The sequence below is a fragment of the Streptomyces sp. NBC_01537 genome, from assembly GCF_045040445.1.
Taxonomy (GTDB): domain Bacteria; phylum Actinomycetota; class Actinomycetes; order Streptomycetales; family Streptomycetaceae; genus Actinacidiphila.
The window spans coordinates 9,395,528-9,845,558 of record NZ_CP109392.1 but is presented as its reverse complement, the minus strand read 5'-3'; the positions used below and the strand labels follow the sequence as shown (position 1 = coordinate 9,845,558).

The window sequence follows — 450,031 nt, the reverse complement described above, 5'->3', positions numbered from 1 at the left end:
GTCCGCGAAGGCGTCCACCAGTTCGGCCAGGACGGTCGCCGGGTCGGCGCCGTCGCCCGCGTACTGGAGGTAGCCGGCCAGTGTGCCGGCCGCGCCGCCCAAGGAGACCGGTAGGCCGCCCTCGGCCAGCCGCTCCAGCCGCTCGATGGATTCCAGGACCAGCTGGCGCCAGCCCGCCGCCTTCAGCCCGAAGGTGGTGGGTACGGCGTGCAGGGCGAGGGTGCGTCCCGCCATCACCGTGTCCCGGTGGTCGGCCGCCAGGCCGGCGAGTGCGTCGGCCACCGCCCTGAGGTCCGCGACGATCAGCCGCAGGGCCCGGGTCGCCACCAGCATCGCGCCGGTGTCGAAGACGTCCTGGCTGGTGGAGCCGCGGTGCACGTACTCGGCCGCCTCCGGCGAGCGGGCCGCGACCCGTGCGGTGAGCGCCGCGACCAGGCCCACCACCGGGTTGGCGGTCTCCCGCGAGGCCAGCGCCAGCTCCCTGGTGTCGAAGCCCGAGGCCCGGGCGGCGGCGGTGATCGCGGCGGCCGCCGCCGGCGGGACCGTGCCGCACCGCGCCTGGGCGCGGGCCAGCGCGGCCTCGGCGTCGAGCATCGCCTGGACCCAGCCGTCGTCGGCGACGGCGGCCTCGACGGGCGTGCCGGCCCGGACCGGGGACAGCAGCCCCGTGTCCGGGCCCGCGGTGCGGACGGCGGCCCGGCTCATGCGACCGCTCCCGCACCCGCGTTGCCGGACATCGCCGGCCCCGCCGCGACCGCCGGCGTCCCGGGCAGCCGCAGCGCGGGGCGCGGCTCCGGCAGCGCCAGCACCGCCGCCGCGATGGCGTCGGAGTCCTCCAGCGTCACCGAGCCCACGCCCGGCCGGATGCCGGCCGCGGTCACCCAGTGCACGGCCTCGGTGGGCACCCCGTACGCGAACCGTCTGAGGTGCGGCACCCCCTGCCCCTGGAGCAGGTGGTACGGGCGCTGCGAGACGGCCAGGCCTCCGGTCTCGTAGGACGAGCCGTCCGCGCCCGCGATGCGGTGGGTCCGGGCCTGACCGGTGCCCAGCAGCCGGTCCATGAGCGGATCGGCGGTGCGCCGCACGTCGATCTCCGGCAGCCGGGCTTCGATCAGCACCGTGGCCCGCACCCGCAGGTCGGCCATGTCCGGGGAGGTGCCGATGAAGGCCGCGCCCGCGGGGTCGAGGGGGTCGGTGGACACCCGCAGCCCCGGACCGGTCACGTCGAGGATGCCCGCGTCGATCAGGGCGGCCATCTCCTCGATGCGGGAGGCCGGCGGACCGATCGACAGGAAGGCGTTGAGCGGCGTGTACCAGCGGTCGAGCTCGTCGCGGTGCGAGTCGGCGTCGAGGCCGCCGTGGTCGATCGCCAGGCGCAGCTCGTTGCGCAGGTCCCGCAGCAGGTCCAGGGCCGCCTTGAACGGGCCGCTGACGTTGCCCTCCCGGGCCCGGCGCACGTCCTCGTCGAGGTAGCCGCGCAGCCAGCCGCGGAAGGAGGCCAGGTCCCGGAAGACCTGCTCGTCGTACGGCCGGGCGACCGTGTCCCAGTTCCAGCGCTCGTCGTCGCCGATACCGGCCGCGCCGAGCAGCAGGTCCTCGGCCTCGTCATCCCCTGCCTGCAGGAACGCCTCCCCGAAGGCGGCCACCGCGGCCGGCTCCGCGCGCCGCGCGAGGAGCGTCTCGTAGTAGAGGGTGCGCACTTCCTTGGAGATCAGCGGCCACAGTTCGGTGCCGAAGCGGATCGGCTCCCCGCCCCGTACCCGGGCGCGCAGGGACGCCACGAAACGGGTGGTCAGCAGCCGCGGGTGGTAGCGGCCGTGTGCGCCCTTCTCGTTCTCGCCGCGCGCCTGGTACGGCACGCCGCGGCGGGAGCCCGCGTACAGCCGCGGTTCGCGGCCCGAGGGGCGGTACACCAGGCGGCCGTCGACGCGCTCGAACAGCCCGCCGCGGGCGTGCGTGAACAGCGCCATGTAGTCGAAGAAGTTCAGGCCCAGGCCGCGCAGCAGCACCGTCTCGCCGGGGGCGACGGTGGACAGGTCGACGTCCGCCGGGTTGCTCGGCGCGATGTAGGTCAGCCCGTGCCGGGCGGCGTACGCGGCGAACTCCCGCTCCACGTCGTTCGGCCGCACCTGCACATGGCCCTGCGCGAGCACCACCGCGCCCAGGCCCGTCAGCCGGGTGCCGTCCTCCAGGAGCACGGTCTGCGCCCCGCTGGGTCCAGTGCCGGGCTCGGCGTCCTCCAGGGCCACGGCGCGCGAGGCGTGCACGCGGACGGTGGTGTTCGCGGACGCGCTCGCGGTCACCCGGCCGAACACCCAGGTCAGGTACTGGCCGTACAAGGCGCGGGTGGGGTACGTGTCCGGCCCCAGGTCCCGGGCCTCGGCGAGGGTCTCGTCGTCGTACGGCGCGCCCGCCCCGGGCGTCAGAGCGCTGGGGCCCAGCGCCTTGGCCCACTGGTACAGGCTCGGACCCTCCTCCAGCGGCCCTTCGATGGCCACACTGGCGTCGGTGTAGACCGTGACCTGACTGGAGACGGTGTTCATCAGGAGGTGCCGGGACTGGGAGGGCCGCCAGACCCGGCCGGAGCCCGGTGGGTCCGGTTCCACGATGTGCACGGTCAGCTGCTTCCAGCGGGGGGACTTCCGCTCCTGCGCACAGAGTCGTTCCAGTACGGACAGCCCGCGGGGTCCGGCGCCGACAAGGCACACTTCCATACGTCCGCTAGTCACGAAGCACTCCGCTCAGGAGACGGGGGACGGCTGGACCGCGGGGCCGACGCGTCGGCCCCGCCGGTGTGCCTGCCCGGCCTGGTCCCCGGGGGTCAAGGTGGTGTCCGCCAACGGTCGGTCCCGCCGCTCAACCAGTGCTCGGATCCGAGTGGAAGACCGGTCCTGGACCGGTTTCGGGCGCCGTCCGAGCCGGTCCCGTGCAGCGCCGGCGCCGCCCGGGTGCCGGGGCCGCGCTGCGGACGCTGCCTCAAGCGTGCGATCTGCCCCGCCGCTCTTCGCGTTCCTCGGACGAGGAGATCGGCCCGGACGGCAGATCACCGCCGAAGAACTCGCTCAAACGGCTCCGAACCAGCGCTCCAACGCCTCATGCAGGCCGGCCTCGTCCGGGGCGGCCCAGGCGATGTAGCCGTCGGGGCGGACCAGCAGCGCGTGCGGGGCGTCCGACGCGGCCCCCTCGCCCTCGGCCCAGTCGCCGGTGACCGTGTCCACCCGGTCACCCCAGCGCGCCGCGGTGGCGCGCAGCGCGTCGGAGCCGGCCGCCGCGGGGGTCACGAACAGCACGCCGCGGGCCGGCTTGAGCAGGTCCCGCACGGTGGCGGGGCTGCCGTCGGTGAGCTTGAGCGGGGTGTCGGGGCGCAGCCGCAGGCCGAGCCGCGGATGGCTGCCGGAGCCGACGTCGTAGCGCACGTCGAGGCCGGAGACCTGGCCGGCCAGGTGGCGGGCCACCGCGACGTCCTGGACGAGTTCCTGCATGACCGCGCGCAGCGGCTCCATCTCCTCGCCGGAGAGGTAGAGCTTGGTCTGGGCGCGGGTGTTGCGCATGAGCAGCTCCCCGACCGGGTGCCGCTCGGACTGGAAGGTGTCGAGCAGGCCCTCGGGCGCCCAGCCGTTGATGGTGGCCGCCAGTTTCCAGCCGAGGTTGACCGCGTCCTGCACGCCCACGCTCATGCCCTGCGCGCCGGCCGGCATGTGGATGTGGGTGGCGTCGCCGGCCAGGAAGATCCGGCCCTTGCGGTACTGGGCGGCCTGGCGGGTGGTGTCGGTGAAGGAGCTGATCCAGCGGACCTCGGCGTCGTGCAGGCGCTCGCCGGTCATGTCCCGCCAGGTGTCGGCGATGGTCTCGAACGTGAGGCCGCTCCTGTCCTCCGGCGGGCGCAGCGACTCGTTGTGGATGACGATCCGGTGGACGCCGTCCTCCAGGTTGAAGGCCATGACCATGCCGCCGGGCACGCGCTCGCCGATGGGGCGCTGGCGTACGTCCGCCCCGACGACGTCGGCCATGTACATCCCGCGGGTGGGCTCCCAGCCGGGGAAGTCGATGCCGGCGAGCCGGCGGACGATGCTGCGCGCCCCGTCGCAGCCGACCAGGTAGCCGGCGCTCTCCTCGCCGCGGCCTGCGGGACCCTCGTACTCGACGACGACGCCGTCCTCGGTCTCGCGGAAGCCGAGCACCTCGTGTTCGCGGCGGATCTCGACGCCCAGCTCCTTCAGCCAGCCTTCGAGGATCTCCTCGGTGCGGAACTGCGGGATGCCGCGGACGCTGAAGTGGTTGTCGTCCAGCTTGGAGAAGTCGATGTGGACCCCGCCGAAGTGGCCCTGGGCCCATTCGACGTCGCCGAAGCGCTCCAGCAGGCCGCGCTGGTCGAAGACCTCGGCCGCGCGGCGGGTGAAGCCCACGCCGCGGGATTCGCCGCTGGGTGCGGGGAGCTTCTCGAGGACGACGACGTCCACGCCGCCCAATTTCAGTTCGCCGGCGAGCGTCAGCCCGACCGGCCCGGCGCCGACGATGATCGCGCCCTTTGCCATGTCCTACTCCTCAAACATCAAAGCTGCCGCGCATGGGGCAGCGCCGGGTCGGCGGTGGTCGGGCGAAGAAGACCAGCAGGTACCGGCCGATCAGTTCCGGCCCTCTGCGGGGTGGGGCGGGGTGTCGTGCGGCGGGCTGTCAGACGGCCGCGGGCGCCCCGAACCAACGGGTGAGGGCGGCTTCGAGGTCGCCGCCTGCCGGCGCCACCCAGGCGATGTAGCCGTCGGGGCGGACCAGCACGGCCTGCGGGGCGTCGTGGTGGTCGGCCTCCTGGTCGGCCCAGGCGCCGGTGATGACGTCCACGCGGTCGGCCCAGCGGGCGGCGAGTTCGGCCGGGCCGCCGTCCCCGTCCGTGACGATGAGCACGCCGCGGCCTGCGTGCAGGAGCTCGGCGACCTTCGTACGGCTGCCGTCGGCGCGCTCGACGGCTCGGTGCGGGGCCAGGCGCAGCCCCAGGAAGGGGTGTTCCCCGGCGCCCACGTCGTACTTGATGTGCAGGCCGGAGACGCGGCCCGCGAGCCGCCGGGCGGCCTCGGGCAGCGTGACGAGTTCGCGTACGACGGCGCGCAGCGGCTCCATCTCCTCGCCTGCGAGGTACAGCATCGACATGGAGTGCACGTCGCGCATCAGCTGCTCGCCGATCGGGTGGCGCTCGGCGTGGTAGGTGTCGAGCAGGGACTCGGGCGCCCGGTCCCCGAGCACGGCGGCGAGCTTCCACCCGAGGTTGACGGCGTCCTGGAGACCGACGCTGACGCCCTGGGCGCCGAGCGGGGCGTGGTCGTGGGCGGAGTCGCCGGCGAGGAAGACGCGGCCCTTGCGGTACTGGGCGGCCAGGCCGGTGGCGTTGGTCAGGGCGCACATCCAGGAGGCGGAGGCGCCGTGGATGTCCTCGCCGGTCATGCGCTGCCAGGCGTCGGCGAGCTCCGAGAACTCCAGCTCGCCCTCGCCGTGGTGCGGGCGGACGCCGGGCTCGTGGATGACGATGCGGTCCACACCCGGCTCCAGGGTGACGGACAGCACCATGCCGCCGCCCTCGATGCGCTCGCCGATGGGCCTCATGCGCACGTCCGCGCCGACGACGTCGGCCAGGTACATGCCGCGGGTGGCCACGTCGCCGGGGAAGTCGATGTCGGCCAGGATGCGCACGGTGGACTTGCCGCCGTCGCAGCCGATGACGTACGTGCCGGTGGCCTCGGTGTACCCGTCGGGGCCCTGGAAGCCGAGGACCACGCCGTCCCCGGTCTCGGTCAGGGTGATCAGGCCGTAGCCGCGGCGCACCTCGACGCCGAGCTCTTCGACCCAGCGGCCGAGCATGTCCTCGGTGACGGACTGGGCCAGGCCCATGATGCCGAAGTGGCTCTCGTCCAGGAGGGAGAAGTCGATGCGGACACCGCCGTAGTGGCCCTGCTTGCCCCAGCGGATGTCGCCGAGCCTGCCGAGCAGCCCGCGCTGGTCGAAGACCTCCGCGGTACGGCTGGTGAACCCCAGGCCGCGCGACTCGCCGCTGGGGGCGGGCAGTTTGTCGTAGACGACGACGTCCGCGCCGCCGAGCCGCAGCTCACCCGCGAGCATCAGACCGACCGGCCCGGCGCCCACGATGATCGCGCTCTTTGCCATTTCGATTCCTCCGTACAGACGGTTGAGATCATCAGAAAAGACCAGGGGGGTCGAGGGGCGGTGCAGCGGGACCGCAGGATCGCTCAGGCGATCCTTGAGGTCCGTTCCTCACCCGCGCGAGGCAACCGCCGGTGCGTGGTGCGCGGCGGGGCCGCCGCCGGGGCGGCGGGGACGGTGGTCACGGCAGCTCTTTCAGGCCGTGCTCCGTCAGCGGGTCGCGGGCAGGGTGCACACGGCGCGCCGGTCTCCGGCGAGGGGGGCTCGGTACGAACGGACACGGACGACCTCCAGGGGCGTCGGACTGCGCAACGCGATGCCGGGCCAAGGATGCCGAGTACTTCGCCCTGAACGAACCGGTCTCCGGCCCACGTCGAGCGGCCGCCGAGCAGTTCTGGGCCGGCCGTCCGGCGGCCGCCGGACGGCGGCCGCGGCGGAACTCCTGGGGGCGTGCGAGGCGTCCGCCCCGCTCCAGATACGTACAAGTCGCTTTCCAGGGCGGGTCTATTCCTCCTCCTTATCGTGGCGGGACGGGTCCCTTCCGGCGGTTGGGACAGAGTTCTCGCTCATCTGCCATGGAGGAACCACATGCCCGCTGTGCCGCCCCCCGAAGTCGTCCGCGCCGCGGAGAAGACCCGGGCGGACCTGCAGAAGCAGGTCCGGGAGCTGGCTCCGCCCCCGTTCGCCCTGCTCGAACTGGCCATGGGCTCCATGGTGACCCAGGCCCTGTACGCCGCCGCCGAACTGCGCGTGGCCGAGGCCCTGCAGGCCGGTCCGCGACCGATCGAAGAGCTGGCCGCCGAGGTCGGCGCGGACGCCGAGGCGCTGGGCCGGGTGCTGCGCCTGCTCGCCTCCCAGGGCGTGTTCACGCGCCACGACGACGGCCTCTGGGCGCTGACTCCGATGGCCGACGCGCTGCGCGCCGACCACCCGGTGACGATGCGCGACATCTGCGTGCTGATGGGCCACCCGACGCACTGGGACGACTGGAACGGTTTCCTGGACGCGGTGCGAACCGGCGAGCCGAGCCTGCCGAAGCGGCGCGGAATGGGCGCCTTCGAATACCTCATGCAGAATCCGGAATACGGTGCGGTGTTCATCGGCGGGATGGGCAACATGTCCTCCACCGAGACCGCACCGGTCGTGGCCGCGTACGACTTCTCGCAGTTCGGCACGGTCCTGGACTTCTGTGGAGCCAACGGCGGGCTGCTGGCCGGCATCCTCAACAGCGCGCCCGACACCAAGGGCATCCTCTCGGACCCGCGCATCGCCGCGAACGGCGCTGCGGAGTTCCTGGCGGCGCAGGGTGTCGCGGACCGCGTGACCCTGGCCGACGGCGACCTGTTCGACCCGATGCCGTCGGGTGCGGACGCGTACGTCCTCAAGCACATCGTGCACGACTGGCCGCAGGAGCAGGCCCTGCAGATCCTCCGCAACGTGCGCGCCGCGATCAAGCCGGGCGGCAGGCTGCTGCTGGTGGAGATGGTGGTCCCGGAGGGCGACGAGCCGCACTCCGGCAAGCTCGTCGACCTGTGGCTGCTGCTGCTCGTGGGCGGCAAGGAGCGCACCCGGTCGCAGTACGCGGAGCTGGTGGCGAAGGCCGGCTTCAAGCTGGAGCGGGTCGTGGAGACCGCCGCGGCCGTCTCGGTCGTGGAGGCCATCGCGGTCTGACGCACCGCCCCTGAACTGCCCCGGTACCGCGTTTCCCCCGACGCGGAACCGGGGCTCCCCGCATGCCCGCCCCGTACGTCGCCCCCCGCACGCCGCAGCCCCCGCCCCGCCGTCCGACCGGCGGGGCGGGGGCTGCGGCGCCCTGAGGGGGTCAGGCGGAAGTGGCTCCCAGCCACCGCTCCAGCGCGGCCGCGAGCCCTTGCGCGGGCTCGCCGGCCCAGGCCACGTACCCGTCGGGACGGACCAGCAGCGCAGGGACGCCGGCCAGTACGTCCGGGCCGTCAACCGGCTTGGCGGACACGGTGTGCACGTCGAGGCGGCCCTGCCAGCCGGCTGCCGTACGGCGCGCCCCGGCATCGTCGGCGAAGTCGAGCAGTACGGCCCGGCCCGGGTGCAGCAGCCGCGCGGTGCGCTGCTCGCCGTCGGCGCCGACCAGCAGCCGCGGTGGCATCCGGCGGCCGACCAGCGGGTGGGCGTCCTCGCCTGCGCCGAGGTCGTAGCGGATGTCGAGGTGGCTGACCGCTCCGGCCAGGTGCCGCTTGACGTCGTCGTACCGGACCAGCTCGCCGAACAGCTCGCGCAGCGGGTCCGACTCCGCGCCGCCGAGGAAGACGATCCCCTGGGCACGGGTGTTGGCCAGCAGGCGGCGGCCGACCGGCCACCGCTCGGCGTGGTAGGTGTCCAGCAGCGCCGCGGGGGCGTCGCCGCGGACCACGGCGACCAGCTTCCAGCCGAGGTTGGCCGCGTCCTGCACGCCGGTGCTCAAGCCCTGGCCGCCGGCCGGCAGGTGGATGTGCGCCGCGTCGCCGGCCACGAACACCCGGCCCCGCCGGTACTCGCAGGCCTGGCGGGTGGCGTTGGTGAAGGAGGACACCCAGTCGGCGCCGCCGTGCGAGATGTCCTCGCCGGTGATGCTCCGCCAGGCTTCCGCGACCTCCTCGAAGGTGACGGTCCGCTCGCGGCCGTGCGCCGGCCGGCCGTCGGGGCAGACGATGATCCGGTCCACGCCCTCGGCGAGCGGGGCCGCCATCACCATGCCGTTGCCCAGGCGCTCGCCGAGGAACCGCGGCCGCAGGGAGCAGCCGGTGACGTCGGCGAGGTACATGCCCTGGGTGGCGTCGGTGCCCGGGAACTCGAAGCCGGCCGCCTTGCGGACGCGGCTGGAGCCGCCGTCGGCGCCCACCAGGTACGCGGCGCGCAGCCGCTGCTCGTCGCCCTCGGGCGTACGGACGGTGATCTCGACGTGGTCCCCGTCGAGGAAGCCGTCGGCGAGCGAGACGAACTCCCAGCCGCGCCGGATGTCGGCGCCGAGTTCGGCGGCCCAGCCCTCCAGCACGGCCTCGGTCTGCCCCTGCGGGATGCCGCGGGCGCCGAAGTGGGCGTCCTCGAGGACGGTGAAGTCGAACTGGGCCCCGCCGAAGTGTCCTACGGGGCTGGTGGCGAGGGTCTCGCCCTGGCCGAACCGGGGCAGCAGCCCGCGCTCGTCGAACACCTCCATGGCACGGGCGGTGAAGCCCAGGCCACGGGACTGCCCGGTAGGCGCAGCCAGTTTCTCGATCACGACGACGCGGGCTCCGCCCAGGCGCAGTTCGCCGGCGAGCATCAGTCCGGTCGGGCCGGCGCCGACGACGATGACGTCGGTGTCCGCCGCTGTCCCTTCGGTCCCTTGCATGGGCTGTCCTTCCTGACAGTGGGGATCACTGGAGACTGGGTTGTGAGTGGGTGTGCGGCGGGGTGCGGACGTACACGTGGGGACGCGCTCGCAGGGGGAGTGCGGACGTGCCCCCGGTCCGGGGACGCTCAGGGGGTCGGTGGGCGGGCCGGGCCGAACCAGCGGCCGAGCGCCTCGGCCAGCCCGTCGCCGTCGTCGTACCGGCCCACCCACGCCACGTGGCCGTCGGGCCGTACGAGAACGGCCCCCGGCTCACCGGGGAGCGAGCCGGGCTCCGGGTCGCCGGCGACCGCGGTGACCCGGTCGGCCCAGCCGGCGGGCACCCGTACGCCGGTACCGCCCACGTCGAGCAGCAGACCGCCGCGGGCGCGCAGCAGCTCGGCGGTGCTTCCGCGCTCGCGCCCGCCGGACCGCACGACGGTGTGCGGCAGCCGGGCGCCGAGCAGCGGGTGCGCGGGGCCGGGCACCGGGTAGCGCACGTCGAGTGCGCTGATCATCCCGGCCAGGTGGGCCCGTACCTCCTCCAGGCCGGTCAGCTCGACCACCAGCGCGCGCAGCGGCTCCACCTCGGGGCCGCCGAGCAGCAGCAGGGCCTGGGCCCGGATGTTCGCCAGGACCCGGCGGCCGACCGCGTGCCGCTCCTCGTGGTAGGTGTCGAGGAGGCTCTCGGGAGCCGGCCCGCGCACGGTGAGCGCGAGCTTCCAGCCGAGGTTGAAGGCGTCCTGGAGACCGAGGTTGAGGGCCTGGCCACCGACCGGCATCTGCCGGTGGGCGGCGTCCCCCGCGAACAGGACGCGCCCGTGCCGGTAGGAGGCGAGCTGCCGGGAGGCGTCGCCGAAGGAGTTCACCCACAGCGGGGTACCGCCGCTGATGTCCTCTCCGGTGACCCGCTTCCAGACGGTGGCGACCTCCTCGAACGAGACGTCCGCGGTGCGCGGGCCGGCCGTCGAGCCGAACTCGTGGACCATGACGCGGGTGACGCCCTTGTCGTTGCGCCAGGCGATGGCCAGCCCGCGCTCCAGGCGCTGGAAACGCCGGTTGGGGATGTCGATGCCCTCGACGTCGGCCCGCAGCAGTTCCCGGCCGGCGTCGTGGCCGGGGAAGTCCACCCCGGTCAGCCGCCGTACGGTGCTGTCCTCGCCGTCGCAGGCGACCAGGTAGCGGGCGCGCAGCCGCAGGACTCCGTCCCGTCCGACGGCCTCGGCCTCGACGTACTCGCCGACCTCGCCGGCGGCGACCAGTTCGTGGCCGCACCGGATGTCGACGCCGTGCGAGATCGCCCGCTCCTCCAGGACCGCCTCGGTCTTGGCCTGCGGCACCTTCCACTGGCCCGGGTGGGTGCTGGGCAGGGTGAGGTCGAGCGGGAGGCCGCCGAAGTGGCCGCGCGGCTCGTGGGGCGGCGTGCCGACGTCGGGCAGCAGTTCCCGCGCGTCGAGGATCTCCATGGTGCGGGCGTGCAGCGTGGAGGCCCGGGACTCGGTGGACGGGGCCTTGCGCTTCTCGACCACGACCACGTCCACGCCGCCGCGTGCGAGTTCGGCGGCGAGCATCAGCCCGACGGGTCCGGCACCGACGACCAGGACCTCGGTGCCGAACCGGTCCGGGCGGCCCGCGCCGCCCGGTGCCGGCCCGGCACCGCCCGTTGCAAGGTCGGGCGCCATCCTCAGGAGGCCTTCGACTCGGCGTAGGACTTCGACTCGGCGTAGGCCTTCGCGTGCGCGAGGGTGGCGCAGCTGTTGGTGGACAGCGCAGTGTGCACGTACGCGCGGGCGTCGGCGACGGTGGCTTCGTCCCCGAGGCAGCGCGCGATGTTCTCCGTGTTGAGGCTGACGGTGTGCTGCGAGGATGCGGCGGTGCCCTCGTCGGTCTCGACGAACGTCCACTCGCCGGTGTGCAGGGTCATCAGCGCCGGCAGGGTGACCTGCTTGTAGGCGATCTTGTCGTGGGGGAAGACCACCCGGTACGACTTGGTGGTGTGCACCGAGCCGTCCTTGGCGCGGGTGTCCATCTCCAGCTCCTGCAGGCCCGGGGTGTCCTCATCGAGGCGCACCACGGCCACGTGCGGGAGCCGCTCGGCCCACAGCTGGGCCTCGTTGATGAAGTCGAACACGTCCTTGGCGGAGCCCGCGACCTGGACGGTGTCGGTGAACGAGAAGGTCAGCTCCTCGGTCTCCGCGGCGTGCGCCGCCTCGACGTTGACCTTGAGCGCGGCCAGCTCGGAGGTGCTGTTCCTGTCCACCGCCCGCGCGATCCACAGCAGGTCGTGCGCGTCGTCGTCGATGGCGCTGTAGTCGTGCAACAGCCGGACGCGGGACTCCGCCTCGCCGAGCGGCTCGATGATCCAGGTACCGCCCATGTGCTTGACGGGCTCCGCCGGGACCTCCTGGCGGAAGGTGATGCGCAGGCCCTCCGGGTCCAGGGTGCGGCGCGAGGTCCAGTTCTTCGGCCGGCCGTTGGCGGTCGCCCAGATCCGGATCTTCTCCTCGGCGCCCTCGGCCTCGATCTGGTCCACGTGGATGGTGGGCGGGAAGATGCGCGGCCAGTTGGTCACGTCCGCGAGCAGCTGGTAGACGGCGGCGGCCGGGGCGCCGACGGTGATTTCGTGCTCGACCTCACGCGTGGTCATGACGGGTTCTCCTCAGGTGGTGTTCGGGGGTGCGTGGGGCGGGCACTGCTAGAAGTTGCCCAGGCCGCCGCAGACGTTGAGCGCCTGCGAGGTGATGGAGGCGGCGGTGTCGGAGGCCAGGTAGCCGACCAGGCCGGCGACCTCCTCCGGGGTGGAGTAGCGGCCGAGCGGGATCTTCGCCTGGAACTTCTCGAGGATGGCGTCCTCGGAGGTGTCGTAGGCGGCCGCGTAGCCCTGGCGGACCTTCTGGGCCATCGGGGTCTCGACGTACCCGGGGCAGACCGCGTTGACGGTGATGCCGGTGGGGGCCAGCTCGTTGCCCAGCGCCTTGGTGAAGCCGACGACGCCGTGCTTGGAGGCGGAGTACGGAGCGCCGAGGACGACGCCCTGCTTGCCCGCGGTGGAGGCGATGTTGATGATCCGGCCGCGGTCCTTGTGCCGCATACCGCCGGTGCCGAGCACGGCGCGGGTGACGCGGAAGACGCTGTTGAGGTTCGTCTCGATGACGTCCTGCCACAGCTCGTCGGTGATGTCGGCGGTCGGTCCGCCGCCGGACCGGCCGGCGTTGTTGACCACGACGTCGACGGTGCCGAAGCGGTCGACGGCGGCCTGGACGAAGGCGTCCACCGAGGTGGTGTCGCGGACGTCGACGACCGCGCCGTCCACGTCCAGGCCCTCGGTCTGGAGCTCCTTGACGGTGGCGGCGACGTTGTCGGCGTTGCGGGCGCCGATGAACACCTTGTGGTTCTGCGAGGCGAGCAGACGCGCCGAGGCGAGGCCGATGCCACTGGTGGCGCCGGTGACGACGGCGACCCTGGGGGTGGCGTGCTGGGTCATGTCCGGATCCCTTCAGGCAGCCGTGGCAGGCGCGAGCTGCATGTTGACGACGTCGATGAAGGTCCGCGGCGTGTGCGCGTCGTTGACGGCCTCCTCGTCGAGGGAGATGCCGCACTCGCGCTCGATGAGGCTGCCGGCCTCCAGCAGGGCGAGGGACTCGTAGCCGAGCACGTCGAACTCGGTGTCGAGGATGTCGCCGTCCAGGTCGACGCCCTCGGCCACGCCCGCGGCCTCCTTCAGGATGCGCTTGAGGTCGTCGAGGGTGAACGCCTTGGTGACCATGGTGGAAGTCCCTTTCGTCATGATGCTGCGTGGGTGGTGGCGTACGTGTGGACGAGGCCGCCCTACTCGGCGGCGCGCACGACCATGGCGGAGTTGAACCCGCCGCTGCCGCGGGCCAGGACCAGTGCGCTGCGCACCGGTGCCGGGCGCGGCCGGTCCAGGACCAGGTCGAGCAGGTAGTCCGGGCACGGGTCGACGTGCACGGTGGGAGGGATGACCCCGTCGCGGATGGTGAGCAGGGCGGCGGCCAGGTCCAGCGGGGCCGCGCCCGAGTACAGGCGTCCGGTCATCGTCTTGGGCACGGTCACCGGGACGGCCCGGGCTCCGAAGACGGCGGTGATCGCCTCGGCCTCGATGCGGTCAGGACCGGGGTCGCCGGCGCCGTCGGCGAAGACGACGTCGATGTCGCCGGAGTCGGCGCCCGCGTCGGCGAGGGCGAGCTCGATGGCCTTGCGCAGGCCCGGCTCGCGGCCGCTGCCGGGCCTGGGGTCCATCGTCGAGCCGTGGCCGGCGATCTCGCCGTAGATGCGGGCGCCGCGGGCGCGCGCCGCGTCGGCGTCCTCGGTGATGAGGATCGCGCCGCCCTCGCCGGGCACATAACCGCGGGAGTCGCGGTCGAAGGGCAGGTAGGCGCGGGCGGGCTCGTCGCTGGTGGACAGCTTGCCGGTGGACAGCTGGGCCACCCAGCCCCACGGGCAGATGGAGGCGTCGACGGCTCCGGTGACGATCAGCGAGGTGCCCTTGCGGATCTGGCGGCGGGCGTGGGCGACGGCGTCCAGGCCGCCGGCTCCCTCGCTGACCACGACGCCGGCCGGGCCCTTCATGCCGTTGCGGATCGAGATCTGGCCGCTGTTGACGGCGTAGAACCAGGCGAAGGACTGGTACGCCGAGACGTACTGGCTGCCCCGGCTCCACAGGCTCTGCAGCTCACCCTGGCCGAACTCGAAGCCGCCCGCGGCCGAGGCCGTGATGACGCCCATGTCGAACTCGGACATCTTCGCGGGGTCGACGCCCGCGTCCTGCAGCGCCCAGTCCGTGGCCACCAGCGCGAGCCGGGTGACCCGGTCGGTCTGCGGCAGGATGCGTGAGGGCAGGTGGTCCTCGGCGACGAAGCCGGGGACCTCACCCGCCAGGCGGGCGGGGTAACTCGACGGGTCGAAGCGGGTGATCCGGCCGATGCCGTTCTTTCCGCCAAGAGTCGCCGACCAGTAGTCCTTGGCACCCAGCCCGTTGGGGGAGGCTATGCCGAGGCCGGTGACCACTACCGACGCGGTCATACGAGGTTCCTTTCGGGGCTGGCCAGCACCATGGCGCTCTGGAAGCCGCCGAATCCGCTGCCGACCGTGAGGACCGCGTCGACCCGCTGGTCCCGCGCGGTGACGGGGACGTAGTCGAGGTCGCACTCGGGGTCGGGCGTCGTCAGGTTGGCCGTGGGCGGTACGAGGTCGTACTCCATGGCCAGGGCGGACGCGGCGATCTCGATGGAGCCGATCGCGCCGAGCGAGTGCCCGACCATCGACTTGATGGAGCTGACCGGCGTGCGGTAGGCGTGGTCGCCGAGACTGCGCTTGAAGGCGGCCGTCTCGTGCCGGTCGTTCTGCTTGGTGCCCGAGCCGTGCGCGTTGATGTAGTCGATCGCCTCGGGGTTCATGCGGGCCTCGCCGAGGGCGATGCTGATGGCCTCGGACATCTCCCGGCCATCGGGGCGCAGGCCCGTCATGTGGTACGCGTTGGAGCGCGTCGCATAGCCGGCGATCTCGGCGTAGATGTGCGCGCCGCGCTCCTTGGCGCTCTCCAGCTCCTCCAGCACGAAGAAGGCGGTGCCCTCGCCCAGCACGAACCCGTTGCGGGTGCCGTCGAAGGGGCGCGAGGCGCTCTGCGGATCGTCGTGGCGGGGGGTGGTGGCCTTGATGGCATCGAAGCAGGCCATCGTGATCGGGGAGATCGGGGCGTCCGAGGAGCCTGCGATCACCACGTCCGCCGACCCCTCGCGGACCAGCTCGACGGCGTAGCCGACCGAGTCGAGGCCGGAGGTACAGCCGGTGGACACCACGGTGGAGGGGCCCTCGGCGCCCACGGCCCAGGCGACCTCGGAGGCGAAGGAGCTCGGCACCATGTGGTCGTAGAGGTGCGGGACCGCGTAGGCGTGGTCGACCAGGTCGAGCCGGCCGCCGTCACTGACGACCCGGTACTCCTCGTCGAGGCTCATCGTGGCGCCGACCGCGGAGCCCACCGTGACACCGATGCGGTGCGGGTCGATCCCGCCCAGGTCGATGCCGCTGTCGGCGACCGCGCCGCGCGAGGCGACCACCGCGAACTGCGCGGCCCGGTCCAGGCGGCGCACCTCCTGCGCGGTCAGCCCGTGGGCGTACGGGTCGAAGTCGATCTCGGCGGCCACCCGGGAGCGGAAGGGCGCGGGGTCGAAGAAGGTGATCCCGCGGGTGGCGGTGCGGCCCTCGCTCAGCAGGTTCCAGAACTTCTCCTTGCCGACACCACCGGGGGCGATCACCTCGATTCCGGTGATGACGACGCGTCGGCGGGTCACGCGGACGCCTCCCAGCTGTAGAAGCGTGCGGCCATCGCGTCGGCCGGTGAGCGCCAGCTCTTGGGGTCGTAGGCCTCGATGAAGGGCTTGAGGTCCTGGCTGATCCCGACGAAGCGCGGGTCGCCCTTCGCCTGCTCGATCAGCTCGCCTCCGTTGTCCTCGTCGAAGTCCTGGAGGTGGAAGTACAGGCCCCGGTACGAGAACAACTGGCGGCGCCGCGTTCCCATGCGCTGGGGCATGTCCGTCGCGTCGAATTCGGAGAACAGCTTTGCCACATCGGCGGACGAGGCTGCTGCCATCCGGGCGACAATCAACGTGCTGTGCATAAGGTTTGGCTCCTCAGCGTGTGCGCGGGAGAGCGCGGTGCGGACGCGGCCTGTGTGGCGGCCTGAATTCGCCACTGGCTTGACGGTCCCGCCTGGCGATAGGGCGCCGCACGGGGAATTCTCGAATTCCGCCGGAGCGGGTGCACAGTGCGCCTTCTCATGGATGGGGGCATGTAACGCGGGACGCCCGGCGCCCTGAGCGGGGTGCCGGGCGTCCGGGGCATTGCGGTCCCGTCGCGCCGTGGAGAGCGCGCCGGTTCACTCGCCGGCGGAGCGGGAGTGCACCACGGTGTACGAGTTGATGTACGGGGCGCCGGTGGAGACGGCGTGGACGCGGTTCTGGGCCTCCTGGCGCGCGGCGGACTGCTGCTCCGGGGCCTGGTTGCGGTAGGAGTCGAAGGCCTCCTTGCTGTCCCACTGCGAGTAGGAGACGACGAACTTGCCGTCCAGGCCGCGGGCGCGCAGGCCCCTGAGGACCACGTGCGAGCGGAAGCCGGGGACCTCGGCGAAGAAGTCCTGACCCTTGCCGAGGGCGTCGATGGCCTCGTCCTGGCCGTCGTCGGTCACGGAGAAGACGCCGAGGACGGTGTAGTCGTCGCGGTGCGGGCCGACCTCGACCCTGCCGTCGAGGGCGCCCGAGGTCAGCGTGTAGGCGACCTCGTTCTGCAGCAGCTTGATCGAGGTGGTGATCTCGCCGAAGACGGGGAGGGTGCGGTGCTTGAACTCCTCGCCCTCGTATCGCCGCTCCAGGTCCTCGCCGCTGCGCCACTGGATGAAGTTGGCGGTGCCCAGGCTGTCGACGCCCGCGTGCACGGTGCTGTTCATCCAGCCGTCGTAGGTGGCCGCGTCGACGATCTTCCGCATCTCCTCGACCAGGCTGTCCTGCTTCTCGGACGCGTCGGTGGTGAAGAGGTTGAGGACGGTCAGGTGTTTGTCCTCAAGGGAGATGAAAGGCATTCTTCTTCGCTTCCTGTGGAGGGTACGGACGGAGCGGGACGGAAAGGCACTCAGTTGGCGGGACCGAACCAGCGGGTGAGAGCTTCGGTGAAGCCTTCGGAGCCGGCGCCTTCGGGCGCGAGCCAGGCGACGTAGCCGTCGGGGCGGACGAGGATGCCGTCCACCGGGGCGTCGCAGTCGGGCTGGTCGGCGCGGACCACCTCGACGCGGTCGGCCCAGCCGGCGGCCGCCTCGCGCAGGCCGTGGGCGCCGCCGAGTTCGAGGAGCACGGCGCGGCCGGCGTTCAGCAGCGCGAAGACCGAGGTCTTTTCGCCGTCGACGACGAGTTCCCGGTCGGGCAGGCGCCGGCCGAGCAGCGGGTGGTCGCCCGCGCCGACGTCGTGGCGGATGTCGAGGCCGGTGACCATGCCGGCGAGGTGGCGGCGGACCGATTCGTGGTTGTCCACCAGCTCGGTGAAGACCTCGCGCATCGGGGTGATGTCGTCGCCGCCGAGGTAGAGGATGCGCTGGGCGAGGGTGTTGGTCAGGATCCGGGCCCCGACCGGGTGCCGCTCGCAGTGGTAGGTGTCGAGCAGGCCCTCGGGCGCCCGGCCCCGGATGTCCAGGGCGAGCTTCCAGCCGAGGTTCACCGCGTCCTGGATGCCCGCGCTCATGCCCTGCGCGCCGATGGGCAGGTGGATGTGCGCGGCGTCACCGGCCAGGAAGACCCGGCCGCGCCGGTACTCGGTGGCCTGGCGGCTGTTGTCGGTGGTGGAGCTGACCCACAGCGGCGTGGCGCCACTGATGTCCTCGCCCGTCAGGCGCTGCCAGGATGCGACCACCTCCTCGAAGGTGATCGCCTCGGGGCTCTTGCGCAGCGGCTCGGCGCTGTCGAAGTAGATGACGCGGCTGCGGTCCGGGCCCATGGGGATGACCATCACCATGCCGCCGGGGACGCGCTCGCCGCTGAAGCGCGGGCGCAGCGGTACGCCGGCCACGTCCGCGAAGCGCAGCTCGATGGCCGGTTCGGTACCGGGGAAGTCGATGCCGGCGAGCTTGCGCACGATGCTGCGGGCGCCGTCGCAGCCCACCACGTGGCGGGCGCGCAGGGTGAGGGTGCCGTCCGCGCCCTGCGCGGTGAGCGTCACGCCCTCGGCGTCCTGGGCCAGGCCGGTGACCTCGACGCCGCGGCGGATCTCGGCGCCCAGTTCGCGCGCCCAGCCGCCGAGGACGCCCTCGGTACGGGCCTGCGGGATGCCGCGGGCGCCGTACGAGCCGCCTTCGAGCACCCGGTAGTCGAGCGGGACGCCGCCGAAGTGGCCGACCGGAATGACGCCGACCTCGCCGAAGCGGGCGATCAGGCCGCGCTGGGCGAATTCCTCGATGGTCCGTGCAGAAAAGCCGAGCGCCCGGGATTCCTTAATCGGCTCGGCAAGTTTGTCAAGGACTGTCACCGAGGCTCCATTGAGCCTCAACTCGCCCGCGAGCATGAGTCCGGTGGGCCCGGCTCCCACAACAATGGCATCTACATCAAAGGTGCTCATCCCGCCTCTTCCCACTGGTGTTCGGCCAGTATCACGAGGGCCCGTGCGGGGCGTAAAGAGTGATTGATACAGACCTTCGACAATCAATGACAGAAAAGCGTCAGCAATGTCAGATCTTTGTCAGGCGGGGTTGCCCGGACGGGACGGGCCAGGCGCATTCTCAAGGATGACCTCCACCGAAATCCTCGAGGAATCCGGCACCGCAAGCCTTCTTGTGGCGGCCCTTTTGAACCGCTATCTGGTCTCCCTCGACGACGAAGAGCCCGACGACGCCTGGGCGGCGGAACTGTTCACCCCGGACGCGGTGGTGGCCTTCCCCCCGATGAGCCGGCACGAGGGCACCGAGGGCATGGCCGAGTTCCACCGCAAGGCCCTGTCGTCCTTCGCCGCCACCCAGCACCTGGGCTCCCCGGCCGTGGTCGTCCTGGACGGGGACCGGGCCACCCTGCGCGCCAACCTGATCTCCACCCAGGTGCACCACCCGCGCCACGTCCCGCCGCAGGGCGTGCTCGCGCCGCTGTTCACCACCGGCACCTTCGTCAACGGCGAGGCCCTGCGCACCCCCGCCGGGTGGCGGCTGACCCTGCTGTCCTTCCGCCTGCTGTGGGCGGACGGCACTCCCCCGCCGGCCGCGTAGGCGCGCGATACGGGTGACCGCGCGGCGCAGCCGGGACGGCCGCCGCCGCGCGGCCGGGCGCCGGGGCTGCGGTGGTGCGCAGGTACTGCTCAGGTGTTGAGGGCCAGTACCCGGTCGACCTCGATCTCGATGACCACCCGGCCGGGCGGGTTCGGCGGCGCCGACCGGTACCGCTCGGCGTACCGCCTGACCCCCTCGGCCACCCGCCCAGGTTCGCGCACCACCGTGCCGGAGCCCTCCAGCGTGACCCAGGTGAAGCCCTGCACCTGGCAGATCGCCACCCGGCCACCGGGGCCGGTCAGCAGGTTGCGCGCCTTGCGCGAGGAGGCGACGGTCATGACCCGGACAAGGCCGGCCTTCCCGTCCCAGGTGAACCGTACGGGCGCCGTGTGCAGCGTCCCGTCGGGCCTGACGGTGGTGAGCACGCCCACGTGCTCGGGGCTGTTGAGAAACGCCTCGACCGAGGGCGACACCTGCGGTGCGCCGGCGCGCTGCTTCGACAGCGACATCGGGTGATTCCTTTCTTTCGCTGGTGCTCGACGGCCGCGGCGGGGCGCCGGCGGCGCTGTCCCGCATGGGGGCGGACCCGGCGGCGGCCGAACCGGTCCGCCACGCGGTCCGGGTCCGGGCAGGCAGCGTGCAAAAGACCGCTCGACCGGGGCCGGAGCGGCGCCAGTGCTGTGACCGCCTTGGTTCACCGGGTTGCGCAGCCACCCGGGGGCCGGGGCGGCCGACGGCCGGACAGCCCTTAGTCGATACCGCGGACGATGGCGGACTCCTCGAGGAACTCCGCGTCGTCCTCGTCCACGCCGGCCAGCCGCAGCGGCGGTGCGACCTCCATCGGGACCAAGCCGAAGAAGTACATCTCGACCTCCCGGAAATCTTGCCTGTTGTCGTAGGTGAACATGGGCGGCTCCTTCACGATGAGTCGCTCCACGGTGTCAAGACCCGCTAGGGATCCGCTCGACGTCGGCTCGCTCACCGATCGAGTGAAGGCGGAAGCGGGCCGCCCGCTGGGCTGCCGAGCCGCGCCGCTGGGCGATCCGCGGCGGCTCGTCCCCTTCGAGGACGGCGAGCACCTGGGTGAGCGTCGTCTCGGCGCTGGTGGCGGGCAGTTCGCGCAGCAGCCGCGCGCAGTGGCCCACCAGCCGGACCGCGTCGGCTCCGGACATCCGGGACCGGTCGTGTGCGGCGGTCAGCGTCAGCGAGCCGTCGGGGCCGCGGTGCGTGAGCAGGGCCACGGGGAAGGCGGTGTGCGCACCGCTCGCGTACAGCGGCTCGATCCGCACGCCGTGGTCGGCCAGCACGGCGCGCAGCTCCCGCGGCGGGCGCGGCACGCTTCCGACGGCCACCAGGCTCGCCAGCAGCGGCCCGCCGCCCGTGGCCCGGCCGGTCCACTCGTGGATCTGCCCGGCGGAGACCCACTCGTACGCCGCCATGTCCAGCGCGCGGTCGCGCAGCACCGTCAGCAGCCGCCCCAGCCGGTGCGCCGGATCGACCTGGACGGACATCGGCAGGCAGTTGCGCATCGGCGCGGGCAGCCGCTCAACGGCCTCCAGGGCGATGCCGCGCCCCGAAACGGTGACGCCGAATCCGACCTGCGCGGGGCCGCTCAGGCCCGCGCCGCGGTACAGCAGCATCGCCCAGACCGCCTGCAGCGCACTGGAGTCGGGCACCGCCTGGGCCGCGGCCCAGCGGTACAGCCGCTCGGCCTCCTGGGCCGACAAGCGCACCTCGGCGCGGCCGCAGCCGCTCTCCAGGGTGTCCGGGCCGGGTACGGCGGGCAACACGGCAGGCGCGCCCTCGGGTACCGTCCGGGTCCAGAACTCCCGTGCCGGGCCCGGGTCCTGGCGCTCCAGCCAGCGCGCCCAGTCGCGGATGTCGGGCCGCCGCTCCCCTCCGGGCAGCGCGCCGCCGGCCAGATAGGCCCGGCAGAACTCGTCCAGGAGGACGAACACGCTCCAGGCGTCCAGCAGTGCGTGGTGGAAGGTGAGCAGCATGCGCGTGGCGGGCGCGGCGGGCGCCGGGTCGTCGACCAGGGTGACCCGCAGCGGTCCGGGGCCGCGCAGGTCGAAGCCGCGCAGCCGGTCGCGTTCCACCAGCTCGTCCCAGTCGACGCCGCCGGCCCGGTGGCGTACGACCTCGACGGCGGCCCGGTCGTGCAGGACCACTCGCGGCCACGGCTCCCAGTCGACGGCGGCGCGCAGCACCGTCTCCCGGTCGGTGACGGACTGCCAGGCCGCGGTGAACCGCTCGGTGTCCAGCGGTCCGCACCAGCGCCAGGACAGCTGCTCGACGTGGCGGCCGGTGCCGCGGTGCTCCAGTGAGTCCAGCAGCAGGTCGTGCTGCCACCAGGTCAGCGGCAGGGCGGAGCCTGCCTGGCGACCGCCTCGTCCCCGGCCCGCGTGCGGGCGGCTCGGCCTGGCCATGTGGTCGCCCTCCTCCGGTCCGGATCATCCCGGGGAGCGGGGCGCCCGAGGGCGCGGTACTCCCGGGTCCACCGTGGAGCAACCCGCTGCCGGAGACCTGGCAGAGCGCTGGCGCGCCTCAAAACCCGCCGCAGAGCGCCTCAAGGCCCGCACCCGGGCCGCAGGTCAGCTCGCGCTCTGGTTCATCGCCGACAGGAACCCCTGGTCGAGCATGGTCCCCACCGACGTGTCGTCCGCGGTGTACAGCCCCGCGTCGTGGCAGGCCGTGCTCAGCAGGTAGCGGCCCATCACCGGGTGCGTGGCGAAGCCCCACTCCCCCCGGGTCGCCGCGCTGCCGTCCGCGGCGTGCAGCCGCGCGCCCGTCAGGCCGGACTCCGTGAAGCCGAACTCCTTGAAGCCCAGCCGCAGCCCCTGCCCGAGCGCCTTGCTGTACGCCTCCTTGAGGGTCCACAGCTTCAGCGCGTACGGGACCCGCTCCGCCTCCGGCAACCCGGCGATCTCCGCCACCTCGGCCGGGGTCAGGATCTGCGCCTCCAGCAGGTCCAGCCGTACGTTGCGGCCGGCCGGCTCCACGTCCACGCCGATCCGGCCCGTGCGGCTCAGCCCGACGGCCATCAGGTCGCCGGTGTGGGACAGGCTCAGCTCGATCTGGTCGAAGCCGCGCAGATAGGGGCGCCCGCCCAGCCGGTAGGCCAGGTCGAGGTACTCCGGCGGGATGCCGAGCGCCGCCGCCGCCGTGTACTTGATGAGCAGCCGGGCGGCCGCGAAGCGGTAGCGCACGGTGGCGTCGGGGGTACGCCGGTAGCGGTCCCAGTCCGGCCCGAGCAGCTCGCGCAGCCGGGGTGTGGTCAGCACGCTGGGCAGCCATTCGCTCCAGGTCGTGTGGACCACCGCGTTGCCGAGCCCGGTCAGGTTCTCCTTCACCCCGTGCCACGGACCGTGCGGCCGCGGCACACGAAGGGGGGCGGCGCATCTCACCTGGTCCATCGTCGTCTCCTGCGTGTAGTGCCGTCCGTCCCGGTCCCGCGGGGCCGACGGCGATCTGGCCGAGGCGTTCGTCCACCGCCCCGGCACATCTGCGGTGCCGTGACCGGAAGGCGGCCGGGCGAGGTCACCGCACGCCTCAACCCGCCAGCGCCGTCCCGTACAGGTCCAGGCTCCGCCCCTCCCGGCACCGCTCCAGCACCTCACCGAGCACCGAGCCCACCACGCCCTCGGGAAGGTCCGGTACCACCGCACCCAGCCGCCGCACGATCCGGCTCAGCGCGAGCACGGCCCAGGCGGGCTCCTCCAGGAACGATCCGGTCCCGGCCTGCCCCTCCCACATGCCCAGTACCGCCGCCGCCGCGAGCACCAGCGCGTACCGGTCGGCCAGCGCGCAGGCCTGCGCGTCGAATCCGGTGCCGCCGACCGGCGCGCTCAACGCGGCGCACCGCGCCCTCAGCACCCGCAGCTCCGCCACGAACGCCTGCGCGAGCCCCGCCAGCACCGCGTGCGGCGACCCGTCGGCGTACCCGCAGCGCCCCTTCGCCAGCCGGCCCGCCGCGCCGACCAGGGTCGCCGTCAGCAGGTCGTCCGTACCGGAGTGCGCCAGGCGCCGGTGGTCGAACGGGGGCAACGGCGCCCCCGGTTCGAACAGCCCCGCCGGCGGCTCCGGTGTACGGAACCACGCCGTGCGCGCCAGCGCCGGCAGCTGCGGCACCAGCACCGCCTGGCATACGGCCGTCCCCGCGTGTCCGAGACCGGCCACCGGCAGGTCCCGTACGAGCTTCTGGAAGCCGCCGTGCAGCGGCCCGCGGTCGTACCCGCGGGCGCCGAGCACGGTCGCCAGCTCCTCCAGGTCCTCACGCAGCAGGTCCGGCATCGTGTACTTGACCGCGGCGGCCAGCAGGTACGAGTCCTCCGGCAGCAGGCTCATCGCCCGCAGCCCGGTGACGGCCATGCTGTCGCAGGCCAGCAGGTCCGCGAAGACCCCGGCGAGCACCTTTTGCCAGCGGCGGGCAGGCCGTCCGTCGGGCCGGTTCTCCACGGCCGCGCGCACCGCCTGGCGCAGCACGCTGTCCACGCCGGCCAGCACCACGCCCGGAATCAGGCAGTGGCTGATCTGGAAGCTGCGCAGCGCCAGCGACACCCCTTCACCGACCTCGCCGACCAGCGCCTCGGGTCCCGCGGCCGCATCGGCGAATTCGAGTCCGGAGAAGTGGGCGCCGCGCATGCCCGGCATCTGGACCCTGCCCAGCCTGCGCACCTCGCCGGAGGCGGGCGGCCCGGGGCCGAGCAGCAGCACGGAGTGGCTGCGCGGACCCTCCTCGCGCGCGGTGCGCGCGTACACGACGAAGGCCTCGGCGCGGTGGGCGTTGATGACCGCGTCCTTGTGCCCGTTGAGCATCCAGCCGCCGTCCGGGCCGGGCTCCGCCTCGACCTCGTTGCGCAGGATCGCGTTGGCGTGCGCCACCTCGCGGTGCACGATCGTGACCCGGCCGCCGTCGAGGAGGTGCGCGGCCAGCGCCCGGCGCTGCGGCTCGTCCCCCGCGGTCCACACCGCGCAGGCGGCGAAGAGCGAGGTGATGCCGAATCCGTAGCCGAGCGCGAGATCGCGGCGGAACAACGGGCGCAGTACCCGCGCCAGTTCCTCCAGATCGGTGAGCCGGCCGCCGAGGTCGTACGGGACGAACTCGGCGCCCAGGCCCGCCTCGGCGAGCAGTGTCTCGGTGGCCGCCGGCGCCTCGCGGGCCTCGTCGGCGCGCAGCAGCGCCAGGTGTCCGTGCGGGTTGTCCGGGTCAAGGGGGTCGCCGAGGGCCGCCTCCAGCCGGGCGGCGCGCTCGGACGCGGCGGCGGGCGCCGCCTCACCTGTGTCCCGTACGGGGGCGTGGGTGTCCCGTACGGGGGCCGTGGTGTCCTGGACCGCGGTCACAGGACGCGGATCGAGTCGATGGCGTACTGCGCGGCGTGGCGCAGTACGGACAGGCCTGCCTGGCCCATCGCCTCGCGCACGTGCCGTCCGGCGGCCACCGCGTCGGTGCCCTCGCCCAGCACGCTCTCGATGTTCTCCTCGCACAGCAGCACGCTGTGCCGGGCCGTCAGGTTCACCCCGGACTCGTCGGGCTCGATCGACCACTCGCCGGTGTGCGCGGTCAGCAGGGGCGAGGTCCGGGTCTGCTTGTAGCAGATGCGCTGGGTGCCCGGGAAGCAGATGCGCACCGATCCGGTGCTGTGCGCGCTGCCGTCGACGGACAGGCTGCCCATGGACATCAGCTGTACTCCCGGCTCGTCCTCGACCAGGTCGACCCGGCTGACGTGCGGGAGTTCGGCGGGCCAGTCCCGCGCCCGGTACAGGAAGTCGAACACCAGCTCGTCAGGGGCGTTGACCCGTACGGTGTCCTCGAAGGACCACACCAGGTCGTCCAGACGCGTCCAGCACTCGGCGAGCTCGGCCAGCCGGTCCAGCTGGGCGCGGCTGTTGTCGCGGGTGACCCGCTCGACCCAGGCCACGTCCGCCGGCACGTCCCGGGCGACGGTGTAGGAGTGCTGCAGGGTCACCTTGGCGGCGTACTCACCCAGCGGCACCACCGTCCACACGCCGCTCATGGACTGCGTGGGCGCGGCGGGCAGGTCATGGGTGAACTCCACGCGCAGCCGCTCCACGTCCAGGCGCCGGCTGGACACCCAGGACTTGACGGTCTCGCCCGCGGTGACCCACATGCGCAGCCGCTCCCGCGTCCCGTCGAAGTCGAGCTGCTCGACATGGACACAGGGCTGGAAGAACAGCGGCCACCGGGTGGCGTCCGCGATCAGCCCGTACATCACTCCGGCCGGGGCCGCCGCGATCACTTCGTGGACCGTGCGGTGCACACGCGCATCCGACATCTTCCACACCCTCCTCATTGGTACGCCGACCGGCACTGTGCCGGGGCGCGGCGGGACTGCGACCCCCGCCCGGCACGGTGCCGCCACTGCGCCGGTGCCCTCGCCCCGGCGAACCCGTCCGCCTGCCGCTGAGGGCCGCCGACAGACGTTGTCGTGCCGCGCCGGGCTGACGGCCGTGCCCAACGACACTGTCCGGAACCGCTCGCAGACCGCACGGGCCTGACTGGAGCGCGGCTCCAGCCACCCGCTGTGTCCGCCTTGATCCGAAGGCCCGGCCTCCCGTTCTGGCCGTACGCCCCTCTCGCGGGAGGGCCCGCGCCCCCGCCGCCCGAGCCGTCCTCGAGCCCGGCCGCCGAGACTCTCCGGGCGGAAGCCCAGGCGGCGTCGACCTGACGGACAACGCCTGCGGCGTCCCGGGGCAGCTCCCCTCCCCCGGCCCGGCTCGTGACCGCCGCCCACCCGGCCACCCCGTCCTGGTGGGCGGCTTCGGGCGGCGCGCCGCCGGGGCGTCCAAGACTTCCGCGACCCCCGCGAGGACCGCGCCGCGAAAGCACCCGGCCCCGTTCTCCTCATCCGCGGCACGGCGCAACAGGGCTCACGCTTCCTTCTGGTCCCACGAGTCCCGGACCGGCCGACAGCACCCGCCCGTCCATCAGCGTCCGTGCGGCGGTTCAGCCCGGCCGGAGCTCCACTGCGCCGCGCCAGGGCATGCACCGGGCATCCACCCGCGCTCCGGCCGTCCGCATCCGCTTCTCGGCCCAAGGGGGCGGATCGTGACCGCACATCCCGCGCGCCCGCCCGCCGGTCGGCGGCCGACGCCCTGGAGGCGATATGCCCCCCGGGCACCCGTGCCCGTTCGTGCGCGCCGTGTGGGACGGGCTGATCGCCCTCGGGCTGCTGCCTGCCGTGGCACACAGCGGTATGGACGGCTGCCCGGCCCCCCGGCCCGACGGGGGACGCGCTCCGGCGGGACACCCGGACCGGATGCGGCCCGATCTGCCGCTGACCCCGCTGGAGCGCCGGCTGCGGCGCGAGCTGAACCCAATGCCCGCTCCACGAGGGCGACGTACGGGCGCGGGGCCCCGGACTCGTCCGCGCCCTCCTCGTCAGCGCTCAGAGGCTGTCGGGCGACCTGCGATCGGAAAGCGTGCGTGCCGGGGCGTGGCCGCCCGATCGCAGGTCGCCCGACAGCCTCTCAGCCGGTCAGAAGCGCTCCGTGCGTTCTCCCTCTCCGGCGCGTGCGGTCCCCGCGGCGCCGGTCCGTCGAGCCGCCGGTCCGCGAACAACCGGCCTGCACCCTTCCGCAGGCCGGCTCAGGCATCGGCCGCCCGCAACACCGCGGCCGAGTTAAACCCGCCCCTCCCGCGCGCCAGCACCAGCACGGTCCGCAGCCCGGGCAGCTCCCGCGCCGCGCCCGTCACCAGATCCAGCGGGCAGTCCGCGGCGACCCGCCGCGTCCCGGTGGTCGGGGGCACCACCTTGTCGCGCAGCGCGAGCGCCGCCGCCGCCAGGTCCAGCGAGGAACCCCCGGCGCCCAGCCGGCCCGTCATCGACTTCGGCGCGGTCACCGGCACCCCGCGCGGCCCGAACAGCGCGGCCAGCGCCTCGGCCTCGGCCCGGTCGGCGGCCCGCTCCCCGGCCCCGTCGGCGAACACCACGTCCACCTGGTCCGGGCTCACCCGGGCATCAGCCAGAGCGAGTCCGGCCGCCTCCCTGAGCCGCTCCTCCCCGGGCCCGCCGTCGAAGGTCGCCGCGTACCCGGCCACCACGGCGTACCCGCTGACGCCGCGCGCGGCGGCGGCCGCCGCGTCCTCCAGCACCAGCAGCGCGCCGCCCTCACCCACGACATGGCCGCGGGCCTGCGCGTCGAAGGGCCGGTAGGCCCGCGCCGGATCGGGGTCGGTGCTCAGCCGGCCGTCTGCCAGGTGCGCGGCCCAGCCCCAGGGGCACAGCGCCGAGTCGACGCCCCCGGTCACCATGAGGCCCACGCCCTTGCGGATCTCGCGCCGGGCGCGGGCGAGCGTGTCGATCCCGCCCGCCTGCTCGCTGACCATGGCGGAGGCGGGACCGCGCAGCGTATGCCGGATGGAGATCTCGGCGGTTCCCGCCGCGTGGAACCAGGCGAAGGACTGGTACGCGCTGACGTACCGGGCGCCCTTGCCCCACAATGCCTCCAGCCCTCGCTGGCCGAACTCGGTGCCGCCCGCGGAGCTGGCCGTGATCACGCCCGCCCGGTAGCCGGGCAGCGCGGCCGGGTCGGCACCCGAGTCCTCCAAGGCCTCCTTGGCCGCGACCAGGCTCAGGCGGGTGACCCGGTCGGTGGAGGGGAGCAGGCGGCTGGGGATGTGGTCCTCGTCGACGAAGCCGCGGATCTCGCCCGCGATCCGCACCGGGTAGCCGGAGGCGTCGAAGCGGGTGATCGGGCCGATGCCGCTGCGGCCCTCCAGCATGGCGCTCCACCAGGCCTCGGTACCCAGCCCGTTGGGCGCGGCCACGCCGATGCCGGTGACCAGGGCCCGGACCGGGCTGCGTACGCCCCCGCTCGCGCCGTTGACGCCGCTCATGGCGTCTCCCGCAGCCGGGGCCGGGTCAGCACGGTGGCGGCGTGGAAGCCGCCGAAGCCGCTGGCGACGCTGAGCACCGTACTGGTGCGCTGCTCGCGGGCGAACAGCGGTGTGTAGTCCAGGTCGCAGGTCGGGTCGGGCTCGTGCAGGTTGGCGGTCGGCGGCACCGTACTGTGCTCGATGGCCAGCACGCTGGCCACCACGTCCAGGGCCCCGGCGGCGCCGAGTGCGTGTCCGATCATCGATTTGATGGAGCTGACCGGGACGCGCCGGGCGTGGTCGCCCAGTCCCTGCTTGAAGGCGTGTGTCTCATGCCGGTCGTTGTGCAGGGTGCCGGCCCCGTGCGCACTGATGTAGTCCACGTCGACCGGGTTCAGCCGCGCCTCGTCGAGTGCCGCCCGGATGGCGTCGGCCATTTCCTGGCCGCCCGGCCGCAGCCCCGTCATGTGGTGCGCGCTGCTGTACGAGGCGAAGCCGGACAGCTCCGCGTACGCGTGGGCGCCCCGGCGGCGCGCGTGCTCCAACTCCTCCAGGATCACCACGGCCGCGCCCTCGCCGAGCACGAAGCCGTCGCGGGTGCGGTCGAAGGGGCGCGAGGCGGTGGTGGGGTCCTCGTTGCGGGGGCTGGTGAGGCGGATGCGGTCGAAGCAGGCCATGGCGATGGGAGAGATCGGTGCCTCCGCCCCGCCCGCGAGCATCACGTCGGCGCTGCCCTCGCGGATCAGCTCGGCGGCGTGTCCGATCGCGTCCAGGCCCGAGGTGCAGCCGCTGGAGACCAGGCTGACCGGGCCCTGCGCGCCGCTGTCGCGGGCCACGGCGGCCGCCAGCGAGCTGGGCACGAAGTAGTCGTAGAGGCACTCCGCGGCCCGGGAGTGGTCGACGGTCCAGGTCCTGCCGAAGTCGCTCAGCAGCGCGTACTGGGTGGCGAGCCCGGTGGTGCAGCCTGCCGCGTTGCCCAGACTGACCCCGGTGCGCAGCCGGTTCCCTGCGGCCAGTACGGCGTGCAGGCCACTGTCGGCCACCGCCTCCCGGGCGCTGACCAGCGCGAACTGGGCGGCCCGGTCCAGGCGTTCGGTGTCGGCGAGGGTGAAGCCGTGCGCGGCGGCGTCGAAGTCGACCTCGGCGGCGACCCGCGAGCGGTAGCTGGCGGCGTCGAAGAGGGTGACGCCCCGGGTGGCGGTACGGCCCGAGGTCAGCAGGGACCAGAAGTCGGCGGTGCCGACGGCTGCGGGGGCCACCACGCCGACCCCTGTGATGACCACGCGCTTCACCGCACACCCCCCGCGCCCGTGCTCGCGCGCGCCGCCGCCCCGGCGGCATCCGCCGCCTCGTACTCGCGGCAGGCCTCGCCGACCAGGGCCGGCAGTACGTCCGCGCCCGCGAAGAAGTGGTCGCCGTCGACGGTGCGTACGGTGATCGGCCCGGTGGTCCAGCGCCGCCACTCCTCAAGGGCGGCGGGCACCGCGAGCGGATCGTCACTGCCCGCGAAGACGAGCAGGGGCAGATCCACGGATCCTCCGGTGACGGGGTCCAGGGCCGCCTGGCGCAGTGCCCGGGCCAGGCGCAGGTCGTCGCGCAGGACAGGCAGCACACTGCGGTGCCATAGCCCGCCGGGGTGGGCGGCGGCTCCCTTGGGCAGCGAGCCGAGCTCACCCAGGAGGGGCAGCAGCAGTTCGTCGGGCTGTTCCGCCGCGGCCACCAGGGCGGCACTGGCGTGCGGCGGCAGGCAGGCGCCCACCGCGAGGAACAGCGGCGGCGGCACCCCGGCGTCCGCCAGCGCCCGGGTGAGCGTGTACGCCACCAGGGCGCCCAGACTGTGGCCGTACAGCGCGTACGGTCCGGACCGGGCCGCCTCCAGCAGCGGGGGCAGCAGATCCGCCAGGAGCCCTGCGCGCTCGGTGATGCGCGGCTCCCGCCGCCGGCTGTCACGGCCCGGCAGCACCAGCGCCGCGACGTCCACGCCCGGCCCGGCCGCGACGGGCCAGCGACGGTAGCTGGCCACCCCCGCGCCCGCGTGGGCAAGGCAGTGGAGCCGTACCCGCCGCCCCACCACCCCCTCTACCGCCGTCAGCGAAGCCATCGGTCGCCCTCCTCGGGGAAGCTGTGCGGAAACGTCGGTCGTACGGCGCCGCCGCGGCCCGAGCGTCACCTGTGTGCCTTGAGCGGTACTCGATTCAGGCTGCGTACAGATCGAAGGTCGAGGTGCGCCGCGGCCCGCAGGCCACGTCCAGGCGTGGGTCGACGGCGAGCATCGCCTGGTGCAGCCGCTGGAGTTGCGGCGAGGGCTCCACGCCGAGCTCGGCGATCAGCCGCTGGCGCATCCGGCGGTAGACGTCGAGTGCGCTGGCCTGCCGGCCCGACCGGTAGAGCGCGACCATCGCCTGCGAGTGCAGCCCTTCGTGCTGGGGGTGGCGGGCGATCAGGTCGGTGAGTTCGGCGATGAGTTCGATGTGCCGGCCCATCCGCAGGTCGGCGTCGATGCGGCGCTCGCGGGCCACGAGCCGGCTCTCCTCCAGCCGCATCACCTCGATGTCGAGGATCGGGCCGACGCGTACGTCCACCAGCGCGGGCCCCTCCCACAGGTCCAGTGCCGCGCGCAGACACTTGGCCAACCGGGCGTCCTCGCCGTCCTCGAACGCCTGCTGCCCCTCCGCCACCAGGCACTCGTACGTGCGCACGTCGACCGCCTCGGCCGGGATCTGGAGCAGGTAGCCGCCGTACCGGGTGGCGAGCACGTCCTTGGCCGAGCCGGGCGCGTCCGGGCCCATGGCGGTGCCCAGTCTGCGACGCAGCTGGAGGATGTAGGTCTGAAGCGTGGTCAGCGCGCTCTGTGGCAGGTGGGTGCCCCAGATCTCTTCCATCAGCGTGGGCACGGGCACCACCCTGCCCGGGTAGAGCGCGAGCAGCGCCAGGATCTGGCGCGGTTTGCCCGCAGTCGGGACGACCGATATACCGTTGACTTCGACATTCAACGGACCCAGTACCTTGATCTTCATGATTCCCCTCCGCGCATTGCCGGCCGACTTCGGCAACAAGCCGGTGTTCGAGTTTTTCGATAGTGTCGCCTTCCGGCCCTTCTTGTCATTGCCGTAGACGGCGGACGAGGGGCACCATATCCTTCCCCGACCGTCTCATATGCAGAAATTGAGTGCGTCTTGAGCGACCTTCCAATGGGACCGCCGGACCCGGCGCACAGGCAGCCGACATAGCGCCGAGAAGACACCGGCGTGTCATGTAAAGACCCGTATCGGCCGACCGGGTTCTCTTTCGGCGCTCTAGTGGGCGCTGTTAGGTTTCCGGCCATGGCAACGGATTCGACGGCGCGCGGCGCCGACCCGTTCACCCGCGGGCTGCTGAACCGACTCGCCCGGGACCAGGCCGCAGGCCCGCCCGGGCTGCAGGGCCTGCCCGATCCGAAGACCCTGCTGCGGCTGCTGGGCGCCTGGCATCGGCGCGGGGTGCAGGTGGGCTTTCCGGACCTGACCGGCGACCGGCCATGAAGACGCCAGGCACCTGAATCCCCCTCAAGGAACACTCCACGAGTCCCCGCGTACGGCTGATAAATCCTCCACCGGCGCCGAGAAGCGCCTAGAGTCCGATAAGAGCGCAAGGATCTTTCCCCGGCCATTTCTGAGTGAATGCCGAGTACGGATCCGCGGCCGCGTACTTGCCGACTCTCCCCGTGCGAGGATGAGATGGAGTTTGGGATCCTGGGTCCCGTCCAGGTCTTCGGCGAGCGCGCCGATATACGGATCACACCGGCCGGCGCCAAGCAGCGCGCCCTTTTGGGTACGCTCGTCGTGAAGGCCGGCCAGGTCGTTTCCTCGGACCGGCTCGTCGACGAATTGTGGGGCGAACATCCGCCCGCCAACGCCGCCAATGCCCTCCAGAGCCATATCGCCCGGCTGCGCCGACTGCTGCCCGTCCCCGCACCCGGTTCCGGTTCCGGTTCCGGTTCCGGCGAGAGCCACTACGAGTGGCTCGTGACCCGCCCGCTGGGCTACGCACTGCGCCTGGGCCGGTCCGGCACCGACGCCCAGCGCTTCCACCACCTCACGGCCCGGGGCCGCTCGCTGGCCGCCACCGACCCGGCCCGTTCGGCCGAGGTCCTGCGCGAGGCGCTGGCGCTGTGGCGCGGCCCCGCACTGGAGGGCGCGGGCCGCGGCACCATCTGCTCGACCGAGGCATCGCTGCTGGAGGAGAGCCGGCTGATCACCTTGGAGACGCTGTACGACGCCTGCCTGCGGGCCGGCCGGGCCGGGGAGGTCGCCGGCGAGCTGGCGGAGCTGACGGCTTCCCACCCGCTGCGTGAACGGTTCTACGAGCTGCTCATGACCGCGCTGTACCAGTGCGGGCGCCAGGCCGAGGCACTGGGCGTCTACGACCGGGCGCGACGCCGGCTCGTGCACGACCTCGGAGTGGAGCCGGGGCCCGTACTGCGCGGCCGTATGGAGTCGATCCGTCACCGGCAGGACCCGGCACCCGGAGAAACCGGAGAGACGCAGGGGGCGGCGGGCCTGCACCCGCTGCGTGCCGAGGTGGCCCGGCTGCGCCACCAGGTCGAGGTGCTGAGCCGGCAGCAGCGAGAACTGACCGACCGCTTCGAGCAGTTGGCCATGGACCGCGTGACGAGCCGCTGACGGCCGTCCTCGGCGCCCCGTGCATGACCACTGAAGCCCTTCTCCCGGGCCCTCGTTCGAGGGCCCGGGAGAAGGGCTTCAGTGGTCATGCCGCCGGCTGTCGCCAGGCCCGGGCGGTCAGTTGGTCCGCGTCACGAGCCGCCCGCCGCCGGCCCCCGCCGGAGCGGTCACCGGGAGAGTCGCCTTGAGCGGGGCCGCACTGTCGGGGTGCGCCATCAGGATGGAGCGCTGCAGCCTGCCCAACGCGGCCGAGGGCTCAAGGCCCAGCTCGGAGACGAGCATGGTGCGCAGCCGCTGGTAGACGTTGAGCGCCTCGCCGCGTCGGCCCGAGCGGTGCAGTGCCAGCATGAACTGACCGTGCAGGCTCTCGTGCAGGCGGTACTGCTTGACCAGGACGGTCAGTTCCGACAGCAGCTCGCGGTGGCGGCCCAGGCGCAGATCCGCCTCTATGCGCTGGTCGAGCGCGCACAGGCGCAGTTCCTCCAGACGCCTGACCTCCGTCTCGATCCGGCTCCCGGCCTGTACGTCGGTGAGCGCGGGACCGGTCCACAGCGAGAGCGCGTCCGCCAGCCGGCGCGCGGCGCCCTGGTAGTCGTCGGCGTCCATCGCCCGGTAGCCCGCACCGGCCCTGCGCTCGAACTCCCGGAAGTCGACGCTTCCGCCACGGGTCTCCAGGCGGTAGCCGCCGGGGAGAGTGGCCAGAATGTCCTTCGGGGTGCAGCGCTCGTTCTCGCCGTACGCCAGTGCCACGCCGATGGCCTCGCGCAGTTGCAGGACGTACGTCTGCAACGTGGTGCGCGCACTGCGCGGCGGGTTGTGCTCCCACAACTCCTCGATCAGCGTGGCCACGGGGACCGCATGGTCGGCGTGGAGCGCGAGCAGGGCCAGGACCTGCCGCGGCTTGGGTGCCGTCAGTGTGATCGACACCCCGTTTTCATGAACGGACAGCGCACCAAGCACTTCGATGTCCACGTTTTCCCCAAAGGTCGCCTGGAGGCCGTTCCCGGCCTGCGCGTTTCCCGCGTTTCCCGCTGCCGGGGCCCGGGTGCAAAACCAACCGGACCCCTTGATAACAAAACAGCGCAGTCGGTTTGTCAATCCCAGACACCTATCCGGAGCGTTTGGCAGACTGTTTCCAGCCACTTCTTGACTCCATGACCACCCCCGCTGCTCCCATCCGGGTGCCAATCGGCCTCTGCTCCCCAGCAAGTTGGCGCAACGATCCAGCTGAACACCGGCGGAAGAGGGTCTTTACGACATGGCCGAAACCTTCCCGGCCGCCGCACGCAAGCGGCCCCGGCCCCCTCGCGTCTTCGCGAAGAGCCGGGGCCACCTGCCGAACCTGCCCTCACCTGCTGAAACGCGGTGCATGGGCAGCCGGGGCCGAGATTTCACCAGCGAACGAAAACAAACCGACCGGTCTTTCCTAGTCGCCGGCTGATCCTTCCGGTTCCAACGCCGCGAGGCGGTCCCCCGCCGCCAGCGCCGGCAGCAGCAGCTCCCAGAACCGGGCGATCGTACGCGGCGTGAGCCAGACCTCTTCCCGTGCGCCGAGCGTCTCGAAGCCCACGGTCGCGGCCACCACCGCGGTCACGGCGTCCTGCGGCGCCACCCCCGGCCGCAGCTCCCCCGCCTTCCCGGCCTCCGCCACGGCCTCCTCGACCCAGCACCGCCAGTGCTCACGCAGGCCGCCCGGCGTCACGCGGGCCATGTCGCCGCTCAGCCCGAACCCCGCCCGCAGCACCACGTCCCTGCGCAACCCGAGGGCGAGCCCGTGGGTCACATCGACCAGGCACTGGAGCCGGCCCGCCCCCTGCCTCGACGCCACCTGGGCGATGATCCGCAACCGGTCCAGCGCGGCGGTCTCCACGGCGTCGGCCAGGGCCGCCTTGCTGGCGAAGTGGAAGTGCAGCGCTCCGCTGCTCACTCCGGCCTGTGCGCTGATCACGGACAGGGACGCCACCGCGAAGCCCTCGCGGTAAAAGGTCTCGGCTGCGGATCTGATCAGGCTCTCCCGCGTTCGCACCGCACGTTCTTGTTTGGCCATCGAGTGCTCCGTTACTGCGGGGGATTGCCGTGCTTTCGAGAGGGCAGGTCTGCGTGTTTGCTGCGGAGCATCGCCAGCGAGTTGATCAGGACCTCGCGGGTCCGGGCCGGGTCGATGACATCGTCGACCAGGCCGCGCTCGGCGGCGTAATAGGGGTGCATCAGCTCGGCCTTGTACTCCTTGACCATGTGCTCGCGCATGGCCTCGGGGTCTTCGGCCTCGGCTATCTGCTTGCGGAAGATGACGCCTGCGGCGCCCTCGGCGCCCATCACCGCGATCTCGTTGGTGGGCCACGCGTAGGTCAGGTCGGCGCCGATGGACTGGGAGTCCATGACGATGTAGGCGCCGCCGTAGGCCTTGCGCAGGATCAGCGATATCCGCGGGACGGTGGCGTTGCAGTACGCGTACAGCAGCTTGGCGCCGTGCCGGATGATGCCGCCGTGCTCCTGGTCGACACCGGGCAGGAAGCCGGGCACGTCCAGCAGCGTGATGATCGGGATGTTGAAGGCGTCGCACATCTGGACGAACCGCGCGGCCTTCTCCGAGGCCTCGATGTCGAGCACACCGGCCAGCGACTGCGGCTGATTGGCCACCAGGGCGACCACCTGGCCGCCCAGCCGCCCCAGGGCGCAGACGATGTTGCGCGCCCAGCGCTCGTGGACCTCCAGGTAGTCGCCGTCGTCGACGAGCTCCTCGATCACCTTGGCCATGTCGTACGGGCGGTTGCCATCGGCCGGAACCAGGTCCAGCAGCACCTCGGTGCGCCGGGTCCTAGGATCCGTGCACGGCACGCACGGCGGGTACTCGCGGTTGTTCTGCGGAAGCATGGAGAGCAGGTAGCGGACCTCGCAGATGCAGGTCTCCTCGTCGTCGTACGCGAAGTGCGCCACGCCCGAGGTGCCGGCGTGCACGTCAGCGCCGCCGAGGCCGTTCTGGGTGATCTCCTCGCCGGTCACCGCACGGACCACGTCCGGGCCCGTGATGAACATCTGCGAGGTCTCACGGACCATGAACACGAAGTCCGTCAGCGCCGGGGAGTAGGCCGCGCCACCGGCGCACGGGCCCAGCATCACCGAGATCTGCGGGATGACACCCGAGGCCCTGGTGTTGCGCTGGAAGATGCCGCCGTAGCCGGCCAGCGCCGAGACGCCCTCCTGGATACGGGCACCCGCGCCGTCGTTCAGGGAGACCAGCGGGGCACCCGCCGACATGGCCATGTCCATGATCTTGTGGATCTTCGTCGCGTGGGCCTCGCCCAGCGCCCCGCCGAAGATCCGGAAGTCATGCGCGTAGACGAAGACCGTGCGGCCCTCGACCGTGCCCCAGCCCGTGATCACACCATCGGTGTACGGGCGTTTGGCCTCCAGGCCGAAACCGGTCGCCCGGTGCCGGCGCAACTGCTCCACCTCGTTGAACGAGCCCTCGTCGAGCAGCAGCGCGATGCGCTCCCGAGCGGTCAGCTTGCCCTTGGCGTGCTGCGCCTCGGTCGCCCTTTCACTCGGCCCGGCGAGCGCTTGCGCACGGACCGCATGCAGTTCGGCCACACGCCCGTAAGCGTCCGCCGTCTCCGCGAAGGCCCGAGGAATGTCATTCACAACGGTCACGACACGTCCCTCCCAGGGTGCGGCCCCATCGACGAACCCACCGTAACAAACCGCCAATGCGGTTTGTGTAACGGGAGTATGGCGGCCACACGAAATCAGCCATGGACAAATGCCTCACCGGCGCTACCGCCAGTGATAAGGGGAGCGATAGACCGAGCTGGACCGCTCGCGTCGCCACAGCGGGACATCGGGCAACTCGTCCCCGCCCACCTCGTCCTCCTGCGCCAGCGCCCAGCACAGCACGGCGGTGAGCGCGGCCAGCTCTTCCTCGCTGACCGACCCGCGCTCGATCCGCAGCGCGAGCTTCCCGGTGTCCGACTCGACCACTGTCCCTCCTCGGGGTCTGCGGCCACCATCGGACACCCGGCTAATGAACCGCTCTCGCCCCGCTTGAGACGGGCTCGGGTTCGGGTTCGATGCCGGCGGACGCCGGCGTCGGCAACGGCACGCCGCGCGCGGCCGCCCCAGGGCGGGACCGGCGCATCGAAAACGAGCCGCACCCGCTCCGGCGCCGCCCCGTTCCTGTGGGTCCACGAGGCGCTTAACAAACCGTCTGTGCGGGTTTTGGAGGAGCGGCCGGCCAGAAGCGGACCGCGGGTGCGGACGCCGTTGCCGGCGCCGCTCAAGAACGGCTCGCGTCCTGCTCAACGCGGTCCCGCCCGGCATCGGAGGGCCGGCGGCCGCCGGGCTCGGGAGGACGGCACCCACCAGGACGAACGGGCGAATCGGAGTAAATGCCTCCACTAATTCTTGGTGGAGGCACCTGAGAAACCCTGGAAATTAAACCGGTTGGTATGTATCTTCCCGGGCCAGAGGGGAAAAGCCGAGCACAACTCCAGCAGCACAAGGGGGAGCTATGTCAGCGAGCAAGTCTCAGATGGAGCGCACAGCCTTCGACACCTGGACGAGGGAGGCCGCCACGGTTACCGCCGTCACAGCCCGTGTCGCCGGCGCCACGACCCTGACCAGCACCGTTCCCAAGGAGTTTGTACACCGGTCGGCCGTCGCCGAGGTTCTGCTCACCGACTGGGCGCGGGTGGACGACACCCACTTCCGCATCACCGCGCAGTGGCCGCGCGGCCACAGCTTCTTCACCCCGGTGGCGGACGGGTACCACGACCCGCTCATCGCCTGCGAGACGATCCGCCAGGTCGGCATCCTGCTGGCCCATGCCGAGTTCGGTGTGCCCCTTGGCCACCAGTTCGTCATCTGGGACCTCGACATCGCCGTACGCCCGGAACACCTCCTGGTGGGCTACGCACCCGCGGCGCTCAGCATCGACGTCACGTGCACCGAGATCACCCGACGCGGCGGGCGGCTGTCGGGGCTCCGCATCGAGGCGGTCTTCCGCCGCGACGGAAACGTCGTCGCGACGGGCACCGGCTCCTACTGCTGTCTGGCGCCCGCGGTCTACCAGCGGGTCCGCGGCGACCACACGTTCGGCGGGGACTGGCACCAGCTGCCCCTCATCAGCCCGGCGGCGCCGCAGAGCGTCGGGCGCATGTCGCCCATGGACGTCGTACTCTCCCCCACCGGCGAGGAGGCCTGCTGGCAACTGCGCGTGGACACCCGCCACCCCGTGCTCTTCGAGCACCCGGTCGACCACATACCCGGCACGGTGCTGATCGAGGCCGCCCGCCAGGCCACGGCCGCCGTGCTGGGCCGGTCCTCCTATCTGCCGCTCTCCATCGCCACCCGGTTCAAGCGGTACGTCGAGCTCGACGCGCCCTGCATGATCGAGGCCCGTCTGCTCGAGGCCGCGGCCTCCCCCGGCGAGCAGACGGTCCTCGTGACCGCCCGTCAGGGCGGTCAGTCCGCCTTCTCCGCCATCGTGACGGCGGGCTCGCACGGGCTCTGACCGGCTGCGGAAACCGGCTCCATCGACGCACGGAAAGCACTCAGATGGTGCCTGGCCCACATGCGGAAGGAACCGGCCGGCCGGCCGAGCAGGGCGGGAACGGTCCCGTCCACCTCGCTCTTGCCGCCCTGGCGCTGCTGCTCGGCCCGCTCCAGGATCGCCTCGACGATGTCCCGCGGATAGCGCTCGGCCAGCACGGTGCGCGCCTGCCCGGGACCGAGTTCCTCCAAGCGCAGCGGACGGTCCAGCAGTTCGGCGAGCTGGGCCGTCTGCCGGACCGCCGTGAGCGGCTCCGGCCCGGTCAGCGTGAGGGCCGTCCCGGCATACCGCTCCCGGTCCCCGGTGAGCGCGCGTACCGCCACCTCGGCGACGTCGCGGGGATCGACGCAGGCGTTGGCCGACGTCCCGTAGAGCGCCCGCACCACACCGTGCGTACGGACGGACTCCGCCCAGGAGAGGGTGTTGGACATGAACAGGCGGGGCCGCAGCAGGGTCCACTCCAGCCCGGACCCGCGCCACAGCTCCTCGTTGCCGCGCTGCCACCGGGTGATCAGGTCCTCGGCCTCGCCGTCCGTGACCCCGGCGGCGGAGAGTTTCACGACGTGGCGCACCCCGGCCGAACGCGCGGCCCGCAAGAAGCGCGCGTCGTCGTCCGCGATCCGATTCGTCACCAGGAAGGCGGCCCGCACCCCGCTCAGCGCGCGCATCAGCGACCCCGGGTCCTCATAGTCCCCCTGAACGGTCTCGGCCGTCGTGGATCCACCGGTGACGGCCGCCGGGTCTCTGGCCAGGATGCGGACCGCCAGGTGCGCCGGCAGCAGGCGGACCACCTCCCGGCCGATCGTCCCCGTCGCTCCTGTGACCAGAATCATGATCTTCCCTCCCTGGTTAACCGCTGTAAGATACAAACCGGGCGGTCTCTTATGGCTTCCCATGCCAGGTCGACCTGAGGAGGCAGGAGGGAACCGTGGTTGAGCAGGTACGAGCCACCCGCACACGCCAGACGATCCTTTCTTCGGCAGCCAGGATCTTTGAGGAACACGGGTACCAAGCGGCCACGATCTCCCAGATCCTGTCCGCGGCCGGGGTCACCAAGGGGGCCCTGTACTTCCATTTCCAGTCGAAGGGGGACCTCGCCCTGGGCGTGCTCGCCGAGCAGGACCAGCGGCTGATCGTTCCCGACCGCGCCTCGAAGGTGCAGGAGGTCGTGGACTCGGTGATGCTGCACGCGTACCGCCTGCAGACCGATCCCATGGTGCGCGCGGGCGTACGGCTGACCATGGACCAGCAGGCGAACGGCCTCGACCGCAGCGGCCCGTTCCTGCGCTGGGCCGAGGTCGGCCAGGCGCTGCTCGAGAAGGCCCGGGCCCAGGGCGAGTTGCTGCCGCACGTGGTTCCGGTCGAGACCGCCGAGGTGATCGTTGCCTCGTTCGCCGGCGTCCAGTCCATGTCCCAGGCCGTCTGCAACTACGGCGACCTGCCGTCGAGGGTGTCCGCGCTGCTGCGCCACCTGCTGCCGAGCGCGGTGGTGTCCTCCGTCCTGGTCTCGCTGGACGTCTCCGAGAGCCGGGGAGCCACGGTGTACGCCGAGGCCCTGAGGCTGTTCGACGAGCAGGGAGCCGAGAAAGCCGCCGTCTGAACGGCGGGGGCCCGAGGCGGGACGCATCCGCCTCCCGCCATGCCCCCGCTCCCGTCACGGAGCCCCCACCCGGGCGCCCGCGGCGAAGTACGCCGACAGCGCCACGGTCAGCTCTTCGCCGCCCGGCGCCCAGGCTATGTAGCCGTCGGGCCGCACCAGCAGCGCCTCGTACGGCACTTCGGGCGTGGGCAGGACGCTGACCACCCGCACGATCCCCTCCCACTCCCGCGCCTGGTCCCGGTAGCTGCTGCCCTTCTCGCCGAAGAGCAGCAGCTGCGGCCGGCCCGCCCGCATCAGCTCGATCACATCGCTCTCACCTGTTGCCGTGGTGATCGAGATGTTTCGCAGAAACGTTCCTGCGGCAGGTGACGGACGTCCGGTGACGGGCGGCAGCACGGTGTCCTGGCCGCTGACCATGGCGCCGAGGTGCCCATGACCCCCCTGGCCGTCCTGCGAGGCCAGCAGCCCGGTGAACACCCCGCGCAGCGCGTCGGACTCGGGTCCCGGCCGCATCAGCGCGAGCTGCGCCCGGGTGTTCTCGATGACCCGCCCGGCGGCCGGCCGACGCTCCGCGTCGTAGGTGTCCAGCAGGCCCGCACCCGCCGCCCCGAGCACCGCGAGCGCCAGTTTCCAGCCCAGGTTCAGCGCGTCCAGCACCCCGGTGCTCAGGCCCTGCCCGCCGATCGGGAAGTGCACGTGCGCCGCGTCCCCCACCAGGAAGACGCCTCCCGCGCGGAAGGTCCGGGCCAGCCGCGTGAAGTCGCTGAACCGGCTGAGCCAGCGCGGCTCCTGCATCGCGATGTCGCGCCCGGCGATCCAGGACACCTCCCGGCGCAGCTCCTCCAGGGTGGGCGCGAGCTGCCGGTCCCCGTGGGCGCCGGCGCAGTTGAGCGTCCGGATGTGGGTACGGCCCGCCGGGTCCCGCTTGGCCACGATCCAGCCACGTGCGGTGCAGTGCCAGCCGTCGGCCAGCGTGTCCGGGCTCGCGATCGTGACGGCGCCCATCAGCGCGGACACCGACGCCGGACGGGTGTCGCAGGCGATGCCCGCCTGTTCCCGGACGGTACCGCGCGCCCCGTCGGCCCCCACCGCGTACGGGGCCACGAACACGGCGGGCCCCTGCGGCCCTTCGGCCTCGACGCGCACCTCGTCCGCCTCCTGGCGGACCTCCGTCACCCGGTACCCGCGCAGGATCCGCGCCCCGGCCGCCCCGGCCCGCTGCTCGAACAGCCGCTCCAGCTCCGCCTGCGCACACTTCAGGATCGGCTCCGGCTCGTTCTCGGGGGCCGTGATGACCAGCCCCGGCAGCCCGGCGAAGTGAAAGGGCCGCCCCGCCGGGCACCCGGCGGACGGGTTCCTGCCGCCGGGCAGGTACCCCCGCCTGGCCAGGCCCTGTACCGCCCGGGCGTGCAGCGTGGTCGCCTTGGGCCGCTCGGACACCCGGTCCCGCGCCTCCAGGAGCACCGTATCGATCCCGTACGCGGCCAACTCGGCCGCGACCAGCAGTCCGACGGGCCCTCCCCCGACCACCACGACCTGCGCCCGCACCGCACACAACTCCCGCACAGCGGTACCCCCTTCGCCCCCCGGCCACCGTACGAAGCGGAAATATACCGGCTAAGCCGTTTTTATTACAGGGTTCGGGGCAGGCCGGATCCGGCCCGGTGGGCGCGCGCCCGGAAGTGGGACCCCGACAAGGGGCGGACCTTGTCAGAACGAGCGCATTGCCGAGGTGGACAAGCTCATTGAAGGCCGGTTTCGCGAGCACGAACTCGCTGACATCGTCCTGAGCGTCCCGGGTATCGGCACCGTGCTCGGTGCGGAGTTCCTCGCCGCCGCCGGCGGCAGCCTGGAGGACTTCGACTCCCCGGACGCCCTGGCGGCTTTCGCCGGCGTCGCACCCGCGCCTCGTGACTCGGGCAAGGTCAGCGGCAACCTCCGCCGGCCGGTCACCTACCACCGAAGACTCCAGCGCGTCTTCTGCACCTCCGCACTCCTCAGCGTCCGCTGCGACCCCAACTCGCGGAAGTTCTACGACCGCAAACGCGCCGAAGGCAAGAAGCACGTCCAGGCCGTGCTCGCCCTCGCCCGCCGACGCGTGAACGTCCTGTGGGCCCTGATCCGAGACCGACGGTGCTACCAAGTCACACCACCAGTGACCACAGCCGCTTGACAACAGCATGAGGAAGCTTCGCCGTGCTGGGGAAGGCGTTCGTAGTCACGGGCGTTGCGGCGAGCGTTCATGATCCATCCCAGGGTGCGTTCGACACGCCAGCGGCGCGGGAGCACGACGAAGCCTTTGGCGCCCCTGGGGCGGGAGACGGTCTTGAGGGTGATGTGGAGGAAGTCCTCAGCCCAGGTGACGAGCTGGCCGGCACAGGCGGAGTCGGCCCGGACCTGGGTGATCTGCGGGTGCGTGAGGCGAAGGCGCCAGAGCAGTTCGCGGGCGGCGTCGCGGTCCTGCATGTCGGCGGGCGTCACCATGATCATCACGGGGAAGCCCTTCGTGTCCACCGCGAGATGTCTCTTGCGCCCGTTGATCAATTTTGCGGGATCGAATCCGCGTGTCGCCCGGCTTACCGTGGTGGCGCCCTTGACGGACTGCGGGTCGATGATCAGCGTGACCGGGTAGGCGCATCGTCCCGGGCCAGTGCGCAGCCGACGACGGAGCTGGTCACGGATGTAGGTGATCACGCCGCGACGGTTCCATCGGGCGAAAAACCCGTAAACCGTTTCCCACGGCGGGTAGTCGGAGGGCAGAGCACGCCACTTGGCGCCGTTGCCGACGATGTAGCCGATGGCATCGACGATCTGCCGTCGGGGCCACTTCTCGGGATGCCCGCCGGTCTTGGTCCGGCAGGCCGGGACGGGCAGGAGCGGTTCGAGAAGGGCCCACTGGTGTCGGCCCGCAAGCTCAGGCGAGGGCGGCGACGAGCAGGGTGAAGGCGGCGATGATGACGGCGACGCGGACGTAGTGGAAGCGGAGCCAGCGGTTCATCTGCTCCTTCCAGTCCTCGGGCCGGTTCTCGGGGGTCCACGTCTTGTTCCGGTTGTTGATCGGGACGAGCAGCAGGAGCGACATGATCACGCTCAGGATCAGCAGCGCGGCGGCGATGACGACCAGGCCGGCGCCGTGGTGATGCCATCCGGCGATGGCCCAGAGCGCGCTCAGGACGAGCGAGCCGATGTACCAGAGGGGCATCAGGGCGCCGAGCATCCGGCCCCCGTGGGCGTGGCCGAGTTGGCCACTGTCCTCGGGGAGGGCGTTGAGGATCGGGTTCATGACGAAGGCGACGGAGAATTCCACCCCCACCATCAGGCCGACGACCACGGTGGTGAAGACCTCAAGTGCGTTGAGCATGACTACCCCTCCTGAAATCTAGTGTCGCTAGATGGCGAGGCAACGCTAGTACTACTGCCGCTTGATTGTCTAGCGGTGCTAGGATCGAATCATGTCGGTACAGGAACGCAAGGAGCGCGAACGGGCGGTCCGCGAGCGCCTCATCGTGGCCACGGCCCGCGAACTCGCCGAGCAGCAGGGCTGGGACGCGGTCACCACCCGCCAGCTCGCCGAGCGCATCGAATACAGCCAGCCCGTCCTCTACAGCCACTTCCGCGGCAAACGCGAGATCATCGGCGCCGTCGCCCTGGAGGGCGCCGCCGAACTGGCCGCGGCGGTGCGCGCCGCGACCGCCGCCGCAGACGGCCCGCGCGAGCGGGTCGCCGCCCTCGCCCGCGCCTACCTCGACTTCGCCGCACGCAACCCCGCGGTCTACGACGCCATCTTCCAGCTCGACGGCGGTCTCCCGTACGCACAGCAGGACACCCCGGAACCTCTCAAGGACGCTTTCGCCGCGCTGCTGGAGTGCCTCGGCGAGGTCGCCGGGGACGGCGTCCACCCGGGGCTGTTCACCGAGACGTTCTGGGCGGCCCTGCACGGGCTGGCGACCCTGACCCGGGCGGGACGGCTGCCGCCGGAGGACACCGAGCCGAGGGTGGAGCTGCTGGTGGACCGACTCGCCATCACCTGACACACCATTGACACACCATCCCGGCGGGCACCCGGCCGGGGCCCTCGGGCCCCGCCACTGCCTGCCTGCGGCACCGCTTTGGGTTACACGCGCCCACACGGCGCAGCCACAGACCGCCGGACCCCGCACCCCAGACGGGCACCCGCCCCGGAAGCTGCCATGCTCATTGGTCACGACCCGATACGCGCCCTCATAGAAGCGCTCGCGGGCGCACCACCCCATCAGCCGTCCGTGGCCCCAGCCCAGCCCAGGGCCCTCGCTCTCGTGAAGAGCTCGACGGCTCCGGCTGACCGGGAGGTGGCCCTGGGAATGGCTCGAACCACGGCACGCTACGGCGACCGAGCTCGATACGGCAGGGGCCCGGAACAGCGTCTGTCTTGTCGAAGCACCCCCGGCGCCGCATACAGACCAGACGTCCTGCCCGGCCCCCGCCCGGACTGGCTCAACGGCCAACCCACGCGCCCATGAGGCGTACGCCTCGCGCAGGAACCGCGCCCACCTGCGGCGGCACGGGATCCTCCGCACCATCGCGGACAAGGCCGACCAGGCCCGCAACCGCAAGAAACCCGGCTCGCGCGGCGGCCGGCCGCCGAAGTCCGACCCGCAGGGACTACAACGCCCGGCACGCGGCCGAGCGCGGCATCAACCGCCTCAACAGGCACCGGGCCGCCGCCACGAGGTACGACAGGCCTGCCGTCCGCCACGAAGCGACCGTCCCCATCGCCGCCATCAACCCATGGTGGTGAACGCCCGTGCTGTGGCGGCGCACGGGCTTCTTTGAAGCGAAGCGTTCTGCCGTCGGCCAAGACTGTCGCGCCTTCCATGGCATGGGCGACAGGATCGTCACATGCAGCCGATCTTCGTTCTCGTGCACAGTCCGTCCGTAGGCCCCTCGACCTGGCACCCCACGGCCGAACACCTGACGGCGGCGGGATACCAGGTGCGGGTGCCGTCCCTGCTGCACATAGGCGCCGGCGCTCCGCCCTTCTGGCCCCGCGTCGTCGACGCCATCCACGACGACCTCCGGCAGGTCCCGGCCGACAGCCCCGTCACGCTGGTGGCACACAGCAACGCAGGCTTGTTCCTCCCGGCGATCCGCTCGGGCCTGGACCATCCGGTGACCAGCTCGATCTTCGTCGACGCCGCGCTGCCGGCCCGGACCGGACCGACCCCTGTCGCCTCACCCGAGCTGCTGGAGTTCCTTCGCCCGATGGCTGTGAACGGCAGGCTGCCACGCTGGACCGATTGGTGGGACGAGGCAGACATCGCACCCATGTTCGCTGATCCGATGGTGCGGCAGACCATCATCGAGGAGCAGCCGACCCTGCCGCTGTCCTACTACGAGCAGCACATCCCGGTCCCCGACGGCTGGGATGACCATCCCTGCTCCTACTTGCTGTTCGGTCCTCCGTATGACGACCTCGCAGCCGAGGCGCGTGAACGCGGCTGGCATGCGGCACACCTGCCCGGCGCACACCTCCATCAGATCATCGATCCTGCCGGCACAGCCCGGCACCTCGTCGAACTCGCTACCACGACTTGATCCACTTCCGATGCACGCCCTGACCACCAACCAGCACAAACAGCCCTGACCAGCCCAAACGCGCACCGGGCCTTTCAGCCCTGCCGCCACCTGCAACGAACCCAGCCCCGCTCAACACACAACACACAACACACAACCCCAGCTCACACACCCTGACCTCCCCACCCGGCCCCCGCCCACCGCCTCTCAACGAACCACCACCACACCAGGCCGGCCACGACACCCAACACCAACCAGCCCCCCACCGAGCGTCACCGGATCCCCTGCGGCCCCGGGGCTGCTGCCACCCGGGGAGCGGTGGTGGCGCACCTGGCGCAGCACGCCCGCACCGAGCCCCTCGCCCCGCATCTGCGGACCTGCCGGCGCGGCGAGCAGGGGCGCCCCGTGGCACGGACGCCACCGCGGCTGCGACGGCCCGGCCCTGCTGCTTGTGGCCCGCGCCCGGACCGGGCGCACCTGGCGGCTGACGGACGCCTGCCAGGCCCGCGCCGCTGTCACCGAACACGCCGCCGCCGCCGCCGAGCCGTCCGTCCGTCCGTCCGAGGTGACGTCACCTCGAACGACCGCCTCTCCCCCGCGGCGGGCGAGGCACACCACGGGCGCGACCTCGCCGAGCAGGGCCTGTGGCGGGCCGACGCTCCGGCGCACGGGCAAGCCCGAAGACACAGCAGGCAGCCCACCCGCAGCCACTGCCTCCTGCCCGCGGATCCCCCGTCGGGGATCCGCGGGCACGCAGGGAGGGCCAGGGCCGTGCCCGCACGGCACGGTGGTGGTCGATGCGGCCACAGCGGGGCGAATACCACCGGCTCGGCACTCCCGGCCACGGACAACCGCCCCACCCCCTCCAGGAGGCACACGCCGTACGGCGGCAGACAAAAAGATTGCGCGGCGGGTCAACGTCATGCCCGCCGCGCGTCAGACCAGGAGAAGCTCGCGGACCCTGCCTTCGGGGTCGACAACCTGGATGCGGTTACCGGCGGCGGTCTCACGCTCGATGAAGTCGTACACGGCGATGGCTCGACGGACGGCCTCGGTGATGGAGATGCCGCGCCTGTCGCTGTTCTCCTTCAGGGCACGCGCCGCTTCATCGTTGAGATTGACGCTCAACCGGGTGAACAGCTTCTGCTCGGACATCCCCGACTCCTTCATTGTTCGCGAGCCCGGGACACGACAGACGCCGGAGCCGCGGCCGCCGGGCAGCCAGGACATCGTCCAGGCCCGCCCACGCCATGCAGGCTCGCCCCCGTCACACACTCCGTACGCACCGCCGGCCTCAGGCACAGCAAGGCGACTACAGCCCCCGTCGTTGTTGCCAGTCCGCCCAGGCCGACGCCCCCGTGGCCAAAAGCGATGAGACGCTGCGACCGCCGCTCCGTTGAGGCCACCGGCAGACATCTCATTCGACTGGATTCCCAAGCGTTCATCATGCCCCGGAACCCAGCTCACGTCAACATAATTCCCGCCCCTCATGGGGGTGAAACACGCTTTTTTGCCACATCTGAAGCGTACAGGATGCACACTGAGATCACACCTCATATGATAAGCTCCCCCTCAAGCCCATTCGGGCTTGCACGGCGCGGACGCTCTCCCGGAGGCGCCGCCGACAGAAGCGAGCCGGGGCATGACGATCGACGGCGCTCCCCACTCCAGCGGGAACACACCCTCACCGGGCGACCTGTGCCCGTACGTATCCGGCGCGACGGTACGGGTGGCCGCCGACCAGCGGTGCCCCTTGTTCGCCTCCCCCGACGGCCCCGTCAGCCCCTACGGGGCACCGCAGTTGACGGCCCGGCAGACGCCCGCCGACCCCCAGCACCCCGAGCTCGACGGCGACGGCGCCCGCGGCGAAGAGGAGTTCGGCGCCCTGCGCCGCACGCCGCACGATGTCGGAGCGGGCCTGGAAGGCGTCTACACCACCCGGGAAGAACCCCGGCCGCCCTGCATACCGTGCCAGCGGAGGTGCCATGACTGACCCGGACTCCCCCACCGCCCGCAACCAGCCGGCGGACCTCAGCGAGGACGAGCCGCCCGCCCCCAGCGCCGGACTGGGCGGCATCGTACGACTGCAGCCACCCCCACACCGGGAACACACCCGGCGCTTCCTGGCCATCGGCCTCCTGCTCTTAGTCGCCCTGCAAGTCCTCCTCGCCGAAACCGCCTTCGTCTTCGACAAGGACTTCACACCCGAAAAATTCCGCGAACTGTCCCTCCTGTTCACCCCCGTGGTCACCCTGGCCAGCGCCGCCTTCGGATTCTTCTTCGGCAGCGCCAGCGCAAACGCCGCAACCGGCAGCCGCCCCGAATAGCAAACCCCACCACCCACCCCCACCAACCACGCAGGCACGGTGCGGTGACGGTAGCGTTGTCGGGTGCGGGCGGCCAGCGGGTAGTCCCGGCTCGGCGGGCCGGGGATCTCCGGCCCGGGCGCGTGCTCTTGGGGTTCGGCCTCGGGGCGAGCTGCCTGACGCAGGCAGCCGTGGTGTGCCACGACCGTCTTCTGCGCCGCCTCGCACAGGTTCTTCCACAGCTGGAAGAACTCCGCGACCTGCACGGCGTCCCGTGCGCCGGCCAGGACGCCCCCGGCGTAGGCGCCGCCGCGGTCGCGGCACACGATCTCGATGCCGCGATGCCCGGCCAGCCAATTGGCCAGCGTCTGGGCCTCACGGTCCGGCAGCACCTCGATCGGCCGGTGCGTTTCCATGTCGATCAGGACGGTGCTGTAGGAGTGACGGCGCCGGATCGCGAAGCCGTCGACGCCGAGCACAGTCACCGCCGGGACTGCGGGCAGGGGCTGCACTCGGATCAGCTTGATGAGCAGGTCACGGCCGCACGGCATGCCAGCTGAGCAGCGAGCCGGGATCCGGCCCGGCCGGCCAGCGCCAGCGCGATCGACGCCAGCGCCTTGGTCAACGCCGACGTCCGCCGGGCGAACAGCGACGTGAGACCCGCGACCTGCTCGCTGAACGTTGTCTGGAGGCACGCATCATTGACGCACTTGAAGCGGCGTACCCTCACCACGACCATCACCCCACGCCCGGCAACCGACGAGTCCGCCAGCGAACGGTGGCTTCGTAGGTGACGGTTGACGCCACTTGTAGGTCAGTTCTGACTCCACCCGGTGCCTGGGAGACCCGATTTTGTAGGTGAGAAATGACTCCACCTAGCGGGCCCCGCTGCGACCGATTGAGAACCCGTATTTGAACCCCTCTCACGGGGCTGCTGAAGCTGGATGAGGCTAGGACCTGTCCGGCGGATCATGGACGGAGCCACGCCACTCTCTTCGCTGCCGGTCGCTCTCCCCGGGGTCTTCTCGGAGGTGGTGCGCCGGTCGTGCGCTGTGGCTTGGCGGCCGCGGTAGTTGGCGACCTTGATGCGGTTGCCGCACAGGCCGTGTGGTTCGGGAATTAGGGTGACTTCCCGCTGCGTTCGGCTAACAGCCACTCTTACGCCCCTGCTTCGTCCAGGAGACCTCTCCCATGTCAGAGTTGGAGGTCGATGCGGTCGTGTTCGACGTGCTCGGCACGCTCGTCGACGAACCCGCCGGTATCCGCGCCGGCATCCGTGAACTCGCCCCATCGCTTGACGATCTCAGGGTCGAGCGGCTTTTGTCGCTGTGGCAGCAGCACATCGAGCGCGAGCAGCGTCGCATCCTCGACGGTGTCCGGCCCTACCTCGCCAGCGGCGTCCTCGACCTGGAAGCCGCCCGGCTCGTCGCGGATGCCGCCGGAGTCGACGACCCGGCCGCCGTAGCGGAGCTGGCTCTGTCAGGTCGCAGGCTCCCGCCGTGGCCCGACACCGTGGCGGGGCTCGCCCGGCTCGCCGAACGGTTTCCGCTGATCGGGCTCTCCAACGCGAGTCGGACGGCGCTGCTGGGAATCAACGCGCACGCCGGGCTGCGCTGGCACCAGGCACTGTCCGCCGAGGACGCCCGGACCTACAAGCCGGACCCGGCGGTCTACCAGCTGGCCGTCACCGTTTCCGGACGACCGCCGGAGCGGCTCCTGATGGTCGCCGCCCACGCCTGGGACCTGCGTGGAGCACAGGGCCTCGGGCTGCGCACCGCCTACGTCGCCCGCCCCGTCGGTGACCCGCCCACCTCCTCGGACGGGTTCGACCTGTACGCCGACGACCTGGCCGGTCTGGCCGACCAACTCGACCATGCCTAGCCTGTCCGACGGATCATGCGAGTTGGCGGGTTGTTAGGGGCAGGGTGGTGAAGGTTCGGGTGCTGTAGGTGGTCGTTACGGATGCCACGATCTGCGGTACGGGTCAGTCCGCGTCCGTTGCGGCAGATTCAGCCTCCGGTAGCGCCGGATAGTCGGTCGGGTAGAGCCCGGCCGCGAAGCCGTACACCACATCGCCTGCGCGCGGGAGCTGCGCGTAGTCGTTGGCGAGCTCCAGGACCCGCGTCCAGAACTCGCGGGCCTGCTCCCGGGGGATCCGCACGTGCCGCACGATCGAGGAGAGTTGATCTGCCTGATGTGCGGAGGCCGACTCGGCCGCGGCTGTGGCGAGATCGTTGTTGCAGTAGGGCGCCTGGGCCCCGTCGGTGGGGCTGACCGTGCCGACGCGGAAGATGCGCGCGGTGCGGCCGTAGTAGCGCTCTTCAATGGCTCGCACCCGGCGGGTCCGCACGACTTTCAGCAGCTGGGCGTCCACCAGGACGCTCACGTGGTGCGCGACCGTGCTCTTGGGGCGGCCGAGTGCAGCGGCCAGTTCGCTCACCGTCGCGGCGCGTTCGAGGAGCAGCTCAAGGATGGCGTTGCGTAGGGGGTTGGCCAGCGCGCGGAGCTGGGCCGGGGCCGTCACATCGGTGACGTCGGCGAGGTCGTGGTCGGGGAGACGGGGATTGTTCGACACTCTTCGATTATTCTAAAGTTCCGGATCATTCGCTACTCGCAGGCAAGGGGTTTGGGCATGACAGAGGTCGTACTGTTCCATCACTCGCAGGGACTCACGCCCGGAGTCGCGGCTTTCGCCGACGAACTCCGCGCGGTCGGCCACACCGTCCACACGCCCGACCTTTTCGACGGGCGCACGTTCAACTCCCTCGAAGAGGGCCAGGGCTACGTCGAGGAGCTCGGCTTCGGCGAGATTACCGAGCGCGGCGTCCGCGCGGCCGAACTCCTGCCGCAGGACGCCGTTTACGCCGGTTTCTCACTCGGTGTGCTGCCCGCTCAGAAGCTGGCGCAGACGCGGGCGGGCGCACGGGGCGCGCTCCTGTTCCACGCCTGCATCCCCGTGTCGGAGTTCGGTGCGGCATGGCCCAACAGTGTGCCGGTGCAGGTGCATGCGAAGGAAGCCGATCCGTTCTTCGCCGAGGACATCGACGCCGCCCGCGCGCTCGTCTCCGATCGCGCCGATGCGGAGATGTTCCTGTATCCCGGAGACCAGCACCTGTTCGCGGACAATTCGCTGGCGTCCTACGACCCGGACGCCGCCAAGCTCCTGACCCAGCGGGCGATCGAGTTCCTCGGCTCGCGCTAGGTTGTCGGCGGGTCATGCGCAAAGCCAGAGGCGCAGGGCTGCGACGGTCACGGTGCCGTAAAAGACATACGCCCTCTTGTCGAAGCGAATGGCCACTGCCCGGTTCGCCTTCAATCGGTTGATCAGCCGCTCAACTTCGTTTCTGCGGCCATATCGTGCCGCATCGAAACCGGTGGGCCTGCCGCCGCTGCTGCCATGGCGCAGGCGGTGGGCCCGCTGATCACGGCGTTCGGGGATGGTGTGCTTGATCTGCCGACGTCGCAGGTAACGGCGGTTGCGGCGTGACGAGTACGCTTTGTCGCCGCTGAGATGGTCTGGCCGGGTGCGGGGACGGCCGCCGTCCAACCGGGGCACGCGAAGGCGGTCGAGAACCGGGATCATCTGTGGGGCAGATAAAAGGAGAAGCGATTCGACGCCTGACCGCTCGGTACTGCCCGGCAAGTAGAGGACTGGAGAAGGGCGCCGACGTGCCCGGCCCCGTAGGACGGCGCCGTCTTCTTCAGCCCGCGGCGACCGCGGCGGCCTTCTGTTCGGCGCGGGCGCGGGTGGCGGCCAGACGGTAGGAGTCGGTGCCGGTCTCGATGATGTTGCCGCCGAACGTCAACCGGTCCACGATCGCCGCGCAGAGCCTTGGATCAGTGAACGTCTTGGTCCACCCTCCGAAGGATTCATTGGAAGCTATCGCCACAGAATTCTTTTCCTCACGCTCCGTCAATACCTGGAACAGCAGCTCCGGCCCACGACGATCAAGCTCCATGTACCCCAATTCATCAATACAGAGAAGGTCGACGCGGCCGTAGCGGGCGATGGTCTTGGCCAGCAGCTTCTCGTCGGCCGCCTCCACCAGCTCGTTGACGAGCTCGGTGGCCAGCACGCATTTCACCCGGTACTCGCGCATCGCCGCCTCGGTGCCCAGCGCGATAAGCAGGTGCGACTTGCCGGTTCCGCTGTCGCCGATCAGGCACAGCGGCAAGCCCTTCTTGACCCAGTCGCACTTGGCGAGGGTGTGGATGGCGGCCGGGTCGATAACCGGGTTGGCGTCGAAGTCGAACTGCCGGATCGATTTCTCGCGCGGAAAGCCGGCCGCCTTGATCCGGCGTTCCGAGCGGCGCCGGGCCCGGTCGTCGCATTCGGACGGCAGCAGTTCGGCCAGGAACCCGCGATAGGTCATCTGGTCGCGGCCGGCGGCTTCTGCCGGCTCGGGGTACTGGGGGCGGATGGTGGGCAGCCGGAGCATCCGGCACGCCTGGTCCACGGCGGTGTCGGCGGCCTGTTCGGTCAGTCCGCAGTTGCGCTTGGCGGTCACGGTGCCTCTTCCTGCTATGCCTGGCCGTCGGCCGGACGCCGACGGAATTGCAGCAACTGGTCGTAGACGGCCACCGACGGCAGCGGCCTGGGATCGGGCGGCAGCGCGGCCAAGCGCCGCTCGGTCAGCGAGGTCACCGTCGCCCCGCCGTCCACCCGGCGGCGCGGGGCGTCCTGGTCGGCCGGCTGGTCGGCGCCCTGGTCGGCCTCGCCCCACTTGCGGGCCTCCAGGGCGACCGCGTCGGCGGTCAGCGCGCCGGCCCGCAGCGCGGTCGCGATCCCGGCCACCACGTGCTCGTGGACCATGTGCCGGTGCAGCAGCAGGACGGAGATGAGCGCCCGGGTGCCCTCCGCGTCGCCGTGGGCGGTGCAGGCCGCCTGCCACCAGGCGTCATGGACCGGGGTGAACTTGCCCGCCGACCTGGCCTGGTCCAACGCGGTCGCCCCCGGCAGCGCGCCGGGCTTGCGGACCAGCGCTTCCAGGTAGTGGTCCAGCTCCAGGCGGGAGCCGCCCTTGGCAATCAGCCGCTCGTGGCGGGCGACTTCCTTGTGCGCGTCGTAGACAACGAGCTCGGAGGCGTGCAGCACGACCCGCACCATCCGGCCGATCAGCCGCGCCGGCACCGGGTAGTGGTTGGTGCGCACGCCGACCTGGCTGTAGCGGTTCACCCGCAGCGAGGACACCAGCCCGGTCTCGAACTCCTCCTGCGGCAGCGCCACCAGCAGCGGGCGCTCGACGGCGAACATCTCACCGATGGTCAGCGCCCGCTGCATGATCCGGCGGGCGTCGTCCTCCTCATCCCAGCGCTCCACCATCGCATTCAGCTCCGCCAGCGAGGCGACCTTCGGGACGGGGACCAGGTGGTTCCTGCGGAACCAGCCGATCTGCCCCTCGACGCCGCCCTTCTCATGGGCGCCCTCGATGCCGGGATTGCAGTAGAACTGTTGATCGAGAAGTGAGACCGGAACGCCGTCCAGCGGTCGCTTTCCACCCGGCCCCGGGTGCGGCCCAGCACCTGGCTGACCGCGGCGCGCAAGTTGTCGTAGCGGACCTTTCTGCGCGGCACGCCGCCCAGCACTTGAAGCGCGTGGACATGGCCTTCCAGGAACGCTTCCTGCCCACACGAAGCGAAGATCTTGTGCACGGCCTTCCCGCTGAACGACAGCCGCAGCGAGAACAGGAACACCTTGGTGGACACGCCGTCCAGGTGGATCCACACGTCCCCGAAGTCGACCTCCGCCTCGTCACCGGGGCGGTGGGTCTGCGGCACGAACGCCTGCGGCGGGCCGCGGCCCTCCTCCACCCGGATCTCCGGGCGCCGCTGGAAGATATAGGCGCGGACCATCGAATACGTCACGCCCCGGGCGTCGTGCTCATCAATCAGGCGGTCGAAGACCCGCTTGACGGTATGCCGCTGCTTGCGCGGCGCGTCCAGGTCCTCCCGCAGGATCCCGTCGATCGTCACCTTGAACGGATCCAGGCGCGAGACCCGCGGCGGAAGCTGCTTGCGCGGCGCCGGCCACACCGACTCCAGCGCCATCGCAACCGTCCTGCGGCCCACCCCGTACTTGGCCGACAAAGCCCTGCTGGACAGCCCTTCGACCCGAGCGTCATGGCGAATCGCCGCGTACAACTCGACCTTCGAAAGGGGCACTTGAGCCACCCAAGGCTAGCTGATGCACTCCGATACTCCCACCGCAAGGCCCCCAGTGGAGTCAGAACTCACCGACATCAACTGTCCGCCGACACCACTGGAGTCAGAACCCACCCACCACTGGCCTCAAAACTGACCTACAAAGCCAACCTGCTGAACGGCCTGGTCGACGAGTACTGGGGGCGCCGCTCTCGCGGCCGTGATCGAGCGTGATCTGCTGCGGGGCGTCGGCGGCGGCGGTGAGGTGTTCGGAGGGTGAACCCTCGGACGCGTGCGCGCTGCAGACCGAATGAGTCGAAGACGGCGAAGGCGAGCGTGCGGAGGTCGGCGGTGTGGGCGGTGGGTTCGCGCAGCGTGCGGGTGCGTTCGATGCGTGAGCCGTCGGCGAAGGCGATGCCCAGGGTGAGGGAGTGGGCGACCTGGTGGCGGCGGCGCAGCCGGTCACCGGCGGCGACGGCCGCGTTCAGCAGCTCGGTGCGCAGGTGGTCGGGGTCGAGAGTGTCGTGGTCCAGGAGGCGCTGCTCGGTGATGTGGGAGGGCAGGCCCGTCGGAATCACGGGGCGGGGGTCGATGCCGCGGGTTCTTCCGCCAGCTTTGTGATGGGAGATGAAGGGACCCAGTTGCCCGGCCCGGCTCTGAGCAGGGAGATGTCGGCCTACTGGTGGGTAATGGATGCAACAGCGGTGTTGCCCCCACGTACGAGCTGACGTGTCCAGCTCGCAGCGTGTCGGGGGCTGGTTCGTGCCGTTGATCGGCAGGCTGTCGTGCGCCGCGATCCCTACGAGCGAACCAGGCGATCTCCCAGGCTGGCAGTAGGTGAGCACGAGTCGTACGCGCAGATTCAGTCTGCATCTCCGAGTCCTGACCGGGACAACAGGAGCAGGTCCAGGAGCCGGTCCAGGTCCCGTTCGCTGAGTTCGCCGCCGACCACTGCACTCAGCGCGAGCAGCGCATCTTGCAGGCGCTCCTTCACGAGCGACGCATCCCCCCAGTTCTTTCCGGCAAGCCGTTGAGCCACTTTCAGCACACGTGGCGATTCCATGAGTCTGCGCACCGCGTCCAGCGCCTCAGGCTCTGCCGTGTCCTCGGTCTCGCCGAGGAGACCGATCTCCAACCGGGTGCCGAGTGCGGCCGCCAACTGTTGCAGCGCGGACATCGTCGGATTGCCGCGCCCGTTCTCCAGGTTGGCGATGTAGGGCACCGACAGGCCGGCGTCCATCGCCACAGACGCGATCGTCCGTCCAGCCGCCTTGCGCCGGGCGCGCAACACGCGCCCGAGTTCAACCCTGTCCACCCGACCTCACGAACTATCTCATCAGAACACTCTTGCCGGTTAGTATCTTATGGAAATACATTGCTCGACGTGAACACGACCGTACTCAGGAACACCAGCTTCCGTCTCCTGTGGACCAGCAGCGCCGTGTCCGGTCTGGGCTCCTGGCTGCTCGTAGTCGCTCTCCCCTTCTACGTCTTCCAACTCACCGGTTCACCCACCGCGACAGGACTCGCCCTCGCGTTGGAGGCTCTGCCCTCGCTGCTGATCGGTCCTTGGGCGGGCGCTCTCCTCGACCGCTGGAACATCGCCCGCGCCATGTGGCTGGCCGACCTCGCGAGCGCCGGAGCGGTCGCCCTGATCCTGCTGGCCGACAGCGCGGCGCACCTCTGGCTGATCTACCTGGCGATACTCGGAGAGAACCTAGCCACCACGGTATTTCGGCCTGCCGCCCGCGCCCTGACACCCGCCGTCCTCGGCACCGGGCCGGAACTTGCCGCGGCGAACACGCTCAACGCACTCGCCAGCAGCGTGCTCCGCCTGGCCGCACCACCGCTGGGCGCCCTGCTGCTGGCCGGTCCCGGCATCACGTCGGTGCTGCTCATCGACATTGCCAGCTATCTGGCATCGGCCGGCCTCATCGCAAGGGTGAGCCGCCGCATCCCCGCGCCCAAGGCGCCGGAGGAAGACCGGAACACTTTCGCCGATCTGCGCGCGGGCCTCAGGCATGTCATGCGGACTTCGCTACTGCGCGGTCCCCTGGCCAGCAATGGAGTGTTCTTGACCGCGAACGCAGCCCTGACCGTGCTCCTCGTCCCGTTCGTCATCGGGCACCTGAACACGCCCGGCTACACCGTCGGCTACCTGATCTCCGGCCTGGGCGCAGGCTTCATCATGGGCTCCGCAGCCAGCCGCCACATTCTCGCCAGGTTCACCATTCGACACGTGCTGAGCGCGACCCAACTCGCCAACGGCGTCGCATACTTCGCCCTGTTCAACTCACCGAACCTCCCGATCGCCATCACAGCTGCGATGCTGATCGGCCTGCCGGGCAGCATCCTGCTCATCTCCGTGGAGACCCACATCCAACGCACCGCCCCACCCGACATGCTCGGCCGCATCGGCGCCCTTTTCTTCGCCATGGACTCCCTCGCCGCCGTCATCGGCGCACTGGGCGCACCAGCCCTCGTCGCAGCTCTCGGCCTCACCGCAGCCCTCAACACCATCAGCGCTTTCGCGCTGCTCGCAGTGCCTGTCACATGGGGTTCTCTACCACGTTCGGCGCCACAGCTTCGGGCCCCGCGAACGACACGGCCAACCAGCCCCGCTGCAACCCATGAGCACGACCGATGAAACCCCGCAACTCCGTCAATGGGTGTCGACGTACACCCCTCGATGCTCAGCCGGATACGTGGGAACGTGCTCACGCGGCGGAGGCGGCTCGTGATGGTGATGGGGATCTCTGAAATTTTCAAAGAGCGCCAACAATGGCCGGCCCCTCGCAGCGGTTCGGAGTCACCGCTGGGATCCTGAACGCATGCCCGAAGACTCGAACCTGCTGCCAGCCCTGTGGCCTCTCGCACCGGCCGGTACGACCGACTGGTTGCTGGAGCTGTGCGGCGATGGTTTGACAGGATTCATGCCGCCTGCAATGCCGGATGCGGCCTGGGTGCTCAACGCCATGTACGAGCACGAACGGGGGGCAGCCGAGATGTCGTACCACGAGTATCACCAGGCGCGTCTGGCGGATGGGAGCATCCAGCCCCACCTCGTTGCGGGCATGGACCTCGACGCTGTGGGCTTCGCCACGGGAGGCGGCCTGGGACGCGCCGAACACCCCGGCCCGGGTTGGCGGCGGCTGCCCTGGGCGGAGCTCGCCCGGCGAAACGGCGACTCCGTGGTGCCCGACGGACTGCTGCCCTCCTACCGTTGTTTTCCCTCGGTCAAGAAGGAGGGCAGCTGGCCGCTCGGCATCACTCCACCCACCGAGGGGAGCCTGGACCGTGAGAGCTGGAACCGCCTGATCGGCATCCTCACCGAGTACAGTCCCGCAGGTCCGGACACTGCCTGCCTGGCCTACTACAACCCGCTGCTGCTCAGGACCACCGACTTGGACAACCTGCACGTACTTACGGGGCGCCTCGGCGACGCCGAGATGCTGTACGACCACCCCGAGGTCGACTTCAGCCCGTCCAACCTCTGGGCCGAGGACCGCTCATGGGTCCTGTGCACCGACTACGACCTGTGGGCCACCAAGGTCGCAGGACCCCCAGCTCTGATCAATGCGGTTATCAACGACACCGAGGTCGAGGCGATACGACTGCCCTGGGCGCGCTGACGGCCGGCCGGCCCGGGCCCGATCTGCACCTCAATCGCGAGCGCCGTCACCTGTACCCGGCTGAGCACCTTCACCTGTACGCCGACAACGCGCCCAACTGCCGGCTGAAGAACCGTCTCGCCGCCGTCGAAGAAGCCTCCAGCCTTCGCCTGACGGTCAACCAGATGGACACGTGACCCTGAACCTCGACGCCTCTCTGATCACCTTTCAGGGCAGAGGCATGTGCTGCTGCCGCGGCAAGGTCCTGACCTTGGCAGCGTCGGCATCGCGCCCGGAGAGGGAGGCGTTTTCCAGCGCGAGCTGGTTCAGGGCCGTCGCATAGATCTGAAGACGGATCTCCAGGTGCCGGCAGTGCTCGCGGAGGTCGGCGTGCTGTCGCTTCTCTTCGTGGGCGTCGCCGGACCGGGTAAGGACGATCCGTTTGGCTTCCATGCGTACGGCATCGGCCTGGAACTGGTCCTTGAGGTCCGTGTGCTGGTGGGTGAGATGCCAGCGTTTGACCTTTGCCTCGATCGCGAGCTGAGTGATGTTCAAGCGCGCCCATTCGAGCGGTGCGGGGCGCTGACGAAGAGACGGTGCATCGCGGCGAGGATGTCGCGGCGGACGGGATCGGTCTCAGCGTCGAGGGGGAAGACGGTCATTCCTGAGCTCCGCGGCGGTGTTCTTCGGCGATCGCGCGGAGCCGGTCGAGTTCGCGCCGGTCGACGTCTCACTGTTCATCTCGCGCAACCGGCTCAAGGACCGCAAGACCTTCCCCCGGGCCCGCGCCCCGTGGGCCCTGGACAGCGGCAGCTTCACCGAGCTGAAGGACCACGGCCGGTGGCGCATCACCACCGGCCGAGTTCGCCGCCGAGGTGCGCCGCTACGCCGAGACCATCGGACAGCTGGAGTGGGCCGCACCGCTCGATTGGATGTGCGAACCCTGGGTGATCTTCGGCAAGAACAGGCACCTGCTGGCAGTTCATTAGGCAAGTCGGCTGTCGGGTGAAGGGCTGTCTGGCGCTGTGACGGAGATCTTTAGCCGACTGTTGTCGCAGTCAGTGGCTTTCGGCTGTTCCGTGCGCCGGTACATCCTGGCGATGGCTGCGCACTGGAGTGCCATGGACAGCGCCATGGCCAGGCAGATGCCGGGCAGCCCCGAACCCGACAGGCTGTATGCAAGCGCGAGTTGGAGTGCCACGCCGCACACGGTGATCCGTGCGAGGGCCGGGCTCCCACCGCTGCCCTCGAACACCCCGCCCAGCGCGATGAAGCAAGCGAGAAGCACCAAGTACGGCCCCAGGCAGCGTAGATAGAGGGACCCCGCCTCGGCGACCTCTCCCTCGCTGCCGAAGGCCCGCATGATCCACGGCCCGGCGGCGAGCAGTGTCAGCAGGGCCATGAGCCCGAGTGATCCGGCGAGGAGCAACACCTGTCGTCCGATGGCCCGCCTCTCGTCGCGTCCGGCACCGAGCAGATGAGCGGTGCGGATGGAAGCAGCCTGGCGTATCGCGTAGAAGGCCATGGTCGCGACGTACATCGCCTTCGTTGCGATCCCGTACGCGGCGACCTCACTGACGCCGATCCGGGCGACGATGGCGACGAGCGCGAGCGCCCCCGCCATCCGTGCGACGAAGTCGGCCGACATGGGAAGCCCGGTCGCAGCCGTCCTGCGCGCATCGGCGCTGAGCGAACCGGCCCGGCGCGGGGCCGCCTGGGCTGCCTGTCGCAGTACGCCGTTGCGGTGCAGCGCCACGAAACCGCAGATGAGCGCGACCGTCCGGCCCAGCACTGTGGCGATCGCCGCCCCACGCACCCCGAGGTCGAATCCCAGGATGAACAAGGGATCCAGCCCGAGAATCAGTCCGTTCGCAAGGATCGCGAGCTTCATCGGGGTGCGGGTGTCGCCCGCACCTTTGAGGATGCCGTCGACGACGTTGGTGGCGAAGAACACCGCGATTCCTGGCAGTGCGATCGAGAAATAGCCAGTGGCGAGAGGCAGTGAGTCGCCGCCGCTGCCGCCGAGTACGAGGTGGGCGAGCGGTTCGCGGCACAGATATCCACCGATGGCGACCAAGGGTGTGACGAGCGCCCACAGGACCCATCCGCCGCGCACGGCAGAGCGCATCGCCGCCGGATCCTCAGCGCCCCTGGCTCGTGCGACAAGCACGGTCGTTCCTGAGCCGGCGACGAGGATGACGCCGAGCAGCAGGTTCTCGACATTCGTGGCGATGGCCACCGCGGCGACGGCGCCCCCGCCGAGCCGCGCCACCCAGACCATGTTGATGATCCCGGCTGTCACCCCCGCGAGAAGCTCGAAGTAGACCGGATACGCGAGCGACACCAGCCTGCGCCGGTGTTCTGCTGCCCCCATGACCGCACCCCTCTTTTCGCTGTACCTCTAATCGAGGTATAGCGAAAAGAGATAGCATGACAGGACGGGACGGGCAAGCGCGCCGACAGGCGCAGGAAGGAGCTCGGGGCATGCTGGAGCTGTCGATTCTGGGTTTCCTCTTCGAGGAGTCCCTGCACGGATACGAGTTGAAAGCCCGTATCCAGGGCCTCAGCGGCCACATCCGCCCGGTGAGTGACGGGGCGCTCTATCCGGCCATCTCCCGGCTCGTGAAAGCGGGCCTGGTCGAGCAGCGCACCGAGCCTGGAAGCGGTGCCGCACCTCGCCGGATCCTGTCCCTCACCAAGGCGGGCCGCACCGAACTTCTGGCCCGATTGCGGCACCCCAAAGAGGCCGAAATCACGGATGGGCAGCGCTTCTTCACTCTGCTTGCCTTCCTGCACCATCTCCCGGACCATGCCGAGCAGGCTGCGGTGCTGCGTCGCCGGCAGACCTTCCTCAACATCCCGGCCAGCTTCTTCTACCGCGATGGCGAGCCCCTGCGAGCCGAGGAGGCACCCAGCCTCTTCCGGCAGGGCATGCTGCGCATTGCTCGCGCCACCGGCACCGAGGAGAAGAAGTGGCTGGCCGAGGCCATCGGCAGCCTGGAGGGCTGAGCGCGGACCGGTGGCAGCGCCCATCCCAATGGGGGATGGTCAACGACGAGACGCCCGTCGGCGCGGAGCAGGAAGACGGGTGACGTTCTGCGCCCTGACGCGTGCCTGGAACTCCTCGATGAGGTCCATGCGGTCGCCGAATGCGACGTCTTGTCTCAGCGTGGACTCGCGCAGCAGCTCGGAGGAGGTGAGCTTCCCGGAGGCTGAGCGCGTGTTCTGGAAGGCTGGTCTTGAGGTCCGAACGTCGCGACGATCGGGGTTGTGGCGTCGCAAGTGGCGGGCCAGCGGTACTGCCGGGAGTGTGGTGATCCGCTGCCGTCGACGATGGCGGCGACGGCCGCGTACTGCTCCAGTCGGTGCAGGTCACGGCATTGGCGGGCGCTTGAGCAGACCCGGCTGAGAGTGGTGGCGATCCAGCACGGGGAACAGGCCGAATGCCCGATCTGCGGGCGCTGTTGGACGGTGGGAGTCGAGCGGTCCCGGTCGGCAAGGTACTGCTCGCCGCGGTGCCGGGTGAGCGCCTGCCGGGAACGGCAGACGTCACGGAACAGCGTTACGGAAACGCCGGAGCCGAGCGCTGGCTGAGCCTCCCGGGGCGCTCCCGTTGTGCGGGATGATCCCGGTATGCGCGATCAGGAGGGGTTGTTCGAGGTCGAGCCGGCCGAGGGCAAACAGCCGCCACGTCGTGCGGCGGCGGTGGACAAGCGATTCAGGTCGTTCGACCCGCACCAGGTCCTGCTGCTGCCGCCGTCGCTGGACGACTGGCTGCCCCAGGACCATCTGGCCCGCTTCGTCGCCGAGCTGGTCGACGACGTGCTGGACCTCGGACCGGTCCTGGCCGACTACACGGAGAAGCGGGGCTACCCGCCCTACGACCCGCGGCTGATGGTGCGGCTGCTGATCTACGGCACACCACCGGCGTCCGCTCGTCCCGGGCGATCGAGCGCAAGTGCGTGGACGATGTCGCATTCCGGTTCCTGACCGCCGGCCAGGAACCGGACTACCGCTCGATCGCCCGGTTCCGCCGCCGCCACCTGGACGCTATCGCCGACCTGTTCACCCAGTCCCTGCACCTCGCGCAGAAGCTGGGCATGGTCAAGATGGGCCGCGTCGCCCTGGACGGCACCAAGCTCGAAGCCAATGCCTCCAAGCACAAGGCGATGAGCTACGGCCGCCTGGTCACCAAAGAAGAGCGCGTCGAAGCCGAGATCGCCGACCTGGAGGCCAAGACCCGGGCTCTGCTGGCCGACGCCGAGGCCACCGATGCAGCCGAGGACCAGGCATTCGGCCTCGACGGCAAAGACGTGGACCTCCCCGCCGAACACGACCGCCGCGAGAAGCGCCTGGCCAGGATGCAGGCCGCTCGCGCCCAGATCGAGGCCGAGGCCGCCGGCAAGGCCCGCCGCCACGCGCAGGACACCGAACGCCGCCGCCAAGAACGGGCCGGTACCAGCGACGAGCAGGCCGTCACCGACGTCGGCGAGAAGGCCGCCGCCAAGGCCAGGCCCAAGCCGAAGGCCCAGGCCAACTTCACCGACCCCGACTCGCGGATCATGAAGAACAGCGACGGCGCCTACATCCAGGCCTACAACGCCCAGGCCGTCGTCGACGAGGCCCACCAGGTGATCACCGCAGCCGACGTGACCTGCAATCCCTCCGACACGCTGAACTACACCGCGATGCTCGACCAGTCCGCGGCCAACACTGGCGCCCACCCCGAGCAGGCCCTCGTCGACGCCGGATACTGCTCCGAGGCCAACCTGGAAGCCGCCAAGGACCGGCAATTGGCCTGCGGCACCGACACGTTCATGGCCACCGGCCGACTCGCCCACGACGAGCAGGTCCCGCCCGCACCTCGCGGACGCATCCCCAAGGACGCCACGCTGAAAGAGCGCATGGCACGCAAACTGCGGACCAAGCCCGGCCGCAAGGCCTACAGCCGCCGCAAGGCCATCATCGAACCCGTCTTCGGCCAGATCATGACCTGCCAGAACGGACGCCAGCTCCACCTACGCGGTGAAGACGGCGCCCGAGGCGAGTGGCGCCTGCTGGCCGCCTGCCACAACCTCCGCAAGATCTTCCGGCACGTCGGAAGCGCCGGCATCACCGCAGCGATTGCATCACCAGGCGACCGCAGTGAAGCGCCGACCCGACCACCGGCCGGTTGCCCGTTACTGACCCACGCTCCTAGTTCAGAGCTGCCGGCGGTGGGCTCTGTCGGAGTGGTGACTACACGGCCCCCGACTGGGACCGCCAAATGGCATGCTCCAGTCCGCCTCTGTCGTGCCCGAGAAGCGCGGCGGCTTCCTCGTACACCGCGCGCAGTTGCTCATAGGGGAGAACCGGAACGCCAGCATCTGCAGCGAAGGTGCGCAGATGTACGTCGACGGCGATCTGCGAACGGCCGACAAGGTTACCGATGTAGTCGATGCTCTTCGGGCCTACGCCCTTCACTGTGCGCAGAGCGGCGCGATTGGCCTGCTGGTCGAGCCAGGCGTGGAGACCGTCGTAAGTGTCAACCCCGTTGGCAGCCAGGAGGTCGGTGATGGCGTGAGCCGTCGCGACCTTCTGGGCGTGATTGAACTTCATGGCGACGGCGAGGTCTTCCGTGGCGAGCCGGCTCTGGAACCCGCGAACTGTGTTCGCATCCGGCCAGTTCGTTTGCAGCCGGAGAAGCCGCGGCCGGAGGGTCGCCTCGTAGTTACACCGCGGCTGGAAGCTGACATCGCAGATGACAGCACCCATGTGAGTCCACCCGCCGGGCTGCGGAAACGGGCCACCGCCCAGAAGGTGCTGAATGTGGTCGGCGAGCCGCTGGGCAAGGCTGGGTACGGTCACGGCCCCATGATGAAGCCCTGGTCTGACAACCTGGGCGCAAAGCGCGAAGTTCTCGAACGGTTGGGCGGGGACGGCGGCGCTGCTGATTGGGAAATACATGAGCGTCCACAGCCGCGGCCAGATGACTCGCGTCTTCGTGTCCGTCGTCGCCGTCACTGTCGAGCACCCCGACAGAATCTGCCAGGACGCCCACGTCGGACACCGCTGGATCGACACCATCAGCATCTCGGGCGCCCTCAACAGCAACGACGACATGCTCCGTATCTACTACGCCGTCAACACCTGGCCGTCACCGATCACCAGGGGCCGCCGAACCCAAGGTCTGGCCGGCGGCTCCTTAAGCATGTTCACCGCCTGACAGAGCACCGAATAGTGCAGGCTCGGAACACTGCCTCTTCACCAGTCGCGCTCGCCGAAGTGCGCGGCCGGTTCACCGCCGAACCGTCGCCGGTTGTCTTCACCGCCCCTGCCGACGCGTGCGCGCGCATCGAGGGCCAGGACTACAGCAATTCCGCGTCAGGTCTGAGTGTGTTGCTCGACGCGCCCCGAATGAGCCGCCGCCTCGCCAGTGAAACCACACCAACATGCGAACCGGCATCCATGGATGAGACAGCGCATAGAGGGCGAATCAACCATTTAGCAGGCGCGCAGGTGGGAACGCCCGTGGGACGGGCAGGCGGGCGCTGCAGCCTGGTTACGAGTCGAGGTGATTCAGCCCGGAGTTGCCGACTTTGCGCTTGCTGTGTCGGTCGGCTGGCCGGTGGGGCGGGTTACGAGGTAGAGCGCCGAGGTGGCCATCAGGACCGCCATCACCGCGAGCAGCAAGCGATAGTCCACCAGTGCGATCAGAGCGGCTCCGGCGGCGATGGCAGTGGTCTGCGGTACTGCTATCAGCACGTTCAGCGCGGCGTCGGTTCGGCCCATCAGCGTGGAAGGTGTGCGTCGTTGGAAGAGGGTCGTGATCCCGGCGATGATCCAGGGCAGGCTGGCGCCGATGAGTACCGTGCCGGGCGCGACGACGATCAAGGAGGGGGCGGCGCTCAGGAGGAGGCCTGTGGCGGCGCAGGCCAGGCCGAGCGCCACGGTCCGTCCTTCCCCCGCACGTCGCATGAGCGCCGCGGCTGCCGCCCCCGCCGCTACCGCACCTGCGCCTTGCAGTGAGCTGAGGACGCCGAGGAAGGCCGGTGGGCGGTGGAGTCCGGCGTCGACGACGGCGAACATGGCTGACTCGGAGAATCCGAAGGCAACGATGGCGATCACGCTGGCGACGGTGATCTGGCGCAGGGCGGCGGTCGTGGCGATATGGCGAAAGCCGGCGCCGATTTCGGCGATCGCTTCCTGCTCCAACGGCTGCGGGCGATCCTCCCGCTGTCGGATCAGCGCGATCAGGAGCGCCGCGAGGGCGAAGGTCGCGGCGTCGCCCAGCACCAACGGGCCCAGGCCGAAGGCGGTCAGCACTCCCGCGCCCAGGAGCGGCGCGATCAGGCGCAGGCCCTGCAGCAGGGTCTGCAGGAGACCGTTGGCGTCACCCAACTGGTCCTGTGGGATCAGAGTCTGGGTCAGAGCGGTCATGGCTGAGCCGGTGACGCCGCTGGCCATCCCATAGAGGGTCATGACGGTATAGCAGATCCAGACATCGCTGCGGTCGTGTACCTGGAGCAGCGGCAGGACCAGCACCGTGGAGGCCAGGTTCAGGGCGATCAGCAGCGGCTGGCGGCGCATCCGGTCTACCAGGGGACCGCCCAAGGGTGCGGCCAGGGTGCCGAGGATGAAGGCGAAGAAGGTGAGGCCGGCGGCGGAGTTGCTGCCGGTGAGTTCCTTGACCCGGATGCCGAGTGCGATCCATAAGGCGTTGCTCCCCGCCATGTCGATCAGCCTGGCGAGGAGGAGCAAGACGGTGTCGCGGCGGGTGAGCAGGGCGCGCAAGGGTCAGTCCTCCAACGGGCGCAGGGCGTCGGCCGGGAAGGTGAACTGGATGAGCTCCATCGGGATGGCGCCCTCGGGGCGCAGCGCCGGATCTTCGAGGCGCTCGCGGTAGCGGAAGAGGAGGCCGGTCATCTCCTCCTGGAAGGTCTCGGCTTCCTCGGGAGTGAGGTAGAAGATCGACTCGGCCGCACCGGTGATCTTGTTCCAGTGCTCGGGGAAGGCGGAACGGACGGCGCTGATCTTGCGGATCCGATCCAGCCAGATATCCCAGAGCACGGTGCTCAGCGCAGTGGCGGCGATGGTGGTTTCGGGGTCGCCTGAGGGGTCGATTTCATCGATGCTGAAGCCGATGTGGGCGCGCCGCCAGGGGCGACTGCGGCCGGTGCCGCCTCCGGCTTCCTCGACGAAGCCGTACTTGGCCAGCGTGCGCAGATGGAAGGCGCAGTTGGTCGGGGACTCCCCCACCATCTGCGCGGCTTCGGTCGCTGTCAGCGGTTCGCGTCGGCCCAGGGCTTCGAGCAGGGCGAGGCGTGTGGGGTGCGCGACAGCCCGCATGGCCTTCGGGTCGGTGAGCTTGCGGTGCTCACGCGGAGCAGCACCATCGGGTTCGAAAGACATGTTTCGAGACTGTACTCTCGAAACATGTCTTTCGAAAGAATTGTGGGGATGCTTACCGCCGCCCGGGCAAGAGTCGACACGACCAACCGACCATTAAGTGCCTGTTCCTGAGCCGGTCATGACAGTGCAGTGACTGCAACTTCTCGTCATCGATGTTCACGTACAGTGCTCAGGCAGCTGGTGGACACTCGCGTACATGACGGAAACGAGGCCGGCATTCCGATGCACGTAGCGGTCGAGCGTCCCGGCATGTCGGAAGACGCGCGTTTGGCCGCCTACAGCGCTGTCTCCACGTCCCTCAACCTGCGAAGTGATCGCCAGCTGGGCGAGCTTGTGGACGCTGCCGTGACGCTTGGCTCCGGTATCGGCGGGAGGTCCGCGCTGCTGGAGGTCGGTGGGAAGCCGGTCTTCGTGAAGCGGGTGCCGCTCACGGATATGGAGCTTCTTCCGGAGCATGTACGGTCCACGGCCAACCTGTTCGGGCTTCCCACCTTCTGCCAGTACGGCGTTGGTGGGCCAGGGCCGGTCGCGCCCAGTTTCGGGGCGCGGCGGGAGCTCGCCGTCCACACCATGACGACGAACTGGGTTCTTGGAGGGCAGTACCAAGGGTTTCCGTTGATGTACCACTGGCGGGTGCTGCCAGACACGTCCGCGCTTTCCGGGGAACTCCCGGACGTGGAGCAGGCCGTGGACTATTGGGGAGGCGGTCCGAAGGTACGCCGTCGTATCGAGGCCCTTCAGCAGTCCTCTGCGAGCCTGGCGCTCTTCCTGGAGTACATCCCTCAGACGCTCCACGAGTGGTTCGTTGAGCAGGTACAGGCTGACGATGAGTCCGCCGACCGGGCCTGCTCCCTGGTGGAAGGCGAGCTGGAGGCCGGCACGTCCTTCATGAACGCTCGCGGGCTGCTGCACTTCGACGCCCATTTTCAGAACATCCTGACCGACGGCCGACGCCTTTACTTCGCCGACTACGGCCTCGCTCTCTCCTCCCAATTCGATCTGTCACCGTCCGAGACCAGCTTCTTCGAGCTGCACAGGACCTACGATCGCTGCTACACGCGCAGCTGGCTGGTGAACTGGCTGATCACGCATCTCTACGGCTACGAGTACGAGCGGGAAGAACGCTACGCACTCATTCGGGCATGTGCGGAAGGGGAGGACCCGCTGGGCGGTCCACAAGAGGCCAGGGCGATCCTCTCCCGCCATGCACCGCTCGCCGCAGTGATGACGGACTTCTACGGCAAGGTCCAGAGTGAGAGCAGGCAGACCCCGTACCCGTTGGAGGCGCTCCGCCGGGCCCTCGATGCGGACAGGTCGCGTCGCAGCTGAGTGCCTGTTCTGATCCCGGGCCTCCTGTCGTAGGAGGCCGGAGACACAATGAGTCCGTGAGCGAGCATGGTGGGGATGCAGGCGTGGTCTGGCGGGTGCACCCAAGTTTGGTGCTGTATGCGGGGGTGTTCTGGGCGCTGATCGTGCTGGCGGCGCTGGGCGCTTGGTTGGCTTGGCTAGTGTCCCCGGGCGGTGCGCGGGCGGTCCATGCGGATGTGGTGACAGTTATCGCCTCGGTGGTTTCCCTGGCCTGGTGGTGTTTGCTGATTCGACCGCGGGTGGAACTACGTCACGACCTAGTCGTGATCGTGAATCCGCTGGCGACCTATGAGCTGCGCCGGGAGGACATCGTCGCGGTGACTGACGGGCTGCATGGGGCGCAGTTCCACCGCAGAGACGGTTTCAAGACCACCGCTGTCGCTCTGGGTGACAAGTCTGCTGGTATCAAGCGCGGGCGCCTCGCCGAGGTACGGAAGGCACTCGCGCTGTGATTCCTGTGGCGTCGACGTCTAGCCAGGGCAGTTCCACCGACGTACTGCGGGGGCTTCCCCGCACCTCGCGAAAGAAAGCGTAGGACGGGTCGTCGGCGAACATGTCCATCGAACGGGACGCCCGCTCCATCGCCGCCACACTGGTCAGAAAATCGAGCGGGTCCTCGAACCACGGAATGACCTCCGCTATCGTGACCATGCCTGGATGGCGCCACCGGCCCTGGGCGAGTAGGGACGTCAGCTGCACTGGCAGGGCCAGTCCACGGACCGTCAAGTGCTCCATAGCGGACAGCGTGGCACAGCAATGACTGCTCTCGATCGCTGCCCGGCGTTCGATGTGGTGGCCGACTTCAGAGGACGGTATGTAACTCTTCGTCCGGTTCACCGTTGTGTGTGGATGAAGCGCAGTGATCAGTGGTTTGGGGCGTGGCCGATACCGGGTGCCGAGCGACGGAACTCAGTGGGCGGGAACCGGCTCGGACGACGGCTGCCACTCCCGCCTGATCAGCCCGTAGACCCACGAGTCGGAGACCTCGCCGTTGACGACGCAGTCTTCCCGCAACATCCCTTCACGCACGAAGCCGAGCTTCTCCAGCACGCGGGCACAAGCCACGTTGCGCGTATCGGTCTCAGCTTGGACGCGATTTAGGTCCAGCGTCTCGAATGCCCACCGCAGCAGAGCGCGCGCGGCCTCGGTCGCGTAGCCGCGGCCCCACGCTGCATCGTCGAAGCAATAGCCGAGCGACGCGCTGCGGTAGTCCGGATTCCACCTGTTCAGGCTGCACCAGCCGATGAACGCCCCGTCGGAGACACGATCCACGGCCAGCCGCGCCCCGGCGCCCTCCTGTGCCATCTGCCGGCAAGCCGTGATGAACTTCTCGGCGCGCACGCGTTCGCTCCACGGTGGCGCGTCCCAGTAGCGCAGCACGTAGGCGCTGCTGTGCAGCGCGAAGAGGCCGTCCGCATCCGCGTCTTCGAAGGCACGCAGTCGAAGGCGAGCAGTGTGCAACGAGGGGGCGGGCAGCGACGTCCTCACGTTCTCTCCCTGATCGGTGAGCGATCAATCAGACATCCGATGCGGGTCACTCGCAACGGGTTTTCTCGGCGGGCCGGCACAACGACGTGTCCGCTCATCGGCGCGACCGAGCACCCCCAGAGGGCGGCATCTGAGGTGATGCCCGGTTTGGCCTTTCGGTTGGGCTGAGCAGGCTGGTTGCAGTCCGCCGGAGGGGCTACGGCCGTGGCAGGGTGAACAGCCCCTGCTCGGTCTCGGCCAGGATCCCCCGCTCGGCGAGCCGCTTGAGCTTCAGACGGACGTTGTTGATGTTGCTGGGAGCGATCTCCAAGTCCATCGCCTCCCACACCGCCCGCGCCCGCAGTGGGGCATCGGCCGCGGCGAACACCGGCTCCCTGGAGCCGGTCGCGTTCGGCGCGGAGGGCCTTGATCTCTCGCCGGGCGATTTCAAGCTCGGTGGGCAGGCCAAGCAGGGAGGGCGGGCTTCCCGTCACAGATGTTGGCGATCGTTCGGGCATGATCTGTCAGTGTGAATTGGCCCCGCCCGGGCGTCGTGGGTGTCTTGGACACTGCGTTGCTCAGGACGCGGGTGCGCTGACGATGAGGTGGGAGAAGCGTGTGATCGTCTGGGTGAACGGTGCGTTCGGCAGCGGGAAGAGCACGCTGGTGGATGAACTGCGTTCGCGTTGGCCCGAGGCTCTGGTCTATGACCCGGAGATGGTCGGGTTTGTGCTGAGCGAGATCGTCGAGGTGCCGACCGACGATTTCCAGGATCTGCGATTGTGGCGGCGCCAGGTCGCGGACCTGGCCGTGGGTCTGGTCGAGGAGTATCAACGCCCCGTCCTGGTCCCCATGACGCTGGTCAATCCCGGGTATGTCGGCGAGATCTTCGGTGCGCTGAAGGACGCGGGCATCGTCGCCCACCATTTCTTCCTCAAAGTCTCGCCGGAGGTCTTGGTGAAGCGGATCGACGCACGGAGCTTCACACCCGACGATCCCGCCAAGGATGCGCAGGTCCGGCAGTGGTGCAAAGACCGGATCGAGCCGTGCACGGCCGCGGCGGACACCTTGCCCGGCGACACCGTGTTCCTGGACGGCGAGCTGCCCCCGCAGGAACTGGCCGACAGCGTGCTGGCCCACGTCAGCCCCAGCCCGAACGGGTAATCCGCCCGGCGCGCGAGACGGCTGGCCGTTTCTGCAGGTCAACCGCTTCCCTGCTGGGTTTTGGAGTGGGCGAGGCGGTAGGAGTCTGTGCCGGTCCCGATGGTGTTGCCGCCGAAGGTCAGCCGGTCAACGATGGCCGCGTCGGCACCCGTCCAGGCCCGGGGCACGTGGACCTCGCGCAAGGTGTCGATCAGGTCGGGGAAGTCGCCGTACCGGCGGGCCTGCGCCAACCGGGAAGAGGCCTGCTGTAGACCGACGGCATGTGCGGGATCAGGCTCTCGGAGACGAGCCCGTACATCACCTGCCGGAGGGTGACCTCGCCCTCGTGCTCCCGCACGATCCCCCGGGCCCGGTCCACGATGCCTGGCCCAGCGCATCCTGCCGCCGTCCATGCGGCCCGCAGGGTTCGGCTCCACAGACCTGTGGCCAACGGAGGTGACGCACCTCCATCGGCAGACGGGGCAGTGGTACTGCACATTCGTCCCGTACTCGATGTGTTCCCCGGGGCCAGTCGGCACTCTACTATCCAGCTATGCCCCTCAACACGGCTGAACCGTCGACTTCGCACGGCGGAGACGGAGACCCCTTCCTCATCGCCATGATGTGTCTGGTCCTCGCCATAAGCATGATGCTGATCGTACGGCCGCAGCTCCTCTGGGGATTGAACAGACGATTCCATAACCTCAGCAAGCGCAGGCCCCCCCTCCCGCCGAACCCTGTGAGCTACACGCCGTTCCGGATCATCGGGGCGGTGCAGCTGGTCGCTGTTGCGACACCACTTGTCATGTCCCTTCGGTCCTAGAAACCCACGTCCTGCTGCCTCACCAACACGCACAGGGCAACCGAGGGGCATCGTGCCGGCGCCGACCTGCTTCTTCTCTTTCCGTGTCTGTTTGTCGATTCGGCCGTCCAGTGCAAGCGCTGTGCGCACGGATCGCGCGCTGACATGCCGCGGAGTGCTCCAGCGTCGTTCGGCGTCTCCGATGATCTACGAGATCGTGTGATGAGCGGCTTCGGGGTGATGGTGGATGAGCCAGTCGAGCATCCTGGCCACGGCCGGGGTGATCCCGAAGAAGGAGGTCTCGGCGCGGACGTCTCCGTCCCGTTCCCGGCCGATCGCGAACTCGTCCAGGAAGGCATGCCGGACGTCGGCAGCCACGTCATAGGGATCGACGATGTTCTTGGTGTTCACGGCCACCGTCCAGGCGAGCTCATCGGCGGCTTCGTGAACAGCCGGCTCGGTGCGGTGTCGCAGGGCCCAGCGCTTGCGCCGATCGGGACGCTCCCACAGCAGCACACCGAGGAAGATTCGGGTGAAGAGCCGGCGGATTTCGGAAGCGCCCGCGGGCAGGGAGCCATCGTCTGCCGATGCGATGGCAGCCGCGGCGCATTCGGGAGAGCGGCGGCGCTGTTCGGCCCAGTCATCGGCTACGGACCGCGCCCAAAGACTGCGGGTACGGGCCCAAGACATCGGTTTCACCCCTCGGCGGGAAACCGACGATCGCCGTCCTGGAGGACGACCCCAGCCTGCCCTGGCCCGGCCCCGATGACGGCGAACCCCTGCAGCTCGGCGATCTGCCGGTCGGCCGATGCGGCATGCTCCTCGGCGACGCTCGGGCGCGGGACGGCTTGACCGGCCCGGACAGCCAGTGCGCCAACGGCCTCGCGGACGCCACCTACTGGGGCAAGCACACCAGACACCATCCATGCGCAGTTCGGCGGTGACCGCATCCCCCAGCACCCCGGCGGACACGGGCCGCACGGATGGCTCGGCCTCCCCCTGGCCGAGGCCGAAGCGGTCGCCGAACGGCTCCGGACCCGGACCCGAGAAGGGCCCGGCAACGGGCTGATGGTCTGCGTCGACACCCACACCGACTTCCACCGATTCAACCGAGCCCGCGGGTGTCATCGGCCTCGGCGGCCGCCCAGTGCTCGGTCTCGGCTGGGACCCCGGGGACCACTCCATACGCCACCGCGGAGAGCGGGCATACGGGCAGGTCTACCCCGCCACCCTCGAATCCCGCGCAGGCGAAGCGGTACTGCGCTGGAGCATCCCGCCGTACGACCCCGACCTGTGAACCGCACCCCGGGGTGATGTGACCCGGCGCCGTCCGGACCACGGCGACCTGCCGGCTGAAACGACCCAGCAGCCCCGGTCCCTCAGCCGTGGATCGGGAAGGACGCCTGGAACGCCAGGCGCTCGTCGGCCGCGTCGCCGATGCCGGCGAGAACCCCGTCGAGCGCGATGAACTCCTCCCATGCTGCCCGGCCCGTCGCTTCGGCCAGCCGAGCCACCACGAGATCCTCCAGGTCGGGAACACGCTTGTTCTTCCAGATCTTGTCGGCGAGGCTGACCAGCAGGTCGTCCAGGCCAACCCGCTCGTCCATCCATGACGCGTGAGTCGCGGCGAAGCGCGCCAGCTCCGGGCTGATGCCGTGGCCGAGCAGAAGAGCCTGCCCGGCCTCCTCGTGCGCCGCTCCGGGCCCGGCGAGCTCGGCGAGGTGCACCGTCTTCCCCACGTCGTGCGTGGCCGCCCCGAAGAGCACCGCCTCACGGTCGAAGATCACAGCGGGGTAGTACCGTTCCACCCACTCGACCAGCTGGTACGCCACGTCATGGACGGCGCGCAGGTGGGCCGCCAGCCGCGGCGGACTACCCAGCTCTGACAGAAGCTCTGCGACACGAGCCGGCAGAGGGAGCAGGGGCGGGTTGACGGTGCCGCTCATGGCCCTCGACAAGAGGGCGTTGCTCATCACCGCGTCAGGGTACTGACGTCGGCCCCCCTTGTGTCCGCAACTGACTGTCCTGAGCCTCGCGTCCGACAAGGAGATCGTCGCCGCTGTTGCCCCAGCTGCGGGCCGAGACCGATGCCGTCAAGCAACCAGGCGACGGAACGGACCAACGCTGGTCGCAGATCGACTACCTGATCTTGGAAGGGCACAGGATCCAAGCCCTGCAGAGGATTCGCGACGAGTTCGGCGGCGGCATTCACGATGTGCTCGATCTGCTGAAGCGGCTGCAGCCGGCACCGTTCAGGATTCGCCTCAATGGGCGAGACGCAGCGACACCCTGATCTATGAGTCTTCGCCATCTTCGAACATGCAGGTCGGAGGCTCTGGCGTGGCGCTCGCTCGGGATACTCATGCTGATCTCGGGCGGGAGTCTACGGTCTTGATCATCCGTCATGTCATCGGTCGAGGCTGTCACATTTGGGTCATTGAACCCAGCCCAGCCAGCCGGGTTGTTAATGTCAAACAGCCGCTCGCAGCGGCGCGGCCCGAAGGGCACATCAGCCCCCAGCGTCATCTCCCGGTGCGGTACGCTCTCGCGGCCCACGGCCCGCGACGGCGTCCGCGAGGGTCGCAGCCAGGTCTCCGTTGTATGTAGTGTGCGGAAATGACAAGAAGCGAGCGAATCGCGGACCAGCTGGACCGGCACTGGCACAAGAACCTGCGGCCGCGGCTGCACGGTCTTGCCGATGCGGAGTACTTCTGGGAGCCGGTGCGTGGCTGCTGGAGCGTCCGCCCACGTGGCACGTCGGCCGCACCGATGTCGGAAGGTTCGGGGGAATGGACGATGGACTACGCGTCCCCTGACCAGGTGCCGGTGCCGGCGCCGGTGACCACGATTGCCTGGCGGCTGGCGCACATCATCGTCTCCTGCCTGGGCTATCGGGTCGGATGGCACTTCGGCGGCCAGGACGTCGACGCCCAGACATTCGCCTACGCGGGGACCGCCGACGAGGCGCTGAAACAGCTCGATGAGATGTATGGGAGATGGAACGCGGGGGTCCGCGAGCTCTCGGACGCTGACCTGGAGAATCCGCCCACGGTGGGTCCCGAGCGGTTTCCCATGGAGGGCATCGTCCTGCACGTCAACAGGGAGCTGATCCATCACGGCGCCGAGATTTCCCTGCTGCGCGACCTCTACCGCTGGCAGGACGGAGCCGTACCGCGCCGAATATGACTTTCCGGTAACCGGCGATCGAGCTTCGGAAACCTCGCCCGCCACCTCGGACTGGACCGCAAGACCGTGCGCCGCTACCGCGACACCAGCTTCGACGTCCTGCTCGCATCCGCCCGCGACCGCAGGAACGTACCTCTCGACCGGTTCAAGCCGTATCTACAGGCCGAGTTCGCCGTCGGCAACACCGTTGCCACCGAGCTGTACCAGCGGATCCGCGAACGTGGCTTCCGCGGCGGACACTCAACGCTCTCCCGCTACATGGGGACCCTGCGTGACGGCACAGCCGTCCCGGCCCCCGCGCCGATCCCGGCTCCCCGCAAGATCACCGGGATCATGCGGCCACGGGAGAACCTCCCACCGCGCGAAGCCGACGCGCTGGAGCACGTCCGCCTGGCCTGCCCGGACATCACCAACGCCTGCGACCTGGCCCGCGCCTTCACCGACCTGGTCCGCCGCCGCGGCCACCTGCTGGGTGAGTGGATCCGGCAGACCGAACGCTGCGACCTGAGGCCGATCCGCTCCTTCGCCAGCTTCCTCCGCCAGGACATCGACGCCGTCACCGCCGGACTCACCCTGTCCTACAGCTCCGGCGTCGTCGAGGGCCACGTCTGCAGAATCAAGCTCCTCAAACGGAGCCTGTACGGCCGCGCATCCTTCGCACTCCTCCGAGCGCGGATTCTCACCCCACCGTGATGCCGACCCACGTGCCGAACTCAGCTTGGGTAGCTGCGAGGGGATTCGTTGCGCAGCCTCCAGATCTCCTTCCACTGCCGGGCATGGCTGGCCGCCAACAGCGGGTCGCGAGCGTCGGCCTGCCGCACCGCGAGACTGACCCCGCATTCCCTGCACAGCTGATGGATCCGGTAGGCGCCGTCGTGCCAGACGCTGGTGTTGTCCCAGTTCCCGCATACGCGGCACATCAACGAAGGAGCTTCATCGAGCGGGACCGACGAACGGAGCACCCGCTCGACGACCACTGGCAGCGGCTCGTCGGGATGCATCGTCGGCTCGGGACAGTAGGCAATGTTCCCCCACCCACGCTGCCAGCCTCGCCAGGACTCGTCTGCTCTCACCTGCCGAAAGCCACGCGCTTTGTCCGTTCGGCGACTGTTGGCATAGGCACGCTCGTCAGCGAGCCAGAGCTGTCGGGCGTGGTGCAACTCCTCGACGGCGCCTATCAGCGAGCTCGGATCCTTCTCCAGATTCTTGGGAATCCCCGCGCTGAGGCAGAGGTGGTGATAGGTGGCTCGGAAGCCGTAAGGCGCGAAGTGGACAAGGCAAGACCGCAAATTCGTATGCCGAGCGCGCGCGGGCAGGCCCACGTCGTAGACCCGTCTCTGGTGCGTGCTGAAGCTGCTCATCCCAGGACGCTACGGCCTTCCAAGCCCAGATCGCACTTCACTTTGACACCCCGATGTTTCGCTCCGGCCGTGTTCTTCACGCAAGTGCTGACAGAACCAGATTCAAAGAGCGCCATCAGGCTTGGTCGTGTTGGGGTGGCGGGGTGTGTGAACGCAGGCCGTACCGGAACGACTTGTCCGACGAGCGGTGGGCTCTCATCGAGCCGATGGTCACGGCGTGGAAGGCCGCGCACCTCTCGGTGAGCGGCCACGAGAGCAAGTTCGCGATGCGGGAGATCGTGAACGCGATCCTGTATCAGAGCCGGACCGGCTGCCAGTGGGACTTCCTCCCCAACGACCTGCCGCCCCGCAGCGCGGTGTACTACTACTCCCAGGTAGGCCCGGTGGGCTCGGGACGAATACTCCTAATACGCCTCCGGCGGCGTCGCCTTGACGAACGGGATCGCGTAGACCTTCGGGTAGGACCACCACTGGCCCTTGCTGGCCTTGACCGTGCCGATGATCGCGAAGATCAGGCCGACGAGTGCGTACAGGGCCGTCAGGCCCAGCAGCACGAACGCGATGATGGGGAGAGCCATCGGCCCGCCGCCCTCGTCGTGATAGATCAGGCCGCCGATGCCGCCGGCGTAGAAGACGATGAGCAGCACGGCGGCGATCGTCTGGGTGATGGCGTAGTTGAGGGCCTGAGCCGCGTGGTGGCGGATGTACGGGTCCTGTTTGTTCTGCTCGTTGGAGCGGATCACCACCGGGGCGATCCAGCTGAGCAGGAAGCCGATGCAGCACACACTGCTGCCGACGAACAGAGTCAGCAGCGCGCCGAGGTGTGCCCACATCGCGGGCTGCGTCGGCGGCTTGGGCGGCGGCGGATAGACGTAACCCGGGTAGCCCGGATAGCCGGGGTTACCCGGATAGCCGTGAGGGCCCGGGTAACCCGCAGGGGCCGGGTAACCCGCAGGGGCCGGGTAACCCGCAGGGGCCGCGAACCCGGGCTGGCCCGCGTAGGGCGGGGGCGGCGGGGCCGCGGGCGGTATGGCGTCGCCGGGCTGCCCGGGTTGCTCGGCTTGCGCGGTCTGTTCGGGCTGTTCGGGCTGTGCGGGCTGTGCGGGCTTGCCGAGGTCGGTCACAGGGGTCCCCCAGGTCAGCGGATGATCCCGGATCGTACGTCACGGAACAGGAGGGCCGACGCCACACCCCCTATCAGGCCGAAGAGACGGCCCTGCCAGGAGACACCCCGGGCGATCGGCAGCACGCCCCACAGGATGGATCCGTAGACGACGGCGACGAGCAGGCCGACGGCTATGTCGAGCAGGCGGCGGTCTGCGAAGCCCGGACCAGCAGGTAGCCGAAGAGGCCGGAGGCGACGCCGGAGGCGCCCGCCGTGTTGGTGTGGGCCAGCGCGACGAGCCAGACGCCCAAGCCGCTGGCCTCTTCTTGGGCAAAGATGGCTACACGAAACCCCTAGTACTCAAGTCGCAGATTGTTATGCGCCCTGGTCTTGGGGCTGTCTGCCGCTGGCGGAAACTCAGGTGGCCTCAGCGCACCCTCTGGGTAGAGTCGGGCGGTGCCCGAGATGAAACGGCTGCATGCTGGCCATGCCCCGGCGGTCCTGGCCTTCGAGCTGGCGAACCGCGCCTACTTCGCTGCCTCGATCTCCGACCGCGGCGACGAGTTCTACGACCAGTTCACCGACCGCCACAGCGCCTTGCTGGCTGAGCAAGAGGCCGGCATCTGCGCCTTCTACGTGCTCGTCGCCGAGGATGGCTCGGTTCTGGGCCGGTTCAACCTTTACGACTTCGAAGACGGCACTGCCGAACTCGGCTACCGGGTTGCGCAGCACGTCGCCGGCCGCGGCGTGGCGACCGCGACCGTCCGCGAGCTGTGCCGGCTGGCGGCGGCGCGGCACGGGCTGCGCACACTGCGGGCGGCCACCTCCCGCGAGAATGTCGCGTCTCAGAAGGTGCTGACCAAGGCCGGGTTCGTCCCGGTTGGCCCGGCTGACCCGGCCGACATCGGCGGTAAGCCGGGCACCTGGTATCAGCGTGACCTAGAAGTCCAGCCGTAGAGCGTGATCTTGCTGGTGCACTGGCCGCGGGAAGGCTGCGGCCACCGCTGATCACCGGTGTGTGAAGACTAACGATCGTGCGGTGGCCGCAGGTCACGACGTAGTCCCTGCCCGCTGGCAGGAGGCGCTCGAGGTCCTGGTGGGCCGGATGGCGGGCCGGTTCGCGCGGGTGGAGCCCCGGCGCCGCGTACGGGACTGGGTGCTGGGGCTGCTGTCGGACCTGCCACGCAAGAACTGCTGGTCGATCGCCGAGTGGGCCGGGGAGACGAGTCCGGACGGCATGCAGCACCTGCCCGGCCGGGCCGTGTGGGATGCCAACCGCGTGCGTGATGACGTGCGCGAGTACGTGCTGGAGCATCTGGGCGACGAGGACGCAGTGCTGGTGGTCGACGAGACCGGGGACGTGAAGAAAGGCACGCACACCGTCGGTGTCCAGCGCCAGTACACCGGCACCGCCAGAAGGATCGAAAACGCGCAGGTCGCCTTCTACCTCGTCTACGCAGGCCGCCGCGGGCACGCGGCGGTGGACCGTGAGCTGTACATTCCGCGCTCCTGGACGTGCGACCCGGACCGCTGCCGGGCCACGGGCCTGGCCGAGGACGCCTCTTGGCTACCAAACCGGAGTTGGCCGCCCGCATGATCGGCCGGTTCCTGGACGCCGGGCTGCCCCAGCCGGGCCAGTGCCCGCGACGTTCGGCCGCGACACAGCGGTGCCCTGTCTACCCAACCGAGTTGTTTAACCTCCGGCCCCAGCGAACTCGTCGCCCTCTTGTTGGCTGATGCGTGCACACCAAATTGACCGGGTGGCCGACAACTACGCCGAGATGGTGGCGACGACGGGAATGGGCGACATCCGTCGCCATCCCTGGCTCAAGGCATCGATCGACGCTTTCGCCGACACCGTGAGCGAACTCGGGCCTGTCCTCGACGTCGGCTGCGGGCCCGGAACGGTGACCGCCTACCTCGCCGAACGCGGACTCGACGTGTCCGGAGTCGATCTCTCGCCCGACATGATCGAAAACGCCCGCCGTCTGTATCCGCACTGCCGCTTCAGCGTCGCCTCCGCCACCGACCTCAGCCTCGGTCACTGTTCAACCTCCCGCGCGGCGTCCTTCCTCAGGTCCTCGCCCTGTTCGCGCGGGCTCGGAAGCCGGGCGGACACTTCATCACCGGAACGCACGTCGGCGACGAGGACGCGGTGCGCACGGAGGCCTACGGAGGTGTGTCCGTCCGCTGGACGACGCACAAATGGCGGCCGGAACAGTTCGTCGGCTTGATCGAGCAGGCCGGACTGCGCCCCGTCGCCGAACTTCGGCTCCCGGCAGATGAGTTCAGCGGGCGGGGTGTGGTCGTCATGGCCGAGCGCCCCGCCTGAGGATTAGGTTCGCCGGGTTGCGGGTCATGCTGCGACGGCAAGGGGGCGTCCTCCCCAGCGCATACCCTTCTCGCTACGGATTCGGGCGCGTTCTCGCCGCTGGGCTGTGAGGACGTCGGGGTGACGGGTGTTGGCGTTGCGCCAGCGTAGGTATGCGTGCAGTGCGCGGGTCTGGGCGGTGTGGTTGGGGTGGTGGGAGTTTCGCCAGGGTGAACTGCCGCAGGGGCCCGAAGTGGGCCTCGATCGGGTTCGCCCAGGAGGCGTTGGTCTGGGTGAAGCACAGCTCCACCCAGTGCTTCTTCGCCCAGGCCCGGATCTTGGTGCCCTTGTGAGCGGACAGGTTGTCCGTGATCACGTAGATGAGGGCGCCGTCGGGGACGGGCGGCGCGGATCGACTTCAGAGCGGCCAGGGATTGCGCGGCGCCCTTGTGGCGGCGGTTGACGCCCCACAGGGTGTCGTTACCGATCGAGTGGCAGCCGTGGAAGTAGGTGACGCCGTGGGTGCGGTGGTAGGTCGCCGGGATCCGCTGAGGTCGGTTCTGCGGCGCCCAGCAGGATCCTGCGGTGGGGCGAATGCTGAGTGGCCCGAACTCGTCGAACGCGAAAACGCGGTCGGGTAAGTCCTCCTGGACGTGGTCGATACGGTCCAGCTTGGCGTCTCGCTGCGGGTCGGTGGACTCCTTCCAGGTCTTGGTGCTCTGGAAGGTGACGCCGCGTCGTGACAGGAGGCAGCGCAGGGCCTCGCGGCTGATGCGAATCACCCTGCCGTGGACTTTGCGCAGGTAGGCGGAGAGTTTACGGATCGACCAGCGGGTGAAAGGCTGGCCGAGTTTGATTGGGCGGGTGGTGGCCGTCGCGACGACGAAGTCCTCGTCGTCAGTGCTGAGCAGGCGGGGACGGCCTCCCGCCCACTTGGGGTCCAAGCAGGCAAGGCCGATCTCGTTGAAGCGGTGGATGAGATCGCGCACAGTGTCCTCGTCGGCCGCCACGAGCTGGGCGATGACCGGAACACGGTTCCCGCCGGCCGACGCCAGCAACATCATCGCGCGGCGGTAGCGCACCGAGCTGGTGCTGCCCCGGCGCACGATCTGCTGCAGTCGTTGCCCCTCCTGGTCGGTCAGTCTGCGTACTCGTACCGGTTCCGCCATCGCTTTCCCCTGCTGGTTGGACCAGCCACGCCCGAGCCTGGCGCGCGACTCGCTTAGCATCTCCTGCCATGAGCGATTCGGAGCCCCTTCTTGACTGGCTGCAGAACTGGTACGCGCAGCAGTGCGACGGCGACTGGGAGCACGAGTGGGGCGTAAAGATTGCCACGCTCGACAATCCTGGTTGGACCGTCGAGATCGATCTGGAGGAGACGGACCTGGAGGAACGCGATTACGCCCGCCAGGACGTCAACCGCAGCACGCAGGACTGGGTTTGGGCCTGGACTGCTGAGAAGACCTTCCACGCCGCGTGCGGCCCCGGAAACCTCGCCGAGGCCCTCACGCTGTTTCGTACCTGGGCGACCACAACCGCTCCCTGAGCCGGGGTTGCGTCCTGGGAAGTGGTGTACGGGTTCCACCTGATCCGGGGGTTTGCTCCGGCATCGGGATGGTGCCCGCATAGATGAACGGCCACCGGCTGATCTTCGAAGTGTCGAAGCCTCGAAGGAGATCAGCACGATGACCGCACCTGACAGTCTGCCCCTGCACGCCCTCGCCGAGGACAACCTCGCCGCGGCGAGTCCCGATCTGCTGCGCGCGATGGTCAAAACGTTCGCCGACGCCCTCATGTCCGCAGAGGCCGACGCTCTCTGCGGCGCCGAATACGGGCAGGTCAGCGACGAACGCGTCAACCACCGCAACGGCTACCGCCCACGCGAGTGGGACACCAGGGCCGGCACCGTCGAACTCGCCGTCCCCAAGCTGCGCCAGGGCAGCTACTTCCCGCACTGGCTCCTCGACAAGCACCTGGACGAACAGGTCGCCGCGTTCCGCAACCGGCCCCTCGACGCCGGGCCCTACGCGTTCGTCTGGGTCGACGCACTGACCCAGAAGGTCCGCGAGGGCGGCCGCATCATCAACGTCCACGCGCTGATCGCGGTCGGCGTCAACGCCGACGGCCACGGCATCGACGTCGCCACCTGCGAGGGCGGCGAGGTATTCGATTCACCAGGCGGGCGGGCAGGGACCGCGGCCGGAGCCGGGTCACGAACTGGACGCTGGCCCGTCCGCTCCGTACCGGAGGCCGTCGAGGAGCAGGTCGAGGAGGCGGCCGGCCCGTTCGCGTTGGCCTGGAGCGCTGGTGATCAACGCGACGCCGGCCAGGCTGAAGCCGACATCGAAGGGGTCGATGTCCGGGCGCAGGAGACCGGCGTGTGCGCCGGCGTGCAGCAGGGTGCCGAGCGCGGTGCCGAGCTTGTCGAGGGTCTCGGCGAAGGGGTCCGCACCGGATGCGACCGCGGCCCGCAGCACGTCCGCCATGCCCTGCTTGGCAGCCAGGTAGTCGATGAAGTCGTCCATCCACAGGCGGATCGCCTGGTCCGGTGCATGGTCGGCGAGGAGCTTCGCGGCGCTGTCGCAGACACGGGCCAGCTCGTTGCGGTAAGCCGCCTCGACCAGCGCCTCGCGCGTGGGGAAGTGGCGGTAGAGCGTGGCCGAGCCGACACCCGAGGCCTTGGCGATCGTGTCGATCGCGACGTCCGGGCCTTTCTCGGAGAAGGCGCGCACGGCCGCTTCGAGGATGCGCTCCCGGTTGCGGCGGGCATCGGCACGCAACGCGCTCGGCTTGGTGGTCAAGGCTGCTCCCTTCGTCAGGGGACCAGTCTAGCTGGACAACCGGGGAGTTCCCCGTTTACCGTTGCAGATAACCGGGGAACTCCCCGGTTGCGGCTGTCGGCCCATTGTGCTCCCCACGCAAGGAAGACCCTCATGACCTCCCCGAAGGCGGTTCTGATCACCGGTACGTCCTCCGGCATTGGCCTGGCCGCCGCCATCGGCACCGCCCGGGCGGGCTGGGCGACCATCGCCACCATGCGCGACACCGGCAAAGCCGAGGCCCTGCTCAAGGCCGCCGCCGAGGCCGGTGTCGCGGACCGGATCCAGGTCAAGCGCCTGGATGTGACCGACTCCGCCGGCCTCACCGCCTGCCTGGACGAGGTCATCACCGAGCATGGCCGCCTGGACGCACTGGTCAACAACGCCGGCACCGCCCAGGTCGGCACCATCGAGCAGAGCAGCGTCGACGACGTCCGCGCGGCCATGGAGGTCAACTTCTTCGGCGTGGTGGCGGTGACCCGGGCGGCCCTGCCGCACCTACGTGCGTCGAAGGGCCGGGTGATCACCGTCAGTAGCGTCGGCGGCGTCGTCGGCCAGCCCTTCAACGAGGCATACTGCGCGGCCAAGTTCGCCGTCGAGGGCTTCATGCAGTCCCTCGCGCCGGTCGCCGCCACCGTCGGCGTCGATGTCACCGTGGTCGAGCCGGGCGCGGTGGCGAGCGAGTTCGTCGCCAATCTCGGCCTGGACGTCCCGACGCTGCTCGCCACCGCCGGTCCCTACGGCCCGGCGCTTGAGGCCTACATCACCCGCACCCGGCAGTCGTTCGGCAACGCCCAGACCCCGGCCGAAGCAGCCGCCTCGATCATCGACGCCCTGACCGTCGCCCGCCCGCCCTTCCGCATCCAGACCTCGCAGTGGGCCCGCGACTTCGTCGCCACCACCCTCGCCGACCCCGACGGCTCCGCCGTCCAGACCCTCACCAGTACCTGGGTACGCTGACCGCCCCGCGCCCCGGCGACAATCCGATCATTCCTCAACGCTCCGTACGACCTACCACGCCCGCCAGTTGCTGCACCGATCCGGCAGGGAGACCGCCTCCGGCTCGAGCAGGCACGACTCGCAGTGGTAGAGGCATGGAGATTTAGAGTTTCGTAAGAGAGGTCGGCGCCGTGCAGCTGCCCGGTGCGACCCCTTGTCGGCAACGTCACCGGCGGCGGACTGCTGCCCGCCAACGTCCCCACCGGCAAGGCACTGAGCAACCGCACCAGACCAAACCGGGAAAGGATCACTGGGGCATTTCCAACCTGCCTGCGAGGGCGGGAAGTTGGGGTGACAGCACGACGAAAGCTCCTGGTTGACGGGTTGTCGACCAAGACCAACATGTTCCATCTGGAGCTTCAACGTGCTTGCGTACCCGTCTGGTCTGGATCTGTCCACTTCCACGTTGCGGCTGCTGCGACAGGAGCTGGCCGCGCGACGTCGCCTGACCGGGACCCGGTGGCGCCGGCTGACGTGCGGTCGCCAGGCGCTGCTGAGCCTGGCCCACCTGCGATGCGGCCATACGTTCGCCCAGCCGGCGGCCGGATTCGGCATCGGCCTGGCCACCGCCCACCGCTACGTCACCGAGGCCGTCGACGTCCTGGCCGCGCTCGCCTCCACCCTGCAGGAAGCGATGACCGTCGCCGCTACCCCGCCCCCGTCCCACGCCGGCCCCGTGACCTGCAACTTCAGGTTGGAAAAGGCTGACTGCCAGCACAGGATGCGTCGGGGAGACAGCGTACGTAGCCGCTGACCGATGGCCTCCGTCGGCGCCTCCGTTTCGACACTCCTACAGCCCCGACACCGGTTCCAGCGCCCGGCTCAGGCGCTCCAGCCACTCCTCGGCCGTACCCCGCACCTGTGGGTGGTCCGCGCGGAAGTCCTCCCAGTCCACGGACCACAGTGCCACCGCGTCCAGGCGCAGGGCGTCCGCGGCCGCCGTGTTGCCCGGCTCGTGGCGGAACACCTTGCGCAGCAGCCGCGGGGTCAGCCGCGTGGCTTCGGCCTCCGCGAGAAGAACGGCGTCGTAGAGGTCCTTGGCCTGCGCCCGGCCCTCCGTGGCGCAATCGGCGTGCAGCCACAGCAGCTTCCAGGCGAGCGACAGTTCACGGCCTGCGGTGCGCACGACGGACTGCCCGGACCCGTCACCGCGGGGTATCGCCGTCCACACGGGGGGCTCCGGGAGCCACTCGTCGCGAGCGAAGTCCACCCGCACCTCGCCGGGCGGGAGGCCTTCTGCCTCCCAGGGGATGACCAGGCGTGTACCCGGGGTGTCGTACTCCGAGTAGGTCCAGGTGCCGTCATTCCGGGCGGCGTGCGCGTCGAGTACCACCGCTGGCGCGGCCGACGGCCGTTGACGCACCAGGTCGAGCAGCGCTTCGTGCGGCGGGCAGTCCTCCGGCTCCGGCTCGGTGATCCAGTGCAGCCCGTCGGGGGGCACCACGGGCCTCAGACCTCTGGTGTCGAACTCCTCGAACTTCCAGATTTCGTACGAGTCGGCGCCGTCGGCCGCCTCGGGCCATTGCTGTACGACCTCCACTTCCTCCACGTACGGATACGGGTGCTCGGTTTCGACCGGGACCATGAGGGGCCGGGAAACGATCCAGTCCAGGTCCGCTGGCTCCCGCGCGTCGGCCCCCACCCACGCCGGCATCACCATGCTCCCCCGCAGCACCAGCGCGTCACCCAACGGGGACCCGACGACGAGGCCGAGTATGTGGTCGAGTACAGCCCGGTGCGCGATGCGCCACCGTTCGCCGTCCACGGAGCAGGTCACCGGACGTCCGTCTTCTCGTCAATCCATCCGCTGTCCAGGGCTGGGCGGTCGTCGTGCACAACGAACTCTTCCTCGACCTCGACGGCTTTGATTCCCGCCGTCGCGAGGGCATCGAGGAGGGCGTCGAGACGGCGGCGGGCCTCGGTGCGGCCGACGCCACGGCAGCGTTGGGTGACGAAACGTTCGTGACCACGCCCGTCCAGATCTCGCCGGGCGTTGCGCGACACATGGGCGGTGTGCCGCTCGGCGAGTGCGCGCACCGCCACCAACTCGGTCTCGTCGCAGAGGGCAAGCTTGACGTGGTGCTCGAAGTAGCAGCCGGGAGGGAGCCCCTGGGCCTCGGCGGCCGTCCGCGGCACGTCCTCGTTCCACGGTGCTGCCTCGATCTTCACACGGGCGACGCCGAACCCCTCGGCACACAACCGCTCGATCCATGTCAGCGCGGCCTCTCGCTGTGCTTGCAGGACACCGTGGCCGCGCACCGTCACCATCGGCTGGTCGGGGGTCGCCCCCCGGTCGAGCACGATCCGCGTGTACTTCACACGATGCCGCTCCGCCCAGCGGCGGACGCGGCCCTCATCACTGGCCATTGAGGTGCACACCACCGTGAGATGGGTCTCGAACTCCCCCGCAAAATCCTTCACTACCGCCCCGCAATTGCCCGTCTGCTCACCAGCGGCCAACTGTACTGACCACCACTGACAGCGACGGCGAGGCGACGGCGACCTTGCCCGCCGCCGACCTGCGCACGTTCTTGACCTGGGGCGTCGAACGGCATCTCGAACCGAGTCGCCCCGGTGCTCGTCATCACCTTCGCCGATAGCCATCCGGCACCGGCAGCAAATCCCGCACCGACGCCCACTCGGCGTCGCTCATGTCCGAGCCGTATCGGGGCCGGCGCTCTGGCCTGTCGGCCGCGTTCCCGAACCGATGGGCGAGACAGTCACACCCAGGAGTGGACGGACTGGACCCGGCAACCATGACCACACGACACTTCGACAACAGCGCCTCCTGCTTCTCGCTGGACTCGACAACCACGAGCTACCAAGCTCATCACCGGCACCGGCACCGTCGCCCCGCACGCCGCCGCTCACCCAGGCAACAAGTGGGTGAAGCACATCGTCGCCCAGCTCAACTCCCTCGAGTCCACCCTCGACCTCATCGCCAGTTCCTGACCTGCGGCGGGACCGCCGCACTCGTCTGAAGGCCAGCCGTCATGCGCAGTCGCTGTTACCCCTCGGACACCACCAACGCCGAATGGGCCCTTCTCGAACTGCTGCTGCCGGACACGGGCTGCAAGTGGCGGGCCCTGCCTGCGGATTACCCGCCCTGGCGCACGGTCTGGGGGTTCAGGGCCCGCTGGGCGTCGGCCGGGATCGTCGGCCAGATCCGGGACCATCTGGCGGGCCGGATCCGCCGTGACATGGGCAAAGGACCCCGAGCGGTGGCCACCGTGATCGACTCCCAGAGCGTGAAAGCCGCTGAGACAGTCTCTGAGCGCACGGACGGATAGAGAACGGCCAGTCAGACGGGGATGGCAGTGGTGTCGAAGGTCAGGTGGACGGCCTGATCGTGGAGGGCGGCTGTGCTGATGACCGCAATGGTCTCCTCTCCGATCGCGGCGAGGGTGGCCACGTAGTCGCCGTAGGTGAGCCGCTGCGCCTCGACCGCCGTTCCGTCCACGACGAGCTGACTTGCGCTGGGGGTCAGCACGTAGGGCAGGCAGACCGGTCCGTCGGGCGAACAATTACTGAAGAGGAAGTCACTCAGGAGCGCATCGGGCTCCAGGGTTGAGAACACGCGGACGTGGTCAGGCAGGCGCCGCTGGGTGGTGACCTGCACCTGTAGGGTGCGCTCCTCCCAATATCCGAGGTCGATCCGCTGGAGGAGGCCGTCGACCGACCCCTGGCCCACCAGGCGGCGCCATCCGGGCTGGGGCCGCGCGAGGACGGCCACTGGGCGGGCAAACGACCGCAGGGTCTCCAGCCAGATGCGATCGACGGGACGGCCTGGGTGGGCGGAGCTGTGGAACATGACGGCTCCTCTGGACGGCCGCGGGCGCGGTGCCCACTCATCGTGGCATCGCACCGGCGTTCGCGGGCCGGAATATCGACGACCTGATCAGGGAGCCCCCACGGCGCGAGGCACTCCCTGACTCTTCACCGAACCCGATCAGGCGTCCGTTCGCCACTCAGCGTATGCAGGCCACGGAAGTTGAGCCAGGCCCTTGGACTGGCCCCGGGTTCCGGTCTGGGGCGGCCCCGCTTACTGGCCGACGGTGAAGATCGCAGCGCGGCCCGCCTGGGCGGCTTGGTGGTAGAAGTCCTTGAGGCCTGGCAGGAACGCCTGGGTGTAGGCGATGTCCTCTTCGTTCGCGATCCCCTGGTAGTCGGGGAAGGCGAGCGTCGTGAAGCGTTCCCTCAGCCAGTGCTCGTCCAGCGGTGCCAGTGCTTCGGCGATCTCGCGGACCTCCTCGGGGGTGGTGTAGCAGACGATGTAGTCGTCGCCCTCGTGGAGGGGCAGACCGCCAAGGATCGCGTGGGAGAGCGGGAAGGTGCCGCCCTCGAAGGTCAGAGTGCCGTCCGTCAGGCAGCGGTGCAGTGCGTCCCACGACTTGTCCAGCTCCGTGAGCCAGGTGTCGTCCCAGCGCTCCTCGACGTCTTCGACGATCTCGGTCAGCTCGTCGTCGTCGCCCGCTGCCAGCAGCCGTTGTGCGTCCTGGGTCTCCAGCGCGAACAGCACCGCGCGACCGGCCATGCGCCCTCCCCGTCGTGTGGAATTCACTGGAGGGGATCCAACCACATGTTCGATCACATGCTGTTTCCTGTTCACCATGCTCAGCGGACCGCTCGCTGCCCGGGGTGGGCACACCTCCGTCACTCCGTGGGGGTAAACGGTGCCGCAGGAGTGGATGTTGGGGTCGATCAGCGGGGCCAGGGCGACGGGCGCCGCAAGGCGCTCGTCCAGGCCGAGGCGGAGTTCGGAGAGGAAGGACAGGCCGGGGCGGAAGCCGGTGAGGACGACGACCTCGTCGACCGGCCAGGCGCGGGCGGCCGTCCTCGGCCGCACTGCTGACCTCCGAGCGACGCGGCACCTGGGTCTACTACGGCGTCGCCCCGGCCGGGCCGGCCGCCATGGGTCAGCTGTTGGGCTGACGCCCGCTTCCGAAGACCAGCCCCCCACGACGGCCGTCGGTCCGTGCCAGCCCGAAGATCAGCAGGCTCAGCCCGGCCGTCGCCACCACCTCGCCGAGCAGCAGATGTCCGGCCGAGCGGTCATGGGTGGACCATGCCACCACCTGCCGGCCGAACATCGCCTCGGCCGGCATCGCGCCGCCGATGGCCCCGGCGATCTGAGCCGGGACGTACGCCAACGCCTTACGGGCGGCGTACCGGTCGGGGACGTGGGCGCCGGCCCCGGCTGAACGCGAACTCGCGCCGTACGGTCCGGCCGGCTCATCGATGTCCTCAAGCCCGCCGTCGACGTGTTCGACGAGGCCGTCGCCGTGCCTGCGGATGTCGTGCTGCAGTTGCGGGTCCTGGTCGACGCGCTCACCGCCGCGCCGTGACCCCTCGTCGCCTACATCGTCAGGCCGAAGGACTCGCCGGAGCGATAGGCCCGGACGAACCCGGCCGGGCTCACCGTGTGCACCCGGCCGAGCCCGGAGACCCGGGCTCGGCCGCTGTCGCCATCCACCGTCAGCAGCGTGTTCTCGTCGATCGCGACCCCCGAGCTCTCCCGCTGCCTGACCGCCTCGACCAGCCGCGCCAGGGTCCCCCACTGCGCCGCGTGCACCTCGACGGTCCAGGGCACCAGCCCGAGCCCCGCGCGGACCTCGACCTCCCCCAGATCCTCGCCCGCCTCCTCCGGGCACACCGCCACCCCGCCCGCCAGCCAGCCCCCGACCAGTGCTTCCCGCGCCGCCACCGCCGCCCCCGCCGAGAACCCCACGTAGGGCACCTCCGGCAGCCGGGCTCGCACCGGCGCGAGCACCTCCTGGTACGCGGGCGTCAGCCCGCCCCCGACGAGCAGCCCGTCCGCGCCCTCCAGTGACGCCGGATCCAGCGCACCGCCCAGCGGCACCAGCACCGGCACCGGCGTGCACGGCGCGGCCCTGCGCAGGGCGGCGGCGTAGCGTACGAAGTCCGCCGCGCCGTCGCCCTCGTCGACCAGCAGGCAGGCCACGGTGGGGCGGGACCCGGCCGCGGCCAGGAACGGCCCGTAGAGAAGTCCGGAGGCGCGCTCGTCCCAGCCCCCGCCGATCAGAAATGTCGTAGCCGTCACGTCGCCGGACGCTAGCATCACGCCGCATGACCTGGTCGGGAATTTCCCTGCTCCACGACGGTGCAATGCCCAACTGCCATGGCTGACCCGTCGGCCTTCAGGAGGCGCTCTGCCGGCGGACCGCCGAGATCAGTCCGCCGGGCCGCTCCTCGCGCTGCGGCGGGGTGCTGATCGGGCGGCCGTAGGCGGCAGCGCGCTCGCGCAGGGTGTGACTGTCGGCCTCCCAGCCGTGCCCGGCCAGCCAGCCCACCGGGTCGTCGGGCATCTCCGAGACCCACATGGACGCCGCCGATCCCGGCGCGGCGTCCGCGCCGAAGCGCTCGATCACGCCGCGCGAGCCCAATGTCAGCCCCATCCGACTGCCTGCCGCCGACTGCGTGCTGATCCGGGCCAGCAGTAGCTCCACCGCGTCCTCGGGCAGATAGATCAGTAGTCCTTCGGCGATCCACGCGGTCGGCACGGCCGGGTCGTGCCCTGCGGCGGCCAGCGCGCCTGGCCAGTCCTCACGCAGATCCACCGCGACGGTGATCCGCTCGCAGCGTGCGACGGCCCGTTCCTGGCGCAGCACCGAAGCCTTGAAGTCCAGTGGCGCGGCGGTGTCGACCTCGAACAGCCGGGTGCCCTCGGGCCAGTCCATCCGGAAGGCCCGGCTGTCCATGCCGGCGCCGAGCAGCACGACCTGCCGGACCCCGGACGCGGAGGCCTGCTGCAACAGGTCGTCGAGGAACTTCGTCCTGATGACGATGGAGAACGACACGGCCAGCCGGCGGCGTCGTGCGGCCGCGTCATCGGGCAGCGGCGGCGAGGAGGGCCACAGGCCGCCGGCGGTGGCGAAGGCCTGTGCCAGTGGGTCGCGGAACAGCGCGTTCTCCCGCTCGGTCTCCAGCGCCCGCACCCTGGCCACCCCCACCGCCGTGGCCCACACTCCCGACGGCTGCACCCACTCCTGCTCATCAGTCACCGCGCCAGCCTAGAAGATCGATTCCAAGGGGCCCGATGAGGGGAGCCAGCTTCATGCGCGGCCAGCCAGCCATGCGCGCCCTGACCGCCTACGGCCACTAAAACCACCACTAGGCGAGCGGAGATCAACAGTCACCCTGTGTACGCGACCACGCGAAGTGGACCAGAGCCCGTTCCCACCTACGAAGCCAGGGCGAATTTTGTTGGCCTCGCAGCGTCACCGCCACGTAGGGTCACCGCATCCCAGGAGGTGAGGCCGTGACCACGTACGGCACGATATTGATCCCCGTGCCGCTCGAACAGGCGGCCGCAGTCCTGCGCCAGGTCTGCGCGGCTGGCTACGCGACCCCCGCCGGGCCGAGATTCTGCCTCGTCCATCCGGACCGGTTCGTCGACGAGAACAACGTCTTCGCACTCGCCGGGCCGATCAGCGCCGAATTGGGCGCTCCGGTGCTCGCCGCCTTCCAGTACGACGGTGACCGGCTGGAGTTGGAGGTCTGGCGTGACGGAGTTCGCGCCCACCGCTACGACTCCTGGCCGGGCCGGGACGATGAGGCCGCCAACGACACACCCGCGGGCGCGGACCCCGCTGCGTTCTTGGACTTCGCCACTGGGCCCGTGGACAGCCAACGCCTGGCCTCCGCGCTCGCGGACACCCCGATCGACGCGGAGGACATGGACATCGACGGCGAGCCGGGGTACGTCTGGGCCCAGGCCCTGCACTGGGACGTGCTGCGCGCGCTCAGCCACCCGGACCAGGTGATCCACCGCGCGCAGTGGGACTACTGCCACATGCGCCGCGCGCCGCAGGTACTCGCGAAGGTGCTGGACGGCACAGAACTCGTTGTCCTGGGCACGGCCGAACGCCCGTTCTGAAGCCTCGCCCGCGTGCTGGAGGAATCCCCTGACCGCGAGGCGGCACGGCACACGGTGTCTGCCAAGGGTGTACCTCTGCCCGCAGGCACCCCCACCCACTCTGCTGACCCACGACGACGTCTCACGCCTCACGAACTACAGCTGCCGTGACGGCGGGCGATCCTGGAAGCCGCCGCGGCGGTCTTCGACGAGTACGGCTACGACTGTGCGGCCATCTCGCAGATCCTTGCCCGCGCCGAGGTCACGAAGGGCGCCAGTTCACCGCCTGGTGAGACGGTCTATCACCGCACCGTGCACTCGGACCCTGACCGGGTGGCGCAACATGAGGTCAGTCCAGTGCGGTGAGGTAGCGGTTCGGCGCGTCGGGAGCGGCGGCGTTTCGGGTGGCCAAAACGCTGAGGCAGTGGTACGCAAGGTCGGTCGAGCCGTACACGTGGTGTGCGACCAAGGCCAGCTGTTTGAGCTGCTCGTCGGTCATGGACTCGGGGTGCCCGAAGTCGCGCACGTACACGACGTCGGCTTCCAGGAGTTGGTGCTGGGCACGGCGGAAGTCGCCCCCGAAGACCACAGGGGCGATGGGCCAGCCGTGTCCGTCCGCACCGTCCTGCACGGCATCGACCCGTCGAAACACACCGTGCTCTACCTGCCCAACCCCGTGATCGGAGTCCGCGGCATCCACGAAGCCATCGTCACCGCCTTCGGCCAGCAGCCCTCCCACCTCGGCTCCCGCCTCACCGCCCAGACCGGCCTGGCACTGGCCGCCGCACGCGAGGAACGCGGCCGCACGCCCGTCCTGGTCCTGGACGAAGCCCACCTGCTGTCCTGCCTGCTGGTCGGCCAGCCCACCCTGCGGCGCACGATGAAACTCGCCGTCCTGGCCGCCCTCGAACAACGCACCGCTCTGCGCTACACGATGCCGGGCATGACCTCCACCGAGACCGCGAGCTACATCAAGCACCATCTCGGCCTCGCAGGCCCCAGCGACCAGCTGTTCACCGACGACGCGGTCACCCTCATCCACACCACATCGCGCGGCTTCCCCCGCGCGAACAACAACCTCTGCCTGCAATCCCTGGTCGCCACGTTCGCCGCCGGCAAATCCCTCGTCGACGAGAAGGCCGCCCAGTCCGCCGTCACCGAAGTCCTCGACTGAACAACCGCATGCACCCGCGCGGTCGGCCTGCGATGGCCACAGGACCAGTTACAAGTCCTCTGGCACCACAACGACTTGATGCTCGTCCTCGTAGACAACCTTGCCGGGGTTCCGCGACTCGATCCGCTCGCAGGCGACCCCATGCACCGACAGAAGATCCAGATAGCCGGCCACGCGATCGAGGACCTCACCAGCCGTGGACTTGAACCAGGCAGTGGCCCCAGGATTCAAAGAGCGGTCATAGACCGACGGCTCCACTTTGCACGGATCCATCAGATTCGCCTCATACCACTCGTTGCCGTCCTGCCAGAACCGGCACTCCGCGTCAACGAGCCGACCGCTCCGCCCCAGGCCGTTGGCCAGCGCAAATACGCCAGGAAAGTACCCGCGAGCGTTAGGAACGGGCGCCTGAAACCGGACGAACAGCGCAGCAGCCACCGATGTCCCCCTCCTAAGCCTGAGCATGCCTGCCAAAGAGCTGCCCGGAGATCAACATACTGGCTCACCGCCCACCTACTGGCACCGAACCGACGGGCACCTTGCCGATAAACCCGGCACCTCGCCGACAATCGCCCCGCTGGAACCACTCCAGCGGGGCGATCACTTTCTCGGTCATCGGCATCGTGAGTGCCGTACTCATCGGCATTTTCAGCGCCGCCCAACACATGGAGAAAAGTGCGAGGCGGCGGGGTGACTGCGTTGGGGTGCGGCGGGTCAGGTGTCGTCTTCGTTGGTCAGGAAGCCGCGCATCGGCATCGGCGGCATGCCTTCGCGGAGCAAGTGCTTCCCCGGGCGTCTTGGGAGTGTCGGACAGGCAGGCACCTACCGGAGCGCAACTCCCTCGACGAAATCTCTGCGTTGACCATGGCGATGCCATCAGTACCGAAGAGCGCCAGAGTTGCCACACCGGTACCCCACAACCCCCACACGCCCCATCGCTCCTCTCCCCCGTGCCGTGGGCGCCGTAGCAGCCGGGCGTCCTGCTCCGGCCGGTACGGCGCCGGCTCAGGTGGCCGCAGGAGGAGTCGGGACGCCGCATCGGCTGCTCAACCTCGACCCGGCAGCGCCGAGCCGGCGCTGCGGCCGGCGCCCGGGGAAGGCTCACTCGGGCACGAGCGGGGGCAGCGGTTCGCGGGCGGCGTGCCAGGCGGGTGGAAGGGTGGTGACGCCCGTGCGGGCGGCGATCACCCCGCCCGCGATGGCGCAGGTGGTGTCGATGTCGCCGCGCCCGGCGACCGTGCACCACAGGCCCTCGTGCAAATCGTCGAGGTGACCGGCCGCGCACCACAGGGCGTACGGGACGGTGTCGGGCCCGGACATCCGGTAGCCGGAGCCCAGGACCTCCGCAGCATGTCGGACCGAGGTGCGCTCCGACATTCGGGCCGCGACCCGCACTCCCGACCGGACGTCACTGTCGGGGAGGCGTTCGGCGACGGCGTGGAGGAAGTCCGGGCGGGCCGGAGCGGGCTCACCCCGGCCGCGGGTTGCCAGGGCGGCGGCGAGAGCGACTGCCACCGCCGCGGCCACCGCCTCCGGGTGATGGTGCGAGACCGCGCCCTGGCGGGCGGCCTGCTCGGCGGCCGCGTCGAGATCGGCGGCATGCCAGGCTCCGAGCGGAGCAGCGCGCATGGCCGCGCCGTTCCCCCAGGAGCCCTGGCCGCCGAACTGCCCGGCGACCACCTCCCGCCAGGGCTCGCCCGCGCCGATCCGGCGGAGCACGTCGTGCATCGAGGCCCCGTACCCGCGGTGCGTGTCGCCCGCGTAGGCGACCGCGAAGCGCCCGGCGAGACGGTCCTGGTCGACGATGCCGCCGCCTTCGGCGAGTTCCTGGACGAGGACGAGCGCCTGGGCGGTGTCGTCACTCCATCGCCACAGCGGTTCCGGGGGCAGAGCCCGCGCCTCCAGGGCCGCCGGGCCCTCCCGGCGCAGGATGCCGAACCAACGGTCGCCGAAAGCGTCCCCGAAGGCGAGTCCGTGCAACGAGTCCAGCACAGCGGTAGGCAAGGTGATCACCGGGGCAGTTTCGCAGCGCGGCGGCGCCCCCCGCACCCCGGTTTCGGTGCGGACACGCAGCCGGAGTCGCCCGCGCGACCAGAATCCGGGCGTGGCGATCAAGTACGCGTGGCGCGGCGACTTCGACAACGCGACCCTCAACGCGCTGCATGCCGACGGCTTCGGCCCCCCGGTCGCTCAGACCGACTGGCGAGCCCGACTCCTGGACACGGTGGTAGCCCGGCATCGCCGGTCGAGCGGGGTCGGCTCCGCGCCTGTCGCAGTTGCGGAACACGCGACCGCGACCTGCCCCGTACGCACACGGAGGGCGAAGCCTCACCCCCTTCATCCGCCGAGGAAATCGACGTGCGTGCGTTCTCACGCGCTGTCAGGCTGCGCCGGTGAACCGTGAACAGATCTCCGGACTCGCCCATGCCAACCACCCGATCAAGTCTCCGCTGGACGACGATTCCGTGCGACAACTGCTGGAACGTGGCGTCCCACGTGGCGGCGAGCGGATACTCGACCTGGGTTGCGGCGGCGGGGAATGGCTTCTGCGCGCCCTGACCGCGCACCCGCACGTGCATGCCGAGGGCGTCGACATCTCCGAGGACGCCCTTCGACAGGCGCGTGAGGCCGCGAGCCGTCTGGGCGTCCAGGCGACGCGCCTTGCACTGCACCACCAGGAGGCCGCGAACTTCCGTTCCGCGCATTCGTTCGACCTCGTACTCAGCGTTGGGGCCACGCACGCCTTCGGCGGCCTGCTGCCCACCCTCGCGGCGGCGCGCAAGCACCTGGCTCCGGGCGGACGCGTCCTGATCGGTGAGGGCTTCTGGGAACGTGAGCCGTCCCAGGAGGCCGTCGAGATGCTCGGGGACTTCACCGATCTGGCGACCACCGTGGACCGCGTCGTCGCCGACGGGTGGACTCCCGTCCACGGGCATGTCAGCACGCGCCGTGAGCTGGACGACTACGAGTGGGCCTGCTGGGGGTCACTGGCCTCATGGGCCCTGGATCACCCTGCCCACCCGGACAGCTCGCAGGCGCTCGAAACGGCCACGACCCGCCGCACCGAATGGCTGCGCGTCTACCGGGACACGTGGGGCTTCGTCAGTCTGATCCTGCGTCAAACATCCGGCTGACCTCATGGGCCGGCGCCCTGGGTGACCTCGGCCCGAAGGCGGACGGTGGCGATGGACGACTCACTCGAACCGGGCGAGCTCCCGCCGGGTGCGCAACGTCCACGGGTGATCCTCGCCCAGGTACCGGATCCGGTCCTCCAGGATCTGCCGGAGCAGCCGGGCGGCGCGGGGGCGGTCCCCGGATTCGCCGACGAAGCAGGCGTGGCCGTTGCGGCTGCCGAGGGTGGCCGGATGGTCGTCGCCGAGCACGCGGGTGCGGTCCTGTACGAGGATCTCCAGCAGGTCGGCCGCTTCTGCGGCGCGGCCGGCGGTGCCCAGAGCGCGGGCGTGGCCGCTGCGGGCGGCGAGGGTGTGGGGGTGGTCGGCGCCCAGGGCGCGGCCGCAGTCGTCGGCGAGCCGCGCGTACAGGCCGACGGCTTCCTCGGTCCGGCCGCACCGGCCGGTGCTGCGGGCGTGGGCGGCGCGGATGGCGAACAGGTGCGGGTGGCCGTCGTCGAGGATGGTGCGGCTGTCGGTGAGCAGTTCGCCGAGCAGCCCGGCCGCCTGGTCGGGGTCGCCGGCCTCGCCGAGGAAGAAGGCCCGGTAGCGGCGCCACACCAGAGCGACCGGGTTGCGGGAGCCTTGCACTCCGCTGCCCCGTGTGACGTCCCCGTGTGCGTCGGCCAGCAGTTCGGTGAGCAGACCGGCCGCCCTGGCCGGGTCGCCGGACTCGCCGAGGAAGCGGGCGTGGCCGTGGCGGGCCGCGACGGTGTCGGGATGGCGTTTGTCGAGCACCCTGAGGCAGTCCTGGATCAGTTCCGCGAACAGCTCGGCGGCCTGGGCGGCGTGTCCGGCCTCGCCGAGGAAGTGGGCATGGTGGCGGCGGTTGTTGAGGGTGTACGGATGGTAGGGGCCCTGGGTCCGGGTGCGGTCGGCGACCAGGCTGTCGAAGAGCCGGGCGGCCTGGGCGGGGCGGCCCGCGTCACCGAGCAGGTACGCGTGGCCGTAGCGGCTGCTGAGGGTGTGCGGATGGTCGGCGCCGAGCAACCGCGTACGGTCGGCGAGCACGGCCTCGAACTCCGCGAGCGCGGGGCCGATCCGTCCGGACTCGCCGAGGAACAGGGCCAGGTTGTTACGGCTGTTGAGGGTGTGCGAGTGATCGGCGCCCAGGACGCGCACCCGGTCGGCGATCACGCCGTGGAGCAGGTCGACCGCTTCGGCGGGGTGGCCGGCCATGCCCACGTAGCGGGCGTAGGCGTTGCGATTCTCCAGTGTCTCGCGGGCGTCCGAGCCCAGCTCTGCGGTGGACTCGGCGACCAGCTCCCGATACAGGCCGGCGGCGCGCCCGGGGTCGCCGGCCTCGCCGACGCAGGTCGCGTACCACTGCCGGGGCAGCCGTCCGCGGTCCACGCCGGCCTTCTCGAACGCGGCCATGGCGTGCGCGAGGTCGCCGCGCTGGTAGGCGGTGGTGCCGATGTCGTGGGCGCCGACGGCGTCCGCGTGTTCGATGAGGGTCTGCCAGATCTCGGCCGGTATACGCGGCGGCGGGACCTGTTCGTCCAGGGTGTGGTGGAGGTAGTCGAAGGCCAGGTAGCGGCGGCCGTCGCGGGGCAGCAGCAGGCTCGAGGTGGCGTGCAGCGGCTCGGTGGCCCAGGTCAGCGCCTCTTCCCAGGGCTCCGGGCGCAGCGCCATGCCACCGCGCCGCTCCAGGTGGACGCCGTGCATCCGCAGCAGTACGTCCTCCGGCAGCGGCTGGTGGTACCCGGCTCGGCGGGCGTCCGCCGCTGCCGCCACCAGGGCGGCGGCCCGCGGGTGCGTGCCGGTCGACCAGGCGTTGTGCCACTCGTCCAGCAGCTGGGGCGCGGCGGCCAGGTACTCGGCCACCCCGCGCCGCCCCGATCCGGCGTCGTTGACCGCGGCCCTGATCCGGGGGTCCTCGGCGTGTCGCCGGGCCCTGGCGATCTCGGCGGGGCTCCAGGTCCGGTCGACCCGGACGGTGGCGGCCAGCCGGATCACCTCGCGGCCGCTGCGCAGCACATCCAGGCCCGGCTCGTTGTCGGCCTGCGACCGGGCCCCGAACCGGCTGTGCTGCTGGGCACTCATCGTCGCCAGCACCACCACCCGCGCCCCGTCGGCGTCCAGCATCCGCCGCACGTGACCCGCGCTCAGCCCACCGGCACCGAGGTAGGCGTCCAGTTCGTCCAGCCATACCACGACCCGTTGCAGCCGTACGACGACGTCGACCAGGTGCACCATCGACTCCCGGCTGTCGGGAACCACCAGGTGGTACTTCGGGAAGTGCTGCCGCATCACCTCGTACGCCAGTCTCGACTTTCCTGCCGTCGACTCCCCGACCAGCAGCACGAAGCCCTCCCCCGCGCTGAGCGCTGCCTCTGCCTGCGGCATCACATCCCGGCCGATGAACGCCGGTACGCGCCCGAAGCCCGCCGCACCGCCGCCGTTGGGCGCCGCCGGGTGCACCCCGAGCCATATCGGGTCCACCGCGTCGGCCACCGTCGGCACCCGGCCCCTCCAGGAGAACCGCAGCAGCTCCGGCAGCCCCCTCTGCCGCGCCGCCACCCGCTCCAGCGCCTCCCCGCCCAAGGCCCCCGCGGCCCCGGCAACCCCGCCGACGGCCATCCCCGGCGGCCCGAACAACAAGGTCAGGACCGGCCGTGTCACGGCCACCAGAAACCGCACCACCGTCGCGCCCACCGCGGCGAGCCGCCCCGCCCTGCGCGCCATGACACCACCCCCGTGCACCCGTTCCCTCTCCTGTTCCCTCCCTTCGCTCGCCCTACCCCGGTCGCGGCAAGGCGTCGCCCCGTCGCCCTCGCCGGACCCGCCGGCAGCCGAACTCTGGCGGCCGCTGCGCTCTGGGCGGCCATACCTGGACAGCCAGTCCGGCGGTGAGCGCTGAGGAGTGGATTACCGCGGGTTGCCGATGCCCTGGTTGTAGCGGAAGACGCGGTGGGGGTCGTGGCGGTCCTTGACCTTCTTCAGTCGGGCGTAGTTGTCGCCGTAGTAGGCGGTGTCCCAGTGGTCGAGGTCCGGGTCGGGGAAGTTGACGTACGCGGCGATGGTGTCGAGCGAGAACGGCGCGGCCGCCTGAGCCATGGATGGTCAGAAGGTTCGCACTGCCTTCCGCCGAGCAGGTGCAGGTTGCGGCTTAGACGGGGCATGGTCCCCCCACCGTTATGAACTGCGGGGGGACCATGCGCTTGACGAGGGAAGTACGCCAGCAACTGCTGGACCAGAACGAGGGCTTCGAGCTGGAGACCAGCTACGAGGGAAAGAACTTCCGCGAGTACCGGCGGTACCGGATCACGGGAGGGGAGTTGCGCATCCGCTCCAGCGGCAAGACGTCATGGGCAGACAGCCGCTTCGACAACGAAGACGTCGCCACCGACGAGCAGACGCACCGGTTCCTGCGGGAGCACCTGGCTGAGCTGAACACCGACGGGCTGTAGGGGAATCCCAAGTCAAACGCGCAGCACCCCCGCACCGAAGTCTGGTGCGGGGGCGCTGTCGGCCGCTTCCTCGCAGCACGTACCAGAAGCCGTCAGATTCTCCACGGCCACAGAACGTCCGTCCTAACAGCCCCTGAGTGCGGCATCTCGTGTCGGCGTACAGCCGAATGTGCCCAGGCCGGTACGGATGAAAGTGCACAGACTCTTTGCGGATTCCGGCTGGCAGGGCACCTGGCCCCCGCCACTTCAGGGGTGAGGGCCAGGGCCCGCAGCCAAGGGCGCCCGCCCTGCGGACGTCGCGATGTGATCCCGCTGCGGGGATCAGTGACCGGTGGCGGGCGCCAGCAATGAGGAGTCGGACCAGGTGATGCGGAGTTTGTTGGGTGAGCCGTTGAGTCGGGCCCGTACGCCGCCGGGAGGCGACACTGTCGCCTTTTCGACGCAGGTGCCGTCGAAGGCTCGGTAGAACTGCTGAGCGGCGGTGTTCTGCTCCAGCACCCACAGGTACATGGACTTGCCTGTCGCCCGTTCCGCAACGGCCTCGGCCGTCCGGGTAAGGAGTGCGGCACCTATGCCGGTGCGCTGACGGCCGTGGATGACGTGCAGGTTGTCGACGAGGCTGCCCCATCGGTCATCGTTGTCGAATACGACGTGCACGAAGCCCGCCGGTCCGGTGTCGCACTCAGCGACGACAGTCATGCTGTTGGCCGGGGTGGCGAGCCGCGACGACCATACGGACCGGCGGTTGGCGACAACATCACCGTCCAGGAATGAGTCGGAGTAGGCGCCGCGGTAGTGCCGGCGCCAACTGTCGGCGTGCAGCAACGCTACTGTCTCGGCGTCGTCGGGACCCGCCACACGGAACCGCAGCGACGTCATGCAGCCCCCTCCCAGTCTCATGAGCCACGGCTTCGCGGCCTGGAACGTCCATCTGCCTTCGATTCATGGCACGCTAGGCCCGCAAGGCACCCGCCGTCCATGCAGTTTCTCGATCTTGTGCGTCGCTTTCACTCTCGCACTCTGCGTGACCACAAGGGCGTGGGGCTTCGCCCCTCTTGACTGTGAGCTCTGTCCCAAGGACAGCTGGCAGTCGGACGCCCCCGGCACTGTGTCGTACGGCAGGTTGCGCACGTTCATCCGTACGGAGCTGAGCACGTTCGCCTGTACGCCGATATCTCGCCCCATGCCCGCATCAAACACCCTTCAGAACACGATCAAGTGCCGCCCGGCCTGCAGGTCCCCAGTTCGGCTTGCCGCCGGGAAGGCCCCGATCTCCGTTCTGCCCCATGAGCATCAGGAAGAGGCTCTTCATAGCGGCCAGCCCGCGGGCGCGCCGGATCGCCGCCTCGTCTGCATACGCGTATGTGTCGAAGAACCGTGAGGCCGTGCCTGCGGGTAGTAGCACCCATGCGGCGGCGAGGTCCCACGCTGGATCGCCGGCGAACATGTCACCGAAGTCGACGATGCCAGAGAGCGTTCCGTCCGAGACGACGACGTTCGCGGGATGGAGGTCGCCGTGCACCCACACAGGCGGGCCCTCCCACGCGTGGGCCGCAACGGCGTCGTCCCAAACAGCCCGGACGTCGGCAGCGATGTCGTCGTCGGGGGCAACGGCCTGGAAGAAGTTCTCGAAGCCGTCCGTGCAGTTCCTGGGATGGGCACCGCGGTCCGTAGCGATCGGCGCCTCGGCGGGCGCCTCCACATGGAGCGCCTGGAGGAAGCCCGCCAGCGTGTCGGCCGCGTGGGCGCCGCGGCTGATCGAGCCGTGGTCCAGCGGCTCGCCGGGAACCCACGTCATCACGGTCCAGTGCTTGGGGAAGCGCTCGGAGGGTTCGCCGAACCGCACCGGGGTCGGCACCGGGAGCGGCAGGCGGGGGGCCAGCACGGGTAGCCACCGCCGCTCCTTGAGCTGGAGCTCCGGGGTGGGGTCCATGCGCTGCATGCGCACGGCCAACTCATCCCCGAGGCGCCACATTTGGTTGCCCCAGCCGCCCACCACCTCGCGGATGGCCAGCCCCGCAAGGTCTGGATGTTGCTCCTGCAGCAGGTCGCGGACCAGGTCTGCGGTGATCTCGAACTCGGTCATGCGAAGTCACAGTACTGAGACGGCAGGCGGAGCAGCTGACCCAGGAGCCCCGGCTGCTGGAAATCGAGACCAACACCCGCCAGCATCTCGGGGAGGCTCACCGGATGCAGTGGCTCGGCGAGGTCGCCGGCCTGCAGGAAAGTCTGCGGCACATCGCTGACAAGAAACTGCAGGCTGAACGTCTACGAGCCCAAGTCGGCCAAGGCGAGGACGGGGTCACTGCCCTGGGCCAGGTCGTCACGCCTCCGCGGTGATCTGGGCCTTGAGCCGATCGTACTCGGCCACCGCATCCGGCAGGTGATCGAAGAAGGCCTCCCAGAAACCCGGTCGCTGCCACTCCCGAGGCGCCAGCGTCAGCCTGCCGTCGTTCAGCCCGGCCACCCAACAAGTCGGCATCCGATCAGACACGACCTCGAACATGTCCGCGTCCCACAGCCCCGGGGAGTCGATCGCGTCTCGGCTCGTGCTCCGGTCAGGAAGTCGGAACAGGACCCGGGTCCGGGTGGCGAAAACCTCAAGGACCGGGTACTCCTCGCCGACCCGCACACCCGGATGCTCGCTTACTACCGTCGAGGTCCCGGGCCGGATGATTTTGATGCATCGGACGATCACCCGCGCAGCCTACGCAGTAGCACGTTCCCATCAGCGTAAGGCCCGGCTCTACCCGATCAGGTTGTGGCAGCGGGCATCATCCCGGGACCGCCACGAAGCCAGAGGTTCAGTGGCACCCCGTTCAAGCAGCCAGGCAGTCGCTTCTACCAGCCCTCTGGCTGCCTCAAGAGGCGTAGGGAAGGTACCTGCCGTCTCGGCGACAGTATGGCCGCCGCAGTCCACTTCCCGATCGCATGAGACTACGACCTCCGCCTCGACCTCCCAGGGAGGACCCCATCGGAGATCCCACAGGCACCGGCGGGGAAAGTACAGCTCAGCGGTGAAAGAGACATCCGCTGCTTCGGCGAAACCGAAGAGGCCCGCTACTTCGATCCCCTCAATCCGATGGAACTCGAGGCCGCTGTCGGTCCAGCTTGCACACACACCGAGGTGCTCGGCCAGACAGGGCTGGACGCACTGATCGCTGGGGTCGAGTGCCCATCCCTCGCCATGCTGGCCAGCCTCCTCCGGAGCGAAGAGCCCGAAGCGCCAGCGCTCTTCGACCAAGTGCTGGAGGAACTGGGACTACTCTTCCGCCCACCCGCTGACCCCCGGGTCGCAAAGTGGGCGATGGCCTACTGGATCGCCGGTCAGATCGCCGACGGATCCCTCGATCCCGCCACCGGCACCCACCTCATCTGTGCAGACATCGCCTATGACCTCGCCGACCCCGAAGAGCTGGAACCACTTGTCCACAGCGCGGCCAACCTGGACGGCTGGGAGGAGAGCTGGGGAGTCTCCTTCGAGGAGCTCAACAGAGAAGCGGTCGAGGCGGCAAAGCAGTTCTTGAACAGACGGCCGGGAGGGTGGCCGGCTCCCCCAAATCAGTTCGGTGAGCCGGTGCCATAGGCTGGACATCCGTCGATAACGTGGTTCTCCGGGCGTCTTGGGAGTGTCGGGCAGGCAGGCACCTACGGGAGCGCAAGTCCCATGACGAAACCCTTGCATTGGTCATGGTCATGGAGCGGTCTCTCGGCTTTGCCCCCCATCGTGGGGCACGCGTCGCGACAGGTCGCCATCCGGTCGACGGGGACCTCACCGCGTCTCACAAGGTGGTCACCACTGGTAGCGCGCCGGCCCGGACGACAGGGCCAGTCCTGGGCGTTCAGGAGCGGGTCGCACTCGGTTCCGGGCCCGGTCGCCGTCCCTTGCAACCATCGTGTGCTGATCCGTGTCTCCCAGGAGAGGCGACCACGGAGAGGACGGACGTCATGAGGGACATACGGAGAAAGGCGGGGGCGGTGGCGGCCGTCGGGCTGCTGGCTCCCGCCGTGGTGGTGATCGGCGGGGGCAGTGCGTCGGCCGCCTCCTGTACGACGAAGACCGGGCCCTATCAAAAGCAGGTCGAGAAGTTCCTGGGGCGGCCGGTCGACGGACGGCAGTCGCCCGCCGACTGCAAGGCCATCAGGGCGTTCCAGACCAAGCACTCGATCTACCCGAACGTCGGCTACGCGGGGTCCATCACCTGGGGCGTCATGGACCTGATGAACAAGCAGAAGGCCGTCGGCAAGAAGCCGAACAAGGCCGGCAAGTGCCCGACCAACAAGGGCCGCATCGCCTGCGTGAACCTCACCCTCCAGATCAGCTGGATCCAGGACGGCTCCCGGCTGAAGTACGGCCCGGTCCCGGTCCGTACCGGACGGAACGGCTACGAGACCCGTACCGGCGCGAAGAAGATCTACTGGCGGGACAAGAACCACGTGTCGTCCGTCTACAACGTGGCGATGCCGTATAGCCAGTTCTTCGACGGAGGCCAGGCCTTCCACCAGGTCGACCTCAGCGTCTGGGCACCGCCCGGATCGCACGGATGCGTCAACATGCGCAAGAACGACGCGAAGACGTACTGGAGCCTCCTGAAGAACGGCGACGACGTCTACATCTACGGCCGCAAACCGGGAACCTGACCGATCGCTCCGGGAGCCGCGCCTACGCACCGCCCGCGTCGAGCATCTCGCCGGGCTCGGCGGGCGACGTGAGGCGGCCCGCGGCCGGCCTCGTGCGGGACGGTGCCGGAGGCCGGGTCGACGGGCAGGTTGGGCAGCTCCTCGGACAGGTGGAACGCCTGCAGCGGCCAGTTGCGGAAGCGGCCGGTGCCGTCCAGTTCGGTGCGCTCGGTGCGCAGGGCGGTGACCTGGCCGTCCTCGCCGAGGATCTCGGTCGGGGACTCGAAGAAGTGCAGGTCGCGGCGAGCCGTCCTTGTCATCGCGACGCGGGCTGAGGACTGGTCGTTCGGGTAGTCGCCGGGTCAGGCCACGTTGCCTCGGGCGACGGCCTTTCGTGAACATTCCCAAGCAGGTTGATGGCCAACTGCTGCTGACACTCATCGACGAACGCTGTCGCTGAAAGTGAACGAAGCCGATTCCCGCCGTTACACAACCGCCGGGCGCCTGTGCGGGCGCTGTGTATCCGCAGCCGCAGAAGCCAGACATCCCCTCCGTAGCGTCCTGTAATCGTGATGACGCTGAGAATGGGCTCCCGTGCGACGCAATACCGTCTCCGACGCCACCATCCTGAACCGCGATGTGTGGACCGTCACGCACGGGTGGCCGAGCCACCCCGCTGCGCGGAGTACCTCGCAGGGGCACCGGTGAGAAGGAGGGAAGCATGTCACTGACCGGTACAGCGCTGCTGGCCCTTCTGATCGCCCTGTGCACCGTTGTCGTGCTCGGCACGCTGTTCCTGTGGCCGTCGCAGGTGCCGCGGCGCCCGAGGTCCGGCGTGCGGCGTTTCATGGTCTGGCTGGCCCGGCTGCTTTTGATCGGCCTGTGTCAGGTGACGGCCATCGCGGCCGTGGCCGGGTGGATCAACGACGGGTTCGGGCTGTACACCTCGTGGGGCGATCTGCTCGGCACCACAGGTAAGACAGAGCTGACGCAGGCCGGAGGCATGGCGGGGCCCCCGGCGATCAGCGCGCGTTTCACCCGCGGCAGCGACGGGATATTCACCACCTACTTCCGCGGGCACGCCTCGCATCTGGCCGGCCAGGTACGGGTGTGGACTCCGCCGCAGTACGACGAACCGGCTTACCGCCACAGCCGATTTCCCGTGGTCATGCTCCTCCACGGCGTACCCGGTTCCCCCGAGTCCTGGATCGAGGCCGGTGGGTTCCCGCATGTGGTCAAAGCACTCCTCGCGGAGGACCGGGTCAAGCCGTTCATCCTGGTCCTGCCGGTCATCAACCCCGGGTATGTCGACACGGACTGCAGTGACATCGGGCCCGCCAAGAACGCCACATGGCTGGTGAAGGACGTTCGAGGCCTGGTCGACTACCGATTCCGTACGATCTCCGGCCCGCGTGGCTGGGGACTGATGGGCATCTCCACAGGCGGGTTGTGTGCCGCGAAACTGCCCCTGCAGTACCCGGACATCTTCCGGACAGGCGTCAGCTTGGACCCGGACGCGATGGCGGGCGACCCTGATGTGATCTCACAGCCGACGGCACGCCGGCTCAACAGCCCGCTATGGCTTGTCCGGCACCGCCGGCCGAGGGTGTCACTGCTTCTTGCCACCTCCTCCGGTGACCGGTCCAGCCCGCCCGTGAACATCGAGGCCCTTCGTCTGGCGGCCCGAAGGCCGACCCTTGTGACGGCTCTCGTCCTGGCGAGCGGCGGGCACAACTGGCACACATGGCAGCGGATGTACCCGACCGTGCTGCCCTGGCTCAGCGCCCGTCTTCCCGCGCCGGAATCGAATGCCGCCACCCTTGGGCGCCCATCAGGAGTGCCGCAACCGGTGCGGACACTCTGACCGACGGAACGGATTGGGGCCCCGGCAGGAATTCACCTGCCGGGCCCCTGAATTGGTGCGGGCGATTTCAGACGGTCGGGCAACCGTCGTCGGAGCGCAGCGCACTCCACGTGTGCTTACCGACCTTGCCGTCAACGGTGAGCTTTATGCTGCACCCCCTGTTGTTGTCCCACGTCTGGAAACCCTTTATCGCGGCCAGGGTCTTCAAGCCGAAGTCCCCGTCCAGGGAACTGGCCCGGGCCGCGGGGGTGTCGTCGTCGGCTGTGAGCCAACACACGACAGCGCTGCGCGATGCGGGACTGATCAGCAGCCATCGGGACGCGACAAACGTGCTGCACACGATGACGCCGCTCGGTGCGTCGCTGTTGCGGGGGTCAGGCGCTGATCGGGACGTCACGCCACCGGTCGCACCAGCGCAGCCACAGCCGCAGGCGCCGTCCTGACCGCCTGGGCGGAGCCCCATTTGACGGGTGGCGGCGGGGCAGTCCGGGCCCCGCAAAGGGTAAGCCCGCGTCGCCAACGCCGGGGTGGGGTGTTCAACACAGCGACGCCGAGTCCGGTGGGACTGTGGAGCGCGGTATTGCGGTGCCGCAAGGTGCGGATCAGTCCCGCTTCGCGCAGGACCGTGGCGTGTTCGCCGGCGCTGGCCGCCGGTTCACCCAGCCGTTGGGTACGGCAGCAGGCCCGCGCCGGTCTTCTCCCAGGCCGCTTTCAACTCCGCGAGCAGCTCCGGCCGGTCGGAGGCGAGGTCGGCCTGCTCGCGGGAGTCCCGCGCGAGGTCGAACAGATGGTCCGTGCCGTCGGCGTCCTGGTAGTACTTCCAATCGCCGCGCCGCAAGGCCCGGTTGGCCCGTACCCGCCAGAAGAGGTCGCGTTTGCCGGGCGCGTGGCCGTGCAGCAGATATCCCGCCAGGCTGGTGCCGTCCAGCGGGTAGGCCGGGGCCGGCCTGGCGCCGCCCAGTTCCAGGAAGGTGGCGGTCCAGTCGGGCGAGAAGTTCGGCTCGTGACTGACCTGGCCCGGATCGATACGCCCCGGCCAGCGGACGATCGTCGGCACCCGGATGCCGCCTTCGAGAAGATCGAACTTCTCACCGCTCAGGGGCCAGTTGTACGAGAAGCGCTCGCCGCCGTTGTCACTGGCGAAGTACACCAGGGTGTCGCTCTCCTGGCCGGAGCGGCGCAGCGCCTCAAGCACCTCGCCGACGGCCGCGTCCAGGCTCTCCACCATCTCGGTGTACTTGGCGACAGAGCCGCCGTCGAAGTGGCCGAGGGCGCTGAAGATCTCACCGACGTCGGTGGTCGCGCGGATCTTCGCGGCGATCCCGGCGCCGGTCTCCGCGTCGCCCTCGGCGAGCCAGGGCCAGTGCGGGGTGGTGAAGTTGAGGTTGAGCAGCCAGGGCTGTGCGTGGTCGCGGCCGATGTACTCCACGGCCCGCTCGGTCAGGACGTTGGTGTAGTAGCGCAGGTCCTGGTAGGTGGCGTCGCCCTCGTAGAGGTCGTAGTCGCCGAGCTGGCCGAGCTTGGAGAAGTACTCCAGTGCGCCACCGTGGTTGCCGAAGAACTCGTCCCAACCGGACTTGGTGGGGCTGTAGTCCGGCAGCCAGCCGCAGTGCCACTTGCCGATGAGCGCGGTGGAGTAGCCGGCCGTCCGCAGCAGCGAGGCCAGGGTCGGGTGCGTGGGGTCGAGTCCCTGCGTACGGTTGGCGATGGGCTCGGCGAGCCCGCCCTTGGTACGGCCCGGATAGCGGCCGGTGTAGAGGCTGAACCGGGTGGGCGAGCAGGTCGCGGATCCGGCGTACGCGTCGGTGAAGCGGACACCCTGCCGGGCGAGGCGGTCCAGGTTGGGGGTCTTGATATGCGGTGCGCCGTACGACGAGAGGTCCGCCCAGCCGAGGTCGTCGCCGAGGATGACCAGCAGATTGGGCCGCCGCCCGCTGCTTGCGCCGGTGCGCGCCCGGAAGGGCTGCTCGGCCGTCGTACCGGTACTGGCGACGGCCGGCGAAGCGGCGGCCGTCCCGGCTACGGCGGACAGTGCGCCACCACCGATCAAACCGCCCAGCGCACGGCGCGATAAACCGTCCCGGGCATCGGAGGAGGGCAAAAGGGAGCGTTCGGACATGCGTCTTCCTCAGGCCGGAGATGAAGGGGAACGCGCGTGGGCGCGCGGCGGGAGGGAACGGAAGAGGATCCGTGGGGTCAGCTACAGATGGCGCTGGACTGCCGGCACAGATCGACATGCCGCGCCCCACGAACACGGCAGGCGTGCCCAGGTGGTGGTGGCCGGCGCCAGAGACCATGGCGACGACGTTGCCAGCGGGACGACCGGACCGTCAAGACGGCGTCCACACGGTGGCCGAGGGCAAGGGCACCCCGGCAGACGAGGCAGCCCAGTTCGAGGCCCGCAATGCCGTAGAGGCCGGATTGGTCGATCTCCGGGGCCGGGCCGTTGTACATGCGCGCGGTCTCGAAGGACGGTCCCGGGCCGAACCGTTCCGCCAGCGCGCGGCGGCGGTGTTGATGTCGGGCACATCGATCCCCACGGACCTGCCCGGCGTGGCCGCGGAAACTCCTCCCACCAGCGCGGCCGCCACCTCGGCCGAGTCCGCGTACAGCGGCCCGATCCGCGAGGTAGCGCTGCAGTCCCGCATCACCGCGAAGCCGCGCAGTTCCCCGTCGGCCGGCGCGGCCAGCGCCGTTCGCCGCGGGCCCGCGACTACCGAACTTGAATGCTTGATGTCGGGCTCCGGCGGCGCCAGGAACTACGTGGACCAGCGTTGGCCTCTCGCGCCAGGATGGGCGGATGGTGGAGAGCGAACCGGATCTGATGACGTTGTTGCGCCGGTTCGACGACCCGAAGTGGCTGGAGTGGCCCATGGGCTACAGCCGTAGCGAAGCTGCCGTGCCGTTCGGACGTCTGGTGTTCAGGCTGGAGAGCGACTTCGGGACGAGTTGCACGGCTGAGCGGGACACTCAGGACTCCAGTGAGTACGGTCGCGTCGTTGTCCCCGCAGAGGCGACGGTGTGCGGGACTCGGATCATGGTGTGCGTGAGCAAGTTCGGGTCTCTGGCTCTGGTGTCGGCCGACAATCCCGGTGCCTTTTTCGGCACGGATGACGCTCAGGCGGAGGGCGAGCTGGACGCCGGAGACCTTGCAAGGGTGGAGCAAGCGCTCATCGGCCTGGGGTACGTGGTGGTCCCAGAAGAGGTGCTCAATCTCCGGTACGACGGGGAGAGCCAGCTTCGTCCTTGGGATAAGGATGCGTGGCAGCCCAGCTGGTGGGATCGATTCTTCGGCTTCTTCTAGCCGACGCGTTGAGCGTGATCAGCGGGCATGCTCGGCGCTGTTACTCCGGCTGGACGGGCTGTGGCGCGACGAGGACTTCGCGGGCTGGTCCCCGCTCGACGGACGCCCCGGCATCACGCCCGCCCAATTGGCCGCCGTCCGTGTGCTGCAGTTCCTGCTCGGTCTGCCGGACGCTCAGGCAGCGGAAGCGGTCCGCTGCCGCATCGATTTCACGTACGCCCTGGCCATGGAGCCGGGCCCCTCGTGGGGTCTGTTTCATTCCTTTCTCAGCGGTGTGCAAGTATTTCCGATGACACGTCCGCCCGACAGAGGGACCGCAGTGACGAAGTCCGCCAGCCTCGAAGCCCCAAGACGCCATGACCTTCTGACCTCTTCGGGGGACGCCACGTGAACCCCGTCGGATCCGATGGCACGCCGTACGCGGATGGGTCGTACGCGGACAACACGTCATACCCGCAGACGCCCTACGCGGACACGTCCTACCCGGCGGACACCTCCTACCCGGCGGACACGTCATACACCTACGACGCCCCGACCCAGGCCGCCCAGGCCTGGCCGGCGTATGTCCTGAGCGGCCGCTACGAACTGAGCCGGCTTCTCGGCCGCGGTGGCATGGCCGATGTGTATTTCGCCCACGACACCAGGCTCGGCCGGACCGTCGCCGTGAAGACGCTGCGCGCGGACCTCGCCCACGACCCCACCTCCCAGGCGCGGTTCCGCCGGGAGGCCCAGTCGGCGGCCTCCCTCAACCACCCCTCCATCGGCGCTGTCTACGACACCGGTGAGGACTGGATAGAGGGTGTCTCCATCCCGTACATCGTGATGGAGTACGTCGACGGCTCGACTCTGAGCGACCTGCTGCGCTCCGGCCGTAAGCTGCTGCCCTCAGCGGCCCTGGAGATGACCGTCGGCATCCTGCAGGCGCTGGAGTACTCGCACCGCGCCGGGATCGTCCACCGCGACATCAAGCCCGCGAACGTCATGCTGACGCGCGAGGGCCAGGTCAAGGTCATGGACTTCGGCATCGCCCGCGCGATGGACGACCCCAGCATGGCCATGACGCAGACCGGCATGGTCATGGGCACCGCCCAGTACCTGCCGCCGGAGCAGGCCCTCGGCCGGCAGGCCGACGCGCGCTCCGACCTGTACTCGACGGGCTGTCTGCTGTACGAACTGCTCGTCGTGCGGCCGCCGTTCATCGGCGAGTCCCCGGTCGCCGTCGCCTACCAGCACGTCCAGGAGGAGCCGCAGCCGCCCAGCGTGTACGACCCCGGGCTCACCCCCGAGATCGACGCCATCGTGCTGCGGGCGCTCGCCAAGGACCCCGCCTACCGCTACCAGTCGGCCGATGAGATGCGTGCCGACATCGAGGCCTGCCTCGACGGCCGGGCGGTCGCCGCCGCCGGCATCGGCGCCGCCGCCGTCACCGACAACGCCACGGTCAAGCTCGCCGCCGTCGACCCCCCGGAAGAGCCCGGGCAGCCGAAGGGCAGGAAGTCGAAGGTGCTCCTGGTCGTGGCGGCCGTCGTGGTGATCGTCGGCGCCGTCCTCATGGGCCGGCTCCTGTTCGGCGGCAATGGTACGGACGCCAGTGAAGTCAGCGTGCCGAGCTTCGTCGGCCAGACGCTGAAGGACGCCCGGAAGATGGCGGACAACGCGGATCTCACGGTCAGCGTCACCGCGAGCAAACCATGCGCGGACCAGTCCAAGGGCCACGTGTGCAGCCAGTCTCCGGCGAGCGGCGAGGTCAAGAAGGGCTCGGCCGTCTCGCTCGTCATGTCCACCGGAGCCCCGAAGGTCAAGGTCCCGGACGTCACCGACAAGGATGAGGACGCGGCCACGAGCCTCCTTGAGGACAAGGGCTTCGACGTGAAGAGCACACACGTCGTGTCCGGCAAGGACCCCGGCACCGTCCTCAGCCAGGACCCGGAGGGCGGCACCAAGGCCGAGAAGGGCTCCACGATCACCCTCAAGGTCGCCAAGGCCGCCGACAAGTCCACCGTCCCCGACCTGACGGGCCTCACCGTCAGCCAGGCCAAGAAACGGCTCGAAGACAACGACCTCGTCCTCGGCAGCACGACCGACGTCGACTCGAGCGCCACGGCGGGCACCGTCGTCGGCCAGAGCATCCAGCCCGACAAGAAGGTCAAGACCGGTACGGCCGTCGACGTGGACGTGGTCAAGGCGGCCGCGACGGTCCAGGTGCCCTCGGACCTCATCGGCATGACCCTCACCAACGCCCGCACCGCGCTGAACGACCTGGGGCTTCAGGTCGCCCTGGCGTCCGGCTCCTCCGCCGAGTCCGACGCGCTGGTGACGGCCAGCAATCCCACCCCGGGCAGCGATGTCGCCAGCGGCGGCACCGTGACCCTCACCACCCAATCGCAGAGCGGGGACTCCTCGACCGGAACCCCCTCCCCCTCGGCCTCAACCGGGTAGAGCCGCCCAGCCCTCTGCCACGCGCAGCATCGTCCTCGACCACCAGCCGGCGTCCTCGGCCGCGAACGCAGTCGCCGAGGACCGGTCGCTACGGCTCAAGGAGTACGAGGTGTACAGGTTCGGCCCGGTACGAGCCTGGCCTCGGCAGTGCACCAGCGATGCTTCGCCAGTTCTTCGCCGAACCGATAGAGCACCAGCGACAAGTTCCGCCTCGCCCGGGGTGGGCGGCACGGACCCACCAGCCGCACCCGCCACCCATCGGTTGGCAGCAGGTCCGCGACGGCCTCGGCGGTCCGCGTGACCGCCGAGGCGATGTCGCGGGGAGCCCGGTGCTTGAGCTTGCCCTCGCGTACGAGCCAGTCCTCCAGGAGGCCGAGCCCGTCGTCCAGGCGCCGCTGCACATCCGGAGTCGGATGCGGGAACAGCAGGCGGAACCGCGGCGCCCCGTCCCGCACGTCCCGCAGCGGTTTCATCCGCCGCGCCTCCACCTCCGGCTCGCTGTCCACCCAGGCCCACGGGAGACCCATGACAACGAGCCTGTCACCACTCATCTGCCGCTGCCGGACCCGCGACACCTCCAGGAACTCGGACAGAAGGCGTTCGACGTAGGCCGGTGGCACGGACTTCTTTGGCAGGCAGCAGATGACGACGCAGGAAACGTGCCCGGCTCAGTGAGGTTGAGCCAGGCTGGCCGCACTGTCGATCCAGGCGACGACCGCGCTGACCGTGGCGTCGTCGAGCCGGCGCGCCATGGTGTGCACCGCGGAGCCGTCCCCCGGCTGCGGGGGCACGCCCGCCGAAATGAGCGCGGCATGAAGCTCGACCCAGCGCGCGTCGGTGGCGGACAGGGCACAGGCCGCGCTAGGGGCGGCGGCCGGCGGGGCAAGGAAATAGTCACCGCTGACCGACTGCTGCGGAGTGTAGAGAAGGCTCATCAGGTTTACCTCTCGGATCTCGGACGATGTCGACCGGACTTGCCGTGCAGGACAGCCCCCGGCGGCCTGCCGGTTGCCTCCCACCGACGGCTTCACCCGTCCGGCCCCGCCCCGAGATCCGCAGGCCCTTCACCACGCGTAAATGCGACTCGCAGTCATGCCCAATGCCTGTCGCCAAGGACAGCCACGACTGCCCGGGCATCGTCAGAACGACCCCTGGACGGGCTACAAGTGATGCCTGCGCACCAATTACGCAGGCCGACCACTACCCCGGTCACCGGCCCGTCCCGGGCCGAGCACGCCCGCCGTGGACCGGCTCCTCTTGCGCGACATCAAGACCCGTCGCCCGCCAAGACGCCGGCGAAATCCCCGGCCCCCGTGAGGCCCGGATCGCCCGGCTCGAGGCAGAGAACACCAAGCTCAAGGACGGCTGACCCAGGCCGCGCAAGAGGTCGATCAGCTCATGGACTTCCGCAAGGCATCGCGCGTGGACGCAGGACCATGAGCGAGCCTTCCAAGGTCGCCACCATGGCAAAAGGGAACCGGTCGACCTCAAGACAGAGCGCGACGTCATCAGGATGGACTCCTTGACGCACCCCCTCCGCCAGTTCGGCGGCGGCGCGCGACTCGGCAGCGCGGCGGAGGAACTCAGGAGCATCCGTCCCAGCCTCGGTGGCCCTCCGAGCGATGTATTGAGCACACGCCAGATCTTCATCGGCCTGCCCATCGTCGCCAGTGACCACGAACGTGACACTGTCGCCCTCGCTCGTCCGCAAGAGCTGAGCCGTTGCCTCCGCCACCACGAAGCTGGCGCACAGCACCAGCGGCGCCTCCTTGACCGCAAGGGCGCCGACCGTCCCTGCCGTGGTCTTCTGCACAACGGTCCGTCCGCCAAGGTCAATAGACCGCAGCAGGCCCGGGGAGTTGACGGTGTCGAACCCGGGCGCGGGCGGACCGTCTTTGAGCGCCACCCAATCCCGGTGGCGAGCCTTGAGCGCCAGGGCTTCGTCCAGCGACTCGGCAAGCACGATCTTTTCCGCCCCCTGGGCAAAGGCCCAGGCAGCCACCGTGAAAGCACGCATGACGTCGACCACGACCGCCACGGACGGGGCTTCGACCAGATCAGCGATGCCAAGGAAACGAGCGTCCATTCCGATCATGATCGCGCTTGCCCGACCCGAAGCACCCGGAGAGTGATGGGCGTCACATCGACGGTCTCGCTGGGCATTCGTCGCATCATGTTCGCCGTCGACGACATCGAGGACGTCGTTGCCCGTCTGCGCACCCACGGGGCGCGGAACTCGTCGGGGAGCCCGTGCAGTACAAGGACAGCTACCGGCTCTGCTGACGGCTGCCGAGGGGACCGTGCGGCGCCCCATCGGGCCCCGTTGACTGCTCGATGGGACGTTCCCGCAACGATGTCGTCAGAGGATGCCGTAGGTCAGGTGCGTCGCGGTCGATGTCGAGGTCACGCTCCGCTGCACCAGCGTGCGTGGCACTCCGCCGGTGAACAGTGGCGTCCCGGCACCCAGCACGACGGGCGCGAGGTGCAGCGTCAGCACATCGACCAGCCCGGCGTCGAACGCCGAGCCGACCGTGGCGCCGCCGCCCATCAGGACGACGTCGAGGTCCTTGCCGCTGTCCGACGACGCCGCCTCGGCGCGCTCGCGCGCGGCGGTGACGGCATCGGCCAGACCGGTCGTGACGAACGTCCAGTCCAGGTCGCTGAGCCGCACCGACTCCGGCGGCGAGCTCGTCACGACGACGAACGCGGGCTTGCCGACCTCGCCGGCGCCGTAGCCGGACGTTTCGTCCCAGCCGTTCGGCCCGTCGACCAGATCGAAGAGCCGGCGGCCGAGGACGACGGCGCCCGAACGGGCGGTCGCCTCGCGCAGGACCCGGCGGTCCTCGGGGTCGTCGGAAAACGCCCAGGTGTGCAGGGCCTCGCCGCCGGTGCCCAGACCATTGTCCGGACCGGGATCGGGCCCGGTGACGAAGCCGTCGAGGGAGACCGAGATGTCAGCGATGATTCGACTCATACCAGGGCAGACCCGATCCGCCGCCCGAACTCATCGCTCACGCATGAAGTGCGTGTAACCTGCGCCACTCAGACTTCGATGGCACGCTGTCAATGCGTCCGCGCCCGTCGGCAGACGCGACGGCCTGCCCCGTCTGCCGCCCCGACCGGCCGCTGCTCCCCCGGCGGTGAGCAGCTCCGGCCAGGTCCCTGTATGGGGAACTCGGAGGCGAGGATCGAGTTGTACGCCACGATCCGTCGGGACCACTGCCGAGGACGGCCACCGCTCGCCCGCGCTCTGCGGGTGGGCCAGCCGACCTGAGGGCTCGTAACAGGATCATGGGTGGGCCTTCTTGAGGTGTCGCCAGCAGATGAGGCTGCATGCCAGGGAGGCGAAGGCGTCGTGGAGTTCGAGGCGTCGTTCCCATCGGATAGCGAGGCGTTTGAACTGGTGGAGGAGGGCGAAGGCCTGCTCGACGACGTAGCGGAGTTTGTGAAGCTCCGCTACGTCGTTCGCGAAGTTCAGCTGTGTGGCGTGCCTGCTACCGGTTGGCCGCGAGGAAGTCCTCCAGGATCTCGACAAACCGCGCCGGCTGCTCCTCGGCCGGGTAATGGCCGCAGTCGTCGAGGACGACCCCCGTGACGTCGTCGGCCGCCAGCCGCATCGTCTGGGCGGCATTCGCGCCGCTCCACAGCGCGCCGCCGACGGCGAGCACCGGCAGCGTCAGCCGGGTCTTGCTGCGCTGCTCGTTCTGCGCGATCGTCTCGTCCAGCGCCCGGTAGTACGCGAAGCTCGCCCGCAGCGCGCGAGGATCCGCGGTGATCGCGTCGACGTAGACGTCGACGGCGTACGCGGGGATCGCGGTCCGCGTGGCGGCCTTGGTGGCGAACTGCCAGCCGAAGAAGAGCCGCTCCCGTCCCCGGACCAGTTCCTCGTTGAGGTCGGTGAGCCGGTTGAAGCCGAACTGCCAGAGCTTCAGGTTGACCGCGGCCGGGCCGAAGAACGGCGGGGACGGCGTGAGACCGGGGATCACTGCTTCGAGGATGGCGAGCCGGCCCACCCGCTCGGGGTGATCGGCGGCGAGGGCATATCCGGTCCACGTACCGATGTCGTGGCCGACCACGTCGAACCGGTCGTGCCCGAGCGCGGCCATCAACGCGACCAGATCGGCGGACAGCGTGCCGGCGTCGTACCCGTCGTCGGGCTTGTCGGAGAGCCCGGCCCCGCGCGAGTCGACGGCGACGACGGTGTGCCGGCGGGCGAGTGCGGGCATCACCTCCCGCCAGGCGTACCAGGTCTGGGGCCACCCGCCGACCAGCAGCAGCGCCGGGCCGTCCCCACCGGTGACCGCGTGCAGCCGCAGTCCGTTCACCTCCACGAGCCGGCTGGTGAAGACGTCAAGGAATCCGTCAGGCAGCCGCAGCGAACTCAAGCTTGTCATGCCGGCGACCATACACATCTTTGAACGATCGGTACAAGATGTGTAAGCTGACGGACCATGGCAGGACGCAAGCAATTCGACGTGGACGAGGCGCTACGACGCGCGATGCACGTCTTCTGGCGCTGGGGTTATTCGGAGGCCTCGATCGATCGCCTGACCGAGGGCACGGGCCTGGGCCGGGGCTCGCTCTACGGCACCTTCGGCGACAAGAGCGCCCTCTTCCGGAAAAGCCTCCAACGGTACGCGCAGACCTACCACCCGCTGTACGAGCAGGCACTGTCCGGCCCCCACCCGAGCCCGAGCGCCGTTGTGGCCGCCTTCCTGCAGGTCGCCCTGAACCGTATCGCCGACCCGACAGTCCCGGATGGCTGCCTGCTCACGGTGTCGGCAACGCAGTTCCCGGCGCTTGACGCGGAGGGACGGGCGATGGTCCGCGCCATGATCGACGGTTTGCGGGCGAGGCTGGAGCAGGCGCTGCTGGCGGCGGGGGCCGGTGAGCAGGAGGCGGCAGAGCTGGCGTTGTGCACGCTGGCGACGAACAAATCTCTGGCGGTGCTGAGCCGCGCCGGCTTCTCGGGCGAAGACCTGGCGACCGTCGCGGCAGCCGCCGCCAAGAATGCCAAGGCTCCGCCGAATCGACCGGCCGAACCGTCGGGGCCGCGATAGGCGGGAACGACTCCGTCGCCAATGGATCTGCAGAGACCTTGGGGCAGCCGGCGGCTTGGCAGGAAGTGATTCGGCCCAGCCCTCATAGGGGCTGAGCCGACCCGGGCGACGAAATCGTCCCACCGGGGGAAGAAGCTGACCTGAGCCGCCTCGGTCTTCGGGCTCTTGGAGCTCGTAACAGGGTCATGGGTGGGCCTTCTTGAGGCGTCGCCAGCAGATGAGGCTGCATGCCAGGGAGATGAAGGCGTCGTGGAGTTCGAGGCGTCGTTCCCATCGGATGGCGAGGCGTTTGAACTGGTGGAGGAGGGCGAAGGCCTGCTCGACGACGTAGCGGAGTTTGCCCAGGCTCTTGATGTTCGGGGCGCCCTTGCGGGAGATGACCGGCATGATCCGGCGTGTGCGCAGTTCACGGCGGACTACCCGGGAGTCGTACGCCTTGTCACCCAGGATGGACTCGGGGCGTCGGCGGGGACGGCCCGGACGCCCGGCCACCGGCGGGATGCCGTCGACGAGTGCGAGAGTCTGCGTGATGTCGTTGACGTTCGCCGCAGTCGTGATGACGTGGAGCGGAGTGCCCTTCCCGTCGCAGATCAGATGGTGTTTGCTGCCAGTCCTCCGCCGGTCGACCGGTGACGGACCGGTCGCGTCTCCCCCTTTTTGGCGCGGACGTGGGAGCCGTCCACGCACGCGCGGGTCCAGTCGAGTTCGCCGGCCGCGTTCAGCGCCGCGAGCAGGATGCGGTGCAACCGGTCGAAGACGCCTGCCTGCTGCCAGCGGTCCAGGCGCCGCCGGCAGGTCTGCCCCGAGCCGAACCCCAGCTCCAGGGGCAGGAGCTGCCAAGCGAAGTCCTGGTGCAGGACATACAGAATGCCCTGCAGACACAGCCGGTCCGCCACCGGCTTCGGGCCCGGAGACCGCTCGGGCCAAGGCGGCAGCAACGGCTCGATCAGCGCCCACAAGCCGTCGTCCACGATCCACGGCCGAGTCGTCACACCCACCCGAACGATCAGACCGTCACAACAGTCACGCCCGACCAGGACCGCTCAACAAGATCGTGTTACGAGCTCTAAGGGCTGGTCGGCGGGGCGACGACCAACTCGGTGTCCGGGTCGTGGTCGATCTGCGAAGGGCCGGCGACGATCATGGTGGCTCGGGCCCACGGCTGTTCTCGCAACATGAACGGCAATTCCTCCAGCAGCCAGTTCGCCACGTGCTCCAGCTGCTCGGGGGTGTCACCGTCGCGGACGACCGACAAGCGCTCTTGCTCGTCGAGGTCACCCTGCATCCACATTGAGGCGTCCAACCACTGGGCAAGCTCTTCGCGGATGATGCCGGTGCCCTCGACCCAGATGAAGTCGGCACCGTTGGGGATGGTGATCGATCCGGGCCGGTCGTGGGTGATCCAGGCACCAGGGCGGAAGTCCACCGCCTCACCCCGGTGCAGGGGTTGCAGGATGTTCTCGACGAGCATGGCGCCCCAGTCGAAGTAGGCCTGCTCCCAGGCGATGTCGTCGGTGTGCACGATGGAGGAGTTGGGCACCGCCTTGCGCAGCCGCTCGGCCAAGGTCGTCTTGCCGGCGCCGCCCCGGCCGTCGATCGCGATCACCCGCGGACGTCCGGTGACGTCGGGGGATGCATCGCGCAGCTGCCGGACGGCGTCGAGCACAGTCACCACCCGCCAGCCAACGGCCTCGGTCTCGCCTGGATGCAGACGCATCGACAACCCGTCTCCGGAGGTGAGGACACGGATCCGGCCTGCCCGGACGGTCCGCCGGTCGTCCGACCCTATCGACGTCATGGTCGAGAGGCCACGGCGGTGAGGCCTCCTCCGGGCATGGACCCGCTTCACGCGGTCGGCAGGGTCCACTGCTGGTTGGCGGCGCCGGTGCAGTCCCAGATCTGCAGGCGGGTGCCGTTGGCCGAGCTGGGGCCCGTGGCGTCCAGGCAGCGGCCCGAGGCGGGGTTGACCGGGGTGTTGCCGGTGCCCTTCTGCCACTGCTGGGCGCCGGTGCCGTTGCTGGCCGTCGCTTCCGGCAGGTCCAGCGTCGAGGCTCTCCGGGCAGCCGGAGCCACCGAGACAGTCCCCGATCTACGAGGCTCGGCGCCCCTTTCTCAAGATGCTCGCCGCCCGCTGACCGCCATCTCGGAGCCGCGCGGCCCTTCCCTGTAGAGCAGCCTCGCGAGGGCCTGCGCCCGCCCGGCGACGCCTGATCCCGTACGGCCGCCCTCCCCCGAGGCTCCCATTGGTCCGTACGCCAGTTGCGGCGGCAGCGCCGCTGGGCGCCGGGCGGCCACAGGCCGGAGCTGCTGTCAGAACTCCTTGATTACAACGGTCTTGGCGGCCTTGTCGTGCAGGCACTGCTGGTACGGCTTGTCCCACAGGTGCCAGAGGACGTTGAGGAGGCTGAAGACAGACCCGAGGCAGTAGACGGCCTGCGGTCCCGCGTAGACGCCTGCCCGGGCCCAGAACTCGGCGTCGGCCGGCCGGCCGCCGTGGGCCAGCGAGACGACCCGGATCTTCATGGCCTTCTTGCCGATGGTCTGGCCGCCCTGTGTGAGCAGCATCGCGGCTTCGTAGCCGAGGGCCACGGCGGCGGTGGCCACGGAGTTGAGGAGCGAGCTGACCGGAGCGACGATCACGTAGAGCAGGATGACCGGCACCAGCAGCACAGCGGTGTCGATCAGCCGGGCCAGGAAGCGGTCACCGGAGGTGGCCAGCTGCCGAGTCCCTGGGGCGGGCGGGCCGCCGTACGCGTTCGGCGGGGACAGCCACTGCGGGTACTGCTGCCCGTACGCCGCCCCCTGTGGCTGGCTGTACGGTCCCTGCGGCGGCGGCCCGTACCCGGCGGGGCCCGCGGCGGCCTGTCCATACGGGTCGGCCGGCGGCTGCGGCGGCCCGTAGACGTTCTTGTCGTACGGGTTCTGCTGAGGGCCTGTGGGATGTTCGTGGCCCGACGGTTCGTTTGTGCTCATGCCCCCGACTCATCTCTCGCTCGGGCGGTCACCTGTGATCATGCGACCTGCCCTCACGATTTCTACACACCGGGCATCTCATACGGAAGACGGCAGGGGCAATCGTTACTGAGTAACCGTCGACCACCGATGGACCCGCGGTCGGTCAGTGCTCAGTTCAGGCTGGTGTCGATGAGTTCCCGTGCTTCCTGCGGAGCACTCGCGGTGGCCATGCCGGCGAGCGTGGCCGTCTCCCCCGCGACACCGCATCGCGCCGCCGCCGCGGTGGAGGACCACAATGCCGCGACCTACAGCATGCAGGGCGGCGGCGCCGTTCATTTGGGACCCCAGGATTGACACGGCCGGTGGCTATGCCAGGCGGGTACGGTCGTTCCAGGAGGAATGGCAACGCCGATGAGGCTGCGCTGCCAAGTTGATGCGGACCGACGGGGAGGCCACGTGGATGTCACCGAGCGCGAGCTGACCGAGCCCTGGAAAGGCGTTCTGGTCACTCCCGCCCGCGGCAGTGACATCGGTGTCCTGGTCCTGGCGGGATCCAGCGGGCGCGTCGAACGGGAGAGGGCACGCATCCTTGCCCAGCAGGGTATGACGGCCGTGTCGATCCGCTGGTTCGGCGGTCCGGGGCAGTCCCCGGGGATCTGCGAGATCCCCCTGGAGACCTTCACCACCGCCGTCGACTTCCTCCGGTTGAACGGAGCGGAGCACATCGGCATTCTGGGCACTTCCAAGGGGGCTGAGGCGGCGCTGCTCACAGCAGTGCACGATTTGCGCGTGGACGCTGTCGTCGCGATATCGCCCACGTCCCGGGTCTGGTGCAACGTCGGACCAGGCCGCGACGGAGCCCACCGCCCTTGTCGATCGTCCTGGACCTGGCGAGAGCAGCCGGTGCCTTTCGTCCCGATGGACGGCTCCTGGACTCCCGCAGAAACGGACGGTGGGCCGGTCGCCATCCGCGGGCACTACGAACTGAGCGAACGGACCTTTGCTGATCTGCTCCCTCCGGCACAGATTCCCGTGGACAAAGCACGGGCCGATCTGCTGCTGGTCGCAGGCGGCGACGATGCGATGTGGCCGTCTCTTCCCTTCGCCGAACAACTGGCACAACGCCGACGCTCAGCCGGGGCCACGGTGCGCCTGATCACCCGCCACGATGCCGGCCACCGCCCACGCTTTCCCGGTGAGGGACCAGCACCGGCATCCCCGCGCTTCCACTACGGAGGCACACCCGAAGCTGACGCACTCTTGGGGACGGCTGCCTGGCCCCACGTCCTCGACGCGCTCCGCAACAGGGGCTGACCCCTCCCTCCGGTTGATCGCGCACGCAGCTCGGAGAAGGTCTCTGACGACCCGTACCGCCGCGGCATGCTCGTCATGGCCCGCGCCACCAGCCACGCCGAACGTCCCTGGCTCCACGAGACCCTGGCCTGACGCGCCATGCGCGGTAGCCGAGTGGGCCTCCGGCCGCGGACATCAGAGCTGTGGCAGCACGCGGTTGAAGCGGCGAGAACTCCGGCGGCGTGACGCAACGTGCGTCACGCACTTCGCCCGGATGCAGGACGACCCATCGGAGTCCCTGCTTTCGAGGGGATCACCGGCCGCACCATACGTGTTGACGAGTCGACACTTGGAGTCTGACGGCTCCCTGCCCGGCAGGTTGGGTCATGCGTCAGACCTGACAGCCCCGGTCTGAGCTTTGCGTGCGAGCAGGTGAATCGACTGGAACTGTCGTCGGTCGGTGGGCTGAGGCTCACGCACCGTCCGGGCCACCTCGGCCAGCCCTGATTTGAGCAGCATCGCGGCGAGGCGGTCAGGCGACCACCGATAGGCCGGTGCGACTGTGTGATCGAAGATCTGCGTCGGGTGAGACGGATCATCGCTGGCCCAAAAGCCGAGCAGAAGGTAGCCGCCAGGTGCCAGCACGCGGTGGAACTCCGACAAGATAACGGGGAGTTCTTGCGGTGGGGTATGGATGATGGACCATCGTGACAGTGCGCCACCCAGCACGCCGTCGCTGAAGTTCAGCGCGGCCATCGAGCCCACGTCGAACTGCAGGCCCGGATATGCCTGGCGAGCCAACTTGATCATCACGGGAGAGGCGTCAACGCCGGACACCGCGAGCCCCAGTTCATCCAAGTACGCAGTGATATAGCCAGGCCCGCATCCCAGGTCCGCGACCTGACCGCTCCCACTCGCACGTGAGAGCTCGGCGAAAGCGCTCAACAACGCGCGCTCGAGGGGCTCGTCACGCAACGAGTCGGCGAACCGGTGCGCATACACGGGGGCAATGGCGTCGTACGCCTCGCGGGTAGAACTGAGGGCATCGTGTTCGGTCACGCCCGCGACCGTAGTCCCTGGCACTGACACAAGCCGAGAGAGTCACGATCTTCCCTCCGGCCCGTTCGCCCCGAGCCATAGGTAGTTCAGAGAAGTCGGAAACGACGTCCACACGGCCGGTGGCCGCGTCGAACCTCACCGCCTGGACGTGCCGCGGGGGCGTCACGCGTAGTTGCGCAGTTCGGGCCACATCTCGCCCCAGGGGCGGCGGGGGCCTGTGCAGATGTAGACGTGGCCGCCCCATTCGATGTTGTGCACACCGTCGGGGTTGGAGAGCGTGGCGGCCACGCGGACGTGCCGGAAGTACTGGCGCAGACGGGCGGCGTACTCGGGGGCGTGGTCGGGGCCGGGGGCGACGGCCACCACGGTCGTGGCGTGTGGGTTGCCGGGGCCCCACCACCAGTCGGTGTTGTGGGCGCTCACGGCGGTGGGCAGCCCGGTACCGCGGCCGAGTTCGTTGATGGCGCCGGCCTCGCCGTAGTCCGCCGCGAAGATAACCGCGTTCGCGCGCTGACCGGACGGGAGCCCGGTCCATGCCTGCCGCACCGTGCCGACCAGTTGGGGCCAGCCCAGGGATTCCCCCGAATTCGTGCTGATGTCGTACGTCCAGGCCACGTCGGAGGGCGGCAGTACCGGCAGCACGATCACGGCGAGCAGCGCGGCCGAGGCGGCGGTTCCGATCATCAGGCCGCGCGGCCGGTCCGGGCGGGAGTGCAGCCACCCGTCGAGCCCCACCGCCCCGGCCGCCAGCAGACACACGTACAGTCCGCCCAGGTAGTACACCTGCGCTCCGGTCGTCACGGCGAACAGCACGAACAGCACGGCGTACGCGGTCACCAGGCACCGCCACAGCGGCCGGCCGGACCGCCACAGGAACCGCAGACCCGCCACCCACAGCACCGTCATCGCCAGGCAGGACATGCCGAGCTGCCCCACGATCCAGGTGAGGATGTTCCCCGGGCCTCCGTTCTCGCCGTTCAGCGCCCGCGTCATCTCGAACATGGCCCAGCCGTGCCGCGACTGCCACCACAGATCGGGCAGCACGATCAGCACGGCGATCACCGCGCCCGCGAGCAGCCGGCGGTCTGCCGCGGTCCGGCGGGCCGGGCCGAGCAGCGCGGCGGCCAGCAGGACGATCCCGAAAGCAGCCGCGAGGTGGTTGAATTCCGCGCCGATGCCGACCAGCGCTCCCGCGGCGAGCCACCACCGCATGTCGCCGGTGCGGCCGATCCGTACGACCACGAGCGCGATCGCCGCCCACGCCAGCACTTCGTACGACGTGGTGTTGGCGACGTGCGCGCCGCCCAGCAGCACGGGCATGGTGCCGGTCGCGACCGCCGCGAGCAACTGGGCTCGCCGCGCGCCGCCGAACTCCCGCGCGGTCATCCCACCCACGACCACCGTGCCCGCGGCGGCCAGCGCGGGCCACAGTCGCAGGCCCGCCTCCGAGACACCGAACAGCGACAGCGAGACCCGGGCCAGCAGCGGCGCCAGCGCCGGCTGGTCCACATAGCTCGCCTGGAGGTGCCGGGCGCAGTCGAGGAAGTACAGCTCGTCGATGTGGAAGCCGTAGCGCGGGGACAGCGCCATCAGCACGGCTAAGACCACCCCCGCGACGGCGAACACCCTTCGGTCCAGCGGTGCGATCCGCCCGCCCGCCTCCCCGGCCTCGTCCGCACGCCGCCCCACGTCCGCCGCGTCTGTCGCGTCGGCCATCCCCGCCACCCCCGCTCCTCGGCCCCTCGGTCGCGTCGTCCGCGCGGCCGGGGCGGCCCGGCGCGCACGGCTCCCGGGCCGCTCGCACCTTACGCACCCGGTCCGCGCCCGGCGAAGCGCCCCCGACCAGGCTCTGACGCTCCGGTCGGTGTTGCACGACTGCGAACAGCGGATCCGCTGCCAGGACCCGCGGGATCAGAAGTGGCCGCTGGCCCCTGTATTCGCCGAACAGACTTCCGCGCCCGTGGCTCTTCGGTCAAGCGGTGGGCCGGTGCGCCTGGTTCGCCTCGCGAAGCGCTGCCCAGGCGTCCGCGATGGGGCCGACGTGCGCAAGCTTGTCCGGGTTGTTCACCGCGCGGATCGTCTGGATCCGCCCGTCGAGTACGTCGAGCGCCCAGGTGCTGAGGACCTGGCCGTCCCGGTCGCGGAAGATCGCGCCCGGCTGGCCGTTCACCTGCTGCGATTCCACGACGCCGGCCCCCCTGATGACCAGCGGGGCGAAAGCCGCGAGCAACCGGACCACGTGCTCGGCACCGAGGGTGATGGGGTTGAACCGCGGGGCCTTGCCGCCACTGTCACCGATCATCGACACGTCGGCGGCCAGCAGCTCGGTCAGCCCGTCGACATCCCCTTCCCGGAAGGCGTCGAAGAACCGTTCGGCGAGCTCCTCGCGCTCTTTGCGGTCGGCCTCGAACCGGGGTCGGCCCGCGTCCATGTGACGGCGCGCCCGTACCGCGAGCTGGTGGCACGCCGCCTCCGACCGTCCGACGGCCGATGCGATCTCCGGGAAGCCGAAGGCGAACACCTCCCGCAGCACGAAGACCGCGCGCTCGAGCGGGGTGAGCCGCTCCAGCAGGAGCAGGGCCGCCATCGACAGTGAGTCCGCCAGCTCCGCCGACCGCGCCGGATCCTCGTACGGGTCGGTCAGCAGCGGTTCGGGGAGCCACGGCCCGACGTACTCCTCCCGCCGGACGCGAGCCGAGCGCAGCACGTCGATCGAGATCCGGGTGACCACGGTCGACAGGAACGCCTTGGCCGACCCGGGCCGGGCGGAGGTGGCCTGGTAGCGCAGCCAGGTCTCCTGGACCGCGTCCTCGGCCTCGCTCACACTGCCCAGGATCCGGTAGGCGATCGAGAACAACAGCGGCCGCAGCTCCTGGAACTCTTCGGTCTTCGTCACGCCGGCTCCTCCTTGAAACTCTGCCGCCACGAGGGTGGCGCGACTCCGGGTTGCCGAAGCCGCGCCTCTCGGGTCATCAACTACCACTGCCTGCTGTCTCGCCGGCAGCAGGGCCGGCCTCGTGGCGATCCACGAAGGCGCCGTGGCCCGTGGAACGCGCTGCTGTTCAACGCCACCGTCACCAGGGCACCACCGAGCCGTCCTCGCTGAAGAACCCGGCGGTCGGTCCGTCTGCGCCGAGGGTGGCCAGGCGCACCACGACTGCGGCGCCCTGCGCGACCGTGAGGAAGCCGGTGTGGTTGTTGCTGTCCGTGTCGACGTAGCCGGGGGCGGCAGCGTTGACGAGAACGCCGTCCTTGCGCAGTTCATTGGCGTACTGCACGGTCAGCGCGGTCAGCGCGCTCTTGGACGGCGAGTACGCCGCAGACGGCAGCAGCGAGGCAAAGGGACCGTCCGGATCGCTGGTGAGGGTCAGCGACGCGGCGTGGCTGCTGACGTTGACGACGCGTGGTGCCGGTGACCGCCGTAGCAGCGGCAGCATGGCGTTCGTCACCGCGATCACCCCGAAGACGTTGGTCTCGAACACCGCCCGGACCATGTTCAGTTCGACGGAGCTGGGGATCTGATCGTGGGCGTTCTCGGGCGAGACCTGTCCGGAGCCGGTGATGCCGGCGTTGTTGATCAGCACGTCGAGGTGGCCGAAGCGCTCCTCAACCTGCTGCGCCGCCTCGCGGACGGTGGCCTGGTCGGTGACGTCCAAGGTGACCGCGTGGGCGTCGCCGCCTGCCGCGCGCAGCGCCGCTGCTGTCTCCTCCCCGCGTCGCGGGTCTCTGGCGCCGACCAGGACCGTCATGTGCAGCGCGGCAAGTTGCTCGGCAATCCCGCGGCCGATCCCCTTGTTCGCCCCGGTGACCAGCGCGACCTTCTGGTGTGTGGTCTCCCCGCTCATGGCCGGCTCCTTCTTGTCGAGGTGGGTTCGCTCAGAACCTGTCTTCGCAACCTGAGACGAGACAGCCCGGCCGTCTCTGACATGCGGACAGACGAACCCGAGCCCGTCGCCAAGGGCAGGACCATCACGGTCACCGGCAAGCTGACCCGCGCCGACTGGCAGACCCACTGTTTCCGCAGCTACGGCGGTCGAGCGGTCAAGCTGCAGTTCCGCAAGGCCGGCGCCGGTAACTACAGCACCGTCAAGACCGTGCGCGCCGACGGCGCCGGAAGCCTGAAGACCACCGTGACCGCCTCCACCGACGGCTACGGGCGCTACGTCTTCACCGGCACCAGCTCCACCGCCCCGGTCAAGACCACCGGTGACTTCGTCGACGTGCGGTAGCTGCTCCGCGCACCGGGCCCTCAGTGTCGCTATGACGGCCTAAGGGCATGGCCCCAGGAGCCCGCCGCCAACAGGAGGGGGGGGTGGTCGGCGGCGGGCCGCTCTCACTCTGACACACCGGGGGTCGTCCCCCTGTCGGAGTCGGGGCGTCCGGTGGCGGCCACGCCGCATCCGGCCAGGGGCCAGGCACTGGCCCTACGGCCCGGCGCGGTCGACGGCTCTGGGCGAGCCTGGCCGATCTGCGGGTCACCCTCGGCCGCTGAGCGGGTCAGGGCAGGAGGTCGGCGACGAGTTCGGCGAACTCGCCGGGCGACACGATCCGGACCGCGAGGTCTTCGGCTTTGGCGCGCTTGGATCCGGCGCCTTCCCCGGCGACCAGGAGCGAGGTGCGCTTGGAGACGCTGGAGGAGGACTTCCCGCCCGCGCGCTCGATCAGTTCGTTCATCTCGTTGCGGCTGAGCTTCTCCAGCGGACCGGTCATGGCTCCGGTGACGACCACAGTCATGCCGTCGAGCGGCCCGGCTGCCACCGCCACCGCGTCCTCGGCGCCGTCGGGGGCAGGGGGTGTGGCTCCGGGCTCGGTCATGTTCACCCCGGCAGCGAGCAGCTTGTCGATAACGGGCGTCAGCTGGGCGAGTTCGGAGACGATGACGGGCGCCTTCTCCACGCCGATGCCCTCGACCTGCTGCATCGCCTCCGCGTCCGCAGCCCGGATGTGGTCCATGGTGGCGAAGTGCCGGGCGATGCGCCGGGACATCGAGCGTCCGGTGCCGCGCACGCCGAGCGCGCACAGCACCCGTGACAGCGGCCGGGTCTTGGCCTGCTCGATCGCGGCGAGCAGGTTGTCGGTGCTGGTCGGGCCCATGCGCTCCAGGGTGAGGAGCTGGTCGCGGGTGAGGGTGAACAGGTCGGCGAAGTCCTTGATGAGGCCGGCGTCGGTGAGCTGGACGACGCGGGTCAGGCCCAGGCCTTCGATGTCGAGCTGGTCGCGGCCGACGGCGTAGGAGACGGAGGCGACCAGGTGGCAGTCGCGGCCGCGCTCGCACCGCCAGCGCTGCTCGGAGGTGTCGATGCCGGACCCGCACTGCGGGCAGACCTCGGGGAAAACGATGGGCTGCTCGGTGCCGGTGCGCAGGTGGGCGAGGGGGGCTTGGACGCGGGGGATGATGTCGCCGGCCTTGTAGACCATCACCTGGTCGCCGATGCGCAGGTCGCGGCGGGTGATGTCGTTGGGGTTGTGGAGGGTCGCGTAGCTGACGGTGGACCCGTCGATCTCCACCGGTTCCAGGACCGCGCGCGGGGCGATGATGCCGGTGCGGCCCACGTTCCACTCCACGTCCAGCAACCTCGTGACCTTCTCCACCGCGGGCAGCTTCCACGCGATCGCCCAACGCGGCGCCCGGGAACCGGAACCGGCGGCCTGCTGATCAGCCGCCAGGTCGGCCTTGATGACGATCCCGTCGATACCGAACGGCAGCTCGGCGCGGAGCGCGGCGATCTCCTCCACCCGCGCCTGCACCTCCTCCACCGAGGTGGCGGTGCGGCCGGGCACGGGGGTGGCCGCCGTGGTGTTCACGCCGAGCGAGGCGATGTAGGCCATGAGGTCGCTGTGCGCGAAGCCGGACAGACGCTCCGCCAGTGCGGCATCGGTGGCGGGCTGAGGCAGGCAGCCGTAGCCGAAGAACGTCATCTCCAGCCGGTACGGGCGGTCCTTGGCCCGCAAGGTGCCGGCGGCGGCGCTGCGGGGGTTCGCGAACGGCTCCCCGCCGTGCTCGGTGCGCACCGCGAGCGCGGTCTCGAACTGGGCTGCGGTCATCAGGACCTCGCCGCGCATCTCCAGCGTCACCGGTCCGGCCAGCGTCTCGGGCAGCCCGACCAGGGTGCCGATCGCGTGCGAGACATCCTCTCCGGCCGTCCCGTCGCCACGGGTGATCAGCTGGACCAGCTTGCCGTCGCGGTAGCGCGCGGCGACCGCCAGGCCGTCCAGCTTCGGCTCCACACTCCACCCGGTCACCGGCCGGCCGAGCCGGCGCTCCAGCGAGGCCGCCCACGTCACGAACTGCTCGGCGGAGAACACGTTGTCCAGACTCAGCATCGGCTGCGTGTGCGGCACGTCCCCCTCGACAGCACCGCCGGCGACCTTTCCGGTCGGCGACTCGGGCAGTACCTGCTCGGGATGTTCGTCCTCCCACGCAGCGATCGCCCGTACAAGGCGGTCGTAGGCGTCATCGTCGAGCGCGCTGTCCCCGCCCGCGTAGTAGGCGGCCGCGGCCTTCACCGCGGTCTCGACGGCGTCCGCGTAGGCAAGGTCATCGGCAATCACAGCATCGGTGGTCGTCATGCCGCCATCGTGCCCGCCACCACTGACAATGAGCGTCCCGGTCACGAGACCGGGGTGCGCTTGGGTGATCGGCTGTCGCATCGTGAGGGGCTTCGTGCACAGCGTGTCGCAAGGGCGACATGGGACAGGACAGGGCGTCATCCGATCGCCTTTGTCGGCTCTCCGGCTGGCGGCCTCTGCAGATCGAGGCTGCTGCGCAGGCTGACCGGCTTCAGCAGCGCGGCGGCGACGAGGGCGAGCACGGCCGCGGCGGCCGACAGGAGGAAGACCTGCGCCGTCGCGTCGCCGTAGGCCACGCGAATGATCGCCTGCACCGCGGGAGTCTGTGCGGCGCCGTCCGCGGCGCCGCCTCGGCCGGACAGCCCGGCGGAGGCCATCCCCTGCGCGACCTGGTCGTGGACGTGGCGGGCCAGGACGGCGCCGAGGACCGAGACGCCGATCGTGCCGCCGAGGGAACGGAAGAAGGACACCGTGGAGCTGGCCGCGCCTATGTCCTTCAGCGGCACGGTGTTCTGCACGACGAGCACGAAGTTCTGCAGCGTCATGCCCACGCCCATCCCGACACACAGCATCGCCGCGCTCAGGAAGACCATGGGCGTCTTGTAGTCGATGATGCCGAGGCCCGCGGAACCGAGTGTGAGCAGGCCGGCGCCGGCGACGACGAACGGTTTGATCTTCCCGGTTCGGCTGATCAGCCGGCCGGCGACCGTGGAGGCGATCAGAATGCCGGCCATCATGGGAATCGTCATGAGGCCCGCCTCCGTCGGGCTGTGGCCGCGGCTGAGCTGGAAGTACTGACTCAGGAACACCGCGCTTCCGAACATGGCCGTGCCGACGGCGAGGCTGCCGATAATCGCCAGGGCGGTGGTGCGCTGCTTCACGATGGCGAGTGGTACGACGGGCTCGGCAGCGTGCGCCTCCACCCACAGGGCCGCGGCGATCAGGGCCAGCCCGCCGGCCACCATGGCAGCGGTCTGCCACGAGGCCCACGCGAAGGAGTTGTCGACGAACGACACCCAGATGAGCAGCACGCTGACGCCTGCGGCGATCAGGGTGGCTCCCAGGTAGTCGATCTTCACGTTCTCGCGGCGGATGACGGGAAGGTTCAGCGTCCGCTGGAGCAGAAAGAGCGCGACGGCGGCGATCGGCAGACCGATGAAGAAGCACCACCGCCAGCCCAGCCATGAGGTGTCGACGATGACGCCGCCGAGCAGCGGCCCGCCGATGGTCGACGTGGCCGTGACGCTGCTCAGGTAGCCGCTGTACCGGCCGCGCTCCCGCGGCGGGATCATGGCCGCGAGCGAGATCTGGACGAGGGCCTGCACACCTCCGACGCCGACACCCTGCAGGGCCCGCGCGGCGATGAGCTGCCCGCCGGTCCGGCTGACCCCGGAGGCCAGGGCGCCCAGCACGAAGACGGCGATGGAGGCCTGGACGAGGGTCTTCTTGCTGAAGAGGTCGGCGAGCTTGCCCCAGATCGGGGTCGTCGCCGTGGTGGTGAGGAGGGAGGCGGTGACGACCCAGGTGTACTGGGTCTGCGACCCGTGCACGGCCCCGATGATCTTCGGCAGCGCGCTCGAGACCACCGTACTGCTGAGGGTCGACACGAACAGGGCGAGGAGCAGGCCGCTGAGTGCCTTCAGCACCTGCCGGCGGGACGTGGGCGTCGTGTCCGTGGAAGTGGACTCGTTCACTGCGGCGCTCATCAGACGGGCTCCAAGCCACCGGTTCGCCACACACGGCGTATAGCGAAATCGCTTCACCATACACCGCGTATAGTGAAGTCATGCCTCCCCCCATTGCGCAGCGGGCGGTCAGCCGGGACACGGCCTTCACCTCTGGTGCGGTGGCCGCGGGAGACACTGGGCGTATGCAGCCCACCCGCACTCCCCGTAAGAACCTGCGCGAAGAGCAGAAGAGCCTCACGCACCGCCGACTGCTCGAAGCGGCCGTCACGGTGTTCGCCGAGAAGTCCTTTCTCGACGCGCGGATGGAGGACATCGCACAGACCGCCGGGGTGACACGGGCCACGGTCTACGCCCACTTCCCCGGCAAGGCCGAGATCGTCGACGCACTCGTGGACCGCGTGTACGGCGTGATGGAAGAGGCGTACGCCGACCTGACCGCGCTTCCGCGATGGACCCGGGCCGACATCCGGACGTGGCTCGACGGCGCCGAGGCCCGCTGGCGGGAGATGGCACCCATCCGCCGGGTCGCCAACGCGGCATCCCCGGCGGCGCTGCGCAGCCTCGGCGACGGCCGCGTGCAGTACATCGAGGCGCACGAGCGCTACGTCGGCATGCTCGTCGGGCATTCCGAGCGATGGCGAGGCGTCCCCCCTGCGGAGGCTCGCCAACGGGCGCTGATGGCCGTGCTGCAGACCGAGTCGTTCTTCTCCGCGTGGATCGCCGTCGGCTGGCCGCTGGACACCGCCGACCCCCTCCACCTCCTGGCCGACTCCCTCTGCCACCTCCTCGCCCCCGCGCTGGAGAACGACGCCACACCCGTCTGACCACGAGGGAGTTCGGTGTTCGCCGTGGCCGGCTGCGGCGCTACCGCAGATAATCGCCGGCCTCGGCTCCCAGTACGTTCAGAAGAGCCAGAGCCTCGGCGCCAGGGGATCCTGGCGGCGCGCTGTAGAGCACGAGGTGCTGGTCGCGGTCCGTGAGCGTGAGCGAGTCGCAGTCGACGGTGATCTCCCCGACGACCGGGTGGCGGAAGGTCTTCGTGAGCATCGGCGCGGCCTGCACGTCGTGCCGCTCCCAGAGCCGGGCGAAGTCGGCGCTGGCGTCGCGGAGTTCGTCGACGAGGCCGGTCACCGCGGGATCCGTCGGGTAGCGGGCGAGGGTGGCACGGAGCTCCATGACGACCTGGTGCCGGAATTCGGCGGCGTCGGAGATCCCGTACAGCGTCTTGTCAGGTCGCGCGGGCCCGAGGAATGCCCGGCGCGCGAGATTGCGGTCCTTGGGGGCGAGCCCGGCAAAGTCCTCCATGAGCGCGGCCGCGAGGTCGTTCCACGCGAGCACCTCGAACGCGGCGGAGACCACGAAGCCGGCTGTCTGCGGCAGCCGTTCGAGGAGCGCGAGGATGCTCGGGCGGACGTCGCGCCGGTGCAGCCGGGTACGGGTCGGCGCGGTACCCGCGAGGACGTGGAGGTGGTCGGACTCGGCGTCGGTGAGCCGCAGCGCGCCTGCGATCCCGGCGAGGACCTCGCCCGACGGCCGCGGCGCCCTGCCCTGCTCGAGCCGGACGTAGTACTCCGTGGAGATGTGCGCCAGCACCGCGGCCTCCTCACGGCGCAGGCCCGGTGTCCGGCGTCGCGGTCCGGAGGGGAGGCCGACGTCCTCCGGCCGGAGCCGCTCGCGACGGCTACGGAGGAACGCCCCGAGTTCCTGTTTGTCCATACGCCCAGTGTGCGCGCGGCGCGGCGGCGGATCCTGGTACAGCCTGTGCCTGTATCCGGCCGGCAGCCGGCCGGACGCTGTTGCCATGACGAACAACACGAACACCACCGACAGCGCACCCATCGGCCTGCTCACCGGCAAGGTCATCTTCATCACCGGCGCCAGCCGCGGCATCGGGGCCGCCGCGGCCCGGCTCTTCGCCTCCGAGGGCGCCGCCGTCGTGCTCGCCGCCCGCAGCACCGACGCCCTCGACCGCATCGTGAAGGAGATCCGCGCCGACGGCGGCGTCGCCGACGCCGTCACCCTGGACCTCGCCGACCCCGCGAGCATCCGCGCGGCGGTCGACCACGTCGAGGAACTGCACGGACGGCTCGACGGCGCCTTCAACAACGGCGCGGTGATCCAGCAGCCCGGCCCGCTCGACACCACCAGCGACGAGGACATCGACGCGCAGTTCGGCGTCAACTTCCGCTCGCACTGGACCGCCATGACCGCCGAGGCCGCACTCATGCGACGGATCGGTGGCGGGGCGATCGTCAACACCTCGAGCATCGGCAGCCGCCGCGCGAACCCCGCCCTCCCCGCATACGGCGCCATGAAGCGCGCGCTCAACAGCATCACCGAGAGCGCGGCGGTGACCTGGGGCCGTGAGGGCATCCGGGTGAACGGCATCACCCCCGGCGGCACCGCCACAGAGATGATCGACGAGTGGGAGGCAGCGACTCCGGGCATCGTCGAGGCCAACAACGCGGCGACCCCGCTCGGCCGCATGGCCCAGCCCCGCGAGGTCGCCGAGGTGGCCGCGTGGCTGCTCAGCGACCGCGCCTCGTACGTGACCGGCGCGATCGTCCCGGTCGACGGCGGCGCCGGCGCCTGAAAGGGGTGAGGCGGTCGACGATGGCCGCGCAGAGGCGAGGATCGGTGAACGTCTTGGTCCAGCCGCCGAAGGACTCGTTGGACGTGATGGCGACGCTGTTCTTCTCCTCGCGCTCGGTCAGCACCTGGAAGAGGAGCTCGGCGCCGTGGCGGTCCGACGCGGCTATAGCGGGCGATGGTCTCGCGCGGCGGCTGCCGCCTCCAGCAGGGGCCAGCCGTCGACCTCCACCGCCCGCCGCTCCCCCGGCTGCCACCCGCGGGCCGATGCCGCGTCGAGCAGGGCCCGGACGGCGCCCGGTTCGTGCAGGTTCAGGGAAGCGCCCCGGACGTACCCCACGTCCCCGGAACCCATGGGGAACCCGCCCATGTAACGGCCCGGGCCCTCGGCAAAGACGATGCGCAGCGGGCCGCCCGTGCCGGCCGGCTGCGGATACAGCGTCAGGGTTCCGCGGCAGTCCGCGGACCGGCCGCCGTCCAGCACGCGGTGGCTATGGCGGAGCGTCCACAGGTAGACGCGCCCGTCGGCAACCAGCCGGCGGGGCTTCTTCGGGCGGGGCACGGACCCGAGGATACGCGGCCGTTTGGATCAGCGGGCAGACCAGATGAAGATGCCTGCGATGCAGAGCCCTGCCAGGTAGACGGTCGCGGTCTTCTCGTAGCGGGTGGCGAGGCCGCGCCAAAGGTGACACGTCGCAGGAGAAGGCCGCGCTACGGTCCGGGGATGCAACGGTCTCCAGAACAGGTCCCCGCGCTCCTTGACGGTCCGGGCGTTGATGTCTCCGATACCCGTGAACTCCTCCTCGGCTACCTGGAGTGGTACCGCGAGACGTTGATGCGGAAGCTCTCCGGACTGTCCGAGGACCAACTCCGCACCCCGGTGCACCCCTTGGGCTGGTCGCCACTCGGCTTGGTCCAGCACCTCGGCTGGGTCGAACGCCGGTGGATGCGCTGGGGGTTCGCCGCCGCCGACGTCCTTGCCTACCCGCCCGGCGGCGACGAGGCCGAATGGAGCGTTTCTGCAGGCACGCCCACCGCAGAGGTGATGGCCGCCTACCGCGAGGAGGTGTCGGCGGCGACCTCCCTGGCCACGGCGGCCAACCTGACCGACAAGGCCGGGCACGGCGGACGCTTCCAGAGCCCTGACCAGGCTCCCTCGCTTGGGCGGATCCTCTTCCACCTACTCCAGGAGTACGCCCGGCACGTCGGCCAGCTCGACGTGGCCCGAGAGTTGATCGACGGGGAGACAGGCGAGTAGCACCCTGGCCACGCGCAGCGATAGTTGGCCACCGCGCACTTCAAGTGGCCATTGGCGCCTACTGACACCGTCAACGATCATTTCCGCTCGACCCTGGCATGGGTTCGATCGTGGACCTCAAATCGTGTCCTGCTGCGTGGGCGGCAGGTCCCGGCCTGCGGGCCGGGCTCAGAGGGCCACGCGCGCGGCAGTACATCGGCCGGGGTCGACGCGGACAGGGGTTCAGCCCACCGGCTCGTGCTCGGGTGAGGACGACGGTGCGCCGGTCCATCGGTGCAGGGCGGCTTCGAGGCCGGTGACGGCGGCGATGCCGGTGGTGTCGCAGGCCCAGGCGACCACCCCGTCCGGGCGTACCAACACCCCGGTCGGCGTCGCGTGGTCGTCGGTCACGCTGCTGACGCGCCCGGCCCAGGCCGCGGCGAGGCGGGCGAACGCGCCGTCCGCAGTGCGGTCGAGCAGCAGGAACCCGCCGCTGTGACCGTGGTCGACCAGGCGGGAGCCGTCCCTCAGCCACAGGTCGGGGACGAGCCGGCCGACCAGCGGATGGTCGCCGGGCAGGTCGATGCGCTGCGTGACGCCGGAGATCTTCTTGACCGCGTAGGTCGTGCCGTCCCGAGTGCTCAGCAGATCGCCGACGACCTCCCGGAGCGCGGCCGACTTGGCGTCCCCGCGCAGCACCGCGATCTGGGCCCGCGTCCAGTCCAGCACCCAGGCGCCAAGGGGACGACGCTCGGCGTCGTAGGTGTCGAGCAGTCCTTCGGGTGCCCAACCGGCGGCCACGGCACCGAGCTTCCAGCCGAGGTTCATCGCGTCGCCGACCCCGAGATTGAGCCCCTGGCCGCCGAACGGCGGGTGCACGTGCGCGGCGTCGCCGGCCAGCAGCACCCTCCCCGACCGGTAGGTCGCGGCCTGGCGGGCGTTGTCGCTCCAGCGGGTCGCGGCGCCGCGCAGGGCGTTCAGCGTGACGTCGGTGCCCGAGACCCGGCGCAGACTGGTCTGCAATTCCTCCAGGGTGACCGGCGCCGAGCGGTCGGCGGGAGCGCCGCCGAACTCTACGGTGACCACCCGTCCGGGCTGTGGCCCGTAGCGGTACGCCCCGCGGGCCGACCACGCCCATCCGTCTCCGAGCTTGTCCGGGTCGGCGATGTCGACGACGGCCAAGTGTCCGGTGAGCTCGGGGTCGGTGCCGGGGAAGCCGATGCCCGCGAGGCGGCGCACGGCGCTGTGCCCGCCGTCGCATCCGACCAGCCACCCGGTGCGCACCGTGCCGGCAGTGGTGCCGACGAGCACGCCGTCGCCGGTGTCTTCGAGCGCGGTGACCTCCACCCCGCGATACACCGGTATGCCCAGTCGCGCGACATGGCCGGCCAGCAGTTCCTCCAGCTCACGCTGCGGCACCATCCTCGCTCCGGCGGCCGCGGCGTGCGCGGCGAGGTCGGCATCGGACCAGTCCACGAGCTCGGCGTCGAGGATCATCCCCGCGAAGTGCCCGGTGAACCGCGACTCGCGCGCTCGCCGGCCGCCACCGGGCTGCTGGTCGTCGGCCATGCGGGCGAACGACCCCACCCGCTCGAGCAGCTCTCGCTGCACCTGTTCGGCGGCAGGCAGCAGGCCGCGGCGGTCGAGTGCCTCGGCCGTCGGCAGGTTGATCGACACCGCCTTCATCGCCTCGTCCGGCTCGGCCCGTCGCTCGAGTACCTGCACCGTCGCCCCCGAGAGCGCCAGCTCCGCGGCGAGCACGAGGCCCACCGGCCCGGCTCCGACCACGGTCACGTCCACGTCCTGGTTCACATCAATATTCACGAACAGTGTTCTATAAACGAACGGTGTTCGTGTCAAGTTATAGTGGTCGGGTGAACCCGAGAGAGCGGCGCGCGGCGCGCCACCAGCCGCCGAACCCCGAGGCCGAAGCCGCCCCCAGGCCTCGGCGCCGCAAGGCCACGATCACCGTGGAGCAGGTCATCGACACCGCACTGGGCGTCATCGCCACAGAGGGCTACGAGGCGCTGACCATGCGCCGCCTGGCCGGCGCGCTCGACACCGGACCCGCCTCGCTCTACGCCCACGTGGTCAACAAGGCCGACCTCGACGAGCTGCTCATCGGGCGGCTGTGCGCCGAACTCGTACTACCCGAGCCCGACCCCGCGGCCTGGCGGGAACAGATCCGCGGCGTGTGCGCCCAGATACGCGACCAGTACCTGAAATTCCCCGGAATCTCCCGCGCCGCGCTCGCCATGGCCCCCACCGACCTGGAGACCGTGCGCGTCACCGAAGGAATGCTGGCGATCCTGCTCGCCGGCGGCGTCGCCCCGCGGGCCGCCGCCTGGGCCATCGACGCCCTCTTGCTGTACGTGGCCGCCTATTGCCTTGAGGTATCCATCGCGCGCCAACGATCAGCACACGATGACACCGTTTGGGTCCTCGACCGCGACGAACTGCAACGCCGGTTCACCGCCCTGCCTGCCGAGTCCTTCCCCCACACCACCCGCCACGCCGCCGAGCTCACCGCCGGCGAGGGCCACGACCGGTTCGGCTTCACCCTCGCCCTGATGATCGACGGCCTCGCACACCCCTAGGGCCTGTCGTCGTCCTCCCACCTCATGGGCAGGTGAGCGGCAGCTCGGTCAGATCCACTGCCGAGTCCCGTTTCCGAGAGTCGTCATGACGGTCGGGAAACCAGTGCCGCAGCCCTGTGGGTTGAGCGCCCCTGCTTCAGACCACCGCCGAGTCCCCGGCCTGTACTGGCGGCACGGCCTGAAGATGCGGGGCGGCCTCGGCGGCGGTGTAGGAGGAGGCAAAAGTGAACGCGCGCGGGGACGGCCCGTGCGCCCGCAGTTCCGCCAGCCGATCCAGGGCCTCACCGACGGTCGGGAGGTGACCGGCGGGGACCCACCAGAGCACCAGGTGCGCCTCGACGTGCCGTTTGAACCATTCGCGGCGCCGACGCATCACCTCCAGGTGCCCACTGCGGTAGGCGTAGTCCCACAGAGCCTCCTGGGTCTGCCACACCGACAGGTTGACGATGACGTCCTCGCCCATCGGGCGCAGGCCGGTGGCGTCGGCCGTCCCCTCCTCCACGAGCCGCCACACGAAGCCGGGCGCGCCGTCGGCGGCTGCATTGACCGGATCGAGCATCTCGACGAAGGGCGCCACGCGCGGGTCGTCGAAGGGGAGGCTGAGCGTGGCGACGTTGAGCTGGGCAAGGTGGGCGGCATGCACGGATGCGGTCATGGCCTCATCCCAGCACGACCCGCATTTCTATGTCAATCATCATTGTTTTTAGAAGTTTCGACCACCACGCAGCACTCCCCCGGCCGGGCGTCCATGCGAGCGCGGACGGAACCGTCCGCACCGAGCAGTCCCTCCAGCAGCGCGAGGTTCATGCCGCAGACGAGCGGCGGGAAGCGTTCGGCGACGGCATGAAAGGGGCAGTTGCGCATACGGACGACGCGTTCGGCTGCCCCGGTCGCCCCCTCGGCGCCTTCGGCGCCTTCCAGGTGCGGTTCGTAGCCGCGTGCGGCCAGCATCTCCATGGCCTCTTCGAGGCCGCCGCAGGGCTCCGCCGAGCCGCGCAGGGCCTCACCCCGGCGGCGCGCGGCCGCGCAGAGCCCGGCGTCCAGCCCGGCCTGCTCGGCGGCCTCGGCGAGCAGCTCAGCGGCGGTGCGGTAGTCGCGGGCGGGCAGCGACACCGACCGCTCGGCCCGCGCCCGCGTGTACACCTTGGCGGGACGGCCCGCCCCCGGCCCCGAGCGGCCCGTCAGGCGGCGGCTACCGCTCTCCAGCAGCCCGGCCTCGGTCAGCCTGTCCAGATGGTGCGCAGCGAGCGTGCGCGCCACTCCGGCCGCCTCGGCGGCCTCGTTGCGGCCGACCTCACGGCCCTGCGCGGCCACGTACTCGTACAGGCGGCGCCGCACCGGATCCTGCAACACCGCGATCACATCGATGTCCTCCACATGCCCATTCTAGGAACAACACAGGTTGGAGATAGAAAGGCGGGACCCGCCCCGGCTGGTGCGCCCCGAAGCCCCCCCAGCCTGTCGGCCGCGCCGGGCCCGGCAACTGGCTCCCCAATGGAGAAGTCGAGCCCCGGGTTCCCACTTGGCGTTCCATGGACCTGTGATCTCCGGGAGATCGTGAACGCGATCTTCCACCAGAACCGGACGGGCTGTCAGTGGCGCTACCTGCCCGTGACCTGCCGGCCTGGTCGGCGGTGTTCTACTACTTCACACTGTGGCGTCAGGACGGGCTCGACCGGCGGATCCAGGAACTCCTGCGCTGCCAGGTGCGGGAGAGGGCCCGCCGATCAGGTCGCCGCTGGACAGGTGCTCGACTGCGGCGAGGAAGTCGCGGAAGGCCCGGTCGGTGCGGGTGGTGTCGGCGGTGGCGTCGAGGTCCATGAGGAGACCACGGATGACGGCGAGGACGAGCGTCGCAAGGTCCGGCCGGCCGATGCTGCGCAGGCCGTCTTCGAGCGGCCCGAGCCAGTCGGTCGTGGCGGTGCGCCGAAAGTCGGGCCACAGCTGCTGCACTGCGCTCTCGCGCAGCTGACCGAACATCTGCAGGTACGGCCGCCCGTCCAAGCTGGTGATCGAGGTCCAGGCGCGATCCAGGGTGGCGGTGTAGAGCTCGTCGGGTCGCACCCGCAGGAGGTCGCCGAATGTGTCGAGCTGGCGTTGGCGCGCGTGCCGGAGGACGGCCCGCAGCAGGGCGTCGCGGGTGCCGAAGTGATAGATCAGCATTCGGGCCGAGGTGCCGGTGGCGGTGGCCAGCGGCTCGAGCCGGTCGGGGAGGCCGTGCGCGAGGGCGTAGTCGGCGCAGGCGTCGAGCAGCCTGTTCTTGATGTCTGGCTGCGGTCGTCTGCCCATGTCGACAGCTTTTCGCGTAACGGCGGCTACGTCTACCGTTGATCGAAAGGCAGTCAAGGCAGACGTGGAGGTAGCGATGAGGGTCGTGTTCGTGCATGGGGCGTGTGTGCGGGACGGGTCGTGGTGGTGGCACCGCACCGCCGAGCTGCTGCAGGAGCGAGGGATGCTGAGCGTGGCCCCGGCGCTGCCGAGCTGCGGCGAGGCGGGCCCTCCCGGAGGCGCCGGCGGTCCGGGGCTTTCCGAGGACGTCGCGGCGGTGCGGCAGGCGCTGCTGGACAGCGACGAGCCGACCGTGGTGGTCGCCCACAGCTACGGCGGCATCGTCACCGCGGAAGCCGCCGCGGGCGTCGGGTCGGTACGCCACCTGGTGATGGTCTCCAGCTACCTCCCGGAGGTCGGGCAGAGCCTGTCGGAGTTCGGGGACGGCAGCCCCGCCCCGTTCCTCGACGTCGACCCCGACGCCGGCACCTTCGGGGTTCGCCCCGAGCTGCTCGTGGACACATTCCTGCAGGACTGCGACCCCGAGGTCCAGGCGCAGGCGGCGGACCACCTCGCCCGGCAGAGCGTGCAGGTGACCGGGCAGCCGGTCGGGGCGGCCGCATGGCAGCAGGTGCCCTCGACGTACCTCATCTGTGCCCAGGACCGGGGCACCCCGCCGCGCCTGCAGCGCGAGTTCGCCCGCCGGGCCGGCAGCGTCGTCGAACTCGACGCCGGCCACCACCCGTTCCTGTCCCAGCCCACCGCAGTCCGGGACCTGCTGCTGAGCCTGTGACGGCAGCCGCGGACGAGCCGGGCCGGCGATTCGTTGGTCATCCCAGGCTGGCTCAAGCATTCGCTGACAGCGCCGTGTTCAGCCGTTCGGAGCGGAAGGCGGTCGGCGTCTGCCCGGCGTAGGCATGGAAGGCTCGGCTGAAGGCGCTCGCGCTGTCGAATCCCACGGCCGTGGCGACACCGAGGACGGTGCTGTCGCGCCGGATCAGCAGCGTCATGGCGTGCAGCAGGCGGCTGTGCAGGAGGTACTGGCGCCACGTCATGCCGGTCGCGGCACGGAACCGGCGGCGAAGGGTGCGCTCGGAGACGGCGACGGCGCGGCAGACCTCGGCGAGTGAGGTCGCGGCCAGGTGGTCGTCGGTGTACCGCATGACCGCCGTGATCAGCGGGTCGGGGCTGGCCGGCAGGTAGAAGGGCCGCTCGTGGTCCAGCCGTTCGAGGACCAGGTTGGCCAGAGCGTCGAAGAAGGAGTCGGCAACGGCGTCGCTGGCCGGCCGGCCTATCGGCCAGCGCGAGGCGTAATGATCATCTCTCGGAAGACCGGTTCGACCGGCAGGACCCGGACCCGGCCCGCAGTGTCGCGCACCAACGCCGGATCGAAGAACACCGACACCGTCCTTGCCCTGTCGAAGGAGCTGACGTGCGCGAGCCCGGCCGGTATCCACGCCGCCTGCCGGGACGGCAGGCGGTAGCGCGCCACGGCGGTCTCCACCTCGACGACCCCCTCGAAGGCGTACTCGAGCTGGTGCAGGTCGTGACGGTGCCACGAGGTGACCGTGGTGGTGCCCTCGTACGCGTAGGACCCGGCGGCCACTCCCGCCCTGCCGCGCAGTGACACCAGCCGGGCAGTGGCCGCAGGGGGCAGGGAGTCGGCCGTTCGTGCAAAGCCGGTCATGACCGGGGACTGTACTAATGAGGACATGACTTCCACCCGCCTTCACGCCGAATTACCCGCCACCGGTCCGAGCGATGCGGAGGCCGCGTGATGAACCGGTCCCACCTGACGTACCTGGCCAGCCCCGCGTGGGCCGAGACGCTGCGCACCGAACTGCTGCCCTGGCTCAAGGAGTCGGGCGACCTCGGCGACGACGTGCTGGAGATCGGACCCGGCCCAGGACTCACCACAGACGTGCTCCTGCGACTGACCGTCAAGGTCACCGCGATCGAGGTCGACCCCCACCTGGCCGCACAGTTGCACGCCAGGCTCCCCGGCACCCGCGCGCAGGTCATCCACGGCGACGCCTCCACCGTCGACCTGGCCGCGAACCGGTTCTCAGCGGCGACCTGCTTCTCGATGCTGCACCACATGGAATCGCCGCAGGCTCAGGACCGGCTGTTCGCAACGGTGCACCGCCTCCTGCGTCCCGGGGCGCCACTCCTGGGAACCGATTCCATCGACACTGAGCTGATCCGCAATGCCCACATCGACGACACCTACGTTCCTGTCGACCCGGCGGCCCTCGACGAGCGCCTCCGATCGACGGGCTTCACCGACGTGACGGTGACCACCACGAACGAGCACCAGTTCCGCTTCAGCGCAAGGAAACCGCTCGACTAGCACGGCTGATGTGTGCATGCTCGGCCGGACAGGCGGTAGCTGTCCGCAGGAAAGTGGTCCGATCGAGGTCCCTCACTTCGACATGATGAAGTCCAGGGCACTGCCGGAGGCCGTCGTCCAGTAGGTGACAAGTTGACCGTCGTCTGCGTACAACGTGTCGACGGGCATGGGGACGTCGATTGGCTCCCCCGCCTTGCTGCCGAGCTTGCTGCCGTGGAGGGTGAGGGTGATGCTTTTCGCCTCGTACTCATCCCTGGCGCCGCCGGCGACGAGCAGAGCGGCGTACGCCTCCTCACCCGGAGCGATGGTTATGGGCTTCCCCGGGTCCGGGCTGCTGTCCTTGATCACGGGGGCCGGGCCCTGGGCATCACCGATCTTTACGTAGGGATAGTGGTAGACGTTGCACTTCTTGTCGCCGGCGTTCTGGACGGTGATGAGGAGGTGCCTGGCGTCCTTGCTGTCCGCGGGCTCCTTCGTGGCGGGTCTACAGCAGACCTGGAATTCCGCGTTTCTGGAACCGGATGTCCAGGGACAGCCCGTCCGTGAAATTGACCTGCAGACCATCACAGCGAATTCCCCAATCGGTCAACTGGGACTCGGTTATGGCGGCGGCGACGATCGGATCCAGCTCCTCCTCCGTCGGCGTGATGGCGCGCCGGGTCCGCAACCGCCACAGCACCCCGTTGACCACCTGCCGGTGATCACGCCACGGGCGGCCGCGCCCGTCCATCTGCGGAAGCAGCGGCTCCATCCGCTCCCACGCAGCATCCGTCAGCTCGCCTCTGCCTGCCGCATGATCAATTATCGGGGCGGCCATCAGCGACAACGGGCACGACGGCCGGCACGAAGTGGCTCAACCGGTAGGTGGTCGATTGAGTCAACCGCCCGCAGAGCGTGTCCAGTCGGGCCGCCGTCCAGTCGATCTGCCCCTTCTCGGCTCGCAGGCGCTGAATCCGGGCGCGCCATTCCGACTCGTCCTGAGTCTCGAAGAGCACTTCCCAGCGCCCCGCCTCAGGGGCGAAGCGGGCATCACCCCGCCGGCTACCCTCCTGCTGCTGTCGCTTCCGCTTCCTCTGTCCTGGCACTGGCCCAGCATCGCGGCACCCCCTCAGACCAGCAAGACCATTACCTGCATGCCGACCTCAGCCAGCCGATGATCATTGGTCAGACACGCCCTGGCCCGGCCGCGTCCTCCAGTGCCTGGCCGAGGTTCGGTACGACACCATGCTGCCCTGCCGCCGCCGGCAGCGGATCCGGGGCCCCGAGGCCGGGGCGGGGCTGTGGACGGCTGACCGAGCTCCGGCGGCAAATTGGAATGCTCCGTGGGCAGGGCCGCGTTATGGTCATCCGCATGAACGTCACCGGCCCAAGCACCATCGCGACCGCGCGAGCGACCAGCTCGCCGGTTGCCGCCGCCTGACTTTCCCCTCCCCCGGCGACCGGAAACGGCCGTCGGTAGTGCCGTGGCGCCCTTGGCCCCGGCCGGACGACTGAACGGTCCCGTTCTCCGGTGCCTCCCCCGCTGTGACGCGAAGGAGTCATCCCATGAATACAGAACAGCTGGTCAGTACGTTCATCGAGTACTTCGAGGAGCGCGCCCATCGCCGGATCGTCGGCTCGACGCTGCTGCCACCACCCGGCGACCCCGTGCTCTTCACCACCTCCGGCATGCACCCGCTCACTCCGTACCTGGAGGGCCGCGCCCATCCGCTGGGCACGCGGCTGGTCAACGTGCAGCGTTGCCTGCGCACCACGGACCTGGGGGAGGTCGGCGACGCCACTCACCTGACGGTCTTCGAGATGCTCGGCACCTGGTCGCTGGGCGACTACGAAGGCCCACTCAGTCTCGACTGGGGATACGGGCTGCTCACCGAGGGACTGGGTATCGATCCCGGCCTGCTGCATGCCACCGTCTATGCCGGTGACAGCGAGACCGGGCCGGACACCGCTTCCCTTCAGCTGTGGCAGGACCGCGGTGTCCCCGTTGAACTCACCGTGGAGGACAACTGGTGGTCCAACGGACCTGTCGGACCGTGCGGTCCCGACTCGGAGATCTTCCTGTGGAGCGGTGACTGCCCACCCCGGTCGACACCCACCCGCGACGACCGCTGGGTGGAGGTGTGGAACCACGTGATGATGACCCACCGCCGGCTCGACGACGGTTCCCTCGTGCCTCTTCCCCAGCGCAACGTCGACACCGGACTCGGCCTGGAGCGGCTGGCCTCACTGCTCCAGGGCAAATCGTCCGTCTTCGAATGCGACGTCTTCGACCCCTGGCGCCGCCTCGTGCCGACCCGGTGGCCCCTGGAGGAGCCCTCGCTGCGTCTGGTCTGCGACCACCTGCGCTCGGCCGTCGTGGTGCTCGGCGACGGCGTGCGCCCGGCCAACACCGGACGGGGCTACGTGCTGCGCCGCCTGGTACGACGGGTGCTCACCGTGCTCTGGCGGGACGATCCCTCGCATGGCGTCGAAGACCTGCCGGAAGAACTGGTCCAGCACACCCTGGACCACTTCCGGCAGGACATGCGCCCAGGCGACGTGCTCCGGATGTTGCTCGAGGAGGAGCGCCGGTTCCGTCGGCTCCTGGAACGCGGCCGACAGGTACTCGCCCGGCCCCGGTTCCAAGGCCGGCTTACCGAGGAGGACTTCCACTACCTCCACGACACCCATGGTCTGCCACGTGAGCTGGTCACGAGCCTGCGGCAGGAGTGAGGCCTGCGGGGCGACGCGCTTCGCGAGCTGAGCATTTCATCCGGCGAATGGTGCCAGGGCGATGCTTCTGCACGGGTGCATCTGGCGCGGGCGGCCGGGGCCACTCATGTGACGGTCGCCTGCCTGGGTGCGCCGGGGCATCCCCGGGCGCGCGGGCTGTACTACAGCGTCGGGTTCCGGGAGCTCTCGCGGGACGCGCCGCTCATCAAGACCACGACCGCGGGCTGAGGCGCGGTTTCACCGTGGCGGGCGCGGGCCGTGGCGGCCCAGCGGGTTTCCGCTCGCCGGGGCTGACGACCCGGGTCGTTCGGCCCGGATCGTCTTTCGCGTGCGGGTGCGGCGGCCCCGGCAGCTGTCAGAAGTCGTAGCTGTCGATGTTGGTCTTGTCGAAGATGGTCGGGTCACCGAGCAGCACGACGCCGTTGTCGTCGATCTCGACGAGTCCCATCTGACCCGCTGCGAAGGTTTCGCCGGCCATGCCGTTGATGTGGCCCGAGGCCAGCGAGACGGCGGCGTACGCGGCCAGGGACCCGAGCTGGGCCGGGTCCCACAACTCGAAGGCGGTGACGGTGCCGTTCTTGATGTAGGGACGCATTTCATTGGGGGTGCCCAGACCGGTCAGCTGGACCTTGCCCTTGTAAGTGGAGCCGGACAGGTACTGGGCGGCGGCCTTGATGCCGACCGAGGTCGGGGCGATGATCCCCTTCAGGTCCGGGTACTGCTGGAGCAGGCCCTGGGTCTGCTGAAAGGAGGTCTGCGCGTCGTCGTTGCCGTAGGCGACCTTGACGAGCTTGACGTTCTCGTACGCGTGGTTCTTCAGCTCTTCCTTCATGTACCGGATCCAGGTGTTCTGGTTCGTGGCGCTCCGGCCGGCCGAGAGGATCGCGATCTCGCCCTTGTAGTCGATCTGCTTGGCGAGCAACTGCACCTCGCTGCGGCCCAGAGCCTGGGCGGTGGCCGGGGATATGAACACCTGGCGGCAGCTGGGGTTGGTGTCGGAGTCGTAGGTGACGACCTTGATGCCGTTCTTCATCGCCTGCCTCAGCGCGGTGCACAGCGCCCCCGCGTCCTGGGCGGACACGACGATCGCCGAGACCTTCTGCTGGGTCAGGGTGTTGACGTAGGAGACCTGGCTGGAGGTATCGGAGCCGCTGCTGGGGCCGACCTCCTTGTACGTCGAGCCGAGTTCGGTCACCGCCTTCTTGCCGCCGTTGTCGGCGATGGTGAAGTACGGGTTGTTGACCTGCTTGGGCAGGAAGGCGATGGTCAGGCCCTTCTTGATGGGCGCGCCGGGGTTGCCGGAAGCCGTCGCGGGTGCACCTGCGAAGGGGGACGCGGAGGACGAGTCCTTGGTGATGAGGCCACAGGCGGACACGCCCAGGGAGAGGGCGACGGTGGCGGCGATCGCGGTGAAGGCGGCGCGACGGGTGGTGGTCATGGTGCTGGTTCCTCTCGCTGCCTGAGCGGCAGACGGACAGGCCAAGGGCCTTGCAAGGGGGAAGGGCGTGGAGGAAGAGGTTCAAGGTCGAGCACTCGGTCGGTGCCAGGATCGGCGGGGCCTTCCTGCGCCGTTCTCACCTGCAACGGCCGGAGCCTCGCCGGGGTAAGGACATGCCTGGGTCCTCCAGGGCCTGAAAGGTTTCAACCGGATTTCCCGGAGGTTAGGGCGCGCTGGCGTAAGCCGTCAACGGATTCGTTTCGATATTGCCGAGCTGTGATCAAGACTTTGGGGCAGAGGGTCCCACCTGGACTCGCACTGGTGATCGATTGTCAAACAACAGTGCGAGCCTGCGCATCCTGGCCAGCCGGGGCCCGTGCGCAACTGGACACCCTATCCGGCCAGAAGAACGTCTTGTCCCAATCGCCGGTGACACTGGAATCCGGCGCCTCCGTAGAAGAATGTGTCACCGTTCTCCGCCAGCAGCACGCATTCCTCAGTCTCGAAAACAGTGCCGATCAAGAGGACGGGCCGACCGAGGCGGGTGGCGCGAAGGCCGACGTCCTGGGTGTGGCGTGCGTGGACTCCCTGTTCCTGTCGCCGGCCCATCCAGGTCACGGTGATCTCACGGTAGCTCTCCAGGAATTCCCGGAGTTGAGAGGTGACTTCGTAGCCTCGACGTACTGGCGACAGGGCGCCCTCGATGCCCACCGGATGTCCTGCATTTGCTGGATCGACCGACGCCCGGGGATGGCGTTCATCCGGTAAAGACCTCTCCTTCGAAAGAAGACACCCAGGTCTGGCAGATGTCGCACATCCCGAATTCTTGCCTTGCGTGTTGACGGTGACGGGTCACCAGATCGTTGTCTTGGTATTTACGCCGTCCTTGATCGCGTCGGTGAACATTCTCGGCTCACCGCACACCCCGGGGGCCGTCCGTCCTCACGCTGCGATTCACTGGGCACTGCGTCGACCACGGACTTGTGGTGGCCGGTTTCCGGACCGCTCTCACCGTAATAGACCTGTCCCGTGGTCCGGTCCCGGCCCACGGTGTAGTCGCCCCGGGGCGACTTCGTCCTCGCCGCGGGTTGTGGACGAATTTGTGATCATGCGAGGCCGAGGAGGAGCGCGAGAGGGCGTCGGCGATGGTGACCTTGCCGGTCTTGCGGTCGGAGCGGCGGCGCTTGATCCGGACCGCCTGGCGGGCGCCGGGGAAGAGCAGGTTACTGACGATGGCGACCTTGATCCGCCGGCGGCCCAGGAGGTAACCGGCATGCTCGCGCTGGGTGTGGAGCGCGTCGCTGGTGACCACGGTTCCGGCCAGGTCGGCGACAGCGTCCAACAGCGCCTGGAAACAGGTGGTCTCGCCGGTCTTCTCGCCCACGTCGAGCTGGGCCAGGACCAAGCCGGACGGGTGTTCCAGGGCGGCGAGCAGGTGGACCTTGCGGCCGCAAGCCTTGGCCGCGCCACGCAGGCTCTTCCCGTCCACTGACAGCCCGCGCATTCCGGAGCTCTCGGGGCGGCGGGGGGCGAGCCGGCCGCCCACGGCCCGGTCCGGCGCGTCGCCGTCGATGCGGGCCAGCAGGCCCGGCACCTCCCCTGGCACAACCTGGGGCCGCTCGCGGAGCTGGTCAAGGGCAGGTGGGATCAGCGAGGAGCCGTCAAACCGGCAGAGCCAAAACCCTGGTCGACCGTCGGTTCTGCGGAGGACTAAGAGGTTGCGCGGATGGGCGCGGGGCGCCCTTGTCAGCGAAGCCGGCACAGATCTTGGTGATCCTGGAGTTGCAACGCTCTGTGATCAACGGCGAGACCTGTGCCTGTCCCGCCTTCGTGGCTGACCGAACCGCTCTGGGACCAATTTGCCGCGCTGTTGCCTGAGCGGCCGGCTTACGCCCTGCCCCATCCGCTGGGCTGCCATGGCCCACGCATCAGCGACCGGATCGTTACCAGACGACCGGGCCGGTCTTGTCGAAGAAGCCGCCGGTCGGGCCGTCGGCGCCGATCGAGGCCATGCGGACGATGATCTCCGCTCCCTCCTCGACGGTGTGGGTGCCCGTGTGGCCGTTGAGGTCGGTGGCGGTGTAGCCGGGGTCGACGGGCGTTCTGCCAGGCGTGGGTCCTTTCGACCTGCCACCTCTGACTTGCCTGCATCGGTGCTTTCCCACCCTTGTGCGCGATGCGGCCGTGCAGGCCGCGCTCGTCGAGCAGGGTCCAGGCGAGGAGCGGGGAGTCGTGACGGTTCGCTCCGGCCAGCACGCGGCCCAGCGGAATTCCGTAACCATCCGTCATGCCTGAGCGTTTGAGGCCCTGTTTGCCACGGTCGACTGGTGAACGTCCGGCGACCTCACCGCCACCCGGTGCCTTGGTGATGGATCCATCGATGGCGATCTGGTCGAGCACGAGGCCGACGATCCGATCGTAGGAGGCCAGCGCGACCTGCTTGAGCCGGGCGAAGACGCCGAGCGCGATCCATTCGCGGTCCGGGCCGGGGCTCCCAGGGTGCGCCCGGCCCAACCCCAGAACTCCCCGCCCGGCTCCCGACAAGGCACCCGAGTTGGGGCCGACGACGGCGTCCGCGACAGCGAATCCGCCGGTGACGAGACCGCCGCGGCATACGACCTGGTGCGTGCGTGCACCAGCCAGACGATGCCGATCCCCGTCGTGGCGATGCCCAGACGCCCGACAGCGGCGGGAAGGACACCGAAGCCGAAGGCACGACGCCTCCCTTCGCCACCGCATCCTCCTCCGGCGACCACCACGGAGTGCAACCATCGATTACGGGACAGAGCCGTGACTGGACACACCCGCACGGCATTGAAGTGCGGTGTCGTCATGACCCGAGGCAATCCGGTCTGGGTATCGGGAAGTTGGACGATCACAGAGGCATCGACCGGGGCAGAATGACCGTACGTCTCCGGGGGGTGTGGCCATGGCATCCAGCAGGTGGATCACGGGGTTCACCGAAGAGCAGGAAACGATCATCCGTGAGATGGGGAAGGACTGGGACGCGGTCGACTGGGCGACCGGGCCGGGTGATCGCGCTGCCGCCGAGGACGGGGTCCGGGCGGTTTATCGGGGCCTCGGGCTGCCGCCCCCACGGTTCATCGTCTGGCTCGGCTCCCCATGGGCCGGCCTGATCGGGCAGGCGGTGCTTCCCGGGATCATCGCCTCGGTGACGGGAGGAAGGCTTGCCCGGGTGCGCGCCCGGTTCCGTCGGCGGATACGTGGGCAGTTGCGCACCAGATCGAAGGAGTTCCTCCACCCAGAGATCTACGACCGGGTCGAGGCCCAGGTGACCCCTGCGGCGGACAAGCGAGTGGTGACGACGGTCGTGGAAGAGCAGTCCCCCGGGCAGACCTGGCGGATGGTGGCGCAGAGCGCGATGGTGTGGCCGGCCAGCGGCAGGAAACCCGAGCCGTGGTCTCAGCCTCGGGTGCAGGACGAACTGGCTGCGCAGGTGGCCACCCAGGCAGACATCTCCCCGGTACCCGAGATGCCACTGTTCCGGCTGCCTCAACGCTGGCGGTACGAATTTCCGCAAGGGTCCTCCGTGACGTCGTTCGCGTGGGCCGACGCCATGGAACTCATCGGCGTCACCGGTCTGGATCCCCTCCACGCCCAGCGGCAGGTGACCCGGCACGCGGGCCTGTGGTGGGCCTACCGCGACTACGCCGTCCTCACCCCCCGCCCCGACGTCCTGCGGCGGGACGCCCAAGGCCGTCTCCACTGCGCCGACGGACCGGCGGCTGTGTGGCCCGACGGCTGGGTGATCCATGCCTGGCACGGCAGGGAGGTTCCCGGCGCCCTGATTGACGGGTGCTGGGACGCTGCCCGGATCCTGCAGGAGGACAACAGCGAGATACGCCGCGCCGCGATCGAACGCATGGGCTGGGCCGAGTTCATCGCCGCCGCAGGCCTGCGTCAGGTCGGTTCCAGCGAGCCCGACCCCGGCAACCCGGGTTACCAACTCGCCCTCTACGACCTGCCCACCGGGTCGATGCTCCCCTCCGTCGTACGGGTCCTGCTGTGCACCAACGCCTCGCCCGAGCGCGACGGCACCCGCCGCCAGTACGGGCTCATCGTGCCCGTCGACGCCCCCGATCCCGTCACCGCGGCGGCCGGCATGCTCGGCCTCACCCGCGAGCAGTACCTCACCCTGGCACGCGCCACCTGAATCGGAGAGCCCCATGGCCCAGCAACAGCCCACCCTCGGATACGTCACCGCCCTCGCGGGAGTCGACGTCCTGGAACACCTCGACCGGCAGGCCGCCATCCCGGTCTCCTCGGGTCTGCAGCGTCAGGGCGACGTCGGACTGATCCCGGTCGGCCTCATCGGGTACAAGCCGCCGAAGGGCGGCAAGCAGGTCCCCGTCGCCGGAATACCCCTGGTGTCATCCGGCGACGGTGCCCACACCCACCTGCTCGTGGCCGACGGCCCGGTAACCTGGGCACCGATACCCAACGGCGGCGCCGACGTCGGCTGCTTCACCGTCCACGACAGCGCGACCGCCTATGTCCTGCATCCCGAACACGGAGCCATGGGCCACGCCCCGGGTGTCTACCTCGTACGCCGGCAGGTCGAGGACAAGGGCCGCATCGTCGCCGATTGACCCGGCGGAATCATCACAAGCGACCTCAGGCGGGGCCGTGAGGACAGTTACTGGCCTCACGGCCTCCTGCCGTCAGCCCGTGGCCACTTCGCCGGACAATCCAGTCCCTTTTCTTCCAGGCGAGCGCGGTGAACTGCTGCGTGCGCTCTCGGAGCAGCGGGAATTGCTGCTGATCACGGTCCGCGGCCTCACCGACGCTCAGGCCGAGTAGGCCGACGCTGCGAACGTCAGCGGGGAAAGCACGCTCGTGCTCAGCGTAAATCGCGAGCTGCAGCAGCTGACCGCTCGCGCCCCGAATCCCTGTGGACCGGTTGCACCGGCCCGGCGTATCTTCCTTCGGCACCCGCCCGTCGGCGGGGGCTTCCGTAACCCGTGGGGGGGTTCTCGCTCGTGTCGTACGGTCCTGCTGTTCCCATGCCCGGTGGCCCGGTGCTCCGTTCGCCCAACGGCCTGGCGACGGCTGTCACGGTGCTGCTCTCGGTCGTCATCGCGGTCGATGTCTTCGCGGTCCTCGCCGACCTCAACATGTACTCGCTGATGGGCCGGATCATGTCCGACGGCGCCGGCGCAGTGACCCAGGCGGACAGGGACCGGGGCGACGCGCTGTACGGGGTGTCAGCGCTCTTGCAGATCCTGACGCTGCTCGCCACGGCCGTGGTGTTCATCGTCTGGTTCCACCGGACGCGGGTGAACGCCGAGGTCTTCGCGCCCCACGCGTTCACCAAGGGCCGGGGATGGGCCATCGGTTCCTGGTTCGTGCCCATCGGCAACCTGTTCCTGCCGCGCCGGATCGCCCGCGAGATCTGGGACGCCAGCACCCAGGCCGCGCCGGACGGATCCTGGCGTCAGGCCTCGCAGGCACCACTGAACCTGTGGTGGTCACTGTGGATCGCGTCCACGGTGCTCGGGCGGATCGCCGGGAACGTCTACGACACTGCCGAAGAGGCGGACGCCATTCAGCAGGCCTCCGCCGTGATGAGCGCGTCGGACCTGCTGGATGTCGCCTCGGCGGTCTTCGCGATCCTCTTCGTACGGAAACTGTCCGGCATGCAGCACATCAAGGCCACCCAGGGACCGGTCGCCCTCACCTGAGGGTATGGGCGCCCGCTGTTCGTGCGCCGTACCAGGGAAGGTCCGTATCCTGATCCTGACGGAGCAGCAGAGCCAGGCGTTGGATCGAGCGTTTGATGTGTGTCGCGCCGGGACACACGCCTGGGATGGCCGAGCCAGGCATCTCGGCCGGCCCGTACTGTCGCGGAATGGAATCACCGGTACTGCGGGCGACCTGGTTGGCGTGAGGCCCTTCCCTGGGCAGAGCAGGTCAACGGCTCAACACGGCCCGCCGTGTGGTGGCCGGAGAGTCACGGCCCGGACAGGCCGAGCAACGTGTTGCGGTCCCGCGACCGCTCGTTCATCAGTCCACCGGACCCATCACCTTGGTCCGACAGCCGCCTGAGCCCCAAGCAAGCAGCCGGAACCGGATATCCACCAGCATCCGCCAGGTCACCAGAGTCTGCACCATCCCCGGTGGTCCCTTCAGCCCCACGGCGCCGGCCATCAAAGCGCCGAAGGCGGCTGTGGACCTGGAGTCGCGGACGCGGATCACGAAGCCGGCCGGACGGGGAGTGTCACGGGCTCGTGACACTCCCCGTGACAGACGGGACAGAACCACGACCGGCCCGTGACAACAATCCCCGAACTCCCCCACAGCGCGCCGCATCGAACCTTGTGTCCGGCACAGAGCCGGACGCAAGACCGGAACACAACCACTGTGGGGACCCCATGCCGAACCGTCACGCCAACCTCCGTCTCCGCAAGAGCGCCATGGCCCTGACGGGCGCCGCCGCCCTGACCGCTCTGCTCACCGCCTGCAACGGCAACATCAACGGCACCCTCAGCGACACCTCGCCGACGCCCGCCACCACCAGCGCCACCCCCGCACCCGGCGACTCCGCCACCACCGGAACCACCACGGGCGGCACCACGGGCGGCAGCTCCGGCACCAACGCGGCGGCCGGTGGCTCGGCACCCGCCTGCCAGGCCTCGCAGCTCGGCTACTCCTGGGCAGGCACCAAAGCGGCCCCCTCCGGCGGCAGCGACCAGATGCAGGCCACCGTGGCGCTCACCAACAACAGCGGGCACGCCTGCTCGATGTACGGCTTCCCCGGCGTCGACCTGGTCAACAGCGGCGAGCAGTGGTCGCTGCAACGCGCTGGCACCACACCGCACACCGTCACCGTGGCCGGCGGTGCATCCGCCCACTTCACCATCACCTACCTGGTCTGGCACAGCGGCGACTCCGCCGCGTTCAGGCCGACCACCGTGGTCATCACCGCACCGAACCAGCGCACCTCCTACGACCTGCCCTGGCGATTCGGTCCCGTTCTGAAGCAGGACGGCGCCACCCACCCGGGAACGTTCATCGACCCGGTCCGCAAGTGACGTGACGGGTACCCGCGCGCCGACCAGAACGGAAGAGGGCCGGGCCGCGCCGGAGCCCGCTTCGAACGGGGTCAACTCGTCGGGGCACCGACGAGGGACTGCAGGGCGCGGACCAAGCACGTGGCGTCTGCGCTGGAGAGCGGGGCGAGGAACCCACGTTCCATCTCCTGGCGGGCGAATTCGGCATCGCGAAGGCGCTCCCGTCCCACCGGCGTCAGCTGCACGATGTTCTTGCGTCGGTCCTGGGGACTGCGGCGCCGCTCGACGAACTCCTTGCTCTCCAAAGCGTCGACGAGGGCCACCATCGTCGTGCGGTCGATGCCCAGCTTGCCCGCCGCCTCCAGTTGAGACAGCTCGTCATGCGCGTCGAGGACGGCGAGAACCGCCAGCTCACGGCCGTCGATTCCGTGCGGCGCCAAGGCCCGTGCGGACTCCTCGGTCAACCGCAGGTACGCGTGCTTGAGCAGATAACCGAGGCGCGAGGAGAGGACCTCGGGCGGTGCGTCACGAGTCATGGCCACAGCGTATCCAGAGACTGATAGTCAGCTATGCTGACGATCCGCTACGGTGATGACGGCGTCGCCGTCAACGGTGGCGCGTCGACTCGAAGGGCGCGTGGCAACCATGTCCGACCGGCACCTCCCCTCCGTGACATTCGGAATCAAGACCACCCCGATGCGGGTCCCCTACCAGGACATCCTCCGCGTGTGGCAGGAGGCCGACGACCTGCCCGACATCGCGGACGCCTGGCTGTGGGACCACCTCATGCCGATCGCCGGCCCGAAGGACGGGCAGATCCTCGAAGGGTGGACACTGCTGAGCGCCCTGGCCGCCAGGACCCAGCGGCTGCGCCTGGGCCTGCTCGTGACGAGCAATCGCATCCGGCCGCCCGCTGTCCTCGGCAAGATCGCCACGACAGTCGACGTGATCTCCGGGGGCCGCCTGATCATGGGCCTCGGCGTGGGCGGCACCGTGCAGCCACCCAACGCGGGCGGCATCGCCGGCGAGAACCCGGCCGTCGCGGAGTACGCGGCCTACGGCCTCACGCTCGTCCCGCCTGCCGAAGGCATCGCCCGCTTGGAGGAAACCATCACCATCCTCCGCGGCATGTGGACGCGGGACGTCTTCGACTTCCACGGGCGCTACTACACCCTGACCGGCAATCACAACGAGCCGAAACCAGTCCAGCAGCCAGGTCCGCCCCTGCTGATCGGCGGCTGGGGAAACAGGACGCTCCGCCTGGTCGCCGAGCAGGCCGACATCTGGAACATCCCCGGACCGCCGCACAACACGCTGGACTACATCACCGAGCGCAGTGCCGTTCTGGACGACCACTGCGCCGCCATCGGCCGTGATCCGCGGACGATCACCCGCTCCGTGCAGTACATCGTCTCCTACGACGACCCGGCCACCGACCGCAAGGCCATCACGGAGCTCATCGCCGCAGGCGTGACGCACATCGTGCTGAGCCTGCGGAGCCCCTATCCCTCACAGGTCGTGCGATGGCTCACCGACGAGATCATCACGCCCGTGCGCAGCACAATCGGAGAATTCCGATGACACGCTACTCGGCACCGCCGACTGGCATCCACTGCGACCAGTCCGCGATGCGTTCAGCGGTGACCGGCGTGACCAATGTGCCCGCCGGATGAGCAGAGGCGACGGTCCTGAACCTGCCTCGCTGAATGAGCCGGCGCTGGCCCGGCAACGGTTCGTCCACCGCGACCTGAACCACCTCGCATGTCGGCTCCCCGGGTCCGCCGAGGAGGTAGTTCACGCCTGGCTCCAGTTCTTGTGAAGGGACAGAGACCGAGAATTCCTCCGAGCGCATGGTCCGAATTGGCTCCACGAGCGTCATTGTCGGTGTCTGCGGCTCGATGCTGATCACGTAGCCACCGCAGGCGGACTCGTCGTCGTCCTCATCGTCGTCATCGGGAACGTAATCAACGTGTTCGGCTCGGCGGTTGGGCCGCTTCAGGAACCTCATGGTTCATTCTCCCCACGCCGCAGACCGGTCCTAACCGGCTTCCGCTGCGTTGCAGGAGAGGTTGTACCCGGTGAAGTCGGCGACCGGGACGTATCCGATTCGCTGGTAGAGGGCGTTGCTTGTGGGGTTGGCCGGGTTCGTGAACAGGACGACGTCCGTCGCGCCTGCGGCCAGCGCGGCCCTGCTCACCTCGACCGTCACAGCGCCCGCATAGCCGCGACCTCGGAGATGGGCTGGGGTGTAGACGGGGTCAACCCGGACCTGGCCGGCGACCATCGGGTTCGCACCCGCCATGGAGACGGGCGTGCCGTCCGGGGTCTCCCAGAAGGTATAGCGCTTCTCGGCGAAGCGGGTGCCGGCCCAGGAAGCGGCGCCGATGGAGACGACTTCCCCGACGTCCGCGGCGAACTCACGGCACCAGCGCATGAGGTGCTCATGGTCCCGCTCGCCCAGGATGCGGCCCCGGCCCGCTGGGACCGGCTCGGGCGGGGTGAGCGTGCCGAGTCGGTAGAGGCGGCCCCACCAGTCGCGTACCGGCGCTGCGCCCGTGCGCCGCTGCCATGCGTCGGCGAAAGCGGTGGCGGTGTCGTGGTCCGCGGTGACGCCGGAGAAGGGGTGGCCGAGGGCGGCCAGGTGGGCGGCGAGGGTGTCGGCCTGCTCTGGGGAGAGGGTGGTGAGGGTCAGACGGCCACGCGGAGTGCGGTAGAAGATGGCGCGGACCTCGCCCCCTGACTCCAGTCGCCCGAAGACGGTGGCTTCGACGCCGTATGCGTCCGCACCACGTGTCCGCAGTTTCTCGAGCATTGTCAGCGGCGTGTTGTGCATGACGGGGCGCGAGCGCAGGAAGTCTCCGGCTCGGGCGAGAAAGTCGTCGACGTCTTCGGTGAGGTGCCAGTCATCCGGGCGCATGCTTCATGATCTCTGATGTGCGCGGCTCGGGGGAGCACTTGCCCGGAGATGAACCGTCGCTACGACTGGTCCAAAGCCTTTCAGCCACGTGAGGTATTGAGCCGGAACTGATGGGTTTCCTACTGGATCGTGTAGCGGACGTGGCGGGTTGCGAAGTAGCTGCAGACGATGTGGGGGTGCTTCTGGCGTCGGCGCAGGAAGCGGCGGGTTTCGTGTGCGAGATCGTCGGTCGAGGTGGCTCGGGCTGCGTGGACGTGGTGCTTCAGATCAGCGTTCAGCAAATTCGTCGGGATTCGGTTCGGGGCTGTAGCCGGGCATCAGGTGCAGTTCGACGTGCTCGGCGTTCTCGGCAAGCCAGGCCCGGACGCTTCTGCTGCGGTGGACCGGGTGCCGGTCTGCGATCACACGGCTTCACGAGCGGACTCGTCGATCAACTCCCCTTCGCCCGCCGGGGGGCAGGCACCGCCGTGAGCAGTGCCTGCCTCTCTCATGCCCCGGAACGACCATGCTTCGACGCTCGTCAAATCGACAGTGGGCAGGTCGGCGAGCATGGCGACTCGCATCTTCGACGGCGGCTCTCAACGCCGCGGACGCGGAGACTGGCTCTGACCCGGGCCCGTGTCTCCCGCGGGGACCGCCGTCGTCCCGCCCCCGGCGAGGGCGTGCGGCGGTCCCCGCGCCACTTCTCAGAGCTGGATGATCGGGCGCATCGCCAGTCCCTCGGTGCCGGCCCAGCCGTTCAACCGCGCCGCGTCGTCGACGGAGACGGTGTCGAGACCGTCGGGCAGGTCGAAGATGAGCGTGCCGCTCAGTTCGGTGCCCTCGCCGGCGACCAGGGTGGCGGTGAAACGGTCGGACTGGTCGTACTCCGCCTCGCCGCCCTCGTCGTTGCCGAAGACGTACAGGCCGGCGTACGCCTTGCCGCCTCCCTCGACGACGACGGGTTCGGTGTCCGGCTCTCCGAGCGTCTCGACGATCGGGGCGTCGTTGCCGGCCTTGAGCCGCACCTGCGGCGCGTCGTTGAGGACGCACGGCCTCCTGGTGTTGTTGGTGACGGTCAGCAGGAAGTGGCGGGGGGTCTCCCCGGGGCCGTCCTGAAGCTCGACCGCGGTGTTGAGCCCGGTGGCCTCGCAGTCGGCGTACGCGGTGCCGTTACCGCCGCCGGTCTCGCCGCTGTCCCCGGTCCCCGCGCCCGTCGGGCTGCTGCTGCCGGTCCCGGAGTCGCCCGAGGGCTCGGTGCTCTCCGCCGCCCCCCCGGCCAACGCGGAACCCGAGGGGGCGGCGGTCGGCGATGCGGCTGCCTTGTCGTCACCCCCGGAGGGCTGGCAGGCGGTGGCCGTCAACAGAGCCGCGACCAGGGTCGCGCCCAGGACGGCGCCGCGCAGGCCCCGACGCGATGAACCGGCCCCGACCGTCTTTGAGTTCATGCCGTTTCCTCTTCCCCCGTGACCGACTCGGAGCCGGTCGATATGTAAGCGACATGGCTATTCTTGCCACTCGGGGAGCCGGGTCACCGGCATCCCGCGTTTGTTACAGCCCTCGCACGAACCGGCAGCCGTGGCGTGACCAAGGCTCCTCGCCCGTGAGAGCCGCTGCTGAAGATGAGAGTTGATCCGCCCGCCGACCTGCCCACTATCAGTTTGATGAGCGTCGAAGCGCGGTCGTTCCGGGACATGGGAAGTGAGAGCGGGGCTGACCAGGGCTTTCTGTTGAGCCGGAACTGGTGGGTTTCCTACTGGATCGTGTAGCGGACGTGGCGGGTTGCGAAGTAGCTGCAGACGATGTGGGGTTGCTTCTGGCGTCGGCGCAGGAAGCGGCGGGCTTCGTGTGCGAGATCGTCGGTCGAGGTGGCTCGGGCTGCGTGGACGTGGTGCTTCAGATCAGCGTTCAGCAAATTCGTCGGGATTCAGTTCGGGGCTGTAGCCGGGCATCAGGTGCAGTTCGACGTGCTCGGCGTTCTCGGCAAGCCAGGCCCGGACGCTTCTGCTGCGGTGGACCGGGTGCCGGTCTGCGATCACGTGGACCTTGCGGCCGACTTGCCAGGCAAGGCGGTCGAGGAACGCGCAGAACACCTGCGAGGTGAACCTGCCGGAAAAGACGGTGAACCACAACGCCCCTCGGGAGGCGACGGCCGACATGACGTTGGCCCTGAAGCGGCGGCCGTTCACCCGCACCAGCGGGGTCTGCCCGGCCGGGACCCACGAGCGTCCCGGCGGGGCGGTGTCCGAGCACAGACCTCATTAATCAGCCCAGACCAGCTCGGCCTTCTCCCCGTTCGCCCGGGCCCGGATCGCCGGATACTCCTCCTCCAGCCACTGGCTGACCTCGTCGTCTTTCTGCCGGTAGGAGCGGCGGGCGGGCCGCTGCGGGGTGAAGCCGTGCCGGCGCAGCCACTTGCCCACACCCCGCTCGGTCATCGACGCCCCACACACCAACCGGATGAGGGTCCGCACCGAGGCGCGGGTCCACATCACCCCGCTCTGCCCGAGGTCGACCGGTGTGTAATCACGCATCGCCCGTAGGACGGCTCCACGAGCGGACTCGTCGATCAACTCCCCTTTGCGCGCCCGAGGGGTACGCACCGCCGCGAGCAGTGCCTGCCTCCCACGGGTGCGGCTGGCCCGCCACCACGTGCCCACCGACCGCTCGGAGACCCCGAACATCTCCGCCGCCTGGCCGTACGTCCGCACCCGCCCCGACTCCAGCGCGCTCACCACCCGCAACCGCAGATCCTCCTGCGCAGCGGGCGGGAGACGCCGCATGTCCCCACCCTCGATCACACCCGATCAACGAGCAGGCAACCCATCAGTTCCGGCTGAATAACTGCTTCCGATCACGCAGGAGTTGCCACTGCCGGGTGGCGCAGCAGGTCCGTGGTGACCTCCTGGGCGGCGACCTCGTCGTCGCTGGTCAGGTCGGCGACCGCCGCCACCTGTTCGTCCACCGCTTCGTGGGCGAGGAATTCGGTCGCGCCCCGTGAGGTGAGCCGTTAATTTCCACCTGAGCGCAGTGAGGTACGAGACGCGACCGCAAAGGGAGCCAGGCATGGAGACAGAGCGCGCGCGGACCGACCGCTTGGGCTTGCTGCTCGACCAGTTCGACAAGGCCAGGGAGATGGCCCAGGTGCGGCTGACGGGGCTCAGCGACGAGGAGTACCGGTGGGAGCCGGTGCCCGGTTCCTGGTCGATCCGGCGCCGGGGCGAGGCGGCCACGCCCAGGGCGTTCGGGCCGGGCGAGTGGGTGCTTGACCTGGGCGCCCCGGACATCCCGGCGAACGAGTACGCCGAGGTCGCCCGTCAGGCGGCCGGCGGCATGAGCGTCGCCAAGATCGCCGATGACTGGAGCGTGAGTGTCGAGCGGGTCGAGCAGATCCTCGCCCACACCGGTGCGCCGGAGCCCGACGCAACGCTGGTCACGACCATCGCGTGGCGGCTGGGGCACCTTCACTTCCAGTTCGCGGGCGGATGGGAGTGGGCCTTCGGTGAACGGCTGCAGGACCCGAAGCTGATGGTCGACTTCAGCCCCTCCGCCGCCTTGACACTCGAGCGGTTCTGGGCGGTGATCGACCGCTGGCGCGACAGCGTCGCCGCCGTCACCGACGAGCAGCTCGACACGGTCGGCTTCTCGCAGTACCCGTACGGCTCCGACCCCGACGATCCGTTCGTTGCCGTGCTGGCGGGGGCCAACCTCGAGTTCATCCACCACATGGCCGAGATCGCGTTGCTGCGCGACCTGTGGCGGGCCCGCCTCACCACTCCCGGGTAGGCGGCGACCTAGGCCCACGCGACGGCGAATGCCTTATTGGGGCTACTCGTGTCCGGTGAACATGTTGATCAGGCTCTGGGGTGCGTTGTCGTCGAAGCAGAGCCGGAGAGTGTCGGCGGACTCGGTGGCGGCCGCGGCGCTGCGGGGGAACAGGGCCTGCTCGTACTCACTCAGCGCGGCCTCGACGTCATCGGGGTGATCGGCGATGGCCCTGCCGAGTTCGGCGCCGTCGTACATGGCCAGGTTGGCGCCTTCGCCGGACGGGGACATCAGGTGGGCGGCGTCGCCGATCAGGGTCACGCCGGGCAGGCGGTCCCACCGGTGCCCGATGGGCAGGGAGTGGATGGTCCGCAGAACCGGTGCGGTCTCACCGTCGGTTATCAGTGCTGTGAGCTCCGGTGCCCAGCCGTCGAACTCCTGCAGGATCCGCGCGGTGGCCGCGGCGGGATCGGTGAAGTCGATACCGGCGAACCAGTCCTGCGGCTTGTTGAGCGCGACGTAGGTGTGGAGTGTTCCGCCGCTCTCCCGGTGAGCCTGGATCCCCTTCCCCGGTTCGGGCGCGAACAGCGCGCCGCCGCCGACCGCTTTGGCGCTGGACGGGTGGCGGGTGTCACTGTCGAACAGGTAGGTCTCGATGAAGGACGTGCCGACGTACTCGGGTGTGGCGTCGGAGAGCAGCGGCCGGACTCGTGACCACGCGCCGTCGGCGCCGACCAGCAGGCTCGTGACGACGGTGGTGCCGTCGGCGAAGGTCACCTCGTGGCGGCCGTTGCCGAGGGAACGGGCACTGCTGGCCTTGTGACCCCACCGGATGGCGCCGGGGGGCAGTGAGTCGAGCAGGACCTGTCGCAGCTTGCCGCGCTGCACCTCGGGGCGTCCACCGGTGCCGTCGTCGGGTTGGTCAAGCAGAACGGTCCCGTGCCGGTCGAGGACCCGCGTCGCCTCGCGGCCCTCCAGGATGAGGCTGCGGAACTCGTCGATCAGGCCTGCCGCCTGGAGAGCCGGTTGGCCGTTGTATTCGTGGATGTCGAGCATCCCGCCCTGCGTGCGGGCGGCCGGTGAGGGCTCCGCCTCGTAGATCGTCGCCGGGATGCCGTGGACGTGCAGGACGCGGGCGAGGGTCAGTCCTCCGAGCCCGGCGCCGATGATCGTGACGTCAGTGGTCATGGTGGTTCCTTACGTGTCGCACGCCTGCCGGGCGGACACCCGGCGGGGCATCTCTGGAATGCCGTTCCAATGCCAGCCTGGAGCGGCGTTCCAGAGATGTCAAGATGGAACAGGGTTCCAGTCGTGTGCCAGGATGTACGCATGGCAACCAGGACGCGTCGTCCGGAGCGACGAGAGGAACCGCTCTCCCGGGAGCGCATCGTCGAGGCTGCGATCGGGCTTCTCGACGCGGCGGGCGAAGGCGGACTCACCTTCCGCGCACTGGCCGAGCGTCTCGCCACTGGGCCCGGTGCGATCTACTGGCACATCACGGGCAAGAACGAACTCCTCAACGCCGCCACCGACGCCGTCGTCGCCGGCGCCATGACCGCCGACACCGCCGACACTGCCGACACAACGCCGCAGGAAGCGATCCGCGCCCTCGCACTCGGCGTGTTCGACGCGATCGACGCCCACCCGTGGGTCGGCACGCAACTCGCCCGCAGCCCGTCGCAGACACCGCTGCTGCGGGTCTTCGAGCACCTCGGACGCCAGGTCCAAGCGCTCGGAGTACCCCACACCGCCCAGTTCACCGCCGCGTCCGCGCTACTGAACTACATCCTCGGAGTCGGCGGGCAGAACGCAGCCAACGCCCGCGAACACCAGCCGGACACCAACCGGACCGAGTTCCTCAACGCCGTCTCGGCCGCATGGGCAAACCTCGATCCCGACGAGTACGCGTTCACCCGAAACGTCGCAGACCAACTACGCGGTCACGACGACCGAGTCGAGTTCCTCGCCGGCATCGACCTCATCCTCACCGGGATTTCCGCCCGTCAAAAGCCGACCGACTCGGCGCCGTAAGCGGACCTAGCTTGCTAGGATGCTAGCATCGGCTTGTGGGTGATGAGGAAGTCAAGCAGTTCAACGTGTACCTGCCGATCGGGCTGATCAAGCAGGTCAAGTACCGCGCCATCGAGTCGGGCATGTCTTTGTCGGCGTTGGTCGCTGACGCGCTGCGCGCCTACCTCGACGAGGCCCAAGGGCACGGACAGCAATCGACTGAGCAGGAGACCTGACATGACGACCGAGGGAATCGAGGCCGTGTTCCTGACGACTCACAACTGGGGGAAGGCGGCGAAGTTCTTCCAGACGCTCGGCTACGAGCTGGAGTTCGCGACGGACCACAACTCCGGCCAGCTCCGCAATGGCGACGGTCCCTGCGTGTTCATCGCCGAGGTCCCCGAGGACCGGGAGCCCCAGACGCGGATCGTGCTGAAGGTGCCGGACGCAGACGCGTTCCGTCCCGATCCGGCCGTCGAGGTTGTCACGCCGTTCGAGGACACCCATTACGGGACCAGGGAGATGACGGTCCGCGACCCCGACGGGCGCCTGTGGAGCCTCCAGGCTCCCGCTCCCGCCAAGAACTGACCACGGCGAAGGGGAACACCATGGCGGACGAGCAGGACGAGCACATCGGGGCGCCGGACAGCACCGCGGTGCGGACTGCCCTCTGGCGGGCGATGCACGTCCAGGTCGACCTGCCCCCGCACGTGGTCGAGGACGAGATCGGCCTGCGGCTGGTGGGCCCCGGCGATGGCTGGCGCGACCGCCCGGACATGGACCAGCAGGCCACCAGAGGGTTCCGGGCGGCCATGGTGGCCCGCGCTCGTTTCATCGAGGACCTGATCGCCGAGCAGGCCGACCGCGGCGTCACCCAGTACGTCGTCCTGGGAGCCGGCCTGGACACCTTCGCCCAGCGCAAGCCGGAGATCGCCTCCCGCCTGCGGATCTTCGAGGTCGACCAGCCCGGCCCCCAGGCCTGGAAGCGCCACCGCCTGGTCGAACTCGGCCACGGCATCCCGGAATGGCTGCACCTGGTGCCGGTCGACTTCGAGGCGAACGCGTCCTGGTGGGAGCAACTGGCCGCTGCCGGCTTCGATCCCGGCCGACCGGCGGTCATCGTCTCCACCGGCGTCACCATGTACCTCACCGAAGACGCCACCGTCGCCACCCTGCGCCAGATCGCCGGGCTCGCCCCCGGCTCGACACTCGCCATGACGTTCCTGCTGCCGACCGAACTCATCGACGACGCCGATCGCCCCGGCCTCCGGGCGAGTGCGGAAGGTGCGCGAGCATCCGGAACACCCTTCATCAGCTTCTACACCCCGCAGAGGATGCTGGCACTGGCCCGCGAAGCCGGCCTCGCCGACGCCCACCACGTGTCGGGGGCTTTGCTCGCCGAGCGCTACTTCGCCGATCGCACCGACGGCCTCCGCCCGTCAAGCGGAGAGGACCTGCTGCTGGCCACCACCTGACCCCCTCGCCGGCAAAAGCACCCGCTCCTACGGGCGCCGGAGCCTCACAGCCAGGAAGGACGGCTGGCTGTGGGTCTTGTCATAGCGACGTGGGTCAACCAGCCGAGCTGCCTCTGTGGCCCGCGCCTCCACCAGGCTTTCCAGCACGAACCCGGCACCGAGAAGCTCGCCGAGAAACCTCTCCAGCGTCATGCGCCAGTAACTGATGGCGAATCCATCCCCGATGGCGAGCTCAACCCGCTCATCGGCGAAGTAGGAATCCCCGAAGTACGTCCAGTCGCTGGTGGGGTGGGTCGTCGAGACCAGCAAGATGCCGCCGGGCCGCAGTACGCGCCTGATCTCGGCGAGCAGTTGTCCGCGTGCGTCGATGTGGTGATAGACGAGGGCCATCACGGCCAGGTCGAACGACTGATCCCCCAGGAAGGCCAGCGGCTCCTCCAGGTCGTGGTGGTGCAAGATGGCGCCGTCTCCGAGACGCTCCCGCGCAGCGTGCAAAAGGGTCTCGCTCCCTTCGACGCCGACGACCTGCACGGCCCCCGACTTCAGCAGTTCGGCTGCGTAGTGGCCGGCCCCACATCCAAGATCCAGGATCCTTAGTCCGGTTACGTCACCTGCCAGCCTCAGCATGGCCGGCCGATCGGTATGCGCGTTGTAGGCATGGTCTGTAGCAAGGGCGGCGAAATACTTACCCATGTCACCGTGGTACGCGGTCTCGGATCTCATCCGATCATCCTTGCAGCAGCCGTATCCGGCTCGGGACTCGTCGGCCACTGGCAACGGGACGGTGCGGGGTACCGGATCAGCGGCGGCGCTCAGCTCACCCGCCACTGGTGCACGGCGCTGCCGTCGTCGTCGAAGGTGAGCCAGGTGCCGTCGCCCAGGGCGGTCGCGCGGCCGGTGTTCGGGAAGGGGTAGACCACCTCCCCGCGCAGGCGCATCTCGGGGGCGTCGACGATCCAGTGGCGGCCCGCACCGTACTCCTCGTCGGTGTCCGTGGTGGCGGCCAGGACGGTGTCCTCGTCGACGTAGCCGGCATCGTAGTCCCAGAGGGTGTCCTCGGCCGTGTCCTCGTCCGGGTCGGCCCCGGGGTGCAGCGGGAGGGTCTCGGACTCCAGTTCGGCGGCCTCGGAGCCGTCGTCGGCGCGGAGGCCGACCAGCAGATCGGGCCCGCCGTGGGTGACGGCGAGGAGGGTGTCGCCGGACGGGCTGACGTCGAGCAGGATGTACAGGTCGTCGCCGATACGGTCCACGGTCAGTTCCCGGCCGTCCCAGCGCGCCCACAGCAGCGGCGAGCCGTCCTGGCCCTCGCCCACGCTCAGGCCCATCCGTCCGGGGTCGGGGGGCGGCAGGTGCTCCGAACCGAGGGTGCCGGTCCCGGTGCGCGTACGGGCCAGTACGCGGCCGTCGACGGCGTCCAGGACGAGCCACTCCTCCTCGCCCTTCTCGCCCTGGACGTGGGCCCACACCGTCGAGCCGTCGGCGCTGATCCAGCACGAGCCGATGGCGGGATCACGATGGCCCGGGTCGGCGGCGTACTCCTCGTAGGAGGCGTGTACGGCCAGGCAGGACAACTCCCAGCAGGGATGCGGGTGTTCCCACCGGACCTCACCGCCGGGGCCCACCGCCCGCAGGGCGTGCGGGCCGGCGAACACCACGAAGTCCAGGGCGGGGCCGATGGCGTGCTGACTCCTGCTGCGGGGCCAGGGCGCCGGGAAGCGTACGGGCGCGGCTACCAGATCGGTGCGGAGCCGGTCCAGGTCGTGGGCTATGAGTTCGGCGTCGGTGCGCCGGATGACCAGGCGGCGGCCGGCCGGCCACCGCACGATGCCCGGCGGGGCATCGCCCGGTCCGGCGGGAATGGCGATCGTGGCGATCAGGTGGGCGGTGACGGTCATGGAATCTCCGGTTCGGTTGAGGCCCAACCCGAACGGTACGGCCGATGGATTCCCTGCACGTCATCGAGCCCGATCCTCGTCGTTTGCGGCTGGTGACACGGTTCTTACCGGCCCCCAGCCGGATGGGCCGTGCGGTCCTTCGGCCTTCAGGCCGACGAGGGTGGTGGCGATGGCCGGCAGGTTCGGCGCGGCTTCCACCGCGTCGAGCGCGCGTTGACCGCGAGCCGGGCCGACTCGCTGGCGCCCCTTCCACGGAATCCCCGGATGCGTCGGCTCCGGCCGTGAGGGACTCCGCGTGCCGAGCCCACGCCTGTGGAGTGAGCTGCCTCACAAGCTGTCACAGCGATCGATCACGCGGTGTCTTGTGCCCGAACCCCTTGGAGCGAAGGAGACACCGTGACTGAGAACACCGATGTGGTCGTGATCGGCGGCGGATACGCCGGTGTCATGGCGGCCAATCGCCTGACGCAGCGCGACGACGTGACAGTGACGCTGATCAATCCGCGCCCGGCCTTCGTCGAGCGGATCCGTCTGCACCAACTGGCGGGCGGGTCCCACGCCGCGGTCGTCGACTACACAGACGTCCTGGCCGGGGGCATCCGGCTGGTGGTCGACACCGTGGCACGGATTGACGCGGCCGGGCGCAGCGTGGTGTTGGCGACCGGCGACACGGTCGGCTACGACTACCTGATCTACGCAGTGGGCAGTGGCAGCGCCGACCCGAGCGTGCCCGGAGCGGCCGAGTTCGCCTATCCGATCGCCGGCCTGGAGGAGGCGGAGCGGCTGCGGTCGGTCCTGGACGCCACACCTGCAACGGCCGCGGTGACGGTTGTCGGAGCCGGTCCGACCGGCATCGAGACCGCCGCCGAGCTGGCGGAGCTGGGCCGCACCGTGACCCTGGTGTGCGGCGAGGTGCTGGGCCCGTATCTGCATCCTCGGGGTCGGCGCTCGGTTGCCAAGCGGCTGGCCAAGCTCGGTGTGACCGTACTCGAAGGCCCCGACGCGAAGGTGACGGCCGTGACGCGCGATGCCGTGCGGCTCGGTGGCGGCCGCGAGCTGCCGAGCAAGGTGACCATTTGGACCGCTGGATTCGGCGTGCCGGACCTGGCCGCCCGCAGTGGGCTGAGCACGGACGCCTTGGGCCGCCTGCTCACGGACGAGACGTTGACGAGCGTGGACGACGTGCGCATCGTCGCGGCCGGGGACTCGGCGGCGCCGTCGGACCTGCCGTTCCGAATGAGCTGCCAGGCCGCAGGTCCTCTGGGTGCGCACGCCGCCGACACGGTGCTCAGCCGGATCGCGGGTGGGCAACCCGCGCCCATCGAGCTGGGGTTCGCCGGACAGTGCATCAGCCTGGGTCGTCGCGCCGGCATCTTCCAGTTCGCCCACAGGAACGACGTCGCGATGAGGCTCTGTCTCGGCGGCCGACCTGGCGCGAAGATCAAGGCGTTCGTCTGCTGGGGCACTGTCAAGCAGCTGGCTGACGAGGCACGCAAGCCCGGTTCGCTCAGCTGGGCCTGGGCCAGGGATGACAAGCGCAGTCAGCTGCTGGAGGCCAGGCGCGCCGAGGCGCCGGTCACTGCTGAACGGGCAGCCTAGCCAGGCATTCGTGGGCGGTCCGGTCGAACGAAAAAACCTTGCTGTGGATGCACACTTGAAGGCCTTCGGTAACCGGGGCCGCCCGCGAAGGAAAGGGCTCGAGAGATGACCGACCACGCCACTGACCCGGCGACCGAGACTTTCGTCGCCCACCGCAACCTGCTCTTCACCGTCGCCTACGAGATGCTCGGATCGGCGGCCGACGCCGAGGACGTCCTCCAGGAAACCTGGCTGCGGTGGGTCGAGGTCGACTTGGGGCAGGTGCGCGACCAGCGCGCCTACCTGGTCCGGATCACGACCCGGCAGTCGCTCAACCGGCTGCGCGCGATGAGTCGCCGCAAGGAGGCGTATGTCGGCCCCTGGCTGCCGGAGCCGCTGCTCACCGCGCCTGACGTGGCCGAGGACGCCCTGCTCGCCGAGAGTGTGTCGATGGCGCTGATGCTCGTCCTCGAAACGCTGTCGCCGACCGAACGCGCCGTCTTCGTACTGCGCGAGGTCTTCGATGTCGGCTACGACGAGATCGCGGCCGCCGTCGACAAGACCCCCGCGGCCGTCCGTCAGATCGCCCACCGCGCCCGCCGGCACGTCGACGCCCGCCGCCCCCGCCAGGTGGTCTCCCCCGGCGAGACCCGGGCGGCTCTGGAGTCGTTCCGGCGCGCACTCGAGACCGGGGACCCGCAGGGCCTCCTTGACGTGCTCGCCCCGGAGGTCGTCATCGTGAGCGACGGCGGCGGCTTCAAGCAGGCCGCGCTGCGCCCGATCACCGGCGCCGGGAAGGTGGCCCGCTTCATGGTCGGTGTTCTCGGCAAACACGAACGCCCGATAACCGTCGCTCCCACCGTGGTCAACGGCAACCCGGCGCTTCTCGTACGCCTGGACGGCGAGATCGACGGCGTCCTGGCGATCCGTGTCGAGGACGCCCAGATCACCGGCCTCTACTACGTCCGCAACCCGGCCAAGCTGTCCCGCGTGGAATCCGAGACCCCGCTCGCTCTGCGATGAATACCGGCGGCGGAAAAGCCACGATGAGTTTGAATTTTTTCGCGAAGCCGACGGCGCGGGAGCCGGTTGCAAGGAAAGGCAAAGAGGAATACCCACTCCTTGTCACTTTCAACTTATAACGCACTGGGGGGCTTGCGGCAAGGCCCCGGTCGTGGGGCAGAATCGCGGGCCGAGGTCAGAAGCTGCAGAAATAGGGGATTCACGAAGTGCATGTGCTGTTGTCGGTTTATGGGTCGTGCGGTCACGTCGATTCGGTGGTGGGACGCACAGCGTCCGCGGCCGCGGACCGGAGCTGATGACATGAACCCTCTGACCACCAGCGCGTTCGACCTTCCCGACCGCCTCTCCCCCAAGGCCGACCCGGGGCTGATCGACCGCGACGAGCAGCACTTCGCGGCCATCGCGGAGAGCCTCGAGCAAGCGATCGCCGAACTGTCCGACCGCCTCGAGGCCGAGCTCAGGGCTCCCGGCGGCATCGGCCGGGAGGCGATGGACCGGGACACGGAGATCCACCGGCTGACGGGGCGTCTGCGCGCGTTGCGTCGCTTCGGTCTGGACCTGTGCCTGGGACACATCGTCAGTACGGACAGTCCCGAGCCTGTGTACATCGGACGCCTCGGCCTCACCGACAGCACCGGGCGCCGGCTGCTGCTCGACTGGCGCTCCCCCGCGGCCGAGCCGTTCTTCGCGGCGACCCACGCCAGCCCGATGGGTCTGGCGAGCCGCCGCCGGTATCGCTGGGCCGGCGGCCGGATCAGCGACTACTGGGACGAAGTGTTCACCGCAGACGGGCTCGAAGGGCACGCGGCGCTCGACGATCAGTCCGCGTTCATCGCCGGCCTGGGCGGCAACCGGTCGGCCCGGATGCGCGATGTGCTCGCCACCATCCAGGCCGATCAGGACGCCGTCATCCGCGCGGGATCCCGCGGCGCTCTGGTCGTCGACGGTGGTCCGGGTACGGGCAAGACCGTCGTCGCTCTGCACCGCTCCGCCTACCTCCTCTACTCCGACCCTCGCCTCGGTCACCGTCGGGGCGGCGTGCTGTTCGTCGGTCCGCACCAGCCCTATCTGGCGTACGTCGCCGATGTCCTGCCCAGCCTGGGAGAGGAGGGCGTACAGACCTGCACCCTGCGGGATCTGGTCGCCGAGGGAGCCGGAGCGGCGATCGAGACCGACCCGGGCGTGGCCCTGCTGAAGTCGTCCGCGGAACTGGTGAAGGCGATCGAGCCGGCGGTCGGCATCTACGAGGAGCCGCCCACCGAGGGGATGACCGTCTCGACCCACTGGTCCGACATCTGGCTGAGCGCCGACGACTGGGCGGCGGCGTTCGAAGCAGTGGAACCAGGTACTCCGCACAACGAGGCGCGTGACCAGATCCGGGAGGAACTGCTCACGATCCTGATCGACAAGGACGACAGCGACGCCTCGCCCGACCTGCTCCGGAGGTCGCTGCTGCAGGACCGGGAGCTGATCAGGACCCTCAATCGTGCGTGGCCGATGCTCGAGGCTAGTGACCTCGTCGGAGATCTCTGGTCGGTGCCCGCCTACCTGCGCAAGTGCGCTCCCTGGCTCAGCCCCGATGACGTTCGCAAGCTGCAGCGTCAGGACGCTCAGGCCTGGACGGTGTCCGACCTGCCGCTCCTGGACGCGGCACGGCAGCGGCTCGGCGACCCGGAGGCGTCACGACGCAAGCGCCGGCACGACGCCTCTGTAGCGGCCGAGCGTGCGCGCAGGGCCGACGTCATCGACGGCCTGCTGGAGGCCGACGACGACGGTGAAGGTGCGGTGACGATGCTGCGCGGACAGGACCTGCAGGACAGCCTGATCGACGAGAGCGCGCTGCCCGGCACCGATCCGGAGCCTCTCGCCGGCCCGTTCGCGCACATCATCGTGGACGAGGCGCAGGAACTGACCGACGCGGAGTGGCAGATGCTGCTGCTCCGCTGCCCGTCCCGCAGCTTCACCATCGTCGGGGACCGCGCCCAGGCCAGGCACGGGTTCACGGAGTCGTGGCAGGAACGGCTGGAGCGCGTCGGGCTCGACCGGATCAACGTGGCCTCCCTGAGCATCAACTACCGCACGCCGGAAGAGGTCATGGCGGAAGCCGAGCTGGTCATCCGAGCCGCACTCCCGAACGCCAATGTGCCGACCTCCATCCGCAGCGGAGGCATCCCTGTCCTCCACAGTTCTGTTGCGGATCTGGGCTCGGTCCTCGACACCTGGCTCGCTGCGCATGCCGAGGGAATCGCCTGCGTCATCGGTGATCCCAGGTTCCGGGCGACGTCCCGCGTCCGGTCGCTGACCCCGGAGCTCTCGAAGGGGCTCGAGTTCGACCTGGTCGTCCTCGTCGAGCCGGAAAGGTTCGGCAAGGGCATCGAAGGAGCCGTCGACCGCTATGTCGCGATGACCCGGGCGACCCAGCAACTCGTCATCCTCACGGGCTCCTGACGGCGGGCAGGACAACGTGGTGGTGCCGGGCAGCGTAAACGACCTGGATTTTCGGCTGTCCGGCGTGGAACCTGATCGTGTGGATATCGCCGAGGACGGTGTCGAGTGGTCGGTCATCAGCGACGGTCATGAGTGGCGGGTGGCCTGGCACCCGCCACCCGATCCTCCACCTGGCACCGGGCACGGGTCGGCCGGGATCTGCGTCGTCGGAGACCGGGCTGTGCTGGTCACCAGCGACGGCCGGCGGTGGGGCCTGCCCGGCGGGCGGCCCGAGCCGGGTGAGGATTGGTTGGCCACCCTGCGCCGTGAGGTCGGCGAGGAGGCCTGCGCCACGGTGGTCGAGGCGCGTCTGCTCGGCTACAGCCGCGGTGCGTGCCTGCAGGGGCCGGAGGCCGGTCTGGTGCTGGTCCGGTCGCTTTGGCTTGCGCAGGTGACGCTGGATCCATGGGAGCCACGGTTCGAGATGACCGCGCGTCAGCTCGTGCCTGCAGGTGAGGCGCCGGCGTTCATGTGGATCGCGGACGGGTTCGCGCAGATGTACCAGCGGATGTTCGCGGAAGCCGCGTTGGCGACCGAGACGCACGAGCGACCGGGCGGCGGCATGTCTCGCTGCGAAAGCTGAGCTCTACCCCCGCTGGGACGGTCCCAGGAACCGGTATTCCTTGGGTGAGAGCCCGTAGGCGGCGCGGAAGGAGCGGGTGAAGTCGGAGGCGCGGGGGAAGCCCCAGCGGGCGGCGATGGCATGGATCGGCGTGGTGCCCAGCGAGGAGTCCGCCAGGTCGCGGCGGGCGCCGTCCAGCCGCCGGCTGCGGATCCAGGCCGCGACCGTTTCGCCCTGCAGCTGTTGCTGAAAGATCCGGTACAGGTAGCTGAGGGATATGTGGTGCGCGGCTGCGATCACGGGTGGCGTCAGCTCCGGGTCGTGCAGGTTCTGCCGGATGAACGCCTGGATGCGTCGCGCCATGGCCTGCTGGCGGGTCTCCGGCGGCAGGGCCGCCTCGGCATCCAGCACTTGGGCGAACCAGGCCGACATCAGGTCGAGTACGACCGTGCCCAGGCGTGGCCCGTCGGACGGCTGGAGGGCTTCGGCCTGGCGTTCCAGGCCGACGAGGAACTCCGTCAGCAGGGCGCCGAGGCCCTCCCGCCCCGACTGCCCCCGGCCCAGCAACTCGCGTACCCGGTCCGGGGGTATGGGAAGCAGTTCCTTGGGGCAGTCCACGCCCATGCCCTTGACGACGCGGCGCTCCCGGTTGTCTGCCGGCCGGAGGTCGTAGGGCCGCGAACTGTCCGCCAGGTGCAGGTCATGTGGACCGAACGTGCTGGTCCGCCCGACGTGGTCGAGAGCCAGCCCGCCGTCGAGCAGCAGGGTGAGGTGGTAGACCTCGGGGTCGGACTGGCGCACCAGTTTCGGGCTCCGCCGGTAGCGCGTCGGCAGGAACGAGGTCACCATGACGGTCACCGGCCCGAGGTCCATCAGCCGTTGCTCCGCCCAGAAGTCAGCGGCGTGGGCACTGCTCATGTCGCTGGGTGACCGCGTCCGGCCGATCAGCTCTCGCCAGTGGTCGAACCTGTCTTCCGCAGGCACGTCCTCGCTCCGGAACACGGTCCCGATCATTGCGTCCCTCCCCGATATCCCCGCCGGGCGCTCCCGCCGTAATCCTTTCACGAGGGCCCAGATCCCTGTGGGTTCACAGGGAGGCCTGGGTCATGATGACGGTCATGACGTTGTCGACGGCGTTCACGAAGTTGTTCGGTGTGCGGCATCCGATCGCGCTGGCGCCGATGGGTGGTTCGGCCGGTGGTGAACTGGCGGCGGCCGTGTCACGCGGCGGCGGGCTCGGGTTGCTGGGCTCCGGGAACGGGGACGCGGACTGGCTGGCCCGTGAGCTGCCCATCGTGGCACAGGGCACCGCGGGCCCCTGGGGCGTCGGTCTCTGGACCTGGGCGATCGATGTCGGCGCGGTCGAGCGGGTATTGGAGCACAGCCCCAGGGCGGTGATGTTGTCGTTCGGGGACCCGAGCCCTTTCGCCGAACGGATCCGCCGGGCGGGCGCGGCACTGATCCTTCAGGTCACCGATCTGGAGGAGGCGCGGCAGGCCGTGGACCTGGGCGCCGACGTCATCGTGGCGCAGGGCACGGAGAGCGGTGGTCACGGCGCCCGGCACGGACGGTCCACCTTGCCGTTCGTACCGCTGGTGGTGGACCTGGCGGCACCCCTGCCGGTGCTGGCGGCCGGCGGGATCGCCGACGGCCGCGGGGTGGCCGCGGCCCTGGCTCTGGGCGCGGCGGGGGCGGTCATCGGCACCCGCTTCCAGGCCACGGCCGAAGCCCTGGTCCACCCGTCGATCGCCACCGCGATCGTCGAGGGACGCGGGCAGGACACCGAGCGCAACCGCGTCCTGGACATCGCCCGCAGCTCCAAGTGGCCCTCGCGGTACACCGCTCGCACCCTGGGCCATCGCTACCTCGACCAATGGCGGGGCCGGGAAGCGGAACTCGCCGCGGATCCCCAGGCACGACGGGCTTACCAGGACGACGTGGCACGGGGCGAGGTTCCCCCGCTTCCCGTATGGGCCGGCGAGGCGGTCGACCTCATCACCGACCTCCCGCCTGCGGCCGACCTCGTCGCCACCCTGGCCGCGCAGGCCGAGGACGCCCTGACCCGAGCCGGGAGGCACTGACCGAGAACCGGCTCGGAAGTAGCCGCCGGTGCTCACTTCATCACGTCGGCGTCCGGGCGGCGGACGGCGCGGTCCCCTCATGGGATGGCTGCGGAAGCCCGGCGCGTATCGCGGGAAGCGCGAGGACTACGGTCACCGCCGCGATCTGCCACACCGCGCCGAAGCCCAACACCCCCGAGGTGCCGACGAGTACGGAGACGGGCCCGGCTGCGGCCAGCCCGACGGGTCCGAGGGCGAACGCCCCGAAGGCATCGTAGGCGTTGACCCGGGCGACCATGCCCGGCGGGATCTGGCTCTGAACCGCGGTCGCGTAGAGGGTGCCGCACACCGCGGATCCGATGCCGGCGACCAGTGCGGTGGCGCAGATCCACGGCAGCGACCGGCCGGTGGCGAGCGCGGCGGACGGCAGTGCCCAGCCCAAGGTGGACACCGTCGCCACAAGAAGCGGCCGGCGCGGACGGCGGCCGAGCAGGGCCAGGCCGCCGGCCACCGCACCGCCCCCGTAGAGAGCCATGACCAGGCCCCACGAAGTCGCCCCGCCGAGCCGCCGCTCGGCGACGACGGGGCCGAGGACCAGGAACGGCGCCCAGACGAAGAGGTTGAAGAGACAGACGTGCACGGTGCTGACCCAAAGCCAGATGCGGGACCTGAACTCCGACCAGCCTTCCCGGAGTTCTGTGACAAAGGACGAGGGGGTCACCGTAGACCGCGCCGCGCGGGGCAACAGGAGTAGCGCGGCAATGCTCACCGCGTAACTGGCGGCGTCCATCGCAAGGACCGAGGCCGCGCCGGACACCGCGGTCAGCAGGCCGGCGAGCATCGGGCCCGCGATGGACGTCGCCGAACGCGCGACGCCGAGCAGGGCGTTGCCGTCGGACAGCGTGCCCGCGCGCACGATGTGCGGCACAAGGGCCCCAAGAGCGGGGGTGAACAGGGCCTCCGCGGCGCCCCAGAGGGCGACAAGTCCGACCAGGGCCCACAGGCCCGGATCACCACCGAGCAGAAGCACGGCAAGGCCGAGCTGGGTGAGGCAGCGCACTGCGTCGGCCGCCAGCATCACCTGGCGGCTGCCCACACGGTCGGTGACCACCCCGCCGGCGAGCAGCACGAGAACCAGCGGCAGGATCCTGGCCGTCAGGACCCAGCCCAGCTCTGTGCCTCCGCCGCCGCTCTCCAGGACCGCGAAGGTCAGCGCGATGGAGGCCATCGCGGATCCGAGCAGGGAGGTGGTGTAGCCGATGAAGAAACGGCGGAAGTCGCGCTCCCGCAGCACCGCAAGGCGGCGATCAAGGGACATGAACGCAGGATGCAAGAACCAGGCGGCGACACGCCAGGACCCCGACGCAGAAACTTGAGTCCGGTCAAGTCAATCTATGATGGCTGAAGCCTTACAGCTGGCGTGATTTACTGCGGTAGGTGCACTTGAGTCAGCCCGTGGAGTACGCCGTCGCCGTCGACCGGTTCCTGTCCGCCGCCGACCTGGGCAATGGCTCACGCCGGATCTACCGGATCGCTCTCACCACCTGGGCCTGGGCATTGGCGGACCTCACCCCACCGATGGGCGACGGCCGCCGCAACGCCACTCCCCCGGCCCTCCCGCTGCCCCTGCTGGACACCCCGCTCGCCGCGGCCCGGCTACGGAGCGCCTTCGATGCACGGTCCGCAGCCGTTGGCGTTCGCACCGCCAACCGGGAGCTGTCGATTCTCGTCGGCGCGGTGAACTGGTGGAGGGCGCAGGGCTGGCTGACCGGTGATCCCACAGCCGGGCTGCGCCCCCTGCCCCTGCCGAAGCCACGAGGCAAGGAGTCCCGGATCGACGCGCACCAGGCCCGCGCCGTCCTGGAACTGCGCGCCCCACTGCGCGAGCAGAGCTTCTGGCATCTCCTGTACGAGACCGGGGCACCGATCGAACGCGTCCTCGCACTCGACGTCGACGACCTGAACCTGCCCGGCCGCCGCACCCGTGAGCGCAGGGACGGATCCCTGCGCTGGGGCGACGGTGCGGCCCTGCTGCTGCCTCTGCTGGTGCTCGGCCGAGTCGACGGGCCGCTGTTCACCACCAGCCGCGGACGCCTGTCGTACCGCCGCGCCGCCGAGATCTTCACCGCGGCCACTCGCCCACTCGATCCGCGCGGGCACGGATGGACGCTCCATCAGTTCTCGGCAGCGGGCCGGCACTGAGGCGACTGGGCCGACCTCATGGACGAACTCGACGTACAGCGTGCCGGAGTTGATCTCCGGCTCAGCCCGGGCGCAGGGGTTACTTGCCGTCGGCGATGAGCTTGCCGGCGACACCCCAACTCTCCGGTGAGGTCTCCTGGATCCACACCTGGACGGTGTCCGCCGGGATCTTGTACGCGTCGACGAAGGCGTCGGTGATCCGGGCGACCAGTTCGCGCTTGAGCTCGATGCTGCGGGGGCCCTGCTGGACGGTGACGATAGGCATGATCCACTCCTTGCTGCTGTGTGCTGTACCCCTCGGCGGCCGGTCCTGCCGTCCCGGCCGGGGGGGGCTTCCTGGAGACAAGTCCACACCCGGACGGCTCGCCGACCCAGACCCGATCCGCGCCTGCAGCGATCACGAGTCGAGATCGCCGCGCGCCACTGCGCGGCAGGCGTCGAGCAACGGGCGCAGCCGCGCCGTGGGGGTGGACCGGTGCACGGCCAGCACGGTGGGCAGCGCCAGGGGCTCGCCGCTCGCATCGCGCACCGGTACGAAGGCGACCCGCTCGCTGCGCAGTTGCGCGGCGTGGGACGCGTATATCACCGTCCAGGCGTCACGACCGGTGCCCAGGGTGGCCAGAGTGTCCTGCAGGGAGCCGTGGCTGGGGCCGGGGACCGGTTCGAAGCCTGCGTCGCGGCAGGCACCGAGCACCAGGTCCACCAGGGGTGGATTGTTGCGCCGGGCTGTCAGGAAGAGCGGCAGCTCGGCCAGTTGCTCCAGCCGGAGGCCGGACTCCGCCGCCAGCGGGTGACGGGCGGGCAGCGCTGCCACAAGTTCGTCGCGCCAGACCGGCACCTGTATGAGCTGCTCCGGGGCGTCGACCTCGCCGCGAAGGAACGCCGCGTCCCACTCGCGGTCTGCGACGCGGCGCAATCGCTGGTCCACCGGCCCGGAAGCGAGTTCGACCTTGATGTGCGGCGCGAGCCGCTGCAGGGCCTCCAGCACCTCGTCCAGGCGCTCACCCATGCCGGTGCTGGTGCCGATCCTCAGCAACGCGCCGCGGTCCGCGGTGAACTGCTCCACCGCCGCCAGCGCTCGCTGCTCGGCATCGAGTACTTCCCGGGCGGCCGGCAGGAAACGCTCGCCGGCTTCCGTCAGCCGGACCCGGCGCGGCGAGCGGTCCAGCAGCTCCAGGCCCAGCTCCCGCTCCAGACGCCGCACCTGCTGGCTCACCGCCGACTGCGCGATGAGCAGCCGCTCGGCGGCCCGGCCGAAGTGCAGGTCCTCCGCCACCGCGACGAAGTACCGCAGCTGTCGCAGCTCCATGCCCCTCCTGTCTGACTCCCGGTCGTGCTGCGGCCAGGCTAGGGCGTGGATCGCAGGCCTCGGAACGGACGGCCGCGTTCTCGGCGACGACCGACAGGATCTCGATGGCGGTGGGCCCGGCCGGACAGTCCTGGTTCTGCTCCTTCAGAGGCTACGGGCGGTGATGTCGCCGCGGGAGGTGGTGGCGCGGATGTCGAGTTCGGCGGTGCCATCGTTCTTGAGGGCGTTGCTGACGCGGCCGTAGTCGGTGCCTGCGTCCAGGGCGGCCGAGACGCCGGCGGCGGCGGCGACCGAAATGTCGCCGGACTGGGTGCGAAGCACGACCTTGCCGCGCACGGCCTCGGCGATCCGGATGTCGCCCCTTGCGGTGCTGATCTCCGCGGGGCCGTTGAGACGGCCGACCTCGACGTCGCCGTCGATCGCAGTGAGGCGGACGCTCGCGGCCTCGTCGATCTTGATCTGCCGGTACGCGCCTTCGAAGGCGACGTCGCCCAGGCGTCCGACGCCGCGGAGCTCGGCGCTGGCGGACTTGGCCTCGATGCGGGAGCCGGTGGGCAACTGGACGGTGACCTCCAGGGATCCGGAGGGGCCGAAGAGCTGGCTGTTGGAGGTCGAGGCCGTGATCCGAAGGACGCCGTCTGCGTAGGCGACGGTGGTCCGCTCAGCGGTCTTGACGTCGCGGCTCGTGGAGGGGTTGGCGGGCAGGACCTCGACGGTGGTGTCGGCGCGGTCTGCGGCGATGAACTGGATGCGTCCGGCGGGGATGTCCAGGACGGCGGAGATCGGGGCCGGGGTGTCGAACTTCTGCATCATGCTCTCCCGTGCTCGCTCGTTGTTTCTGACACAGGAAACGCTACGTTGCTTTCCATAGCGCGACAACATATTCGTTGCATAGAATATGCATCACCGCAGGTAGAGACCTAGAAACTGTTGCAACAGCCTTGAGAGCAACGCAACGATAATCACTCTGATCATTGCAATGGGTGAGAAGTGAACGCTATGGTGGGGATCAGGGACCGCCAGACCGCCACGAAGGATCACCAAGGAGATCGCGATGCCGGGAGGCAGGCTCACCCAGCAGGAACGCCAGCAGATCGCGCTGGGGCTGGCCGACAGCCTCCCCTACGCCGAGATCGCCCGACGCCTCGACCGTCCGACCTCGACGATCACGCGTGAGGTGATGCGCAACGGCGGCCCCACCGCCTACCGCGCCGACCTGGCCCACCGCGCCACCGAACGCCGCGCCCACCGGCGCAGGCCCGCCTCCTCCCGAGGGCCGGAGTCAGTCCCCCAGCCGCACGGACGTGACGCCGAGGCCGTGGCCGAGTACGAGGAAACGCTCACCACCGTCCTCATGGCTTCGGGCCTGACCAAGATGACGGCCCGGGTGCTGACCTGCCTGTTCACCACCGACGCGGGCAGCCTCACCGCGTCCCAACTCGCCCAGCGCCTCCAGGTCAGCCCGGCGTCCATCTCCAAAGCGATCGCCTTCCTGGAGAGCCAGAGCCTTGTGCGCCGAGAACGCGACGAACGCCGCCGCGACCGCTACGTCGTCGACGACGAGCTCTTCTACCAGGCGACGATCGCCAGCGCCCGATCCAACGACCAGCTCGTCGAAACCGCACGCCAAGGCGTCGTCATCCTGGGAGCCCACACCCCCGCCGCCACCCGCCTGGAGAACGTCGCCCGTTTCCTCGACTTCATCAGCGAAAGCATCACCCGCGCCGCCGAACAGGCCCGCGAAGTCCTCCACACCAGACCCGAAACAACCTACAACGACACCACCCAGCCAAGTCCGGACCACGGATAGACAGCCGTCTCGATCGTCACAGCCAAGAGACGCCCCAGGGACAGCTGCACGGCTGTGGGCACACCTGCGACAGATCTCAGGGCGCGCTGTCGTCCACGGCTGCGGGATTCAGCGACCCCAGCAGTTTCAGCAGCAGTGAGTGCACCTGCTCCCGCTCCGCCGGCGTCAGCGCCTCCAGAGCTTCGGCGTGGGTGGCGTCCACCTCGCGTCTGGCCTCCGCCGCGAGCCGCCGGCCGGCCTCCGTGGCGTGCAGTCGCTGCGTACGCCGGTCGCCGGGGACGGTGCGACGCTCCAGGAGCCCCCGCTCGACCAGCCCGTTGACCGCGGCGCCCATGGACTGCGGGGTGATCGCCGCCCTGCGCGCCACGGTCGCACTGGAGACGCCCGGATCGAGGATGGCCTGCGACAGGGCGCTGTTCTGGGCGAGGGTCAGCTGGAACGGGCGCAGCGTGCGCTCGACCCGGGACGCCATGATCTGGCCGATCTGCCAGGCCACATGGCCAGTGCGCCAGTCGGAATCGTTCACAGGGCGGACCCCTTTGTAAGGCAACTGATTATGATGTACAAAAGATTATCAGTTGACTTCTATTCTAGGACTGCACCCGATGTCCCAGCGAGTCTCCACCCGACAGCCTCACGAGCACATCCTGGACGTGGCCCACGCGCCACCCCGCCCCGGAACCTCGCGTGCCGTCCTGCTGCCGGTAGCGATCGCCCTGCTGATCGGCACCGTGTTCGTCAGCGTCTATCTCGCCGCCTTCCACGCGCCGCACCCCCATCGGCTCCGCGTCGGCACGACGGAGATCGGAACGCATCAGGAGCACCTGCGCCAGGACCTCGCGCGCGTCACCCCGGGCGGTTTCACGCTGGAGACCTACCCCGACGAATCAGCCGCCCGCAAGGCCGTCCAGGACAGGACCGTGTACGCGGCCTACCTCGGCGGCGGGAGCCTGCTCTACGGCAGCGCCAACGGAGCCGCCGTCACCGCGACCGTGACCACCGCCTTCGGTTCCGTGGCCCGCGCGGAGCACCAGGACCTCTCCGTCGAGGACGTCGCCCCCGCGGCGGCAGGCGACACCCGTGGGCTCTCCGTCTTCTACGCGGCCTTCGGCCTGGTGCTGGCCGGATACCTGTTCGGCATGACGACCTACCAGGTCGCGCCCCGGCTCCAGTACCGCTGGCGCATGGCCAGCCTGGCCTCGTTCGGAGTCATCGGCGGCCTCCTGGTCACCGCCATCGCCGGGAGCGCGGGCTTCGGCGCGCTGCCCGGCCCCTTCCTGCCCCTCGCCGTCGTCGTCGCCCTGATGGGCGCCGCGGTCGCCGCCACGACCATGGCGCTGCTGCGGCTGTTCGGCTCCGCGGGCGTCAGTCTCGCCTCGATCCTGCTGCTGATCCTCGGCAACAGCAGCAGCGGCGGGATCATGCCGGCCGCCTACCTTCCCGCCTGGCTGCGCCCGTTGTCCGAGATCCTGCCCGTCGGCGTGGGCGTACGCGCGATGCAGGGGCTCTCCCGGTTCCAGAACGACGGTCTGACCCGGGCCCTGGTGATCCTCCCGCTGTGGATACTCGGCGCCGCCGCCGTGCTGTACCTGAAGGACGTGTTCCGGCGCGACGCGGGCAGCGGCGCGCGGAACATGGTCAGCCAGCCCCAGCCTGCGGCGGGCTGACGCCGCGGTGGGCCCGGCGGCACCCCGCCGGGCCCTTGGTGCGACGGTCAGCGGCGCATCAGCGCGAAGACCCCCCAGCCGAGGTACTCGCGCTCGTACCGGGCATAGCGGAGGGGCGCGGTGGTGAGTTCGGCTCGCAGCTCGGCGGCCAGTTCGTCGTCGGGGTTGAGGTCGAGCCAGCGGCGGATGTTGAACCACTGCGCCGCCCGGTACCGGTCCCAGCTGTCCTGATCGGCGAGGACCATCTCCACGACGTCGTAGCCGAGTGCGCCGAACTGTTCGATGAGCTCCGGGAGCGACCGGAATTCTTCCTTGCTGCCGGCGTGGCAGGCCTCGACGATCTGCTGGTCCGGCGGCTCATGGCGCCAGTAGGGCTCGCCGATCAGCATGATGCCGCCGGGCCGGAGGCTGCGTTGCAGCAGTTCCACCGTGCCGGCCACTCCGCCGCCGATCCATGTGGCCCCGATGCAGGCGGCCAGGTCCACCGGTTCGTCGGCCACATAACCGGATGCGTCGCCGTGAATGAATTCGACCTGCTCGGTGACGCCCAACTCGGCGGCACGGGTGCGGGACTTCTGGATGCCCGCCGTGCTGATGTCCACTCCGGTCCCGGTGATCCGGTGTGCGCGTGCCCAGGTGCAGAGCATCTCGCCCGACCCGCTCGCCAGGTCGAGTACCCGCGTTCCCTGTACCAGGCTCAGTGCCTGCCCCAGGGCGGCCAGTTTCTCGCTGGTGAACGGGTTGTGGATGCGGTGGCTGGTTTCGCTGATGGTGATGCTACGTGGAAGATCCACTGGTGAGGTTCCTTGCGTCCGATGAGGTGATGGCGGTTGCGGAAGGCGTCCGGTCGTAACCGGCCGCAGTCGTCTGAACCGTCATGAAATGCACCCCATCAGGTCGCGTGGATCTCCAACTGCCGGTGAAGCTAGGGCGCTGGACATCGTGATGTCCACCGGTTTTCGTTCAGTGGGCGGTCCGGGGGACGTCGCGGGCGTTGGGCGGGGCGTAGCCGTTGGTGTCCAGGCCCCAGGCCAGGACACGGGTGGGGTGGATGCGGATCAGGTCTGAGGTGAAGCCGGGGCGCATCGGGTCGGCGGCCAGGGTTTCCGCGGTGCCGCGGATCTCGATGCCGCGCGGGCTCCAGGGGTCGATGGAGGCGAGATCGTCGATGACGATCGAGACCCGGGGGTCGGCCTGGATGTTGCGGAACTTGCGGCTGGCGGCCAGGTTGTGGCCGCCGACGTCGATGGTGCCCAGCTCACGGTTGTAGGTGAAGCCGACGGGCCGCACCTGCGGGGCCTTGTCGGGGGCGAGGGTGGACAGGCGGCCCAGGGGCTGGCTGTCGAGGTAGGCCTGCTCGGCGTCGGTGAACACGCTCATGGTTGTTTCTCCTGGAGTCGGGTGGCGGGGTGCTCAGGCAGTGGCGCTCAGCAGGGCGGGCAGCCCTTCCCGGACGGTGGGGTGCTCGAAGCGGAAGCCGAGCGAGGTCAGCCGTGCATTGGCGTACAACGCGTCGGTGGCCAGGTACTCGTAGCCGATCTGGCCGGCGAACAGCCGCATCAGTGGGGCGGGGACCGCGCGGTAGCGCGCCTGCACGCCCAGGGCCTGGGCGGCGAGCTCGTTGATCTGATGGAAGGTGACCGGTTCGTCGTCCACGACGAACAGCAGACGTCCGGTGGCCTCGAAGGAGGTGGCGGGCTGGGCTGCCAGGAAGGCGACCGCACGGCCCACGTCGGTCACCGCCACCGGGCTGGTCGCGTGCGAGGGCCCGGCGAGTTCACCGACCGGCTTGCCCGACCGCAGCGGGTCCAGGGCGTACTGCTTGAGCCAGGCGCCGTCCCCGTAGACCGCACCGGGGAAGGCGATCACCGCGTCCAGGCCCTCCTCGATCCGCAGGCGCACCGCCTCGACCGCCTCGGTGACGTAAGGGCCGAACCCGGTGGGGTTGGGCTTCATGCTCTCGTCCCGCTTGGCGCCGGGGCCGGTCTCGCCGAAGTAGCTGTTGCCGCTGATGTAGACCACCCGGGCGCCAGGTGCGACGGCGTCCAGCAGCGCATCGTCCTGGGCCAGGCGCTCGGCCTGGTACCGGCGGGCGGCGCGAGGGGTGAGCCGGCTGCCGAAGGTGGAAGGCTGTGCCGCGTGCACCACACGGTCGGCGGCCCGCACCTGCTCCTGCCATGCACCGGGGGCCGACAGATCCCCGGCGACGGGCTCCGCCCCCAGCGCGCGGACCGCCCGGGCGCTGTCGTCACTGCGGGCCAGCACCTGCACCCGGTCGCCCGCCGCATGCAGTTCACTCACCACCGCGCGGCCGATGAAGCCCGTGCCGCCCGCCACGAACGTCGTTGTCGCACTCATATCCGCGTCTCCCGCTCCTGGGCGGCCGCACTCGGACGCCCGGCATTGTCGATGATCATCTGCAACGTGCCGCCCAGCTGGGTCAGCCACTCGGCGGGAATGCCGTCGGTCAGCCGGGCCAGCGTGCCTGCCACCGTGGCCCGCATCTCGGGGTAGCGCCGCTGCGCTTCCTCGCTCAGGGCGAGCGGAGTACGCCGGGTGGCCCCGGGCTCGCCGTCGCGCACGACCAGGCCCTTGTCGACCAGCCGCCCCACCAGGCGTGAGGTCGCGCCACTGTCGGCGCCGATCGCCCGCGCCAGCTCGTTGACGGTGCGCGCACGGTCCTCGTGCAGCAGATAGATCACCGTCCACTGCGCGCCCGTTATGCCCAGCGGGGCCAGCGCCCGGTCGTGGGCGCCGTTGAGCGCGAGCACCGCCTGGTTCAGCAGAAAGCCGGGGCTGTCTCCCGGCTGCGTCAGTTCCGCCATCGCCTTCCCTCCACGTTCCACGACGGCTCGGTAGCCGCTCAGGCATTCTACTGCCTAGGCAGCAGGTGCGCGAAGACGGCCCTACCAGAACGCCACTATCGGATCGATGACACGTTCACGGCGGGCCAGGGCGCGGGCACCGTCAGCGCGGGCGCCTACAGGCTGACGGCCAGGTCGTCGAAGTGGACGACGAGTTCCACGAGCCGGGTGAGCAGGCATCGGTCGAGCGGCAGTACGTGGGCGAACATGCCGACCGGCCGGTCGAGCGGCCCGGTCGGCAACTGCTGCGCGAGCCGGGGTGCGAGCAGCGTCGAACTCCTCGGCCAGAGAGGCAGGTCCGCCGGCCACCTCCTGCTGCCCACCTCTCGGATCCGGTGCGGCACCGCAACGACCCGCCGTCGTACCGTTCGCGCTGCGGCCCGGGTGATGCCGACAATTCAGCACCCACAGGAACAACACAATTCCCACACCTCAAATCTGAGTGACGTGCGTCACGCCGGAATTGTGTCCAGTGGCACGTATTAGCCGGTTTTCGGTGGCGACAACTGCGTTCTTTTGAATCCCAATCGGGTGTTCGCCGCCACAGGCGGCAATTCAGCTGATCTTCCAGATCGGCGAATTCGGTGCCCACGACTGCCGCGGGAGCGCCTTTGGCGTGGTCGCGGGTCCGCCCGGGCGCCTGAGGGCGTGTGCCGGGGGGCCGGATCCGTAGGTCCGCACGTCTCGAAGGACCGTCGTCGACAACACCCGGCAGTAGCACGGGTGTTCGTTGCCCGGCGTGCTCGGTGATCCCCATAATGGCCGGGCTCGCTTGGGCCAAGACGGGCCGGGTGTCAGTGATGTCAGGACATCGGGCGAAGTCGGCGGGTGGATTGTGGTGTGCGGTGCGGCGGATCGGGATTCGTGAAGTCGCGGTGTGCACCCGCTCGTACGAGGGGGGGAAACGGGCGCTGCTTTGCTGCCGAGTGTCGGACCACTGAGTGAGGCCACGTATGAACAAGCATCGCCAGAAGACGAATCGCCGGAAGACAGCCGGTGTCGCGGCCATCGTGGTGGCTGCGGCCGCCGTGGGGATTCCTTCGGTCGCGCTGGCGAGCGGTGGCGGGCAGGGAGGCTGGCGCAGCGCGGCGTTCTCCTGGTGGGGATGGGGCACGTCGGGTCCGGCAGCAGGTCCGACGCCTGCCGGGTCCGCAAGCACTTCCGCAGCGGGCACCTCGGGCACTGCCGCCGCGTCCAGCATTCCGAGCGTTTCTCGTTCCGGCACCGCCCCGAGCACGTCTCCCTCGGCGTCCGCCAGCCCCACCGCTAAGCCTGCCGTCAGTACGCCCGGTACGTCTGCCTCGCCATCGAGCACTGCGAAGGCCACGAGTTCCGGCAGCGATCCCAGCGCCTCCGCCGACAGTGCGGACTCCGGTCCCACGGATCGTGTGCTGGCTCTGGTCAACGCCGAACGTGAAAAGGCGGGTTGCGCGGCGCTGACCGAGAACGCAAAGCTCACCAAGGCCGCCCAGGACCACAGCCAGGACATGGCCGATCACACGAACATGTCCCACACCGGTTCCGACGGGTCGTCCATGACCGACCGGCTCGCCCGTGTCGGGTACAGCTTCAGCTCGGCGGGCGAGAACGTCGCCGCCGGGTACACCACTCCCGAGAGCGTCATGGCCGGCTGGATGTCCAGCGCCGGCCACAAGGCCAACATCCTCAACTGTGGCTTCAAGGAGATCGGTATCGGCCTGGCGCAGCCCGGCAACTACTGGACCCAGGACTTCGGGTCGGCCCTGTAGCCGGACGGCGCCCCGGTCCGATTCATTCGCTGCAGCGGGTCGGATCCCGTCCCCGGGGTCCGACCGGGGACGCGGCGGGTCGAGCGATGACCGGAATACTGTACGGGACACGGGAGTTGCCCTGCGCATGAGCCAGCATCAGGATCGTGTACGCACCGAGCCGGGCGCCAAGCGCATCCGCGTCTACCTGGGGGGAGTCCTCGTCGCCGACACCGTCGCGCCGCTCCTGGTCTGGGAGATGCCGTACCACCCGACGTACTACATACCGGTCGGGGACGTCCACGCCGAGCTGATCCCCGACGGCCGGGTGAAACCCTCGCGCAGCCGGGGCGACGGCAGCGTCCTGACGGTGAAGACGTCCACAGCCACAGCACCCGGCTCGGCCGTCCGCTACGAGGACTCGCCGGTGGAGGAGGTGCGCGGGTACGTACGCTTCGACTGGGACGCGATGGACAGCTGGTTCGAGGAGGACGAGGAAGTCTTCTTCCACCCCCGCGACCCATACGCCCGCGTCGATGTGCTGCCAAGCTCGCGCCGGGTACGGGTGGAGATCGACGGGGTCGTCGTGGCGGACTCGGCCGCGCCACGATTCCTGTTCGAGACGGGGCTGCCGGTCCGCTTCTACCTGCCCAAGACCCATGTACGGACGGACCTGTTGGAGGCCTCCGACACCACCAGCGTCTGCCCGTACAAGGGCACCGCCGAGTACTGGTCGGCGCGCATCGGGGACACCGTGCACACCGATGTCGCCTGGGGGTACCGCACCCCGCTGCCGGAGAGCCGGCAGGTCGCCGGGCACATCTGCTTCTACAACGAGAAGGTCGACACCTACATCGACGACGTACTGCAGGAGCGGCCGTCCGTCTACACCCGCCGCCTTCGCGGATACTCCGAGCACCACGCGGAGTTCGAAAGGCGCTGAGTACTTCGCTCGGCCCGCCGGGCGCGCTGGGCGGACTCCGTGGGAGCCGATGAGTTCGGAGATCCTCGCGGGGTCAACCGAAGTGGCCTGAGGCCTCCTCGACCCGTGCTTGCAACGGCCGCTCAGCGCGCGGTACGGCGGCGTCCAGTCCGCCGCCCACGGCGGTCGCCGACGCGAGGTGTCCTACACGTGGCGTGCCGCGGCGGCGGCGAACGGGCCGCCGGCACCGAAGGCCAGGGCGGCGAAGCGTTCGCCGATGCGGTGGTGTGCGGCGGAATCCGGGTGGAGCTGGTCGGGCAGCGGCAGTTCGGCGAAGTCCGCCTCGCCGTAGAGGTCACGGCCGTCGAGATAGTGCAGATTCCGGTCGTCGGCCGACCGCTGCTCCACGATGCGGGCGAGCTCCTCCCGGATGACGTTGAGCGTCAGCTTTCCGGCGGCGCGCTCCGCGGGGTCGCCGGTAGCCCGGAACTGCAGCTTTCCGGCGCTGAGAGCGCTGAAGTCGAAGGTGGCGGGGCCGGGGGTGTCCTCGTGGACAGGACACAGGATGGGCGAGACGACCAGCAGCGGGATGGTGGGGTGCCCGTCGCGGATGGTGTCGAGGAAGCCGTGCACCGCCGGAGTGAAGGCGCGCAGGCGCATCAGATCGAGATTGACGAGATTGATGCCGATCTTGATGCTGATCAGGTCCGTTGGGGTGTCGCGCAGGGCCCGGGCGGTGAACGGGTCGAGCAGGGCGCCGCCGCCGAAGCCCAGGTTGATCAGCTCTGCCCCGCCCCCGGAAGCAGCCAGGGCGGGCCACGTCGTGGTGGGGCTTGCGGCGTCGGAGCCGTGGCTGATCGAGCTGCCGTGGTGCAGCCACACCTTGCGGCCCCGATCCGGTGCGGGCTCGACGGGGGCGTCGGTGCGCAGGGCGACGAGTTCGGTGGTCTCGTTGTGCGGCAGCCAGATCTCGACGTCCTTGTCCCCGTGGGGCAGGTCGGTGAAGCGGGCGGTGCCGACCGGGCCCGGCCGGGTCCTGGCGGATCCGGTGGTCATGTCGATGGTCAGGGTGTTGCCGCCTGTCACGCCGGCCTGGCCGGCCAGGCGGCCGTCGACGAGCAGGTCGTACACGCCGTGCGGGCGGGGCGGAGCGCCTGCGTAGATCCGCTTGGTGGGCAGCGTGTCCAGCTCGACGGCAGTGGCCCGGGTGCGGAACACCAGTCGCACGCCCGACGGCTGGGCCTCGGCCATGGCCAGTTGTCCGTCGGCGCACTGGGCGCGGGCCCGGGCGGGCAGCCGGTGCGGCAGCACACCGTGCGCGGTGTGCTCCAGGTCGAGGGCGCCGCGCAGGAGGTCCGCGGTGATGGGTGTGGTGATCCAGTTGTGCTTGGTCTGCATTGTCTCCATTGTCTCCGCCTGTTGGTCACATCAGGGTGCGGGCCAGTTCCGCAGCAGGGCGTCGAGGGCGTCCAGGATCCGTGACCAGCTCTCCTGCGCGTCGGGGGCGCTGTGGCTGAACCCTCCCGCCATCTCCAGGCTGACGTAGCCGTGGAAGACACTGCCCAGCAGCCGCACCGCGTGCGTCTGGTCCGGCTCCGTCAGGTCGTAGCCGCGCAGGATCGCCCGCGTCATCTGCGCGTGCCTGCCGCCGGCGCCGGCGGCCGCCGTCTGCGGGTCGAGCCTCAGCTGGGCTGCGGCGTACCGGCCGGGATGCTCCCGGGCGTAGTCGCGGTAGACGCATCCGAGGGCGGTCAGGGCATCCTTGCCGGCCCGCCCGGCCAAGGCGGCAGCGCCCCGGTCGGCGAGTTCCTCCAGGGCGAGCAGAGCGATCCCGGTCTTGAGGTCCTGGGAGTTCTTCAGGTGCGAGTAAAGGCTCGCGACCTTGACATCGAACCGCCTGGCCAGCGCGGAAACGGTCACCTGGTCGAAGCCGACCTCGTCGGCCAGTTCCGCCCCCGCCCGGGTCAGACGCTCCGCCGTCAGCCCTGCGCGTACCATGCCCCTCCTCCCGTTTGGCATAAGCGACTAGGCAATTGCCTAATACCCTTAGGCACGCCAGTCTATCCCTTGCATCAGGGAGCGGCGATCTGGTGCCACCACTTACGCGCCTTTCGAGTCGCCAGATACTCCATGGGCAGGACCGTCACCAAGGCCCCGCTGGCGGTCTGACCGGCCAGTTCGGCGGCGAGCCGGTCGAAGGGTCGCCGGTCCCCGTCCTTGCCGAACGGGAGAGCGGTACGCCGTCGCAGGCGCCCGCTGTCGATGAGCAGGGCGACGCAACCGAGCGCGGCAGGAACCGCGGTGGCGCCGTGGCCGTGGCGGGCGAGGAGCTGTGCCGTTGTCAGGACGTTGAGGGAGTTCGGTTCCACCCGGGCCTCGCCGCTGAGGAGTACGAGGTCCCGCAGGGTCTCCGGGGTGGGTCCGGGGCGCCGGAGCCAGCAGTAGAGGGCGAGGCGGAACGCCGTGTCGCGGGCGGCGGGGTCGGGGAGCCACGCCATGCGGCTGAGCGCCTGGCGGAGGCGGTCGAGGTTGGGTGTGACGTCCGGGTCGTGCGGCCGGAGGCCGGTCAGCAGGCCGGCCCAGGCCTGGGTCGCGTCTCCGGGTACGGAGCCCAGCAGGTCGATGACCGCCGGGGAGGGGACGGGACTTTCACGGGAGTCCGGGTCCAGTGCGGCGGCGGTGACGGCGGCCAGGTCAGCCGCGACGAATGCGCTCCAGCCGGGGCCTGCGGGGCGGAGGCGGGAGTGCGGGGGCCGTGCGGCGAAGAAGGCGAGCGCGGCGGAGGGGCCGAGCTGGGTCCGGTAGGCGGCGAGCAGCCGGAAGCGCTGTTCGTGACCGAGCGCCCGGGCCGCGTCGCACACCAGGGGTTCGGCCGCCGGCCCGGGCGGCAGCACCGTGAGCAGCCGTTCCGCCCGGGTGAGCTGGAGGGCGGCCGGAACCGTCAGAGCGGGGTGACGCAGGAGCAGGTCCCGCAGCGCTGCGGCGGCGGGCCGGGCCGGGGCGGTCTCCAGCGCGGTGGCCACGGCCATCGCCCGCCATTCCAGGGGCAGTTCGGTGGCCTCCGCGAGTACGAGGAGTCCTGCGTCCGCGCCCTCTCCGGCCTCGCGTACGAGCCGGTCCACCGCGTCGGCGGGGGCGGGGCGCCGGGCCTGGGCATGCGTCAGCAGCGCCAGCCGGGTGCCGGGGCGGACGGTACGCAGCGCGGGCGCCCCGGCCCCGGCCGCCGTCAGCAGTTCGTCCAGGCATGCGTGGTGGAACGGAGTGCGCACCGGGTGGACCCGGCTCACCAGCGCGTCCACCAGCCCGTCTCCCGCTCGGCCCGCCACGTCCCGGCCCAGTTCCCGCTGCCGGCCGGCCGGGATGCCGGACAGGCCGGCCGCGAGGCCGTCCCAGGCCGCCCGGTCGCCCGAGGCCAGCGCCTCGGCGCAGGCGGCGCGGGACTCCGGCAGCCCGATGAGGTAGTCGGCGGCGGCCGGATCGGCGAGACAGCGGGCCGCCAGCCCCGGTCCGGGTCGTACACCCCGGACCAGGCTGCGGGCGAAGGCGAGCCCTTCCAGCAGCCCTGCGACCGGCAGCCCGCCGTGGCCGTCGCTCGCGCGCAGGGCGGCGGCCCGCAACAGCCCCTGCTCGGTCTGCCCCGGCGCCATCAGGAGATCCCGTGCGTCCGCGACGACGGGCGGGACCGCGGGCAGTGCGCCCACCGTCACCGCCCCCGCCGGCGGCTCCTCCCCCGAAGCCAGGCCCACGGCGCCGAACTCGCGTGCCGCCTTGGCCGTTTCGTACGTGGAGAGCGAGATCCGCTCGAGGACTCCCGGCAGCCGCCCGCCGAACTCGGCGGCCAGTGCCAGGACTTCCGGCGGCGACCGGCGTACGCATACGGTGGCCCGGCCGCCCCCGGTCAGCAGGGCGTCGATGAACCCGGCGAGTTCGTCCGTGGAGGGCACGGGGAGCGGCGGACCCGGGGCGATGTCGGCGAGGCTGACCATCGGCAGGGTCCGCGCCCCGCCGTCGGGGTAACCCGCGTCCGGGCCGTCGCCCCGCCACCAGAAGGGCGATCCCAGCAGCGCCACGAGTCCCGCGACCGGAAGCGCCGAGCGGGGCCCGGCCAGGACATGGGCCCGGAAGTTGCCTGGCCGGCCGGCCCCGTCCTGGCCCGCGTAGGAACGGTGGAAGACGAGTCGGACGGCCCCGAGGTCCGTCCAGCCGTACGCGACCGGGGGCTCCTGGTCCTCGGCGAGCAGCCGGGGGCGGGCGTAGCGGCACAGGCGCAGTGCCGCTGTCACCGTTTCGCTGCGGGTGGCGGCCAGCCCGGGGCTGGCGGCCACCCGCTGGAATCCGGCGCGGCCGTCCATGCCGGACAGCGCCCAGGTGTAGTGCAGCTGCTCGACGCCCGTCGGCCGGCCGGCGGGGACGTCCGCCGGGGCGGTCGCGGGAGCGGCCTCGGGGGTGCTTGCGGGGGCGGTCACCGGTCCGTTCCCGGGATGATGCCGGGGATGCGGCGCAGCAGCACCCACAGGGGGTCGAGGCAGCGGAGCGGCTCCAGGGTGACGATCTTCTCGTTGACCGGGGTGGAGCCGATCGCGGCGACGGCGTGGAAGGACAGCCGGCCGGGGTCGAGGGACCGGGCGGTGGCCAGGAGGTCCCGTGCGTTGAGGAGCCGCAGGGCCCGGACGACGTCCTGTCCGGTCTCGGCCAGGTCGGTGTCCCACTTGACCGGGTCGTCGGTGGGGGCGGGCCGGCTGAAGCCGAACTCGGTGCGCGGCAGGAGGCCGGACAGCAGGTCCGACTTGGAGATCGTCACGGCCACCGGGGTCTGCGTGCGGCCATTGCGGGCCATGTCTCCCAGACAGGCGCGCAGCAGTCCGGCCTGAGGGTGGGTCTGGGCCGTCTCCAGGCCGGACCGCTCGCCCCTGCGCCAGTCGGCCCGGTCCAGTTGCTCCGGGTCGACGAGGAAAATCATGCCGTCGGCGAGTCCGACGAAGTCGGCCTCGGCGGCCCGCTGCTGACGGTCGAGCAGCACCTCGCCGGGGATGTCGTGGAAGAGCAGGGCGACGGGATCGGCGCCCTCGAAGGTCACCTCGCACACCAGCGGCCGGAGCCTGACCGGGCCTTCGCCGGGATTCGTGGGTTCCATCTGCTTGCGCTGCTGGAAGACCGGTCCGTAGTAGTCGTCCTGATAGCGGCGCTCGCTGTCCTCGTCGAGGGCGAACTCCTCGAAGCCGGCGTCGGACAGCTCCTGGTCGCGGGCGGCCTGGAGCAGCAGGCTGGTCAGGTAGTGGGTCTTGCCGGCCGTGGTGCTGCCGACCACCGCCACGGTGACGATCCGCCGGGTGTCCAGGGCCGGCGGCAGCGGCTGCCCGCAGCGGTAGCAACTGCGGGCGGGGACGTCCTGCGTCGAGGCCCTCGCGGTCACCGGCTCCAGCGGGCGCGGCAGGGTACGCCAGACGAAGCGCGGCACCGCCCGCCGCCCGGTCCGCGCCAGCCACGGCCGCAGACCCGGCTCACGATGCCCGGCGGGCGCGTTGCGCTCGGGGTCCAGAGGCGGCGCGGCCACCACCGGGTACTCCCCCGCCAGGCCCAGCACTCTGGCCCCGGTGTACGGACGGGGTTCGGGGACAGCCGCGAAGGCGTCCGGATCCGGGTCGTACGTGTCGTACCCGGACCGGACATTGGTGGCCACGATGGGGCAGTTGCCGAGCCGGATCTTCTTGCGGCAGAAGGGGCAGATCTTCTTCGTGTGGGTCAGGACGAGGCTCATCGGCTGCTCCCGGGCGCGTTCGGCTCCTGCGACTGCGACTGCTGCGGCTGTTCCTGCGGCTGCGGTTCCCGGGGCTCGCCGGCCGGATGCCGGTCGCCGCCCTTGAGGCTGATGTCGTATCCCCAGGAGATCCGCCCCAGCCAGTTCTGCGGCCGTGCGGAGCCGTTCTCGTTCGGTCCGCGGCCTCGGCGGCGCGGCGGGGCCTGCCGGGGTCGTACGTCAGCGCGATGTACAGGAAGATCCCGACGACGAAGGCGATGTTGGGCACCACCGACGGCCCCAGGCGCAGGCCATCCCTGCCGAGCGCGGTGGAGTAGATCGTGGCGAACTGGGTCGCGGCGAGCATGCCGATGAAGGCGAAGATCCGCACCGCGATGTTGCGGCTGTAGCTGAACCGCCGGGTCAGTACGTAGCCGAGGCCGACGCCGAGCGCTCCGGGGACGGCGGCGGCGGCCAGTTGGGCGGTCTGCACGCCGGGCCGGGTGCCGGACAGCGCTTTGACGGTGAACGTGGCGAAGTCCAGACCCGCGGCCTGGGCGCCGAGGACGACGAGCGAACCGCTGAAGACGGCGGCCACCCGGATGGCCCGTTCCATCCGGTCGGCGGTCTTGAAGATCACGGCGATGCTGCACCCGACGAAGGTGAGCATCGAACCGATGAGCAGGACATGCAGCAGGACGTAGAGCAACGTACCGATCATTCGCCTCTCCCCTGGGCCGGGGGCGGGCCCGGTACCCCCGACCGGGCCCGCCCGTGAGAGCAGGAGAGCGCATCCGGCCGCCCCTGGTCAGCACCGTCCGCGATTCCCGGACAACCCCGGACAGCCGCCGGACAGGCCCGGACGGACCGTGAACGGCCTCAGCAGGGCGGGCGGTAGTCCGCACCGGGCATGTACTGCTCCCATTCGGCAGCGGAGACCGGCGTCCCGGCCGTCTCACACACGTACGCGGAGACCCGCGCCGGGTCCAGGACCCACAGCCGTACGGAGCTGTCCGCGCCGGCGGTCGCGAGCATGCCGCTGTCCCGATCGAAGGCGACCGCGAAGACCCCGCCGGAGGAGGCGGTCAGGGTGGCCAGCGCGGTGGCCCGGCCGGGGCGGGGGATGCTCCACAGGTGGACGGTGCCGTCCCCGCCGGCGGCGGCGAGGGTGTGGCCGTCGGGGCTGAAGGCCACCGCGTACACGTAGTTGCGCGGCCCGGTCAGCGGCGCGCCGTCGGGGCGCGGGGCAGCCGGGGCCGACACGTCCCAGAGCCGCACGGTGCCGTCGGCGCTGCCTGCGGCGAGGGTGTGGCCGTCGGGCCCGAAGGCCACCGCGTTCACGTAGTTGCGCGGTCCGGTGAGGGGGGAACCCAGTGGCCGGGGGGCGGCCGGGTCGGCCAGGTTCCAGAGCCGGACCTTTCGGTCCACGCCGCCGGCCGCGAGGAGGTGACCGCGGGCGCTGAAGGCGAGCGCCATGACGTAGTTGTTCTTGCCGGTGTAGAGGCTGCCGAGGCGGCGCGGTGCGCTCGGCCGCGAGATGTCCCACAGGAAGACGTGGGCGTCGTCGGCGCCGACGGCCAGGGTGCCCCGGTCGGGGCTGATGGCGATCGCCTCGACGGTGCTGTGCGGTCCGGTCAGTACCGTGGGCAGAGCCGTGGTCAGGCCGGACGGCGCCCGTCGCCACAGGTGGACGGTGCCGTCGTGCCCGCCCAGGGCCAGCAGGTCCCCGGCCGCCGCTGCCGCGCCGCTCCAGCGGTCCAGGCCGGCGGGGACGTTCAGGGCGGCGCCGGTGACCGCGGGGCGCCGGGGGTCGGTGATCCGCCACAGGGCGGTGGAAGGCCCGGCCGCGCCGGCCAGCAGGGTGCCGTGCCCGAGGAAGAGCAGCGAGAAGATCCGTCCCGAGGCACCGGGCAGCACCGGCCGGTCCAGGTTCCACACCCGGGCGACCCCGTCGGCCGCGCTGGTGGCCAGCCGGTGGCCGCCGTCCAGGAAGGCCAGGGCGGTCACCGGTCCGGGATGCGGCAGCGTGCCGAGCAGGGTCCGCCCGGGGAAGTCCCACAGCCACACCTGGTTGTCCGAGGACGACGCCGCCAGTCGCCGCCCGTCCGGGCTGAACCGCAGGCCGGACACCCAGCTCTCCGGCCCGGTCAGCGGCTTCCCCAGCGGCGCGGGCACGCCGGTGCCCGACAGCCGCCACAGCCGTACGGACGACTCGACATCCCCCGCCGCCAGGGTCCGCCCGTCCGGGCTGAACGCCAGCGACCTCACCTCGGCGCGAGGCCCGCCCAGAACGGCCCGCTCCGACGGGTGCCGGGGATCGGCGAGCCCCCAGAGCCGTACGCGACGGTCGCTGCCCCCGGCGGCCAGCGTCCGCCCGTCCGGGCCGAACACCACGGTGTGGACCGCGTCCGTGGCCCCGCTGAGCACCGCGAGAACGACGGCCCCCGCCGCGGCGCCGGACAGCCCCCAGAGCCGTACGCGGTGGTCCGCGCCCCCCGCCGCCAGCAGCCGCCCGTCGGGGCTGAAGGCCACCGCGTACACCGTGCCGGCCGGATCGCCGGGCAGCGGCGCGGACCGGACCGGGTGGGCGGGATCCGCCACCCGCCACAGCGTCACCCCCTGGGCGCCGCCGACCGCGAGGGTACGGCCGTCCGGGCTGAAGGCCGCCGAGTAGACCGCCCCGCCGGGACGCAGATATCCGCCCAGGGCGCGCGGCGCACCCCGCGCGGGAACATGCCACAGCCGGACCGCTCCGGAGTCGCCGCCCGTCGCCATGGTCCGCCCGTCCGCGGTGACCGCGACGGTCTCCATCACGCCGCCCGGGCCGACCGCCCGGGTCGCCTCGGGGGCGACATACGTGTCGAGCAGCGCGCCGAGGGCCTCCGGGGTGCGCGAGGTGCGGTAGGCGGCGACGGACAACTGGGCTGCGAGAGCGGTGTCGTTGGCCCGCAGCTGACCGGCTTCGGTCGCGGCCTGCCGGGACAGCGCCGCGCGCCGGGCGATCTCGGCCTGGCGCTGCTGCTGGAGGGAGTAGACGGCGAGTATCCCGACCATGACGACGGTCAGGCTGAGCGCGACGACCAGCCGCCGCCTGCGCCGGACCTGACGCCGCGCCGCCTCGCGCTCCGCCTCCTCGTGGCTGCGGCTCGCGGCCAGGAACTCCTCTTCCCGCGGGGTGAGATGACCGTGGGCCGGGTCGGCGCTCCACTCAAGGGCGTTGGCCAGCCGCAGCCCCCGGTACAGCGTGCCGGGGTCACGCCCGGAGTCCGTCCACGCGTCGGCGGCGTCGGTCAGGCGGCGGTGCGTGAGGAGCCCGGCACGGTCGGCGTCCAGCCAGTTGCGGAGCCTGGGCCAGGCGGTGAGCAGTGCCTCGTGGGTGATCTCGACGTACTCCACGTCGGCGGTGACCAGCCGCTGATCGATGAACCGCGCCGCGACCGCCTCCGCCGCGCCCAGATCGTCCCGGGGGATCCGGCGCCGGGTGTCGGCGGTGCCCTCGGCGATGTGGACCATGCGCAGGAACATCCGTCTGGCCAGGTCCTGTTCGGGGGCGGACAGCTCCGCGTAGACGGTCTCGGCGGTACGGGCCACGGCATCGCGGATGCCGCCGCTGCTGTGGTAGTCGTCGACGGTCAGCCGCCCGCGCCGGCCGATGCTCCAGGTCGCCAGCAGGGCATGGGACAGCAGCGGCAACGCCCCCGTGTCGTGCGTGGGACGGTCGCCGTCGGCGGAGGCCGACAGCGGGATGAGATCGCGCAGCAGGAGCTCCACCAGGCCTTCCCCCAGGAGCGTGCGCGCCTTGAGGGCGGGCCGCTCGATGGCCTGGCGCAACTGGTCCCGCGTCATGGGCCCGACGACGACCTGGGACTCCTGCAGAGCCCTCGCCAGCGCCGGGTGCCGCAGCGCCTGTCCGTAGAAGTCGGCCCGCAGCCCGACAACGACGACCGCCGGCTCGGTGGTCCGGGTCAGCGCGTCCAGAACGACGGTGAACTCCTCCCGCTCCCCGGAGTCCCGGCAGGTGGTGAAGACCTCCTCGAACTGGTCGACGATGACGATCGGCGCCACCGGCCGGGCCGGGTGGTCCGGCAACGCGCCGAGCTGCGCCTGGAGTTGCCGCATCGGATGCGGACCCGGGGTGAACAGCACCACCGGCCGCTCCTCCGCGGACCCGGACCCGGCGGCGCCGAGCCGGCCACCGCGCAGCGCCGGGACCAGTCCTGCCTGCAGCAGCGACGACTTGCCGGAGCCGGACGGACCCACCACGCACAACGGTCCCCCCGCCCCCGAGGCGATCATCTCGCCCAGGCGGCTGATCAGCGTCCCGACCAGTTCCTCCCGCCCGAAGAACCACTCCGCGTCCTCCGGCCGGAACGAGGCCAGACCCCGGTACGGTGTGGCCGCCCCGGCCCCGCGCCCCGCCCGCTGCCGTAACCGCCGCAGCCCGTCCGTCCAGCTCCGGTGTTCCCGCTCCCCCACGACCCCGCAGGCGCGCAGCAGCTCCGGCAGCAGCTCCGGCTGCCGGGTCGGCGGCAGATGCCTGCCCGCGAAGTAGTCGCCCAGCGTGCTCGTCGGCACCCCGACGGCCTTCGCCAGATCCCTGATCGTCAGCCCCGCGTCCACTCGCAGATCCGTCAGCCGCTCCGCGAACTCCCGCATCGTGCCGAACTCTTCCTCCCCCGGCTGCCCCCCGGACACCCCCATGCCCCACCCCTCCCGCCCCGTCCCCTATGGGCGGCTGTATGCCCATAGGGGACGGGGCGTAAGCACGGTGTGCGGGGTGACGCGGCGTCAGCCGACCGTGCCGGCGGAGTTGAGCACACCCGCGCCCGTGGTGGTCGCCAGGGAGGTCGGCAGGTTCTTGGCGGAGGACTCCCGGCCCGCGTACAGGTGCGGGGCCCAGTTGACGCTGGTCTTGAGCTTCTTGGAGGAGCTCGCCGCGTCGTTGTAGGCGGCGGCCACATCGGTGACCGTGCCGTTGACGAGATTGCCGCTGCCCGCGATGGCGCCGGTGCCGTCGCCGTTGACGAGCTGGGAGGTCTTGCGGTCGGCGGAGAGCTTCCAGTAGTTGTTCTCCAGCACGATCTGCGCGCCGGCCCGGGAGTTGACGGTGTAGCTGTGGGCGTAGCCGTTGACCTTCGTCGTGCAGTAGTAGTTGTTGTAGATGTGCACCTGGCCGATGCGGGTCAGCGGCGCGCGCTGCACGGTCCCGGTGTAGACGTTGTGGTGGATGGAGACCCGCAGCTTGCCGACGCTGTCGGTGTCGCTGCTGCCGATCAGCGTGGTCTTGTCGTGGTTGGTGAACCGGTTGCGCTCGACGGTCACCAGGTCCGAGCCCTTGGTGATGTCCAGGGCGCCGTCGTGGATCTGGTACTCGCGTCCGAAGTAGTCCGGCTCGGCGCTGTCGAGCGTCGGGCCGTCGGCGAAGGTGTTGTGGTCGGCCCAGACATGGGTCGAGGTGCGCAGCGTGACCGCGTCGTACGCGGAGTTCCAGTTGCCCGTCGAGCCGTCCGTCGGGTCCCACTGCGGGAAGCAGTCCTCGGGGCTCTTGAAGGTCAGGTTCCGGATGATGACGTTGTCGGCGCTCTTGAGCTGCAGGCTGCCGCCGAGGAGCGTGGCGCCGCTGCCGGGGACGCCCACGATGGTGGTGTTCGACGGCACGGTGAAGGTGACGGCCTTCGCCTGCTTGGCCTGCGCGGCGGCGCGGGCGGTCTCCTGGGTGCCGGACGGCACCTTGGAACGGCCCCAGGTCGACGGGTCGTAGGCCTTGAGGTAGGAGGCCAGGCTGTAGCCCGTACCGGAGGCGTAGCCGGCGCAGGTGCCGGTGTTCGCGGTGATCGTCCCCTTGATCTGGATGATCTTCGCCGTCGTGTTCGAGGCACTGCCGAGCGCCGCCGCCAGCTGAGCCCGGGTCGACACCGCGAACACGTGCGCCGAGTCGGCCGCCGCGCCGCCGGTCGTGCCGGTGCCGCTCGCCGCCCAGCCGTCCTTGGCGGGCAGCGCCTGGTGGGCCAGGTCGGTGGCGGCGCTCGCGTTCATGACGAACGGAATCGCGCCGAGCCCGGCGGCGGTCACGGCCGCGGCGGAAATCAGAGCGGTACGCCGGGTGCGCAGCGAACGGCGGTGAGTGCGGGATGCCACGGGGATGGGTCCTTACGGTGGGGCGAACGATCTTCTTGCCCCGTCAGTAGTCACGGCGCGCCGAAAGGTTGCCGCTCGTCAGCACATTTGTGCGACACCGATCCACTGTCCGGACCCGATCCCCGAGGCCGGGCTCAGCTCGCCGGTGCGTAGAAGGCGTACGTCGCGGAGTACGCGACGCCGACCTGGTCGGTGCCGGTGCAGGAGGTGGTGGGGGCCAGGCCGCCGTGGGTGCGGAGGCGCTGGATGTAGGAGACGTCGCTGAAGAGGCCGTCGCCGCGGGTGGCGGTGGCCTTGAGGAGGAGTTCGGGCACGGCGCCGTCGCGGGGGACGCTGGCCGCGGCAGCGGCGTTGACGGCGCTGCCGTCGCGGGTGGAGATCCAGACGGGACCACGGGAGTGGAGGGCCACGGGCTGCTTGGCGCGGTCGGTCTTCTCCCAGAGGGTGGCCGCGGGCTCGAGGAAGGTCCACACGCCGTTGACGCAGGTGTAGGTCTGGACACCCTTGGCGTCCAGGACCGCGACGCGCTGGTTGCCGTCCGGGACCTGGAGCGCGGCGGGGATGCCGGTCAGCGGCGGGAGCGGATGCGCGGACGCGGCGGCCTGGCCCGAGGTGGCCGTCGCGAGGAGAGCGGCTCCGGCCGTGGCCAGGGAGGCGGCGGCGAGGGCAAGGCGCTTGGCGTGCTTCATGGTTGTGGTCTCCCGTTTCGTGATCGTTCTTCCCTGAGGTCTACGGGCCCGGCGGCCGAAGTACTCATCCCGCCGGGTCCGGGACAAATTCATTGACCTCAAGTCCGGTTTAGGCTTTAACGTTCTGCGTGCGCCCCGGGCCGCGTCGGCCGACGGGAACCGAGCGTCGGCACGCCAGACCGGAGGAACCCCCATGGACATGGAAGCCACAGCGTGGACATCGATGCACGGCGTGATGACCGCCCAACGGGAGCGCAGGCCCATCTCCCGGGTCACCCTGCGTCGCATCGTCGCCTTCTCCCGGCCGCACCGCCGCCAGATGTACCGATTTCTGCTGCTCAGCGTGGTCACCGCCCTGCTCGCGGTCGCCACTCCGGTGCTCGCCGGCCGTGTCGTCGACGCGATCGTCCAGGGCCGGGACAGTGGCACCGTCACCCGGCTGGCGCTGCTCATCGCCGTCATCGCCGTCGCAGAGGCGGGGCTCGGCCTGCTCACCCGTAAGCTGTCGGCCACTCTCGGCGAGGGGCTGATCCTCGATCTGCGTACGGCGGTCTTCGACCACGTGCAGAAGATGCCGGTCGCCTTCTTCACCCGCACCCGGACCGGGGCGCTGGTCAGCCGGCTCAACAACGACGTCATCGGTGCCCAGCGAGCCTTCAGCAACACCCTGTCCGGCGTGGTCTCCAACCTCGTCACCCTGCTGCTGACCCTCGCCGTCATGCTCAGCATCTCCTGGCAGATCACCCTGCTCGCCCTGGTGCTGCTGCCGGTGTTCGTCGTCCCCGCCCGCCGGATGGGTTCCCGGATGGCGAGGCTGCAGCGCGAGGCCGCCGACCACAACGCCGCCATGGGCACCCAGATGACCGAGCGCTTCTCGGCCCCCGGCGCGACCCTCGTCAAGCTCTTCGGACGCCCCGCCGACGAGTCCGCCGAATTCGCCGCCCGCGCCCGCCGGGTGCGCGACATCGGCATCCGCACCGCCATGGCCCAGTCCGCGTTCATCACGGCGCTCACGCTGGTGTCCGCCCTGGCGCTGGCCCTGGTCTACGGGCTCGGCGGCTACTACGCGCTGCGCGGCAGCCTCGAACCGGGAGCCGTCGTCGCCCTCGCCCTGCTCCTCACCCGCCTCTACGCCCCGCTGACCGCACTGGCCGGCGCCCGGGTCGAGGTGATGAGCGCCCTGGTGAGCTTCGAGCGGGTCTTCGAGATCCTCGACCTGAAACCGCTGATCGCCGAGAAGCCGGACGCCCGCCGGGTGCCGGACGGGCCGGTGTCCGTGGAGTTCGACGGGGTCTCCTTCGGTTACCCCGCCGCCGACAAGGTCTCCCTCGCCTCCCTGGAAAGCGTCGCGACCCTCGACACCCGTGGCGGCATCGAGGTCCTGCACGACGTCTCCTTCCGCGCCGAACCCGGACGGATGGTCGCCCTGGTCGGCTCCTCCGGCGCGGGCAAGTCCACGATCGCGCAGCTCCTGCCGCGGCTGTACGACGCCGACACCGGTTCCGTACGCCTGAACGGCGTCGACGTGCGCGAGCTGACCGCCGACTCGATCCGCGAGACCCTCGGCATGGTCACCCAGGACGGGCACCTGTTCCATGAATCGGTCCGCGCCAACCTGCTCCTGGCCCGCCCCGACGCCACCGAGGACGACATCTGGGACGCCCTGCGCCGGTCCCGCCTCGACGGGCTGGTGGCCTCGCTGCCCGACGGCCTCGACACCGTCGTCGGCGAACGCGGCTACCGGCTCTCCGGCGGCGAGCGGCAGCGGCTGACCATCGCCCGGCTGCTGCTGGCCCGCCAGCGGGTCGTCATCCTCGACGAGGCGACCGCCCATCTCGACTCGACCTCCGAGGCGGCCGTCCAGGAGGCCCTCGGCGAGGCGCTGGAGGGCCGTACCGCCGTGGTGATCGCCCACCGGCTCTCGACCGTACGGGCCGCCGACCTGATTCTGGTCATCGAGCAGGGCCGGATCGTCGAACGCGGGACCCACACCGAACTGCTGGCCGCCGCAGGCCGGTACGAAGAGCTCTACCGCACCCAGTTCGAGCGCCCGCAGGCGGAGGAGGCGCAGCCCGCCCGCTGACCCGGCCGCCGCCTCAGTAGCCGAACTTGCGGCGCTGCCGCCGCTCGAACGCCACGCTCACCAAGGAGCTCTCTCCGTGGTGATCCCCGAAGTCGCCGAAGACGCCGCACGCGGCGATCACCAACCCGAGGAGCCAGAACAGCGGCGCCAACACATAGTCCCACGCCGTCAATTCGTAGGTCAGGACGAAATGGACTGTGGTGACGGTCCAGAATCCGAACGAGATCCACCCGACGGCTCGCATGCCGCAGATTCCGAAGAGGTGGCGAAGGGTGCCGTCCCCCAGGAGGAACCAGACGAGCAGGCCCAGCCCGGCCCAGGCCAGCATTACGTACTCCGTCAGGGTGCCCTCGGCAGGCGGGTCGAATCCGTCGCTCCTGCCCGCCACGGTGATCCAGACCACCGCCCCCCGCCAGGTCTCCAGGTCCGCACGCTCCCCGGATCCGGCAGCCTTGTAGACGGCGGAGACGACCTCCTTGCTCTCCTGCGTGCCGGACGCGCGCCGGTACGTCACCACGTAGTGGGTCTTCCTGGTGCTCCCGGACTCATCAGAGATCGTCTCCACGTAGGTGTGCCTGCCCGTCACGCTGCCGATCTCGCGCGCGACGCAGCCGTGCGCGGCGGATGCAGGGGTCGGTGCGCCTCCCGCGCACAGGTACGCATGGCGGAACGCCATGGTGTCCCGGTACGGCTCCACCGACCAAAGGACCCCGCAGACCATCGCGGCCACGCCGACCACCAGCGCCCCCGCCCGAACGATCACGATCCACCGCATCCGCCCAACCCCCACCCCGTCCGAGTCGCTCGCTACGACGCGGCGGGGATCATGCCTGGTTGCGCTCAGACGCGCCAGGTGCGCATGCGGTCCGCGGCCTGGTAGACGGTGGACTTGCGGGCCTGGATGTCACGGACGAGGTCCACCAGCGCTCCGTACGGCGGGTCGATGCCCTCGCCGCAGGCGTGCATGTAGGCGGCGGCGACCTGGCAGGCGTACAGGCTGTTGCGGTACGGCAGGGCTTCCAGGCGTACCAAAGTGTGCAGCAGGGCCGCGGCGCGCCAGGCGGGATCGGGGTCGGCGGTGGCCGGACGGGGAATGCGGGTCCTGTGGCGCGCGACGGCCGCGACGAGGGCGGAGTAGTCGGCGACGGCGAGGTCCTCGGGGACGGCCTGCTCCTGGATGTCCAGCAGCCACGGCACGTCGATGTACAGGGGCATCAGGCGGCTTCGGCTCCCCGCCGGTCCCGGGCCGGAGGGGCCTCGTCGGGGAAGGCCTCGTCGAACTCGGCCCGGCGCTCCTCGCCCCAGGCCAGGGCGTAGCGGACGAACTGCAGACGTTGCTGCTCGCGCAGGGGCAGGTCGTGGACGTACTGCTTGAGGGACTTGCCCTCGGCGGCGGCGGCGGCGCGGACGGCTTCGAGTTCCTCATCGGTGAAGGTGATGTTCAGTGACGGCATACCCGCATGGTACCTACTAGGTACCAAGGGGGTCCAGGCCCAGGGCCTGTCTTGTGGATCTCCGTGGGTGCCGCAGCACGGATCGCATGGCGCGCTCCACGGCGTGGCGCGCCCGGTCGGCGTGGTCGGTCGTCTCGAATCCGTGGTGGCCGAGCGGTACGTCGATCACCTCGACATCAGCGTTGCGGCCCTTGGCGGCGATGAGGAATTCCTCCACCGTCGCAGCCCACCCCCGGCGCCGCCCACGACTGGCTCCTCGCCACCCTGGACAACGGGACCGCCCGGCTCAGCGGAGTGTGACCTCGCTCGGACCGTTGAACGGGGCCAACGACAGCACCGTCTTCGGCGTTCGCAGCCCTGTGTTCTCCCCGAACAGCTTCCGCGCCGCGTCGAAGGGAACCTCGTCGCACACCACCAGCGATGCCCGGTCGTACAGCTCGCAGACCGCCTCCGTCATCTCCCTGCCGTCGCCGCCCGCTTCCGTGTCCGCTTCCGTCCCCCAGATGTCCCACAGCAGTGTCTCCACCTTGTTCAGCGCCGCGAGGTCCAGCCGGACGTTGCCCGCCACGAACCACTCCCCGAACATCGGCCCCTCCTCAGGGGGATGGAGTCCGAAGGTCTTCGGATCCGCCTTGCCGGCCCGGATGGCCCGCCACGCCCCGCCCGCGACCGTAAAGCGGTCGCGCGGCACGTCCATCGGATCGAAGTCCACCTTCCACGTGTCGATGACCACCGGGTCGGCCAGTTGGGGATCGGCGAGCAGCCAGCCCCGCTGATCGTCCCAGTACTCGGTCACCACGTGGTCGGCGTGGAATCCGTCCGAGCCGAAGTAGTCGGCGAAACCGGACCGCAGGCGCGCGGGTACGCCCGCGTGGCGCAGGAACGAGCAGTGCAGCAGCGCGAAGTCGCGGCAGACGCCGACGAAGCGGTCGCCCACCTCGCGCCGCCGCGTCAGCGGCGCGTCGTTCCGCCCGATGATGATCCGCAGGATGTCGTCGAGGTAGCGCGTCTCGGCGTCGTTGTGCAGGCGGTCCTGTGGGATGGCGTAGCCGAACTGCCCGCCTTCCAGCCGGTGGATCATCAGATCGCGGGCAACTCGGGCGAGCTGAGCCGGGCCGTCATCCGGCAGGTCGGCATAGAGCGGGGCGAGAGCGCCGGGATCGGTGAAGGCGCTCTGCGCGACGTAGAAGGCGGCGGCGTCCGGTGCGAGGTGAGCGGGTGATGGCATGGGTGAACCCCCGGAAGACATCGGCCACATGTTCGATTAGTGGGCCGGTGCACCTCACCGTGTCAAAATTCACCTGTGATTGTCCAGATGTCCCGTGCTGATGAGTCAGCCCCGGGCTCGTTGCGAAATCAGCTCAGGAAACCGCTGTGAGCAGGTTCTTTTCCAGGATCACCGGCAGCGACAGCGTTCGGTAGCCGACCGAGGCGAACAGGACGGTGATCCGGTTCTCCTCTTCGCTGAGGACCTCGCCGTCACCCCACTGCGGGTGGTTGACCCTGGTGCCGGGCGCGAACGGGTGGTCGTGGCGCATGGCCGAGGCGGCCCGGGGACGGGGCAGGCCCGGGACGCCGCGGGCATCGGCGCCCACGGGCTGCTGCTCGCACCTGTCGCAGTTGCCGCAGGGGGCGTGCAGCCGCTCACCGAAGTAGCCGAGCAGGAAACGCCGCCGGCAGCCGGTGGTCTCGGCCAGGCCGCGCATCATGTCGACCCGGGAGCGTTCCATGCTCTCGTGTGCGGTACCCAGTTGCACGGCCTGCGCGGCGGCTTCCTCCGGGTCGGCGCCGGGGACCGGGGCCACCTTTCCGCGTTCCGTGGTGACGGCTCCGGCCTTCTCCAGGAGGTTGAGGACCACGGTCAGCCTGCTGGCGGACAGGCCGGTCTCCTGCTGGAGTTCCGTCGGTGTCACCGCGGTCGCCCGATCCCGTACGCGGCGGGCGACGTCGGCGATGGTGTCCGGGTCCGGGCGGCCGGTGGAGAAGAACTTCTGCAGGCCCAGATCCTCTGTGCGGTAGTGAAGGATGGCCCGGGAGGGCGCGCCGTCCCGGCCCGCCCGGCCTATCTCCTGGTAGTAGGCGTCGAGCGATCCGGGCACCGAGGCGTGCAGCACGAACCGCACGTCGGGCTTGTCGATGCCCATGCCGAACGCCGAGGTGGCCACCACCACGTCCAGCTCTCCGGCGAGAAAGCGGTCATGCACGGCGGCCCGGTCCGCCGACCGGGTGCCCGCGTGATACGCGGCCGCGCTCAGGCCGAGTTCGCCCAGCTCGGCGGCGTACGCCTCGGCGTCCCTGCGGGTGGCGGCGTAGACGATGCCCGGCTTGGGCTCGGCTGCCGCCCGCTCCACCACGGCGCGCCGCTTGGCCGTGTTGTCCAGGAAGTGGATGACCTCCAGGCGGATGTTGGGCCGGTCGAACCCGGCCACCACCTCGCGGACCTTGCGCATGCCGAGCTGCTCGATGATGTCGGCGCGCACCGGCGCCGCGGCGCTGGCGGTGAGCGCCAGGATCGGAGGGCGCCCGATGGCCTCCGCGGCCTGCCGGAGCCTCAGGTAGTCCGGCCGGAAGTCATGGCCCCAGGAGGACACGCACTGCGCCTCGTCCACGACGAAGAGGGACGGTCTCAGCGCGGACAGCCGCTGCAGCACCTCCTGCTTGGCCAACTGCTCCGGGGCCAGGAACAGAAACCGGGCCTTTCCGGCGCTCACGCTCTCCCATGCCTGCTCGTTCTGCGTCTTGGACATGGACGAGTTGACCGCGACGGCGGTCTGGCCGCTGTGCCGCAGCAGTCCGGCGATCTGGTCCCGCTGGAGAGCGATCAGCGGTGACACGACGAGCGTCGGACCGGCGAGCAGCATGCCCGGCACCTGGTACACCGCCGACTTGCCCGATCCGGTCGGCATCACCACCATGGCGTCCCGACGGCCCATGACCGCTTTCATCGCGGTGAGCTGGCCGGGACGCAGCCGCTCCCAGCCGAAGACCTCCCGCGCGGCCTTGCGGAGACGGCGGGCGGCGAACAGGCTGATCGGCAAAGGGACTCCCGGAGCAGTTGCGACGCGGCCGGGGCGGAACCGGCCGGGCGGTGGTGGGTCGTGTGCCCGCTGCCGCCCGAAGCACTCCGGCCGTCGGGCACGGGCCGCGACGGCACGGTGGATCCGCGAGGTGCCGCCGACGGTCACCGTACCTGACGAATATTGCGGTGCCCCGGGACCCATCCCCATGCCAGGATGCGCCGCGTCCCGATCTCCTGCCCCTGGTGGAGCTGCCCTTGCCCGGCGATCGCCGCCCCCTCGCCGCCGTACTTGCCGCCAACGTCGTCTCCATCACCGGGAATGCGCTCACGGGGATGGCCGTGCCGTGGCTTGTGCTGCAGAGCACCGGGAGCGCAGCCAAGGCCGGGATCGTCGCATTCTGCGCGACGCTGCCGGTGGTGCTGTCCGCGATGGCCGGCGGTCCGGTCATCGACCTGATAGGGCGGCGGCGGGTCGGCATCACATCTGATCTCGTCTGCGGAGCGGTTGTCGCCGCGGTCCCGCTACTGCGGTTCGCCGGGCTGCTGCAGTTCTGGATGCTGTGCGGGCTGATGGCCGTCACGGGGCTGTTCCATGCTCCGGGGGAGACTGCCCGCGGCGTACTGCTGCCCACGCTCGCCGAGCGCGCCGGGATGCCGCTGACCCGGGCCGCGGGGCTGTACGACGGCGCCTCACGCTGTGCGGGGATGATCGGCTCGGCTGTCGGCGGCGTGCTCATCGCCCTGCTGGGCGCCGAGCACGTCCTGTTGCTGGACTCCGGAACCTTCGCCGTGTCCGCCCTGCTCCTCGCGGTCGGGCTGCACGGCCTGCCCGAGGCCCAGCCCCAACTGCGGGCCGAGCCGGCGTCCCTGCGCACCTACCGCCGCCGGCTGGGCGAAGGCTACCGCTATGTGGTGGGCACGCCGCTGCTCCTCAGCATCTGCCTCATGACTCTGGCCACCAGGGGTCTCGACCAGGGCTGGAGTGCGGTGCTCCTACCGGTTCACGCGCGTTACGAGCTGGGCGGCCCCGTCGACCTCGGCCTGTTGGAAGCCTTGTTCTCCGTCGGTGCGCTCACGGGGGCGCTGGTCTACGGAGCGGTGGGCAGCCGTTTCCGGCGGTGGCCGGTGTTCACTGTCGCGTTCCTCATTGTCGGCGCGCCTCGCTTCGTGGTTGCCGCCTTCACCGACACCGTGGCCCCGCTGGCCGTGATGATGACGATCGAGGGGCTCGCCTGCGGAGTGCTCAATCCCATCCTGGCCACAGTGATGTACGAGACGGTGCCCGAGGAACTGCGCAGCCGCGTGCTCAGCGCGACAACCGCCTCGGTCCTGACGATCACCCCGCTGGGCGGCCTCGCAGCCGGTTTCCTGGTGGATTCGGCCGGTCTGTTCACCACGATGCTGGTGATCGGCGGCGGGTATCTCCTCGCCACGCTCAGCCCGCTGATCTTCCCCGCGTGGAGGGAGATGGACGGCCGCGGCTCCACAAAGGGCGGGGTGCCGTGCCCCAGTGAGCCTGACTTCTAACCTCGGCCTGAGTCGGTGCGTGCCCACTGCGCGGCCTGGACCGTTCCCTCCTGGATGTCCTGCTGGGGCAGTTGAAGGCCGAGTGCGTCGTCCAAAGCGTGGAAGTACAGTTCGAACTCGTCGGTCAGTTCGGGGTGGTCCAGCTCGGCGCGGCGTATGGCCTGGTTGAGGAAGTCGAGTTGGCCGCCCCGGTAGTAGGGGGCACGGCCCCGGTTGTAATGGATCATTTCCAGTGCACCCCGGTCGTCGTCGATGCGGCGGCCGTCGCGCATGTAGTCGAAGGTGTAGATGGCCTTCGCCTCGCAGGCGCTCAGCCGCACGGTCTCGGTGACTCCGAGCCGGGAGAGAGCCGCACTGTCGGCCCGGGTGCCAGGTGGTGTGTCGTGGTACATCAGGAACGCCCAGTCGCCTGCCTGCCCGAAGCAGAAGGTCTCCCAGGCAATGTCCCAGTGGTCGCGGCCGGCGCCGTCCATGCCGCGCAGGTCCGACAGGCGTGTCCCGGCGGCGGTCTGTTCGGGGTCGGCTCCATGGAGCAGTGCGAGCTGTTCGGCGCTGATGCCCTCGCCGCGGAAGAAAGCGAGGTTGGTGTAGGGGTCCTGCTCGCACCATGTGCGGGCGATCCAGGCGAGGCGTTCCAGTGGGTCGCGTCCGCACGGCTGTGCCGGCCGCGTACCGTCCATGCCGCCGCTGCGGAATCTGCTTCCCCATGCGGGGTTGATCCGGTCCAGCATCTCAGCGTGCTCGGCGGGATTACGGACAGCTTCCTCGGAGGCGAAGTACAGCACCTGGTCGAGGTCCTGGGTGGCGAAAACCTCCTGGTAGGGGCTGCGGTAGCCGCGCACGGTGCCGTCCTCGTCCAGGACGAGGAAGAGGCCACCGGGATCGCCTGCCAGCTGTGCGTACTGTTCGCGTGACCTGCCGGTGGGCGGGAGCATGGTGTCGTCGAGCAGGTCAGAGCCTGCGGCTATCCGGTGCCAGGCCTGTCTGAGTGTGTGCTCCGTTATCTGCATGGGCGTCAGTATGGGACCAGGCACTGACACGACCCTGACCGTGGACATGCCGGCCGGGCCGACCCGTACCGCCATGCGCTCGGGCCAGGGGGCGAAGTCGCCGGTGATGCCTGACGGTCCGGCAGCGAGCGCTGCCCCGAACAGTCGGCGCCTTCGCCCCGCACGCGATGACTCGGGCCGGGAGCTTCCGCCTGCCCACCGACACGGACATCGTCCCCTTCACCGGCACGGTGGTCCGGGTCCGGTCGGTGAAGACGCAGAGGCGCAGCACGAGGAACCGCCCGAGGCCGGCGAGGCCGGCGGCGCCGAGGTAGACGGCCTGCTCGCTGAGCGCCCCGGCCGTCGGCCGTACCGCCTGAAGCAGGAGCACCGCGGCGGAGGTCACCGCGTAGGCGGCCGTCGCCGACCCCGCGGACTGGAGGTGCTCGCGCCATCCGGCACGCCGCCCGGTTCCGAAGGTGAAGAGTGCGTGGAGCTCGGTGCAGAGCAGCGTCGAGACGACGGTGATCAGCGCGTTCGCCACGGCCCAGGGCATCAGCGCGGCGAGCCAGGACACTCCGGCGCTGGAGGCCACGCCGACACCTCCGCCGCACAGGACGAACCGGGCGAAGGCGGCGAGCGGACCGGGAGCGGAAGGGGCCCGGCGTGTGTCCACCTCGGTCATCGTTCTTCCCTCACGTTCGGGGGCCGCACCCCACCTGAATGCCTCACCCCGAACGCTAGAATCCCGGGCATCCGAAACCGTGGTACCCCGGGGCCCATTGCGGGTGAGGCTGTAGTACCGCGGTACCACGCGGCCCGGCCGCACCGGCACTGCGTCGCACCGGACGACGAATCCGCGGGCCCCGCCGCTACAGTCCTGGCCATGAAGGAAATCGTTTCCCGCTGGCGGGAGTTCGAGGCGGCCCTCGCAGCCCAAGGGCTCGGCTGGGCGTTGGCGTACGCACCCGCGGACCTGCGCGAGGCCCGGACTCCCGACCACCCCTACGGCGCCCGCCTGGACCATCTGCTGCCCGCCGACTACCGGCGCTTCGTCGCGGAGGTCGGCTACCCGGTGCTGGGCTTCAGCTACTACGACCGGGAAGGGATATCGTTCCTGCCCCCGGAGCCGATGGCCGTGCTCTCCCCCATGGTCGCCGACCCCGACGGCGAGTTCCCCAAGTCCATCGAGGACGAGCCCACCACCTGCCGTTACGCGTTCTTCGCCGGCCAGGACCTGTCCGACATCTGCGGCTACGCGCTGGCCGAGGACGGGGTGTGGCAGATCGAGGACTCCGGCGCGGTCATGCGTCTGGGCAGCTTCACCAAGTGGCTGCTGGACTTCCTCGCCGCCCAGGAAGCGCGTATCGCCGGCCTCGCCGCCCAAGAGGTCGCGGAGCCCGACAAGGCAGCCGACCCGCACCGGCTCTTCGACTACTCCCTCAGCGGCCACACCGACGGCGACCAGCCTCCGTACAGCCCGGCGGATCTGGAGCTGAGCTGGGTCGAGCAGCAGTCCGGCGATCCCTACTCCTACGGTCTGATCGACGCGGAGTGGCGGTGGCGCATTCCGATGGGCAAACGGTTCATCAGCGTACGGCCGTTCCGCGACGGGACCGCCGAGGTGATCCTCAACGTCGAGGGCAACTCCTACGACGGCCCCTGGACCCGGATCGACATCGACGGCCGGACCGTCGACGCCTGATCCCGCCCGTCGCGGAGCGCGGGATGGGTGATCGCGCTCAGGGCCTCCTCCCAGCGCTCGTCGGCGGAGTCGGCGTAGTCCATGTCCTGGATCGAAAAGAGGTGTTCGGGACCGTGTCCGGTGAACGTCGCGGCCCGCATGGCGTCGGTGAGGGTGCCGGCGCTGTCGGTGGCGACGCGCAGCAGCACGGTGAGCCAGCAGTTGAGCTTCTTGGACGTCTTGTGGGTCAGGTCGATCCCGTGGCGGCGCAACAGCGGTCCCAGTTCGGCGCCGCGTGCCAGTGCCTCGCCGGCTTCGTTGAGGGAGGAAGCGGCCCGCAGGTCGGCGACGAAGGCGTCGTCGAAGGGCCGGGAGCCCTTGTGCCCGGCCTCGCCCCAGGGTCCCTTTCCGGCCAGCAGGTCGGCGTCGAAGCGGAACAGCGACTCGCTCAGGTCGAACCGCCACGACCAGGGAGAGAAGGGGTATTCCCCGTCCGGATCCGGAAGCCGCCTCGGCTCCCGGTCCATCAGCGCGTCGGGCGTGGCCCAGGAAGCCGGGAACAGGAACTCGTCGAAGGAGTCCGAGGCGTAGTACACGCCGTAGCGGGCGCCGGGGTCGTCGGCCGGCTTCCCACCGGGCAACAACACCGCGAAGGCGGCCCGCAGATCGCTCTCCCACGCGCTGGGGATCGTCGTCGGCACCCCGGTCTTGTCGTACACGGCATACGTGCTGCTCCTGACCGTCTGCATCGTGTGATTGATCGTGTTCCGGCAAACGTACCGGCCGCCGCTGACATCGCTCAGCGGCGGACCTGCAGCACGTCCTCGTCGTGGGGATCGACGGCCATCTGATACCCGGCGACGGTCAGCGCCTCGGCGTAGCGGCGCAACTCCGCGATGGGGTCCAGCGGTTCCGGAGCACCGTCGGTGCCGGGTTCGTCCGGCTCGTCGGCTTCGCAGAAGTACACCTCGAACGGCTGGTCGTCCTTGCCGGAGCCGACGATGAAGCCGTCGTCCCAGCGGTCGTGCTCCCGGCACCCGGCCAGGCGTAGGACATGGCGGATCGCGTCGGCGGGTGTCCTGGGTGCGTCCGGGTCGGTCTGCGGAGGGGCGGGCGCGCGGAGCAGGGACCGTCCGGCCTCGATCGCCTTCAGGATCGTCCTGCTGTCGAGGTCCCAGAAGTCGGGGTCGAGGGCGCGCAGAGCTCTGGTCGACCGTGAGCCCAGGTTCGGCAGGATCTGGCCCCGGGGGTCGCAGACATAGCCCGCCCATGCGTTGACCTGGACCTTCGCCGGGTCCGCGACCCTGAGGAAATTTCCGGCGATGCCGAGTTCGGCGCTCAGTCCGCCCTGGAACTCGGTCAGGTGCTCGTCGGTCAGCACGACTTCGGCGCGGGTGCCGCCCTTGATGACCGTGTGGCCGTGGTTGTAGATGCCGGCGACGGTCTGCGTCACCTCAAGGTTGCCCTCGATGAGGACCTCGCTGCCCGCGGTGGCGAAGTTCTTCGCCCGCACGTCGCCCCGCACCAGCAGGAAGGGGCCGAAGTCCCATTCCCAGTTGGTGATCCAGTCGGCGACGGTGAGGTCGCCTTCGACGACGACGCCCAGGAACATGTCCGGGCCGGTCTTCGTCAGCCCGGACCAGGCGTCGAGATGGGAGAAGTCGAGCGGCAGGTTCTCCAGGGCGGTGTCGCCGGTGAACACGACGACTTCCGCATCGTCGTTCCCGCCGAGGTGGAACAACGACCGAACTCCGAAGCGCTCATCGGCCTCACGAAACGGGAGCGCCTTGATGTGCTGCACGCCAGCTGTTCCTTTGAAAGACGCGTCCGCGCGCCGGCCGGCGGCTTCACGGCACCGGATCCTAGAGGACGCCTACGACAGCACCTGGTACGGAGACCGTCAGGGTTCACCGCACCACTCAGTCCAGACGGGCGAGGGCCAGCTCAACGGCCGAGGCGAGGGCCTCCGGGGCCTCTTCGGGTGCGAAGTGGCCCGCGTCCTTGAGCACGTCGAGCTCGGCGTTCGGGTACCAGCGCAGCCACGTGCCCTCCAGGGCCTCGGTTCCCATCACAGGGTCGTGGGCACCGGCGACGAGGAACACCCGGGCCGGGTTGCCCTGGACTCGGTCATGGAAGTCGGTCCGCGACCAGGAGTCCAGGTAGGCGCGGAAGGCCCGGGCGGAGGACCGTTCAAGCGAGTGGCTGACCATGGTGTCCAGCCAGGCGTCGTCGTGCCGTCCACCGGTGGTGTTGTCGATGATCGCCTTCCTGTTGGCGGGATTCTGCTCGGCCCCCGCGAACAGCTCCCAGGTCTCGCCTTCGAGCGGAAGGCCGGAGGCGGGGATCGGAGAGACGCCGATGACCGAGCGGATGCGCGAGGGGGCGTCCAGCAGCATCAGCTGGGCTGCCATGCCGCCCATGGAGTGGCCGATGACCGAGAACGTCTCCCAGCCCAAGTGGTCGGCCACGGCAAGGGCATCGCCGGCGACCTCTTCCATGGTGAAATCACCGTCGGCGTCGATCGCCTCGCCGTACCCGCGGCAGTCCAGGAAGGCGTAGCTGTACGCATCCCCGTCGAGGTGCGCGCGCATCTGGACGAAGCTCGACCGGTCCGTGAACCAGTGGTGAAGCAGGAGGACTCGTTCCGGACCGGAGCCCTGTACGTCGTGCGGAATGACCTGCGACGTCATGATTCACCTCTGAATCGACTTCAGGCGGACAGGGCGGCACGGTGGCCGGACAGGGCCGCCGCGGTGCCGTCGAGCGGGAAGCGGGCGCCGAGCTGCCCGTCGGGGCGGACGATGAAGCCGGTCGGGCCGTCGGGGCGGTAGAGCCGGGCGAACTCCCCGGCGGCGTCGCGGTATGCGGGGACGGTCAGGGTGCCGGGGGCGGTCGGTGCCGCTTCGCGGGCGAGGACGGTGATGACCTGCGGGCCGGCCCCGGGGGCCGCCGCTTCGGCGGCTTCGGCGGCCTCGGTGGCCTTGGCCAGGTCGGCCATCTCGGCCGCGTACAGCAGGAGCACGTGCCCCATGCGGCCGCGCAGGATGTCGAGCAGGCGCAGCGGGTAGGTGGCGATGGGGGCGGTCAGGCCGGAGCAGTCCGGGGCCCGGTCGCCGGGCTGGGGCGCGTCGGCGGGCCCGTACGGGGGGCCGGCCAGCGGGCCGTCCCGGTAGCCGACGAGCAGTTGGGCTTCGCGAAGCATCACGGTGCGCGGGTCGTCGGGGTCGGTCTCGATGCCTTGGGTGGCGTGCCGGACGGTCCGGCCGACGACCTCCTCGCCGACCGGGCGGCGTTCGGCGTCGTAGCTCGCGAGCAGGGCGGGCCCGGCCTCACCGCGGACGACCAGGGCGATTTTCCAGGCCAGGTTGCAGGCGTCCTGGATGCCGGTGTTCATGCCCTGGGCGCCGGTGGGCGGGTGGATGTGGGCGGCGTCGCCGGCGACGAAGACCCGGCCTTCGGCGTAGCGGTCGACGATCCGGTGGCTGATGCGGAAGACGGAGGACCAGCGCATCGCGGAGACGGTGGCCGGGCTGGGCGCCAGGCGGTCGACGACGGCCTGGACATGGGACAGCTGCGGGACACGTCCACCCTTCGGCCCGTGCGCCACGCCGTCGCCCCGCGCGGGCTGCGGGTCCGCCGGGGCCGCCGGGTCCGCCGGCTGGGCGGAGAGTTCTGGCGGGACCAGCATCGACATGCGGTAGCGGCCTGCGCCGGGCAGCGGGATGCAGACCAGCAGGTCGTCGGTGGCGCCGTCGTCGGTGCAGTGCATGGAGCGTACGGCGTATCCGTGCGGCAGATCCCAGTCGGCCTCGACGTCCGCCAGCATGTACTCCTCGGGGAAGGCATCGCCCTCGAAGTCGAGCCCCAGCCCCTTGCGGACGATGCTGTGGGCGCCGTCGCAGCCGATCAGGTAGCGGGCACGGACTTCCTCGGCGCCGCCGGAGGCGGTGCCCAGCCGGGCGGTGACCCCGTCCGCGTCCTGGGTGAACGACAGCAGCTCGGTGTCACGTTCGACCACGGTGCCCAGGCCCGCGACGTACTCCTCCAGCAGGCGCTCGGTCTCGTACTGCGGCAGCGCGGCGAATCCGTAGGGCACCTCGTCCGGCAGCGCGAGTTCGATCCGGGCCCGCTCCGCGCCATTGACGTAGATCAGCTGGCCGCGCATCGGAACGGCGGCTTCCACGATGGTGCGGGCCAGGCCCATCCGGTCCCAGAGCTCCAGGGTGCGCGGCTGGATGCCGACCGCCTTGGCGTACGGCAGGCGGGCCGGCAGCCGGTCGACGAGGCGGCAGCGCACCCCACGGCGGCGGAGTTCTGCGGCCGCGCTCAGTCCGACCGGGCCGGCGCCCGCGATCAGTACATCGGTCGTTCGGGTGTTCGCCACGGGTGCCTCCCGGTGCTTGGCCTCCGAACCGGTCCCGTGATCCATCGTCGCCCAGCGGGGCGCGGGCGGCGACCCGGGCAAGGGAGTCCGTTCATTCAACCGAGCCGGTCAGCTACCTCGATCGCCGTGCTGCGCGAGGTCATCGCACGTGTGAAGCTAGATCTGGCTTTGAGAAGCTGCTGGATGTCATTGGTCGCGGAGGTCAACCGCCACCACAAGCGACGACTCGCGCTCAGTCATTGGGCGGAAGGCTCCGACGCCCCGGGCTGCCCCCGTACCAACAGGCCCGGTCATCGTGGCGCCCTCCCCGGAGGTGAGTCGAGGCGTGGACATCGAGCTGACGTATGACAAAGGACTCTTGCGCGGAATCGGCGGCGTGGAGATCACCTACGGCCGACGGGAGTGGATGGACAGCACACCCCGCGCCCTGGGTTCCTGGACGCTCGAATACCAGCGATTCAGTTCGACTTTGCGCGCCGTGGGCGGCGTCGAGATCACCTACCGCCGGTGGTCCAGCCTGCCGCTCGCTGTCGGCCAGTGGAGCTGTGAACACAGCAGGTTCGGCGGCCGTCTGCTGCGCATCGGACCGTATGAACTGAGCTACGACCGGCACGGCAGCCGTGTGTGTGCCGTCGGACCGCTGGAGATCCTCTACGACCGACGCGGGAGCCGTCCCATTAGTGTGCGGCCGCATGGCGAGGCGCTGTCGGACGACCTGCTCCTCGCGCTTTTCCTCGTGCTGTTCTGGCAACAGCAGACCTGGGACGCGCAGTGCCAGGCCAGACACTGATCGGCGAAGGAACTGGCACGCCGTGGGCCTCTGCTGGCTGAAGGGTCTACGGTGCTCAAACCTCGGTGGCACGCAATCAGCTCTAATGTCGTGGGTCATGGATAGCACGCAGCAGCAACTCGCCCGGCATTTCGATCACTGCCCGTGGCTGTTCGCCGACGAGGCGTCCGACGATCAGCGGGCGGCGCAGCGCGAGCGGCAACGGGCGCTCGGCGGGGATGCGGAGATCGGGGAGCGGTGCTACGTCGCCGACTCGGCGGCGGTGTTCACGGACCTTCTGCGGCTCGGGGACGACTCGTACATCGCGGCGCATGCCTACGTCACCGGTGATCTGCGGACCGGCAGTGACTGCACGCTGAACCCGTTCACCACGGTGCGCGGCAGCGTCGTCCTCGGGGACGGTGTCAGGATCGGCGCGCACACATCGCTGCTCGGTTTCAACCATTCCATGGCCCCCGATCTGCCGGTCTTCCGGCAGCCGCACACCAGCGCCGGGATCATCGTGGGAGACGATGTGTGGATCGGCTCGCACGTGGTCGTCGTGGACGGTGTGACCATTGGCGACCACTGTGTGATCGGCGCGGGAGCGGTCGTGACCAAGGACCTGCCGGCCTGGTCGGTGGCCGTGGGGAACCCGGCCCGGCCCGTCCGCGACCGGCGGGACACAGCTGCCGGACGGTCCTCGGGGGCTCGTACGGGCCACGGCGGTGACAGTGACGCCTTGGCCCGGTTCGCCGACATCGCCCGTGCGCAGGCCGCTGACATCATCGGCCGGTGCTGGGACGGCGATCGGTACGTCGACCGCCCCGGGGCGACACCGACCGTGCGGGCTCACTGCGACGCCGTCGAGATCGCCGACCTGCTGCTTGGCTCCGCGCCTGAGCAGTTGGCCGCCGACGAGCATGCCAAGCGGCTGGGTTCGGCCCAGGACCCGCGGACCGGACTGGTCCCGGAATTCGGTGAGCCCGCCCCTGAGATGGATGACGACGGTTTCATCGGCGAAGGCTCCGGGCTCTACCACGTACTGTCCGTCGGCTATGCCCTCGACCTGCTGGACAGGTCCTTCCCCCACCAGGTGCGCGGAGTACGGGACATGACCGCCGGGCAGCTCGTCGCACGGCTGGAAGGGCTGCCGTGGCGGGACGGCGCGTGGCAGAGCGGAGCCTGGATCGACGCCTGGGCCACGGCGGCCCACTGGAACCTGGGCCTGGGGCAGGCTTCAGCGGGCTGCGGCACCGGCCCGGGGGCTGAACCCGGCGCGCTGGAGGCGCTGTTCGGCTGGCTGCTGACCCGGGCCGACCCGTGGACCGGGATGTGGGGCAGCCCCTCCCACGACGCCGGGCGGCTCCAAGTGGTCAACGGCTACTACCGGCTGACGCGGGGCTCCTTCGCCCAGTTCGGGCTGCCGGTCCCGCACCCGGAGCGGGTCGTGGACGCGGTCCTGGACCACGCCCGCGATCTCCGCCACTTCGGCGCGGGCCGGGAGAACGCCTGCAATGTGCTGGACGTCGCGCACCCCTTGTGGCTCTGCACCCGGCAGACGGCGCAGCGGACCGGGGACGGCGGCTACCGCTCCGCCGAGGTACGGGCCTGGGCGGAGCGCCGGCTCGCCGCCGTCCTGCCCCGCTGGCAGGACGGCGAAGGCTTCGGCTTCGGTGCCGGCGACGCGGGCCCCGGCCGGGAACCGGGGCTTCAGGGCACCGAGATGTGGCTGGCCGTCATCTGGCTCCTCGCCGACCTCACCGGGCGCTCCGACGCCCTCGGCTACCGGCCGCGCGGCGTCCACCGCCCGGAGCCCGCCCGCACCATGTGACCCGTGTCGCGGCTCATCTCAATTTTAAAACTCTTTAAATCCTGGTAACCTCAACGCGATTTCCGGGCCGGGAGGAAAAGTGGACGAAGCAGGCTCCACCGCCCGCGGCGGACGTTCGGGCGCGTCCCCCCGCCCCCGGCTGGAGGACGTGGCCTCCCGCCTCGGCCTGTCCACCGCAACCGTCTCGCTGGTGCTGCGCGGCGTGCCGGGCCCCAGCGAGCGCACCCGGCAGCGGGTCCTGAAGGCGGCCGACGAGCTCGGATACCGGGTGGACCGCGCCGCCAGCCTGCTTGCCAGCCGACGCAGCAGACTGCTGGGCGTCATGATCGACATCCACAGCCCCTTCCACGCCGAGCTGGTCGAGCACCTGCACACCGCCGCCGGGGAGGTCGGGTACGACCTCGTCCTGAGCACCCAGACCCGCACCCGCGACGAGGCCACGGCCGTCGAGACGCTGCTCGCCTTCCGCAGTGAAGCCCTGATCCTCCTCGGTCCGACCGCCCCCGCCGCCACGCTGGCCGCGCTCGACCGCAAGGCCCCCGTCATCGTCGTCGGCCGACGGATCGCCGACGCCGACCTGGACGTCATGCGCACCGCCGACGACGACGGGGTCGGCCAGATCGTCGACCACCTGGTGGGCCTCGGCCACCGCTCGATCGTCTACGTCGACGGCGGCAAGGGCGTGATCGCCACCGATCGCCGTCGCGGCTACCGCACCGCCATGCGCCGGCACGGCCTGGACGCCCACGTCCGGATCCTGCACGGCGACAACACCGAGGCCGCGGGCGAACGAGCCGCCCGCCGCCTCCTCGGCTCCGGCGACCTGCCCACCGCCGTCGTCGCCTACAACGACCAGTCCGCCATCGGCGTCCTCACCGCCCTTGTCGGCGCCGGCGTCGCCGTCCCCGGCGAGGTGTCCGTGGCCGGCTACGACGACGACGCCCTCTCCCGCCTGAGCTGCTTCAACCTGACCACCGTCAGCCAGCGCGCCGAGGAACAGGCCCGCCACGCGGTGACCGCGGCCGTCGAACGACTCGACGAGTCCCGCACCGAACCCCGCGAAGTGGTCCTGCCCCCGCGGCTGGTGGTGCGCGGCTCCACGGCCAGGGCTCGATGACCTAGGGGTTTCCGCCGGGGTGGCTTCGTCACTTCCAGGCGGCCAGATACTCATTGATCTTGTCGCGCATGAAGACGGAGGACTCCTTCGCCCGTTCTTCCCAGGCGAAGACGCAGGCGGTGAGGGTGCCGTCGAAGGCGTTCGCCTGTAGTTCCCGGAAGAGTTCGCCGAAGTCGACCTCGCCCTGGCCGATGTCGAGGTGCTGGTGGATGCGGGCGGTGGTGCCGGGCGGGTTGAGGATGTAGCGGTTGCCGGAGGAGGCGGTGTGGTCGAAGGCGTCGGCCAGGTGGACGTGGCTGAGCAGGTCTCCGGCGTACTTGACGATGCCCGGGGCGTCGTCGCCGATGTGGAAGGTGTGCGGGGCGCAGTACAGGAAGGTGACGTTGGGGTGGTTGATGCCGCGGATCAGGTTGACCGCGTCGAAGCCGTTCTCGATGAAGTCGTCCGGGTGCGGTTCCAGGGCGAGCTTGATGCCCTCGCGTTCGAAGAGGGGCAGCAGCTCGTCCATCGAACGCCAGAACTGGGCCTCGCTGCGTCCGGCCTCCTCGGGGCGGCCGTTGAACTCGGAGATCATGCTGTCCACGCCGAGGTCGGCGCAGATCTGGATGGAGCGCTTCCAGTAGCGGACGGCGGCCTGCCGGTCGTCCTCGTCCGGCCCCGACCAGCGGAAGAGGGGCAGGAGGGAGGAGATGCCGACGCCGGCCGCGTCCAGGGCCTTGCGGAACCTGCGGACCGTGGCGTCGTCGACCCGTGGGTGGCGGAAGAAGGGGATGAAGTCCTCCCGGGGCGAGAGCTCGATCCACTCGTAGCCCAACTCCGCGACCACGGCTGGTAGTTCGAGCAGCGGAACGTTCCGGATCATGTACGGGTCGAGTGCGATCTTCATGAGTGAGTGCTCCTTGGAGTCAGTAGGCGCGGTCACCGGTATCCGTTGAGGTGGGCGCGGCCGGCCATGCCGACTCCGATCACCGCCGCCCCGATCGGCCTTGCGCTCATTGCGATTCCTCTCCGGCGTACAGGCGCCGTGGACAGCGGGTACGCGGCACCACTTAAAACGCTTTAAACGCTGGTACTATCAGCGCCGTCACGGACATATGTCAAGGGTGTTGCCGCAAATCGACGGGAGTTCATGTGGACGAGACGAACTCCCCCACCCCCGCTCCCACCCCCACCACCGGCGGCAACGGCACGATCCCGCGCCCCCGACTGGAGGACGTCGCCGCGCATGTGGGCCTGTCGTCGGCGTCGGTCTCGCTGGTGCTGCGCGGCGTGCCGGGTCCCAGCGAGCGCACCCGGCAGCGGGTCCTGAAGGCGGCCGACGAGCTCGGCTACCGGGCGGATCGCACCGCGAGCCTGCTCGCCAGCCGACGCAGCAGGCTGCTCGGAGTCATGGTCGACATCCACAGCCCTTTCCACGCCGAGCTCGTCGAGCATCTGCACACCGCCGCCGAGGAGGTCGGCTACGACCTCGTCCTGAGCACCCAGACCCGCACCCGTGACGAGGCCACGGCCGTCGAGACGCTGCTCGCCTTCCGCTGCGAGGCGCTGATCCTGCTCGGCCCGCTGGCCCACGCCTCCGTCCTCGCCGAGCTCGACCGGAACGCGCCCGTCATCGCCGTCGGCCGACGGATCGCCGACGCCGACCTCGATGTCGTGCGCACCGCCGACGACGACGGAGTCGGCCAGACGGTCGAGCACCTGGTGGAACTCGGCCACCGGTCCATCGCCTACGTCGACGGCAGCAGGGGCGACATCGCCACCGACCGGCGCCGCGGCTACCGCAATGCCATGCGTCGCCACGGGCTCGCGGAGCATCTCAGGATCCTCCACGGGGACGGCACCGAGACGGGTGGCGAGCAGGCCGCCCGGCGGTTCCTGGACGGCGGCGGCCTGCCTACCGCCGTCGTGGCGTTCAACGACCAGAGCGCCATCGGTCTCCTCGCCGCCTTCGGGCGTGCCGGGGTCGACGTCCCCGGAGCGGTGTCCGTCGCCGGCTACGACGACCACGCGCTGTCCCGGCTGGCCTGCTTCGACCTGACGACCGTCAGCCAGAACGCCGAGGAGCAGGCCCGGCAGGCCGTGACCGCCGCCGTGGAGCGCCTCGACCACGGTCGCGCCGGGTCACGCGAGATCGTTCTCGCGCCCTCCCTGATCGTGCGGGGAAGCACAGCAGAGGTTCGCTGAAGAGAAAGCTTTCATCCGGGAAGAGGCCCTTGACACGTTCCCGAAACAGAAGGATGCTCTGCGCACCACTTAAAGCGATTTAAGAAGTCACCGAAGTAATAGGCCCGGCGTCACGTCGTCGGCTTGCCAGGCAGTCCGACCGGACGTACGGCAGGTGGTCGCCGACACCGCTCACGCCGATGTGCCGAGCGTGAGAGCACCGGCCACCTGGCCGCCGTACACCTCGTACACCTTCTTCACGGCTCGTCCGTGCCCGGCGCCCCGATCGGGCCCCGCACGTCCAGCACCAGCACCGCAACTCCAGGCGCTCCTCCCCTCGCTCCCCACCCGCGCCTGGCGTCACACAAAGGAGAAACCCAGCACATGGAACGCACTCAGACCCGGTCGCCGCTCGGCCGTCGTCCTGCCCGAAGAGCCCTGACTGTGGTGAGCCTGCTGGCCGCGGCCGCCACCGCGCTGGCCGGGTGCAGCAGCGGCAGTCCCACGGGCGACACGTCACAGGCAACGGCGAGCACGAGCGGATCGACCTCCGCCGCGAGCAGCAACGGCAAGAACTCCATCTACGTCATCGGCGGCAAGCCCGACGACCCGTTCTGGTCCGCGGTCAAGCGGGGTGGCGAGGAGGCGGCGAAGCTGGTGAAGGGCGCCGGCGGCTCGGTGACCTTCCTGGGCCCGAAGACCTACGACAACCTCGGCCCGGACGCCGCGAAGCTGACGCTCACGGCGCTGTCGCAGAACCCGTCGGCGATCGTCGTCCCGGACTGGGTCCCCGAGAACCAGGACGACGCGATCAAGCAGGCCGTAAAGAAGGGCGTCCCGGTCTTCATCTACAACGCGGGCGGGGTCGAAGCGGCCACGAAGACCGGCAGCATGAAGTACATCGGGTCGGACGACTACGAGGCGGGCAAGGCCGGCGGCGTCAAGTTCGCCGAAGAGGGCGCGAAGAACATCCTGTGTGTCAACACCGTGCCCGGCGCGGCCAACTCGGAGGCCCGTTGCGACGGCATCGCCGACGGCGCCAAGACCAAGGGCGCCAAGTCCAAGCAACTGCCCCTGCCCTCCTCCAACTTCGGCAACCCGTCCGCCGTCACGCAGGCGATCAAGGGTGCGCTGCTGAAGGACGACACCATCGACGCCCTGGTGACCATCGGCGTCCAGGACGCGGACAGCGCCGCCGCCGCGATCGACCAGGCCAACGTCGGTGACAAGGTCAAGCTGGGCACCTTCGACCTCTCGGACAGCCAGCTCAGCCGGATCAAGGCGGGCAAACAGCTGTTCGCCATCGACCAGCAGCCCTACCTGCAGGGCTTCTACGCGGTGTCGATAGCCAACCAGTACCTGTCCTACGGCGTGCTCCCGCCGCAGAACCCGCTCCTGACCGGCCCGCTCCTGGTCACCGCCGACAACGTCGCCGCGGCGATCGCGGGCACGAAGGCCGGCGTCCGCTGATCCGCGCGGGGGTGCCGAGCCCGGCCCGGCCCGGCACCCCCGCCTGGCGCACCCCGCGCCAGCACATCCCAGATTCACAAAGGTGGTACCAGACCGATGACAACCTCACTCCCGAAGACGACGGCCGGCGCGGAGGCGCCCGTCAGCCCACCGAAGCAGTCCGAGAGCCGCCTGGGTCAGCTGTGGCACCGTCCCGAGGCCGGCGCGCTCATCGGAACGCTGAGCGTCTTCGTCTTCTTCGCGATCTTCGGCGGTGAGAAGTTCCTCGCCGCGGCAGGGGCTTCGAGCTGGCTGAACATCGGTGCCGAGCTCGGCATCATCGCCATCCCCGTCGGGCTGCTGATGATCGCCGGCGAACTCGACGTGTCCGTCGGCTCGGTGCTGGCGGCAAGCTCGATGACACTGGCCATCGTGTCCGGGCACTGGGGCGCCCCGATGATCGTCGGCATCGTGCTCGCACTCGCGCTCGGGCTCCTGACCGGTCTTCTCAACGGGATCATCGTCACCAGGAGCAACGTCCCCTCCCTGGTCGTCACCCTCGCCACCCTGTTCGGTCTGTCCGGTCTCACCCTCGGCCTGTCGCGCGTCACGACCGGCACCACCAGCGTCGCCCTCAAGCCGGACCCTCTGTCGAAGTCGGTCTTCGGCCAGCTGATCGCCGGGCAGTTCGAAGTCGCGATCTTCTGGTGGATCGGGGTGGCGGTCGTGGTCACGGTGCTGCTGCAGATGATGAAGTACGGCAACTGGATCTTCGCCATCGGCGGCGACACGGAGAGCGCCCGCGCCAACGGCATCCCGGTCGCCAAGGTGAAGATCTCGCTGTACATGGCCAGCGGGTTCTGCGCCGCCCTGGTCGGCGTGATCCAGACCGTCCTCTACAACGGTGCACAGGTCGCCAACGGCCAGTCCTTCGTCTTCAACTCCATCATCGCCGTGGTCATCGGCGGGGTGCTGCTCACCGGCGGCTACGGCTCCGTCGTCGGCATCGTGCTGGGAACCCTGACCTTCGCCATCGTCAACCAGGGCATCTACTTCACCGGCTGGAACTCCGACTGGGCCGCCCTGATCCTCGGCGTCCTCATCCTCGCGGCGGTCCTGATGAACAACACCTTCCGCCGCCTCGCCCTGTCCTACAAGCCTCGTACCGCGAAGAAGGCCTGACCATGACCGCACCCCTTCTGCGCCTGACCGGCGTCAGCAAGTCCTTCGTCGGCACCCACGCGCTGCAGGACATCTCCCTTGAGGTGGACGCCGGGAAGGTGCTGTGCCTGCTCGGCGACAACGGCGCCGGCAAGTCGACCCTCATCAAGATCCTCTCCGGGTTCCACAAGCCGACCAACGGCACCATCGAGGTCAACGGCGAACCCGTCGTCTTCGACAGCCCCCGTGACGCCAGCGCCCGCGGCGTCGCCACCGTCCACCAGTTCGGCGGCACCTTCCCGCTGATGGGCGTCGGCCGCTGCTTCTTCGTCGGCGCCGAACCCACAAAGGGCTGGGGCCCGTTCAAGCTGTTCGACAAGAAGCTGGCGGGCGACATCGCCGTACGCGAGATGCAGTCCCTCGGCATCACCCGCGTCACCGACGGCGGCCGTCTCGTGGGCAGCCTGTCCGGCGGCGAGCGCCAGGCCCTGGCCATCGCGCGCGCCGTGTACTTCGGCGCCAACGTCCTCATCCTCGACGAGCCCACCGCGGCCCTCGGCGTCAAGGAGGCCGCCCACGTCCTGCGGATCATCATGCAGGCCCGGGCCAAGGGCGTCGCCGTCATTCTGGTCACCCACAACGTCCGGCACGCCATGATGGTCGGCGACCACTTCGCCGTCCTCATCCGCGGCCAGAAGGCCGACGACTTCCGCAAGGGCGAGCGCACCCGCGAGGAGATCACCGACCTCATGGCCGGCGGCGAAGCCATGGCCGACCTCGAGGCCGAGCTCGCACAGTTGCAGGCCGAGGCCTGATCCCGCGTCGATCGTCCTGTGCCGTCCTCTTGCTGGCAGGACTTAAAGCGCTCTAAATTCATTGAAAGGATAACCATCGATGTCGTTCGAAGTGCTGACCATGGGTCGCGTCGGAGTGGATGTGTATCCGCTCCAGACGGGGGTGGGACTGGCCGAGGTCACCTCGTTCGGCAAGTACCTGGGCGGCAGCCCGACCAACGTGGCCGTGGCCGCCGCCCGGTACGGGCGCTCCGCGGCTGTCGTGACCAAGACGGGCCGGGACCCGTTCGGGGACTTCGTGCGGGCGGCGCTGGACGGCTACGGCGTCGACACCCGGTTCGTCGGTACGTCGGGCATCGCGCCGACTCCGGTGACCTTCTGCGAGATCTTCCCGCCGGACGACTTCCCGCTGTACTTCTACCGGCTTCCGAAGGCCCCTGACCTGGACATACGTCCTGAGGAGCTTGACCTGGGCGCGGTGCGCGACGCCCGGATCTTCTGGATCACGGGCACCGGGCTGAGCGAGGAGCCGAGCCGTTCGGCCACCCTGGCCGCCCTCGCGCACCGGGCGAAGGCCGGTACGACGGTCTTCGACCTCGACTGGCGGCCGATGTTCTGGACGGCCCCGGAGGAGGCGCGGGCGTACTACGCCGAGGCTTTGCGCCACACCACCGTGGCCGTCGGCAACCTCGACGAGTGCGAGGTCGCCACCGGCGAGCGCGAGCCGTACGCCGCCGCGAAGGCGCTGCTGGCCGCCGGGGTGGAGCTGGCGGTGGTCAAACAGGGACCCAGGGGTGTCCTGGCGATGGACCGGGACGGCACAGCCGTCGAGGTACCGCCTGTCCCGGTGGACGTCGTCAACGGCCTGGGCGCCGGTGACGCCTTCGGGGGCGCCCTCTGCCACGGCCTGCTCTCCGGCTGGGTCACCCATCGCGCGGTGGCCTTCGCCAACGCCGCCGGCGCCATCGTCGCGGGCCGTCTGGCCTGCTCCGACGCCATGCCCACCGAGGCCGAGGTCGCGGCGAAGCTGCGCACCTCCGAAAGAGAGATCTGACGACATGCTGTCCGACAACGTGAGCCGGATCGTGGACGCCCGGGTCAACGACCCCGGTGCCATCGACGCGGCGGCCGCCCGGCGTATCAAGGCCACCTCGCCGCTCGGCGAGCACGGCAAGGCCATGATCATCGCCGCCGACCATCCCGCGCGCGGCGCCAACGCCGTCGGCGGCGACCCCGGCGCCATGGCCGACCGCTCCAGACTGCTCGACCGGCTGTGCGTCGCCATCGAGCGGCCGGGCGTGACCGGCGTGCTGGCCACCGCCGACATCCTGGAGGACCTGCTGCTGCTCGGCGTCCTCGACGGCAAGAGCGTCTTCGGCTCGATGAACCGCGGCGGCCTCGCGGGCTCGGTCTTCGAGATCGACGACCGCTTCACCGGCTACGACGCCCAGACCATAGCCGCCATGGGCTTCGACGGCGGCAAGATGCTCACCCGCATCGCCCTCGACGACCCGGCGACCCCGTCCGTCCTGGAGAACACCGCCCGCGCCGTCGACGAACTCAACGACCGCCGGCTCATCGCGATGGTCGAGCCGTTCATCTCCCGCTGGCAGGACGGCAGGATCCGCAACGACCTCTCCACCGACGCCGTCATCAAGTCGATCACCATCGGGTCCGGGCTGGGCCGCCGTACCGCCTACACCTGGCTGAAGCTGCCGGTCGTCGACGACATGGAGCGCGTACTCGCCTCCTCCACCCTGCCCGCGCTGCTGCTGGGCGGCGAGGTCACCGACCCGGCCGCGGCCTTCACCTCCTGGGGCAAGGCCCTCAAGCAGCCCACCGCGCAAGGCCTGGTCGTCGGCCGATCCCTCCTCTACCCCTCGGACGGCGACGTGGCCGGCGCCGTGGACCGGGCGGTGAGCCTGCTGTGACCGACACAAGCAAGTACCACCTCCCGAAGGGGACTTCGACCGACGGCCCGTACGACCTCCTGGTCACGCCCGAGTCGGCGGGCTGGGATCACTCCGGCCTCAGGATCCTGACCCTGAAGCCGGGCCAGGCGCACGCGCTGTCCACCGGAGACTCCGAGTTCCTGGTGCTCCCCCTGAACGGCGGCTGCACGGTCACCACGGCAGACGGGCAGACCTTCGAACTCGACGGCCGCAGCGGCGTGTTCGCCTCGGTCACCGACTTCGCGTACCTCCCCCGCGAGTCGGAGGCCGTCATCAGCAGCGCGGCCGGGGGACGGTTCGCGCTGCCCTCCGCCCGTACCGGACGGGGCAGCCTCCCCGCCCGGTACGGACGGCAAGAGGACGTGCCCGTGGAGCTGCGCGGGGCCGGGAACTGCTCCCGCCAGGTCAACAACTACTGCCTGCCCGGCACCTTCGAGGCCGAGCAGCTGCTCGTCTGCGAGGTGCTCACGCCCGGCGGCAACTGGTCCTCGTACCCGCCCCACAAGCACGACGAGGCGCGGCCCGGGACGGAGTCGGAGCTGGAGGAGATCTACTGGTTCGAGGTCGCGGGCGAGGGCGGCTTCGCCTACCAGCGGGTGTACGGCACCGAGGACCGGCCCATCGACGTACTCGCCGAGGTCCGCTCCGGCGACACCGTGCTGATCCCGCACGGCTGGCACGGCCCGTCGATCGCCGCGCCCGGCTACGACCTCTACTACCTCAACGCCATGGCGGGCCCCGGCCAGGACCGCGCCTGGCTGATCTGCGACGACCCCGCCCACGGCTGGGTGCGTACGACCTGGGCGTCCGAGTACCCCGACCCCCGGCTCCCCTTCGGCGGCGAGGAGGCCGGACGATGACCACGATCCGACTCACCACGGCCCAGGCCCTGGTGCGCTTCCTGGCGAACCAGTACAGCGAGCGCGACGAGCAGGAACAGCGGCTGATCCCGGGTGTCTGGGGGATCTTCGGGCACGGCAACGTGGCCGGCATCGGACAGGCCCTCCTCCAGGCCGCCGTCACCCGGGAAGCCGATCTGCCCTACTACCTGGCTCGCAACGAGCAGGGCATGGTGCACGCCTCGGTGGCGTACGCGAAGATGCGCGACCGGCTGGCGACCTTCGCCTGCTCGGCGTCGACCGGCCCCGGCTCCACGAACATGATCACCGGCGCGGCGCTGGCGACGACCAACCGGATCCCCGTGCTGCTGCTGCCCAGCGACATGTTCGCCACCCGGGCCGCCGACCCGGTGCTCCAGCAACTGGAGGACGCCAGAGGCGGGGACGTCACCGTCAACGACGCCTTCCGGGCCGTGTCCAAGTACTTCGACCGCGTCTCCCGCCCCGAGCAGCTGATCCCGGCCGCGCTGGCCGCAATGCGGGTGCTCACCGACCCGGCCGAGACCGGCGCCGTCACGCTCTCTCTGCCGCAGGACGTGCAGGCGGAGGCCTTCGACTGGCCGGTGTCATTCTTCCGGCGGCGGGTCTGGCACATCGGCCGCCCGGTCCCGGAACCGGCGGCGGTCGAGCGGGCCGCGCGACCGCTGCGGAGCGCGCGCAAGCCGCTGATCGTGGCCGGTGGCGGGACCGTCTACTCAGGCGCCGAGACCCAACTGCGGGCCTTCGCCGAGGCCACCGGCATCCCGGTCGCCGACACCCACGCCGGCAAGGGCGCGGTGCCGTGGGACCACCCGTGCTCGGTCGGGGGCATCGGCTCGACTGGGTCGTACGCGGCGAACGAGCTGGCCAGGGAGGCCGACGTCGTCCTGGGCATCGGCACCCGTTACAGCGACTTCACCACCGCCAGCCACACCGTCTTCGGCAACCCGGACGTCGTCTTCGTCAACCTCAACGTGGCCCGCCTGGACGCCGTCAAGCACTCGGCCGAACCCCTGGTCGCGGACGCCCGCCTCGGCATCGAGGCCCTCGCGAAGGCGCTCGGCGACTGGGAGGTTGACCAGGAGTACCGGGAACGGACACGCCAACTCATCACCCGCACACGGGAGATCGAGGAGGAGTGCTTCAACCGAGGCCACGGCCCCCTGCCCGCCCAGACGGAGATCCTCGGCGCGCTCAACGACGTCCTCGACGACCGCGCCGTCGTCATCAACGCCGCCGGTTCCATGCCCGGCGACCTGCAGCAGCTGTGGCGGGCACGAGACCCGAAGGCGTACCACGTGGAGTACGCGTACTCCTGCATGGGCTACGAGGTCGCCGCCGGCCTCGGCGCCAAGATGGCCGACCCGTCGCGCGAGGTCGTCGTCCTCGTCGGCGACGGCTCCTACCTGATGATGGCTCAGGAGATCGCGACCATGGTCTCCGAGGGCCTGAAGGTCATCGTCGTCCTCGTCCAGAACCACGGCTTCGCCTCCATCGGTGCCCTGTCCGAAGCCCTCGGCTCCCAGCGATTCGGCACCAACTACCGCTTCCGCAACGGCGATTCGGGACTCCTGGACGGCGACGTCCTGCCCGTCGACCTCGCCGCCAACGCCTCCTCCCTCGGCGCCGACGTCCTGCACGCCACCTCCGTCGAGGAGTTCCGTACGGCGATGGAGAAGGCCAAGGCCGCCTCCCGCACGACCGTCGTGCACGTCGAGACCGACCTGTACGGGCCGAACCCGCCCGGGCACGGCTGGTGGGACGTGCCGGTCAGCCAGACCTCGGCCCTGGACTCCACCCGCGCCGCGTACGAGGCGTACGCCTCCCACAAGCTCGCCCAACGTCACTACCTCTGACCTGTAAGGACACACCCATGACCACATCCGGCAAGCCCCTTTCCGTCGCGGTGATCGGGGCCGGCATGGCCGGCCGCAGCCATGCGGCGGGCTACCGCAACGTCAACACGGTCTTCGGTGCCGGCCTGCCACCGGTCCGCCTGGCCGCGATAGCCGATGCCAATGTCGAGCTGGCCGAGGACGCCGCCCGCCGCTACGGGTACGACAAGGCGCTTCCGAGCTGGGAGGCCGTCGTCGAGGACCCGACGATCGACGCCGTCAGCATCGTCGTCGGCAACGCGCTGCACCGCCCGATCGCGGAGGCGCTGGTCGCCGCGGGCAAGCATGTGCTGTGCGAGAAGCCGCTGGCCGGCTCGCTGGAAGACGCCCGCGCCATGGCCGAGTTGGAGCGCTCCGCCGACGTCGTGACCGCCGTCGGGTACACCTTCCGGCGCTCCCCCGGCATCGCCGGGATCCGTGACCACGTGCGGCACGGCGAGCTGGGCGACCTCACGCTGTTCAGCGGCCGGTACTGGTGCGACTACGCGACCGACCCGAACGGGCCGCTGAGCTGGCGGTTCAAGGGCGGTGCCGGTTCCGGTGCGCTCGGGGACGTCGGCTCGCACATCATCGACGCCGCCGAGTACGTCGCCGGTCCCATCGTGTCCGTCTCCGGCGCCTTCCTCTCGACGCAGATCCCCAAGCGGCCGCTGCCGCTCGGCGCGGTCGTCGGGCACAACGCCGCCCCGGTCTCCGACGAGTTCGGCGAGGTGGAGAACGAGGACACCGCGTCCTTCACCGCCCGCTTCGAGTCCGGGCTCGTGGGCACCTTCTCGGTGACCCGCACCGGCTTCGGCCTGCCCAACGGGCTCGCCTTCGACGTCCTGGGCGTGGGCGGCCGGGCCGCGTTCGACCAGCACCGGCCCGCCGAGTACCTCTTGGACGACGCCCAGCCCGAGGCCCGTACGCGTGGCGCCCGGCAGATCATCGCCGGCCCGCAGCTGCCGTACTTCGCGGGCGGGGTCCCGATGGAGGCGGCGGGCGTGGGCGCCAACAACGCCGACAACTTCACCTACCAGGCCCGCGCCTTCCTCGACCAGGTCGCGGGCGTCGCCGAGCCGCTGCCGGCCTGCGCCACCTTCGCCGACGCGCTGCGGACCATGGAGATCATCCGGGCCGTCGTCGACTCCTCCCGCAACGGCGGCGCCGCCGTCGCGGTTCCGCCCGTCGCCTGACCTCCCCCACACATCCAAGGAGCACCCCCATGGCCCTCAAGCTCGGCGCCTACACCGCCTGCCTGCACGACCGCCCCCTCGCCGAGGCCCTCGACATCCTCAAGGCCAACGGCCTGACCTCCGTCGAGGTCAACACGGGCGGCTTCATCCCCTCCCCCCACTGCCCGGTCGACCTCCTGCTGTCCTCCGCGACCGCCCGCGAGGAGTACCTGGCCGCCTTCGCCGACCGCGGGATGGAGCTGACCGGGCTCAACTGCAACGGCAACCCGCTCAACCCGCTCCCCGGCGTCGGGCCGAAGCACGCCGACGACCTGCGCCGCACCATCCGGCTCGCGGGGCTGCTCGGCGTAAGGCACGTCGTGACCATGTCCGGCACCCCGGGCTCGGACCCCGACGCGAAGTACCCCTCGTGGGTGGTCAACCCGTGGGACGGCGTCTACATGGACGTCCTGGACTACCAGTGGGGCGTGGCCGTCGAGTTCTGGAAGGAGATCGACGCGCTGGCCCGGGAGAACGACGTCCGGGTCGCCATCGAGATGCACCCGCACAACGTGGTGTTCTCCCCGGTCACCCTCAAGCGGCTCGTCGACGAGACCGGCGCGACCAACGTCGGCGCGGAGATGGACCCCTCCCACCTGATGTGGCAGGGCATGGACATCGTCGCCTCCATCAAGTGGCTTGGCCCGCTGGTGTTCCACGCCGCCGCGAAGGACGCGATGCTCTGCCCCGGCGCCGACATCCGCGGCGTGCTGGACACCTCGTTCACCCGCGTGCCCGCCGACGCGCCCGGCAAGGTGCCCACCGGCTACGGGTTCTGGTGCAACGCCTGGCCCGAGAACCCGGCCTGGAAGTTCGTCGCCGTCGGCATCGGACACGACGTCGCCTACTGGACCGAGTTCCTGCGCGCCCTCGCCGAGATCGACTCGGACATGGCCGTGAACATCGAGCACGAGGACGCCGCCTACTCCCAGACCGAAGGCCTGGCCCTGGCCGCCAAGAACCTGCACAGCGCCGCAGCCGACCTCTGACCGGATAGGTCCGGCCGGTCCCGGCTTGAGTCGCCTGCTAGCCGGCGACCCGGCCCGGGACCGGCCGCCTACTCAGGGGCGGAGGTCGGCGATGTCGGCCGACTGCACGATGCGGGCGATGCGCCAGAGCCCCAGCCAGCTCTGCGGGAAGACGGACTCCTCCACCAGCGCGGCATGCGCTTGCGCGTCGGGGTCCGCGCAGGCGTCGGCGCAGACGGCGACGTCGTAGCCGATGTCGTACGCCCACCGGGCGGTGGACAGCACCGTCCCGGAGGTCGCCACACCGGCTATGACGATCCGGCCGACGCCGGACGCCTGCAGCAACTCGTGCAGGTTTGTAGTGGCGAACGCGCTGAGCGTGGTCTTGCCCAGCACCGGCTCGTCCCCGACGGGCGCCAGCAGCGGGTGGATCTGACCGAGCATCGCCTCGTGGAGGACATGGAACACGGGCAGTCCCGCACCGCGTGCCGACGCCAGCGCCTTCGACGCATGCTCCGCGACAGCGGCGTCGTGGCTGAAGTTCTCGACGATGTAGGTCGCGAAGTCCAGCGCGACGAAAGCCGTCCGCGTTTTTGTCTCTTGACCGGGCAGGGTCATCAGATCTCCTTCACCAATGAAGTCAGAGGAAGCCAGAGGAAACAACCGGAGACACCGCCCCGCTTACGGCTTACGCTAGCATAATCGGAGAGAGCGCCCCGGTTAGAGCGGGGCCGAGAAGGGAGACCCGCATGGAGGCGGAGAACCGGCCCCTGCGCGCCGACGCCCGCCGCAACCGGGACCGGCTCCTGCACGTCGCGAGGCAGGCGTTCGCAGCCGAGGGACTGTCCGTCTCGCTGGATGACATCGCACGCCGGGCCGGGGTGGGTGCGGGAACCCTCTACCGCCACTTCCCCACCAAAGAGGCGCTCTTCGAGGCCGTCGTCCACGAGCGCCTGCGGGCCCTTGTCGACCAGGCGCGGGCCCTGGGCAGCGCCGATGACCCCGGGGCGGCCCTGTTCGAGATCCTCCACCGCATCGTCGCCGACGCCGCCGCAAAATCCGACCTCGTCGACGCCCTGGCCGGCGCCGGCATCGAGGTCCGCACCACGGTCGCCGCGACATCGGCCGAACTCCGCCGCGAGGTCAGCCGCCTTCTCGCTCGCGCCCAGGCCGCCGGTACGGTCCGAGGCGACATCGACATCGCCGACCTCATGGTCGTCCTGGGCGGCGTACTGCTCGCCCTGCGCCATCCCGCGAACAAGGGCGCGGACCCGGGGCGCGCCCTGGCGATCCTCCTCGACGGGTTGCGGGCCGCACCGCGGGACCAGGGCCTGTCCGGCGGATCATGCTGATCACCTGACTCCTGGATCATTGTCCTGCTCGCGGGGCGGGGCGATCCGACGAATGCCGAGTGGACACGGCCGGCACCGCATCTGCCGAAGTCCGGCTGCCGAGGCGGGCGTTGAAACGACCACCGCATGGTGGTCAACGGGATCCAGTACCGGGTCCGCACCGGCGTCCCATGGCGGGGCTTACCGGAGCGGTTCGGCAGCTGGAAGTACAAGCGACGCAACGAAGTCGAGCGGACCATCAACCAGCTCAAGCACGCAAGAGCGGTGGCCACTCGCTACGACACGCGCACCTACGTCTTTCACGGCATCGTCACCGTGACCTCGATCCGCCTCTGGCTCAAGTCGTGATCATTCGCTGTCAGAGGCGCTGGCCGCGGCTGGAGTCAGCTCAGAGATGCGAGCGTGAAGTGCCGCACCTGAAGTGGTGCAACGAGGTACTCGTCCTCGCCTGGCAGAACCACGGGCTGGTCACGCCAGTGCTCGCCGGCGTAGCCGGCCAAGTCCTCCTCACTGCGCCAGCGACTGACATACAGCAGTGAGTCAGGTGGCGCGAGCAGTACCTCGTGGTCCACCAGCCCTGGGTAGCGGCCGGGAAACTCGCGCACCGCGGAGACGATCATGTCGTGGAACGCCTGGAAGCGTTCAGGACGCACGCGTGCCTCACTCACCCTGATGATCACGGCCATCAGGGTGGCACACAAGCAGACGCGGCGTCACCTTCATGCCGCGTGCTCTCACAGCCTTCCTCTGGTCCGCCCGCTGAGGGCCCTAGGTCAGCGCATGACCAGGACCAGCTTGCCGGTCGTACGGCGGGAATCACCCAGCTCGTGCGCCCTCGCGGCGTCCTCCAGGGAGAAGGCACCGGCGATCGCGGCCCGCAGCCGGCCGGTGCGGGCCAGGTCCGCGATGGCCTTCATGCCGCCGTGGTCGTGCTCCACGAGCATGCGCTCCACCCGCACTCCACGCCGCCAGGCCGCCTCGGTCAGGTCGGGCTGACCCAGCGACAGCACCGACACCACCACCCCGCCACGGCGCAGAACCCCCAGCGAGCGACGGCAGTTGTCGCCGCCGAGGGTGTCGAGGACGACGTCGATGCCGCCGACCGCCTCGGTGAAGTCGGTGGTGCGGTAGTCGATGACCTCGTCGGCGCCCAGCGACCTCAGGAAGTCGTGCTTCGCGGCACTGGCCGTACCCACCACGTACGCGCCCCGCGCCTTGGCGATCTGCACGGCGAGATGACCGACGCCCCCGGCCGCGGCGTGGATCAGGACCCGCTGGCCCGGACGGATGTCGGCGGTGTCGGCCAGTGCCTGCCAGGCCGTCAGCGCCGCCAGTGGCAGGGCCGCGGCCTGGACGTGGTCCAGTGAGGGCGGCTTGAGGGCGAAGGCACGGGTCGGCCCGGTCACGTACTCCGCGTGGGAGCCCACTCCGTACGGATACGGCAGCATCCCGAACACCTCGTCCCCGGGCCTGAACAGCGTCACGCCCCGGCCGACCGCGTCCACCACGCCGGAGACGTCCCAGCCCAGGGTGTGCGGCGCATCGCCCAGCAGCCGCAGCGCCCGGTGCTTGCAGTCGGCCGGGTTCAGCCCCGCCGCGTGGACCCGGACCAGCAACTGGCTGTAACCCGGCTCGGGCCGGTCGATCTCCACCACCTTCAGGACTTCGGGGCCTCCGACGACTTCCTGACCCACCGCACGCATTGTCAACGCTCCACCCATGGACCCCACATTGCCTTCTGTCCACCACCGCCCACTACCGGGAACCGGCGCACACGACCAAAAGCCGAAAGATCCGTACCCGCCGTCGTCCACGCCCTAGAATCCACCACCCCTCCCACCAGGGCGCCGGAATGTCGATATTGTCATCTTGACGATAACCAGCAGCCTCCACTATCGTCTTACTGACGATAAGGGGGCCGTCATGGCCGACATCAGCAAGCGGTTCGGGCTGCGACACCTGCGCGCGGCACCAACCTCGCACATCCGCCACCTCAGACGCGGACAAGTGGTCCACGACGGGGCAGGGCTGGCCTTCTGGTTCCGGCCGCTCGTCGCGGCGATCTCGGAAGTGCCGGTCGACGACCGGGAGCTGGCGATGCTCTTCCACGCCCGGACCGCCGACTTCCAGGACGTCACCGTGCAGGCCACGGTCACCTTCCGGATCACCGACCCGGCGGCCGCGGCGACGCGGCTGGACTTCGGCATCGACCCCGACAGCGGGGTCTGGCGGGCGGCGCCGCTGGAGCAGATCGGGACGCTGCTCACCGAGAACTCCCAGCAGCACGCCCTGCAACTGCTCGCCCGCACCAGCCTCGCCGATGCGCTGACCGACGGTGTGGCGGCGGTGCGGGGGCGGATCGCCGAGGCGCTGGCGGCGGAGCCGCGGCTGACGGAGACCGGGCTCGAGGTCATCGCCGTACGGGTGGTGGCGCTGCGGCCCGAGCCGGAGGTGGAGCGGGCGCTGCGCACTCCGGCACGTGAGCAGATCCAGCAGGAGGCGGACCGGGCGACGTACGAGCGGCGCGCGGTGGCCGTCGAGCGGGAGAGGGCGATCTCGGAGAACGAGCTGGACAGCAGGATCGAACTCGCGCGGCGCGAGGAGCAGTTGGTCACCCAGCAGGGCACCAACGCGCGCCGGGAGGCGGAGGAGCAGGCCACCGCGGCCGCCGTGCGGACCGAGTCCGAGGCGAGTCGCCGTACCACCCTGGCCACCGCCGAGGCCGAGGCCGTACGCACGCTCGGCGCCGCGAACGCCGCCGCCGAGGCGGACCGGCTGGCCGCCCACCAGCAGGTGGATCCGGCGGTGCTGCACGCGCTCGCGCTGATGGCGCTGGCCGGCAACCTGCCCCAGGTGGAACATCTCACGCTCACCCCCGACCTGATCACGGATCTGCTGGGCAGGCTGGCGCGGTGAGCCTGGCCCCGCGCGCCGTCCTGGTCCACCGGCGCACCGAGTACCGGGAGCTGATTGACCGTCATGGTACGCGAGGGCAGGCGGAGTTCTTCCTGCGCAGCCGTGGTCTGGAGATCGCGGAGGTGGAACAGCGGCACCGGATCACCGAGGCCGCCGTGGCCCGGGTCGCGGGAGCGGTCCCGGCCGACTGGCGGCATGCGCGGGTGGAGCGCGGTGACCTGGCCCGCTTTCTGTTCGCGCCCGAGGACGTGGTGGTGGTCGTCGGGCAGGACGGGCTGGTCGCCAACACCGCCAAGTACCTTCAGGGGCAGCCGGTCGTGGGCATCGACGCCGAGCCGGGCCGCAATCCCGGTGTCCTGGTCCGGCACCGCGCCGGGGACACCGCGAAACTGCTGCGCGCCACGACCTCGGCGGGCGTGGAGGGGCGGCTGGACCCGCGGACCATGGTGGAGGCCGTCGCCGACGACACCCAGCGGCTGCTGGCGCTGAACGAGATCTATCTCGGCCAGCCCGGCCACCAGACGGCCCGCTACCGGCTGGAGGCCGGCCGGGCGCCGGAGGCCCAGGCCAGTTCGGGGGTGCTGGTGGGCACCGGCACCGGGGCCACCGGCTGGTGCCGGTCCGCGTGGCTGGAGCGTGCCAGTGCGCTGCCGCTGCCCGCGCCGGCGAGCCCGGAGCTGGCCTGGTTCGTCCGCGAGGCCTGGCCTTCGCCCACCACCGGCACCGAGCAGGTCCAGGGCATCCTGGACCGGGGACGGCAGCTCTCGCTCACCGTCGAGTCCGACCGCCTGGTCGCCTTCGGGGACGGCATTGAGAGCGACGCCCTGGAGCTGGCCTGGGGCCAGGTCGTCCGTATCGGGGTCGCCTCGACCCGGCTGCGGCTGCTGGCCTGACCGCGACCGCGACCGCGACAGACCTGAACAGGCGCGCGCCACCGGCTCGCGGCGCGGCGTACACCATCACCGGACGGCCCGGACCCCCTGGGAAGGCGCAAGAGCCCTTCCCCCGGGGTATCGGTAAGGGCGTCAGGGATCCGTGGGGCGGCGGAGCGGGGGCGATGGGGTCGATGGGGTTACGCAGCCGGTTACACAGCCGCCACGCGGTCCGGGGATCGGCGGACCGCGGGCGGAGACCGGCAGGGGATGCGCGGGTCCGGCGCGCGGGTGGGTACGGGCCGACCGCCCGGGAGGTGGTGCCGGGCTTCCTGGTCCTGTGCGGGGTCGTGGCAGCGCCGGTCCTGCTGTGCGGCTGGCTGTACGCGCGGTTCCGGTTCGCGGGGCTCTTACCGGCACTGGCCGTCGTGTGCGCGCTCGCCGTGCCGCTGGTGCGCTGGGGCCGTGCGGCCAGCCGCCGGCACGGCGGGATCTGGAGCGGGGACGAGCTGCTGGCCCTTCAGGACGGGCAGTTGTACGCCGCCGTGCGCACCGTCCTGCGACGCGACGGCTGGCGGATACGCAACGTCCCCTGCGGGGACCGGCCGCGCCTGGCCGGCTGCCATCCGGGCACCCGGATCCGTATCGACGTGGCCTTCCGGCTGCCCGGTGAGGGCGCCACGGACCTGGACGCTCCCGTCCCGGACGACCCGCCCGGCGGCGTGGCGCGGTTGCTGGTCTCCCGCGGCGAGTTCTCCCCCGGTGACCAGCGCCGGGCCCACCGGCACGACGGGACGCACCTCATCGGCCGCCGCCGGCTCACCGCGTGGGCGGCGGGTCTGCCCCTGGACGAGCTGCTCGGCCTGCCCGGCAGCCCACTAGGCGTTGGCGTCGTCGGGCACGGCTCCCAGCTCGACCGCGAACTGCGCGCCGGCGAGAAGGGACAGGTTGGACAGCCAGAGCCAGACGAGGAAGACGACGATGCCGGCCAGTGAGCCGTAGAGCCGGCTGTAGGCGCCCGCCAGGTTGGCGTACGTGGTGAAACCCACGGACGCGGCGAGCCACAGGAGGGCGGCGAGGATCCCTCCGGGCAGGCTGCGGCGCAGCGTGCGTGCCACCGGCGGGCCGGTCCGGAACAGCACGAGGACCAGGAACGCCACGAGACACAGCAGGGTCGGCCACTTCAGGAAGCCCCACATCGTCTCCCCCGCCCCGCCCAGTCCGAGCCGGCGGCCCAGGCCGTCGGCCACCGGACCGCTGATGACCAGGCCCAGGGCGCTGGCGACCAGCAGAACCAGCAGAACGACGGCGGTCAGCACGATCCGGGGCGCCGTGCGCCACGCCGGCCTGCGGTCCTCGACCCCGTGCAGGGCGTGCAGGGCCCGCCGGAAGACCGCCAGGTAGCTGGACGCCGACCACAGGGCGCTCAGCCCGCCGACGGCGGCCATCGTCAGGGCGGCGGAGCGCTCACCGGCCAGATCGCCCAGCGCCCCGCGCAGCGTGACGCCGGAGGACGCGGGTGCCCAGGCCGTGACGTGGGCGATCAGCGCGGCGGTGGTGGGGGCGCTGAAGACACTGACGAGGGACACGGTCATGAGCAGCGCCGGCAGCAGCGCCAGGACCGCGTAGTACGTCAGCGCCGCGGCCCAGTCCGAGACGTCGTCGCGCCACATCACCACCGGGGTCCGGCGCAGCGCGGCCCGCCACCGGGCCCAGGACGCCACGGCGGCCGGTGCGTTCTGCGGGAGGGCAGCGCCCTGTTCGGGATGGACGATCGTGCGCCGTGCCACGGTCCGGTGTTCTCCTGTCCTGGCGTCCGGTCGCCCGGAATGCCCATCTCACTCCTGGTATTTCAGCACCCCGGGCGAGTGGGGCGGCGATCGCCCCCCAGAAGGCGACCGCGGCTGCCGATCAAGTACCCCCCGTGGTGAACCGGACGCCGATGTCGCACGTATTTGAGTGAGGCACAGTCAGGCGAAGCACATTCAGAGAGGGGCCCACCGTGACGCACGCGCGGCGGAACGCGTACCGGGTGATGCGGCTCGGCGGGATCGCGGGGGTGGTGGTCGGGGCGGTCATGGCGGCGCAGGCCGTGGCCGGCGAGTCCTCGGGTACGCAGGACAGCGGGGTGGCGGCGCAGCGGGCGGCGAGCCTGGCGGCGCGGCTGGGCGAGTCGCGGGCGGCAGGGAGCTGGGTGGCGTCGGACGGGCGGGCGGTGGTCGCGGTCACGGACGCGGCCGCGGCCCAGCAGGTGCGGCGGGCGGGGGTACGGGCGAAGGTCGTGCAGTACAGCATGCAGCAGCTGGACGCGGCGGTGGACACGCTGCGGGCGGCGCCGACGGTGACGGGGACGGCGTGGTCGGTCGACCCGGCGTCCAACAAGGTCGTGGTGCTGGCGGACAGCACGGTGTCGGCGGGCGAGTGGTCGCGGATGAAGGGAGTCGCGCAGGGCATCGGCGGGGAGGTGCGGATGGAGCGGACGACGAGCTCCTTCACGACCCGGACTGCCGGCGCGGACGCGATCTTCACGCAGGAGGCCCGCTGCTCGGTCGGGTTCAATGTCACCAACGGCACGACGGGATTCATCCTCACCGCCGGCCACTGCGGCCCGCAGGGCACCAAGTGGTTCCAGGACGAGCGGGGACAGACGCAGGTCGGAGCCACGGTCACCAGTGACTTCCCGGGGCACGACTGGTCGCTCGTGTCGTACCAGAACACCTCGCTGTCCCAGGACGACGTGGTGGACGTCGGGAACGGTCAGCAGGTGAAGATCACCGGGTCCGCCGATGCCGTCGTCGGCCAGCAGGTCTTCCGCAGCGGCAGCACGACCGGGCTGCACACCGGGACGGTGACCGCGCTGGGCGCCACGGTGAACTATCCCGAGGGCACCGTCACCGGGCTCATCCAGACCAATGTGTGCGCGGAGGCGGGCGACAGCGGGGGCCCGCTGTTCTCGCAGGGGACCGCGCTGGGCATCACCTCCGGGGGCAGCGGGGACTGCACCAGCGGGGGCGTCACCTTCTTTCAGCCCGTGAATGCCGCACTCACGGCACTCGGGGTGCGCCTCAACGGAACGGCGGCCCCGTCGGCCGGGGCCAGCACCGCCCCGTCCGCGGCGGCGGCATCCTCGCCGCCGAGCGCCGCGGCGGCCGCCCCCGCCGTGCCGGGCGACCCGGGCGACCAGGCGGGCTTCTCCTTCACCGTGGCCGGTACGGTCATCACGCTCAAAGCACTGACGCCGGGGCTGATCACCGCCGGTGCCAGCCTGCTCATCATCCTCACCGCACGGTGGGTCCGGCCGACCGGTGCCGTCACCAGGAGGCGTCGCGGGGATCCCCGCGACGGGCTGGAGCGCTGGGACCCCAACGGTCCGCTGCCGCTGCCGGAGCCGCACACTCCGCGCTACTAGAACCCGCGCAAAGCCGGTGGTCCTCGGTGTGCTAGCCTCCGACACCACCTTGAAGGCGTCCGCCGAGGGCGACCCGGTGACCCCGGCGTCGCGCTGGGCCCGCCGCCTGACGTTCCAGCTCAAGTACTCCCCTGGGGCGTCCGTCGTATGAGGACGACCTCGCCGGGGGCCGGGGTCGGCGACGGGCGGCAGGGGCGGTACGGGCCGTACAACCGAACCGCACGCCGAGAGGATCCACCCCATGCAGACTGCCAGAGCCGCCCGACTGCGCAGAACCGCCGTGCTCATACCCGTTCTCGCGATCACGGCCACGGTCGCGTCGTGCGGCGGCAGCTCGAGCGGCAGCAGCTCGACGCCGACGGTCGGGATCGCGATGCCGACGAAGGACTCGGCGCGGTGGATCGGCGACGGCGCCAATCTGGTGAAGCAGTTCAAGGCCAAGGGTTACAAGACGGATCTGCAGTACGGGGACAACGACCCGGACAAGCAGACCGACCAGATCCAGAAGATGGTCGACAACGGCGACAAGCTGCTGATCATCGCGGCGATCGACGGCGCCGGGCTCGGCGACGTGCTGGTGGACGCGCGCAACGCGGGCATCAAGGTCATCTCGTACGACCGGCTGCTGCTGGCGTCCAACGACGTGGACTACTACGCCACCTTCGACAACTACCAGGTGGGCGTGCTCCAGGCCGAGTACATCGTCAAGAAGCTGGGGCTGAAGGACGGCAGCGCGACCGGCCCGTTCAACATCGAGCTGTTCGCGGGCTCCCCCGACGACAACAACACTCAGTACTTCTACAACGGCGCGATGAGCGTGCTGAAGAAGTACATCGACAGCAAGAGCCTGACCGTGAAGAGCGACCAGAAGCGGCAGACGCAGGTCGCGACGCTGCGCTGGGACGAGGAGTACGCCAGGCAGCGGATGGCACGCCTGCTGAAGCTGTACTACGCCTCGGAGAACGTCGACGCGGTGCTGTCGCCGTACGACGGCATCTCGCGCGGCATCATCACGGCGCTGAAGGCCGCCGGGTACAGCACGGACTCCAGCTCCAAGCCGATGCCGATCGTGACGGGGCAGGACGCCGAGGTCGACTCGGTGAAGCTGATCATCTCCGGTGATCAGTCGGAGACGGTCTACAAGGACACCCGGCTGCTCGCCAAGGTGGCGTTCGAGATGGGCAACGCGGTGCTCAACGGCCAGAAGCCGAAGGTGAACGACACCAAGCAGTACGACAACGGCAACAAGATCGTGCCGGCGTATCTGCTGCAGCCGGTGAGCGTGGACAAGTCGAACTACAAGAAGGTGCTGGTGGACGGCGGCTACATCAAGGCCTCCGACCTCAACTAGCGTTCCCGTCCCGGTCCCGGAGGTCGCGGGCCTCCCCGGCCGCGTAGAGCGCGTCGATCTCCGCCGTGTACGCCCGCACGATGGCGCGGCGGCGGAGCTTGAGCGAGGGGGTCAGCAGGCCGTCGGCCACGCTGAACTCGGCGGGCAGGATCCGGAAGGCGCGGATCGACTCGGCCCGGGAGACCGCGGTGTTGGCCGTGGAGACCGCGCGCTGGATCTCGGCGCGTACGCCGGCGTCGATGGCCGCGACTGCGGCGGCCCGGGTGCGGGTGAGGGTGTCGGACCGGGCGGCCATGGGGTCGCCCTGCAGGTGCCGCCAGTGCAGCAGCGCCTCGGGGTCGAGGGTGATCAGGGCGGCGACGTAGGGCCGGTTGTCGCCGACCATGACCACCTGGGAGATCAGCGGGTGGGCCCGCAGCCGCTCCTCCAGCAGCTGCGGGCCGACGCTTTTGCCGCCGCTGGTGATGATGATGTCCTTCTTGCGCCCGGTGATGATCAGATAGCCGTCCTCGTCGAGTCGGCCCAGGTCGCCGGTGGCGAGCCAGCCGTCGGGGGTGAGCACGGCCTGGGTGGCGGCGGGGTCGCCGAGGTAGCCGGCGAAGACGGTCTCGCCGCGCACCCAGACCTCGCCGTCGCGGGCGATGTTGACGGAGGCGCCGGGCAGGGGGCGTCCCACGGTGCCGTGGCGGGGGCGGTCGACGGGCTGGGCGGTGACGGCGCCGCTGGTCTCGGTGAGGCCGTAGCCGTCGTAGACGGTGATGCCGGCCCCGGCGAAGAGCAGGGCGAGGTCGCGCCGCAGCGGGGAGCCGCCTGAGACGGCGTAGCGCACCCGGCCGCCGAACACCCCCCGTATGCGCGCGTAGACGAGGTGTTCGAAAGCGGCGTGGGCGGTGCGCAGCATCGGGCCGGGGCCGTGGCCCTGGCCGAGGCCGCGGCGTTCGACGGCCTCGGCGTAGCGGCGGGCGACATCGGCGGCGCGCTCGAAGAGGCGGGCGCGGCCGGAGCGTTCGGCGTTGCGGCGGGCGCCCTCGTAGATCTTCTCGAAGATGTACGGGACGGCGAGCAGGAAGGTCGGTCGGAAGGACGCGAGGGCGGGCAGCAGGGCCGCGGGGGCGATGTCGGGCTGGTGGCCGAGGGTGACGCCGCCGCGCAGGCAGGAGACCTGGACCATGAGGCCGTAGATGTGGGACAGCGGCAGGAAGGCCAGGACGGAGGGCTGCTCGCCGGGCTCGGCGAAGATGGTGTGGAAGCAGCTGATCAGGGTGTCGCACTCGGCGGCGAGGTTGGCGTGGGTGATGACGCAGCCCTTGGACCGGCCGGTGGTGCCCGAGGTGTAGGCGATGACGGCGACGGAGCCGGGCTCCACCGTCCAGCGCAGCCGGTGGACGGCCTCGTCGTGGACCCGGCGGCCCTGGGCGGTGATGCGGGCCACGCAGCCGTCGTCGAGCTGCCAGATGTGCCGCAGGCCCGGCAGGTCGCCGCAGGCGGCGCCCACGGTCATGGCGTTCTCCTCGAACTCCACGACGACTGCGGTGACCTGGGAGTGGGTCAGGATCCAGCGGACCTGCTCGGCGGAGGAGGTGGGGTAGACGGGCACGACCTGGGCGCCGATGGACCACAGGGCGTAGCTGAACTGGGTCCACTCGTAGCGGGTCCGGGCCATCAGGGCGACCCGGTCGCCGAAGCCGATGCCGTTGACCAGGAGGCCCTTGGCCAGGGCCATGACCTCGTCGCGGAAGGCCCGGGCCGTGACGGTGTGCCACTGCTCGGGGTCGGCGGGGTCGCGGCGGGAGAGCTGGGGCAGGCCGGGGTAGCGCGCGGCCACGTCGTAGACCGAGTCGGCCAGGCCGCCCGAACTCAGTGGCTCCAGCAGGGGCGGGAGGCTGAATTGCCGCACCCGCACCCCCTTCCCCTGGTCAGTGCCGCACCACGGCCAAATGGGCGGCAGGGAGGGCAAACTACCGGTCTTCGGCACGCTTGCCTAGAGGTGTGCGAAACCTGTGCACGCCGCCTGCTCCCGACGCTTCGAGGCTACTCGCCCTGTACGTGCCTCAGGACGCAGAGTAGTTGCTCTTCGGTTGCGGTCTCCGGGGCGGGGTCGACGCAGCCGCGCAGCTCCTTGGTGAGCGATCCGGCGTCGATTCCGGCGCCGATCATCACCAGCTGGGTGGCGGGCCGCTCGGCGCGGGCCCAGGGGGACGGCTCGAAGCGCAGGTGGCCGCCGACGGCGTGGAGGGCGTACTTGCGCGTCTGCGCGTCGGGGGCGAAGTGGACGTGGCCCTTGATGCGGAACAGGCCGGCGGGGCGGGCGTCGAGGAAGTCCATGAAGGCGCGGGGGGCCAGCGGCTCGGCGGTGGTGAACTCCACGCTGTCGTAGAGGGTGTGGATGTGTCCGCCGTGGTCGTCGTCCTCGTGCGCGAGGTCGGCGTACAGCTCGTCGAAGGACAGCTGGTGCACGGGCTCGGTGTGCTCGGTGCGGGGCCGGGGGTCGAAGAGCAGGGCGGGGTCCACCCGGCCGTGCTCGGCGGTGACGACGGGGGTGCCGGGGCCGAGCCCGGCGATGGTGTCGAGGAGGCCCGCGCGGGCTTCGGGGCCGACGCGGTCGGCCTTGTTGAGGACGACGAGGTCGGCGATGCGCACATGGCGGTCGAGCTCGGGGTGGCGGGCGCGGGTCGCCTCGTACTCGGCGGCGTCGAGGACCTCGACGAGGCCGCCGTAGGTGATGCGCTCGTCGGAGCTGGAGAGCAGCATCCGGATCATGCTCTGCGGTTCGGCCAGGCCGCTGGCCTCGATGACGATGACGTCGATGCGGGCGGCGGGGCGGGCGAGGCGGTCCAGCATCTCGTCGAGGTCGCTGGAGTCGGCGACGCAGCACAGGCAGCCGCTGTCGAGGGCGACCATGGAGTCGACCTGCCCGGCGATGGCCATGGCGTCGATGTTGATGCTGCCGAAGTCGTTGACGATGGCCCCGATGCGGGTGCCCCCGCTGTTCCTGAGCAGGTGGTTGAGCAGGGTGGTCTTCCCGGAGCCGAGGAATCCCGCGAGGACGATGACCGGGATCTTCTGCTGGGGCAAGGCTCAACTCTCCGTGGGGCGGGGGCGGCGGCTCCTCATCCTAGGCCGCCGCCCCTCCCCTACGCCGTCAGCTGTACGGGATCGTGACGACGGACTGGTTGCCGAGGCCGAGGGTGGAGGTGCCGTTGCCGATGGCGTTCCAGACCTCTACGCGGACGGTGCCGTTGGTGAGGTTGCCCAGTGAGCCGGTGGTGGCCTTGAGGCCCTTGGCCTGGGTGTAGTGCTCGTAGCCGGTGACGGGGTCGGTGGCGAAGTAGTTGTAGGTCTCCGTGCGGTCGTAGGTGCCGTCGCCGGTGAGGTCGTAGCTGACCCGGAGCTGCTGGCCGTTGGCGACGGTGGTGCCGGCGTCCACGTACAGGTCGAAGGCGGTGGAGCCGCCGGTGTACGTGCCGGTGACGCCGGTTCTGGTGAAGGTCTGCTGCTGGTAGGGGGTGCCGTCGTGGTTGGTGCCGCCGGCGGAGGCGAGGGTGACGGTGGAGGCGGCGGAGGCGGCGCTGCCGAGGGAGCCGCCGCTGAGGAGGTACTGGGAGGCCGAGGTGCCGCTCGTGGCCGTGCTGGTGCTCGTACTCGTGCCGGTCTTGGTCCAGACGCCTACGTAGTCCACGAGCATCGGGTGGCCGGACTCGGTGGCGGAGGTGGGGGTGGTGGAGCCCTGGATGGCGTCGGGGAAGGCGCCGCCGATGGCCACGTTGAGGAGGATGAAGTAGCCCGCGTGGTCGGTCATCGCGGACCAGGTGGCGGCGTCCACGGCACTCTGGCTGACGCTGTGGAACTGGGTGCCGTCCACGTACCAGCGCAGCACGTTGGGGCTGACGGAGCGGTCCCACTCGAAGGTGTAGGTGTGGAAGGCCGACTGGCAGGTGGAGCCGGGACAGGCGAGGCTGTTGCCCAGGCCCGTGGTCTCGTTGCAGGGGCCGCCGGGGTTGGTGCCGCAGTGCAGGGTGCCCCAGACCTTGTTGATGCCGTTGACGTTCTCCATGACGTCGTACTCGCCGATGGCCGGCCAGTTCTGGTAGTTGCCCCGGTAGGGGGCGCCCAGGGCCCAGAAGGCGGGCCAGTAGCCGAGGGCGGCGGTGCCGGTGACGTTCGGCATCTGGATGCGGCCCTCGATGCGCAGGGTGCTGCCGGCGGCGGGTTTGAAGTCGGCGCGCTGGGTCTCGATGCGGCCGGAGGTCCAGTTGCCGGCCGAGTCCTTGATCGGGGTGATCTTGAGGTTGCCGGAGCCGTCGAGGGCGAGGTTGGAGGTGGAGTTCGTGTAGCTCTGGATCTCGCCGGTGCCCCAGTTGGCGGGACCGCCGGAGTAGGCGTGACCGGTGTCGATGATCCAGTTGGAGGTCGAGGGCAGGGTGTTGGCGGTGCCGTTGAAGTCGTCGCTCCACTGGAGCGTCCAGCCGGCCGGGGTCGGCACGGCGCCCTGTGCGGGCGACGCGACGAGGGCGGCGATCAGGACGACGGTGGCTATGACGGCGGTGCCGGCCGCGCCCAGGAGACTGCGGGGGCGGTGGCGGAGAGGGGATCTGCGCGGGGGCTGGGGGGACTGGGGGGATGGGGTGGTGCGTACGGTCGTGCTCACGGTGGAGCACCTCCTGCCGGTGAATGGAGGGAGGCTGCGGGGTTTTGAGAGCGCTCTCAGAGTTTTGTAAGTGCATTGACGGGCGGCGTCAATGACCTGCGCACGTCAACTTCTTGAAGGGATCCTGCATGGATCCGCCCCGCGGCGGATCCGACCCGTGCGGGTGAACCCGGGGGCGTGGCAGAACCCCGGGTGACGGACCGCTGTCCTCCACGGCATCCGGAACGATCGCCAGGAGGTGTGCCGGTGGATGATCACCGCGTTCCCGCGCAGCGGCGCGACGAGGGCACGGCGTACGTATGCGTCGCGGCCGAGGACGAGGAGACGGCGTACCGCATCGTCGACCTCATCTCCGAGCACCTTCCGGCGACCGCGCCGAGACTGCGGCGTACCCGGGACGGGCTGGTCGCCTTCACGCTGACCGCCGTCGCGCTGCCGCCGCCGGATTGCTGACAGCCGGCACCGGGGGGCCGTCGGACCGGCTGCCGAGGCCTGCTCGGCATACCACCCATGCCGACCAGCGATGACCGATCACCTTGTCCGGTGTGACCGGTGCTTCCTACGCTCCGAGCATCGATCAGACCCTCGCGCCGCTGCGCCGGTGGACCGAGGGAGCACGACTCAAAGGAGAGTCCCACCATGACCGCAAGACCGGCCACGGCCGCCCCGCACCGCATGGCACGGGTCACGGGCGCTCTCTGTGCCGCGACCGTGCTCACGCTCACCGCCGCGGGCTGCAGCAAGTCCGACGCCGACACCGCCGGCTCCACCACCGGCTCGTCCTCCTCGTCGGACTGCGGCACCGTGCCGACCGCGTCCTTCAGTGACGCCGCAGGCCTGGTCAAGGCCCTGGGCTCGGACTACACCACCGCGTACAGCGGCTACTCCGGCACCGTCCAGAAGAGCGCGTGGGCGAACTGGGAGGGCAAGAAGTCCGGGACGATCACCGTCGGGATCTCGGAGTCCCAGCTCACCAACCCGTACCAGACGCTGATCAACACCGCGCTGCAGACGTATCTGAAGGCGGAGGGCTACAAGGTCATCGACCTGGTGTCCACCAACGAGGTCACCAACCAGATATCCCAGTTCAACCAGCTGATCACCGACAAGGTCGACCTGATCATCTACCAGCCGCTGGCCTCGGGCTTCGAGTCGGTGGTCGACAAGGCGGCCAAGGCCGGCATCCCCTCGATCTCGGTGCTGAACAACGTCGTGGACGCCAACACCGTCAACGTCGTGCCGAACTCCTTCGCCGCCGGCGAGGCGCAGGCCGCCGCTCTGGCGAAGAACATGGGCGGCAAGGGCACCATCCTGGGCGTGCACGGCATCAAGGGCGTGCCGATCGACACCGACACCTTCAAGGGCGCCAAGGCCGCCCTGGCCAAGTGCCCGGACGTCTCCCTTGAGGACTCGACCTACACCGACTTCTCGCCGACCACCGCGCAGACCAAGGTCCAGCAGTACCTGGCGGCGAACCCGACCAAGACCATCGGCGGCGTCCTGGAGGGCGGCCCGATGACCACCGGCATCATCTCGGCCTTCCAGAAGTCCAATGTCACCGTGCCGCCGATCGCGGACAACGGCCTGACCAAGGGCGGCGTGGCCTACTGGAGCGCCAACGAGAGCAGCTACAAGGGCGTCGGCCTGTTCAACCCGGCCGACGGTCTGGCCAAGGCCGTGGTCCAGGTCGCGAAGCACATGCTCGACGGCGACGGGGTGAAGGTCTCGGACATCGTGATCAACCCGCCGCTGGTGACCGCCGACAATCTGTCGAAGTTCACGAAGTCGAGCTTCAAGACCGGTGACGCCTCGACGATCACCGTCGCCGACGTCAACCAGACGTTCGCGGAGGACAGCTACATCGACGGCTTCTTCGGCTAGGGCCGAAAGGATCCGCCGATCCGCCGTACGAGGCACGAACGGAGAGAGTTGCGTTGAGCGAGCAGAGCCAGGTGACGCTGGAAGTCACCGGCCTCGCCAAGTCGTTCGGGGCGACCAGGGCCTTGCGGTCCTGTTCGCTCCGGCTTCTGGCGGGCGAGGTGCACGCCCTGATGGGCGAGAACGGATCCGGGAAGAGCACCCTGGTCAAGATCCTGACCGGAGTGCACGCCCCGGACACCGGCGGCTTCCAGGTCGGTGGCCGCGCCGTCCGCTTCGGCGGTCCGGCGGCGGCGATCGACGCCGGGGTGATGGCGGTCTACCAGGAGGTCCTGGTCGTCGGGCCGCGCTCGGTGCTGGAGAACGTCTGGCTCGGGGCCGACGGGGTCTTCCGCCGCAAGGTGTCCGAGGCCGACAAGCGGGCGAAGGCCGCCGCCGTACTGGGCGAGCTGCTGGAGCAGGTGCCCGGTCTGGACACCCCGGTCGAGCAGCTCTCGCTCAGCGACCGCCAGGCCTGCGGCATCGCCCGCGCTCTCGTACGCGAGCCGAAGGTGCTGATCCTGGACGAGGCCACCAGCGCGCTCGACGTGGCCACCCGGGACCGGCTCTTCGCCGCCCTCGCCCGGCGCAAGGCGGCCGGCATGTCCGTGCTCTTCGTCTCCCACCGCATGGACGAGGTCGACGCGATCTCCGACCGGGTCTCCGTGCTGCGCTCCGGCGAGTCGGTGGCCACCCTGGATGCGGCCGAGGCCACCACCGGCGAACTCGTCCGCCTGATGACCGGCGCCGAGCACCTCACCGTCACCCCGGACGGCGGCAGCCTCGCGCACCGCTCCGGCCCGGCAGCCGACGCGCCGGTGCTGCTGCGCGTACGCGGGCTGCGGCTGCGGCCGGACGCGGAGCCGGTGGACTTCGAGCTGCGGGCCGGTGAGCTGGTGGGCCTGGCCGGGCTGGAGGGGCACGGCCAGGACGCCTTCATCAAGGCCCTGTGGGAGGGACCGTCCGGCGACGGCTCGGTCCTGCGAATCCAGGACGGGGCACAGACCGAGGTCCGCTCCGAGCAGAAGGCCGCGGCGGCGGGCATCGGCTATGTGCCGCGCGACCGGCGGGCCGAGGCGCTGTTCGGGACGCTGTCCATCCGGGAGAACTTCGCCGCCGCGACGCAGCGCAAGGACACCCGCTTCGGACTGCTGTCGCGCAAATCCGCGCTCGGCCGCTTCGCCGAGTACAAGGCCGGCCTGAAGGTCCGGATGGGCCGGGAGTCCGACCCGATCACCACCTTGTCCGGCGGCAACCAGCAGAAGGTCGTCATCGCCCGCTGGCTGGCCCGCCGCCCGGACGTGCTGCTGCTCAACGACCCCACCCGGGGCGTGGACATCGGCGCCAAGCGGGACATCTACGCGCTGCTGGACGAGCTGACCGGCAAGGGCGTGGCCGTCGTCATGCTGTCGACGGAGGTCGACGAGCACATCGAGCTGATGGACCGCGTCCTGGTCTTCCGCGAGGGCTCGCACTCGGCGTCCCTGGACCGCAAGGAGCTGACCCGGCAGTCGCTGGTGGCGGCCTTCTTCGGCCGAACCGTTTCCGCAGCCGCCGCCCCTGCCGCCGCCCCTACGGATGGTGCCGCATGACCACCCTGACCACCCCGCGATCCCCGCGCTCCCCGCGCTCCTTCCAGGCTCTGCTCGGCTCGCGCCCGTACGCCTTCGCCGGGCTGCTGACGCTGCTCCTGCTGGTGGTCAACACCGCGCTGCAGCCCGCCTTCCTCGCCTTCGGCAACTGGGCGGCGGTGCTCGCCTCCTTCGCGCCGCTGGCCATCGCGGCGATGGCCAGCACCCCGGCGATCCTGTCCGGCGGCGGCGGTATCGACATATCGATCGGCCCGCTGCTGACGCTGGTCAACATCGTCATCGTGGCCAACCTGCTGCCGAACGGCCTCACCTCCCCCTTCGTGGTCATCCCGATCTGCCTCGCGATCGGCGCGGCGATGGGCGCGCTCAACGGCTTCATGGTGGCCGTGCTGCGCTTCCAGCCGGTCGTGGCCACCCTCTGCGCCAACATCATCATCGGCGGCCTCGCCACCCAGGTGCAGGGCGACGACGTCCCCTCCGGCAGCACCGGCTGGACCAAGGCCCTGGCCGGCTCGATCGGCCCGGTGCCCGGCGCGCTGCTCACGATCGGCGCTCCGCTGCTGATCTGGTGGGCCCTGTCGCGTACGCCGTTCGTCAAGGCGCTGTACGCGGTCGGCGGCGACGACGCCACCGCCTTCTCCGCCGGGGTGAACGTGCCTGCGGTCCGCATCGCGGCGTACGCACTCGGCGGGCTCTACGCGAGCATCGCCGGCATCGCGCTGATGTCCCTGATCAGCGAGGGCGCGGCCAGCATGGCCGGCCAGTACACGCTGCTCGCGATCGCCTCGGTGGCACTCGGCGGCACGTCGCTGGCGGGCGGGCGCGGCTCGCTGCAGGGCTCGCTGCTGGGCGCGGCCACCATCTACCTGATCAACAACCTGCTCAACGTGGTGAAGGTGTCGACCCTGTGGTCCACCGCGATCTACGGCGCGATGCTCGTCTTCGCCGTCGTCGTCGGCGCCGTGTTGACCAACGCCCGCAGGAGGGCCGTCGCATGACCACCGCTGAAGCAGCACCCCGGGGCGTCCCCTTCCTCCAGACGCTGAGCGAGTGGCAGCGCCGATTCCCCGTCCTCCAGATCGTCGCGCTGGTCTCCCTCTACGCATACGGGCTCAGCACCATCGAGGGCTTCGGCTCGCAGCGCGTGCTGTACGCGATCCTGATCAACGCCTCGCTGCTGGGGCTGGCCGGGGCCGGGCAGACCATCGTCGTGCTCGTCGGCGGCATCGACTTCTCCATCGCCGCGTTCATCTCGGCGGGCAACGTGATCATCGCCGAGCTGTGCGGTACCTACCACTGGTCGCTGGGCACGGCCGTCCTGGTCGCCCTGGCGGTCGGCGTGGCGGGGGGCTTCCTCAACGGCCTGATCTCGTACCGCTTCAAGGTCGAGCCGCTGATCGTGACACTGGGGATCAGTGCCCTGCTGTCCGGCCTGATTCTGAAGTGGATCAACGGCGCGGCCACCGGCGTGGCCCCGGCCTCCCTGGGCAAGCTGACCGCCGCCAACGGCACGGTCTTCGGCATCGGCATCCCGCCGGTCATCCTGATCTGGGCGCTCGTCGCCCTCGTCATCGGCCTCGTCCTGACCCGCACCAACGCCGGGCGCAACCTCTACCTCACCGGCGTCAACCAGTCCGCCGCCAGGTTCGCCCTGGTCCGCGTCGGCCGCACCTGGATCCTCGCCTACGTCGCCAGCGCCGTCCTGGCCGTCTTCGTCGGCGTCCTGCTGGCCGGCTACTCCGGCTCCGGCAACGTCACCATCGGCGACCCGTACCTCTTCCAGTCCCTGGCCGCGGTCATCGTCGGCGGCACCATGTTCGGCGGGCGTGGCGACTACTGGCGTACGGTCCTCGGCGCCCTCGTCCTGTCGGTGGTCGCGCTGCTGCTCAGCGCCAACCAGCTGTCGTCCGCCTCCCAGGACATGATCACCGGCGCCCTGATCCTTGCCGTGGTCGGGCTGTACGGGCGGGAGCGGCGGCTGCGCGACCGGATCTGACCCGCGACCGGATCCCACCAGGGCGGCCCTGGATCCCGTACCCACGCACGGTTGCTTTTCGCGCCTGCCGAGGAGACCGCCGTGGCCGGACCGTTCCCGCTCGTCGAACCGTACGCACAGGGCCTGCAAGGTGTTCGACCCCGAGGTCTACCGGGTCTTGACGTTCGACCAGCGCGGCTGCGGCCAGAGCCTCCCGCACGCCTCCGACCCGGCCGTCAGCTTGGAGCACAACACCACCGGGCACCTGATCGCCGACATGGAGCGGCTGCGCGAGCACCTGGGCATCGAGCGCTGGCTGCTGTACGGCGGCTCCTGGGGCTCGACGCTGATCCTCGCCTACGCGCAGCGTCATCCCGAGCGGGTCACCGAGGTCATCATCAACGGCGTCACCATGACCCGGCCCGAGGAGACCAACTGGCTCTACCACGGTGTCGGCCGCCTGCTGCCCGGCCCCTGGGAGGCGTTCCGCGACGCGGTGCCCGCCGCGGAACGGGACGGCAATCTCGTGGCCGCCTACAACAGGCTGGTCAACAGCCCGGACGAGGCGGTCCGGGCCAAGGCGACGCGGGACTGGGTCACCTGGGAGGACGCGGTCATCGCCCATGAGGTGCTCGGTTCGCCGGCTTCCTACAGCAACAGGCCGCCCGACGCGCTGACCACCTTCGTCCGGATCTGCGCGCACTACTTCGCGCACGACGCCTGGCTGGAGGACGGGCAGCTGCTGCGCGACGCGCACCGCCTGGCCGGGATCCCGGCCGTGCTGATCCACGGCCGGCTCGACATCGGCAGCCCGCTCATGACCGCGTGGGAGCTGGCCAGGGCATGGCCGGACGCGGAGCTGAAGGTGATCGACGACTCCGGCCACACGGGCAGCCCGGCCCTGCGGGACGCGATCCTGGAGGCGACGCAGAAGTTCGCTACAGGACGCGCTGGCCCTTGCCGAGGGCGATGATGCCGTTAGGGGAGGCGTGGTAGAGCTCGCGGTCCCGGTCGGGATTGACCCCGACCAGGGCCCCTGGCGGGACGACGACATTCTTGTCGAGGATGGCGCGGCGGACGATCGCGCCGCGTCCTATGCGTACGTTGTCGTGCAGGACCGAGCCCTGGACGACGGCACCCTCCTCCACGACGACGCCGGGCGACAGGACGGACTGGGTGACCTGGCCGCTGATGATGCAGCCGGGGGCGACCATGGACTCGCTCGCGATGCCGCCGGCCACGAACTTGGCCGGCGGCAGCCGCAGGGAGTGCGTGTAGAGCGGCCACTCGCGGTTGTAGAGGTTGAAGACGGGGTGGACCGAGATCAGGTCCATGTGCGAGTCGTAGTACTGGTCCAGGGTTCCGACATCGCGCCAGTAGCCGTGGTCGCGGGCGGTCTCGCCCGGGACGTGGTTGTCGTCGAAGTCGTAGACCTGGACCTGGCCCTTCTCGGTGAGCATGGGCAGGATGCTGCCGCCCATGTCGTGGATGGAGTCGTCGTCCTCGGCGTCCTGGTACAGCGCGTCCAGCAGCACCTTCGTCGTGAAGATGTAGTTGCCCATCGACGCGTAGACGCGGTCCGGATCGCCGGCGAGGCCGGGCGGGTCGGCGGGCTTCTCCAGGAAGCGTTCGACGCGGCTGCCGTCCGGTCCCGGCGTGATGATGCCGAAGGACGAAGCCTGTTCGCGGGGGATGCGGATGCCCGCGACGGTGGCGCCCGCGCCGCTCTCGATGTGCTGGCGCAGCATCTGCCGCGGATCCATCCGGTACACGTGGTCGGCGCCGAAGACCACGATGTAGTCGGGCTGCTCGTCGTGCACGAGATTGAGCGACTGGTAGATGGCGTCCGCGCTGCCGAGGAACCACCGCGGGCCGAGGCGCTGCTGGGCGGGGACCGGCGTCACGTAGTTGCCCAGCAGGTTGGACATCCGCCAGGTGGTGGTGATGTGGCGGTCGAGGGAATGGGATTTGTACTGGGTCAGGACGCAGATCCGCATCACGTCGCCGTTGACCAGGTTGGACAGCACGAAGTCGACCAGCCGGTAGGCGCCGCCGAACGGCACAGCCGGTTTCGCCCGGTCCGCGGTCAGCGGCATCAGCCGCTTCCCCTCTCCGCCCGCCAGTACGATTCCCAGCACCGAAGGTCCGCCACGCATCGCGCCCCCTTGCAACTGCCTTGCTGTTCAGGACTTGAGAACCGACTCATACACCTTCACCGTGCGCCTGGCCACCGCGTCCCACCCGAAGGTACTCACCGCGCGCGCCCGTCCGGCCTCGCCCATCCCCGCCGCGGCCGCCGGGTCGGCGACCACCCGGTTCACGGCCTCCGCCAGTGCTGATTCGAACGCCGCCGGTTCCTTCTCGTCGTACCCGACGAGAACCCCGGTCACGCCGTCCTCCACCACCTCAGGAATCCCGCCCACCGCCGAGGCCACCACGGCCGTCCCGCACGCCATCGCCTCCAGGTTGACGATGCCCAGCGGCTCGTACACCGACGGGCACACGAACACCGCCGCGTGCGTCAGCAACTGGACGACCTCCGGCCGCGGCAGCATCTCCGGAATCCAGATCACCCCGTCGCGCAACGCCGTCAGTTCCGCGACCAGGTCCCGGAACTCCCGGTCGATCGCGGGCGTGTCCGGCGCCCCCGCGCACAGCACCAGCTGCACGGCCGGGTCGAGTTCACGAGCGGCCCGCAGCAGATGCGGCACGCCTTTCTGGCGGGTGATCCGGCCGACGAACAGCGCGTACGGGCGTTTTGCGTCCACCCCGTGGCGCACGAGCGCCTCAGTGCCGGGGTCCGGGCGGTAGAGGTTGGTGTCGATGCCGTTGTGGACGACGTGCACCCGGCCGGGGTCCAGGACCGGATAGCAGTCGAGGATGTCCGCACGCATGCCGTGCGAGACCGCGATGACGGCGTCCGCCGCTTCGATCGCGGTGCGCTCCGCCCAACCCGATACGGCATACCCGCCGCCCAGCTGCTCCGCCTTCCAGGGGCGCAGCGGTTCGAGGGAATGCGCCGTCATCACGTGCGGGATGCCGTGGAGAAGCTTCGCCACATGACCGCCGAAGTTGGCGTACCACGTGTGGGAATGCACGAGGTCCCGGTCGGTCAGTGCAGCCGCCATCGCCAGGTCCACGGACAGGCTCCGCAACGCCTCGTTGGCGGCGGCCAGTCCCGGCGCGGGCGCGTGGCGGGTGACGGCGCCGCCCTCGCCGCCCTCGCCGTCCTCGCCGTCCTCGCCGACTTTTGCGCTGGCCCAGCAGTGAACCTGCAGGTCAGTGAGCCCTCGCAACTCCTTGGCGAGGAACTCCACGTGGACTCCCGCGCCCCCGTACACATCCGGCGGGTACTCGCGAGTGAGCAGTCCCACCCTCATGGGCGCCTCCTGGTTTTGCCGGCCCTTGTCGCCGCGTACTCACACTGATGCCCAGAGGAAGGTCGTTTGATCCGCACGAACGTTTGCCTTTGCGGTTGCGGTGCGGTTTGCCGTGGCTGGCGGTGCGGTTGCGGTGCCGTCGGTGATGGTTGCCGGTCCGTCCTCAAGCGCCGGACGGGCTGGGTTGGCCTGGGGGTCGGTGCCACCACCGGGGATCTCTCCTCGGCGCTCGCGACTCTGGTCGACCCGATCCGTGTCCGGGATCCTCGCTCGTCGCGCTGCGGGAGAACCCCGGCGTGTCCCCTCCCGGCCGGAGACGTTCACTTCAGCCCGTCCGGCGTTTGAGGACACGCCCGCAGGGCGTTCGGGGTCCGGGGGCTTGCCCCGGCGGGTCCGGGCGGAGCCCGCCACGCGGCGCCAGCCGCTGATCGGATGCAGCGGGAAGGGGCGGGGTGGGGGAAACCCCCTCACCCACGGCCCCGGCGGCCGGAGGCCGGCGCAGCGGTCCGAAGCCAGCACAGCGCCCGCGAGGACCGCACGAGGAAAAGGGGCCCCCGGCGTGTCCCCTCCCGGCCGGACGGCAACTTTCAGCCCGTCCGAGGGGGAGCGATCCCCCTGGCCCTCCGGACGCCCTCGGGCGTGTCCTCCGCCGCAACTTCGACGGAGCGATGGCCTGGTCCAGATGTTCGCCTCGTAGCGGCAGGCGAGCTTGTCCGCCGGCGGACCCGTTCCACGACCTTGATCAACGCTTCGAACAGGCCCTAGTGCCGGACGCGGACGACGAGTTTGCCGGTGGCGCGATCGTGCTCCATGTCGTCATGGGCCTGCGGCACCTGCTCCAGGCCGTCGTAGACGCGGTCCACGGGGAAGGCCAGCCGGCCTGCCGCTACCGCGTCGAGGATCTCCTGGAAGGTTTCCCGGGGCAGGTCGGCGGCGTCGCCGAAGTAGCCCGCCAGGCGCACGCCTTTGGGCAGGTACTCGTTCGGGGAGAAGTCCCGCACCGTCCACTGGTTGGACAGGCTGCCGCCGAAGCAGGCCGTGCCGTGCACGCGCACCGCGCGCAAGGTGTCGGGGAGGGTCGGCGTGCCGACAAGATCAAGGGCGGCGTCGACGCCGTCCGGGTACAGCTCTCGCACGGCGGGCGCGACCTCGCCGGTGTCGAGCAGAGGGTGGTCGACACCGTGCTCCTTCAGCGAAGTGAGGCGGTCGGCTCGCCGGGTGGTGGACAGCACAGTGGCGCCGCGCCATGCGGCCAGAGCGGCGGCGGCCAGGCCCACCGAGGAGGTGCCGCCGCGGATCAGCACGGACTGGCCGGGCTTCAGGTCCAGGCCGATGGTGAGCGAGCCGTTGGCGGTCTGCACCATCTCCGGCAGGGCGCCCAGCACCTCCCAGGGCAGGTCGGTGTCGACGGGGATGACCTGCGACAGCGGCACTGAGGTGTATTCGGCATAGCCGCCGTCGAAGGTGCGCCCCATGTCCCCCATCATGGCGACAACCTTCTGCCCAGGAACCAGCCCGCTGCCGGCCGGGGCCGCGTCGATGGTGCCGGCGGCCTCGATGCCCGGCACCCGGGGAAAGCTGACACCCACGCTCACACCCAGCCGCAGCTTCAACTCCGAGCGATTGAGGCCGAACGCCTCGACGCGGATGCGCACCCAGCCGTCCCTCTCGGACGGGAGAGGGAGCGTGGTCAGCCGCAGGTTGTCGACGGGGCCGGGGGCGGAGAGTCGAACGGCGCGCATAGTGACCGGCGAGGACGTCATGGGCCTTCCTTCTTCCCGAGCGCAGAGAGTCGGTCAGCGGTGGTCAACATGCAGCCGCTGCGGCTTCATTCCCGGCTCAAGGCCGACGGCCGACTGCGATGCTCAGAATGGCCAACCACCGCTACCGCACCGCTGCCCCGGCAAACGGCACGAGCCGGACCGCGCTCAACGCGACCGCACGGATCCCCGTGACGCCGAGCGCCAGCGCGTCGCACATGGCGTGGGCGGCGTCCGACAGGACCGCGGGATGGGCGGTCGGGGCCGCGAGTGTGCGGGTGCGGTCGAGGGAGGAGCCGCCTGAGAGGCTGACGGTGAGGGCGAGGGTGAGGGCGGAGCGGCCCGAGCCGTGGAGTTGGCGGGCGAGGGAGTCGGCGAGGAGGGGGAGGGTGCGGCGTACGGCGTCGGGGTGGGTGCCGTAGGAGGAGAAGAGGCGGTCGGCGGTCAGGCTTTTGGGCGGGGTGTCGGCGGAGACGCGGTGGGGGTCGATGCCGTGGGCGCGTTCCCAGGCGGTGAGGCCGGCGGCTGGGCCCAGGAGGGTCTGGAGGACGGCCGGTGGGGTGGCGGCGACCTGGCCGACGGTGCGGAGGCCGTGCCGGGCCAAAGTCGTGGCGGCGGCCTCGTCGATGCCGTGGAGGTCCGCGACGGGGCGGGGGCGGAGGAAGTCGGCGACCGCTTCGGGGTCGGCGTCGACGGCCCGGACCCGGCCGGGCCGGGCCGCCGCGGCGGCCATTGCGGCGACCGCCCGGTTGCCGGCGGCGCCGATCGTGAGGTGTACGTCGTACATCGCGGTGGCGCGGGTGCCGATCATGAGGGCGAGTTGCTCGGGGAGGCGGTCGAGGTAGCGCACGGCGGCGCTGATGTCGGCCAGGATCACGTCGGGCGGGGCGGTCTCCACGAGGGGGGTGAACTGGCCGACGAGCTCGGCCAGGGCTGCGTAGGTCGCCCGGTCGACGGCTCCGCAGCGGATGTAGAGCACGGCCATGGTGCGCCCACCTCACATGTTCGAACGTATGCTCGAATTCGAGTGTAGGGCACCGGCCGGGTGTCGTACCCCGGCTCTACAGTTCGGGTCATGGCCGAGGCACTGTCCGGCGCCCAGCGGCGCGCGATCCTGGAGTCCGACGCCGGCACGGGCCGGCTCGGGGCCCGCGTGCCGACCTGCGAGGCCCTGGCACGGTTGGGCCTGGCCGTCCGGTACGGCAGGGTCGGCGGCTACTACCTCACCCCGGAGGGGCTGCGCGTGCGCGACGTACTCGCCCGGGTCGGGCCGGAGCCGGGGCACAGACAGGAGCCCCCCGTTCCCGCGGCGGCCCCCACGGCCCCCGCCACCGGCTTCGCCGCCGATGACGGCACCGGCGCGCCGGGCCCCGGGCCCGCTTCCCCCAGCCGGGCGGCCGAGGTGGCGACGGCCTGGTCGGGACTGCTGGAGATCCGCCGGGTCCTGCAGGACGGCGACGTCACCAGGCCCGCGCCCTGGGAGCGGGAGCGTCCCGTGCACGCCGTCGCGCTGGCCCTGGAGGCCGCCGGCCACTCCCCCGCGAGCGGCGCGGCCGGCACGGACGGCTACTCGGTCTCGCCGGCCACCCAGCAGAAGGGCCTGGTGGAGGTGGCTTGGCACGGGAGCGACGCCGTGACGTCCCTGACCGCGTGCCAGCGGCTCCTGGAGCGGTACGGCTGGCAGTGCACACTGCACCGCGACCGGCACGGGCGGAGCTTCGTCCTGGCGTCCCCGCGCCGCGCCTGAGCGGGCCGGAAGTGGCAGGCTGGAGGTGGCAGGCTGGAGGCGCGGGGGAAGCAGGGAGGCTCGTGATGCGCACACCGGAAGACCAGCTGTACCAGCGGACCCCCTCCCAGGCGGAGGGCGAGCGCGACGAATCTGACGAGTTCGCCGCCCACGAGGTCCACGCCGAGGTACCCCGGACGACGCCGTCCCAGGCCGAGGGCGAGAACGAGGAAGAGGGCGCGGGCACGACCGGCTGACGCCCGGGCACGACCCCGGCACGACAATGGGCGCATGCCACAGAGCGAGTACCGACCCATTGACCTCCGCAGCGACACCGTGACCCGCCCTGACGAGGGCATGCGCGGCACGATGGCGCGCGCGGAGGTCGGGGACGACGTCTTCGGCGACGACCCCACCGTCAACGCGCTGCAGGAGCGGATCGCCGCGCTGCTGGGCTTCCAGGCGGCGCTGTTCGTGCCGACGGGGACGATGAGCAATCTGTGCGGGATGCTGAGCCATTGCGGGCGCGGTGACGAGTACATCGCAGGCATGTCCGCCCACGTGTACCGGTGGGAGGGCGGCGGCGCGGCGGTGCTGGGCGGCATACAGCCGCACCCACTGACCGCCCGGGCGGACGGGACGCTGGACCCGGCCCAGATCGAGGCGGCGGTGAAACCGGACGACCCGCATTTCGCGCGCACGCGGCTGCTGTGCCTGGAGAACACCGCCGAGGGAAAGGTCATCCCGGTCGAATACCTGGAGTCGACGGCCAAGCTGGCGCGCGGTCTCGGGCTCGCGACGCATCTGGACGGTGCCCGGCTGTTCAACGCGGCGGTGGCGTCGGCCCGGAGCGGGGATCCCTTCGACGAGGCGCGGCGGATCGCGGCGCCCTTCGACAGTGTGTCCGTGTGCTTCAGCAAGGGCCTCGGCGCACCGGTGGGGTCGGCGCTGCTGGGCTCGGCGGAGTTCATCGCGCGGGCGCTGCGGTGGCGCAAGGCGCTGGGCGGCGGGATGCGGCAGTCCGGGGTGCTGGCGGCGGCCGCGTCGTACGCCCTGGACCACCACGTTCCGCGGCTGGCGGAGGACCACGAGAACGCGGCGGCCTTCGCGGAGGGCGTCACGGGCCTGCAGGGACTGGCCGTCGAGCCCGCGCGGACCAACATGGTCTTCGCCGGGACGACCGGGGGCCTGACCACGGAGGACCTCGCCGCGCGGCTCGCCGCGCGCGGTCTGCTGTGCGCGGGGGCGGGGCGGCTGCGCTTCGTCTTCCACCTGGGTGTGTCGCGTACGGACACGGCCGAGGCCGTACGGATCGTGCGCGAGACCCTGGCTTCCTGACGGGTCGTCATGAGACGGTGCGGCCATGAGCCAGTCCCTGCACGGCCGCACCGCCCTGGTGACCGGCGCCTCCAGCGGCATCGGGCTGGCCGTCGCGGAGGCCCTCGCCGGGGCCGGGGCCCGGGTGCTCCTCACCGCCCGGGATCCGGGCCGGCTGGACGCGGCGGCGCAGCGGCTGCGGGGCGCGGGACACCGGGCGGCCGCGCTGGCCGGCACGGTGGCCGATCCCGGCCATCCGGCGGCCTGCGTGGCGTACGCGGTGGAGGAGCTGGGCGGCCTGGACATCCTGGTCAACAACGCGGCGACCAACCAGCCCTACGGTCCGCTCATGGAGGTGGACCCGGATCTGTGGCGGGAGGCCTTCACCGTGAATGTCGAGGCCGCGCTCCGGCTGGTCCAGGCGGCCTGGCGCGGGTGGATGCGGGAGCACGGCGGCTCGGTCGTCAACATCTGCACCGAGGGAGCGGGCCATGTCGGCCCGAACGTGGGCGCGTACGGCACCAGCAAGGCCGCCCTGCTGCACCTGACCCAGCAGCTCGCCGGGGAACTCGGACCGGCCGTAAGGGTCAACGCGGTCTCCCCCGGGCTGGTGCGCACGGAGATGGCCCGCTTCATGTGGGAGCCGGCCGGGCAGTCCATCGCGGCCGGGCTGCCCCTGGGCCGGATCGGTGAGCCGGCGGACATCGCGCGGGCCGTGGTGTGGCTGGCCTCGGAGGACGCGGCCTGGATCACCGGCGCGGAACTGGTCGTCGACGGGGGCACGCGGGTGCGGGCCGCTCGTGTGCCGCGGTGTGGCTGAGCGCTTCACCGGGTTCAACCTCGTGGGAACGCCCTTCCCGACCTGAGACGATCAGCAGGACCGAACGAATGAACGCAGAGGTGGGGAACATGATCGTTCTGGTACTGCTCGGCGTCTTGGCGCTTACTGTCGGCGGGTGCGTGTGTGTGGTGTGGGCGGAGCGTGGCGGGCCCCGCTGGGTCCGTGCCGTAGCGACCATGACGCTCGCCGCAGGCGAGGGGGTGCGCCGCTCTGCGAGGAACCGGCATTCGGGTCCGAACGGGACCACCAGTGACGACGGCTAGGCCGTTTCTGATGGATCTCCGTGGCTGAAGGAGCGGCCCGCCGTGCAAGCGGCTGATGTGTCACTGCGGCGCCTGCGATCGCAAAGCGCCGGAGCGCCCACAAGGTGGTTTCCTGTGGGCGCTCCGGCAACGCCGCGAGCGCTGGTGCCAGGGCACGCGATGCCACGGAGATCCATCAGAAGCGGCCCAGGCCGTGTCTGACAAATGGCGCCGGCCGCCCGAAGGGCGGGCCCCACAGCGTCTGGTGCGTGCGATCGCAAGGCGGAGGATCGCCCTCGCAGTGGGCTACTCGGGCGACTCCGACAACGCAGCGAGCGCGCGCCCGCCGCGCCGGCGGCTGATGTCACTGCGGCGTCGTGGGGCAGGCGGGATTTGTCAGACACGGCCTGGCCCTGTCCGGGCGATCATGGGCGCCCTCCGCGCCGGCGGCTGATGTCACGGCGGCGGCGAAGGGGCCGTTCATGATCGCCCGGACAGGGCCTGGAGGGAACGACCCGCACGAGCGGCTGAGCACGAGCCGTGGCACTGAAGCATGATCCGCCAACTCCGACGCTCGACCCACCACTTCAAGTGCTCACCCGCCAGGTGAAGCACTCAGTCACACGCGGGCGGCCGAATAGCGGTGGCGAGGTCGCCTCAAATAGGCGCCTCAAGAAGGCGTCTCAAAAAAACACGCCCCGGCCAGGACGGGGGGATCTGGCCGGGGCGGTGGGGCCGGCGCGGTTACGCGCTGCAGCCCTTGTTTAGTTTAGGACTCAACAGCTAGGGGTACTGACCACAACTGCCCTGTGGATCTGTGCCGTTGACCACACAGGATGACAGGTCAGTGCAGCCTGGGGTCCAGCACCCGCTGCAGGCGGTACGCGACCGGCTTGAAGCCCACCGCCGGCCAGTGCCCCGCGGCGACCGGGGACGCGGCGTGCCAGCGTGCCGTGATGTTGCGGTAGCCGTTGTCGAAGGCCCAGGCCAGGGCCGTGGCGAGCAGGATCCGGCTGATCCCCTCGCCCCGGGCGGAGGGCGCCACGTAAGCCAGGGACAGCTCGGCGCAGGGCTCGGGCAGGACGGGGCTGGGCTCGGCCCGGGCGAGCACCACCATGCCGATCTCCTCGCCTCGGCGGGCGGCGATCCAGGCGGCACTGCGCGGGTCACCGAGGGTGACGGCGTAGCGCTTGCGCAGGGCGGCGAGGGCGGGCTCGGGCTGCGGGAGGAAGACGGCGGAGCGCTGCTGCTGGCGGGCGGCCTCGGCGGCCATGCGGCCGATCCGGTCCAGGTCGAGTTCACCCGTGCCCGCCCGGCGGATGGTCAGGGCCTCCACGCCCCGGGGCTGACGGCCGCGCGGCTTGACCGGCATCAGCCCGCGCACCTGCGCCAGCCCGAAACCGAGCCGGAACCAGGCCATGGCAGCCGACTCGTCGGCCGGGAGGTCGACGTAGTGGACGAGGCGGCGCTGCGCGACCAGCCGCTCGGCGACCACCGTGTACAGCGCGCGCAGCGTCTCCGTCTCGCGGCCGCCGCGCAGCGCGTGCCCGCCGAAGGGCACGAGCGCGGAGCGCGGATGGCTGTCGAGGACCTCGGGGTCCTCCAGGGCCAGGTCGAGCGGAAGGGCGGCGAGATAGCCCGCGAACACGCCGCCGCTCGCCCGGGCACAGGCCGCCTCGGTGTACGGCTCGGCGAGGATCTTGCCCAGCAGTTCCTCGCCGGTGGGCGGCACGGCCGGACGCGGCCGTGCCGCCCGGTTGTACCAGCGGTCGAGCAGGACGGCGGCCTCGGGTATGTGCTCGGCGGTCAGCGGCGCGGTGGCGAGTGTCATGGTGCGACGGGACGCTAACGGTCCGGGCCGTCCCCCGTCCAGGCAGGGCGGTTCGGGTCGTCGGTATGGACGAGGATGTCCGCTGTCTCCGCGGGCCGCATCTCGGCCTCGTAACGCGCGAACGCCGGCATGGTCCACCGCTCTTCCGGCGGCGTCCGGCGCTCCAGCGCCGCCGGGGACAGCCTGAGGTGGACCGTCAGGTCCAGCGGGAAACCGTGGCCCTGCAGGAAGGCCCCGTCCAGCAACAGCACGCCGCCGGGCGGCAGTTCCTCGTACGCCGCCCGGGTCGCCCGGTCGGTCCCGGGGTCCCACAGCGAGGGCAGTACGCGCCCGTTCCCGCCGGGGCCCAGCGGGCCGAACACCTCCCGCCACAGCGCGCCGGTGTCCAGCCAGGTGTCGTAGTACGCGTCCGGGTCCTGGCGTCCGTGCTCGTAGCGGATCGACGCCGGGCGCCAGTACGTGCGCGCGCTGACGCGCAGCGCCGGGCGGCCGAGCGCGCGCAGCGCCTCCGCGACGGCCTGGGCCGGCGCGTCGGTGCGGGCGGCGGGGGCGCCGTCCAGGGCGACCCGGGGCCAGGGGCCGCCGTCGAGCGGCTTGAGTGCGGCGATGCGGTCGGTGAGGGCTTCGGTCAGGCGGGGCCAGGTGATCGCGGTGAGTCGCACCGGGCCATCCTGCCCCAGCCTCAGTGGTCAGTCAGCGCGGCGTAGCCGGGCAGGACGACGTCGCGGATGAGGGCGTTGCGCTCGTCGAAGGGGATGAAGGCGCTCTTGAGGGCGTTGACGGTCACCGTGCGCAGGTCGTCGAGGGTCCAGCCGGCCTCGGTGACGAGCAGCGACATCTCACGGGTCATGGTGGTGCCCGAGACCAGGCGGTTGTCGGTGTTCAGGGTGACCCGGAAGCCGAGGTCGCGCAGCAGGGTGATGGGGTGCTCGGCGATGGAGGTCGCGGCGCCGGTCTGCAGGTTGGAGGTCGGGCACATCTCCAGGGCGACGCGCCGGTCGCGCACCCAGCTCGCCAGGGGGCCGAGTTTGCCGCCCGCGATGTCCTCGGTGATCCGGACGCCGTGGCCGATGCGCAGCGCGCCGCAGACCTGGACGGCCTGGTGGATGCTGGGCAGGCCGTGCGCCTCACCGGCGTGGATGGTGAAGGGCACGCTCTCGCCGCGCAGGTACTGGAAGGCGTCCAGGTGGTCGGCGGGCGGGAAGCCGTCCTCGGCGCCGGCGATGTCGAAGCCGAGTACGCCGCTGTCCCGGAAGGCGACCGCGAGATCGGCTATTTCGCGGGCGCGGTCGGCCATGCGCATCGCGCAGAGCAGGGTGCCGACACGGACCGGGGTGCCGGCGGCCGCGGCCTTGGCCATGCCTGCGGCCAGTCCCTCCTGGACGGTCCCGACGACCTCGGGGAGGGTGAGCCCGCCCTGGAGCATCAGCTCGGGGGCGTAGCGGACCTCGCCGTAGACGACCCCGTCGGCGGCGAGGTCGAGGACGTACTCCTCGGCGGTGCGCAGCAGGCCTTCCCGGGTCTGCATGACGGCGAGGGTGTGCTCGAAGGTCGCGATGTAGCGGACCAGGTCACCGGAGTTGGCGGCCTCGTAGTACCAGGCCGCGAGCGCCTCGGGGTCGGTGGTGGGCAGGGTGTGACCGATCGTCCCCGCGAGCTCCACCAGGGTCTGCGGGCGCAGGCCGCCGTCGAGGTGGTCGTGCAGGACGGCCTTCGGCAGCCGGGCAATGGCGTCGAGGGCGGGGGCGGGGGACGCGGCGGTCATGCGGTCTGTTCCTTCGGGTGCGCAGGTGTGCGGTGGTCGGGGTGGTCGGGGTGGTCTGGGTGTGACGGCGGTCGACGGCTATGCGGGGTGGCCCAGCAGGTCCCAGCGGTTTCCGTACAGGTCCTCGAAGACGACGACCGAGCCGTACGTCTCGTGCCGGGGCTCCTCCAGGAAGGTCACTCCGGCCGCGCGCATCCGCGCGTGGTCACCGGCGAAGTCGTCGGTGTTGAGGAAGAAGCCGACCCGGTTCCCGGTCTGGTCGCCGACCCTGCCGCGCTGGGCGTCGTTGTCGGCGCGGGCCAGCAGCAGCCCCGTGCCGCCGTCGCCGGGCGGGCGGACGACGACCCAGCGGGAGCCGCCGGGGCGGGGCTCGTCCTCGACGAGGTCGAAGCCGAGCGCGCCGGTGTAGAAGGCGATCGCCTCGTCGTAGTCATCGACGACGAGGGTCACCAGGGAGATGCGGGACATGGAGAGACGTTATACGTAACACCCCTGCTGGGGCAATGTGCGGTTCGTCTCCCTGCCGTACCGGCCGGATGATAGAAGGCTGACGAGAGCGAGAGGACGGGTGCCCCATGGCGTACCAGCAGCCGGCGCTGGACGATCTGGACCGGAAGATCATCGCGGCGCTCGTCGCGAACTCCAGGACCAGCTTCACCGAGATCGGCCATGCCATCGGGCTCTCGGCCCCCGCGGTCAAACGGCGGGTGGACCGGATGCGGGAGACCGAGGTGATCACCGGATTCACCACGATCGTGCAGCCGGCCGCCCTCGGCTGGCGCACCGAGGCCTACGTGGAGGTCTACTGCGACGGCGCGGCCCCGCCGCGGCGCCTGGCCGAAGTGGCGCGCAACCATCCCGAGGTCGTGGCGGCGGTGACCGTGACCGGCGAGGCGGACGCCCTGCTGCACATCAGGGCCGCCGACATCGGGCACTTCGAGGAGGTGCTGGAGCGGATCCGGGCCGAGCCCTTCGTCACGCGGACCAACAGCTTCATCGCCCTGAGCCACCTCCTGCCCAACAGCCCCGAGGCCGGGAGCCCCGCCACGCCGCCCGCCGCACCCCCTGACTGACGCAACGAACAGCCACTGACCGGGCCTACAACGCAAGAATGCTGCGCACACACGCAATTCCTGTTCCTTGTTGACCGTCACCCGCACTTCCTATCGTTGAGGGCGTCCCCCACCGACGAAAGGAAGGTTCCGTGCCGCCCATGCGCGTGGTCCGCCCGAGGCGCTATCTCACCTGCGAACCCAGATTCTTCGACGTGAAGTACGCCATCAACCCCTGGATGCGCGAGGACGTGCCGGTCGACACCGCCCTCGCCCTCGCCCAGTGGGAGTCGCTGTGCCGCACCTACCGCGACCTCGGCCACACCGTGGACACGCTGGAGCCCGTGGCCGGGCTGCCGGACATGGTGTTCGCCGCCAACGCGGCGCTGGTGCTCAAGGGCAGGGTCTTCCGCTCCCGGTTCCACGCGGAGCAGCGGCGGCCCGAAGCGGCGCTCTACGCGGCCTGGTTCAAGGACGCCGGGTTCGACGTCCACGAACCCGAGTCGGTGTGCGAGGGCGAGGGGGACCTCGTCCCGGCCGGCGGTTTCATCCTGGCCGGCACCGGATTCCGTACGACCGTTCCGGCGCACCAGGAGGCCCAGGAGTTCTTCGGCGTGCCGGCCGTCAGCCTGCGGCTGGTCGACCCGTACTTCTACCATCTGGACACCGCGCTGTTCGCCCTGGACGACGAGAACATCGCCTACTACCCCGGGGCGTTCTCGCCCGGCAGCCGCGAGGTGCTGGAGCGGCTCTTCCCGGACGCCGTGACCGCCACCCGGGACGACGCGATGGCCTTCGGGCTGAACTCCGTCTCCGACGGCCGCCATGTGGTCATCGCGCCCCAGGCCACGGGGCTCATCGGCCGGCTCGCCGAGCGCGGCTACGTCCCCGTCCCCGTCGACCTGTCCGAGTTCCGCAAGGCGGGCGGCGGCGCCAAGTGCTGCACCCAGGAGGTTCGCGTCCCATGACATCCACCACCAGCGCCAGCACCGCCACCACTGCCGCCGCCCCCGCCCGTTCGTCGGCGGAGCTGATCCACGCCGAGGCGCGGGTCCTCGCCCACAACTACCACCCGCTGCCCGTGGTGGTCGCCCACGCCGAGGGGGCATGGGTTCGCGATGTCGAGGGCCGCCGCTACCTCGACATGCTCGCCGGGTACTCCGCCCTCAACTTCGGCCACCGGCACCCGGCGCTGATCGCCGCCGCACAACTCCAGTTGGAGCAGGTCACCCTCACCTCCCGCGCGTTCCACAACGACCGGCTCGCCGGGTTCGCCGAGGGGCTGGCCGAACTGACCGGCCTGGAGATGACGCTGCCGATGAACACCGGCGCGGAGGCGGTGGAGAGCGCGATCAAGGTGGCCCGCAAGTGGGCGTACGAGGTCAAGGGCGTCGCCCCGGACCGAGCGACCGTCGTCGTGGCCGGCGGCAACTTCCACGGCCGTACGACGACCATCGTCAGCTTCTCCGACGATCCCGTGGCCCGCTCCGGATTCGGCCCCTTCACCCCGGGCTTTCGCACCGTCCCCTACGACGACCTCGCGGCGCTGGAGGCCGCGATCGACGACACGACGGCGGCGGTGCTCCTGGAGCCGATCCAGGGCGAGGCCGGTGTCGTCATCCCCTCCGACGGCTACCTCACCGCCGTCCGCGCGCTGACCCGGCGCACCGGCACGCTCTTCATCGCCGACGAGATCCAGTCCGGCCTCGGCCGCACCGGCACCACGCTCGCCGTCGACCACGAGGCCGTGGTCCCCGACATGGTGCTGCTCGGCAAGGCCCTCGGCGGCGGCATCGTGCCGGTCTCGGCGGTCCTGTCCAGCCGCGAGATCCTCGGAGTGCTGCGCCCCGGCGAGCACGGCTCGACCTTCGGCGGCAATCCGCTGGCCGCAGCCGTCGGTTCGGCCGTCGTCGACCTGCTGCTCACCGGCGAGTTCCAGCGCCGCGCCCGCGAGCTCGGCGCCGTCCTCAGCTCGGGGCTGGCCGCCCTGGTCGGCCGCGGCGTGACCGGCTTCCGGTCCCGCGGGCTGTGGGCGGGCGTCGACGTGGACCCGGCCGCCGGCACCGGCCGTGAGATCTGCGAACGCCTGATGCGGGAAGGGATCCTGGTGAAGGACACCCACGGCTCGACCATCCGGCTCGCCCCGCCCCTCACCGTCACCCGCGAGGAGATCGAGACGGCTCTCGGCGCGCTGGAGAAGGTGCTCGGGCGCTAGCGCGGCGACCGGTACGTCTGCCGGGTTGCGCAGCCCGCCGGCTCCGCTTGTCCTCAATCGCCGGACGGGCCGAATTCAGCCCGTCCGGCGATTGAGGACGGAACCGGCCACCCGGACGGGCCCGCGAACCACTCCGGTCAGAACACCGACAGTCCGCTGGCGGTGGTGAAGGCGTCCAGCGCGGCGATGGCGGCGACGGAGTTCCCCGCCGGGTCGAGGCCGGGGCTCCAGGCGCAGATGGTGCCCCGGCCGGGGATGACGGCCAGTACGCCGCCGCCGACGCCGCTCTTGCCCGGCAGCCCGACCCGGTAGGCGAACTCGCCGGCGGCGTCGTAGGTGCCGCAGGTGAGCATGACGGCGTTGACCCGCTTGGCGTCGCTGCGCGACAGCAGGCGTCCGCCGCCTGCCCGCATCCCGTGCTGGGCCAGGAAGAGCCCGGCCCAGGCCAGGTCGCGGCAGCTCGCCTCGATCGCGCAGTGGGCGTAGTAGTGCTCCAGGACCGGCTCGACCTCGTTCTCGAGGTTTCCGTGGCTGGCGATGAAGTGGGCGAGGGCGGCGTTGCGGTGGCCGTGTTCGGCCTCGGAGGCGGCGGTCGCCGGCTCGGTCTCCAGGAACGGGTTGCCGGACTCGGCGCGCAGGAAGTCCAGGACGGATCCCACCGCGTCACCGGTGAGGCCGAGCAGCCGGTCGGTGACCACGAGGGCGCCCGCGTTTATGAAGGGATTACGCGGGATGCCGCGCTCGTTCTCCAGCTGGACCAGGGAGTTGAAGGGGTTGCCGGAGGGCTCCCGGCCGACGCCCCGCCAGACGTGGTCGCCGCCGTGGGCGAGCGCCAGGGCCAGGGTGAAGACCTTGGAGACGCTCTGTACGGAGAACGGCCGGTCGACCTCGCCGACGCCGTGGAACTCTCCGTCGACGGTGACCAGGGCCATGCCGAACGCCTGCGGATCCGCGTCCGCGAGAGCGGGTATGTAGTCGGCCACCCGGCCGCGCCCGGACACGGCTCGGCCTGCGGTCATGGCGTCGTGCAGAAGTCCCTGGTAGTCCACGCGCACCATTGTGCGTCAGCCCGTGACGGCGGTCGTGCGGCCGTGTTCCCATCCTGGACATCGCTCGTAACATGTTCCAACCGCTCACGTAATACATTCCTCCGAAGGTGAGGCATGAGCGTCGAGCGGATTCAGACTCTGGTGGACGCCCTGGCCGAACGGCTCGGGCGGGCGGTCGTGGTGGATGACCGGGACCTGCGCCTGGTCGCCGTGAGCGAGGACTTCGGGATCACGGATCCGGCCCGGATCTGGTCGCTGCTGCACCGCAGGACCCGGCCGGAGGACGTCCGGTACGAGGAGATCAAACGGTGGACCGGGCCGGGGTACATCCCGGAGAACCCGGCGCTGGAGCTGTGGCGGCGGCTGTGCGTCCCGATCCGCTGCCGGGGCGTGCTGCTCGGCTTCGTATGGGTCACGGACCGGTGCGGGGATCTCACGGCGATGCAGATCGCCGAGGCCTCCCGGGCGGCAGAGGCGATGGGGCTGGCGCTGCACGACAGCACGCCGGCGACGGGCGGCCAGCAGCGGGAGCTGAGCCAGCGGCTGGTGGAGCATCTGCTCGGCCAGGACCCTGTGTTGCGGCGCGGAGCGTGGGAGGAGGCGCTCGACCGGGGTCTGCTCGACGATGTCGGGCAGGTGGCGGTCCTGCTGGTGAGCCGCGGCCCCGGCCCCGGGGAAGGCGGCGGCGCGCCGGACAACTGCCGGGCGGTGCTGTCGGAGTCCGTGGAGCGGCTGTGCCGTACCGGCCCCGGCGAGGCCGCGCTCGGCGCCGTGTGGCCTGGGCGCGCCACTGTGATCCTGGCCCGCAGGCAGGGCTTCGGGAACGGCCGGCTCGCCGATGCCGCCGCCACGCTGCTCACGGAGCTCACCACGCGCTCGGGGCAGGCCGGCGGCTGGCGGATCGGGGCCGGCGGCCCGGTACGGGGGCTGGACGGGCTGCCGCAGGCGCGGCGGCAGGCCGAGGTCGCGCTGTCGGCGGCGGCCGGCGAGGGCGGTGCTGCCTGCTGGTCGCAGCTGAGCTCCGACGCGCTGCTGGCCCAACTGGCGCCACGGGCCTGGGAGGAGGCGCTGCTACCGGAAGGGCTGGCCGCCCTGTTCACGGATCCGTCGGCCGCCGTGCTGATCCCGACCCTGGAGACGTATCTCGACTGCGCCGGGGACGCGCAGCGCACCGCGCGCGAGCTGTGCGTGCAGAGCACCACGCTGTCCTACCGGCTGGGACGGGCCGAGCAGATCTGCGGCCTGAGTCTGCGCGAAGGCCGCGACCGGCTGCTGCTGCACCTCGCACTGGGCCTGCGCCGGCTGCACGGAACGCATCAGCTGCCCGCGCTTCCCACCAACGTCGAATCCCTGAGCGCGCGTCGCCGGGCCGGATGAGTAGGCCGGATCGGGTCAGGACGCGTCGGACAGCCAGGGACGGACTTCTTTGCGGGCCTGGTGCAGACGGGACTTGAGGGTGCCCAGCGGGACCCCGATGCGCTCGGCGATGTCCGCGTAGTCCAGCTGGCAGATGTCCCGGTAGACCAGCGGCGCCACCAGATGGGGATGCTCCCGCTCCAGCCGTTCCAGGGCCTCCAGGAGGTCGAGGCGGGAGCCCGCGATCACGCTGGTGGTGCGCGGGTCCACGTACCGGTCCGCCTCGATGGCGGTCGGCTGCTCGGCGGCCCTCCGCTTCAGGTCGCGGTACTTCTGGCGGGAGCAGTTGGCGACCACCATGTACAGCCAGGTGCTGAAGCGGCTGCGGCCCTCGAAGGTGGTGATCCGGCGGGCCACCTGCAGCAGCACGTCCTGCGCCGCTTCCTCGGCGTCCTCGCGGCACGGCAGGAAGCGCCCGCAACGCCGGTTGACCTCCGGGCCGATCAGCTGCAGCAGCCCGTCCAGGGCCGCCGCGTCGCCTGCGGCGGCGCGTATGGCGAGGTCCTCGGCATCGGCCGCGTAGTGCAACGGGGTGCTCCTCTCAGTGACGATCTGACGCCAGGCATGATAGCCGTATGCACTCCACCGAGCGGATCGGCCGCTACCGTCTGGAGCGACGGCTGGGCGCCGGCGCCTTCGGCGTCGTCTGGCTGGCCCACGACGACGTGCTCGAAGCCACCGTCGCGGTGAAGGTCCTCGCCGAGAACTGGACCGACCGGATGGACATCCGGGAACGGTTCCTCTCCGAGGCGCGGCTGCTGCGCCGGGCGGACTCCAACCGCGTCGTCCAGGTCTTCGACATCGGCGAACTGCCGGACGACCGGCCGTACTTCGTGATGGAGTACGCCGACCGGGGCACCCTGGCCGACCGGATGACCGACGGCCCGCTGCCCGGGCCCGAGGCCCTGCGGCTGACCGCCGAGGCGGCCCGCGCCGCGGCCGCGCTGCACGAGGCGGGCATCGTGCACCGGGACATCAAGCCGTCCAACGTGCTCTTCCGGGCCTCGGCCGGCGGCGACCGGCTGCTGCTGGCCGACCTCGGCCTGGCCAAGAGCCTCGCGCAGGCGTCCGGCCTGACCATGGCCGCCGGTTCCGCCGGCTACATGCCGCCCGAGCAGGCCCAGCCCGGGGCGGGCATCGACGCCCGGGCCGATGTGTACAGCCTGGGCGCCCTGGGCTACCACCTGATCACCGGTACGGTCCCCGGGCCGCCCGGCAAGGTGGTCCGGCCCGACCGGCTGCGTCCGGACCTGACCCTGGGTCTGGGCCCGGGCGTCCAGCGGGCGCTGATGCGCGCCCTGGAGCCCGACCGGGAACGGCGCTGGCCCACGGCGCAGGAATTCGCTGACGAACTGGACCGGCTGGCAGCCGAGTTGTCGCAGGAGGAAGCGGTAGCGGAGGCCGGAGGCAGGCGCAGGCCTCGGGGACGTCGACGGAAGGTCGTCGCCGCCGTCACCGCGGCCGTGGTCGTGACCGGCGGTGCGGCCGTCTCCGCCGTGGTGCTGTCCGCGCGGCAGGCCTCGGCGACCACCGTGCGGGTGGCGGACAGCTCGGGCCGGATCACGGTCAAGGTCCCCGGCCGGTGGGCCGGCCAGCTGCGCGACTCCGGCTGGACCCCGAAGGCCCTGGCCCCGGGGCTGCGGGACGGACAGGAGCCCGGCCTCGCCGTCGCCGACGACCTCGCCAAGTGGCAGAAGCCCGGATCGGACGTCAACGGCGTGTTCATCGGCCTCAGCGAGCAGGGTGACCTCGCCACCGAGGTCGGCGCCATCACCCACAGCGGCTGCCACTACGCGGGCAGCCGCAGCTTCACGGGCATGGGCTGGCAGGGCCGGGTGCGCAGCTGGAGTTCCTGCCCGGGCGGCGGCTCGTTCACGGAGACCGGTCTCTCACCCGCGGACGGCGCCGAGCAGCCGCAGGTGTACGTACAGATCCGGCAGCACGGCGGCGACGACGCGACCGACGGCATACTGAGCTCCCTGACGATCAAGGACTGACACCGGACCGGCCCTCACTCTCGTCAGCACGAACCTTTCGTGGCCGTTTCGCATCACACACTGGTGACGGGGCACAGCGCGCCGTTCGCCGATCTTCGAGGAGACCTCACATGACGAGCCTGCCGATCTTCAGTGGCGGCCGGGCGACGAGGATCGCGGGCGCCGCCGCCCTCCTGGGCCTGCTCACCGCCTGCGGAAACGGCAGCGGCAGCCCGGCCACCGCGCCCCGGACCCTGCCCGGCACCGCCCAGCCCGCCACCGGCGACCGGACCGGGACGCCTACGCCCACGGCACCCACGGCACCTACGGCCCCGGTCAGCAGCGCCGCCGCGTCGACGGCACCGGCCGTCACCGGAACCGCCGGCACCACCCGCTGCCACACCACGGAACTGCGCGCGTCGGTCGGCGCCAACGACCCGGGCGCCGGCCAGGAGAACTTCCCCATCGTCCTGACCAACACCTCCCAGCGCACCTGCACCCTGTACGGCTACCCGGGCGCCGCCTTCATCGACTCCTCCGGCCGGCAGGTGGGGCCCGATCCCAAGCGCAGCTCCGCCGGCCCGACGACCGTCACGCTCGCCCCCGACGGCAGCGCCTGGGCCGGCCTGACCTTCAGCAACCCGGAGATCAGCGGGGCGAAGACGGCCACCCCGGCGTCGCTTCTCATCACACCGCCGGATGAGCTGTCCCAGCTCAAGGTGAAGTGGACCCAGGGCGCGGTGCCCGTCTCGGGCAACGCCTCGTCGGTCCATCTGACCGTCTTCCAGGCGGGCACCGGCAGTTAGGGCCTGTCCGGCGACGGGCCCTAAGGCCCGTTTGTCATGAAGGCGTAACAGGTCCCGCTTCCTCCGATCCTTCTCGCGTCGCCCTCCATCGAACGGGATGAACGCAGATACGGCATCGAGAATCGGGGAGCGGTCATGAGCGGTGTTTCACGCAGGAGCCTGCTGACGGGTGGCGCCTCGGCGGCGGTCCTGGGCGCGCTGGGGGTCTACGCCGGACGCGAGTGGGCGGTGGCCGGGACCGGATCGGCGCACGGCGCCGGGGCCATCGGAAGCGCCGTGAGCAGCCCGAACGTGCCCCGCGTCAAGCTGATAGGCGACGGCTCCACCGCCGACACCGGGGCCCAGCCCAAGCAGCCGAAGCCGGAGCGGCTGAAGGCCGGGGAGCGGCCGCCGCAGTTCGTGGTGTTCTCGTGGGACGGCGCGGGGGAACTGAGCAACGGGCTGTTCTCGCGGTTCCGCAAGGTCGCGGCGGAGCACGGCGCGTCGATGACTTTCTTCCTTAGCGGGATCTATACCCTGCCGGAGTCCAAGAAGGGGCTCTACGCTCCCCCGCAGCACCCGGTCGGGGCGTCCGCGATCGGCTATCTCTCCGACCGGCACATCCACGCCACGCTGCAGGAGGTGCGGGCCGCCTGGCTGGAGGGACACGAGATCGGTACCCACTTCAACGGCCACTTCTGCGGTGCGGACGGCGTCGGCCGCTGGTCGCCCGCCGAGTGGCGCAGCGAGATCGACCAGGCGAAGCGTTTCGTCACCGAGTGGAAGACCAACACCGGCTTCACCGACCTCGAACCGCTGCCCTTCGACTACGAGAAGGAGCTGATCGGCGGCCGTACGCCGTGTCTGGAGGGCCAGGCGAATCTGCTGCCGACCGCGGCGGAGCTGGGCTGGAAGTACGATGCGAGTTCTCCGGGCGGTCTGCAGATCTGGCCGGGGAAGGTGCAGGGCGGCAGGATCTGGGACTTCCCGCTGCAGTCGATTCCGTTCCCGGGCCACTCTTTCCAGGTGTTGTCGATGGACTACAACATGATGGCGAACCAGTCGGACGCCAATCCGCTGGGCGACCGCTCGATGTACGAGGCCTGGCGCGTGCAGGCCCGCGACTCCTACCTGGCCGGATTCCGGCGGGCGTACGAGAGCAACCGGGCGCCTTTCTTCATCGGCAACCACTTCGAGCGGTGGAACGGCGGTATCTACATGGACGCCGTGGAAGAGGCGATCGGGCGGATCGCGCAGTACGAGGACGTACGGCTGGTGTCCTTCCGGCAGCTGGTGGAGTGGCTGGAGGCCCAGGACCCGGCCGTGCTGGCCAAGCTGCGGACGCTCAGCCCGGGGCAGGCGCCGGTCGGGGACTGGGCGGACTTCCTGGGCCCGGTCGCGACCGGTTCGCCCTCGGCGAGCAGCGGGTCGGTGGCTTCCTGATGCGCGTACGCCCCCCAGGGCCTGTCCGGTCGATGCTGGCCGGGTCCGCGACGCCACAGCGACATCAGCCGCTGGCGCGCCGGGCGGCACCTCGCGGCGTTGCCGACGCCGACATCAGCCGCTGGCGCGGCGGGCCCACAGGAAACCACCCTGCGGACGCTCCGGCGCCTTGCGATGCACCACCCCAGACGCCGCGGCCTGTCCGACCAAGATCGACCGGACAGACCCTAATCGGCGCTGTGCTGGCCGCCGGGCTGCTCCTCGCCGGCTGCGACACCCACAGCACCCCGGGGGTGAGCCGGCCCGCGTCCTCGGCCTCACCGTCTGCCTCGCTGTCTACCTCGCTGTCTGCTTCTCCGTCTGCTTCGCCGTCGGCCTCGTCCTGCGTCGACCGCGTGCTGTCCTCGATGACGGCCGCCGAACGGATCGGCCAGCTCTTCATGGGCGCGGCGCGAGTGCCTACGACTTCTGCCGCCGACCTGGCGGTGCTGCGCCGCTACGACGTCGGCTCGGTGATCCTTTTGGGCCGCAGCCAGGTGGGGGTATGGCGTACCCGGGCCCTTGCCGACCGTCTGCAGTCGCTGAAGCGGACGACGAAGGCGGGGCGGGCGGGCCTGCTGGTCGCCGTGGACCAGGAGGGCGGGCAGGTGCAGTCCCTCAGCGGCCCGGGGTTCTCCGCCATCCCGGCCGCGCTGGAGCAGGGCGGGTGGTCGGTGGCCGGACTGCGGGAGCGGGCGGCGCAGTGGGCGGCCCAGCTGCGCTCCGCGGGCGTCAACGTGGACCTCGCGCCCGTCGGCGATGTCGTGCCTGCGCGGATCGGGACGGCGAACGGCCCGATCGGCCGTTACGGGCGCCAGTTCGGCGCCACTCCGGATGTGGTGGCCCGTCAGGGAGCCGCGTTCGTGCAGGGGTTCAGCCGGTCCGGGGTGCTGACGACCCTCAAGCACTTTCCGGGTCTGGGCCGGGTGAGCGGCAACACCGACACCACGGAGCAGGTCACGGACACCACCCTTACCCGGGACAGCGCCGACGTCGCGTCCTTCCGCTCCGGCATCGTGTCCGGCGCCGGCCTCGTCATGGTCTCGCTGGCGACGTACGCCCTCATCGACCCTGCGCACAAGGCCGTCTTCTCCCCCACCGTCGTGACCGGGATGCTCCGCCACGACCTGGGCTTCCAGGGCGTCATCGTCTCCGACGACCTCGGCAAGGCGGCCTCCGTCCGGTCGGTGCCCCCGGCGCAGCGCGCCGTGTCGTTCCTGCGGGCCGGCGGGGATCTGGTGCTCACCGTGAACAACGCGGTCCTCCCCCTGATGGTCGAGGCCGTGAGCTACGCCGCGCGGCACGACGCGGCTTTCAGGGCCCGTACGGACGCGAGCGTCCGCCGGGTCCTCACGGCCAAGGAGGCCGCCGGGGTGCTTCGGTGCGGCTCATAGGGCCGCGCGGATGGCTCGGGGTGACCCGCCCAGCTCGCGGCGGCAGGCCTTGTTGAAGGCCTGCAGGTCGGGGATGCCCACCGCGGCCGCGATGGCCGGGATGGGGAGGGTGGAGGCCCGCAGGAGGTGGCGGGCGCGTTCGAGGCGGCGGTGTCGGAGGTAGGCGACGACCGTGTCACCGGTCTCGGCGCGGAACAGCCTGGTGAGGTGGTTGTGGGAGACCCGGGCCGCCCGGGCGATCTCGGGCACGGTCACGGGCACGGCGAGGTGGGCCTCGATGTGGGCCATGGCGGCGGCCACGGCGGTGTGCGAGCCGCCGGACGGGTCTGCGGGGGTCAGCTCGGCGACGCGCCACAGGGCCGTCCAGACCTCGGCGTCGGCCCGGGCGGGGGTGCCGGGCGCGGCCATGACGGCCTGGCGCAGCAGACCGGACAGCAGGGGCGCGGCGCGGCCGGCGTCCTGCATCACGGGGACGGTGCGCGGCTCGCCGGTGGCGGGCAGGCGCAGGTGCGCGTACAGGTGCTCGGAGCGGCCCCGGTACCAGAAGTGGGCCTCGGTGCCGGGCGGGATGAGGCTGACGTGGCCGGGCCGGACGGGGTGGGTGGTGCCGCCGACGGTGAGCTCGCCGGACCAGCCGTACAGGTGCAGCTGCCACAGGTCGGGGAGGCGGAACACATCGTGCGAGCGCGGGCCGAGTGTCCCGTGCACGCCGACGCCGACGCTGGCCACGCGGGGCGGTTCGTCCAGCCGGATGGTCACTTGCTCCATGGTGAAAATCTACCAGTGGTGGAGGAATCCAACCCACGACAGGGCAGCGTCTCGCCTCTAGCGTTGCCGTATGTCAACCAGCAAGCAGCTTCTGACTTCCGTAGAGATGGCGCGCTTCGTGGCGCACGGCTATCTGCGCATGGACGCGGTCGTGCCCCCGGAGATGAACGAGCGCGCGATGGACGTGCTCGCCGCCGGAATCCCGCCCGTCCCCTACGGCACGCCCCTCGAAGAGGCATACCCGCAGGGCTCGTTCGCCCACGAGCTCGTCGGTCTCCCGGCGGTCGCCGGGGCGCTGGAGAGCCTGGTTGGGGCCGCCCCGACCGTCGACCACCACTTCGTGCACATCCGCGAGCCGCACGAGGGCAAGGCCCAGCCGCTGCACGGCGACGCCATCATCGACGTACGCCCCGACGCCTTCGACGTCCAGCTCATGTACTACCCGCAGGAGGTGACCGCCGACATGGGCGGCACCCTGAGCGTGCCGGGCAGCCATCTGCGCCGCACCAACGAGACCGACACCGGCCGCTACCAGAACCTGCGCGGGCAGACCCGGCTGACCTGCCCGGCCGGCACGGTGGTGATCCTGCACCACGGCATCTGGCACGGCGGCCGGCGCAACGACAGCGACATCCCCCGCTACATGTTCAAGATCCGCCTCAACCCCACCGTGCCGCAGGTCCGCCTGTGGAACACCGACGACCTCGCCGACCCGGCCGTGGCCACCGAACTCTCCGCCACCTTCCCCTGGTACGAGCCCGCCACCGGCCGGCTGGAGGTCCACAACCGGGTCCTGCTGTGGCGGACGCTGACCGGCGACGACAGCTTCGACATCGACTACTGGGTCACCCGCATCACCAACCGCCCGACCCTCGCGAACCAGGGGAGCCACGCATGAAGCAGCAGGTCCTCGTCCTCTACCTGGCCACCTCGGCCCTCGACGCGGACGTCGTCGGCTGGTCCGTCTACGACGGCACCGGCGCCTCCCGCCCCACCACCGGCGACAGCGACGAGCCGCCCTACAAGACGGGCGTCGCCGCCCTGGAGGACGGCTGGCGGCTCTTCCAGGCCTCCCAGCTGATCCCGCCGTACCCGGGGCACGAGCACGACACGTCCTTCCTCAAGCACGAGTTCTTCTTCGAGAAGCTGCAGCAGGACAGCTCCGGTTCAACCGTTTGACGGACAGCCGCTCCAACCTCTCGTACGCGCAGGACCAGCCGTCCGCACGACGCGCGGCGATCCACGCCCACGCCATGATCATGCGGGGACCGTACGAGAGGACATCCGATGACCAGTTCCTTCAGCAGGCGCCGCGTACTCACCACAGGTGCCGGCGCCGCCCTGGGCGCCTCACTCGCCACGAGCGCGGGGGCGGCGACGGCCACGGCGTCCCCGCGTTCGGGACCTCATGTGGCCGAGGAGACCCGATCCCTCGACGAGCTCTACCAGGCCGCGCTGGCGGAGGGCGGGGAGCTCGTCATCTACGCGGGCGGCGACACCCCGACCCAGCAGGACTTCACCAAGGCCGCCTTCCAGGCCGCGTTCCCCGGCATCAAGCTCCAACTGATCGTGGACTACAGCAAGTTCCACGACGTCCGGGTGGACAACCAGTTCGCGACCGACACCCTGGTCCCCGACCTGATCCAGCTCCAGACACTGCAGGACTTCACCCGGTGGTCGCGGCAGGGCCGGCTGCTGCACTACAAGCCGGCCGGTTTCGGCGGCGTCCACACAGCCTTGAAGGACCCACAGGGAGCCTGGACGGCGATCGCCGTCATCGCCTTCAGCTACCTGTACGACTCCGCCGCGCTGGGCAGCGCCGCCCCGGCGACCCCGAAGGAGCTGGCCGACCCCCGCTGGAAGGGCCGGATCGCCTCGTCGTACCCCAACGACGACGACGCGGTGCTGTACCTCTACTCGCTGTACGCACAGGCCTACGGCTGGGACTGGATCGCGAAACTGGCGGCCCAGGAAATGCAGTTCGCCCGTGGCAGCAACACCCCCGGGGTGGCGGTCAACGCCAAGCAGAAGGCGATCGGCATCGGCACCTCGGGGTCGCTGACCTCAACCGCCGCCACCAAGTGGGCCGTGGCCGACGGGCACCCGTTCATGGCCTGGGGCCAGCGCGCGGCCATCTTCGAGGACGCCAGGCACCCGACCGCCGCCAAGCTCTACCTGAACTGGTCTCTGTCCGAGGCACGCCAGAAGGCCTCCTTCAACGGCTGGTCCGTGCGGACCGACGTCACCCCGGCGGGCGGCCTCAAGCCGGTGTGGGAGTACCCGAACGCGCATCTCGGCGGCTTCCCCGAGTTCATGGCGGACCGGGCCGGAGTCGAGCGGTGGAAGCAGACCTTCGCCCTCTACTTCGGCGAGGTACAGGGCGACCCGAGCCCCGGCTGGCTGGGCCTGCACCCCGGGGCCTAGGGCCGGCGTCACAGGGGGCACATAGACTCGTCGGGCCAGTCGATCTCGACCCGCCCGAAGGGAGCCGAGGTGTCCCCCACCGCCCCGGTCAGCCGTTTAAGGCCGCCCCGCGCCCGGCATGTGCTGCACGCGGCGTTCTTCCTGCTCGTCGGCAGTTCGGCGGTGCGTCTGCTGAGGCAGAACGACCCGCTGTGCGTGTCCGTCCTGGTCCTCAGCTCGCTCCTGGCGGTCTGCTACGCGGCCGGGCCGGCCCTCGGGGACCGGCTGGGGCGGTGGCGGCCGGTCTGGCTGGGCGTCCTGCTGTCGCTGTGGCTGCTGATCGTCTGGCTGGTCCCGGCCTCGCTGGCGACCGCGTACGCGTGGTGTGCGGCGCCGCTGGCCTGCGTCACCCTGCGAACGCTCGGGCGGCGTGGGTCGGTTGTCGTGGTGAGCGTGATCAGCGGCGTACTGGTCGGGTCCCTCCTGCGGGAGCAGAGCGGGGCCTTCGAGCCCGATCTGGTGGTCGCGCCCGTCACGGCCGTCTGGGCCACCCTCGGGCTCTACCGGGTACAGCAGCGGGATGCCGCCGAGCGCCGGCGCATCATCGACGAGCTGCACAGCACCCGCGCCGAACTGGCCCTGCGGCAGCGGGAGGCGGGAATGGACGCCGAACGCGCCCGGATCGCGCGGGAGATCCACGACACCCTGGCCCAGGAGCTGGCGGGCAGCCGGATGCTGCTGCAGGCCGCCGAGCGGGACTGGCGGCGCAATCCGGAGAGCGCCCGGGCCCGGGTCCGTACCGTCACCGAGTCGCTGGGCGAGAACCTCGTGGAGACCCGGCGGATTCTCGACGATCTCACTCCGCCGGCCCTGGACCGGCACGACCTGGAGTCCGCGCTGCGGGCCCTGTGCCTGCGGGCGCAACTCTCCGGCACGGCGCCCCATGTCACCTTCCGCGCCATCGGCGACGCCCGGCCGGTGCCGCCGGCCACGGCCGCGACACTGCTGCGCATCGCCCAGGGCGCGCTGGCCAACGTACGCGACCACGCCCGGGCCGACAGCGTGCTGGTCACCCTCGGCCGGCGGCGGGCCGGCCTGCTGACCCTGGAGGTCCGCGACGACGGGATCGGCTTCGCCGCGGGCCGTACCGCCGAAGCCCCGCCCGGACGGGGCTTCGGCCTCGACGCCATCCGTGAGCGGCTCCGGGCGTGCGGCGGCTCGGTCACGCTGGACAGCGCACCGGGCCGCGGCACGACCCTCATCGCCGCCGTCCCGCTCGCGGTCGGACCGCGCGCCCGTCTCACGTCGGCCACCGGATGAGCCCGGTGCCGCTGCGGATCCTGTTGGTCGACGATCACGCCGTGGTCCGGGCCGGGCTGCGGGCGCTCATCGAGGGCGAGCCCGGCCTCGCCGTCGTCGGCGAGACCGGTGACGGCCAGGAGGCCGTCCGCCTGGTCCCCGCGCTGCGCCCGGATGTCGTCCTGATGGACCTGCGGCTCGCCGGTGGCGACGGCGGCGGCATCGACGGCGTCGAGGCCACCCGCCGGCTCGCCGCCACCGCGCCCGGCACCAACGTGGTGATGCTCACCGGTTACGGCACCCGCGCCGACGTGGTCCGGGCCATGGAGGCCGGAGCGCGCGGCTACGTACTGAAGGCAGGCCCCCCGGAGGAGCTGTTCCGCGCGGTGCACAGTGCGGCCTCCGGCAGCATGGGGCTCGCCCCGCAGGCGGCCGACCTGCTGGTGAGCCAGGTGACCGATCCCGCGCGGGCGCTGAGCGAGCGGGAGATCGAGGTCGTCCGGCTGCTCGCCCGTGGCCTCGGCAACCGGGCCATCGCCGCTGCCCTGTTCGTCACCGAGGCCACCGTCAAGACCCACCTTGTACGTGTCTATCGCAAGCTGGGCGCCGACAACCGCGCGGGCGCGGTGTCGGAGGCCGTCCGGCGCGGGCTGGTCGAGCCCGGCCGGTAGGAGACCGGCCGGGCCAGGGCCTGTCCGATCAGCTGGAGGCTGCCTCCGAGCGGTCGCCGCCCCAGAGGGTGTGGAAGGAGCCGTCACGGTCGGTGCGGCGGTAGGTGTGGGCGCCGAAGAAGTCGCGCTGGCCCTGGATGAGGGCGGCGGGCAGGCGCTCCGCGCGCAGGCCGTCGTAGTAGGCGAGGGCGGCGGAGAAGCCGGGGGCGGGGACGCCGAGCTGGGCGGCGGTGGAGACGACCCGGCGCCAGGCGGCCTGGGCGCCGCCGAGGGCTTCGGCGAAGTGGTCGTCGGTCAGGAGGGTGGGACGGCCGGGCTCGGCGTCGTAGGCCTCCTTGATGCGGTTGAGGAACTGTGCGCGGATGATGCAGCCGCCGCGCCAGATGGTCGACATGGCCCCGGGGTCGACATCCCAGCCGTACTCGTCGCTGCCGGCCTGGATCAGGTTGAAACCCTGCGCGTAGGCGACGATCTTCGACGCGTACAGCGCCTGCTCGACGTCCTCGGCAAAGCGGTCGCTCGCCGCGCTGTCCAGCCAGGTCTCCGTGGGCCCGGGCAGTTCCCGGGTGGCGGCGCGCAGCTCGGCGCTGCCGGACAGCGAGCGGGCGAAGACGGCCTCGGCGATGCCGGAGGTCGGCACGCCCAGCTCCAGGGCGTTCTGGACGGTCCAGCTGCCGGTGCCCTTCTGGCCCGCCCGGTCCTGGACGATGTCCACGAAGGGGCCGCCGGTGGCGGCGTCGGTGTGGGAGAGCACCTCGGCGGTGATCTCGACCAGATAGGACTCCAGGCGCCCGGAGTTCCAGGTGCGGAAGACCTCGGCGATCTCGGCGGGGCGCATCCCGGCGGCGTGCCGCAGCAGGTCGTACGCCTCGGCGATGAGCTGCATGTCGGCGTACTCGATGCCGTTGTGCACCATCTTCACGAAGTGCCCGGCGCCGTCGGGGCCGACATGGGTGCAGCAGGGGACGCCGTCGACCTTGGCGGAGATGTCCTCCAGCAGCGGGCCGAGGGCCTCGTACGCCTCGACGGAGCCGCCCGGCATGATGGACGGGCCGTTGAGGGCGCCCTCCTCGCCGCCGGAGATGCCGGTGCCGACGAAGTGCAGGCCCTGAGCGCGCAGGGCCGCCTCGCGGCGGCGGGTGTCGCGGAAGTCGGCGTTGCCGCCGTCGACGATCATGTCGCCGGGTTCCATGAGCGCGGCCAGTTCGTCGATGACCGCGTCGGTGGGGGCGCCGGCCTTGACCATGATGATCGCGCGGCGGGGACGTTCGAGGGAGGCCACGAACTCCTTGAGGGTGTCGGCGGGGTGGAACTCCCCCTCGTGGCCGAACTCCTCGACGAGGGCGTGGGTCTTGGCCTCGCTCCGGTTGTGCACCGCCACCGGGTGGCCGTGGCGGGCGAAGTTCCGGGCAAGGTTGCTGCCCATGACCGCCAGTCCGGTGACGCCTATGCGAGCCTGCTCCGCCATCTGCGAGTCCTCTCACTTCGTCGTACGGGAGTACGCGACGCTAACGGGACTCCAGCCTTGCAGGTCGCGGGCAATGCGTCCGGAGTTCCCACATAAGCGCCTCCCGGTGTGCTAATGCCCGGACAGGCACTGGCCCGGTTTCTACGAACCGGTGCCTATGCCGGCGCGGAAGCCCGGGCGGGCGGCCGGCCGACGCTGTCGGCGACCACGACCGGCGGCGGGGCCGGGGCGGGGGCGGGCGCGCGATCCGGGCCGCACAGCGCCTCGCGCAGCCGGCGGGCGTCCACCGGCAGGTCGCGCCGCCAGGCCATCGCCATGAACGGGGCGAGCAGCAGCAGCCCGCCGCCGAGCGTGCAGGTGACGGTCAGCTGGACGAAGGTGCCCCGGGAGTGCGGCAGCAGCCGGAAGGCGTAGTGCGGGATCTGGGTGCCCAGCGGGCTCCACATGCGGCGGCCGCGGAACTCCACGGCCCGGCAGGGGCGGTACGCCGTGCATATCAGCCGGTGCTCGCGGTGCCGGCCGGGGAAATGGTAGCGGTACTCGGCGCCGTCCCCCGGGCGCACGGCCTCCGCCGCGACCCTGTGGACGCCTGAGCTCCAGAGGGCGAGATTGCGTGCATCGGCCAGGAAGTCGAAAACCTCTTCGAAAGGCCGGGAAATGATCACACTTGTGGCCACCGTCGGCATCGCGAACCTCCCCGGTGCCGAGCCCGGGGGCCGGCTGTTGCGGAGTTCCTTCTTGGCTCCTCACCGACAGCCTGCTGCCCAATCCCCGGTGTGTCGTGGCGGGTGGGCCGTCCGGGTGAATCAGCCGGCGGAGGGCGTGCCGGGAGGCGCGGATAACGTGGACGGCGCGGGTGAGCGGAACTCGCACCACACCGACTTGCCCGAGCCGTGCGGCTCCACGCCCCACGCGTCCGCGAGCTGGTCCACCAGCAGCAGTCCGCGTCCCGAAGTCTCGCCGTCGCCCGCCTCGCGCCGGCGCGGCCAGTTGCTGGCCAGGTCGTGCACCTCGATCCGTACCCGGCGTGTCGTGTCGGGCATCATCCGCACCGTCAGCACGGCGCCGCCGTCGGTGTGCACCAGGGCGTTGGTGATCAGCTCGTCTGCGGCCAGCTCGGCGTCGTCCAGGCGCTCCGGCATGCCCCAGGACGTTATCGCCTCGCGGATCATGCCCCGGGCGGCGACCAGCGCCTGCGGATCCCCCGGGCCGACGTGCTGGTGCAGGCGGCGCGAGGGCTGCGGCGCGGCGTCGGTGTCCCGCCGCAGCAGGAGCAGTGCCATGTCGTCGTCGGTACCCGGGGCGCCCATGACCGAGCTGATGTGGTCGGCGAGCGGCTGGACGCCCTGGGGGCCGTCGCTCAGCGCCTTGGTGAGCCGCCGCAGCCCGTCGTCCAGATCGGTGCCGGGACGCTCCACCAGCCCGTCGGTGAACATCAACAGCGTGTCGCCGGGGTCCAGCTCGGTCTGCGTCACCGGGTAGTCCAGCTGCCCGAACTGCGCCGACAGGCCCAGCGGCAGCCCCCCGTTGGTGCTGAGCCGGCTGCAGCTGCCGTCCGCGTGGCGTACGAGCGGGTCGATGTGGCCCGCCCGGACCACGCATGTGCGGCCGGTCTGCGGGTCCACCTGCGCGTACAGCGCGGTGGCGAAGCGGTCGGTGTCCAGCTCGCACAGGAAGCGGGAGCCCCTGGCCATCACGGTGGCCGGCGGATGCCCCTCGGCCGCGTAGGCCCGCAGCGCGATGCGCAGCTGGCCCATGACGGCGGCGGCATGGGTGTCATGCCCCTGTACGTCGCCGATGATGGCGGCGACCCGGCCGCCGGGCATGGCCACCACGTCGTACCAGTCGCCGCCGATGTCCCGGGCCAGGCGGGCGGAGCGGTAGCGCACCGCGAGCTGCGCGCCGGGGATGCGCGGGATGCTGCGGGGCAGCATGGCCGTCTGCAGGCCTTGCGCGATGTCGTGCTCCTGGTCGAACAGGACGGCGCGCTGCAGGCTCTGGGCAATGCTTCCGCTCAGCGCGATCAGCAGGTTGCGTTCCTGCGGGGCGAAGGAGTACTTGTGCCGGTAGAGCAGCCCCAGGGCCCCGATGGGCTTGCCCTGGGCGATCAGCGGCAGATACGCGGCCGCGGAGGCCCCCAGCGGTTCTATGTGCGGCCACAGCTTCGGATACCGGCGAGCGAACTCCTCCGGCGAGGTGATGAAGCGCGGCTCCAGGGTCTGTACGACCTCGCTCATCGGGAAGCCGTCCTCCAGCCTGGTGTACTCCAGCGCCGGCACCCAGCTGTCCACCTCCGCGTCGCTCACGACCCGGATCCGGCCGCCCTCCACCATCCCCAGGAACAGGCTCGCGATGCCCAGCCGGTCGAGCCGGCGGTGCGCGGTCAGGGCCGCGGTCACATCCCGTACGGTCACCGCCTCGGACAGCGAGGCAGTCACCTCGACGACGAGGTTGTGCTCGCTGTCCGGATGCGCCTCCTCGCGGCGCACGCAGTCGGCCGCCTGGGCCACCTCGTCGGTGGAGTCGCTGACGATGCCGATGATGCGGCAGGCCCGGCCCGCGCTGTCCCGCACTATGCGGCCCCTGGCGTGTATCCAGCCCCGGTGGCCGTCCTCGCGCGTCAGCCGGAAGTACACGCTCCAGGAGGACTGGCCCTCCTTCAGCGCCACCGTGAGCGCCCGGTCGATGCCGTCGGCCTCCTCGGGAGGCAGCCGCGACAGCAGCGCCGCCGGACTGCCCGCGAACTCCTCCGGGTCCAGGTCCAGCACCCGCAGCGCCACCGGGTCCAGATGGAGCCTGCCGCCGTCCAGGTCCCAGTCGAAGCCGCCCAGATTGTTCAGGGCCAGATGAGCCGCCGCAGGAGCCGGCCACCCTCCGATCGCGGGGGCCGAAGCCGTCCACTCCCGCTGATCAGCCATGTCCGCACGCTCCGCTGGATTCCGGCGTGGATGGGTGAATGGATGCCTGGTGCTCTTGGAATGCCGGAGTGAGGACAGCGTACCCATACGCCACGGCGGTGACATGCCGTGCCGGGCGGACCCATGGGATCCGCCCGGCATTGTTCCCGGCCTCGGAACTTCAGAAAGAGACCGGCGCGTATTTGTAGCCGACCCTGCGCACCGTGACGATGCTGCCCCGGTGCTCCGGGCCGAGCTTGCGGCGCAGCCGCGCGATGTGGACGTCCACAGTGCGGCCGTCGCCGACGTGGCCGTACCCCCACACCGTCGTGACCAGCTGGTCACGCGTGTGCACCCGGTGCGGGTGGCCGACCAGGTGGGCCAGCAGCTCGAACTCCAGGTACGTGAGGTCGAGCGGCCTGCCGTCCACCTGGGCGATACGGCGGTCCGTGTCGACCCGTACGGCTGCGGTGGCTGAGCCCTGTACAGGCGGGATCGTGTCCGGCTCCGCCGGGACCAGCACCAGATAGCCGACCATGGGCGGCTGCCCGGCGACGCTGGGCATCACATGCCCCGGCGCCGGCAGCCAGGTCGCGCCGGGCGGCAGGAAATCCGGTACGGGGCCGGCAGGCGCGGCGGGGGCCTCGTCGGGCCGAACGGCACGCAGCCGCTGGCGGTTGAGGGAGGTGGGCGCAGGCAAGGACTGGGTTGAGGACATGAGAGGTCTCGGCTCTTTCGCGCGCAGGGAGGTGTCGAATGGACGCCGTATTGCGCGGACCGGGACGCAGAGCTGACGAAAAGCGGCCGATGATCGGCGGGGTCAGCCGTGGGTGCGGGTCCGCGCGGTAGTCGCGCGACAACACTCCCGATCGAACTGGTACTCCTGCCGAGACGGCCAGAACGGCTCCAGGTCGCTGCGACCCGTAGCGGTGTCAATGAGGCTGGCCATGGACCCATTCAACCAGAAACCACGGCCCCCGCGGCAGCCGGTTCCACAAACGCCCTGTCCTACACGGGCTGCGGCAGTGGCTCCGGCTCCGGAACGGGGCGCGGAACCGGCACCGGATCCGGCTCCGGAATCGGTGCCGGTGGCACCGGCACCGGGTCCGGCGGCACGGGCACCGGCCTCGGCTCCGGAACGGGCGGCACGGTTGCGCGGCGCGTCATGTCGTCCTCCTCGCGTTGCGCTTGCGCTGCGCCTACCCGGGCGGCCTGCGGGTATGCCGCTGCGGTGCCGCCTGTTGGGGTTGCTGGTTCCGTCCTCAAGCGCCGGACGGACCTATCCTTTTGCGCGGTCCTCGCGGGCGCTGTGCTGGCTTCGGACCGCTGCGCCGGCCTCCGGCCGCCGGGGCCGTGGGTGAGGGGGTTTCCCCCACCCCGCCCCTTCCCGCTGCATCCGATCAGCGGCTGGCGCCGCGTGGCGGGCTCCGCCCGGACCCGCCAGGAGCTTCGCCCCCGGACCCCCGGACGCCCTGCGGGCGTGTCCTCAAACGCCGGACGGGCTGAAGTGAACGTCTCCGGCCGGGAGGGGACACGCCGGGGTTCTCCCGCAGCGCGACGAGCGAGGATCCCGGACACGGATCGGGTCGACCAGAGTCGCGAGCGCCGAGGAGAGATCCCCGGTGGTGGCACCGACCCCCAGGCCAACCCAGCCCGTCCGGCGCTTGAGGACGGAACCGGCAACCCCGACCGGGGGCACCGCAACGGCACCGCCGCTACGCGGCGTCAGCGGATCGGGAGCCCCGAAAGCGTACGGGCGATCACGAGCCGCTGGATCTCGCTGGTGCCCTCGAAAATGGTGTAGATCGCCGCGTCCCGGTGCATCCGCTCCACGGGGTACTCCCGGGTGAAGCCGTTGCCGCCGAGGATCTGCATGGCCTGCCCGGTCACCTTCTTCGCCGTCTCGCCCGCGTAGAGCTTGGACATGGAGCCCTCGGCGGAGCCGAACGGCTTGCCGGCGCTGGCCATCCAGGAGGCGCGCCAGACCAGGAGGCGGGCGGCGTCGATCTGGGTGCGCATGTCGGCGAGCTGGAAGGCGATGCCCTGGTTGTCGATGATGGGGCGGCCGAACTGGACGCGGGTCTTGGCGTAGTCGAGGGCGACCTCGTACGCGGCGCGGGCGATGCCGACGGCCTGGGCGCCGACCGCGGGGCGGGAGGCCTCGAAGGTGGCCATGGCGGCGTTCTTGACGCGCTCGCCGCCGGTCCTGGCGCGCTCGCGCACTCGCGCGAGGCGTTCGTCGAGCTTCTCCTTGCCGCCGAGGAGGCAGGAGCCGGGGATGCGGACGTCCTCGAGGACGACCTCGGCGGTGTGGGAGGCGCGGATGCCGTGCTTCTTGAACTTCTGGCCCTGGGAGAGGCCGGGGGTGTTCGGCGGGATGACGAAGGAGGCGTGGCCGCGGGCGCCGAGGTCGGGGTCGACCACGGCGACGACGACGTGGACGTTGGCGATGCCGCCGTTCGTGGCCCAGGTCTTGGTGCCGTTGAGGACCCACTCGTCCTTGGCCTGGTCGTAGACGGCGCGGGTGCGCATCGCGGAGACGTCGGATCCCGCGTCCGGCTCGGAGGAGCAGAAGGAGGCGAGCTTGACGTCGTTGACGTCGCCGTACATCTGGGGGATCCAGGTGCCGATCTGCTCCTCGGTGCCGTTGGCGAGGACGCCGACGGCGGCCAGCGCGGTGCCGACGATGGACAGGCCGATGCCTGCGTCGCCCCAGAAGAGCTCTTCCATGGTGATGGCTATGCCGAGGCCGGTCGGGTCGAAGTACTGCTGTGCGTAGAAGTCGAGGGAGTACAGGCCGATCTTGGCGGCCTCCTGGATGACCGGCCAGGGGGTCTCCTCGCGCTCGTCCCACTCGGCGGCGGCCGGGCGGATCACGTCGGCGGCGAAGCCGTGGATCCAGTCGCGTACGGCCGTCTGGTCGTCGTTGAGCTCGAGCGAGAAGTCGCCCATGAGTCCCCTCCACGTACTTGTTACTTGCGGTAACACCAAGTCTGTTACCGACTGGTATGACTGTCAACTCGGGACGCCGCACGTGCAGGGTGTCGTCGGAGTGTTACGTTGCGCATGCGTGACGAAATTCGAACGGGCGGGGAGGCTCAGGTGGACAACACCACCAGCCAGCGGCAGGAGCAGAAGACAGCCGCACAACGACGGCGCAGGGAGCTTCTGGAAGCCGCCGACCGGGTCGTGCTGAGGGACGGTCCGGAGGCGTCGATGAACGCCATCGCGGCGGAGGCCGGCATCACCAAGCCGATTCTTTACCGGCACTTCGGCGACAAGAGCGGACTGTACCGGGCGCTGGCCGAACGGCACACCAACGCCCTGCTGTCGACGCTGCGGGCGGCGGTGGACAAGCCGAACGACCGCCGGGACCGGGTCGAGGCGACGCTGCACGCGTATCTCGCCGCGATCGAGGCGGCGCCGCAGGTGTACCGCTTCCTGATGCACCCGGCGGAAGTGGCGGGGGACGGGGAGAAGGGCTTCGACTTCGGCGGGCACTCGGCGCCGCTGCTGCGGAGAATGGGCGAGGAACTGGCGCAGGTCATCATCGAGCGGTTGGATCTGGGCCCGGACAGCGAGGTGCTGGCACGGGTGTGGGGGCACGGGATCGTCGGCATGATGCACGCGGCCGGCGACTGGTGGCTGGCGGAGCGGCCCACGTCGCGGGACGAACTGGTGCGGCATCTGGCAGATCTGCTGTGGGGGCGGCTCGCGGCGGCGGCCGACCGGCCGGGCGGGCCGGGGCTGTGAGGTTCGCTTCGTAAGGCAGTTTCCTTACAAAGTTTCACTTTCCGCACAAAGCTTCGTTACGGAGTTTCCTTACGAAGCCCAGGGCGCCCTGCGTGCCGCACGCAGGGCGCGGCGGCGGCGCCAGCCCGTCACGCGGTCCGTGAAGAGCAGCCCTTCGAGGTGGTCGCACTCGTGCTGCAGGCAGCGGGCGAAGAATCCGGTGCCCTCGATGCGCAGCGGCTCGCCGCGCAGGTCGAAGCCCTCCACGACGGTCTCGTCGTGCCGGGTCGTGCCCGCCTCGATCCCGGGGAGGGACAGGCAGCCCTCCGGGCCGGTCACCGTGACCCCGTCGGCGCGCACGAGCCGGGGGTTGACGACATGGCCGAGGTGGCGGACCTCTTCGTCGTCGGGGCAGTCGTAGACGAACACCCGCAGGGGCACGCCGAGCTGGCTCGCGGCCAGGCCGACGCCGTCGGCGGCGTACATCGTGGCGAACAGGTCCTCGATCAGGGCGGCGAGCCCGGAGTCGAAGGCAGTCACTTCGCGGCAGGGCTCATGGAGAGCGGGGTCGCCGAGCAGCCGTACCGGGCGGACGGTTCCGGTGCTGCCGGGGATGGTGCCGTGTCGCATGGGGGTCAGCGTACGGGGCAGGGCCGCGGGTCAGGGCCATGGGTTACGGAGTGCTTCCCGGCGGGAAATCCAGTCGTAACGCCAGCGCCGTCTACTCATATGCAACGGTGATTCATCACAGTAGACACGCTCCGGCAAACGGCTGAGGAGAGAGCCCCATGACGACCGACGGATCCGCACCCGGCCCGCCCGGCCCGCCCGACCTCGCCGAGCTGGCCCGCGCCGACGGCGTGGAGTTCGTGCTCGCGGTCTTCGTCGACCTCAATGGCAAGCCCTGCGCCAAACTGGTGCCCGTCGAGGCGATCGGGGAACTGCGGGACGAGGGCGTCGGGTTCGCCGGCTACGCCGCGGGCGCGCTCGGCCAGCAGCCCAGCGACCCGGACGTGGTGGCACTGCCCGATGTCTCCTCCTACACCCCGCTGCCCTTCGTACGCCAGGGCCTGGCCCTCGTGCACTGCGATCCGCACGTCAACGGCAAGCCCTGGCCGTACGCGCCCCGCGTCATCCTGCGCGCCGCACTGGAGCGGGCGCGGGCGCTCGGGCTGTCGCTCGCCGTAGGCGCGGAGATCGAGTACTTCCTGGTCAACCGCGACGAACACGGCAGGCTCTCGGTCGCCGACACCCGCGACACCGCCGCCCAGCCCTGCTACGACGCGCGCGGCCTGACCCGGATGTACGACCACCTCACGGCCGTCTCCAAAGCCATGAACAGTCTCGGCTGGGGCAACTACGCCAACGACCACGAGGACGGCAACGGCCAGTTCGAGCAGAACTTCGCGTACGCCGACGCCCTCACCACCGCCGACCGCGTGATCACCATGCGCTACCTGGTCTCCATGCTGGCCGAGGAGCGCGGCATGACCGCCACCTTCATGCCCAAGCCCTTCACCGACCGCACCGGCACCGGCATGCACATGCACCTGTCGCTCTGGCGCGGCGCCGAGCCCGCCTTCCCCGACGCCGCCGACCCGCGCGGGCTCGGCCTGTCACCGCTCGCCTACTCCTTCATCGGCGGGCTGCTCGACCACGCCCGCGCGCTGCAGGCCGTCATCGCGCCGACCGTCAACTCCTACAAGCGCACCGGCGCCGTCTCCACCCGCTCCGGCGCCACCTGGTCCCCGCGCAGGGCCGGTTACGGCGGCAACGACCGTACGCACTTCGTACGCGTCCCCGACGGCAACCGCGTCGAGCTGCGCGGCGGCGACGGCTCGGCCAACCCCTACCTCGCGGCGGCCGCCGCCCTGACCGCCGGGCTCGACGGCATCGAGCGCGGCCTCGACCCCGGCGCCCCCGGCGACGCGGCGGCCACCGCGGCCCGGCCGGAGCTGCCTCCCACGCTGCTGCACGCGGTGGAGGAACTGGCCGCCGACCAGGTGGTGAGTGCCGCCCTGGACGCGGCGGGAGCGGGCGTCAGCCAGTACTTCGCGGAGATCAAGCGCGAGGAGTTCTTCGAATGGCACGGCACGGTCGGCCAGTGGGAGCTGGACCGCTACCTGACCGCCTTCTGATCACCCGTCATGAGGAGAGCCGCATGTGCGGAATCGTCGGGCTCCATCTGCGCGAGCCCTCGCTCCATCCCCGGCTCGGTGAGCTGCTCACCGCCATGCTGGGCCAGGTCGTCGAGCGCGGCCCGGACTCCGCGGGCGTCGCGGTCTACGGAGACCCCCGGCTGAGCCCGCCCGGCCGGTCCACCGTGTCCCTGCTCGGCACCACCCCGGACGAGGTCCGGGCCGCGCTCCCGGACGCCGTGGCCATCGCCGCCGACGCCACCACCGTCGTGCACGCCGCCGCCCCGCCGGAGGCACTGCTCGCCGCCATCGCCGCCGCCCTGCCGCACGCCACCGTCATCGGCTCCGGCGAGGACGTCGCCGTCCTCAAGGGCACCGGGCACCCCGACACGCTGGCCGACGCCTTCGGGCTCGCCGGAGTCCAGGGCTGGCAGGGCGTCGGCCACACCCGGATGGCCACCGAGTCCGCCGTCACCCCGGCCGGCGCGCACCCCTTCTCCGTCGGGCCCGACCAGTGCCTGGTGCACAACGGCTCGTTCGCCAACCACGCCACCATCCGCCGCGAGCTGCGCGCCCAGGGCGTGCGCTTCGACAGCGAGAACGACTCCGAGGTCGGCGCCCGCTTCGTCGCCCACCAGCTCGCCGCCGGAGCCGACCTGGACAAGGCGCTACGGCTGCTCTGTGAGCGCTTCGACGGCTTCTACACGCTCCTCGTCGCCACCGGCGACTCCTTCGCCGTCGTCCGCGACGCCATCGCCTGCAAGCCCGCGCTCGTCGCCGAGACCCCGCAGTGGGTGGCCATGGCCTCGGAATACCGCGCCCTGGACGTCCTCCCCGGCATCGAGAACGCCCGCATCTTCGAACCCGAGCCGGAAGAGGTCTACGTATGGAAGCGCTGACCGGCGCGGTCCCCACCGAGGTGCACGACCTGGCCGCCGCCTCGGTCCGTGAGCTCAACCAGGCGCTCCACACCCCCGGCGTCGCCAAGCGCGCCGCGCACTGGCGGGTGCTCAATCCGCGCGGCGCGCACAGCGTGGCCTGCGGCCTGAACGAGGAACTGACCGTCGCCGTCGAGGGACATGTCGGCTACTACTGCGCCGGGATGAACCAGCTCGCGGCCGTGACGGTGCACGGGAACGCGGGTGTCGGCGTCGCGGAGAACATGATGTCCGGCTCGGTGCGCGTGCGCGGCAACGCCTCGCAGTCGGCGGGCGCCACCGCGCACGGCGGGCTGCTCGTCATCGAGGGCGACGCCGCCGCCCGCTGCGGCATCTCCATGAAGGGCGTCGACATCGTCGTCGGCGGCAGCGTCGGCCACATGAGCGCCTTCATGGGGCAGGCGGGGCGGCTGGTCGTCTGCGGCGACGCGGGGGACGCGCTCGGGGATTCGCTGTACGAGGCCCGGATCTACGTGCGGGGGCGGGTGAAGTCGCTGGGCGCGGACTGCGTCGAGAAGCCTGTGCGGGAGGAGCACCTGGCGGAGCTGGCCGGGCTTCTGGCCGCCGCCGGCATGGATGCGGACCCGGCTTCCTTCCGCCGCTACGGGTCGGCGCGGCGGCTGTACCACTTCCAGGCGGACAACGCGTACTGACGCCTGCGGGGTTGCTCTCCCCCGCCCCTGACATCGGAGGACCGAGCCATGAACGACGACCACCAGCCCACCCACCCCGGCAACGGCCTGCGCGAGTCCGCGACCTTCGACCGCGCCACCATCCACGCCATCCAGAGGGCCGCCGCCACCGGGGTCTACGACATCCGGGGCTGGGGCGCCAAGCGCAGGCTGCCGCACTTCGACGATCTGCTGCTGCTCGGCGCGAGCATGTCCCGCTATCCGCTGGAGGGATACCGCGAGCGCTGCGACACCGACGTGGTCCTCGGCGCCCGCAACGCCAAGCACCCGCTCCACCTGGACATCCCGGTCACGATCGCGGGCATGAGCTTCGGCGCGCTGTCCGCGCAGGCGAAGGAGGCGCTGGGGCGCGGGGCCAGCGAGGCCGGAACCTCCACGACGACGGGCGACGGCGGGATGACGCGGGAGGAGCGCGGCCACTCCAAGCATCTGGTGTACCAGTACCTGCCGTCGCGTTACGGCATGAACCCGGACGATCTGCGGGCGGCGGACGCGATCGAGGTGGTCCTCGGCCAGGGGGCCAAGCCGGGCGGCGGGGGGATGCTGCTGGGGCAGAAGATCACCGAGCGGGTGGCGGGCATGCGCACGCTGCCCGTGGGGATCGACCAGCGCAGCGCATGCCGCCATCCGGACTGGACGGGGCCGGACGACCTGGCGATCAAGATCCGTGAGCTGCGCGAGATCACCGACTGGGAGAAGCCGGTCTACGTCAAGGTCGGCGCCACGCGCACCTATTACGACGTGAAGCTCGCCGTGCACTCGGGGGCGGATGTCGTCGTGGTCGACGGTATGCAGGGCGGGACGGCCGCGACCCAGGACGTGTTCATCGAGCATGTCGGGATACCGACCCTGGCGGCTCTCCCCCAGGCCGTACAGGCGCTGCAGGAGCTCGGCGTGCACCGCGAGGTGCAGCTCATCGTGTCCGGCGGGATACGCGGCGGTGCCGACATGGCCAAGGCGCTGGCGCTGGGGGCGGACGCGGTGGCGATCGGCACGGCCGCGCTGATCGCGCTGGGCGACAACCATCCCCGGTATGACGCGGAGTACCGCGAGCTGGGCTCGGCGGCGGGCTTCTACGACGACTATCAGGACGGCCGGGACCCGGCGGGCATCTCCACGCAGGACGAGGAGCTGGCCGCCCGTCTGGACCCGGTCGAGGGGGGCCGCCGGATCGCGAACTTCCTGCGCGTGATGACGATGGAGGCGCAGACCCTGGCCCGCGCGTGCGGCAAGGCGCATCTGCACCACCTGGAGCCCGAGGACCTGGTGGCGCTCACCATCGAGTCCGCCGCCATGGCCCGGGTCCCGCTGGCGGGTACGAGCTGGATCCCCGGCATGACGGGGAGCGGTCTGTGATCGTGGTCGTCGGCGCCGGGCTGACGGGCGCGGCCACGGCGTGGCGGCTGGCCCGGCGCGGGCATGAGGTGACGCTGGTCGAGGCGTACGAAATCGGCCACCGCAACGGCAGTTCGCACGGCAGCTCGCGCATCTACCGCAGGGCGTACGCCGATCCGTTCTACGTGGAGCTGACGGGCCGGGCCGGTGAGGGCTGGCGTGAGCTGGAGGAGGATTCCGGGGCCGCCCTGCTGCGCACGACGGGCGGGCTGGACCTGGGCGCGGGCCGTGACCCGGAGGGGCTGGCGGCCAGGATGGCGGCGGCGGGGGTGCCGCACGAGCTGCTCACCGCGCGGGCCGCCGCCGAGCGGTGGCCGCAGATCCGCTTCGACGGGCCGGCGCTGTTCCACCCGGAGGCGGGCGTGGTGGACGCGGACGCCACGGTGGCGGCCTGCGCACGCCGCGCGGCCGAGCTGGGCGCCCGGGTCATAACCGGCGTGCGCATGACGGGTATCGAGGTCCTGGGGGACACCAAGGCGTTGCTGCGGACCGACGACGGCGGTGAGCTGCATGCGCAGGCCGTCGTCGTCGCCGCCGGGGCCTGGCTTCCCCAACTGGGCCTGCCCGTGACCCTGCCGGCGCTGCGCGTCACCCAGCAGCAGGTCTTCCACTTCCGGCAGCGCGACGAGCGGGCGTCCTGGCCGATCCTGGTGTCCAAGGACCATATGCAGGTCTTCGGGCTCCCTTCCGGAAGCGACGGGGGGCCCGCGCCCGCCATGAAGGTCGCCGAGCACGACAACGGCACCCCCACGACCGCCCGCACCCGCACGGGCGTCCCCGATCCCGCTTCCCGCCGGCGCGTCAGCGGCTTCGTACGGGACCGGCTGCCCGGGCTGGATCCAGAGCCGGTCGCCGAGGCGAGCTGCCTCTACACGACCACGCCCGACGAGGACTTCGTGCTGGACCGCCGGGGTCCGCTGGTGATCGCCTCCCCCTGTTCCGGGCACGGCGCCAAGTTCGCCCCGCTGATCGGGGCGATGGCCGCCGACCTGGCCACCGGGCGGGCGGCGGCCCATCCCCGGTTCGCGCTGCCCGGCTAGGATGCGCCGGTGGAGCACACTGAGGAGGACGACAAGGCCCTTGAGCGGATCATCGCGGTCAGGACCCGCGAGTACCGCCAGGCGGCCGGACTGTCGATCGGCGAGATGGCCCAGCGGGTGGGCATCTCCAAGGCGATGCTCTCCAAGATCGAGAACGCTCAGACGGCGTGCAGCCTGACCACCCTCTCCCGTCTCGCGCGCGGCCTGGACGTGCCGGTGACCGCGCTCTTCCGGGGCATGGACGACGAGCGCGAGGCGGTCTTCGTGCCCGCCGGGCACGGCGCGCGGATCGTACGGCGCGGCACGCGCGTCGGCCATGAGTACGCGCAGCTCGGGGCCCTGCGCGGCAGCCACAAGCGGATGGAGCCGCTGCTTGTCACCCTCACCGAGTCCAGCGAGGTCTTCCCGCTCTTCCAGCACGCGGGCACCGAGCTGATCTACATGCTGGAGGGCGTCATGGTCTACGGCCACGGCAAGTCCAGCTACACCATGCGCGCCGGCGACGCCCTGCAGTTCGACGGCGAGGCCCCGCACGGGCCGGAGAAGCTGCTCGCCCTTCCGATCCGTTTTCTGGCCGTCACGGCGTTCGGCGACAGCCCGCAACACTGAACCCCTGTCCGGAAACCGGTGTTTAACCCGCCGCGCAGTGGTCTCGTAACGCACCTTGGGTCTACTCACATGAAACGTTGATTCATTTCATTGGACCCATCCGTACGGAGAGCCCATGGACACCGGAAGTACCGCCTGGCTGCTGGCCAGCACCGCACTCGTCTGCCTGATGGTGCCGGGGCTGGCCCTGTTCTACGGGGGCATGGTCTCCTCGAAGAGCGTGCTCAACATGACGATGATGGTGTTCGGCGCGGTCGCCCTCGTCGGCTGCATCTGGATCGTCTACGGCTACTCGGCCTCGTTCGGCGACTCCATCGGCGGCGCCGGGCTGCTGGGCAACGTCGGCGAGTACTTCGGCATGAAGGGCGTGATCGCCGACGACCCGAAGGCCGTGATCCCGGCGTCCGTGTTCGCCGCGTTCCAGGCGCTGTTCGCCGCCCTGACCGCCGCGCTGATCTGCGGCGCGATCTCGGACCGGATCAGGTTCGGCGCGTGGATGGTCTTCACCGGTGTGTGGGTGACCCTGGTCTATCTGCCCGTGGCGCACTGGGTCTTCGCGTTCGACGGCAAGGGCGTGACCGGCGGCTGGATCGTCAACAAGCTCGGCGCCGTCGACTACGCGGGCGGCACCGCCGTGCACATCAACTCCGGAGCCGCGGCCCTCGCGATGGTCCTGGTCCTGGGCAGGCGGGCCGGCTGGCCGGGCCGCACGACCCGCCCGCACAACCTGCCGTTCGTGATGCTGGGCGCGGGCATCCTGTGGTTCGGGTGGTTCGGCTTCAACGGCGGATCGGCGCTGGCCGCCGGGAACGCCGCCTCCGTCGTGGTGCTCAACACCTTCGCCGCCACCTGCTCCGCGATGCTCGCCTGGCTGCTGGTGGAGAAGCTCCGCGACGGCCACGCCACCAGCCTCGGCGGGGCCTCCGGCGCCATCGCCGGCCTGGTCGCCATCACCCCGTCCTGTGGCGCGGTCACCCCGCTCGGCGCCCTCGCCACCGGCGCGATCGGCGGGGCGCTGTGCGCGCTGGCCGTCGGCCTGAAGTACCGGTTCGGTTTCGACGACTCCCTCGACGTCGTCGGCGTCCACCTGGTCGGCGGTCTGGCCGGCACACTGCTCGTCGGCATCCTCGGCACGGCCGACGCCCCCAGCGGACGCGACGGGCTGTTCTACGGCGGCGGCCTGAAGCTGCTCGGCCAGCAGGCCGTCGGCGCCCTCTCGGTCCTCGCCTACTCCTTCGTGGTCACCTGGCTCATCGCCAAGGTCCTGGACAAGGTCATCGGCCTGCGGGTCACCCCGGAGGCCGAGGAGGAGGGCGTCGACGTCCACCTGCACGCGGAGAGCGCGTACGACCTGCTGGGCGGCACGGGCGGCGCCGCCGTCCGTCCGGCCCCCGTCCCGGCCGCGGCCCTGGTTCCGGCTGGAAAGGGCGAACCGGCCGGGGCATGAACCCGGTCCGGCCTCCTCCCCGGCCGCCGGGCGGGCTCATCCGAGCCCGCCCGGCGGCCATCCGGGTTTCTGGCCAGGCACACGGAGTCGATAGGCTGATCCGCGACCGGCTCGCGAGGCAGGCGCGGGGGCGGACACAAGGAGGTTGTGGAGACGATGGCAGGCAACTCGGAGCCGCTGTCGCCGCGGGCCAAGCTGGCCGTGACGGCGGGCAAGGCCGCCGCGGCGGTGTCGCGTGCGGCGGGGCGGGGCAGCGGATCGGTGATCGGCGGCCGGGTGGCCCTCAAACTCGACCCGGACCTGCTGGCGGCGCTCGCCACCCACCTCGACGTGGTGCTGGTCTCGGCGACCAACGGCAAGACCACCACCACCCGGCTGCTGGCCGAAGCCCTCAGGGCCGCCGGCCCGGTCGTCTCCAACGCACTGGGCGCCAACATGCCGGCGGGCATCACCTCCGCGCTGGCCGGCGGCTCCGACGCGCGCTACGGCGTGATCGAGGTCGACGAGAAGTACCTGGCCGGGGTGGCCCGTGACGTCAACCCCAAGGCCATCGCCCTGCTCAACCTCTCGCGCGACCAGCTCGACCGCGCCGCCGAGACCCGCATGCTCGCGGAGAAGTGGCGCGAGGGCCTGGCCGGCACCGAGGCGATCGTCATCGCCAACGCCGACGACCCGCTGATCACCTGGGCCGCCTCCTCCTGCCCGACCGTGGTCTGGGTGGCGGCCGGCCAGGAGTGGAAGGACGACGCCTGGTCCTGCCCCTCCTGCGGCGGTGTCCTGCAGCGCCCCTCCGAGGACTGGTTCTGCGGCGAGTGCGGCTTCCGCCGCCCGATCCCGACCTGGGCCCTGTCCGGCGACCACGTCATCGACCCGTACGGCGCCGCCTGGCCGATCCGCCTGCAGCTGCCGGGCCGGGCCAACAAGTCCAACGCCACCGTCTCGGCCGCCGCGGCCGCCGCCTTCGGCGTCGAGCCCAAGGTCGCCCTGGAGCGGATGTACGCGGTACAAGCCGTCGCGGGCCGCTACGACGTGGTCAGCTTCCTCGGCCGCGACATCCGGCTGCTGCTGGCCAAGAACCCGGCCGGCTGGCTGGAGACCTTCTCCCTCATCGACGGCCCGCCGGCCCCGGTCCTGCTGTCGGTGAACGCCCGCGGCGCCGACGGCACCGACACCTCCTGGCTGTGGGACGTGGACTACACCCGGCTCGCCGGCCACCCGATCTTCGTCATCGGCGACCGCAAGCTGGACCTCGCCGTCCGGCTGGAGGTCGCGGGCCTGCAGTTCCGGGTCTGCGAGGACGTCGACGAGGCGGTGCGCAACGCGCCCGCCGGCCGGATCGAGGCCATCGCCAACTACACCGCCTTCCAGGACCTGCGCCGCCGCGTCGGCAACTGAGGGAGAGACGAATCATGAGCGACTCAAGTCTGCGTGTCGTCTGGGTCTACCCCGACCTGCTGAGCACCTACGGCGACCAGGGCAACGTCCTGGTCGTCGAGCGCCGCGCCCGCCAGCGCCGCGTCCCCGTCACCCGGCTCGACGTACGGTCCGACCAGGCGATCCCGACCTCCGGCGACATCTACCTCATCGGCGGCGGCGAGGACCGCCCGCAGCGCCTGGCCGCCGAGCGGCTGCGCCGCGACGGCGGGCTGGCCCGCGCGGTGGAGAACGGCGCCATCGTCTTCTCGGTGTGCGCGGGCTACCAGATCCTCGGCCACGAGTTCGTCAACGACCTCGGCCGCCCCGAGCCGGGCCTGGGCCTGCTCGACGTGGTCAGCGTGCGCGGCGAGGGCGAGCGCTGCGTCGGCGACGTGCTGGCCGACATCGACCCGGCGCTCGGCCTGCCCCCGCTGACCGGCTTCGAGAACCACCAGGGCGTCACCCACGTCGGCCGCGGCGCCAAGCCGTTCGCCCGGACCCGGTTCGGCAACGGCAACGGCACGGGCGACGGAACCGAGGGCGCGTACAACGACACCGTCTTCGGCACCTACATGCACGGCCCGGTCATGGCCCGCAATCCGCAGATCGCCGACATGCTGATCAAGCTGGCACTGGACGTGAAGGCCCTGCCGCCGGCCGACGACCAGTGGTACGAGGCGCTGCGCGCCGAGCGCATCGCCGCCGCCAGCCAGCCCGCCTGACCGGCTTCCCGCACCGGGCCGGCACCGACCTGTAATCCTCTGTCCGCACTGCGGGCGCTTAAGCGCCATTTGACCGGCGATAAGTATCGTAAGAATTGCGACGGCTTCGTCGCGGTCCATCCGGACGACGGTGTCCGGTCGCCCGGATCGATCTGTGGGAGTTACGAGCAATGCGTATTGGTGTGCTGACGAGCGGTGGCGACTGCCCCGGCCTGAACGCCGTCATCCGGTCCGTGGTGCACCGCGCCGTGGTCGACCACGGCGACGAGGTCATAGGCTTCCACGACGGCTGGAAGGGCCTGCTCGAGTGCGACTACCGCAAGCTCGACCTGGACGCCGTCAGCGGCATCCTCGCGCGCGGCGGAACGATCCTCGGCTCCTCCCGGGTCCGCCCCGAGCACCTGCGGGACGGCGTGGAGCGGGCCAGGGGCCATGTCGCCGACCTCGGCCTGGACGCGATCATCCCGATCGGCGGCGAGGGCACCCTGAAGGCCGCCCGGCTGCTGTCGGACAACGGGCTGCCGATCGTGGGTGTGCCCAAGACCATCGACAACGACATCTCGTCGACGGACGTCACATTCGGCTTCGACACGGCGGTCGGCGTGGCCACCGAGGCCCTGGACCGGCTGAAGACCACCGCCGAGTCCCACCAGCGCGTCCTGATCGTCGAGGTCATGGGCCGCCACACCGGCTGGATCGCCCTGCACTCCGGCATGGCCGCCGGCGCGCACGCGATCGTCGTCCCCGAGCGGCCCTTCGACATCGTCGAGCTCACGGCGCTGGTCGGCAAGCGGTTCGAGGCGGGCAAGAAGTTCGCCATCGTCGTGGTCTCCGAGGGCGCGAAGCCCCGCGAGGGCACGATGGAGTTCTCCTCCGGCGTCAAGGACGTCTACGGCCACGAGCGCTTCACCGGCGTCGCCAACCAGCTCTCCGTCGAACTGGAGGAGCGGCTCGGCAAGGAGGCCCGCCCGGTCATCCTCGGCCACGTCCAGCGCGGCGGCACGCCCACCGCGTACGACCGGGTCCTGGCGACGCGCTTCGGCTGGCACGCGGTGGAGGCGGCGCACGCGGGTGCGTTCGGGAACATGACCGCGCTGCGGGGCACCGACATCGTGCTGGTGCCGCTCGCCGAGGCCGTGGACCACCTGAAGACGGTGCCGGCCGAGCGGTATGTCGAGGCGGAGTGCGTGCTCTAGTCCGCAGGCTCCCAGCGTTGAAAGCCGCCCCGCAGCTCCGGCTGCGGGGCGGCTTTCGTGCGAGGTCTGTTTAGCTCGATCGTGTGATGGTCGGTTTCCTGGCTTGCGGTGCCCTGTGGAGGCGGGGGTAGCGTGAGCGGTGCGACCTGGGACGCCGGATGTGGTGCCAGCGTGCGGGGCCCCTGCTCCACCGGAGTGACGGTTCAGGGCCTCCCCGTCGCCTCTGGCCGTGTCCACATGGCCAGGTCGTGAAGGACTCCGCCCTTCCGGGACCGGACCACGGACAGGATCCGTGTCGCCACCTGGCAGCGAAAGCGGACGACCAGTGCGCCCAAGACCGTTCGGGGCGTGCCAGTGCGCGGACTCACCCCCGCTCACTGCCCAGGAACGGTACATCCATGTTCAGGGACACCCGGAGACGTCCTGTCCGTGCTCCGGAAGACGTGAGCCGTCGCCCCGAACCACCGGGCCGCCCCGCCGCCGTTCCGGTGGCGGGGCGGTCAGCGCTGCGACCGCATTGGTTCGGCGGGTCCGTCCGGTGGCCGGTTCCGTCCTCAATCGCCGGACGGGCTGAATTCAGCCCGTCCGGCGATTGAGGACAAGCGAAGCCGGCGGGCTGCGCAACCCGGCGAACGCCTCCGGTCACGGCACCCCTAGTCTGGTGCGGGCAGTACGCACGACAGGAGAGTGGCAGGGATGGACCACGGCGGGCACGGCACCATGACGGATTTGCCGCCGTTCACGTTCGGGCGGGGGCTGGAGTTCGCCGGAGGCGGGGATCCGGTCTTCCTGGTGGGGTGTGTGCTGGCGCTGGCGCTGTACGGGTGGGGCGTGGTGCGGCTCCGCAGACGCGGGGACAGCTGGCCGGTGGGGCGGGGGGTGGCGTTCGCGGCGGGAGTGCTGACGATCGCGGCGGTGATGTGCACGGCGCTCAACGACTACGGGATGGTGATGTTCAGCGTCCACATGGTGCAGCACATGGTGATCAGCATGGTGTCTCCCATCCTGATCCTGCTGGGCGCGCCGGTGACGCTGACGCTGCGCGCTCTGCCGACGGCGGCCCGGGGGCGCAAGGGGCCCCGGGAGCTCCTGGTGGCGCTGCTGCACAGCCGGTACATGAAGGTGATCTCGCATCCCGCGTTCACCATCCCGCTGTTCATCGCGAGCCTGTACGGGCTGTACTTCAGCCCGGTCTTCGACTTCCTGATGGGCAGCCGGGCCGGGCACATCGTGATGATGACGCACTTCCTGGCGGTGGGCCTGATCTTCTTCTGGCCGATCATGGGCGTGGACCCGGGGCCGAACCGGCCGGGGTACATCATGCGCATGCTGGAGCTGTTCGCGGGGATGCCGTTCCACGCGTTCTTCGGGATCGCGCTGATGATGGCGAGCGAGCCGATGGTGACGACGTTCCTTCATCCGCCGGCGTCGCTGGGGATCGATCCGCTGGACGACCAGACGGCGGCGGGTGGCATCGCATGGGCGTTCAGTGAGATCCCGTCGGTGATCGTGCTGGTGGCGCTGTTGTTCCAGTGGTACATGAGCGAGCAGCGGCAGGCGAGGCGCAAGGACCGGGCGGCAGACCGTGACGGGGACGCGGAACTGGCGGCATACAACGCCTACTTGGCATCCTTGGAGGCACGGGGCCGCGGCTGACGGGGGCGCGGCCTCCCGGAGGGAGGCCCCGATGGGCGGCCAGGTACGGATATCGGGCTCGGCGCTTCAGCTGCCGGGCGGAGTGACGGTGCGGTTCATGCGCACCCTGAGGCTGCCCGAGACGGGCACGCATCCGCTGCCACCGGGGCTCGGGACCTTCCCGCTGCGCTCGGTGGCCGACTACCCGGACCGGGCGCCCGCGCAGTGGCTGGAGCGGGGCGGGGTGATGCTGCCGGTCTACCAGCGCGAGGCGATGTGGCTGAGCTTCTCGGCGACCGCGCCCGCCGCGCTGCAGGTGGGCGTCGGCAAGGTGTGCGCGGTGTCGGGCCGGCCGTGGAGCGACCGGCTGTCCCGGGATCCGCAGAACTACGTGGTCCTGCCGCGCCAGCCCTGGCTGGACGGCATCAACTCCGGCGCCGGCACGATCCGGCAGTTCGTGGCGGTGCCGCTCGGGCTCGGCGCGACGGTGGAGGGGCAGGTCTCCGGCGAGGAGGTCTGGGGCGGCGTACAGCTGCAGGTCTTCGAGCTGGGCGAGAGACCGCTGACCACGTGGCGGGCCGAACAGCGGCGGCGCCGGGTCTCCCAGCGAGGTCCTTGGGGCGTGCCCGCAGAGGAGAAGCTGGAGACGATACTGACGGGGAACGTCTTCGGAAGCCTCGCGCCGCGCGCCGCACCCGCCATGGGTCTCGGCGCGGGCGGCCGTATGCGGCAGGAGGTGTACCGGGACGAGCGGCCGCTCGCCGACTGGCGGGAGCAGGCCTCCGGCCGGGTCTTCGTACACCTGGCGACCGCCCCGCAGTGGCGGCACATCACCGGCGAGGCCCCGCCGTCGTCCCCGGTGGACCGGGCGGCGTACACCTCGGCGGGTCTGCCGTGGTTCGACTACTACGACGCCGACGCCGACGACCTGGCGGCGGCCGGGCCGCTGGCGGAGGTCGAGCCGGTCGGCGACTGGCTGGGCGACGACCAGCAGCCGTGGACCGAGCCCGCGCCGGGCCAGGTGCACCAGCTCAAGGACGGCGGCCAGGTCACCGACGGCGACTGGTGAGGATCGCCGCCGCACGGCAGTGGCGCCCGGCCGCTGCCGGGGCGACCATGGAAGCCGGCCCGTCGGGGAGGAGCACGTGGATGCGAGCACCTGGGAAGGTGATGGCACTGTGCACCATGGCATGCCTTGTGGCGGTCACCGCCTACACCGTCGCGCTCGGCGCGAACGGCTGGCTGTGGTTCGCCTGGGTGGTGCTGGGGCTCGCGACCGCGGGGGTGCTGGCGATCAGGGTGCCGCGCTGAAGCGCCGCATGCGCGGGACGCGCTACGGTGCGTACGTCATCAGGGGGAGGCGGCTGCCATGTTCTACCGCGTACTGAAGTACGTCTTGCTCGGTCCACTGCTGCGGCTGATGTTCCGGCCGCGCATCGAGGGGCTGGAGCACATACCGGCCGAGGGCCCCGCGATCGTCGCGGGCAACCACCTGTCGTTCTCCGACCACTTCCTGATGCCCGCGATCCTGCCGCGGCGGATCACCTTTCTGGCGAAGCAGGAGTACTTCACCGGTCCCGGCATCAAGGGCCGCCTGGTCGCCGCGTTCTTCCGCAGCGCCGGCCAGATCCCGGTGGACCGCTCCGGCGGCAAGGCGGGCGAGGCCGCGCTGCGCGAGGGGCTCGGTGTGCTGGGGCGCGGCGAGCTGCTCGGCATCTATCCCGAGGGCACGCGCTCGCACGACGGGCGACTGTACAAGGGCCGGGTCGGGGTCGCGCGGATGGCGCTGAAGGCTCAGGTGCCGGTGATTCCGTGCGCGATGGTCGGCACCTTCGAGATCCAGCCGACGGGGCGGGTGATGCCGAGGATCAGGCGGGTGACCATCCGCTTCGGCGAGCCGCTGGAGTTCTCGCGGTTCGCCGGGATGGACGGCGAGCGCCATGTGGTGCGCGCCGTCACGGACGAGATCATCTACGCGATCCTCGGCATGTCCGGGCAGGAGTACGTCGACCGCTACGCCACCGAGGTCAAGGCGGAGCAGCAGGCCGAGGCGGCCAAGGCGAAGGGCAAGGCCGCCTAGGGCCTGTCCGGGCGATCATGAACGGCCCCTTCGCCGCCAGGCACGGCACCTCGCCGCGTTGCCGAAACGCCCACAGGAAACCACCCTGCGGGCATTCCGGCGCCTTGCGATGCACCACACCAGACGACGCCTGGACCGCCCCTGATCGCCCGGACAGGCCCTAGGGCCGCCGCGGGTCAGCCGCTGAAGAGCTTGGCGGCCTTCAGGAACAGCTCGTACAGGCCGTAGGCGAACGGCGCCGAGACCCACAGCCACGCGAACGCGATCAGCGGGCGGCGGTCCTTCTCAGGTGTGGGCGTGCTCATGCGGGGCCTCCTTCGGCTCGTGGAAGCGGGGGTGGACCGGGCGTACGAACTCGTTGGCGGCGAAGCCGACGGCGAGCAGCCCGACCATGATGTAGACCGACATCGTGTAGAGGGCCGGGCCGGTGCGCCCGGCGGACTTCTGGGCGTCGGCGATCGCGTTGACGATCAGCGGGCCCAGGACGCCGGCCGTGGACCAGGCGGTGAGCAGCCGGCCGTGGATGGCGCCGACCTGGTAGGTGCCGAACAGGTCCTTGAGGTAGGCGGGGATGGTGGCGAAGCCGCCGCCGTAGAAGGACAGGATCAGCATGGTGCAGATGATGAACAGCGGCTTGGACGCGTTGCCCGCGATGGCGATGACCAGGTAGCTGAGGGCGCCCGCGCCGAGGTAGAGACGGTAGACGTTCTTGCGGCCGATCAGGTCGGAGGTGCTGGACCACACGAACCGGCCGGACATGTTGGCGAGCGAGAGCATGGCCACGAACCCGGCGGCGGCGCTGGCTCCGACGGGTACGGAGGTGCCGGCGAAGAAGTCCGTCACCATGGGGGCGGCCTTCTCCAGGATGCCGATGCCCGCGGTGACGTTGCAGCACAGCAGCACCCACAGGCACCAGAACTGGGGCGTGCGGATGGCGTTGCGGGCCGATACGTCGGCTCCGCTGACCAGCCGGGGGACGGCGGCCGGGTCCGGGGCCGTCCATCCGGCGGGCTTCCAGCCGGGCGCCGGTACGCGGACTAGCAGTACGCCCAGTGACATGAAGACCGCGTAGGCGAGGCCGAGGACGAGGAAGGACAGGGCGATGCCGGAGGAGTCCGAGCCGAAGGACTTGAGCATCTGCGCCGACCAGGGCGAGGCGATCAGCGCGCCGCCGCCGAAGCCCATGATGGCGATGCCGGTGGCCATGCCGGGTCTGTCGGGGAACCACTTGATGAGGGTGGACACCGGCGAGATGTAGCCGATGCCCAGGCCGATGCCGCCGACGAAGCCGTAGCCGAGGACGACCAGCCAGTACTGGCGGGTGGCCGCGCCCAGGGAGGCGATCAGGAAGCCGGAGGAGAAGCAGACCAGGGACACGCACATCGCCCAGCGCGGGCCGTTGCGCTCGACGAGCGTGCCGCCGAACGCGGCGGACAGTCCGAGCATGACGATGCCGAGCTGGAAGGGCAGCGCGCTGAGCGTGCCGGAGAGGTTCAGCGAGGATTCCAGCGGCGGCTTGAACACGCTCCAGGCGTAGGCCTGGCCTATCGCGAGGTGGATGGACAGGGCGGCGGGCGGGACCAGCCAGCGGCTCCAGCCCGGCGGGGCGATCGACCGCGAGCGGTCGAGGATTTTGGGTACGGGTAAGTCCCAACTGCCCATGTTTTCCTCCGTGTTGATACCCGGAATGTTGAATGAGGAATCAGTATTCCGGTGTGACGGGTGGGCGTCGAGGGTCCAGACCACTCCGGGTGGGTTGCGCCCGTGGCGGATCCGCGCTCGGCGAACGCCACTGGGCCGGCGCGCCGTCCGCCCGTAGCGTCACCGGCATGACATCAACCGCATTCGTGATCGGGGCGACCGGGCAGATCGGGCGGGCAGCGGTGCGCGCGCTGGCCGAGGACGGGTGGGAGGTGCGGGCCGCCTCACGGGGCGGCGGCGCCGACGAGGACTGGCCGGAGGGCGTACGGCCGGTGCGGGTGGACCGGGCGGACGGCGCGGCGCTGGCGGCGGCGCTCGGCGAGGGGTGCGACGTGCTGCTGGACTGCGTGGCCTACGACGCGGGCCACGCACGGCAGTTGCTGGGGCTGGCGGACCGGATCGGCTCGGCGGTGGTGATCTCCAGCGCTGCGGTGTACGAGGACGCGGAGGGCCGCAGCTTCGACACGCAGGAGGAGCCGGACGGTTTCCCTCGATACCCCGTGCCGGTCCCGGAGGAGTATCCGACGGTGGCGCCGGGTGATGCCACGTACGGTACGAAGAAGGTCGCCCTGGAGCGGGAGTTGCTGGCTGCGGGCGACCGGCTGCCGACGACGCTGCTGCGCGCCGGGGCCATCCACGGGCCTCACAGCCCGGCGCTGCGCGAGTTGTGGTTCATCCAGCGGGTGCTGGACCGGCGGCCCGTGCGCGTGCTGGCGTGGGGCGGTGAGAGCCGCTTCTCCCCCGCGAGCAGCGCCAACATCGCGGAGCTGGTGCGGCTGGCCGCGCGCAAGCCGGGCTCCCGGGTGCTCAACGCCGTGGATCCGCGCACCCCGACCGTGGCGGAGATCGGTGCCGCGATCGACGCCGCGATGGGCTGGTCCTGCGAGACCGTGCTGGTGGACGGCCCGCCGCCGGTCGGCCGGGTCGGGGAGACGCCGTGGTCCGTGCCCCACCCGCTGGTGTTCGGCATGGCCGGGGCGGAGCGCGAGCTCGGCTACCGGGCGGTGACGTCGTACGAGGACTCGCTGCCGGCCACGATCGACTGGACGGTGGCCGCGCTGCGCAAGGGTGATTGGCGCGAGGTGTTCCCCGTCCTTGCGCAGCGCGCGCAGACGCAGGGCGATCCGTTCGACTACGCGGCCGAGGACAATTGGCTGGCGAGCCGCTAGTCACACCGCCTAGCCTCGTCCGAGATGACGGGGACGATGACGGGGAAACGAACATGAGCGCCCGCCTGCGCGGTATCGCCAAGGAGAACGAGGCCATCGTCGCGGCGGGCGGCTACCGCTCGGCGCTCGGCCGCGAGGTCACGCTCGGCGCCTTGGTGGCCCGCGCCGCCGAGGGAACCCGGGTGTACGGGCCGGGCCCGGTCGCCGTATCCGACGACACCACGCCGTGCCCGGCCACGGCCTTCGAGGTGACCGGCGAGAGCAGCCTGGAGGCGGCCCGCCGGATCACCGCCGAGGCCCCGGATCCGGTGGCCGTGCTGAACTTCGCGTCCGCCCGCAATCCCGGCGGCGGCTACCTCAACGGCGCCCAGGCGCAGGAGGAGGCGCTGTGCCGGGGCTCGGCGCTGTACACCTGCCTCCTGCGCGTGCCGGATTTCTACGCGGCCCACCGCGCCGACCGCAGCCCCTTCTACTCCGACCGCGTCATCCACTCCCCCGCCGTCCCCGTTTACCGCGACGACCGGGGCCGGCTCCTCGAAGAGCCGTACGCCGTCGGCTTCCTGACCTCGGCCGCACCCAACGCGGGTGTCATCGCCCGCCAGAGCCCGGCCGACGCCGCCCGGATCCCCGCCGCGCTGGCCTCGCGCAGCGAGCGCGTACTGGAGGTGGCAGCCGCCGAGGGCTACCGGCGGCTTGTGCTGGGTGCCTGGGGCTGCGGGGTGTTCCGCAACGACCCGGCGCAGGTGGCCGGGGCCTTCCGTGCGCTGCTCGCGGACGGCGGGCGCTTCGCCGGCCGCTTCGAGCGTGTGGTCTTCGCGGTGCTGGACCGGCACGGCGACTCGCCTGCGCGCCTGGCGTTCGCCTCGGTCTTCCCCGCACCATCCCCGTCCCGGAGGTAGCAACGTGAGCGACAAGCTGAACATCGACAGGGTGATGGACGCGGTGCCGGAGAAGTGGCTTCCGCATGTCCTCGCCGAGGTGAACGACTACGACGTGAAGGTCGCCAACGTCGAGGGCGACTTCGACGAGCACGTCCACGCGGACACCGACGAGTTCTTCCTGGTGCTGGCGGGCCGGCTCCATCTGGACCTGCCCGGCGGCACCGTGACCCTGGACCCGCTGGACGTCTGTACGGTGCCCAGGGGCACCCCGCACCGGCCGCGGGCCGAACAGGGCACGCGGATCCTGATGTTCGAGCCCCGGGGCACGGTCAACGCCGGCGACGGCAACGAGGACAAGGGGACGACCGGCGTACGGGTCGCCTAGGGCGCCCTAACTGGCCGTACGGCGGATCCGCCCCGCGTAGTGCTTCTCCAGTTGGAGGTTGCCCTCGAAGCCCCCGGGGACGTTCGCGGAGACGTACACCGGGGGGCGGCGGCCGTCGGCGAGCAGGAGGGCGCCGGCCTCGGCGACCGCCATCTGGACCAGCATGACGGCGGTGAGGCTGGAGATCGCGCAGACGGCTCCGCCGCCGGGGAGTTCGAGGAGGGCGTCGCCACTGGGGGCGGCGTTGTCCAGGACGACGTCGGCGAGGTCGACGAGCTTGCGGCCGCTGGGGTGGGTGGCGTCGACGGACCGGGTGTGGGCGAGGGAGGTGATGGCGAGGATGCGGTGGCCGTGTGCCTTGGCCCGGAGCGCCATCTCCACGATCACGCTGTTGACCCCGGAGTTGGAGACGATCACGAAGAGATCCTCGGGGCGCGGCGAGGCCAGCGCGTAGAGGCGGTCGGCGACGCCGGGCCGCCGCTCCAGGAGCGGGTCGTCGAGGACCGAGGGGTCCTCGCGCCCGAAGAGCACCAGATCGGCGATCTGCAGCCGGTTGGTGGGCACCAGGCCGCCGGCCCGGCCGGCGATCTCCAGTACGGCGGCCTGCGAGTGGCCGGTGCCGAATGCCTGGATCACACCGTCTGCTGACACGCAGTCCGCGATCAGCCGCGCCGCCGCCGCCACCTGGGGCCGGGCCGCTTCAGTGAGGTCCTGAAGGACCGCCAGGCTCTCGCGGGCAAAGCCGGCGGCGTTGACGGATTCAGCGGACACGCGACACTCCCGGTGGCTTGAGTCATCAAAGATACGTAACTTATATGAATCACTGAACCATAGAGCCGCACCAACGGACAAGCTTCAGCCGGTCCGATGCCCGCACGCGGTCGTGAATTTCAGGTGGTCACGCCTTTGGTGGCTGGTACATTCGTGCTCTTGAGCATGCACAGAACGAGGAGATCGCGAACACCATGGAACGGACAGCCCCCGGCCCCGCCGTGGCCTCCACAGACGTCACCGTGCTGATCCGGACGGAGCTGCCCCGGCTGGCCGGCTCGCTGCGGAAGGTGGCGGAGCTGATCCTCGCCGACCCGACCGCCGTCGCCCACACCTCCGCCGCCGAACTGGGCCGCCGCACCGGGACCTCGCAGGCCACTGTCACCCGTTTCTGCCGGGCCATCGGCCTGGACTCCTACCAGCACCTGCTGATCGAACTGGCCAAGGAGCGCGGGCGCGGCGAGACCTCGGACTGGAGCAATGCCGAGATCGGCCCCGACATCTCTCCCGACGACAGCCTTGAGCGCGTGGTCAACGTCGTCGGCCACGCCGATCTTCGGGCCGTGCAGCAGACCATCGAACGCATCGACCTCGACGCCCTGGAGCGGGCCGCCCAGGCCATCGCCCGTGCCCGGCGGATCGACGTCTACGGCGTCGGCGGCAGCGGCGCCGTGGCGCTGGAGACCGAGGTGCGGCTGTTCCGGATCGGCTGCGCGGTGCGCGGCTGGAACGAGGTGCACGCCGCGGCGACCTCGGCCGCCCTGCTCACCCCGTCCGACGTCGCCATCGGCATCTCCCATTCCGGCTCCACCCGGGAGACCCTGGAGCCCTTCGAACTGGCCAAGGAGCGGGGCGCCACCACCGTGGCGATCACCGCGGACCCGCGGTCGCCGCTCGCCCGCGCAGCCGACATCCGGCTCATCTCCTCCTCCGCCGAGACCAGCTTCCGCACGGGCAGCATCGGCGCCCGGCACTCGGTTCTGGTTCTGATCGACTGCCTGTACGTACGGGTCGCCCAGCTGTCGTACACCAGGGCCAGCGCCTCGCTCGCCCTCACGGATCACATCAGCCCGCAGCACTCGGCGAAGTCGCGCCGCAACCGGTGACACGGTCGCGCTGCAGATTTGATCCACCACAATTTTCTCTGGATGGTTGATTGAACCAACCGCCGGTGCCAGGATTCCCCCATGCGCGTCAACTCTGTGGAGTCCACCCAGCTCTTCACCGGCACCCTGGAGCAGCCCCTCCAGGTACTGCTCGTCGAGACAGCCCACCTGCCCGGCCGCACCGTCCGGCTGACCGTCGAGGGGCCCCAGGTCCGCGGCGTTGGGGAGACGACGGCCACGACCGGGGACGACGGCACCGTGCGCGCCGAGGTCCCGGTCACCACCGGGCTGCGGCCCGGGGAGCGGTGCCCGGTGACGGTACGCGCGCAGGACGCCGACGAACCGGATCAGTCGGCGCAGTGGCAGGGCGAGTTCGAGGCCGCCGAACCGGGCTGGACCATGTTCATGGTCAGCCACTTCCACTACGACCCGGTCTGGTGGAACACCCAGGGCGCCTACACCGAGACCTGGGACGTCGCGGACGACCCGGGCCGCACCGGACTGCCGGCCCGCACCTTCGACTCGCGCGGCCAGTCCGGGTTCAGCCTGGTGCGGGCCCACTGCGACCTGGCCCGACGCGACCCCGCGTACACCTTCGTACTCGCGGAGATCGACTACCTCAAGCCCTACTGGGACGCCTTCCCCGAGGAGCGCGCCTTCCTGCGGGAGCTGATCCGCACCGGCCGCGTGGAGATCATGGGCGGCACCTACAACGAGCCCAACACCAACCTCACCGGCGCCGAGGCCACGATCCGCAACGCCGTCTACGGCTCGGGCTTCCAGCGCGACATCATGGGCGCCGACCCGAAAACCGCCTGGCAGCTCGACGCCTTCGGCCACGACCCCCAGTTCCCCGGACTGATGGCCGACGCCGGGCTCGACTCCAGCTCCTGGGCGCGGGGCCCCTTCCACCAGTGGGGACCGACGCTCGCCGTCTTCGGCGAGCAGCCCAAGGACCCGACTCGCATGCAGTTCCCCGCCGAGTTCTCCTGGATCGCGCCATCGGGGCGCGGGCTGCTCACGGCGTACATGGTCAACCACTACGGGGCGGGCTGGGCGATCGACAACGCCCCGGACCTCGCCGGGGCGGAAGCGGCCGCGTACCGGCTGTTCAAGGGGCTCAAGCAGGTCGCGCTCACCAAGAACGTGCTGCTGCCGGTCGGCGGGGACTACGCGCCGCCGTGCCGCTGGGTGATGGACATCCACCGCGACTGGAACGACCGGTATGTGTGGCCGCGCTTCGTCAGCGCCCTGCCCCGCGAGTTCTTCGCCGCCGTACGGGCCGAGCTGGAGGCCGAGGGGCGCCGGCCCTCGCCGCAGACCCGGGACATGAACCCGGTCTACACCGGCAAGGACGTCTCGTACATCGACACCAAGCAGGCGCAGCGGCGCGGCGAGACCCTGCTGGCCGACGCCGAGGCCTGGGCCACCCTCGCCTCGCTGCTGACCGGCCGGGCGTATCCGGACGCGGCTCTGGACAAGGCCTGGCGGCAGCTGGTCTACGGCGCCCACCACGACGCGATCACCGGCTCGGAGTCCGACCAGGTCTACATCGACCTGCTGACCGGATGGCGTGAGCTGGTGGACCTCGCCGAGGAGGTGCACGCCGACGCGACCGGGGCGCTGGCGGACCTGGTCGAGGGCTCGGACACGCCGGACCTGGTGGTGTTCAACCCGGCGACCTGGGAGCGCCGCGACGTCCTGACCGTGGCCGACCCCGGCATGGTGCCGGTCGGCGACGACGGGGCGCCGCTGCCCGCCGTAAGGGAGGACGGCTCGCTGAGTGTCGTCGTACCCGAGGTGCCCGGGATGGGGCTTCGCGCGCTGTCGCTGGCCGGCGGGCAGGTGCCCGGCTGGGAGTCCGGCGAGGGGCTGACGATATCCAACGAGTTCTACGAGCTGACGGTCGACCCGGCGCGCGGCGGCGGGGTCAGCTCGCTGAGGTCTCTGCCGGACGGGCGGGATCTGCTGCGCCCCGGGGACCTCGGGAACGAGATCGTCGTGCAGGAGGAGTACGCGCGCCACCCGAAGTTCGGGGAGGGACCCTGGCACCTCACGCCCACCGGCACGACGGCGGCCCGCAGCCGGGACGTCGCCGCGCAGGTGACCGTCGAGCACTCCCCCGCGGGCTCCCGGATCACCGTGACCTCGGACCTGGGCCTGTTCCGCTGCACACAGCGGCTGACGCTGTGGGCCGGGGTGGCGCGGGTCGACGCGAGCACCACGGTGGACGGCTACGACGGCGCGGACCGGCTGATCCGGGTGCGCTGGCCGTCCGGCGTCCGGGGCGGGCTGCCCGTGCACGAGGTCGCGGACGCGGTGATCGGGCGCGGCTTCGGCTTCGTCGACGTGGACAGCGAGGAGTTCCCCTGGACGCTGGACAACCCGGCGAACAACTGGTTCGGCCTCGGCGCCACCGCCACGGCGGCGGTACGGGACGGACAGGGCGGGCTGCTCGGCCGCCGGGCGGTCGGGGTCGCCGAACTGGTCTTCCCCTCCTGGGACGAGGCGGGCGATCTGGGCGCGCCCCTGGCGGCCGCGCTGGTACGGGCCGGGGTGACCGCCACGTCCTCGGTCGCGGGCGGTCCGCGCTACGGCAACCTGGAGGTGGACTCCAACCTGCCCGACCTGCGGATCGCGGTGGGCACCCCGGAGCGCAACTCGGTCGTCGCGGAGGCGCTGGGCGGCGACACCGCCGAACTCGACCGGCAGTTGGAGGCCCGGGGCGTGGCGGCCGTATGGGTCGCGCCGCGCGCGGGGCTGCGGGAGGAATGGGTGCCCGGGGCGGACCTGCGCCGGCTCGACCAGCTGCCCCTGCTGGTGGTCGCGGGCGTCCGGCCCGAGGACGACGCGAAGGCGGTGGCCGAGCTGATCGCTGACCTCGACGACGCGTCCTTCCAGGTCACGGCGCCGGATTCCGGGACAGCCATCCCCGAGGGCGACGCCTGGGACGGCCACACCTTCGCCGTGCTCAACCGGGGCACCCCGGGGTGCGTCGTGACGACCTCGGGCGACCTGTACATGTCGCTGATGCGCTCCTGCACCGGCTGGCCCTCGGGCATCTGGGTCGACCCGCCGCGCCGCACCGCGCCGGACGGCTCCGCCTTCCAGCTCCAGCGCTGGACCCACACCTTCGACTACGCGGTCCTCGGCGGCGAGGGCGACTGGCGCGCCCTCGGGCTCCCCCGTCACGGGCACGACTTCAACCACCCCCTGACGGCCCGGGTGCGTGACGGCGCCGACGGCACCCTGCCCGAGTCCCTGCCCAGGTCCCTGTCCAGGTCCGCCCGGCTGCTGGCCGTCGAGCCGGAGGGCGAGGTGATCGTGGATGCCCTCAAGCCGGGCGGCTCGCCGCTCGCGCGGGGCAGTGCGGTGCCGTCCGACCCTTCGCGCGGGATCGCGGTACGCGTCCACGAGGTGTCCGGACGGCCGGTACGGGCCCGGCTGAGCGGGCCGCTGGCCTGGACGGAGGCGGCGACCGCCGACGTTCTGGAGAACCCGGGCGAGGCACTGGCGCCGGATCCGGACGGCGGGGTGAGCACCTGCCTGGGCGGCTATGAGGTCGCCACCGTACTGCTGACCCCCGCCGACGGGGCCCGGCCCGCCGGTCCGGGGCCCGGCGCGGCCGCGTACGAGCCCTCCCAGCCCGTCCCCGCCCGGTACTGGCTGCAGAACTCCGGCCCGGCCCCGCGCGGCAATCTCCCGGTCGGGGCCTATCTCTCCCCCATCGCGCTCACCGCCACCGGCCCGGTCACCGCGACCCTGCGGATCGGCTCGGAGTACACCGACGCCCCGGTCTCCGGCACCGTCTCCCTGCAGGTGCCGCCGGGCTGGCGGGCGGAGCCGGAGCAGGTGCCCTTCGCCCTGGGCCCCGGGGGCTTCACCGTCGGCGAGGTCACCGTCGTGCCCGCGCCGGACGCGGCGCCCGGCCGCCACTGGCTCACCGCCCGCCTGGAGCACGGCGGCCAGGCGTACGAGGACGTGGTCGCCCTCGATGTCCCGGGCGCCGGCGCACCGGGGCCGGCTCTGGTCTGCGCCTTGGCCGTCGACCGCGTCACCGTACGGAAGGGGGAGCGCCGCGAAGTGCCCGTGACCGTACGCAACACCAGCCGCGGACCGGTGAACGGCACCGTGTGGGCGCTGTCCCCCTGGGGCACCTGGCCCGGCGTGGCACCCGCCTGCCAGGGCTTCACGGCCGCCCCGGGCGAGGAGACGGAGGTCCCCGTCGTGGTGGACGGCGCGGCCGTGCCCCCGGGCTCGTACTGGCTGATGGCCAAGATCGCCTGGCACGGCAGCGTGGCGTACACCGAGGCCGTGGCCCTGGAGGTGACCGAATGACGCACGCCCACACCCACACCTATGAGGGGGTGGCCGCGCTGGTGCACGGCGCCCCGCTCGGCACCGACCGGGTCGAGGCGCTGCTGGCCGTCACGCCGCCGCGTGACCCGGAGGCGTACCGCGAGGGCCGGGCCCGCGCCGTCCGCCAGCACCGCCGGTGGGCGGCCCAGGTGGTGGTGACCGACGAACTGGCCCGCCGGGCCTGCGCCGAGCTGGGGCTGCGTCCGCCCGAGGACACCGCCCCGCCGGACGTGCTGGCGGTGGACGAGGCCGATGCCGCCGAGCTGGGCAGCATCGTGGCGGCGGCGCTCGCGTACTCCCCCGCCGCGCGGACCCTGCTCGCCCATGTCGAGGCGCTCCAGCACCTTCCCGAGGCCACGCTCCGGGACTACTACCTCCGCAACCCCGACCGCTTCCTGACCCCCGACGCCCTCCGGCGCGGGGCCGACCCCTTCGGCGTTACGGCTCCGGAGGATCTGACGCCGTACCAGGAGGTCCGGGCCGGTATCGAGAAGGAGCTGCGCCAGGCGATGGGCCGGCGTGCGTTCTTCCTCTGGCTGGACCGCGAGCGATCGGACGTCGCGTACTCGCCGGGGTACGAGCATCCCGGCGACCCCAGCCATCCGGATCACGAGCACCGGCACTGACCTGCCGTTTTGCGGATTCGACGCAGCTCGCGACCTGAGCGTCGGAACATAAACGCAACATTGCGGGGCATTGACCTCCGATGAATTCTGGTCCACTGTTTCACCAATACTCGTCCACCTTGGTGGATTGAACCAGCATTCGAGGGCGACTCCCCTGCCGACGAGGTCAGCGGTCGAGGCAGCCCGAACCCCCGCAGGAGGGCCCAGCAATGCGTGTAGGAAGACTGACCGGAACCCTGGCCGGAGTCGTCGTACTGACACTGACCGCGGCAGGCTGCGGCCTGTCGGGCGGCGACTCCGGCAGCGGTGACGCGACCGCCGGCGGCTGCAAGGTCGACAAGGGCAATGTCGGCTCCGGCGCGCTGACAGGTGACATCACGGGCAAGATCACCTTCCAGACCACCAACCTGAAGAAAGACTTCGGGAGCTTCTTCAACGGCGTCATCAAGGCGTTCGAGAAGGCCCACCCGGGCGCCTCCGTCAAGTGGATCGACGACCCGGGCGACTCGCAGTTCACCCAGCGCAATGTCGCGGACGCCCAGGCCTGCACGCTGCCCGACGTGATCAACCTCAACTCCGAGACCGCGACGCCCCTCACCAAGGCCGGCTACCTGCTCAACCTCGCCGTCAAGGACCCCTCCGCCTCCAAGCCCTTCGTCCCGGCGTTCTGGAACTCCAGCACCATGAAGGACGCCTCGGGCGCGTCGGTGCACAGCGTGCTCCCGTGGTACACCGGCGGCATCCTCCTGACGTACAACACCGAGATGCTGAAGAAGTCCGGGATCGACCCGGCGAAGCCGCCGACCACCATCTTCGGGCTGTTCGCCGACTACGAGAAGGTGGCCAAGGCCGCCAAGGGCAAGTACTTCGCCACGATGGCCAACCCGATCTGGCGGATACCGGCCGACTGGGACCAGATGAACATCAAGACGCTGTCCTCCGACGGCAAGTCCGCCGTCTTCGCCAGCGACCCCAGAGCCACCGAGTGGGTCTCCTGGATGGCGAAGCTGTACAAGGAGGGCGCCATGCCGAAGGACTCGCTGTCCTCCAGCAACGACCCCTCCACGCCGTACAGCCAGGGCCAGGTCGCGTACGGTTCGACGAACCCGAGCTTCGTGCGCTTCGTGAAGCAGAACAGCCCGTCGGTCTACGCCAAGACCGGCGTCGGCCAGCAGCCCTTCGACGCGCTCGGCCACACCACCGGTGCCCCGCAGTACATCGGGGTCGCCGCGACCAGCAAGCACGCCGCCACCGCGCTGTCGTTCGCGGAATTCCTCACCAACGCGCAGAACCAGACGGCCTGGTGCAAGGACCCCGCCGTCGTGATCTTCCCGACGACCAAGGCCTCGCTGGACGACCCGTTCTTCACCACGGTGACCGGGAACGATCCCTTCGCGCAGGCCCGCAAGCTGGTCTCCGAGCAGCTCAAGACCACCACCGCCTACCAGACCAACCTCTCCCCGGCCGTGCAGACCGCCATCGTGGCCCAGGTGCAGCTGGCCATGCAGGGCAAGAAGACCGCGGCTCAAGCGGTGAAGGACGCCCAGGACAAGGCCAACGAGCTGCTGAAGCAGGGCAGCTGACAGTGGCGACTCAGATCGTGAAGCCGGTGTCCGGGCCCGGTACGGCGGACAACACCGCCGTACCGGGCGCGGCCCCCGGCCGTCTCGCCCGCCTGGGCCGGGCGCTGCGGCCCGGCCCCGAGCCGGGCGCCAACGGCGCCGCGCTGTACCGCCGCTGGTGGCTGCCCTGGCTGTGGACGGCGCCGGCGGTCTTCTGCGCGGCGGTGTTCGGCGTGTTCCCGTTCTTCAACACGCTGCTGCTGTCCTTCACCAACGCCAAGCCGCTCGGCGGTGCGGCCGGCTTCGTCGGGTTCTCCAACTACACCCGGATGTTCGGTGACTCCGACTTCTGGCTGGCGACCCGCAACAGCCTGCTGTACGCGCTGATCGTGGTGCCGCTGATGGTGCTGCTGCCGCTGCTGCTCGCCGTCCTGGTGGAGAAGAAGCTGCCCGGCATCGGGTTCTTCCGGTCGGCGTTCTACACCCCGGTCCTCGCCTCCAGCGTGGTCGTGGGTCTGAGCTGGCAGTGGCTGCTGGCCGACCAGGGCATGGTCAACACGTGGCTGGAGAAGGCCCATGTGATCAAGGAAGCCATCCCCTTCCTGTCCGACTCCTGGCTCATCCTGCTGTCCGCCATGGGTCTGACGCTGTGGAAGGGCCTCGGCTGGTACATGGTCTTCTACCTGGCCGCGCTCGGGAACGTACCGCAGGAACTGCACGAGGCGGCGTCCATGGACGGCGCCGGCGCGGTCCGGCGCTTCTGGCACATCACCGTTCCGGGCGTGAAGCAGGCCATGATGCTGGTCGGCACCCTCACCGGCATCGGCAGCCTGCGGGTCTTCACCGAGGTCTACATGCTCGGCGGCCCCACCGGCGGCCCCGGCGGCGCCGACCGCACCCTGCCCTTCTACATCCGGGACGTGGGTCTCGACCCGATCACCGGCAACGCCGGCTACGGCTCGGCGGTCAGTGTCGCACTGTTCCTGATGACCCTGGGGCTGACTCTGCTGGCGCAGCGCCTGACGAAGGAGGACGAGTCATGACCAGCCTCACCACCGGGACGGCGGCGGTCCGCGGCGAGCGCCGCGAGCGCCGCGAGCGCCGTCCGCGCTGGCGGGACTACGGCCGTCCCCGGGAGCTGGTGGTCCGCTACCTGCTGCTGCTGTTCGTCCTGGCCATCACCGTCGGGCCGCTGGTCTGGCAGTTCCTGGCATCGCTGAAGGGGACGAGCGAGGACGTCTTCGGCCAGAACGCGTCGCTGCTGCCGCACCACCCGACGCTTCGGGCCTACCGCGAGGTCTTCGGCCAGGTGCCGGTGGACACGTACATCAGGAACAGCCTCATCGTGGTGGTCCTGTCGATCACCAGCCAGCTGCTGTTCTCCACCACGGCCGGCTACATGCTCTCCAAGCCCGCCTGGAAGGGCCGCCGGGCGGTCTGGGTCCTGCTGATCGCCTCCATGATGTTCCCCTTCGAGTCGATCATGGTGTCGCTGTTCCTGAGCATCCACGACCTGGGTCTGGTCGACAACCTGGTGGGCGTCTGGCTTCCCGGGTTCGTCGGTGCCATCAACGTCATGCTCATGCGCGGGGCGTTCCTCGCGGTTCCGCGCGAGATCGAGGACTCGGCGATGCTCGACGGCGCCGGGGAATGGCAGCGCTTCCGGTATCTGTACCTGCCGTCGGCGTGGGGCGCGATCATGGTGGTCACCATCAACACCTTCATCAGCGCCTGGGACGACTTCCTCTGGCCCCTGATCGTGCTGCGCTCTGACAGCCACTTCACGCTGACGCTGGGGCTGGCGCGACTGCAGAGCTCCTCGTTCGGCTACGACCAGCGGGTGGTCATGGCGGGGTCGGTGATCTCGGTGGTGCCGGTTCTGGTGCTTTTCGCGATCACCCAGCGGTGGTTCTACCGGGGGGTGGCGTCGGGGGCGGTCAAGTTCTGACCGGTGCGGTTTCGGTGCCGTCGGTCGGGGTTGCTGGTTCGTCCTCAAACGCCGGACGGGCTGGGTTGGCCTGGGGGTCGGTGCCACCACCGGGGATCTCTCCTCGGCGCTCGCGACTCTGGCACCTTGCTTGTTTGTGCCCGGGATCCTCGCTCGTCGCGCTGCGGGAGAACCCCGGCGTGTCCCCTCCCGGCCGGACGGGAAGTTCAGCCCGTCCGGCGTTTGAGGACACGCCCGCAGGGCGTTCGGGGGTCCGGGGGCTTGCCCCCGGTTTCGGGAAGGGGCGGGGTGGGGGGAAACACCACCGTCAGCCGGTGACGTGGAGCCGCGCGGGCGGCGCCGCGAGCGCGTCGCGCGCGGAGGCGGCGACGCGGATCTCCAGGGTGCCGGGCAGGACGGCGGTGCGGAGGTCCGGGCCGACCTGTTCAAGCTGCTCCGCGCCCAGGGCGAAGCGGACGGTGCGCCGCTCGCCGGGCGCCAGCTCGACCGCGCGGAACGCGCGAAGCTCCAGGGCTCGGGGCCAGACGGGCGTGCGCAGGCGCCGTACGTAGAGCTGCGCGACGGCGCGGCCGGGCAGGGGCCCGGCGTTGGACACCGCGACCTCGCAGGTCAGTTGACCCGAGGCGGGGATCGAGGCGTGCGAGAGCCGGGGCGGGCCGTAGATGAAGCGGGTGTAGGCCAGGCCGTGGCCGAAGGAGTAGAGGGGATCCGCCGAGGTGTCGGCGTAGCCGGTGTACTCGGTGTCCTTGTGGTTGTAGTAGACGGGCAGTTGACCGGCGGACCTGGGTACGGAGACGGGGAGCCGGCCGGTGGGCCCGGTGTGGCCGAGGAGCACCTCGGCGATGGCCTGGCCGCCCCAGGGGCCCGGGTACCAGGCCGTCAGCAGCGCGGAGGCGAGCTGGGCGGCCTCGGGGACGGCGTGCGGGCGGCCCTGGAGGAGTACGACGACGGCCAGGGTGCCGGTGGCGGCGACCGCGCGCAGGAGTTCGCGCTGGGCGGCGCCGAGCCGCAGGGAGGCCAGGTCGACGCCTTCGCCGCAGGTCATCTCGGACACCGGTGCCAGGGCGGCGCCGTTGGCGTCGAATTGGGTGTCCGTGGTGCGGGCGCTGCTGCCGCCCAGGACGAGTACGGCGATGTCGGCCGCGCTCGCGAGGGCGACCGCCCCGGGGATGCCGGAGGTGTCACCGCCGGTGAGGGCGCAGCCGGCGGCGTGGCTGACGAGGGTGCCCGGCGGGGCGAGCCGGAGCAGTCCGTCGAGGACGCTGGTGCCTGTGCCGTCCCGCTGGGGGGCCGTGTAGTCGCCGAGCTGGTGGGCGGTGGTGGCGGCGTGCGGTCCGAGGACGGCGATGCGGCCGGTGCGGGGCGGGATCGGAAGCGTGGCGCCGTCGTTGTGGAGCAGGGTGACGCAGGAGCGGGCGAGCGCGGTGCTCAGCTCACGGCCGGCTGCCGGGTCAGCGGGGGGACCGGCGTCGTAGGGCCGTTCGAACAGGCCGAGGCGGAACTTGAGCCGCAGGATGCGGGCGACGGCGGCGTCCACCGTGCGCTCGTCCACCAGGCCCTGGGCCACGGCTTCCTCGAGGCGGGTGAAGCCCTCGTCCCACAGGCTGAGGTCGATGCCGGAGTTCAGGGCGAGGGCGCCGGCCGAGACGGGGTCGCCGGTGATGCGGGCGAGCCGGTCGATGGCGAGGCCGTCGGCCATGACGAGGCCCTGGAAGCCCCAGTGGCCGCGCAGCAGCCCGTCGAGGAGGGCGCGGTTGCCGGTGCAGGGGAGGCCGTCGACCTCGTTGTACGCGGACATGACGCCGGCTGCTCCGGCCCGGACTCCGGCGCGGGCGGCGGGGAGGTGGATCTCGTGCAGCTCGCGCGGTCCGAGCTCGGTCTCGGCGGAGTTGCGGCCGCCGACGGTCGCGCCCTGCCCGGCGAAGTGCTTGAGGACGACGGCGGCCCGGTCGGGTGCGAACGGCCCGCCGTCGCAGCCGGATTCGCCCTGCATGCCGCGTACGAGCGCCCCGGTCAGCTCGGCGGCCAGGTGCGGGTCCTCGCCGAAGCACTCCTCCGTGCGGCCCCAGCGGGGGTCGCGGGCGATGTCGAGGGCCGAGACGAGGGCGATGTGGCCGCCCCGGGCGCGCAGTTCGGCGGCGGCGTGGGCGGCGGCGCGGCCGTACAGCTCCGGGTCCCAGGTGGCGCCGACGGCGAGGTTGACGGGGAGGACCGTGCCGTCCAGGGCCATGTGGCCGTGCGGGACCTCCTCGACGAGCAGTGCGGGGATGCCGAGGCGGCTGCTCGCGATAACGTGCCGCTGTACCAGGGCGGCGAGCTCGGCGCCGGTGTCCGCGCCGGGGCCGGTGCCGGGGCCGACGCCCGACCAGGCGTCGGCGCGGAAGAGTCCGTACAGGGCGCCGAGTCCGGCGAAGCGCTCGGTCTCGGCGTGGAGGGCGTCGGTGAGCTCGAAGCCGCCGGGGGTACGGCGGTAGGCGTCCCAGCCGTACATGCGCTGGTTGAGCTGGCCGACCTTCTCGCGCAGGGTCATCCGGGCGAGCAGGTCGCGGACGCGGTCGTCGACGGGGGCGTGAGGGTCGCGGTACAGGGCGGCGTCCTTGGCGGCGTCCCGAGCGGGGGTCAGCATGCCGGCAGCCGTCGGTACGCGATCCGGGCGAGGGCGACCGCGCCGCGCCGTCCGTCCTCGGCCCAGTCGGCGCGCAGGCCGAGGGCGTCGAGGTGCGGGGCCAGGCGTGCGGTCAGCGGGCCGTCGGGGCCGAGGAGGCCTCCGGTGCCGACGAGGCGCTCACCGGGGCGGGGGTGCAGGGTCCGTACGGTGTCGGCGAGGAGTTCGGCGGCATCGTCGAGGATCGCCGCGGCCACCGGGTCGCCGTCGCGGGCGGAGTCGGCGACGAGCGGGGCGAGCCGGGCCAGCCGGACGGGCGGCTCGGACATGACGGCGGGGAGCAGCCGTGCCCGGTAGGCCTCGCGCTGCGGGTCGGACCAGGCTTCGGCGGGGCCTTCGGGGAGCTGCCTGCCGGGCAGCAGGGCGTGGCCGACGGCGGCGGTGAGTGCGGTGGGCCTGCCGCGCCCGTGCCCCATGTTCAGTGCCGCGCGCACCGCGCTGCGTCCGATCCAGAAGCCGCTGCCGTCGTCGCCGAGCAGCCAGCCGTTGCCGTCGGCTGTGGCGGTGATGGCGCGGTCCTGGATGCGGGCGGCGACCGAGCCGGTGCCGGCCACGAGGGCCAGTCCCTCGGCGGGGGTGCCGGGGGCGGAGGCGAAGCAGGCTTCGAGGTCGCTGCAGACCTCGACCACGGCCGGGGTGATGCCGAGCCGGCGGCAGGCCGTGGCCAGCGCGGCCAGGGCGGCCACCCGTCCCGGTTCGTCGTCGGGGGTCCGGGCCGCACCGGCGAAGCCCGCGCCGACGGCCACGACCTGGCCGCGCAGGCCTGCCGGTACCGCTTCCCCGATGGCCCAGGCGAGGTGATCGGCCAGATCCGCCGGGGTGACGGTGAGGGCGTTGCCCGGCCCGGCGACGCCCTCGGACCACACGGCGCCGCTCGCGTGGGCGAGGACGGCACGGGTACGGGTGCCGCCCGCGTCGAGGCCGACGACGAGATTCTGGTTCAAATTATTGTTCATTGGCAACCATGGTGGTTGATACATTCACGGGACACAAGCCCCGAAGGAGGACCCCATCAGTGCTCCCCCGCGCTTCGGCGTCAACTACACCCCGCGCCGCGGCTGGTTCCACGCGTGGCACGACTTCGATCCGGCGGCCGCCCGCGAGGACCTCGCCCAGATAGCGGACCTCGGCCTGGACCACATCCGGGTCTTCCACCTGTGGCCGCTGCTCCAGCCCAACCGCACCCTCATCCGCTCCGCCGCCGTGGACCAGCTCGTCGGGCTCGTGGACCTGGCCGCCGAGGCGGGGCTCGACGTCATGGTGGACGGCGTCCAGGGCCATCTGTCGAGCTTCGACTTCTACCCGTCGTGGACCCAGACCTGGCACCAGCGGAACGTCTTCACCGACCCCGGGGCCGTGCAGGCGCAGGCCGAGCTGTTGCGCGTCCTCGGCCGGGCCATGGCCGGGCGGCCGAACCTGATCGGGCTCCAGCTGGGCAACGAGCTCAACAACCTGGTCGAGCACAACCCGGTCACCGTCGAGCAGGTCGACGCCTACCTCGACACCCTGCTCGCCGCCGCCCGCGACGGCCTGTCGGGGGGCCGCCCCGGACTGCTGGCCACCCACTCGGCGTACGACGCCGCCTGGTACGGCGACGACCATCCCTTCACCCCCGAGGCCTCCGCCCGCAAGGGCGACCTCACCACCGTCCACCCCTGGGTGTTCTCCGGCGACTGCGCCCGCCGCTACGGCCCCCGTTCCCCCCAGGTGCTGCACCTCGCCGAGTACGGCGTCGAGCTGGCGAAGGCGTACGCCGACGACCCCGCCCGCCCGGTGTGGGTGCAGGAGACCGGCGCCCCCGAGCCGCACATCCCGGCCGAGGCGGCCCCGGACCTGGCCCGCGCGACCGTGCTCAACGCGGCGGACTGCACCGGGCTGTGGGGGGTGACCTGGTGGTGCTCCCACGACGTGGACCGTTCCCTGGCGGACTACCCGGAGCTGGAGTACACCCTCGGGCTGTTCGACTCGGCGGGCGCCGCCAAGCCGATCGCCCACGCGCTCGCCGAGACGGTGGCTCAGCTGCGCAAGAACCCACCCGCGCCCGCACCGCGCGACTCGGCGCTCGTGCTGGACTGCACGCCCGCCACCCGGTCGGTCTCCGGCCCGGGCGGGGCGTTCTTCGAGACGTGGATGCGGCTGCGCGAGCAGGGGGCGCGGCCCGCCGTGGTCCTCGCCTCCCGCGCGCAGGACGCGCCCTACCTGGCGGCGCGCGGGATCACCGAGCTGCTGCGGCCCTGAATCCGGTGAGCACCTCGGCCGCGGCCCGCAGATTCGTGCGGCCGCGGCCGTAGGTGCACAGCATCTCGTGACCGCCGGCGCCGGGCTCCGGCAGGCCGGTGAACACCCGTACGGCGTCCGGCCGCGCGGACAGCAGGGCGTCCCGGAGCCGGGCCTGCCACGGATACAGCGAGGCGTCGCACTCGGCGACCACCAGCGGCCTGGCCGCGGCGGCCCGCAGCAGGGCGGCGGCCAGGTCGCCGCCGGCCTCCGACGGGTTCGTCACCGCCACGCCCATGGACATCGGGTCCCGGGCCTGAACCTCGGACGCGAAGTCCTCGCCTCCCCAGTTCAGCGCGGGGTGCGGCGGCGGGAACAGGTCCACGACGAAGGCCCCGCGCACCGCCGCGGGCACCGGGCGGGAGCGGACCGCCCGGCGAGCGGCCTCCAGCCCGGCCGCGGCGTCCCAGGGCCCCGGATCCGCGCCCGGGGCGGTGTAACGCCCGGCCAGCCGCCGGACGCGCCCCGCCGCCTCGATGACCCGCTCGGCGGGCAGCCGGCCGTCGGCCAGCGCGCCCAGCACCGCGTCCCGGCACTCCAGGGTCGTCCGCAGCTCCGGTACGGCGACGATCACCTGGTCGGCCCCGGCCGCGAGCGCGATCCGGGCTCCGGCCGACTCGCCGTAGCTGTCGGCGATGGCCTTCATCTCCAGCGCGTCGGTCACCACGACCCCGTCGTAGCCCAGTTCGCCGCGCAGCAGTTCGGTCAGGATCCGGCGGCTCAGCGTCGCCGGGCGGCCCGGGTCGAGCTGGGGGAACACCACATGCGCGCTCATCAGCATCGGCACGCCCGCCTCGATCGCGGCCCGGAAGGGGTCCAGGTCGAGCTCCTCGTACGGGCGCGGGTCCACCGCGATGTCGTGGTGGCTGTCGGTGGTGGTGCCGCCGTGCCCGGGGAAGTGCTTGGCGCAGGACGCGATGCCGCGCGCGTCGGTGGCGGCGATCCAGGCCCGCAGATGGCGGGCGGCGAGAGCGGGGTCCACGCCGAAGGCCCGTGTGCGCACGATCGGGTTGCGCGGGTCGTGCTGGATGTCGGCGACGGGCGCGTACGAGGCCGTGATGCCGAGCGAGGCCAGGTGGCCGGCGAGCGCGTCGGCGCAGCGCGCGGTGAGGCCGGTGTCGTCGGCCACTCCGAGCGCCCAGTTGCCGGGCACTTCGGGTGCTCCGGCGGCGGTGAGGTGGCCGATGCCGCCGCCCTCGTTGTCGATGGCGACCATGAGGTCGGGCCGCAGGGCCCGCAGGCTGTCGGTGAGCGCGCGGACCTGCCCGGCGTCCCGGACATTGCGGGTGAAGAGGATGACGCCGCCCAGGCCGCGTTCGATCAGCCGCTTCAGCGGGTCCGGGACGGTGGTGGTGCCGTCGAATCCGGCCACCAGGCAGCGGTGCGCGGCCTCGTCGAGGTCGGCGGGCAGGGACGGGGCGGATGCGGCGGGCGCGAGTCGGGTCACCCTTGACATCTTTTGGTTTATCGAGCCGAAAGTCAACGCACTCAAGGAATGATTCAACCGAAACTCCGGACGGGCCCCGGCGACCCGGGGCCCGTCCGGCAACTGAGAACAACTAGCCGACGACCGTGATCCCGATCGGATACGTGCCGACCTTGATCGCCGGGCCGGTCTCCCCGCTGGACATCACGATCGGCACCACCTCGTTGACCGCCCCGACGGCCGCGTAGGCCACCGTCCCGTCGGCGCTGAAGGCGACCTGCGTGGGCTGCAGGGCCAGCAGGACGGTCCGGGCCACCCTGCCCGTGGCGAGGTCGACGAAGACCGCGGTGTAGGCGTTGTTCACGCCCACCGCCAGGGTCTTCCCGTCCGGGCTGACCGTGAGCCCGAAGGGCGCGCCGCCGACGTCGATCGGGGTTCCCGGCTGCCGGGTGGCGGTGGAGATGGGCAGGACCGTACGGGCGGTCTGCTGCCCCACGTAGACCGTGCTGCCGTCCTGGCTGATCGTGATGCCGAACGGGCTGTCGGCGACCGGGATCGGGGTCTGCGCGGTACGGGAGGCGGTGTCGACCGGGACGACCGCGTTGCCGCTGCGGCAGGCGACCCACAGGGTGCTGCCGTCCGGGCTGATGGTGACGTTCTCCGGGCCGGCGGCGACAGGGATCTCGGGGCCGGCGGTGAGAGTGGCGAGGTCGATGGGCTGGACGGCGTTGTCGCTGTAGGCGGAGGCCCAGAGCGTCTTTCCGTCGGGTGACAGGGCGAGGCCGGCCGGGGTGGTGCCCATCGGTACGGTCGCCGTGACCCTGCGGGTGGCGGTGTCGATCACGGTGACCGACGCGGACCCCTGGTTGGCGACGTAGAGCGTGCTGCCCGAGGGGTCGGCGATGACCGTGCCGGGCAGCTTGCCGACGGCGATGGCGTCGCCCGTGGTGTTGGTGGCCAGGTCGATGGGGGTCACGGTGCCGGAGACGAAGTCGGCGTCGAACGCGGTGGCGTCCTTCAGACTCGCGGCGGTGGTCATGACGGTGCCGGTCGCGCCCGCGTCGAAGCCGCTGCCGCTGATGACGGCGCGCAGCTGCGTGAAGTCGGTCGTCACGTCCTCGGGTGCGGTCACCGTCCACTTCAGGGTGGCGCTCATCCCGGCCTCCAGCCGCGAGGGCGTGGTACCGGTCTGATCGGCCGTCCAGCCGTCCGGCATGCGCAGCGAGACGTCCGTCAGGGACACCGGCCCGCTCCCGTAGTTGGTCACCGACGCCGAGGCCGTGGTGCGGCCGCCGGCGGGAACCACCGCGTCGGCCGGGGTGAGCACGGCCGCCACCTGGGAGGCCGCGGCCCGCAGCGTCCATCGCTGCCCGGCGGCGCCGGTGTCGTAGCGCTGTACGAACGCCGAGCCCGCGGCGCCGGCCGGCGCGGTGAGCACCCGGCCGCTGAGGACCGACCGCAGGATCAGTCCCGACGAGGTCTGCTCGGCAAGCCATTTCTGGCTGTCGGGCAAGGAGTCGCAGTCCGTGGTGACGATCTGCGCGTCCTGGCCGTACGACTCACCGGCCACCGTCGCGCAGCGGCCGTCCGCCGCCGAGCGGAGCGTGTAGACGCCCTCGGAGTCCTCGGTGAGCAGCCAGTCGCCGGTGCCGCCGGGCGCGGCGCCGGTGACGACGGATCCCCTGCGGTCCTCGGCCCCGCTCGCGAGGGCGTACGAACCGCTCGCCGCGCGCAGGGTGTAGACCTTGTCCGCCGTGACGGCGCCGGAGTGCGTGTAGCCCGGCGCGTGGCCGATGGCCTGCTCGACGGTCTGGAAGTCGGCGTAGGAGGCGACGAGCGGGGTGCCGCCCCAGTTCTTCTGCGCCAGCGCCCGCAGCGGGCCGAACATGCCCTGCTCGGTCTGTGCCTGGCTGTCGCCGTGTGCGGCGGGCCATACGCCCATCGCCGAACCGAGCAGGTGCGGGTCGTCGGCGGGGAGGGTCTGGCCGCCGCTGAACAGGCCCGGGGTGAAGGTCTCGTAGATCCACTGGGCGTTGGGCGGGCCGCCCTCGGCGTAGTAGAGGGAGTCCGAGACGTTGACGATGTCGTTGCCGTTGGCGCTGATCTGGGCCGGGGTCATGCGGCCGTCCTGCTTGATCCAGTAGTCGACGACGACGCCCGGGTCCAGCTTGGTCGGCATCCCGGTGAAGTACTGGTCGTTCCAGACGTGCAGGGTGCGGTGCTTGGCCGCGATGTACTTGTGGATCCGGTTCTGCCACAGCACCCAGGAGTCCGCGGCGGGGGCGCCCGAACCGGCCTGGCTCTGCGTCCACTTGACCAGCTCGGGGTACTTCTCGTAGTCGGCGGCGCTGCTGACGTACTCGTCGCCGCCGCCGTACCACTCGGTGCCGGGGAACTGCGGCAGCTGCTCGTCGACCAGGCTCTTGACGTACGGAAGGGCGGCGGGGTCGGCCATGTTCAGCTTGTCCGGCTTGGCCGCGCCCGTGTCGTCCACGGCCTGGAGCTCGGGGTGGGCGGCCAGGTAGTAGTCCATGTGGCTGGGCGAGGTGACCTGCTGGACGACCTGGACGTGGTAGCGCCGGCCGGCGCTGACGATCCGCTTCACCTGCTCCGGCGAGTACAGCGGGGCGCTGGTGGAGTTGTTCTCCGGGTGGACCGTGCTGGAGATCCGCATCTCCAGGTGCAGCTGGTTGTACTTCAGGTACGACATGTCCTTGATGAGCCGCTGCAGCCAGGGCACGGAGAAGAACTTGGCGCAGTTGCAGACCGAGATGCCGCGATACGGATAGTCCGGCCAGTCCTTCGCCGAGCCCGCCGGGACCGTGAGGCCCTGGGTGAGCAGTTGCAGCATCGAGCGGGTGCCCCAGAACACGCCCTCGCCGGTGGCTCCGGCGATCACTGCGGTGGCGCCGATCGTGAGGGTGTATCCCTCGGCTCTGGGCCGTACGGAGGTGTCGGTGCGCAGCACGATGTCGTGCGGGCGCGGTGCGCCCCGCCCCACCCGGACATGGTGCCCGGTGAGTTCGGACAGGTCGGCGGCGAAGGTCCGGGCGGTGGCCGCGAGCGCCGGGTCGGCGGCGATGACGCGGGTGGCGGGGCCGGCGGTGAAGGACCCGGCGGCGCCGGTCCACTGTTTCAGCGCCGGTACGGTCCAGGGTCTGGCGCTCTGCGCGGCGGCGGCGCCCGGCGGCCCGGCGGGCATGATCCCCAGGGCCATGGCGAGGGCCGCGACGAACGGCAGCAGAAATCGGCGGATCGTGCTCATGCGGAACTCCTGTCGGACGGCGGATTCCGTGCTCCTGAGACACAGCGCTCCAGATGATATGAGCCACCAATTTCCGCGCACAAGATGAATCATTGATTCATCACAAGTGACAAAAAGGTCCGGTCCGCCCCCATCGGGACGGACCGGAACCTGAGTTGGCGCGCCAGGGCCTGTGTCAGCCGGCGGCCGGCGGGACGGGCGTGGCGTGCGGGGTGCACGTCACGTCCTTGCCGTCGAGCGTGCCGCTCACCAGGTAGGCGGTCACGCGGTCGTTGATGCAGGAGTTGACCAGGCCGGTGACACCGTGGGAGCCGGCGTCCTTCTCGGTGATGAGCTCCGAGCCCTTGAGCCGGTGGTGCAGTTCGACGGCGCCGGAGTACGGGGTCGCCGCGTCACGGGTGCTCTGCACGATCAGGACCTTGGGCAGGCCCTTGCCCGTACGCACCTCGACCGGGGTCTGCTGGGGCACACCCCAGGTGGCGCAGGGCAGGTTCATCCAGGCGTTGGCCCAGGTCAGGAAGGGGTACTTGGCGTGCAGCGCGGTGTTGTCGCGGTCCCACTTCTTCCAGCTGGTCGGCCACTTGGCGTCGGTGCACTCAACCGCGGTGTAGACGGCGTTGCCGTTCTCCGAGGTGATGTTGCCGGCGGTGTCGCTGAGGTCCGGGGCGGCCGCGTCGACGAGCGCCTGGGTGTCACCGGCGGCGTACTTGCTCCACACACCGGCCACGGTCGCCCACGACGAGTCGTAGTACGGCGCGCTCTGGAAGAAGCCGAGCAGCTCGGCCGGGCCGACGACCCCGCCGATCGGGTTCGCCTTCGCGGCGGCCCGCAGGGTCTCCCAACCGGCCTGGACCTTCGCCGGGGTGTCCCCGAGGTGGTAGACGGAGTCGTACTTCGCGACCCACGCCTCCCAGTCGTCCCACCGACCCTGGAAGGCCACGTCCTGGTCCAGGTTGTTCTGGTACCAGATCTGGTCCCGGGCCGGGTTGACCACGCTGTCCACGATCATGCGGCGAACGTGGGCCGGGAAGAGCGTCGCGTAGACGGCGCCGAGGTAGGTGCCGTAGGAAACGCCGAGGTAGTTGAGCTTCTTCTCGCCGAGGGCGGCACGGATGACGTCGATGTCCCGGGCGGTGTTCGCGGTGGTCATCTGCGACAGCATCGCGCGGCCGGTGCGCTCGACGCAGCCCTGCGCGTACTCCTTGGCCAGCTTGCGCTGGGCGGTCTTGTCGGCCTCGGTGTCCGGGACCGGGTCGGCCTTGGGCGCCTTCACGAACTCCTGGGGGTCGGCGCAGGAGATGGGCGCGGAGTGGCCGACGCCGCGCGGGTCGAAGCCCACGAAGTCGTACGCCTTGGCGGTGTCCGCCCAGATGGCGCTCTTGGTGGTGACCCGGCGCGGGAAGCGCATGCCCGAGCCGCCGGGGCCACCGGGGTTGTAGATCAGCGCGCCCTGGCGCTCGGCGGCGGTGCCGGTGTTGCCGATGCGGTCGACGGCTATCTTGATCGTCTTGCCGTTCGGCTTCGCGTAGTCCACCGGGACGGTGACATAGCCGCACACGATGGGCGACTCGAATCCCCAGTCCGCCGGACACGCCGCCCAGTCGATCCCCGCCTTCGCGGCCCGGGCCGCCGCGACCGTCACGCCGTACGCCTCGGCCCGGCCGCCGTACGCGCCGGCGCTGCGTCCGGCGGAGGCGGCCGTTGCCGTGGCCGTGGTCGGTGCGGCGGCCGCCACGGCGCCGGTTATCAGCGCGCCGGTCACGCCGAGCACGGCGATGCGTCTCACGATGTTCCCCCTGGTTGTCTGTCTGTCGTCCTCACGGTACTGACGTTCACAGACAACGGGCAGGGTTCGCGGGCCGGTTGGCAAAGGCGAGGGTTTTCCCCCGCCCTGCCCCGGCCCTGTCGTTCAGCGCCAGCCGTAACGGTCCTTCAGGCGGTTGGCGACCAGGTTGAAGCGGCCCCGGTCCAGCGCGCAGGCCTCGCGGCGCATGCCGTCGGGGTGGACGCGCAGCACGCGGTCGAGGTTGACCCAGGAGGGGCGGCCGGTACGGTCCCAGGGGCCGATGCCGATGGGCTGCCATTCCTGGTCGTCGTTGTGCTCCTTGCTGGAGAGCTGGACGGCGAGCAGGGTGCCGGCGCGCTCGCGGGCGACGACCAGGACCGGGCGGTCCTTGCCGCGGCCGTCGTTCTCCTCGAAGGGCACCCAGGTCCAGACGATTTCGCCGGGGTCGGGGTCGCCGTCGTGGGCCGGCGCGTACTCCATGCGGACGGCGCCGACGCGCTCCGGGTCGGCCTCGGTGGTGGCCGAAGGGCCCTGGCGCCCGGGGGACTCGTTGTTGATCGAAGTGGAGGTCACGGGGCCACGCTAGCGGAGAGCAGCCGGCGCACCCGCAGCCCGTCCGGCGCTACGGCGGTGACCAGCGCGGCGGGGCCGGCCAGCGGGGTCAGGACCGCCTCGCCCTCGGCCGGGTCGGCGGACAGGATCCGGGCGTTCAGGGGCTTGTCCGCGTACTCCGGGTCCACGAGCAGCAGCTGGCCCGCCGCGCGGTGGGTGTGCAGCACGGCCGATCCCGGCCAGCCGGGGACGTCGGGGCCGAAGGACAGCTCCTGGTCCAGCAGCGGGCGGCCGGCAAGGCGGACGGTCAGGCGGGTGGTGAGGCGTCCCGTCTGCTCGCCGGTGCGGCCGAGGATCTGCTCCTCGCGCAGCACCAGGCGTGCCCCGGGGGCGAGTTCGACGGTCGTGGTCATGCGCAGGTCGCTGCCCCCGGCGGCGATGAGCGGCTCGGGCAGCCAGTGCAGTTCGGCGCCCTCACCGACGGTGAGGCGTACGTCGTAGTGCGCCCGCTCGCCGGTGCGGCCCGGCAGCGACACGGTGGCCGCCGCCGACCCGACGCGCAGGACCGCACCGGGCTCGACCACGGCCTCCACGGCCAGCCGGTCACCGCCCAGCGGCGCGCTCATCGCGCCGACGAGGGTGACGTGGGCCTCGTGCGGCCCGGTGGAGCGCGTACGGCGCGGGGCGAGCGGGCCCTCGCCGGTGAGGAGCGGGAGCGCGGTGCCGCCGCGGCCGTCGGCGACCGCCCTGATGCGGGCGGTGGCCTGGACGCCGCTCACGCCGGGACCGTGGTCCAGGCCGCGAGCCGCTCGTGGATCCAGTCGGCGACGGGCGCGACGCCGTTCGCGGCGACGAGCGAGGTGAAGGCCACCGGCAGGTCGCCGCGCTGGGCCTTGGCGTCGCTGGCCATCCGCTCCAGGTCCGAGCCGACGTAGGGGGCGAGGTCGGTCTTGTTGACGACCAGCAGGTCGGCCGTGGTCACGCCCGGACCGCCCTTGCGGGGGATGTCGTCGCCGCCCGCGACGTCGATGACGAAGATCTGGGCGTCGACCAGGCCCTTGGAGAAGGTCGCGGTGAGATTGTCGCCGCCGGACTCGACCAGGATCAGGTCCAGTGGGCCGACCTTCTCCTCCAGGTCCTCCACGGCCTCCAGGTTGGCGGAGATGTCGTCCCGGATCGCGGTGTGCGGGCAGGCGCCCGTCTCGACCGCGCTGATCCGCTCGGGCGGCAGGACGGCCTCGCGGAGCAGGTACTCGGCGTCCTCGCGGGTGTAGATGTCGTTGGTGACCACGGCGATCGACAGCGAGTCCCGCAGGGCCCGGCACAGCGCGGCGACGGTGGCCGTCTTCCCCGAGCCGACCGGTCCGCCCAGGCCGATGCGCAGCGCCCGGCGGCTGCCGTCCGGGCGGGTGGCAGGGCTGCCGTACGTGTAGCGCTCGGGGTAGTCGTGGTCGTGATCGAGGTGCATGGTCGGCTCCGGGGTTTGTCAGGAAGCTGCGTCAGGAAGCGAAGAGGCGTACGGGCCACGCGGCGTGCTGCTCCGCGTAGATGTCCAGCAGCGGCGCGGACGCGGCGGGCAGCGCGTCCACGCCCTCCTCCAGGGCGTTGGCCGCCGCGACGGCGGCCCGCGCCGCGACATCGTCCAGGTCGGCGGTCAGGCGGGCCAGCACCGCCGTCACCGCGAACGGGTCCAGGCTCAGCAAGCGTACGGCGGCCGTCGCCGGCCCCGTCACGGACTCGTACGCCGCCACCTGCGCCGCGTCGGCCGGCGTGAGCCCGGCCGCGCGGGCGGTCAGGCCCAGCACGACGGGCTGGTGAGCGCCCTGCGGGAGGGCGGCGGCGAGCGCCTCCAGCTCCGGCGACGGCCAGGCCGCTCTGGCCGCCCTCAGCATCTGCCGGCCCAGCTTGCGGGCCGTGGCGCGCAGCGCCGGTGAGGGCGTGCGGGCGTCGGCCGCCTCGTCCAGGGCCTGCGGGTCCACGCCTGCGGTCGCGGCGGCGGCCAGTGCCGCCGCGACCAGTCCCGAGGTGTGCAGCCTGCCCCGGCAGAACGCCTCCAGCGTGCCGGGGCCGGTGATCCGGCCGGCCTTGACGGCGGCTTCGGCGCCGCCGCTGTGGGCGTGGCCGCCCGCGGGAAAACGGCCGTCGGCGAGGACGAGGAGCGCGGCTTTTCGGCTAGCGGTCACAGATGCCGTCCATCAGAACAGGAAGTACCGCTGGGCCATCGGGAGCTCCGCGGCCGGAGCCGGGTCGATGACGTCGCCGTCGATCCGGACGGTGAACGTGTCGGGGTCGACCTCGACCCGCGGCAGGGCGTCGTTCTCCCGCATGTCGGCCTTGGTGACGGCGCGCGTGTTGCGAATGGCGACGAGCTTCTTGCCGAGCCCCAGCCGCGCCTCAAGGCCGTCGTCCAGGGCCGTCTGGGTGACGAAGTTGAACGAGTTCGCGGCGGGGGCGCGGCCGATCGCGCCGAACATGGGGCGGGGCATGACGGGCTGGGGCGTGGGGATGGAAGCGTTGGCGTCGCCCATCTGGGCGTAGGCGATCTGGCCGCCCTTGATGACGAGCTGGGGCTTCACGCCGAAGAAGGCGGGGTCCCACAGGACGAGGTCGGCGAGCTTGCCGGTTTCGACGGAGCCGACCTCCGCGTCGAGGCCCTGGGCGACGGCGGGGTTGATGGTGTATTTGGCGACATAGCGACGGGCCCGGAGGTTGTCGGCCCGGCCGTCGCCCGGGAGGGATCCGCGGCGCTTCTTCATGACGTGGGCCGTCTGCCAGGTGCGCAGGATGACCTCGCCGACCCGGCCCATGGCCTGGGAGTCGGAGGAGATGATCGAGATCGCGCCCATGTCGTGGAGGAAGTCCTCGGCGGCGATGGTGCTGGGCCGGATGCGGGACTCGGCGAAGGCGAGGTCCTCGGGCACGGCGGCGTTGAGGTGGTGGCAGACCATCAGCATGTCGAGGTGCTCGTCGAGCGTGTTGACGGTGTGCGGGCGGGTCGGGTTCGTCGAGGACGGGAGGACGTTGGGCTGCGAGACGACGGTGATGATGTCGGGCGCGTGCCCGCCGCCCGCGCCCTCGGTGTGGTACGCGTGGATGCCGCGCCCGGCGATCGCGGCGAGGGTGTCCTCGACGAAACCGGCCTCGTTGAGGGTGTCGGTGTGGATGGCGAGCTGGGCGCCGGTGGCCTCACAGACGCGGAGGCAGGCGTCGATGGCGGCGGGGGTGGAGCCCCAGTCCTCGTGGATCTTGAAGCCGAGGGCGCCGCCGCGCAGCTGGGCGTGCATCGACTCCGTCGAGACGGTGTTGCCCTTGCCGAGGAGGCCGAAGTTGACCGGGTAGTGCTCCAGCGCCTCGAACATCCGGGCCAGGTGCCAGGAGCCGGGGGTGATGGTGGTGGCCTTGGTGCCCTCGGCGGGGCCGGTGCCGCCGCCGACGATGGTGGTGATGCCCGCGGACAGCGCCTCGTCGACGATGGTCGGGGAGATGAAGTGGACGTGGGCGTCGATCGCGCCGGACGTGACGATCTTGCCGTTGCCGGCGATGATCTCGGTCTCGGGGCCGATGACGAGGTCCGGGTGGACGCCGTCCATCGTCTCGGGGTTGCCGGCCTTGCCGATGGCGGTGATCCGGCCGTCACGGATGCCGATGTCGGCCTTGACGATGCCCCAGTGGTCCAGGATGACCGCGCCGGTGATCACGGTGTCGGGGGTGCCGTCTGCGCGCGTAGCGCGTGACTGGCCCATGGACTCGCGGATGACCTTGCCGCCGCCGAAGACGACTTCGTCGCCGGAGTTGCCGGGGCCGCCGGAGAGATCCTTCTCGACCTCGATGAGGAGGTCGGTGTCGGCGAGTCGTATACGGTCGCCCGTCGTGGGCCCGAAGAGGTCGGCGTATACGGCGCGGGACAGCTCAGGCATCGAGGGAACCTCCGGTCTCGCCGCGCAGGCCTGCTACGACGCGTTCGCCGCCGAGCGGCACCAGGTCGACCTCGGCCGGGATGCCGGGCTCGAAGCGCACGGCGGTGCCGGCGGCGATGGCCAGGCGCTTGCCGCGGGCGGCGGCGCGGTCGAAGTCGAGGCCGGGGTTGGCCTCGGCGAAGTGGTAGTGGGAGCCGACCTGGATGGGACGGTCGGCCGAGTTGACGACGGTCAGGGTGGTGACCGGCTTGCCGGGGTTCAGGACGACCGGCTCGTCTGCGTAGAGGATCTCTCCGGGGATCATGCTGCCGTCCTCCTCAGGCGATCGGGTCGTGGACGGTGACGAGCTTGGTGCCGTCCGGGAAGGTCGCCTCGACCTGGACGTCGTGGATCATCTCGGGGATGCCCTCCATGACGTCGGCGCGGGTGAGGACCTTGCGGCCGGACGCCATGAGCTCGGCGACGGTGCGGCCGTCGCGGGCGCCTTCCAGGATGTGCGAGGTGATCAGCGCGATCGCCTCGGGGTGGTTCAGCCTGAGTCCCCTGGCCCGCCGCTTCTCCGCCACGTCGGCGGCGACGTGGATGAGCAGTCGTTCCTGCTCGTGGGGAGTCAGTTGCATGGCCACACCTCACATTTACGGATCCTGGCTTCCGTTATCCGGAAGTCGCAGGCTAGTTCGAAGCCATTACGGCAGCGTTAATTCACGTTACGTGCACAGCACCGGCGGACGGCAACCCGGGATCACGGCGTACCTCGGCGAGTGAGCCAAAGCGGAGCGGCCGCTGTCGAAAGGGAGAGCGCGCACAGGGAGCGAGGCACGAGCGACCGAGCACGTCGACCGTCGACAGCAGCTGAGCGCAGCGGCGGCGAACCGAGCCCCCAAAAAGAGGAGACAGCGGCTGAGCGCAGCGGCGGCGAACTCGCCGCTAATGAGGGGAGCGGTGCTCGGCCGCGATGCCGAAGCGGCGGCGTTCGCCCGTGGCGGACGCCGCGGGGCGGACGGCGGAGACCGTACTGATCACCTGCTCCTCCTCCGGGAGCTCGAGCTCCTGGAGTCGTTCCAGGTCAGCGGCCGACACGAGGGCGACGAGCGGCTTGCCGTGGCGGGTCAGGACCACGCGTTCACCGCCGTAGACAACGCGGTTGATCAGTTCCGCGAGCTCGGCACGCGCTTGTGTCACCGGGACTTCATGGGCCATGCTCACCATCATAACCGGATGTACGTCCTGTACATTTTTTACGCACGGAGGTGCAGCGATGCTTCGCCCGACCGCCCGCCACGTCCTGCCGGAGTTCAGTGAACGCACCAGTAGCGGGGTGCGCACCATGGACCCGTACTCCAAGCTCCTCCAGGAGCGGATCATCATCCTCGGCACCCCGATCGACGACACCTCGGCCAACGACGTGATGGCGCAGCTCATCCAGCTGGAGAGCGCGGCCCCGGACCAGGACATCAACCTCTACATCAACTCCCCCGGCGGCTCGTTCACCGCGATGACGGCGATCTACGACACGATGCAGTTCGTCACCTGCGACGTGTCGACGGTCTGCATCGGCCAGGCCGCCTCGGCCGCCGCCGTACTGCTGGCGGCCGGCGCGCCGGGCAAGCGGCTGGCGACCCCCGGGGCCCGGATCCTCATCCACCAGCCGGCGTTCGGCGATGTGATCCAGGGTCAGACCACCGATCTGGCCATCCAGGCACGGGAGATCGAGCGGATGCGCGAGCTGCTGGAGCAGCTGCTGGACCAGCACACCGGGCGGGGCGTCGAGCGCATCCGGGCCGACATCGAGCGCGACTGCTTCCTGGACGCCGAGGCCGCGCTCGCCTACGGACTGGTGGACCAGATCACCCTCAGCCGCAAGACCGGGTGACCGCGGTGGTGCCGGAACCGCCGCCGCTGCCCGCGCTGACGCGGGCCGAGGGTGAGCTGATCGACGCCTATCTGGCCGTCGTCGATCTGCTGGGAAGGATCAATCCGGCCCGGTCCAGGGACACCTACAGCGGGCTGCGCGCGGCGCAGGCGCTGGTGTCGCGGGCCGCCGAGCTGCGGGACGCACTGACGCTGATGCACACGCGCGGCGAGAACGAACTGCACACCGCGACCCTGGACCGCGCCCTGCGCGTGCTCGACGGGGAGCGGCGTGCGGGCCAGGTGGCCCTGCCGCCCGATCCGCCGCGCTGAGGCATCCGGCAGGGCCCTGCGGGAGCCGACGGGGCACCACACGGCGTCACCCGAATGGTGGAGTGCGGCGTAGGCGCAGCACAGGGCAGAAGTTGCACAAAGCGGCCGCACGGGGCGCGCGGGACAGCGCTGCGTCCCTGGTGCGCGACTCCCTCCGGGTGGCCAATGAGGGTGCGTAGAACAGAAGTCCACCCGAATAGGTGAGCCGTGAAGAGGCTCACATTCGACCGTTTGAGTTATGTATCAGCCGGTTCAATGGGTGACCATCCCTTCGACGACAAGCCCCCGCCAACCCGGCGGGGCGGTCCGGGTGGACGCCGAGTCCTGCCGCCTCCCGGATGCCAGGTCGACACGGTTGCATCGGCAGGAACGGAGGACCCAGGCATGACGGGGCCGACCGGTACCCACCGGGCCGTCCCCTTGGGGTGAAGCCGCATCAGCGGCCGGGCATCTTCGCCTGCCCGAACCCGACAGGTCATCCTTCGCAGGCGGTCGACGAAGGGTTGCGCATGACTGCGCGAACTGGCGTGTCCGCACTTCTGTCCAGGGTGGGGGCCACCTCGGCTCTCACCGCCGCAGCGATGGCCATCCCGGCGCTTCTGCCGGGTCTCGGCTCGCAGGCGGACGCGGCGACACTCTCCATCAAGGCACTCAACATCGCCGCGTCGAAGAAGGGATCGCCCTACAAGTACGGAGCCGCCGGACCGAAGAGGTTCGACTGCTCCGGGCTCGTCCTCTACTCCTACAAGAGGGCGGGCAAGAAGCTGCCGCGTACGGCGGCGTCCCAGTACAACAAGTCGCATCACCTCTCCGCGTCTCACCGCAAGGTGGGCGACCTGGTGTTCTTCCACTCCGGGCGGAGCGTCTACCACGTAGGCATCTACGCGGGTCACAACAAGATCTGGCACTCCCCCAAGCCCGGCACCAAAGTGCGGCTGGAGAAGATCTGGACCCGCAGCGTCTGGTACGGGCGGGTGAGCTGATGTGCTGAGATGACGTGAGCGTGAGCCGGAGGTGCAGGGCCCGCACCTCCGGCTCCCCTGCCACGAGGAGTCCCCGCTTGAGCCTGGAACAGATCCTGGCCGACGCCGCGAAAGGCGTCTTCCCGCCCGCGGACGGCGGCGTGACCGTGGTCGCGCAGCCCTCACCGCGCGACGCCGGGGTCCTCAACCTCACCGCGCACGCCGTGGTGTTCGCGGACGCGGACCCCCGGTGGATCCGCTCTCTGCTGCCGCCCGGCGACTTCTCGGCCCCGCTCAATCCGCCGTTCCTCACCGCGCTGTGCGAGCGCCTCGGGCGGCAGGTCAACAACATCGACCTGCTGACCCTCACCTCCGCCCTGCCGGGGCCGCCCCAGTCCGGGCTCGGCCTCGCCCTGAGGCCCACCGAGGACCGCACCCACCCCAGGATCACGCGAGCGCTGCACCACCGCGACGACATACGGGCCTGGACCGTGCCCGGCGGCACCCTGCTGATCGGGCGCGGCGTCGCCGGCCGCTGGGAGGTCGCCGTCGAGGTCGAGCCCCAGGCCCGCGGCGCCGGCCTGGGCCGCCGGCTGGCGCTGGCCGCCCGGCACCTGGTGCCGGACGGGGAGCCGCTGTGGGCCCAGATCGCGCCGGGCAACGCCGCGAGCGTACGGGCCCTGCTGGCCGCCGGGTACGTGCCGATGGGCGCCGAGGCGCTGCTGGTCGGCTGAGCGGGACCCGGACGGCGGCGCGGGTCACTGGACGGGCAGGCGCCACGGAAGAGTGATCCAGACCGTCTTGCCGCCTTCGTCCGTTGGGGTGACGAGGAGCTTGCCGCCGGATTCGGCGGCGAGGTGGCGGACGATCACCATGCCGCGCCCGTTGTCCTGCTGGACGGCGGCGGGCAGGCGTTGGGGCCAGCGGGGGTGGCTGTCGGTGACGCCGATGCGCAGCCGCTCGTCGCGGTCGAGGACGACGTCGACGGTGAAGGTCGGGGACTGGCCGAAGGTGTGCAGCACGGCGTTGGTGGCCAACTCGGACACGATCAGCCGCACGGCGTCGACGGCGGGCGCGGTGTCGGACATCCCCCATTCGGTGAGCAGTTCACAGACGTAGCGCCGCGCCGCGGGCACCGAGGCGGGGTCGCTCGGCAGGGTGACGGATGCTTCCTGGTGGTCTGCCATGGCGACGCTGTCCCTTTCCGCCGTGACCGGTGACCCCGGCGTGCGGTACGTCCAGGGACGGGTGCTTCGCGCCGGGGTGTACTCATCGTGCCGTTATTCCGGTCCGTCCACAGCGTTATGCATATATCTGTCCCTCAAAGCGGTGAACTCTGCTACGCGAGAGCGTAATTGCGCGGCAGACTTCGCAGCGGCGCGCGGCGCCCCCGACGAGCCGCGCCCAGGAGGAGTGACCCAGCATGCAGCACATGCCCGCCGTACGCCGCCGCAAGCTCGGCACCGAGCTGCGCCGCCAGCGCGATCAGGCCGGGCTGACCAGTGGCGACGCTGCCCGACTGGTCGGCTGGCACCAGTCGAAGGTGAGCCGGATCGAGACCGGGCGCAGCAGCGTACGCCCCGAGGACGTGGCCGCGCTGCTGGACGCGTACGGGGTAAGAGATCCGGAATTACGGGAGTTGCTCGACGCTCTGGCCGGTGAGGGCGCACGGGGTGGGTGGTGGCAGGAGTACCGGGAGGTATTGCCTGCGGCATATCGCGACTTCATCACTCTGGAAACGGACGCACTCCGGGCCCGGACGCTGGAGACCACGGTGGTGCCGGGGTTGCTGCAGACACCCCAGTACGCCCGGGAGCTGACCCGTTCGGTGCTGCCGCAGTTGGGGCCGCGCCAGGTGGAGGCGCTGGTGGACGTACGGATCGCGCGGCAGGTGGTGCTACGGGCGGATCCGCCGCTGGAGCTGTGGGCGGTGCTGGACGAGGCGGTACTGCGGCGCGTGGTGGGCGGGCCGGAGGTAATGGCGGCGCAATTACGCCATCTCGTCTGCATCGGGTCACTGCCGCACGTGCGGCTCCAGGTGCTGCCTTTCTCGGCGGGCGGTCACATCGGGGTTACCGGGCCTTTCGTAATCTTCTCATTTCCGCGCATTGCTGATCTGGACGTTGTTGTTCTCGACCATTTGATGAGTAGTCTCTATCTGGATCGGAAAGAAGACATCAGGGCGTACAGCGCCGCGTTCGACCGATTGCACTCCCACGCCCTGCCGCACGAAGACTCGTTGGCTCTCATCTCCAGCATCGCCGGGACCGGCAAAGGCGTTTAAGGAGGCACGCACCATGCCACCCGCACAGCCCCGGTACGTATCGTCCAGCAAGGCTCTTCTCCTCGCCGAGACGCTGTGGCACCGCAGCCGCCACAGCACAGCGGCGAACAACTGTGTCGAGACGGCCCGTCTGCGCTCAGGGCAGCTGGCCGTACGCGACTCCAAGGCCCCTGAGGGACCCGCACTGCTCTTCGGGCCTGCCGCCTGGAACGAGTTCCTGCGCTCGCTCCTTTGAACCGCAGCTGAGATCAGCCGCGCGGCGCCGTGCGCACGATCGTCCCGACGGCATCGGCGATCTGTCGGTCCGTCAGGTCCGCGCGCGCGGTGAGCCGCAGCCGGGAGACCCCGTCCGGCACGGACGGCGGACGGAAGCAGCCGACCGAGAGACCCTCGGTGCGGCAGTCCGCCGCCCAGCGCACCGCCGCCTCCGGTGAGGGGGCACGCACCGACACCACGCAGGCGTCCGGCCTGACCGCTTCCAGCCCCTCGGCGGTCAGCCGGCCGTACAGCTCACGGGCGACCGCACGGGCCCGTTCGGCACGCTGCGGCTCACGCTTCAGCAGCCGCAGCGCGCCGAGCGCGGCACCGGCGGCGGCCGGGGCCAGTCCGGTGTCGAAGATGAAGGTGCGGGCCGAGTTGACCAGGTGCTCGATCACCCGCGCCGGGCCGAGGACAACGCCGCCCTGGCTGCCCAGCGACTTGGACAGCGTGGCCGTACAGACCAGGTCGGGCGCCCCGGCCAGCCCGGCCGCGTCCGCCGCACCCCGCCCGCCCGCGCCGAGCACCCCGAGCCCGTGGGCGTCGTCCACCAGCAGGGCCGCGCCGTGCTCACGGCAGGCGGCGGCCAGCGCCGGCAGCGGTGCGGCGTCGCCGTCCACCGAGAAGACCGAGTCCGTTACGGCGACGGCCGGGCCGTCGTGGCCGTCCAGCGCCTTGCGCACCGCGTCCGGGTCGGTGTGGGGGACGACCTCTCTCGACGCACGGGAGAGCCGGCAGCCGTCGATGAGCGAGGCGTGGTTGGCGCTGTCCGCGACGACCAGGGTGTCCGGGCCGGTGAGCGCGGTGACGGCGGCCAGATTGGCCGCGTAGCCGGAGGCGAGGACGAGGGCCGCCTCGAAACCGCAGAAGGCGGCGAGTTCGCGTTCCAGCTCGGCGTGCAGCTCGGTGCTTCCGCTGACCAGCCGCGAGCCGGTGGCGCCCGCGCCCCAGCGCAGGCAGGCGTCGGCACCCGATCGGGTGACTTCCGGGTGCCGGGCCAGGCCCAGGTAGTCGTTGCTCGCCAGATCCAGCAGCGGCGAGTCGGCCGGGCGCGGGCGCAGGGTGCGCACCAGACCGGCGCTGCGGCGCAGGCCGGCCTGCTCGTCGAGCCAGTGGAAGGGATCGGAGGTGCCGCGGCTCATGGTCGTCCCTGGTCGGTCGGAGGGCGCTCGGAAGGGCTCGGGGAAGGCTCGGGGGGCTCTCGCGACGCCCTGGCAGCAACGTATCGGTCATGTCGTGGTGACGGCGTGTGGGGATGCCCACACCCCTGCTCCCCCGGTGTTGTGGCTTCCGGCCTTGGCCCGGAGCGGTGCATTGCGTCAGGATCGCGGCTATGGATCTGCTGAAGACACTGGTCGACAAGGGGCTGCGACGAGAGCTGCCCACCCGGGACGAGGCGCTGGCCGTGCTCGCGACCTCCGACGACGACCTGCTGGACGTGGTGGCCGCGGCCGGCAAGGTGCGCCGCCAGTGGTTCGGCCGCCGGGTGAAGCTCAACTACCTGGTCAATCTGAAGTCCGGGCTGTGTCCCGAGGACTGCTCGTACTGCTCGCAGCGGCTGGGCTCCAAGGCCGAGATCCTCAAGTACACCTGGCTCAAGCCCGACGAGGCGTCCAAGGCCGCCGCCGCCGGGGTCGCGGGCGGCGCCAAGCGGGTCTGCCTGGTGGCCAGCGGGCGCGGGCCGACCGACCGGGACGTGGACCGGGTCGGGCAGACCATCGAGGCGATCAAGGAGCAGAACGAGGGCGTCGAGGTCTGCGCCTGCCTCGGCCTGCTCTCGGACGGCCAGGCCGAGCGGCTGCGGGCGGCGGGCGCGGACGCGTACAACCACAACCTCAACACCAGTGAGGGCACGTACGGGGACATCACGACCACCCATACGTACGCCGACCGCGTCGACACCGTCCAGAAGGCGCACGCCGCCGGGCTGTCCGCCTGCTCGGGTCTGATCGCGGGCATGGGCGAGTCGGACGAGGATCTGGTCGATGTCGTCTTCGCGCTGCGCGAGCTGGACCCGGACTCGGTGCCGGTCAACTTCCTGATCCCCTTCGAGGGCACCCCGCTGGCCAAGGAGTGGAACCTCACCCCGCAGCGCGCCCTGCGGATCCTGGCGATGGTGCGGTTCGTGTGCCCGGATGTGGAGGTCCGGCTCGCGGGCGGCCGCGAGGTGCATCTGCGCAGCATGCAGCCGCTGGCCCTGCACCTGGTCAACTCGATCTTCCTCGGCGACTACCTCACCAGCGAGGGCCAGGCAGGCCAGGCCGACCTCGACATGATCGCCGACGCCGGTTTCGAGGTGGAGGGCGCGGGCGAGGTGACGCTGCCCGAGCACCGGGCGCCGGGCGGCGGCTGCGGCTCGGGCGGCGCCTCGCCGTGCGGCGACCACGCCGAAGCCGAACCGGCCGTCGTGGCCCCCCGCACCGACCTGGTCGCGGTGCGCCGCCGCGGCGCCGGGACGGACCTCGCGCCGAATGCGTGAGCCGCGTGGGCTCGGCCCGGCCGAGCTGCTCGACCTGGACCGGCAGCACGTGTGGCACCCGTACGGCCCGATGCCCGGCCGCACGGACCCGCTGATCGTCGAGTCGGCGTCAGGCGTACGGCTGCGGCTCGCGGACGGCGGCGAGCTGATCGACGGCATGTCGTCCTGGTGGTCGGCGATCCACGGCTACAACCACCCGGTCCTCAACGACGCCGTGCGCGAGCAGCTGGGCCGGATGAGCCATGTGATGTTCGGCGGGCTCACCCATGAGCCCGCCGTGCGGCTCGCCGCAAAGCTCGTCGAGATCACCCCCGAGCCGCTGCGGCATGTCTTCCTCGCCGACTCCGGCTCGGTGTCGGTCGAGGTCGCGGTGAAGATGTGCCTGCAGTACTGGCGTTCGCTCGGGCGGGGCGGCAAGCAGCGGCTGATGACCTGGCGCGGCGGCTACCACGGCGACACCTGGCAGCCGATGTCCGTGTGCGACCCGGACGGCGGTATGCACGACCTGTGGTCCGGGGTGCTGCCGCGTCAGGTCTTCGCGGACGCGCCCCCGGCGGCGTACGAGGAGGCGTACGCGGAGCACCTGCGGGAGACGGTCGCCCGCCATGCCGGTGAGCTGGCGGCGGTGATCGTCGAGCCCGTGGTGCAGGGCGCGGGCGGCATGACCTTCCACTCCCCCGCGTATCTGCGGGTGCTGCGGGAGGCGTGCGACGCACATGACGTACTGCTGGTCTTCGACGAGATCGCCACCGGGTTCGGGCGTACGGGCGCGCTGTTCGCGGCGGAGCACGCCGGGGTCTCCCCGGATGTGATGTGCGTGGGCAAGGCGCTGACCGGCGGCTATCTGACGATGGCCGCCGCCTTGTGCACGTCGCGGGTCGCCGAGGGCATCTCGCGGGGCGAGGTCCCCGTGCTCGCCCACGGCCCGACCTTCATGGGCAATCCGCTCGCGGCGGCGGTCGCCTGCGCGTCCATCGACCTGCTCCTCGGCCAGGACTGGGCCCAGGAGGTCAAGCGCATCGAGGCCGGGCTCCGGGACGGGCTGGCGGGCGCCGCCGATCTGCCGGGCGTACGCGATGTACGGGTGCTGGGCGCGATCGGCGTCGTACAGCTGGACCACGAGGTGGACATGGCGGCGGCGACCCGTGCGGCGGTCGGAGCCGGGGTGTGGCTGCGGCCCTTCCGGGATCTGGTCTACACGATGCCGCCGTATGTCACGGGTGACGGGGACGTGGCCCGGATCTGCGCGGCCGTGCGGGCCGCGGCGGCAGCGGGCTGAAAGGCCTCAAAAACCGGAAAGAGAGTCGGAGCTTCATGGCGATTGTCGTTGTCAGCGGCACGGGTACGGAGATCGGCAAGACGGTGGTCACCGCCGCCGTCGCGGCGACCTCGATGGCGGCCGGGCTGAGCGTCGCGGTTCTCAAGCCCGCCCAGACCGGTGTCGGCGCGGGCGAGCCCGGCGACGCCGCCGAGGTCGCCCGGCTGGCGGGCGACGCCGTCACCGCCGTCGAACTCGCCCGCTATCCCGAGCCCCTGGCCCCCGCCACGGCCGCCCGGCGGTCCGGACTGCCGGCCGTCCGCCCCGCGGACATCGCCGAGGCCGCGGCCAAGCTCTCCGCCGTCCACGATGTCGTCCTCGTCGAGGGCGCCGGCGGGCTCCTCGTCCGCTTCGACGAGGAGGGCGCCACCCTCGCCGACGCCGCCCGCCTCCTCCACGCCGGTGTCCTCCTGGTCGCCCCGGCCGGCCTCGGCACGCTCAACTCCGTCGCCCTGACGGCGGAGGCGCTCGCCGCTCGCGACCTGAGCTGCCTGGGCCTGGTCATCGGCTCCTGGCCCGAGGCGCCGGACCTCGCGGCCCGCTGCAACCTCGCCGACCTCCCGGGGGTCGCCGACGCGCCTCTGCTGGGCGCGATCCCGGCGGGGGCCGGTTCGCTGGAGCCCCCGCTGTTCCGCGCCGCCGTTGGCGAGTGGCTCGCGCCACAGCTGGGAGGGACGTGGAACGCGGCGGCGTTCGCCGAGCGATGGGCGCCGGCGCCCTGAGGGGCGTTCTTCCCCCACCCCGCCCCTTCCCGAAACCGGGCTCCGCCCGGACCCGCCAGGGGCTCCGCCCCTGGACCCCGGTCCTCAATCGCCGGACGGGCTGAATTTCAGCCCGTCCGGCGATTGAGGACACGCCCGAAGGGCGTTCGGCGTCAGGCATCCGCGAGGAGCCGCACCAGCTCGATGCGGGAGCGGATGCCGAGGCGGGCGAAGACGCCGCGGAGGTGGTGGTCGATGGTGCGGTGGCTGAGGACGAGGCGGGCGGCGATCTCGCGGTTGGTGGCGCCGTCGGCGGCCATGCGGGCGATCATGAGCTGCTGGGCGGTGAGGCGGGCGGTGACGTCGGTGGGCGGGACGGCGCCGGATTCGCCGCTGCCGCCGAGGGCGCGCAGTTCCGCGCGGGCCTGGGCGGCGCAGTGCGGGGCGCCGAAGTAGACGAAGGCTTCGTGGGCGCTGTGGAGGCGGTCGCGGGCTTCGGCGCGGCGGCGCAGTCGGCGCAGGGCGGAGCCGTACAGCAGCTCGGTGCGGGCGCGTTCGAAGTCGCGGGTGCCTGCGGCGTGCAGGTCGAGGGCGGTGCGGTAGTGCTCGTCGGCCTCCGCGCCGGGGGCGAGAAGGGCGCGGGAGCGGGCGGCGAGGGCGAGGTCGGCGGGGCTGCGGACGGCGGTGGCCCAGCGCTCGTAGTCGGCGAGGGCGGCGCGGGCTACGCGCGTATCACCGGTGCGTACGGCGGCTTCGACGTAGTGCGGGGTGGCGAGGTGGCGGATGGCCCGGTGGCCGTGGCCGGGGCCGAATCCGGCCAGCGCGCGCAGCCGGGCGGCGGCCTCGGCGGGGTGGCCGCTGCTCAGGTCCAGGAAGGCCAGGGCCCAGACTGCGAGGGCCGCGGCGAGGCCGAGGCCCCGGGGCAGGGCGTACGCGCGGGCGGCTTCGGCACGGGCACGGCAGGCGGCCTCGTCGCCGGTGACGGCGGCGAACATGGCCAGCGCCGCCTGCAGATGGCAGGCGCCGTTGTCCTGGCCGGTCTCGTGGGCCTGGCGCAGCGCGTCGAGCGCGGCGGCCTCGGCCGCGTGCGGGCGGCCGGTCCAGAATTCGGCGTACGTACGGAATTCCAGCGCCTGCGGCACGGCGACGGCGTCGCCGCGGGCGCGGGCGGCGGTCACGGCGCGGGCCGTGGCGAAGGCGGCCCGGGTGTGGTCGCCCAGCAGCAGGGCGGCGATGCCGCTGTGGGTGAGGTGGCTGGGCCCGTCGTCGGGGCCGTGCCGCCGGGCGGCGGCGGTCAGCGCGTCGCGGGCGTCGGTATAGCGGCCGTCGGCGGCGGCGGCGAGGCCGCCCAGCGTGCCGGGCGGCACGAGGCCGTGGTGGGCGGCGACCGCGGCCGCCTCGCGGCAGCGGCGCAGGTCGCCGGTGTAGATGGCGGCCTCGACGGCGCGGGCCAGCAGTTCGGTGGCGTGCTCCGGGTCGCTTGACGCCAGCCCGGCGGCCGCGTCCAGCAGGTCGTCGAAGGCGTCGGTCGCGGTGCCGCACCGCAGAGCGAGGACGGCGCGCAGCGGGCTGTCGTGCACGTCGGCGACGAGGTCGCGGGCCCGGTCGCTGTCGCCGTCCTGCCAGGCGTCGGCGGCGGCCTGTTCGAAGAGCCGGGGCACGGCGGCGGGGTCGGGGCACAGCTCCGCCGCCCGCTGGGTCAGGGCGCGGGCGAGGGCGGGCTGCCGGTGCCTGCGGGCCTCGGCCGCGGCGGCGACCAGCTCGGCCGTCAGCCGGCGGCTGGGCCCGAGCGCGGCGGCGCCCCGGTGCCATGAACGCAGCCCCGCCTCGCCCGCCCCGCCCAGGACCCGGGCCAGCAGGTGGTGGGCCTCGCGCCGGTCCTGCGCGGAGGCGGCCTCGTAGGCGGCCACGCGTATCCACGGGTCGCGGAAGGTGACCCCGGCCGCCGAGACATGGGCGATGCCCGCCGTCTCGGCCGGGTCGGCCGAGGCGGTGTCGAGCCCGGCGGCGGCGACGGCCCGCAGGAAGGCGTGGGTGGGCACCGGGTACTGGTCCGCGGCGGCGACCAGTAGCAGATGCCGGGTGTCCTCGGGGAGCCGCCGGATCCGTCTGCGGTGCCCGAGCAGCAGTGCGGGGGCCAGTTCCGCGGGCTCGTACGGCAATGGGTCGAGCCCCGACACCTGACGGCCGCTCAGCGCTGCCGCCGCCTCCGCGGTGGCGCGCGGATTGCCGTACGCCGAGCGCGCCAGCCGCACTCGCACACCCTCGGGAAGAGATGGCGACTGGTGCTGGGGATGCGGGGGGTTCACCACGTTCACCACACGATTGACGTTACTGGTGAGTCACCTGGCCGTAAAGACCGACAGAGACCGGCCGAGAGCGGCAACGACCGGCGAAGACCGGCGACTTCGCCGATGGCGGCACGCGTGAACCGCCTCACACTCCTGACTGACCCCCCACGACTATCTGGAGGCACCATGCAACGCCGCCTGGCCCGCTCCGCCGTCGCCGTCATCACCGCGACGGTCGCCTCGCTGCTGCTCGCCCTGACCGCAGCGGCCCCCGCGCACGCCGCCACCCACAACCCCGTCATCTTCGTGCACGGCATCAGCAGCAGCTCCAGCAGCTGGGACGACTGGGTCGCCGACTTCAAGGCCGACGGCTACACCTCCGGCGAACTGGACGCCTGGACCTACAGCTGGAGCCAGTCCAATGTCACCACGGCCTCCCAGCTCGCCACCGAGGTGAAGCGGGTACTGGCCGCGACCGGCGCGTCCAAGGTCGACATCGTCGCCCACTCGATGGGCGTCCTCAGCTCCCGCTACTACCTCAAGAACCTCGGCGGCACCGCGTACGTGGACGACTTCGTGTCGACCGCCGGAACCAACCACGGCACCACCGTGGCCTCCTGGTGCGCGTGGCTCTACACCTCCTGCGCGGAGATGTACACCGGCAGCAGCTTCCTGACCGCCCTCAACTCCGGTGACGAGACGCCGGGCAGCGTCAGCTACGCCAGCTACTGGTCGAACTGCGACGAGGCCCTCACCCCGGACACCACCGCGATCCTGAGCGGTGCGACCAATGTCGAGGTGGGCTGCATCTCGCACGACGAGATGAACAACGACTACGGCGTCTACGAGCAGGTGCGGGACTTCATCGCCTGATTGGCATCCGCGTCGGCGTCAGGCCGGGGAGTCACCTGACGCCGGCGCCGAAACCGCTCCTTGATTCTGTACCTACTGGTATGTACAGTCCGGGGCATGGAGACCACGGCCTCGGACCGCCTGATCGAGAGCACCCGCGAACTGCTCTGGGAACGCGGCTACGTCGGCACCAGCCCCAAGGCCATCCAGCAGCGGGCCGGTGTCGGCCAGGGCAGCATGTACCACCACTTCACCGGCAAGCCCGACCTCGCGCTGGCAGCGGTCCGCCGCACCGCCGAGGAGCTGCGCGCCGCCGCCGAGGCGCAGTTCGCCTCGCCGGGCACGGCCGTTGAGCGCGTCACGGCCTACCTGCGCGGCGAGCGCGACGTCCTGCGCGGCTGCCCCGTCGGCCGGCTCACCCAGGATCCCGAGGTCGTCGCCAGCCCCGAGCTGCGCCGCCCGCTCGACGAGACCTTCGACTGGCTCCGGCGGCGGCTCGCCGGCGTCCTCGCCGAGGGCGTGGCGCGCGGTGAGCTGCCCGGCTCGCTCGATCCGGCCGACACCGCCGCGACGATCGTCGCCGTCCTCCAGGGCGGCTACGTCCTGGCCCGCGCCGCCGGGTCCACGGATCCCTTCGACCGCGCCGTCGACGGCCTCCTCGCCCTGCTCGCCGCGTCCGTTCAGTCCTAGGGAGCCGCATGTACGCCATGCAGTACGAGATCACTCTGCCCGCCGACTACGACATGAAGGTCATCCGCGACCGCGTCGCCACCCGCGGCCATCTGATGGACGCCTACGAAGGGCTCGGCCTCAAGGCCTTCCTCATCCGCGAGCGCGGCCTCGACGGCTCCCCCGTGAACCAGTACGCCCCCTTCTACCTCTGGGACGACACCGGCGGCATGAACCGCTTCCTCTGGGGCGGCGGCGGCTTCGGCGGCATCGTCGAGGACTTCGGCCGCCCTGCCGTGAACCACTGGACGGGCGTCGCCTTCGGGTTCGGCGCGGCGCGCGGCGCGTTGCCGCGCGGCGCGAGCCGGCTCGTCGAGCGGATCGCGGCGGGTGCGGATCCCGCGACCGCGGTGGGCGCGGCGGTCTCGGCCTGGGAGCAGCGGGTCACCTCCCCCGGGGTGCACAGCTCGGTGCTCGCCGTCGATCCCCGGCGGTGGGAGATCGTGCGCTTCACGCTGTGGGAGGCCGCCGCCCCGGCGGGGGTGGACGGCGAGCGATACGAGGTCCTCCATCTGGCCGCACCCCACCTCGGGGAGGTGCCGGTCGGCAGGCAGTGGGCGTAAGAGGCCGCGGCGCGGCCTCTAAGTCGGTGGGCGTGCGCCCCTCCCCACGGACGATGCCCGGCACCGCGAAACGCTCTACGCTCGGTTGCGGTAGTACGACAAGCGGGCACTTCCACACGATGGGGGATGAACATGTCGACACCGGGCACCGGCGTCGCCGCCAGGGCCGACGGACTCACCAAGACCTACGGCACCGGGGAGACGCGGGTCGTGGCCCTGGACGCGGTGGACGCGGAGATCGAACGGGGGCGGTTCACGGCGGTGATGGGTCCGTCCGGGTCGGGGAAGTCCACGCTGATGCACTGCCTGGCGGGCCTGGACAGTGTGACGTCGGGGCAGGTGTGGGTCGGGGACACGGAGCTGACGGGGCTGAACGAGCGGGCGCTGACGCGACTGCGGCGGGACAAGATCGGTTTCATGTTCCAGGCCTTCAATCTGCTGCCCACGCTCAACGCGGCGGAGAACATCACGCTGCCGATGGACATCGCGGGCCGCAAGCCGGACCAGGAGTGGCTGGACCGGGTGATCGACACGCTCGGGCTGCGCGACCGGCTGAAGCACCGGCCGGCGCAGCTGTCCGGGGGCCAGCAGCAGCGGGTGGCGTGTGCGCGGGCGCTCGCGTCGCGGCCCGAGCTGATCTTCGCGGACGAGCCGACGGGGAATCTGGACTCGCGGGCGGGCGCGGAGGTGCTGCGCTTCCTGCGGGACGCGGTGGACGAGCTGGGCCAGACCGTGGTGATGGTGACCCACGACCCGGGTGCGGCGGCCCGCGCGGACCTGGTGCTGTTCCTGGCGGACGGCCGGATCGTCGACCGGATGGACCGGCCGACGGCGGAGGCCGTGCTGGAGCGCCTCAAGCGGTTCGACGGGCTGCGGAAGAGCTGAGGGGCGGGCCGTGTTCCGGGCGACGCTGCGGGGTTTCCTCGCTCACAAGGGCCGGATGCTGCTGTCGGCGCTGGCGGTGCTGCTGTCGGTGGCGTTCGTGGCTGGGAGCCTGATCTTCTCGGACACCGTCAACCGCACCTTCGACCGGCTGTTCTCCTCGACGTCCGCCGATGTGACGGTGAGCCCGAAGGAGGCCTTCAGCGAGGACGACCAGTTCACCTCCGGCGAGGTGCCGACCCTGCCCGCCGCCCTGTTGCGCCGGGTCGCGGCGGTGGACGGGGTGGCGGACGCCAGGATCGATGTCAGCGTGCAGAACGCGACCGTCGTGGACGCGCGCGGCGCGCAGGTCGGCCCGACGACCGGCGCGCCGACCATCGCCACCAACTGGTCGGTCTGGCCGCGCAGCCCGGTGAGGCTGACCAGCGGTCACGCGCCGCACGGCGGCGGCGAGGCGATGGTCGACGCCGACACCGCGCGCAAGAAGCACCTCGCCATCGGGGACACGCTGCGGGTGATCGCCCAGCCCGGCACCTTCCCGGTGCGGATCACCGGCATCGTGACCTTCGCCACCACCAACCCCGGCGCCGCCCTGCTCTTCCTGGACACCCCGACCTCGCAGACCCGGCTCATCGGCCGCTCCGGCGTGGCGACCTCCGTCAACGCGGACGCCCTGCCCGGCGTGTCCGACGCCGCGCTGAAGCGGCGGATCACCGCCGAGCTGGGCTCCGGCTACGACTACACGACGCAGGACGAGCAGGCGAAGTCCGCCGCGGCGAGCCTGTCCACCTTCCTGGATGTCATCAAGTACGTGATGCTGGGCTTCGCCGGGATCGCGGTCCTGGTCGGCGTCTTCCTGATCGTCAACACCTTCTCCATGCTGATCGCCCAGCGCACCCGGGAGCTGGGCCTGCTGCGCGCCCTGGGCGCCGAGCGCCGCCAGGTGCGCCGCTCGGTGCTGGTCGAGGCGCTGCTGCTGGGCCTGGCCGGCTCCACGCTGGGTCTGGCCACCGGGGTCGGCCTCGCGGTCGGCCTGATCCGACTGATGGGCGTGTTCGGGATGAACATCAGCGCCGCCGAGATGGTCTTCCGCTGGCCGACGCCCGTGGCGGCGTACGCGGTCGGGGTGCTGGTGACGCTGGTCGCGGCGTATCTGCCCGCCCGCCGGGCGGCCCGGGTCTCCCCCATGGCCGCGCTGTCCGACGTCGAGACCTCGGGCAGCGGCCGCCCGCTGCGCATACGGGCGGTGGGCGGGGCGGTGCTCACGGTCCTGGCGGCCGCCGCGCTGGGCGGCGCCGCCGCGAGCACCGACACCTCGGACGCGGCGTCGCTGCTGGGGCTCGGGATCCTGCTGTCGCTGATCGCGGCGGTGGTCGCGGGCCCGCTGCTCGTACGGCCGGTGATCCGGGTGCTCGGCGGGGCGTTCCCCCGGGTCTTCGGCCCGGTGGGGCGGATCAGCCAGCGCAACGCCCTGCGAAATCCGCGCCGCACCGGCGCCACCGCCTCCGCGCTGATGATCGGGCTGGCGCTGGTCACCGGCATGTCGATCGCCGGGGCGTCGATGTCGCGGTCCTTCGACCACGAGATCGACAAAACCCTCGGCGCGGACTTCATCGTCCAGGGCGGCAGCAGCTACATGCCGTTCACCCGGGAGATCACCGACCGCGTGCGCAGGGTGCCCGGCACCGGCGCGGTCGTCACGCAGCGCTACGCGCCCGTACGGCTCACGCTCCCCAGCGGGCGGACCGCAAAGGTGGTCGGCACGGCCATCGGCTCCGGCGCCGATGATGTCCTCAACTTCGACTACGCGGCGGGGAACACCGCACGGGCACTCGCTCCGGGCGCGATCTCACTCGACAGGGACTACGCCACAGGGCACCGTCTGCGGATCGGCAGCCGGGTGCCCGCGCTGTTCGCCAACGGCCGGACCGCCACCTTCACCGTGCGCGCGCTCACCACGCAACAGGGCGCCATCGGCGGCTTCGACGACGCCGCGCTGATGATGGGCCTGTCCACGGCCGAGCGGTATCTGCCGGACAGTCGGGACGCCGCGCTGTACGTCAACGCCGCGCCCGGCACGGACACAGACGCGCTTCGGGCCTCGCTGGAGAAGACCCTCAAGCCCTATCCGCAGGTCGAGGTGCGCGACCAGGCCGACTACAAGGCGCTGGTGCGCGGCCAGATCTCGGTACTGCTCAATCTGGTCTACGGGCTGCTGGGGCTGGCGATCGTCATCGCGGTCATGGGCGTGGTCAACACCCTTGCCCTGTCGGTCGTGGAGCGCACCCGCGAGATCGGGCTGCTGCGGGCGATCGGTCTGTCCCGCTTCCAGCTGCGCCGGATGATCCGGCTGGAGTCGGTGGTGATCGCGGTCTTCGGGGCGGTGCTGGGGCTGGGCCTCGGGCTGGTGTGGGGTTTCGCCACGCACGAGGTGCTCGCGCTGGAGGGCATGGCGGCGCTGGCGGTGCCATGGCCGACGGTGGTCGCGGTGGTGGCGGGTTCGGTTCTCGTAGGGCTGATCGCGGCGCTGTTGCCCGCGCTGCGGGCCTCGCGTATGAACGTACTCGCGGCGATCGCACACGAGTGACCGACCATCAGGGGGATCTCATGGCACGGGAGTTCAGGTTCGGCGGCGCTCTGCTGGAAGCCGACTCGGGCGAGGGCTGGGCGAAGAAGTGCGAGCGGGTCGAGGCCGCCGGCTACGACGTCCTGCTGGTCCCCGACCACCTCGGCTGGCCGGCGCCCTTCCCCTCGCTGGTGGCCGCCGCCGGGGCCACGGAGCGGGTGCGGCTGGGGACCTTCGTCCTCAACGCCGCCTTCTGGAACCCGGCGTTGCTCGCACGCGAGGTGGCCACCACCCAGCAGCTCACCGGCGGCCGCCTGGAACTGGGGCTCGGCACGGGTTACGTACGCGAGGAGTTCGAGCGGGCCGGTCTCGACTACGGGACCCCGCGCAGCCGCGTCGACCACCTGGAGCGCCTGGTGGCCGAGCTGGAGCCGCTGCTCCCCGAGCCACGCCCCCCGATGCTGCTCGGCGGCAACGGCGACCGGATGCTGCGGCTGGCCGCGCGGCACGCCGGCGTCGTGGCCTTCACCGGTGCACGGCACGACACCGACGGCGCCCTGCGCCTGCTCACCGCCGAGGCCGTGGACGAGCGGGTGGCCGCCGCGCGGCGCTTCGCGGCGGAGCAGGGCACCGACCCGGAGTTCAACATCCTGGTGCAGCGGGTCGTGGTGACCGACGACCGCGAGGCGGCGGCCGCCGAGGTCGCGCCGCGCGTCCCCCATCTGAGCATGGAGCAGCTGCTCGACGCGCCGACGCTCCTGTTCGGCACCGTCGCGCAGATCGCCGCGCAGGTGCGGGCGAACCGGGAGCGCTTCGGGTTCTCCTACGTCACCGTCCTCGAGCCTTCGATGGAGGCCTTCGCGCAGGTCATCGAGGAGCTGCGGGCGTGCTGAATTCTCCGGGGCGCCTCTCCGCAACGGCTGCCAGGCGGCGACCGGATGACAGTGCGGCGTGCGGCGCGGCAGCGCGGTGTCCAAGTCCCAGGCTTGGTGGCCGCCAGGACGAACACGCCCTCGTTGGCGGCCGCGTGGAAGCCGTCCAGTTCGGCGCGGAGCTGGTTGACGGCAGCGCGCAGACCGCTGTGGCGTACAAGGCCGCGCTTGGCGCCGAGCGCGTCGAGTTCGTCCAGGAAGACCACACAGGGGGCGTTGCGGCGGGCCGTCTCGAATACCTCGTGCAGGTTGCGTTCGGACTGGCCGATGTCCAGGTCGAGCACGTCGTTGAGGCCCACGCTCATGAATCGCGAGCCGAGTTCACCCGTGACGGCACGGGCGATGAAGGCCTTCCCGCAGCCCGGCGGACCGTACGGCAGGAGGCCGCCGCGCATCCGCTTGCCGTACAGCTCGCGCACCCCGGGGTTGCATCGGTGTCAGGCACACGGCTTCGAGGTGCTGTTTGACCTCGGTCATGCCCCCGACGTCCGCGAGCCGGACCCGGCCGGCCTCCTCCACGTCCCAGCGCGGCGGGTCAGCTGTCGAAGTCGACGGTCAGAGTGTCGGAGAGGGCGCGGGCCTGGCAGGTGAGGACGTAGCCCGCCTCCACCTCCGCGGCTTCGAGGGCGTAGTTGCGGCGCATGTCGGCCCGGCCTTCGGTGATCAGGGCGGTGCAGGTGCCGCAGACGCCGCCCTTGCAGGCGAAGGGGAGGTCGGGGCGGGTGAGCTGGGCACCGTCGAGGACGGTGCGGTCCCGGGGGAGGGTGAAGCGGGTGGTGCGGCCGTCGAGGGTGACCGTGACCCGGGCGGCAGGGCCGTCGGAGGCGGCGGCCTCATCCCGGGCGGAACCCAGCGGGACGACGGGGGCGTCGTCCGCGTGGAACAGCTCCTGGTGGACGCGACCGGCCGGTACTCCGAGGCCCGTCAGGACCTGCTGGGCGTCCCGGACCATGCCGTACGGGCCGCACAGCCACCAGTGGCCGATGCCGGGGACGTCGAGCAGGGCACGTACGAGCGCGGTGAGCCGGCCCGTGTCGAGGCGACCGGACAGGAGATCGGATTCGCAGGGTTCGCGGGACAGGACGTGGGCGAGCTGGAGGCGGGCCGGGTGGAGGTCCTTGAGGTCGGCGAGGTCGTCGGCGAACATCACGGTGCCGGAGTGCCGGTTGCCGTACAGCAGGGTGACGCGGGAGGAGTCGTCCGCGGCCAGGACGGAGGCGGCGATGGAGAGCATCGGCGTGATGCCGGAGCCGGCGGCGATGAGGACGTGGTGAGCGGGGGTGCTCAGGTCCGGGGTGAATGCTCCGGACGGTGCCATGACCTCGATGGTGTCCCCGCGCTGCGTGTCGTGGACGAGCCACGAGGAGAACAGGCCACCGGGCACGACGCGCACGCCGATGCGCGGCGCCGTTCCGGTGGGTGAGCAGATGGAGTAGGAGCGGCGTTCGTCACGGCCGTCGGTGCGGCGGCGCAGGGTGAGGGACTGGCCGGGGCGGAAGGCGAAATCCTCGGCGAGGTGGTCCGGTATCTCGAAGGTGATGGCCGCGGCGTCGGCGCACAGCGGCTCGACGGCGGCGACGCGCAGGGGGTGGAAGGCGGGGCGGCGGCGGGTCATCAGATGTCCTTGACGTGCTCGTACGGCTCCAGGCAGGTGCGGCAGCGCCGCAGGGACTTGCAGGCGGTGGCGGCGAACCGGGAGAGCTCCTCGGTGTCCGGCGAGCCGCACTGCGGGCAGGGAACGGCAGCGGGGGCCGGACCTTGGGCAAGGGTCAGCCATACCCGCCCGGCGGGGCTGGGGTTGGGGGGCGCGATGCCGTGCTCGGCGAGTTTGCGGCGGCCTTCGGCGGTGATCCAGTCGGTGGTCCAGGACGGGGCGAGGACGGTGCGTACGCGTACGCCGGCAAAACCCGCCGCGCGCAGCCGCGCGGCGACCTCGGCCCGCATCTCCGCCATGGCCGGGCAACCGGAGTAGGTCGGGGTGAGACTCGCGACGACCGTCCCGTCCTCCTCGATCTCGATGCCGCGCAGCACTCCGAGGTCGGCCAGGGTCAGCATCGGCAGCTCGGGATCGGGGACCTCGGCGGCGATCCGCCGGGCCCGCCGCTCGTCCAGCCGGGGCGGCGAGGTCACCATGCCGCCTCCGGGTGGGCGCGGGCCACACTCTGCAACTCGGCCAGCAGCGGGGCGAGGTGCTCGGTGTGCTGCCCGTCCCGTCCGCTGCCCGGCTCCGGCGCCGCGTCGGGCAGGGTCAGCCCGGCCCGGTCGAGTACCTGGAGCAGCGCCTGCCGGATCCGCTCGGCCACGCCGCCCGGCGCGAGGCGGTCGGTGAGCAACTCGTCGAGCCAGGGGACGATCCGCTCAAGCGCGCGACACATGCGGCGCCTGGACTCGGCGGTGCCGTCGCCGAGGCGGACCGTCCACTCGGCGGCGTACCGACAGTGGTAGGCCAGTTCCTTCACGCCTTTGGCAGCGACGGCGGCCAGTACGGGGTCGGCCGTGCCGGTGAGCTCCTCGAACACGGCCAGCCGCCAGATCGACGTTACCAACAGCCGGACGATGGTGAACGCGAAGTCGCCGTCCGGGAGTTCGGTTAGCCGGACGTTGCGGAAACTCGCCGCGTCTCGGAAGTAGGCGTACGCGTCCTCGCCGAAGCCCGTGCCATCGGCCTGGCCTGCGCGGGAGTAGAGCAGGCGGGCCTGGCCGAGCAGGTCGAGGCCGATGTTGGCCAGTGCCAGTTCCTCCTCCAACTCCGGGGCGCGGGTGCACCATTCGGCCAGCCGCTGGGCGGATATCAGGGCGTCGTCGGCGAGGGCCACGCAGCGGGCGGCCAGTTCCCCGGCGTCGACGCCGTCGGGGACGGCGGTGTCGACGCCGTGCAGTGGATCGGCGAAGCCGGTGCCGAAGGCCCACCTGATGTTGTCGGGGGACGTGTCGTCGTCCTCGGTCACTGGTGCTCCTAGATGTGGGGGACGTCGCCGGGGATGTCGTAGAAGGTGGGGTGCCGGTAGACCTTGTCGCCGGCCGGGTCGAAGAAGGAGTCCTTCTCGCCGGGCGAGGAGGCGGTGATGTCCGCTGACCGGACGACCCAGATGCTCACGCCCTCGTTGCGGCGGGTGTACAGGTCGCGGGCGTGGGTTAGCGCCATCCGCTCGTCGGCGGCGTGCAGGGAGCCGACGTGGACGTGGTTCAGGCCGCGCTTGCCGCGTACGAAGACCTCGTACAGGGGCCATTGCCGGTTCATGCTTGTGCTCCCTTCGCTGCCGCCGCCCTGTCGGCCTGCTTGGCGGCGTGTGCGGACGCGGCCTCGCGCACCCAGGCGCCGTTCTCATGGGCCGCCCGTCGGCGGGCGACGCGTTCGGTGTTGCACGGGCCGTCGCCGGAGATCACCCGTTGCAGTTCGGTCCAGTCCGGGGCGCCGAAGTCATGGCGCCCGCGCTCGGCGTTCCAGCACAGTTCCGGATCGGGGAGGATGACGCCGAGCTTCTCCGCCTGAGGGACCGTCATATCGACGAAGCGCTGCCGCAGTTCGTCATTGGAATGGCGCTTGATCTTCCAGGCCATGGACTGCGCGGAGTTGGGAGAGTCGTCGTCGGGCGGCCCGAACATCATCAACGACGGCCACCACCAGCGGTCCACCGCGTCCTGGACCATGGCTCGCTGGGCGTCGGTGCCACCCATCATGGTCATCAGCAGCTCGTAGCCCTGCCGCTGGTGGAAGGACTCCTCCTTGCAGACCCGCACCATGGCCCGCGCGTACGGACCGTACGACGACCGGCACAGCGGCACCTGGTTGCAGATCGCGGCACCGTCCACGAACCAGCCGATCACCCCGACGTCGGCGAAGCTCGGCGTGGGGTAGTTGAAGATCGACGAGTACTTCTGCCGTCCGGTGATCAGCCGATCGGTGAGGTCGGCACGGTCCGCACCGAGGGTCTCGGCGGCCGCATACAGATAGAGGCCGTGCCCAGCCTCGTCCTGCACCTTGGCGAACAGGATCGCCTTGCGGCGCAGCGACGGGGCCCGGGTGATCCACTCGCCCTCCGGCTGCATGCCGATGATCTCCGAGTGGGCGTGCTGGGCGATCTGCCGGATCAGGGTTGCGCGGTAGCCGTCCGGCATCCAGTCCCGGGGCTCGATCCGCTGGTCCCGGGCGATCGTGGAGTCGAAGTACTCCTCCGTCATGGTCCTTCCTCTCTGTGGGGTTCGGCCGGCGCGGTGACTTCCGGGGGCCTCGTTCATTCCCATGCGTAGAACCCCTGTCCGGTCTTGCGGCCCAGTTCGCCGCGGGCGACCTTGTCGCGCAGCAGTCGGGGCGGGGCGAAGCGGTCGCCGAGGGTCGCGTGCAGGTGCTCGGCGATGGCCAGCCGTACGTCGAGGCCGACCAGGTCGGTCAGTCGCAGCGGGCCCATCGGGTGCTTGTAGCCCAGGCGCATGGCGTCGTCGATCGCCGCCGGTCCGGCGACGCCCTCCTCGGCCATACGGATGGCCTCCAGGCCGAGCGCCACGCCGAGGCGGCTGCTGGCGAAGCCCGGTGAGTCCTTGACGACGACGTCCTTCTTGCCCAGGGCGTGGGTCCAGGCCAGCGCCGCCCGGACGGTCCCGTCGGAGGTGCCCGGGGCGACGACCAGCTCGATCAGCTCGGAGGCGGGCACCGGGTTGAAGAAGTGCATGCCCAGGAACCGTCCCGGGCGGGCCAGTACGGAGCCGAGGTCGGCGACGGACAGGGAACTGGTGTTGCTGGCCAGCACGGTGTGCTCACCCACCGCCTGCTCGGCCGCCGCGAGAAGCCTGGACTTCAGGGCGGCGTCCTCGGGAACGGCCTCGACGACGAGGTCGGCTGCCGCGGGCAGTTCGTGCGGCGAGGCCACCGTGGTCACGCGGCCGATCACCAGCTCGGCCGGCTCGTCGAGGAACCCACGCTCGGCGGCCAGCCGCAGACCGGTGGCGATCCGGTACAGGGCGGCGGCCGCGGCCGGTTCGCCGCTTTCCACGATGACGACGGTCGAGCCGGCGGCCGCGAAGGACTGCGCGATACCGGCGCCCATCCGGCCTCCGCCGATCACTCCGACGAGCCTGGGGGCACGCGTCACGGCCTGCCCCTTCCGGCGAGGAACCGCGTCATGCGCTCCTTCTTGTCCGCTCCCTCGAACAGCACGGCCTGCGCGAGGTCGTCGGCCGCCGGGTGGGCGCCGTCCGCGTCGACGACGAGCTTGGTGAGCCGCAGTGCGAGGGCCGAGGAGCGGGCCATCCGGTCCAGCAGCCGGTGCGCCTCCTCCAGCAGTACCGAGGCGGGTACGACGTCGATGACCAGGCCTGTGGCCAGTGCCGTCGCCGCGTCCAGGGTCCGCCCGGCCAGCAGCACCTGCTTGGCCACGGACTCACCGACCAGTCGGCTCAGCAGCCGGCAGGCACCGGCGGCGGCCAGGATGCCCAGGCCCGGTTCGGGGTTGCCGAACACCGCGTCCGGTCCGGCGATCCGCAGGTCGCAGGCGTACGTCAACTCGGCCCCGCCGCCCAGCGCCCAGCCGTCCACGGCGGCGACGGTCGGCATCGGCAGCCTGCGCACCCGCTCGAACAGCCGGGCGTTGATACCCCGCAGTGCCTCGTCACGGCCGCGCTCCAGGAGTTCGGCGATGTCGGCCCCACCCGCGAAGACCTCGCCGTGGCCGGTGAGCAGCAGCAGCTTCGGTTCGCGTTCCAACCGGTCGCACACGGCATGCAGTTCGCTGATCATGCGGCCGTTGATGGCGTTGCGGGCCTCGGGCCGGTGCAGGGTGACGACGATCCGGTCCGCGCGCTCCTCGACCAGCAGCGTCTCGTATGGCGTGTTCATACGCGCTCCACCAGCATCGCGACACCCTGGCCGACGCCGACACACATGGCGGCCAGGCCGCGGCGGGCGTCCGCGCGCTCCAGCCGGCCGAGCAGCGTGAGCAGGATCCGGCTGCCCGAGCAGCCCAGCGGGTGGCCCAGCGCGATGGCTCCGCCGTCGGCGTTGACCCGTTCCGGGTCCAGCTTCAGGCGCCGGACGACGGCCAGGGTCTGGGCGGCGAATGCCTCGTTCAGCTCCACCGCGTCCAGGTCGTCGACGTGCCATCCGGCGCGGGTGAGTACCTGCTCGGTGGCCGGGACGGGGCCGAGGCCCATGAGGTGCGGCTCGACACCGGCCGAGGCGGAGGTGACGATCCGGGCGCGGACCGCCAGGCCGTAGCGCCTCACCGCCGCGCCGCTCGCCAGGACCAGGGCCGAGGCGCCGTCGGACAGCGGCGAGGAGTTGCCCGCCGTCACAATGCCGTCCTCACGGAACGAGGTGCGCAGCCCCGCCAGCTTCGCCGGCGACGTGTCCGGGCGCGGGCCCTCGTCACGGGTGACCTCACCGCCCTTCACCGGCACGGCGACGATCTCGCGGTCGAAGCGGCCCGCCTGCTGGGCGGCGACGGCCCGCTGGTGGCTGCGCAGCGCGAAGGCGTCGGACTCGGCCCTGGTGATCCCGTCGAGCGCGGCGATCTCCTCGGCGGTGTCGCCCATGGACATCGACTGCGTGGCGGTGAAGCGGGGGTTGGTGAAGCGCCAGCCGATCGCGGTGTCGTACGCCTGGCCGGGCTTGGCCCAGGGGCTGCCGGGCTTGGCCATCACCCAGGGCGCGCGGGTCATCGACTCCACGCCGCCCGCCACGACCACGTCCGCCGCACCGGCCCGGATGGTGTGGGCGGCGGAGGCGACGGCCGTCAGCCCGGACGCGCACAGCCGGTTGACGGTGTAGCCGGGCACGGTGTGCGGGAGCCCCGCCAGCAGCAGGGCCATCCGGGCCACGTCCCGGTTGTCCTCGCCTGCCTGGTTGGCGGCGCCGAGGATCACCTCGTCCACCGCCTCCCCCGCGATTCCGGCGCGGCGTACGGCCTCGCCGACCACCAGGGCCGCCAGGTCGTCGGGCCGTACGGAGGCCAGGGTGCCGCCGAAGCGGCCCTGCGGGGTGCGGGCCCCGTCTATCAGATAGACCTCGTCAGACATCGGTGCTGCTCCTCTCGGCGGGGGCGGGCCGGCGCGACTGCAGCGTCACGAACCGTCCGGTGACGAAGGCTGGGTCGGAAAGGGTCGCGGTGGCGGCGGGGTTGGCGGCGCTGCCGTGGAAGTCGCTGAAGGCAGCGGACTGGTTGACGAACACGCCGCCGGTGAGGTTCTCGGACAGGTGCACTCCGGCCTGCAGCGCCGCCGCTTCGGTGGCATCCAGGACGGCTTCGCTCGTGGAGTGCACGGCGGCCGTCAGCGCCCCGTAGGTGCGGACCGTCTCACGGAAGATCCGCAGGCTGTGCTCGGTGGAGTCGGTGCCGATGACGAAGGAGACCGGCCCGAACCACTCGCGGGTGTAGGTCTTCTCGTCGCGGTCCGCCTCCAGCCGGGCCACCAGCGGGGTACGGACGATGGCGCCCGGGTGCTCGGGGTGCTCGACGGCCCTCGGCTCACGCACCGTGCGGCCCGGCCCGGCGGCCTCCTCCAGCCGCCGCAGTACGCCCTCGCCCACGATCGCGCCCAGTGTGCCCGCCGCGCGGGCCGGATCGCCGAGCAGCCGGTCGATCGCCCCGGCCAGGTCGGCGGCGAACTCGTCGGCGGTGCACGGTCCCTGGTCGGTGGCGAAGCCGTCCCGGGGGACCAGGATGTTCTGCGGCGTGGTGCACATCTGGCCGCTGTACAGCGACAGGGAGAAAGCCAGGTTGCCCAGCAGTCCTGCGTAGTCGTCGGTGGAGTCCACGACGACGGTGTTCAGGCCCGCCTTCTCGGTGAAGACCAGGGCCTGGCGGGCGTTGGCCTCAAGCCAGTCGCCGAATTCGGTGGAGCCCGTGAAGTCCACGATGCGCACGCTCGGATGGGTGGCCAGTGCGGGGGCGGTCCGCTCCTGCGGGCCCTCGGCGGCGAGGATCACCACGTCCGGGTCGAAGCCCGCCTCGGCCAGCACCGCCCGCGCGATCCGCACGGTGATCGCGAGCGGCAGTACGGCCCGCCGATGCGGCTTGACGATCACCGGATTGCCGGTGACCAGGCTGGCGAACAGGCCCGGATAGCCGTTCCAGGTGGGGAAGGTGTTGCAGGCGATCAGCACGGCCACACCGCGTCCGACGGGGGTGAAGGTCTTGTCCAGCGCCAGCGGGCCGCCCTTGCGCTGCGGTTTGCTCCAGCGTGCGGCGGCCGGGTGGCGCCGCTGCTCGGACCAGGCGTATGCCACCGCTTCCAGGCCCCGGTCCTGGGCGTGCGGGCCACCTGCCTGAAACGCCATCAGGAACGGCTGCCCGGTGGTGTGCTGGACGGCGTGCGCGATCTCGAAGCTCGCCTCGTTGAGCCGCGACAGGATCTCCGCCGCGACCCCTGCCCGCGTGTCGGGGCTCGCGGCACGCCATCCGGTCGCGGCCGCTTCAGCGGCGGCGACGGCCTGGCCAGGGGTGACGCGCGGATAGGAGATGCCGAGTTCGAAGCCGTACGGCGAGATCTCACCGGCGGGCACGGTGCCGGAGCCGGGGTGCCCTTCGAGCTCGAAGAGCTTGCCGAGCAGCGCCTTGAAGGCGGCCTCGCCTCGCGCGGGCGCCTCCGTTCCGTAGGCCGAGGGGCTGGGCGTCTCCACGTACGGACTCCAGTGGCCGCGGTCGGCGGTGGCGGCCACCGCACGGCCCAGCAGTTCGTCGTGGTGCAGGAAGAAGTCGGGCCGCCGGGGGCCTGGGTGGGACATGTGCTTCACCTCTCCGAGGTACGAGCCAGGATCCACCGAACGTTCGGTAGGTACATGGGCGCAGTTGGGCAGGGCGGTTGGAAGTGTGGCCACGTCAGATGTCGGCCAGCAGCGTGGCGGGGTGCTCGACGCAGTCGGCCACGAAGCGCAGGAAGCCGCCGGCGACGCCGCCGTCACAGACCCGGTGGTCGAAGCTGAGCGACAGCTGCCCGACCTTGCGCACCGCGAGGCCGCCGTTCACCACCCACGGCTTGTCGATGATCCGGCCCACACCGAGCAGCGCGGCCTCCGGGTGGTTGATGATGGGCGTCGAGCCGTCCACCCCGAACACGCCGTAGTTGTTGAGGGTGAAGGTCCCTCCGGTGAGCAGCTCGGGCGGCAGGCTGCCGGTGCGGGCCAGCTCGGTCAACCGGGCCAGTTCGGCGGCGAGTTCGGCGGTGCTCATCCGGTGCGCGTTCCGTACGACGGGCACGACGAGGCCGCGCTCGGTCTGGGCGGCGAAGCCGAGATGCACCTCGGGGTAGCGGACGATCTCGCCGCGCCCGGTGTCGACGGTGGAGTTGAGTTCCGGGAAGCGGGTCAGCCCCGCGACGACGATCCGCGCCAAGAGAGGCAGTACGCCGATGCGGCGGGCCGGGCCGGCGGCCTTGAGTACGTCCTTGGCCTCCAGCAGGCCGGTGGCGTCCACGTCCACCCAGGTCGTCGCGTCCGGGATCTCGGTGCGGCTGCGGGACAGCTTCTCCGCGATGGCGCGGCGCAAGCCTCGCAGGGGGATGCGCTCCGGCTCGGACGGCGCCGTGGGTTCGGCGGGCGCCGTGACCACCGGCTCGTGCGGGAGCACCCGCACGGCCTGCTCCACGTCCCGCCGCAGCACGACCCCGGCTGCGCCGGTGGGAGTCAGCAGGGCGACGTCGATCCCGTGGTCGCGGGCCAGCTTCCGTACCAGCGGCGAGATCACCCGCGGTGCGTCTGCGCCCGCGGTCGCCGGGTGCGGGCTGTCCGCGCTGACGCTCGGGGCCGCCGCACGGCCTCGCCGCCTGCGGCGGGGCACAGGCCCGTGGCCCGTGCCGTAGCCGATGAGCACGTTGCCGGAACCGGCCTGTTCTTCCTCCCGGTACTGCTGCGCGGCTCGCGGCTCGGCCGCGCCGACCGTGATCAGAGGCTTGCCCACCGCGAGGGCCGTACCGGCGTCGGCGTGGAGCCGGACCACGGTGCCCGCGAAGGGCACGGGCACCTCGACCGCGGCTTTGGCGGTCTCGACCTCGACCACGACCTGGTCGATGGTGACCTCGTCGCCGACGGCGACCTTCCATTCGATGATCTCCGCCTCGGTCAGTCCCTCGCCGAGGTCGGGAAGACAGAAGACGCTCACGCCACGCCCTCCACGAGATGCAGCGAGTCGGGACGGTCGGTGAACTGCAGCCGGTCGACGGCGTCCAGAACGCGGTCCACGCCGGGCAGGTGCGCGTGCTCCAGCTTTGGCGGCGGATACGGGATGTCGAAACCGGCGACGCGCAGGACGGGCGCGGCCAGCGAGTGGAAGCAGCGTTCCTGCACCCGGGCGGCGATCTCGGCCCCGACGCCGGCGAACCCCTGGGCCTCCTGGACGACCACGCAGCGGCCGGTCCGCCGCACCGACGCCGCGACCGTCCCGTCGTCGAAGGGGACCAGCGTGCGCAGGTCCACGACCTCCAGGTCCATCCCGTCCGCCGCTGCCGCCTCCGCCGCCGCCAGGGCGACGGGCACCGACGGCCCGTACGCGACCAGCGTCGCGTCACGCCCCGGGCGGCGGACCACGGCCCGGCCGAACGGCGCTGCGGCGCGCTGCCCGAGGCCGACTTCCTCCTTCGACCAGTACAGCTTCTTCGGCTCCAGGAAGACGACCGGGTCGGGGTCCGCGATCGCGTCGCGCAGAAGCCAGTACGCGTCCTCCGCCGTCGCCGGGGTGACGACCTTCAGCCCGGGGGTGTGCGCGTAGTACGCCTCGCTGGAGTCGCAGTGATGCTCGACGCCGCCGATTCCGCCCGCGTAGGGGATGCGGATGACCATGGGGAGCGATACCCGGCCGCGCGTGCGGTTGCGCAGCTTGGCGACGTGCGAGGCGATCTGCTCGAATGCGGGGTAGGCGAAGGCGTCGAACTGCATCTCGACCACGGGCCGGAAGCCGCCCATCGCCATGCCGACGGCGAGGCCGACGATGCCCGCCTCGGCGAGCGGGGTGTCGAAACAACGCTGCTCGCCGAAGTCACGGGTGAGGCCGTCGGTGATCCGGAATACGCCGCCGAGGGCGCCGACGTCCTCGCCGAAGACCAGGACGCGTTCGTCCTCGGCCAGTGCGTCGCGCAGCGCCGTGTTGAGCGCCTGCGCCATGGTCACGGTGACCGTACTCAGGTCCGTACTCATGTCCGTCAGTCCTCCTGTGCCTTCAGCTCGGCCGCCAGCAACTCGCGCTGCTCGCGGAGTTGGGGGGTGGGCTCGGCGTAGACGTGGTCGAACAGCTCCATCGGGTCGGCGCTTCGTTCGGCGTTCATCCGGTCGCGCAGGTCGGCGGCGAGGGCTTCGGCCTCGGCGTGGGCCACTGCCACGTCCTCGTCGCCGAGCTCGCCCCGGGCCCGCAGGTGGGCCTCCAGCCGTGCCAGCGGGTCGGCGGCGCGCCAGCGCTCCACTTCGGCGTCGTCCCGGTAGCGGGTGGCGTCGTCGGCGTTGGTGTGCGCGTCCATGCGGTACGTGTGCGCCTCGACCAAAAAGGGCCCCTTCCCACTGCGCGCATGCCCGACGGCCGCGCTCAGCACCGACAGGACGGCCACCAGGTCGTTGCCGTCGACCTGCTCGGACGGCACTCCGTAGCCGACGCCCTTGTACGCCAGGGCCGGAGCCGCGCTCTGCCGGGCCAGCGGCACGGAGATCGCGTACTTGTTGTTCTGCACGAAGAAGACCACCGGAACGGCGAACACCGCGGCGAAGTTCAGCGCCTCGTGGAAGTCGCCCTCACTGGTACCCCCGTCACCGATGAGGGCCATCACGACGGCGTCCTCGCCCCTGCGGCGCAGCGCCTCGGCCATTCCGGTGGCGTGCAGCACCTGGGTGGCAAGCGGCGTGCACTGCGGCGCCACCCGGGTGGTCATGGGGTCGTAGCCGCAGTGCCAGTCGCCGCGCAGCAGCGTCAGCACCTCGGCCGGCTCGACACCGCGGGCCACCAGGGCCATGGAGTCGCGGTACGTCGGGAAGAGCCAGTCCCGCTCCTCCAGCGCCAGGACGCCCGCGATCTGGCAGGCCTCCTGGCCCCGGCTCGACGGATAGACGGCGAGCCGGCCCTGCTTGGTCAGGGCGGTCGCCTGGGTGTCGAACCGGCGCCCCAGCACCATCCGCCGGTACGCCTCGCGCAGTAGCGCGACCGGCGGCTCGGCGTATCCGGCAGGCGGCCCGGCGGGGGCCGCGGCGCCGTCCTCGGCCACGAAGCGCACCGGCTGGAGAGACGGCAGGAGCCCCTGGACCGTCTGTCGGAGGGTCTTCACTGACATGGAGGCCGCTCGCTTTCTCAGGATTTTTCTGGACTGGACACTTGACAGGAGAATGGTCGGTGCTGGCGAATATGTGTTCAAGGCTTCGGCGAAACAAGCGATGAACTGCCGGAGCAGGTTCCCCAGGAGGGCAATGTGTCGCCACAACCGCCGTCGGTGAGCTCCGCGCCCGGACGTTCGGCCGCCCCGCTCGACGACATCGACCGCCAGATCCTGGCGGAGCTGCTCCGCGACGGCCGGATGTCGATACGCGCACTCGCCGAGCAGGTCCACATCTCCCGGGCCAACGCGTACACCCGGATCGGCCGGATGGTGGACGACGGGGTGATCTCCGGATTCACCGCCCGCCTCAACCCGCAGCGCGCGGGCCTCAGCACCAGCGCGTACATGACCGTCACCATCGAGCAGAACGCCTGGCGCCACGTCTCCAAGGCGTTGCGGGAGATCCCCTACGTCGAGAACTTCGCCCTCGTCGGTGGGGACTTCGACGTGCTGGTGATGGTCCGGGCTCCGGACAACACCGCGCTGCGCCACGTGGTGCTGGAACGCATCCAGGAGGTGCCCGGCGTCCGCTCGACCCGGACCTGGCTCGTGTTCGAGGAATCGCAGGGCCGTGGCGCCGTGTGGGACGCCTGACGGCCGCCGTCACACCACTGCCAGTGCCGCGTTGCCGGCCGTCTCCACCACGTGCCGCCGGGACTGCAGCACCAGGAACCGGCCGGTGACGAAGGCGGGGTCGGTGGGTGCCGCGTACACCGCCGGGTCGGCGCCGGTGCCGTGGAAGTCGCTGAAGACGGCGATCTGGTCAGTGAACACCGACCCCGCGCGGTTCTGGGACAAGTGCACCCCCGCGTCCAGGGCGGCGACCTCCGCGGCCGCCAGCACCAGCGGATCGGTGGAGTGGACGGTCCCGAACACCGCGCCGTGCCTGCGGACCGTACGGCGGAAGATCTCAAGGCTGTGCGCCGTCGACCCGGTCGCCACGACGCATGAGACGGGGCCGGACCAGTCGCGGGTGTAGAGCCGCTCGTCCCCCGCCCCGACGCGCACCACCAGGGGGGTGCGTACGTCGGCGTCCGGATGGTCCGGGTCCCTGACCGGCTTTGATGGGTGCACCATGACACCCCGCCGTTCGGCGTCCGCCAGCCGTTCCCGTACGCCGTCGTCCACGAGCGCTCCGAGGATCCCCGCCGCTCTGCGGGGAGTGCTCAGCAGCCGGTCCAGAGCGTGGCTCAGGTCGGTGCAGAAGTCCCCGAAGGCCTTGCGCCCCTTGTCCGTCCCGATTCCTCCGGCCGGTACCAGGATGTTGCGTGGTGTGGTTCGCAGTTGGCCGCTGCACAGGGAGAGGGCGATCGCCAGGTCCCGTAGCAGCCCTGCGTAGTCGTCGGTGGAGTCGACGACCACGGTGTTCAGGCCGGCCGTGTTGCGGAAGACGACGGCCTGCCGGGCGTGGTGCTCCAGCCAGTCGGCGGTTTCCGGGCGGGAGGAGTCCGTGTGGTCGACGATCCGTACGGCGGGATCCGTAGCGAGGCGGCGCACCAGCGCCTGGCCACCACCGGGCCGGGCGACGGCGAGGGTCACCGCGTTCGGGTCATAGCCGGCCTCGTCGAGCACCTGCCGTGCCACCTGCACGGTGATGGCCAGCGGAAGGACCGCGCCGGGGTGCGGTGCGACGATCACCGGATTGCCGGTGACCAGGCTGGCGAACAGGGCCGGATACGTGTTCCAGGTCGGGAAGGTCCGGCAGGCGACCAGCAGGGAGATTCCGCGCGGCGCGACCGTACTGGTGCCCTGTGTCAGCAGCGGTCCCCCTCGTGCGTGCGGCTTCTCGCACCGGATGGCGCTCGGCCTTCGGGTGGACTCGGCGAGAGCGCGGGCTACGGCCTCAAGACCGCGGTCCTGGGCGTGCGGGCCCCCGGACTGGTGCGCCGTCGCGAAGGCCACACCCGTGGTGTGGTGCACCGCGTGGGCCATCTCGAAGCTGCGCTCGCTCAGCCGGTGCAGGATCTCCGCCGCGACCCCGGCCCGCTCGTGGGCTCCGGCGGCCCGCCATCCGGCCATGGCCCGGGTGGCCGCGCCGATCAGCCGGCCGGGTTCACAACTCGGGTAGCCGATGCCCAGGTCGATGCCGTACGCGGACGATTCGGTGACCGCCGTGCCGTGGTCGGCGGGCTGGTCGAGCGGGAAGTCATCGCCGAGCAGGGACAGGAACGCGCTCTCCCCGCGCCGGGCCGCGCGCCTGCCGTACGCCGCGACGGTCGGCGCCTTGGTGAACGGGGAGAAGTACTCGTCGCCGTCGACCGCCCGTACGGCCTGCCGGAGCAGGTCCTCGTGCCGTGCGTAGAACATGGCGGTCAGTCCCGGTCCTGCCAGGAAGCGGCGAGGGCGAGGAACGCCTCGTTCTCCCTCTGCAGACCGACCGTCACCCTTACGCCCTCACCCGGGAAGGGACGCACCACGACGCCGCCCCGCAGGCAGTGCCCGGCGAAGTCCGCGCTCGCCCCTGCGAGCGGCAGCCACACGAAGTTCGCCTGCGAGGCGGGGACTTCGTACCCGAGGGCACGCAGCCCCGTCCGCATCCTGCCGCGCTCGGCGACCGTGAGGGCGGCCCGCCGCGCGACCTCCCGCCCCTCGCCGAGCGCGGCCACGGCCGCTTCCTGGGCGAGCGCGGTGACGCTGAACGGCACCTGGGTCTTGCGCACCTGCGCCGCGACGGCGGGCGCCGCCACGCAGTAGCCGACCCGCAGGCCCGCCAGTCCGTACGCCTTGGAGAAGGTACGGGTCACCACCACGTTCGGCCGGTCGCCCAGGAGCCGCAGGCCGTCCGGGACGAGGGCGGGGTCGGCGTACTCGCGGTAGGCCTCGTCCACCACGATGAGCACGTCGTCCGGCACACGGTCGGCGAACCGGCGCAAGTCCTCCGCGCCGACGGCGGTCGAGGTCGGGTTGTTCGGATTGCAGACGAAGACCAGCCGCGTGCGGTCGGTCACCGCTGCCGCCATGGCGTCGAGGTCCAGGGTGCGCCCTTGCAGCGGGACCCTCACCGCGGTGCCGCCGGCGACCGTCGTCAGGATCGGATAGGCCTCGAACGACCGCCAGCCGAAGACGACTTCGTCCCCCGGGTCCACCACGGCGTGCAGCAACTGGCCGCAGACCTCCGACGACCCCGCGCCGACGGCGATCCGGGCCGGGTCGACCCCATGATGCTCCGCGAGGGCGTTCACCAGGCCGGTGGCGCTCATGTCGGGGTACCGCGACACCCCGCCGGCCGACGCGGCGAGCCGGGCCGCGACGCCGGGCAGCAGCCCGTACGGCGACTCGTTGCTCGCCAGGACCGTGGTGCCGGGCACCTTGCGGCCTGGCACGTAGGCAGGAAGTGCGGCCAGGGACGAACGGATGCGCACCATGCTCGGATCGCTTTCCCAGGGAGAGACAGGGGAGGTGACACCGGGGTGGGACAGAGGAATGACAGAGGCGGTGTCAGGAGAATCGTGAACACCGCGCGACGAGTGTTCAACGCCCTGCGGAATTCGCCGACGGACTGCCGGGTAACCCCCTTGCCTCCGGCAGTCCGTCCCGTCCCGGGTGGGACAAAAACCCCTTCCGCGGGACGAACAGCCAGGATGCGTGCGTCCCGGCGGCGGAGACCGTACGTTTCACCCACTTCACCCCTCCCCTCTCACACCGACCGGCGCGCAGTCGTGCGCTCCGGCTCCCTCCGGCCTTGAGGAATCGCTGATGACACGCGCCCGGAAGAGATCCTCGAAAGCCCTCTCCGTCATCGCTGTCGCCACCGTGGTCGCCGCCGCCTGCGGAATCGGCGTCGCCACTCGGCTCTCGGGCGGTGGCGCCCCCATCCGGATCGGTGTGGTGGCGCCGTTGACCGGCCCCTCGGCATCCGTCGGCCGGGACATCGTCCGCGCCGCCCGGCTGGCGGTCGCTCAGATCAACCAGCACGGCGGTCTCCTCGACGGCCGTAAGGCAGAACTCGTCGTCGCCGACGACGCCTGTGACACGAAGAAGGGCGCGGCGGCGGTCCGGCGCCTGATGGCGCAGCACGTCATGTCCGTGGTGGGGGGTGCCTGCTCCGGAGCCGCACTCCCCGAGACCGCGATAACCGACAAGGCGGGCATCCCCTTCATCGCCGACGCCCAGACCAATGCGATGATCACCCGCCGCCGGCTACTGCATGTCTTCAGGACCATCGGCTCGGACGAGGATCAAGGCGAGTTCGCCGCCTCCTACCTGGTCAGCCGTCTCAAGGCGAAGCGGGTCGCGGTGGTCGGCGACAGCTCGGCATACTCCACGGGACTCGCCAGGTCGGTGGACTACAACCTGCGGCAACTCGGCAGCACCACGGTGTCCAGCCAGTCCTTCACCCCCGGCACCAGGGACTTCGCCCCCCTTCTGGCCCGCGTGAAGGCGGCCGCTCCCCAGGCCGTCTACTTCGCGGGGTACTACTCCGACGCCGGGCTCTTCATCCGTCAGGCACGCGGCCAGGGGATCGGCGTTCCGCTGCTGGGCGGGGACGCGACCGTCGAGACATCCGTCATCACCACCGCGGGCACGTCCGCCGAAGGATTCACCGCCACCACCTCACCATCGGGGTCCCTCCTGAAGTCACCGGCCGCGAAGACGTTCGCCCGGGACTACCGCGAGATGTTCCACACCGAACCGGGAAGCTACGCCCCCTACGAGTACGACGCCGTCAACATCCTCGCCTGGGCCGTCAAATCGGCCGGCTCCCCCGATCCGGAGGCGGTCACCTCCGCCCTGAACAACGTGTACCGCTTCAAGGGCGTAACCGGCGAGATCAGCTTTGAGGCGACCGGCGACCGGCTGCTCCCGGTCTACATGACCACAGTCGTGCGGAAGGGCAGGTTCGTGCCCGGTATGACCCAGACCCCCGACGGAATCTGGACACGGGCGGACTGAACGCGCATGCGCGCAGGCCACGGGAACCGCCCATGCCCGGTCCTGGCGACAGGGCACGGGCACTTCCCTCCCCGGTTCCGGTGGTGCGTTCAGCGCCCGCGCCTTCGACTTGGCACACACCGACGGACCGGACTCGGTGACGAATTCGACCGTCGGCCGGTAACTCAGTTCTGTGCTCGTATCGTTGGTCCCGGTCATATTCCCCGAGTCCGGCTGCCGTGGTGACCGGGCGGACAGGCCTGAGCTGGTGCTGTCGGCGGGGCTTGGGTGCGATGCGCCAGGCCACGTCACGGCAACGGGCTTCCGCCCCCGGTCGGAAGGCAGCCCTCCGACGATCGGCGATCACCAGCCTCACAGCCCAACCCCCGGCTCGCTCCGCCTTTGCTCTCCGGGCACACGTGTGGTGGAAACCGGGAACGCACACGGCGATCTTGACGCATCCCATGGCCATGGCACCACCGTGAAACTACGTACTCATCCACCTCCCCTCGCCGTGAACGGGCTGATGGCTCGCTGCCGTCGACGACGGCCGGACAGCGCGACGTCTTCCACCCGACGGGGCAGGGACCACCAGGCGCGCCGCCGCGAAGTCCGGTGCGGCAAAACGCTGCTGGGGAGACCCCGAAGCCCTGCTCCTCGTCGGGCGTCGGCACATTTTGTAAGAGACATTGACGAATAGAGGGAGGGCCCCTGGCTTCATGGCCGTCGTACTCCATACGTCATATACGAAACGTTGCGCAACGGAGGAGCCGCCGCCTCCGGCGCGACGCCTCAGGTGGGCCGCCGCGGCACGCGGGCACGCATGCCGCCAACAACAGAAATGTCATGCCCTTAACAAGATTCTCCCGACGTGCGGCTGCCACCGTCGCAGGCCGGTTGGCAGGGACAACGGCGATGAACGCACCCGCCGCGAGGAAGGAACAATATGCGCAGAACGGCACATGAATCTCCGAAGTCCGCATTACGCCGCACACCCCCTCCGTGGCACAGCCGCCGGGCGCAGTCCGCTGACGGTGGCCGCGCAACCGTGCCGCGAGTTCAGCCGGCGGGCTCGTGGCTTGCACGAACCCGGAATCACGCCCGCCCCTCTCTCGGTTCCTCGGCACGCAAACCCGCTCGCCAGACAGGCCGGCGCTCTGCTTGGCTCGACCCATGAGCGATCTCCGCATCCGCTGCGCCACCCACTCGGACATCGACACCGTGTTGCGGTTCTGGCGCGAAGCCGCAGAAGGAACGAGCATCAGCGACGACCACGACGGAGTTGCCCGACTCGTCACACGAGACCCCGAAGCCCTGCTCCTCGCAGAGCGCGACGGCCTCCTCACGGGGACCGTGATAGCGGGCTTCGACGGATGGCGATGCCACGCCTACCGACTGGCCGTACACCCGGACTGCCGCCGGCAAGGCATCGCCACCGCCCTGCTGGAAGCGGCAGAACAACGATTCATCGCCCTGGGCGGGCGACGCGTCGACGCCATGGTCCTGGAAGCCAACGAACGGGCACACCACACGTGGGCTACGGCTGGTTACCATCGCGAGGACCACTGGCGGCGCTGGGTCAAGCCGCTGTAAGCAGGGCAGGGCGAATGTTTGCGGGCTGCCAAGATGCGACGGCTGGCGCTGTCACCTCTACCGCCTCGCCGTCCACCCCGGCCACCGCCGCCAGGGCATCGCCCTGCTGGACGCGGCCGAGCAGCGCTTCGCTCTGGACGAAGCCGCCCACCGCCTGACGGGGGTCCGGGGGCGCAGCCCGCAGCGGGTCCGGGCGGAGCCCGCCACGCCTCACGATTTACCCTTCCTTTACCATTGTCCGACCCTGTCACCCCCGAGAAAGGTGTGAGCGTCCTCCATGGGCGAACCCCCGAGTCGCGCGAACCGCAAGTGTCTGGCCGATCATGGGACCGAGGTGTCCCGATGATCGAAGTGCTGCTCCTGGCCGTCGCCCTGCTGCTGACGCTGGCCTGTGCCGTGTTCGTGGCGGCGGAGTTCTCGCTGACCACGGTCGAGCGCACCGATCTGGAGCGAGCGGAGCGGGCCGGCGAGCGGGGCGCGGGCGCGGCACTGAAGGCGGTGCGGACGCTGACGGTGCAGCTGTCGGGGGCGCAGCTGGGGATCACGGTGACGGGGCTGGTGATCGGCATGCTGGCCGAGGGGTCGGTGGGCAAGCTGCTCGCCGGGCCGCTGGAGTCCTTGGGCCTGTCGGCGTCGACGGCGTCCTCGGCGGCGCTGGTGCTGGCCACGGCGCTGTCGACGGTCGTGCTGATGGTGGTCGGCGAGCTGGTGCCGAAGAACTGGGCGATCTCCCGCCCACTGCCGGTGGCGAAGGCGGTGGCCGCGCCGCAGAGCGCGTTCACGGCGGCGTTCGGTCCGCTGATCGTCCACCTGAACAACACCGCGAACCGGATTCTTCGCCGGCTGGGCCTGGAGCCCGCCGAGGAGCTGGCCTCGGCGCGCAGCCCGGAGGAACTGGTCGCGCTGGCCCGGCACTCCGCGAAGGCGGGCGCGCTGGAGGCGGACACGGCGGAGCTGTTCGTGCGCACGCTGAGCCTGGCGGAGCTGACGGCCGAGAACGTGATGACCCCTCGGGTGCAGGTCAAGGCCCTGGACGACCACGCCACCGCGCAGGACGTGGCGGAGGCGACCCGCTCGACGGGGCTGTCGCGGTTTCCGGTGTACAGGGACAATCTCGACGACGTGATCGGGGTGGTCCACATCAAGGACGTGCTGGCGGTGCCCTTCGAGCGGCGCGAGCACACACCGGTCACGGTGCTGCTGCAGGAGCCGCTGCTGGTGCCGGAGTCGCTGACCGTCGACCGGCTGCTGGACCGGCTGTCGGGGAAGGTCAGCATGGCCGTGGTGATCGACGAGTACGGCGGTACGGCCGGGGTCGCCACCCTGGAGGACATCGTCGAGGAGGTCGTCGGCGAGGTGCGGGACGAGCACGACCCGCACGAGGCCCCGGACCTGGCGCTGCTGCGCAGGGACGCCGAGGGACGGCGGGTCTACGACGCGGACGGGGCGACCCGCACCGACCAGTTGGAGGAGATCGGACTGCACGCCCCCGACGGGCCCTACGAGACGCTCGCGGGCCTGGTCGCCCACCAGCTGGGCCGGATCCCGGCCGTCGGCGACACCGCCGAGGCCGACGGCTGGCTGATCGAGGTCACCGACGATTCGGGGCGCCGGGCGGCGCGCGTACGGCTGCTGTCGCCGCACGCGCAGGACGGGCAGCGTACGCAGGAGGCGGCGCGATGACCGCTCTGCAGTTGTTCATCGGTGCGCTGACACTCGTGGTCAACGCCTTCTTCGTCGGCGCCGAGTTCGCCATGATCTCCGTACGCCGCAGCCAGATCGAGCCGCGCGCCGAGGCGGGCGAGCGCGGCGCGCGCAGCGTGCTGTGGGGGCTGCAGCACCTGTCGCCGCTGCTGGCCGCCGCCCAGCTGGGCATCACACTGTGCACCCTGGTGCTGGGCGTGGTGGCCGAACCTGCGATCGCGCACCTGCTGGAGCCGGTGTTCCACGCGGTGAACGTGCCGGACGGGGTGATCCATGTGATCTCCTTCGTCATCGCGCTGACGGCCGCGACCTATCTGCACATGCTGTTCGGCGAGATGGTGCCCAAGAACATCGCGCTGGCCGACCCGGAGCGCACCGCGCTGCTGCTCGGGCCGCCGCTGGTGGCGACCGCGCGGGCGCTGCGCCCGGTGATCTTCACGATCAACGCCTTCGCGAATTCGCTCCTGCGCATGCTGCGCGTCGAGCCGAAGGACGAGGTCACCTCCGTCTTCTCCGACGACGAGCTGTCCCGGATGGTCACCGACGCCGGCCAGGCCGGGCTGCTGGACGAGCGGGCCGCACACCGCCTCCAGGACGCCCTGGAACTGGGCCGGCGGCCGGTCGGCGAGGTCGTGCGGCCGCCGGAGAGCGTGGTGCGGGCGCCGCTGGGCATCACCCCGGAGGGCCTGGAGCGGCTGGCGGCGGAATCCGGCTACTCGCGCTTCCCGGTGGCCGACGCGGACGGCCGGGTGGTGGGTTATCTGCACATCAAGGACGCCCTTGACGGCGCTCCGAGGGACCGCTCGTTCCCGTCGTCCGCGCTGCGCAGGATCACCCGGGTCAAGGCGGCGATGCCGCTGGACGACGTACTGGCGGCGATGCGCGCGAGCGGCGCGCACCTGGCGGCGGTGGTGGACGAGCAGGGGCGCGGGATCGGGCTGGTGACGATGGAGGACGTACTGAAGGAGCTGGTCGGCAGCCGGTAGGCCCAAGGCCTGTCCGGCCGATACCACCCGGTAGGATCACCCGCGCTATGCAGACCAATGCCACGTACACCAGTTTCGTCGCGCTCGGCGACTCCTTCACCGAGGGAATGTCCGACGGACGCCCCGACGGCTCCTACCGGGGCTGGGCGGACCTGCTCGCCGCCCGCCTCGCTGCGCGCACGCCGGATTTCCGGTACGCGAACCTCGCGGTGCGCGGGAAGCTCATCCGCCAGATCGCCGACGAGCAGGTGGAGCCCGCCGCCACGATGAGCGCCGACCTGGTGACGCTGGTCGGCGGCCTCAATGACACGCTGCGCCCCAAGTGCGACGTGGACGAGGTCTGCGCGCTGCTCCAGCGCTCCGTCGAGCGGCTTGCGCCGAGCTGCCGTCAGCTGGTGCTGATGCGCAGCCCGATCCGCCGCGGACCGGTCTCGGCGCGCTTCCTGCCGCGCATGGAGCAGCTGTTCGACTTCATCGACGAGCTGGCCGCCCGCCACGGCGCCCTCGTCGTGGACCTCTACGGCGCCGAGACGCTCGGCGACCGCCAGATGTGGGACGAGGACCGGCTGCACCTCAACGCCGAGGGCCACCGCCGCGTCGCCGAGGCCGTCTGGCAGACCCTCGGCCACTCCCCCGAGTCCGACTGGACCGAGCTGCTCCCCGCCCCCGTACCGCCCGCCTGGCTCGCCCGGCGCGCCGCCGACCTGCGCTTCACCCGGCAGCACCTCGTGCCGTGGATCGGCCGCCGCCTCACCGGCCGCTCCTCCGGGGACGGGATGGCGCCCAAGCGCGGTGCGCTGCTGCCGTACGAGGCTGAGGCCTGAGCCTAGACCCGAGGCTACCCGCGTAGACCTGGCCTCGGCGCTGACCTGCGCCTACGCCAAGTAGACTCTCGCCACGTGACGAAGCCCCGCATCCCCAATGTCCTGGCCGGCCGCTACGCCTCCGCGGAGCTGGCCACCCTGTGGTCCCCCGAGCAGAAGGTGGTGCTGGAGCGCCGCCTCTGGATCGCCGTCCTGCGGGCCCAGAAGGACCTGGGCATCGAGGTGCCGGAGCAGGCCATCGCCGACTACGAGCGGGTGGTCGAGCAGGTCGACCTCGCCTCCATCGCCGAGCGCGAGAAGGTCACCCGGCACGACGTCAAGGCGCGCATCGAGGAGTTCAACGCGCTGGCCGGGCACGAGCAGGTCCACAAGGGAATGACCTCGCGCGACCTCACGGAGAACGTCGAGCAGCTCCAGATCCGGCTCTCCCTGGAGCATGTGCGCGACCGCACGGTGGCCGTCCTCACCCGACTCGGCAAGCTCTCGGCCGAGTACGCGGAGCTGGTCATGGCCGGCCGCTCGCACAATGTCGCCGCCCAGACCACCACCCTGGGCAAGCGCTTCGCGACCACGGCCGACGAGCTGCTGGTGGCCTTCGAGCGCGTCGAGGACCTGCTCGGCCGCTACCCGCTGCGGGGCATCAAGGGCCCGGTCGGCACCGCCCAGGACATGCTGGACCTCCTGGGCGGCGACGCCGCCAAGCTCGCGGATCTGGAGCACCGGATCGCCGAGCACCTCGGCTTCTCCCGCGCCTTCACCTCCGTCGGCCAGGTCTACCCGCGCTCGCTGGACTACGACGCCGTGACCGCGCTGGTGCAGCTGGCTGCCGCGCCCTCCTCGCTGGCCAAGACGATCCGCCTGATGGCCGGCCACGAGCTGGTCACCGAGGGCTTCAAGCCCGGCCAGGTCGGCTCCTCGGCGATGCCGCACAAGATGAACACCCGCTCCTGCGAGCGCGTCAACGGCCTGGCCGTCATCCTGCGCGGCTACGCCTCCATGGTCGGCGAACTGGCCGGCGACCAGTGGAACGAGGGCGACGTCTCCTGCTCCGTCGTACGCCGGGTCGCCCTCCCGGACGCCTTCTTCGCCTTCGACGGCCTGCTGGAGACCTTCCTGACCGTTCTCGACGAGTTCGGCGCCTTCCCGGCCGTCATCGCGCGCGAGCTCGACCGCTACCTGCCCTTCCTCGCCACCACCAAGGTCCTGATGGGCGCGGTCCGGGCCGGGGTGGGCCGCGAGCTCGCCCACGAGGTCATCAAGGAGCACGCCGTCGCCTCGGCGCTGGCCATGCGCGAGAAGGGCGCCGAGCGCAACGAGCTCCTCGACCGCCTCGCCGGGGACGAGCGCATGCCGCTGGACCGCGCCCAGCTCGACGCCCTCATGGCCGACCGCCTCTCCTTCACCGGCGCCGCCGCCGGCCAGGTCGCCGAGGTCGTCCGCCGCATCGACGAGGTGGCCAAGCGGTACCCGCAGGCCGCGTCCTACACCCCCGGGGCGATCCTCTGACGCCTGAGCAGCTGCAGGCCGCCCGCGACCGCACCATTCCGGACGTCATCGCGGGCGGCCTGCGCGTGCTGTTCTGCGGCATCAATCCCGGCCTGATGTCCGCCGCCACCGGGCATCACTTCGCCCGCCCCGGCAACCGCTTCTGGCCCGTACTGCACACCTCCGACTTCACCCCGAGGCAGCTGAAGCCGGCCGAGCAGGGCGAGTTGCTCGCGTACGGGCTCGGGATCACCAATGTCGCCGCCCGCGCCACCGCCCGCGCCGACGAGCTCAGCGAGGAGGAGATGCGCGAGGGCGGGCGTCTCCTGGAGGCCACGGTGCGGCGGTACGAGCCGCGCTGGCTGGCGGTCGCCGGCATCACGGCGTACCGGGTCGCCTTCGGCGAGAAGAAGGCCGTCATCGGGCCGCAGGAGCGGACGATCGGCGCGACGCGGATCTGGGCGCTGCCCAACCCGAGTGGGCTGAACGCCCATTGGACGGTCGAGACGATGGCCGAGGAGTTCGGCCGCCTGCGGGCCGCTGCCGCGGCGGCAGCCTCCAGCCCGTCCGGCGTGACCCCCGTCTAGAGCGGTGAACGGAATGGTTCGCCGGGTCCGTCCGGCGACCGGTTCTGTCCTCAATCGCCGGACGGGCTGAATTCACCCCGGCGGGCCGGAGGCCCCCGGTACGGCCAGCCCCGTTTCGTAGGCCACCACGACCGCCTGGGCGCGGTCGCGCAGCCCGAGCTTGGACAGGATGCGGGCCACGTGTGTCTTGACCGTGGCCTCGCTCAGTCCGAATCGCGCGGCGAGCTCCGCGTTGCTCAGGCCCTTGGCCAGCAGCTGGAGGACCTCGAGTTCACGGGGTGTGAGCGTGGACAGATCCCGGTGGAGGGTCGCCGCGGCCTGGCCGTCCCGCGCGGCGAAGCGTTCGACGAGGCGGCGGGTGATCGCGGGGGCGAGGAGCGCGTCCCCGGAGCGGACGAGGCGGACGGCGGCGACGAGGTGTTCGGGGGTGACGTCCTTGAGGAGGAAGCCGCTGGCGCCGGCGGAGAGGGCGGCGTAGACGTAGCGGTCGAGGTCGAAGGTGGTGAGGATGATGACGCGCGGGGCGGTGCTGTCGGCGGCGGACAGGATGCGGCGGGTGGCCTCCAGGCCGTCGATGCCGGGCATGCGGATGTCCATGAGCACGACGTCGGGGAGGGTGCGGCGGACGGCGTCGATGGCCTGGGCGCCGTCGGCGACCTCGGCTACGACGTCGATGCCGTCGGCGGCGAGGATCATCCGGAAGCCGGTACGGACCAGGGCCTGGTCGTCGACGATGACGACGCGCGTCGGCTCGGTCAAAGGTCCTCCACGGGGATGACGGCACGCAGGCGGTAGCCGCCGGTGGGCCGGGGGCCGGTCTGCAGGGTGCCGCCGTAGACGGCGAGGCGTTCGCGCAAGCCCGTGAGGCCGCGGCCGTTGCCGGAGCGGGCCGTGGAGGTCGGCCGGCCGCCGGTGTCGGCCACCTCCACGCGTACTTCTCCGGGAGCGTAGTCGACGGCGATCCGTACGCTGGCGCCGGCGGCGTGCTTGACGGTGTTGGTGAGGGCCTCCTGCACCACCCGGTACGCGGCCAGGTCCGCGCCGGGCGACAGCGGGGCCGGGGCGCCGGTCACGGTCAGTTCGACGGGGACGCCGGTGTCGCGGATGCGGTCGGCCAGCGCCGGCACCTGGCCGAGGCCGGGCTGCGGGGCGAGGTCGGCGGTGGCCGCCGGGTCGGGTCCGTCGCTGTCCATGGTCAGCAGGCCCATGACGTGGCGGAGTTCGGCCATCGCGGCGCGCCCGCCGGACTCGACGGCGAGCAGTGCCTCGCGGGCCTGGTCGGGGGCGGCGTCCATCACCTTGCGGGCGGCGCCGGCCTGGATGACCATCACGCTGACGTTGTGGGTGACCACGTCGTGGAGTTCGCGGGCGATGCGGGAGCGTTCGTGTTCCACGGCACCGCGGGTCGTGGCCTCGTGTTCGGTTTCCAGGACCCGTACGCGCTGCTTCCAGGTGTGGATCGTGTTCGCCGCCAGTCCGGCCGCGATCAGCACGAAGAACGGGGCGTAGCCGGGGGTGACGGCCGGTTCGCCCGGGCTGTTGTCGGCCGTGATCAGCACCGCGCCGGTCACCAGGCTCGCCACCGTGGCCGCCCGGTAGGGGCTGTACATCGCTGCGCTGTAGCCCGCGATCAGGCAGCTCAGGAAGATGTTCACGGAGGTGTCGCCGCCGGATTCCCGGGGCAGCAGCAGCGCCGCGAGGGTCACGGCCCAGAAGGCCGACAAGGGATACCGACGGCGTACGACCAGAGGCAGCGCGGTCAGCACGGCCAGGACCAGCAGCTCCGTGGGGACCGTTCCGTCGCCGGGCACAACGATGGCCGAGCCGCCCGGAGGGGGTGCCGGGACATCCGGAATCACCGGGACCGGCCCCAGCCGCACAACCTTCTGGACGTCGGTCTGGTCGCCGACATTGCCCAGGACGGCGACGGTCAGGACCAGGGCGAGGATCGCGTCGGCCGCCCAGGCCCAGCGGGACACCTTCGGCGGCGGGCTCGTGGCATGCGTCAGTGCCGCGGTGCCCGCCTTCCAACGCTTCGCGATCTCCGCCCTGTTCACGGGCTCAGTGTCCCAAGCCGCCCGGCCCGGCCGCATCCTCCGGGGTGATCAGGCCCGTACACCGTCCGCGTACATCGCGGGGATGACCCCCGCGCCCATGGTCCGTAAGCGGTAGCCGAATTAGCCATCGCGGCCGACGTGCCGCGCCCCGGGCCGCCCCTAGCTTCGGGTCGCACACCAACCGCACCGACCCGTCGAGCCGTGGAGGCAACCAGTGACCACACCCGTCATCGACATCCGCGATGTGAGCAAGAAGTACGACGACGGGCCACCGGCTCTGGCCGGCCTGTCGCTGGCCGTCCAAGCCGGTGAGGCGCTTGCCGTGCTCGGGCCGTCCGGGAGCGGGAAGTCGACGCTGCTGAACCTGGTCGCCGGACTGGACCGGCCGAGCGCGGGCAGCGTCACCGTGGACGGGCTGCGCGTCGACGAGCTGGGCGAGGCCGGCTCGGCGAAGTACCGGCGGACGCGGATCGGGATGGTGTTCCAGTTCTTCAACCTGCTGGACGACCTGACCGTCACCGACAACATCACGCTGCCCGCACAGCTCGCGGGTCTTCCCCGGGCCGAAGTCCGCGTCCGCGCCGCCGAGTTGCTGGAGGCCCTGGGCATCGCCCGGCACGCCCGCGCCTACCCCGGCCGGCTCTCCGGCGGGGAGCGGCAGCGGGTCGCGGTGGCCAGGGCTCTGATGAACCGCCCGGCGCTGCTGCTCGCCGACGAACCGACCGGGGCGCTGGACACGGCCTCCGGCGAGGACGTACGGGACCTGCTCGCGGAGCTCAACGCGGACGGGCAGACGATCCTGCTGGTCACCCATGACCTGGCGCTGGCCGAGTCGTGCGCGACCCGGACCATCGAGCTGGTCGACGGCCGGATCGTCCGCGACGTGCCGGCGGTGGCCCGATGAGCGCCCTGGGGCGGGTCGTGCGGGCCGGTGTGGGGCGCCGGCGCGTGCAGACCCTGGTCATGACGCTGACCACGCTGATGGCGGTGACCGCGTCGGTCCTGGCCCTCGGGCTGCTGGTGGCGTCCCGGGCGCCGTTCGACCATGCCTTCGCCGCGCAGAAGGGCCCCCATCTCACCGGGCAGTTCGACGGGACGAAGGCCACCGCCGCGCAGATCGCCGCCACCGCGCAGGCGCCCGGCGTCACGGCTGCGGCCGGGCCGTTCCGCAGCCTGTCGCTGAGCCTGCGCACCGGTTCGGGCTCCGGGGAGATGTCGGGCATCACGATGCCCCCGCTGACGGTCGTCGGCCGCACGGACGCCGACGGGCCGGTCGACGACGTCGACATCGTCAAGGGCCACTGGATCACCGGTCCCGGCCAGATCGTGCTGTCCTCGGACTACGCCGCCCCGGACGTGCAGCCGGGGGCCCGTTTCCAGGTCATGGACCTGCCCGGCCACCCGACCCTCACCCTGGTCGGCTACGCCCGGTCGGTGGGCCGCAGCGCCGACGGCTGGGTGTCACCCGCACAGATCGGGGCACTGACGGCGGCGGGCACCGCACCTCAGTACCAGATGCTCTACCGCTTCGCATCCGCCGGTACGCGGGCGCAGGTGGCGGCCGGCCGGTCCGCGATCGTCGCCGCCGTGCCGGCCGGGGCGCTGTCCGGATCGCAGTCCTATCTGACCGTCAAACTGCAGGCGGACGGCAGCACCGCGGCGTTTGTGCCCTTCGTGCTCGCCTTCGGCATCCTGGGGCTGGTCATGTCGGTGCTGATCGTCGGCACGGTGGTCAGTGGCGCGGTCGGTGCCGGCCGGCGGCGGATCGGGATCCTCAAGTCGCTCGGCTTCACCCCGGCGCAGGTGGCGCGCGCCTACGTCGGACAGGCGCTGATCCCGGCGTCGGCCGGCACCGTGCTGGGGGTCGTGCTGGGCAATCTGCTGGCGGTACCTCTGCTGGCCGAGGCCTCGGACGCCTACAACACCGGGTCGCTGACGATCGCCACGTGGGTCGACGTTGCGGTGGCCGCCGCTGCCCTCGCGGTGGTCCTCGTCACGGCCCTGGTGCCCGCGCTGCGGGCGGGGCGGCTGCGCACGGCCGAGGCGATCAGCGTGGGGCGCGCTCCGCGTACCGGTCGCGGGCGCGGGGCCCAGCGGCTGGTGGGCCGGGTGCCGCTGCCGCGTGCGCTGAGCCTCGGTCTGGCCCACCCGTTCGCCAGGCCCGCGCGTACGGCGACGACGGCCGCCGCCGTGGCGTTCGGCGCCATCGCGGTCACATTCGCCTTCGGCCTGGCCACGACACTCCAGGGCATACAGGAGGGCATCAACCGGGGCACCTCCGGCGCGGTCGTCGTCCCGACCGGTGCACCGGGATCCGGTCCCGTCGAGGTCCGGAAGCCCGGGAGCGGCCCGGCCCCGCAACCGGCCGACCCGGCCGCGGTCGCCGCCGCGATCGACGGTCAAGCGGCGACCCGGGCGTTCTACGGCACCGCCCGGACCGAGCTCAGCGTGGCCGGGCTCGCCGGGGCTACGACCGTCGTGGGGTATCAGGGCGACGCGTCCTGGGCCTCCTACCCGGTGATCTCCGGGCGCTGGTCCACGGGCGCCGGCGAGGCCGTCGTCAACACCCGGTTCCTGGAGGCGGCCGGTATCGGGGTCGGGGACACCATCACCCTCACGGGCGGCGGGCACACCACCTCGGCGCGCATCGTGGGCGAGGTGTTCAACACCCATGAAGAGGGCATGGAGGTGCTGACCGGCCTGTCCACCCTCACCCGGGCGGGATTCGATGTGTCGGTGAGCGAGTTCCGCGTCGATCTGCGGCCCGGAACAGGCGTGGCGGGTTATGTCGACGCGCTGAACACCGCGCTGCGGCCGACCGGCGCCCAGTCGTTCGCCAACCCCGACAACGGGCAGAGCACGACGATCGTGATGATGAACGCGCTGATCGCCGCCCTCACCCTGATGCTGGTCGCCGTCGCGGGTCTGGGAGTGCTCAACACCGTGGTGCTCGACACCCGTGAACGGGTCCACGACCTGGGCGTGTTCAAGGCGCTCGGCATGGCGCCGCGCCAGACCGTCGCCATGGTCCTGACCTCCGTGGCCGGAACCGGCCTGGTGGCGGGCGTCATCGGGGTTCCCCTCGGGATCGCGCTGCACCGCTGGATCGTGCCGGCCATGGGCCACTCCATCGGCACCAACATGCCCCCGGAGGACCTCGCCGTCTACCACCTGCCCGGCGTCGTCCTCCTCGGCCTCGGCGGCCTGGTCATCTCGGTGGCCGGTGCCCTGCTCCCGGCCGGCTGGGCCGCCCGGACACGTACCGCCACGGCTCTGCGCACCGAGTGAGCTACCCCCGACCCGGAGGTCAGGGGTACGATCCGGCCAAACACGGGACCCGGACAGGGCCTGGCTGGGAGGATGTACGTTGGGCGGCCGGCTCACCGGCGGGGATCCTTCCCTGCTCAGGCGGATCAACTCCGCGGTGGTGCTGCATGCCCTGCGCGACGCCCGCACCCCCAGCCTGACGGAACTGGTGCAGAGCACCGGCCTGTCGCGGCCGACGGTCGAGGGCGTCATCGAGGGCCTGGCCGAGTCGGGCCTGGTGGTGGAGGCCCCGGCCGATGCGGGGGACGTACGCAAGCAGGGGCGGCCGGCCCGCAGATTCCGGTTCCACGCGGAGGCCGGGCATGTGCTGGGCATCGAGGTCGGCTCGCACCAGGTACGGGCGGTGCTGTCGGACCTGAGCGGCGCGATGGTGGGCTCGTACGCCCACGACGTGGCCGAGAAGGCTCCGGCGGAGGAGCGGCTGGATCGGATCCGCAGCACGGTGGCGGAGCTGCTGCGCAGGGCGGGGGTGGCGCGCAGCACGCTGTGGGCGGTGGGCGTCGGCAGCCCGGGCATCATCCAGGCCGACGGGGTGGTGCGGCTGTGCACCGCCCTGCCGGGCTGGACCGGACTGGCGCTCGGGGAACGGCTGCAGCGCTCGTTCCGCTGCCCGGTGCTGGTGGAGAACGACGCGAACGTGGCGGCCGTGGCCGAGCACTGGAAGGGCGCCGCGGCCGGCACCGACGACGTCGTCTTCGTACTGGCCGGGCTGAGCCCCGGCGCCGGGTCGCTGATCGGCGGGCGGCTGCACCGGGGCTTCATGGGCGCGGCCGGGGAGATAGGGGTGCTGCATCTGCTGGGCCGCGAGGCCACTCCCGAGCATCTGCTGTCCACCACCGGCACGCCGCTGCACCCGCTGGACGAGTCGGCGGTGGCCGAGGTGTTCGCACTGGCCCGGAGCGGCGACGTACAGGCGGTGGAGGCCGTGGAGCGCTTCTTGCGCAGGCTCGTGCACGACGTGGCCGCTCTGGTGCTGGCGATCGACCCCCAACTGGTCGTCGTGGGCGGCTGGGCGGCGGGGCTCGACGACGTACTGGAGCCGCTGCGCGAGCAGCTGACCCGCTACTGCCTGCTCCCGCCGAGGGTGGCGCTGTCCGCGCTGGGCCCGGACGCGATCGCGACGGGGGCGCTGCGGCTGGCCCTGGACCAGGTCGAGGAGCAGCTGTTCGCGGTGGCGCGGCCGTCGTTGCCACTGCGCTGAGCCTTTCGCGCGCCGGGCATTCGGGCGAACTTGCGGCCGCCTCCCGGCATGGCTGTTTTGACGGTTTGTCCGACCAGCCGACGATCCCTCTCATCAGCGGTCTTGTGTGATCTTGAGAGGACGTCCCGCGTGCGGCGAGCAGTCATCCTTGGTGTGTCCGCGGTGCTGGCGGCAGGGGCACTGACCGCTCCGGCCGCCGCCTACGCGCCGGACCCGGTCTCCGACGACTACCAGGCTGCGGCGGGCGCCGCCGTTGCCGCAGAGCAGGCCGCTGCGGCGGACCTGAAGTTCGGCGCGTGCCCGGCCGGCACCCGCCTCAAAGCCCCCATCCAGTGCGGCCGGGTCGAGGTGCCGGTGGACTACGCACAACCCCAGGGGGCCAAGATCCGGCTCCTGGTGAGCCGCCTGAAGGCCTCCGGCCCGGCCTCCGCCCGCCAGGGCGCGCTGCTGTTCAACCCCGGCGGCCCCGGCGGTTCCGGCCTGTGGTTCCCGCGCCTGGGCCAGGCGGACATCCCGGCGCCGACCCGGCAGATCTGGGCCGCCTCGGCCCGGGCGTACGACATGGTGGGCTTCGACCCGCGCGGGGTGGGCTACTCAGCGCCGATCTCCTGCGTCAAGCCGTCCCAGTACCAGCACGCTCCGACGCCCGACCCGCGCCACCCCACCGCCAAGGTGAAGGCCCGCGAGCGGGCCGCGGCCAAGGCCCGCGCGGCGGGCTGCCTGAAGCGTTCGGGCGCCCTGCTCGGCCATATGACCACCGAGGATCTCGCTCGGGACCTGGATGTCATCCGGGCGGCGCTGCACGAGCCGAAGCTCAACTACTTCGGCGTGTCCTACGGGACGTACCTGGGCGCGGTGTACGCGCACATGTTCCCCTCGCACGTCCGGCGCATGGTCTTCGACAGCGTCGTCAATCCCGACCCGCGCGGCATCTGGTACGGCGCGAACCTGGAGCAGGACATCGCCTTCGAGAAGCGCTGGGCGGACTGGCGGGCCTGGGCCGCCCGGCACAACAAGGTCTACCGGCTCGGATCGACGCCCGCCCGGGTGATGGCCTCCTTCAACAAGGCCATGCGCAAGCTCGCCAAGCACCCGGCCGGCGGGAAGGTCGGGCCCGGCGAGCTGCACGCGCAGGCGGTGCAGGCGGCCTACTACGACCCGCAGTGGGTGCCGTTCGCCTACCAGCTGTCGCGCTTTCTGCACGGCGACGCCAAACCGCTGACGGCGGCCGCGACACCCGACCCGGGCAGCGCGAAGAACGACGAGAACAGCGAGGCGGTGTATCTCGCGGTGCAGTGCGGCGACGCCTCCTGGCCGCGCGACTGGCAGACCTGGGAGCGGGACAACTCGCGCCTCGCGAAGAAGTACCCCTTCGAGACCTGGTCCAACGCGTGGCTGAATCTGCCCTGCGCCTCCTGGCCCGTCCATTCCTCGCACCCGGTCGATGTGCGGGTGCCGCACGGCGCCGGGCTGCCGCCGGTCCTGATCGTGCAGTCGGAGCGGGACGCGGCGACGCCGTACGCGGGCGCACTGGAACTGCACCACAGGCTGGCCGGGTCACGGCTCATCACGGAGGTGGGGCGCGGCTCGCACGGGCTGATCAGCTTCCGCAACCGCTGCCTCAACGACCGCGTGGACCGCTACCTTCTGACGGGCCGCACCGACTCGCACGACGTGCGGTGCGCCGGGCACCCGCTACCCGTTCCGGCGGGCGCGCAGGGTGCGCGGGACGCGAACGCGGGCCGCTGGTACTAGGGCCTCAGGGCCTGTCCGGAGACAGGCCCTGGGCTCCGCTCAGGAAGCGGCCAGGGCGATCTCCGGGCCGGTGCCGCCGAAGGTCAGGCGGCAGGTGTCGGCGCGGTAGGTCGCCACGGCCACCGCGGCGACCTGGCCGGCACTCACATAGCGGGTGGTGACGACCAGTACGGGGGCGCCGGGCAGCCGGTCGAGCTGCTTGGCGTCCTCGGCGCGCGCGGAGCCGAGCTCCACGGAACGGTCCTCGCCGGCCAGCGGCAGCATCTGCAGCTCCCGCAGCACGGCGGGGGCGTGGGCGGCCGGGGTGAGGTCGCCGGGAAGGTCCGGTACGGAGGCCGGGGGCACGTACAGCAGCTCGGTGGCGACCGGCTGACCGTGCATCATCCGCTCCCGGCGGACGGTGTGCACGAGCTGGTCGCCGTCGGTGCCCAGTATCGCGGCCACGGCTGCCGGGGCGGCCGCCTCGACGCAGCCGACCGTGCGCCAGGTCTCGCCGCCGACGCCCGGCCATTCGCCCTGCGTCGGGTCCACGGACACGCCCATGCGCGGCGGCGCCACCGTCGTGCCGACCCCGCGGCGGCGCTGCAGCCGGCCTTCCAGCTCCAGCTGCTCCAGGGCCTGCCGGAGGGTGGCCCTGGCCACGCCGAACCGCGCGGCGAGCTCCCGCTCGTTGGGCAGGATCTCACCGACCGTGAACTCGGAGTCCAGAGCGTCGACGAGCACCGTCTTCAGGTGCCAGTACTTGGGTTCCGGCACCGTTTCGAGCTGCGTGGTCCCCACCCTGTCCTCCGATTTCCGAACCGCTCTTTATTAAAGGTCCTTGCACTATTACGCGACGATAGGGCGGCTCCCCGTCTCTGGTCAAGACCAATGCCGGGTGCCGCCGCGCCGGTAGCCTCGCGATCATGAATCCAGTGACAGTGGTGACCGGCGCGAGCCGGGGAATCGGCGAGGCCGTCGCGCTGCGGCTGGCCGCGCTCGGGCACAGTGTCTGCGTCGGCTACGGCAGCCGTCGCGAGGCCGCGGAATCCGTTGTCCGGCGGGTGCGGGAGGCCGGGGCGGAGGCAATGGCGGTTCGGGCCGACACCGCCGACGAGGCCGAGGTGGACGCCCTGTTCGACGCCGTACGGGACCGGCTCGGGCCGGTCACCGGGCTGGTCAACAACGCGGGGATCACCGGCCCGCTGGGGCTTTTCACCCAGACGCCGGTCGAGGTCATGCGACGGGTCGTGGACGTCAATGTGATGGGCACGATCATCTGTGCGCGGCGGGCCGCGCGCGAGATGTCCACGCGGTACGGGGGCGGGGGCGGCGCGATCGTCAACATCTCCTCCCGCGCGGCGACGCTGGGCGGTCCCGGCGAATACGTCCACTACGCGGCGAGCAAGGCCGCCGTGGACACCCTGACGGTCGGGCTGGCCACCGAGCTGGGCCCGGACGGGGTGCGGGTCAACTCCGTACAGCCCGGCGTGATCCTGACGGAGATGCACGCCGCGATGGGCGATCCCGAGCGGGCCCACCGGATGGCCCCGGCCGTCCCGCTCCGGCGGGCCGGCGAGCCGCACGAGGTGGCGGCGGCGGTGGCGTGGCTGCTGTCGCCGGAGGCCTCGTACACGACGGGGACGGTGCTGCGGGTGGCCGGCGGGCGGTAGGTCAGGCGTCCGGTTTGGGCGGCCTGACGCCACCGAGCTTCTCGGGGTTGGTCAGGACGTAGACGCAGGAGACCAGGCCGTCGGTGAGGTCCAGGGCGAGGACGGTGTGGGGTGCGCCCTGGGAGGTGATGACGACGGCGGGGGCGCCGTTGACCTCCTGGAAGGTGAAGGCGGGTTCGGGGAGGGAGTTCCCGGCGATGGCGTGGAGGAAGCGGCCGACCTTGGAGGCGCTTTCGATGACGCGCAGCGGGGCCTTCTGGAGGCCGCCGCCGTCGCCGATGAGGCGGACGTCGGGGGCGAGGAGGGTGAGGAGGCCCTGGAGGTCGCCGCCGAGGGCGGCGGACAGGAAGCGTTCGGTGACGGCGGCGGTCGCGGCGGGGTCGGCGTCGTAGCGGGGGCGGCGTTCGTCGATGTGGCGGCGGGCGCGGGTGGCGAGCTGCCGGACTGCGGGTTCGGCGCGGTCGAGGGCGGTCGCGATGTCGGCGTAGTGGAAGCCGAAGGCCTCGCGGAGGACGAAGACGGCGCGCTCCAGCGGGGAGAGGGACTCCAGGAGGACGAGCAGCGCCAGGGAGACGGATTCGGCGAGGACGACGCGCTCGGCGGCGTCGGGGACGGTCTGGCCGAAGTCGGTGGCGACGGGCTCGGGCAGCCAGGGGCCGACGTAGGACTCACGGCGGGACTGGGCCTGCCGCAGGCGGTCGATGGCGAGGCGGGTGGTGACGGTGACGAGGTACGCACGGGGCTCGCGCACGGCGTCGCGGTCGGCGTCGGCCCAGCGCAGCCAGGCCTCCTGGACGACGTCCTCGGCGTCGGCGAAACGGCCGAGCATGCGGTAGGCGACGCCGGTGAGGAGCCGGCGGTGCTCCTCGAAGACCTCTGCCGCCGCTGACGTCGCTGTGTCGTCGGTCACGGGTCCTATTCCACCACTCCGGCCGTCCCCGTCAGACCGAGCCCTCGCCGGATGGCCGCCTCGACGGGCGAGTACGCGCCGTCCGGCCGGTCGATGCGCAGCGGCCGCGTCGGCTCCAGGCCCGGCTGAGCCATGAACCGTACGCGGGTGCCCCGGTGCGGCTGGGCGGCGTGCACCAGGAAGGGGTGGCAGAGGTAGACGTCTCCGGCGCGCCCGGTGGCGCAGGTCTCTGGCCGGTGCGCGCTGGCGGCGTCGACGAGGGGGCCGAGGGCGAAACCGTCCATGCCCTGTTCCCCGGCCGGCCGGAGGACCTCGGGCACGTCGAGGTGGGAGCCGGTCCGGACCCGGGTGGGGGCGTCGTCCTCGCCGGTGTCGGTGAAGAGGAAGAGCATCAGGAGGGCACGGTCACGCGAGAAGACGTTGGTCCAGTAGTGGTGCGCGCCTTCCGGCGTGTAGCTGCCCTCGACGTGCCAGCCGCCGTCGCCGGGATCGTCCGGGTGCGGGAAGCGTACGGGGAAGGTGCCGAGACCGGTGCGCGGCACCCAGCGGCCCGGACCGGCCAGGAGGTCGTACGCGGCGTGCAAGGCGGGCGCGGTGACGGCCTCCTCGAAAGGGCCGCCTCCGTATCCGGGGAGGCGTACGACCGGCCGGGTCCAGGTGGCCGGGTCGTCGGGGCGGCAGCCGGTGTCGGGCCACATGATGTCCACGCAAGCCTGCGCGGTGGCGGCGGGGAAGGCGCCCTCGATGCGCACGAAGCCGTCTTCGGCGAAGCGGCGCAGCAGTTCGTCATCGTCCACGTGTCCATGGAATCGCGTCCGGCTCGCCGGCACGAGCGGTTTTCCAGGGCAGTAAGAGCCCCGACCGGGACGGGGGCGCCCGGTCGGGGCCGCTGGCCGGGCCCGCGCTGTGCGCCGGCCCGTGTCTGTCCAACTAGCGGCGCGCGGCGGGAGTTCCCGGGCGGTCCGGGCTTTTCACCGGAACAGGGCGCCCAGCTCTTCGGCGGCGGCGGTGAGGTCGGCGCGCAGGGCGGGCTCGTCGGCGGCCAGGCCGTGGCGGGGGCCGAGGACGGCGAGGGCGGCGCGGATGCGGGAGTGGCTGTCGCGTACGGGGACGGCGTACTCGGTGACGCCGTGCTCGAACTCGCCGTGGGCGGCGACGACACCGCCTGGGCGGTCGCGGTCGTTGGCCCGGACCAGGTCCTGGACGGAGCGGGCGGCCTGGGGGCCGCCCACGCCGATGAGTTCGTAGCCGTCCAGCAGGTCGGCGAGCTCGTCCTCGGTGTGGTCGAGCAGCAGGGCCCGGCCGGCGCCGGTGCACCAGCACGGGGTGATCAGGCCGGCGTGGGTTCGCCACTGGTCCGCGGCGCCGTAGGCCGAGGCGGCGGCGGACTCCGAGCGCAGGAGGCGGACCAGGACGCCGTCGCGTACGGAGAGCCGGGCGCCGGCCCCGTACTGGACCGCGAGCCGGCGCAGGACGGCGCGGGCGCGCCGCAGCGGTCCGGCGTCGAGGGCCCCCGCCAGCGCGAGGAACTCGCGGGAAACGCGCAGCGTGGCGTCCTCGCGGCGTTCGAGCCAGCCCTTGTCGCACAGCTCCTGGGTCATCCGGGACGCCTTGCTGCGCTCCATGCCGACCTCGTCGGCGAGCCTGCTGACGTTGAAGCCGCCGCGTCCGGAGACCTCGCGCTCCAGGACCGTCTCGATGACCCGCAGGCCCGTCCGTAGGGAGGAGGAGGCGGGGGCGGCGGGGTCCCGTGCTGTCACGTCCGCACTATAGGTCAGTCGTCGATAGGTCAGTCGTCGATAGGTCAGTCGTCGATGTGCAGGGCGAACACCCGGGCGGGGAAACCCGATCCGCCCTGCGGCTTGGGCCAGGTGGCGACGATCAGGCCCCCGGCCTCGGGCACCCGGTCGAGGTTGGCCATCAGCTCGATCTGCCAGCGGTCCCGCTCCAGGACGTAGAGCTCCAGGCTGAAGTCGCCCGCGGAGGTGGCGAGTCCGGGGTCGGTGTCGGTCTGCTCGTGGCCGATGGCCGTGACGCCGGCGTCCTCGAAGAGGTGGCGCAGCACGTCGGCCGACCAGCCCGGCGCGTGGCTGACGCCTGCCTCGTCCCGGTTGGCCATCGCGGCGGCGTCGGGCCAGCGGCGGCCCCAGCCGGTACGCAGTGCCACGAACGAGCCCGCGGGTATCCGGCCGTTGCGCGCCTCCCACGCGGCCACGTCGTCGAGCGTGGGCACCGCGTCGGGGTCGGCGTCGACCCGGCCGGTGATGTCGAGCACCACCAGCGGCAGGATCATCTCCTCGACGGGGATCTCGTCCAGCGTCCGGGCCCCGGCCACGAAGTGCGAGGGCGGGTCGACGTGCGTGCCCCACTGGCCGACGATCGTGTAGAGGTGCACGTTGAAGCCGTCGCCGCGCGCCATGTCGAAGGGCATGCGCCGCGTCTCGTCGGGGAAGGCCGGGAAGTGCGGCTGGCCCGGGTGGAACGCGTGCGTGAGGTCGGTACGGGTCGCCTTCTCGCTCAGCTCGCGGAATGCGGCCCACAGTCGGGGTTCGGCCACGGTGGTGTCCTCAGTTCTCGTTCGGGCGGGGCTTCAGGCGGGGCTAGGGCCTGTCTTGTGGATCTCCGTGGGGAAGGAGCGGCCCGCCGCGCCAGCGGCTGGTGTCACTGCGGTGCCTGTGATCGCAAGGCGGAGGAGGGAGGCAACGCGGTGGGGGCACCTCCCAGCGTCTAGCTGGGGGACGTCGTTGACCGACGACAACGCGGCGAGCGCTGGTGCCAGGGCACGCGACGCCGCGGCCACGCCGCGCCAGCGGCACATGGACCGCAGCCACAAGACAGGCCCTAGGCGCGGGATACGAGCTCCAGCGGGGCGGAGAACTCGACCACCGGGACCTCCCAGGGGTGGGCCGCGACGATCCGGGCGAGGACCTGCGAGATCTCGTCCTCCCCCGCCGCCGCGTCGATGTACGTGGTGAGGGCGAGGGTGGGCGAGAGCGTCCGGCCGCCGACCGCGCCGAAGGCGGGCAGGGCGCCGTCCTTCGGGGTGAAGCCCTCGGCGCCGATGCTCACCTCGAAGACGTCCTCGTAGAGACCGAAGTCCCCGACGCCGGGCGACGCCCTGAGTTCGCGGAGCAGCGCCGCGAGGGACTCGTCGTCGCGGAGCACCTCGACGTCGCCGGCTCCGACGGCGGCCACCGTACGGTGCGAGACCGGCCAGTGGATCTTGATCGCCCGGACCGGCCGACGCCGGATCAGGTCCCGTCGGCCGGTTCCCGGCATCGTCATCGCGGTCATGTGCGCGCGTCCCCTCTCGGTCTCCGGCTCTCGGTCTCCGGCTCTCGGTCTCCGGCTCTCGGTCTCCGGCTCTCGGTCTCCGGCGCCAAAACTAACACGCTACGCCGCAATTTCGTGCATCAGATGCATCACATGATGCATATTGCGCACACCAGCATCCCGGATAGGGTGCGGCAATGGACTCAAGCGTGGGGAAGGGGCTCGACATCCTGTCGGCGCTCGCCCGCGGGACATCCGGTGTCTCCGCCACCGACCTGGCCCGCGACATGGGCCGCGACCGCAGCCGGCTCTCCCGCAACCTGCACGCGATGGCCGACGCGGGATTCCTGCTCCAGGAGCCGGCCCCGCGCGTCTTCGCCCCGCACTGGCGGCTGTACGCGGAAGCGCAGGAGGTCACCGCCCACCGGCTGCGCACCGACGGGCTCACGGCGCTGGAGGGAATGGTGAGCGACACCGGGGAGAGCTGCTACCTGGGCGTACTCGTCGGCGACACCACCGTCACCATCGCCGAGCGGGTGCCCCCCGGCAGCAACCAGGTCGGCTCCTGGATCGGCCGCCCCTACCCGGCCTACTGCAGTGACAGCGGCCAGGCCCTGCTCTGCGACGCCGACGACGAGGAGGTCGCCGCGGTCTTCGCCCGCACCGATTTCGTACGTCACGGCCCCAACACCCCTGCCGGGCTGGACGACTTCCTCGCACGGCTCGCGGTCACCCGCGACCGCGGCCACTCCGTGGTCGACGAGGAGGCGGAGCCCGGCCTGTACGCCGTGGCCGCCCCCGTCCGCGACTTCCGGGGCGAGGTCGTCGCCGCCGTCCAGGTCGTCGGCCCCCGCGTCCGGCTGGCCCCCCGAACCGATATCTGCGCCGCCGCCGCGCTGCGCTGGAGCCGGTGGCTGGAGAACACGCTGCGAGGGGCGGGCTGATGCGAAAAGCCCTTGGCGGCCCCGCTGCCCTGACGACATCCTGTCCGTCATGCTGATCAGGGAAGCCGACACCGAGGACTGGCAGGCCGTCTGGCCCTTCTTCCACGAGATCGTCGCCGCCGGTGACACCTTCACCTATCCGGTCGATCTCAGCGAGGAACAGGGCCGCGACTGGTGGCTCCTGCCGCCTCCGAACCGTACGGTCGTCGCCGTCGACGAGGCCGGAACGGTTCTGGGCACGGCGAAGATGAACACCAACCACATGGGCAACGGCTCGCACATCGCGAGCGCCAGCTACATGGTCGACCCGGCCCACTCCGGTCGGGGCGTGGGCCGGGCACTGTGCCGGTACACGATCGAGTGGGCGCGCGCGGCCGGCTTCCGGGCGATGCAGTTCAACGCGGTGGTGGAGACGAACGTCCACGCGGTGAAGCTGTACCGGTCCCTCGGCTTCGAGGTGCTGGGCACCCTGCCGGAGGGCTTCCGGCACCCCGCGAAGGGCTACGTCGGGCTGCACATCATGCACCGCACGCTCTGACGCGGACGTCGAACGCGATACGCGGACGTAACCGAACAGGCGAACAGGAAACCGCGAATTCACCCTTCCCGCGACCGCCGATGACAATCGCCCGAACGGCATCGCCGCAGGTGACGCGGCGGAACGCGCAAGGCCTCATCGCGTTACAGCGTGATACTGCACCTCATGTCCCAGGGCTCCTAGTGTCAGCCGTCAACAGCCAAGAGTTCAGCTCTGGAGGGCAGACCCATGAGTCGAGTAGTGCGCGCCGCGCTGGTGCAGACGAAGTGGACCGGCGACATGGAATCGATGATCGCGCTGCACGAGCAGTACGCCCGTGAGGCGGCCGCTCAGGGCGCGCAGATCATCGGCTTCCAGGAGGTCTTCAACGCCCCCTACTTCTGCCAGGTGCAGGAGGCCGAGCACTACCAATGGGCGGAGCCGGTTCCGGACGGGCCGACGATCGTGCGGATGCAGGCGCTGGCCAAGGAACTCAACATGGTCATCGTCGTGCCGGTGTACGAGGTCGAGCAGGCGGGCTTCTACTACAACACCGCCGCCGTGATCGACGCCGACGGCTCCTACCTCGGCAAGTACCGCAAGCACCACATCCCGCAGGTCAAGGGCTTCTGGGAGAAGTACTACTTCAAGCCGGGGAACCTGGGCTGGCCGGTGTTCGACACCGCGGTCGGCAAGGTCGGCGTGTACATCTGCTACGACCGGCACTTCCCGGAGGGCTGGCGCGCGCTGGGCCTGGCGGGCGCGGAGATCGTCTACAACCCCTCGGCGACCTCGCGCGGCCTGTCGGCGTACCTGTGGCAGCTGGAGCAGCCGGCGGCGGCCGTGGCGAACGAGTACTTCGTGGCGGCGATCAACCGGGTGGGCGTCGAGGAGTACGGCGACAACGACTTCTACGGCACCTCGTACTTCGTGGACCCGCGCGGGCAGTTCGTCGGCGACGTGGCCTCGGACAAGGAAGAGGAACTGGTCGTCCGCGACCTCGACATGGACAAGATCGAGGAGGTCCGGCAGCAGTGGGCCTTCTACCGGGACCGCCGCCCGGACGCCTACGGCCCGCTGACCGAGGCCTGAGGGGAGGGCGAGGTTTCCCAGTGAGTCCCTTGAGCCGAACCCTGATCCGCGGCGGTCTGGTGATCACCGCCGCCGAGGAGGTCCACGCGGACGTCCTCATCGAGGGCGAGCAGATCGTCGCCCTGGCCGCCACCGGCAGCGCCGTCGCGCAGGGCTGGACCGCCGAGACGGTGATCGACGCGACCGGCCAGTACGTCATCCCCGGCGGCATCGACGCGCACACCCACATGGAGCTGCCCTTCGGCGGCACCTCGGCCTCGGACACCTTCGAGACCGGCAGCCGGGCCGCCGCCTGGGGCGGCACGACGACCATCGTGGACTTCGCCGTCCAGTCGGTCGGTGAGAGCCTGCGCAGCGGCCTGGACGCCTGGCACGCCAAGGCTGAGGGCAACTGCGCGGTCGACTACGCCTTCCACATGATCATGTCGGACGTGACCGAGAACAGCCTCAAGGAGATGGATCTCCTCGTGGACGAGGGAGTCACCTCCTTCAAGCTGTTCATGGCCTACCCGGGCGTCTTCTACAGCGACGACGGCAAGATCCTGCGTGCCATGCAGCGTGGCGCCGACAACGGCGGCCTGGTCATGATGCACGCCGAGAACGGCATCGCCATCGACGTCCTGGTCGAGCAGGCGCTCGCGGCCGGGAAGACCGACCCGCGCTACCACGGCGAGGTGCGCAGGGAGTTGCTGGAGGCCGAGGCCACCCACCGGGCGATCAAGCTCGCCGAGGTCGCCGGCTCGCCGCTGTACGTCGTGCACGTCTCGGCGGCGTCGGCGGTCGCGGAGCTGGCGGCGGCCCGCGACCGGGGGCTGAACGTCTTCGGTGAGACCTGCCCGCAGTACATGTTCCTGTCCACGGACAATCTGGCGGAGCCGGACTTCGAGGGCTCCAAGTACGTCTGCTCGACCCCGCTGCGGCCCAAGGAGCACCAGGCCGAGCTGTGGAAGGGCCTGCGCACCAACGACCTCCAGGTGGTCTCCACCGACCACTGCCCGTTCTGCTTCAGCGGGCAGAAGGAGCTGGGCCGGGGCGACTTCTCCAAGATCCCCAACGGTCTGCCCGGCGTCGAGAACCGCATGGACCTGCTCCACCAGGGAGTCGTGGAGGGCCGGATCTCGCGCCGCCGCTGGATCGAGATCGCCTGCGCGACCCCGGCCCGGATGTTCGGCCTCTACCCGCGCAAGGGCACCATCGCGCCGGGCGCCGACGCCGACATCGTCATCTACGACCCGGAAGCCGAGCAGACCATCTCGGCCGCCACGCATCACATGAACGTGGACTACTCGGCCTACGAGGGCATGCAGGTGCGCGGCAAGTCCCGGACCGTGCTGTCGCGCGGCACCGTGATCATCGACGACGACCGGTACCTGGGACGGGCCGGGCACGGCCGCTACCAGACCCGCGAGACCTGTCAGTACCTCATCTAGCCTCATTCAGGGAGCAGCAGAGCAATGGATTTCGGTCTCGTACTCCAGGCGGATCCGCCCGCGTCGTATGTCGTCGAGCTGATGAAGCGCGCGGAGGACCAGGGCTTCACCTACGGCTGGACCTTCGACTCGGCCGTGCTGTGGCAGGAGCCGTTCGTCATCTACAGCCAGATCCTCGCCCAGACCGAGCGGATGATCGTCGGCCCGATGGTCACCAACCCCGGCACCCGCACCTGGGAGGTCACCGCCTCCACCTTCGCGACGCTGAACGAGATGTTCGGCAACCGGACCGTCTGCGGTATCGGGCGTGGCGACTCCGCGATGCGCGTGGCGGGCCGCAAGCCCAACACCCTGGCCCGGATCGAAGAGGCCATGCACGTCATCCGGGAGCTCGGGGAGGGCCGCGAGGCCGACCTCGGCGGCACGGTGATCCGGATGCCGTGGATCAAGGACGGCAAGCTGCCGGTGTGGATGGCGGCGTACGGCCCCAAGGCCCTCGCCATGACCGGCGAGAAGGCCGACGGGTTCATCCTGCAGCTCGCCGACCTCTACCTCACCGAGTGGATGGTCAAGGCGGTCAAGGACGCGGCCGTCGCCGCCGGCCGGAACCCCGACGACGTCAAGATCTGCGTCGCGGCGCCCGCTTACGTCACCGAGGACGACTCCCCCGAGGCGCTGGCCCACGCCCGTGACCAGTGCCGCTGGTTCGGCGGCATGGTCGGCAACCACGTCGCGGACCTGGTCAGCAAGTACGGCCAGAGCTCCGACATGGTCCCGGAGGAGCTGACGGAGTACATCAAGGCCCGGCAGGGGTACGACTACTCCCACCACGGCCGGACCGGAAACCCGGACACGGCCTTCGTGCCCGACGAGATCGTGGACCGCTTCTGCCTGATCGGCACCGCCGAGCAGCACATCGAGAAGCTCAACGCCCTCAAGGCGCTGGGCGTCGACCAGTTCGCGCTCTACAACATGCAGGACACCAAGGAGTCGACCATCGACATCTACGGCACGACGGTCATCCCCGCCGTCAACTCCTGACGTCCAACGCCCGACCCCCAGAACCCGCCACCCGCACGGCAAGCGTTCGACCTCCCCGTCCCCGCCTCGAACGAAGGGGCTGCAGTCATGACAGCCACCGCGCCACCGCCCCCGTCCACTCCCGAGAGAACCGTGGCCGACGGCCGCGTCGAGCTTCCCGCCGACGCGGTCCCGTCCGGCGCCTACGCCAACGAGGACCTGCTCCCGGTCCCGCTGGCACAACGCAAGTGGACCACCTACAACTTCGCCGCGCTGTGGGTCGGCATGGCCCACAACGTCGCCTCCTGGACGCTGGCCTCCGGTCTGGTCGCCTTCGGCATGGACTGGAAGCAGGCGGTCCTGACGATCGCCCTGGCGAACGTCATCGTGCTGGTCCCGATGCTGCTGACGGGCCACGCCGGCCCCAAGTACGGCATCCCGTTCCCGGTCTTCGCCCGTGCCTCGTTCGGCATCCGGGGCGCCAACCTGCCGGCGCTGGTCCGGGCCGCGGTGGCCTGTGGCTGGTTCGGCATCCAGACCTGGATCGGCGGTTCCGGCATCTTCCTGCTCGCCGGAAAGATCTTCGGCGACGGATGGTCAGGCGCGGGCACGGTCGGCGGGTATCCGTGGACCCAGTGGCTGTCGTTCGTGATCTTCTGGGCGATCCAGATCGCGATCATCATCCGCGGCATGGAGACCGTGCGCCGGTTCGAGAACTGGGCGGCACCGTTCGTCATCGTCGGCGCGATCGCGCTGCTGATCTGGATCAGCGTCAAGGCGGGCGGCTTCGGCACCCTGCTGGACCAGCCGTCCAAGCTGGGCTGGGGCGGCGACTTCTGGAAGGTCTTCTTCCCGTCGCTGATGAGCATGATCGGCTTCTGGTCGACCCTGTCGCTGAACATCCCGGACTTCACCCGCTACGCCGCCAACCAGAAGGCGCAGCTGCGAGGCCAGGCCTTCGGCCTGCCGACCACGATGACCCTGTTCGCCCTGCTGTCGGTCCTGGTGACCTCGGGCTCCGAGGCCGTCTACGGAGAGGCCATCTGGGACCCGGTGGCGCTGTCCGCCAAGATCGACAACTGGGCGGGCACGCTGTTCGCCCTGGTCACGGTGCTGATCGCCACGCTGTCGGTGAACATCGCCGCCAACACGGTCTCCCCCGCCTTCGACCTGTCCAACATCGCCCCGCGCAAGATCAGCTTCCGTACCGGCGCGCTGATCACCGCCGGGCTCGGTGTGGCCATCTTCCCGTGGAAGCTGCTGGCCAGCCCGGAGGCGTACATCTTCACCTGGCTCGGCACCGTCGGTGGCCTGCTGGGCACCGTGGCGGGCATCCTCATCGCCGACTACTGGCTGATCCGCCGCACCGAGCTGGACCTGGAGGACCTCTACAAGGCCGGCGGCCGCTACTGGTACGACGGCGGCTGGAACTGGCGGGCGCTGGTCGCCTTCGCCGTCGGGGCCGTCCTGGCCATCGGGGGCTCGTACTCCAAGCTGGACACCAAGGGCGTCAAGCAGGGGCCGTTCCCGGTGGACGGGATCATCTCGTTCCTCAAGCCGCTCGCGGACTACGGATGGGCGGTCGGCCTGGCCGCGTCGCTCGCCGTGTACTTCCTGCTGACCCGGTACGTCCCGGACAGCAAGAGCGCGGAGCCCGTCAAGAGCTGAACGCACCAGCAGAGCGGGGCCCGGGTCAGCGGTCTGACCCGGGCCCCGCCGCGCGTTGCGCCTCGTGCGCGAGCAGCGCCACATAGAGGGATGTGAGCTGCTCCCAGTCGTCCAGGTCGATGCCGAGCAGCGTCTCGATGCTCTCCAGCCGCCGGTAGAAGGCGGGCCGGCTGACGTGGCTGACCTGGGCGGCCAGGGACTTGTTGCGGCCGGTCTCCAGGTAGGTGCGCAGTACGTCCAGCAGCATCGGGTTCTGCAGCAGCGGCCCGAGCTCGCGCTCGATGAAGGCCTGCAGCTCCGGCTCGTCGCGCAGCAGCCGTACGAGTCCGCGCAGCCGTACGTCGCGCAGCCGCGCCACGGGGGCCTTCGGGGGGCCGGCCACGGCGGCGTCGGCCACATGCACCGCCTCGACGAAGGAGCGGCGGATCCCGTCCAGCTCCGTACAGCCGAAGCCGGCCCCGGCGACGGCGGTGCGGCCGGTCGCCGCGAGGCCCTCGTGCACCTGTTCGGCGACCCGGTGGACGGCGGCGTCCGCGTCCTGGTCATAGGGAATGCTCAGCAGGACGGCGGTGCCCGAGGCCCCGATCCGGGCCACCAGGCCGGCGACGGCCGGATTCTCGGCGAGCACGCGGTCGATCAGTTCGGGCATGTCGTCCCGCCCGGCGGTGGGCTCCTGGAGGAGGCGTACGACCACGGGCACGAAGGTGCGCCGGTTGACCGGCAGCCCGGCCGCCCGGACCCGGGTCAGCAGCTGCTCGGGGCGGGCCGCGCCCGAGGCCAGGTCGAGCAGCAGGGACTCGGCGGCCTGGTCCTCCCAGCCCCGGTCGAGGTCGTCGCCGAGCAGGCGGTGCATGACCAGGGCCTCGGCGGCCCGGGCACCCAGCACGCGGCCGAACTCCTCGGAGCCCTGGTAGCCGAAGAGCACCAGCCGCCCCCACTGCCTCCCTCGCGCCTCCAGCGAGGCCACGATCCAGCCGTCCGGCCCGACGATGACCGGGCTGGTGGCCGTCGCGGACGCGGCCGTGCCGATCAGGCCCGCCACCTGCCGGGACACCCGGTCCCAGTCCCGCATCAGCTCGCTCAGCGACCCCTTGTCACCGGCCGAGGCGAGCACCCGCTGGGCCAGGTTCACCAGGACGGCCGGGCAGCCGCTGTAGGAGGCGATCTCGTCGAGCACCTGCTGGAGCGACGCGCCGGACAGGTTCAGCGTCGTCAGCGAGGACCGGACCCGGTCGGAGAGGTTCAGCGCCGCGAAGCGTCCGTGCACCAGCCGCGAGTGCACCTCCTCGGTCAGCCGGGCGAAGGGCGCGGGCCGGTGCAGCACGATCAGCGGCACCCCGCAGCGCTCGGCCGCCCGGCGCATCGGCTCCGGGGTCGTACGGAAGGCCCGCCCCAGCCCCAGCACCACGGCGGACACGTCGGCGCGCTGCATCGACTCGATGTACTCGCGCTGGGCGCGCTCGTCGCCCGCCAGCAGCAGCCCGGTGGTGAGCACCATCTCGCCGCCGTTGAGCATCACCCCGACGTCCAGCGCCTCCGCCACATGCAGCCATCGCACCGTGCGGTGCAGATGCGCCGCGCCCGCAACGACCTCGGCTCCCCATGGCGCGACCAGCTCCAGGTCGAGGATGTCGCGCACGGTGAGCCGCTCCGCCGTGGCCTGCGGCGGCTGGGTGGCCGGATTCTGGTCGCTCAACGCGGTACGCCCGTCCTCGTGCTGCCCCCGGGAGTCCCCCGGGAGTGGAGTGTATGCGGTGTTGTTCACCGGTCGTTGGGGCCCAGGGCATGTGGCACCAGTAGGAACGGATCGAGACAGACGACGAGCGTTGTTACGGGAGGACACAGATGTCGAACGAATCCGGCTCCGGCTCAGCCGCGGTGGGCCGCCGCTCCGTACTGCGCGGCGGGCTCGCCGCCTCGGGGGCGCTGCTGGTGCCCGTGGCGGTGGCGGCGCCCGCGTTCGCCCGGTCGGGGCGGCCGTCGGCGCCCTGGGGCGTGCAGGCCGGTGACGTGACGGCGAGTTCCGGCCTGGTGTGGGTGCGCTCGGACCGCCCGGCCCGGATGGTCGTCGAGACCTCGGCCACCGGCTCGTTCCGGGACGCCCGCCGGTGGCGCGGCCCACTGCTGGGCTCCGGGAGCGACTTCACCGGTACGGCTGCCCTGCACGGCCTGCCGTCCGGCGAGCAGATCCACTACCGGGTGACCCTCGCCGACCCCGACGACCCCCGCCGCACCGGCGAGCCGGTCACCGGCACCTTCCGTACGGCCCCCGCCCGCGCGGGCGGCGGGGTGCGCTTCGTGTGGTCCGGGGACCTGGCCGGGCAGGGCTGGGGCATCAACCGGGACATCGGGGGCTACCGGATCTACGACGCGATGGGAGCGCTGGACCCGGACTTCTTCCTGTGCAGCGGCGACAACATCTACGCCGACGGCCCGATCTCCGCCACCGCCGCCCTCCCGGACGGCTCGCTCTACCGCAATGTCACCACCGAGGAGAAGTCCAAGGTGGCCGAGACGCTCGCCGAGTTCCGCGGCAACTTCCGCTACAACCTGCTCGACGACGCGCTGCGCCGCTTCAACGCGCAGGTACCGTCCGTCATCCAGTGGGACGACCACGAGGTCCGCAACAACTGGTACCCCGGCGAGGTCATCGCCGCCACGGACACCCGCTACACCGAGAAGAACGTGGATGTGCTGGCCGCCCGCGCCCGCCGGGCCTTCTCCGAGTACTTCCCCATCTCGACCCTGCGCCGCCCCGACGGGCGGGTCTACCGGGTGCACCACCACGGGCCGCTGCTGGACGTGTTCGTGCTCGACATGCGCACGTACCGCAACGCCAACTCCCCCGGCACCCAGACCGACGACCCGCAGGGCATCCTCGGCCGCGAGCAGCTGGAGTGGCTCAAGCGCGAGCTGGCCCGCTCCCGCGCGACCTGGAAGGTCATCGCCGCCGACATGCCGCTGGGCCTGGTCGTCCCCGACACCACGGAGGGCAAGGCCAACATCGAGGCCGTCGCCCAGGGCGACCCCGGCGCGCCGCTCGGCCGCGAGCTGCAGATCGCCGAGCTGCTGCGCTTCATCAAGCACCGCCGCATCACCGGCACCCTGTGGCTCACCGCCGACGTCCACCACACCTCCGCCCAGCACTACGACCCCTCCCGGGCCTCCTTCACCGACTTCGAGCCCTTCTGGGAGTTCGTCTCCGGCCCCCTCAACGCCGGCGCCTTCCCCGCCAACGCGCTCGACGGCACCTTCGGCCCCGACCGCGTCTTCGTCAAGGCACCCACCGTCGCCAACGTCTCCCCCGCCGAGGGCTACCAGTTCTTCGGCGGGGTCGACATCGACGGCGCCTCCGGCGAGCTCACCGTCCGGCTCCGCGAGCAGGACGGCACCGTGCTCTTCACCCAGGTGCTGCAGCCGGGGCGGGTGGGCCAGTAGCCCCTGCCGTACGTCCTCTTGAGAGGATGGCCGCCGTGACGGACGGCTTCACGTACGCGGAAGTGGGCGCGACCCGGGACCCCGGGTCGCTGCCGCCGCCCGGCTATCACCTGCTGCGCGAACGCACCCGGCTCGGCGACGGGCAGGAGGCCTTCGCGGCGGCCGGGCGGGCGCTGCTCGCCTGGCGGATGCAGCGCGCCGCCGGGCTGCGGGTCGACGCGGCCGCGCCCGATGCGGCGCCGGGGGTGCGGGTCGTGATGCGGGCGGGGCCGGTGCGGATCCCGTGCGAGGTGGTCTGGACGGTGCGCGAGGAGCGGCGGACCGGCTTCGCGTACGGGACGCTCGCCGGGCACCCGGAGTGCGGCGAGGAGTCCTTCGTCGTGGAGCGGGAGGCCGACGGATCGGTGTGGCTGACGGTGACGGCGTTCAGCCGCCCGGCGGCCTGGTATCTGCGGGCGGCCGGGCCGGTCACCCGGATGGCGCAGCGGGCGGCTGCACGCCGGTACGGCCGGTGTCTGCGCGGACTCACGCTGGACCAATCAGCGGAAAGGTGAACTCAACGGGCATGAAGCACCCTTTACCCATCGGTCATAGAGCGTTTGTGATCACGCAACAACCCTTAGGGATGGTGGTTGCATGACGCATCTGCCTTCCTCGAACGACAAAGCCCGCCGCCAGCGCCGGCGGCGCGACCTGATCGAACTGGCTGCCGGTTTCCGTACATGGTGGGCACGCCGCCACGGTCATTCGCCGCCACTCGCGCCGGAGCCGGCCGCCGCGCCGGCCGCTGCCGAGGGGCCCGCCGTCCTGTGGCGGATGCGTACGACCGTGCGCGACACGCCCGGCAGTCTGGCCGCAGTGTGCACGGCGCTGGCCGGGCACGGCATCGACATCCTCACCCTGCAGACCCATCCGCTGGCCGACGGCACGGTGGACGAGTTCCTGCTGCGTGTCCCCGCCGCCATGGCGCCCGGGGGGCTCGCGCAGACCGTGGGCGGCGCGGGCGGGCGGGACACCTGGGTGGAGCGGGCCGACGCGCACGACCTGGTGGACACCCCGACCCGGATGCTCAACCTCGCCACCCGCACCGCGATGGACGCCGCCGAACTGCCATTGGCGCTAAGGCAGTTGTTCGGCCGGTGCAGCATCCGATCGCTGCCCGCGGCACGCTCCGACGCTCCGCACGAGGACGTGCTGGAGGGGACCGTGATGCGGCTGCGCGACCCGTCCGGAGGCAGCATCACCGTGGAGCGCGCGTATCTGCCGTTCACCCCCACCGAGTTCGCGCGGGCCCGCGCGCTGGTCGAGCTCGACGCGCAGCTGGGCGTACGGATGCCCGCGGGCCGGGACACCATGACGCTGGCCGAGGGCAACGAGATCACCATCCGCCGGGCCGGGCCCGAGGATCTGCCGGCCGCCCGCGCGATGCACCGGCGCTGCTCGCCCGCGACGCTGGCGAAGCGCTACCACGGCCCGGTCGCGGACGCCGACCGTTACCTGGAGCACCTGCTCAGCCCGCGGTTCGGGCAGACGCTGGCCGTGGAGACCGCGTCGGGCCGGATCGCGGCGCTGGCGCACCTGCTGTGGGACGGCGACGAGACCGAGGTCGCCCTGCTGGTCGAGGACGGCTGGCAGCACCAGGGCATCGGGGCCGAGCTGCTGGGCCGGCTGACCGTCCTGGCCGCCGAGGCGGGCTGCGGATCCGTCTACGCGGTGACCCAGGCCACCAACACCGCGATGGTCGCGACGATGCGACGCCTGGGCCTGCCGCTGGACTACCAGGTCGAGGACGGCACCCTGGTCATCACCGCGACCCTGGCGCCCGCGGACGCCCCCGCCCGGCCGCACCGCTGAACCACACCGGTCCAGGGGCCCGTCCCCTGGACCGGCCCGGCATGTGATCGGTAATGACGATGACGCGGCCAGCTGTCACGTACAAAGATGTCCGCATGTCCACCACCGCAGACAGCAGGCTCCCGCGTCAGATCGCCGACGCGTACGTCGACGCCTACACCGAGCTCGATCCCACCGCCGCCACCTACCTCGGCCTGCGCTCCGGCCAGGACCGGCTGCCCGACTACTCCCCCGCCGGGCTCGAGGCCGTCGCCGACCTCGCCCGCCGCACCCTCGCCGAACTCGACGCCTGCGGACCGGTGGACGACGACACCGAGCGGCGCTGCGCCCGGCTGCTGCGGGAGCGGCTGACGGCCGAACTGGCCGTGCACGAGGCGGGCGAGAACCTGCGGCAGATCAACATCCTCTTCAGCCCCGCCCACTCCGCGCGAGGCGTGTTCCAGATGATGCCGACCGACACCGACGAGGACTGGGCCGCGATCGCCGCCCGCCTGCGGGCGGTGCCGGCCGCGATGGCGGGCTACCGCGAATCGCTGGCGGCGGGCCTGTCCCGCAAGCTGCACGCGGCCCCGCGCCAGGTGACCACGGTGGTCGAGCAGTTGGACGAGTGGCTGGACGAAAGCGGGGACAACGGCAGGAGCTGGTTCGCCGAACTGGCCGCGGGCGGCGCCGAGGCGCTGCGCACCGAGCTGGACGCCGCCGGCGCGGAGGCCACCGCCGGGATGCGCGCGCTGCGGGACTGGCTGCGCGATGTGTACGCCCCCGCCGTGGCCGGCACCCCTGACGGCGTCGGCCGCGAGCGCTACGCGCGCTGGGCGCGCTACTACACCGGCTCGGACCTCGACCTGGACGAGGCGTACGCCTGGGGCTGGGAGGAGTTCCACCGCCTGGACGCCGAGATGCGCGAGGAGGCGGAGAAGGTGCTGCCCGGCGCCACCCCGCTGCAGGCCCTCGCCCATCTGGATTCCGACGGAGAGGCCATCGAGGGCGTCGACGCCGTGCAGCAGTGGCTCCAGGCCCTCATGGACGAGGCCATCGCCGCGCTCGACGGCACCCACTTCGACCTCGCCGAGCCGGTGCGGCGCGTGGAGTCGCGGATCGCCCCGCCCGGCAGCGCCGCCGCGCCCTACTACACCGCGCCCTCACTGGACTTCTCCCGGCCGGGCCGCACCTGGCTGCCCACCCTCGGCGAGGAGCGGTTCCCCGTCTGGGACCTCGTCAGCACCTGGTACCACGAGGGCGTGCCCGGACACCACCTCCAGCTCGCCCAGTGGGTGTTCGTCGCCGACCGGCTCTCCCGCTACCAGGCCACCCTGGGCCGGGTCAGCGCCAACCTGGAGGGCTGGGCCCTGTACGCCGAGCGCCTCATGGACGAGCTCGGCTTCCTCACCGACCCCGGCCACCGCCTCGGCTACCTCAACGCCCAGATGCTGCGCGCCACCCGCGTCATCCTCGACATCGGCATGCACCTCTCTCTCCCCATCCCGGCGCACAGCCCCTTCCGCCCCGGCGAGCGCTGGACCCCCGAGCTCGGCCGCGAGTTCTTCGGCCTCTACAACGGTTTCTCCGCCGCGATGCTCGACAGCGAGCTGGTCCGCTATCTCGGCATCCCCGGCCAGGCCATCGGTTACAAGCTCGGCGAGCGGGCATGGCTCGCGGGGCGCGCCGCCGCCCGCAAGGCCCACGGCGACTCCTTCGACCCCAAGGCCTGGCACATGGCCGCGCTCTCGCAGGGCTCGCTGGGCCTGGACGACCTGGTCGACGAGCTGTCCCGGCTCTGATCCTCGCGCTCCCCCGCTGATCTACAGAACGGTTCACTTCCCGATGCTTTTGCACGCCACTCACGCCGACGACGGCCGCCTCGTCCTCACCGACGGCCGCGTCACCCTGCGCGAGCAGCTCCCCGACGAGGCCGCCCAGCTCGCCGAGGGCAGGCCCTCCGCGCTGACCTGGCTCGACGGCGTCCCGGGCGACGGCACTGTCACCGCCGCCACGATGACCGTCAAGGCCGCCGTCGCCGGGCTGTACGCCCCGGGATGGGGGCTCTTCGCGATCCAGCGCTCCGACGACCTGGTCGCCCTCGGCGGCATCGGCTTCCACGGCCCGCCCTCCGACGACGGCGTCGCCGAGATCGGCTACGACCTCGTGCCCGCCGCGCGCGGCGGGGGCTGGGCCACCGACGCCGCCCGGCTGATATCCCGCTGGGCCCTGAGCCGCCCGGAGGTCCGTACCGTCCTGGCCACCACGGATCCCGAGAACGCCGCCTCCCAGCGCGTGCTGGCGCGCGTCGGCTTCACAAGGGTCGGCGACCGCGACGGCCTGCGCGCGTACGAGCTCGGCGGCCCGTCCGCCGCATGATGCCGATGCTCAGCAGCCGCAGGCGTCCGCACCGACCGGCGCGGTGAGCGGGTCGGCGGGGCGCTGGGCGGCGCCGTCGGCGGTGTCGTAGGCGAAGCCCTCGCGCAGCCAGTACTCGATGCCGCCGAGCATTTCCTTGACCCGGTAGCCGAGCCCGGCGAGCGCGAACGCCGCGCGGGTCGCGCCGTTGCAGCCCGGGCCCCAGCAGTACACGACGACCGGGCGGGCCGGGTCGAGGAGCTCCGCGGCGAGCTGCGGGATCCGGCCGCCCGGGAGGTGGACCGCGCCGGGGATGTGCCCCTGGTCCCAGGCCTGGGTGGAGCGGGAGTCCACCACGGTGAAGCCCGGGTCGCCGCCGGCGGCGAGCGCCGCGGCGACATCGGAGACGTCGGCGTGGAAGGCGAGGCTCGCGCCGAAGTAGGCGAGGGCCTGCGCGGGGGCGGCCGGGGGGATGCTCAGGACCGGGTTGTCCGTGGTCGCGGCGGTGATGGTCGTCTGTGTCATGAGCGGAAATCTACGGATCCCGGGACAGGCCCGGAAGTGGAAATCCCCCGGGATCCCGTTGCCTGGCCGTGGAATCCCCTGCTAGACACCACCCATGACCGTTCATTCCCTCGACGCCACCGACTGGCGCATCCTCGAAGCCCTCCAGAGCGACGGCCGCGCCAGCTACGCCGAGCTCGCCCGTGCCGTCGCCATGTCGCCGAGCGCCGTCACCGAACGCGTACGCCGCCTGGAGGAGGCCGGTGTGATCAGCGGCTATTCGGCGGTGATCGACCACGACCGGGTCGGCCTGCCGATCCTGGCCTTCGTACGGCTGCGCTACCCGCACGGCAACTACAAGCCCTTCCACGATCTGCTCGCGACGACGCCGGAGGTGCTCGAGGCCCACCACGTCACGGGCGACGACTGCTTCGTCATGAAGGTCGCCGCCCGGTCGATGCGGCATCTGGAACAGACCGCGGGCCGCATCGCCGGCCTCGGGTCGGTGACCACCAGCGTCGTCTACTCGTCACCGCTCAGCCGCCGTGCGGTGGCGCAGGGTTGAGCCGCGCTGGCCCTTGAGGAGCTGGAGCTGGACGGGGATGCGCTGGCGGAGGTCGGCGACGTGGCTGACGATGCCGACGGCGCGGTCGCGTTCCCGCAGGGCGTCCAGGACGTCGAGGACCTCGTCGAGGGTCTGTTCGTCGAGGCTGCCGAAGCCCTCGTCGATGAAGAGGGTGTCCAGGCGCATGCCTCCGGCCTCGTCGGTGACGACGTCGGCGAGGCCGAGGGCGAGGGCGAGGGAGGCGAAGAAGGTCTCGCCGCCGGAGAGGGTGGCGGTGTCGCGGGCGGTGCCGGTCCAGGAGTCGAGGACGAGGAGGCCCAGGCCGGAGCGGGAGCCGCGGGAGGCCTTGGCGTCGGTGTGGACGAGGGTGTAGCGGCCGGAGGACATGCGCAGCAGGCGCAGGCTCGCGGCGGCGGCGACCTGTTCGAGGCGGGCCGCCAGGACGTAGGTCTCCAGCTCCATCCTGAGCTGGTTCTCGCCGGAGGTGCCGGCGGCCAGGTCGGCGAGGCGCCGCAGGCGGGCGTGGTCGGCGCGGGCGGGGGCGAGTTCGGTGGTGCGGGTTGCCGCCCGGGCGCCGAGGCGGTCGAGTTCGGCGCAGCGGTCCAGGGCTGCGGAGTTACGGGCGGCGGCGTGCTGGAGGCGGCGGTTGGCGGCTTCGGCGGTGCGGTCGGCCCGGTCGGGGTCGGCGTGCGGGAGGGCGGCGGCGTCGGACAGGTCGAGGGCGGTGAGGTCGGCGGTGACGGCGGCCTCCTCGCGCTGCCACTGGTCGGCGTCCTCGCGAAGGCGCCGGGCCTCGCCGTCGGGGAGCAGGGCAGCGGCGGCGGCCTCGGGCGTGTCGAACCCGGCGCGGTAGGCGGCGTCGGCGAGCCGGGCGTCGGCTTCCTTGACGCTCTGGGCGGTGTCGTTGGCGGTGCGGACCGCCCGGGCGGCCTCGGCGGAGCGGGCGATGTCGGCGGCGAGGGCGGTGCGGCGGTCGGCGACGGTGGCGTACGGGCCCCGGGCGCGGGTGAGCTGGGCAGTGAGGTCGGCGTGGCGGAGGTCGAGGCCCTCGCGGTGGGCGGTGAGGGTGGCGATGCGGGTGGCGGCGTGCTGGCGGTCGGCGAGGCGGCGGGTGTGCTCGGCCTCGGCGCGGTCGAGGGCTTCGCGGGCGGGGCGGGCGCCGGCGGCGGTCGCGGTGGCCTCGGCGTACTCGCGGTCCACGGCGGCGTGGGCGGCGGCGAGTTCGGCCAGCGGGGTCTGCCCCGCCTCGGCGCGGGCGGCCTCCAGGGCGGCGACGGCCCGGCTCACGGCGTCCTGGGCCTCGCTCTGGACGGCCTGGGCCCGCTGGTAGACCCCCTGGGCGCGGTCCTCGTCGTCGGCGGTGACCCGGCGGCCGGAAGGGCGGGCTGGGGCGGGGTGCCGGTCGGAGCCGCAGACCAGGCAGGCGTGGCCGTCGTGGAGCTCGGCGGCCAGTTCGGCGGCGATGCCTGCGATGCGGGCCTCGCGCGTGTCGTGCCAGGCCTCGCGGGCGTCGGCGGCGGTGTCGCGGGCGGTACGCAGGCGGTCCTCGGCCCCTTGCAGGGCGCCGGCGTGCCGGTCACGCGCCTGGGCGGCCTCCAGACGGCGGCGGGCCCGGTCGCGTGCGGCGGTGAGCTCCCCGGCGTGCAGGGCTGCTGTCTGGGCGTCGTCCAGGCGCTGTCGCAGCGCCTCGCGCCGGCCGTCCCAGCCCTCCAGCCAGGCGTCGGCGTCCGCGACGAGCTGCTCGGCGCCGCGCGCCTCCCGTTCCAGGGAGCCGCGTTCGGCGGCAACTTCGGCGGCCTGCTGTTCGGCGCGCCCGGCTTCGGTCAGGGCGCCGAGCTCCTCGCGCTGCCGGTTCTCGTACTCGGTGAGCTGGGCCGCCCCGGCCTCGGCCAGGCCCAGGCCATCCGGCAGTCCGGTTCTGGCCGCGCGCTCGGCGGACTGGGCGGCGGTGTGCTCGCGGGCGGCCTTCTCCCGCAGTTCCAGGGCGGGTTCGACGGCGGCGGCGCGGCGGGCCCGTTCCAGGCGGGCGAGTTGGCCCTCGCGCTCGGGGCGTACGGCGGCGAGAGCGGCGGCGCGGCGGACGGCGGCGGCGTGGCGCTGCTGGAGCGCGTACAGCTCGCGTACCGCCTGCGCCTGATGCTGGGCTCCGGTGTGCGCGGCCTCGGCGGTGTCCAGCGCGAGGCGGGCGATGGCGGCCTGTTCGCGGGCGCCGCAGCGCAGGACCGCGGCCCAGGCGAGGATCCGCTCGGCGAGGTCGGGCTCGCCCGCCGCCCAGTCCTGCGGGGGCTCGGCGCCCTCGCCGGCCTCCTGCTGGATGCGGTGGGCGAGGTTGAGCAGTTCCTCGTCGCCGGTGCGGATCTGCTGCTCGGAGGCGCGGCGGCGGTCCCTGAGCCAGTCCTCGACGGCCTTGAAGCGGCTGGTGTCGAACAGCCGGCCGAGCAGGGCGGCCCGCTCGGCGGCGCCGGCCCGCAGGAAGCCCGCGAACTCGCCCTGGGGCAGCAGGACGACCTGGCAGAACTGCTCCTTGCTCATCCCGATCAGCCGCAGCAGTTCCTCACCCACCTCCTGGTGGGACTTGGACAGGGCGCGCCACGCCCCGCCGGTGTGCTCGCGCAGCAGCGTGACCGCCTTCTCGGGTGTCATGCCGCTGCCGCGCTTCTTCGGGCGCAGCTGCTCGGGCCGCCGGGTGATCTCCAGCCGCCGTCCGCCGACGGTGAGTTCGAGGACCACCTCGGTCATCGTCTCCGGGTCGGCGTGGTCGCTGCGCAGCCTGGCCGCCGTGCGGCTGCCGGGCACGCCGCCGTAGAGCGCGAAGCACACCCCGTCCAGGACGGAGGTCTTGCCGGCGCCGGTCGGGCCGTGCAGCAGGAAGAGCCCGGCCGAGGACAGCTCGTCGAAGTCGACGCTCTGGGAGTCCGCGAAGGGGCCGAAGGCGGTGAGGGTGAGGCGGTGCAGGCGCATCAGTTGACCTCCGCCGCGGCCTCGGCGGTGCGCACCGCGTCGAACGCGTCGCGCAGCACGGCCCGCTCCCGGGCGTCGGCCGCGTTGCCGCCGCGTACGTGCGCCACGAAGTCCTCCGCGATCTGCTGGTCGGTGCGGCCGCGCAGCCGCTGCGCGTACGAGGCCGGCGAGTCCTCGCCGGTCCGTTCCGGCTCGAAGGCCAGCGCCAGGGCATGCGGGAACCGCTTGCGCAGCCGCGCCATGGGCTCGTGCGGGCGGGCCGGGTCGGTGAGGGTCGCCTCGACCCACGCCTCCTCGTGCCTGTCGTACGCCGGGTCGGTCAGCAGGTCGTCGAGCCGGCCCCGGATCCTGGCCAGCGGGCGCGGCACCGGGCAGTCGACGCGCTCGGCGCGGACCGCCCCGTCCGCGCCGAGGTCGACCAGCCACATGCTCTTGCGGTGGTCCGCCTCCGAGAAGGAGTACGCGATCGGCGAGCCGGAGTAGCGGACCCGGTCCGTGATGCGCTGGCATCCGTGCAGATGCCCCAGTGCCGCATAGTCCACCCCGTCGAAGACCTCCGCCGGCACGGCCGCCACGCCGCCCACCGTGATGTCCCGCTCGCTGTCGCAGGCCGCCCCGCCGGTGACGAAGGCATGGGCCAGCACCACAGACCGGGTCCCCGCCGGACGTCCCGCCAGGTCGGCCCGCACCCGGTCCATGGCGGCGGCCAGCACCTCGGTGTGTCCGGCGCGCCCGAGCTCGAACTCCTCGCGGACCAGGGCCGGTTCGAGATACGGCAGGCCGTAGAAGGCGACCTCGCCGTGGGCATCCGCCAGGAGGACGGGGGTCGCGCAGCCCGCCGGGTCCGTACGGAGGTGGATCCCGGCGCGCTCGATGAGCCCGGCGGCCACGCCGAGGCGGCGGGCCGAGTCGTGGTTGCCGGAGATCATGACCGTGGGCACGCCCAGGGCGGCCAGCCGGTGCAGGGCGTCGTCGAACAGCTCGACTGCGGGCAGCGAGGGCAGCGCCCGGTCGTAGACGTCCCCGGCGACGAGCACGGCGTCGACGCGTTCGTCGCGCACGGTGGCGATGAGGTGGTCGATGAACGCCGCTTGGGCGTCCAGCAGGCCGACGCGATGGAAGGACCGCCCCAGGTGCCAGTCGGAGGTGTGCAGAATTCTCATGGTGACGCTCCGACCCGCACTCTTTCCCTCGTCCGCCCCCCGGAACCGGCATGAACCGGTATGAACCGGCGTTGGGTCCGGATGGGGTCCGGCCGCCGGCACCTGACCACGCTAGCGCCGGTCAGCACCTGGTCCACCACTGACCTCAGTTTTTCACCGGATTCAGGGGCCGGATGACCATAAATGTCCGCTGTGTTGCGGATCTCCCGCTCAGGAGAGCGAGGGTGAGGGCGAGCAGTACGGTGAAGGCCGCCACCCCGAGGGCCGGTCCGGACGCGCCGAGCAGGGTCCGGCCGCGTAACCGCAGCAGGTTGCATACCGCGAGGCCGGCGACCGAGCGGACCGGCAGAACCAGGGCCGCCTTCGCCGCCGAGCCGAGGCCGGCGCGGCCTGTCCGACGCCCAGCGGCTCGCCCCGCTCGCCGAGCGCAACGCCCGCGGGCCGGCGAGAGCGGACGCACTCGAACAGGACGAGCGGACGCCGCACCAGCGGGGTGCCTGACGGCACGGCAGATCGCCGAATCCGCATCCGCGCGTTGGACAGAACGCCCTGATCGTCACAGGCTGGGAGAATCCGCCAGGAGAACGAGGTTTCGGAGCGTCCCGTGCTTGTCGTGCTGCGCGAAGCGTGGACCACCCTGGTCCCGGACATGAAGGACCGTCACGGCCCGCTGCCGCCGCTGATGCTCGCCCTGACCGTGGTCACCGGCCTCGTGGACGCCTTCAGTTTTCTGGCGCTGGGGCACGTCTTCGTCGCCAACATGACCGGCAATGTCGTACTGTCCGGCTTCGCCCTCGCCGGGGCCGCCGAGTTCTCCCCGGCCGCCTCACTGACGGCCCTCGGCGCGTTCGTCCTGGGCGCCCTGCTCGGCGGCCGCATCGCCCACCGCGCCCACGCCGACCGCGGGCGGTTGCTGTTTCTGGCGCTCGTGTCGCAGACCGGACTGGTCCTCGCGGCATACGTGATCGCGCAGGCCGGCGATGCCCCGTTCACGGGCGGTCCGCGCTACTGGCTGATCGTGTCGCTCGCCCTCGGCATGGGCGTACAGAATGCCGCCGCCCGCGCGCTGAAGGTGCCCGACCTGATGACCACCGTCCTGACCTTCACCATCACCGGCATGGCCTCCGACAGCCGGGCCGCGGGCGGCAGCGGCAGCAAGGCCGGCTCACGGCTGCTCTCGACGGTGGCCATGCTCACCGGCGCCCTCTGCGGCGCCCTCGCCATCCTGCACGGCCACCCCGCGCTGCCCCTGCTGTTCGCCGCCCTTGTGCTCACCATCACGACCGCCGCCACCTTCGCGCTGACCCGCACCGCCGGAAGCTGGACCGCCCCGCTGCCGGACAGGCCCTAGGGCGGCCTGTCCGGCGGATCTTGGCCCGGTCCGCGCCAGACCCGCCGGACAGACCCTAGACGTCGACGTACGCCGTTCCGGTCGCCACGGCCGTCGCCGACCCGGCGGTCGCATCCGCCAGCCAGGCGCGGAACTGCGGGAGTTCCTCCTCCGGGATGCCCAGGTCGATCGTCACGTCCGAGCCGTAGGAGACCCCGCGCACGGCGCGGCCCGCCGTCCGCAGGTCGTTCTCCAGCTTGCCGGCGCGCTGGTGGTCGACGGCCACCGCGACCAGGGCGAGCTTGCGCCGCTCGATGACACCGAGGGCGTCGAGGGCGGCCGAGACAGCGCCGCCGTACGCACGGACCAGGCCTCCGGCGCCGAGCTGGACACCGCCGTAGTAGCGGGTCACGACGGCCACGACATCGCGGATCTCGCGGCGGAGCAGCACCTGGAGCATGGGGGTGCCCGCGGTGCCGCCGGGTTCGCCGTCGTCGGAGGCCTTGTGGAGGCGGCCGTCCGGGCCGATGACGTAGGCGAAGCAGTTGTGGGTGGCGGTGGGGTGGTCCTTGCGGATGCGGGCGATGACGTCCTGGGCGGCTTCCTCGGTGGCGGCCGGGGCGAGGGTGCACAGGAAGCGCGAGCGTTTGATCTCGCTCTCGTGGACGCCTTCGCGCGCGACCGTCAGATACCGCTCCGCCATGTCCCCACCCTATGCGGCGGGGACATGGCGGGATACGGGGGTCAGCTGCCCAGGGCGCGCCTGAGCTGGGCCTCCTTCACGAGCTCTACCAGCGGTACCAGCGCGACCTGCCCCCGCCGGGAGCGGAGCCGCGCGTGACGAAGCCGAGCAGCCAGAGCACCAGCACGATGAGCGCGATCCACCAGAGAACCTTCAGGGCGAACCCCGCGCCGAAGAGCACCAGGACAAGAAGCAGTACCAGTAGCAGCGGAACCATTTTCTGCACCTCCTCGAAGGTGCGCGTGCCCGAAATGCACCGCTCTACGCGTCAGCTGTGCGCGTCCGCTGTACGGTCAGCGCAGCCTCGGTATCTCGATGGCCGGGCAGCGGTCCATGACCATCGTCAGGCCCGCGTCCCGCACCCGGTCGTAGGCCTCGTCGTCGATGACGCCGAGCTGGAACCAGACCGCGCTCGCGCCGATCTCCACCGCTTCGTCGGCGACGGGCCCGGCGAGCTCGGAGTTCACGAACACGTCCACGACATCGACGGGGAAGGGAATCTCCGCGAGCGAGGCATACCCCTTCTCCCCGTGTACGGTCTCCGCCTTCGGGTGGACGGGCACGATCCGCTTGCCGTAGCGCTGCAGCACGGCCGCGACGCCGTACGCCGCGCGCCGCTGGTTGCCCGACAGGCCCACCACGGCCCAGGTGTCACCGAGCTCCCTGAGGATCTTCTCGACGGTGTCGGGATCGCCGTACACGGCTGCCTCCTGCGGGTTCACCGGACTCATGTCCTGGCCAACGAGCCTCGTCCCGCGGAGATTCCCGGTAGCGTGCGGCCATGATCGACGCACGCCTCGCGATACCCGGCGACGCCCCCGAGCTGGTGCGGTTGCGCCGGCTGATGTTCCACGCGATGAAGGGCGTCGACGAGCCCGGCGAGTGGGAGGCGACGGCCGAGCGGCTGCTCCGCGCCCAGTTGGCCGGGCAGGGCGCGGTGCTGGGCGCGTTCGTCGTGGACGGCGACCCCGGCGACGGCGGGCCGCATCTGGCCGCGTGCGCGGTCGGCACCATGGAGCAGCGGCTGCCTGCGCCGGGGCATCCGACGGGCCGGTTCGGCTTCATCTTCACCGTGTCCACCGACGAGCGGTACCGGGGCCGGGGTTACGCGCGGGCGACGACGGAACGGCTGCTGGAGTGGCTGGCCGGGCACGGCGTCTCGCGGGTCGACCTGCACGCCTTTCCCGACGCCGAGCACATGTACCGCAGCATGGGCTTCGCGGAGCACTCGACCGCGCTGTCGCTCGACGTCCGCCTGATCTAGGCCCTGTCCGGGCGATCAGGGTCGGATAGGCCGCGGCGTCTGGCGCGGTGCATCGCAAGGCGCCGGAATGCCCGCAGACTGGTTCGTCTGTGGGCTTTTCGGCAACGCCGCGAGGTGCCGCCCGCCGCGCCAGCGGCTGATGTCACCGCGGCGTCGCGGACCCGGCCATGATCGCCCGGACAGGGCCTAGGGGGATGGTTCGGCGATCAGGGCCGTGCCGACGCGGCGGAAGCCCAGCCTGGCGTAGATGCGGGCGACGTCCTCGTCCCCGGCGGACAGGAAGACCGTGCGCAGGCCGTGCGCCAGGGCGTCCTCGACGAGGGCGGCGGTGACGGCGTAGGCGAGGCCGCGGCGGCGGGCGGCGGGGAGGGTGCCGATGCCGACGATCTCGCAGACCTCGCCGACGGGGTTGTACTGGCCCGCGCACAGCGCCGTCGTGCCGTCGACGGCGGCGGCGAAGACGGTGAGCCCGGCGTCGATGCGGGCGGTGGCCCGCTCGACGGCGGCGGGGTCGGCGTGCAGCGGCACCAGGGCGGTGAGGCTGTTGGTGCCGGCGGTGCCTATGTGGGTGCCGGGGTCGGCAAAGGCCAGGTGGGGGACGGTGAGGGCGGTGGGCAGCGCGGGGTCGGCGGACGTCAGGATGCGTACGGACAGGCCTTCGGACAGCACCGACGAGGCGGGCGGCCCCGGTTCGGCGGCGGCCGGGTCCAGGACCATCAGGGGGTGCGCGTGGACGGCCAGGCCGGCCTCCTCGGCCGCCGCGCGCAGCGTGGGCGCGGTCTCGTCGACCCACTCGAAGGCCTCCGGCACGCCGAGTTGGCGCTGCCGGGCGCGCACCCGCGCCACGTCGGCCGCGCTGACCGGGCCGGGGTGGCCTAGCGCGGGGCGCGCGTAGAAGGGCCAGCCCGCGCCGTTGCGCACGAAGAGGGTGAGCGGCCCGTGGTCCTCGGTGCGCGCACCGGCCCGGGGCACGGCGTCGTAGAAGCCCTCCAGCTGTTCGAGCACGCTCATACGGCCACGCCCAGGCCTTCGAGGACGACGGCGCCGGGCAGTCCGGCCAGGGCCTTGCCGGGTACGAGGAGCTTGCCGCGCCGACGGCCGCTGCCGATGACGACGTACGGGGAGTCGGCGACGGCCGCGTCGATGAGCAGCGGCCAGCCGGGCGGCAGGCCGATGGGGGTGATGCCGCCGTACTCCATGCCGGACTCGCCCACCGCGGTGTCCATCGGGGCGAAGGAGGCCTTGCGGGCGCCGAGGTGGCGGCGGACCAGGCCGTTGACGTCGGCGCGGGTGGTGGCGAGCACGACGCAGGCGGCGAGGGTGACGTCCTGGCCGCGCTTGCCGGCGACGACCACGCAGTTGGCGGACTGCTCCATCGTCACGCCGTAGGTCTCGGCCCAGACCGCGGTGTCGGCCTTGTCGGGATCGCTGTCGACATGGATCAGCTGCTCGGCCGGCACCTCGCCCTGCCAGGCCGCGAGCGCGGCGGCGACGGGCGGGGCGAGCAGGTCGAGGACGTCCGCCGCGGGGCGGGCCTCGTCGAAGTTTCCTATGGGCGCGGTCATATGAAGCACGCTAGGCCCTGTCGTCAAAATCCCGCCTGTCCCGCGACGCCGCAGTGACATCAGCCGCTGGCGCGGCGGGCGGTGCCTCGCTGCGTTGTCGAATCGCCCGAGTAGCCCACTACGAGGGCGAATCTCCGCCTTGCGATGCACCACGCCAGACGCCGCGGGACCCGCCCTCCGGGCAGCCGGCGCCATTTTGACGACAGGGCCTAGCCCAGCCGCTCCGCGCCTTCCGCATCCGATTCCAGGGCGGCCGCCAGCGCGATGAGCTGCTGCGCCGTCGCCCCGTCGGGGATCGGCACCGGCGGGGGCGTGCGCAGCGGCGGCTGCCAGCCGGCGACGGGGTCCCAGCGGCGTACGACGCGGGCGGGGGCGCCGGCGACGACGCAGTGGTCGGGGATCTCGCCCCGTACGACGGCGCCGGCCGCGACCACGACGTTGCGGCCGAGCCGGGCGCCCGGGAGGATCACCGCGCCGGCGCCGAGCCAGCTTCCGGAGCCGATCTCCACGGGGGCGGAGCGCGGCCACTGGCGGCCGACGGGCTGATCGGGGTCGTCGTAGGAGTGGTTGTCGCTGGTGACGTAGACATAGGGGCCGCAGAAGACGTCGTCGCCGAAGACGACGGGCCGCGAGGCGATCACATGGCTGCCGCGGCCCAGGACGACACCGTTGCCGAGCCGCAGGACCGGGTCGGGGCCGAGGTCGAGGCCGGGCATCATGCCGGCGGTGAGGGTGACCTGCTCGCCGATGATGCAGTGGTCGCCCAGGTGGATCCAGGGCTCGCCGAAGACGGTGCCCTGGGGGAAGGCGAGGCGGGTGCCGGTGCCTATTCGGCCGAAGCGCAGCGGTCCCGGGCGCTCGGCGGTCACGGCGCCGGCGGACTGCACCCAGCGCCACCCGAGGTGGACCGCGCGGGAGGCGGCGCGGCGACGCCAGGCCCCCAGGGAAGAGAACAGGTTCTCGTTTTTCGGCACATGTTCACCGTACCGCGCAGGCGTATCGCCCAGCCGTTCCGCACCCGCCACCGGATGACCACGGCGGTGACGCTACGGTGCTCCACGGCACACCGTAGGCGACGAGAGCGAGGCGGGAACCTCATGGGCGAGCGGACGGGCGCGTTGGTGGCGGGCGTGGCGGGACACCGGCCGGAGCTGGATCCGGAGGCGTACACGGCGCCGACGTCAGTGGTCCTGGGCAATGTGCGGATGGGGGCCGGATCGAGTGTCTGGTACCACGCGGTGCTGCGCGGCGACTGCGAGTCGATCACCCTCGGCGCCGGCAGCAACGTCCAGGACAACTGCAGCGTGCACGCCGACCTCGGCTTCCCCGTGGTCCTCGGCGAGCGGGTCACCGTCGGCCACAACGCGGTCCTGCACGGCTGCGTGATCGAGGACGACGTCCTGGTCGGCATGGGCTCCACCGTCCTCAACGGCGCCCACATCGGCACGGGCTCCCTGATCGCCGCCAACGCCCTGGTCCCGCAGGGCATGCAGGTGCCCCCGGGGTCCCTGGTGGCCGGGATGCCGGCCAAGGTGCGGCGCGAACTGACCACCGAGGAGCGGGACCTGATCCGGCTCAACGCAGACCACTACGTGCTGCTGGCGACGGCGCACCGCGATGCCTTCGCGGACGGCCAGAGCCTTGAAACCTGAGCCTCAGTCGGCGGTGGCCGCCGCGGGCTCGGACTCGGACTCCGCCCCGGACCGCATGGCGGCCTTCGCCCGACGCCGTACGAGCAGGAAGGAGCCGGCGCCGAACAGCACGGCCACGAGCAGGCCGAGCCAGGAGAAACGCTTGAGCCATGGTTCGGCCACCACGCCGACGTAGTAGATGACCGCCGTGGTGCCACCCGCCCAGCCGATGCCGCCGAGCACATTGGCGGTGAGGAACTTCCAGTACGGCATCCGCAGCACGCCCGCCAGCGGTCCGGCGAAGATCCGCAGCAGCGCGACGAAGCGGCCGAAGAACACCGCCCACATGCCCCAGCGCTCGAAGGAGGCCTCGGCGGTGGCGACATGGCCGGGCGAGAAGTGCTTGGGGAAGCGGCGGCCGAGCTTTTCGAGCAGTGGCCGCCCGCCGCGGCGGCCGATCGCGTAGCCGATGGAGTCGCCGACGATGGCCCCGGCGGTGGCGCAGGCGCCGACGATCCAGGGGTTGACGTGCCCCTGGGAGGACAGGAGGGCCGAGCTGACCAGGATGATCTCACCAGGCAGCGGGATACCGAGGCTCTCCAGGCCGATCACCAGCCCGACCAGCAGATAGACGCTGATCGGCGGGATGGTCCCAAGCCACTCCTGGACGTGCAAGGCCGCTTCCTCCCCGAAGGCGCTGGGTGTTACGGCAGCCTAGCTCAGGAGTTGGGACGCAGCGTCCAGACGATGATCATCTCGCCGGTGACGGCACCGTCCTCGCGCGTGATCGTCACGTTGACGGGGAACTCGGGGCGCTCCCCCGCGTCCAGCTCGGCGACGACGTCCGCGGCCGGGCGGCCGAGCTCGGCGGTGGCGGTGACCGGGCCCATGGCGAGCTTGCGGTACCCGATCTCGGCCTTCACGGCGAGCGGCACAGCGCGTGACAGCTGGTCGCCGAAGGCGCTGAGGACGATGGCGCCGCTGGCGGACTCGGCGAGGGTGAACATGGCTCCGGCATGCGGGCCGCCGACGTGGTTGTGGAAGTCGGGCTGGTCGGGCAGCCGGACCACGGCGCGCTCGGGGGTGGTCTCCGCGAACTCCAGATTGAGGGTGCGGACCATGGGCACGGTGGCCGCCATCACTTCGCCCGTCGAGGGCAGTGTCTTGGACATGGGCCGGATGTTACCAGCAAGTAATGAAGAGTGGGAGGGCGGCGCGGAGGGCTGCCCGGAGGACTGCGAGGAAGGCTGTCAGGAAGGCCGTCACCTGCCCGGAAAGTCGCTTGGCATTCGCACCCGCCCACCGCCATAGTCCACCCGGTGACCTCCCGCCCCGCACCCTCCCCCCACCCGCGCCTGCCCGCCTGGGCCGGGCGGAACTTCCAGCTGCTGACCGCCTCGGCCCTCATCTCCGGCCTCGGCTCCTCGGGCGTGACCATCGCCTCCGCCTTCGCCGTCCTGCAGGCGGGCGGCAGCGGAACGGACATCGGGCTCGTCGCGGCGTCCCGGACACTGCCGCTCGTGGTCTTCCTGCTCATCGGCGGCGCGCTCGCCGACCGGCTGCCCCGGCACCACGTCATGGTCGGCGCCAACCTCCTCAACGCCGCCTCGCAGGCGGCCTTCGCCGCCCTGGTGCTCTCCGGGTCCGCCGCCGTCTGGCAGATGGCGGCGCTGTCGGCCGTCGGCGGCACCGCGCAGGCCTTCTTCTACCCCGCCAACGAGGGCATGGTCATGGCGACGGTGGACCGTGAGCACGCCGGGCGCGCCTTCACCGTCTACCGGATGGGGGTGAACGGCGCGAACATCGGCGGCGCCGGTCTCGCCGGAGCCCTCATCGCCGTGTTCGGCCCCGGCTGGGTCCTCGCCATCGACGCGACCTCCTTCGCGCTGGCCGCGCTGCTGCGCGCCTTCCTGCGCATCGGCGACCTGGCCCGTCCCGAGCGGGGCGACGGCCTGCTGCGCGACCTGCGCGACGGCTGGCGGGAGTTCGCGTCGCGGCGCTGGCTCTGGGCCATCGTGGTGCAGTTCTCGGTGGTCAACGCGGTCACCGCCGCCGCCCTGGCGGTCTACGGTCCGCTCGTCGCCGACACGCACCTCGGCGGCGCCGGCCCCTGGGGCATCGCCCTGGCCGCCTCCGGGCTCGGCACGGTCGCCGGCGGCTTCCTGATGCTGCGCTGGCGGCCCCGCCGGATCCTGCTGGCCGGCACCCTCTGCATCTTCCCCCAGGTCCTCCCGCTGCTCGCCCTCGCGGCCGCCGCACCGGCCCCGCTGGTCATCGCCGTGATGCTGGTCGAGGGGGTGGCCATGGAGGTCTTCGGGGTCACCTGGATGCTCGCCCTGCACCAGGAGATCCCCGAGGACAAGCTCTCCCGCGTCGTCGCCTACGACATCTTCGGCTCCGTCTCCCTCGTCCCCGTCGGCACCGCCCTCGCGGGCCCCGCCGCCGACGCCTTCGGTGTCTCCTACGCCCTGCTGGGCTGCGCGGGACTGACGGTCCTGCTGACGGGCGCCGTCCTGTTCGCCCCGGAAGTACGCGGGCTCACGCGTACGAAGGCACCCGCCGCCGTGCCTCAGCCCACGCTGAACGCGCCGTCCGGCGGCTCCGGCGACGGCACCGCCGCCGTGTCGTAGACCGGTCGCGCCCCGGCGGCGAACCGTTCCAGCGCGCTGCCGTGCATCACCCGCGCCGGGAACGCGTCCGCCGCCACCCGGCGCGCCAGGTGATACAGCGGCAGCTCATGGCGGGCGGCCACCAGCACCGTGTTCCCGAAACGCCGCCCGCGCAGCACGCCCGGCTCGGCGATGACGCACACCTGCCCGAAGACGCCCCGCACCGTGGCGATCTGCGAGCGCAGGAAGTCGAACGGCGCGGCGTCCGCCAGATTCGCCAGATACAGCCCCTGTGGCCGCACGACCCGGCCGGCCTCCCGCAGGAACTCCGCCGACGTCAGATGCGCCGGCACCCGCGCTCCCCCGAACACATCCGCCACCAGCACATCCGCGCTCCCGTCCGGCGCCCCCTCCAGCCACGCCCGGGCGTCCTGCGTGTGCACCGCGATCCCGTCCGCCGCGCCGTCCAGCGGCAGATACTCCGCCACCAGTGCCGCCAGCCCCCGGTCCCCCTCCACCACGTGCTGCCGCGACCCCGGCCGGGTCGCCGCGACATAGCGCGGCAGCGACAGCGCCCCGCCGCCCAGGTGCACCGCCTCCAGCGGCGCCCCGGCCGGCCCGGCCGCGTCCAGCGCGTGCGCGAGGCGGCGCGTGTACTCGAACTCCAGATACGCCGGCTCGTCCAGGTCCACGTACGACTGCGGCGCCCCGTCCACCGTCAGCAGCCACGCCCGGGGCCGGTCGACGTCCGGCAGCAGCTTGGCCGTGCCGAAGTCGACGGTGCGCGTGACGGGTATCGGATCGGGGAGGTCCACCGCGCCATTGTCGCGCAGCGGCCCCGCCCCTTGAGGCGGGACCGCCGGCACGGCTCTCCCCTACTCGGCCAGCGCGGTCACCGTGCCCGCGCCGACCGTACGGCCGCCCTCGCGGATCGCGAAGCCGAGCCCCGCTTCGAGCGGCACCGCCCGCCCGAGCTCCACCGTCATCTCGACGGTGTCGCCGGGCAGCGCGATCCCGCCCTCCCCGAGGTCCACGTCCCCGACCACGTCGGCGGTACGAATGTAGAACTGCGGCCGGTACCCGGTGGCGACCGGCGTGCGCCGCCCACCCTCCGCCGCCGGCAGGACGTACACCCGCGCCCGGAACCGCTGACGGGGCGTCATACTGCCCGGGGCCGCGACCACATGGCCCCGGGCCACCGCGTCACGCTGCACCCCGCGCAGCAGCAGCGCCACATTGTCCCCGGCCTGCGCCTCCGACATCCGCTTGCCGAAGGTCTCCACACCGGTGACCACGGTCTCCACGTCCGCGCCGAGCACCTCCACCCGGTCGCCGACCCGCACCGTGCCGCGCTCGACGGCGCCGGTGACCACCGTCCCCCGGCCGGTGATCGTGAACACGTTCTCCACCGACAGCAGGAACGGCGCCTGTGTGTACCGCACCGGCACCGGCACGAACGTGTCCACCGCGTCCAGCAGCGCCTCGATCGCCCCCGTCCACCGGGTGTCCCCCTCCAGCGCCCGCAGCCCCGACACCCGCACCACGGGCAGCCGGTCCCCCGGATACCCCTGCGCGGACAGCAGCTCCCGCACCTCCAGCTCGACGAGGTCGGTGAGCTCCGGGTCGCCCGCGTCGGCCTTGTTGAGGGCCACCACGATGTGCTCCACGCCCACCTGGCGGGCCAGCAGCACATGCTCGGCGGTCTGCGGCATGACCCCGTCCAGCGCGGACACGACGAGGATCGCCCCGTCGAGCTGCGCCGCCCCGGTGATCATGTTCTTGACGTAGTCGGCGTGCCCCGGCATGTCGACATGCGCGTAGTGCCGGGTGTCCGTCTCGTACTCCACGTGCGCGATCGTGATCGTGATCCCGCGCGCCGCCTCCTCCGGGGCCTTGTCGATCCGGTCGAACGGCACGAAGGTGCCCCCGGTGCCGCGCTCGGCCAGAACCTTGGTGATGGCGGCCGTCAGGGTGGTCTTCCCGTGGTCGACATGGCCCATGGTGCCGATGTTCAGGTGCGGCTTCGTGCGCGCGTACTCCTGCTTGGACATGCTGCGTTCCTCGATACCTCGATACGAGATTCCCTGCGGGACCCCTGGGCCGGACCGACCCTCCCCCTGCGGGGTCCGCCGGAATGTCCGGGGAGGGTCAGCGTCGGGCGCCGTCGAAGAATGCGGCCAGGGCAGCCTTCAGCGCGTCCGCGACTGCGGACGAATCTGTGAGGAAGGCGTACCGGAACATGTGGACGATGATCGGCTACGGGCCCGCGTCCCGTCGAACGGTTTTCAGCGCGGCTTTCAGCGCGGCGCGTGCTTCAGCGCTTCGCGCACCGACAGCGGCGACAGCCGGTCCCGCGCCGAGTCGACGAACGCGTAGACCGCGTCCGGATCGGTGTACGCGTACTCCCGCAGCGCCCAGCCGATGGCCTTGCGGATGAAGAAGTCCGGGTGCGCGGCCTGCCGGAGGCAGTAGCCGAAGAGCCGGTCGGGGTCGGTGGCGGACTTGTAGCCGAGCTGGTGCAGGAGGGCGGTGCGGGCGACCCAGAGGTCGTCGTCGTCGATCCAGCGGTCCATCAGGGCCGGGAGCGCGGGGTCAGCGGCGACCAGGGGGCCGACGACGTGGGCGGCGAGCTGGTCGACGGTGTCCCACCAGGACTGGGTGGTGATCAGGTGGCGGGCGGTGGGGAGGAAGCCCGAGGTACAGCTCCTGGCGACGTGGCGGCGCAGGTAGTCGACGGCGAAGTAGCGGTATTCGCGCTCGGGCAGGGCCCAGCAGCGCAGGGCGATCGCCGTGCAGTCGGCCTGGTCGGGCCGGGGCGTGCCGGCCAGCACCTCGCGGGAGAGCTTGCGGCGGTCGGGGGTCATGATGCCGAGGAAGGGGAAGGCGCCGCGCATGTACGCGGCCGCCGAGGCGGCTCGCTGCGGGTCGGCGGCGGCTGCGTACGCGCGGGTCAGGCGCGGCAGCACGGTGTCGGCGAGGGCGCTGGCGGGCGGGGTCGGGGCCATGCGGACACCGTAGGGGGCTAGGGCCTGTCTTGTGGATCTCCGTGGCGTCGCGTGCCCTGGCACCAGCGCTCGCCGCGTTGTCGTCGGTCGACAACGTCCCCCAGCTAGACGCTGGGAGGTGCCCCCACCGCGTTGCCTCCCTCCTCCGCCTTGCGATCACAGGCGCCGCAGTGACACCAGCCGCTGGCGCGGCGGGCCGCTCCTTCCCCACGGAGATCCACAAGACAGGCCCTGGGCCGTGACGGCCGCGTAGCAGGTCGGCAACAGGGTCGCCGGAAGACACCGGACGCACACCGGACGGACAGCCTCCTCGGCTACGCTCCTGCGGATGCTCGATACCGCTGCCCCTCCCGTCCCCGTCACGGTGCCCGCCGCCGTGCGCGCGACGCGTGCGCTGCTGTCGCCGTGGGCACGGCTGGCCCTGCTGGTCGCGCTGCTGGTTGGCGCGGGGGCGTCGGTGCTGGTCTGGGAGCCGCAGCGGCTCCTGGCGCACGGGTGGCCGGTACAGGTGACGGGCACGATGGCGGTGCTGCTGTTCGGGGCGGCGTACGGACTGTGCTCGGTGGCGTTCGTGCCGAGGCCGCTGCTCAATGCGGTGGCCGGTGCGCTGTTCGGGGCGCAGGCGGGGCTTTGGGCGGCGATGGCGGGCACGGTGCTGGGGGCCGGGCTGTCGTTCGGGCTGGGGCGGGTGCTGGGCCGGGACGCGCTGCGGCCGCTGCTGCGGGGGCGGTTGCTGCTGTCGCTGGACCGGCAGCTGAGCCGGCACGGTTTCCGGAGCATGCTGGCGATGCGGCTGTTCCCCGGGGTTCCGTTCGCCGCCGCCAACTACAGCGCGGCCGTGTCGGAGATGCGTCTTGGCCCCTTCCTGCTGGCCACGGCCCTGGGCAGCGTCCCGAACACGGCCGCGTACGTCATCGCGGGCAGCCACGCCTCGTCCCCGACGTCGCCGGCGTTCCTGCTGGCCATGGGCTTCATCGCGGTGACGGGTCTGGCCGCCGTGGTCGTCGCCTGGCGACGGCGCCGACCGCGCAGTCAGTGACAGCGAAGTCAGTGACTGCCCAGCGCCTGCCAGAGTGCTACGGCGAGAGCGCAGAAGCCGGTGAGCGCGGCGATGCTGGGGAGCGGCCAGCGGCCGTGTTCGAGGTGGCTGACGCGGGTTTCGAGTTCGTCGACGCCCTTCTCCAGGTGTTCGCCGCGGTGCGCCAGCAGGGCGAACCGGCCGTCCATGCGGGTGAAGCCGACATCGAGGCTGCGGCGCAGCTCCGTTAATTCCGCGGTGATGGTGGCGTGTTCGGGCTCCGTCATGGCCAGGCTCCGGGCTTCTGCTCCGTGGTGCGGACGCCAGGGGGCGGTGCCGTCCGCCCGCCGTGGGGGAGGCACGACGGGCGGACGGCCGTCGGGGCGGTCTCGGGTCCGCCCCGACCACTCAGCGGCACGCTCAGTGAACCGCGTCCGCGCGGGCCGGGTAAGCGTGTGCGACGCACGGAGTTGGGTGTGCGAAACACACCCCGTGCGAACAGGGGGAGGGCTACGATGCCGGGCACCGTGCTACACCTGGCCACATCAGGGGGGCGGCCATGGAACCCAACATCCTGCTCGACGCGCTGCTGTCGGAATCCGGCCTGTCGCACGCCGGTCTCGCGGCCCGGGTCAACGCGGCGGGACAGGCCAAAGGGTTGACGCTCAGTTACGACCGTACCGCCGTCACCCGCTGGATCGGCGGCCAGCGGCCGCGCGGCCGGGTCCCCGATCTGCTCTGCGAGGTGCTCGGCCGCGAAGTGCGGCGCCCCCTCGCACTCGGCGACATCGGGATGCGCTCCCCCGGCGCCCTCCCGGTCACCCCGGCCGGGATCCCGCTGTCGGGCTTCATGGACGCGGCCACCGCGCTGTGGCGCTCCGACGAGAAGCGCCGCCCCGCCGTGCGCAACGCCTCGCCCCTGACCGGCACCGATGCCGTCATGCCGGTGTGGGAGTGGGAGAACCCGCCCGAGGACACCGATGTCTCGCGCGGCGGCCGCGACCAGGTCGGCATGGCCGACGTGGCGATGCTGCGCGCCGCCCGTACGCACTTCGAGGGCCTCTACCGCAGTGCCGGCGGGGTCGCCACCCGCGACCGCGTCACCGGTTTCCTCACCGCCGAGGCCGCCCCCATGCTGCGCGGCCGCTACAGCGACGCCGTCGGCCGCCACCTGTGCCGCGCCGTCGGCGGCCTGGTCGGCATCGCCGGCATCTGCGCGTACGACGCGGACGCGTACGGCCTGGCCCAGCGCTACTTCCACCAGGCCCTGCGCCTGGCCAAGGCCTCCGGCGACCGGCGCCTGGGCGCCTGCGTCGTCGGGATGCTGGTCTACCAGTCGCTCTGGCTGCGCGACCACCGCCAGGCCGTCGCCTTCGCCGAGGCCGCGCTGCGCACCGCGGGTTCGCAGATCACCCCGGCGCTGGCCGCCGACCTGTACGCGATGCAGGCCAAGGCGTACGGACACCTGGGCGATCCGTCCGGAGTCGCCCGCTGCGCACGGCTGGCCGTGGCTGCGGAGGGACGTATACGCGCCGACGAGGAGCCGTCGGAGACCGGCTACGTCCAACCGGGCCTGGTCGATGTGCAGTTGGCGGAGGCGTATCTCAGCATCGGCGCCCTGGCCCCCGCCCACGAGCACGCCCACCGCGCCGCCGCACTGCCCGCCCACCCGCGCGGGCGCGTGCACCGGCTCGCGGTGCTGGTCCATGTGGAACTGCGCCGCGGGCAGGCCGAGCACGCCTCCGAACTGGCGGCGGCCATGGTCGAACAGGGGCGCGGCATGGAGTCTCAGCGACTCCGTGACCGTTTCCGGTCCGTACGGCACCATCTGGCCGCATATGACGGGGCCATATCCGCACAGGCCGTCGAACTCCTGGACGAGGCTCTGCGCGTCCCGCTGTGACCTTTCCCGCGGCCTCCGCCCGGGCATCCGCCGTGTTGCGATGTCAGCAGCGAAGCGGCGGAAGGCGGCGGCACCATGCGTTGGAAGAATCTCGGGGAGCACACCGTGTACGAGAACCGATGGTTCCGGGTGAACCTCGCCGACGTCGAACTGCCCGACGGCAGCCACCTGGACCACTACCTCATCCGGCTGCGCCCGGTCGCCGTCGCCACCGCCGTCAACCCCGACAACGAGGTCCTCCTCCTGTGGCGGCACCGCTTCATCACCGACAGCTGGGGCTGGGAACTCCCCGCCGGCGTCGTCGAGGACGGCGAGCCCATCCCCGCCGCCGCCGCCCGCGAAATGCTGGAGGAGACCGGCTGGCGCCCCGGCCCCTTACGCCACCTCTTCACCCTCGAACCCTCCAACGGCCTCACCGACGCCACCCACCACGTCTACTGGGCCGACGAGGCGCACTACGTGGGCCACCCCGAGGACGACTTCGAGTCCGACCGCCGCGAATGGGTGCCCCTCAAAGCCGTCCCCGACCTGGTCGCGCGCGGCGACGTCCCCGCCGCCAACATGGCCGCCGCGCTGCTGATGCTGCACAACGTACGGCTCGGCTAGGGGGTGTCCGGGCGGTGTCGTCCGTCAGGTCGCTCAGTTCTTCGGCCAGTCCTCGAAGGGGATCCGGGAGATCTCCAGGATGTCCCCCATCGTCCCCCACTCGTCCTTCCCCAGCCTCGTCAGCGGCCGCAGCTTCCGTACATCCGGATGCCCGTCCACCAGCACCGCGTCCGACACCGCCGCGTACACAACCCGTCCGAACACCACCGTCGAGTCCCCCAGCAGCACCGTGCTGTGCAGCTCGCACTCCAGCGCCACCGGCGACGCCGCCACCCTCGGCGGCTTCACCAGCCGACTCGGCTCCCGCGCGATCCCGACCGCGTCGAACTCGCTCACCCCGTGCGGAAAGTCCGTCCCCGTGGCATTGACCTGCTCGAACAGATGCTCCGGCGCCAGATTGACCACGAACTGGCCGGTGGCCTCGATATTGCGCAGCGAATCCTTTCGCCCGACCGAGGTGAACTGCACCACCGGCGGGCTGACACACGCCACGGAGAAGAAGGAGTGCGGGGCAAGGTTTGCACCAAATGGGGCTACCGCCGAGACCGTGGAGACCCAGGCAATGGGCCTGGGCACCACCACCGAGGTCAGGAGCCGGTAGAACGCAGCCCGTTCCATGGTCTGTGGGTCGAAGTCGATGCGCATGACGGCCAGTATGCCGTCGATCGACCGCACACCATGGCAGCAGGTCAACGGCATGACCACCTGTGACACGGACCGCCTCACGACGAACGCGCGGCCTCCGCGTCCGGCCGTGACCGTGGTCGGAGGCGGACGCCACCGCCCGGCTCGGGCAGCGCGCGCCGGCGGGTGGCCAGTGTCCAGCCGGCGGCGGTGGCCGCGGCCACCGCGAGGGTGGCCAGCATCAGGGTGGTGTGGGATCCGGCGCTGTCGGCCGCCCGGGCGACCGGGTTGGGTGCGCCGAGCCTGTCGACCAGCCATCCGAGGGCCGACGTGCCGGTGAGCAGCGCGCCGCACACCCGCAGGGTGGGCTGTACCGGCAGCCGCACGATCACCAGCAGCGAGGGCAGGGCGAGGCAGACCAGCAGGAGCTGGACCAGCTCGATGCCGAGGTTGAAGCCGAGGAGGCTGAACACGAGCTGGCCGGTGGACAGATGCATCTCGGCGAGCACGAAGGAGAAGGCCATGCCGTGGCCGAGGCCGAAGACGCCGGCCACGAGCGCTTCGCGGCCCGGGAACAGGGGGCGGATCGCGTGTACGGCGCCGACGAGGATGCTGGCGGCGATGAACGCCTCGACCGGCCGGCTGGGGATCTGCAGGCGACCGAGGGCGGTGGCGGCAAGCGCGACGGAGTGGCCGGCGGTGAAGGCGATCGTGATGCGGCCGATGCGCCCGAGTGCGGCGCGCGCGCCGACCAGTCCGTGCCAGCGTCCCCCGGCGGCCCGCAGCGGTGCGGGCAGCAGCAGGATGAGCAGGAACAGCAGATGGTCGGTGCCGGTGAGGATGTGGTCGCCGCCGAGTTCGACCATGGCGAGGAAGCCGCGCCAGGCGCTGCCGTCGCCGAGGTCGACGGTCAGTGGCGGGACGGTCATGTGCCGGATGTCGAGACGGACGGTGCCGACCTGGGTGGCACCCTCGCCGCTGACCCGGCCGGCGGCCCAGTCCTGCCGTACCGACACCAGCGCCACGTGTGTGACGACCTGATGGACGATCACGTCGTAGTTCAGGGTGAAGTGCCGCACGTCAGCGCCGGCCGGCGGGGTGAGCACGGCCTTGACGATCAGCTCGCGGTACGGGCCGGTGGAGGTCTGCTCGGTGCGGCTGAGGCTCAGCGCGCCGATGCCGACCCGCCATGCCTTGCCCTTGAGGGTGGTCGGGCGGATGTGCTTGCCGAGGTAGGTGCGGATGGCCGTTGCCTTGGCGGGCAGGGCGGACGGTTCGATGCTGGTCAGATCGATCCCGCTGGCCGTGGCGAAGTCACCGACCGGCAGTTCCAGCTGCGCGGTGACCGAGGACTTGTACACGTCGAGCTGGACCACTGAATGCGGCATCGGGTGCGCGGCGGCCGGCGACGCTCCGAGCAGGAGCGCCGCCGGTACCGCGATCGCGATCCCGGCCACCAGGCGAAGTGCTGTGGTCAGCCAGATTCGCGGTCCGGTCATGAGAAGGTGAACTCGCTTCCGTAGTCGCGGGTGTGGTCCCGGTACACGGTGTGGTAGTGGATCTGGTCCCGGAAGACGACGCCGCCCTGGCAGACGAACTCGATCCACACGCCGGGGCCGTCGATGCGCACGTAGTCGCCCTGGGCGTCCAGGCCGGTGCCGCCGGAGTAGCTCACATAGGTCTCGTTCAGCTCACGCTCGTACGTCTTCATGAGCTGATTCGCGGTGGCGTCGTCCACGTTGGCGACCCAGGGGTGGATCGCCTTCAGGACCAGCTTCTTCTGCTTGGGCGTCAGCTCGCTGACCGCGATGCCTTCCTTGGTCTCCGGGAACTGGCCGTCCTCACCCGGGCCGAGGAGCACGTCGCTGTACGACGCGGACAGCTTGGCCTCGGCCAGCTGGTCCGTGCTCAGGCTGCCGGTCAGCGCGAGGAGGCCGTTGCGCTGGGCCTCCAGGGGTGTGTACGTGGTGCCGTCGTCGTCGGTCCAGGTGGTCGGCTCGACCCCGAGGAAGAACGGGCTGGCGCCTGCCACCTTGCCCTTTTTGTAGGTGAGGTTCACGGCGAGGTGGTGGCCGCCGAAGTGCAGCTGCCAGGTGCCGTCCGCCGAGGGGGTGCCCAGGAACGCCAGGAAGTAGTCGCCACTGCCGTAGCTGAAGGTGCCACCGCCGGTGCCGCCGGACGGCGGGGTGCCCGTCGGGGCGTCGGTGGCCGACGAGCTCGGGTCGGCCGAGGCCGACGGGTCCGTCGAAGCGGACGGGTCCGTCGAGGCCGTGCTCGACGCGCTGTCCGTGGGCGCCGCGGACGCGGAGCTGGAGCTGGAGCTGGAGCTCTCCGCCGCGGCGAGCACGTCGTCGGCCTTGATGATCTGCGTGATCTGGTCGTACCCGGTGCCCTTGCCGGACCCTGTGGCCACCTTCAACACCTTCATGGCGGCGGTCAGCTGAGCGTCTGTCAGGGAGCCGAGCTGGATCCCGGGCCGGCAGGACGACCCGCACGGCAGGTTCGACCACGCCGTCGCGTTCGCCTCGGAGAAGTCCAGCAGCACCTCCGCCTGCTGGTCGGCGTCCAGCGTGTTCAGGAACGCGTTGGCAGCGCTGACCACGGCCTCGACGCCGGTGGCATGTTTGTCGACCGGGCGCTTCACGCCTGCGGCCGATTTGTCTGCCGGCACATCCGTCGAGGCGTTTGCCGCAGCAAAGCCGCCACCGACCAGCGCAATTGCCGCGACGGCACCGGCTATGCCCCGCCAAGTCCGTCGTGTGCGTACTCGACGGGTTCTTTCTCTACTCACGAACCACTCCTTTTGAGCCTGGAATGACGTCCCGGCCATGCGGGCAGCGCCCATCGACCGGCCTCGAGATCGCTTGCATCCGTGTAGACAACCGGACGTTTCCCATGGCCAACGGCCGCTCGTCAGCGGCCACGGGCAGGGCTGAAACGCACGACAGGCACCTTGTCGCCCGTCCTACGATTGTTGACAACATTAACAACACTCTTGCCGAAATCTCAATGCACCATCAGATGAACAAAATATTCTCGAGTCGCGCCCGCAGTGCTGTGCGAATTCACGGAATGCGCTTATGGAATTGACAGGCTGCTCTTATCGCGCGAATAGGGTTCCCTGCTATTGCGGAAAGCGAGCGGCAGGCCGGTCGAGCAGGGTTTGCCCTGAAGATTGCCTATACGGACGGGGGCGGAGCCGGCGAGCATCGCCACGAAGGCCGCGTCGTCCAGCCCGAGCCAGAGGATCTCCGACAGGTGCATGTGACCGGGGACGGTCACGAACTGCGGGATCACACCGGTCCTGCGCCGGGCGGCATCGAGCAGGGCGACGGTCTCCGGCAGACGACGAGACCGCCGACCAAGTTCCACCGAACGGCCGTTGTGGGACGTGCGCATGACGTGGCATCAGTAAGCGCGGTCCGCGTACGATCCCCTTCACGTACCTGATCAAGGGGAGCTCATGACTCAGTTGCCGTCGTTGCCGTCGCGGCGTGCCGCGCTACGCGGGCTGGCCGTCGCCGCGGGGGCCGTGGTCATCGGCTTCGACCCGGTCGGCCGGAGTTGGGCGGTGGCCGCGACGGGGTCGGACACCGCGGCGGGCCACGGGCTGGTGGGCCTGCCCCGACTGGACGGCACGCTGCTGACCGACGACGCGTCACTCGCGGCGGACGCGGACGACTTCGGGCACATCGTCCACCGGCGGCCGGTCGCGGTGCTGCGCCCCGGTTCGGTCGACGATGTCGTGGCCATGGTCCGCTTCTGCGACGCGCACGGCCTGAAGGCCGCCCCACGCGGCCAGGGCCACGGCGCGTACGGCCAGGCGCAGGTCGAGGGCGGGCTGGTCATCGAGACGACGCCCCTGGCGGAGATCGGCGCCGTCGGCCCGCAGAGCCGTACGGTCACGGTCGGCGCGGGCGCCAAGTGGAGCGACGTCACCAAGGCAGCCTTGGCCCACGGGCTCACGCCGCCCGTCTTCACCGACTACCTCGAGCTCTCCGTCGGCGGCACGCTGTCCGTGGGCGGCCTCGGCGGCCAGACCCACCACCACGGCGGCCAGGTCGACAACGTCACCGAACTGCGCGTCGTCACCGGTGCCGGCGAACTGGTCCGCTGCTCCCCGACCCGGCACCGCGAACTGTTCCACGCCGTCCTCGCGGGCCTCGGCCAGTGCGCGGTCATCGTCGGCGCCACCATCCGCCTGCTGCCCGCCCCCACGACCGTACGGCACTATCTGCTGCCCTACGACGACCTGAACACCTTCCTCGCCGACCAGCGGCTGCTCGTCACCGACGGCCGCTTCGGCTACGTCGAGGGGCAGGTCGTCGCCGACGCCAACGGCGCCTTCCGCAGCTACGTCCTGGAGGCCGTCTCGTACGACGCGCACCCCGATGACGCCGCGCTCCTGGCGGGCCTGCACCACAACCCCACCGGCGTGCAGACCGCCGATCTCGCCTACTACGACTTCCTCGACCGGATCGCCCCCGCCGTCGCCGCACTCAAGGCAGCCGGCCTGTGGACGTACGCCCACCCCTGGCTCAACCTCCTGATCCCCGGCGACAAGGTCGCCTCCGTCGCCGGCGGCATCCTCGACGCCCTCACACCCGCCGACCTCGGCCCGGGCGTCGTCCTCCTCTACCCGCTGCTGCGCGAGCGCCTGCACACCCCGCTGCTGCGCGTCCCCGACGACCCGGTCCCGTACCTTCTCGCCGTGCTGCGCACCACCCCGCCCGACGACACCGCCACCGTCAACCGGCTGCTCACCGCCAACCGCACCGCGTACGAGGCCGTCCGCGCCGCCGGCGGCACGCAGTACCCGGTCGGCGCCATCCCCTTCGACCGCGCCGACTGGCGCACCCACTTCGGCTCCGCCTGGCCGGCCCTGGCAGCCGCGAAGCGGCGCTACGACCCGCGCGGCGTCCTCGTCCCGGGTCAGGGAATCTTCTGATCGACGGCCGGTCAGCGGCGACGTCCAGCGGTCCGGCTTCGAGGCGTGCGGCGGTTCCCGCGAGGGCGTCCCGCAGTTGCCGCATGGGGCACGGAGCCGTGCACGGTCCGGCCCCCGCCAATGGGGCCGGTACCTCCCGTCCCGCGATCCGGCGGGCCGGCCCGCCGATCATCAGGTACGCCTGCTTGCCCGCCTCGTTGCCCAGCCCCGCACCCACGGTTCCCAGCATCACCGTGGCCGTCGCCAGCGACATGAGCTCCAGCATCCGGCGCTTCCCCGTTCCCACGCGGCGCCTACCGGCGTGACGTGCGCTTCGCCTCGATCAAAGCCGTGTCCTACGAGGTGAGCCGGGCCCGCCGCGATGGCAAGGGGATGGGCAGGATATTGGCAGTCCATGGGGCGACGGCAATCGGTCGTTCAGCCGCCGCTGCCAGCCTGCCGCCCATGAACACTCCCCGCATGGGACTCCCTGACCGGCTCGCCGACACGCTGAGCATGCCCGAGCAGCACGAGTACCTCCGCAGCGCCTTCTCCCGGCGCGGTCTGCTGCGCGGTGGCGCGGTAGCCGCGGCAGGCGTCACCCTGGCCGGCGGTGGCGGTGCCGCGGTGGCCGCGACGCCCACGCTCGTGACGGGATCCGCCACCGCCGACGTGGACGGTTCGCTGGTGGCGCCGTTCGGGCGGCACCTGGCCTACGGGGCCGATCCGCGTACGCAGATGCGCGTGTCGTGGCAGGTGCCGCTGCCGGTGCGCAGGCCCTTCCTGCGGATCGGCCGCAGTCCCCTCGACCTCAGCCACCGGATCCCGGCCGAGGTGCGCGACCTGTTCACGCCGACGGGCATCGGCAAGAGCGCCGACATCGACCAGTACTACGTGCACGCGGCGCTGGACAACCTGAGCCCCGGTACGACGTACTACTACGGCGTCGGCCACGACGGCTTCGACCCCGCGGATCCCGGCGCCGCGCACACCGTGTACTCCTTCACCACCGCTCCCCGGGCGTACAGCACCCGGCCCTTCACGTTCACCGCCTTCGGCGACCAGAACCCCGGCTACACGTCGATCGGGCTCAACGCGCTGGTCCAGGCGCAGAACCCGGCGTTCCACCTGCACGCGGGCGACATCTGCTACGCCGAGGAGACCGGCCACGGCCTGCCCGGGGACGCGGGCAACTACGACGCCCGCCAGTGGGATTCGTTCCTGGCCCAGATCGAGCCGCTGTCGAGCCGGGTGCCGTGGATGGTGGCGTTCGGCAACCACGACATGGAGTCCTGGTACTCGCCCAACGGGTACGGCGGCAACGAGGCCCGCTTCACCCTGCCGGGCAACGGTTTCGACCCCGCGTCGGCGCCCGGCGTCTACTCCTTCGTCCACGGCAACGTGGGCGTGGTGTCGGTCGACGCCAACGACGTCTCGTACGAGATCCCCGCCAACATCGGCTACACCGGCGGCCGGCAGACCGCCTGGCTCGACCAGCGGCTCGGCGAGCTGCGGGCCCGCGCGGACGTGGACTTCATCGTCGTCTTCCACCACCACTGCGCCTTCTCGACCACCAGCTCCCACGCCTCCGAGGGCGGGGTGCGCGAGCAGTGGGTGCCGCTGTACGAGAAGCACCAGGTGGACCTGGTGGTCAACGGCCACAACCACGTCTACGAGCGCACCGACCCCGTCGTCCAGGACAAGGCCGTACGGGCCCTGCCCATCGGCGGCACCCACGAGCCGGCACGTGGCGGCGTGGTGTACGTGACGGCGGGCGCGGGCGGTGAGAGCGTGTACAGCTTCCCGGTCGCCGACAGCTACGAGGGCCACGAGGACGAGGTCGACTCGGTGCCCACGTACTGGACGGGCAAGGACGGCAAGGTCACCGAGAACGTCGACTGGTCCCGGGTCCGTTACACCGGCTACTCGTTCATCCGCGTCGACGTCGCCCCCGCCACGCCCGGCCGCACGGCGACCCTCACCGTGCGGGCCCTGGCCGCCACCGGCGCCGAGGTCGACCGGTTCACGGTCTCGCGTACGGCGGCCGGACGGCACTGAACAGATGTCCTTGCCCCGGTCCGTCGCGCGCCATGGTGGCATCGCGCATGGGGGCTGTGCGCGATGCTTCCGGGCGCTGCCGCCCTGCTGTGGGCGGTCGATGGGTTCACCGCCCTGCCCACGGCAGTGGCGGAGGAGCGGGGGTTTGCCTCGGCGGTCCCGTGCACCGCGGCCGGAGCACATGCCGACCAGGCGGACTGCCTGCGTACCGTACGAGCCACCGTGACGGGGACAGTGATCCAGAGCTCCGGGCGAGAGCAGACGTACCGGCTCGAACTGTCGGGCCCCGCTCCGGCATCCGGCTCGCTCGACACGACCCCATTGGTGACCCGAATATAGACACCGCTCTGGCGCTGGGTTCACTGGCCTGCGGATCGTACCTACTGGGCGCTGGCGGCGTGGCCGGCCTGTCTTGTCGGCGTCGGGTGGGGAGGGCCGGTGGCGGTGGCCTGGCTGGTGATGCCGGCGGTGATCGGGCGGATCGTTGTGGCGCGGGGGCGCGACGCATGGCGCCGCTGAGCATGGCTTCAGCCGGCGGCATTCCCCAGTATTCGTTGCGGCGTGATCCGGACCGTGACGCGTATGACCTCGGGCGGCAGCTGCAGATACTCCTCACCGGCACCTGGACCCTCGTACTTCTCAGCCAGCGAAACGGCCACCTGGCGACCGGCGTCCTCGGTGACCGTGGCCAGGCCGCGCACCTCGACATACTGGAGCGGATCATCCCGGTCGTACACGCTCAGACTGGCCCGGGGATCACGTCGCAGATTCTTCTCCTTACGCCGACCGGCCTGCGTGGAGATGAGCAGGTCATCGCCATCTGTTCCCACCCAGACCACCGAGGTCTGCGGGCTCCCGTCCGGGTTGATCGTGCCGAGGACCGCGGGGTTGGGGCCGTCGAGGATCTTCCGCGCGGCTTCGCTCAACGAAATGGGCATGATCGAGAGGGTAGGCCCGCCGTTCCCGGGCGTCGACCCATATCGGTCCTGGAACCGTCCTTCCAGCCCCACACCCCCTCAACTGCCCAGTACCGGACCGCTGCGGCGCGAAGGAGCAGTCAAAAGGTCTGCCCTTTGTATTGTTAGCTATCTCACACATTTGTTCGCGTCCAATGGCTTGCCCGTTATCGACCGTTGTCGATCTCCCGCCATCGGCGGACGCCCGGCGCAGCCCGCCCCACCCCCGTACGCAGCCGAAACGTCACCGACGGGGGTGCCGCGGACACCAGTTGTAGTCGCGCGGCCTGCGCGCGTAACAAAGCTCCCGCCATAAAAGGGCGTTCGGTGCGCATCCCGGACGGCTTGACCCCTGTCGTCAGGCTCGGTTACATACCAACCCAACCGCGCGGTGGGCACGGTCGCCCGCCACGATTCCACAGGCGTCCGGCATGTCCGCCGTACTTCCACCACCCCTAGCCCCTGTTGGCATGCCCGCATGCCCGCATGCCCAGCCGGTCCGCCCGACGCACGACGCGCCGCCCTGGAAAGGAATCCGCCGGTGCTCCAGCCCCAAGCCGCAGTTCCCGCCGTTTGCCGCGCCACTGGACGCCGGAGGGGGCGGTGAGCGGGCGCCGGGGCAGGTCCGTGCACAAGAGAGCCGGTACGGCCCGCAACCGCAGCATCCGGGGCTCGCTGATCGCGCTCGCGCTGGTCCCGGTGATAGCCCTGACCGCGCTGTGGGCGAGTGGCTCCGCCGTGCTGCTCAACCAGTGGCTGCAGTCCGACGAAGCCACGAAGGCCTCGAAGACCACCTTCGCCCTGGTGCCCGTCATGGCCGAGCTCCAGAAGGAGCGTCAGCAGACGATCGTCCGGCTGGCGTCGGACGGGAGCCGCTCCGCTCTTGCCACCCAGCGGCGCCGGACCGATGCCGCGCTCACCGCCTTCCGCCGGACCGATGCCGTCTCCGGCGGTGACGGGTCGGCACAGTACCTGGCCGGGCTCGCGACCGTACGAAAGCAGCTCGACGGACTGACCGCCGAACGGGCGGCGGTCGACAGCGGGAAGGACACCCGGCAGCACGCCTACGCCGCGTACTCCGCCACCGTGCTGTCCGCGCTGAACCTGTTCGGCACGCTGAGCAGCACCGACGGTGACATCGCCACCAAGGCCAGCCATGCCCTGGCGTTCTTCCGCGCGACGGAGGCGCTGTCGCAGGAGAGCGCGGTCCTCGCCGGAGTCGCGCAGTCCGGGCGGCTGAGCACCCAGGAGCGGGCCGGCCTGACGTCCGCGTCGGCAGTACGCGACTACATCCTCACCAACCAGGTGGCGCCGTACGTGCCCGCGGACACGCAGGCCGCGCTGGAGAAAGTCATGGACGGCCGGGACTGGGCGGCCCTGACCGCCTTCGAGGCGGCCATCCCCACCGCGGCCAAGGCGCACGACGGCACCATCACCGTCCCCCGGGTCCCGGCGGCCAGGGCTGCGGCCCCGGACCGCGTGGCCGTGGCGGTGCAGGGCGTGCAGAACCAGTACCTGGCGCTGGTCATGGAAGAGGGTACGGACAGCACCGACACGCTGTTCTCCAGAGTGATGCTGGGCAGCGCCCTCGCGCTGGTCGCGGTGCTCGCGGTCACGGTGATGTCCTTCCGCATCGCGCGATCGCTCATCGGCCGCATGTCCAGCCTGCGAAGGGCGACACTGGAGCTGGCCCAGGACCGGCTGCCGGAGCTGGTCACCAGGCTGCGCACCGAGGGCAACCGGGCCGACCTCGACGATCTGCCCGAACTCGACTACGGGTCCGACGAGTTGGGGAAGGTCGCCGAGGCCTTCAACGCCGCCCAGCGCACCGCCGTGACCGTCGCACTGGAACAGGCCGAGCTGCGCGAGGGCGCGCGGCTGGTGTTCCTCAACATGTCCCGCCGCACGCAAGTCCTGGTGCACCGCCAGCTCACGGTGATCGACGCCATGGAGCGCAAGGAGCAGGACCCGGAGCTCCTCGCCGACCTCTACACCGTCGACCACCTCGCGACCCGCATGCGGCGCAACGCGGAGAGCCTGACCGTCCTGTCCGGTGCGACCCCGCGACGCCGCTGGAAGCATGCGGTGCCGCTCGGCGACGTACTGCGCAGCGCGGTCTCCGAGATCGAGGGCTACGCCCGTGTGGTGGTCGAGCCGATGCCGCCGGTCGCGGTGACCGGACCCGCGGTCGGTGACACGATCCATCTCATGGCCGAGCTGATCGAGAACGGCGTGGCCTTCTCCCCGCCGCACACCGAGGTACGGGTGCGGGTGCTGCCGGTTGCGCAGGGCATGGCTGTCGAGGTGGAGGACCGGGGCCTCGGGCTGTCGGAGCAGGAGTACGCGACGGCCAACGGACTCCTGCACAATCCGCCGGACTTCAGCTTCACCGCACTGGGCGACGACCCCCGCCTCGGGTTGTTCACCGTCGGCCACCTCGCGCACCGTCACGGAATCACCGTCACCCTGCGACCCTCGTCGTACGGCGGGTCGATGGCCGTCGTCGTGCTCCCGCAGGTCCTGACCGAGGAGGTCGCCGGCACCGCGCCGCTGCCGTTGGAGACCCGGGCCGACCGCCACCTCGCCCCCGTCGCGAGTCCGGCTCCGGCCGGGGTGACGGCCAGCGGGATGCCCATACGCTCCCGTACGGTGCCGCGCCCCGGCGCCGGCCAGGCCCCTGCGGCCCCGGCGGTCCCGGCGGTTCAGGCCCCCGTCCAGCCCCCGGTCCCCGCTCCCTCCCCGGGCCACCGCACCGGCGGCGCAAGCCGCCTCCCGCGCCGGGTCCGGCAGACCCACCTCGCGCCGCAGCTCCTGGAGGGGCACGGCGCCCCGGCCCGGGGCCACGCCCCGGCGCAGGAGGAACGCCGACCGGAGCAGGCACGCTCGATGCTCGCCGCCCTCCGGGACGGCACCCGCCGGGCCCGCGCCGAGGAAGAGGTCCCCCTTCCCGACTGGCCCCCGACGCCGCCCGAGCAGCGTCCGCTCACCACCCGCCCCCGTCCGACAAGGAACACCCCATGACAGCGACCAACACCACGCAGAGCGGGCTGGCTTGGCTCCTGGACGGCCTGATCACGCGGATCCCGGAGACCCTGCACACGATCGTGCTGTCCGAGGACGGTCTGCTCGTCGGCGCCTCCGAGGGGCTGGCCCGCGAGGACGCCGAGCAGCTCGCGGCCATCGCCTCGGGCCTGCAGTCCCTGGCCCAGGGCACCAGCCGCCACTTCGGCGGGGGCCGGGTGCAGCAGACCGTCATCGAGATGGACGATCTCTTCCTGTTCGTCACCACCGCGGGCGACGGCGCCCGGCTCGCCGTGCTCGCCACCTCGGCGGTGGACGTGGCCACCGTCGCCTACGAGATGACGATGCTCGTCCGGCAGGTCGGTCAGTTCCTCAGCGCCGCCCCGCGCTTCCCCGAGTACCGGCTTCCCATCCCATCGGACGGGGGTGAGCATGGATGAGGCACTGGTCTCAGGAAGACCCCTGGTCGGATGAGAACGCCGGCCCTCTCATCCGCCCCTACACACTGACCGGTGGCCGGACCCCGCCGGCCCGCACCGGCATCGAACTGATCTCGCTGGTCAGCACCATCCGGCCGCCCACCCGCGCCGACCGGCTGCAGCCCGAGCAGCACCGGTTGCTCGCGCTGTGCCGCACCCCGACGGCCCTGGTGGAGATCGCCGCCCGGCTCGACCTGCCCATCGCCGTGGTGCGGGTGCTGCTCGGCGACCTCCTGGACCACGAACTCGTATCCGTCTCCTCACCCTCCGCGGCCGGGATCCCCGACGCCCGTTTCCTCCAGGCAGTGATCGATGGCATTCGCAGACTCTGACCCCGGCCCGACCACCCTTGCCCCCAACGCGACAGCGGCCAAGATCCTGATAGCCGGTGGCTTCGGAGTCGGCAAGACCACCCTGGTCGGCGCGGTCAGCGAGACCGTGCCGCTGCGCACCGAGGAGCTCATCACCGAAGCCAGCGTCGGTGTCGACGACATGGTCGGCATCGAGCAGAAGTCCACGACGACGGTCGCCATGGACTTCGGCCGGATCACCCTCAGCTCCGCGCTCGTGATCTACCTCTTCGGCGCACCCGGCCAGGACCGCTTCTGGTTCATGTGGGACGACCTGTCCCGCGGCGCCCTGGCCGCGATCGTGCTGGCCGACACCCGTCGGCTGGACCAGTGCTTCGCATCCGTCGACTTCTTCGAGCTCCGCGGCATCCCCTTCGCCGTCGGCGTCAACTGCTTCGACGGCCGCTGCGACGAGGACCCGGACGAGATCCGCGCCGCGCTCGACCTCTCCCCCCACGTACCGCTGGTGCTGTGCGACGCCCGCGACCGCGAGTCGGTCAAGTCGGTGCTGATCACGCTGCTCGAACACGTCATGCGGGGACTGGAGGCCGAGGTCTCAACGGCCCAGCAGACGGTGTAGGCGCTCGTCACGGTGGCTGCACGCGGCGCGCCAACCTGCGGCCCCAGGTCTGGCTCGGCGCTTCAACGTAACGGTAGGTCAGCAGGCACAGGGGCAGCAGCACGGTGAAGAACGCCACTTCGAGCGCGAGGCTGTCCTGCCGCCGTCGGCCGATGGTGCTGTCGATCACCGCCAGCAGCACCGGATGCACCAGGTAGACCGAGTAGCTGATCGTTCCCAATCCGGTCAGCATCCGCGGTATGCGCCGGCGGCGCGACGCGAGTCCGACGCCGAAGGTGAGCACAGCCAGCAGGAATGCGACGATCCAGCCGCGCCGTGTGAAGTGCTCATCGTCGCCGTACCAGTACGCGCTCCCCACGGCACAGGTGACCACCATGACGGCAGTGCCAGCCGCACAGCGCCAGGTGCTCTGACCGTTCTCGGCACGGTAGACGGCCGTGCCGAGGAACATCACGGCGAGGATCACCAGGCCCTCCCACATCGGGACCGTGCCGTTGAACGGGACCAGGACGAGCGCCAGCACCCCGCCCAACACACCCCCGAACCCCCGGAGCACGGGTGACCTGGCGCTTGCACAGCAGATGGCGACCCCCATGGCGATCGAGGCAAACGCGATCAGCGGGCCGGTGCCGACCAGGCCGGACAGGGCAGAGGCCGGCAGCACCACCCCTGCCGTCACGCTCACAGTGGCGAGCACGGCCAGGACGACGGCGACCGCCGCAGACTGCTGGTGAAGGCGAACCGTGAAAAGAGCGACGACCAGCAGGTAGAAGGACATCTCGTACGAGAGCGTCCACAGGACGAGCAGGAGACTGGGTGTCCCCAGTAACTCCTGGAGCATTGTGGCGTGGGCGACAGCCACGGTGGCGGCACTCTGCTGACCGAAGTCACGCATCTCCGCAATGCCCAATTGGTTGACGGCAAGGAGCACAGTGACGACAGCCGCCCACAGCGGGTACACACGGAAGATCCGTCCGATCCAGAACGTCCGGACGCAGCCCCGGCGCTCCAGCGACGCGGGGATGATGTAGCCGCTCACCAGGAAGAACACCATGATGCCGTAGCGGCTGGTGTTGAACTGCGGCATCAACTCCTGCCGGAAGTCCGCCATGAAGGCATACGACGAGTGGTCGAACACCACGACGAGCGCGGCGATGCCGCGCAATGCGTCCAGCCAGCCCAACCGCGACGGACCAGCCGTCGCAATGGCTGCCAGTAATCGTGTCATAACGGAGAGTGAGTATTCCGGTGAAGCAGGGACGCGGGATGGGGATTCCATGCGTGGACAGAGTCCTCTTTGGTGAGGTGTTCGTTGGGGTTGTCGTGAGGCGGGTGCCGGCGCCAAGCCTTCGATCCTGCTAACGAGGGTGCCGCCGTTCAGTGGCTGCACCTGGCCCCTGTTCACCGGCCGCCTCGGGCTCGGTTCCTGTGCACTGCGCTCACATCACCGAGTCCAGCGGCTGGAGCATTGTTCGGCAGTACCGTTCTGGCGGCCGAACAAAGAAACGGGGTGCCCGAGCCTTTCGGGTGTCATAGAGGTACAGGGGCGGCTGGAGGGGGTGAAGGTGTGGCGGGGCGTCGTGAGGTGCCGGTGGATCCGGCGGCGGGTCCGGTGCAGCGGTTCGCGTTCGAGTTACGCAAGCTGAGGGCGGAGGCGGACGGGATCACCTACCGGTCGCTGGCCCAGCGGGCGGGCTACTCGATGACCACGCTGTCGCAGGCTGCGGCGGGCGAGCAGTTGCCGACACTGCCGGTGGCCCTGGCCTACGCGGGGGCGTGCGGTGGAGACCTGGCGGAATGGGAGGCCCGGTGGAAGGAGGCGGTGGAGGAGTCCGCCGGTGACGGCTCTCGGGACGACGAAGGATCACTCACGCCGTACCGGGGTCTGGCACGGTTCGAGACCAGGGACAGCGGCCTGTTCTTCGGCCGGGAACAGCTCACCGCCGGCCTGGTCGACCTGCTGCGCCGTCGGCGGTTCGCCGCGGTCTTCGGCCCCTCCGGCAGCGGCAAGTCCTCCCTGCTGCGGGCCGGCCTGATACCCGTCCTCCGGCGCGCTCAGCAGCCGGGCCCGCGCCCGGCCGCGATCCGGATCCTGACACCGGGCGAACGCCCCGCCCGCAATCTCACCTCTCTGGAACAGTCCCGCTAACTGCACGACCAGTCCTCTGAAACCGGCTGCCGGCGACCGCGCGATAGGACCTCACCGCATCACCACGCAATCCGGCGGCCTGCGGGGTCAAGGCGGGCGAGCCGGTGCTCTCACCTGCGGTGACCGAGCAGCCGGCTGGGCGAGCGGGAACGGGCACCGCCCGCGCCGCGGCCAGCTGGGTGGTTGCGGGTGCGTTGGCGGCCGCCGGCCTGTGGGCGAGGGGCTTTCCCCCACCCCGCCCCTTCCCGCTGCATCCGATCAGCGGCTGGCGCCGCGTGGCGGGCTCCGCCCGGACCCGCCGGGGGCAAGCCCCCGGACCCCGAACGCCCTTCGGGCGTGTCCTCAAACGCCGGACGGGCTGAAGTGAACGTCTCCGGCCGGGAGGGGACACGCCGGGGTTCTCCCGCAGCGCGACGAGCGAGGATCCCGGTTACCAACAAGGCCGACCAGAGTCGCGAGCGCCGAGGAGAGATCCCCGGTGGTGGCACCGACCCCCAGGCCAACCAGTCCGTCCGGCGCTTGAGGACGGAACCGCCAACCCCGACCAACGGCACCGCAACGCGGCCACCGCACCGGGCTCAGCCGACGTGGACCCGGGGCCGGCGGTCCCGGTCCGGCTCGGCCTCCCGCAGGACTTCGCGGGTCGTGGGGGCGACTTCGCCCTGGCCGAAGAGGAAGAAGCGCAGGAACTGGGTGAAGGGGTTGCCTTCGGTCCACTCGAAGTACATGTGGGGCCGCTGGCCGGTGGTGTCGCGTACGTGGAGGAGCAGCGCGGCGAGGGCGTTGGGGATGGAGGAGCTCTCCAGGCTGAGGACGCGGTAGCGGCCGTGCAGCACCTCGCCCCGCACGGTCAGTCCGGCTTCGAATTCGGAGGCGTCCAGGACGGTGACCTCGACGAAGACGAAGTCGTCGGATTCGGAGAGGTCGTTGTCGGCGCGGATCTGCTGGGTCTTGTCACGGTATTCCGCGACATCGCGGCGGTCGGGCTCGTTGGCGATGAGGCGGATCTTGCGGCTGGCGATGTCGCGGACGAATCGTTGCGCCATGTCGTCGAGTTCGACGCTGGTGACGCGCAGTTCGAAGGCGCGGGCGAGCCGGGACAGCAGCGAGACGAGCATGATGCCGGCGATGAAGCAGGCGCCGATCTTCACACCGTCCGGCCGCTCCACGACGTTCACGGCGGTGGTGTAGAGGAAGACCACGGAGATGACCGCGAAGCCGATCATCCAGTTGCGCTGCCCGGCTTCGCGCGCGGCGATGGTCACCGCGATCGCCGCGGAGCTCATCAGGACCAGCACACCGGTGGCGTACGCGCCGCCCTGGGCGTCCACGTCCGCGTCGAAGATCCAGGTCACCAGGAAGGCGACGAGGGTGAAGACCAGCACCATCGGGCGCACCGCGCGCGCCCAGTGCGGGGCCATGCCGTAGCGGGGCAGGTAGCGGGGCATCAGGTTGAGCAGCCCGGCCATCGCCGAGGCGCCGGCGAACCACAGGATGGCGATGGTGGAGAAGTCGTAGACGGTGCCGAAACCGCCGCCCAGATACTGGTGGGCCAGGTAGGCCAGGGCGCGGCCGTTGGCGGGGCCGCCGTTCTCGAAGTCCTTCTCCGGGATGAGCAGGGTGGTGATGAAGCTGGTGGCGATCAGGAAGACGCTCATGATGACCGCGGCCGTGGTGAGCAGCTGCTTCGTACCCCGGATACGCCCGGCGGGCCTCTCCTCGGTGTCACCGGGGTCGCCCTCGACGTGCGGCATGACCGCGACCCCGGTCTCGAACCCGGACATGCCCAGCGCGAGCTTGGGGAAGATGATCAGAGCCACGCCGATCATCACGAAGACGTTCCCGTGCTCGGCGGTCAGCCCGTGCGTCCAGTCGGTGACCACATGCCCCTGCGTGGCCACATGCCAGAAGCCGACCACCACGACGACCACATTGAGCGCCAGATAGATCCCGACCAGGACCACGGCAACACCGATGGCCTCCAGGAAGCCCTTCATGAACACCGCGCCCAGCAGCGCGACCAGCACCAACGTGATGACCATCTGATAGCTGTGCAGCACGCTCGTGAAATGCGGGTTCTCCACCAGGTGGGTCGCCGCGTCCGCCGCCGACAGAGTGATGGTGATCAGGAAGTCGGTGGCAGCGAAACCCAGCAGCGCCAGCACGAACAGCTTGCCCTGCCAGAACGACAGCAGCCGCTCCAGCATCGCGATCGAGCCCTCACCATGCGGACTCTCCTCCGCCACCCGCCGGTACACCGGCAATGCCCCGGCGAGAGTGACGATCACCAGCACGATCGTCGCGATCGGCGACAGCAGCCCGGCGGCCAGGGCCGCGATGCCCGGCTGATAGCCGAGCGTCGAGAAGTAGTCGACGCCGGTGAGGCACATCACCCGCCACCACCGCTGCCCCTTGTGCGCGGCAGGAGCCTGCGCGGCAGTGCCCTTGCCGGACTGGTGCCTGGCCATGTCGGACAGACCTTCCAGCATCCACGCGCGCAAACGGCTGGTATGGACGGGGGTGGCCATCGACGTGCTCCTGTCGTACTCGTACGGCGAAATGATCCCGCCATCGACGAGACGGCCAGGTCAGAGTACGCAGCCGGACCCAGGACACCCGCCGGCGAATAGTGAGTATTCAGCGGGTTTGAGGCGAGGGCCACTTACCTGTGTCCGAGTCGGCCGCGGGGTACCCACGGCTCCGGTGCGACGACGGCTCTCGCTTCGCGCACCCAGGTGTCCCGGCCCTCGCGATGTCCTTGACCTGTGAAAACGGCGGTGAACGCGCCCTGTTCGGGGTTGCGGAGACCTCGGCTGACGCACCGGACTCCGGAGGATTTCGCCCTACTGAGGCACCTGCGCGGAGCCGTGGCGTGACGCAGAGTCCCTCACGGCGTCCCGACGGGTACCCGTCGATTCCATACGCGTTCTTAACGCGCCTTTTACGGTCCTGGGGGCGTCCTGGCGACGACCGCAGTCAGGACACGCACGGCGGCCGCACCGGTGTTGGTCAGCAGGGCGACCGGCGGCGCCACCCACCGGTCCAGGCTGCGCTGCACGTCCGGATCCAGCTCGATGGTGATCCGGACGTACCTGCTGCTCAGCGTGGTCACGTTGGGGGTGCGGGGTCCCGGGTCCGCCTGTCCGCGCTGCAGGGCCGCGCGGTAGTTGTCCTTGCGCTGGTTCATACGCCTTCCTGACGCTTGAGGAGTTCGTTCGCGAGGTCCATGTAGGCCGTTTTCTGGGCGCGGACCGGGCCGCCGAACGACTGGGAGTACAGGTCGAGGCGGGCGATCTGGGTGTCGAGCACGTCGAAGCCCCGTTCCGCGAGCACCTCCCGGGCGTCGGCGTCGGGACCGGTGCGGGTGGTTTCGGGGCGGTTGGTGCGGTTGAGCAGGACGGCGGTGCGGGCCGGTTCCGCGCGAAGGGACTGGACGTCGCCCATCTCGGTTTGGATGGGGGCCATCCGGTCCAGCTCGATCGGGGCCGGAGTGACCGGCACGATCCACTCGTTGGCGTGGCGCATGACACTGCGGGCGATGCGGGCGTGGTCCTCCAGTTGCGGGGCGTCGTGCACCACGGCCTGCCGCCCGCCGAGGAAGTCGTCGACGCGGCGGTGCACATCGCCCACCGGAAGGGCGATCACCGGAAAGGGGAAACCTCCGGCGAGTTCGCTCCAGCGCAGGGCGGAACCGGCCGGGTCGCCGTCCACCAGCAGCGGGGGCACCCCCAGCTCGTACAGCGCATGGGCCAGCCAGACAGCGCTGGTCGTCTTCCCGACACCGGGCTTCAGATTGATGAACGCACAGCTCAGCAGCACATCCGCCACCGTATTGAGCCCGGCCGGTCCACGCCGCCCGGCGCGCGGAGACGATGCCAGGGTTCACCCGACCCGATGTCCTCAGGCGTGCGGGGGCCGGCCACTGAGGTGGTGGTCGGCGAGGTTCAGGGCCTCGTCGACCATGCGCGCGAGGTGGCCGTCGCGCAGACCGTAGATGACCCGGCGGCCGTCCTTGCGGGAGGTGACCAGGCCGGCGAGGCGGAGTTTGGCCAGGTGCTGGCTGACGGCGGGCCGGGCCGCGCCGCAGGTCTCGGTGAGGGTGGTGACGTCGGCCTCGCCGGTGGTCAGGGCGTGCAGCAGCATCAGCCGGGTGCGGTCGGCGAGGAGGGCGAGCACCTCGGCGGCGAGGGTGAACTGTTCCTCACCCGGGGTGCGCGGGTGCGCATCGTGAGCAGGTGAGAGGTGCGTGCGTGCGCTCATACGCACATAATGGTGGCGTACGCACGCCGCTGTCCAGCGCGTGCCCCCTGCCCGGCGTCCGGCCCACCGGAGGAGAACCCGACGTGAGCGACCACTCCCACCACCACTCCCCTGCCGGCCACACCCACGACCATGAGCACGCCCACGCCCACGACCACACCCATGACCCGGTCCGCCGGTCACGGCTGAGGCACCGGCTCACGCACGCGGTCAGGCCGCACTCGCACGACGCGTCCGACAAGGTGGACGCCGCGATGGAGACCTCCGCCGAGGGGATGCGCACGCTGTGGATCTCGCTCGCGATCCTGGGAGTGACCGCCGTCCTCCAGCTGGCGGTCGTGGTCCTGTCCGGGTCGGTGGCGCTGCTGGGCGACGCCGTCCACAACGTCGCCGACGCGCTGACCGCCGTCCCGCTGGGCGTCGCCTTCGTCCTGGGCCGCCGGGCGGCCAACCGCCGCTTCACCTACGGCTACGGGCGGGCCGAGGACCTGGCGGGCATCGTCATCGTCCTGACGATCGCCGCATCGGCGGCGTTCGCCGCCTGGACGGCGGTGGAGCGGCTGCTGCACCCGCGCGAGATCGGCTACCTGCCGGCGGTCGCCGCCGCGGCCGTGATCGGGTTCGCAGGCAACGAGTGGGTGGCCCGCTACCGCATCCGTACGGGGAAGCGGATCGGCTCGGCCGCGCTGGTCGCCGACGGCCTGCACGCCCGCACCGACGGCTTCACCTCGCTCGCCGTGCTGCTCGGCGCCGGCGGCGCGGCGCTGGGCTGGCGGCAGGCCGACCCGATCGTGGGGCTGGCCATCACCGCCGCGATTCTGCTGGTGCTGCGCGACGCCGCCCGCGAGGTCTTCCGCCGGGTGATGGACGCCGTCGACCCCGCCCTGGTCGACGCCGCCGAGCAGGCGCTGCGGGAGGTGGCGGGCGTACGCGAGGTGGGCGAGCTGCGGCTGCGCTGGATCGGGCACACGCTGCGCGCCGAGGTCGCGGTCGTCGTGGACGGCGAGCTGAGCGTACGTCAGGCCCACCATGTAGCCGTCGACGCCGAGCACGCCCTGCTGCACACTGTGCCGAGGCTCACCGCCGCCCTGGTGCACGCCGACCCCGCCCCGGCGCCGGGCTCGGAGGACCCGCATCTGGTTCTCGCGCACCACAGCGGCTGAGGCCCGACGCTGCGCTGGACCGCGTACACCCCTCCCTGAACTGACCTGAGCAATCGCTGTCAGACAGCTTTGGAAAGTCTTTGTGCCGTGGTTGCCAGGGGCAATAGCGTTGGCGCGCATTGTCACTGTTGATCAAGAGGGGGTAGTGGGATGTTTCGTCAGAAGTCCCGAAGAAAGCCGCTGCGGGCATTGGGAATTAGCCTGCTCGCTTCGCTGACTCTGGTGGCCCTGGCAACCGCGGTGGGACAGGCTCAAGCGGCGTCCGGTACCGACTCGGTTGCGGCCGTTGCCGCTACCGCGAATGCCGCCGATGCCACCGAGGCCGGTTCGTTCTCCGAATCCGAGTTGTGGGATTCAACCGATGATGACGCGTACGCAAACTTTCATGTGCAGGGCCTGTCGGTGATCCCCGCGGGAATCGTGCCGCCGGCGGGAGGGCAGGCGCTGCCCGACGACGTGGTGCTCACCTTCACCGAGGGCCGGACCCTTGCCAGCGACTCGAGCCCGAAGGATCTGCTCCTTCGCCGCAGTGTGGACGCGGGGCGCACCTGGTCCGCCAGCACGGTTGTGGTCTCGCGTGATCAGGACAACCTGAGCGGGGGCAACCCGACGCCGGTGGTGGACAAGCAGACCGGCCGGGTGTGCTTGTTCTACAAGGGGCCCGGCTCGACCATCTACGTCAAGCGAAGCGATGACGCCGGCGCCACGTGGTCAGCCGCCGAGGATCTGACTCCGCTGTTCGCCTCGAACCCGCACAGCTGGACGCTCAACAGCCCGGTACCGGGCCATGGAATACAGCTGCAGAACGGTCGGCTGCTGATTCCCGTCCAGCACCGCGCTTCCAGCGACGACGTCCGCAACTACGGCGTCGACTTCCTGTACAGCGACGACCACGGCAGCGCCGGTTCGTGGCAGCGGAGCGCCGAGGTGCCGATGGATCCCGCCTATCCGATCAACGAAAGCCGCATTTTTGAACGCGAGGACGGATCGGTCGTCATCAACGGCCGGTGGGGACCTGGCGGTACCCGCTATCGCATCACCTCGACCAGTACCGACGGCGGGCTGACCTGGGCCGCGCCGGCGATCGACGGCGCGACCGGAATCTTCGGCGCGGTCGATGCGGGCATGCTCCAGTACAGCAGTGGCTCGGTCGACCGACTGCTGTTCAGCCGACCGGATTCGTCGGTCCGGGAGAACATGACCGTCTCGATCTCCTACGACGAGGGGGCGAGCTTCCGCTACAGCCGAGTGGTCAATCCGGGCACGTCCTACTACTCCGACCTTGCCCGGTTGTCCGACGGAACGATTCTGCTGGTCTACGGCCGCGACGGCGACGTAGCCACCTACCCCGAGCGCATCACGGTCGCCCGGTTCGATCTCGAGTGGCTGACCAAGGGCAGGGACAGCCTTGCCTCCGGCCCCGGGCTCACCCAGTACTCGTACGAAATGGCCACCTCGGACGCCCGAACCGAAACGGGCGCGTCCGTGCCGATCCTGTCCGATGCCAACGCCAGAGGCGGCAAGGCACTGCGCTACGGGGCCTCTGATGTGGGCGACGACTACATCGAGGTCCCGTTCAATGTCGCGCAGGCAGGCGACTACGAGGTGGCCGTGCGATTCCACCGCAGCTTCGGCCAAGGGCAGATTCGCACGAGCATCGACGGCGCAGCACTCACCCAGGGGCTGGTCGACCCGACGCTGACGATGAGTCTGAAGACGACCGATGCGGTCTATCAGGATCAGGGCTATCAGGTCTATCAACTGGGATCGGACACCCTGACCGCCGGCCAGCACACGGTCCGGTTCACCCTGGCCGCCGTGGGGCGTGCCGGCGGCAAGGCCATCGCTCCCGACCAGCTGACCCTGACCTCGGGCGGACAGCCCGCGGACATGCCGAAGACGGTGGCGGACAACGACTTCGTTCCGGGCTTCGAGGATGTCTCGGACTCCTGGACCGACGTGAACAGTGTCACCGGGGCCTACGGGCGCAGCCATGCCACGCATGCCGCGGGGACCGGCACCAACAAGGTACGGTTCCGGCCCGATGTGCCGATGAACGGCGTGTACGAGGTCTCCACCTGGTTCAGGGCGCAGAGCGGCCAGGCGTCGAATGCCTCCTACGTGATCAACCACGCCGACGGCCAGACGACGGTCCCGGTGAATGAGACGTCCGGCGGCGGCCGGTGGGTGGTACTCGGCGAGTACACATTCTCCGGTGGTGGCGACGGCACGATCGAGCTCTCGGATGACGCCGACGGTACGGTCATCGCCGATGCGGTCCGCCTGGCCTATCGGGGCGCCGTCACGGACAACGACTCGACCGGATACACAGCGGTCTCCGGCACCTGGAACGCGGGGGCCACCGTCACCGGGTTCCAAGGGCAGAACTACCGCACCCACGCCGCCGGCACCGGGACCTCGGTCGTGCGCTGGCAGTCGCCGGTCCGGGCAAGCGGCGGCTACGACGTGTCCGTCTGGTACACGGCACACACCAACCGCGCCTCCAACGCGCCCTATACCGTCAAGGACGCCAACGGCTCCACCCTCGTGCACCGCGACCAACGCGTAAACGGGGGCCAGTGGGTCTCCTTGGGCAAGTTCTCGTTCACGGCCGGAACCCTGGCCACGGTCGAGCTGTCCGACGCGGCCGACGGGTATGTCGTGGCCGACGCTGTGCGCTTCACCTACCAAGGTGTGGTCGTCGACGACGAGGATGCCACCGGCTATTCCGTGGTCTCCGGCACCTGGATCTCCCCAGCGACCACCGTCGACGGGCACTACGGGGACAGCTACAGCGCCCACGCCGCGGGCACCGGGACCTCGGTCGTGCGCTGGCAGCCGGCAGTGGCGGTGAGCGGCGTGTACGACGTAGCCGTCTGGTACACGGCACACACCAACCGCGCCTCCAACGCGGCCTACACCGTCAAACACGCCAACGGCTCCACGGTCGTCAAGATCGACCAACGCATACACGGAGGCCAATGGGTCTCCTTGGGCAGCTTCTCGTTCACCGCCGGAACCCCGGCCACGATCGAGCTGTCCGACGCGGCCGACGGATACGTCGTGGCCGACGCCGTGCGCATCGTCGCGTAGATACGTACCGCTCGGGCCCGCCGGAACACCAACCGTTCCGGCGGGCCCGTGTGCTTCGGTCGGTCCGACTACGAGGTGCAGGCCGCCGCGTTGAGGGAGAAGGCGGTCGGGGCGGCGCTGTTGCCGGTGTGGGTGGCCTGGTAGCCGATGGAGGCGGCGGCGCCGGGGGCGATGGTGGCGTTGTAGGGGGCGTTGGTGGCGGTCACGGTGCCGGTGGGCGGGCTGTAGGTGGCGTTCCAGCCGGAGGTGATGGTCTGGCCGGGGGCGAGGTCGAAGCGCAGGGCCCAGCCGTTGACGGGGGTCGTGCCGGTGTTGGTGATGGTGAGGGAGGCGGTGAGGCCGGTGTTCCAGGCGTTGGTGGTGACTGCCACCCGGCAGGTGGTGCCGGGTGCGGGCGTCGTGGCTCCGCCGTCCAGGCCGAAGAAGGTGATGGCGCGGGCGGCCATGCCGCCGGAGGGCAGGGCATGGCCGACGCCCTGCACGCTGATGGCCTCGACGGGCGCCTGGTCGCCGGTGGAGCCGTAGCGGGTGCGGGTCCAGGCGGTCTGGGGCGAGTCGGTGAGGGCAGGGGTCTGGGTGAGGCCGTGGACGTTCGTCCATTGCTTGATCTCTTCCCCGAAGTTGGGGTAGCGCAGGATGTCGTCCTCGGTGCCGTGCCAGAGCTGCATACGCGGCCGGGCCCCTGTGTAGCCGGGGTAGGCGGCGCGGACCAGGTCGCCCCACTCCTGCGGGGTGTGGGTGACGGTGCCGTTGGCGCAGGCGCTGTTCCACTCGGAGCCGTCGGTGGTGGCGAAGCAGCCGAAGGGGACGCCCATGAAGGCGGCGCCGGCCGCGAAGACGTCCGGGTAGTCGCCCAGCAGGACGTTGGTCATCATCGCGCCGGAGGAGGCCCCGGTGACGAAGACCCGGCCGGGGTCGGCTCCGTACGTACGGGTCACCCAGTCGACCATCGACCGGATGCCGACCGGGTCGCTCCCGCCGTCCCGGCGCAGCGCCTGGGGCGAGGAGACGTCCCAGCACTTGCTGCTCCGGGTGACGGACGGGTAGACGACGATGAAGCCGTAGCGGTCGGCGAGCGAGGCGAACTCGGTGCCGGAGTAGAACACCGGGCCGGTGCCGCCGCAGTAGTGGGCGGCCACCAGGACCGGTGGGTGCGCGGTGACGCTGTCGGGGACGTACAGGTACATCTGGAGGTTGCTGGGGTTGGTGCCGAAGTTCGTGACCTCGGTGAGGGCTGCGGCGGAGGCCGGGGGCGCGGTGAGGAACATCGCCGCGAGCAGGGCGCTGAGTAACGCGCCCAGGAAGGATCCGACGGGCGCCGGTCGGGGCTTGGTGGACATGTCGCCGGTCCCTTCAGCAGGAGGAGTTGGTCTGGGTGAGCAGGCCCAGCCGCCACGGCAGTTGGGAGTAGTCGCCGCTCGCCGCCGGGTCCAGTCCCTGGTAGAGGTAGCGGAGACGGCAGGGATCGATGGTGAGGGTCTGGTCGACGCCGTCGCGGATCATCTCTCCGTGGCTGAAGTCCTTGGTCCAGGCGGTCTGGCCCGGCGCGAAGGTCACGTTGGCGGATCGGATGAACGCATTGGCCTCGGTGTCCGCCAGCGGGGTCCACGTGCCGCCGAGGCTGTCCGCCGTCCAGGCCCGGAAGTACCGTCGCCAGTCGGAGCCGGTGGCCAGGGCCTCCACGAGCATGAGGTACGTGCCGGTGCTGCCGACGCGGTAGACGTTGCTCGCCTCGAAGAGGTTGAAGCGGTTGGGCTCGGAGAGCACGACGGCGGTGTCGCGCCAGCCGTTCGGGAATTCGGCGAGTGTGGTCCGCGCGCGGTATTCATGGCCGTTGTCGTCGGAGAAGAACAGGTAGCAGTCGCTGTTGTCGCAGATCGTCCAGAAGTCCAGCCAGAAGCCGGTGCCCTTGTTCTGGGTGACGACCGGCGGCTCGGTCTGCATGAAGTAGCGCGGCGCGCTCCAGCTCAGCGGGTCCGTGGGATCTTTCGTCGTGGAGTAGGACGGCGGGCCGGTCTGGTAGACCATGTACCAGGTCTGCTGGGGCGCGAAGTAGAACACCTGGGGCGCGGCGGCGTACCGGCTGCCGATGTTGGGGTTGGTGTCGAGGAAGGTCTGCGGTGCGGCGGCGGCCTGGGACCAGTCGGTGAAGCTTGTGTACGCCAGGCTCCACTGGCCGGAGGTGTTGGCGGTGGTGGCGTAGACGTTCCAGCGGTTCTTGTACCGGAAGACCGTCGGGTCCTTGACGGAGACGATCGGGTGGGCGGCGTCCGGCTTGGGGCTGATCAGCGGCCCGCTGGAGGACCAGGTGAAGGAGCCGGGCAGCAGCGACGGGCCCGCCGCGCCGGCCGCCTGGCCGGCCGGGCCGGTGAGGGCGCCCAGGGCGAGCAGCCCGAGGATCATGCCCAGGGTCACGAGCTTGCGTCGAAGGTTCATGACGTACCGCCCTGGATCCCAACCGGAGCCTGTCCCACGGCGGGCGCGACGCGGGCGGCGGCCGCGGTGCCGGGGATGGAGCAGGACTTGCCGTTGAGGGTGAAGCCCGTCGGTGCCGGATTGGTGCCGGTGTACGCGCCGTTGAAGCCGATGTCGGTGGAGGCGCCGGTGGCCAGGGCGGCGTTCCAGCCGGCGTCCTTGACGGTGACGGCGGAGCCGGTCTGGGTCCAGGTGCCGCTCCAGCCCTGGGTGACCTTCTGGTTGCCGGCGAAGGAGAAGCCGAGCTGCCAGCCGTTGATCGCCGGGCCCTTGTTGGTGATGGTGACCAGGGCGGTGAAGCCGGTGCCCCAGTCGGTGGCCGGCCGGTACGCGACCGTGCAGGCGGGGGCCGTTGCCGTTGCCGTCGTCACCCGCACCTCGGCCGAGGGCGGGGAGCTGCGGCCCGCCGTGTCCTTGGCCACGACGCGGAAGGCGTAGGCGGTGGCCGGGGTCAGCCCGGTCACGGTGGCGGTGGTGGCGGGGGCGCTGACCGTGGCGACCGGGGCCGTGGTGGCGGGGTCGCCGGAGTAGACCTGGTAGCTCGCCACCGGGTCGGTGCCGGCGGTGGAGGCGGTCCAGGTCAGGGTCACCCGGTCCGAGCCCACGGAGGTGGCGGCCGGGGTGCCGGGCGCGGTGGGCGGCGTGGCGGTGGCCGTTCCGGCGGGCAGGACGTAGGTGGTGATCGAGTACGCCGGGAAGGTGGTGGTGAAGCCGCCGCCGGT

429 protein-coding genes, 33 pseudogenes and 1 riboswitch (2 of these 463 cut by a window edge) are annotated in these 450,031 nt (G+C 71.0%); of the genes and pseudogenes, 218 read left to right on the top strand and 244 right to left on the bottom strand.

What is annotated here, in order from left to right:
* The 4 genes from pcaB to OG607_RS45265 all read right to left on the bottom strand — a co-directional run.
* Positions 1-705, bottom strand: partial view of a 3-carboxy-cis,cis-muconate cycloisomerase gene (gene pcaB, locus OG607_RS45280; RefSeq protein WP_405717159.1) — the 5' portion only. 711 nt of this gene lie to the left of the window's left edge; only the first 705 of its 1,416 coding nucleotides appear in the window; the start codon lies at positions 703-705; the stop codon falls past the left edge of the window.
* Positions 702-2,729, bottom strand: coding sequence for an FAD/NAD(P)-binding protein (locus OG607_RS45275; RefSeq protein ID WP_405717161.1), 2,028 nt, complete (start codon positions 2,727-2,729; stop codon positions 702-704). The genes pcaB and OG607_RS45275 overlap by 4 nt, the downstream gene beginning before the upstream one ends.
* A 333-nt stretch (positions 2,730-3,062) precedes the next feature.
* Positions 3,063-4,535 (bottom strand): FAD-dependent monooxygenase, encoded by a 1,473-nt coding sequence (locus tag OG607_RS45270; protein WP_405717163.1) that lies wholly within the window; start codon positions 4,533-4,535, stop codon positions 3,063-3,065.
* Between the two features lie 139 nt (positions 4,536-4,674).
* Entirely contained in the window at positions 4,675-6,153 is a 1,479-nt protein-coding gene (locus OG607_RS45265; protein ID WP_405717165.1) for an FAD-dependent monooxygenase, read from the bottom strand.
* A 585-nt stretch (positions 6,154-6,738) separates the two neighbouring features.
* Here OG607_RS45265 and OG607_RS45260 point away from each other — a divergent pair.
* Positions 6,739-7,821, top strand: a complete 1,083-nt coding sequence (locus OG607_RS45260) for a methyltransferase (RefSeq protein ID WP_405717167.1) — start codon at positions 6,739-6,741, stop codon at positions 7,819-7,821.
* A gap of 151 nt (positions 7,822-7,972) precedes the next feature.
* Here OG607_RS45260 and OG607_RS45255 read toward each other — a convergent pair whose 3' ends face one another.
* From OG607_RS45255 to OG607_RS45210, 10 genes are all read right to left on the bottom strand, one after another.
* Positions 7,973-9,493, bottom strand: a complete 1,521-nt coding sequence (locus OG607_RS45255) for an FAD-dependent monooxygenase (RefSeq protein WP_405717169.1) — start codon at positions 9,491-9,493, stop codon at positions 7,973-7,975.
* Between the two features lie 128 nt (positions 9,494-9,621).
* On the bottom strand, positions 9,622-11,154 hold the full coding sequence (locus tag OG607_RS45250) for an FAD-dependent oxidoreductase (RefSeq protein WP_405717172.1): 1,533 nt from the start codon (positions 11,152-11,154) through the stop codon (positions 9,622-9,624).
* A gap of 2 nt (positions 11,155-11,156) precedes the next feature.
* Entirely contained in the window at positions 11,157-12,119 is a 963-nt protein-coding gene (locus OG607_RS45245; RefSeq protein WP_405717175.1) for an aromatase/cyclase, read from the bottom strand.
* A gap of 48 nt (positions 12,120-12,167) precedes the next feature.
* Positions 12,168-12,956 (bottom strand): 3-oxoacyl-ACP reductase FabG, encoded by a 789-nt coding sequence (fabG, locus tag OG607_RS45240; protein ID WP_405717177.1) that lies wholly within the window; start codon positions 12,954-12,956, stop codon positions 12,168-12,170.
* Between the two features lie 12 nt (positions 12,957-12,968).
* The gene (locus OG607_RS45235; RefSeq protein WP_405736447.1) at positions 12,969-13,238 is read right to left on the bottom strand and encodes an acyl carrier protein; all 270 of its coding nucleotides are present in this window, start codon (positions 13,236-13,238) and stop codon (positions 12,969-12,971) included.
* 62 nt (positions 13,239-13,300) lie between these two features.
* Positions 13,301-14,515 (bottom strand): ketosynthase chain-length factor, encoded by a 1,215-nt coding sequence (locus tag OG607_RS45230; RefSeq protein ID WP_405717180.1) that lies wholly within the window; start codon positions 14,513-14,515, stop codon positions 13,301-13,303.
* Positions 14,512-15,783: a beta-ketoacyl-[acyl-carrier-protein] synthase family protein gene (locus OG607_RS45225; RefSeq protein WP_405717183.1), complete on the bottom strand. Its 1,272-nt coding sequence runs from the start codon at positions 15,781-15,783 to the stop codon at positions 14,512-14,514. The genes OG607_RS45230 and OG607_RS45225 overlap by 4 nt, the downstream gene beginning before the upstream one ends.
* Positions 15,780-16,109 carry a TcmI family type II polyketide cyclase gene (locus OG607_RS45220; protein ID WP_405717186.1) on the bottom strand — a complete coding sequence of 110 codons (330 nt, stop codon included), beginning with the start codon at positions 16,107-16,109 and terminating at the stop codon, positions 15,780-15,782. Before OG607_RS45220 ends, OG607_RS45225 begins: the two co-directional genes overlap by 4 nt.
* Positions 16,110-16,367: 258 nt before the next feature.
* Positions 16,368-17,066: an antibiotic biosynthesis monooxygenase family protein gene (locus OG607_RS45215; RefSeq protein ID WP_405717189.1), complete on the bottom strand. Its 699-nt coding sequence runs from the start codon at positions 17,064-17,066 to the stop codon at positions 16,368-16,370.
* 50 nt (positions 17,067-17,116) lie between these two features.
* Positions 17,117-18,589 carry an FAD-dependent monooxygenase gene (locus OG607_RS45210; RefSeq protein ID WP_405717191.1) on the bottom strand — a complete coding sequence of 491 codons (1,473 nt, stop codon included), beginning with the start codon at positions 18,587-18,589 and terminating at the stop codon, positions 17,117-17,119.
* 166 nt (positions 18,590-18,755) lie between these two features.
* On the opposite strand from OG607_RS45210, the gene OG607_RS45205 reads away from it, so the two are divergent.
* On the top strand, positions 18,756-19,226 hold the full coding sequence (locus tag OG607_RS45205; protein ID WP_405717193.1) for a nuclear transport factor 2 family protein: 471 nt from the start codon (positions 18,756-18,758) through the stop codon (positions 19,224-19,226).
* 89 nt (positions 19,227-19,315) lie between these two features.
* Here the strand turns inward: OG607_RS45205 and OG607_RS45200 are convergent, their stop codons facing one another.
* The 6 genes from OG607_RS45200 to OG607_RS45175 all read right to left on the bottom strand — a co-directional run bounded on the left by OG607_RS45200 (position 19,316) and on the right by OG607_RS45175 (position 25,522).
* Entirely contained in the window at positions 19,316-19,735 is a 420-nt protein-coding gene (locus tag OG607_RS45200) for a pyridoxamine 5'-phosphate oxidase family protein (RefSeq protein WP_405717196.1), read from the bottom strand.
* Between the two features lie 239 nt (positions 19,736-19,974).
* Positions 19,975-20,133, bottom strand: coding sequence for a hypothetical protein (locus tag OG607_RS45195; RefSeq protein WP_405717198.1), 159 nt, complete (start codon positions 20,131-20,133; stop codon positions 19,975-19,977).
* A 34-nt stretch (positions 20,134-20,167) separates the two neighbouring features.
* Positions 20,168-21,655 carry a condensation domain-containing protein gene (locus OG607_RS45190; protein WP_405717200.1) on the bottom strand — a complete coding sequence of 496 codons (1,488 nt, stop codon included), beginning with the start codon at positions 21,653-21,655 and terminating at the stop codon, positions 20,168-20,170.
* A gap of 165 nt (positions 21,656-21,820) precedes the next feature.
* Positions 21,821-22,642: a 4'-phosphopantetheinyl transferase family protein gene (locus tag OG607_RS45185; protein WP_405717203.1), complete on the bottom strand. Its 822-nt coding sequence runs from the start codon at positions 22,640-22,642 to the stop codon at positions 21,821-21,823.
* Positions 22,643-22,778: 136 nt separating this feature from the next.
* Positions 22,779-24,569: an acyl-CoA dehydrogenase gene (locus OG607_RS45180; RefSeq protein WP_405717205.1), complete on the bottom strand. Its 1,791-nt coding sequence runs from the start codon at positions 24,567-24,569 to the stop codon at positions 22,779-22,781.
* A complete protein-coding gene (locus tag OG607_RS45175; RefSeq protein ID WP_405717208.1) occupies positions 24,566-25,522 on the bottom strand; it encodes an aromatase/cyclase in 957 nt (318 codons plus the stop codon). Before OG607_RS45175 ends, OG607_RS45180 begins: the two co-directional genes overlap by 4 nt.
* Before the next feature lie 831 nt (positions 25,523-26,353).
* Between OG607_RS45175 and OG607_RS45170 the strand changes: the two are divergent.
* Positions 26,354-26,548, top strand: a pseudogene (locus OG607_RS45170) (DUF6059 family protein); the annotation flags it as partial.
* A gap of 287 nt (positions 26,549-26,835) precedes the next feature.
* On the opposite strand, the gene OG607_RS45165 reads toward OG607_RS45170, so the two are convergent.
* From OG607_RS45165 to OG607_RS45150, 4 genes are all read right to left on the bottom strand, one after another.
* Positions 26,836-28,086: a ketosynthase chain-length factor gene (locus OG607_RS45165; RefSeq protein ID WP_405717211.1), complete on the bottom strand. Its 1,251-nt coding sequence runs from the start codon at positions 28,084-28,086 to the stop codon at positions 26,836-26,838.
* On the bottom strand, positions 28,083-29,357 hold the full coding sequence (locus OG607_RS45160; RefSeq protein WP_405717213.1) for a beta-ketoacyl-[acyl-carrier-protein] synthase family protein: 1,275 nt from the start codon (positions 29,355-29,357) through the stop codon (positions 28,083-28,085). The genes OG607_RS45165 and OG607_RS45160 overlap by 4 nt, the downstream gene beginning before the upstream one ends.
* Complete coding sequence (locus OG607_RS45155; RefSeq protein WP_405717215.1) at positions 29,354-30,166, bottom strand: thioesterase II family protein; 813 nt, start codon at positions 30,164-30,166, stop codon at positions 29,354-29,356. Before OG607_RS45155 ends, OG607_RS45160 begins: the two co-directional genes overlap by 4 nt.
* A 94-nt stretch (positions 30,167-30,260) precedes the next feature.
* Positions 30,261-31,082 (bottom strand): BTAD domain-containing putative transcriptional regulator, encoded by an 822-nt coding sequence (locus OG607_RS45150; RefSeq protein ID WP_405717217.1) that lies wholly within the window; start codon positions 31,080-31,082, stop codon positions 30,261-30,263.
* A 306-nt stretch (positions 31,083-31,388) separates the two neighbouring features.
* On the opposite strand from OG607_RS45150, the gene OG607_RS45145 reads away from it, so the two are divergent.
* Together OG607_RS45145 and OG607_RS45140 are read left to right on the top strand one after the other, a co-directional pair.
* A complete protein-coding gene (locus OG607_RS45145; protein WP_405717220.1) occupies positions 31,389-31,586 on the top strand; it encodes a hypothetical protein in 198 nt (65 codons plus the stop codon).
* Positions 31,587-31,781: 195 nt separating this feature from the next.
* The gene (locus OG607_RS45140) at positions 31,782-32,726 is read left to right on the top strand and encodes a BTAD domain-containing putative transcriptional regulator (protein ID WP_405717222.1); all 945 of its coding nucleotides are present in this window, start codon (positions 31,782-31,784) and stop codon (positions 32,724-32,726) included.
* Between the two features lie 117 nt (positions 32,727-32,843).
* On the opposite strand, the gene OG607_RS45135 is transcribed toward OG607_RS45140, so the two are convergent.
* From OG607_RS45135 to OG607_RS45120, 4 genes are all read right to left on the bottom strand, one after another.
* Positions 32,844-33,698: a BTAD domain-containing putative transcriptional regulator gene (locus OG607_RS45135; RefSeq protein WP_405717225.1), complete on the bottom strand. Its 855-nt coding sequence runs from the start codon at positions 33,696-33,698 to the stop codon at positions 32,844-32,846.
* 454 nt (positions 33,699-34,152) lie between these two features.
* Positions 34,153-34,773 (bottom strand): ScbR family autoregulator-binding transcription factor, encoded by a 621-nt coding sequence (locus tag OG607_RS45130; RefSeq protein WP_405717227.1) that lies wholly within the window; start codon positions 34,771-34,773, stop codon positions 34,153-34,155.
* Between the two features lie 11 nt (positions 34,774-34,784).
* The gene (locus OG607_RS45125) at positions 34,785-36,377 is read right to left on the bottom strand and encodes an acyl-CoA carboxylase subunit beta (protein WP_405717230.1); all 1,593 of its coding nucleotides are present in this window, start codon (positions 36,375-36,377) and stop codon (positions 34,785-34,787) included.
* A 123-nt stretch (positions 36,378-36,500) separates the two neighbouring features.
* Positions 36,501-36,704 carry an acyl-CoA carboxylase subunit epsilon gene (locus OG607_RS45120; protein WP_405717233.1) on the bottom strand — a complete coding sequence of 68 codons (204 nt, stop codon included), beginning with the start codon at positions 36,702-36,704 and terminating at the stop codon, positions 36,501-36,503.
* A gap of 529 nt (positions 36,705-37,233) precedes the next feature.
* Between OG607_RS45120 and OG607_RS45115 the strand changes: the two genes are divergently transcribed.
* Positions 37,234-38,235, top strand: coding sequence for a ScbA/BarX family gamma-butyrolactone biosynthesis protein (locus tag OG607_RS45115; protein ID WP_405717235.1), 1,002 nt, complete (start codon positions 37,234-37,236; stop codon positions 38,233-38,235).
* Here OG607_RS45115 and OG607_RS45110 read toward each other — a convergent pair.
* On the bottom strand, positions 38,187-39,107 hold the full coding sequence (locus tag OG607_RS45110) for an NAD(P)H-binding protein (RefSeq protein ID WP_405717238.1): 921 nt from the start codon (positions 39,105-39,107) through the stop codon (positions 38,187-38,189). The genes OG607_RS45115 and OG607_RS45110 overlap by 49 nt on opposite strands.
* 95 nt (positions 39,108-39,202) lie before the next feature.
* Here OG607_RS45110 and OG607_RS45105 point away from each other — a divergent pair, with 95 nt between their 5' ends.
* Positions 39,203-39,874, top strand: coding sequence for a ScbR family autoregulator-binding transcription factor (locus OG607_RS45105; RefSeq protein ID WP_405717241.1), 672 nt, complete (start codon positions 39,203-39,205; stop codon positions 39,872-39,874).
* Between the two features lie 54 nt (positions 39,875-39,928).
* Here OG607_RS45105 and OG607_RS45100 read toward each other — a convergent pair whose 3' ends face one another.
* On the bottom strand, positions 39,929-41,440 hold the full coding sequence (locus tag OG607_RS45100) for an FAD-dependent monooxygenase (RefSeq protein ID WP_405717244.1): 1,512 nt from the start codon (positions 41,438-41,440) through the stop codon (positions 39,929-39,931).
* Between the two features lie 157 nt (positions 41,441-41,597).
* Between OG607_RS45100 and OG607_RS45095 the strand changes: the two are divergent.
* A pseudogene (locus OG607_RS45095) lies at positions 41,598-42,047 on the top strand (transposase); the annotation flags it as partial.
* Here the strand turns inward: OG607_RS45095 and OG607_RS45090 are convergent.
* Both OG607_RS45090 and OG607_RS45085 read right to left on the bottom strand, forming a co-directional pair.
* A pseudogene (locus tag OG607_RS45090) lies at positions 42,017-42,772 on the bottom strand (IS5 family transposase); the annotation flags it as partial. The pseudogenes OG607_RS45095 and OG607_RS45090 sit on opposite strands and share 31 nt — an antisense overlap.
* Before the next feature lie 16 nt (positions 42,773-42,788).
* Positions 42,789-43,235, bottom strand: a complete 447-nt coding sequence (locus tag OG607_RS45085; RefSeq protein WP_405717246.1) for an anthrone oxygenase family protein — start codon at positions 43,233-43,235, stop codon at positions 42,789-42,791.
* A 91-nt stretch (positions 43,236-43,326) separates the two neighbouring features.
* Between OG607_RS45085 and OG607_RS45080 the strand changes: the two genes are divergently transcribed.
* Together OG607_RS45080 and OG607_RS45075 are read left to right on the top strand one after the other, a co-directional pair.
* Entirely contained in the window at positions 43,327-43,905 is a 579-nt protein-coding gene (locus OG607_RS45080) for a TetR/AcrR family transcriptional regulator (RefSeq protein ID WP_405717248.1), read from the top strand.
* Positions 43,906-44,752: 847 nt separating this feature from the next.
* Positions 44,753-45,448 (top strand): alpha/beta hydrolase, encoded by a 696-nt coding sequence (locus OG607_RS45075; RefSeq protein ID WP_405717252.1) that lies wholly within the window; start codon positions 44,753-44,755, stop codon positions 45,446-45,448.
* A 915-nt stretch (positions 45,449-46,363) separates the two neighbouring features.
* Here OG607_RS45075 and OG607_RS45070 read toward each other — a convergent pair.
* Positions 46,364-46,582 (bottom strand): ribbon-helix-helix protein, CopG family, encoded by a 219-nt coding sequence (locus OG607_RS45070; RefSeq protein WP_405717255.1) that lies wholly within the window; start codon positions 46,580-46,582, stop codon positions 46,364-46,366.
* Positions 46,583-47,069: 487 nt separating this feature from the next.
* Here OG607_RS45070 and OG607_RS45065 point away from each other — a divergent pair, with 487 nt between their 5' ends.
* Positions 47,070-47,420 (top strand): hypothetical protein, encoded by a 351-nt coding sequence (locus OG607_RS45065; protein WP_405717257.1) that lies wholly within the window; start codon positions 47,070-47,072, stop codon positions 47,418-47,420.
* Positions 47,413-47,754, top strand: coding sequence for a hypothetical protein (locus OG607_RS45060; RefSeq protein ID WP_405717259.1), 342 nt, complete (start codon positions 47,413-47,415; stop codon positions 47,752-47,754). Before OG607_RS45065 ends, OG607_RS45060 begins: the two co-directional genes overlap by 8 nt.
* Before the next feature lie 227 nt (positions 47,755-47,981).
* On the opposite strand, the pseudogene OG607_RS45055 reads toward OG607_RS45060, so the two are convergent.
* Positions 47,982-48,149 (bottom strand): annotated as a pseudogene (locus OG607_RS45055) (ISL3 family transposase); the annotation flags it as partial.
* 775 nt (positions 48,150-48,924) lie between these two features.
* On the opposite strand from OG607_RS45055, the gene OG607_RS45050 reads away from it, so the two are divergent.
* Positions 48,925-49,614 carry a haloacid dehalogenase type II gene (locus OG607_RS45050; RefSeq protein ID WP_405736440.1) on the top strand — a complete coding sequence of 230 codons (690 nt, stop codon included), beginning with the start codon at positions 48,925-48,927 and terminating at the stop codon, positions 49,612-49,614.
* A 103-nt stretch (positions 49,615-49,717) separates the two neighbouring features.
* Here the strand turns inward: OG607_RS45050 and OG607_RS45045 are convergent, their stop codons facing one another.
* Complete coding sequence (locus OG607_RS45045; protein WP_405736439.1) at positions 49,718-50,308, bottom strand: ArsR/SmtB family transcription factor; 591 nt, start codon at positions 50,306-50,308, stop codon at positions 49,718-49,720.
* A 57-nt stretch (positions 50,309-50,365) separates the two neighbouring features.
* Here OG607_RS45045 and OG607_RS45040 point away from each other — a divergent pair, with 57 nt between their 5' ends.
* On the top strand, positions 50,366-50,935 hold the full coding sequence (locus tag OG607_RS45040) for a dienelactone hydrolase family protein (RefSeq protein ID WP_405736436.1): 570 nt from the start codon (positions 50,366-50,368) through the stop codon (positions 50,933-50,935).
* A gap of 12 nt (positions 50,936-50,947) precedes the next feature.
* Here the strand turns inward: OG607_RS45040 and OG607_RS45035 are convergent.
* The 5 genes and pseudogenes from OG607_RS45035 to OG607_RS45015 all read right to left on the bottom strand — a co-directional run.
* Positions 50,948-51,328 (bottom strand): annotated as a pseudogene (locus tag OG607_RS45035) (IS5/IS1182 family transposase); the annotation flags it as partial.
* Between the two features lie 106 nt (positions 51,329-51,434).
* Positions 51,435-52,241: an IS21-like element helper ATPase IstB gene (gene istB, locus OG607_RS45030; RefSeq protein WP_405736433.1), complete on the bottom strand. Its 807-nt coding sequence runs from the start codon at positions 52,239-52,241 to the stop codon at positions 51,435-51,437.
* Between the two features lie 14 nt (positions 52,242-52,255).
* Positions 52,256-53,895: pseudogene (istA, locus tag OG607_RS45025) on the bottom strand (IS21 family transposase).
* Positions 53,896-54,032: 137 nt separating this feature from the next.
* Positions 54,033-54,452, bottom strand: a complete 420-nt coding sequence (locus OG607_RS45020) for a hypothetical protein (protein ID WP_405736430.1) — start codon at positions 54,450-54,452, stop codon at positions 54,033-54,035.
* 284 nt (positions 54,453-54,736) lie between these two features.
* A complete protein-coding gene (locus OG607_RS45015; RefSeq protein WP_405737486.1) occupies positions 54,737-55,165 on the bottom strand; it encodes a helix-turn-helix domain-containing protein in 429 nt (142 codons plus the stop codon).
* Positions 55,166-55,258: 93 nt separating this feature from the next.
* Between OG607_RS45015 and OG607_RS45010 the strand changes: the two genes are divergently transcribed.
* On the top strand, positions 55,259-56,521 hold the full coding sequence (locus tag OG607_RS45010; RefSeq protein ID WP_405736428.1) for an MFS transporter: 1,263 nt from the start codon (positions 55,259-55,261) through the stop codon (positions 56,519-56,521).
* Positions 56,522-56,705: 184 nt separating this feature from the next.
* Positions 56,706-57,506: a hypothetical protein gene (locus OG607_RS45005; RefSeq protein ID WP_405736426.1), complete on the top strand. Its 801-nt coding sequence runs from the start codon at positions 56,706-56,708 to the stop codon at positions 57,504-57,506.
* A 207-nt stretch (positions 57,507-57,713) separates the two neighbouring features.
* Here OG607_RS45005 and OG607_RS45000 read toward each other — a convergent pair whose 3' ends face one another.
* Positions 57,714-58,040 (bottom strand): hypothetical protein, encoded by a 327-nt coding sequence (locus OG607_RS45000; protein WP_405736424.1) that lies wholly within the window; start codon positions 58,038-58,040, stop codon positions 57,714-57,716.
* 124 nt (positions 58,041-58,164) lie between these two features.
* Here OG607_RS45000 and OG607_RS44995 point away from each other — a divergent pair, with 124 nt between their 5' ends.
* Entirely contained in the window at positions 58,165-58,494 is a 330-nt protein-coding gene (locus OG607_RS44995; protein ID WP_405736421.1) for a hypothetical protein, read from the top strand.
* Here OG607_RS44995 and OG607_RS44990 read toward each other — a convergent pair.
* The gene (locus OG607_RS44990) at positions 58,471-59,859 is read right to left on the bottom strand and encodes an MATE family efflux transporter (protein WP_405736419.1); all 1,389 of its coding nucleotides are present in this window, start codon (positions 59,857-59,859) and stop codon (positions 58,471-58,473) included. The two genes, OG607_RS44995 and OG607_RS44990, sit on opposite strands and share 24 nt — an antisense overlap.
* A gap of 110 nt (positions 59,860-59,969) precedes the next feature.
* Between OG607_RS44990 and OG607_RS44985 the strand changes: the two genes are divergently transcribed.
* The 3 genes and pseudogenes from OG607_RS44985 to OG607_RS44975 all read left to right on the top strand — a co-directional run bounded on the left by OG607_RS44985 (position 59,970) and on the right by OG607_RS44975 (position 63,690).
* The gene (locus OG607_RS44985) at positions 59,970-60,494 is read left to right on the top strand and encodes a PadR family transcriptional regulator (protein ID WP_405736416.1); all 525 of its coding nucleotides are present in this window, start codon (positions 59,970-59,972) and stop codon (positions 60,492-60,494) included.
* A gap of 642 nt (positions 60,495-61,136) precedes the next feature.
* Positions 61,137-62,614: pseudogene (locus tag OG607_RS44980) on the top strand (IS1182 family transposase); the annotation flags it as partial.
* Positions 62,615-63,429: 815 nt separating this feature from the next.
* Entirely contained in the window at positions 63,430-63,690 is a 261-nt protein-coding gene (locus OG607_RS44975; protein WP_405736413.1) for a hypothetical protein, read from the top strand.
* Positions 63,691-64,043: 353 nt separating this feature from the next.
* Here the strand turns inward: OG607_RS44975 and OG607_RS44970 are convergent, their stop codons facing one another.
* Positions 64,044-65,258 (bottom strand): MFS transporter, encoded by a 1,215-nt coding sequence (locus OG607_RS44970; protein WP_405736411.1) that lies wholly within the window; start codon positions 65,256-65,258, stop codon positions 64,044-64,046.
* Positions 65,259-65,261: 3 nt separating this feature from the next.
* Positions 65,262-65,876 (bottom strand): winged helix-turn-helix domain-containing protein, encoded by a 615-nt coding sequence (locus OG607_RS44965; RefSeq protein WP_405736409.1) that lies wholly within the window; start codon positions 65,874-65,876, stop codon positions 65,262-65,264.
* 249 nt (positions 65,877-66,125) lie between these two features.
* Between OG607_RS44965 and OG607_RS44960 the strand changes: the two genes are divergently transcribed.
* Complete coding sequence (locus OG607_RS44960; RefSeq protein WP_405737484.1) at positions 66,126-67,205, top strand: protein kinase family protein; 1,080 nt, start codon at positions 66,126-66,128, stop codon at positions 67,203-67,205.
* 56 nt (positions 67,206-67,261) lie between these two features.
* Positions 67,262-67,696: a hypothetical protein gene (locus OG607_RS44955; protein ID WP_405736407.1), complete on the top strand. Its 435-nt coding sequence runs from the start codon at positions 67,262-67,264 to the stop codon at positions 67,694-67,696.
* A 457-nt stretch (positions 67,697-68,153) separates the two neighbouring features.
* On the opposite strand, the gene OG607_RS44950 is transcribed toward OG607_RS44955, so the two are convergent.
* Positions 68,154-68,732, bottom strand: coding sequence for a GNAT family N-acetyltransferase (locus OG607_RS44950; protein ID WP_405736404.1), 579 nt, complete (start codon positions 68,730-68,732; stop codon positions 68,154-68,156).
* Between the two features lie 196 nt (positions 68,733-68,928).
* Positions 68,929-69,162, bottom strand: a complete 234-nt coding sequence (locus tag OG607_RS44945; RefSeq protein ID WP_405736402.1) for a hypothetical protein — start codon at positions 69,160-69,162, stop codon at positions 68,929-68,931.
* Between the two features lie 167 nt (positions 69,163-69,329).
* On the opposite strand from OG607_RS44945, the gene OG607_RS44940 reads away from it, so the two are divergent.
* Complete coding sequence (locus OG607_RS44940; protein ID WP_405736399.1) at positions 69,330-69,875, top strand: AAA family ATPase; 546 nt, start codon at positions 69,330-69,332, stop codon at positions 69,873-69,875.
* Between the two features lie 38 nt (positions 69,876-69,913).
* Here OG607_RS44940 and OG607_RS44935 read toward each other — a convergent pair.
* From OG607_RS44935 to OG607_RS44925, 3 genes and pseudogenes are all read right to left on the bottom strand, one after another.
* Positions 69,914-70,015, bottom strand: a pseudogene (locus OG607_RS44935) (AAA family ATPase); the annotation flags it as partial.
* A gap of 848 nt (positions 70,016-70,863) precedes the next feature.
* Complete coding sequence (locus tag OG607_RS44930; protein WP_405736396.1) at positions 70,864-71,346, bottom strand: hypothetical protein; 483 nt, start codon at positions 71,344-71,346, stop codon at positions 70,864-70,866.
* Positions 71,347-71,351: 5 nt separating this feature from the next.
* The gene (locus OG607_RS44925; protein WP_405736393.1) at positions 71,352-71,567 is read right to left on the bottom strand and encodes a hypothetical protein; all 216 of its coding nucleotides are present in this window, start codon (positions 71,565-71,567) and stop codon (positions 71,352-71,354) included.
* Between the two features lie 236 nt (positions 71,568-71,803).
* Here OG607_RS44925 and OG607_RS44920 point away from each other — a divergent pair, with 236 nt between their 5' ends.
* Entirely contained in the window at positions 71,804-71,953 is a 150-nt protein-coding gene (locus OG607_RS44920; protein WP_405736391.1) for a hypothetical protein, read from the top strand.
* An 82-nt stretch (positions 71,954-72,035) separates the two neighbouring features.
* Here the strand turns inward: OG607_RS44920 and OG607_RS44915 are convergent, their stop codons facing one another.
* Entirely contained in the window at positions 72,036-72,629 is a 594-nt protein-coding gene (locus tag OG607_RS44915) for an HD domain-containing protein (protein ID WP_405736388.1), read from the bottom strand.
* 89 nt (positions 72,630-72,718) lie between these two features.
* On the opposite strand from OG607_RS44915, the gene OG607_RS44910 reads away from it, so the two are divergent.
* The 3 genes from OG607_RS44910 to OG607_RS44900 all read left to right on the top strand — a co-directional run bounded on the left by OG607_RS44910 (position 72,719) and on the right by OG607_RS44900 (position 74,535).
* A complete protein-coding gene (locus OG607_RS44910) occupies positions 72,719-72,949 on the top strand; it encodes a hypothetical protein (RefSeq protein ID WP_405736385.1) in 231 nt (76 codons plus the stop codon).
* A 323-nt stretch (positions 72,950-73,272) separates the two neighbouring features.
* Positions 73,273-73,842: a DinB family protein gene (locus tag OG607_RS44905; protein ID WP_405736383.1), complete on the top strand. Its 570-nt coding sequence runs from the start codon at positions 73,273-73,275 to the stop codon at positions 73,840-73,842.
* Positions 73,843-73,908: 66 nt separating this feature from the next.
* A complete protein-coding gene (locus OG607_RS44900; RefSeq protein ID WP_405736380.1) occupies positions 73,909-74,535 on the top strand; it encodes a transposase in 627 nt (208 codons plus the stop codon).
* A 20-nt stretch (positions 74,536-74,555) separates the two neighbouring features.
* Here the strand turns inward: OG607_RS44900 and OG607_RS44895 are convergent, their stop codons facing one another.
* Positions 74,556-75,203 carry a hypothetical protein gene (locus OG607_RS44895; protein WP_405736377.1) on the bottom strand — a complete coding sequence of 216 codons (648 nt, stop codon included), beginning with the start codon at positions 75,201-75,203 and terminating at the stop codon, positions 74,556-74,558.
* A 53-nt stretch (positions 75,204-75,256) separates the two neighbouring features.
* Here OG607_RS44895 and OG607_RS44890 point away from each other — a divergent pair.
* Positions 75,257-75,559, top strand: a pseudogene (locus OG607_RS44890) (transposase); the annotation flags it as partial.
* A 48-nt stretch (positions 75,560-75,607) separates the two neighbouring features.
* Here the strand turns inward: OG607_RS44890 and OG607_RS44885 are convergent.
* Together OG607_RS44885 and OG607_RS44880 are read right to left on the bottom strand one after the other, a co-directional pair.
* Positions 75,608-76,327 carry a DUF4870 domain-containing protein gene (locus OG607_RS44885; RefSeq protein WP_405736374.1) on the bottom strand — a complete coding sequence of 240 codons (720 nt, stop codon included), beginning with the start codon at positions 76,325-76,327 and terminating at the stop codon, positions 75,608-75,610.
* Between the two features lie 14 nt (positions 76,328-76,341).
* Positions 76,342-76,625 (bottom strand): annotated as a pseudogene (locus tag OG607_RS44880) (rhomboid family intramembrane serine protease); the annotation flags it as partial.
* A 139-nt stretch (positions 76,626-76,764) separates the two neighbouring features.
* On the opposite strand from OG607_RS44880, the gene OG607_RS44875 reads away from it, so the two are divergent.
* The 3 genes and pseudogenes from OG607_RS44875 (at position 76,765) to OG607_RS44865 (ending at position 78,542) form a co-directional block, all read left to right on the top strand.
* The gene (locus OG607_RS44875; RefSeq protein ID WP_405736371.1) at positions 76,765-77,265 is read left to right on the top strand and encodes a GNAT family N-acetyltransferase; all 501 of its coding nucleotides are present in this window, start codon (positions 76,765-76,767) and stop codon (positions 77,263-77,265) included.
* A gap of 139 nt (positions 77,266-77,404) precedes the next feature.
* Positions 77,405-77,928, top strand: a pseudogene (locus OG607_RS44870) (IS701 family transposase); the annotation flags it as partial.
* Positions 77,929-78,044: 116 nt separating this feature from the next.
* Positions 78,045-78,542 (top strand): class I SAM-dependent methyltransferase, encoded by a 498-nt coding sequence (locus OG607_RS44865; protein ID WP_405736368.1) that lies wholly within the window; start codon positions 78,045-78,047, stop codon positions 78,540-78,542.
* A 122-nt stretch (positions 78,543-78,664) separates the two neighbouring features.
* Here the strand turns inward: OG607_RS44865 and OG607_RS44860 are convergent.
* Positions 78,665-79,788: pseudogene (locus OG607_RS44860) on the bottom strand (IS630 family transposase).
* Between the two features lie 68 nt (positions 79,789-79,856).
* Here OG607_RS44860 and OG607_RS44855 point away from each other — a divergent pair.
* Together OG607_RS44855 and OG607_RS44850 are read left to right on the top strand one after the other, a co-directional pair.
* Positions 79,857-80,165 (top strand): immunity 53 family protein, encoded by a 309-nt coding sequence (locus tag OG607_RS44855; protein WP_405736365.1) that lies wholly within the window; start codon positions 79,857-79,859, stop codon positions 80,163-80,165.
* A 139-nt stretch (positions 80,166-80,304) separates the two neighbouring features.
* Positions 80,305-80,778, top strand: a pseudogene (locus tag OG607_RS44850) (transposase); the annotation flags it as partial.
* A 51-nt stretch (positions 80,779-80,829) separates the two neighbouring features.
* Here the strand turns inward: OG607_RS44850 and OG607_RS44845 are convergent.
* Positions 80,830-81,420, bottom strand: coding sequence for a TetR/AcrR family transcriptional regulator (locus OG607_RS44845; protein ID WP_405737482.1), 591 nt, complete (start codon positions 81,418-81,420; stop codon positions 80,830-80,832).
* A 132-nt stretch (positions 81,421-81,552) separates the two neighbouring features.
* Here OG607_RS44845 and OG607_RS44840 point away from each other — a divergent pair, with 132 nt between their 5' ends.
* Both OG607_RS44840 and OG607_RS44835 read left to right on the top strand, forming a co-directional pair.
* Positions 81,553-82,398, top strand: coding sequence for an SDR family oxidoreductase (locus OG607_RS44840; RefSeq protein WP_405737480.1), 846 nt, complete (start codon positions 81,553-81,555; stop codon positions 82,396-82,398).
* 403 nt (positions 82,399-82,801) lie between these two features.
* Positions 82,802-83,089: pseudogene (locus OG607_RS44835) on the top strand (transposase family protein); the annotation flags it as partial.
* A gap of 138 nt (positions 83,090-83,227) precedes the next feature.
* Here the strand turns inward: OG607_RS44835 and OG607_RS44830 are convergent.
* Together OG607_RS44830 and OG607_RS44825 are read right to left on the bottom strand one after the other, a co-directional pair.
* Positions 83,228-84,214: a nucleotidyl transferase AbiEii/AbiGii toxin family protein gene (locus OG607_RS44830; protein WP_405736362.1), complete on the bottom strand. Its 987-nt coding sequence runs from the start codon at positions 84,212-84,214 to the stop codon at positions 83,228-83,230.
* Complete coding sequence (locus OG607_RS44825; RefSeq protein ID WP_405736359.1) at positions 84,211-84,897, bottom strand: hypothetical protein; 687 nt, start codon at positions 84,895-84,897, stop codon at positions 84,211-84,213. The genes OG607_RS44830 and OG607_RS44825 overlap by 4 nt, the downstream gene beginning before the upstream one ends.
* Before the next feature lie 378 nt (positions 84,898-85,275).
* On the opposite strand from OG607_RS44825, the pseudogene OG607_RS44820 reads away from it, so the two are divergent.
* Both OG607_RS44820 and OG607_RS44815 read left to right on the top strand, forming a co-directional pair.
* Positions 85,276-85,389, top strand: a pseudogene (locus OG607_RS44820) (RacP protein); the annotation flags it as partial.
* A 41-nt stretch (positions 85,390-85,430) separates the two neighbouring features.
* Positions 85,431-85,724 (top strand): annotated as a pseudogene (locus OG607_RS44815) (transposase); the annotation flags it as partial.
* A 14-nt stretch (positions 85,725-85,738) separates the two neighbouring features.
* Here OG607_RS44815 and OG607_RS44810 read toward each other — a convergent pair.
* The 3 genes and pseudogenes from OG607_RS44810 to OG607_RS44800 form a co-directional block, all read right to left on the bottom strand.
* A complete protein-coding gene (locus OG607_RS44810; RefSeq protein WP_405736357.1) occupies positions 85,739-86,248 on the bottom strand; it encodes a hypothetical protein in 510 nt (169 codons plus the stop codon).
* A gap of 231 nt (positions 86,249-86,479) precedes the next feature.
* Entirely contained in the window at positions 86,480-86,971 is a 492-nt protein-coding gene (locus OG607_RS44805; protein ID WP_405737478.1) for a YfbM family protein, read from the bottom strand.
* A gap of 102 nt (positions 86,972-87,073) precedes the next feature.
* A pseudogene (locus OG607_RS44800) lies at positions 87,074-87,278 on the bottom strand (flavoprotein); the annotation flags it as partial.
* On the opposite strand from OG607_RS44800, the pseudogene OG607_RS44795 reads away from it, so the two are divergent.
* A pseudogene (locus tag OG607_RS44795) lies at positions 87,277-87,369 on the top strand (transcriptional regulator); the annotation flags it as partial. The pseudogenes OG607_RS44800 and OG607_RS44795 overlap by 2 nt on opposite strands.
* A gap of 26 nt (positions 87,370-87,395) precedes the next feature.
* On the opposite strand, the pseudogene OG607_RS44790 reads toward OG607_RS44795, so the two are convergent.
* From OG607_RS44790 to OG607_RS44780, 3 genes and pseudogenes are all read right to left on the bottom strand, one after another.
* Positions 87,396-87,647: pseudogene (locus OG607_RS44790) on the bottom strand (aquaporin family protein); the annotation flags it as partial.
* A gap of 146 nt (positions 87,648-87,793) precedes the next feature.
* A complete protein-coding gene (locus OG607_RS44785) occupies positions 87,794-88,498 on the bottom strand; it encodes a hypothetical protein (RefSeq protein ID WP_405736354.1) in 705 nt (234 codons plus the stop codon).
* Positions 88,499-88,595: 97 nt separating this feature from the next.
* Entirely contained in the window at positions 88,596-89,423 is an 828-nt protein-coding gene (locus tag OG607_RS44780; protein ID WP_405737476.1) for a class I SAM-dependent methyltransferase, read from the bottom strand.
* Positions 89,424-89,716: 293 nt separating this feature from the next.
* Between OG607_RS44780 and OG607_RS44775 the strand changes: the two genes are divergently transcribed.
* Both OG607_RS44775 and OG607_RS44770 read left to right on the top strand, forming a co-directional pair.
* Positions 89,717-90,334 carry a hypothetical protein gene (locus OG607_RS44775; protein WP_405736352.1) on the top strand — a complete coding sequence of 206 codons (618 nt, stop codon included), beginning with the start codon at positions 89,717-89,719 and terminating at the stop codon, positions 90,332-90,334.
* Positions 90,335-90,493: 159 nt separating this feature from the next.
* Complete coding sequence (locus OG607_RS44770; RefSeq protein WP_405737474.1) at positions 90,494-90,679, top strand: hypothetical protein; 186 nt, start codon at positions 90,494-90,496, stop codon at positions 90,677-90,679.
* Here OG607_RS44770 and OG607_RS44765 read toward each other — a convergent pair.
* Positions 90,663-90,944 carry a hypothetical protein gene (locus tag OG607_RS44765; RefSeq protein WP_405736350.1) on the bottom strand — a complete coding sequence of 94 codons (282 nt, stop codon included), beginning with the start codon at positions 90,942-90,944 and terminating at the stop codon, positions 90,663-90,665. The two genes, OG607_RS44770 and OG607_RS44765, sit on opposite strands and share 17 nt — an antisense overlap.
* Here OG607_RS44765 and OG607_RS44760 point away from each other — a divergent pair.
* Positions 90,921-91,487 carry an ExeA family protein gene (locus OG607_RS44760; RefSeq protein WP_405736347.1) on the top strand — a complete coding sequence of 189 codons (567 nt, stop codon included), beginning with the start codon at positions 90,921-90,923 and terminating at the stop codon, positions 91,485-91,487. The two genes, OG607_RS44765 and OG607_RS44760, sit on opposite strands and share 24 nt — an antisense overlap.
* Positions 91,488-91,535: 48 nt before the next feature.
* On the opposite strand, the gene OG607_RS44755 is transcribed toward OG607_RS44760, so the two are convergent.
* The gene (locus OG607_RS44755; RefSeq protein WP_405736346.1) at positions 91,536-91,925 is read right to left on the bottom strand and encodes a hypothetical protein; all 390 of its coding nucleotides are present in this window, start codon (positions 91,923-91,925) and stop codon (positions 91,536-91,538) included.
* A gap of 663 nt (positions 91,926-92,588) precedes the next feature.
* A complete protein-coding gene (locus OG607_RS44750) occupies positions 92,589-93,500 on the bottom strand; it encodes an ADP-ribosylglycohydrolase family protein (protein WP_405736344.1) in 912 nt (303 codons plus the stop codon).
* 380 nt (positions 93,501-93,880) lie between these two features.
* Between OG607_RS44750 and OG607_RS44745 the strand changes: the two genes are divergently transcribed.
* On the top strand, positions 93,881-94,621 hold the full coding sequence (locus OG607_RS44745) for an SAM-dependent methyltransferase (RefSeq protein WP_405736342.1): 741 nt from the start codon (positions 93,881-93,883) through the stop codon (positions 94,619-94,621).
* A gap of 60 nt (positions 94,622-94,681) precedes the next feature.
* On the opposite strand, the gene OG607_RS44740 is transcribed toward OG607_RS44745, so the two are convergent.
* Complete coding sequence (locus OG607_RS44740; RefSeq protein WP_405736340.1) at positions 94,682-97,345, bottom strand: tetratricopeptide repeat protein; 2,664 nt, start codon at positions 97,343-97,345, stop codon at positions 94,682-94,684.
* A 183-nt stretch (positions 97,346-97,528) separates the two neighbouring features.
* Positions 97,529-97,717: a BBE domain-containing protein gene (locus OG607_RS44735; protein WP_405736337.1), complete on the bottom strand. Its 189-nt coding sequence runs from the start codon at positions 97,715-97,717 to the stop codon at positions 97,529-97,531.
* 104 nt (positions 97,718-97,821) lie between these two features.
* Here OG607_RS44735 and OG607_RS44730 point away from each other — a divergent pair, with 104 nt between their 5' ends.
* Complete coding sequence (locus OG607_RS44730) at positions 97,822-98,070, top strand: hypothetical protein (protein WP_405736335.1); 249 nt, start codon at positions 97,822-97,824, stop codon at positions 98,068-98,070.
* Between the two features lie 321 nt (positions 98,071-98,391).
* Here the strand turns inward: OG607_RS44730 and OG607_RS44725 are convergent, their stop codons facing one another.
* The 3 genes from OG607_RS44725 to OG607_RS44715 form a co-directional block, all read right to left on the bottom strand.
* Positions 98,392-98,949, bottom strand: a complete 558-nt coding sequence (locus OG607_RS44725) for a GNAT family N-acetyltransferase (protein WP_405736332.1) — start codon at positions 98,947-98,949, stop codon at positions 98,392-98,394.
* A gap of 313 nt (positions 98,950-99,262) precedes the next feature.
* Entirely contained in the window at positions 99,263-100,156 is an 894-nt protein-coding gene (locus tag OG607_RS44720) for an aminoglycoside phosphotransferase family protein (protein WP_405736330.1), read from the bottom strand.
* A 237-nt stretch (positions 100,157-100,393) separates the two neighbouring features.
* Positions 100,394-100,702 carry a hypothetical protein gene (locus tag OG607_RS44715; RefSeq protein WP_405736328.1) on the bottom strand — a complete coding sequence of 103 codons (309 nt, stop codon included), beginning with the start codon at positions 100,700-100,702 and terminating at the stop codon, positions 100,394-100,396.
* A gap of 450 nt (positions 100,703-101,152) precedes the next feature.
* Between OG607_RS44715 and OG607_RS44710 the strand changes: the two genes are divergently transcribed.
* On the top strand, positions 101,153-101,656 hold the full coding sequence (locus OG607_RS44710; RefSeq protein ID WP_405736325.1) for a hypothetical protein: 504 nt from the start codon (positions 101,153-101,155) through the stop codon (positions 101,654-101,656).
* Between the two features lie 362 nt (positions 101,657-102,018).
* Positions 102,019-102,711: a L,D-transpeptidase gene (locus tag OG607_RS44705; RefSeq protein ID WP_405736323.1), complete on the top strand. Its 693-nt coding sequence runs from the start codon at positions 102,019-102,021 to the stop codon at positions 102,709-102,711.
* Positions 102,712-102,791: 80 nt separating this feature from the next.
* On the opposite strand, the pseudogene OG607_RS44700 reads toward OG607_RS44705, so the two are convergent.
* Positions 102,792-102,986, bottom strand: a pseudogene (locus tag OG607_RS44700) (pyridine nucleotide-disulfide oxidoreductase); the annotation flags it as partial.
* Positions 102,987-103,411: 425 nt separating this feature from the next.
* On the opposite strand from OG607_RS44700, the gene OG607_RS44695 reads away from it, so the two are divergent.
* Complete coding sequence (locus OG607_RS44695) at positions 103,412-104,554, top strand: alpha/beta hydrolase (protein ID WP_405736321.1); 1,143 nt, start codon at positions 103,412-103,414, stop codon at positions 104,552-104,554.
* Positions 104,555-104,700: 146 nt separating this feature from the next.
* Positions 104,701-104,997, top strand: a complete 297-nt coding sequence (locus OG607_RS44690; protein WP_405736319.1) for an ArsR/SmtB family transcription factor — start codon at positions 104,701-104,703, stop codon at positions 104,995-104,997.
* Positions 104,998-105,209: 212 nt separating this feature from the next.
* On the opposite strand, the gene OG607_RS44685 is transcribed toward OG607_RS44690, so the two are convergent.
* Together OG607_RS44685 and OG607_RS44680 are read right to left on the bottom strand one after the other, a co-directional pair.
* Positions 105,210-106,673: a sulfatase gene (locus OG607_RS44685; RefSeq protein WP_405736317.1), complete on the bottom strand. Its 1,464-nt coding sequence runs from the start codon at positions 106,671-106,673 to the stop codon at positions 105,210-105,212.
* A gap of 211 nt (positions 106,674-106,884) precedes the next feature.
* Complete coding sequence (locus OG607_RS44680; protein WP_405737472.1) at positions 106,885-107,220, bottom strand: hypothetical protein; 336 nt, start codon at positions 107,218-107,220, stop codon at positions 106,885-106,887.
* 134 nt (positions 107,221-107,354) lie between these two features.
* Here OG607_RS44680 and OG607_RS44675 point away from each other — a divergent pair, with 134 nt between their 5' ends.
* The 3 genes from OG607_RS44675 to pknB all read left to right on the top strand — a co-directional run bounded on the left by OG607_RS44675 (position 107,355) and on the right by pknB (position 110,297).
* Entirely contained in the window at positions 107,355-107,858 is a 504-nt protein-coding gene (locus tag OG607_RS44675; RefSeq protein ID WP_405736314.1) for a hypothetical protein, read from the top strand.
* Complete coding sequence (locus OG607_RS44670) at positions 107,812-108,249, top strand: transposase (RefSeq protein ID WP_405736311.1); 438 nt, start codon at positions 107,812-107,814, stop codon at positions 108,247-108,249. Before OG607_RS44675 ends, OG607_RS44670 begins: the two co-directional genes overlap by 47 nt.
* A 176-nt stretch (positions 108,250-108,425) precedes the next feature.
* Entirely contained in the window at positions 108,426-110,297 is a 1,872-nt protein-coding gene (gene pknB / locus OG607_RS44665; protein ID WP_405737470.1) for a Stk1 family PASTA domain-containing Ser/Thr kinase, read from the top strand.
* A 95-nt stretch (positions 110,298-110,392) separates the two neighbouring features.
* On the opposite strand, the gene OG607_RS44660 is transcribed toward pknB, so the two are convergent.
* The 3 genes from OG607_RS44660 to OG607_RS44650 form a co-directional block, all read right to left on the bottom strand.
* Entirely contained in the window at positions 110,393-110,824 is a 432-nt protein-coding gene (locus OG607_RS44660) for a hypothetical protein (RefSeq protein WP_405736309.1), read from the bottom strand.
* 141 nt (positions 110,825-110,965) lie between these two features.
* Positions 110,966-111,232 (bottom strand): hypothetical protein, encoded by a 267-nt coding sequence (locus tag OG607_RS44655; RefSeq protein ID WP_405717672.1) that lies wholly within the window; start codon positions 111,230-111,232, stop codon positions 110,966-110,968.
* A 461-nt stretch (positions 111,233-111,693) separates the two neighbouring features.
* Positions 111,694-112,383, bottom strand: coding sequence for a 2-phosphosulfolactate phosphatase (locus OG607_RS44650; protein WP_405736307.1), 690 nt, complete (start codon positions 112,381-112,383; stop codon positions 111,694-111,696).
* A 69-nt stretch (positions 112,384-112,452) separates the two neighbouring features.
* Between OG607_RS44650 and OG607_RS44645 the strand changes: the two are divergent.
* A pseudogene (locus OG607_RS44645) lies at positions 112,453-112,580 on the top strand (VOC family protein); the annotation flags it as partial.
* Positions 112,581-112,656: 76 nt separating this feature from the next.
* Here the strand turns inward: OG607_RS44645 and OG607_RS44640 are convergent.
* The 3 genes from OG607_RS44640 to OG607_RS44630 all read right to left on the bottom strand — a co-directional run bounded on the left by OG607_RS44640 (position 112,657) and on the right by OG607_RS44630 (position 114,691).
* Positions 112,657-113,271: a dihydrofolate reductase family protein gene (locus OG607_RS44640; RefSeq protein WP_405736304.1), complete on the bottom strand. Its 615-nt coding sequence runs from the start codon at positions 113,269-113,271 to the stop codon at positions 112,657-112,659.
* A gap of 315 nt (positions 113,272-113,586) precedes the next feature.
* Positions 113,587-113,832, bottom strand: coding sequence for a transposase (locus OG607_RS44635; protein ID WP_405736302.1), 246 nt, complete (start codon positions 113,830-113,832; stop codon positions 113,587-113,589).
* Positions 113,792-114,691 (bottom strand): alpha/beta fold hydrolase, encoded by a 900-nt coding sequence (locus OG607_RS44630; protein ID WP_405736299.1) that lies wholly within the window; start codon positions 114,689-114,691, stop codon positions 113,792-113,794. The genes OG607_RS44635 and OG607_RS44630 overlap by 41 nt, the downstream gene beginning before the upstream one ends.
* Positions 114,692-114,748: 57 nt before the next feature.
* Between OG607_RS44630 and OG607_RS44625 the strand changes: the two genes are divergently transcribed.
* Positions 114,749-115,357 (top strand): TetR/AcrR family transcriptional regulator, encoded by a 609-nt coding sequence (locus OG607_RS44625; protein WP_405736297.1) that lies wholly within the window; start codon positions 114,749-114,751, stop codon positions 115,355-115,357.
* Between the two features lie 183 nt (positions 115,358-115,540).
* On the opposite strand, the gene OG607_RS44620 is transcribed toward OG607_RS44625, so the two are convergent.
* The 4 genes and pseudogenes from OG607_RS44620 to OG607_RS44605 all read right to left on the bottom strand — a co-directional run bounded on the left by OG607_RS44620 (position 115,541) and on the right by OG607_RS44605 (position 118,330).
* Positions 115,541-116,349 (bottom strand): IS5 family transposase gene (locus OG607_RS44620; protein ID WP_405736294.1). Its coding sequence is split into 2 segments (ribosomal slippage): positions 115,541-116,029 and positions 116,032-116,349, totalling 807 coding nucleotides; the frame shifts between segments, so codons are not numbered across the junction.
* Positions 116,350-116,423: 74 nt separating this feature from the next.
* Positions 116,424-117,074 (bottom strand): uridine kinase, encoded by a 651-nt coding sequence (locus OG607_RS44615; RefSeq protein WP_405736292.1) that lies wholly within the window; start codon positions 117,072-117,074, stop codon positions 116,424-116,426.
* 128 nt (positions 117,075-117,202) lie between these two features.
* Positions 117,203-117,373, bottom strand: a pseudogene (locus tag OG607_RS44610) (RICIN domain-containing protein); the annotation flags it as partial.
* Positions 117,374-117,667: 294 nt separating this feature from the next.
* The gene (locus OG607_RS44605) at positions 117,668-118,330 is read right to left on the bottom strand and encodes an RDD family protein (protein ID WP_405736290.1); all 663 of its coding nucleotides are present in this window, start codon (positions 118,328-118,330) and stop codon (positions 117,668-117,670) included.
* A 171-nt stretch (positions 118,331-118,501) separates the two neighbouring features.
* On the opposite strand from OG607_RS44605, the gene OG607_RS44600 reads away from it, so the two are divergent.
* The 3 genes and pseudogenes from OG607_RS44600 to OG607_RS44590 all read left to right on the top strand — a co-directional run.
* Positions 118,502-118,666 carry a hypothetical protein gene (locus OG607_RS44600; RefSeq protein WP_405736287.1) on the top strand — a complete coding sequence of 55 codons (165 nt, stop codon included), beginning with the start codon at positions 118,502-118,504 and terminating at the stop codon, positions 118,664-118,666.
* A 102-nt stretch (positions 118,667-118,768) separates the two neighbouring features.
* Positions 118,769-119,626 carry an acyl-CoA thioester hydrolase/BAAT C-terminal domain-containing protein gene (locus tag OG607_RS44595; protein WP_405736284.1) on the top strand — a complete coding sequence of 286 codons (858 nt, stop codon included), beginning with the start codon at positions 118,769-118,771 and terminating at the stop codon, positions 119,624-119,626.
* Between the two features lie 48 nt (positions 119,627-119,674).
* Positions 119,675-119,758 (top strand): annotated as a pseudogene (locus tag OG607_RS44590) (PadR family transcriptional regulator); the annotation flags it as partial.
* A gap of 231 nt (positions 119,759-119,989) precedes the next feature.
* On the opposite strand, the gene OG607_RS44585 reads toward OG607_RS44590, so the two are convergent.
* The 4 genes from OG607_RS44585 to OG607_RS44570 all read right to left on the bottom strand — a co-directional run bounded on the left by OG607_RS44585 (position 119,990) and on the right by OG607_RS44570 (position 124,509).
* Complete coding sequence (locus OG607_RS44585; protein ID WP_405736281.1) at positions 119,990-120,664, bottom strand: class I SAM-dependent methyltransferase; 675 nt, start codon at positions 120,662-120,664, stop codon at positions 119,990-119,992.
* A gap of 162 nt (positions 120,665-120,826) precedes the next feature.
* Complete coding sequence (locus OG607_RS44580; protein ID WP_405736277.1) at positions 120,827-122,380, bottom strand: ArnT family glycosyltransferase; 1,554 nt, start codon at positions 122,378-122,380, stop codon at positions 120,827-120,829.
* A 256-nt stretch (positions 122,381-122,636) separates the two neighbouring features.
* Positions 122,637-123,560, bottom strand: a complete 924-nt coding sequence (locus OG607_RS44575) for an RNA polymerase sigma-70 factor (RefSeq protein WP_405736275.1) — start codon at positions 123,558-123,560, stop codon at positions 122,637-122,639.
* Positions 123,561-123,738: 178 nt separating this feature from the next.
* Positions 123,739-124,509, bottom strand: a complete 771-nt coding sequence (locus OG607_RS44570) for an SDR family oxidoreductase (protein WP_405736272.1) — start codon at positions 124,507-124,509, stop codon at positions 123,739-123,741.
* Between the two features lie 81 nt (positions 124,510-124,590).
* Here OG607_RS44570 and OG607_RS44565 point away from each other — a divergent pair, with 81 nt between their 5' ends.
* Positions 124,591-124,893 carry a hypothetical protein gene (locus OG607_RS44565; RefSeq protein ID WP_405736269.1) on the top strand — a complete coding sequence of 101 codons (303 nt, stop codon included), beginning with the start codon at positions 124,591-124,593 and terminating at the stop codon, positions 124,891-124,893.
* A 268-nt stretch (positions 124,894-125,161) separates the two neighbouring features.
* Here OG607_RS44565 and ligA read toward each other — a convergent pair whose 3' ends face one another.
* Both ligA and OG607_RS44555 read right to left on the bottom strand, forming a co-directional pair.
* Positions 125,162-127,234: an NAD-dependent DNA ligase LigA gene (gene ligA / locus OG607_RS44560; RefSeq protein WP_405736267.1), complete on the bottom strand. Its 2,073-nt coding sequence runs from the start codon at positions 127,232-127,234 to the stop codon at positions 125,162-125,164.
* Between the two features lie 137 nt (positions 127,235-127,371).
* The gene (locus OG607_RS44555) at positions 127,372-128,940 is read right to left on the bottom strand and encodes an MFS transporter (protein WP_405736264.1); all 1,569 of its coding nucleotides are present in this window, start codon (positions 128,938-128,940) and stop codon (positions 127,372-127,374) included.
* Between the two features lie 80 nt (positions 128,941-129,020).
* On the opposite strand from OG607_RS44555, the gene OG607_RS44550 reads away from it, so the two are divergent.
* Positions 129,021-129,746 (top strand): TetR/AcrR family transcriptional regulator, encoded by a 726-nt coding sequence (locus OG607_RS44550; RefSeq protein ID WP_405736262.1) that lies wholly within the window; start codon positions 129,021-129,023, stop codon positions 129,744-129,746.
* Positions 129,747-129,786: 40 nt separating this feature from the next.
* Here the strand turns inward: OG607_RS44550 and OG607_RS44545 are convergent, their stop codons facing one another.
* Entirely contained in the window at positions 129,787-130,638 is an 852-nt protein-coding gene (locus OG607_RS44545) for a helix-turn-helix transcriptional regulator (RefSeq protein ID WP_405736259.1), read from the bottom strand.
* Between the two features lie 85 nt (positions 130,639-130,723).
* Between OG607_RS44545 and OG607_RS44540 the strand changes: the two genes are divergently transcribed.
* Positions 130,724-131,515: an SDR family NAD(P)-dependent oxidoreductase gene (locus OG607_RS44540; protein ID WP_405736257.1), complete on the top strand. Its 792-nt coding sequence runs from the start codon at positions 130,724-130,726 to the stop codon at positions 131,513-131,515.
* A 4-nt stretch (positions 131,516-131,519) separates the two neighbouring features.
* Here the strand turns inward: OG607_RS44540 and OG607_RS44535 are convergent.
* Positions 131,520-131,669, bottom strand: a pseudogene (locus OG607_RS44535) (ATP-binding protein); the annotation flags it as partial.
* A gap of 8 nt (positions 131,670-131,677) precedes the next feature.
* The gene (locus OG607_RS44530) at positions 131,678-132,073 is read right to left on the bottom strand and encodes a hypothetical protein (RefSeq protein ID WP_405736255.1); all 396 of its coding nucleotides are present in this window, start codon (positions 132,071-132,073) and stop codon (positions 131,678-131,680) included.
* Between the two features lie 162 nt (positions 132,074-132,235).
* On the opposite strand from OG607_RS44530, the gene OG607_RS44525 reads away from it, so the two are divergent.
* Positions 132,236-132,769 (top strand): DinB family protein, encoded by a 534-nt coding sequence (locus OG607_RS44525; RefSeq protein ID WP_405736253.1) that lies wholly within the window; start codon positions 132,236-132,238, stop codon positions 132,767-132,769.
* A gap of 222 nt (positions 132,770-132,991) precedes the next feature.
* Here OG607_RS44525 and OG607_RS44520 read toward each other — a convergent pair whose 3' ends face one another.
* A complete protein-coding gene (locus OG607_RS44520; protein WP_405736250.1) occupies positions 132,992-134,572 on the bottom strand; it encodes an FAD-dependent oxidoreductase in 1,581 nt (526 codons plus the stop codon).
* Positions 134,573-134,622: 50 nt separating this feature from the next.
* Between OG607_RS44520 and OG607_RS44515 the strand changes: the two genes are divergently transcribed.
* Entirely contained in the window at positions 134,623-135,345 is a 723-nt protein-coding gene (locus OG607_RS44515; protein WP_405736247.1) for a TetR/AcrR family transcriptional regulator, read from the top strand.
* Positions 135,346-135,481: 136 nt separating this feature from the next.
* On the opposite strand, the gene OG607_RS44510 is transcribed toward OG607_RS44515, so the two are convergent.
* Entirely contained in the window at positions 135,482-136,000 is a 519-nt protein-coding gene (locus OG607_RS44510; protein WP_405736244.1) for a DUF3291 domain-containing protein, read from the bottom strand.
* Positions 136,001-136,032: 32 nt separating this feature from the next.
* Complete coding sequence (locus OG607_RS44505) at positions 136,033-136,722, bottom strand: helix-turn-helix transcriptional regulator (RefSeq protein WP_405736241.1); 690 nt, start codon at positions 136,720-136,722, stop codon at positions 136,033-136,035.
* A gap of 165 nt (positions 136,723-136,887) precedes the next feature.
* Between OG607_RS44505 and OG607_RS44500 the strand changes: the two are divergent.
* Positions 136,888-137,072 (top strand): annotated as a pseudogene (locus OG607_RS44500) (transposase); the annotation flags it as partial.
* Here OG607_RS44500 and OG607_RS44495 read toward each other — a convergent pair.
* Positions 136,993-137,634 carry a TetR/AcrR family transcriptional regulator gene (locus OG607_RS44495; RefSeq protein WP_405736238.1) on the bottom strand — a complete coding sequence of 214 codons (642 nt, stop codon included), beginning with the start codon at positions 137,632-137,634 and terminating at the stop codon, positions 136,993-136,995. The pseudogene OG607_RS44500 and the gene OG607_RS44495 sit on opposite strands and share 80 nt — an antisense overlap.
* A gap of 76 nt (positions 137,635-137,710) precedes the next feature.
* Here OG607_RS44495 and OG607_RS44490 point away from each other — a divergent pair, with 76 nt between their 5' ends.
* On the top strand, positions 137,711-138,406 hold the full coding sequence (locus tag OG607_RS44490) for an alpha/beta fold hydrolase (protein ID WP_405736235.1): 696 nt from the start codon (positions 137,711-137,713) through the stop codon (positions 138,404-138,406).
* Positions 138,407-138,458: 52 nt separating this feature from the next.
* Here the strand turns inward: OG607_RS44490 and OG607_RS44485 are convergent, their stop codons facing one another.
* The gene (locus OG607_RS44485; RefSeq protein WP_405736232.1) at positions 138,459-138,776 is read right to left on the bottom strand and encodes a helix-turn-helix transcriptional regulator; all 318 of its coding nucleotides are present in this window, start codon (positions 138,774-138,776) and stop codon (positions 138,459-138,461) included.
* Between the two features lie 128 nt (positions 138,777-138,904).
* Positions 138,905-139,300 carry an AraC family ligand binding domain-containing protein gene (locus OG607_RS44480; RefSeq protein WP_405736229.1) on the bottom strand — a complete coding sequence of 132 codons (396 nt, stop codon included), beginning with the start codon at positions 139,298-139,300 and terminating at the stop codon, positions 138,905-138,907.
* Between the two features lie 90 nt (positions 139,301-139,390).
* Between OG607_RS44480 and OG607_RS44475 the strand changes: the two genes are divergently transcribed.
* Positions 139,391-139,963, top strand: a complete 573-nt coding sequence (locus tag OG607_RS44475; RefSeq protein ID WP_405736227.1) for a class I SAM-dependent methyltransferase — start codon at positions 139,391-139,393, stop codon at positions 139,961-139,963.
* Between the two features lie 72 nt (positions 139,964-140,035).
* Here the strand turns inward: OG607_RS44475 and OG607_RS44470 are convergent, their stop codons facing one another.
* The 3 genes and pseudogenes from OG607_RS44470 to OG607_RS44460 all read right to left on the bottom strand — a co-directional run bounded on the left by OG607_RS44470 (position 140,036) and on the right by OG607_RS44460 (position 140,958).
* Complete coding sequence (locus tag OG607_RS44470) at positions 140,036-140,527, bottom strand: DUF4232 domain-containing protein (RefSeq protein WP_405736225.1); 492 nt, start codon at positions 140,525-140,527, stop codon at positions 140,036-140,038.
* A 94-nt stretch (positions 140,528-140,621) separates the two neighbouring features.
* Positions 140,622-140,780, bottom strand: a pseudogene (locus tag OG607_RS44465) (transposase); the annotation flags it as partial.
* A complete protein-coding gene (locus OG607_RS44460; RefSeq protein WP_405736223.1) occupies positions 140,761-140,958 on the bottom strand; it encodes a hypothetical protein in 198 nt (65 codons plus the stop codon). The pseudogene OG607_RS44465 and the gene OG607_RS44460, both read right to left, overlap by 20 nt.
* A gap of 550 nt (positions 140,959-141,508) precedes the next feature.
* Between OG607_RS44460 and OG607_RS44455 the strand changes: the two genes are divergently transcribed.
* Entirely contained in the window at positions 141,509-142,675 is a 1,167-nt protein-coding gene (locus tag OG607_RS44455; RefSeq protein WP_405736221.1) for an alanine--tRNA ligase-related protein, read from the top strand.
* Positions 142,676-143,030: 355 nt separating this feature from the next.
* Here the strand turns inward: OG607_RS44455 and rhaS are convergent, their stop codons facing one another.
* From rhaS to OG607_RS44440, 3 genes are all read right to left on the bottom strand, one after another.
* Entirely contained in the window at positions 143,031-144,113 is a 1,083-nt protein-coding gene (gene rhaS, locus OG607_RS44450; RefSeq protein ID WP_405736219.1) for a rhamnose ABC transporter substrate-binding protein, read from the bottom strand.
* Between the two features lie 393 nt (positions 144,114-144,506).
* Entirely contained in the window at positions 144,507-144,824 is a 318-nt protein-coding gene (locus OG607_RS44445; protein ID WP_405736217.1) for a hypothetical protein, read from the bottom strand.
* 202 nt (positions 144,825-145,026) lie between these two features.
* Positions 145,027-145,707: a hypothetical protein gene (locus OG607_RS44440; protein WP_405736215.1), complete on the bottom strand. Its 681-nt coding sequence runs from the start codon at positions 145,705-145,707 to the stop codon at positions 145,027-145,029.
* 219 nt (positions 145,708-145,926) lie between these two features.
* Here OG607_RS44440 and OG607_RS44435 point away from each other — a divergent pair.
* Positions 145,927-146,058: pseudogene (locus OG607_RS44435) on the top strand (IS5/IS1182 family transposase); the annotation flags it as partial.
* Here OG607_RS44435 and OG607_RS44430 read toward each other — a convergent pair.
* Positions 146,057-146,209, bottom strand: a pseudogene (locus tag OG607_RS44430) (short-chain dehydrogenase); the annotation flags it as partial. The pseudogenes OG607_RS44435 and OG607_RS44430 sit on opposite strands and share 2 nt — an antisense overlap.
* 4 nt (positions 146,210-146,213) lie before the next feature.
* Positions 146,214-146,588: pseudogene (locus OG607_RS44425) on the bottom strand (IS5/IS1182 family transposase); the annotation flags it as partial.
* Positions 146,589-147,042: 454 nt separating this feature from the next.
* Between OG607_RS44425 and OG607_RS44420 the strand changes: the two are divergent.
* From OG607_RS44420 to OG607_RS44400, 5 genes are all read left to right on the top strand, one after another.
* A complete protein-coding gene (locus OG607_RS44420; protein ID WP_405736213.1) occupies positions 147,043-148,287 on the top strand; it encodes a DUF6745 domain-containing protein in 1,245 nt (414 codons plus the stop codon).
* Between the two features lie 13 nt (positions 148,288-148,300).
* The gene (locus OG607_RS44415; RefSeq protein ID WP_405736211.1) at positions 148,301-148,723 is read left to right on the top strand and encodes a hypothetical protein; all 423 of its coding nucleotides are present in this window, start codon (positions 148,301-148,303) and stop codon (positions 148,721-148,723) included.
* Between the two features lie 79 nt (positions 148,724-148,802).
* Positions 148,803-148,934, top strand: a complete 132-nt coding sequence (locus OG607_RS44410; protein WP_405736209.1) for a hypothetical protein — start codon at positions 148,803-148,805, stop codon at positions 148,932-148,934.
* A gap of 218 nt (positions 148,935-149,152) precedes the next feature.
* The gene (locus OG607_RS44405; protein ID WP_405736206.1) at positions 149,153-149,815 is read left to right on the top strand and encodes a DUF4328 domain-containing protein; all 663 of its coding nucleotides are present in this window, start codon (positions 149,153-149,155) and stop codon (positions 149,813-149,815) included.
* A 690-nt stretch (positions 149,816-150,505) separates the two neighbouring features.
* Positions 150,506-151,165, top strand: a complete 660-nt coding sequence (locus tag OG607_RS44400; RefSeq protein ID WP_405736203.1) for a DUF4232 domain-containing protein — start codon at positions 150,506-150,508, stop codon at positions 151,163-151,165.
* A 71-nt stretch (positions 151,166-151,236) separates the two neighbouring features.
* On the opposite strand, the gene OG607_RS44395 is transcribed toward OG607_RS44400, so the two are convergent.
* Complete coding sequence (locus OG607_RS44395) at positions 151,237-151,680, bottom strand: MarR family winged helix-turn-helix transcriptional regulator (RefSeq protein ID WP_405736200.1); 444 nt, start codon at positions 151,678-151,680, stop codon at positions 151,237-151,239.
* 109 nt (positions 151,681-151,789) lie between these two features.
* On the opposite strand from OG607_RS44395, the gene OG607_RS44390 reads away from it, so the two are divergent.
* Positions 151,790-152,725 (top strand): LLM class flavin-dependent oxidoreductase, encoded by a 936-nt coding sequence (locus OG607_RS44390; RefSeq protein WP_405736198.1) that lies wholly within the window; start codon positions 151,790-151,792, stop codon positions 152,723-152,725.
* A 4-nt stretch (positions 152,726-152,729) separates the two neighbouring features.
* Here the strand turns inward: OG607_RS44390 and OG607_RS44385 are convergent, their stop codons facing one another.
* The 7 genes from OG607_RS44385 to OG607_RS44355 form a co-directional block, all read right to left on the bottom strand.
* Positions 152,730-153,152 (bottom strand): hypothetical protein, encoded by a 423-nt coding sequence (locus tag OG607_RS44385; RefSeq protein WP_405736196.1) that lies wholly within the window; start codon positions 153,150-153,152, stop codon positions 152,730-152,732.
* Between the two features lie 30 nt (positions 153,153-153,182).
* Positions 153,183-154,061 carry a GNAT family N-acetyltransferase gene (locus OG607_RS44380; RefSeq protein ID WP_405736193.1) on the bottom strand — a complete coding sequence of 293 codons (879 nt, stop codon included), beginning with the start codon at positions 154,059-154,061 and terminating at the stop codon, positions 153,183-153,185.
* A gap of 267 nt (positions 154,062-154,328) precedes the next feature.
* A complete protein-coding gene (locus tag OG607_RS44375) occupies positions 154,329-154,466 on the bottom strand; it encodes a transposase (protein ID WP_405736191.1) in 138 nt (45 codons plus the stop codon).
* A 281-nt stretch (positions 154,467-154,747) separates the two neighbouring features.
* On the bottom strand, positions 154,748-155,488 hold the full coding sequence (locus tag OG607_RS44370) for a DUF4232 domain-containing protein (RefSeq protein WP_405736188.1): 741 nt from the start codon (positions 155,486-155,488) through the stop codon (positions 154,748-154,750).
* 453 nt (positions 155,489-155,941) lie between these two features.
* A complete protein-coding gene (locus OG607_RS44365; protein ID WP_405737468.1) occupies positions 155,942-156,295 on the bottom strand; it encodes a transposase in 354 nt (117 codons plus the stop codon).
* Positions 156,296-156,301: 6 nt separating this feature from the next.
* On the bottom strand, positions 156,302-156,823 hold the full coding sequence (locus OG607_RS44360; protein WP_405736186.1) for a winged helix-turn-helix domain-containing protein: 522 nt from the start codon (positions 156,821-156,823) through the stop codon (positions 156,302-156,304).
* Positions 156,824-156,894: 71 nt separating this feature from the next.
* On the bottom strand, positions 156,895-157,005 hold the full coding sequence (locus tag OG607_RS44355; RefSeq protein WP_405736183.1) for a DUF6192 family protein: 111 nt from the start codon (positions 157,003-157,005) through the stop codon (positions 156,895-156,897).
* Between the two features lie 101 nt (positions 157,006-157,106).
* Here OG607_RS44355 and OG607_RS44350 point away from each other — a divergent pair, with 101 nt between their 5' ends.
* Positions 157,107-157,826 carry a DinB family protein gene (locus OG607_RS44350; RefSeq protein WP_405736181.1) on the top strand — a complete coding sequence of 240 codons (720 nt, stop codon included), beginning with the start codon at positions 157,107-157,109 and terminating at the stop codon, positions 157,824-157,826.
* Between the two features lie 42 nt (positions 157,827-157,868).
* On the opposite strand, the gene OG607_RS44345 is transcribed toward OG607_RS44350, so the two are convergent.
* A complete protein-coding gene (locus tag OG607_RS44345; RefSeq protein ID WP_405736180.1) occupies positions 157,869-158,993 on the bottom strand; it encodes an FAD-dependent oxidoreductase in 1,125 nt (374 codons plus the stop codon).
* A 141-nt stretch (positions 158,994-159,134) separates the two neighbouring features.
* Between OG607_RS44345 and OG607_RS44340 the strand changes: the two genes are divergently transcribed.
* From OG607_RS44340 to OG607_RS44325, 4 genes are read left to right on the top strand one after another with little or no spacing between them, the layout of a single operon-like run.
* A complete protein-coding gene (locus tag OG607_RS44340) occupies positions 159,135-159,836 on the top strand; it encodes a TetR/AcrR family transcriptional regulator (RefSeq protein WP_405736177.1) in 702 nt (233 codons plus the stop codon).
* Between the two features lie 35 nt (positions 159,837-159,871).
* Positions 159,872-160,051, top strand: a complete 180-nt coding sequence (locus OG607_RS44335) for a CopG family transcriptional regulator (protein WP_405736175.1) — start codon at positions 159,872-159,874, stop codon at positions 160,049-160,051.
* A 1-nt stretch (position 160,052) separates the two neighbouring features.
* Positions 160,053-160,403, top strand: coding sequence for a VOC family protein (locus OG607_RS44330; protein ID WP_405736173.1), 351 nt, complete (start codon positions 160,053-160,055; stop codon positions 160,401-160,403).
* Between the two features lie 20 nt (positions 160,404-160,423).
* Complete coding sequence (locus tag OG607_RS44325; protein ID WP_405736170.1) at positions 160,424-161,290, top strand: class I SAM-dependent methyltransferase; 867 nt, start codon at positions 160,424-160,426, stop codon at positions 161,288-161,290.
* A 27-nt stretch (positions 161,291-161,317) separates the two neighbouring features.
* Here OG607_RS44325 and OG607_RS44320 read toward each other — a convergent pair whose 3' ends face one another.
* A complete protein-coding gene (locus OG607_RS44320) occupies positions 161,318-162,013 on the bottom strand; it encodes a class I SAM-dependent methyltransferase (protein WP_405736168.1) in 696 nt (231 codons plus the stop codon).
* A gap of 89 nt (positions 162,014-162,102) precedes the next feature.
* Complete coding sequence (locus OG607_RS44315) at positions 162,103-163,185, bottom strand: hypothetical protein (protein ID WP_405736166.1); 1,083 nt, start codon at positions 163,183-163,185, stop codon at positions 162,103-162,105.
* Positions 163,186-163,581: 396 nt separating this feature from the next.
* On the opposite strand from OG607_RS44315, the gene OG607_RS44310 reads away from it, so the two are divergent.
* The 4 genes from OG607_RS44310 (at position 163,582) to OG607_RS44295 (ending at position 168,856) form a co-directional block, all read left to right on the top strand.
* Positions 163,582-164,784 carry an NAD(P)/FAD-dependent oxidoreductase gene (locus tag OG607_RS44310; protein WP_405736163.1) on the top strand — a complete coding sequence of 401 codons (1,203 nt, stop codon included), beginning with the start codon at positions 163,582-163,584 and terminating at the stop codon, positions 164,782-164,784.
* Between the two features lie 105 nt (positions 164,785-164,889).
* On the top strand, positions 164,890-165,786 hold the full coding sequence (locus OG607_RS44305; RefSeq protein WP_405736160.1) for an RNA polymerase sigma-70 factor: 897 nt from the start codon (positions 164,890-164,892) through the stop codon (positions 165,784-165,786).
* A 300-nt stretch (positions 165,787-166,086) separates the two neighbouring features.
* Positions 166,087-168,234 (top strand): RNA polymerase recycling motor ATPase HelR, encoded by a 2,148-nt coding sequence (helR, locus tag OG607_RS44300; RefSeq protein ID WP_405736157.1) that lies wholly within the window; start codon positions 166,087-166,089, stop codon positions 168,232-168,234.
* Between the two features lie 19 nt (positions 168,235-168,253).
* Positions 168,254-168,856: an NUDIX domain-containing protein gene (locus OG607_RS44295; protein WP_405736154.1), complete on the top strand. Its 603-nt coding sequence runs from the start codon at positions 168,254-168,256 to the stop codon at positions 168,854-168,856.
* Between the two features lie 3 nt (positions 168,857-168,859).
* Here the strand turns inward: OG607_RS44295 and OG607_RS44290 are convergent, their stop codons facing one another.
* Positions 168,860-169,849: an AraC family transcriptional regulator gene (locus tag OG607_RS44290; RefSeq protein WP_405736151.1), complete on the bottom strand. Its 990-nt coding sequence runs from the start codon at positions 169,847-169,849 to the stop codon at positions 168,860-168,862.
* A 104-nt stretch (positions 169,850-169,953) separates the two neighbouring features.
* Here OG607_RS44290 and OG607_RS44285 point away from each other — a divergent pair, with 104 nt between their 5' ends.
* Positions 169,954-170,916, top strand: a complete 963-nt coding sequence (locus OG607_RS44285; RefSeq protein WP_405736148.1) for an NAD(P)H-dependent flavin oxidoreductase — start codon at positions 169,954-169,956, stop codon at positions 170,914-170,916.
* 40 nt (positions 170,917-170,956) lie between these two features.
* Here the strand turns inward: OG607_RS44285 and OG607_RS44280 are convergent, their stop codons facing one another.
* Positions 170,957-172,213 carry an MFS transporter gene (locus tag OG607_RS44280; protein ID WP_405736145.1) on the bottom strand — a complete coding sequence of 419 codons (1,257 nt, stop codon included), beginning with the start codon at positions 172,211-172,213 and terminating at the stop codon, positions 170,957-170,959.
* A 125-nt stretch (positions 172,214-172,338) separates the two neighbouring features.
* Between OG607_RS44280 and OG607_RS44275 the strand changes: the two genes are divergently transcribed.
* Complete coding sequence (locus OG607_RS44275) at positions 172,339-173,097, top strand: hypothetical protein (protein WP_405736142.1); 759 nt, start codon at positions 172,339-172,341, stop codon at positions 173,095-173,097.
* A gap of 79 nt (positions 173,098-173,176) precedes the next feature.
* Here OG607_RS44275 and dmpI read toward each other — a convergent pair whose 3' ends face one another.
* From dmpI to OG607_RS44260, 3 genes are all read right to left on the bottom strand, one after another.
* Positions 173,177-173,362, bottom strand: coding sequence for a 4-oxalocrotonate tautomerase DmpI (gene dmpI / locus OG607_RS44270; RefSeq protein WP_405736139.1), 186 nt, complete (start codon positions 173,360-173,362; stop codon positions 173,177-173,179).
* 132 nt (positions 173,363-173,494) lie between these two features.
* Positions 173,495-174,406 carry a LysR substrate-binding domain-containing protein gene (locus OG607_RS44265; protein WP_405736136.1) on the bottom strand — a complete coding sequence of 304 codons (912 nt, stop codon included), beginning with the start codon at positions 174,404-174,406 and terminating at the stop codon, positions 173,495-173,497.
* A 144-nt stretch (positions 174,407-174,550) separates the two neighbouring features.
* Positions 174,551-175,216 carry a DUF4097 family beta strand repeat-containing protein gene (locus tag OG607_RS44260; protein ID WP_405737466.1) on the bottom strand — a complete coding sequence of 222 codons (666 nt, stop codon included), beginning with the start codon at positions 175,214-175,216 and terminating at the stop codon, positions 174,551-174,553.
* A gap of 244 nt (positions 175,217-175,460) precedes the next feature.
* On the opposite strand from OG607_RS44260, the gene OG607_RS44255 reads away from it, so the two are divergent.
* Positions 175,461-176,216, top strand: a complete 756-nt coding sequence (locus tag OG607_RS44255; RefSeq protein ID WP_405736132.1) for a helix-turn-helix domain-containing protein — start codon at positions 175,461-175,463, stop codon at positions 176,214-176,216.
* A 76-nt stretch (positions 176,217-176,292) separates the two neighbouring features.
* Here the strand turns inward: OG607_RS44255 and OG607_RS44250 are convergent, their stop codons facing one another.
* On the bottom strand, positions 176,293-176,742 hold the full coding sequence (locus tag OG607_RS44250) for a MarR family winged helix-turn-helix transcriptional regulator (RefSeq protein ID WP_405736129.1): 450 nt from the start codon (positions 176,740-176,742) through the stop codon (positions 176,293-176,295).
* Positions 176,743-176,821: 79 nt separating this feature from the next.
* Here OG607_RS44250 and OG607_RS44245 point away from each other — a divergent pair, with 79 nt between their 5' ends.
* The gene (locus OG607_RS44245) at positions 176,822-177,883 is read left to right on the top strand and encodes an ABC transporter permease (protein WP_405736126.1); all 1,062 of its coding nucleotides are present in this window, start codon (positions 176,822-176,824) and stop codon (positions 177,881-177,883) included.
* 47 nt (positions 177,884-177,930) lie between these two features.
* Here the strand turns inward: OG607_RS44245 and OG607_RS44240 are convergent, their stop codons facing one another.
* The 5 genes from OG607_RS44240 to OG607_RS44220 form a co-directional block, all read right to left on the bottom strand.
* Positions 177,931-178,677, bottom strand: a complete 747-nt coding sequence (locus OG607_RS44240; RefSeq protein ID WP_405736124.1) for an SAM-dependent methyltransferase — start codon at positions 178,675-178,677, stop codon at positions 177,931-177,933.
* 169 nt (positions 178,678-178,846) lie between these two features.
* A complete protein-coding gene (locus tag OG607_RS44235) occupies positions 178,847-179,263 on the bottom strand; it encodes a PPOX class F420-dependent oxidoreductase (RefSeq protein WP_405736121.1) in 417 nt (138 codons plus the stop codon).
* 33 nt (positions 179,264-179,296) lie between these two features.
* Positions 179,297-180,241, bottom strand: a complete 945-nt coding sequence (locus tag OG607_RS44230; RefSeq protein WP_405736118.1) for an NAD-dependent epimerase/dehydratase family protein — start codon at positions 180,239-180,241, stop codon at positions 179,297-179,299.
* Complete coding sequence (locus tag OG607_RS44225) at positions 180,238-180,708, bottom strand: MarR family winged helix-turn-helix transcriptional regulator (RefSeq protein ID WP_405736115.1); 471 nt, start codon at positions 180,706-180,708, stop codon at positions 180,238-180,240. Before OG607_RS44225 ends, OG607_RS44230 begins: the two co-directional genes overlap by 4 nt.
* Positions 180,709-180,863: 155 nt before the next feature.
* The gene (locus tag OG607_RS44220; RefSeq protein WP_405736112.1) at positions 180,864-181,070 is read right to left on the bottom strand and encodes a hypothetical protein; all 207 of its coding nucleotides are present in this window, start codon (positions 181,068-181,070) and stop codon (positions 180,864-180,866) included.
* A gap of 782 nt (positions 181,071-181,852) precedes the next feature.
* Between OG607_RS44220 and OG607_RS44215 the strand changes: the two genes are divergently transcribed.
* The 3 genes from OG607_RS44215 (at position 181,853) to OG607_RS44205 (ending at position 183,417) form a co-directional block, all read left to right on the top strand.
* Positions 181,853-182,017: a hypothetical protein gene (locus OG607_RS44215; RefSeq protein ID WP_405736109.1), complete on the top strand. Its 165-nt coding sequence runs from the start codon at positions 181,853-181,855 to the stop codon at positions 182,015-182,017.
* 118 nt (positions 182,018-182,135) lie between these two features.
* The gene (locus tag OG607_RS44210; RefSeq protein ID WP_405736106.1) at positions 182,136-182,495 is read left to right on the top strand and encodes a CAP domain-containing protein; all 360 of its coding nucleotides are present in this window, start codon (positions 182,136-182,138) and stop codon (positions 182,493-182,495) included.
* Between the two features lie 127 nt (positions 182,496-182,622).
* On the top strand, positions 182,623-183,417 hold the full coding sequence (locus OG607_RS44205; protein ID WP_405736103.1) for a DUF427 domain-containing protein: 795 nt from the start codon (positions 182,623-182,625) through the stop codon (positions 183,415-183,417).
* A gap of 183 nt (positions 183,418-183,600) precedes the next feature.
* Here OG607_RS44205 and OG607_RS44200 read toward each other — a convergent pair whose 3' ends face one another.
* The 4 genes from OG607_RS44200 to OG607_RS44185 all read right to left on the bottom strand — a co-directional run bounded on the left by OG607_RS44200 (position 183,601) and on the right by OG607_RS44185 (position 189,154).
* Positions 183,601-184,794 (bottom strand): GDSL-type esterase/lipase family protein, encoded by a 1,194-nt coding sequence (locus tag OG607_RS44200; RefSeq protein ID WP_405736100.1) that lies wholly within the window; start codon positions 184,792-184,794, stop codon positions 183,601-183,603.
* Positions 184,795-184,824: 30 nt separating this feature from the next.
* Positions 184,825-185,394 carry a TetR/AcrR family transcriptional regulator gene (locus OG607_RS44195; protein WP_405736097.1) on the bottom strand — a complete coding sequence of 190 codons (570 nt, stop codon included), beginning with the start codon at positions 185,392-185,394 and terminating at the stop codon, positions 184,825-184,827.
* A 74-nt stretch (positions 185,395-185,468) separates the two neighbouring features.
* Positions 185,469-187,862: a hypothetical protein gene (locus OG607_RS44190; RefSeq protein ID WP_405736094.1), complete on the bottom strand. Its 2,394-nt coding sequence runs from the start codon at positions 187,860-187,862 to the stop codon at positions 185,469-185,471.
* Positions 187,859-189,154, bottom strand: coding sequence for a hypothetical protein (locus OG607_RS44185; RefSeq protein ID WP_405736092.1), 1,296 nt, complete (start codon positions 189,152-189,154; stop codon positions 187,859-187,861). Before OG607_RS44185 ends, OG607_RS44190 begins: the two co-directional genes overlap by 4 nt.
* 154 nt (positions 189,155-189,308) lie before the next feature.
* On the opposite strand from OG607_RS44185, the gene OG607_RS44180 reads away from it, so the two are divergent.
* On the top strand, positions 189,309-189,911 hold the full coding sequence (locus OG607_RS44180) for a hypothetical protein (protein ID WP_405736090.1): 603 nt from the start codon (positions 189,309-189,311) through the stop codon (positions 189,909-189,911).
* A gap of 101 nt (positions 189,912-190,012) precedes the next feature.
* Here the strand turns inward: OG607_RS44180 and OG607_RS44175 are convergent, their stop codons facing one another.
* The 3 genes from OG607_RS44175 to OG607_RS44165 form a co-directional block, all read right to left on the bottom strand.
* Positions 190,013-193,834 (bottom strand): helix-turn-helix domain-containing protein, encoded by a 3,822-nt coding sequence (locus tag OG607_RS44175; RefSeq protein ID WP_405736089.1) that lies wholly within the window; start codon positions 193,832-193,834, stop codon positions 190,013-190,015.
* 87 nt (positions 193,835-193,921) lie between these two features.
* Positions 193,922-195,271, bottom strand: a complete 1,350-nt coding sequence (locus OG607_RS44170; RefSeq protein WP_405736087.1) for a polysaccharide lyase family 1 protein — start codon at positions 195,269-195,271, stop codon at positions 193,922-193,924.
* Between the two features lie 134 nt (positions 195,272-195,405).
* A complete protein-coding gene (locus OG607_RS44165) occupies positions 195,406-195,960 on the bottom strand; it encodes a DUF3455 domain-containing protein (RefSeq protein WP_405736084.1) in 555 nt (184 codons plus the stop codon).
* A gap of 193 nt (positions 195,961-196,153) precedes the next feature.
* Between OG607_RS44165 and OG607_RS44160 the strand changes: the two genes are divergently transcribed.
* Positions 196,154-198,043 carry an ABC transporter ATP-binding protein gene (locus OG607_RS44160; RefSeq protein ID WP_405736081.1) on the top strand — a complete coding sequence of 630 codons (1,890 nt, stop codon included), beginning with the start codon at positions 196,154-196,156 and terminating at the stop codon, positions 198,041-198,043.
* Between the two features lie 13 nt (positions 198,044-198,056).
* Here the strand turns inward: OG607_RS44160 and OG607_RS44155 are convergent, their stop codons facing one another.
* From OG607_RS44155 to OG607_RS44130, 6 genes are all read right to left on the bottom strand, one after another.
* Entirely contained in the window at positions 198,057-198,818 is a 762-nt protein-coding gene (locus tag OG607_RS44155) for a hypothetical protein (RefSeq protein ID WP_405736078.1), read from the bottom strand.
* Positions 198,819-198,883: 65 nt separating this feature from the next.
* Entirely contained in the window at positions 198,884-199,258 is a 375-nt protein-coding gene (locus tag OG607_RS44150; protein WP_405736075.1) for a toxin Doc, read from the bottom strand.
* The gene (locus OG607_RS44145; protein WP_405736074.1) at positions 199,258-199,497 is read right to left on the bottom strand and encodes a hypothetical protein; all 240 of its coding nucleotides are present in this window, start codon (positions 199,495-199,497) and stop codon (positions 199,258-199,260) included. The genes OG607_RS44150 and OG607_RS44145 overlap by 1 nt, the downstream gene beginning before the upstream one ends.
* 16 nt (positions 199,498-199,513) lie before the next feature.
* Entirely contained in the window at positions 199,514-199,714 is a 201-nt protein-coding gene (locus tag OG607_RS44140; RefSeq protein WP_405736072.1) for a hypothetical protein, read from the bottom strand.
* A gap of 69 nt (positions 199,715-199,783) precedes the next feature.
* On the bottom strand, positions 199,784-200,725 hold the full coding sequence (locus OG607_RS44135) for a transglutaminase family protein (protein ID WP_405736070.1): 942 nt from the start codon (positions 200,723-200,725) through the stop codon (positions 199,784-199,786).
* Positions 200,726-200,858: 133 nt separating this feature from the next.
* Positions 200,859-202,529: a RecQ family ATP-dependent DNA helicase gene (locus tag OG607_RS44130; protein WP_405737464.1), complete on the bottom strand. Its 1,671-nt coding sequence runs from the start codon at positions 202,527-202,529 to the stop codon at positions 200,859-200,861.
* A 242-nt stretch (positions 202,530-202,771) separates the two neighbouring features.
* Between OG607_RS44130 and OG607_RS44125 the strand changes: the two genes are divergently transcribed.
* The gene (locus OG607_RS44125; protein ID WP_405736067.1) at positions 202,772-204,043 is read left to right on the top strand and encodes an MFS transporter; all 1,272 of its coding nucleotides are present in this window, start codon (positions 202,772-202,774) and stop codon (positions 204,041-204,043) included.
* Here OG607_RS44125 and OG607_RS44120 read toward each other — a convergent pair.
* Both OG607_RS44120 and OG607_RS44115 read right to left on the bottom strand, forming a co-directional pair.
* The gene (locus tag OG607_RS44120) at positions 204,040-205,053 is read right to left on the bottom strand and encodes a hypothetical protein (protein ID WP_405736064.1); all 1,014 of its coding nucleotides are present in this window, start codon (positions 205,051-205,053) and stop codon (positions 204,040-204,042) included. The two genes, OG607_RS44125 and OG607_RS44120, sit on opposite strands and share 4 nt — an antisense overlap.
* Positions 204,995-205,717, bottom strand: a complete 723-nt coding sequence (locus OG607_RS44115) for a hypothetical protein (RefSeq protein WP_405736061.1) — start codon at positions 205,715-205,717, stop codon at positions 204,995-204,997. The genes OG607_RS44120 and OG607_RS44115 overlap by 59 nt, the downstream gene beginning before the upstream one ends.
* A 201-nt stretch (positions 205,718-205,918) precedes the next feature.
* Here OG607_RS44115 and OG607_RS44110 point away from each other — a divergent pair, with 201 nt between their 5' ends.
* Positions 205,919-206,737: a hypothetical protein gene (locus OG607_RS44110; RefSeq protein ID WP_405736058.1), complete on the top strand. Its 819-nt coding sequence runs from the start codon at positions 205,919-205,921 to the stop codon at positions 206,735-206,737.
* On the opposite strand, the gene OG607_RS44105 is transcribed toward OG607_RS44110, so the two are convergent.
* The 4 genes from OG607_RS44105 to OG607_RS44090 form a co-directional block, all read right to left on the bottom strand.
* On the bottom strand, positions 206,683-207,465 hold the full coding sequence (locus OG607_RS44105) for a hypothetical protein (protein ID WP_405736055.1): 783 nt from the start codon (positions 207,463-207,465) through the stop codon (positions 206,683-206,685). The genes OG607_RS44110 and OG607_RS44105 overlap by 55 nt on opposite strands.
* Positions 207,466-207,515: 50 nt before the next feature.
* On the bottom strand, positions 207,516-208,517 hold the full coding sequence (locus OG607_RS44100) for a hypothetical protein (protein WP_405736053.1): 1,002 nt from the start codon (positions 208,515-208,517) through the stop codon (positions 207,516-207,518).
* Positions 208,518-208,635: 118 nt separating this feature from the next.
* On the bottom strand, positions 208,636-209,406 hold the full coding sequence (locus OG607_RS44095; protein WP_405736050.1) for an alpha/beta fold hydrolase: 771 nt from the start codon (positions 209,404-209,406) through the stop codon (positions 208,636-208,638).
* Positions 209,407-209,426: 20 nt separating this feature from the next.
* Positions 209,427-211,100 carry an FAD-dependent monooxygenase gene (locus OG607_RS44090; RefSeq protein WP_405736048.1) on the bottom strand — a complete coding sequence of 558 codons (1,674 nt, stop codon included), beginning with the start codon at positions 211,098-211,100 and terminating at the stop codon, positions 209,427-209,429.
* Positions 211,101-211,425: 325 nt separating this feature from the next.
* Here OG607_RS44090 and OG607_RS44085 point away from each other — a divergent pair, with 325 nt between their 5' ends.
* From OG607_RS44085 to OG607_RS44075, 3 genes are all read left to right on the top strand, one after another.
* Positions 211,426-211,890 (top strand): hypothetical protein, encoded by a 465-nt coding sequence (locus OG607_RS44085; protein ID WP_405736045.1) that lies wholly within the window; start codon positions 211,426-211,428, stop codon positions 211,888-211,890.
* Positions 211,891-211,987: 97 nt separating this feature from the next.
* Positions 211,988-213,703 carry an acyltransferase gene (locus OG607_RS44080; protein WP_405736042.1) on the top strand — a complete coding sequence of 572 codons (1,716 nt, stop codon included), beginning with the start codon at positions 211,988-211,990 and terminating at the stop codon, positions 213,701-213,703.
* A gap of 79 nt (positions 213,704-213,782) precedes the next feature.
* Entirely contained in the window at positions 213,783-214,820 is a 1,038-nt protein-coding gene (locus tag OG607_RS44075; RefSeq protein WP_405736039.1) for a LacI family DNA-binding transcriptional regulator, read from the top strand.
* A 28-nt stretch (positions 214,821-214,848) separates the two neighbouring features.
* Here the strand turns inward: OG607_RS44075 and OG607_RS44070 are convergent, their stop codons facing one another.
* Complete coding sequence (locus OG607_RS44070; protein WP_405736036.1) at positions 214,849-215,706, bottom strand: sugar phosphate isomerase/epimerase family protein; 858 nt, start codon at positions 215,704-215,706, stop codon at positions 214,849-214,851.
* A 305-nt stretch (positions 215,707-216,011) separates the two neighbouring features.
* Between OG607_RS44070 and OG607_RS44065 the strand changes: the two genes are divergently transcribed.
* The 10 genes from OG607_RS44065 (at position 216,012) to OG607_RS44020 (ending at position 227,315) form a co-directional block, all read left to right on the top strand.
* On the top strand, positions 216,012-217,004 hold the full coding sequence (locus tag OG607_RS44065; protein WP_405737462.1) for a LacI family DNA-binding transcriptional regulator: 993 nt from the start codon (positions 216,012-216,014) through the stop codon (positions 217,002-217,004).
* Positions 217,005-217,367: 363 nt separating this feature from the next.
* On the top strand, positions 217,368-218,453 hold the full coding sequence (locus OG607_RS44060; protein WP_405736033.1) for a sugar ABC transporter substrate-binding protein: 1,086 nt from the start codon (positions 217,368-217,370) through the stop codon (positions 218,451-218,453).
* Between the two features lie 96 nt (positions 218,454-218,549).
* On the top strand, positions 218,550-219,614 hold the full coding sequence (locus OG607_RS44055) for an ABC transporter permease (RefSeq protein ID WP_405736030.1): 1,065 nt from the start codon (positions 218,550-218,552) through the stop codon (positions 219,612-219,614).
* 2 nt (positions 219,615-219,616) lie between these two features.
* Positions 219,617-220,408: an ATP-binding cassette domain-containing protein gene (locus OG607_RS44050; RefSeq protein WP_405736027.1), complete on the top strand. Its 792-nt coding sequence runs from the start codon at positions 219,617-219,619 to the stop codon at positions 220,406-220,408.
* A 79-nt stretch (positions 220,409-220,487) separates the two neighbouring features.
* The gene (iolC, locus tag OG607_RS44045) at positions 220,488-221,441 is read left to right on the top strand and encodes a 5-dehydro-2-deoxygluconokinase (RefSeq protein ID WP_405736024.1); all 954 of its coding nucleotides are present in this window, start codon (positions 220,488-220,490) and stop codon (positions 221,439-221,441) included.
* A 4-nt stretch (positions 221,442-221,445) separates the two neighbouring features.
* Complete coding sequence (locus tag OG607_RS44040; protein ID WP_405736022.1) at positions 221,446-222,318, top strand: aldolase; 873 nt, start codon at positions 221,446-221,448, stop codon at positions 222,316-222,318.
* On the top strand, positions 222,315-223,199 hold the full coding sequence (gene iolB, locus OG607_RS44035; protein ID WP_405736019.1) for a 5-deoxy-glucuronate isomerase: 885 nt from the start codon (positions 222,315-222,317) through the stop codon (positions 223,197-223,199). The genes OG607_RS44040 and iolB overlap by 4 nt, the downstream gene beginning before the upstream one ends.
* On the top strand, positions 223,196-225,073 hold the full coding sequence (gene iolD, locus OG607_RS44030) for a 3D-(3,5/4)-trihydroxycyclohexane-1,2-dione acylhydrolase (decyclizing) (protein ID WP_405736016.1): 1,878 nt from the start codon (positions 223,196-223,198) through the stop codon (positions 225,071-225,073). The genes iolB and iolD overlap by 4 nt, the downstream gene beginning before the upstream one ends.
* 17 nt (positions 225,074-225,090) lie before the next feature.
* A complete protein-coding gene (locus OG607_RS44025) occupies positions 225,091-226,287 on the top strand; it encodes a Gfo/Idh/MocA family protein (RefSeq protein WP_405736013.1) in 1,197 nt (398 codons plus the stop codon).
* Positions 226,288-226,316: 29 nt separating this feature from the next.
* A complete protein-coding gene (locus tag OG607_RS44020) occupies positions 226,317-227,315 on the top strand; it encodes a sugar phosphate isomerase/epimerase family protein (RefSeq protein ID WP_405736010.1) in 999 nt (332 codons plus the stop codon).
* 72 nt (positions 227,316-227,387) lie between these two features.
* On the opposite strand, the gene OG607_RS44015 is transcribed toward OG607_RS44020, so the two are convergent.
* Positions 227,388-227,912, bottom strand: a complete 525-nt coding sequence (locus OG607_RS44015) for a cysteine hydrolase (protein WP_405736008.1) — start codon at positions 227,910-227,912, stop codon at positions 227,388-227,390.
* 131 nt (positions 227,913-228,043) lie between these two features.
* Between OG607_RS44015 and OG607_RS44010 the strand changes: the two genes are divergently transcribed.
* From OG607_RS44010 to OG607_RS44000, 3 genes and pseudogenes are all read left to right on the top strand, one after another.
* Positions 228,044-228,646 (top strand): TetR/AcrR family transcriptional regulator, encoded by a 603-nt coding sequence (locus OG607_RS44010; RefSeq protein ID WP_405736006.1) that lies wholly within the window; start codon positions 228,044-228,046, stop codon positions 228,644-228,646.
* Positions 228,647-228,670: 24 nt separating this feature from the next.
* Positions 228,671-228,853, top strand: a pseudogene (locus tag OG607_RS44005) (transposase); the annotation flags it as partial.
* Positions 228,854-228,994, top strand: a pseudogene (locus OG607_RS44000) (IS5/IS1182 family transposase); the annotation flags it as partial.
* 35 nt (positions 228,995-229,029) lie between these two features.
* On the opposite strand, the gene OG607_RS43995 reads toward OG607_RS44000, so the two are convergent.
* Together OG607_RS43995 and OG607_RS43990 are read right to left on the bottom strand one after the other, a co-directional pair.
* Complete coding sequence (locus tag OG607_RS43995; RefSeq protein ID WP_405736003.1) at positions 229,030-229,332, bottom strand: antibiotic biosynthesis monooxygenase; 303 nt, start codon at positions 229,330-229,332, stop codon at positions 229,030-229,032.
* 87 nt (positions 229,333-229,419) lie between these two features.
* Positions 229,420-230,349, bottom strand: coding sequence for an NADP-dependent oxidoreductase (locus OG607_RS43990; protein ID WP_405736000.1), 930 nt, complete (start codon positions 230,347-230,349; stop codon positions 229,420-229,422).
* A 220-nt stretch (positions 230,350-230,569) separates the two neighbouring features.
* Here OG607_RS43990 and OG607_RS43985 point away from each other — a divergent pair, with 220 nt between their 5' ends.
* The 3 genes from OG607_RS43985 to OG607_RS43975 all read left to right on the top strand — a co-directional run bounded on the left by OG607_RS43985 (position 230,570) and on the right by OG607_RS43975 (position 233,429).
* A complete protein-coding gene (locus tag OG607_RS43985; protein ID WP_405735997.1) occupies positions 230,570-231,562 on the top strand; it encodes an SPFH domain-containing protein in 993 nt (330 codons plus the stop codon).
* On the top strand, positions 231,559-232,455 hold the full coding sequence (locus OG607_RS43980) for a hypothetical protein (protein ID WP_405735994.1): 897 nt from the start codon (positions 231,559-231,561) through the stop codon (positions 232,453-232,455). Before OG607_RS43985 ends, OG607_RS43980 begins: the two co-directional genes overlap by 4 nt.
* 299 nt (positions 232,456-232,754) lie before the next feature.
* A complete protein-coding gene (locus OG607_RS43975) occupies positions 232,755-233,429 on the top strand; it encodes a hypothetical protein (RefSeq protein WP_405735991.1) in 675 nt (224 codons plus the stop codon).
* Here the strand turns inward: OG607_RS43975 and OG607_RS43970 are convergent.
* Complete coding sequence (locus tag OG607_RS43970; protein WP_405735987.1) at positions 233,313-234,224, bottom strand: YihY/virulence factor BrkB family protein; 912 nt, start codon at positions 234,222-234,224, stop codon at positions 233,313-233,315. The two genes, OG607_RS43975 and OG607_RS43970, sit on opposite strands and share 117 nt — an antisense overlap.
* A 212-nt stretch (positions 234,225-234,436) precedes the next feature.
* Between OG607_RS43970 and OG607_RS43965 the strand changes: the two genes are divergently transcribed.
* Together OG607_RS43965 and chvE are read left to right on the top strand one after the other, a co-directional pair.
* On the top strand, positions 234,437-235,843 hold the full coding sequence (locus tag OG607_RS43965; protein WP_405735984.1) for a S1 family peptidase: 1,407 nt from the start codon (positions 234,437-234,439) through the stop codon (positions 235,841-235,843).
* 241 nt (positions 235,844-236,084) lie between these two features.
* On the top strand, positions 236,085-237,194 hold the full coding sequence (gene chvE / locus OG607_RS43960; protein WP_405735981.1) for a multiple monosaccharide ABC transporter substrate-binding protein: 1,110 nt from the start codon (positions 236,085-236,087) through the stop codon (positions 237,192-237,194).
* Here chvE and OG607_RS43955 read toward each other — a convergent pair.
* From OG607_RS43955 to OG607_RS43945, 3 genes are all read right to left on the bottom strand, one after another.
* Positions 237,187-239,091 (bottom strand): AMP-dependent synthetase/ligase, encoded by a 1,905-nt coding sequence (locus OG607_RS43955; RefSeq protein WP_405735978.1) that lies wholly within the window; start codon positions 239,089-239,091, stop codon positions 237,187-237,189. The two genes, chvE and OG607_RS43955, sit on opposite strands and share 8 nt — an antisense overlap.
* A 134-nt stretch (positions 239,092-239,225) precedes the next feature.
* The gene (locus OG607_RS43950) at positions 239,226-240,269 is read right to left on the bottom strand and encodes a CobW family GTP-binding protein (protein ID WP_405735975.1); all 1,044 of its coding nucleotides are present in this window, start codon (positions 240,267-240,269) and stop codon (positions 239,226-239,228) included.
* Positions 240,270-240,336: 67 nt separating this feature from the next.
* Entirely contained in the window at positions 240,337-241,731 is a 1,395-nt protein-coding gene (locus OG607_RS43945; protein ID WP_405737460.1) for a glycoside hydrolase family 16 protein, read from the bottom strand.
* A 357-nt stretch (positions 241,732-242,088) separates the two neighbouring features.
* On the opposite strand from OG607_RS43945, the gene OG607_RS43940 reads away from it, so the two are divergent.
* The 6 genes from OG607_RS43940 to OG607_RS43915 all read left to right on the top strand — a co-directional run bounded on the left by OG607_RS43940 (position 242,089) and on the right by OG607_RS43915 (position 248,299).
* Positions 242,089-242,295, top strand: a complete 207-nt coding sequence (locus OG607_RS43940; RefSeq protein ID WP_405735972.1) for a hypothetical protein — start codon at positions 242,089-242,091, stop codon at positions 242,293-242,295.
* Between the two features lie 186 nt (positions 242,296-242,481).
* Positions 242,482-243,723 (top strand): substrate-binding domain-containing protein, encoded by a 1,242-nt coding sequence (locus tag OG607_RS43935; RefSeq protein ID WP_405735969.1) that lies wholly within the window; start codon positions 242,482-242,484, stop codon positions 243,721-243,723.
* Between the two features lie 53 nt (positions 243,724-243,776).
* Positions 243,777-245,351, top strand: a complete 1,575-nt coding sequence (locus tag OG607_RS43930; RefSeq protein WP_405735966.1) for a sugar ABC transporter ATP-binding protein — start codon at positions 243,777-243,779, stop codon at positions 245,349-245,351.
* Positions 245,348-246,349 (top strand): ABC transporter permease, encoded by a 1,002-nt coding sequence (locus OG607_RS43925; RefSeq protein ID WP_405735963.1) that lies wholly within the window; start codon positions 245,348-245,350, stop codon positions 246,347-246,349. Before OG607_RS43930 ends, OG607_RS43925 begins: the two co-directional genes overlap by 4 nt.
* Positions 246,346-247,347 carry an ABC transporter permease gene (locus OG607_RS43920; protein WP_405735960.1) on the top strand — a complete coding sequence of 334 codons (1,002 nt, stop codon included), beginning with the start codon at positions 246,346-246,348 and terminating at the stop codon, positions 247,345-247,347. Before OG607_RS43925 ends, OG607_RS43920 begins: the two co-directional genes overlap by 4 nt.
* The gene (locus OG607_RS43915; protein ID WP_405735957.1) at positions 247,295-248,299 is read left to right on the top strand and encodes an alpha/beta fold hydrolase; all 1,005 of its coding nucleotides are present in this window, start codon (positions 247,295-247,297) and stop codon (positions 248,297-248,299) included. Before OG607_RS43920 ends, OG607_RS43915 begins: the two co-directional genes overlap by 53 nt.
* Here the strand turns inward: OG607_RS43915 and glgC are convergent.
* The 4 genes from glgC to OG607_RS43895 form a co-directional block, all read right to left on the bottom strand.
* The gene (gene glgC, locus OG607_RS43910) at positions 248,265-249,482 is read right to left on the bottom strand and encodes a glucose-1-phosphate adenylyltransferase (protein ID WP_405735954.1); all 1,218 of its coding nucleotides are present in this window, start codon (positions 249,480-249,482) and stop codon (positions 248,265-248,267) included. The genes OG607_RS43915 and glgC overlap by 35 nt on opposite strands.
* A 27-nt stretch (positions 249,483-249,509) precedes the next feature.
* Positions 249,510-250,706 (bottom strand): glycogen synthase, encoded by a 1,197-nt coding sequence (gene glgA, locus OG607_RS43905; RefSeq protein WP_405735951.1) that lies wholly within the window; start codon positions 250,704-250,706, stop codon positions 249,510-249,512.
* 761 nt (positions 250,707-251,467) lie between these two features.
* Positions 251,468-252,469 (bottom strand): zinc-binding dehydrogenase, encoded by a 1,002-nt coding sequence (locus OG607_RS43900; RefSeq protein ID WP_405735948.1) that lies wholly within the window; start codon positions 252,467-252,469, stop codon positions 251,468-251,470.
* A gap of 121 nt (positions 252,470-252,590) precedes the next feature.
* Positions 252,591-253,451 carry a hypothetical protein gene (locus OG607_RS43895; RefSeq protein WP_405735946.1) on the bottom strand — a complete coding sequence of 287 codons (861 nt, stop codon included), beginning with the start codon at positions 253,449-253,451 and terminating at the stop codon, positions 252,591-252,593.
* A 90-nt stretch (positions 253,452-253,541) separates the two neighbouring features.
* On the opposite strand from OG607_RS43895, the gene OG607_RS43890 reads away from it, so the two are divergent.
* The 5 genes from OG607_RS43890 (at position 253,542) to OG607_RS43870 (ending at position 256,613) form a co-directional block, all read left to right on the top strand.
* Complete coding sequence (locus tag OG607_RS43890) at positions 253,542-254,213, top strand: hypothetical protein (protein ID WP_405735944.1); 672 nt, start codon at positions 253,542-253,544, stop codon at positions 254,211-254,213.
* 65 nt (positions 254,214-254,278) lie between these two features.
* Positions 254,279-254,449 (top strand): hypothetical protein, encoded by a 171-nt coding sequence (locus OG607_RS43885; protein WP_405735942.1) that lies wholly within the window; start codon positions 254,279-254,281, stop codon positions 254,447-254,449.
* A gap of 34 nt (positions 254,450-254,483) precedes the next feature.
* Entirely contained in the window at positions 254,484-255,530 is a 1,047-nt protein-coding gene (gene ltaE / locus OG607_RS43880; protein WP_405735940.1) for a low-specificity L-threonine aldolase, read from the top strand.
* A 25-nt stretch (positions 255,531-255,555) separates the two neighbouring features.
* Positions 255,556-256,329 (top strand): SDR family oxidoreductase, encoded by a 774-nt coding sequence (locus OG607_RS43875; protein ID WP_405735938.1) that lies wholly within the window; start codon positions 255,556-255,558, stop codon positions 256,327-256,329.
* Between the two features lie 89 nt (positions 256,330-256,418).
* Entirely contained in the window at positions 256,419-256,613 is a 195-nt protein-coding gene (locus tag OG607_RS43870) for a hypothetical protein (RefSeq protein WP_405737458.1), read from the top strand.
* Between the two features lie 823 nt (positions 256,614-257,436).
* Here OG607_RS43870 and OG607_RS43865 read toward each other — a convergent pair.
* From OG607_RS43865 to OG607_RS43850, 4 genes are all read right to left on the bottom strand, one after another.
* On the bottom strand, positions 257,437-258,423 hold the full coding sequence (locus OG607_RS43865) for a GNAT family N-acetyltransferase (protein WP_405735936.1): 987 nt from the start codon (positions 258,421-258,423) through the stop codon (positions 257,437-257,439).
* Positions 258,424-258,437: 14 nt separating this feature from the next.
* Positions 258,438-259,085, bottom strand: a complete 648-nt coding sequence (locus OG607_RS43860) for a uridine kinase (RefSeq protein ID WP_405735934.1) — start codon at positions 259,083-259,085, stop codon at positions 258,438-258,440.
* Positions 259,086-259,105: 20 nt separating this feature from the next.
* The gene (locus OG607_RS43855) at positions 259,106-260,188 is read right to left on the bottom strand and encodes an adenosine deaminase (RefSeq protein WP_405735931.1); all 1,083 of its coding nucleotides are present in this window, start codon (positions 260,186-260,188) and stop codon (positions 259,106-259,108) included.
* A 78-nt stretch (positions 260,189-260,266) separates the two neighbouring features.
* Positions 260,267-260,656, bottom strand: a complete 390-nt coding sequence (locus OG607_RS43850) for a VOC family protein (RefSeq protein ID WP_405735929.1) — start codon at positions 260,654-260,656, stop codon at positions 260,267-260,269.
* Between the two features lie 107 nt (positions 260,657-260,763).
* Here OG607_RS43850 and OG607_RS43845 point away from each other — a divergent pair, with 107 nt between their 5' ends.
* The 3 genes from OG607_RS43845 to rocD all read left to right on the top strand — a co-directional run bounded on the left by OG607_RS43845 (position 260,764) and on the right by rocD (position 263,455).
* Positions 260,764-261,261, top strand: a complete 498-nt coding sequence (locus OG607_RS43845) for an Lrp/AsnC family transcriptional regulator (RefSeq protein WP_405735927.1) — start codon at positions 260,764-260,766, stop codon at positions 261,259-261,261.
* A 140-nt stretch (positions 261,262-261,401) separates the two neighbouring features.
* On the top strand, positions 261,402-262,208 hold the full coding sequence (gene ddaH, locus OG607_RS43840; protein WP_405737456.1) for a dimethylargininase: 807 nt from the start codon (positions 261,402-261,404) through the stop codon (positions 262,206-262,208).
* Positions 262,205-263,455, top strand: coding sequence for an ornithine--oxo-acid transaminase (rocD, locus tag OG607_RS43835; protein ID WP_405735925.1), 1,251 nt, complete (start codon positions 262,205-262,207; stop codon positions 263,453-263,455). Before ddaH ends, rocD begins: the two co-directional genes overlap by 4 nt.
* A gap of 137 nt (positions 263,456-263,592) precedes the next feature.
* On the opposite strand, the gene OG607_RS43830 is transcribed toward rocD, so the two are convergent.
* Positions 263,593-264,504, bottom strand: a complete 912-nt coding sequence (locus tag OG607_RS43830) for a glutaminase (RefSeq protein ID WP_405735923.1) — start codon at positions 264,502-264,504, stop codon at positions 263,593-263,595.
* A gap of 114 nt (positions 264,505-264,618) precedes the next feature.
* Here OG607_RS43830 and OG607_RS43825 point away from each other — a divergent pair, with 114 nt between their 5' ends.
* On the top strand, positions 264,619-265,881 hold the full coding sequence (locus OG607_RS43825) for a PucR family transcriptional regulator (RefSeq protein ID WP_405735921.1): 1,263 nt from the start codon (positions 264,619-264,621) through the stop codon (positions 265,879-265,881).
* A 15-nt stretch (positions 265,882-265,896) separates the two neighbouring features.
* Here the strand turns inward: OG607_RS43825 and OG607_RS43820 are convergent, their stop codons facing one another.
* Positions 265,897-266,448 (bottom strand): RNA polymerase sigma factor, encoded by a 552-nt coding sequence (locus OG607_RS43820; protein ID WP_405735918.1) that lies wholly within the window; start codon positions 266,446-266,448, stop codon positions 265,897-265,899.
* 47 nt (positions 266,449-266,495) lie between these two features.
* Between OG607_RS43820 and OG607_RS43815 the strand changes: the two genes are divergently transcribed.
* From OG607_RS43815 to OG607_RS43800, 4 genes are all read left to right on the top strand, one after another.
* Positions 266,496-267,917 (top strand): serine/threonine-protein kinase, encoded by a 1,422-nt coding sequence (locus OG607_RS43815; RefSeq protein WP_405735915.1) that lies wholly within the window; start codon positions 266,496-266,498, stop codon positions 267,915-267,917.
* Positions 267,918-268,027: 110 nt separating this feature from the next.
* Positions 268,028-268,702 (top strand): DUF4232 domain-containing protein, encoded by a 675-nt coding sequence (locus OG607_RS43810; RefSeq protein WP_405735913.1) that lies wholly within the window; start codon positions 268,028-268,030, stop codon positions 268,700-268,702.
* A gap of 135 nt (positions 268,703-268,837) precedes the next feature.
* Positions 268,838-270,124, top strand: a complete 1,287-nt coding sequence (locus OG607_RS43805; protein ID WP_405735910.1) for a hypothetical protein — start codon at positions 268,838-268,840, stop codon at positions 270,122-270,124.
* Between the two features lie 407 nt (positions 270,125-270,531).
* Positions 270,532-271,557 carry a glycoside hydrolase family 3 N-terminal domain-containing protein gene (locus OG607_RS43800; protein WP_405735908.1) on the top strand — a complete coding sequence of 342 codons (1,026 nt, stop codon included), beginning with the start codon at positions 270,532-270,534 and terminating at the stop codon, positions 271,555-271,557.
* On the opposite strand, the gene OG607_RS43795 is transcribed toward OG607_RS43800, so the two are convergent.
* Complete coding sequence (locus OG607_RS43795) at positions 271,552-272,325, bottom strand: helix-turn-helix domain-containing protein (RefSeq protein ID WP_405735905.1); 774 nt, start codon at positions 272,323-272,325, stop codon at positions 271,552-271,554. The genes OG607_RS43800 and OG607_RS43795 overlap by 6 nt on opposite strands.
* A 70-nt stretch (positions 272,326-272,395) precedes the next feature.
* Here OG607_RS43795 and OG607_RS43790 point away from each other — a divergent pair, with 70 nt between their 5' ends.
* The 5 genes from OG607_RS43790 to OG607_RS43770 all read left to right on the top strand — a co-directional run bounded on the left by OG607_RS43790 (position 272,396) and on the right by OG607_RS43770 (position 276,698).
* A complete protein-coding gene (locus OG607_RS43790) occupies positions 272,396-273,223 on the top strand; it encodes a phytanoyl-CoA dioxygenase family protein (protein WP_405735903.1) in 828 nt (275 codons plus the stop codon).
* Positions 273,220-273,504, top strand: a complete 285-nt coding sequence (locus tag OG607_RS43785) for a hypothetical protein (RefSeq protein ID WP_405735901.1) — start codon at positions 273,220-273,222, stop codon at positions 273,502-273,504. Before OG607_RS43790 ends, OG607_RS43785 begins: the two co-directional genes overlap by 4 nt.
* Before the next feature lie 108 nt (positions 273,505-273,612).
* A complete protein-coding gene (locus tag OG607_RS43780) occupies positions 273,613-274,749 on the top strand; it encodes an ABC transporter substrate-binding protein (protein ID WP_405735899.1) in 1,137 nt (378 codons plus the stop codon).
* A 120-nt stretch (positions 274,750-274,869) separates the two neighbouring features.
* Positions 274,870-276,048 carry a sensor histidine kinase gene (locus tag OG607_RS43775; RefSeq protein ID WP_405735896.1) on the top strand — a complete coding sequence of 393 codons (1,179 nt, stop codon included), beginning with the start codon at positions 274,870-274,872 and terminating at the stop codon, positions 276,046-276,048.
* Positions 276,045-276,698, top strand: a complete 654-nt coding sequence (locus OG607_RS43770) for a response regulator (RefSeq protein WP_405735894.1) — start codon at positions 276,045-276,047, stop codon at positions 276,696-276,698. Before OG607_RS43775 ends, OG607_RS43770 begins: the two co-directional genes overlap by 4 nt.
* Positions 276,699-276,726: 28 nt before the next feature.
* Here OG607_RS43770 and gndA read toward each other — a convergent pair whose 3' ends face one another.
* The 5 genes from gndA to OG607_RS43745 all read right to left on the bottom strand — a co-directional run bounded on the left by gndA (position 276,727) and on the right by OG607_RS43745 (position 284,015).
* Positions 276,727-278,166: an NADP-dependent phosphogluconate dehydrogenase gene (gene gndA / locus OG607_RS43765; RefSeq protein ID WP_405735892.1), complete on the bottom strand. Its 1,440-nt coding sequence runs from the start codon at positions 278,164-278,166 to the stop codon at positions 276,727-276,729.
* A gap of 155 nt (positions 278,167-278,321) precedes the next feature.
* Entirely contained in the window at positions 278,322-278,852 is a 531-nt protein-coding gene (locus OG607_RS43760) for an SRPBCC family protein (protein ID WP_405735890.1), read from the bottom strand.
* Between the two features lie 120 nt (positions 278,853-278,972).
* The gene (locus OG607_RS43755) at positions 278,973-281,084 is read right to left on the bottom strand and encodes a SpoIIE family protein phosphatase (RefSeq protein ID WP_405735888.1); all 2,112 of its coding nucleotides are present in this window, start codon (positions 281,082-281,084) and stop codon (positions 278,973-278,975) included.
* A gap of 160 nt (positions 281,085-281,244) precedes the next feature.
* Entirely contained in the window at positions 281,245-281,781 is a 537-nt protein-coding gene (locus tag OG607_RS43750; RefSeq protein WP_405735886.1) for a winged helix-turn-helix domain-containing protein, read from the bottom strand.
* Between the two features lie 1,007 nt (positions 281,782-282,788).
* Positions 282,789-284,015, bottom strand: a complete 1,227-nt coding sequence (locus tag OG607_RS43745; RefSeq protein WP_405735883.1) for an acyl-CoA dehydrogenase family protein — start codon at positions 284,013-284,015, stop codon at positions 282,789-282,791.
* A gap of 150 nt (positions 284,016-284,165) precedes the next feature.
* On the opposite strand from OG607_RS43745, the gene OG607_RS43740 reads away from it, so the two are divergent.
* Positions 284,166-284,816: a TetR family transcriptional regulator gene (locus OG607_RS43740; RefSeq protein WP_405735880.1), complete on the top strand. Its 651-nt coding sequence runs from the start codon at positions 284,166-284,168 to the stop codon at positions 284,814-284,816.
* 69 nt (positions 284,817-284,885) lie between these two features.
* Here OG607_RS43740 and def read toward each other — a convergent pair whose 3' ends face one another.
* Complete coding sequence (def, locus tag OG607_RS43735; RefSeq protein ID WP_405735878.1) at positions 284,886-285,425, bottom strand: peptide deformylase; 540 nt, start codon at positions 285,423-285,425, stop codon at positions 284,886-284,888.
* A 158-nt stretch (positions 285,426-285,583) separates the two neighbouring features.
* On the opposite strand from def, the gene glnT reads away from it, so the two are divergent.
* The 14 genes from glnT (at position 285,584) to OG607_RS43665 (ending at position 300,103) form a co-directional block, all read left to right on the top strand.
* Positions 285,584-286,933: a type III glutamate--ammonia ligase gene (gene glnT / locus OG607_RS43730; protein ID WP_405735876.1), complete on the top strand. Its 1,350-nt coding sequence runs from the start codon at positions 285,584-285,586 to the stop codon at positions 286,931-286,933.
* 23 nt (positions 286,934-286,956) lie between these two features.
* A complete protein-coding gene (locus OG607_RS43725; RefSeq protein ID WP_405735874.1) occupies positions 286,957-287,832 on the top strand; it encodes a glutamine amidotransferase family protein in 876 nt (291 codons plus the stop codon).
* Positions 287,820-288,524: a glutamate synthase gene (locus OG607_RS43720; protein ID WP_405735872.1), complete on the top strand. Its 705-nt coding sequence runs from the start codon at positions 287,820-287,822 to the stop codon at positions 288,522-288,524. Before OG607_RS43725 ends, OG607_RS43720 begins: the two co-directional genes overlap by 13 nt.
* 48 nt (positions 288,525-288,572) lie before the next feature.
* Positions 288,573-289,919 carry an FMN-binding glutamate synthase family protein gene (locus OG607_RS43715; RefSeq protein WP_405735870.1) on the top strand — a complete coding sequence of 449 codons (1,347 nt, stop codon included), beginning with the start codon at positions 288,573-288,575 and terminating at the stop codon, positions 289,917-289,919.
* Positions 289,916-290,998, top strand: coding sequence for an FAD-dependent oxidoreductase (locus tag OG607_RS43710; RefSeq protein WP_405735868.1), 1,083 nt, complete (start codon positions 289,916-289,918; stop codon positions 290,996-290,998). Before OG607_RS43715 ends, OG607_RS43710 begins: the two co-directional genes overlap by 4 nt.
* Positions 290,999-291,007: 9 nt before the next feature.
* On the top strand, positions 291,008-291,607 hold the full coding sequence (locus OG607_RS43705; protein WP_405735866.1) for a helix-turn-helix domain-containing protein: 600 nt from the start codon (positions 291,008-291,010) through the stop codon (positions 291,605-291,607).
* Positions 291,608-291,722: 115 nt separating this feature from the next.
* Positions 291,723-293,054: an ammonium transporter gene (locus OG607_RS43700; RefSeq protein WP_405735863.1), complete on the top strand. Its 1,332-nt coding sequence runs from the start codon at positions 291,723-291,725 to the stop codon at positions 293,052-293,054.
* A gap of 156 nt (positions 293,055-293,210) precedes the next feature.
* The gene (locus OG607_RS43695; protein ID WP_405735861.1) at positions 293,211-294,449 is read left to right on the top strand and encodes a MurT ligase domain-containing protein; all 1,239 of its coding nucleotides are present in this window, start codon (positions 293,211-293,213) and stop codon (positions 294,447-294,449) included.
* Between the two features lie 14 nt (positions 294,450-294,463).
* Complete coding sequence (locus OG607_RS43690; RefSeq protein WP_405735859.1) at positions 294,464-295,192, top strand: type 1 glutamine amidotransferase; 729 nt, start codon at positions 294,464-294,466, stop codon at positions 295,190-295,192.
* A gap of 170 nt (positions 295,193-295,362) precedes the next feature.
* The gene (locus OG607_RS43685; RefSeq protein ID WP_405735857.1) at positions 295,363-296,388 is read left to right on the top strand and encodes a 6-phosphofructokinase; all 1,026 of its coding nucleotides are present in this window, start codon (positions 295,363-295,365) and stop codon (positions 296,386-296,388) included.
* Positions 296,389-297,084: 696 nt separating this feature from the next.
* On the top strand, positions 297,085-298,044 hold the full coding sequence (locus tag OG607_RS43680; RefSeq protein WP_405735855.1) for a cytochrome c oxidase assembly protein: 960 nt from the start codon (positions 297,085-297,087) through the stop codon (positions 298,042-298,044).
* 31 nt (positions 298,045-298,075) lie between these two features.
* On the top strand, positions 298,076-299,092 hold the full coding sequence (locus OG607_RS43675; RefSeq protein WP_405735852.1) for a hypothetical protein: 1,017 nt from the start codon (positions 298,076-298,078) through the stop codon (positions 299,090-299,092).
* Positions 299,093-299,172: 80 nt separating this feature from the next.
* Positions 299,173-299,334, top strand: coding sequence for a hypothetical protein (locus OG607_RS43670; protein WP_405735849.1), 162 nt, complete (start codon positions 299,173-299,175; stop codon positions 299,332-299,334).
* A gap of 58 nt (positions 299,335-299,392) precedes the next feature.
* Complete coding sequence (locus tag OG607_RS43665) at positions 299,393-300,103, top strand: lysophospholipid acyltransferase family protein (protein ID WP_405735847.1); 711 nt, start codon at positions 299,393-299,395, stop codon at positions 300,101-300,103.
* 176 nt (positions 300,104-300,279) lie between these two features.
* Here OG607_RS43665 and OG607_RS43660 read toward each other — a convergent pair whose 3' ends face one another.
* Complete coding sequence (locus OG607_RS43660) at positions 300,280-300,408, bottom strand: hypothetical protein (protein WP_329321178.1); 129 nt, start codon at positions 300,406-300,408, stop codon at positions 300,280-300,282.
* The gene (locus OG607_RS43655; protein ID WP_405735845.1) at positions 300,389-301,765 is read right to left on the bottom strand and encodes an OFA family MFS transporter; all 1,377 of its coding nucleotides are present in this window, start codon (positions 301,763-301,765) and stop codon (positions 300,389-300,391) included. The genes OG607_RS43660 and OG607_RS43655 overlap by 20 nt, the downstream gene beginning before the upstream one ends.
* Before the next feature lie 167 nt (positions 301,766-301,932).
* Here OG607_RS43655 and OG607_RS43650 point away from each other — a divergent pair, with 167 nt between their 5' ends.
* Genes OG607_RS43650 through OG607_RS43640 form a run of 3 tightly spaced genes read left to right on the top strand, consistent with a single transcriptional unit; the run spans position 301,933 to position 304,239 of the window.
* Complete coding sequence (locus tag OG607_RS43650) at positions 301,933-302,973, top strand: NAD-dependent epimerase/dehydratase family protein (protein WP_405735842.1); 1,041 nt, start codon at positions 301,933-301,935, stop codon at positions 302,971-302,973.
* A 53-nt stretch (positions 302,974-303,026) separates the two neighbouring features.
* Positions 303,027-303,872: a TIGR02452 family protein gene (locus tag OG607_RS43645; protein ID WP_405735839.1), complete on the top strand. Its 846-nt coding sequence runs from the start codon at positions 303,027-303,029 to the stop codon at positions 303,870-303,872.
* A 4-nt stretch (positions 303,873-303,876) separates the two neighbouring features.
* Complete coding sequence (locus OG607_RS43640; RefSeq protein WP_405735836.1) at positions 303,877-304,239, top strand: cupin domain-containing protein; 363 nt, start codon at positions 303,877-303,879, stop codon at positions 304,237-304,239.
* A gap of 6 nt (positions 304,240-304,245) precedes the next feature.
* On the opposite strand, the gene OG607_RS43635 is transcribed toward OG607_RS43640, so the two are convergent.
* Positions 304,246-305,010, bottom strand: a complete 765-nt coding sequence (locus OG607_RS43635) for a sugar isomerase domain-containing protein (RefSeq protein ID WP_405735833.1) — start codon at positions 305,008-305,010, stop codon at positions 304,246-304,248.
* Between the two features lie 221 nt (positions 305,011-305,231).
* Here OG607_RS43635 and OG607_RS43630 point away from each other — a divergent pair, with 221 nt between their 5' ends.
* The 6 genes from OG607_RS43630 to OG607_RS43605 all read left to right on the top strand — a co-directional run bounded on the left by OG607_RS43630 (position 305,232) and on the right by OG607_RS43605 (position 314,611).
* The gene (locus tag OG607_RS43630; RefSeq protein ID WP_405737454.1) at positions 305,232-306,116 is read left to right on the top strand and encodes a MurR/RpiR family transcriptional regulator; all 885 of its coding nucleotides are present in this window, start codon (positions 305,232-305,234) and stop codon (positions 306,114-306,116) included.
* Positions 306,117-306,197: 81 nt separating this feature from the next.
* Complete coding sequence (locus OG607_RS43625) at positions 306,198-310,454, top strand: NEW3 domain-containing protein (RefSeq protein WP_405735830.1); 4,257 nt, start codon at positions 306,198-306,200, stop codon at positions 310,452-310,454.
* Positions 310,451-311,101: a peptidyl-prolyl cis-trans isomerase gene (locus OG607_RS43620; RefSeq protein WP_405735827.1), complete on the top strand. Its 651-nt coding sequence runs from the start codon at positions 310,451-310,453 to the stop codon at positions 311,099-311,101. The genes OG607_RS43625 and OG607_RS43620 overlap by 4 nt, the downstream gene beginning before the upstream one ends.
* Before the next feature lie 209 nt (positions 311,102-311,310).
* Complete coding sequence (locus OG607_RS43615; RefSeq protein ID WP_405735825.1) at positions 311,311-312,684, top strand: extracellular solute-binding protein; 1,374 nt, start codon at positions 311,311-311,313, stop codon at positions 312,682-312,684.
* A 2-nt stretch (positions 312,685-312,686) separates the two neighbouring features.
* Positions 312,687-313,706, top strand: coding sequence for a carbohydrate ABC transporter permease (locus OG607_RS43610; protein WP_405735822.1), 1,020 nt, complete (start codon positions 312,687-312,689; stop codon positions 313,704-313,706).
* Complete coding sequence (locus OG607_RS43605; RefSeq protein WP_405735820.1) at positions 313,703-314,611, top strand: carbohydrate ABC transporter permease; 909 nt, start codon at positions 313,703-313,705, stop codon at positions 314,609-314,611. Before OG607_RS43610 ends, OG607_RS43605 begins: the two co-directional genes overlap by 4 nt.
* 307 nt (positions 314,612-314,918) lie before the next feature.
* On the opposite strand, the gene OG607_RS43600 is transcribed toward OG607_RS43605, so the two are convergent.
* Positions 314,919-317,237 (bottom strand): glycoside hydrolase family 3 N-terminal domain-containing protein, encoded by a 2,319-nt coding sequence (locus OG607_RS43600; protein WP_405735817.1) that lies wholly within the window; start codon positions 317,235-317,237, stop codon positions 314,919-314,921.
* Positions 317,231-318,232 carry an N-acetylglucosamine kinase gene (locus OG607_RS43595; RefSeq protein WP_405735815.1) on the bottom strand — a complete coding sequence of 334 codons (1,002 nt, stop codon included), beginning with the start codon at positions 318,230-318,232 and terminating at the stop codon, positions 317,231-317,233. Before OG607_RS43595 ends, OG607_RS43600 begins: the two co-directional genes overlap by 7 nt.
* A gap of 22 nt (positions 318,233-318,254) precedes the next feature.
* On the opposite strand from OG607_RS43595, the gene OG607_RS43590 reads away from it, so the two are divergent.
* Positions 318,255-319,514, top strand: a complete 1,260-nt coding sequence (locus OG607_RS43590; RefSeq protein WP_405737452.1) for a glycosyl hydrolase — start codon at positions 318,255-318,257, stop codon at positions 319,512-319,514.
* Here the strand turns inward: OG607_RS43590 and OG607_RS43585 are convergent.
* The 11 genes from OG607_RS43585 to OG607_RS43535 form a co-directional block, all read right to left on the bottom strand.
* Positions 319,492-321,000 (bottom strand): glycoside hydrolase family 3 protein, encoded by a 1,509-nt coding sequence (locus OG607_RS43585; RefSeq protein WP_405735812.1) that lies wholly within the window; start codon positions 320,998-321,000, stop codon positions 319,492-319,494. The genes OG607_RS43590 and OG607_RS43585 overlap by 23 nt on opposite strands.
* 112 nt (positions 321,001-321,112) lie before the next feature.
* On the bottom strand, positions 321,113-324,244 hold the full coding sequence (locus tag OG607_RS43580) for a family 20 glycosylhydrolase (RefSeq protein WP_405735811.1): 3,132 nt from the start codon (positions 324,242-324,244) through the stop codon (positions 321,113-321,115).
* A 175-nt stretch (positions 324,245-324,419) separates the two neighbouring features.
* Positions 324,420-326,033 (bottom strand): alpha/beta hydrolase, encoded by a 1,614-nt coding sequence (locus tag OG607_RS43575; RefSeq protein ID WP_405737450.1) that lies wholly within the window; start codon positions 326,031-326,033, stop codon positions 324,420-324,422.
* Positions 326,034-326,153: 120 nt separating this feature from the next.
* Positions 326,154-326,603 carry a type II toxin-antitoxin system PemK/MazF family toxin gene (locus OG607_RS43570; protein WP_405735809.1) on the bottom strand — a complete coding sequence of 150 codons (450 nt, stop codon included), beginning with the start codon at positions 326,601-326,603 and terminating at the stop codon, positions 326,154-326,156.
* Positions 326,600-327,361, bottom strand: a complete 762-nt coding sequence (locus tag OG607_RS43565; protein WP_405735807.1) for an urease accessory protein UreD — start codon at positions 327,359-327,361, stop codon at positions 326,600-326,602. Before OG607_RS43565 ends, OG607_RS43570 begins: the two co-directional genes overlap by 4 nt.
* Positions 327,358-328,050 carry an urease accessory protein UreG gene (gene ureG / locus OG607_RS43560; RefSeq protein ID WP_405735804.1) on the bottom strand — a complete coding sequence of 231 codons (693 nt, stop codon included), beginning with the start codon at positions 328,048-328,050 and terminating at the stop codon, positions 327,358-327,360. Before ureG ends, OG607_RS43565 begins: the two co-directional genes overlap by 4 nt.
* 31 nt (positions 328,051-328,081) lie before the next feature.
* Positions 328,082-328,765, bottom strand: coding sequence for an urease accessory protein UreF (locus OG607_RS43555; RefSeq protein ID WP_405735802.1), 684 nt, complete (start codon positions 328,763-328,765; stop codon positions 328,082-328,084).
* Between the two features lie 12 nt (positions 328,766-328,777).
* Positions 328,778-330,499, bottom strand: a complete 1,722-nt coding sequence (locus OG607_RS43550; protein WP_405735799.1) for an urease subunit alpha — start codon at positions 330,497-330,499, stop codon at positions 328,778-328,780.
* On the bottom strand, positions 330,492-330,803 hold the full coding sequence (locus tag OG607_RS43545; protein ID WP_405735796.1) for an urease subunit beta: 312 nt from the start codon (positions 330,801-330,803) through the stop codon (positions 330,492-330,494). Before OG607_RS43545 ends, OG607_RS43550 begins: the two co-directional genes overlap by 8 nt.
* Before the next feature lie 13 nt (positions 330,804-330,816).
* Complete coding sequence (locus OG607_RS43540; RefSeq protein ID WP_329321152.1) at positions 330,817-331,119, bottom strand: urease subunit gamma; 303 nt, start codon at positions 331,117-331,119, stop codon at positions 330,817-330,819.
* A 307-nt stretch (positions 331,120-331,426) separates the two neighbouring features.
* Complete coding sequence (locus tag OG607_RS43535; protein WP_405735794.1) at positions 331,427-331,699, bottom strand: type II toxin-antitoxin system Phd/YefM family antitoxin; 273 nt, start codon at positions 331,697-331,699, stop codon at positions 331,427-331,429.
* A gap of 58 nt (positions 331,700-331,757) precedes the next feature.
* On the opposite strand from OG607_RS43535, the gene OG607_RS43530 reads away from it, so the two are divergent.
* The 4 genes from OG607_RS43530 to OG607_RS43515 all read left to right on the top strand — a co-directional run bounded on the left by OG607_RS43530 (position 331,758) and on the right by OG607_RS43515 (position 334,379).
* The gene (locus OG607_RS43530) at positions 331,758-332,372 is read left to right on the top strand and encodes an ATP-dependent Clp protease proteolytic subunit (RefSeq protein WP_405735791.1); all 615 of its coding nucleotides are present in this window, start codon (positions 331,758-331,760) and stop codon (positions 332,370-332,372) included.
* Positions 332,373-332,377: 5 nt separating this feature from the next.
* Positions 332,378-332,683, top strand: a complete 306-nt coding sequence (locus OG607_RS43525) for a hypothetical protein (RefSeq protein WP_405735788.1) — start codon at positions 332,378-332,380, stop codon at positions 332,681-332,683.
* Between the two features lie 315 nt (positions 332,684-332,998).
* Positions 332,999-333,189, top strand: a riboswitch (cyclic di-AMP (ydaO/yuaA leader).
* Between the two features lie 3 nt (positions 333,190-333,192).
* On the top strand, positions 333,193-333,666 hold the full coding sequence (locus tag OG607_RS43520; protein WP_405735786.1) for a C40 family peptidase: 474 nt from the start codon (positions 333,193-333,195) through the stop codon (positions 333,664-333,666).
* A gap of 77 nt (positions 333,667-333,743) precedes the next feature.
* Complete coding sequence (locus OG607_RS43515) at positions 333,744-334,379, top strand: GNAT family N-acetyltransferase (protein ID WP_405735784.1); 636 nt, start codon at positions 333,744-333,746, stop codon at positions 334,377-334,379.
* Positions 334,380-334,403: 24 nt separating this feature from the next.
* On the opposite strand, the gene OG607_RS43510 is transcribed toward OG607_RS43515, so the two are convergent.
* A complete protein-coding gene (locus tag OG607_RS43510; RefSeq protein WP_405735781.1) occupies positions 334,404-334,832 on the bottom strand; it encodes an ATP-binding protein in 429 nt (142 codons plus the stop codon).
* A gap of 236 nt (positions 334,833-335,068) precedes the next feature.
* Between OG607_RS43510 and OG607_RS43505 the strand changes: the two genes are divergently transcribed.
* Complete coding sequence (locus OG607_RS43505; RefSeq protein ID WP_405735778.1) at positions 335,069-335,929, top strand: helix-turn-helix domain-containing protein; 861 nt, start codon at positions 335,069-335,071, stop codon at positions 335,927-335,929.
* 13 nt (positions 335,930-335,942) lie between these two features.
* On the top strand, positions 335,943-336,164 hold the full coding sequence (locus tag OG607_RS43500) for a DUF397 domain-containing protein (RefSeq protein ID WP_405735775.1): 222 nt from the start codon (positions 335,943-335,945) through the stop codon (positions 336,162-336,164).
* A 13-nt stretch (positions 336,165-336,177) separates the two neighbouring features.
* Here the strand turns inward: OG607_RS43500 and OG607_RS43495 are convergent, their stop codons facing one another.
* Positions 336,178-337,329, bottom strand: coding sequence for an 8-amino-7-oxononanoate synthase (locus OG607_RS43495; protein ID WP_405735772.1), 1,152 nt, complete (start codon positions 337,327-337,329; stop codon positions 336,178-336,180).
* Positions 337,330-337,520: 191 nt separating this feature from the next.
* Between OG607_RS43495 and bioB the strand changes: the two genes are divergently transcribed.
* From bioB to bioD, 3 genes are read left to right on the top strand one after another with little or no spacing between them, the layout of a single operon-like run.
* Positions 337,521-338,666 (top strand): biotin synthase BioB, encoded by a 1,146-nt coding sequence (gene bioB, locus OG607_RS43490; protein WP_405735769.1) that lies wholly within the window; start codon positions 337,521-337,523, stop codon positions 338,664-338,666.
* Positions 338,659-339,945, top strand: a complete 1,287-nt coding sequence (locus OG607_RS43485) for an adenosylmethionine--8-amino-7-oxononanoate transaminase (RefSeq protein ID WP_405735767.1) — start codon at positions 338,659-338,661, stop codon at positions 339,943-339,945. The genes bioB and OG607_RS43485 overlap by 8 nt, the downstream gene beginning before the upstream one ends.
* Before the next feature lie 35 nt (positions 339,946-339,980).
* On the top strand, positions 339,981-340,706 hold the full coding sequence (gene bioD, locus OG607_RS43480) for a dethiobiotin synthase (RefSeq protein WP_405735764.1): 726 nt from the start codon (positions 339,981-339,983) through the stop codon (positions 340,704-340,706).
* 152 nt (positions 340,707-340,858) lie between these two features.
* Here bioD and OG607_RS43475 read toward each other — a convergent pair whose 3' ends face one another.
* Positions 340,859-343,006, bottom strand: coding sequence for a LuxR C-terminal-related transcriptional regulator (locus tag OG607_RS43475; protein WP_405735761.1), 2,148 nt, complete (start codon positions 343,004-343,006; stop codon positions 340,859-340,861).
* A 156-nt stretch (positions 343,007-343,162) separates the two neighbouring features.
* On the opposite strand from OG607_RS43475, the gene OG607_RS43470 reads away from it, so the two are divergent.
* The 6 genes from OG607_RS43470 to OG607_RS43445 all read left to right on the top strand — a co-directional run bounded on the left by OG607_RS43470 (position 343,163) and on the right by OG607_RS43445 (position 349,461).
* The gene (locus OG607_RS43470; RefSeq protein ID WP_405735758.1) at positions 343,163-343,849 is read left to right on the top strand and encodes an esterase/lipase family protein; all 687 of its coding nucleotides are present in this window, start codon (positions 343,163-343,165) and stop codon (positions 343,847-343,849) included.
* Between the two features lie 96 nt (positions 343,850-343,945).
* Positions 343,946-344,518 carry a TetR/AcrR family transcriptional regulator gene (locus OG607_RS43465; protein WP_405735756.1) on the top strand — a complete coding sequence of 191 codons (573 nt, stop codon included), beginning with the start codon at positions 343,946-343,948 and terminating at the stop codon, positions 344,516-344,518.
* Positions 344,519-344,526: 8 nt separating this feature from the next.
* Positions 344,527-345,120, top strand: a complete 594-nt coding sequence (locus OG607_RS43460) for a DUF4865 family protein (RefSeq protein WP_405735754.1) — start codon at positions 344,527-344,529, stop codon at positions 345,118-345,120.
* A 132-nt stretch (positions 345,121-345,252) separates the two neighbouring features.
* Positions 345,253-346,005 carry an ABC transporter ATP-binding protein gene (locus OG607_RS43455; protein ID WP_405735751.1) on the top strand — a complete coding sequence of 251 codons (753 nt, stop codon included), beginning with the start codon at positions 345,253-345,255 and terminating at the stop codon, positions 346,003-346,005.
* 10 nt (positions 346,006-346,015) lie between these two features.
* Positions 346,016-348,589, top strand: coding sequence for an ABC transporter permease (locus OG607_RS43450; RefSeq protein ID WP_405735749.1), 2,574 nt, complete (start codon positions 346,016-346,018; stop codon positions 348,587-348,589).
* A 20-nt stretch (positions 348,590-348,609) separates the two neighbouring features.
* Positions 348,610-349,461 carry a TIGR03621 family F420-dependent LLM class oxidoreductase gene (locus OG607_RS43445; RefSeq protein ID WP_405735747.1) on the top strand — a complete coding sequence of 284 codons (852 nt, stop codon included), beginning with the start codon at positions 348,610-348,612 and terminating at the stop codon, positions 349,459-349,461.
* Positions 349,462-349,472: 11 nt separating this feature from the next.
* Here OG607_RS43445 and OG607_RS43440 read toward each other — a convergent pair.
* From OG607_RS43440 to pdhA, 13 genes and pseudogenes are all read right to left on the bottom strand, one after another.
* A pseudogene (locus tag OG607_RS43440) lies at positions 349,473-350,031 on the bottom strand (AAA family ATPase); the annotation flags it as partial.
* A 4-nt stretch (positions 350,032-350,035) separates the two neighbouring features.
* Positions 350,036-351,115: a 1,2-phenylacetyl-CoA epoxidase subunit PaaE gene (gene paaE / locus OG607_RS43435; RefSeq protein ID WP_405735744.1), complete on the bottom strand. Its 1,080-nt coding sequence runs from the start codon at positions 351,113-351,115 to the stop codon at positions 350,036-350,038.
* The gene (gene paaD / locus OG607_RS43430; RefSeq protein WP_405735741.1) at positions 351,115-351,633 is read right to left on the bottom strand and encodes a 1,2-phenylacetyl-CoA epoxidase subunit PaaD; all 519 of its coding nucleotides are present in this window, start codon (positions 351,631-351,633) and stop codon (positions 351,115-351,117) included. The genes paaE and paaD overlap by 1 nt, the downstream gene beginning before the upstream one ends.
* Positions 351,627-352,448, bottom strand: coding sequence for a 1,2-phenylacetyl-CoA epoxidase subunit PaaC (gene paaC, locus OG607_RS43425; RefSeq protein WP_405735738.1), 822 nt, complete (start codon positions 352,446-352,448; stop codon positions 351,627-351,629). Before paaC ends, paaD begins: the two co-directional genes overlap by 7 nt.
* Before the next feature lie 8 nt (positions 352,449-352,456).
* On the bottom strand, positions 352,457-352,741 hold the full coding sequence (gene paaB / locus OG607_RS43420; protein WP_405735736.1) for a 1,2-phenylacetyl-CoA epoxidase subunit PaaB: 285 nt from the start codon (positions 352,739-352,741) through the stop codon (positions 352,457-352,459).
* Positions 352,738-353,682, bottom strand: a complete 945-nt coding sequence (paaA, locus tag OG607_RS43415; protein ID WP_405735733.1) for a 1,2-phenylacetyl-CoA epoxidase subunit PaaA — start codon at positions 353,680-353,682, stop codon at positions 352,738-352,740. The genes paaB and paaA overlap by 4 nt, the downstream gene beginning before the upstream one ends.
* Positions 353,683-353,735: 53 nt before the next feature.
* A complete protein-coding gene (locus OG607_RS43410; RefSeq protein WP_405735731.1) occupies positions 353,736-354,590 on the bottom strand; it encodes a 3-hydroxyacyl-CoA dehydrogenase family protein in 855 nt (284 codons plus the stop codon).
* Positions 354,587-355,333 carry an enoyl-CoA hydratase/isomerase family protein gene (locus tag OG607_RS43405; RefSeq protein ID WP_405735729.1) on the bottom strand — a complete coding sequence of 249 codons (747 nt, stop codon included), beginning with the start codon at positions 355,331-355,333 and terminating at the stop codon, positions 354,587-354,589. The genes OG607_RS43410 and OG607_RS43405 overlap by 4 nt, the downstream gene beginning before the upstream one ends.
* Entirely contained in the window at positions 355,330-356,511 is a 1,182-nt protein-coding gene (locus tag OG607_RS43400) for a thiolase family protein (protein WP_405735727.1), read from the bottom strand. The genes OG607_RS43405 and OG607_RS43400 overlap by 4 nt, the downstream gene beginning before the upstream one ends.
* A complete protein-coding gene (gene paaN / locus OG607_RS43395) occupies positions 356,504-358,219 on the bottom strand; it encodes a phenylacetic acid degradation protein PaaN (protein ID WP_405735724.1) in 1,716 nt (571 codons plus the stop codon). The genes OG607_RS43400 and paaN (OG607_RS43395) overlap by 8 nt, the downstream gene beginning before the upstream one ends.
* A 94-nt stretch (positions 358,220-358,313) precedes the next feature.
* Positions 358,314-359,591 carry a dihydrolipoamide acetyltransferase family protein gene (locus tag OG607_RS43390; protein ID WP_405735721.1) on the bottom strand — a complete coding sequence of 426 codons (1,278 nt, stop codon included), beginning with the start codon at positions 359,589-359,591 and terminating at the stop codon, positions 358,314-358,316.
* A complete protein-coding gene (locus OG607_RS43385) occupies positions 359,588-360,622 on the bottom strand; it encodes an alpha-ketoacid dehydrogenase subunit beta (RefSeq protein ID WP_405735718.1) in 1,035 nt (344 codons plus the stop codon). The genes OG607_RS43390 and OG607_RS43385 overlap by 4 nt, the downstream gene beginning before the upstream one ends.
* Before the next feature lie 5 nt (positions 360,623-360,627).
* Complete coding sequence (pdhA, locus tag OG607_RS43380; RefSeq protein ID WP_405735715.1) at positions 360,628-361,740, bottom strand: pyruvate dehydrogenase (acetyl-transferring) E1 component subunit alpha; 1,113 nt, start codon at positions 361,738-361,740, stop codon at positions 360,628-360,630.
* Between the two features lie 135 nt (positions 361,741-361,875).
* Here pdhA and OG607_RS43375 point away from each other — a divergent pair, with 135 nt between their 5' ends.
* Complete coding sequence (locus tag OG607_RS43375; RefSeq protein ID WP_405735712.1) at positions 361,876-362,376, top strand: Lrp/AsnC family transcriptional regulator; 501 nt, start codon at positions 361,876-361,878, stop codon at positions 362,374-362,376.
* Between the two features lie 9 nt (positions 362,377-362,385).
* Here OG607_RS43375 and paaN (OG607_RS43370) read toward each other — a convergent pair whose 3' ends face one another.
* Positions 362,386-364,089 carry a phenylacetic acid degradation protein PaaN gene (gene paaN, locus OG607_RS43370; protein ID WP_405735709.1) on the bottom strand — a complete coding sequence of 568 codons (1,704 nt, stop codon included), beginning with the start codon at positions 364,087-364,089 and terminating at the stop codon, positions 362,386-362,388.
* 5 nt (positions 364,090-364,094) lie between these two features.
* Positions 364,095-365,147 carry a histidinol-phosphate transaminase gene (hisC, locus tag OG607_RS43365; protein ID WP_405735706.1) on the bottom strand — a complete coding sequence of 351 codons (1,053 nt, stop codon included), beginning with the start codon at positions 365,145-365,147 and terminating at the stop codon, positions 364,095-364,097.
* 331 nt (positions 365,148-365,478) lie between these two features.
* Here hisC and OG607_RS43360 point away from each other — a divergent pair, with 331 nt between their 5' ends.
* The 8 genes from OG607_RS43360 to mug all read left to right on the top strand — a co-directional run bounded on the left by OG607_RS43360 (position 365,479) and on the right by mug (position 373,833).
* Positions 365,479-366,675 carry a branched-chain amino acid ABC transporter substrate-binding protein gene (locus tag OG607_RS43360; protein ID WP_405735703.1) on the top strand — a complete coding sequence of 399 codons (1,197 nt, stop codon included), beginning with the start codon at positions 365,479-365,481 and terminating at the stop codon, positions 366,673-366,675.
* A gap of 1,152 nt (positions 366,676-367,827) precedes the next feature.
* Positions 367,828-368,247 carry a GNAT family N-acetyltransferase gene (locus OG607_RS43355; RefSeq protein ID WP_405735700.1) on the top strand — a complete coding sequence of 140 codons (420 nt, stop codon included), beginning with the start codon at positions 367,828-367,830 and terminating at the stop codon, positions 368,245-368,247.
* A complete protein-coding gene (locus tag OG607_RS43350) occupies positions 368,198-368,515 on the top strand; it encodes a GNAT family N-acetyltransferase (protein ID WP_405737448.1) in 318 nt (105 codons plus the stop codon). Before OG607_RS43355 ends, OG607_RS43350 begins: the two co-directional genes overlap by 50 nt.
* 74 nt (positions 368,516-368,589) lie before the next feature.
* The gene (locus OG607_RS43345; RefSeq protein ID WP_405735698.1) at positions 368,590-369,930 is read left to right on the top strand and encodes a hemolysin family protein; all 1,341 of its coding nucleotides are present in this window, start codon (positions 368,590-368,592) and stop codon (positions 369,928-369,930) included.
* Positions 369,927-370,937: a hemolysin family protein gene (locus OG607_RS43340; protein ID WP_405735694.1), complete on the top strand. Its 1,011-nt coding sequence runs from the start codon at positions 369,927-369,929 to the stop codon at positions 370,935-370,937. The genes OG607_RS43345 and OG607_RS43340 overlap by 4 nt, the downstream gene beginning before the upstream one ends.
* A 47-nt stretch (positions 370,938-370,984) precedes the next feature.
* A complete protein-coding gene (locus OG607_RS43335) occupies positions 370,985-371,761 on the top strand; it encodes an SGNH/GDSL hydrolase family protein (protein WP_405735692.1) in 777 nt (258 codons plus the stop codon).
* A 75-nt stretch (positions 371,762-371,836) separates the two neighbouring features.
* A complete protein-coding gene (gene purB / locus OG607_RS43330; protein ID WP_405735689.1) occupies positions 371,837-373,267 on the top strand; it encodes an adenylosuccinate lyase in 1,431 nt (476 codons plus the stop codon).
* A complete protein-coding gene (gene mug / locus OG607_RS43325) occupies positions 373,264-373,833 on the top strand; it encodes a G/U mismatch-specific DNA glycosylase (protein WP_405737446.1) in 570 nt (189 codons plus the stop codon). The genes purB and mug overlap by 4 nt, the downstream gene beginning before the upstream one ends.
* Positions 373,834-373,905: 72 nt before the next feature.
* Here mug and OG607_RS43320 read toward each other — a convergent pair whose 3' ends face one another.
* Positions 373,906-374,592, bottom strand: a complete 687-nt coding sequence (locus OG607_RS43320) for a response regulator (protein ID WP_405735687.1) — start codon at positions 374,590-374,592, stop codon at positions 373,906-373,908.
* Positions 374,589-375,890: a sensor histidine kinase gene (locus OG607_RS43315; RefSeq protein WP_405735684.1), complete on the bottom strand. Its 1,302-nt coding sequence runs from the start codon at positions 375,888-375,890 to the stop codon at positions 374,589-374,591. The genes OG607_RS43320 and OG607_RS43315 overlap by 4 nt, the downstream gene beginning before the upstream one ends.
* Positions 375,891-376,104: 214 nt before the next feature.
* Between OG607_RS43315 and OG607_RS43310 the strand changes: the two genes are divergently transcribed.
* From OG607_RS43310 to OG607_RS43295, 4 genes are all read left to right on the top strand, one after another.
* Entirely contained in the window at positions 376,105-376,794 is a 690-nt protein-coding gene (locus OG607_RS43310) for an ABC transporter ATP-binding protein (RefSeq protein WP_405735681.1), read from the top strand.
* The gene (locus OG607_RS43305; protein ID WP_405735678.1) at positions 376,791-379,178 is read left to right on the top strand and encodes an FtsX-like permease family protein; all 2,388 of its coding nucleotides are present in this window, start codon (positions 376,791-376,793) and stop codon (positions 379,176-379,178) included. The genes OG607_RS43310 and OG607_RS43305 overlap by 4 nt, the downstream gene beginning before the upstream one ends.
* A gap of 79 nt (positions 379,179-379,257) precedes the next feature.
* On the top strand, positions 379,258-380,418 hold the full coding sequence (locus tag OG607_RS43300) for an ROK family protein (protein WP_405735676.1): 1,161 nt from the start codon (positions 379,258-379,260) through the stop codon (positions 380,416-380,418).
* 129 nt (positions 380,419-380,547) lie between these two features.
* Positions 380,548-382,173: an alpha/beta hydrolase gene (locus OG607_RS43295; RefSeq protein ID WP_405735673.1), complete on the top strand. Its 1,626-nt coding sequence runs from the start codon at positions 380,548-380,550 to the stop codon at positions 382,171-382,173.
* Between the two features lie 39 nt (positions 382,174-382,212).
* On the opposite strand, the gene OG607_RS43290 is transcribed toward OG607_RS43295, so the two are convergent.
* Positions 382,213-382,953, bottom strand: a complete 741-nt coding sequence (locus tag OG607_RS43290; RefSeq protein WP_405735670.1) for a GntR family transcriptional regulator — start codon at positions 382,951-382,953, stop codon at positions 382,213-382,215.
* A 125-nt stretch (positions 382,954-383,078) separates the two neighbouring features.
* Between OG607_RS43290 and OG607_RS43285 the strand changes: the two genes are divergently transcribed.
* Positions 383,079-383,825, top strand: a complete 747-nt coding sequence (locus OG607_RS43285; protein WP_405735667.1) for a glucose 1-dehydrogenase — start codon at positions 383,079-383,081, stop codon at positions 383,823-383,825.
* A gap of 1 nt (position 383,826) precedes the next feature.
* Here OG607_RS43285 and OG607_RS43280 read toward each other — a convergent pair whose 3' ends face one another.
* The 5 genes from OG607_RS43280 to OG607_RS43260 form a co-directional block, all read right to left on the bottom strand.
* Positions 383,827-384,735 carry an RNA polymerase sigma-70 factor gene (locus OG607_RS43280; RefSeq protein WP_405735664.1) on the bottom strand — a complete coding sequence of 303 codons (909 nt, stop codon included), beginning with the start codon at positions 384,733-384,735 and terminating at the stop codon, positions 383,827-383,829.
* A 5-nt stretch (positions 384,736-384,740) separates the two neighbouring features.
* Positions 384,741-385,532 carry a phytanoyl-CoA dioxygenase family protein gene (locus OG607_RS43275; RefSeq protein ID WP_405735662.1) on the bottom strand — a complete coding sequence of 264 codons (792 nt, stop codon included), beginning with the start codon at positions 385,530-385,532 and terminating at the stop codon, positions 384,741-384,743.
* A gap of 174 nt (positions 385,533-385,706) precedes the next feature.
* Positions 385,707-386,495 carry an IclR family transcriptional regulator C-terminal domain-containing protein gene (locus tag OG607_RS43270; RefSeq protein WP_405735659.1) on the bottom strand — a complete coding sequence of 263 codons (789 nt, stop codon included), beginning with the start codon at positions 386,493-386,495 and terminating at the stop codon, positions 385,707-385,709.
* Between the two features lie 44 nt (positions 386,496-386,539).
* Positions 386,540-387,292, bottom strand: coding sequence for a cyclase family protein (locus OG607_RS43265; RefSeq protein WP_405735656.1), 753 nt, complete (start codon positions 387,290-387,292; stop codon positions 386,540-386,542).
* A 284-nt stretch (positions 387,293-387,576) separates the two neighbouring features.
* A complete protein-coding gene (locus tag OG607_RS43260) occupies positions 387,577-388,029 on the bottom strand; it encodes a hypothetical protein (protein WP_405735653.1) in 453 nt (150 codons plus the stop codon).
* A 176-nt stretch (positions 388,030-388,205) separates the two neighbouring features.
* On the opposite strand from OG607_RS43260, the gene OG607_RS43255 reads away from it, so the two are divergent.
* The 6 genes from OG607_RS43255 (at position 388,206) to OG607_RS43230 (ending at position 394,679) form a co-directional block, all read left to right on the top strand.
* Positions 388,206-388,952 (top strand): IclR family transcriptional regulator, encoded by a 747-nt coding sequence (locus OG607_RS43255; protein WP_405735650.1) that lies wholly within the window; start codon positions 388,206-388,208, stop codon positions 388,950-388,952.
* 49 nt (positions 388,953-389,001) lie between these two features.
* Entirely contained in the window at positions 389,002-389,490 is a 489-nt protein-coding gene (locus OG607_RS43250) for a GNAT family N-acetyltransferase (RefSeq protein ID WP_405735647.1), read from the top strand.
* Between the two features lie 228 nt (positions 389,491-389,718).
* Positions 389,719-390,561, top strand: coding sequence for a nitrilase-related carbon-nitrogen hydrolase (locus OG607_RS43245; protein ID WP_329321090.1), 843 nt, complete (start codon positions 389,719-389,721; stop codon positions 390,559-390,561).
* 29 nt (positions 390,562-390,590) lie between these two features.
* The gene (hydA, locus tag OG607_RS43240; RefSeq protein WP_405735644.1) at positions 390,591-391,991 is read left to right on the top strand and encodes a dihydropyrimidinase; all 1,401 of its coding nucleotides are present in this window, start codon (positions 390,591-390,593) and stop codon (positions 391,989-391,991) included.
* 24 nt (positions 391,992-392,015) lie between these two features.
* The gene (locus OG607_RS43235; protein ID WP_405735641.1) at positions 392,016-393,032 is read left to right on the top strand and encodes a TIGR03842 family LLM class F420-dependent oxidoreductase; all 1,017 of its coding nucleotides are present in this window, start codon (positions 392,016-392,018) and stop codon (positions 393,030-393,032) included.
* Between the two features lie 87 nt (positions 393,033-393,119).
* On the top strand, positions 393,120-394,679 hold the full coding sequence (locus tag OG607_RS43230) for an NCS1 family nucleobase:cation symporter-1 (RefSeq protein ID WP_405735638.1): 1,560 nt from the start codon (positions 393,120-393,122) through the stop codon (positions 394,677-394,679).
* 25 nt (positions 394,680-394,704) lie between these two features.
* Here OG607_RS43230 and OG607_RS43225 read toward each other — a convergent pair whose 3' ends face one another.
* Positions 394,705-396,375 (bottom strand): PucR family transcriptional regulator, encoded by a 1,671-nt coding sequence (locus tag OG607_RS43225; RefSeq protein WP_405735634.1) that lies wholly within the window; start codon positions 396,373-396,375, stop codon positions 394,705-394,707.
* A 149-nt stretch (positions 396,376-396,524) separates the two neighbouring features.
* Between OG607_RS43225 and OG607_RS43220 the strand changes: the two genes are divergently transcribed.
* The 5 genes from OG607_RS43220 (at position 396,525) to OG607_RS43200 (ending at position 402,329) form a co-directional block, all read left to right on the top strand.
* The gene (locus OG607_RS43220; protein WP_405735631.1) at positions 396,525-398,117 is read left to right on the top strand and encodes an alkaline phosphatase D family protein; all 1,593 of its coding nucleotides are present in this window, start codon (positions 396,525-396,527) and stop codon (positions 398,115-398,117) included.
* A 26-nt stretch (positions 398,118-398,143) separates the two neighbouring features.
* On the top strand, positions 398,144-398,671 hold the full coding sequence (locus tag OG607_RS43215) for a DUF1990 family protein (protein WP_405735629.1): 528 nt from the start codon (positions 398,144-398,146) through the stop codon (positions 398,669-398,671).
* Positions 398,672-398,753: 82 nt separating this feature from the next.
* A complete protein-coding gene (locus OG607_RS43210) occupies positions 398,754-399,971 on the top strand; it encodes a GNAT family N-acetyltransferase (RefSeq protein ID WP_405735626.1) in 1,218 nt (405 codons plus the stop codon).
* 95 nt (positions 399,972-400,066) lie between these two features.
* Complete coding sequence (locus tag OG607_RS43205) at positions 400,067-401,752, top strand: DUF885 domain-containing protein (RefSeq protein ID WP_405735624.1); 1,686 nt, start codon at positions 400,067-400,069, stop codon at positions 401,750-401,752.
* A 43-nt stretch (positions 401,753-401,795) separates the two neighbouring features.
* Positions 401,796-402,329 carry a GNAT family N-acetyltransferase gene (locus tag OG607_RS43200; RefSeq protein WP_405735621.1) on the top strand — a complete coding sequence of 178 codons (534 nt, stop codon included), beginning with the start codon at positions 401,796-401,798 and terminating at the stop codon, positions 402,327-402,329.
* A 9-nt stretch (positions 402,330-402,338) separates the two neighbouring features.
* On the opposite strand, the gene OG607_RS43195 is transcribed toward OG607_RS43200, so the two are convergent.
* Entirely contained in the window at positions 402,339-402,833 is a 495-nt protein-coding gene (locus OG607_RS43195) for a rhodanese-like domain-containing protein (RefSeq protein WP_405735619.1), read from the bottom strand.
* Positions 402,834-402,927: 94 nt separating this feature from the next.
* On the opposite strand from OG607_RS43195, the gene OG607_RS43190 reads away from it, so the two are divergent.
* Positions 402,928-403,377 (top strand): Lrp/AsnC family transcriptional regulator, encoded by a 450-nt coding sequence (locus OG607_RS43190; RefSeq protein WP_405735616.1) that lies wholly within the window; start codon positions 402,928-402,930, stop codon positions 403,375-403,377.
* Here the strand turns inward: OG607_RS43190 and OG607_RS43185 are convergent.
* Both OG607_RS43185 and OG607_RS43180 read right to left on the bottom strand, forming a co-directional pair.
* Entirely contained in the window at positions 403,342-406,338 is a 2,997-nt protein-coding gene (locus tag OG607_RS43185; protein ID WP_405735613.1) for an AAA family ATPase, read from the bottom strand. The genes OG607_RS43190 and OG607_RS43185 overlap by 36 nt on opposite strands.
* Positions 406,338-407,501, bottom strand: a complete 1,164-nt coding sequence (locus tag OG607_RS43180; protein ID WP_405735612.1) for an exonuclease SbcCD subunit D — start codon at positions 407,499-407,501, stop codon at positions 406,338-406,340. The genes OG607_RS43185 and OG607_RS43180 overlap by 1 nt, the downstream gene beginning before the upstream one ends.
* Before the next feature lie 604 nt (positions 407,502-408,105).
* On the opposite strand from OG607_RS43180, the gene OG607_RS43175 reads away from it, so the two are divergent.
* On the top strand, positions 408,106-408,852 hold the full coding sequence (locus OG607_RS43175) for a YoaK family protein (RefSeq protein WP_405735609.1): 747 nt from the start codon (positions 408,106-408,108) through the stop codon (positions 408,850-408,852).
* Positions 408,853-408,907: 55 nt separating this feature from the next.
* On the opposite strand, the gene OG607_RS43170 is transcribed toward OG607_RS43175, so the two are convergent.
* The 3 genes from OG607_RS43170 to OG607_RS43160 all read right to left on the bottom strand — a co-directional run bounded on the left by OG607_RS43170 (position 408,908) and on the right by OG607_RS43160 (position 410,274).
* Positions 408,908-409,534, bottom strand: coding sequence for a YigZ family protein (locus OG607_RS43170; protein WP_405735607.1), 627 nt, complete (start codon positions 409,532-409,534; stop codon positions 408,908-408,910).
* An 85-nt stretch (positions 409,535-409,619) separates the two neighbouring features.
* Complete coding sequence (locus OG607_RS43165) at positions 409,620-409,790, bottom strand: hydrophobic protein (RefSeq protein WP_405735604.1); 171 nt, start codon at positions 409,788-409,790, stop codon at positions 409,620-409,622.
* 76 nt (positions 409,791-409,866) lie between these two features.
* The gene (locus OG607_RS43160) at positions 409,867-410,274 is read right to left on the bottom strand and encodes a CoA-binding protein (protein WP_405737444.1); all 408 of its coding nucleotides are present in this window, start codon (positions 410,272-410,274) and stop codon (positions 409,867-409,869) included.
* Positions 410,275-410,354: 80 nt separating this feature from the next.
* On the opposite strand from OG607_RS43160, the gene OG607_RS43155 reads away from it, so the two are divergent.
* Entirely contained in the window at positions 410,355-410,837 is a 483-nt protein-coding gene (locus OG607_RS43155) for a GNAT family N-acetyltransferase (protein ID WP_405735602.1), read from the top strand.
* A gap of 186 nt (positions 410,838-411,023) precedes the next feature.
* Here the strand turns inward: OG607_RS43155 and OG607_RS43150 are convergent, their stop codons facing one another.
* The 3 genes from OG607_RS43150 to OG607_RS43140 form a co-directional block, all read right to left on the bottom strand.
* Entirely contained in the window at positions 411,024-411,848 is an 825-nt protein-coding gene (locus tag OG607_RS43150) for a GNAT family N-acetyltransferase (protein ID WP_405735600.1), read from the bottom strand.
* Positions 411,845-412,402, bottom strand: a complete 558-nt coding sequence (locus tag OG607_RS43145; protein WP_405735598.1) for a YbaK/EbsC family protein — start codon at positions 412,400-412,402, stop codon at positions 411,845-411,847. Before OG607_RS43145 ends, OG607_RS43150 begins: the two co-directional genes overlap by 4 nt.
* Before the next feature lie 209 nt (positions 412,403-412,611).
* Positions 412,612-413,376 carry an acyltransferase gene (locus OG607_RS43140; protein WP_405735595.1) on the bottom strand — a complete coding sequence of 255 codons (765 nt, stop codon included), beginning with the start codon at positions 413,374-413,376 and terminating at the stop codon, positions 412,612-412,614.
* A 123-nt stretch (positions 413,377-413,499) separates the two neighbouring features.
* Here OG607_RS43140 and OG607_RS43135 point away from each other — a divergent pair, with 123 nt between their 5' ends.
* Positions 413,500-414,054, top strand: a complete 555-nt coding sequence (locus OG607_RS43135; RefSeq protein WP_405735593.1) for a gamma carbonic anhydrase family protein — start codon at positions 413,500-413,502, stop codon at positions 414,052-414,054.
* Positions 414,055-414,057: 3 nt separating this feature from the next.
* Here the strand turns inward: OG607_RS43135 and OG607_RS43130 are convergent, their stop codons facing one another.
* Positions 414,058-414,708: a DedA family protein gene (locus OG607_RS43130; protein ID WP_405735590.1), complete on the bottom strand. Its 651-nt coding sequence runs from the start codon at positions 414,706-414,708 to the stop codon at positions 414,058-414,060.
* 44 nt (positions 414,709-414,752) lie between these two features.
* On the bottom strand, positions 414,753-415,205 hold the full coding sequence (locus tag OG607_RS43125; protein ID WP_405735587.1) for a DUF4442 domain-containing protein: 453 nt from the start codon (positions 415,203-415,205) through the stop codon (positions 414,753-414,755).
* A gap of 147 nt (positions 415,206-415,352) precedes the next feature.
* Between OG607_RS43125 and OG607_RS43120 the strand changes: the two genes are divergently transcribed.
* A complete protein-coding gene (locus tag OG607_RS43120) occupies positions 415,353-416,663 on the top strand; it encodes an MFS transporter (RefSeq protein ID WP_405735585.1) in 1,311 nt (436 codons plus the stop codon).
* Here the strand turns inward: OG607_RS43120 and OG607_RS43115 are convergent.
* The 3 genes from OG607_RS43115 to OG607_RS43105 all read right to left on the bottom strand — a co-directional run bounded on the left by OG607_RS43115 (position 416,603) and on the right by OG607_RS43105 (position 419,647).
* Positions 416,603-417,457: a spermidine synthase gene (locus tag OG607_RS43115; protein ID WP_405735583.1), complete on the bottom strand. Its 855-nt coding sequence runs from the start codon at positions 417,455-417,457 to the stop codon at positions 416,603-416,605. The two genes, OG607_RS43120 and OG607_RS43115, sit on opposite strands and share 61 nt — an antisense overlap.
* A gap of 60 nt (positions 417,458-417,517) precedes the next feature.
* Positions 417,518-418,693 (bottom strand): elongation factor Tu, encoded by a 1,176-nt coding sequence (tuf, locus tag OG607_RS43110; protein ID WP_405735581.1) that lies wholly within the window; start codon positions 418,691-418,693, stop codon positions 417,518-417,520.
* 246 nt (positions 418,694-418,939) lie between these two features.
* A complete protein-coding gene (locus tag OG607_RS43105) occupies positions 418,940-419,647 on the bottom strand; it encodes a DNA alkylation repair protein (RefSeq protein WP_405735579.1) in 708 nt (235 codons plus the stop codon).
* Positions 419,648-419,975: 328 nt separating this feature from the next.
* Here OG607_RS43105 and OG607_RS43100 point away from each other — a divergent pair, with 328 nt between their 5' ends.
* Entirely contained in the window at positions 419,976-420,686 is a 711-nt protein-coding gene (locus OG607_RS43100; RefSeq protein ID WP_405735577.1) for a TVP38/TMEM64 family protein, read from the top strand.
* 8 nt (positions 420,687-420,694) lie between these two features.
* Here the strand turns inward: OG607_RS43100 and OG607_RS43095 are convergent, their stop codons facing one another.
* The gene (locus OG607_RS43095; RefSeq protein WP_329321055.1) at positions 420,695-420,952 is read right to left on the bottom strand and encodes a hypothetical protein; all 258 of its coding nucleotides are present in this window, start codon (positions 420,950-420,952) and stop codon (positions 420,695-420,697) included.
* Positions 420,953-421,224: 272 nt separating this feature from the next.
* Between OG607_RS43095 and OG607_RS43090 the strand changes: the two genes are divergently transcribed.
* A complete protein-coding gene (locus tag OG607_RS43090) occupies positions 421,225-422,568 on the top strand; it encodes a transcriptional regulator (protein ID WP_405735575.1) in 1,344 nt (447 codons plus the stop codon).
* A gap of 75 nt (positions 422,569-422,643) precedes the next feature.
* The gene (locus OG607_RS43085; protein WP_405735573.1) at positions 422,644-423,174 is read left to right on the top strand and encodes an NUDIX hydrolase; all 531 of its coding nucleotides are present in this window, start codon (positions 422,644-422,646) and stop codon (positions 423,172-423,174) included.
* A 33-nt stretch (positions 423,175-423,207) separates the two neighbouring features.
* On the opposite strand, the gene OG607_RS43080 is transcribed toward OG607_RS43085, so the two are convergent.
* From OG607_RS43080 to OG607_RS43065, 4 genes are all read right to left on the bottom strand, one after another.
* Positions 423,208-423,819 (bottom strand): flavin reductase family protein, encoded by a 612-nt coding sequence (locus OG607_RS43080; protein WP_405735571.1) that lies wholly within the window; start codon positions 423,817-423,819, stop codon positions 423,208-423,210.
* Positions 423,820-423,896: 77 nt separating this feature from the next.
* Positions 423,897-425,297, bottom strand: coding sequence for a HupE/UreJ family protein (locus tag OG607_RS43075; RefSeq protein ID WP_405735569.1), 1,401 nt, complete (start codon positions 425,295-425,297; stop codon positions 423,897-423,899).
* Positions 425,294-426,442: a DUF3500 domain-containing protein gene (locus OG607_RS43070; RefSeq protein WP_405735567.1), complete on the bottom strand. Its 1,149-nt coding sequence runs from the start codon at positions 426,440-426,442 to the stop codon at positions 425,294-425,296. Before OG607_RS43070 ends, OG607_RS43075 begins: the two co-directional genes overlap by 4 nt.
* A 434-nt stretch (positions 426,443-426,876) precedes the next feature.
* A complete protein-coding gene (locus OG607_RS43065) occupies positions 426,877-427,197 on the bottom strand; it encodes a hypothetical protein (protein WP_405735565.1) in 321 nt (106 codons plus the stop codon).
* 64 nt (positions 427,198-427,261) lie between these two features.
* Between OG607_RS43065 and OG607_RS43060 the strand changes: the two genes are divergently transcribed.
* Positions 427,262-428,746, top strand: a complete 1,485-nt coding sequence (locus OG607_RS43060) for an FAD-binding protein (RefSeq protein ID WP_405735563.1) — start codon at positions 427,262-427,264, stop codon at positions 428,744-428,746.
* Between the two features lie 459 nt (positions 428,747-429,205).
* Complete coding sequence (locus OG607_RS43055) at positions 429,206-430,783, top strand: purple acid phosphatase family protein (protein ID WP_405735561.1); 1,578 nt, start codon at positions 429,206-429,208, stop codon at positions 430,781-430,783.
* Positions 430,784-431,310: 527 nt separating this feature from the next.
* On the opposite strand, the gene OG607_RS43050 is transcribed toward OG607_RS43055, so the two are convergent.
* Complete coding sequence (locus OG607_RS43050; RefSeq protein ID WP_405735559.1) at positions 431,311-431,721, bottom strand: PPOX class F420-dependent oxidoreductase; 411 nt, start codon at positions 431,719-431,721, stop codon at positions 431,311-431,313.
* A gap of 645 nt (positions 431,722-432,366) precedes the next feature.
* Here OG607_RS43050 and OG607_RS43045 point away from each other — a divergent pair.
* The 4 genes from OG607_RS43045 to OG607_RS43030 are packed head-to-tail and all read left to right on the top strand — an operon-like array spanning position 432,367 to position 436,169.
* Complete coding sequence (locus tag OG607_RS43045) at positions 432,367-434,760, top strand: nitrate- and nitrite sensing domain-containing protein (protein ID WP_405735557.1); 2,394 nt, start codon at positions 432,367-432,369, stop codon at positions 434,758-434,760.
* Positions 434,757-435,200 (top strand): roadblock/LC7 domain-containing protein, encoded by a 444-nt coding sequence (locus OG607_RS43040; RefSeq protein ID WP_405735555.1) that lies wholly within the window; start codon positions 434,757-434,759, stop codon positions 435,198-435,200. Before OG607_RS43045 ends, OG607_RS43040 begins: the two co-directional genes overlap by 4 nt.
* Positions 435,197-435,571 (top strand): DUF742 domain-containing protein, encoded by a 375-nt coding sequence (locus tag OG607_RS43035; RefSeq protein ID WP_405735553.1) that lies wholly within the window; start codon positions 435,197-435,199, stop codon positions 435,569-435,571. The genes OG607_RS43040 and OG607_RS43035 overlap by 4 nt, the downstream gene beginning before the upstream one ends.
* On the top strand, positions 435,552-436,169 hold the full coding sequence (locus OG607_RS43030) for a GTP-binding protein (RefSeq protein WP_405735551.1): 618 nt from the start codon (positions 435,552-435,554) through the stop codon (positions 436,167-436,169). Before OG607_RS43035 ends, OG607_RS43030 begins: the two co-directional genes overlap by 20 nt.
* A gap of 7 nt (positions 436,170-436,176) precedes the next feature.
* Here the strand turns inward: OG607_RS43030 and OG607_RS43025 are convergent, their stop codons facing one another.
* On the bottom strand, positions 436,177-437,397 hold the full coding sequence (locus tag OG607_RS43025; RefSeq protein ID WP_405735549.1) for an acyltransferase family protein: 1,221 nt from the start codon (positions 437,395-437,397) through the stop codon (positions 436,177-436,179).
* A 339-nt stretch (positions 437,398-437,736) separates the two neighbouring features.
* Here OG607_RS43025 and OG607_RS43020 point away from each other — a divergent pair.
* Positions 437,737-438,288 (top strand): annotated as a pseudogene (locus OG607_RS43020) (helix-turn-helix domain-containing protein); the annotation flags it as partial.
* 608 nt (positions 438,289-438,896) lie between these two features.
* On the opposite strand, the gene OG607_RS43015 reads toward OG607_RS43020, so the two are convergent.
* From OG607_RS43015 to OG607_RS43000, 4 genes are all read right to left on the bottom strand, one after another.
* Positions 438,897-440,846 (bottom strand): amino acid transporter, encoded by a 1,950-nt coding sequence (locus OG607_RS43015; RefSeq protein WP_405735547.1) that lies wholly within the window; start codon positions 440,844-440,846, stop codon positions 438,897-438,899.
* A 413-nt stretch (positions 440,847-441,259) separates the two neighbouring features.
* Positions 441,260-441,505 carry a hypothetical protein gene (locus OG607_RS43010; protein ID WP_405735545.1) on the bottom strand — a complete coding sequence of 82 codons (246 nt, stop codon included), beginning with the start codon at positions 441,503-441,505 and terminating at the stop codon, positions 441,260-441,262.
* A complete protein-coding gene (locus tag OG607_RS43005; protein ID WP_405735543.1) occupies positions 441,502-442,137 on the bottom strand; it encodes an AAA family ATPase in 636 nt (211 codons plus the stop codon). The genes OG607_RS43010 and OG607_RS43005 overlap by 4 nt, the downstream gene beginning before the upstream one ends.
* Positions 442,138-442,218: 81 nt before the next feature.
* Positions 442,219-442,578, bottom strand: a complete 360-nt coding sequence (locus OG607_RS43000) for an ArsR/SmtB family transcription factor (protein ID WP_405735541.1) — start codon at positions 442,576-442,578, stop codon at positions 442,219-442,221.
* A gap of 83 nt (positions 442,579-442,661) precedes the next feature.
* On the opposite strand from OG607_RS43000, the gene OG607_RS42995 reads away from it, so the two are divergent.
* Together OG607_RS42995 and OG607_RS42990 are read left to right on the top strand one after the other, a co-directional pair.
* Entirely contained in the window at positions 442,662-443,741 is a 1,080-nt protein-coding gene (locus tag OG607_RS42995) for a cation diffusion facilitator family transporter (protein WP_405735539.1), read from the top strand.
* Positions 443,742-444,143: 402 nt separating this feature from the next.
* Complete coding sequence (locus OG607_RS42990) at positions 444,144-446,834, top strand: exo-alpha-sialidase (protein WP_405735537.1); 2,691 nt, start codon at positions 444,144-444,146, stop codon at positions 446,832-446,834.
* Between the two features lie 68 nt (positions 446,835-446,902).
* On the opposite strand, the gene OG607_RS42985 is transcribed toward OG607_RS42990, so the two are convergent.
* The 3 genes in view from OG607_RS42985 to OG607_RS42975 are tightly spaced (at most 13 nt apart) and all read right to left on the bottom strand, a layout consistent with a single transcriptional unit that may run on beyond the window.
* On the bottom strand, positions 446,903-448,174 hold the full coding sequence (locus OG607_RS42985; RefSeq protein ID WP_405735535.1) for a PHB depolymerase family esterase: 1,272 nt from the start codon (positions 448,172-448,174) through the stop codon (positions 446,903-446,905).
* A gap of 13 nt (positions 448,175-448,187) precedes the next feature.
* Positions 448,188-449,270 (bottom strand): non-reducing end alpha-L-arabinofuranosidase family hydrolase, encoded by a 1,083-nt coding sequence (locus OG607_RS42980; RefSeq protein ID WP_405735533.1) that lies wholly within the window; start codon positions 449,268-449,270, stop codon positions 448,188-448,190.
* On the bottom strand, positions 449,267-450,031 hold the 3' portion of the coding sequence (locus tag OG607_RS42975; RefSeq protein ID WP_405735531.1) for a glycoside hydrolase family 44 protein. The gene runs 1,605 nt beyond the window's last position; only the last 765 of its 2,370 coding nucleotides appear in the window; the start codon falls outside the window, past its right edge — the gene reads right to left on this strand; its stop codon occupies positions 449,267-449,269. The genes OG607_RS42980 and OG607_RS42975 overlap by 4 nt, the downstream gene beginning before the upstream one ends.

Excerpts from the sequence above, each read along its gene's own strand:
- iolC (WP_405736024.1), top strand. The coding sequence starts at position 220,488 with ATGTCGTTCGAAGTGCTGACCATGGGTCGCGTCGGAGTGGATGTGTAT.
- OG607_RS44225 (WP_405736115.1), bottom strand. The coding sequence starts at position 180,708 with ATGGCGGAACTGACGCAGCCGGGAGACAGCCCCGGCTTTCTGCTGAAC.
- OG607_RS43210 (WP_405735626.1), top strand. The coding sequence starts at position 398,754 with ATGACGCATCTGCCTTCCTCGAACGACAAAGCCCGCCGCCAGCGCCGG.
- OG607_RS43660 (WP_329321178.1), bottom strand. The coding sequence starts at position 300,408 with ATGAGCACGCCCACACCTGAGAAGGACCGCCGCCCGCTGATCGCGTTC.
- iolD (WP_405736016.1), top strand. The coding sequence starts at position 223,196 with ATGACCACGATCCGACTCACCACGGCCCAGGCCCTGGTGCGCTTCCTG.
- OG607_RS43580 (WP_405735811.1), bottom strand. The coding sequence starts at position 324,244 with ATGAGCACGATCCGCCGATTTCTGCTGCCGTTCGTCGCGGCCCTCGCC.
- OG607_RS45210 (WP_405717191.1), bottom strand. The coding sequence starts at position 18,589 with ATGAGCACCTTTGATGTAGATGCCATTGTTGTGGGAGCCGGGCCCACC.
- OG607_RS44930 (WP_405736396.1), bottom strand. The coding sequence starts at position 71,346 with ATGTCTTGGGCCCGTACCCGCAGTCTTTGGGCGCGGTCCGTAGCCGAT.
- OG607_RS44735 (WP_405736337.1), bottom strand. The coding sequence starts at position 97,717 with ATGGCTCAGGCGGCCGCGCCGTTCTCGCTCGACACCATCGCCGCGTAC.
- OG607_RS44525 (WP_405736253.1), top strand. The coding sequence starts at position 132,236 with ATGCAACGGTCTCCAGAACAGGTCCCCGCGCTCCTTGACGGTCCGGGC.
- OG607_RS44495 (WP_405736238.1), bottom strand. The coding sequence starts at position 137,634 with ATGGGCAGACGACCGCAGCCAGACATCAAGAACAGGCTGCTCGACGCC.
- glgA (WP_405735951.1), bottom strand. The coding sequence starts at position 250,706 with ATGAGGGTGGGACTGCTCACTCGCGAGTACCCGCCGGATGTGTACGGG.
- OG607_RS43035 (WP_405735553.1), top strand. The coding sequence starts at position 435,197 with ATGAGGCACTGGTCTCAGGAAGACCCCTGGTCGGATGAGAACGCCGGC.
- OG607_RS44070 (WP_405736036.1), bottom strand. The coding sequence starts at position 215,706 with ATGAAGATCGCACTCGACCCGTACATGATCCGGAACGTTCCGCTGCTC.
- OG607_RS45260 (WP_405717167.1), top strand. The coding sequence starts at position 6,739 with ATGCCCGCTGTGCCGCCCCCCGAAGTCGTCCGCGCCGCGGAGAAGACC.
- paaB (WP_405735736.1), bottom strand. The coding sequence starts at position 352,741 with ATGAACCGGCAATGGCCCCTGTACGAGGTCTTCGTACGCGGCAAGCGC.
- OG607_RS43155 (WP_405735602.1), top strand. The coding sequence starts at position 410,355 with ATGATCGACGCACGCCTCGCGATACCCGGCGACGCCCCCGAGCTGGTG.
- OG607_RS43200 (WP_405735621.1), top strand. The coding sequence starts at position 401,796 with ATGCTTTTGCACGCCACTCACGCCGACGACGGCCGCCTCGTCCTCACC.
- OG607_RS44195 (WP_405736097.1), bottom strand. The coding sequence starts at position 185,394 with ATGGTACGCGCAGGGCTGACGGCGGAGCGTCTGACCCGGGCGGGGGCG.
- OG607_RS44895 (WP_405736377.1), bottom strand. The coding sequence starts at position 75,203 with ATGAGCAGCTTCAGCACGCACCAGAGACGGGTCTACGACGTGGGCCTG.
- OG607_RS43095 (WP_329321055.1), bottom strand. The coding sequence starts at position 420,952 with ATGACGGAGCCCGAACACGCCACCATCACCGCGGAATTAACGGAGCTG.
- OG607_RS43655 (WP_405735845.1), bottom strand. The coding sequence starts at position 301,765 with ATGGGCAGTTGGGACTTACCCGTACCCAAAATCCTCGACCGCTCGCGG.
- OG607_RS44565 (WP_405736269.1), top strand. The coding sequence starts at position 124,591 with ATGCGGACAGACGAACCCGAGCCCGTCGCCAAGGGCAGGACCATCACG.
- OG607_RS43550 (WP_405735799.1), bottom strand. The coding sequence starts at position 330,499 with ATGCCTGAGCTGTCCCGCGCCGTATACGCCGACCTCTTCGGGCCCACG.
- OG607_RS44150 (WP_405736075.1), bottom strand. The coding sequence starts at position 199,258 with ATGCCCCTGTACATCGACGTGCCGTGGCTGCTGGACATCCAGGAGCAG.
- OG607_RS44470 (WP_405736225.1), bottom strand. The coding sequence starts at position 140,527 with ATGGTCTGCAGGTCAATTTCACGGACGGGCTGTCCCTGGACATCCGGT.
- OG607_RS44370 (WP_405736188.1), bottom strand. The coding sequence starts at position 155,488 with ATGAACTCAAAGACGGTCGGGGCCGGTTCATCGCGTCGGGGCCTGCGC.
- OG607_RS44200 (WP_405736100.1), bottom strand. The coding sequence starts at position 184,794 with ATGCAGACCAAGCACAACTGGATCACCACACCCATCACCGCGGACCTC.
- OG607_RS44975 (WP_405736413.1), top strand. The coding sequence starts at position 63,430 with ATGAGCGTCCACAGCCGCGGCCAGATGACTCGCGTCTTCGTGTCCGTC.
- OG607_RS43600 (WP_405735817.1), bottom strand. The coding sequence starts at position 317,237 with ATGCTGACCCCCGCTCGGGACGCCGCCAAGGACGCCGCCCTGTACCGC.
- OG607_RS43190 (WP_405735616.1), top strand. The coding sequence starts at position 402,928 with ATGACCGTTCATTCCCTCGACGCCACCGACTGGCGCATCCTCGAAGCC.
- OG607_RS44960 (WP_405737484.1), top strand. The coding sequence starts at position 66,126 with ATGTCGGAAGACGCGCGTTTGGCCGCCTACAGCGCTGTCTCCACGTCC.
- ligA (WP_405736267.1), bottom strand. The coding sequence starts at position 127,234 with ATGACGACCACCGATGCTGTGATTGCCGATGACCTTGCCTACGCGGAC.
- OG607_RS43650 (WP_405735842.1), top strand. The coding sequence starts at position 301,933 with ATGACATCAACCGCATTCGTGATCGGGGCGACCGGGCAGATCGGGCGG.
- paaN (WP_405735709.1), bottom strand. The coding sequence starts at position 364,089 with ATGTTCTACGCACGGCACGAGGACCTGCTCCGGCAGGCCGTACGGGCG.
- OG607_RS43085 (WP_405735573.1), top strand. The coding sequence starts at position 422,644 with ATGCGTTGGAAGAATCTCGGGGAGCACACCGTGTACGAGAACCGATGG.
- OG607_RS43760 (WP_405735890.1), bottom strand. The coding sequence starts at position 278,852 with ATGCCGACGGTGGCCACAAGTGTGATCATTTCCCGGCCTTTCGAAGAG.
- OG607_RS44060 (WP_405736033.1), top strand. The coding sequence starts at position 217,368 with ATGGAACGCACTCAGACCCGGTCGCCGCTCGGCCGTCGTCCTGCCCGA.
- tuf (WP_405735581.1), bottom strand. The coding sequence starts at position 418,693 with ATGTCCAAGCAGGAGTACGCGCGCACGAAGCCGCACCTGAACATCGGC.
- OG607_RS44475 (WP_405736227.1), top strand. The coding sequence starts at position 139,391 with ATGAACCGGTCCCACCTGACGTACCTGGCCAGCCCCGCGTGGGCCGAG.
- OG607_RS45265 (WP_405717165.1), bottom strand. The coding sequence starts at position 6,153 with ATGGCAAAGAGCGCGATCATCGTGGGCGCCGGGCCGGTCGGTCTGATG.
- gndA (WP_405735892.1), bottom strand. The coding sequence starts at position 278,166 with ATGGCGGAGCAGGCTCGCATAGGCGTCACCGGACTGGCGGTCATGGGC.
- OG607_RS43675 (WP_405735852.1), top strand. The coding sequence starts at position 298,076 with ATGGGCGGCCAGGTACGGATATCGGGCTCGGCGCTTCAGCTGCCGGGC.
- OG607_RS43180 (WP_405735612.1), bottom strand. The coding sequence starts at position 407,501 with ATGAGAATTCTGCACACCTCCGACTGGCACCTGGGGCGGTCCTTCCAT.
- OG607_RS44555 (WP_405736264.1), bottom strand. The coding sequence starts at position 128,940 with ATGAGCGCCGCAGTGAACGAGTCCACTTCCACGGACACGACGCCCACG.
- OG607_RS43745 (WP_405735883.1), bottom strand. The coding sequence starts at position 284,015 with ATGGGCGACTTCTCGCTCGAGCTCAACGACGACCAGACGGCCGTACGC.
- OG607_RS43010 (WP_405735545.1), bottom strand. The coding sequence starts at position 441,505 with ATGAACCAGCGCAAGGACAACTACCGCGCGGCCCTGCAGCGCGGACAG.
- OG607_RS43230 (WP_405735638.1), top strand. The coding sequence starts at position 393,120 with ATGACAGCCACCGCGCCACCGCCCCCGTCCACTCCCGAGAGAACCGTG.
- OG607_RS45005 (WP_405736426.1), top strand. The coding sequence starts at position 56,706 with ATGCCCGAAGACTCGAACCTGCTGCCAGCCCTGTGGCCTCTCGCACCG.
- OG607_RS45245 (WP_405717175.1), bottom strand. The coding sequence starts at position 12,119 with ATGACCACGCGTGAGGTCGAGCACGAAATCACCGTCGGCGCCCCGGCC.
- OG607_RS44605 (WP_405736290.1), bottom strand. The coding sequence starts at position 118,330 with ATGAGCACAAACGAACCGTCGGGCCACGAACATCCCACAGGCCCTCAG.
- OG607_RS43040 (WP_405735555.1), top strand. The coding sequence starts at position 434,757 with ATGACAGCGACCAACACCACGCAGAGCGGGCTGGCTTGGCTCCTGGAC.
- OG607_RS44510 (WP_405736244.1), bottom strand. The coding sequence starts at position 136,000 with ATGACCGCATCCGTGCATGCCGCCCACCTTGCCCAGCTCAACGTCGCC.
- OG607_RS44840 (WP_405737480.1), top strand. The coding sequence starts at position 81,553 with ATGACCTCCCCGAAGGCGGTTCTGATCACCGGTACGTCCTCCGGCATT.
- paaD (WP_405735741.1), bottom strand. The coding sequence starts at position 351,633 with ATGGTGACCTCGCCGCCCCGGCTGGACGAGCGGCGGGCCCGGCGGATC.
- OG607_RS43540 (WP_329321152.1), bottom strand. The coding sequence starts at position 331,119 with ATGCAACTGACTCCCCACGAGCAGGAACGACTGCTCATCCACGTCGCC.
- paaA (WP_405735733.1), bottom strand. The coding sequence starts at position 353,682 with ATGACGGAGGAGTACTTCGACTCCACGATCGCCCGGGACCAGCGGATC.
- OG607_RS44965 (WP_405736409.1), bottom strand. The coding sequence starts at position 65,876 with ATGTCTTTCGAACCCGATGGTGCTGCTCCGCGTGAGCACCGCAAGCTC.
- OG607_RS45185 (WP_405717203.1), bottom strand. The coding sequence starts at position 22,642 with ATGGACCAGGTGAGATGCGCCGCCCCCCTTCGTGTGCCGCGGCCGCAC.
- OG607_RS43665 (WP_405735847.1), top strand. The coding sequence starts at position 299,393 with ATGTTCTACCGCGTACTGAAGTACGTCTTGCTCGGTCCACTGCTGCGG.
- OG607_RS45250 (WP_405717172.1), bottom strand. The coding sequence starts at position 11,154 with ATGGCGCCCGACCTTGCAACGGGCGGTGCCGGGCCGGCACCGGGCGGC.
- OG607_RS44095 (WP_405736050.1), bottom strand. The coding sequence starts at position 209,406 with ATGACGTCGCAGGTCATTCCGCACGACGTACAGGGCTCCGGTCCGGAA.
- OG607_RS44345 (WP_405736180.1), bottom strand. The coding sequence starts at position 158,993 with ATGACCACTGACGTCACGATCATCGGCGCCGGGCTCGGAGGACTGACC.
- OG607_RS43465 (WP_405735756.1), top strand. The coding sequence starts at position 343,946 with ATGGAGACCACGGCCTCGGACCGCCTGATCGAGAGCACCCGCGAACTG.
- OG607_RS45235 (WP_405736447.1), bottom strand. The coding sequence starts at position 13,238 with ATGGTCACCAAGGCGTTCACCCTCGACGACCTCAAGCGCATCCTGAAG.
- OG607_RS44285 (WP_405736148.1), top strand. The coding sequence starts at position 169,954 with ATGACGTTGTCGACGGCGTTCACGAAGTTGTTCGGTGTGCGGCATCCG.
- OG607_RS44385 (WP_405736196.1), bottom strand. The coding sequence starts at position 153,152 with ATGAGGTTCCTGAAGCGGCCCAACCGCCGAGCCGAACACGTTGATTAC.
- OG607_RS44710 (WP_405736325.1), top strand. The coding sequence starts at position 101,153 with ATGGAACTCGAGGCCGCTGTCGGTCCAGCTTGCACACACACCGAGGTG.
- paaN (WP_405735724.1), bottom strand. The coding sequence starts at position 358,219 with ATGTCCCACCCAGGCCCCCGGCGGCCCGACTTCTTCCTGCACCACGAC.
- OG607_RS44485 (WP_405736232.1), bottom strand. The coding sequence starts at position 138,776 with ATGCGGTACACCGACGACCACCTGGCCGCGACCTCACTCGCCGAGGTC.
- OG607_RS44350 (WP_405736181.1), top strand. The coding sequence starts at position 157,107 with ATGGAGACAGAGCGCGCGCGGACCGACCGCTTGGGCTTGCTGCTCGAC.
- OG607_RS43850 (WP_405735929.1), bottom strand. The coding sequence starts at position 260,656 with ATGTCCCGCATCTCCCTGGTGACCCTCGTCGTCGATGACTACGACGAG.
- dmpI (WP_405736139.1), bottom strand. The coding sequence starts at position 173,362 with ATGCCTATCGTCACCGTCCAGCAGGGCCCCCGCAGCATCGAGCTCAAG.
- OG607_RS45070 (WP_405717255.1), bottom strand. The coding sequence starts at position 46,582 with ATGTCCGAGCAGAAGCTGTTCACCCGGTTGAGCGTCAATCTCAACGAT.
- OG607_RS44865 (WP_405736368.1), top strand. The coding sequence starts at position 78,045 with ATGCGTGCACACCAAATTGACCGGGTGGCCGACAACTACGCCGAGATG.
- OG607_RS44120 (WP_405736064.1), bottom strand. The coding sequence starts at position 205,053 with ATGCAGATAACGGAGCACACACTCAGACAGGCCTGGCACCGGATAGCC.
- OG607_RS43620 (WP_405735827.1), top strand. The coding sequence starts at position 310,451 with ATGACGCACGCCCACACCCACACCTATGAGGGGGTGGCCGCGCTGGTG.
- OG607_RS44330 (WP_405736173.1), top strand. The coding sequence starts at position 160,053 with ATGACGACCGAGGGAATCGAGGCCGTGTTCCTGACGACTCACAACTGG.
- OG607_RS43250 (WP_405735647.1), top strand. The coding sequence starts at position 389,002 with ATGCTGATCAGGGAAGCCGACACCGAGGACTGGCAGGCCGTCTGGCCC.
- OG607_RS44110 (WP_405736058.1), top strand. The coding sequence starts at position 205,919 with ATGAAGGAAATCGTTTCCCGCTGGCGGGAGTTCGAGGCGGCCCTCGCA.
- OG607_RS43885 (WP_405735942.1), top strand. The coding sequence starts at position 254,279 with ATGCGCACACCGGAAGACCAGCTGTACCAGCGGACCCCCTCCCAGGCG.
- OG607_RS45050 (WP_405736440.1), top strand. The coding sequence starts at position 48,925 with ATGTCAGAGTTGGAGGTCGATGCGGTCGTGTTCGACGTGCTCGGCACG.
- OG607_RS43510 (WP_405735781.1), bottom strand. The coding sequence starts at position 334,832 with ATGGCAGACCACCAGGAAGCATCCGTCACCCTGCCGAGCGACCCCGCC.
- OG607_RS43545 (WP_405735796.1), bottom strand. The coding sequence starts at position 330,803 with ATGATCCCCGGAGAGATCCTCTACGCAGACGAGCCGGTCGTCCTGAAC.
- OG607_RS43170 (WP_405735607.1), bottom strand. The coding sequence starts at position 409,534 with ATGGCGGAGCGGTATCTGACGGTCGCGCGCGAAGGCGTCCACGAGAGC.
- OG607_RS43595 (WP_405735815.1), bottom strand. The coding sequence starts at position 318,232 with ATGAACAATAATTTGAACCAGAATCTCGTCGTCGGCCTCGACGCGGGC.
- OG607_RS43700 (WP_405735863.1), top strand. The coding sequence starts at position 291,723 with ATGGACACCGGAAGTACCGCCTGGCTGCTGGCCAGCACCGCACTCGTC.
- OG607_RS43680 (WP_405735855.1), top strand. The coding sequence starts at position 297,085 with ATGGACCACGGCGGGCACGGCACCATGACGGATTTGCCGCCGTTCACG.
- OG607_RS43615 (WP_405735825.1), top strand. The coding sequence starts at position 311,311 with ATGCGTGTAGGAAGACTGACCGGAACCCTGGCCGGAGTCGTCGTACTG.
- OG607_RS43245 (WP_329321090.1), top strand. The coding sequence starts at position 389,719 with ATGAGTCGAGTAGTGCGCGCCGCGCTGGTGCAGACGAAGTGGACCGGC.
- OG607_RS43715 (WP_405735870.1), top strand. The coding sequence starts at position 288,573 with ATGAACGACGACCACCAGCCCACCCACCCCGGCAACGGCCTGCGCGAG.
- OG607_RS43235 (WP_405735641.1), top strand. The coding sequence starts at position 392,016 with ATGGATTTCGGTCTCGTACTCCAGGCGGATCCGCCCGCGTCGTATGTC.
- OG607_RS43625 (WP_405735830.1), top strand. The coding sequence starts at position 306,198 with ATGCGCGTCAACTCTGTGGAGTCCACCCAGCTCTTCACCGGCACCCTG.
- OG607_RS43385 (WP_405735718.1), bottom strand. The coding sequence starts at position 360,622 with ATGAGTACGGACCTGAGTACGGTCACCGTGACCATGGCGCAGGCGCTC.
- OG607_RS45200 (WP_405717196.1), bottom strand. The coding sequence starts at position 19,735 with ATGTCGCTGTCGAAGCAGCGCGCCGGCGCACCGCAGGTGTCGCCCTCG.
- OG607_RS44915 (WP_405736388.1), bottom strand. The coding sequence starts at position 72,629 with ATGAGCAACGCCCTCTTGTCGAGGGCCATGAGCGGCACCGTCAACCCG.
- OG607_RS43100 (WP_405735577.1), top strand. The coding sequence starts at position 419,976 with ATGCTCGATACCGCTGCCCCTCCCGTCCCCGTCACGGTGCCCGCCGCC.
- OG607_RS44600 (WP_405736287.1), top strand. The coding sequence starts at position 118,502 with ATGAGTTCCCGTGCTTCCTGCGGAGCACTCGCGGTGGCCATGCCGGCG.
- OG607_RS45085 (WP_405717246.1), bottom strand. The coding sequence starts at position 43,235 with ATGCTCAACGCACTTGAGGTCTTCACCACCGTGGTCGTCGGCCTGATG.
- OG607_RS43485 (WP_405735767.1), top strand. The coding sequence starts at position 338,659 with ATGCGTGAGCCGCGTGGGCTCGGCCCGGCCGAGCTGCTCGACCTGGAC.
- OG607_RS45075 (WP_405717252.1), top strand. The coding sequence starts at position 44,753 with ATGCAGCCGATCTTCGTTCTCGTGCACAGTCCGTCCGTAGGCCCCTCG.
- OG607_RS44615 (WP_405736292.1), bottom strand. The coding sequence starts at position 117,074 with ATGCGTCTGCATCCAGGCGAGACCGAGGCCGTTGGCTGGCGGGTGGTG.
- OG607_RS43505 (WP_405735778.1), top strand. The coding sequence starts at position 335,069 with ATGCAGCACATGCCCGCCGTACGCCGCCGCAAGCTCGGCACCGAGCTG.
- OG607_RS44235 (WP_405736121.1), bottom strand. The coding sequence starts at position 179,263 with ATGAGCGTGTTCACCGACGCCGAGCAGGCCTACCTCGACAGCCAGCCC.
- OG607_RS43285 (WP_405735667.1), top strand. The coding sequence starts at position 383,079 with ATGAATCCAGTGACAGTGGTGACCGGCGCGAGCCGGGGAATCGGCGAG.
- OG607_RS43305 (WP_405735678.1), top strand. The coding sequence starts at position 376,791 with ATGAGCGCCCTGGGGCGGGTCGTGCGGGCCGGTGTGGGGCGCCGGCGC.
- OG607_RS44580 (WP_405736277.1), bottom strand. The coding sequence starts at position 122,380 with ATGGCCGACGCGACAGACGCGGCGGACGTGGGGCGGCGTGCGGACGAG.
- OG607_RS43870 (WP_405737458.1), top strand. The coding sequence starts at position 256,419 with ATGATCGTTCTGGTACTGCTCGGCGTCTTGGCGCTTACTGTCGGCGGG.
- OG607_RS43720 (WP_405735872.1), top strand. The coding sequence starts at position 287,820 with ATGGAAGCGCTGACCGGCGCGGTCCCCACCGAGGTGCACGACCTGGCC.
- OG607_RS43500 (WP_405735775.1), top strand. The coding sequence starts at position 335,943 with ATGCCACCCGCACAGCCCCGGTACGTATCGTCCAGCAAGGCTCTTCTC.
- OG607_RS44320 (WP_405736168.1), bottom strand. The coding sequence starts at position 162,013 with ATGAGATCCGAGACCGCGTACCACGGTGACATGGGTAAGTATTTCGCC.
- OG607_RS43845 (WP_405735927.1), top strand. The coding sequence starts at position 260,764 with ATGGCGTACCAGCAGCCGGCGCTGGACGATCTGGACCGGAAGATCATC.
- OG607_RS45110 (WP_405717238.1), bottom strand. The coding sequence starts at position 39,107 with ATGATTCTGGTCACAGGAGCGACGGGGACGATCGGCCGGGAGGTGGTC.
- OG607_RS44360 (WP_405736186.1), bottom strand. The coding sequence starts at position 156,823 with ATGCGGCGTCTCCCGCCCGCTGCGCAGGAGGATCTGCGGTTGCGGGTG.
- OG607_RS43030 (WP_405735551.1), top strand. The coding sequence starts at position 435,552 with ATGGCATTCGCAGACTCTGACCCCGGCCCGACCACCCTTGCCCCCAAC.
- OG607_RS44685 (WP_405736317.1), bottom strand. The coding sequence starts at position 106,673 with ATGTCCGAACGCTCCCTTTTGCCCTCCTCCGATGCCCGGGACGGTTTA.
- OG607_RS44625 (WP_405736297.1), top strand. The coding sequence starts at position 114,749 with ATGGCAGGACGCAAGCAATTCGACGTGGACGAGGCGCTACGACGCGCG.
- OG607_RS44280 (WP_405736145.1), bottom strand. The coding sequence starts at position 172,213 with ATGTCCCTTGATCGCCGCCTTGCGGTGCTGCGGGAGCGCGACTTCCGC.
- OG607_RS44455 (WP_405736221.1), top strand. The coding sequence starts at position 141,509 with ATGAATACAGAACAGCTGGTCAGTACGTTCATCGAGTACTTCGAGGAG.
- OG607_RS44175 (WP_405736089.1), bottom strand. The coding sequence starts at position 193,834 with ATGGGGGTGTCCGGGGGGCAGCCGGGGGAGGAAGAGTTCGGCACGATG.
- OG607_RS43195 (WP_405735619.1), bottom strand. The coding sequence starts at position 402,833 with ATGACACAGACGACCATCACCGCCGCGACCACGGACAACCCGGTCCTG.
- OG607_RS43065 (WP_405735565.1), bottom strand. The coding sequence starts at position 427,197 with ATGCGCACGTCCCACAACGGCCGTTCGGTGGAACTTGGTCGGCGGTCT.
- OG607_RS44490 (WP_405736235.1), top strand. The coding sequence starts at position 137,711 with ATGAGGGTCGTGTTCGTGCATGGGGCGTGTGTGCGGGACGGGTCGTGG.
- glnT (WP_405735876.1), top strand. The coding sequence starts at position 285,584 with ATGACGACCGACGGATCCGCACCCGGCCCGCCCGGCCCGCCCGACCTC.
- OG607_RS45040 (WP_405736436.1), top strand. The coding sequence starts at position 50,366 with ATGACAGAGGTCGTACTGTTCCATCACTCGCAGGGACTCACGCCCGGA.
- OG607_RS45155 (WP_405717215.1), bottom strand. The coding sequence starts at position 30,166 with ATGGCTTCGCTGACGGCGGTAGAGGGGGTGGTGGGGCGGCGGGTACGG.
- OG607_RS44660 (WP_405736309.1), bottom strand. The coding sequence starts at position 110,824 with ATGGGTCTCCCGTGGGCCTGGGTGGACAGCGAGCCGGAGGTGGAGGCG.
- OG607_RS43405 (WP_405735729.1), bottom strand. The coding sequence starts at position 355,333 with ATGAACACGCCATACGAGACGCTGCTGGTCGAGGAGCGCGCGGACCGG.
- OG607_RS44420 (WP_405736213.1), top strand. The coding sequence starts at position 147,043 with ATGGCATCCAGCAGGTGGATCACGGGGTTCACCGAAGAGCAGGAAACG.
- OG607_RS43090 (WP_405735575.1), top strand. The coding sequence starts at position 421,225 with ATGGAACCCAACATCCTGCTCGACGCGCTGCTGTCGGAATCCGGCCTG.
- OG607_RS44550 (WP_405736262.1), top strand. The coding sequence starts at position 129,021 with ATGCCTCCCCCCATTGCGCAGCGGGCGGTCAGCCGGGACACGGCCTTC.
- OG607_RS43605 (WP_405735820.1), top strand. The coding sequence starts at position 313,703 with ATGACCAGCCTCACCACCGGGACGGCGGCGGTCCGCGGCGAGCGCCGC.
- OG607_RS45150 (WP_405717217.1), bottom strand. The coding sequence starts at position 31,082 with ATGAAGATCAAGGTACTGGGTCCGTTGAATGTCGAAGTCAACGGTATA.
- OG607_RS44805 (WP_405737478.1), bottom strand. The coding sequence starts at position 86,971 with ATGGCCGGTCGCGCGGTGCTGTTCGCGCTGGAGACCCAGGACGCACAA.
- OG607_RS43995 (WP_405736003.1), bottom strand. The coding sequence starts at position 229,332 with ATGGCCGTGATCATCAGGGTGAGTGAGGCACGCGTGCGTCCTGAACGC.
- OG607_RS44630 (WP_405736299.1), bottom strand. The coding sequence starts at position 114,691 with ATGACAAGCTTGAGTTCGCTGCGGCTGCCTGACGGATTCCTTGACGTC.
- OG607_RS43780 (WP_405735899.1), top strand. The coding sequence starts at position 273,613 with ATGACCAGTTCCTTCAGCAGGCGCCGCGTACTCACCACAGGTGCCGGC.
- OG607_RS43165 (WP_405735604.1), bottom strand. The coding sequence starts at position 409,790 with ATGGTTCCGCTGCTACTGGTACTGCTTCTTGTCCTGGTGCTCTTCGGC.
- OG607_RS44985 (WP_405736416.1), top strand. The coding sequence starts at position 59,970 with ATGCTGGAGCTGTCGATTCTGGGTTTCCTCTTCGAGGAGTCCCTGCAC.
- OG607_RS44855 (WP_405736365.1), top strand. The coding sequence starts at position 79,857 with ATGAGCGATTCGGAGCCCCTTCTTGACTGGCTGCAGAACTGGTACGCG.
- OG607_RS43260 (WP_405735653.1), bottom strand. The coding sequence starts at position 388,029 with ATGACCGCGATGACGATGCCGGGAACCGGCCGACGGGACCTGATCCGG.
- OG607_RS45255 (WP_405717169.1), bottom strand. The coding sequence starts at position 9,493 with ATGCAAGGGACCGAAGGGACAGCGGCGGACACCGACGTCATCGTCGTC.
- OG607_RS44705 (WP_405736323.1), top strand. The coding sequence starts at position 102,019 with ATGAGGGACATACGGAGAAAGGCGGGGGCGGTGGCGGCCGTCGGGCTG.
- OG607_RS44740 (WP_405736340.1), bottom strand. The coding sequence starts at position 97,345 with ATGGCGCGCAGGGCGGGGCGGCTCGCCGCGGTGGGCGCGACGGTGGTG.
- OG607_RS44640 (WP_405736304.1), bottom strand. The coding sequence starts at position 113,271 with ATGAGTCGAATCATCGCTGACATCTCGGTCTCCCTCGACGGCTTCGTC.
- pdhA (WP_405735715.1), bottom strand. The coding sequence starts at position 361,740 with ATGTCAGTGAAGACCCTCCGACAGACGGTCCAGGGGCTCCTGCCGTCT.
- ltaE (WP_405735940.1), top strand. The coding sequence starts at position 254,484 with ATGCCACAGAGCGAGTACCGACCCATTGACCTCCGCAGCGACACCGTG.
- OG607_RS43400 (WP_405735727.1), bottom strand. The coding sequence starts at position 356,511 with ATGTCTGACGAGGTCTATCTGATAGACGGGGCCCGCACCCCGCAGGGC.
- OG607_RS42985 (WP_405735535.1), bottom strand. The coding sequence starts at position 448,174 with ATGTCCACCAAGCCCCGACCGGCGCCCGTCGGATCCTTCCTGGGCGCG.
- OG607_RS43770 (WP_405735894.1), top strand. The coding sequence starts at position 276,045 with ATGAGCCCGGTGCCGCTGCGGATCCTGTTGGTCGACGATCACGCCGTG.
- OG607_RS44415 (WP_405736211.1), top strand. The coding sequence starts at position 148,301 with ATGGCCCAGCAACAGCCCACCCTCGGATACGTCACCGCCCTCGCGGGA.
- OG607_RS45140 (WP_405717222.1), top strand. The coding sequence starts at position 31,782 with ATGGAGTTTGGGATCCTGGGTCCCGTCCAGGTCTTCGGCGAGCGCGCC.
- OG607_RS43000 (WP_405735541.1), bottom strand. The coding sequence starts at position 442,578 with ATGAGCGCACGCACGCACCTCTCACCTGCTCACGATGCGCACCCGCGC.
- OG607_RS45190 (WP_405717200.1), bottom strand. The coding sequence starts at position 21,655 with ATGGCCAGGCCGAGCCGCCCGCACGCGGGCCGGGGACGAGGCGGTCGC.
- OG607_RS43865 (WP_405735936.1), bottom strand. The coding sequence starts at position 258,423 with ATGACACTCGCCACCGCGCCGCTGACCGCCGAGCACATACCCGAGGCC.
- ureG (WP_405735804.1), bottom strand. The coding sequence starts at position 328,050 with ATGCACCTCGATCACGACCACGACTACCCCGAGCGCTACACGTACGGC.
- OG607_RS43685 (WP_405735857.1), top strand. The coding sequence starts at position 295,363 with ATGCGTATTGGTGTGCTGACGAGCGGTGGCGACTGCCCCGGCCTGAAC.
- chvE (WP_405735981.1), top strand. The coding sequence starts at position 236,085 with ATGCAGACTGCCAGAGCCGCCCGACTGCGCAGAACCGCCGTGCTCATA.
- OG607_RS44650 (WP_405736307.1), bottom strand. The coding sequence starts at position 112,383 with ATGGACGCTCGTTTCCTTGGCATCGCTGATCTGGTCGAAGCCCCGTCC.
- OG607_RS44325 (WP_405736170.1), top strand. The coding sequence starts at position 160,424 with ATGGCGGACGAGCAGGACGAGCACATCGGGGCGCCGGACAGCACCGCG.
- OG607_RS44990 (WP_405736419.1), bottom strand. The coding sequence starts at position 59,859 with ATGGGGGCAGCAGAACACCGGCGCAGGCTGGTGTCGCTCGCGTATCCG.
- OG607_RS43105 (WP_405735579.1), bottom strand. The coding sequence starts at position 419,647 with ATGGCCCCGACCCCGCCCGCCAGCGCCCTCGCCGACACCGTGCTGCCG.
- OG607_RS44185 (WP_405736092.1), bottom strand. The coding sequence starts at position 189,154 with ATGAGCCTCGTCCTGACCCACACGAAGAAGATCTGCCCCTTCTGCCGC.
- OG607_RS44540 (WP_405736257.1), top strand. The coding sequence starts at position 130,724 with ATGACGAACAACACGAACACCACCGACAGCGCACCCATCGGCCTGCTC.
- OG607_RS44040 (WP_405736022.1), top strand. The coding sequence starts at position 221,446 with ATGCTGTCCGACAACGTGAGCCGGATCGTGGACGCCCGGGTCAACGAC.
- OG607_RS43925 (WP_405735963.1), top strand. The coding sequence starts at position 245,348 with ATGACCACCCTGACCACCCCGCGATCCCCGCGCTCCCCGCGCTCCTTC.
- OG607_RS43670 (WP_405735849.1), top strand. The coding sequence starts at position 299,173 with ATGCGAGCACCTGGGAAGGTGATGGCACTGTGCACCATGGCATGCCTT.
- OG607_RS44720 (WP_405736330.1), bottom strand. The coding sequence starts at position 100,156 with ATGACCGAGTTCGAGATCACCGCAGACCTGGTCCGCGACCTGCTGCAG.
- OG607_RS43455 (WP_405735751.1), top strand. The coding sequence starts at position 345,253 with ATGTCGACACCGGGCACCGGCGTCGCCGCCAGGGCCGACGGACTCACC.
- OG607_RS44055 (WP_405736030.1), top strand. The coding sequence starts at position 218,550 with ATGACAACCTCACTCCCGAAGACGACGGCCGGCGCGGAGGCGCCCGTC.
- OG607_RS43520 (WP_405735786.1), top strand. The coding sequence starts at position 333,193 with ATGACTGCGCGAACTGGCGTGTCCGCACTTCTGTCCAGGGTGGGGGCC.
- OG607_RS44725 (WP_405736332.1), bottom strand. The coding sequence starts at position 98,949 with ATGACGTCGCTGCGGTTCCGTGTGGCGGGTCCCGACGACGCCGAGACA.
- OG607_RS43125 (WP_405735587.1), bottom strand. The coding sequence starts at position 415,205 with ATGTCCAAGACACTGCCCTCGACGGGCGAAGTGATGGCGGCCACCGTG.
- OG607_RS43335 (WP_405735692.1), top strand. The coding sequence starts at position 370,985 with ATGCAGACCAATGCCACGTACACCAGTTTCGTCGCGCTCGGCGACTCC.
- OG607_RS43145 (WP_405735598.1), bottom strand. The coding sequence starts at position 412,402 with ATGACCGCGCCCATAGGAAACTTCGACGAGGCCCGCCCCGCGGCGGAC.
- OG607_RS44380 (WP_405736193.1), bottom strand. The coding sequence starts at position 154,061 with ATGCGCCCGGATGACTGGCACCTCACCGAAGACGTCGACGACTTTCTC.
- OG607_RS42980 (WP_405735533.1), bottom strand. The coding sequence starts at position 449,270 with ATGAACCTTCGACGCAAGCTCGTGACCCTGGGCATGATCCTCGGGCTG.
- OG607_RS44015 (WP_405736008.1), bottom strand. The coding sequence starts at position 227,912 with ATGACCCTGCCCGGTCAAGAGACAAAAACGCGGACGGCTTTCGTCGCG.
- OG607_RS44315 (WP_405736166.1), bottom strand. The coding sequence starts at position 163,185 with ATGACCGTCACCGCCCACCTGATCGCCACGATCGCCATTCCCGCCGGA.
- OG607_RS43920 (WP_405735960.1), top strand. The coding sequence starts at position 246,346 with ATGACCACCGCTGAAGCAGCACCCCGGGGCGTCCCCTTCCTCCAGACG.
- OG607_RS44135 (WP_405736070.1), bottom strand. The coding sequence starts at position 200,725 with ATGCCATCACCCGCTCACCTCGCACCGGACGCCGCCGCCTTCTACGTC.
- OG607_RS44340 (WP_405736177.1), top strand. The coding sequence starts at position 159,135 with ATGGCAACCAGGACGCGTCGTCCGGAGCGACGAGAGGAACCGCTCTCC.
- OG607_RS43695 (WP_405735861.1), top strand. The coding sequence starts at position 293,211 with ATGGCAGGCAACTCGGAGCCGCTGTCGCCGCGGGCCAAGCTGGCCGTG.
- OG607_RS43025 (WP_405735549.1), bottom strand. The coding sequence starts at position 437,397 with ATGACACGATTACTGGCAGCCATTGCGACGGCTGGTCCGTCGCGGTTG.
- OG607_RS43215 (WP_405735629.1), top strand. The coding sequence starts at position 398,144 with ATGGCCGCCGTGACGGACGGCTTCACGTACGCGGAAGTGGGCGCGACC.
- OG607_RS43815 (WP_405735915.1), top strand. The coding sequence starts at position 266,496 with ATGCACTCCACCGAGCGGATCGGCCGCTACCGTCTGGAGCGACGGCTG.
- fabG (WP_405717177.1), bottom strand. The coding sequence starts at position 12,956 with ATGACCCAGCACGCCACCCCCAGGGTCGCCGTCGTCACCGGCGCCACC.
- OG607_RS45195 (WP_405717198.1), bottom strand. The coding sequence starts at position 20,133 with ATGTTCACCTACGACAACAGGCAAGATTTCCGGGAGGTCGAGATGTAC.
- OG607_RS44400 (WP_405736203.1), top strand. The coding sequence starts at position 150,506 with ATGCCGAACCGTCACGCCAACCTCCGTCTCCGCAAGAGCGCCATGGCC.
- OG607_RS43470 (WP_405735758.1), top strand. The coding sequence starts at position 343,163 with ATGCAACGCCGCCTGGCCCGCTCCGCCGTCGCCGTCATCACCGCGACG.
- def (WP_405735878.1), bottom strand. The coding sequence starts at position 285,425 with ATGCGACACGGCACCATCCCCGGCAGCACCGGAACCGTCCGCCCGGTA.
- helR (WP_405736157.1), top strand. The coding sequence starts at position 166,087 with ATGAACCCTCTGACCACCAGCGCGTTCGACCTTCCCGACCGCCTCTCC.
- OG607_RS44020 (WP_405736010.1), top strand. The coding sequence starts at position 226,317 with ATGGCCCTCAAGCTCGGCGCCTACACCGCCTGCCTGCACGACCGCCCC.
- OG607_RS44395 (WP_405736200.1), bottom strand. The coding sequence starts at position 151,680 with ATGACTCGTGACGCACCGCCCGAGGTCCTCTCCTCGCGCCTCGGTTAT.
- OG607_RS44305 (WP_405736160.1), top strand. The coding sequence starts at position 164,890 with ATGACCGACCACGCCACTGACCCGGCGACCGAGACTTTCGTCGCCCAC.
- OG607_RS43725 (WP_405735874.1), top strand. The coding sequence starts at position 286,957 with ATGTGCGGAATCGTCGGGCTCCATCTGCGCGAGCCCTCGCTCCATCCC.
- OG607_RS43535 (WP_405735794.1), bottom strand. The coding sequence starts at position 331,699 with ATGGCCCATGAAGTCCCGGTGACACAAGCGCGTGCCGAGCTCGCGGAA.
- OG607_RS45115 (WP_405717235.1), top strand. The coding sequence starts at position 37,234 with ATGTCAGCGAGCAAGTCTCAGATGGAGCGCACAGCCTTCGACACCTGG.
- OG607_RS44690 (WP_405736319.1), top strand. The coding sequence starts at position 104,701 with ATGCTGCACCCCCTGTTGTTGTCCCACGTCTGGAAACCCTTTATCGCG.
- OG607_RS43060 (WP_405735563.1), top strand. The coding sequence starts at position 427,262 with ATGACTCAGTTGCCGTCGTTGCCGTCGCGGCGTGCCGCGCTACGCGGG.
- OG607_RS44480 (WP_405736229.1), bottom strand. The coding sequence starts at position 139,300 with ATGACCGGCTTTGCACGAACGGCCGACTCCCTGCCCCCTGCGGCCACT.
- OG607_RS43645 (WP_405735839.1), top strand. The coding sequence starts at position 303,027 with ATGAGCGCCCGCCTGCGCGGTATCGCCAAGGAGAACGAGGCCATCGTC.
- hisC (WP_405735706.1), bottom strand. The coding sequence starts at position 365,147 with ATGGTGCGCATCCGTTCGTCCCTGGCCGCACTTCCTGCCTACGTGCCA.
- OG607_RS44155 (WP_405736078.1), bottom strand. The coding sequence starts at position 198,818 with ATGCGGTGGATCGTGATCGTTCGGGCGGGGGCGCTGGTGGTCGGCGTG.
- OG607_RS45215 (WP_405717189.1), bottom strand. The coding sequence starts at position 17,066 with ATGCCTTTCATCTCCCTTGAGGACAAACACCTGACCGTCCTCAACCTC.
- OG607_RS45060 (WP_405717259.1), top strand. The coding sequence starts at position 47,413 with ATGACTGACCCGGACTCCCCCACCGCCCGCAACCAGCCGGCGGACCTC.
- OG607_RS43875 (WP_405735938.1), top strand. The coding sequence starts at position 255,556 with ATGAGCCAGTCCCTGCACGGCCGCACCGCCCTGGTGACCGGCGCCTCC.
- OG607_RS43150 (WP_405735600.1), bottom strand. The coding sequence starts at position 411,848 with ATGAGCGTGCTCGAACAGCTGGAGGGCTTCTACGACGCCGTGCCCCGG.
- OG607_RS44230 (WP_405736118.1), bottom strand. The coding sequence starts at position 180,241 with ATGAGTGCGACAACGACGTTCGTGGCGGGCGGCACGGGCTTCATCGGC.
- OG607_RS43355 (WP_405735700.1), top strand. The coding sequence starts at position 367,828 with ATGAGCGATCTCCGCATCCGCTGCGCCACCCACTCGGACATCGACACC.
- OG607_RS43460 (WP_405735754.1), top strand. The coding sequence starts at position 344,527 with ATGTACGCCATGCAGTACGAGATCACTCTGCCCGCCGACTACGACATG.
- OG607_RS44215 (WP_405736109.1), top strand. The coding sequence starts at position 181,853 with ATGGGGCACGTCGGGTCCGGCAGCAGGTCCGACGCCTGCCGGGTCCGC.
- OG607_RS43135 (WP_405735593.1), top strand. The coding sequence starts at position 413,500 with ATGGGCGAGCGGACGGGCGCGTTGGTGGCGGGCGTGGCGGGACACCGG.
- OG607_RS43220 (WP_405735631.1), top strand. The coding sequence starts at position 396,525 with ATGTCGAACGAATCCGGCTCCGGCTCAGCCGCGGTGGGCCGCCGCTCC.
- OG607_RS43340 (WP_405735694.1), top strand. The coding sequence starts at position 369,927 with ATGACCGCTCTGCAGTTGTTCATCGGTGCGCTGACACTCGTGGTCAAC.
- OG607_RS43785 (WP_405735901.1), top strand. The coding sequence starts at position 273,220 with ATGAAGCAGCAGGTCCTCGTCCTCTACCTGGCCACCTCGGCCCTCGAC.
- OG607_RS44145 (WP_405736074.1), bottom strand. The coding sequence starts at position 199,497 with ATGCCGTCACTGAACATCACCTTCACCGATGAGGAACTCGAAGCCGTC.
- OG607_RS45145 (WP_405717220.1), top strand. The coding sequence starts at position 31,389 with ATGGCAACGGATTCGACGGCGCGCGGCGCCGACCCGTTCACCCGCGGG.
- OG607_RS43805 (WP_405735910.1), top strand. The coding sequence starts at position 268,838 with ATGAGCGGTGTTTCACGCAGGAGCCTGCTGACGGGTGGCGCCTCGGCG.
- OG607_RS43530 (WP_405735791.1), top strand. The coding sequence starts at position 331,758 with ATGCTTCGCCCGACCGCCCGCCACGTCCTGCCGGAGTTCAGTGAACGC.
- rocD (WP_405735925.1), top strand. The coding sequence starts at position 262,205 with ATGACATCCACCACCAGCGCCAGCACCGCCACCACTGCCGCCGCCCCC.
- OG607_RS44205 (WP_405736103.1), top strand. The coding sequence starts at position 182,623 with ATGAGCCAGCATCAGGATCGTGTACGCACCGAGCCGGGCGCCAAGCGC.
- OG607_RS44695 (WP_405736321.1), top strand. The coding sequence starts at position 103,412 with ATGTCACTGACCGGTACAGCGCTGCTGGCCCTTCTGATCGCCCTGTGC.
- OG607_RS45080 (WP_405717248.1), top strand. The coding sequence starts at position 43,327 with ATGTCGGTACAGGAACGCAAGGAGCGCGAACGGGCGGTCCGCGAGCGC.
- ddaH (WP_405737456.1), top strand. The coding sequence starts at position 261,402 with ATGCGCGTGGTCCGCCCGAGGCGCTATCTCACCTGCGAACCCAGATTC.
- OG607_RS43755 (WP_405735888.1), bottom strand. The coding sequence starts at position 281,084 with ATGGCTGATCAGCGGGAGTGGACGGCTTCGGCCCCCGCGATCGGAGGG.
- OG607_RS43075 (WP_405735569.1), bottom strand. The coding sequence starts at position 425,297 with ATGACCGGACCGCGAATCTGGCTGACCACAGCACTTCGCCTGGTGGCC.
- OG607_RS45065 (WP_405717257.1), top strand. The coding sequence starts at position 47,070 with ATGACGATCGACGGCGCTCCCCACTCCAGCGGGAACACACCCTCACCG.
- paaE (WP_405735744.1), bottom strand. The coding sequence starts at position 351,115 with ATGACCCGCCGCCGCCCCGCCTTCCACCCCCTGCGCGTCGCCGCCGTC.
- OG607_RS44670 (WP_405736311.1), top strand. The coding sequence starts at position 107,812 with ATGCGTGGCAGCCCAGCTGGTGGGATCGATTCTTCGGCTTCTTCTAGC.
- OG607_RS43080 (WP_405735571.1), bottom strand. The coding sequence starts at position 423,819 with ATGCGCATCGACTTCGACCCACAGACCATGGAACGGGCTGCGTTCTAC.
- OG607_RS43795 (WP_405735905.1), bottom strand. The coding sequence starts at position 272,325 with ATGGAGCAAGTGACCATCCGGCTGGACGAACCGCCCCGCGTGGCCAGC.
- OG607_RS44290 (WP_405736151.1), bottom strand. The coding sequence starts at position 169,849 with ATGATCGGGACCGTGTTCCGGAGCGAGGACGTGCCTGCGGAAGACAGG.
- OG607_RS43935 (WP_405735969.1), top strand. The coding sequence starts at position 242,482 with ATGACCGCAAGACCGGCCACGGCCGCCCCGCACCGCATGGCACGGGTC.
- OG607_RS44245 (WP_405736126.1), top strand. The coding sequence starts at position 176,822 with ATGTCCCAGCGAGTCTCCACCCGACAGCCTCACGAGCACATCCTGGAC.
- OG607_RS43855 (WP_405735931.1), bottom strand. The coding sequence starts at position 260,188 with ATGACCGCCGCGTCCCCCGCCCCCGCCCTCGACGCCATTGCCCGGCTG.
- OG607_RS43990 (WP_405736000.1), bottom strand. The coding sequence starts at position 230,349 with ATGCGTGCGGTGGGTCAGGAAGTCGTCGGAGGCCCCGAAGTCCTGAAG.
- OG607_RS45220 (WP_405717186.1), bottom strand. The coding sequence starts at position 16,109 with ATGCACAGCACGTTGATTGTCGCCCGGATGGCAGCAGCCTCGTCCGCC.
- rhaS (WP_405736219.1), bottom strand. The coding sequence starts at position 144,113 with ATGACCACCACCCGTCGCGCCGCCTTCACCGCGATCGCCGCCACCGTC.
- OG607_RS43810 (WP_405735913.1), top strand. The coding sequence starts at position 268,028 with ATGACGAGCCTGCCGATCTTCAGTGGCGGCCGGGCGACGAGGATCGCG.
- OG607_RS44025 (WP_405736013.1), top strand. The coding sequence starts at position 225,091 with ATGACCACATCCGGCAAGCCCCTTTCCGTCGCGGTGATCGGGGCCGGC.
- OG607_RS43255 (WP_405735650.1), top strand. The coding sequence starts at position 388,206 with ATGGACTCAAGCGTGGGGAAGGGGCTCGACATCCTGTCGGCGCTCGCC.
- OG607_RS43790 (WP_405735903.1), top strand. The coding sequence starts at position 272,396 with ATGTCAACCAGCAAGCAGCTTCTGACTTCCGTAGAGATGGCGCGCTTC.
- OG607_RS45230 (WP_405717180.1), bottom strand. The coding sequence starts at position 14,515 with ATGACCGCGTCGGTAGTGGTCACCGGCCTCGGCATAGCCTCCCCCAAC.
- OG607_RS44255 (WP_405736132.1), top strand. The coding sequence starts at position 175,461 with ATGCCGGGAGGCAGGCTCACCCAGCAGGAACGCCAGCAGATCGCGCTG.
- OG607_RS43825 (WP_405735921.1), top strand. The coding sequence starts at position 264,619 with ATGAGCGTCGAGCGGATTCAGACTCTGGTGGACGCCCTGGCCGAACGG.
- OG607_RS43360 (WP_405735703.1), top strand. The coding sequence starts at position 365,479 with ATGACACGCGCCCGGAAGAGATCCTCGAAAGCCCTCTCCGTCATCGCT.
- OG607_RS45175 (WP_405717208.1), bottom strand. The coding sequence starts at position 25,522 with ATGTCGGATGCGCGTGTGCACCGCACGGTCCACGAAGTGATCGCGGCG.
- OG607_RS43015 (WP_405735547.1), bottom strand. The coding sequence starts at position 440,846 with ATGGCCACCCCCGTCCATACCAGCCGTTTGCGCGCGTGGATGCTGGAA.
- OG607_RS43890 (WP_405735944.1), top strand. The coding sequence starts at position 253,542 with ATGGCCGAGGCACTGTCCGGCGCCCAGCGGCGCGCGATCCTGGAGTCC.
- OG607_RS45165 (WP_405717211.1), bottom strand. The coding sequence starts at position 28,086 with ATGAGCGGCGTCAACGGCGCGAGCGGGGGCGTACGCAGCCCGGTCCGG.
- OG607_RS43205 (WP_405735624.1), top strand. The coding sequence starts at position 400,067 with ATGTCCACCACCGCAGACAGCAGGCTCCCGCGTCAGATCGCCGACGCG.
- OG607_RS43495 (WP_405735772.1), bottom strand. The coding sequence starts at position 337,329 with ATGAGCCGCGGCACCTCCGATCCCTTCCACTGGCTCGACGAGCAGGCC.
- OG607_RS43750 (WP_405735886.1), bottom strand. The coding sequence starts at position 281,781 with ATGTCCTCAACCCAGTCCTTGCCTGCGCCCACCTCCCTCAACCGCCAG.
- OG607_RS43055 (WP_405735561.1), top strand. The coding sequence starts at position 429,206 with ATGGGACTCCCTGACCGGCTCGCCGACACGCTGAGCATGCCCGAGCAG.
- bioD (WP_405735764.1), top strand. The coding sequence starts at position 339,981 with ATGGCGATTGTCGTTGTCAGCGGCACGGGTACGGAGATCGGCAAGACG.
- OG607_RS43895 (WP_405735946.1), bottom strand. The coding sequence starts at position 253,451 with ATGGCCGTGCTCTACATCCGCTGCGGAGCCGTCGACCGGGCGACCTAC.
- OG607_RS43345 (WP_405735698.1), top strand. The coding sequence starts at position 368,590 with ATGATCGAAGTGCTGCTCCTGGCCGTCGCCCTGCTGCTGACGCTGGCC.
- OG607_RS44115 (WP_405736061.1), bottom strand. The coding sequence starts at position 205,717 with ATGACCGAGGTGGACACACGCCGGGCCCCTTCCGCTCCCGGTCCGCTC.
- OG607_RS43900 (WP_405735948.1), bottom strand. The coding sequence starts at position 252,469 with ATGACGTCCTCGCCGGTCACTATGCGCGCCGTTCGACTCTCCGCCCCC.
- OG607_RS43800 (WP_405735908.1), top strand. The coding sequence starts at position 270,532 with ATGACGGCCGCCGAACGGATCGGCCAGCTCTTCATGGGCGCGGCGCGA.
- OG607_RS45130 (WP_405717227.1), bottom strand. The coding sequence starts at position 34,773 with ATGGCCAAACAAGAACGTGCGGTGCGAACGCGGGAGAGCCTGATCAGA.
- OG607_RS43185 (WP_405735613.1), bottom strand. The coding sequence starts at position 406,338 with ATGCGCCTGCACCGCCTCACCCTCACCGCCTTCGGCCCCTTCGCGGAC.
- OG607_RS44545 (WP_405736259.1), bottom strand. The coding sequence starts at position 130,638 with ATGGACAAACAGGAACTCGGGGCGTTCCTCCGTAGCCGTCGCGAGCGG.
- OG607_RS44080 (WP_405736042.1), top strand. The coding sequence starts at position 211,988 with ATGGATAGCACGCAGCAGCAACTCGCCCGGCATTTCGATCACTGCCCG.
- OG607_RS44905 (WP_405736383.1), top strand. The coding sequence starts at position 73,273 with ATGACAAGAAGCGAGCGAATCGCGGACCAGCTGGACCGGCACTGGCAC.
- OG607_RS44675 (WP_405736314.1), top strand. The coding sequence starts at position 107,355 with ATGGTGGAGAGCGAACCGGATCTGATGACGTTGTTGCGCCGGTTCGAC.
- OG607_RS44010 (WP_405736006.1), top strand. The coding sequence starts at position 228,044 with ATGGAGGCGGAGAACCGGCCCCTGCGCGCCGACGCCCGCCGCAACCGG.
- OG607_RS44390 (WP_405736198.1), top strand. The coding sequence starts at position 151,790 with ATGTCCGACCGGCACCTCCCCTCCGTGACATTCGGAATCAAGACCACC.
- OG607_RS44260 (WP_405737466.1), bottom strand. The coding sequence starts at position 175,216 with ATGCAGAAGTTCGACACCCCGGCCCCGATCTCCGCCGTCCTGGACATC.
- OG607_RS44105 (WP_405736055.1), bottom strand. The coding sequence starts at position 207,465 with ATGCAGACGGTCAGGAGCAGCACGTATGCCGTGTACGACAAGACCGGG.
- OG607_RS43985 (WP_405735997.1), top strand. The coding sequence starts at position 230,570 with ATGGCCGACATCAGCAAGCGGTTCGGGCTGCGACACCTGCGCGCGGCA.
- OG607_RS44655 (WP_405717672.1), bottom strand. The coding sequence starts at position 111,232 with ATGAGCCTTCTCTACACTCCGCAGCAGTCGGTCAGCGGTGACTATTTC.
- OG607_RS45205 (WP_405717193.1), top strand. The coding sequence starts at position 18,756 with ATGACCTCCACCGAAATCCTCGAGGAATCCGGCACCGCAAGCCTTCTT.
- OG607_RS44160 (WP_405736081.1), top strand. The coding sequence starts at position 196,154 with ATGGACATGGAAGCCACAGCGTGGACATCGATGCACGGCGTGATGACC.
- OG607_RS43690 (WP_405735859.1), top strand. The coding sequence starts at position 294,464 with ATGAGCGACTCAAGTCTGCGTGTCGTCTGGGTCTACCCCGACCTGCTG.
- OG607_RS44570 (WP_405736272.1), bottom strand. The coding sequence starts at position 124,509 with ATGAGCGGGGAGACCACACACCAGAAGGTCGCGCTGGTCACCGGGGCG.
- OG607_RS45270 (WP_405717163.1), bottom strand. The coding sequence starts at position 4,535 with ATGGCAAAGGGCGCGATCATCGTCGGCGCCGGGCCGGTCGGGCTGACG.
- OG607_RS44265 (WP_405736136.1), bottom strand. The coding sequence starts at position 174,406 with ATGGAGCTGCGACAGCTGCGGTACTTCGTCGCGGTGGCGGAGGACCTG.
- glgC (WP_405735954.1), bottom strand. The coding sequence starts at position 249,482 with ATGCGTGGCGGACCTTCGGTGCTGGGAATCGTACTGGCGGGCGGAGAG.
- OG607_RS44810 (WP_405736357.1), bottom strand. The coding sequence starts at position 86,248 with ATGTTCCACAGCTCCGCCCACCCAGGCCGTCCCGTCGATCGCATCTGG.
- OG607_RS44165 (WP_405736084.1), bottom strand. The coding sequence starts at position 195,960 with ATGAAGCACGCCAAGCGCCTTGCCCTCGCCGCCGCCTCCCTGGCCACG.
- bioB (WP_405735769.1), top strand. The coding sequence starts at position 337,521 with ATGGATCTGCTGAAGACACTGGTCGACAAGGGGCTGCGACGAGAGCTG.
- OG607_RS43445 (WP_405735747.1), top strand. The coding sequence starts at position 348,610 with ATGGCACGGGAGTTCAGGTTCGGCGGCGCTCTGCTGGAAGCCGACTCG.
- OG607_RS44050 (WP_405736027.1), top strand. The coding sequence starts at position 219,617 with ATGACCGCACCCCTTCTGCGCCTGACCGGCGTCAGCAAGTCCTTCGTC.
- OG607_RS43050 (WP_405735559.1), bottom strand. The coding sequence starts at position 431,721 with ATGCCCATTTCGTTGAGCGAAGCCGCGCGGAAGATCCTCGACGGCCCC.